Source organism: Mucilaginibacter corticis (assembly GCF_007558865.1).
GTDB lineage: Bacteria > Bacteroidota > Bacteroidia > Sphingobacteriales > Sphingobacteriaceae > Mucilaginibacter > Mucilaginibacter corticis.
In genome coordinates, this window is record NZ_VLPK01000002.1 from 461,374 (window position 1) to 922,746 (window position 461,373).

At 42.0% G+C, this 461,373-nt stretch carries 426 protein-coding genes and 3 tRNA genes (2 of these 429 cut by a window edge); 213 read left to right on the forward strand and 216 right to left on the reverse strand.

Translation table 11 applies throughout. The features are described from left to right. Positions 1–360: the 5' end (the start) of a hypothetical protein gene (locus FO440_RS12650; RefSeq protein WP_144248632.1), read on the reverse strand. 417 nt of this gene lie to the left of the window's left edge; the window shows 360 of its 777 coding nt (coding positions 1–360); the start codon lies at positions 358–360; the stop codon falls past the left edge of the window. Between the two features lie 192 nt (positions 361–552). On the opposite strand from FO440_RS12650, the gene FO440_RS12655 reads away from it, so the two are divergent. After that, on the forward strand, positions 553–2,073 hold the full coding sequence (locus tag FO440_RS12655; protein WP_144248633.1) for an ArnT family glycosyltransferase: 1,521 nt from the start codon (positions 553–555) through the stop codon (positions 2,071–2,073). 9 nt (positions 2,074–2,082) lie between these two features. Here the strand turns inward: FO440_RS12655 and FO440_RS12660 are convergent, their stop codons facing one another. From FO440_RS12660 to FO440_RS12675, 4 genes are all read right to left on the reverse strand, one after another. Next, a complete protein-coding gene (locus tag FO440_RS12660; protein ID WP_144248634.1) occupies positions 2,083–2,415 on the reverse strand; it encodes a hypothetical protein in 333 nt (110 codons plus the stop codon). Positions 2,416–2,522: 107 nt separating this feature from the next. Next, positions 2,523–4,919, reverse strand: coding sequence for a M56 family metallopeptidase (locus tag FO440_RS12665; RefSeq protein ID WP_144248635.1), 2,397 nt, complete (start codon positions 4,917–4,919; stop codon positions 2,523–2,525). Positions 4,920–4,999: 80 nt separating this feature from the next. Beyond that, on the reverse strand, positions 5,000–6,340 hold the full coding sequence (locus FO440_RS24985) for a M56 family metallopeptidase (protein ID WP_144248636.1): 1,341 nt from the start codon (positions 6,338–6,340) through the stop codon (positions 5,000–5,002). A 1-nt stretch (position 6,341) separates the two neighbouring features. Then, on the reverse strand, positions 6,342–6,716 hold the full coding sequence (locus FO440_RS12675) for a BlaI/MecI/CopY family transcriptional regulator (RefSeq protein WP_144248637.1): 375 nt from the start codon (positions 6,714–6,716) through the stop codon (positions 6,342–6,344). A 162-nt stretch (positions 6,717–6,878) separates the two neighbouring features. On the opposite strand from FO440_RS12675, the gene FO440_RS12680 reads away from it, so the two are divergent. Together FO440_RS12680 and dprA are read left to right on the forward strand one after the other, a co-directional pair. Next, positions 6,879–7,388, forward strand: coding sequence for a hypothetical protein (locus FO440_RS12680; protein ID WP_144248638.1), 510 nt, complete (start codon positions 6,879–6,881; stop codon positions 7,386–7,388). A gap of 65 nt (positions 7,389–7,453) precedes the next feature. Further along, a complete protein-coding gene (gene dprA / locus FO440_RS12685; RefSeq protein WP_144248639.1) occupies positions 7,454–8,551 on the forward strand; it encodes a DNA-processing protein DprA in 1,098 nt (365 codons plus the stop codon). Between the two features lie 166 nt (positions 8,552–8,717). Here dprA and FO440_RS12690 read toward each other — a convergent pair whose 3' ends face one another. From FO440_RS12690 to FO440_RS12700, 3 genes are all read right to left on the reverse strand, one after another. Continuing rightward, entirely contained in the window at positions 8,718–8,864 is a 147-nt protein-coding gene (locus FO440_RS12690) for a lmo0937 family membrane protein (RefSeq protein WP_144248640.1), read from the reverse strand. A gap of 115 nt (positions 8,865–8,979) precedes the next feature. Further along, positions 8,980–9,201 carry a DUF2795 domain-containing protein gene (locus FO440_RS12695; RefSeq protein ID WP_002996718.1) on the reverse strand — a complete coding sequence of 74 codons (222 nt, stop codon included), beginning with the start codon at positions 9,199–9,201 and terminating at the stop codon, positions 8,980–8,982. Between the two features lie 86 nt (positions 9,202–9,287). Beyond that, the gene (locus FO440_RS12700; protein WP_144248641.1) at positions 9,288–9,845 is read right to left on the reverse strand and encodes a cob(I)yrinic acid a,c-diamide adenosyltransferase; all 558 of its coding nucleotides are present in this window, start codon (positions 9,843–9,845) and stop codon (positions 9,288–9,290) included. Positions 9,846–9,956: 111 nt separating this feature from the next. Between FO440_RS12700 and FO440_RS12705 the strand changes: the two genes are divergently transcribed. After that, on the forward strand, positions 9,957–10,943 hold the full coding sequence (locus FO440_RS12705; RefSeq protein WP_144248642.1) for a chitinase: 987 nt from the start codon (positions 9,957–9,959) through the stop codon (positions 10,941–10,943). A 100-nt stretch (positions 10,944–11,043) separates the two neighbouring features. Then, on the forward strand, positions 11,044–11,658 hold the full coding sequence (locus FO440_RS12710) for a hypothetical protein (RefSeq protein WP_144248643.1): 615 nt from the start codon (positions 11,044–11,046) through the stop codon (positions 11,656–11,658). 234 nt (positions 11,659–11,892) lie between these two features. On the opposite strand, the gene FO440_RS12715 is transcribed toward FO440_RS12710, so the two are convergent. The 7 genes from FO440_RS12715 to trpS all read right to left on the reverse strand — a co-directional run bounded on the left by FO440_RS12715 (position 11,893) and on the right by trpS (position 16,427). Next, positions 11,893–12,387, reverse strand: a complete 495-nt coding sequence (locus tag FO440_RS12715; RefSeq protein WP_144248644.1) for a hypothetical protein — start codon at positions 12,385–12,387, stop codon at positions 11,893–11,895. Between the two features lie 122 nt (positions 12,388–12,509). After that, positions 12,510–12,920 (reverse strand): VOC family protein, encoded by a 411-nt coding sequence (locus tag FO440_RS12720; RefSeq protein ID WP_144248645.1) that lies wholly within the window; start codon positions 12,918–12,920, stop codon positions 12,510–12,512. Between the two features lie 4 nt (positions 12,921–12,924). Further along, positions 12,925–13,473, reverse strand: a complete 549-nt coding sequence (locus FO440_RS12725; RefSeq protein ID WP_144248646.1) for an NADPH-dependent FMN reductase — start codon at positions 13,471–13,473, stop codon at positions 12,925–12,927. 69 nt (positions 13,474–13,542) lie between these two features. Continuing rightward, a complete protein-coding gene (kdsB, locus tag FO440_RS12730) occupies positions 13,543–14,268 on the reverse strand; it encodes a 3-deoxy-manno-octulosonate cytidylyltransferase (RefSeq protein WP_144248647.1) in 726 nt (241 codons plus the stop codon). Then, on the reverse strand, positions 14,265–14,711 hold the full coding sequence (locus FO440_RS12735) for a hypothetical protein (protein WP_144248648.1): 447 nt from the start codon (positions 14,709–14,711) through the stop codon (positions 14,265–14,267). Before FO440_RS12735 ends, kdsB begins: the two co-directional genes overlap by 4 nt. A gap of 22 nt (positions 14,712–14,733) precedes the next feature. Next, complete coding sequence (locus FO440_RS12740) at positions 14,734–15,348, reverse strand: deoxynucleoside kinase (protein WP_144248649.1); 615 nt, start codon at positions 15,346–15,348, stop codon at positions 14,734–14,736. Between the two features lie 83 nt (positions 15,349–15,431). Next, positions 15,432–16,427, reverse strand: a complete 996-nt coding sequence (trpS, locus tag FO440_RS12745) for a tryptophan--tRNA ligase (protein ID WP_144248650.1) — start codon at positions 16,425–16,427, stop codon at positions 15,432–15,434. A gap of 38 nt (positions 16,428–16,465) precedes the next feature. Between trpS and FO440_RS12750 the strand changes: the two genes are divergently transcribed. The 3 genes from FO440_RS12750 (at position 16,466) to FO440_RS12760 (ending at position 18,314) form a co-directional block, all read left to right on the forward strand. Further along, complete coding sequence (locus FO440_RS12750) at positions 16,466–17,194, forward strand: lysophospholipid acyltransferase family protein (protein WP_144248651.1); 729 nt, start codon at positions 16,466–16,468, stop codon at positions 17,192–17,194. Between the two features lie 2 nt (positions 17,195–17,196). Next, the gene (gene gatC / locus FO440_RS12755) at positions 17,197–17,484 is read left to right on the forward strand and encodes an Asp-tRNA(Asn)/Glu-tRNA(Gln) amidotransferase subunit GatC (RefSeq protein ID WP_144248652.1); all 288 of its coding nucleotides are present in this window, start codon (positions 17,197–17,199) and stop codon (positions 17,482–17,484) included. 110 nt (positions 17,485–17,594) lie between these two features. Beyond that, a complete protein-coding gene (locus tag FO440_RS12760) occupies positions 17,595–18,314 on the forward strand; it encodes an ABC transporter ATP-binding protein (protein ID WP_144248653.1) in 720 nt (239 codons plus the stop codon). 197 nt (positions 18,315–18,511) lie between these two features. Here the strand turns inward: FO440_RS12760 and FO440_RS12765 are convergent, their stop codons facing one another. Beyond that, entirely contained in the window at positions 18,512–19,084 is a 573-nt protein-coding gene (locus tag FO440_RS12765; protein ID WP_144248654.1) for a hypothetical protein, read from the reverse strand. A gap of 198 nt (positions 19,085–19,282) precedes the next feature. On the opposite strand from FO440_RS12765, the gene FO440_RS12770 reads away from it, so the two are divergent. From FO440_RS12770 to FO440_RS12780, 3 genes are all read left to right on the forward strand, one after another. Beyond that, positions 19,283–20,893, forward strand: coding sequence for a CTP synthase (locus tag FO440_RS12770; RefSeq protein WP_144248655.1), 1,611 nt, complete (start codon positions 19,283–19,285; stop codon positions 20,891–20,893). A 24-nt stretch (positions 20,894–20,917) separates the two neighbouring features. Then, on the forward strand, positions 20,918–22,750 hold the full coding sequence (gene yidC / locus FO440_RS12775; RefSeq protein WP_144248656.1) for a membrane protein insertase YidC: 1,833 nt from the start codon (positions 20,918–20,920) through the stop codon (positions 22,748–22,750). A gap of 215 nt (positions 22,751–22,965) precedes the next feature. After that, on the forward strand, positions 22,966–24,330 hold the full coding sequence (locus FO440_RS12780) for an exonuclease domain-containing protein (protein ID WP_144248657.1): 1,365 nt from the start codon (positions 22,966–22,968) through the stop codon (positions 24,328–24,330). A gap of 16 nt (positions 24,331–24,346) precedes the next feature. Here FO440_RS12780 and FO440_RS12785 read toward each other — a convergent pair whose 3' ends face one another. Then, a complete protein-coding gene (locus tag FO440_RS12785) occupies positions 24,347–24,754 on the reverse strand; it encodes a GNAT family N-acetyltransferase (protein ID WP_144248658.1) in 408 nt (135 codons plus the stop codon). Positions 24,755–24,899: 145 nt separating this feature from the next. Here FO440_RS12785 and FO440_RS12790 point away from each other — a divergent pair, with 145 nt between their 5' ends. Beyond that, entirely contained in the window at positions 24,900–25,436 is a 537-nt protein-coding gene (locus FO440_RS12790; protein ID WP_144248659.1) for a pyridoxamine 5'-phosphate oxidase family protein, read from the forward strand. Between the two features lie 90 nt (positions 25,437–25,526). On the opposite strand, the gene pyrF is transcribed toward FO440_RS12790, so the two are convergent. Then, positions 25,527–26,357 (reverse strand): orotidine-5'-phosphate decarboxylase, encoded by an 831-nt coding sequence (gene pyrF / locus FO440_RS12795; protein ID WP_144249144.1) that lies wholly within the window; start codon positions 26,355–26,357, stop codon positions 25,527–25,529. Positions 26,358–26,671: 314 nt separating this feature from the next. Here pyrF and rho point away from each other — a divergent pair, with 314 nt between their 5' ends. From rho to purS, 3 genes are all read left to right on the forward strand, one after another. Then, entirely contained in the window at positions 26,672–28,282 is a 1,611-nt protein-coding gene (rho, locus tag FO440_RS12800; protein WP_144248660.1) for a transcription termination factor Rho, read from the forward strand. 81 nt (positions 28,283–28,363) lie between these two features. Then, a complete protein-coding gene (gene pssA / locus FO440_RS12805; protein ID WP_144248661.1) occupies positions 28,364–29,104 on the forward strand; it encodes a CDP-diacylglycerol--serine O-phosphatidyltransferase in 741 nt (246 codons plus the stop codon). A 37-nt stretch (positions 29,105–29,141) separates the two neighbouring features. Beyond that, positions 29,142–29,396, forward strand: a complete 255-nt coding sequence (gene purS, locus FO440_RS12810; RefSeq protein WP_144248662.1) for a phosphoribosylformylglycinamidine synthase subunit PurS — start codon at positions 29,142–29,144, stop codon at positions 29,394–29,396. Here purS and FO440_RS12815 read toward each other — a convergent pair. Then, a complete protein-coding gene (locus FO440_RS12815; RefSeq protein WP_144248663.1) occupies positions 29,393–29,770 on the reverse strand; it encodes an Hpt domain-containing protein in 378 nt (125 codons plus the stop codon). The two genes, purS and FO440_RS12815, sit on opposite strands and share 4 nt — an antisense overlap. 29 nt (positions 29,771–29,799) lie before the next feature. Next, the gene (gene folK, locus FO440_RS12820) at positions 29,800–30,279 is read right to left on the reverse strand and encodes a 2-amino-4-hydroxy-6-hydroxymethyldihydropteridine diphosphokinase (RefSeq protein WP_144248664.1); all 480 of its coding nucleotides are present in this window, start codon (positions 30,277–30,279) and stop codon (positions 29,800–29,802) included. 89 nt (positions 30,280–30,368) lie between these two features. On the opposite strand from folK, the gene sppA reads away from it, so the two are divergent. The 7 genes from sppA (at position 30,369) to FO440_RS12855 (ending at position 37,051) form a co-directional block, all read left to right on the forward strand. Then, positions 30,369–32,132, forward strand: coding sequence for a signal peptide peptidase SppA (gene sppA / locus FO440_RS12825; protein ID WP_144248665.1), 1,764 nt, complete (start codon positions 30,369–30,371; stop codon positions 32,130–32,132). A 70-nt stretch (positions 32,133–32,202) separates the two neighbouring features. Continuing rightward, on the forward strand, positions 32,203–33,879 hold the full coding sequence (locus tag FO440_RS12830) for a DNA polymerase/3'-5' exonuclease PolX (protein ID WP_144248666.1): 1,677 nt from the start codon (positions 32,203–32,205) through the stop codon (positions 33,877–33,879). Then, positions 33,880–34,434, forward strand: coding sequence for a D-sedoheptulose 7-phosphate isomerase (gmhA, locus tag FO440_RS12835; RefSeq protein WP_144248667.1), 555 nt, complete (start codon positions 33,880–33,882; stop codon positions 34,432–34,434). A 12-nt stretch (positions 34,435–34,446) separates the two neighbouring features. After that, entirely contained in the window at positions 34,447–34,950 is a 504-nt protein-coding gene (gene rfaE2, locus FO440_RS12840; RefSeq protein WP_144248668.1) for a D-glycero-beta-D-manno-heptose 1-phosphate adenylyltransferase, read from the forward strand. 9 nt (positions 34,951–34,959) lie between these two features. Then, positions 34,960–35,928: a glycosyltransferase family 9 protein gene (locus FO440_RS12845; RefSeq protein WP_144248669.1), complete on the forward strand. Its 969-nt coding sequence runs from the start codon at positions 34,960–34,962 to the stop codon at positions 35,926–35,928. 1 nt (position 35,929) lies between these two features. Further along, the gene (locus FO440_RS12850; RefSeq protein ID WP_144248670.1) at positions 35,930–36,562 is read left to right on the forward strand and encodes a porin family protein; all 633 of its coding nucleotides are present in this window, start codon (positions 35,930–35,932) and stop codon (positions 36,560–36,562) included. Positions 36,563–36,574: 12 nt separating this feature from the next. Next, positions 36,575–37,051 (forward strand): SixA phosphatase family protein, encoded by a 477-nt coding sequence (locus FO440_RS12855; protein WP_144248671.1) that lies wholly within the window; start codon positions 36,575–36,577, stop codon positions 37,049–37,051. Between the two features lies 1 nt (position 37,052). Here the strand turns inward: FO440_RS12855 and FO440_RS12860 are convergent, their stop codons facing one another. Both FO440_RS12860 and queA read right to left on the reverse strand, forming a co-directional pair. After that, entirely contained in the window at positions 37,053–37,766 is a 714-nt protein-coding gene (locus FO440_RS12860) for a 2-C-methyl-D-erythritol 4-phosphate cytidylyltransferase (protein WP_144248672.1), read from the reverse strand. A 94-nt stretch (positions 37,767–37,860) separates the two neighbouring features. Beyond that, on the reverse strand, positions 37,861–38,910 hold the full coding sequence (queA, locus tag FO440_RS12865) for a tRNA preQ1(34) S-adenosylmethionine ribosyltransferase-isomerase QueA (protein ID WP_144248673.1): 1,050 nt from the start codon (positions 38,908–38,910) through the stop codon (positions 37,861–37,863). Between the two features lie 267 nt (positions 38,911–39,177). On the opposite strand from queA, the gene FO440_RS12870 reads away from it, so the two are divergent. Beyond that, positions 39,178–40,425: an ABC transporter permease gene (locus tag FO440_RS12870; protein ID WP_144248674.1), complete on the forward strand. Its 1,248-nt coding sequence runs from the start codon at positions 39,178–39,180 to the stop codon at positions 40,423–40,425. A gap of 238 nt (positions 40,426–40,663) precedes the next feature. Here FO440_RS12870 and FO440_RS12875 read toward each other — a convergent pair whose 3' ends face one another. After that, a complete protein-coding gene (locus tag FO440_RS12875; RefSeq protein WP_144248675.1) occupies positions 40,664–43,483 on the reverse strand; it encodes a PAS domain-containing hybrid sensor histidine kinase/response regulator in 2,820 nt (939 codons plus the stop codon). Positions 43,484–43,645: 162 nt separating this feature from the next. On the opposite strand from FO440_RS12875, the gene FO440_RS12880 reads away from it, so the two are divergent. The 3 genes from FO440_RS12880 to FO440_RS12890 all read left to right on the forward strand — a co-directional run bounded on the left by FO440_RS12880 (position 43,646) and on the right by FO440_RS12890 (position 46,698). Next, complete coding sequence (locus FO440_RS12880; RefSeq protein WP_144248676.1) at positions 43,646–44,932, forward strand: citrate synthase; 1,287 nt, start codon at positions 43,646–43,648, stop codon at positions 44,930–44,932. A gap of 452 nt (positions 44,933–45,384) precedes the next feature. Then, positions 45,385–45,774: a VOC family protein gene (locus tag FO440_RS12885; RefSeq protein WP_144248677.1), complete on the forward strand. Its 390-nt coding sequence runs from the start codon at positions 45,385–45,387 to the stop codon at positions 45,772–45,774. Positions 45,775–45,939: 165 nt separating this feature from the next. Continuing rightward, positions 45,940–46,698: a hypothetical protein gene (locus tag FO440_RS12890; protein WP_144248678.1), complete on the forward strand. Its 759-nt coding sequence runs from the start codon at positions 45,940–45,942 to the stop codon at positions 46,696–46,698. Between the two features lie 92 nt (positions 46,699–46,790). On the opposite strand, the gene FO440_RS24445 is transcribed toward FO440_RS12890, so the two are convergent. Further along, positions 46,791–47,012 (reverse strand): YdeI/OmpD-associated family protein, encoded by a 222-nt coding sequence (locus FO440_RS24445; RefSeq protein ID WP_186292660.1) that lies wholly within the window; start codon positions 47,010–47,012, stop codon positions 46,791–46,793. A gap of 183 nt (positions 47,013–47,195) precedes the next feature. Here FO440_RS24445 and FO440_RS12900 point away from each other — a divergent pair, with 183 nt between their 5' ends. After that, positions 47,196–48,392 carry a redoxin domain-containing protein gene (locus FO440_RS12900; protein WP_144248680.1) on the forward strand — a complete coding sequence of 399 codons (1,197 nt, stop codon included), beginning with the start codon at positions 47,196–47,198 and terminating at the stop codon, positions 48,390–48,392. Between the two features lie 97 nt (positions 48,393–48,489). Here FO440_RS12900 and FO440_RS12905 read toward each other — a convergent pair whose 3' ends face one another. After that, positions 48,490–49,089, reverse strand: coding sequence for a DUF416 family protein (locus FO440_RS12905; protein ID WP_144248681.1), 600 nt, complete (start codon positions 49,087–49,089; stop codon positions 48,490–48,492). A gap of 124 nt (positions 49,090–49,213) precedes the next feature. Then, positions 49,214–52,441, reverse strand: a complete 3,228-nt coding sequence (locus FO440_RS12910; RefSeq protein WP_246104216.1) for an amidohydrolase family protein — start codon at positions 52,439–52,441, stop codon at positions 49,214–49,216. A gap of 59 nt (positions 52,442–52,500) precedes the next feature. Here FO440_RS12910 and FO440_RS12915 point away from each other — a divergent pair, with 59 nt between their 5' ends. Next, a complete protein-coding gene (locus FO440_RS12915; protein WP_317129801.1) occupies positions 52,501–54,441 on the forward strand; it encodes a RecQ family ATP-dependent DNA helicase in 1,941 nt (646 codons plus the stop codon). Positions 54,442–54,524: 83 nt separating this feature from the next. On the opposite strand, the gene FO440_RS12920 is transcribed toward FO440_RS12915, so the two are convergent. Further along, positions 54,525–54,800, reverse strand: coding sequence for a hypothetical protein (locus FO440_RS12920; protein ID WP_144248683.1), 276 nt, complete (start codon positions 54,798–54,800; stop codon positions 54,525–54,527). A 393-nt stretch (positions 54,801–55,193) separates the two neighbouring features. On the opposite strand from FO440_RS12920, the gene FO440_RS12925 reads away from it, so the two are divergent. The 3 genes from FO440_RS12925 (at position 55,194) to FO440_RS12935 (ending at position 57,670) form a co-directional block, all read left to right on the forward strand. Continuing rightward, positions 55,194–55,802 carry a GIN domain-containing protein gene (locus tag FO440_RS12925; protein WP_144248684.1) on the forward strand — a complete coding sequence of 203 codons (609 nt, stop codon included), beginning with the start codon at positions 55,194–55,196 and terminating at the stop codon, positions 55,800–55,802. Positions 55,803–55,914: 112 nt separating this feature from the next. Next, complete coding sequence (locus tag FO440_RS12930) at positions 55,915–56,643, forward strand: head GIN domain-containing protein (protein ID WP_144248685.1); 729 nt, start codon at positions 55,915–55,917, stop codon at positions 56,641–56,643. Between the two features lie 61 nt (positions 56,644–56,704). After that, positions 56,705–57,670 (forward strand): c-type cytochrome, encoded by a 966-nt coding sequence (locus tag FO440_RS12935; RefSeq protein WP_144248686.1) that lies wholly within the window; start codon positions 56,705–56,707, stop codon positions 57,668–57,670. A gap of 58 nt (positions 57,671–57,728) precedes the next feature. Here the strand turns inward: FO440_RS12935 and FO440_RS12940 are convergent, their stop codons facing one another. Beyond that, positions 57,729–58,826, reverse strand: coding sequence for a PKD domain-containing protein (locus tag FO440_RS12940; RefSeq protein WP_144248687.1), 1,098 nt, complete (start codon positions 58,824–58,826; stop codon positions 57,729–57,731). Between the two features lie 474 nt (positions 58,827–59,300). On the opposite strand from FO440_RS12940, the gene tig reads away from it, so the two are divergent. The 5 genes from tig to FO440_RS12965 all read left to right on the forward strand — a co-directional run bounded on the left by tig (position 59,301) and on the right by FO440_RS12965 (position 65,456). Continuing rightward, positions 59,301–60,650, forward strand: a complete 1,350-nt coding sequence (gene tig / locus FO440_RS12945) for a trigger factor (protein WP_144248688.1) — start codon at positions 59,301–59,303, stop codon at positions 60,648–60,650. Positions 60,651–60,890: 240 nt separating this feature from the next. Next, positions 60,891–61,625: an ATP-dependent Clp protease proteolytic subunit gene (locus FO440_RS12950; RefSeq protein WP_144248689.1), complete on the forward strand. Its 735-nt coding sequence runs from the start codon at positions 60,891–60,893 to the stop codon at positions 61,623–61,625. 122 nt (positions 61,626–61,747) lie between these two features. Then, positions 61,748–62,986: an ATP-dependent Clp protease ATP-binding subunit ClpX gene (gene clpX / locus FO440_RS12955; protein ID WP_144248690.1), complete on the forward strand. Its 1,239-nt coding sequence runs from the start codon at positions 61,748–61,750 to the stop codon at positions 62,984–62,986. A gap of 183 nt (positions 62,987–63,169) precedes the next feature. Continuing rightward, positions 63,170–64,024 (forward strand): AMP nucleosidase, encoded by an 855-nt coding sequence (locus FO440_RS12960; RefSeq protein ID WP_144249146.1) that lies wholly within the window; start codon positions 63,170–63,172, stop codon positions 64,022–64,024. Positions 64,025–64,097: 73 nt separating this feature from the next. Further along, complete coding sequence (locus FO440_RS12965; protein ID WP_144248691.1) at positions 64,098–65,456, forward strand: cystathionine beta-synthase; 1,359 nt, start codon at positions 64,098–64,100, stop codon at positions 65,454–65,456. 144 nt (positions 65,457–65,600) lie between these two features. Here FO440_RS12965 and FO440_RS12970 read toward each other — a convergent pair whose 3' ends face one another. From FO440_RS12970 to FO440_RS12985, 4 genes are all read right to left on the reverse strand, one after another. Next, on the reverse strand, positions 65,601–65,972 hold the full coding sequence (locus tag FO440_RS12970) for a DMT family protein (RefSeq protein ID WP_144248692.1): 372 nt from the start codon (positions 65,970–65,972) through the stop codon (positions 65,601–65,603). 26 nt (positions 65,973–65,998) lie between these two features. Next, complete coding sequence (locus FO440_RS12975; protein ID WP_144248693.1) at positions 65,999–67,552, reverse strand: ArnT family glycosyltransferase; 1,554 nt, start codon at positions 67,550–67,552, stop codon at positions 65,999–66,001. Between the two features lie 145 nt (positions 67,553–67,697). Continuing rightward, entirely contained in the window at positions 67,698–69,005 is a 1,308-nt protein-coding gene (gene murA / locus FO440_RS12980) for a UDP-N-acetylglucosamine 1-carboxyvinyltransferase (RefSeq protein WP_144248694.1), read from the reverse strand. Positions 69,006–69,161: 156 nt separating this feature from the next. Further along, entirely contained in the window at positions 69,162–69,905 is a 744-nt protein-coding gene (locus FO440_RS12985; RefSeq protein ID WP_144248695.1) for a DUF4290 domain-containing protein, read from the reverse strand. A 238-nt stretch (positions 69,906–70,143) separates the two neighbouring features. Here FO440_RS12985 and FO440_RS12990 point away from each other — a divergent pair, with 238 nt between their 5' ends. Together FO440_RS12990 and FO440_RS12995 are read left to right on the forward strand one after the other, a co-directional pair. Beyond that, on the forward strand, positions 70,144–71,241 hold the full coding sequence (locus FO440_RS12990; protein WP_144249147.1) for a mandelate racemase/muconate lactonizing enzyme family protein: 1,098 nt from the start codon (positions 70,144–70,146) through the stop codon (positions 71,239–71,241). Between the two features lie 94 nt (positions 71,242–71,335). Beyond that, positions 71,336–73,501, forward strand: coding sequence for a family 78 glycoside hydrolase catalytic domain (locus tag FO440_RS12995; protein WP_144249148.1), 2,166 nt, complete (start codon positions 71,336–71,338; stop codon positions 73,499–73,501). Here the strand turns inward: FO440_RS12995 and FO440_RS13000 are convergent. Beyond that, on the reverse strand, positions 73,498–74,874 hold the full coding sequence (locus FO440_RS13000; protein ID WP_144248696.1) for a dipeptidase: 1,377 nt from the start codon (positions 74,872–74,874) through the stop codon (positions 73,498–73,500). The two genes, FO440_RS12995 and FO440_RS13000, sit on opposite strands and share 4 nt — an antisense overlap. Before the next feature lie 152 nt (positions 74,875–75,026). On the opposite strand from FO440_RS13000, the gene FO440_RS13005 reads away from it, so the two are divergent. Continuing rightward, entirely contained in the window at positions 75,027–75,977 is a 951-nt protein-coding gene (locus FO440_RS13005) for an SGNH/GDSL hydrolase family protein (RefSeq protein WP_144248697.1), read from the forward strand. A 135-nt stretch (positions 75,978–76,112) separates the two neighbouring features. Here the strand turns inward: FO440_RS13005 and FO440_RS13010 are convergent, their stop codons facing one another. The 6 genes from FO440_RS13010 to FO440_RS24455 form a co-directional block, all read right to left on the reverse strand. Next, on the reverse strand, positions 76,113–76,400 hold the full coding sequence (locus tag FO440_RS13010; protein ID WP_144248698.1) for a hypothetical protein: 288 nt from the start codon (positions 76,398–76,400) through the stop codon (positions 76,113–76,115). Between the two features lie 44 nt (positions 76,401–76,444). Further along, positions 76,445–76,732: a hypothetical protein gene (locus tag FO440_RS13015; RefSeq protein WP_144248698.1), complete on the reverse strand. Its 288-nt coding sequence runs from the start codon at positions 76,730–76,732 to the stop codon at positions 76,445–76,447. A gap of 44 nt (positions 76,733–76,776) precedes the next feature. Beyond that, entirely contained in the window at positions 76,777–77,064 is a 288-nt protein-coding gene (locus FO440_RS13020) for a hypothetical protein (protein WP_144248699.1), read from the reverse strand. Between the two features lie 44 nt (positions 77,065–77,108). Next, entirely contained in the window at positions 77,109–77,393 is a 285-nt protein-coding gene (locus FO440_RS13025; RefSeq protein WP_144248700.1) for a hypothetical protein, read from the reverse strand. Positions 77,394–77,501: 108 nt separating this feature from the next. Further along, entirely contained in the window at positions 77,502–77,648 is a 147-nt protein-coding gene (locus FO440_RS24450) for a hypothetical protein (protein ID WP_186292662.1), read from the reverse strand. Positions 77,649–77,713: 65 nt separating this feature from the next. After that, positions 77,714–77,860 (reverse strand): hypothetical protein, encoded by a 147-nt coding sequence (locus FO440_RS24455; RefSeq protein ID WP_186292663.1) that lies wholly within the window; start codon positions 77,858–77,860, stop codon positions 77,714–77,716. A 412-nt stretch (positions 77,861–78,272) separates the two neighbouring features. Here FO440_RS24455 and FO440_RS13030 point away from each other — a divergent pair, with 412 nt between their 5' ends. After that, complete coding sequence (locus FO440_RS13030; RefSeq protein ID WP_222103978.1) at positions 78,273–79,673, forward strand: tetratricopeptide repeat protein; 1,401 nt, start codon at positions 78,273–78,275, stop codon at positions 79,671–79,673. Between the two features lie 12 nt (positions 79,674–79,685). On the opposite strand, the gene FO440_RS13035 is transcribed toward FO440_RS13030, so the two are convergent. The 3 genes from FO440_RS13035 to FO440_RS13045 all read right to left on the reverse strand — a co-directional run bounded on the left by FO440_RS13035 (position 79,686) and on the right by FO440_RS13045 (position 82,999). Continuing rightward, positions 79,686–79,973, reverse strand: coding sequence for a hypothetical protein (locus FO440_RS13035; protein ID WP_144248702.1), 288 nt, complete (start codon positions 79,971–79,973; stop codon positions 79,686–79,688). Between the two features lie 213 nt (positions 79,974–80,186). After that, positions 80,187–80,555: a helix-turn-helix domain-containing protein gene (locus FO440_RS13040; RefSeq protein ID WP_144249149.1), complete on the reverse strand. Its 369-nt coding sequence runs from the start codon at positions 80,553–80,555 to the stop codon at positions 80,187–80,189. Between the two features lie 152 nt (positions 80,556–80,707). Beyond that, on the reverse strand, positions 80,708–82,999 hold the full coding sequence (locus FO440_RS13045) for an ATP-dependent helicase (protein ID WP_144248703.1): 2,292 nt from the start codon (positions 82,997–82,999) through the stop codon (positions 80,708–80,710). Between the two features lie 188 nt (positions 83,000–83,187). Here FO440_RS13045 and FO440_RS13050 point away from each other — a divergent pair, with 188 nt between their 5' ends. After that, positions 83,188–85,827, forward strand: coding sequence for a glycoside hydrolase family 2 protein (locus FO440_RS13050; RefSeq protein ID WP_144248704.1), 2,640 nt, complete (start codon positions 83,188–83,190; stop codon positions 85,825–85,827). 142 nt (positions 85,828–85,969) lie between these two features. Here the strand turns inward: FO440_RS13050 and FO440_RS13055 are convergent, their stop codons facing one another. Then, positions 85,970–87,961: a M1 family metallopeptidase gene (locus FO440_RS13055; RefSeq protein ID WP_144248705.1), complete on the reverse strand. Its 1,992-nt coding sequence runs from the start codon at positions 87,959–87,961 to the stop codon at positions 85,970–85,972. Positions 87,962–88,286: 325 nt separating this feature from the next. Here FO440_RS13055 and FO440_RS13060 point away from each other — a divergent pair, with 325 nt between their 5' ends. Next, positions 88,287–90,299, forward strand: coding sequence for a thioredoxin domain-containing protein (locus tag FO440_RS13060; RefSeq protein WP_144248706.1), 2,013 nt, complete (start codon positions 88,287–88,289; stop codon positions 90,297–90,299). Between the two features lie 72 nt (positions 90,300–90,371). After that, on the forward strand, positions 90,372–90,872 hold the full coding sequence (locus FO440_RS13065; RefSeq protein ID WP_144248707.1) for an FKBP-type peptidyl-prolyl cis-trans isomerase: 501 nt from the start codon (positions 90,372–90,374) through the stop codon (positions 90,870–90,872). 44 nt (positions 90,873–90,916) lie between these two features. On the opposite strand, the gene FO440_RS13070 is transcribed toward FO440_RS13065, so the two are convergent. Next, positions 90,917–91,615 (reverse strand): toxin-antitoxin system YwqK family antitoxin, encoded by a 699-nt coding sequence (locus FO440_RS13070; protein WP_144248708.1) that lies wholly within the window; start codon positions 91,613–91,615, stop codon positions 90,917–90,919. An 84-nt stretch (positions 91,616–91,699) separates the two neighbouring features. Here FO440_RS13070 and FO440_RS13075 point away from each other — a divergent pair, with 84 nt between their 5' ends. The 9 genes from FO440_RS13075 (at position 91,700) to FO440_RS13115 (ending at position 100,895) form a co-directional block, all read left to right on the forward strand. Continuing rightward, positions 91,700–92,269 (forward strand): acyl-CoA thioesterase, encoded by a 570-nt coding sequence (locus tag FO440_RS13075; protein ID WP_144248709.1) that lies wholly within the window; start codon positions 91,700–91,702, stop codon positions 92,267–92,269. A gap of 115 nt (positions 92,270–92,384) precedes the next feature. Beyond that, complete coding sequence (locus FO440_RS13080) at positions 92,385–93,482, forward strand: fatty acid desaturase (protein WP_144248710.1); 1,098 nt, start codon at positions 92,385–92,387, stop codon at positions 93,480–93,482. Positions 93,483–93,768: 286 nt separating this feature from the next. Beyond that, complete coding sequence (locus FO440_RS13085) at positions 93,769–94,920, forward strand: Gfo/Idh/MocA family protein (protein WP_246104217.1); 1,152 nt, start codon at positions 93,769–93,771, stop codon at positions 94,918–94,920. 5 nt (positions 94,921–94,925) lie between these two features. Beyond that, positions 94,926–95,981, forward strand: a complete 1,056-nt coding sequence (locus FO440_RS13090) for a sugar phosphate isomerase/epimerase family protein (protein ID WP_144248711.1) — start codon at positions 94,926–94,928, stop codon at positions 95,979–95,981. A gap of 48 nt (positions 95,982–96,029) precedes the next feature. Beyond that, complete coding sequence (locus tag FO440_RS13095) at positions 96,030–97,235, forward strand: MFS transporter (protein WP_144248712.1); 1,206 nt, start codon at positions 96,030–96,032, stop codon at positions 97,233–97,235. Between the two features lie 123 nt (positions 97,236–97,358). Next, positions 97,359–98,588 carry a nucleoside permease gene (locus FO440_RS13100; protein WP_144248713.1) on the forward strand — a complete coding sequence of 410 codons (1,230 nt, stop codon included), beginning with the start codon at positions 97,359–97,361 and terminating at the stop codon, positions 98,586–98,588. Positions 98,589–98,707: 119 nt separating this feature from the next. After that, positions 98,708–99,583: a sugar phosphate isomerase/epimerase family protein gene (locus FO440_RS13105; protein ID WP_144248714.1), complete on the forward strand. Its 876-nt coding sequence runs from the start codon at positions 98,708–98,710 to the stop codon at positions 99,581–99,583. A gap of 139 nt (positions 99,584–99,722) precedes the next feature. Next, positions 99,723–100,472, forward strand: coding sequence for an ABC transporter ATP-binding protein (locus FO440_RS13110; RefSeq protein ID WP_144248715.1), 750 nt, complete (start codon positions 99,723–99,725; stop codon positions 100,470–100,472). A gap of 180 nt (positions 100,473–100,652) precedes the next feature. Then, positions 100,653–100,895, forward strand: a complete 243-nt coding sequence (locus FO440_RS13115; RefSeq protein ID WP_144248716.1) for a hypothetical protein — start codon at positions 100,653–100,655, stop codon at positions 100,893–100,895. A gap of 108 nt (positions 100,896–101,003) precedes the next feature. Here FO440_RS13115 and FO440_RS13120 read toward each other — a convergent pair whose 3' ends face one another. Then, entirely contained in the window at positions 101,004–102,266 is a 1,263-nt protein-coding gene (locus FO440_RS13120) for a PQQ-dependent sugar dehydrogenase (RefSeq protein WP_144248717.1), read from the reverse strand. A 236-nt stretch (positions 102,267–102,502) separates the two neighbouring features. Here FO440_RS13120 and FO440_RS13125 point away from each other — a divergent pair, with 236 nt between their 5' ends. After that, positions 102,503–103,243 (forward strand): hypothetical protein, encoded by a 741-nt coding sequence (locus FO440_RS13125; RefSeq protein ID WP_144248718.1) that lies wholly within the window; start codon positions 102,503–102,505, stop codon positions 103,241–103,243. Between the two features lie 78 nt (positions 103,244–103,321). Here FO440_RS13125 and FO440_RS13130 read toward each other — a convergent pair whose 3' ends face one another. Together FO440_RS13130 and FO440_RS13135 are read right to left on the reverse strand one after the other, a co-directional pair. Continuing rightward, positions 103,322–104,269 (reverse strand): aldo/keto reductase, encoded by a 948-nt coding sequence (locus FO440_RS13130; RefSeq protein WP_144248719.1) that lies wholly within the window; start codon positions 104,267–104,269, stop codon positions 103,322–103,324. Between the two features lie 50 nt (positions 104,270–104,319). Continuing rightward, the gene (locus FO440_RS13135) at positions 104,320–104,559 is read right to left on the reverse strand and encodes a hypothetical protein (RefSeq protein WP_144248720.1); all 240 of its coding nucleotides are present in this window, start codon (positions 104,557–104,559) and stop codon (positions 104,320–104,322) included. 180 nt (positions 104,560–104,739) lie between these two features. Here FO440_RS13135 and FO440_RS13140 point away from each other — a divergent pair, with 180 nt between their 5' ends. From FO440_RS13140 to FO440_RS13180, 9 genes are all read left to right on the forward strand, one after another. Then, positions 104,740–106,080 carry a TolC family protein gene (locus FO440_RS13140; protein ID WP_144248721.1) on the forward strand — a complete coding sequence of 447 codons (1,341 nt, stop codon included), beginning with the start codon at positions 104,740–104,742 and terminating at the stop codon, positions 106,078–106,080. Between the two features lie 8 nt (positions 106,081–106,088). Next, the gene (locus FO440_RS13145; protein ID WP_144248722.1) at positions 106,089–107,387 is read left to right on the forward strand and encodes an efflux RND transporter periplasmic adaptor subunit; all 1,299 of its coding nucleotides are present in this window, start codon (positions 106,089–106,091) and stop codon (positions 107,385–107,387) included. Beyond that, positions 107,384–108,139 (forward strand): ABC transporter ATP-binding protein, encoded by a 756-nt coding sequence (locus tag FO440_RS13150; protein ID WP_144248723.1) that lies wholly within the window; start codon positions 107,384–107,386, stop codon positions 108,137–108,139. The genes FO440_RS13145 and FO440_RS13150 overlap by 4 nt, the downstream gene beginning before the upstream one ends. Further along, complete coding sequence (locus FO440_RS13155; protein WP_144248724.1) at positions 108,136–109,356, forward strand: ABC transporter permease; 1,221 nt, start codon at positions 108,136–108,138, stop codon at positions 109,354–109,356. Before FO440_RS13150 ends, FO440_RS13155 begins: the two co-directional genes overlap by 4 nt. 36 nt (positions 109,357–109,392) lie before the next feature. Further along, a complete protein-coding gene (locus FO440_RS13160) occupies positions 109,393–109,644 on the forward strand; it encodes a DUF3820 family protein (RefSeq protein WP_144248725.1) in 252 nt (83 codons plus the stop codon). 85 nt (positions 109,645–109,729) lie between these two features. Further along, complete coding sequence (locus FO440_RS13165; RefSeq protein ID WP_144248726.1) at positions 109,730–110,839, forward strand: carboxypeptidase-like regulatory domain-containing protein; 1,110 nt, start codon at positions 109,730–109,732, stop codon at positions 110,837–110,839. A gap of 84 nt (positions 110,840–110,923) precedes the next feature. Further along, on the forward strand, positions 110,924–111,580 hold the full coding sequence (gene msrA / locus FO440_RS13170) for a peptide-methionine (S)-S-oxide reductase MsrA (RefSeq protein ID WP_144248727.1): 657 nt from the start codon (positions 110,924–110,926) through the stop codon (positions 111,578–111,580). 122 nt (positions 111,581–111,702) lie between these two features. Continuing rightward, positions 111,703–112,770, forward strand: coding sequence for a carboxypeptidase-like regulatory domain-containing protein (locus tag FO440_RS13175; RefSeq protein ID WP_144248728.1), 1,068 nt, complete (start codon positions 111,703–111,705; stop codon positions 112,768–112,770). A 95-nt stretch (positions 112,771–112,865) separates the two neighbouring features. Next, a complete protein-coding gene (locus tag FO440_RS13180) occupies positions 112,866–116,297 on the forward strand; it encodes an ABC transporter permease (RefSeq protein ID WP_144248729.1) in 3,432 nt (1,143 codons plus the stop codon). Between the two features lie 8 nt (positions 116,298–116,305). Here the strand turns inward: FO440_RS13180 and corA are convergent, their stop codons facing one another. Next, a complete protein-coding gene (corA, locus tag FO440_RS13185; RefSeq protein WP_144248730.1) occupies positions 116,306–117,424 on the reverse strand; it encodes a magnesium/cobalt transporter CorA in 1,119 nt (372 codons plus the stop codon). Continuing rightward, the gene (locus FO440_RS13190; protein WP_144248731.1) at positions 117,424–118,035 is read right to left on the reverse strand and encodes a WbqC family protein; all 612 of its coding nucleotides are present in this window, start codon (positions 118,033–118,035) and stop codon (positions 117,424–117,426) included. The genes corA and FO440_RS13190 overlap by 1 nt, the downstream gene beginning before the upstream one ends. Before the next feature lie 34 nt (positions 118,036–118,069). On the opposite strand from FO440_RS13190, the gene FO440_RS13195 reads away from it, so the two are divergent. From FO440_RS13195 to FO440_RS13205, 3 genes are all read left to right on the forward strand, one after another. Next, entirely contained in the window at positions 118,070–118,945 is an 876-nt protein-coding gene (locus FO440_RS13195; RefSeq protein WP_144248732.1) for a lysophospholipid acyltransferase family protein, read from the forward strand. Positions 118,946–119,054: 109 nt separating this feature from the next. Then, positions 119,055–119,936 carry a lysophospholipid acyltransferase family protein gene (locus FO440_RS13200; RefSeq protein ID WP_144248733.1) on the forward strand — a complete coding sequence of 294 codons (882 nt, stop codon included), beginning with the start codon at positions 119,055–119,057 and terminating at the stop codon, positions 119,934–119,936. Further along, positions 119,936–120,976, forward strand: coding sequence for a glycosyltransferase family 2 protein (locus tag FO440_RS13205; RefSeq protein ID WP_144248734.1), 1,041 nt, complete (start codon positions 119,936–119,938; stop codon positions 120,974–120,976). The genes FO440_RS13200 and FO440_RS13205 overlap by 1 nt, the downstream gene beginning before the upstream one ends. On the opposite strand, the gene FO440_RS13210 is transcribed toward FO440_RS13205, so the two are convergent. Beyond that, on the reverse strand, positions 120,973–123,474 hold the full coding sequence (locus FO440_RS13210) for a mechanosensitive ion channel family protein (protein WP_144248735.1): 2,502 nt from the start codon (positions 123,472–123,474) through the stop codon (positions 120,973–120,975). The two genes, FO440_RS13205 and FO440_RS13210, sit on opposite strands and share 4 nt — an antisense overlap. Before the next feature lie 44 nt (positions 123,475–123,518). After that, positions 123,519–123,941, reverse strand: coding sequence for a type II 3-dehydroquinate dehydratase (aroQ, locus tag FO440_RS13215; RefSeq protein ID WP_144248736.1), 423 nt, complete (start codon positions 123,939–123,941; stop codon positions 123,519–123,521). Positions 123,942–123,981: 40 nt separating this feature from the next. Here aroQ and xerD point away from each other — a divergent pair, with 40 nt between their 5' ends. Further along, the gene (gene xerD / locus FO440_RS13220; protein WP_144248737.1) at positions 123,982–124,881 is read left to right on the forward strand and encodes a site-specific tyrosine recombinase XerD; all 900 of its coding nucleotides are present in this window, start codon (positions 123,982–123,984) and stop codon (positions 124,879–124,881) included. A gap of 178 nt (positions 124,882–125,059) precedes the next feature. Continuing rightward, entirely contained in the window at positions 125,060–125,824 is a 765-nt protein-coding gene (locus FO440_RS13225; RefSeq protein WP_144248738.1) for a hypothetical protein, read from the forward strand. Positions 125,825–125,985: 161 nt separating this feature from the next. On the opposite strand, the gene prmC is transcribed toward FO440_RS13225, so the two are convergent. Next, positions 125,986–126,873 (reverse strand): peptide chain release factor N(5)-glutamine methyltransferase, encoded by an 888-nt coding sequence (gene prmC, locus FO440_RS13230; protein WP_144248739.1) that lies wholly within the window; start codon positions 126,871–126,873, stop codon positions 125,986–125,988. A gap of 112 nt (positions 126,874–126,985) precedes the next feature. Here prmC and ribD point away from each other — a divergent pair, with 112 nt between their 5' ends. The 5 genes from ribD (at position 126,986) to bioB (ending at position 132,064) form a co-directional block, all read left to right on the forward strand. Then, entirely contained in the window at positions 126,986–128,035 is a 1,050-nt protein-coding gene (gene ribD / locus FO440_RS13235; RefSeq protein ID WP_144248740.1) for a bifunctional diaminohydroxyphosphoribosylaminopyrimidine deaminase/5-amino-6-(5-phosphoribosylamino)uracil reductase RibD, read from the forward strand. Positions 128,036–128,089: 54 nt separating this feature from the next. After that, entirely contained in the window at positions 128,090–128,905 is an 816-nt protein-coding gene (locus FO440_RS13240; protein WP_246104218.1) for an EamA/RhaT family transporter, read from the forward strand. Next, on the forward strand, positions 128,905–129,519 hold the full coding sequence (locus FO440_RS13245) for an IMPACT family protein (RefSeq protein ID WP_144248742.1): 615 nt from the start codon (positions 128,905–128,907) through the stop codon (positions 129,517–129,519). The genes FO440_RS13240 and FO440_RS13245 overlap by 1 nt, the downstream gene beginning before the upstream one ends. Positions 129,520–129,642: 123 nt before the next feature. Beyond that, positions 129,643–131,001 (forward strand): magnesium transporter, encoded by a 1,359-nt coding sequence (mgtE, locus tag FO440_RS13250; RefSeq protein ID WP_144248743.1) that lies wholly within the window; start codon positions 129,643–129,645, stop codon positions 130,999–131,001. Between the two features lie 49 nt (positions 131,002–131,050). Next, positions 131,051–132,064 (forward strand): biotin synthase BioB, encoded by a 1,014-nt coding sequence (bioB, locus tag FO440_RS13255; RefSeq protein WP_144248744.1) that lies wholly within the window; start codon positions 131,051–131,053, stop codon positions 132,062–132,064. A 105-nt stretch (positions 132,065–132,169) separates the two neighbouring features. Here bioB and FO440_RS13260 read toward each other — a convergent pair whose 3' ends face one another. After that, a complete protein-coding gene (locus FO440_RS13260; RefSeq protein ID WP_144248745.1) occupies positions 132,170–133,048 on the reverse strand; it encodes a diiron oxygenase in 879 nt (292 codons plus the stop codon). A gap of 59 nt (positions 133,049–133,107) precedes the next feature. After that, positions 133,108–133,521 carry an organic hydroperoxide resistance protein gene (locus FO440_RS13265; protein WP_144248746.1) on the reverse strand — a complete coding sequence of 138 codons (414 nt, stop codon included), beginning with the start codon at positions 133,519–133,521 and terminating at the stop codon, positions 133,108–133,110. Between the two features lie 141 nt (positions 133,522–133,662). Between FO440_RS13265 and FO440_RS13270 the strand changes: the two genes are divergently transcribed. The 4 genes from FO440_RS13270 (at position 133,663) to FO440_RS13285 (ending at position 139,623) form a co-directional block, all read left to right on the forward strand. Further along, positions 133,663–134,919 carry a putative DNA modification/repair radical SAM protein gene (locus tag FO440_RS13270; RefSeq protein WP_144248747.1) on the forward strand — a complete coding sequence of 419 codons (1,257 nt, stop codon included), beginning with the start codon at positions 133,663–133,665 and terminating at the stop codon, positions 134,917–134,919. Between the two features lie 11 nt (positions 134,920–134,930). Further along, positions 134,931–135,689 carry a TIGR03915 family putative DNA repair protein gene (locus FO440_RS13275; protein ID WP_144248748.1) on the forward strand — a complete coding sequence of 253 codons (759 nt, stop codon included), beginning with the start codon at positions 134,931–134,933 and terminating at the stop codon, positions 135,687–135,689. 1,533 nt (positions 135,690–137,222) lie between these two features. Next, the gene (locus tag FO440_RS13280; protein WP_144248749.1) at positions 137,223–138,236 is read left to right on the forward strand and encodes an LLM class flavin-dependent oxidoreductase; all 1,014 of its coding nucleotides are present in this window, start codon (positions 137,223–137,225) and stop codon (positions 138,234–138,236) included. A gap of 37 nt (positions 138,237–138,273) precedes the next feature. Next, positions 138,274–139,623, forward strand: coding sequence for a PhoH family protein (locus tag FO440_RS13285; protein WP_144248750.1), 1,350 nt, complete (start codon positions 138,274–138,276; stop codon positions 139,621–139,623). Positions 139,624–139,693: 70 nt separating this feature from the next. Here the strand turns inward: FO440_RS13285 and FO440_RS13290 are convergent, their stop codons facing one another. After that, entirely contained in the window at positions 139,694–141,832 is a 2,139-nt protein-coding gene (locus tag FO440_RS13290) for an FUSC family protein (RefSeq protein ID WP_144248751.1), read from the reverse strand. Positions 141,833–142,031: 199 nt separating this feature from the next. Here FO440_RS13290 and FO440_RS13295 point away from each other — a divergent pair, with 199 nt between their 5' ends. Continuing rightward, positions 142,032–144,617 (forward strand): phosphoenolpyruvate carboxylase, encoded by a 2,586-nt coding sequence (locus FO440_RS13295; protein WP_144248752.1) that lies wholly within the window; start codon positions 142,032–142,034, stop codon positions 144,615–144,617. 135 nt (positions 144,618–144,752) lie between these two features. Beyond that, entirely contained in the window at positions 144,753–145,277 is a 525-nt protein-coding gene (locus FO440_RS13300; RefSeq protein WP_144248753.1) for a DUF4142 domain-containing protein, read from the forward strand. Here FO440_RS13300 and FO440_RS13305 read toward each other — a convergent pair. Continuing rightward, positions 145,269–146,471 (reverse strand): DUF763 domain-containing protein, encoded by a 1,203-nt coding sequence (locus tag FO440_RS13305; protein ID WP_144248754.1) that lies wholly within the window; start codon positions 146,469–146,471, stop codon positions 145,269–145,271. The genes FO440_RS13300 and FO440_RS13305 overlap by 9 nt on opposite strands. A gap of 108 nt (positions 146,472–146,579) precedes the next feature. Between FO440_RS13305 and FO440_RS13310 the strand changes: the two genes are divergently transcribed. Next, positions 146,580–148,070, forward strand: a complete 1,491-nt coding sequence (locus FO440_RS13310; RefSeq protein WP_144248755.1) for an alpha-L-fucosidase — start codon at positions 146,580–146,582, stop codon at positions 148,068–148,070. Positions 148,071–148,079: 9 nt separating this feature from the next. Continuing rightward, positions 148,080–148,976: an SMP-30/gluconolactonase/LRE family protein gene (locus tag FO440_RS13315; RefSeq protein WP_144248756.1), complete on the forward strand. Its 897-nt coding sequence runs from the start codon at positions 148,080–148,082 to the stop codon at positions 148,974–148,976. A 43-nt stretch (positions 148,977–149,019) separates the two neighbouring features. Here the strand turns inward: FO440_RS13315 and FO440_RS13320 are convergent, their stop codons facing one another. Next, a complete protein-coding gene (locus FO440_RS13320) occupies positions 149,020–149,808 on the reverse strand; it encodes an SDR family oxidoreductase (RefSeq protein ID WP_144248757.1) in 789 nt (262 codons plus the stop codon). A 71-nt stretch (positions 149,809–149,879) separates the two neighbouring features. On the opposite strand from FO440_RS13320, the gene FO440_RS13325 reads away from it, so the two are divergent. After that, complete coding sequence (locus FO440_RS13325) at positions 149,880–150,404, forward strand: lipocalin family protein (protein WP_144248758.1); 525 nt, start codon at positions 149,880–149,882, stop codon at positions 150,402–150,404. Positions 150,405–150,695: 291 nt separating this feature from the next. Then, the gene (locus FO440_RS13330) at positions 150,696–152,540 is read left to right on the forward strand and encodes an outer membrane protein assembly factor BamB family protein (RefSeq protein WP_144248759.1); all 1,845 of its coding nucleotides are present in this window, start codon (positions 150,696–150,698) and stop codon (positions 152,538–152,540) included. Positions 152,541–152,711: 171 nt separating this feature from the next. Here FO440_RS13330 and FO440_RS13335 read toward each other — a convergent pair whose 3' ends face one another. After that, complete coding sequence (locus FO440_RS13335; protein ID WP_144248760.1) at positions 152,712–153,347, reverse strand: hypothetical protein; 636 nt, start codon at positions 153,345–153,347, stop codon at positions 152,712–152,714. Between the two features lie 266 nt (positions 153,348–153,613). Here FO440_RS13335 and FO440_RS13340 point away from each other — a divergent pair, with 266 nt between their 5' ends. The 13 genes from FO440_RS13340 to FO440_RS13400 all read left to right on the forward strand — a co-directional run bounded on the left by FO440_RS13340 (position 153,614) and on the right by FO440_RS13400 (position 175,015). Beyond that, positions 153,614–154,213: a TetR/AcrR family transcriptional regulator gene (locus FO440_RS13340; protein ID WP_144248761.1), complete on the forward strand. Its 600-nt coding sequence runs from the start codon at positions 153,614–153,616 to the stop codon at positions 154,211–154,213. A gap of 83 nt (positions 154,214–154,296) precedes the next feature. Further along, positions 154,297–155,478 carry an efflux RND transporter periplasmic adaptor subunit gene (locus tag FO440_RS13345; protein WP_144248762.1) on the forward strand — a complete coding sequence of 394 codons (1,182 nt, stop codon included), beginning with the start codon at positions 154,297–154,299 and terminating at the stop codon, positions 155,476–155,478. A 131-nt stretch (positions 155,479–155,609) separates the two neighbouring features. Continuing rightward, positions 155,610–158,825, forward strand: coding sequence for an efflux RND transporter permease subunit (locus FO440_RS13350; protein ID WP_144248763.1), 3,216 nt, complete (start codon positions 155,610–155,612; stop codon positions 158,823–158,825). An 18-nt stretch (positions 158,826–158,843) separates the two neighbouring features. Then, a complete protein-coding gene (locus tag FO440_RS13355; protein ID WP_144248764.1) occupies positions 158,844–160,259 on the forward strand; it encodes an efflux transporter outer membrane subunit in 1,416 nt (471 codons plus the stop codon). Between the two features lie 152 nt (positions 160,260–160,411). Next, positions 160,412–163,132, forward strand: coding sequence for a ThuA domain-containing protein (locus FO440_RS13360; protein WP_144248765.1), 2,721 nt, complete (start codon positions 160,412–160,414; stop codon positions 163,130–163,132). A gap of 108 nt (positions 163,133–163,240) precedes the next feature. After that, on the forward strand, positions 163,241–165,973 hold the full coding sequence (gene ligD, locus FO440_RS13365) for a DNA ligase D (protein WP_144248766.1): 2,733 nt from the start codon (positions 163,241–163,243) through the stop codon (positions 165,971–165,973). A gap of 208 nt (positions 165,974–166,181) precedes the next feature. Beyond that, positions 166,182–168,125, forward strand: a complete 1,944-nt coding sequence (locus FO440_RS13370; RefSeq protein ID WP_144248767.1) for a PAS domain-containing sensor histidine kinase — start codon at positions 166,182–166,184, stop codon at positions 168,123–168,125. Positions 168,126–168,130: 5 nt separating this feature from the next. After that, positions 168,131–168,571 (forward strand): response regulator, encoded by a 441-nt coding sequence (locus tag FO440_RS13375; RefSeq protein WP_144248768.1) that lies wholly within the window; start codon positions 168,131–168,133, stop codon positions 168,569–168,571. Between the two features lie 14 nt (positions 168,572–168,585). Continuing rightward, a complete protein-coding gene (locus FO440_RS13380; RefSeq protein ID WP_144248769.1) occupies positions 168,586–170,895 on the forward strand; it encodes a PAS domain S-box protein in 2,310 nt (769 codons plus the stop codon). A gap of 206 nt (positions 170,896–171,101) precedes the next feature. Further along, positions 171,102–171,677, forward strand: a complete 576-nt coding sequence (locus FO440_RS13385; RefSeq protein ID WP_144248770.1) for a gluconate 2-dehydrogenase subunit 3 family protein — start codon at positions 171,102–171,104, stop codon at positions 171,675–171,677. 3 nt (positions 171,678–171,680) lie between these two features. Next, complete coding sequence (locus FO440_RS13390; protein ID WP_144248771.1) at positions 171,681–173,384, forward strand: GMC oxidoreductase; 1,704 nt, start codon at positions 171,681–171,683, stop codon at positions 173,382–173,384. A 284-nt stretch (positions 173,385–173,668) separates the two neighbouring features. Next, a complete protein-coding gene (locus FO440_RS13395) occupies positions 173,669–174,070 on the forward strand; it encodes a response regulator (protein WP_144248772.1) in 402 nt (133 codons plus the stop codon). A gap of 543 nt (positions 174,071–174,613) precedes the next feature. Further along, complete coding sequence (locus tag FO440_RS13400; protein WP_144248773.1) at positions 174,614–175,015, forward strand: response regulator; 402 nt, start codon at positions 174,614–174,616, stop codon at positions 175,013–175,015. Positions 175,016–175,045: 30 nt separating this feature from the next. Here FO440_RS13400 and FO440_RS13405 read toward each other — a convergent pair whose 3' ends face one another. Together FO440_RS13405 and FO440_RS13410 are read right to left on the reverse strand one after the other, a co-directional pair. Next, positions 175,046–175,432 carry a sugar 3,4-ketoisomerase gene (locus tag FO440_RS13405; RefSeq protein WP_144248774.1) on the reverse strand — a complete coding sequence of 129 codons (387 nt, stop codon included), beginning with the start codon at positions 175,430–175,432 and terminating at the stop codon, positions 175,046–175,048. A gap of 4 nt (positions 175,433–175,436) precedes the next feature. After that, on the reverse strand, positions 175,437–176,288 hold the full coding sequence (locus FO440_RS13410; protein WP_144248775.1) for a beta-1,6-N-acetylglucosaminyltransferase: 852 nt from the start codon (positions 176,286–176,288) through the stop codon (positions 175,437–175,439). Between the two features lie 643 nt (positions 176,289–176,931). Here FO440_RS13410 and FO440_RS13415 point away from each other — a divergent pair. Beyond that, complete coding sequence (locus FO440_RS13415; protein WP_144248776.1) at positions 176,932–178,272, forward strand: right-handed parallel beta-helix repeat-containing protein; 1,341 nt, start codon at positions 176,932–176,934, stop codon at positions 178,270–178,272. Positions 178,273–178,347: 75 nt separating this feature from the next. Here the strand turns inward: FO440_RS13415 and FO440_RS13420 are convergent, their stop codons facing one another. Then, positions 178,348–179,934: a hypothetical protein gene (locus tag FO440_RS13420; protein ID WP_144248777.1), complete on the reverse strand. Its 1,587-nt coding sequence runs from the start codon at positions 179,932–179,934 to the stop codon at positions 178,348–178,350. Positions 179,935–180,375: 441 nt separating this feature from the next. Between FO440_RS13420 and FO440_RS13425 the strand changes: the two genes are divergently transcribed. The 9 genes from FO440_RS13425 to FO440_RS13465 all read left to right on the forward strand — a co-directional run bounded on the left by FO440_RS13425 (position 180,376) and on the right by FO440_RS13465 (position 192,087). Next, positions 180,376–181,380, forward strand: a complete 1,005-nt coding sequence (locus tag FO440_RS13425; RefSeq protein WP_144248778.1) for an acyltransferase family protein — start codon at positions 180,376–180,378, stop codon at positions 181,378–181,380. A 171-nt stretch (positions 181,381–181,551) separates the two neighbouring features. Beyond that, the gene (locus FO440_RS13430) at positions 181,552–182,712 is read left to right on the forward strand and encodes a right-handed parallel beta-helix repeat-containing protein (RefSeq protein WP_144248779.1); all 1,161 of its coding nucleotides are present in this window, start codon (positions 181,552–181,554) and stop codon (positions 182,710–182,712) included. 737 nt (positions 182,713–183,449) lie between these two features. Next, positions 183,450–184,145, forward strand: a complete 696-nt coding sequence (locus FO440_RS13435) for a TolC family protein (RefSeq protein ID WP_144248780.1) — start codon at positions 183,450–183,452, stop codon at positions 184,143–184,145. Positions 184,146–184,179: 34 nt separating this feature from the next. After that, positions 184,180–186,315 (forward strand): exopolysaccharide transport family protein, encoded by a 2,136-nt coding sequence (locus tag FO440_RS13440; RefSeq protein ID WP_144248781.1) that lies wholly within the window; start codon positions 184,180–184,182, stop codon positions 186,313–186,315. Positions 186,316–186,488: 173 nt separating this feature from the next. Next, positions 186,489–187,655, forward strand: a complete 1,167-nt coding sequence (locus FO440_RS13445) for an O-antigen ligase family protein (protein ID WP_186292664.1) — start codon at positions 186,489–186,491, stop codon at positions 187,653–187,655. Between the two features lie 123 nt (positions 187,656–187,778). Then, complete coding sequence (locus FO440_RS25050) at positions 187,779–188,393, forward strand: acyltransferase (protein WP_144248783.1); 615 nt, start codon at positions 187,779–187,781, stop codon at positions 188,391–188,393. 133 nt (positions 188,394–188,526) lie between these two features. After that, entirely contained in the window at positions 188,527–189,738 is a 1,212-nt protein-coding gene (locus tag FO440_RS13455; protein ID WP_144248784.1) for a glycosyltransferase, read from the forward strand. 21 nt (positions 189,739–189,759) lie between these two features. Next, positions 189,760–190,944 carry a glycosyltransferase gene (locus FO440_RS13460; RefSeq protein ID WP_144248785.1) on the forward strand — a complete coding sequence of 395 codons (1,185 nt, stop codon included), beginning with the start codon at positions 189,760–189,762 and terminating at the stop codon, positions 190,942–190,944. 21 nt (positions 190,945–190,965) lie between these two features. Beyond that, positions 190,966–192,087, forward strand: coding sequence for a glycosyltransferase (locus FO440_RS13465; RefSeq protein WP_144248786.1), 1,122 nt, complete (start codon positions 190,966–190,968; stop codon positions 192,085–192,087). 16 nt (positions 192,088–192,103) lie between these two features. On the opposite strand, the gene FO440_RS13470 is transcribed toward FO440_RS13465, so the two are convergent. After that, positions 192,104–192,970, reverse strand: a complete 867-nt coding sequence (locus FO440_RS13470; RefSeq protein WP_144248787.1) for a glycosyltransferase family 2 protein — start codon at positions 192,968–192,970, stop codon at positions 192,104–192,106. 171 nt (positions 192,971–193,141) lie between these two features. Between FO440_RS13470 and FO440_RS13475 the strand changes: the two genes are divergently transcribed. Together FO440_RS13475 and FO440_RS13480 are read left to right on the forward strand one after the other, a co-directional pair. Next, on the forward strand, positions 193,142–193,717 hold the full coding sequence (locus FO440_RS13475) for a gluconate 2-dehydrogenase subunit 3 family protein (protein WP_144248788.1): 576 nt from the start codon (positions 193,142–193,144) through the stop codon (positions 193,715–193,717). Between the two features lie 5 nt (positions 193,718–193,722). Continuing rightward, positions 193,723–195,414, forward strand: a complete 1,692-nt coding sequence (locus tag FO440_RS13480; protein WP_144248789.1) for an FAD-dependent oxidoreductase — start codon at positions 193,723–193,725, stop codon at positions 195,412–195,414. Between the two features lie 69 nt (positions 195,415–195,483). On the opposite strand, the gene FO440_RS13485 is transcribed toward FO440_RS13480, so the two are convergent. Both FO440_RS13485 and FO440_RS13490 read right to left on the reverse strand, forming a co-directional pair. Then, positions 195,484–196,917, reverse strand: a complete 1,434-nt coding sequence (locus FO440_RS13485; RefSeq protein ID WP_144248790.1) for an MOP flippase family protein — start codon at positions 196,915–196,917, stop codon at positions 195,484–195,486. A gap of 472 nt (positions 196,918–197,389) precedes the next feature. Further along, positions 197,390–198,265 carry a beta-1,6-N-acetylglucosaminyltransferase gene (locus FO440_RS13490; protein ID WP_144248791.1) on the reverse strand — a complete coding sequence of 292 codons (876 nt, stop codon included), beginning with the start codon at positions 198,263–198,265 and terminating at the stop codon, positions 197,390–197,392. Positions 198,266–198,559: 294 nt separating this feature from the next. Here FO440_RS13490 and FO440_RS13495 point away from each other — a divergent pair, with 294 nt between their 5' ends. The 6 genes from FO440_RS13495 (at position 198,560) to FO440_RS13520 (ending at position 206,263) form a co-directional block, all read left to right on the forward strand. Then, positions 198,560–199,483 carry a glycosyltransferase family 2 protein gene (locus tag FO440_RS13495; protein ID WP_144248792.1) on the forward strand — a complete coding sequence of 308 codons (924 nt, stop codon included), beginning with the start codon at positions 198,560–198,562 and terminating at the stop codon, positions 199,481–199,483. After that, positions 199,480–200,652, forward strand: coding sequence for a glycosyltransferase family 2 protein (locus FO440_RS13500; RefSeq protein WP_144248793.1), 1,173 nt, complete (start codon positions 199,480–199,482; stop codon positions 200,650–200,652). Before FO440_RS13495 ends, FO440_RS13500 begins: the two co-directional genes overlap by 4 nt. A gap of 113 nt (positions 200,653–200,765) precedes the next feature. Beyond that, entirely contained in the window at positions 200,766–203,342 is a 2,577-nt protein-coding gene (locus FO440_RS13505) for an amino acid adenylation domain-containing protein (protein ID WP_144248794.1), read from the forward strand. 21 nt (positions 203,343–203,363) lie between these two features. Continuing rightward, positions 203,364–204,215 carry a beta-1,6-N-acetylglucosaminyltransferase gene (locus FO440_RS13510; RefSeq protein WP_144248795.1) on the forward strand — a complete coding sequence of 284 codons (852 nt, stop codon included), beginning with the start codon at positions 203,364–203,366 and terminating at the stop codon, positions 204,213–204,215. A 312-nt stretch (positions 204,216–204,527) separates the two neighbouring features. Continuing rightward, a complete protein-coding gene (locus FO440_RS13515; RefSeq protein WP_144248796.1) occupies positions 204,528–205,382 on the forward strand; it encodes a beta-1,6-N-acetylglucosaminyltransferase in 855 nt (284 codons plus the stop codon). A gap of 44 nt (positions 205,383–205,426) precedes the next feature. Further along, on the forward strand, positions 205,427–206,263 hold the full coding sequence (locus FO440_RS13520; protein WP_222103979.1) for an alpha/beta fold hydrolase: 837 nt from the start codon (positions 205,427–205,429) through the stop codon (positions 206,261–206,263). Here the strand turns inward: FO440_RS13520 and FO440_RS13525 are convergent. The 7 genes from FO440_RS13525 to FO440_RS13555 all read right to left on the reverse strand — a co-directional run bounded on the left by FO440_RS13525 (position 206,260) and on the right by FO440_RS13555 (position 212,912). Then, positions 206,260–207,249 (reverse strand): UbiA family prenyltransferase, encoded by a 990-nt coding sequence (locus tag FO440_RS13525; RefSeq protein WP_144248797.1) that lies wholly within the window; start codon positions 207,247–207,249, stop codon positions 206,260–206,262. The two genes, FO440_RS13520 and FO440_RS13525, sit on opposite strands and share 4 nt — an antisense overlap. A gap of 22 nt (positions 207,250–207,271) precedes the next feature. After that, complete coding sequence (locus FO440_RS13530) at positions 207,272–208,171, reverse strand: class I SAM-dependent methyltransferase (RefSeq protein WP_144248798.1); 900 nt, start codon at positions 208,169–208,171, stop codon at positions 207,272–207,274. A gap of 10 nt (positions 208,172–208,181) precedes the next feature. Then, entirely contained in the window at positions 208,182–209,198 is a 1,017-nt protein-coding gene (locus FO440_RS13535; RefSeq protein WP_144248799.1) for a glycosyltransferase family 2 protein, read from the reverse strand. Further along, complete coding sequence (locus FO440_RS13540; protein WP_144248800.1) at positions 209,191–210,360, reverse strand: glycosyltransferase; 1,170 nt, start codon at positions 210,358–210,360, stop codon at positions 209,191–209,193. The genes FO440_RS13535 and FO440_RS13540 overlap by 8 nt, the downstream gene beginning before the upstream one ends. 152 nt (positions 210,361–210,512) lie before the next feature. Beyond that, a complete protein-coding gene (locus FO440_RS13545; RefSeq protein ID WP_144248801.1) occupies positions 210,513–211,166 on the reverse strand; it encodes a 4'-phosphopantetheinyl transferase family protein in 654 nt (217 codons plus the stop codon). Positions 211,167–211,316: 150 nt separating this feature from the next. Then, entirely contained in the window at positions 211,317–212,486 is a 1,170-nt protein-coding gene (locus tag FO440_RS13550; protein ID WP_222103980.1) for a sugar transferase, read from the reverse strand. A 30-nt stretch (positions 212,487–212,516) separates the two neighbouring features. Next, positions 212,517–212,912: a response regulator transcription factor gene (locus FO440_RS13555; protein ID WP_144248802.1), complete on the reverse strand. Its 396-nt coding sequence runs from the start codon at positions 212,910–212,912 to the stop codon at positions 212,517–212,519. 119 nt (positions 212,913–213,031) lie between these two features. Here FO440_RS13555 and FO440_RS13560 point away from each other — a divergent pair, with 119 nt between their 5' ends. Continuing rightward, positions 213,032–215,725: an ATP-binding protein gene (locus FO440_RS13560; protein WP_144248803.1), complete on the forward strand. Its 2,694-nt coding sequence runs from the start codon at positions 213,032–213,034 to the stop codon at positions 215,723–215,725. Positions 215,726–215,769: 44 nt separating this feature from the next. On the opposite strand, the gene FO440_RS13565 is transcribed toward FO440_RS13560, so the two are convergent. Further along, positions 215,770–217,308 (reverse strand): FAD/NAD(P)-binding protein, encoded by a 1,539-nt coding sequence (locus tag FO440_RS13565; protein ID WP_144248804.1) that lies wholly within the window; start codon positions 217,306–217,308, stop codon positions 215,770–215,772. Positions 217,309–217,316: 8 nt separating this feature from the next. Further along, the gene (locus FO440_RS13570) at positions 217,317–218,420 is read right to left on the reverse strand and encodes a DegT/DnrJ/EryC1/StrS family aminotransferase (RefSeq protein ID WP_246104219.1); all 1,104 of its coding nucleotides are present in this window, start codon (positions 218,418–218,420) and stop codon (positions 217,317–217,319) included. 986 nt (positions 218,421–219,406) lie between these two features. On the opposite strand from FO440_RS13570, the gene FO440_RS13575 reads away from it, so the two are divergent. From FO440_RS13575 to FO440_RS13635, 13 genes are all read left to right on the forward strand, one after another. After that, positions 219,407–220,573 (forward strand): acyltransferase family protein, encoded by a 1,167-nt coding sequence (locus FO440_RS13575; protein WP_144248805.1) that lies wholly within the window; start codon positions 219,407–219,409, stop codon positions 220,571–220,573. Positions 220,574–220,742: 169 nt separating this feature from the next. Beyond that, positions 220,743–223,067 (forward strand): PSD1 and planctomycete cytochrome C domain-containing protein, encoded by a 2,325-nt coding sequence (locus tag FO440_RS13580; RefSeq protein WP_144248806.1) that lies wholly within the window; start codon positions 220,743–220,745, stop codon positions 223,065–223,067. A gap of 5 nt (positions 223,068–223,072) precedes the next feature. Then, on the forward strand, positions 223,073–224,527 hold the full coding sequence (locus FO440_RS13585) for a DUF1501 domain-containing protein (RefSeq protein ID WP_144248807.1): 1,455 nt from the start codon (positions 223,073–223,075) through the stop codon (positions 224,525–224,527). A gap of 16 nt (positions 224,528–224,543) precedes the next feature. Then, positions 224,544–225,569 carry an NHL repeat-containing protein gene (locus FO440_RS13590; RefSeq protein WP_144248808.1) on the forward strand — a complete coding sequence of 342 codons (1,026 nt, stop codon included), beginning with the start codon at positions 224,544–224,546 and terminating at the stop codon, positions 225,567–225,569. Between the two features lie 16 nt (positions 225,570–225,585). Further along, positions 225,586–227,739 (forward strand): FN3 associated domain-containing protein, encoded by a 2,154-nt coding sequence (locus FO440_RS13595; protein ID WP_144248809.1) that lies wholly within the window; start codon positions 225,586–225,588, stop codon positions 227,737–227,739. A 101-nt stretch (positions 227,740–227,840) separates the two neighbouring features. After that, positions 227,841–228,323: a hypothetical protein gene (locus tag FO440_RS13600; RefSeq protein ID WP_144248810.1), complete on the forward strand. Its 483-nt coding sequence runs from the start codon at positions 227,841–227,843 to the stop codon at positions 228,321–228,323. A gap of 96 nt (positions 228,324–228,419) precedes the next feature. Continuing rightward, complete coding sequence (locus FO440_RS13605) at positions 228,420–229,868, forward strand: sensor histidine kinase (RefSeq protein WP_144248811.1); 1,449 nt, start codon at positions 228,420–228,422, stop codon at positions 229,866–229,868. Positions 229,869–229,931: 63 nt separating this feature from the next. Further along, the gene (locus FO440_RS13610; protein ID WP_144248812.1) at positions 229,932–230,207 is read left to right on the forward strand and encodes a helix-turn-helix domain-containing protein; all 276 of its coding nucleotides are present in this window, start codon (positions 229,932–229,934) and stop codon (positions 230,205–230,207) included. Positions 230,208–230,467: 260 nt separating this feature from the next. Then, entirely contained in the window at positions 230,468–231,784 is a 1,317-nt protein-coding gene (gene acpA / locus FO440_RS13615; RefSeq protein WP_144248813.1) for an acid phosphatase, read from the forward strand. Further along, complete coding sequence (locus FO440_RS13620) at positions 231,768–233,540, forward strand: cytochrome-c peroxidase (protein WP_144248814.1); 1,773 nt, start codon at positions 231,768–231,770, stop codon at positions 233,538–233,540. The genes acpA and FO440_RS13620 overlap by 17 nt, the downstream gene beginning before the upstream one ends. 113 nt (positions 233,541–233,653) lie before the next feature. Next, positions 233,654–234,541 carry an ABC transporter ATP-binding protein gene (locus FO440_RS13625; protein WP_144248815.1) on the forward strand — a complete coding sequence of 296 codons (888 nt, stop codon included), beginning with the start codon at positions 233,654–233,656 and terminating at the stop codon, positions 234,539–234,541. Between the two features lie 11 nt (positions 234,542–234,552). Further along, on the forward strand, positions 234,553–238,203 hold the full coding sequence (locus FO440_RS13630; protein WP_144248816.1) for an ABC transporter permease/M1 family aminopeptidase: 3,651 nt from the start codon (positions 234,553–234,555) through the stop codon (positions 238,201–238,203). A gap of 110 nt (positions 238,204–238,313) precedes the next feature. Beyond that, positions 238,314–239,093 (forward strand): HAD-IIA family hydrolase, encoded by a 780-nt coding sequence (locus FO440_RS13635; protein ID WP_144248817.1) that lies wholly within the window; start codon positions 238,314–238,316, stop codon positions 239,091–239,093. Between the two features lie 66 nt (positions 239,094–239,159). Here the strand turns inward: FO440_RS13635 and FO440_RS13640 are convergent. From FO440_RS13640 to FO440_RS13665, 6 genes are all read right to left on the reverse strand, one after another. Continuing rightward, positions 239,160–239,244: transfer RNA gene (locus tag FO440_RS13640), tRNA-Ser, on the reverse strand. A gap of 106 nt (positions 239,245–239,350) precedes the next feature. After that, positions 239,351–240,322, reverse strand: coding sequence for a YihY/virulence factor BrkB family protein (locus tag FO440_RS13645; protein WP_144248818.1), 972 nt, complete (start codon positions 240,320–240,322; stop codon positions 239,351–239,353). Positions 240,323–240,333: 11 nt separating this feature from the next. After that, positions 240,334–240,741 carry an acyl-CoA thioesterase gene (locus FO440_RS13650; RefSeq protein WP_144248819.1) on the reverse strand — a complete coding sequence of 136 codons (408 nt, stop codon included), beginning with the start codon at positions 240,739–240,741 and terminating at the stop codon, positions 240,334–240,336. After that, positions 240,741–241,796 carry an endolytic transglycosylase MltG gene (mltG, locus tag FO440_RS13655; RefSeq protein ID WP_144248820.1) on the reverse strand — a complete coding sequence of 352 codons (1,056 nt, stop codon included), beginning with the start codon at positions 241,794–241,796 and terminating at the stop codon, positions 240,741–240,743. The genes FO440_RS13650 and mltG overlap by 1 nt, the downstream gene beginning before the upstream one ends. A gap of 15 nt (positions 241,797–241,811) precedes the next feature. Further along, positions 241,812–242,114 carry a rhodanese-like domain-containing protein gene (locus FO440_RS13660; RefSeq protein WP_144248821.1) on the reverse strand — a complete coding sequence of 101 codons (303 nt, stop codon included), beginning with the start codon at positions 242,112–242,114 and terminating at the stop codon, positions 241,812–241,814. Then, positions 242,114–242,884: a PASTA domain-containing protein gene (locus FO440_RS13665; protein WP_144248822.1), complete on the reverse strand. Its 771-nt coding sequence runs from the start codon at positions 242,882–242,884 to the stop codon at positions 242,114–242,116. The genes FO440_RS13660 and FO440_RS13665 overlap by 1 nt, the downstream gene beginning before the upstream one ends. Positions 242,885–243,006: 122 nt before the next feature. Between FO440_RS13665 and FO440_RS13670 the strand changes: the two genes are divergently transcribed. Together FO440_RS13670 and FO440_RS13675 are read left to right on the forward strand one after the other, a co-directional pair. After that, positions 243,007–243,990: a D-alanine--D-alanine ligase gene (locus FO440_RS13670; RefSeq protein ID WP_144248823.1), complete on the forward strand. Its 984-nt coding sequence runs from the start codon at positions 243,007–243,009 to the stop codon at positions 243,988–243,990. Between the two features lie 120 nt (positions 243,991–244,110). Then, a complete protein-coding gene (locus FO440_RS13675; protein WP_144248824.1) occupies positions 244,111–244,536 on the forward strand; it encodes an SRPBCC family protein in 426 nt (141 codons plus the stop codon). A gap of 54 nt (positions 244,537–244,590) precedes the next feature. Here FO440_RS13675 and FO440_RS13680 read toward each other — a convergent pair whose 3' ends face one another. After that, a complete protein-coding gene (locus FO440_RS13680; protein ID WP_144248825.1) occupies positions 244,591–245,022 on the reverse strand; it encodes an acyl-CoA thioesterase in 432 nt (143 codons plus the stop codon). Positions 245,023–245,058: 36 nt separating this feature from the next. On the opposite strand from FO440_RS13680, the gene FO440_RS13685 reads away from it, so the two are divergent. The 9 genes from FO440_RS13685 (at position 245,059) to FO440_RS13725 (ending at position 255,048) form a co-directional block, all read left to right on the forward strand. Then, positions 245,059–245,424: a VOC family protein gene (locus tag FO440_RS13685; RefSeq protein WP_144248826.1), complete on the forward strand. Its 366-nt coding sequence runs from the start codon at positions 245,059–245,061 to the stop codon at positions 245,422–245,424. A gap of 50 nt (positions 245,425–245,474) precedes the next feature. After that, positions 245,475–246,209, forward strand: a complete 735-nt coding sequence (locus FO440_RS13690; protein ID WP_144248827.1) for a hypothetical protein — start codon at positions 245,475–245,477, stop codon at positions 246,207–246,209. Between the two features lie 144 nt (positions 246,210–246,353). Continuing rightward, positions 246,354–246,632 carry a 30S ribosomal protein S15 gene (gene rpsO / locus FO440_RS13695; protein ID WP_144248828.1) on the forward strand — a complete coding sequence of 93 codons (279 nt, stop codon included), beginning with the start codon at positions 246,354–246,356 and terminating at the stop codon, positions 246,630–246,632. 127 nt (positions 246,633–246,759) lie between these two features. After that, a complete protein-coding gene (locus FO440_RS13700; RefSeq protein WP_144248829.1) occupies positions 246,760–248,886 on the forward strand; it encodes a polyribonucleotide nucleotidyltransferase in 2,127 nt (708 codons plus the stop codon). 183 nt (positions 248,887–249,069) lie between these two features. Beyond that, complete coding sequence (locus FO440_RS13705) at positions 249,070–249,345, forward strand: hypothetical protein (protein ID WP_144248830.1); 276 nt, start codon at positions 249,070–249,072, stop codon at positions 249,343–249,345. Between the two features lie 181 nt (positions 249,346–249,526). Then, entirely contained in the window at positions 249,527–251,953 is a 2,427-nt protein-coding gene (locus FO440_RS13710; protein ID WP_144248831.1) for an ABC transporter permease, read from the forward strand. 90 nt (positions 251,954–252,043) lie between these two features. After that, positions 252,044–252,715 carry a ribulose-phosphate 3-epimerase gene (gene rpe / locus FO440_RS13715; RefSeq protein ID WP_246104220.1) on the forward strand — a complete coding sequence of 224 codons (672 nt, stop codon included), beginning with the start codon at positions 252,044–252,046 and terminating at the stop codon, positions 252,713–252,715. A 205-nt stretch (positions 252,716–252,920) separates the two neighbouring features. Continuing rightward, positions 252,921–253,988, forward strand: a complete 1,068-nt coding sequence (serC, locus tag FO440_RS13720; RefSeq protein WP_144248832.1) for a 3-phosphoserine/phosphohydroxythreonine transaminase — start codon at positions 252,921–252,923, stop codon at positions 253,986–253,988. A gap of 106 nt (positions 253,989–254,094) precedes the next feature. Continuing rightward, entirely contained in the window at positions 254,095–255,048 is a 954-nt protein-coding gene (locus FO440_RS13725) for a D-2-hydroxyacid dehydrogenase (RefSeq protein WP_186292667.1), read from the forward strand. Positions 255,049–255,117: 69 nt separating this feature from the next. Here the strand turns inward: FO440_RS13725 and FO440_RS13730 are convergent, their stop codons facing one another. Further along, positions 255,118–257,115, reverse strand: a complete 1,998-nt coding sequence (locus FO440_RS13730; RefSeq protein WP_144248833.1) for a M1 family metallopeptidase — start codon at positions 257,113–257,115, stop codon at positions 255,118–255,120. 95 nt (positions 257,116–257,210) lie between these two features. On the opposite strand from FO440_RS13730, the gene FO440_RS13735 reads away from it, so the two are divergent. The 3 genes from FO440_RS13735 to FO440_RS13745 are packed head-to-tail and all read left to right on the forward strand — an operon-like array spanning position 257,211 to position 259,640. Then, positions 257,211–257,966, forward strand: coding sequence for a prolipoprotein diacylglyceryl transferase (locus tag FO440_RS13735; protein ID WP_144248834.1), 756 nt, complete (start codon positions 257,211–257,213; stop codon positions 257,964–257,966). Continuing rightward, a complete protein-coding gene (locus FO440_RS13740) occupies positions 257,959–259,353 on the forward strand; it encodes a radical SAM protein (protein WP_144248835.1) in 1,395 nt (464 codons plus the stop codon). The genes FO440_RS13735 and FO440_RS13740 overlap by 8 nt, the downstream gene beginning before the upstream one ends. Next, positions 259,350–259,640, forward strand: a complete 291-nt coding sequence (locus tag FO440_RS13745; protein WP_144248836.1) for a hypothetical protein — start codon at positions 259,350–259,352, stop codon at positions 259,638–259,640. Before FO440_RS13740 ends, FO440_RS13745 begins: the two co-directional genes overlap by 4 nt. On the opposite strand, the gene FO440_RS13750 is transcribed toward FO440_RS13745, so the two are convergent. Continuing rightward, positions 259,637–260,560 carry a Ppx/GppA phosphatase family protein gene (locus FO440_RS13750; protein ID WP_144248837.1) on the reverse strand — a complete coding sequence of 308 codons (924 nt, stop codon included), beginning with the start codon at positions 260,558–260,560 and terminating at the stop codon, positions 259,637–259,639. The genes FO440_RS13745 and FO440_RS13750 overlap by 4 nt on opposite strands. 161 nt (positions 260,561–260,721) lie before the next feature. On the opposite strand from FO440_RS13750, the gene FO440_RS13755 reads away from it, so the two are divergent. After that, the gene (locus tag FO440_RS13755; RefSeq protein ID WP_144248838.1) at positions 260,722–261,714 is read left to right on the forward strand and encodes a nucleoside hydrolase; all 993 of its coding nucleotides are present in this window, start codon (positions 260,722–260,724) and stop codon (positions 261,712–261,714) included. Positions 261,715–261,777: 63 nt separating this feature from the next. On the opposite strand, the gene dnaJ is transcribed toward FO440_RS13755, so the two are convergent. The 5 genes from dnaJ to FO440_RS13780 form a co-directional block, all read right to left on the reverse strand. Further along, positions 261,778–262,938 (reverse strand): molecular chaperone DnaJ, encoded by a 1,161-nt coding sequence (dnaJ, locus tag FO440_RS13760; protein WP_144248839.1) that lies wholly within the window; start codon positions 262,936–262,938, stop codon positions 261,778–261,780. 118 nt (positions 262,939–263,056) lie between these two features. Next, positions 263,057–263,611 carry a nucleotide exchange factor GrpE gene (locus FO440_RS13765; RefSeq protein WP_144248840.1) on the reverse strand — a complete coding sequence of 185 codons (555 nt, stop codon included), beginning with the start codon at positions 263,609–263,611 and terminating at the stop codon, positions 263,057–263,059. 170 nt (positions 263,612–263,781) lie between these two features. Then, positions 263,782–264,465 carry a cell division ATP-binding protein FtsE gene (locus FO440_RS13770; protein WP_144248841.1) on the reverse strand — a complete coding sequence of 228 codons (684 nt, stop codon included), beginning with the start codon at positions 264,463–264,465 and terminating at the stop codon, positions 263,782–263,784. Between the two features lie 5 nt (positions 264,466–264,470). After that, positions 264,471–264,674: a fructose-6-phosphate aldolase gene (locus FO440_RS13775; protein ID WP_144248842.1), complete on the reverse strand. Its 204-nt coding sequence runs from the start codon at positions 264,672–264,674 to the stop codon at positions 264,471–264,473. Positions 264,675–264,741: 67 nt separating this feature from the next. Next, positions 264,742–265,788 carry an acyl-CoA reductase gene (locus tag FO440_RS13780; RefSeq protein WP_144248843.1) on the reverse strand — a complete coding sequence of 349 codons (1,047 nt, stop codon included), beginning with the start codon at positions 265,786–265,788 and terminating at the stop codon, positions 264,742–264,744. Between the two features lie 100 nt (positions 265,789–265,888). Between FO440_RS13780 and FO440_RS13785 the strand changes: the two genes are divergently transcribed. Together FO440_RS13785 and FO440_RS13790 are read left to right on the forward strand one after the other, a co-directional pair. Beyond that, positions 265,889–266,242 carry a 4Fe-4S dicluster domain-containing protein gene (locus tag FO440_RS13785; protein ID WP_144248844.1) on the forward strand — a complete coding sequence of 118 codons (354 nt, stop codon included), beginning with the start codon at positions 265,889–265,891 and terminating at the stop codon, positions 266,240–266,242. Between the two features lie 156 nt (positions 266,243–266,398). After that, positions 266,399–267,124 carry a C40 family peptidase gene (locus FO440_RS13790; RefSeq protein ID WP_186292668.1) on the forward strand — a complete coding sequence of 242 codons (726 nt, stop codon included), beginning with the start codon at positions 266,399–266,401 and terminating at the stop codon, positions 267,122–267,124. Here the strand turns inward: FO440_RS13790 and FO440_RS13795 are convergent. The 11 genes from FO440_RS13795 to FO440_RS13845 form a co-directional block, all read right to left on the reverse strand. Then, positions 267,121–268,029: a WD40 repeat domain-containing protein gene (locus tag FO440_RS13795; RefSeq protein ID WP_144248846.1), complete on the reverse strand. Its 909-nt coding sequence runs from the start codon at positions 268,027–268,029 to the stop codon at positions 267,121–267,123. The two genes, FO440_RS13790 and FO440_RS13795, sit on opposite strands and share 4 nt — an antisense overlap. A 76-nt stretch (positions 268,030–268,105) precedes the next feature. Continuing rightward, positions 268,106–268,693 carry a bifunctional phosphoribosyl-AMP cyclohydrolase/phosphoribosyl-ATP diphosphatase HisIE gene (gene hisIE / locus FO440_RS13800; RefSeq protein WP_144248847.1) on the reverse strand — a complete coding sequence of 196 codons (588 nt, stop codon included), beginning with the start codon at positions 268,691–268,693 and terminating at the stop codon, positions 268,106–268,108. Between the two features lie 58 nt (positions 268,694–268,751). After that, positions 268,752–269,891 (reverse strand): imidazole glycerol phosphate synthase subunit HisF, encoded by a 1,140-nt coding sequence (hisF, locus tag FO440_RS13805; RefSeq protein WP_317129803.1) that lies wholly within the window; start codon positions 269,889–269,891, stop codon positions 268,752–268,754. A 41-nt stretch (positions 269,892–269,932) separates the two neighbouring features. After that, a complete protein-coding gene (locus FO440_RS13810; RefSeq protein ID WP_144248848.1) occupies positions 269,933–270,682 on the reverse strand; it encodes a 1-(5-phosphoribosyl)-5-[(5-phosphoribosylamino)methylideneamino]imidazole-4-carboxamide isomerase in 750 nt (249 codons plus the stop codon). Between the two features lie 4 nt (positions 270,683–270,686). Then, complete coding sequence (gene hisH, locus FO440_RS13815) at positions 270,687–271,277, reverse strand: imidazole glycerol phosphate synthase subunit HisH (protein ID WP_144248849.1); 591 nt, start codon at positions 271,275–271,277, stop codon at positions 270,687–270,689. A gap of 78 nt (positions 271,278–271,355) precedes the next feature. After that, entirely contained in the window at positions 271,356–272,495 is a 1,140-nt protein-coding gene (gene hisB, locus FO440_RS13820; protein ID WP_144248850.1) for a bifunctional histidinol-phosphatase/imidazoleglycerol-phosphate dehydratase HisB, read from the reverse strand. Next, positions 272,492–273,538, reverse strand: coding sequence for a histidinol-phosphate transaminase (hisC, locus tag FO440_RS13825; protein WP_144248851.1), 1,047 nt, complete (start codon positions 273,536–273,538; stop codon positions 272,492–272,494). The genes hisB and hisC overlap by 4 nt, the downstream gene beginning before the upstream one ends. Before the next feature lie 99 nt (positions 273,539–273,637). Further along, positions 273,638–274,930 (reverse strand): histidinol dehydrogenase, encoded by a 1,293-nt coding sequence (gene hisD, locus FO440_RS13830; RefSeq protein ID WP_186292669.1) that lies wholly within the window; start codon positions 274,928–274,930, stop codon positions 273,638–273,640. A 73-nt stretch (positions 274,931–275,003) separates the two neighbouring features. Then, positions 275,004–275,855: an ATP phosphoribosyltransferase gene (hisG, locus tag FO440_RS13835; RefSeq protein ID WP_144248853.1), complete on the reverse strand. Its 852-nt coding sequence runs from the start codon at positions 275,853–275,855 to the stop codon at positions 275,004–275,006. A 271-nt stretch (positions 275,856–276,126) separates the two neighbouring features. Beyond that, positions 276,127–277,644 carry a hypothetical protein gene (locus FO440_RS13840; RefSeq protein ID WP_144248854.1) on the reverse strand — a complete coding sequence of 506 codons (1,518 nt, stop codon included), beginning with the start codon at positions 277,642–277,644 and terminating at the stop codon, positions 276,127–276,129. A 129-nt stretch (positions 277,645–277,773) separates the two neighbouring features. Beyond that, the gene (locus FO440_RS13845) at positions 277,774–278,265 is read right to left on the reverse strand and encodes a D-glycero-alpha-D-manno-heptose-1,7-bisphosphate 7-phosphatase (protein ID WP_144248855.1); all 492 of its coding nucleotides are present in this window, start codon (positions 278,263–278,265) and stop codon (positions 277,774–277,776) included. Between the two features lie 493 nt (positions 278,266–278,758). Between FO440_RS13845 and gltB the strand changes: the two genes are divergently transcribed. Together gltB and FO440_RS13855 are read left to right on the forward strand one after the other, a co-directional pair. After that, on the forward strand, positions 278,759–283,282 hold the full coding sequence (gene gltB / locus FO440_RS13850) for a glutamate synthase large subunit (RefSeq protein WP_144248856.1): 4,524 nt from the start codon (positions 278,759–278,761) through the stop codon (positions 283,280–283,282). Positions 283,283–283,287: 5 nt separating this feature from the next. Further along, positions 283,288–284,772: a glutamate synthase subunit beta gene (locus FO440_RS13855; RefSeq protein ID WP_144248857.1), complete on the forward strand. Its 1,485-nt coding sequence runs from the start codon at positions 283,288–283,290 to the stop codon at positions 284,770–284,772. Positions 284,773–284,985: 213 nt separating this feature from the next. Here FO440_RS13855 and FO440_RS13860 read toward each other — a convergent pair whose 3' ends face one another. The 3 genes from FO440_RS13860 to FO440_RS13870 are packed head-to-tail and all read right to left on the reverse strand — an operon-like array spanning position 284,986 to position 287,413. After that, positions 284,986–285,618, reverse strand: coding sequence for a YdeI/OmpD-associated family protein (locus tag FO440_RS13860; protein ID WP_186292670.1), 633 nt, complete (start codon positions 285,616–285,618; stop codon positions 284,986–284,988). Between the two features lie 37 nt (positions 285,619–285,655). Then, positions 285,656–286,186, reverse strand: coding sequence for an RNA methyltransferase (locus FO440_RS13865; protein WP_144248859.1), 531 nt, complete (start codon positions 286,184–286,186; stop codon positions 285,656–285,658). Positions 286,187–286,243: 57 nt separating this feature from the next. After that, positions 286,244–287,413 carry a galactokinase gene (locus FO440_RS13870; protein WP_144248860.1) on the reverse strand — a complete coding sequence of 390 codons (1,170 nt, stop codon included), beginning with the start codon at positions 287,411–287,413 and terminating at the stop codon, positions 286,244–286,246. Positions 287,414–287,542: 129 nt separating this feature from the next. Here FO440_RS13870 and FO440_RS13875 point away from each other — a divergent pair, with 129 nt between their 5' ends. After that, positions 287,543–287,836: a YciI family protein gene (locus tag FO440_RS13875; RefSeq protein WP_144248861.1), complete on the forward strand. Its 294-nt coding sequence runs from the start codon at positions 287,543–287,545 to the stop codon at positions 287,834–287,836. A gap of 5 nt (positions 287,837–287,841) precedes the next feature. Here FO440_RS13875 and FO440_RS13880 read toward each other — a convergent pair whose 3' ends face one another. The 3 genes from FO440_RS13880 to FO440_RS13890 form a co-directional block, all read right to left on the reverse strand. Further along, the gene (locus FO440_RS13880; RefSeq protein WP_144248862.1) at positions 287,842–288,102 is read right to left on the reverse strand and encodes a hypothetical protein; all 261 of its coding nucleotides are present in this window, start codon (positions 288,100–288,102) and stop codon (positions 287,842–287,844) included. Between the two features lie 82 nt (positions 288,103–288,184). Then, positions 288,185–289,048 (reverse strand): aldo/keto reductase, encoded by an 864-nt coding sequence (locus FO440_RS13885; RefSeq protein ID WP_144248863.1) that lies wholly within the window; start codon positions 289,046–289,048, stop codon positions 288,185–288,187. Positions 289,049–289,187: 139 nt separating this feature from the next. Next, a complete protein-coding gene (locus FO440_RS13890; RefSeq protein WP_144248864.1) occupies positions 289,188–291,947 on the reverse strand; it encodes a carboxypeptidase regulatory-like domain-containing protein in 2,760 nt (919 codons plus the stop codon). Between the two features lie 166 nt (positions 291,948–292,113). Here FO440_RS13890 and FO440_RS13895 point away from each other — a divergent pair, with 166 nt between their 5' ends. After that, positions 292,114–292,587 (forward strand): CYTH domain-containing protein, encoded by a 474-nt coding sequence (locus tag FO440_RS13895; RefSeq protein WP_144248865.1) that lies wholly within the window; start codon positions 292,114–292,116, stop codon positions 292,585–292,587. Between the two features lie 68 nt (positions 292,588–292,655). On the opposite strand, the gene FO440_RS13900 is transcribed toward FO440_RS13895, so the two are convergent. Further along, complete coding sequence (locus FO440_RS13900; RefSeq protein ID WP_144248866.1) at positions 292,656–292,871, reverse strand: hypothetical protein; 216 nt, start codon at positions 292,869–292,871, stop codon at positions 292,656–292,658. A gap of 290 nt (positions 292,872–293,161) precedes the next feature. On the opposite strand from FO440_RS13900, the gene FO440_RS13905 reads away from it, so the two are divergent. Further along, entirely contained in the window at positions 293,162–293,359 is a 198-nt protein-coding gene (locus tag FO440_RS13905) for a hypothetical protein (protein WP_144248867.1), read from the forward strand. Between the two features lie 7 nt (positions 293,360–293,366). Here the strand turns inward: FO440_RS13905 and FO440_RS13910 are convergent, their stop codons facing one another. The 3 genes from FO440_RS13910 to FO440_RS13920 form a co-directional block, all read right to left on the reverse strand. Next, a complete protein-coding gene (locus FO440_RS13910) occupies positions 293,367–293,696 on the reverse strand; it encodes a YbjQ family protein (protein WP_144248868.1) in 330 nt (109 codons plus the stop codon). Positions 293,697–293,745: 49 nt separating this feature from the next. Beyond that, positions 293,746–294,027 carry a pyrimidine/purine nucleoside phosphorylase gene (gene ppnP, locus FO440_RS13915; protein ID WP_144248869.1) on the reverse strand — a complete coding sequence of 94 codons (282 nt, stop codon included), beginning with the start codon at positions 294,025–294,027 and terminating at the stop codon, positions 293,746–293,748. 74 nt (positions 294,028–294,101) lie between these two features. Continuing rightward, a complete protein-coding gene (locus FO440_RS13920; protein ID WP_144248870.1) occupies positions 294,102–294,824 on the reverse strand; it encodes a class I SAM-dependent methyltransferase in 723 nt (240 codons plus the stop codon). 103 nt (positions 294,825–294,927) lie between these two features. On the opposite strand from FO440_RS13920, the gene FO440_RS13925 reads away from it, so the two are divergent. Next, the gene (locus FO440_RS13925) at positions 294,928–295,809 is read left to right on the forward strand and encodes a LysR family transcriptional regulator (protein ID WP_144248871.1); all 882 of its coding nucleotides are present in this window, start codon (positions 294,928–294,930) and stop codon (positions 295,807–295,809) included. Positions 295,810–295,984: 175 nt separating this feature from the next. Here the strand turns inward: FO440_RS13925 and FO440_RS13930 are convergent, their stop codons facing one another. The 3 genes from FO440_RS13930 to FO440_RS13940 all read right to left on the reverse strand — a co-directional run bounded on the left by FO440_RS13930 (position 295,985) and on the right by FO440_RS13940 (position 297,829). Beyond that, entirely contained in the window at positions 295,985–296,659 is a 675-nt protein-coding gene (locus tag FO440_RS13930; RefSeq protein WP_144248872.1) for a DUF4397 domain-containing protein, read from the reverse strand. A gap of 76 nt (positions 296,660–296,735) precedes the next feature. Then, positions 296,736–296,942: a helix-turn-helix domain-containing protein gene (locus FO440_RS13935; protein WP_144248873.1), complete on the reverse strand. Its 207-nt coding sequence runs from the start codon at positions 296,940–296,942 to the stop codon at positions 296,736–296,738. A 2-nt stretch (positions 296,943–296,944) separates the two neighbouring features. Further along, positions 296,945–297,829, reverse strand: a complete 885-nt coding sequence (locus FO440_RS13940; protein ID WP_222103981.1) for a DUF2975 domain-containing protein — start codon at positions 297,827–297,829, stop codon at positions 296,945–296,947. Between the two features lie 222 nt (positions 297,830–298,051). Between FO440_RS13940 and FO440_RS13945 the strand changes: the two genes are divergently transcribed. Both FO440_RS13945 and FO440_RS13950 read left to right on the forward strand, forming a co-directional pair. Continuing rightward, a complete protein-coding gene (locus FO440_RS13945; RefSeq protein WP_144248875.1) occupies positions 298,052–298,987 on the forward strand; it encodes a cation diffusion facilitator family transporter in 936 nt (311 codons plus the stop codon). Positions 298,988–299,142: 155 nt separating this feature from the next. After that, positions 299,143–299,433, forward strand: a complete 291-nt coding sequence (locus FO440_RS13950; protein ID WP_144248876.1) for an antibiotic biosynthesis monooxygenase family protein — start codon at positions 299,143–299,145, stop codon at positions 299,431–299,433. A 31-nt stretch (positions 299,434–299,464) separates the two neighbouring features. On the opposite strand, the gene FO440_RS13955 is transcribed toward FO440_RS13950, so the two are convergent. Together FO440_RS13955 and xth are read right to left on the reverse strand one after the other, a co-directional pair. Continuing rightward, positions 299,465–300,085 (reverse strand): hypothetical protein, encoded by a 621-nt coding sequence (locus tag FO440_RS13955; RefSeq protein WP_144248877.1) that lies wholly within the window; start codon positions 300,083–300,085, stop codon positions 299,465–299,467. 225 nt (positions 300,086–300,310) lie between these two features. Beyond that, a complete protein-coding gene (xth, locus tag FO440_RS13960) occupies positions 300,311–301,084 on the reverse strand; it encodes an exodeoxyribonuclease III (RefSeq protein WP_144248878.1) in 774 nt (257 codons plus the stop codon). Between the two features lie 303 nt (positions 301,085–301,387). Here xth and mutS point away from each other — a divergent pair, with 303 nt between their 5' ends. The 3 genes from mutS (at position 301,388) to FO440_RS13975 (ending at position 306,166) form a co-directional block, all read left to right on the forward strand. Continuing rightward, the gene (mutS, locus tag FO440_RS13965; protein ID WP_144248879.1) at positions 301,388–303,997 is read left to right on the forward strand and encodes a DNA mismatch repair protein MutS; all 2,610 of its coding nucleotides are present in this window, start codon (positions 301,388–301,390) and stop codon (positions 303,995–303,997) included. 167 nt (positions 303,998–304,164) lie between these two features. Beyond that, the gene (locus FO440_RS13970) at positions 304,165–304,791 is read left to right on the forward strand and encodes a C40 family peptidase (RefSeq protein WP_144248880.1); all 627 of its coding nucleotides are present in this window, start codon (positions 304,165–304,167) and stop codon (positions 304,789–304,791) included. 334 nt (positions 304,792–305,125) lie between these two features. After that, positions 305,126–306,166: a 3'-5' exonuclease gene (locus tag FO440_RS13975; protein WP_144248881.1), complete on the forward strand. Its 1,041-nt coding sequence runs from the start codon at positions 305,126–305,128 to the stop codon at positions 306,164–306,166. Between the two features lie 157 nt (positions 306,167–306,323). On the opposite strand, the gene queG is transcribed toward FO440_RS13975, so the two are convergent. Further along, entirely contained in the window at positions 306,324–307,262 is a 939-nt protein-coding gene (gene queG, locus FO440_RS13980; protein ID WP_144248882.1) for a tRNA epoxyqueuosine(34) reductase QueG, read from the reverse strand. 81 nt (positions 307,263–307,343) lie between these two features. Between queG and FO440_RS13985 the strand changes: the two genes are divergently transcribed. Continuing rightward, on the forward strand, positions 307,344–307,595 hold the full coding sequence (locus FO440_RS13985; RefSeq protein ID WP_144248883.1) for a hypothetical protein: 252 nt from the start codon (positions 307,344–307,346) through the stop codon (positions 307,593–307,595). Positions 307,596–307,630: 35 nt separating this feature from the next. Here the strand turns inward: FO440_RS13985 and FO440_RS13990 are convergent, their stop codons facing one another. The 4 genes from FO440_RS13990 to FO440_RS14005 all read right to left on the reverse strand — a co-directional run bounded on the left by FO440_RS13990 (position 307,631) and on the right by FO440_RS14005 (position 312,810). Beyond that, on the reverse strand, positions 307,631–309,451 hold the full coding sequence (locus FO440_RS13990; RefSeq protein ID WP_186292671.1) for an LTA synthase family protein: 1,821 nt from the start codon (positions 309,449–309,451) through the stop codon (positions 307,631–307,633). Positions 309,452–309,566: 115 nt separating this feature from the next. Then, positions 309,567–310,205: a hypothetical protein gene (locus FO440_RS13995; RefSeq protein ID WP_144248885.1), complete on the reverse strand. Its 639-nt coding sequence runs from the start codon at positions 310,203–310,205 to the stop codon at positions 309,567–309,569. A gap of 71 nt (positions 310,206–310,276) precedes the next feature. Next, complete coding sequence (locus FO440_RS14000; protein WP_144248886.1) at positions 310,277–312,379, reverse strand: ComEC/Rec2 family competence protein; 2,103 nt, start codon at positions 312,377–312,379, stop codon at positions 310,277–310,279. A 95-nt stretch (positions 312,380–312,474) separates the two neighbouring features. Then, the gene (locus tag FO440_RS14005; RefSeq protein ID WP_144248887.1) at positions 312,475–312,810 is read right to left on the reverse strand and encodes a MerR family transcriptional regulator; all 336 of its coding nucleotides are present in this window, start codon (positions 312,808–312,810) and stop codon (positions 312,475–312,477) included. Positions 312,811–312,942: 132 nt separating this feature from the next. On the opposite strand from FO440_RS14005, the gene alaS reads away from it, so the two are divergent. From alaS to FO440_RS14025, 4 genes are all read left to right on the forward strand, one after another. Then, positions 312,943–315,636: an alanine--tRNA ligase gene (alaS, locus tag FO440_RS14010; protein ID WP_144248888.1), complete on the forward strand. Its 2,694-nt coding sequence runs from the start codon at positions 312,943–312,945 to the stop codon at positions 315,634–315,636. Between the two features lie 271 nt (positions 315,637–315,907). Then, a complete protein-coding gene (gene gatB, locus FO440_RS14015; protein ID WP_144248889.1) occupies positions 315,908–317,374 on the forward strand; it encodes an Asp-tRNA(Asn)/Glu-tRNA(Gln) amidotransferase subunit GatB in 1,467 nt (488 codons plus the stop codon). Then, on the forward strand, positions 317,371–318,501 hold the full coding sequence (locus FO440_RS14020) for a TlpA disulfide reductase family protein (RefSeq protein WP_144248890.1): 1,131 nt from the start codon (positions 317,371–317,373) through the stop codon (positions 318,499–318,501). The genes gatB and FO440_RS14020 overlap by 4 nt, the downstream gene beginning before the upstream one ends. Before the next feature lie 97 nt (positions 318,502–318,598). Beyond that, positions 318,599–319,288 carry a response regulator transcription factor gene (locus tag FO440_RS14025; protein ID WP_144248891.1) on the forward strand — a complete coding sequence of 230 codons (690 nt, stop codon included), beginning with the start codon at positions 318,599–318,601 and terminating at the stop codon, positions 319,286–319,288. 49 nt (positions 319,289–319,337) lie between these two features. Here the strand turns inward: FO440_RS14025 and FO440_RS14030 are convergent, their stop codons facing one another. Continuing rightward, positions 319,338–319,826, reverse strand: coding sequence for a hypothetical protein (locus FO440_RS14030; RefSeq protein WP_144248892.1), 489 nt, complete (start codon positions 319,824–319,826; stop codon positions 319,338–319,340). 245 nt (positions 319,827–320,071) lie between these two features. On the opposite strand from FO440_RS14030, the gene FO440_RS14035 reads away from it, so the two are divergent. Further along, the gene (locus FO440_RS14035) at positions 320,072–320,791 is read left to right on the forward strand and encodes an RluA family pseudouridine synthase (RefSeq protein WP_144248893.1); all 720 of its coding nucleotides are present in this window, start codon (positions 320,072–320,074) and stop codon (positions 320,789–320,791) included. A 58-nt stretch (positions 320,792–320,849) separates the two neighbouring features. On the opposite strand, the gene FO440_RS14040 is transcribed toward FO440_RS14035, so the two are convergent. From FO440_RS14040 to proB, 5 genes are all read right to left on the reverse strand, one after another. After that, a complete protein-coding gene (locus FO440_RS14040; protein ID WP_144248894.1) occupies positions 320,850–321,254 on the reverse strand; it encodes a hypothetical protein in 405 nt (134 codons plus the stop codon). Positions 321,255–321,333: 79 nt separating this feature from the next. After that, positions 321,334–323,676, reverse strand: coding sequence for a type I DNA topoisomerase (topA, locus tag FO440_RS14045; protein ID WP_144248895.1), 2,343 nt, complete (start codon positions 323,674–323,676; stop codon positions 321,334–321,336). Positions 323,677–323,841: 165 nt separating this feature from the next. After that, on the reverse strand, positions 323,842–324,930 hold the full coding sequence (gene mnmA / locus FO440_RS14050) for a tRNA 2-thiouridine(34) synthase MnmA (RefSeq protein ID WP_144248896.1): 1,089 nt from the start codon (positions 324,928–324,930) through the stop codon (positions 323,842–323,844). A 556-nt stretch (positions 324,931–325,486) separates the two neighbouring features. After that, entirely contained in the window at positions 325,487–326,731 is a 1,245-nt protein-coding gene (locus tag FO440_RS14055; RefSeq protein WP_144248897.1) for a glutamate-5-semialdehyde dehydrogenase, read from the reverse strand. 5 nt (positions 326,732–326,736) lie between these two features. Further along, complete coding sequence (proB, locus tag FO440_RS14060) at positions 326,737–327,816, reverse strand: glutamate 5-kinase (RefSeq protein WP_144248898.1); 1,080 nt, start codon at positions 327,814–327,816, stop codon at positions 326,737–326,739. A gap of 453 nt (positions 327,817–328,269) precedes the next feature. Between proB and FO440_RS14065 the strand changes: the two genes are divergently transcribed. After that, positions 328,270–330,825: a TonB-dependent receptor gene (locus FO440_RS14065; RefSeq protein ID WP_144248899.1), complete on the forward strand. Its 2,556-nt coding sequence runs from the start codon at positions 328,270–328,272 to the stop codon at positions 330,823–330,825. Between the two features lie 287 nt (positions 330,826–331,112). On the opposite strand, the gene FO440_RS14070 is transcribed toward FO440_RS14065, so the two are convergent. From FO440_RS14070 to FO440_RS14120, 11 genes are all read right to left on the reverse strand, one after another. Next, positions 331,113–331,460, reverse strand: a complete 348-nt coding sequence (locus tag FO440_RS14070; protein WP_144248900.1) for a hypothetical protein — start codon at positions 331,458–331,460, stop codon at positions 331,113–331,115. Positions 331,461–331,670: 210 nt separating this feature from the next. Further along, positions 331,671–332,921 (reverse strand): sulfate adenylyltransferase subunit 1, encoded by a 1,251-nt coding sequence (locus FO440_RS14075; protein WP_144248901.1) that lies wholly within the window; start codon positions 332,919–332,921, stop codon positions 331,671–331,673. A gap of 66 nt (positions 332,922–332,987) precedes the next feature. Next, complete coding sequence (gene cysD / locus FO440_RS14080) at positions 332,988–333,896, reverse strand: sulfate adenylyltransferase subunit CysD (protein WP_186292672.1); 909 nt, start codon at positions 333,894–333,896, stop codon at positions 332,988–332,990. Between the two features lie 92 nt (positions 333,897–333,988). After that, entirely contained in the window at positions 333,989–334,705 is a 717-nt protein-coding gene (locus tag FO440_RS14085) for a phosphoadenylyl-sulfate reductase (RefSeq protein ID WP_144248902.1), read from the reverse strand. After that, positions 334,705–336,219, reverse strand: coding sequence for a TSUP family transporter (locus tag FO440_RS14090; protein WP_144248903.1), 1,515 nt, complete (start codon positions 336,217–336,219; stop codon positions 334,705–334,707). Before FO440_RS14090 ends, FO440_RS14085 begins: the two co-directional genes overlap by 1 nt. Positions 336,220–336,230: 11 nt before the next feature. Then, positions 336,231–338,324 carry a HEPN domain-containing protein gene (locus FO440_RS14095; RefSeq protein ID WP_144248904.1) on the reverse strand — a complete coding sequence of 698 codons (2,094 nt, stop codon included), beginning with the start codon at positions 338,322–338,324 and terminating at the stop codon, positions 336,231–336,233. 138 nt (positions 338,325–338,462) lie between these two features. Then, positions 338,463–338,897, reverse strand: coding sequence for an RrF2 family transcriptional regulator (locus tag FO440_RS14100; RefSeq protein ID WP_144248905.1), 435 nt, complete (start codon positions 338,895–338,897; stop codon positions 338,463–338,465). A gap of 71 nt (positions 338,898–338,968) precedes the next feature. After that, positions 338,969–339,253, reverse strand: a complete 285-nt coding sequence (locus FO440_RS14105; RefSeq protein WP_144248906.1) for a SelT/SelW/SelH family protein — start codon at positions 339,251–339,253, stop codon at positions 338,969–338,971. Continuing rightward, positions 339,250–340,083 carry an MOSC domain-containing protein gene (locus FO440_RS14110; RefSeq protein ID WP_144248907.1) on the reverse strand — a complete coding sequence of 278 codons (834 nt, stop codon included), beginning with the start codon at positions 340,081–340,083 and terminating at the stop codon, positions 339,250–339,252. Before FO440_RS14110 ends, FO440_RS14105 begins: the two co-directional genes overlap by 4 nt. Before the next feature lie 5 nt (positions 340,084–340,088). After that, positions 340,089–341,645 (reverse strand): M20/M25/M40 family metallo-hydrolase, encoded by a 1,557-nt coding sequence (locus tag FO440_RS14115; RefSeq protein WP_144248908.1) that lies wholly within the window; start codon positions 341,643–341,645, stop codon positions 340,089–340,091. Between the two features lie 60 nt (positions 341,646–341,705). Next, positions 341,706–342,077, reverse strand: a complete 372-nt coding sequence (locus FO440_RS14120; RefSeq protein WP_186292673.1) for a LiaF domain-containing protein — start codon at positions 342,075–342,077, stop codon at positions 341,706–341,708. Between the two features lie 212 nt (positions 342,078–342,289). Between FO440_RS14120 and FO440_RS25125 the strand changes: the two genes are divergently transcribed. Then, on the forward strand, positions 342,290–342,493 hold the full coding sequence (locus FO440_RS25125; protein WP_144248910.1) for a YqaE/Pmp3 family membrane protein: 204 nt from the start codon (positions 342,290–342,292) through the stop codon (positions 342,491–342,493). Here FO440_RS25125 and FO440_RS14130 read toward each other — a convergent pair. After that, entirely contained in the window at positions 342,487–342,996 is a 510-nt protein-coding gene (locus tag FO440_RS14130) for a hypothetical protein (protein WP_144248911.1), read from the reverse strand. The two genes, FO440_RS25125 and FO440_RS14130, sit on opposite strands and share 7 nt — an antisense overlap. 126 nt (positions 342,997–343,122) lie before the next feature. Between FO440_RS14130 and FO440_RS14135 the strand changes: the two genes are divergently transcribed. The 3 genes from FO440_RS14135 (at position 343,123) to ppk1 (ending at position 346,788) form a co-directional block, all read left to right on the forward strand. Then, positions 343,123–343,812: a class I SAM-dependent methyltransferase gene (locus tag FO440_RS14135; RefSeq protein WP_144248912.1), complete on the forward strand. Its 690-nt coding sequence runs from the start codon at positions 343,123–343,125 to the stop codon at positions 343,810–343,812. Positions 343,813–343,879: 67 nt separating this feature from the next. Then, positions 343,880–344,572: an SIMPL domain-containing protein gene (locus tag FO440_RS14140; RefSeq protein ID WP_144248913.1), complete on the forward strand. Its 693-nt coding sequence runs from the start codon at positions 343,880–343,882 to the stop codon at positions 344,570–344,572. A gap of 158 nt (positions 344,573–344,730) precedes the next feature. After that, positions 344,731–346,788, forward strand: coding sequence for a polyphosphate kinase 1 (gene ppk1 / locus FO440_RS14145; RefSeq protein WP_186292674.1), 2,058 nt, complete (start codon positions 344,731–344,733; stop codon positions 346,786–346,788). A gap of 100 nt (positions 346,789–346,888) precedes the next feature. On the opposite strand, the gene FO440_RS14150 is transcribed toward ppk1, so the two are convergent. Next, positions 346,889–347,335: an acyl-CoA thioesterase gene (locus FO440_RS14150; protein ID WP_144248915.1), complete on the reverse strand. Its 447-nt coding sequence runs from the start codon at positions 347,333–347,335 to the stop codon at positions 346,889–346,891. 134 nt (positions 347,336–347,469) lie between these two features. Between FO440_RS14150 and FO440_RS14155 the strand changes: the two genes are divergently transcribed. Beyond that, the gene (locus FO440_RS14155; protein ID WP_144248916.1) at positions 347,470–347,904 is read left to right on the forward strand and encodes an Hsp20/alpha crystallin family protein; all 435 of its coding nucleotides are present in this window, start codon (positions 347,470–347,472) and stop codon (positions 347,902–347,904) included. Positions 347,905–348,147: 243 nt separating this feature from the next. On the opposite strand, the gene FO440_RS14160 is transcribed toward FO440_RS14155, so the two are convergent. The 8 genes from FO440_RS14160 to FO440_RS14195 all read right to left on the reverse strand — a co-directional run bounded on the left by FO440_RS14160 (position 348,148) and on the right by FO440_RS14195 (position 358,225). Beyond that, positions 348,148–348,933 (reverse strand): polysaccharide deacetylase family protein, encoded by a 786-nt coding sequence (locus FO440_RS14160; RefSeq protein ID WP_144248917.1) that lies wholly within the window; start codon positions 348,931–348,933, stop codon positions 348,148–348,150. A 69-nt stretch (positions 348,934–349,002) separates the two neighbouring features. Continuing rightward, the gene (locus tag FO440_RS14165; protein ID WP_144248918.1) at positions 349,003–350,121 is read right to left on the reverse strand and encodes a Gfo/Idh/MocA family protein; all 1,119 of its coding nucleotides are present in this window, start codon (positions 350,119–350,121) and stop codon (positions 349,003–349,005) included. After that, on the reverse strand, positions 350,111–352,390 hold the full coding sequence (locus tag FO440_RS14170) for a GH92 family glycosyl hydrolase (protein ID WP_144248919.1): 2,280 nt from the start codon (positions 352,388–352,390) through the stop codon (positions 350,111–350,113). The genes FO440_RS14165 and FO440_RS14170 overlap by 11 nt, the downstream gene beginning before the upstream one ends. Before the next feature lie 91 nt (positions 352,391–352,481). Next, positions 352,482–353,504 carry a Holliday junction branch migration DNA helicase RuvB gene (ruvB, locus tag FO440_RS14175; protein WP_144248920.1) on the reverse strand — a complete coding sequence of 341 codons (1,023 nt, stop codon included), beginning with the start codon at positions 353,502–353,504 and terminating at the stop codon, positions 352,482–352,484. Positions 353,505–353,633: 129 nt separating this feature from the next. Next, on the reverse strand, positions 353,634–354,365 hold the full coding sequence (locus FO440_RS14180; RefSeq protein WP_144248921.1) for a polyprenol monophosphomannose synthase: 732 nt from the start codon (positions 354,363–354,365) through the stop codon (positions 353,634–353,636). Between the two features lie 128 nt (positions 354,366–354,493). After that, complete coding sequence (locus tag FO440_RS14185; RefSeq protein ID WP_144248922.1) at positions 354,494–355,984, reverse strand: POT family MFS transporter; 1,491 nt, start codon at positions 355,982–355,984, stop codon at positions 354,494–354,496. Positions 355,985–356,073: 89 nt separating this feature from the next. Then, positions 356,074–357,000, reverse strand: a complete 927-nt coding sequence (locus FO440_RS14190; protein ID WP_144248923.1) for a hypothetical protein — start codon at positions 356,998–357,000, stop codon at positions 356,074–356,076. Between the two features lie 46 nt (positions 357,001–357,046). Then, a complete protein-coding gene (locus FO440_RS14195; RefSeq protein ID WP_144248924.1) occupies positions 357,047–358,225 on the reverse strand; it encodes an acetyl-CoA C-acyltransferase in 1,179 nt (392 codons plus the stop codon). 150 nt (positions 358,226–358,375) lie between these two features. Between FO440_RS14195 and FO440_RS14200 the strand changes: the two genes are divergently transcribed. After that, positions 358,376–360,442, forward strand: coding sequence for an HD family phosphohydrolase (locus FO440_RS14200; protein WP_144248925.1), 2,067 nt, complete (start codon positions 358,376–358,378; stop codon positions 360,440–360,442). 74 nt (positions 360,443–360,516) lie between these two features. Then, positions 360,517–360,603, forward strand: a tRNA-Ser gene (locus FO440_RS14205). A gap of 619 nt (positions 360,604–361,222) precedes the next feature. Here FO440_RS14205 and FO440_RS14210 read toward each other — a convergent pair. Beyond that, positions 361,223–362,371: an acyltransferase family protein gene (locus FO440_RS14210; RefSeq protein WP_144248926.1), complete on the reverse strand. Its 1,149-nt coding sequence runs from the start codon at positions 362,369–362,371 to the stop codon at positions 361,223–361,225. A gap of 425 nt (positions 362,372–362,796) precedes the next feature. Here FO440_RS14210 and FO440_RS14215 point away from each other — a divergent pair, with 425 nt between their 5' ends. Then, positions 362,797–363,330, forward strand: a complete 534-nt coding sequence (locus FO440_RS14215) for a histidine phosphatase family protein (protein WP_144248927.1) — start codon at positions 362,797–362,799, stop codon at positions 363,328–363,330. 21 nt (positions 363,331–363,351) lie between these two features. Here FO440_RS14215 and FO440_RS14220 read toward each other — a convergent pair whose 3' ends face one another. Next, positions 363,352–365,406: a M13 family metallopeptidase gene (locus tag FO440_RS14220; protein ID WP_144248928.1), complete on the reverse strand. Its 2,055-nt coding sequence runs from the start codon at positions 365,404–365,406 to the stop codon at positions 363,352–363,354. Between the two features lie 222 nt (positions 365,407–365,628). On the opposite strand from FO440_RS14220, the gene FO440_RS14225 reads away from it, so the two are divergent. The 8 genes from FO440_RS14225 (at position 365,629) to FO440_RS25055 (ending at position 373,915) form a co-directional block, all read left to right on the forward strand. After that, positions 365,629–366,216 (forward strand): Crp/Fnr family transcriptional regulator, encoded by a 588-nt coding sequence (locus FO440_RS14225; protein WP_144248929.1) that lies wholly within the window; start codon positions 365,629–365,631, stop codon positions 366,214–366,216. Between the two features lie 157 nt (positions 366,217–366,373). After that, a complete protein-coding gene (locus tag FO440_RS14230; RefSeq protein ID WP_144248930.1) occupies positions 366,374–367,126 on the forward strand; it encodes an SDR family NAD(P)-dependent oxidoreductase in 753 nt (250 codons plus the stop codon). A 16-nt stretch (positions 367,127–367,142) separates the two neighbouring features. Continuing rightward, positions 367,143–367,901, forward strand: a complete 759-nt coding sequence (locus FO440_RS14235) for an SDR family NAD(P)-dependent oxidoreductase (RefSeq protein WP_144248931.1) — start codon at positions 367,143–367,145, stop codon at positions 367,899–367,901. Positions 367,902–368,104: 203 nt separating this feature from the next. Beyond that, positions 368,105–368,635: a Crp/Fnr family transcriptional regulator gene (locus tag FO440_RS14240; RefSeq protein WP_144248932.1), complete on the forward strand. Its 531-nt coding sequence runs from the start codon at positions 368,105–368,107 to the stop codon at positions 368,633–368,635. A gap of 70 nt (positions 368,636–368,705) precedes the next feature. Continuing rightward, a complete protein-coding gene (locus FO440_RS14245; RefSeq protein WP_144248933.1) occupies positions 368,706–370,154 on the forward strand; it encodes an FAD-dependent monooxygenase in 1,449 nt (482 codons plus the stop codon). Positions 370,155–370,156: 2 nt separating this feature from the next. Then, the gene (locus FO440_RS14250; protein WP_186292675.1) at positions 370,157–370,624 is read left to right on the forward strand and encodes an HXXEE domain-containing protein; all 468 of its coding nucleotides are present in this window, start codon (positions 370,157–370,159) and stop codon (positions 370,622–370,624) included. 202 nt (positions 370,625–370,826) lie between these two features. Then, the gene (locus FO440_RS14255; RefSeq protein WP_144248935.1) at positions 370,827–372,227 is read left to right on the forward strand and encodes a sensor histidine kinase; all 1,401 of its coding nucleotides are present in this window, start codon (positions 370,827–370,829) and stop codon (positions 372,225–372,227) included. Between the two features lie 17 nt (positions 372,228–372,244). Continuing rightward, the gene (locus FO440_RS25055) at positions 372,245–373,915 is read left to right on the forward strand and encodes an FAD-dependent oxidoreductase (RefSeq protein WP_144248936.1); all 1,671 of its coding nucleotides are present in this window, start codon (positions 372,245–372,247) and stop codon (positions 373,913–373,915) included. A 63-nt stretch (positions 373,916–373,978) separates the two neighbouring features. Here FO440_RS25055 and FO440_RS14265 read toward each other — a convergent pair whose 3' ends face one another. After that, a complete protein-coding gene (locus FO440_RS14265) occupies positions 373,979–374,659 on the reverse strand; it encodes an SGNH/GDSL hydrolase family protein (protein ID WP_144248937.1) in 681 nt (226 codons plus the stop codon). A 148-nt stretch (positions 374,660–374,807) separates the two neighbouring features. Between FO440_RS14265 and FO440_RS14270 the strand changes: the two genes are divergently transcribed. Both FO440_RS14270 and FO440_RS14275 read left to right on the forward strand, forming a co-directional pair. After that, complete coding sequence (locus FO440_RS14270) at positions 374,808–375,179, forward strand: hypothetical protein (RefSeq protein ID WP_144248938.1); 372 nt, start codon at positions 374,808–374,810, stop codon at positions 375,177–375,179. A gap of 4 nt (positions 375,180–375,183) precedes the next feature. Next, the gene (locus tag FO440_RS14275) at positions 375,184–376,272 is read left to right on the forward strand and encodes a hypothetical protein (protein WP_144248939.1); all 1,089 of its coding nucleotides are present in this window, start codon (positions 375,184–375,186) and stop codon (positions 376,270–376,272) included. A gap of 94 nt (positions 376,273–376,366) precedes the next feature. Here the strand turns inward: FO440_RS14275 and FO440_RS14280 are convergent, their stop codons facing one another. Next, on the reverse strand, positions 376,367–376,945 hold the full coding sequence (locus FO440_RS14280; protein WP_144248940.1) for an outer membrane beta-barrel protein: 579 nt from the start codon (positions 376,943–376,945) through the stop codon (positions 376,367–376,369). A 108-nt stretch (positions 376,946–377,053) separates the two neighbouring features. On the opposite strand from FO440_RS14280, the gene FO440_RS14285 reads away from it, so the two are divergent. Both FO440_RS14285 and FO440_RS14290 read left to right on the forward strand, forming a co-directional pair. Beyond that, positions 377,054–377,830: a HipA family kinase gene (locus tag FO440_RS14285; RefSeq protein ID WP_144248941.1), complete on the forward strand. Its 777-nt coding sequence runs from the start codon at positions 377,054–377,056 to the stop codon at positions 377,828–377,830. After that, complete coding sequence (locus FO440_RS14290) at positions 377,808–378,191, forward strand: DUF3037 domain-containing protein (protein ID WP_144248942.1); 384 nt, start codon at positions 377,808–377,810, stop codon at positions 378,189–378,191. The genes FO440_RS14285 and FO440_RS14290 overlap by 23 nt, the downstream gene beginning before the upstream one ends. Positions 378,192–378,197: 6 nt before the next feature. On the opposite strand, the gene FO440_RS14295 is transcribed toward FO440_RS14290, so the two are convergent. After that, positions 378,198–378,806, reverse strand: coding sequence for a YhcH/YjgK/YiaL family protein (locus FO440_RS14295; protein ID WP_144248943.1), 609 nt, complete (start codon positions 378,804–378,806; stop codon positions 378,198–378,200). Between the two features lie 208 nt (positions 378,807–379,014). Between FO440_RS14295 and kduI the strand changes: the two genes are divergently transcribed. The 5 genes from kduI to FO440_RS14320 all read left to right on the forward strand — a co-directional run bounded on the left by kduI (position 379,015) and on the right by FO440_RS14320 (position 384,087). Beyond that, the gene (gene kduI / locus FO440_RS14300; RefSeq protein WP_222103983.1) at positions 379,015–379,848 is read left to right on the forward strand and encodes a 5-dehydro-4-deoxy-D-glucuronate isomerase; all 834 of its coding nucleotides are present in this window, start codon (positions 379,015–379,017) and stop codon (positions 379,846–379,848) included. An 8-nt stretch (positions 379,849–379,856) separates the two neighbouring features. After that, on the forward strand, positions 379,857–380,675 hold the full coding sequence (locus FO440_RS14305) for an SDR family oxidoreductase (protein WP_144248945.1): 819 nt from the start codon (positions 379,857–379,859) through the stop codon (positions 380,673–380,675). Positions 380,676–380,731: 56 nt separating this feature from the next. Then, positions 380,732–382,033, forward strand: coding sequence for an MFS transporter (locus FO440_RS14310; protein WP_144248946.1), 1,302 nt, complete (start codon positions 380,732–380,734; stop codon positions 382,031–382,033). 94 nt (positions 382,034–382,127) lie between these two features. Then, positions 382,128–382,913, forward strand: a complete 786-nt coding sequence (locus FO440_RS14315) for a DUF4350 domain-containing protein (protein WP_144248947.1) — start codon at positions 382,128–382,130, stop codon at positions 382,911–382,913. 28 nt (positions 382,914–382,941) lie between these two features. After that, positions 382,942–384,087 (forward strand): aldose epimerase family protein, encoded by a 1,146-nt coding sequence (locus tag FO440_RS14320; RefSeq protein WP_144248948.1) that lies wholly within the window; start codon positions 382,942–382,944, stop codon positions 384,085–384,087. Positions 384,088–384,370: 283 nt separating this feature from the next. Here FO440_RS14320 and FO440_RS14325 read toward each other — a convergent pair whose 3' ends face one another. Both FO440_RS14325 and FO440_RS14330 read right to left on the reverse strand, forming a co-directional pair. Beyond that, on the reverse strand, positions 384,371–387,187 hold the full coding sequence (locus FO440_RS14325; protein WP_144248949.1) for an outer membrane beta-barrel protein: 2,817 nt from the start codon (positions 387,185–387,187) through the stop codon (positions 384,371–384,373). A gap of 34 nt (positions 387,188–387,221) precedes the next feature. Beyond that, positions 387,222–388,058 (reverse strand): hypothetical protein, encoded by an 837-nt coding sequence (locus FO440_RS14330; protein WP_144248950.1) that lies wholly within the window; start codon positions 388,056–388,058, stop codon positions 387,222–387,224. A 230-nt stretch (positions 388,059–388,288) separates the two neighbouring features. On the opposite strand from FO440_RS14330, the gene FO440_RS14335 reads away from it, so the two are divergent. Together FO440_RS14335 and FO440_RS14340 are read left to right on the forward strand one after the other, a co-directional pair. After that, a tRNA-Pro gene (locus FO440_RS14335) sits at positions 388,289–388,362 on the forward strand. Between the two features lie 307 nt (positions 388,363–388,669). Then, positions 388,670–389,893 (forward strand): site-specific integrase, encoded by a 1,224-nt coding sequence (locus tag FO440_RS14340; RefSeq protein ID WP_144248951.1) that lies wholly within the window; start codon positions 388,670–388,672, stop codon positions 389,891–389,893. A 102-nt stretch (positions 389,894–389,995) separates the two neighbouring features. Here FO440_RS14340 and FO440_RS14345 read toward each other — a convergent pair whose 3' ends face one another. The 11 genes from FO440_RS14345 to FO440_RS14385 form a co-directional block, all read right to left on the reverse strand. Continuing rightward, the gene (locus tag FO440_RS14345) at positions 389,996–390,790 is read right to left on the reverse strand and encodes a PRTRC system ThiF family protein (protein ID WP_144248952.1); all 795 of its coding nucleotides are present in this window, start codon (positions 390,788–390,790) and stop codon (positions 389,996–389,998) included. After that, positions 390,787–391,506, reverse strand: coding sequence for a PRTRC system protein B (locus FO440_RS14350; protein WP_144248953.1), 720 nt, complete (start codon positions 391,504–391,506; stop codon positions 390,787–390,789). The genes FO440_RS14345 and FO440_RS14350 overlap by 4 nt, the downstream gene beginning before the upstream one ends. Further along, positions 391,503–392,471, reverse strand: a complete 969-nt coding sequence (locus FO440_RS14355; RefSeq protein ID WP_144248954.1) for a hypothetical protein — start codon at positions 392,469–392,471, stop codon at positions 391,503–391,505. The genes FO440_RS14350 and FO440_RS14355 overlap by 4 nt, the downstream gene beginning before the upstream one ends. An 11-nt stretch (positions 392,472–392,482) precedes the next feature. Next, positions 392,483–392,656 (reverse strand): hypothetical protein, encoded by a 174-nt coding sequence (locus FO440_RS24460; RefSeq protein ID WP_186292676.1) that lies wholly within the window; start codon positions 392,654–392,656, stop codon positions 392,483–392,485. Continuing rightward, a complete protein-coding gene (locus FO440_RS14360) occupies positions 392,656–392,874 on the reverse strand; it encodes a PRTRC system protein C (RefSeq protein WP_144248955.1) in 219 nt (72 codons plus the stop codon). The genes FO440_RS24460 and FO440_RS14360 overlap by 1 nt, the downstream gene beginning before the upstream one ends. A 3-nt stretch (positions 392,875–392,877) precedes the next feature. Next, positions 392,878–393,459: a PRTRC system protein E gene (locus tag FO440_RS14365; RefSeq protein ID WP_144248956.1), complete on the reverse strand. Its 582-nt coding sequence runs from the start codon at positions 393,457–393,459 to the stop codon at positions 392,878–392,880. Then, on the reverse strand, positions 393,456–393,995 hold the full coding sequence (locus tag FO440_RS24465) for a hypothetical protein (RefSeq protein WP_186292677.1): 540 nt from the start codon (positions 393,993–393,995) through the stop codon (positions 393,456–393,458). The genes FO440_RS14365 and FO440_RS24465 overlap by 4 nt, the downstream gene beginning before the upstream one ends. Positions 393,996–394,057: 62 nt before the next feature. Then, positions 394,058–394,411, reverse strand: a complete 354-nt coding sequence (locus FO440_RS14375) for a single-stranded DNA-binding protein (RefSeq protein WP_144248957.1) — start codon at positions 394,409–394,411, stop codon at positions 394,058–394,060. Between the two features lie 353 nt (positions 394,412–394,764). Further along, entirely contained in the window at positions 394,765–394,917 is a 153-nt protein-coding gene (locus FO440_RS24470; RefSeq protein WP_186292678.1) for a hypothetical protein, read from the reverse strand. 5 nt (positions 394,918–394,922) lie between these two features. Then, a complete protein-coding gene (locus FO440_RS14380; protein WP_144248958.1) occupies positions 394,923–395,558 on the reverse strand; it encodes a UPF0758 domain-containing protein in 636 nt (211 codons plus the stop codon). 2 nt (positions 395,559–395,560) lie between these two features. Then, a complete protein-coding gene (locus tag FO440_RS14385) occupies positions 395,561–395,821 on the reverse strand; it encodes a hypothetical protein (RefSeq protein WP_144248959.1) in 261 nt (86 codons plus the stop codon). A 270-nt stretch (positions 395,822–396,091) separates the two neighbouring features. Here FO440_RS14385 and FO440_RS14390 point away from each other — a divergent pair, with 270 nt between their 5' ends. Continuing rightward, positions 396,092–396,385, forward strand: a complete 294-nt coding sequence (locus tag FO440_RS14390) for a hypothetical protein (RefSeq protein ID WP_186292679.1) — start codon at positions 396,092–396,094, stop codon at positions 396,383–396,385. Here FO440_RS14390 and FO440_RS14395 read toward each other — a convergent pair. Both FO440_RS14395 and FO440_RS14400 read right to left on the reverse strand, forming a co-directional pair. After that, complete coding sequence (locus FO440_RS14395; protein ID WP_144248961.1) at positions 396,379–397,893, reverse strand: YifB family Mg chelatase-like AAA ATPase; 1,515 nt, start codon at positions 397,891–397,893, stop codon at positions 396,379–396,381. The two genes, FO440_RS14390 and FO440_RS14395, sit on opposite strands and share 7 nt — an antisense overlap. Before the next feature lie 2 nt (positions 397,894–397,895). After that, positions 397,896–398,228 (reverse strand): single-stranded DNA-binding protein, encoded by a 333-nt coding sequence (locus tag FO440_RS14400; protein WP_144248962.1) that lies wholly within the window; start codon positions 398,226–398,228, stop codon positions 397,896–397,898. Positions 398,229–398,410: 182 nt separating this feature from the next. Here FO440_RS14400 and FO440_RS14405 point away from each other — a divergent pair, with 182 nt between their 5' ends. Further along, positions 398,411–399,043 carry a TetR/AcrR family transcriptional regulator gene (locus tag FO440_RS14405; RefSeq protein ID WP_144248963.1) on the forward strand — a complete coding sequence of 211 codons (633 nt, stop codon included), beginning with the start codon at positions 398,411–398,413 and terminating at the stop codon, positions 399,041–399,043. Here FO440_RS14405 and FO440_RS24475 read toward each other — a convergent pair. The 42 genes from FO440_RS24475 to FO440_RS14600 all read right to left on the reverse strand — a co-directional run bounded on the left by FO440_RS24475 (position 399,033) and on the right by FO440_RS14600 (position 432,427). Then, on the reverse strand, positions 399,033–399,203 hold the full coding sequence (locus FO440_RS24475; RefSeq protein WP_186292680.1) for a hypothetical protein: 171 nt from the start codon (positions 399,201–399,203) through the stop codon (positions 399,033–399,035). The two genes, FO440_RS14405 and FO440_RS24475, sit on opposite strands and share 11 nt — an antisense overlap. Position 399,204: 1 nt before the next feature. Next, complete coding sequence (locus FO440_RS14410) at positions 399,205–399,666, reverse strand: PH domain-containing protein (RefSeq protein WP_144248964.1); 462 nt, start codon at positions 399,664–399,666, stop codon at positions 399,205–399,207. Further along, the gene (locus FO440_RS14415; protein ID WP_144248965.1) at positions 399,663–400,073 is read right to left on the reverse strand and encodes a hypothetical protein; all 411 of its coding nucleotides are present in this window, start codon (positions 400,071–400,073) and stop codon (positions 399,663–399,665) included. The genes FO440_RS14410 and FO440_RS14415 overlap by 4 nt, the downstream gene beginning before the upstream one ends. Then, positions 400,057–400,806, reverse strand: coding sequence for a DUF4099 domain-containing protein (locus tag FO440_RS14420; RefSeq protein WP_144248966.1), 750 nt, complete (start codon positions 400,804–400,806; stop codon positions 400,057–400,059). The genes FO440_RS14415 and FO440_RS14420 overlap by 17 nt, the downstream gene beginning before the upstream one ends. Next, positions 400,803–401,756, reverse strand: coding sequence for an ArdC-like ssDNA-binding domain-containing protein (locus FO440_RS14425; RefSeq protein WP_144248967.1), 954 nt, complete (start codon positions 401,754–401,756; stop codon positions 400,803–400,805). The genes FO440_RS14420 and FO440_RS14425 overlap by 4 nt, the downstream gene beginning before the upstream one ends. Continuing rightward, complete coding sequence (locus FO440_RS14430) at positions 401,716–402,165, reverse strand: M23 family metallopeptidase (protein ID WP_144248968.1); 450 nt, start codon at positions 402,163–402,165, stop codon at positions 401,716–401,718. Before FO440_RS14430 ends, FO440_RS14425 begins: the two co-directional genes overlap by 41 nt. Continuing rightward, positions 402,162–402,578: a hypothetical protein gene (locus FO440_RS14435; RefSeq protein ID WP_144248969.1), complete on the reverse strand. Its 417-nt coding sequence runs from the start codon at positions 402,576–402,578 to the stop codon at positions 402,162–402,164. Before FO440_RS14435 ends, FO440_RS14430 begins: the two co-directional genes overlap by 4 nt. Further along, positions 402,575–404,542, reverse strand: a complete 1,968-nt coding sequence (locus tag FO440_RS14440; protein ID WP_144248970.1) for a type IV secretion system DNA-binding domain-containing protein — start codon at positions 404,540–404,542, stop codon at positions 402,575–402,577. The genes FO440_RS14435 and FO440_RS14440 overlap by 4 nt, the downstream gene beginning before the upstream one ends. A gap of 224 nt (positions 404,543–404,766) precedes the next feature. After that, positions 404,767–405,474: a type II toxin-antitoxin system HipA family toxin gene (locus FO440_RS24875; protein WP_246104221.1), complete on the reverse strand. Its 708-nt coding sequence runs from the start codon at positions 405,472–405,474 to the stop codon at positions 404,767–404,769. After that, on the reverse strand, positions 405,416–406,048 hold the full coding sequence (locus FO440_RS24880; RefSeq protein WP_246104222.1) for a HipA domain-containing protein: 633 nt from the start codon (positions 406,046–406,048) through the stop codon (positions 405,416–405,418). Before FO440_RS24880 ends, FO440_RS24875 begins: the two co-directional genes overlap by 59 nt. An 8-nt stretch (positions 406,049–406,056) precedes the next feature. Then, the gene (locus FO440_RS14450; protein ID WP_144248971.1) at positions 406,057–406,344 is read right to left on the reverse strand and encodes a helix-turn-helix domain-containing protein; all 288 of its coding nucleotides are present in this window, start codon (positions 406,342–406,344) and stop codon (positions 406,057–406,059) included. A 53-nt stretch (positions 406,345–406,397) separates the two neighbouring features. Further along, positions 406,398–411,902, reverse strand: coding sequence for a helicase-related protein (locus FO440_RS14455; protein WP_246104223.1), 5,505 nt, complete (start codon positions 411,900–411,902; stop codon positions 406,398–406,400). Positions 411,903–411,937: 35 nt separating this feature from the next. Beyond that, entirely contained in the window at positions 411,938–412,258 is a 321-nt protein-coding gene (locus tag FO440_RS14460) for a hypothetical protein (protein WP_144248973.1), read from the reverse strand. Positions 412,259–412,303: 45 nt separating this feature from the next. Next, complete coding sequence (locus tag FO440_RS14465; protein WP_144248974.1) at positions 412,304–413,071, reverse strand: metallophosphoesterase; 768 nt, start codon at positions 413,069–413,071, stop codon at positions 412,304–412,306. A gap of 60 nt (positions 413,072–413,131) precedes the next feature. Continuing rightward, entirely contained in the window at positions 413,132–413,746 is a 615-nt protein-coding gene (locus tag FO440_RS14470; protein ID WP_246104224.1) for a nucleotidyl transferase AbiEii/AbiGii toxin family protein, read from the reverse strand. A 55-nt stretch (positions 413,747–413,801) separates the two neighbouring features. Then, the gene (locus FO440_RS14475; RefSeq protein WP_144248976.1) at positions 413,802–414,296 is read right to left on the reverse strand and encodes a helix-turn-helix transcriptional regulator; all 495 of its coding nucleotides are present in this window, start codon (positions 414,294–414,296) and stop codon (positions 413,802–413,804) included. A 79-nt stretch (positions 414,297–414,375) separates the two neighbouring features. Then, the gene (locus FO440_RS14480; protein WP_144248977.1) at positions 414,376–414,774 is read right to left on the reverse strand and encodes a hypothetical protein; all 399 of its coding nucleotides are present in this window, start codon (positions 414,772–414,774) and stop codon (positions 414,376–414,378) included. A gap of 43 nt (positions 414,775–414,817) precedes the next feature. Then, complete coding sequence (locus tag FO440_RS14485; protein ID WP_144248978.1) at positions 414,818–415,627, reverse strand: DUF4138 domain-containing protein; 810 nt, start codon at positions 415,625–415,627, stop codon at positions 414,818–414,820. Further along, a complete protein-coding gene (locus FO440_RS14490; protein ID WP_144248979.1) occupies positions 415,624–416,688 on the reverse strand; it encodes a conjugative transposon protein TraM in 1,065 nt (354 codons plus the stop codon). The genes FO440_RS14485 and FO440_RS14490 overlap by 4 nt, the downstream gene beginning before the upstream one ends. Beyond that, the gene (locus FO440_RS14495; RefSeq protein WP_144248980.1) at positions 416,685–416,939 is read right to left on the reverse strand and encodes a hypothetical protein; all 255 of its coding nucleotides are present in this window, start codon (positions 416,937–416,939) and stop codon (positions 416,685–416,687) included. Before FO440_RS14495 ends, FO440_RS14490 begins: the two co-directional genes overlap by 4 nt. Next, complete coding sequence (gene traK, locus FO440_RS14500; RefSeq protein WP_144248981.1) at positions 416,917–417,531, reverse strand: conjugative transposon protein TraK; 615 nt, start codon at positions 417,529–417,531, stop codon at positions 416,917–416,919. The genes FO440_RS14495 and traK overlap by 23 nt, the downstream gene beginning before the upstream one ends. Before the next feature lie 10 nt (positions 417,532–417,541). After that, the gene (locus FO440_RS14505) at positions 417,542–418,696 is read right to left on the reverse strand and encodes a plasmid transfer protein (RefSeq protein ID WP_144248982.1); all 1,155 of its coding nucleotides are present in this window, start codon (positions 418,694–418,696) and stop codon (positions 417,542–417,544) included. Continuing rightward, positions 418,696–419,475 carry a hypothetical protein gene (locus FO440_RS14510; protein WP_144248983.1) on the reverse strand — a complete coding sequence of 260 codons (780 nt, stop codon included), beginning with the start codon at positions 419,473–419,475 and terminating at the stop codon, positions 418,696–418,698. The genes FO440_RS14505 and FO440_RS14510 overlap by 1 nt, the downstream gene beginning before the upstream one ends. After that, positions 419,472–420,137: a hypothetical protein gene (locus FO440_RS14515; RefSeq protein WP_144248984.1), complete on the reverse strand. Its 666-nt coding sequence runs from the start codon at positions 420,135–420,137 to the stop codon at positions 419,472–419,474. The genes FO440_RS14510 and FO440_RS14515 overlap by 4 nt, the downstream gene beginning before the upstream one ends. After that, positions 420,134–420,802 (reverse strand): hypothetical protein, encoded by a 669-nt coding sequence (locus tag FO440_RS14520; RefSeq protein ID WP_144248985.1) that lies wholly within the window; start codon positions 420,800–420,802, stop codon positions 420,134–420,136. The genes FO440_RS14515 and FO440_RS14520 overlap by 4 nt, the downstream gene beginning before the upstream one ends. Next, on the reverse strand, positions 420,799–421,461 hold the full coding sequence (locus FO440_RS14525; RefSeq protein WP_144248986.1) for a hypothetical protein: 663 nt from the start codon (positions 421,459–421,461) through the stop codon (positions 420,799–420,801). The genes FO440_RS14520 and FO440_RS14525 overlap by 4 nt, the downstream gene beginning before the upstream one ends. Continuing rightward, the gene (locus FO440_RS14530) at positions 421,458–423,866 is read right to left on the reverse strand and encodes a TraG family conjugative transposon ATPase (protein ID WP_144248987.1); all 2,409 of its coding nucleotides are present in this window, start codon (positions 423,864–423,866) and stop codon (positions 421,458–421,460) included. The genes FO440_RS14525 and FO440_RS14530 overlap by 4 nt, the downstream gene beginning before the upstream one ends. Continuing rightward, positions 423,847–424,152, reverse strand: coding sequence for a plasmid transfer protein (locus tag FO440_RS14535; RefSeq protein ID WP_144248988.1), 306 nt, complete (start codon positions 424,150–424,152; stop codon positions 423,847–423,849). Before FO440_RS14535 ends, FO440_RS14530 begins: the two co-directional genes overlap by 20 nt. Then, positions 424,152–424,460, reverse strand: a complete 309-nt coding sequence (locus tag FO440_RS14540; RefSeq protein ID WP_144248989.1) for a DUF4134 domain-containing protein — start codon at positions 424,458–424,460, stop codon at positions 424,152–424,154. Before FO440_RS14540 ends, FO440_RS14535 begins: the two co-directional genes overlap by 1 nt. A 22-nt stretch (positions 424,461–424,482) precedes the next feature. Next, positions 424,483–424,776, reverse strand: a complete 294-nt coding sequence (locus FO440_RS14545) for a DUF4134 domain-containing protein (RefSeq protein ID WP_144248990.1) — start codon at positions 424,774–424,776, stop codon at positions 424,483–424,485. Between the two features lies 1 nt (position 424,777). Continuing rightward, on the reverse strand, positions 424,778–425,083 hold the full coding sequence (locus FO440_RS14550) for a hypothetical protein (RefSeq protein WP_144248991.1): 306 nt from the start codon (positions 425,081–425,083) through the stop codon (positions 424,778–424,780). Next, positions 425,080–425,373, reverse strand: coding sequence for a hypothetical protein (locus FO440_RS14555; protein ID WP_144248992.1), 294 nt, complete (start codon positions 425,371–425,373; stop codon positions 425,080–425,082). The genes FO440_RS14550 and FO440_RS14555 overlap by 4 nt, the downstream gene beginning before the upstream one ends. Continuing rightward, positions 425,366–425,989 carry a ParA family protein gene (locus FO440_RS14560; protein WP_144248993.1) on the reverse strand — a complete coding sequence of 208 codons (624 nt, stop codon included), beginning with the start codon at positions 425,987–425,989 and terminating at the stop codon, positions 425,366–425,368. Before FO440_RS14560 ends, FO440_RS14555 begins: the two co-directional genes overlap by 8 nt. Position 425,990: 1 nt before the next feature. Then, the gene (locus FO440_RS14565; RefSeq protein WP_144248994.1) at positions 425,991–426,713 is read right to left on the reverse strand and encodes a phosphoadenosine phosphosulfate reductase domain-containing protein; all 723 of its coding nucleotides are present in this window, start codon (positions 426,711–426,713) and stop codon (positions 425,991–425,993) included. Positions 426,714–426,730: 17 nt separating this feature from the next. Further along, positions 426,731–427,747, reverse strand: a complete 1,017-nt coding sequence (locus FO440_RS14570; protein WP_144248995.1) for a relaxase/mobilization nuclease domain-containing protein — start codon at positions 427,745–427,747, stop codon at positions 426,731–426,733. 53 nt (positions 427,748–427,800) lie between these two features. Continuing rightward, positions 427,801–428,211, reverse strand: coding sequence for a plasmid mobilization protein (locus FO440_RS14575; protein WP_144248996.1), 411 nt, complete (start codon positions 428,209–428,211; stop codon positions 427,801–427,803). A 143-nt stretch (positions 428,212–428,354) separates the two neighbouring features. Then, positions 428,355–428,495 carry a hypothetical protein gene (locus FO440_RS24480; RefSeq protein ID WP_186292681.1) on the reverse strand — a complete coding sequence of 47 codons (141 nt, stop codon included), beginning with the start codon at positions 428,493–428,495 and terminating at the stop codon, positions 428,355–428,357. Between the two features lie 428 nt (positions 428,496–428,923). After that, positions 428,924–429,559, reverse strand: a complete 636-nt coding sequence (locus FO440_RS14580) for a histidine phosphatase family protein (protein ID WP_186292682.1) — start codon at positions 429,557–429,559, stop codon at positions 428,924–428,926. A 10-nt stretch (positions 429,560–429,569) separates the two neighbouring features. Next, entirely contained in the window at positions 429,570–430,259 is a 690-nt protein-coding gene (locus FO440_RS14585) for a metallophosphoesterase (protein ID WP_144248998.1), read from the reverse strand. Between the two features lie 9 nt (positions 430,260–430,268). Continuing rightward, positions 430,269–430,955: a metallophosphoesterase gene (locus FO440_RS14590; RefSeq protein ID WP_144248999.1), complete on the reverse strand. Its 687-nt coding sequence runs from the start codon at positions 430,953–430,955 to the stop codon at positions 430,269–430,271. A gap of 42 nt (positions 430,956–430,997) precedes the next feature. Further along, entirely contained in the window at positions 430,998–431,222 is a 225-nt protein-coding gene (locus FO440_RS14595; RefSeq protein WP_144249000.1) for a hypothetical protein, read from the reverse strand. Between the two features lie 251 nt (positions 431,223–431,473). Beyond that, positions 431,474–432,427, reverse strand: a complete 954-nt coding sequence (locus tag FO440_RS14600; protein ID WP_246104225.1) for a D-2-hydroxyacid dehydrogenase family protein — start codon at positions 432,425–432,427, stop codon at positions 431,474–431,476. Positions 432,428–432,448: 21 nt separating this feature from the next. Here FO440_RS14600 and FO440_RS14605 point away from each other — a divergent pair, with 21 nt between their 5' ends. Continuing rightward, the gene (locus FO440_RS14605) at positions 432,449–432,670 is read left to right on the forward strand and encodes a hypothetical protein (protein ID WP_144249001.1); all 222 of its coding nucleotides are present in this window, start codon (positions 432,449–432,451) and stop codon (positions 432,668–432,670) included. Positions 432,671–432,681: 11 nt separating this feature from the next. Here the strand turns inward: FO440_RS14605 and FO440_RS14610 are convergent, their stop codons facing one another. Next, positions 432,682–433,755 (reverse strand): S1/P1 nuclease, encoded by a 1,074-nt coding sequence (locus FO440_RS14610; RefSeq protein ID WP_144249002.1) that lies wholly within the window; start codon positions 433,753–433,755, stop codon positions 432,682–432,684. Positions 433,756–433,878: 123 nt separating this feature from the next. On the opposite strand from FO440_RS14610, the gene FO440_RS14615 reads away from it, so the two are divergent. Beyond that, positions 433,879–434,265 carry a TraR/DksA family transcriptional regulator gene (locus tag FO440_RS14615; protein ID WP_144249003.1) on the forward strand — a complete coding sequence of 129 codons (387 nt, stop codon included), beginning with the start codon at positions 433,879–433,881 and terminating at the stop codon, positions 434,263–434,265. Continuing rightward, complete coding sequence (locus FO440_RS14620) at positions 434,262–434,993, forward strand: DUF72 domain-containing protein (RefSeq protein ID WP_246104226.1); 732 nt, start codon at positions 434,262–434,264, stop codon at positions 434,991–434,993. The genes FO440_RS14615 and FO440_RS14620 overlap by 4 nt, the downstream gene beginning before the upstream one ends. Here FO440_RS14620 and FO440_RS14625 read toward each other — a convergent pair. Both FO440_RS14625 and FO440_RS14630 read right to left on the reverse strand, forming a co-directional pair. Continuing rightward, positions 434,986–435,291: an RNA recognition motif domain-containing protein gene (locus FO440_RS14625; RefSeq protein WP_144249004.1), complete on the reverse strand. Its 306-nt coding sequence runs from the start codon at positions 435,289–435,291 to the stop codon at positions 434,986–434,988. The two genes, FO440_RS14620 and FO440_RS14625, sit on opposite strands and share 8 nt — an antisense overlap. A gap of 330 nt (positions 435,292–435,621) precedes the next feature. Then, positions 435,622–436,113 carry a hypothetical protein gene (locus FO440_RS14630; protein ID WP_144249005.1) on the reverse strand — a complete coding sequence of 164 codons (492 nt, stop codon included), beginning with the start codon at positions 436,111–436,113 and terminating at the stop codon, positions 435,622–435,624. Positions 436,114–436,311: 198 nt separating this feature from the next. On the opposite strand from FO440_RS14630, the gene FO440_RS14635 reads away from it, so the two are divergent. Together FO440_RS14635 and FO440_RS14640 are read left to right on the forward strand one after the other, a co-directional pair. Beyond that, entirely contained in the window at positions 436,312–437,823 is a 1,512-nt protein-coding gene (locus tag FO440_RS14635; RefSeq protein WP_144249006.1) for a S8 family serine peptidase, read from the forward strand. A gap of 225 nt (positions 437,824–438,048) precedes the next feature. Next, the gene (locus tag FO440_RS14640) at positions 438,049–439,656 is read left to right on the forward strand and encodes a response regulator (RefSeq protein ID WP_144249007.1); all 1,608 of its coding nucleotides are present in this window, start codon (positions 438,049–438,051) and stop codon (positions 439,654–439,656) included. 167 nt (positions 439,657–439,823) lie between these two features. On the opposite strand, the gene FO440_RS14645 is transcribed toward FO440_RS14640, so the two are convergent. Then, a complete protein-coding gene (locus FO440_RS14645) occupies positions 439,824–439,979 on the reverse strand; it encodes a lmo0937 family membrane protein (protein ID WP_144249008.1) in 156 nt (51 codons plus the stop codon). Between the two features lie 103 nt (positions 439,980–440,082). Then, complete coding sequence (locus tag FO440_RS14650; RefSeq protein ID WP_144249009.1) at positions 440,083–440,439, reverse strand: hypothetical protein; 357 nt, start codon at positions 440,437–440,439, stop codon at positions 440,083–440,085. A gap of 178 nt (positions 440,440–440,617) precedes the next feature. Here FO440_RS14650 and FO440_RS14655 point away from each other — a divergent pair, with 178 nt between their 5' ends. The 3 genes from FO440_RS14655 to FO440_RS14665 are packed head-to-tail and all read left to right on the forward strand — an operon-like array spanning position 440,618 to position 441,592. Further along, the gene (locus FO440_RS14655) at positions 440,618–440,833 is read left to right on the forward strand and encodes a hypothetical protein (protein ID WP_144249010.1); all 216 of its coding nucleotides are present in this window, start codon (positions 440,618–440,620) and stop codon (positions 440,831–440,833) included. Positions 440,834–440,860: 27 nt separating this feature from the next. Then, positions 440,861–441,331 carry a GNAT family N-acetyltransferase gene (locus FO440_RS14660; RefSeq protein WP_144249160.1) on the forward strand — a complete coding sequence of 157 codons (471 nt, stop codon included), beginning with the start codon at positions 440,861–440,863 and terminating at the stop codon, positions 441,329–441,331. Positions 441,332–441,367: 36 nt separating this feature from the next. After that, positions 441,368–441,592 (forward strand): hypothetical protein, encoded by a 225-nt coding sequence (locus tag FO440_RS14665; RefSeq protein ID WP_144249011.1) that lies wholly within the window; start codon positions 441,368–441,370, stop codon positions 441,590–441,592. 20 nt (positions 441,593–441,612) lie between these two features. On the opposite strand, the gene FO440_RS14670 is transcribed toward FO440_RS14665, so the two are convergent. Then, positions 441,613–442,227, reverse strand: coding sequence for a hypothetical protein (locus FO440_RS14670; RefSeq protein WP_144249012.1), 615 nt, complete (start codon positions 442,225–442,227; stop codon positions 441,613–441,615). 44 nt (positions 442,228–442,271) lie between these two features. On the opposite strand from FO440_RS14670, the gene FO440_RS14675 reads away from it, so the two are divergent. Beyond that, the gene (locus FO440_RS14675) at positions 442,272–442,772 is read left to right on the forward strand and encodes a DUF1003 domain-containing protein (RefSeq protein ID WP_144249013.1); all 501 of its coding nucleotides are present in this window, start codon (positions 442,272–442,274) and stop codon (positions 442,770–442,772) included. A gap of 3 nt (positions 442,773–442,775) precedes the next feature. Here the strand turns inward: FO440_RS14675 and FO440_RS14680 are convergent, their stop codons facing one another. Together FO440_RS14680 and FO440_RS14685 are read right to left on the reverse strand one after the other, a co-directional pair. Beyond that, complete coding sequence (locus FO440_RS14680) at positions 442,776–443,243, reverse strand: low affinity iron permease family protein (protein ID WP_144249014.1); 468 nt, start codon at positions 443,241–443,243, stop codon at positions 442,776–442,778. Positions 443,244–443,309: 66 nt separating this feature from the next. Next, on the reverse strand, positions 443,310–444,200 hold the full coding sequence (locus FO440_RS14685; RefSeq protein ID WP_144249015.1) for a cation diffusion facilitator family transporter: 891 nt from the start codon (positions 444,198–444,200) through the stop codon (positions 443,310–443,312). A gap of 133 nt (positions 444,201–444,333) precedes the next feature. Between FO440_RS14685 and FO440_RS14690 the strand changes: the two genes are divergently transcribed. The 3 genes from FO440_RS14690 (at position 444,334) to FO440_RS14700 (ending at position 447,761) form a co-directional block, all read left to right on the forward strand. Further along, complete coding sequence (locus FO440_RS14690) at positions 444,334–444,612, forward strand: helix-turn-helix domain-containing protein (protein WP_144249016.1); 279 nt, start codon at positions 444,334–444,336, stop codon at positions 444,610–444,612. Between the two features lie 511 nt (positions 444,613–445,123). Then, a complete protein-coding gene (locus tag FO440_RS14695) occupies positions 445,124–447,190 on the forward strand; it encodes a hypothetical protein (protein ID WP_186292683.1) in 2,067 nt (688 codons plus the stop codon). A gap of 88 nt (positions 447,191–447,278) precedes the next feature. After that, a complete protein-coding gene (locus FO440_RS14700) occupies positions 447,279–447,761 on the forward strand; it encodes an OmpA family protein (RefSeq protein ID WP_144249018.1) in 483 nt (160 codons plus the stop codon). Between the two features lie 10 nt (positions 447,762–447,771). Here FO440_RS14700 and FO440_RS14705 read toward each other — a convergent pair whose 3' ends face one another. After that, positions 447,772–448,695 carry a heparin lyase I family protein gene (locus FO440_RS14705; RefSeq protein ID WP_144249019.1) on the reverse strand — a complete coding sequence of 308 codons (924 nt, stop codon included), beginning with the start codon at positions 448,693–448,695 and terminating at the stop codon, positions 447,772–447,774. Positions 448,696–448,864: 169 nt separating this feature from the next. On the opposite strand from FO440_RS14705, the gene FO440_RS14710 reads away from it, so the two are divergent. The 10 genes from FO440_RS14710 to FO440_RS14755 all read left to right on the forward strand — a co-directional run. After that, a complete protein-coding gene (locus tag FO440_RS14710) occupies positions 448,865–450,226 on the forward strand; it encodes a lipopolysaccharide biosynthesis protein (protein ID WP_144249020.1) in 1,362 nt (453 codons plus the stop codon). After that, positions 450,195–451,481 carry a hypothetical protein gene (locus FO440_RS14715; protein WP_144249021.1) on the forward strand — a complete coding sequence of 429 codons (1,287 nt, stop codon included), beginning with the start codon at positions 450,195–450,197 and terminating at the stop codon, positions 451,479–451,481. Before FO440_RS14710 ends, FO440_RS14715 begins: the two co-directional genes overlap by 32 nt. Before the next feature lie 4 nt (positions 451,482–451,485). Beyond that, positions 451,486–452,877, forward strand: a complete 1,392-nt coding sequence (locus FO440_RS14720) for a glycosyltransferase (protein WP_144249022.1) — start codon at positions 451,486–451,488, stop codon at positions 452,875–452,877. After that, positions 452,867–454,045: a glycosyltransferase family 4 protein gene (locus FO440_RS14725; protein WP_144249023.1), complete on the forward strand. Its 1,179-nt coding sequence runs from the start codon at positions 452,867–452,869 to the stop codon at positions 454,043–454,045. Before FO440_RS14720 ends, FO440_RS14725 begins: the two co-directional genes overlap by 11 nt. 3 nt (positions 454,046–454,048) lie before the next feature. Next, entirely contained in the window at positions 454,049–455,905 is a 1,857-nt protein-coding gene (asnB, locus tag FO440_RS14730) for an asparagine synthase (glutamine-hydrolyzing) (protein WP_144249024.1), read from the forward strand. Positions 455,906–455,918: 13 nt separating this feature from the next. After that, positions 455,919–456,992: a glycosyltransferase gene (locus FO440_RS14735; RefSeq protein WP_144249025.1), complete on the forward strand. Its 1,074-nt coding sequence runs from the start codon at positions 455,919–455,921 to the stop codon at positions 456,990–456,992. Then, positions 456,989–458,098 carry a glycosyltransferase family 4 protein gene (locus FO440_RS14740; protein ID WP_144249026.1) on the forward strand — a complete coding sequence of 370 codons (1,110 nt, stop codon included), beginning with the start codon at positions 456,989–456,991 and terminating at the stop codon, positions 458,096–458,098. The genes FO440_RS14735 and FO440_RS14740 overlap by 4 nt, the downstream gene beginning before the upstream one ends. Positions 458,099–458,231: 133 nt before the next feature. After that, complete coding sequence (locus FO440_RS14745; protein WP_144249027.1) at positions 458,232–459,602, forward strand: exopolysaccharide biosynthesis polyprenyl glycosylphosphotransferase; 1,371 nt, start codon at positions 458,232–458,234, stop codon at positions 459,600–459,602. A gap of 23 nt (positions 459,603–459,625) precedes the next feature. Continuing rightward, entirely contained in the window at positions 459,626–460,414 is a 789-nt protein-coding gene (locus FO440_RS14750) for a polysaccharide biosynthesis/export family protein (RefSeq protein ID WP_144249028.1), read from the forward strand. 4 nt (positions 460,415–460,418) lie between these two features. Continuing rightward, positions 460,419–461,373, forward strand: partial view of a GumC family protein gene (locus FO440_RS14755; protein WP_186292685.1) — the start only. Its footprint extends 1,403 nt past the window's final position; the window shows 955 of its 2,358 coding nt (coding positions 1–955); it begins with the start codon at positions 460,419–460,421; the stop codon falls past the right edge of the window.

Below are 461,373 nucleotides of genomic sequence, written 5' to 3' on the forward strand. Positions count from 1 at the left end.
GCGGCTCATATCACTTCCCCGTAAAACAGGGTAGGTTACTGTAACAGGTTGCGGGTCTTTTTTATTTATCGAATGGTTAATAATAAGAGTAATGCCGCCACGGATAATTTTGTTGATGATCTCTTCATATTTAGCCTGTACAATCAGGTAAAGGTTTTTATCATCATTGCTTATAGCATAAAAAATCTGGGTGCTTTTATTGTAGGCCTGTAGTTTATTGCCCCACTCGGTAGCTATACCATCAATTTTTAGTTTTGCCGGCGCACGAAAACTAACCTCTTGTTTATTGGGCAGTTTTTGCCCTATGACATTTGCGGCAAATAGTAAAGTGAATGCAGTAAGAATGATAGCTGTTTTCATGGTAAGGTTATATTGGTTGTATAAAAATACTATTAAGATCGATCGTATCAAAACTTAATCAATATATTCAAGCCGGTTACCTTTATCAGTTTTCATCAAGTAATTCTTGGCGTTGGTGTAAATGTTTTTTAGTAAAATGTTTACTATCAGTATTTTCGGATATTAAACACAGCTGGGTGTTTGTTTAAGCCGATGCCGATAAAACAATTTTTTCCTGATACAGCGGGATATGCCAACACAGGGCAATCCGTCTATAACGAAAAATATCCTGACCGGATTTTTTGGTACCTGTTTATCGCGTTGATCGTGCTGCAGTTATTTATCACCTTGTTCACTAACGGGTTCGCTCTGTCGCAGGACGAGGCGATGTGGCATTATATCGGCCGCAACTGGTTTCGCAACGGCATGGTGCCTTATACCGGCGGTGCCGACAATAAATCGCCATTGTTTTATACCATATTCGGTATTTCTGATCTGCTTTTTGGTGTCAATTATTGGTTCCCGCGGGTATTCGGAACATTGGTGCAGTCTGCCGGTATTTTTTTTCTTTACAGGATAGCCGGCCAACTGGCAGGCAAACGTGCAGGCTTACTGGCCATGTCATTTTATGGCTTATCAGTACTGTGGCATGGTGCCGACGGCAGGTATGTTTCTTTTACAGAAACCTATGAACTGACTTTCGTTATCATTTCGTTCTACCTGTCTTTAAGTGCTAAAACCATAGTACGGATGTTTTTTTGCGGCGTATTATTGTCGGTCGCGTTGATGTTTCGTTTATCGGCATTTTTCGCAATAGTCCCGTTATTTATTATGGCTGTACGTAAAGGCAAAACCAGCGCGATAGCGTTTAGCGCAGGCTTGGTAATTGCTTTCTTTGCCTTGATTTTGATCGGGATTTTAGCCGGAATTGATCCGCAGGCTGTATACTTTTATGCCATAGCCGATAATTTTGGCAGCGGCAGTACCACTGACCATGATTTTTTATGGAGGGCCGTTCAGTTTTATAATCTTTTCTTTTATTCAGAGATCATCTTGTTTTACCCGCTTGTACTGGCGTACCTGTTCATGCAGCGAAAGTTTGACTGGCTGCTAATTTGGCTGACATCGGTTTTTATTGGTTTAAACGTTATTGGCAACTATGCCCGGGTAGACATGAAAGAACTATTACCCGCTATGGCGCTTATCGGTGCAATTGCGGTGGGGTATGTGATCGATACCTGGCAGGTGTCTTTTAAAAAAGTGATGTTTATTGTTTGGATCTGTTTTTCGCCGCGACTTATTGAGCCGTTTGTAAATGTGAAGCGCCTGTTTACCGGCGAGTTTCAATTTGCCGAAAACTTTTGCCACGAACCTTTTGTACCCCCGGATGAAAGTGCAAGCAGGCAACTTGGCCTATGGGTAAAAGCAACTACCAAACCTAATGATAAGGTGTACGTTGCAGGTTTTGGCTCGCAGGTACAGGCTTATTCAGAGCGGATCTCGCCAAGTATTTATTTTAACGTCACCCAAACGCCCGTAGCCAAACAAACCATTTTTAACGATTTGAATAAGCGGCACCCCGAATTAATATTGGTGCCCTTGTTCCCGCAATACAAAGAATATGTGGGTACTGATCTGCGTAATTTGGTCGACAGCCTGACCGCTAAATATTACCGGTTTGACCGCTGTATGTTTAATTATGATGTATACCGGCTTAAAAAAAGCGGTTTGTAAATAGTTGTTTTATTTGGTTGGTGTCGCGGGTGGCGTAGCCGGTGGTGGTGTTTTCTTTTTCTTAAAAAGATTTAACGGATTTGGCGGCGGTGGCGGCGGGTTTTGGGGTCCGCCGGGCCTTACCGCGGCAGCGGTATCTTTTTTGACTACCGTATCTTTCCCCTTGGCTTTTTTCTTTTTAAACGGGTTGATCTTATTAAATACTTCTGACGGTGATGGGGGCGGAGGTGGCGGCGACTGCGGCGGCGTTTGCGCAAAAGCAGTCGAACCAAAACTTAGTACACCGGCCAGCAAAACTCTTGCTGTAGATTTTTTTAAGGATTTCTTTTTATGTGACCGCATAACCATTCAGTTTTAAATGATAGTATAAATATAACATTTAAAAAGCGACTTTAGTTTACAAAAAAGCCGGGCAAATTTGCCCGGCTTTAGCTGTTATCAGGTATACGTTAGTTTTGTTTAGTGTAGCCGCGTATTACAACTTCATTAAGCCCTAAACCGCCGCCTAAATTCTGAATATCAATAGAATTTGGATTATAAATTCCTGAGTTGGGATCATGAGTTTTGGGGTCCTGTGTTACAGTCACCGGGTCTCCAATGTTGCCATTGTCAAGCGTATAACTTATGGGTAATGTATATTGTATACCTGGCTTTAAAATAGATAGTTCGGTACATTTTTTTAATACTCTGATTACTTCGTTGGCCATCGCGTCTGACGGAGTGCGCACAACCTTTGCATATTGCAAATTATGATCGGCGTCCAGGGCAAAAATGGTAATAACGCGGCCGGCAATATGCTCTTTCCTATCCGCAGACGGATATAGAACATGTGCACCAAAATATTGATAAAACTTTCCCCAGTCCGGTTTTGCTACCGTATCAACAACCCGTATAGGTGTTTTTATATAACCCCGTATCACGCATTCATTAAGTACAAGCGTTCCTGGCGGATTTTTAGGAATATCCATGCCAGAAGGATTGTAAGTTATTACCTGGCCATGAGTTATTGGTCCGGGTGCCAGTTCTTCGCCAGGTGCAGGGTCAACCAACCCCAATGTAAAAGACACTGATAAAACGTATTGTATACCCGGTTTTATGGATGATAAATCAGGGCTGGCTTTAAGTGATCTAATAATTTCATTACTCATTGCATCTGATGGGCTTCGTACTACCTGTGCATACAACAAATTGTGATCATTATCGACAGCAAAAAGCGTAATAGTCCTGCCTGATATGTTTTTTTCGAGATCATTTGCGCTGTATTTAATTGAGCGTAGCAGGTAGGTATAGAATTCTTGTGATACATCATTAGCTGTTGCAGGTTGGGTAATTGGTTGCGAGCCTGCAGATGTTTGACTTTTAGCATCAGGCCAATTGAACAACTTTGCTGATGCATGCCCTTTTAATACTACAACCTGGCCAACATCATTTCCCCACTTAGACTTTGCATACGCGTTACCCTTATCGTATACCGTCATAGAGTCGCAGGTAAGCGAGATAAGGGTTTTGTCGTTCAGCTGGCTTTTATCAATAGCATATTTTTTACCATCTACAATAAATAATAATCCGGGATCTGTTGTAAGCATTTGAGTTATGGGTAGCTGAGCATTATGCGAGCTGCCACACATACGGCCGCCAAACTGGTTTCTGGGGGTTAACGGCGATTCTGATTTTTTAATAACAGCGCCATGCCCCGAAAATATTCTTACGCCATTTTTAGCCTGAGCGCCCCATTTCTTTATTGCCCAGGCCGTGTTTTCCGGAACATCGGTCACAGAGTCAGCTGACACTGTTTCGTCTGGTCCGGGATGAATTACTTTGCCGTCCAGAATAATTAGTTTTGGCTTAGCACCCGATACTGATGGAGCTTTAACTTTTCCAAAATCTTGGGGTGTAGGTATAATTCTGCTGCTTTCGTGTTTTACAGGTTTTGCAGGGTCAAGATCAACCCAACCATAGGTTTTGCTAAAAGCTAAGGTAGAAACACATAGCAGGCTGGCAAACAAAGGCAAGATCACTAAGTATTTTAACCGTGCAGCCCGGCCTGACCGTTCGCGGTTAAGCATAATGATGCGCTTTTTTAACAGGTTGTAATTAAAAAAAGAATGGGTAAATGAAGGCCCGTCTGTACCATAGGCATTATTTACCAAAAATGTAGAGTAGGTAAGGGCGTCATCCTCAAAAGCGGCTGTCTGCTCGTCGGCTATGTATTCGTGTACGGTTTTCAGGCTGTTTTGCAGCAAGTACACAAAGGGGTTAAACCAGTTGATCACCTTTAATACCTCAAGAAAAATAATATCAACCGAATGTTTTTGGCGGATATGTACCAACTCATGCCTGATAATGGTATTGGCCGCCGAAGCATTATCACCTATAAACAGGTAATTAAAGAATGAAAAAGCAACGCCGGTTTCAGGCAGGTAAACCACTTTGTATTTAAGCGCATCGCTGGTTTGGGCGTTGCGCATCAGCCGGGCTAAGCCAAAAAGTTTAATCATCAGCATAGCAAATAAAACTACCGCGCCCAACAGGTAAACATATACCAGGTAATCCTGTGCAGCTAAATGATGCTCGACCATTACCGGCGCAACATTTACATAATTGGTAACCGGTAATTGTTCTGTATAAGCCGGCAAAGTGTAGTTTAAGGTTGTGTCAACGGCAGTTTCTACAGGCTTTAAAGCACCTACCTGTAAAATCGGCAACACAAATGCCGCCGTGCAGCTAAAAAGCAGGTAAGCCCTGTTAAGCTGGTAATAAGTTTCTTTATTGAGCAATAAACAGTAGGCCAGGTAAAATACCCCCAGGTAAATGTTGGCTTCTGCAAGGTAATACAATAGGTTCATGATGGTATGTTTTTTAGGTTTATGGCTGTGATAAGGTTTTGGTGGTTTTTAGGTTTAGATATAAGCTTGCAGATTCTTATTTAATTATCTGCTGATTTTTTGGCCGGAGCTGGTACAACCGCATCTTCAATACGTATATCGGCACTTTGCTCAGCTTTTTTAGCTGGCGCAGGTGCAGAATCGTCAATCCTTATGTCGGCAATCGGTTCTTTTTTTGCCGGCTTGTCTTTAGTAACCACCGGCTTTGGAAATTTAACGTCCTTCGTTTTTTTTGTCAGTTTGTCTTTAGTGACAATCGGCGGCGGGAATTTAACATCCTGTTTTTTCGCCTGATCATCTTTAGTAATTACCGGTGGGGGATATTTTCCCTTACCTTTTTCTAACGGCGGCGGTGGTGGCGGCGGCAGGTTAGGTCGGCTTTTTCCATCGGGTTTTATCTGCGTCAGGGGCGGGGTAGGTGGTACAAGACCTTTTGCGCCTTTTTTTGGTTTAGCAGGTGGCGCGGGGGGTGGCGGTGGCGGAAGTTTCTTTGGTACAGTGTCTGTAACCAATACAGTAGCGGCATGGCCAATATTAATAAAACCATAGCTTTTGCTAAAGCCAAGTGTCGACTCGCAAAGCAGGCCTGCGCAAAGCGGCAATGCAATAAGGTATTTTAGCCTTGCTAAATTACCCGAACGTTTTTGATGCAACATGATAATTCTCTTTTTTAACAGGTTATAATTGAAAAATGAATGTGTAAACGATGGGCCGCTTATGCCATAAGCGTTGTTTACCAAAAAGCTGGAATAGGCTGTAGTGTCGGCTGCGGCTAAGGCTGTTTGATCGTCGGCAATATATTCATGGACAGACCGCAGGCTGTTTTGTAAAAAATACACGGTGGGGTTAAACCAGTTAATGATCTTTAGCAACTCCAATGCCATCACATCCGCCGAATGTTTTTGTCGGATATGTACCAGCTCATGCCTTTTTATCATTTCAGGCTCGGCGGCGTCTGTCCCTATAAAAAGGTACCGAAAGAAAGAAAACGCAGTGGTTGATCCTTCTAAACAGATCAGCGTATAATCTTTACTACTATAAGCGGGTTTTAAGCGGGCCAGTTTTTGTAACTGGTACAGCTTTACCATAAACTGCATAGTAAAAATTATAACACCGGTTAAGTAGCTGTACAACAATCCACTTTGCCATGAAAGTCGTTTTTCTGCTACAGGTATATCAATCGGGGCGCCTGCATTTATATAAACCGTCGGCTTTAAAAAGTCAAGTTGTATTAATGGTAAAACAAAGGCTATTGCGCATACAAACAGCAGGTACACCCGATTAAAGGTGTAATGTGTTTCTTTTTTTAACAATAAACAGTAGGCCAGGTAAAATACCCCCAGGTAAATGTTGGCCTCTGCCAGGTAATACAACCAGTTCATGTTATTTTTTTGATTTAAGGTCTTCAATTAGCTTGGTCAGCTCGTCAAGCTCTTTTATGCCCAGTTTTTTCTCGTTGGCGATAAAGGATACCAGGCTCTCGTACGAATTACTGAAATAATTACTCATCATCTTATCGAACGTGAATTTGCGGTACTGCGCCTCGGTGATCAGCGGGAAATACACATGCGAGTTGCCATAGGCTTTGTGATCAATAAATCCTTTGCCCTCTAACACCCGCACCACGGTTGATACGGTGTTATAAGCAGGTTTCGGCTCGTTCATTTTTTCGATGATGTCTTTTACAATGGCTTCGCCTAATTGCCATAGTATCTGCATGATCTGTTCTTCGGCTTTGGTTAATTCTTTAATTTTCATAGCAAACTATTTTTATAGTTAGATAAAGGTAGAACTATTTTTATAGTTTGCAAACTATTTTTGTAGTTTTTTTAAATAGTTGAAATTGAGAATAATGGAGCTTGATTTTTTATACCGCCCGCATCATTTGCAAACTGACGTATCTTATGATAAATTTACTTGATGAGTAAAAGACAATCTTTAGTTATTGGTGATATTTTGAGTTTTAAAGGAATAGACAAGAAATATAAAGCAATTATTTGCACTGGTATCTATAAAGATCACAACCCTCATTACTATGAATTTGCAGCAACAACTTATAGCGATGAAAATAAACCATCATTGGTAGACATAATCAATAGCAAATTTTATGGGGTGGGAAATAATAAGTCTTTTGATTATTCTAAACTCGAGTTAGATAATATGTGGAAGATTCATCCTGAAGTCAAACCATATTATATTGGATCTTATGGGTTTTTGATTTGGAAAAAAGATTTGAGGACATTTTATAGTGAACTTGAACTTGTAGGTAATATAAATATTGTTCATAACCTCGCACAAAATGGAAACGGATCTGTAAACGCGAGTAGTTTGAATTTTTTAAGAGATTTTTTTGCGTTCGATTCATTAAATATACTTCTTGAAAGAGGGCAGGAAACTTATCAAGTAAAATCCATCTTGTTAGGTGAATAGGTCTAATAAAAAACAAATTGCTAAAATTTATAGTAATATTTATACCTTAGTGGCACACAAACTTTATGTCACAACTTCATCAGATAGCCCTTACATTCTTAAAAAATATTGGTCATAGTATGGGTAAGGTATTGGTTAGCCATTTGGGCAGTGCCGAAGCCGTGTTTAACGCCTCGCCAAATAAATTATTGAGCATTCCCGGTGTGGGCGAGAAAACCATTCGCGAAATGAATTTTGATGAGGCCCTGCAAAAAGCTGCGGATGAATTGAAGTTTGTAGAGAAAAACGATATAAAGGTGCTGTTTTATACAGATGCCAGTTACCCCAAACGCTTAAAAAATTGTTTCGACTCGCCCATACTATTATATTATAAAGGTAATGCCGATCTGAACAACCGTAAGATTATAAGTATTGTTGGCACCCGTAACGCCACCGACTACGGCCGCCAGCTTTGCGAAGACCTGATTGCCGAATTACAGCCATACGATGTATTGGTAATGAGCGGCCTGGCACACGGCATAGACGTTATCGCGCATAAAGAAAGCCTTAAACATAAAGTAGCTACGGTAGGGGTACTGGGACATGGGCTCGACCGTGTATACCCGGCGGCAAACCGCACTACGGCAGATAAGATGCTGAACCATGGCGGGTTATTGACAGAATATCCATCAAACACCATCCCCGGCAGGGAAAACTTCCCCGAGCGTAACCGCATTGTTGCCGGCATGGCCGACGCTACTATAGTTATAGAAGCCAGCGTAAAAGGCGGTGCTTTGATCACTGCCGAAATAGCTAATTCTTATAACCGCGATGTTTTTGCTTTCCCCGGCAGGGTAGGCGATGTATATTCTGAAGGGTGCAACTTCTTGATCCGTAATAATAAGGCAGCTTTGCTAACCTGCGCCGCTGATCTGGCTTATAGCCTTGGATGGGAAAAACCCGATCATACTAAACCCGTAGAACAGTTTTTATTACCGCTTGACCTGTCGGCCGAGGAACGGACAATTTTTGACATTATACAACAACACAGCGCCCCGCTTGCTATTGATGACCTCACCATAAAAACAAACATGCCCATGAGCCAGCTGGCCATGAACCTGCTTAATATGGAAATGCAGGGGTTTATCAGGTCATTACCTGGTAAGATGTATAGGGTTAGCTGATTTTTTAGAGTTAAGAATCAAGAGTCAAGAAACAAGACATATTGGCCATGTTTTCTTAACTCTTGATTATTTTAAGGTCTTTTGGTTAACAGAATAAGGAGATAGCCGAGATCTTTAACAGGGAATATCTTGATTCTTGGCTCTTGCATCTTGATTCTTCAGTCTATCACGCTCTTCTTATCAGCCCCAATAATAAAGCTATAATTGCTATTACCAATAATACGTGGATGATGCCGCCGGCAGAGTAATAGAAGAACCCGAATGCCCAGCCTATAACAAGAATAACAGCGATAATGTATAACAAGCCTCTCATGATGTGTATGTTTTAGTTGTGAATAATATTATTATAATAACCAAAACCATTCCAAAAAGCCATAAAAGCAAAAAGCCTTGCATATACAAGGCTTTTTTATAGATCTTAAGTATTATTAATACTCGTCTTCGTTAAAAAAGAAGTCATCTTTTGTAGGGTAATCAGGCCATATTTCTTCAATATTTTCATACGGCTCACCATCATCCTCTAACGCTTGCAGGTTCTCTATCACCTCGACAGGTGCTCCTGAACGGATAGCGTAATCAATTAATTCGTCCTTAGTTGCCGGCCATGGTGCATCCTCCAGGTGAGATGCTAATTCAAGTGTCCAATACATATTTTTACTTTATATTTTAGTTAACTTATAGTGTTTAGATTTCCGCAAAAGTATAATATTTTTATATTGATAATCAATATATTTTTTTAATTTTTTTTAAGCCTCGGTATCCACTGATTCTCAGGGATTTTATGATCATTTGCAACTTTACGCCCCAGTGTGAATAGGTAATCGCTTAATCTGTTAAGATAAATAATTACCTTATCATCTACAACACTTTCTTCGGCTAAGTGTACAACCAAACGCTCTGCCCGGCGGCATACACAACGGGCTATATGGCAGTAAGATATGGTGTTGCTACCGCCCGGTAAAATAAAATGCTTTAGCGGTGGCAATGTTTCATTGATGGTATCCATTTCCTGTTCCAGCAGTTCAATATCGGTTAGGTCAAAATCCGGGATCACCATTTTAGATTTTTCGGGATCGGCCGCCAATGAAGAACCAATAGTGAACAGCCTGTCCTGGATCTCTTTTAAAAGATCTTTATCATGCGGGGCAAGATCCTGGTCGCGTATCAAACCTATATAACTGTTCAGTTCATCAACCGTACCGTAGCTGTCAATACGCAAGTGATGTTTGGGCACGCGCGTGCCGCCAATTAAAGAAGTAAAACCTTTATCGCCTGTTTTGGTATATATCTTCATAAAGTGCGAGGCAATTATATAAATATTGATTTAAACATAGTTATTATTTATGGGTTAATTAAACTTGCCTTTATCTTTACGGTCCATCATTAACTATACTATACATACGCTGTGAAACATATCATATTATCAACTAAAACTATTTTTCTGCTGGCTTCAACATTATTATTGTTAAGTTTTAAATGCGGCAATAAAGCCGTGCCTGCGGCAGATAAACCGGCACCGCCCGTCGCGTTCAATTTAATAACCGAGAAACAGTTTAATGATCTTTTCCCGCAGCGCGATCCTTTTTACACTTATCCCGCGTTTATCAAGGCCATAAAAGAGTTGGGTATGGTCAAGGTTAAAATTACCCGCCGCGCGGTATCTGTTTACCAGTTTATCCGTACAGACAAAACTACCGGCAAAGCCACTACCATAAGGCAGGATGTGGACTGGAACGAGGCTTGGGCCAAAGTAAAACCCGACAGCACCTACACCATTGACTATGGCGCCTTTTGTGCCGAAAGCGACCCGCTGACCAACAAAAAAGAATTGGCGGCCTTCTTCGCCAACGTGGCCCACGAAACCCGCCATGGCATGAACGGCAGCTACACCGACGGCCTGATGCTGAAACATGAGGACAATACATCATTAGATTATTTTGGCGACAGCGACGAGTACCCGCCGGTTAAGGGTAAAAAGTATTATGGCCGCGGCCCCATGCAGTTAAGCTATAATGGCAATTACGGCTACGCGTCTGACTGTATTTTTGGCGACCATAAAATATTACTGAATAATCCGGACCTGGTTACCACCGATCCGGTTGTCGCTTTTAAAGCTGCCATTTATTTCTGGATGACACCGCAAACCCACAAGCCATCGGCACATGACGTGATGATAGGTAAGTGGAAACCAAACGCCGCCGATAAAGCGGCAGGCCGCGCACCCGGATTTGGCATGGTAATAAACATTATTAACGGCGCGCTTGAATGTAACCTGGGCGAAAACAATGTAGGCATGGTTGACAGGATAGGCTTTTACCAGCACTTTTTAACCAAACTGGGTATAAGTGATGCCAATTGCGTATGCTCTTGTGCTAAGATGAAACATTATTAAGGATATCGAATTTCGGTCCCGATAGCTATCGGGATCAATTTCGAATTTATTTGGTCATTTTGAGCATGTTGTCTACCTTTAAAAAATACCGAAACCATCCATGGAAAACTACCTTTTTGATACTACCGGGCTTAACGCGGATACCATTGACCGGTTTAACGCAACCTACCAGGCTTTAAAAGAAGAATTTAACATACACCCTACGGGCCATATTGATTTTGACCTGCCGCAATTCAGGGCTTTTAGAAATTGTTTGGATGTTAACGTGCGCGGATCATTTGTGATAAAAAAGGATTGCGGCGATTCGTACATCCTGTTTGTTGAGGTGCATTTTAAAGTGGGCGATAAGTATATCAACCATCACCAGGAGTTCCAGATTTGGGGCTTAACCTACCTGAAAAATAATTTTGGGGGAGTGGTAATTCGCCGTGAAACGCTCACCGACAAGATCATGGAACTGATCCACCCGCATGAGCTGGATTTTGACGAAGACAAACCGTTCAGCAATACCTTTTATGTAGTGGTGAACGACCATGTAAAAGCAAGCTCATGTATGAACCGCGATTTCCGCAACGCGGTAATGGATATCCGCGACAACGATTTTATGATCGAGATCATTGACCATACCCTCATCATCGGCAATTATGACCCGATTGTGCCCGAAAAATCGATCCATATCGCCGAGTTTGTGGAGCGTTTGGCAGGGGCGTGTTAGTTACAGCGTAAACAACGCGTCATTGCGAGGAACGAAGCAATCTCTACGTAGGACATTAAAAAAGATAAGTTTACGCAAGATGTAAATACGGTGTTTAGAACAAATCGCTGACAATAATAATCATTTGAGCTAAGTGCATCGCAAGGTCCTCAAAGAGAGACCCTGCGGAAACGGAAATTAGAAATTACATAAATGTGAATGCTGTTTTTCAAGAATCAGCATATTTAAATATTACTATTTTTTTTCAATATCTGTTGCTATTTTGTTTATATCTGACAGCAATCCTTTAATATTTCCGTCTACAGCCTTAACAGCATCAGCTAAACCATTAGAACTATCGGAAAGAGATTTGAATAATTCCTTATTATATAAAAACTTTCCTATCCGCACTTTTTCAACAACTACTTTGTACATTTTATCTTTCACAGCAATATGACAATCGTAAGTTAGTTGCCAAGTTGTGCCTATTTTGCCTGCTTCTCCTAGACCGGAATTTACTTCAGTTAGCCTACTAAATGACACCTCCCCGGTTGTGAAATCATATGAACTTTGAAAGTGAGCATACGTGAAGTCCTTTATTTTTAAGAATAGAGCCTTTTTACTAAATGATGATATATAAGTCGTGTCATACTTATACTCCGATTTAACAGTATCAAACTTAATATGCTGTGCAAGTGATGTGATCGGCGTAAAGAAAAAAAATACAACTAAAAATTTCATTCCTGACATAGCTGCCTGTTTTAATAAATTAAATATTCATAAGTTTTTAACAATTTAAAAAACTAATTTAGAGAATGAGTCTCTACGAGAAACTCTGCGGAGACGATTAAGACTAATTAAAAATCTATTTTTCATTTCGCTGCGTGCAATGCTACCTTATTGCCTTCCGTATCTAAAAACACTGCAATAAGTCCGGCCGGTATTTTACTTTTTGGTGCGATGACCTTGCCGCCGGCTGGTTCTATTTTGTCTATTACCGTTTGTATTGACGGGCTTGCGTTCAAATAAATAAGCGGACCGTCCTGCCCCGGTTTGATCCGCGCTGATTTTACCAATGCGCCGGATAATATACCTGACAAAGCCATAATGGTATCAGGTTTACGCGGGAAGAAAACTGTTTGTTCTTCGGGTGTGTCCTTACCCATGGTTTCCATTGTAATGTCTAAAATGGTTTCATAAAATTTTCTTGCTCTTCGCATATCCTCAACCGGTATTTCAAACCAGGTAAGGGCGTTTGCATCAGCGCTTAATTTCTGTAGCATGGCCTTAGTTTATTTTATTGATCCAAATAATATAGGCATCCCAAAATTGTATAATGAGATCCTTAGTTTCTTGATCGGTTAGTTTACCCTCGCCGTTAAACTTATCAGAAGCTTTCCCTAAATAAAACTCAGGTTGTTGCATGGCGGGCATATCCAGGTAGGTTAGCACTTGCCGCAAATGATGCACAGCGCCGAATGCTCCTAACTGGTAAGGCGTACAACCTAAAACAGCAACCGGCTTGCTTTTCCACTTGCTTTGCCCTTCGGGACGTGAGCCCCAGTCGAGCGCGTTTTTTAACACGGGCGAATAAGAACGGTTATATTCGGGCGTTGCCAATAAAACGGCATCGGCTTGTTCAATGCTATTGTGTAATTGTTTAACCGCCTGTGGTAAATTGATTTCAAGGTCCTGATTAATTAAAGGTAACTGGCTAATATCAATTATATCAACCGTTACATCTTCCGGCGCGAGTTCTTTAAATGCCTTTATCAGTTTAGTGGTAAACGAATCTTTTCTTAAACTACCTGAAAATGCCGCTATTGTAATAGCCATAATGTATAGATCTTATACATTTTAAACAGGATATTATAAGTAAGGTTTGCGAAAATAGTATTTAGCGGATTACTTCAGCAGCTCCAGATCTTCCGGCGTATCAATAGCGTGTGTTTCCAATTCCGTTTCAGCAACCTTTATGCGGTAGCCGTTCTCCACCCAGCGCAGTTGTTCCAGGCTTTCGGCTTTTTCTAAGGCTGATATAGGTAGTTTGGTGATCTGCTGCAACACATCAGCGCGGTAACCATATATGCCGATATGCTTAAAATAAGTGTAAAACTCCAGCCAGTTCTGCGGCTCTTCGCCCCTGATATGTGGAACTGCCGAACGCGAGAAATAAACCGCTTCATCCATCTTATTGACAATGACCTTGGGTGAGTTAGGGTTATGCAATTCTTGCTCAGTTTTAACGCGCTTTATCAGAGTGGCTATCTGCACATCGGCTGAGTTAAAGCAGACGGCCAGTTTGGTGATCTGTTCGGGATCAATATAAGGTTCATCGCCCTGGATATTGATGATTACTTGGTATTGCGAACGTGCCAAAGCTACCTCCGCGCAACGGTCTGTGCCGCTCTGATGATCAGGTGCAGTCATTACCGCCACACCGCCAAAAGCAATTACGTGGTCGTAAATGCGGTCATCATCTGTAGCGACGATCACTTCGGTTAAATGATCGCATTTTTTGGCCTGCTCATAAACCCTTTGGATCATGCTCTTGCCGCCGATATCAACCAACGGCTTACCGGGAAAACGTGAAGATGCGTAACGTGCAGGTATTATCCCAAGTATCCTCATTGCTTAAAGGTAATAGTTTTAAAAGCTTTTAATGCTGATTGCTGATCTTCAGCTGAAAGATTCATGCCATTCATTTGAAAGTCAAACGTAGAAGAACGATCTTTTATGTAAATCCCGGTCATACCCTGTCCAATCTTTTTAGGGTAAATAGTTTTAATTAAAAATTTACCACTGGAATCAATTTTGATATGATGGCTGCTTGAATCAATATCTTTTAGGTCATTGGCGTAACCCCTACTGCTACAATCAAAAGACAAACTTACTTTAGGACCAACTATTTCGCCCACGAATGAATCTTCCTGATCTTGTGGTATAGTTAGCTTCCAATTTCCAGGTGCATTGATAGTAAACAATCTTGCATCAAGCTGCCTCCATCCTGCATTATTTGTGGATTTACATCCGTCAAAAAGTATGATAAATAACAAAGCAACTCTCCAGTTCATCGGGAGTAATATTAATAAGATATTAGAACAACCCGTTAATCTCTCTTTCAACCAACTGGATAATAGATGACAAATCCTCGGTATTATTGGCAAAATCAAGGTTGTCTTTATCCAGTATCAGCAGTTTGCCTAACTTATAGTTATTGATCCATTTGTCGTACTTCTCGTTCAGCTTTGAAAGGTAATCTATTCGGATACCTATTTCATACTCCCTGCCCCTGCGCTGAATATTGTTTACCAATGTAGGTACAGATGCTTTTAAATACACCAGCAGATCGGGTGGTTTGATATACTCGGTTATGTTGTCGAAAATAGACTCGTAGTTTTCGTAATCGCGGCTGGTCATCAGGCCCATATCATGCAGGTTCTCCGCAAAAATGTAAGCATCCTCATAAATAGTACGGTCCTGGATAATGTTACGACCGCTTTTCTGAATATCGATGATCTGGCGGTAACGGCTGTTCAAAAAGAAGATCTGCAGGTTAAAGCTCCAGCGCTTCATGTCGCTGTAAAAATCTTCCAGGTATGGATTATTATCAACAGCTTCATACAATGGATCCCAGCCATAATTCTTGGCCAGCAATTCGGTAAGCGTAGTTTTACCGGCTCCTATATTTCCTACAACGGCTATGTGCATTGGCTAAAGATATAATTAGAAAGTTAAATTTACAAGTCAAGGCCTGATTTACTATAGACCATTGGCTACGGACTATAGACTGCCTAAAAGCTCCTGAACCCTATTATTTCCCGTACTTCTTTAACAGTTTTAGCAGCACTTTCACGGGCTTTTTCGGCGCCGTGCCGGGCTACTTTACGCAGGTAATTGGCATTGTTGGCAATATCGTTTATCCGCTCGCGGATGGGTGTAGTGGCAATGATCACATCCTCGGCCAGTTGCTTTTTCAGGTCGCCATAGCGAATCTGCATTTTGTTGTACAGGTCGTCAAAATGGGTAATGGTATCAGCAGTTGAAACCACTTTCATCAGGTCGAACAGGTTCTGAATTTCTTCCGGCTTGGTTTGATTTTCGACAGTTGGGCCGCTATCGGTAACGGCGCGCTTTACTTTCTTGCGGATAACCTCTGGCGAATCTGACAGGAAAATAGCGTTGCCCTCACCTTCTGATTTACCCATTTTACCCTTACCGTCCAAACCTGGTATTTTCACCAGGTTCTTGCTGAAGCTAAACGCATAAGGCTCGGGGAAATAGTCGTGGTTATATAAGTGGTTAAACCGGTTGCCAAAGGTACGGGCCATCTCCAGGTGTTGCTCCTGGTCTTTACCTACAGGTACTTTTGTAGCACGGTGCAACAATATATCGGCAGTCATTAAAACCGGGTAGGTTAACAAGCCCGCATTCACGTTTTCAGGCTGCGCGCGTACTTTGTCTTTGAAAGATGTGCTGCGTTCCAGTTCGCCTAAATAGGCATTCATGTTCAGGTATAAATACAGCTCGGATGTTTCAGGAACGTCAGACTGCATATAAATTGTAGCTTGCTCAGGATCTATGCCTGCCGCAAGATACTCTACCAGTACCGTTTTAACGTTGTTATGTAAATTGGCTGGCGTAGGGTGCGTAGTTAACGAGTGCAGATCAGCAATAAAAAAATAGCAGTTATACTCGTGCTGCATTTTCACAAAATTCTGTATCGCGCCGTAATAATTACCTAAATGCAGGTTTCCGGTTGATCTGATACCACTAACAACAGTTTCCATAGCGGCGAAAGTAAGTATTTTTTATATTTTTGAAGACGATGAAAATACTTTTGAGGAAAGTGCACTGCTATTTATACATAGCTTCTGTTGCCTTAACTTATGCATTGGCTTTCCCGTTTTTATACCTGTTATCTCGTGATCAACGTAATTATAAATACATGAACGCCATAAGGCGCACATGGGGCTTTATAAGCTCGCTGCTGGTAGGTATACTATATAACTTTGATTATGAGCAACCCATAGACTGGAACAAAACTTACATTATTTGCCCCAATCATACATCAAACCTTGACATTACCGTCATGACCATATTGGTTAAAAACAATAACCATTGTTTTATGGGAAAGGACGAATTACTGAATAACTTTGTAACCCGCCTGTTCTTTAAAACTGTGGATATCCCGGTTAACCGGGATAGTAAAATGTCGTCATACCGTGCCTTTAAAAAGGCAGGCGAGGCATTAGCCGCCGGCATATCAGTGATCATATTTCCCGAGGGGCGCATCCCCCACCAATACCCGCCCGAGTTGCACGATTTTAAGAACGGGCCATTCCGCCTGGCTATCGACTTAAAAGTACCTATCATCCCAGTATCGTCAACCAACACATGGAAAGTTTTGTGGGATACCGGCCTTGACCATGGCAGCAAACCGGGTATTTGTAATATATTTGTACACAAACCTGTTGAAACAGCAAACTTAACCGTTGACGATGCCGATGCACTGCGCGACCATGTACACAGCATCATTAAACAGAAATTAGTATAACCATGAATATTGACAGCGAAACTGTAGATAAAATAGCCCACCTTGCCCGCCTTGAACTTGCCGAAACCGAAAAGCAGGAAATGATTGGCGATATGAACAAGATCCTTGATTTTATGGCCAAGTTGAACGAGATAGATACCGTTGGCGTTGAGCCGCTGGTCTACCTGTCTACTGAGGTAAACGTATTTAGGGACGACGTGGTTAAGCAGGAGATCACTGTTGCAGACGGCTTAAAGAACGCGCCTAAGCATGACGACAAGTACTTCCTTGTGGCTAAGGTGATCGGGTAATGATTAGTCCTAAGTCATCAGTCCATAGTCTTAAGTCGACTTAGAACTATAGACTAATGACTACAGACTTGTAACAAACATTCCGATCCGCTGTCAAAGCAATAAACTGCATGGAGCCATTAATCACCATTAAAAACATAGGACGCAAATACGTTATAGGTACTGAAGTAATTCACGCGCTTAAGGATGTATCGCTAACTATTAATAAAGGTGAGTTTGTGGCGCTGATGGGCCCGTCGGGCTCGGGTAAATCAACCCTGATGAATATTTTGGGTTGTTTGGATACTCCCACAAAAGGCGAGTATATCCTGAACGGCATTAATGTTAGCCACATGTCTGACAACCAGCTTGCCGAAGTGCGTAACTCTGAGATCGGCTTTGTTTTCCAGACGTTTAACTTACTACCCCGTAATACCGCTTTAGATAATGTGGCGTTGCCGCTGATCTATTCTGGTGTGAGTAAGGTAGACAGGCTGGCCCGCGCCGAGCAGGCGTTGAAAAATGTGGGCCTGGGTAACCGTATAGACCACCGGCCAAATGAGCTGTCGGGCGGGCAGCGCCAGCGTGTGGCGGTGGCACGTGCGCTGATCAATGATCCGTCAATTATCCTGGCCGACGAACCTACCGGTAACCTGGACACCAAGACATCTATCGAAATTATGAGTCTGATGGAAGATATACACGCCAAAGGCAACACCATTATATTAGTGACCCACGAAGAAGATATAGCTATGCACGCCCACCGCATAGTACGCATGCGCGACGGCCTGGTAGAGCGTGACTATATCAATACCAATGTGCAGATTGTTGACAGAAGCGGGATTGTGTAATGTTGTTTTGTTTCACGCGAGTGTGAAACAAATGAAACAGGTGAAACAAGTTTTTTGTTAAATTATTGACCTTCAGTTTTTAATTAGAACCTGTGAAACAAAATGAAACAAAGGATAATGATTCTGCCAACCACATGTACCTAATGGTAAATAACTTACCTGCAACTTGAGTTAAATAATGATTTATGAGTGGGCTGCTACTTTATCTTACTATACAAAGCCGCCACCTTACCCCTGCACTCATTAAGCAAAACAACCGCCTGGGTTAAATTATCAATTACCTTATGCCTAAATGCTTTGCGGCGGCGGTTTTGAGCAACTTGTCTTAACAGCTCATCGTTTTCATAAATGCGGAAGTTAAGGTTGCTGTATATATCCTCGGCGTTAAAAGCAGGTATTCGCAGATTGTTTACCAATGGACGGTTATCCAGTAAGATCTTTTTAAGGCCGCTCACGTCGTCTTGCATAATACGGTATGTATTTGGGAAATGGTGGTCCTTAAACCCGTCACGATTGATCAGGCTGATCAGGTTATTTTGGTTAACGATGAGTATGCCTACTTTTTTATTGAAACTTACGGCCATGGTTTTAAAACTTTCGCGGTCAGACCTGTGGACGATCAGGTCGGCATTGTCCGTAAGTTTTGAGAATAATTTAGATACCATGTTTAAAGAGTACAGGTAGCTTTGGTATTCGTCACGGCGTTTCGGAAGGGCAAAATTTGTTTCGACAATGAATAGAAATATAAATGCAAGCAGTATTTTTTTCATGTTATGAATAGCTTAATAATTATGTACAAAGGAAAAAATCCTTTTTTTGTTTAAAAAAATGCGGTTAGCGCTTAGTAGTCAACGCCTTTTCCACAATTGCATTTTCTTAGTTTAAAGCCCAAAAATATTCTTACTTTTGTATCCCGTACACAAACAATTAGTGGCGCTTAAAAACCGCTGCCAATTTCAAAAAAAATCATGACTAAATACATATTTGTTACGGGCGGTGTTACCTCTTCGTTAGGAAAAGGAATTATCTCGGCTTCCCTGGCCAAACTACTTCAATCGCGCGGATACAGCGTAACCATTCAAAAGTTCGACCCTTATATTAACATTGATCCGGGAACGTTGAACCCTTATGAGCATGGCGAATGCTATGTTACCGAAGATGGCGCAGAAACAGATCTTGACCTTGGCCATTACGAGCGTTTTTTAAATACCCCAACATCGCAGGCAAATAACATTACTACCGGTCGTATTTATCAGAATGTAATCAACAAAGAACGCGAAGGCGCTTTTTTAGGAAAAACCGTACAGGTAGTTCCGCATATTACCGACGAGATAAAAAGAAACTTCCGCATACTGGGTGAAGACGGCAAATATGATATCGTAATAACCGAATTAGGTGGTACCGTGGGCGACATCGAATCATTACCATACATTGAGGCTGTAAGGCAATTCAGGTGGGAGGTAGGTTCAGGTAATTCATTGGTGATTCACCTGACGCTGATCCCGTTCCTGGCTGCTGCGGGCGAGTTAAAAACCAAACCTACTCAGCACTCGGTTAAAATGTTGTTAGAGTATGGTATCCAGCCGGATATACTGGTTTGCCGTACAGAGCACCATTTAACCATGGATATCCGCAAAAAAATTGCATTATTCTGTAACGTTAACATCAATGCAGTAGTCGAATCAATCGACGCGCCATCTATTTATGACGTGCCATTGCTGATGTTAAAAGAACAATTAGATAAAACAGTACTAACCAAATTAAAACTACCGCATAAGGTTGAACCGCATTTAGAAAGCTGGAAAGACTTTTTGGGCCGTTTAAAAAACCCAACATCCGAAGTAAGGATAGGCCTGGTTGGTAAGTATGTGGAGCTGCCGGATGCTTATAAATCTATCATCGAATCATTTATTCATGCAGGCGCAAAAAACGAATGCAAGGTACAGGTAAAATATATCCCCTCAGAAGAGCTTACACCGGGTAACGCCGTTGATAAACTGATAGGGCTGCATGGTGTGTTAGTAGCGCCGGGCTTTGGTGAGCGTGGTTTCGAGGGTAAGATAGAAGCGATCCGTTACGTACGCGAAAACAATATTCCGTTTTTTGGTATCTGTCTGGGTATGCAATGTGCCGTTGTTGAATATGGCCGTAATGTTTTAGGCCTTAAAGATGCCAGTAGTACAGAAATGAACCCTGAAACACCTAACCCGGTTATCGCCATGATGGAGGAGCAGAAAAAGGTGGTAAACAAAGGTGGTACTATGCGTTTAGGATCATACGCCTGCGATATTAAAAAAGGAACAAAGGCTTTTGCCATATACGGACAACAGCATATCACCGAGCGCCACCGTCACCGTTATGAGTTTAACAACGAGTACCTGAAACAATATGAGGCCGCCGGTTTGATCCCCTCAGGCTTTAACCCTGAGAATAACCTTGTTGAGATCGTAGAGCTTAAAAACCATCCGTTTTTTGTGGGCGCGCAGTTTCACCCCGAATTAAAATCAACAGTTGCTAATCCGCACCCACTTTTTATTAACTTTGTCGCCGCTTCGATGGCTTATGCCCGTAAGAAATAGTTAATTGAGTACGATACGATAGAAATGGATAGAAATACGTTTACAGGATTATTCCTGATCATGATCATTATTGCCGGTTCTGTTTGGTTGTTAAAACCAACTCCCGAGCAGATCGCAAAAGAAAAAGCAGTACAACACCAGGATTCACTAAAAAGGGCGGGCATAAAAGCACCTGCCGCTACTACCACAATTGATACCGGAAAAATAGCTAATAAACCGGTTGATTCGGCCGCGCTGAAAAGCCCCTTTGGCGCTACATTGAACGGCAGCGAAAAACTGATAACCATTGAGAATGCCGATCTGCGTGTAAAATTAACTACCCGTGGCGGCCGCATCTATTCTGTCGAACTAAAAAACTATAAAACGTTTGATAAAAAACCGCTGGTATTATTTGACGGCGACCAAAATAAATTTGGGTTTAGCTTTGCCGCGGGCGTCTCTAACGTAAATACTAACGAAAGATATTTTACGCCAAGTGCCGCAGGTTTACAGGTTACCGGTAAAGATTCATCGTCTATTACCATGCGTTTAAGCTACAGCCCTACGCAGTATATTGATTATATATACAGTCTGCAAGGCGAGGGCTACAAAGTTGGCTTAACCATTAAAGCTATCGGCTTAGACAACGTTATTGCAAATAGCAGCAGCATTAATCTTAACTGGGAGAGTAACCTGCTCAGGTTAGAGAAAAGTATCGTGCTTGATCGTACTTACAGCTATATCGGCTATTATAATACAGATAAGGATTATGACTATTTCGGTGATACGAAAGATGATCAGAAAGACATCGCTGATAAAAAATTGCAGTGGGTATCATTTAAACAGCATTTCTTTTCAAGCGTATTGTTAACTAAAGACGGCTTTGCAAAATCAAGTCTTTCTGTTAGCACCGATACCTCAAATCATACGGATATCAAGACCTTAAAAGCTAACTTAACCTTAGCCCGCAGTAGCGACGGTACTTTCCCGCTTGATTTTTACTTTAGCCCTAACCAGTATAAAACTCTGGCAGCCGAGGGTAATGGTTTTGAAAAACAAATTAACCTGGGCTGGGGCCCGTTAAAATACATCAACCGCGTTGCGGTAATCCCGGTATTTAATGTGCTGACCCAATTTAACTGGAACTATGGGTTTATCATCCTTGCGTTAACAGTTATCCTGAAATTGGTTTTATCGCCGCTTACCTACAAGTCATACTTATCAATGGCTAAGATGCGCGTATTAAAGCCGGAAATGGATGAGATAAAAGCAAAGGTTGGCGAAGATAACCCTACACTATTACAACAAGAATATCTTAAGTTATATAAAAAAGCCGGTGTAAACCCATTAGGTGGTTGTTTGCCGTTATTGCTGCAAATGCCGATAGTTATCGCGTTCTTCCGGTTTTTCCCGGGCTTGTTTGAGCTGCGCGGTCAGGGCTTTTTATGGATGCATGACTTGTCTACTTATGACTCTATTGTAAACTTTGGCTTTAGCGTTCCGTTTTTGGGCGACCACTTAAGTTTAATGTGTTTACTGATGACGGTATCTACATTGATCTATACTTATTTTAACAACCAGATCTCGGGTGTAAGTGGGCAGATGAAATATATCGGTTATATCACCCCGATCATCTTCCTGGGCGCATTGAACGGTTATCCGGCAGGTTTGAACTACTATTACTTCCTGGCTAACATGTTTACTTTCTTACAACAATACATTATCCGTTTAATGGTTGACGACAAGAAGATCCACGCGCAGATCCAGGAAAACAAAAAGAAACCTGAAGATGCTAAAAAGAAGAAATCAGGCTTCGCCGCTAAAATGGAAGAGATGATGCGCCAGCAGCAACAATTGCAGGCTAAGAAGGAGAAATAGAGATTAGTGATTAAAGATTAGAGATCAGGCCCGCATTATTGTGGGCCTTTTTTTGTTTTTTTATTCTGACTGTCATTTCGACCAACGGGAGAAATCTATACAAGACAGGCGGTAAAGCAGTGTATAGATTTCTCACTCGTTCCTCGTTTCGAAATAACAATCTGTTTTTTTAATTTAACTAAAAAAATTAGCAGAACTTTTTTACATTTACATCTATGTATGCAATTGTAGATATTGAGACCACGGGAGGGCATGCCAGCGCAAACGATATAACCGAAATTGCAATTTGCCTGCATGACGGCAAAAAAGTAACCAAGCGTTTTAGTACCCTTGTAAATCCCCGCAGGGAAATACCTATATACATACGTGCCCTAACGGGCATTACTAATGAAATGGTTGCCGAAGCGCCGCCTTTTGAGGATGTAGCCGCCGATATTTACCACTTACTGCATGGCAAGATCTTTATTGCGCATAATGTAAATTTCGATTACTCTTTTGTACGCTACCACCTGGCCGCTGCCGGGTATGATCTGCAATGTAATAAACTATGTACAGTAAGGCTGGGCCGTAAGATCCTGCCGGGATTACCGTCATATAGCCTGGGTAAGCTTTGCCGGCACCTGGGCATTGATAACGAAAGCCGCCACCGTGCCATGGGCGATGCCGACGCCACCGCCGAATTGTTTAGCCTGTTACTACGCAATGATAAGAACGACCACATTAAACAGGCTTTAAAGCAAAACTCTAAGGAACAGGTATTGCCACCTCATTTACCCAAGAAAGCAGTCTTAGAGTTGCCAAATACGCCCGGTGTGTATTACTTTCATGACCACAAAGGCAAGGTGATCTACGTAGGTAAGGCCAAGAACATCAGGAAACGTGTGACCAGCCATTTTACCGGCAATAATCCCGGCTTGCAGCGACAGGAGTTTTTGCGCAATATCCATCAGATAACCCACCAGGTTTGCGGTACCGAACTGATAGCTTTGGTACTGGAGGCTGTTGAGATAAAGCGTTTATGGCCTAAATACAACCGCTCGTTAAAACGATTTGAACATGCCTATGGCCTCTATATGTTCGAAGATCAGCGCGGCTATATGCGTTTGGCTGTTGATAAACATCGCAAATACACCGGCGCCTTATATACATGCAATACCATGTTGGAAGGCAGATCGATATTAAACCAACTGATAGAAACTTTTGAACTTTGCCCAAAGCTTTGTTTCATCCAGAACAATACAGAGCCCTGTACAGGCACAGGGCAGGACCGGTGCGCCTGCACAGGCATTGAAACCGCAGAAACATACAACCAAAAAGTTGAACTGGCTATAGCCGAACTGCACAAGGCCCTGCCAACTTTTGCCATTCGCGACGAGGGCAGAACGGATGACGAGCATAGCTGTATCCTGGTAGAGAAGGGCAAGTTTTACGGTATGGGCTATGTATCGCATTATTTCCAGGTAGAAAACTTGCAGCAGCTTAAAAACTACATCACGCCATACCCGGGTAATGATTACATTAAAAATATAGTGGCTAATTACGCCGAAAAGTTCCCGCAGCGAAAGGTGGAGTTTGCATAAGCGAAGCGGGAACTTATTAATGATCGCCCCCTTTATAGATCCACATTGATTCTGTAGTGCTGGCTTTTTCAAAACCGCATTTTTTGTAAAAGTCAATCGCTTTGCCGTCGGCCACTAAAATTTGCTGATGGAAGCCGGCGTATTTTTCCTGTAGTTTATTCAGAATCAATTTTCCAATCCCTTTGCCCTGGTAATCCGGATGGACGATCAAATGCGGATAATAAACAACCAGGTAGCCATCAGAAAGCGCGTTACCCAATCCGGTTAATATTTCGCCATCCCAGGCGGTTATAAACGAATGGGAGTTGAGTAAGCCTTTATACAGCAGATCAGGCTTTTCGGCGGACGACCAGCCATTGGCTTTATAGAGCGCGATGATATCCGCCTGCTTTACTTCAGTCGTTTCTTTAATTTGAATATTCATGTAATTATGATGTGGTTTTGAACAGACACTAAGTTATAAATTAAAGCATCGTTATTGTCCTTCAAAGGTGCTGTTATTAGTTCACATACACCTTCGGCATCATAATTGGTAAGTTCTTAATACATCAACTATTAAAACATAAATTATGAACAGTATCAATCAACAACAGCCCGAGGATAATTTTAAAGATCTGAACGGCCCCGAAGCGATAGAAAAATTAAAAGATCTGGCAGAAGATGCCAAAACCTGTTTCTTTATCAGCAATATTAAAACCGGTTTGCCTGTGTCTGCTCGACCTATGACTGTACAGCAGGTTGACGATGAAGGCAATTTATGGTTCCTGATGGCTAATGACAGCGAAACCTACCACGAGCTGCAAGGCGAACCACTAGCTCAACTGTTTTTCCAGGGATCAAAATATTCTGACTACCTGAATGTTTACGGCCTGATCACGCTAAGCGACGACAAAGAAAAAATAAAAGAATTTTGGAATCCCGTATTAAAAACCTGGTTTACTGATGGGATAGATGACGCCCGTATAGCCGTAGTAAAATTAGAACCCACCGAAGCTTATTACTGGGACAATAAACATGGCAACGCCATAGCCTTTATTAAACAATTAGCCGGGGCTGCAATAGGGAAGACATTAGATGATTCGGTAGAGGGAAAAATAAGAGTATAGACACTAATTAGCCGAATTTTTACGAATTACATGGATTATCTTGACAGGCGAATTCGTGTAATTTGTAAAAATTCGATAAAATTCGTGCCGTTATATAATTCCTGCCTTTTCCAGTTCTGCTTGCATTTCTTTTTGCAACTTGAGCGCTTCTGCCCGCGCTGCATCGGCAAAGTCTTCGCCATTACTTGCGTAAATGATGCCCCTTGATGAATTAACCAGCAGTCCGCAGTCTTTGGTAATGCCGTATTTGCAAACATCTTCAAGGCTGCCGCCCTGTGCGCCAACTCCGGGTACCAGTAAGAAGTTAGCCGGAGCATATTTGCGGATATCGGTAAACTCGGTACTTTTAGTGGCGCCTACTACATACATTATACGATCGGCACCGGCCCAGGTATTGGCCTTTTTTATAACGGCTTCGTACAGGTAACCATCGCCAGTATTTAAGTATTGAAAATCCTTGCTTCCTACGGATGATGTAAGCGCCAAAATGATAACCCATTTGCCATCATACTTTAAATAAGGTGTAACACTGTCATTGCCCATATATGGTGTAACGGTTATAGCGTCAAAGCTCATGCCTGATGTAGCTTCATCAAAAAAGGCGCGTGCATATTTATCAGAGGTGTTGCCGATATCGCCGCGTTTTGCATCGATGATGTTTAAGCAGTCGGTGGGTAAATATTTCCACGTAGCTATCAGGCTTTGTAAACCCTTTACGCCATAGCTTTCATAAAAAGCCGAATTGGGTTTATAAGCCACACAAAGATCTTTGGTAGCATCAATTATCCGCTTATTAAACTCGAAGATAGGATCGGGGTACTGTTTTAAAAAATCAGGAATTTTTTCCATGTCGGGGTCTAACCCTACGCATAAAAATGATTTTTTTAGTTTGATCTGTTCTATAAGCTGTTGGCGGTTGATCATTGGTAGAAATGGTATGATTTTTGAGTATTCAAAAAAACGAAAAATTAGTTTAAGAGTACGGTCAATAAAGATATTTTTTTAAAAAATTTGATAATTTAAATTTATTGACTACAATTGCACTGTTTCCTTTGAGTTTTTCTTGCACTAAAGAATAATTTTAAAATTCCACGTTATATATCAAAGTTTACCTGGTTTTAACAGTGCAAAAACAAGCTGCAAAATAAATTTCTTTTTCAAATAAGCTGAGCATATATATAGTACTCACTAATAACTATTGTAATAAATCCCCCATTTGAACCATAATTCATCTCATGTCTGATACAACCGAATTGAACGATAAACTCGTTTCTGAGTTGCGCGAAATTGCCAAAAGTTTAGGTATTGCCGACGCTGACGCCCTTAGAAAACCCGAGTTAATATCAAATATCACCCAAATGCAGCAGCTTATTGAAGCTGCCAGAGCACAACAACAAATTGTTGAAAATAACTACTCTCCAGTAGATGCCCCAAAGACCGAAGAGACCGGCGAAAAGAAAGTACGTGCCCGTATCCGTACGGTAAAAAATACAAATAAACCCCGTGTTGAGGTTCCTTTAGATGATACCAACCTGTTTGACCTGCAGGACGATGAGCCACAGGCTGACGAAAGTGAAGAAAATACACCTGTTGCCGTAACAGAAGACGCCGGTACAGAACAGCAAGGCAATGCGCCTGTTGCAGAAGAAGGAGTTGCCGAAGGCCGCCCGCAAAAATTTGAGCGCCGTGTGCAACAGCAAAAAACACAAGAGCCTGTTGTAAATTTAGATTTTGACAACGTTATTGTAAACGAAGGCGTATTAGAGATCATGCCTGACGGGTATGGTTTCCTGCGCTCATCTGACTATAACTATTTAACCTCTCCTGATGATATCTACGTATCACAGTCGCAAATAAAATTATTTGGTTTAAAAACCGGCGATACCGTGCGCGGCAGCATCCGTCCGCCTAAAGAAGGCGAAAAATATTTCCCGTTGGTACGTGTAGAGGCTATTAATGGCCGCATCCCTGCCGAGGTGCGTGACCGTGTTCCTTTTGATCACTTAACACCACTTTTCCCGTCAGAAAAATTAAGTTTATTTACAGATCCGGGCAATTACTCAACCCGTATCATGGATCTTTTCTCGCCGATAGGTAAGGGGCAGCGTGGTTTAATTGTGGCACAGCCTAAAACAGGTAAAACCATGTTATTGAAGGACGTAGCCAACGCCATCGCTAAAAATCACCCGGAAGTATATTTAATTATATTGCTGATCGACGAGCGCCCTGAAGAGGTTACCGATATGGCCCGCAGCGTACGCGCAGAGGTTGTATCATCAACTTTTGACGAGCCTGCAGACCGCCACGTAAAAATTGCCAACATCGTTTTAGAGAAAGCTAAACGGATGGTTGAGTGCGGCCATGATGTTGTGATCCTGTTAGATTCTATTACCCGTTTAGCACGTGCATACAATACCGTGGCACCTGCATCCGGTAAAATATTATCAGGTGGTGTTGATGCCAACGCTTTACACAAACCAAAACGCTTTTTTGGTGCCGCCCGTAACATTGAAGACGGCGGTTCATTAACCATTATAGCTACAGCTTTAACAGAAACCGGTTCGAAAATGGACGAGGTTATCTTTGAAGAGTTTAAAGGTACGGGTAACATGGAGTTACAACTGGATCGTAAACTGTCAAACAAACGCGTATTCCCGGCTATTGATATTACCGCTTCAAGTACCCGTAGGGACGATCTGTTGTTAGATCGCGAAACCTTGCAACGTATCTGGATACTGCGTAACCACCTTGCTGATATGAACTCTATCGAGGCAATGGAATTTCTGCAAAGCCAGGTAAGAGGTACAAAAACTAACGAAGAATTCTTAATATCCATGAATTCTTAATAATTTTGGTTTATTATTTGCAGTTTATAATTAACTGCAAATAATAAATACTTAATATAAGTTTGATACCTTCAGGCCAAAATGAAGAAGCGGGTTAAAAAACACCTTCCTAATGCCATTACTTGTGCAAACCTGTTTAGCGGGTGCGTGGGTATAGTATTTGCTTTCCAGGGTAATTTAATAATTGCGGCTTACGCGCTTTTCCTGGCAGCCATATTTGATTTTTTTGACGGATTTGCATCACGTGTATTGCAATCTTTTTCAGGAATAGGGAAGGACTTAGATTCGCTGGCCGATATGGTGAGCTTCGGCGTGTTGCCATCCGTAATATTATACCAATTGTTTTTACAAGCACCGCAGATCCCTAATGTTAGCCCGTATTTAAATTTTTGCGCATTTTTGATCCCTGTATTTTCAGCGTTAAGGCTGGCTAAGTTTAATACAGACACCCGTCAGTCAGAAATATTTATAGGTTTACCTACGCCGGCTAATGCTATCCTCATCGCATCGTTTCCATTAATTATTCAACAATACAGTAACCTGGCCAGGTATATACTAAACCCCTATGGGTTAACCGTATTTGTGGTGGTAATGTGCGCGTTACTGGTGGCTGAATTGCCGCTAATGTCGTTAAAATTTAAAAACAAAGATTTTAATCAAAATATTTATCGCTATTTACTGCTGTTGTTCTCGGCAATATTGATACTATTTTTTAAATTTGTGGCTGTACCGGTGGTCATATTCATTTATATCGCCTTGTCCATTGTCCAATTTAAAATAGCTAATGATCATATTATAGGCAGCCAAAAAAAGAATATTTAGCTGTATTATAATAACTCTTAAAAACACAAACTACTCCATGAAGACATTTCAAGCAGAAATAGATGTAATGCCAAAAAAAGAAATTCTTGATCCGCAGGGAAAAGCCGTAACCGGCAGTATGAAAAATTTAGGCCTTGCCGAAATTCAAAACATACGTATTGGCAAACACATCTCTTTGCAAATTGAAGCTGAAAGCGAGCAAATAGCAAGCGAAAAAGTTGAGCAGGCCTGTAAAAGCTTATTGGCTAACTTAATTATGGAGAGTTACACTTTTAAAATAGAGCAGCTTTAAAGATTAGCTGCCGCTTCTTCCTTTATTTTTGATAAAGCAGCGCTGCTTGCGGTAATTAAAGCATTAGCCTGTTCAAGTTTTGCTGTAAGTTCTTCAACATCAGGCGATCCTGTTTTGCAGCTTGATTCGATCTGGGCGAGTAATGCCTGGCTGTTTAACATGCCAAAAAAACCTAAGGTAGCTTTTAACTTATGCGCTGCACCGCCTGCCGCCGGCCAGTCTGAATTTTCAAGACCATTGGCTATACCCTGCAATGTATCGGGTGCCTGATCTAAAAACATACCTATCGATTCAACAATAAATTCGTCGCTGCCGTCAGCAATTTCATTCAGTAGCGTAAGGTCCAGGTCCAGGTTTGTTAAATCAATCTGCATGCTAATTAATTGTGGTGTTTCATTCAAATTTATAACTTTTTTACAACTAAGTCGTCTTTCAATTCTTTTTTAAGTTGCCGGTTGGTTTTGTTTAGTCCCGGATGGACGTAGTCCGGCGCTATTTCGTCCAGCGGTTCCAGGGTAAAACGACGATTATGTAATTCAGGGTGAGGGATATGTAAGCCCTGCTTTTCAATAATATCCGAGTTATAATATAATATATCAATATCGATAATACGCGCCCCCCACTTCTCGTCCCGCGTTCTCCCCATAACGTTTTCAATATTTAATATTTTTTCGAGTACAGCTTCTGCAGATAGTTCTGTTTGTAACTCTATAACCATATTCAGGTAGTCAGGCTCGTCAGTTTTTCCCCATGATGCTGTTTCATAAACCGATGATATTTTGATGGTTGGCGCTATATCATACGCAATATGCATAATGGCTTGCTGCAAAGATTGCTTTCTGTCGCCAAGGTTGCTGCCTAATAATAAAAAAACGTTATTCATTGTTGTAACAAATATTATGGATACTGCTCTTAATATTATGCCATATGGTTTTATTAAGTTTGCATAGATATAAATATTTATAATAGTAAATGAAGCAATTTTTCAAATTTGTCCTGGCAACCTTTGTCGGTATAATTTTATCTGCCATAATTATAATTTTAGTAATTATGGGGATGATAGCTGCAGCAAGTGGCGACAAAAGTGTGCAGGTTGATGCAAACTCAATTCTACATATCAGCATAAAATACCCAATTGCCGAGCGTACGGCTAATAATCCTTTAGCTAATTTAAGTTTTTTAGGCCTTGACGGCGATAAATCTATCGGCCTTAAGGATATCCTTGCCAATATTAAAAAGGCAAAAACTGACGATAATATCAAAGGCATCTTTCTTGACGAAAGCTATATGCTGTCTGGCCAGGCTACTACCGAAGAAATCCGCAACGCGCTGATCGACTTTAAAAAATCAGGCAAATTTATTGTTGCCTATGCTGAAGTATATACTAAGGGCTTTTATTATTTGGCATCAGTTGCCGATAAAGTATATATCAATCCCAGGGGTATCTTTGAGTTTGACGGGTTCAGTTCGCAAATCACCTTTTTAAAGGGCGCGATGGATAAATTAGGTATCGAGGCCCAAGTGATTAAAGTAGGTACATTTAAAAGCGCCGTAGAGCCTTTGGTGCTTACCAAAATGAGCGATGCTAACCGTTTGCAGGTAACTTCTTACCTGGGTTCATTATATGACCATTTTTTAACCGGTATAGGTAAAAGCAGGGGCGTAAATAAAGACTCCTTATTTAATTACGCCAACGAAATGCGGATCCAGCAGCCTGAAGACGCCTTAAAATATAAACTGGTTGACGGGTTAAAATATAAAGACGAGTTGATAGATGAGCTTAAACATAGGTTGAATGTGAAAGCTAAAGATGATATTAACAGCGTAGAAATTAGCGACTATGCAAAAAGCGATGATGACAACGATAAAGAAGTTTCATCAAACAGGATAGCGGTAGTCTATGCTTCGGGCGATATTGCAAGCGGCGACGGCGATGATAACAGCATTGGTTCTGAAACTATTTCAAAGGCATTACGCAAAGTAAGGTTGGATAAAAAAGTAAAGGCGGTGGTATTGCGTGTAAATTCGCCGGGAGGCAGCTCATTAGCCAGCGACGTAATTTGGCGCGAGGTAATGCTTACACACAAAGTAAAACCAATCATTGTATCTATGGGCGATTATGCCGCGTCGGGTGGTTATTACATCTCCTGCGCTGCCGATTCGATCTTTGCACAACCTAATACTATTACCGGGTCTATTGGTATTTTTGCAGTTTTGCCTAACATGCAAAAGCTGTTTAATGATAAGCTGGGTGTGACGTTTGATGGTGTGAAAACAGGCCAGTATGCAGACCTGGGTAATACCAGCAGGCCGCTTACACTAGCTGAAAGGGCGATCCTGCAAAACGAGATCAATCGCGGTTATGACGATTTTACAAAAGCCGTTGCCAATGGCCGCCATAAAACGCAAGCCTATATCAATAGCATAGGGCAAGGACGTGTGTGGACCGGCGCGCAAGCCATCCAGAATGGCTTGGTTGACCGCTTAGGAAATATTGATGACGCCATAGCGTCGGCAGCAAAAAAAGCTAAAATAAAAGACTACAAACTGATTGCTTACCCAGAGCAAAAAAGCGTTTTAAATAAGTTGAGTGAAAGCGTAAGTGTGCAAATGAAAACCAAAATACTCAAATCTGAACTGGGCGAAAACTACGGCGTTTACGAGCAAATTAAAAATGTTACCGCTATGATGCGTACCCCGCTGGCAAGAATGGAGTACGATGTGGTTGTGAAATAGATAATGGTTCATAGTAATGTATCTATGAACTAAAGCAAACCTTTTCTTATTTTTACTGCTTAATCTAATTATGGAAAATAAACCCATAGCCCGTAAACTTCGTTTGCTGTCACAACTCATGGAACTGCATGAGGTTAATCCTTTTAAAATAAAATCGATAGCTAACGCGGCATTTAATGTTGATAAGCTGCCTTACCCGGTGGCTGCCAAATCATTCGAAGAATTAGAAAAGATCAGCGGTATAGGCAAAAGCGTGGCCGCTAAGATCATTGAACTGGTACAAACCGGTACCATGGTTGAGTTGGAAGAGATACTTACAGCAACGCCTGCAGGTGTCGTTGAGATGATGGGCATAAAAGGTATCGGTGCTAAAAAGGTAGCAATCATTTGGCATGAAATGGGTATTGAAACAGTTGGTGAGCTCTTTTATGCCTGTAATGAGAACCGGCTGATAGAGGCCAAAGGCTTTGGTCTAAAAACCCAGGACGATATCCGCAAGGCCATTGAGTTTAAGATGGCCAGCAGCGGTAAATTTTTGTATGCCCAGGTTGAGCCTGAGGCCGATAAGGTAATGAACAGGTTGAAGGATATTTTCACCAATACCCTGATGGAGTTTGCCGGCGAATACCGCCGCTTGTGCGAAATTATAAATGAACTGGTAGTTGTTGTAGGCAGCCGCGATTGTGAGATAGCATTTCAAAGCATATTACAGTCTGATATCATAAATAACACAAGCGCTAAGGACGGCCACATCACCGGCGAAACTGATAACGGCCTGAAGGTTACCATTTGGGTGGTCGAAAAGCGGTACTATTTTAAAACGCTGTTTATTCAAACCGGGAACGACGAACACGTTAAAGCCGTTTTAGAGCGTGGGGGATATGATGCCGATCAGCCGGAAAGCGAAGAGCTGATCTACCAAAAAGCCGGCCTGGCTTTTATAAAACCCGAATTGCGTGAAGGTACAACCTTTATTGAGCGGGCCGCAACGGATAACCTGCCACAATTAATATCCTACAACGATTTAAAAGGTACCCTGCATAATCACAGTACTTGGAGCGATGGTGTCAATACTGTTGAAGAAATGGCTATCTATTGCCGCGACGAACTGAAACTGGAATACCTGGGCATGTGCGACCACAGTAAAAGCGCGTTTTATGCTAAAGGATTAAGCATTGAACGGGTTTTACAACAGCAGGAAGAAATAGATCATCTTAACAAAAAGCTGGATGGCTTCCATATATTTAAAGGTATCGAGTCGGATATTTTGAATGACGGCTCGCTGGATTATCCTGACGAGATCCTGAAGAAATTTGATTTTGTTGTGGCATCTGTGCACACCAATTTAAAAATGAGCGAAGACAAAGCCACCGAGCGCTTGATCAAGGCGATCGAAAATCCATACACCACCATATTAGGCCACCCGACAGGGCGACTGTTGTTAAGTCGCAATGGTTATACTTTTGACTATAAAAAGGTAATTGATGCCTGCGCAGCAAATAATGTGGTTATTGAGATAAATGCCAATCCGCTGCGCTTGGATCTTGACTGGCGCTGGCATCAATATGCTTTAGAAAAAGGTGTTTGGCTTTCTATCAATCCTGACGCGCACCGTAACGAAGGGTTTTTAGATATGCATTACGGTGTAATAGTTGCCAGAAAAGGTGGCTTGTACAAAGAAAGATGTTTGAATGCGTTATCATTGCAGGAAATAACAAAGGTTTTTAAAACCAAGAACGGTAAGTAAATGATTATTGAGCAACTGAAGGATCATCAGGATATAATACAAAAGGTAATTGACACACTTGTGCCCGATATTGAGAAGGCATGCCGGTTAATCACTTCAACTATAAAAAATGGCAATAAAGTTTTAATTGCCGGCAATGGCGGTTCTGCAGCAGATGCGCAGCATATTGCCGCCGAATTGAGCGGCCGATTTGTAAAACACCGTAAAGCATTGCCGGGGATAGCGTTAACCACCGATACATCGGCGCTTACTGCTATTGCTAATGATTACGGGTACGATTATGTATTTGCCCGCCAGGTGGAAGCATTGGCGCAACCCGGTGACCTGTTCATTGGAATCTCAACCAGCGGTAATAGTGAGGTGGTTTTACGGGCATTTACTACGGCAAAAGAAGTGGGCTGTAATACGCTGGGCTTGTCGGGTCGTGACGGTGGTAAAATGAACGGGCTTTGCGATCTGAATATCGTTGTGCCGTCAAACATCACTGCGCGGATCCAGGAAATGCATATCCTGATAGGCCATATACTTTGCCAGTCTGTTGACGATCTGTTTTAATTCAAAGAAAAAATGCGGGTAGATTTAGAACGAGCGCTATTAGATAAGATATCCGACCTGGATACGCTAAAAAGTAAAGTTGCGTTTTGGCAGAGCGAAGGTGATAAAGTGGTTTTTACCAATGGGGTGTTTGATCTGCTGCATATCGGCCACATTACCTACATGGCAAAAGCTGCCGATCTGGGCGATAAATTAGTTGTCGGTTTAAATGCGGATAGCTCGGTTAAGCGCCTTAAAGGCGAGAACCGCCCGGTTAATGATCAGGCTAACCGCGCCGCATTATTGGCTGCCTTATTTTTCGTTGACGGTATTGTTATTTTTGAAGAAGACACCCCGCTTAACCTGATCACAACGTTATTGCCGGATATACTGGTAAAAGGCGCGGATTACACCATTGATAATATTGTTGGCGCCAAAGAAGTAATAGCAAACGGGGGAGATGTAAAAACGATTGACCTGGTAGAAGGCTATTCTTCAACATCTATCATTGAACGAATAAAAAATTCGGGCACTTAAACTAAGCGCATGAAGGTATTGGTTATCCGTTTTAGCTCTATGGGCGATATTATTTACACAACCCCGGTTGTGCGATGCCTTAAAAAACAGCTGCCGGATGCCGAAGTTCACTTCATCACAAAACCAGCCTTCAAATATATTTACGACAATAATCCTTATGTAGACAAGCTGCTTTTACTTAAGCCGGAGCTGTCAGATACGATAAAGGACATTAAGGCCGAGCAGTATGATTACATTATCGACCTGCACAATAATCTGCGTACTACGCTGATCAAACTGCGCACGGGTATTAAATCGTCCACTTATAAAAAGCAAACCATTCGTAAATGGCTTAGCCTTAAATTAAAATTAAAATTGGTGCCTCCTGTTCATTTGGTTGACAGGTACATGAAAACGGTACAGTTTTTAGGCGTAAAGAATGATGATCAGCCAATAGATTATTATATCAAAGCCGAGCATCAACTTGATAAACTCTTACCCGTTTCGCATCAGCAAAGCTTCGTAGCTTTTGTTATCGGCGCTACGCATTTTACCAAGCGCATGCCTAACGAAAAGATCATCAGCCTTTGCAAAGAAATCAACGCGCCTATTGTATTACTGGGCGGCAATGATGTAAAAGAGAATGGGGATATTATAGCTAGTGCGTTGGGCAATAAAGTTTATAACGCGTGCGGAGTTACATCGCTCGACGAATCTATTTACCTGGTATCAAAAGCAGAAAAGATTATAGGGTTTGATACGGGCCTTACACACATCGCCGAAGCCTTTAAGCGCCCTATTGTATCTATATGGGGCGGTACTGTACCCGAGTTGTTGGGGGTACAGCCTTATAAAGTAAAAGAGGTGTTGGTGGCGGGTATAGAATTATCCTGCAGGCCATGTTCAAAATTTGGGTTGGCAACCTGTCCGCTGGGACATTTTAATTGTATGCGTCAAATTCCTGAAGTACCTATTACCCAATTCGTAAACAATAATTAGCATGGTAAAAAAAGCGATAGTTGTTTTGGCAGTTGTTTGTATCTCCACATTGAGTGTACATGCTCAGAAGATCATATTTGGTGCAAAAATAGCCGGGGGATTTGCTTACCAGCAGTATACCAATGCAGATGTTATTTCTACAGGCTCAATCAAAACATTTAATATTAAAGGCATTGCTCAAATACCTTTAAAAAATGATTTTTGGCTGGAGGCCGGCCTAGGGATCTCCAATAAAGGATCTATTATTTACAACGACGCGTTAACTACAACTACGCATTTAACTTATCTTGAGGTGCCGGTAAGTATCCTGCGCAAATTTACATTTACCAGTCTCGGCATTTTTTATTTAGGGGCAGGCGGTTATGTGGCCGATGGTTTAGGCGGCGAATTTGATTATCAAACTCCCGGCAGCACAGCATCAGATAAAGTGAACTTCGGCAAAAACAATGATATCTTAAGATTTGATACAGGTCTTAATTTTTCTACAGGGTTCGAATTTCGTAACAGGGTGACGTTTAACATGGCGTATACGCTTGGATTAAATAATATTGCATCATCGACGCAACAAGATGCGGGTACGTCTGTTGTAAAAAATAAGGAGTTCTCTATCGGGTTAGGATATCTCTTCAAGTAAGATCAAAATACAATGAAAAAGCTACTTTTGGTAAGACATGCAAAAGCCACACATGAAACAGGATTTGTAGATTTTGAACGTCCATTAAAACCTTCAGGGTTGCAGGATGCCGCTATCATGGCTGGTCGTTTAAAAGAGCATTCGTGGGTACCACAGGTTTTGGTTACCAGCCCGGCTTTACGTACTTTAAGTACAGCCAATGTGCTTTCGCAGCACTTGTCTATCCCTAAAGCCGAGGAAATTGCCGGTATTTATGAAGCCGACGAACGCCAGTTGCTTGCCATAATTAACCAGTTAAGCAACGATCATGATTTTATAGGATTGGTGGGCCATAACCCGGGCATTGAGCAAATACTTTACTACCTAACATCTACCTCGCCTGATATTCCGCCCGGCGCGGTAGCCTTGGTTGAATTTGATACCAATACCTGGGAAGCCATAAGCCCTAAAACAGGGAAACTGATCTATTACGATACACCGAAAAATTAATTTATTTGCTCTTTAGCAGCAATTCGGCAATTGCTATATCCTCCGGGAAAGTGATCTTTATATTTTGATAATTGCCTTCAACCAAATTGATCTTTACGCCCATTTCTTCAACTACGCTGGCATCATCGGTAAATTTAGTATGATAAGGCTGTTGGTATGCTTTTTTAAGCTGCGTTGATTGAAAAGTTTGTGGTGTTTGCACCAGGTAGATCTTGTCACGGGTTAAAGCCACGGATGTATCACCTTTTAGCTGCCTTATCGAATCGCGGCTTTTAACAGCCACTACGGCATTGCCGTTTTTTGTGGCATGTTTGTAAGCAAGGTCAATTATCCTGCAATCAGTAAGCGGGCGTACAGCATCCTGCACCGCTATTAAAGCATCTTCGTTATCAGGGATCAGTTCGAGCCCGTTTTTAACCGAATGAAAACGTGTTTCGCCGCCTGTTACTAACTGATGGGAGATAGTAAAGTGATGTTCTGTACACAATTCTGCCCAGTAATCATGATATGCAGCAGGAAGAACTAAAATAAGTTGTGGCCCGGCATCGCAATTATAAAAAGACTGTAACGTATGCATCAAAACCGGTAATCCGTTCAGCAATAAAAATTGCTTGGGTACCGCAGACAGCATCCTTGTACCCGAACCTCCGGCGACAATGATGGCGTAGTTTCTTTGATTTCGAATTTCGGATTTCGAATTTCGGATTTCGATCATGGCTCGAATTTACAAAATGATATTAAAAAAGCCGTTTAGTAATTAGCTAAACGGCTTTTTATTAAATCCGAAATTGAAAATTCGAAATCCGAAATTAGATGATCAGCATGGCATCGCCATAGCTGTAAAAGCGATATTTTTCTTTTATAGCAACTTCGTAAGCATTCATGATATGCTCGTAACCGCCAAATGCCGATACCATCATCAACAAGGTAGACTCAGGTGTGTGGAAATTGGTGATCATCGAATTAGCTATACTAAAATCGTACGGGGGGAAGATGAACTTGCTGGTCCAGTCGTTAACCGACTTTAATGTTTTACTGGCAGATACCGCCGATTCGATAGCGCGCATACTGGTTGTACCAACAGCACAGATCCGTTTTTTACGCTCAATGCCCCTGTTTACAATATCAGCTTGTTTTTGCTCGATAATAATTTGTTCAGAGTCCATTTTATGTTTGGTCAGGTCTTCAACCTCAACCGGGCGGAAAGTACCTAAACCAACGTGTAGTGTAACCTCTGCAAATTCAACACCTTTTAATTCAAGGCGTTTCATCAACTCACGGCTAAAGTGTAAGCCTGCGGTAGGGGCCGCAACAGCGCCTTCGTGCTTGGCAAATATGGTTTGGTAGCGCTCTTTATCTTCGGCAGTAGCTTTACGTTTGATGTATTTAGGCAGTGGTGTCTCGCCTAATATCTCAACGTTACGACGGAATTCTTCTTCGGTACCGTCAAACAAAAAGCGAATAGTGCGGCCACGTGATGTGGTGTTATCAACAACCTCGGCAATTAACAGATCGTCATCGCCAAAATATAATTTATTGCCTACGCGTATTTTACGGGCCGGGTCAACCAAAACATCCCATAAACGAAGCTCTTTATTTAATTCTCTTAATAAGAATACTTCTATAGTTGCCCCGGTTTTTTCTTTATTACCGTACATACGGGCCGGGAATACCTTGGTATTGTTAAGGATCATAACATCCTTATCGTCAAAGTAATCTAATACGTCTTTAAAAACTTTATGTTCAATCTTTCCGGAATCTTTGTGTAATACCATTAAACGTGATTCGTCGCGGGTTGCAGCGGGTGAGTGTGCGATTAAAGATTCAGGTAAATTGAATTTAAATTGAGATAATTTCATGCTTATATATATGAATTTTCAGGGCGCAAATGTACAAATATATTTGGTGATTTCACGGATTATATTATATAGGTTACATTAGTAGTAGATGGTTCCATAGATTTATTTTGATTTACACCGATTGGTTTTAAATATATTTTATTTTAGGCTTATTAATGAATTGGTGTAACTTACCATCAATGTAAACATCTAAGATATAACACCGGTTTTACAAGAGAGTTTGCGCGCACCTGTGAAATCAAAATAAAATCAGTGTAATCACAGCATATGATATTTTTAAAACTTTTCAGGGAGAGCTTCCTGTTTGCATTTGATGCTTTACGGCAAAACAGGCTGCGTACGCTGTTGTCTTTATTGGGGGTAACCATTGGTATATTTACTATTATCGCCGTTTTTTCGGCAGTTGATACGTTGCGCGACAACCTGCAGAAAAGTGTAAATAAGCTGGGTAGCAACAGTGTTTACGTAGAAAAATGGCCTTGGGTATCAGATGGCGAATATCCCTGGTGGAAATTTATGCAACGCCCGGTATCAAAATTAAAAGACTTTAACGAGCTGCAGCGCCGCAGTCAAACCGCCGCAGCTATATCTTATGAAATTGGTATCGACAATCGTACCATAAAATATGGCAGTAATACCGTGGATGGGGCGCAGGTTGACGCCGCCACGCAAGACCATAATAAAACCTGGAACTTTGATTTTCAGGACGGTAGGTATTTTACCGAAATGGAATCGCAAACAGGTGCGCCTGTTACCATAATTGGTAATGATATTGCCGAAAATCTGTTTCCCGGGGGCACAGCAGTCGGCAAAAAAATAAAGGTAATGGGCCGTTATGTTACCATTATTGGTGTGTTTGCCAAAGAAGGCAAGGACATGCTGGGTATCTCTGCCGATAAAGAAGTGCTGCTGACATTAAATTTCGCGCACAATTTGATCGATGTGCAGAACGAGCGATATCGTCCATCTATAGTAGTGAGGGGTAAAGACGGCATTCCGATAGAGGAAGTAAAAGGAGAAATAAAGGGACTGATGCGCGCCATCCGCAGCCTGCGGCCGGGGCAAGATGATAATTTCGCTTTAAATGAAAGTACCATGCTTTCAGACCAACTGGATATTGTATTTAAGATCATCAACGTAGCCGGATTGATTATTGGTTTGTTTTCTATACTGGTGGGGGGCTTTGGTATCGCAAACATCATGTTTGTTTCGGTAAAAGAACGCACCAATATTATAGGTATTCAAAAGTCGCTGGGCGCAAAAAATTATTTTATCCTGTTACAATTTTTAATAGAGTCGATCATTCTTTGCCTGATGGGCGGTTTAATAGGATTATTATTAGTTTACGGCGGTACCTTCGTTGTAAAATGGGTAGCAGACGTTGCCGTAGTGCTTTATCTGAAAAATATAATTATTGGTATAGGTACATCAGTAGGCATAGGCATCATATCTGGCATCATACCGGCTTGGTTCGCCTCAAAACTTGACCCAGTAGAAGCTATAAGATCTAATTAGGCGGATAGTGAGTGAGTGAGTGAGTGAATGAGTGAGTGAGTGAGTGAGTGAGTGAGTGAGTGAGTGAGTGAGTGAGTGAGTGAGTGAGTGAGTGAGTGAGTGAGTGAGTGAGTGAGTGAGTGAGTGAGTGAGTGAGTGAGTGAGTGAGTGAGTTTTTAGAATAATTCAAAACAACATTAATCCATAAAAATTCCCACTAATGACTAATGACTAATGACTAATGACTAATGACTAATGACTAATGACTATAATACCTTGACACCTTATCAAATAATAATTCAGGTACAAACGGCTTGGTCAGGTAATCGCTCATTCCGGCGGTAAGGGCCTTATCATAAGTTTCGGGCATTGCGTCTGCTGTAAGGGCAATGATTGGTATTGTAGGCTGTGTTTTCTTAATAGTTTGTGTGGCTTCAAAACCATCCATTACTGGCATTTGCAGGTCCATAATGATCAGGTCATAGGCTTTATCATTCACCATGTTAACAGCTATCTGCCCGTTTAGTGCTTCGTCTACATTGGCCTGCCATTTCTTTAAAAACTTTGATGCTATAAGTAAATTTAACTTGTTATCATCAACTACCAACACGTTCATGCCCTGTAAATTAAGCATCGGGTTATTGAAAGCATCGGCAGCCTGTTTTTTAACTTCAGTTTGAGGTCGGTCAAATGTAATACTGAAGGTAAATGAAGTCCCTTCTTCCGGCGCGCTGGTTACAGAAATATCACTGTTATGCAAATTTACCAGGCGCTTGGTTATTGCCAATCCTAAACCTGTACCAATGTTATTGGTGTTCCTGATGGTAGGCTCCTGTGTAAACGGATCAAAGATCATGCTTAAATTTTCGGCAGCTATACCAACACCGGTATCCTCAACCGTAAACCTGATCGTGGCTCGGTTTTCATCAACTTGTTCGGCTTTTAATTCAATAGAGATCCGACCTCTATGGGTAAACTTAACCGAATTGCCTATTAAATTATTTAAGATCTGGCTAAGACGCATCTGGTCGCCAATTATAAATTCGGGAATTTTCTCATCCAGCGACAAGGTCAGTTTTAATTTCTTTTCGGCAGCTTTCGCGGTAAAAGTTTGCTTTATTTTTTTAGCAAGCGCACAGATATTGAATTTCAACTGGTTAAGTTCAAGTTTACCTGCTTCAATTTTGTTATAATCAAGAATGTCATTAATAATGGCCAGCAGATTCTCGCCCGAGAATTTCAGGATATTCAGATATTCCAGTTGTTCGGGCCGTGGGTTATCAAGCAGTAATAAATTAGTTGTACCCAAAACCGCATTCATAGGTGTTCTGATCTCATGGCTCATGATCGACAGGAAATCAGACTTGAACCTTGATGCCTTTTCGGCCATTTCTTTGGCAAAAATAAGCTCTTTTGTTGCTTTTTGCTGATCGGTTATATCTTCGCCGATACTTGTAGTTTCCTTTAATAAACCGTTTTCGTCATAACTGACGGTATTTTGCCAACTAATAACCCGTTCAGTTCCGTTTTTGCAAAGAACTGGGTTGATATAATGTTGAGGAACTGCGTTTTCGGTGATCATTTCGCTGATTTCCTGCTTACATTCTTTAGGAATAAAGTTATCGCTCCAGTGCATACCAATTATTTCTTTTTGGTCATACCCCAGCAAATTGGCAAGGTACTGGTTACAAAAAATAATATTACCTTGATTATCCAACGATATCGCGACAAGTTTAATGGTTTCTAATACCAGCTTATACTTATTCTCTGTACGTTTATAATCTATCTCTACCTGTTTACGTGCCGTAATATCCTGTAGTGTGCCTATTATTTTACGTGCGATGCCATTCTCTGCCTTTAACACGTTGCCCACAATAACACTCAAATATTTGGTTTTGCCGCTGCTTGTAATTATACGAAGCACACAGGTATAATTAGGGATTATGGTAGCACTTTTAAATAAGTGCTGCAAAATGAATTTATCATTGCGGTGGATGTATGTTAACAGTAAACGCCGGACACCTAAATGAACAACCACCTCGGGCGCGACCTCGAAGATGGCGGCAATCTCGTCAGACCATGATATTTTGTTTGTTGTAAGGTCCCAGTTCCAGTTACCTATCTTGGCTATTTTTTGTGCTTCAAGTAATTCAGACCGCCCCCTTTTTATGGCTTTTTCTGATAATTTGACGTCAGTAACATCCTGTATAATGCCTACTATTCTTTTCAGCCTGCCATCATCATGAAACTCTTTATTGCCAATTATGATCTTGATGTACTTCAACTTTCCGGTAGGGGTGATAAGGCGGTGCTCGTATTCCTTTTCTGTAGAAGTAGCTACTGAGGAAAGGAACTGTGAGCAGCCTTCGCGATCATCCCAATGTACCAATCTTAAATAGCTTTTTAATTTATCGCTATCGTCAGATATATCTTCAGTTTCTAAAACTAAAAGCAAATTGGTTGACAGAAAAAGGCCTTTTGTTGTGCTGTCATATAACCAGTTACCAATTTTGGCTATGGTTTGTGCTTCAAGCAGCAGGTGTTCTTTTTCCTTTAACTCGTCGGCATAGCTTTTTTGCTCAGATATATCAGATACCGAAACAGATATGCGATGTGTATAATTACGATCGCGGTCAAACACAGGGGTGAAATGTGCCTTTAGCCATTTGCCTGTGCCATAATCAGAAATATACTCGATAGACGTAGTTTCTTTGTGGGCAATAACATAATCAAGCGCTACATTAAATTTAGCAGAACGCTCTTCGCCTAACAGATCTTCCAGTTTTTTGCCAACTAATGATCTTGGGTCTACCACACGTTCGGTAAACTCATTAAACCAGGCGTTAAGGCAAACTTTATTTTCATCAAACTCAAAAATAATGTCGTTTAATGAATTAATAAGCGAGTTAAGTTGTTTTGGGCTATCGGGTAATTGATCGATGTATGTTTTTACAGCCTTTTTGATGTAATGTTTATAGGTAAGCAGCATAAAAAGTGCCATTGCTACCAGGATTATCAGGGGCAAACCTACGCTATAATAGACGGGGATTAATAAAACATTAACGTCGGGGAATGTCATTGATAAATATACAATAATTATGTCAAGGTGCTAATAAAAAAATGTAGTTCATTGAATTAAGTTTAGTTTATAAGACAATTTTTTTACAATTACACAACCTTAGTTTAAGGTGAATATATACGCAGATTTACATATATTTGTTGCATATACTAAATTCTTTCTATGTCAAGCTCAGCGCAATTAAAAATAGGTGATAAAACATATGATCTTCCGATTATTGAGGGTACGGAAGGAGAAAAAGCAATTGATATTTCAAAATTGAGAGATCAAAGTGGTTTTGTAACTCTTGATATCGGTTATAAAAATACAGGTGCAACCCAAAGCGGTATCACCTTTTTAGATGGTGAGCTTGGGGTACTTAAATACCGCGGTTATGCAATTGAACAATTGGCCGAAAAGTCAACTTTTATTGAGGTAGCTTACCTGTTGATATACGGCGACCTGCCAACTACCAAACAGTTAACAGATTTTCAGTACGAGATAAGCCGCCATACGCTGGTGCATGAGGATATGAAGAAGTTTTTTGATGGCTTTCCGTCAAAATCACATCCTATGGGGCAGTTGTCATCATTGGTATGTTCATTATCTGCATTTTACCCGGAATCATTAAAATCAAACCAAACTAAGGAAGAGCTGAACCTGAGCATTGTTAAAATGCTGAGCAAGATGGCTACCATAGTATCGTGGATCTATAAAAAATCATTGGGCCACCCGGTGATGTATCCGCAGAACAAATATGACTACGTTACCAATTTCCTGAACATGACCTTTGGGCAACTGACCGAAGACGTTGTGATTGACCCGGTAGTGGTAAGTGCCATGAATACCTTATTGATACTGCATGCTGATCACGAGCAAAACTGCTCTACATCTACAGTGCGTATCGTAGGTTCGTCCGAGTCTAATATTTATGCTTCTGTATCTGCAGGTATCTCTGCGCTTTGGGGCCCGCTGCATGGCGGCGCTAACCAGGCTGTTATCGAGATGCTGGAGAAGATCAAAGAGGACGGTGGCGACACCGACAAATGGATCAACAAGGCTAAAGACAAGAACGATCCTTTCCGCCTGATGGGTTTTGGTCACCGTGTTTACAAGAACTTTGACCCACGCGCCAAGATCATCAAAAAGGCTTGCGACGATATCCTTGAAAAATTAGGCATTAACGACGAGGTTTTGGAAATTGCCAAACGCCTTGAAGAAGTTGCCTTGAAAGACCCTTACTTTGTTGAACGCAAGCTATATCCTAACGTTGACTTTTATTCAGGTATTATTTACCGTGCTTTAGGTTTCCCTACGGATATGTTTACCGTGCTTTTCGCGCTGGGCCGTTTACCGGGCTGGATCGCGCAATGGAAAGAAATGAAGCAAAACAAAGAACCTATTGGTCGTCCGCGCCAGATCTACAACGGCGCTGTTAACAGGGAATATGTTGAGATAGACAAAAGGTAATTAACCTTGCTAATTATACAAAGCCTCCGGATTTCCGGGGGCTTTTTTGTTGCGCTGTGTTTTTTAATTCACACGGGTATTGGCTTGTTTGCCGGTAGTATAAAAATGCCTTTATCGGGTATGAACCATTTTACCGGTAGTAAAAAAATGCGTTTATCGGGCATCGGCCTTTATGCCGGTAGTAAAAAAAGCTATTTTTCAGTTATGTGGCTTTATGTCGGTAGTAGGTTTTTTACTTAAATTAAAGTAAATCAGATACTTGTGTAAAAATTAATGAACGATGTTCCGAAATCGGTGAAAAATAAATTAAATTAGTGCAGCGGAATGTCAGCAAAGAAATGATGCTTTTGCTTCTTTCAAAGATACGAAAATTCCTTGACTTCTTGCCTTAGCAGGTCATTACCATTAGTCTGCTTTTAGTCTTTTTTTTATATGTATTAATTTAATAGGTAATGTCAAAACTCAATTTCATCACACTATTTTTCATTGTTTCTAACCTGAAAGATTCGGTAGCTTATTATGTCGATAAATTGAGTTTTGAGATATGGTACACCGGGCCCGATGATGATCCGTATTGGGCCATGGTGGGCCGCGGGCCTGTCTCTATCATGCTGAAGGCAATTGCCGACGATGTAAAACCCATTCCCAACCATACCAGGCACGAATGGGCTCCCTGGGACGCGTATATTTCTGTAGAAGACCCTGATGCTTTGTTTGAAGAATTTAGTTCGGCCGGTGTCACCTTTAAGAAACCGATCCATGACAACAGTGATGGCCTGCGCGGTTTTGAAGTAAGTGATGCTGATGGCTATGTTTTGTTTTTCGGTACACCTAAGGGTTGATTAAACTCATTTTTCGTGCTGCAATAGCTGCCAAATCTCGCAAACAATTATCTTAAAACTACTTTGTTGGTCAATTATTGAAGCTTTTAGTTAATAATTTATTAGTTAAAGCAACCATCGTGGTGTTTGTTACCGTATTCATTATAAATAACAACCTTAATTATTATGAATATCAGATTAAACCACATCATTATTGGCTGCTATGCGTTGGGCTTGGTATCCATCTTCAGCGCCTGCAAAAAAGGGGATAAGGCATCTCCGTCAAACAGTGCCGATACACAAATCTCCTTCGCCTTAAGTGCAAGCGGAAAGCTTAGCCCGGTAGGTGTAAACACTAACAGCGGCCTAACCGCCAACAGCCTGGCTGCAAATGCAGCTGCGGCAGGCATTACCTGGACATCGGGCATTGCCAACGTGAGCGCTTTCAAACTGGAAGCCAAAAAGAACGGTACCGAAATTGAGATCAAATCGCGTAATTTAACAAGTATTGACCTGTTTGCGCTAAGCCCGACAACCATCAGCGCTGCTATTGCGACGGGCGAATATGATGAAATTGAAGTAAAGGCTTTATTTGTTAAAAGCTCGGGCAGTGATATACCGTTAACCTTAAAGGGTAATTATACATCGCAAAGCGGAACGGTAACCCCGATAGAGTTTGATTTTAATGATGATGCATTGATAAAAGTCGAAGCCGAAAATGTAACGGTAGATGGTACTACAGACATTGCCGCAATAACTAAGCTTGACCTGACCCGGTTAATTGGTAACAACGCTGCCGCCGCATTAGATGCAGCAACCCGCACCAACGGCACCATAGTTATCAGCAATGCCAGCAATACCAATATTTATAATGCTGTAAAAGCCAATGTGGAACTATGCGGCAAATGGGGCGGCTTTGAACACCACGATAAAAGAGACAGATAAGATTTTGTGTAAGTAGATTAAATGCAACAAGGCCTGTTATTTTTTGGTAACGGGTCTTGTTGTTTATGAGGGTAGACAAATAATGAGTAAGGTTAAGTCTTTAATGTTTTCTGCTTATTGCGCAGCATGATCATGGCTTTATCAGCCCTTACTTTACGGGTTTCTTCCTGTTTGGCAGAGCCTACCCAATCACAATAACCTTGCTTGTATGATTTTGAAAGACCCTCAAAAAACTCCTTAGCTTCGGCATCTGTATCAAGCAATACCTGTAATTCGGCAGGTGTGCCTTCAATATGTTCTCCTTTTTTTAACATGGCGTTTTGGTATTGTATAAAGCCTAAGGTAATGATTTTTGTTTGCAGGCAGAATGCTACAATATTATGATACGATTTAGGTTCCGCTAAATTTCGGCCAGTAGTAGTGTGAAAATAAGTTTCTATTTTAAGAATTACTATATTTACATTAATTCTCCCCAATTTAAACCTAATCATCACATCATGCCTCAAAGATATTTACTATTAGTAGTTGTTCTCTTTTTTGCGCCATTTACAACTTTGGCCCAGGTCAAAACAGGCGACAAAGCGCCCGAAATACATATTACCAACTGGATCAAAAATGCGCCTCAATCCAAAGATTTAAGCGGAAAGTTTATTGTTATTGATTTTTGGGCGACGTGGTGCGCGCCTTGTTTAGAATCTGTGCCGCACATGAATAACCTGGCTAACAAAAATAAAGCAAGAACTAATCTTGTGTTTTTATCTATAACAGACGAAAAAGAAGATAGGGTAAAAGCATTATTAAACAGGGTTGATTTTTCTTCGACAGTTGTTTCAGATGAAACGCGACAAACATTTGATGATTTCAATATAAAGGACATACCATTTTGTGTGGTGATAGACGATAAAAACACCATTCGGTGGATAGGGAATCCGGGAGATCTTACCAACGAAATAATTAGCGATATTTTGGATGGAAGGGTGACTTCACCTGTAGTAACGACAATTATACCTTCAGCGCCGACACAAGCCGAAAAGATGTACGAAGCTTTAACCAATCGATATGCAACCTATTATAAAGATCAGGATCTGCCTGAATATTTTAATATGACGCTTTCTTTATTCCAGGTTAGCAGGACCTTTATTAACCAGCATAGTGATAGTTATTATAACGAATTGCTCATTTCTGACGGTCTGGCCTACCGTTTATCAACCTTTTTGGATATTGCCGAAAATCAGGTGATATTGCCGGATAGGATAGCAAAATCTTATATCTCATATTGTTACAAAAGCCAAAGAAAAATAGAAGCGAAACAGGTTCTTAAAGCTATCCTTAACCATTTGAATGTAGAATATACGGTGTCTGACAGTTTAATGGATGCCATACAACTGGAAGTTGTCGATAAGAAAATTTTGAAAAAGTTTGTTACCGATTTGCCTCATATTAGCCGCAATTCTTTTTCTGCATCATACGCGGCTATTGATAATCAACGTTTCCATCTCTTAGCAAGAGCTATCCAGGCACAGTTTCAAAAAGTTGTGGTCACTAAAAAAGATAATATTTTGGACGATAAAATGTCGCTGACCATAAAAGTTGATAATATTCAAAATATGATAGATTCTTTTAATGCTTACGGCATAAAAGCAACATTAGTTAAGCAAAAAGTACCTGTGTATAGGTTCACAGAAAAGAGATAGCCTTTTATGTCGCTAAACTTCGATTAGTGACAGCAAGCAGAATGCTTGCTACATTTTAGGACGAAGTTTTTAAACTTCGATCAGTGTCTTGAAGTATTTATGGTAGTAAATTGATATCAATTATTGCTGTTCTATCTCTCAGATTGTCAATTAAGTTAAATAACTCGTTGTCCTGAATATTCCTTAATCTTTTTAATAACATCATTTGTCTGTTGGTTTCCCTTACCATAAACTGATCATTGACGATCTTTAACTCAAAATAGGGATCACTATATTCGAGATCTTCTTTTTCTTGCACAAACATATCTACCGTATCCCTCGCATATATGGCAACATCAATAATGTGCTCGATATTGTTGTCAAGTAAGTAGTTTAATGTATTATATATTGAAGTACAAGAATCTAATGCAAATGATGTCAATAAGCCTGGAAAATCTTCTGTATCGGGGGTTATGGAGTCGACGGCAAAAATAGAATCTTTTATTATTTCCTTATCTATCTTATTTCTATTTAACATCGATTGATAAATAACGACTAATGCACTCTCCAGGATTCCAGCGTTACCCCATCCTGTATTTTTTTGAAAAAAAACATAATTAGGATATAGCTTTTCACTTGTCAACGCGGCAAATGCTATTTTCTTAACATCAGAAAGTAATTGTACTTCGTTTTTTATTTGTTGTCTATAATTATCCATAACAACACTAATTTAAATACATTTACTACACCCACAAACAAACAAGGCCTGCAATTTTTGCAGGCCTTGTTTGCTATATTATTCTAAATCGAAAATCCGATATCCGACATCCGAAATCAATCAATTAATCCCCATCCTCAATGGTATACAAATACGTTTCTGTATTGCCTACGGGTAAGGTAACACCGTCGCCACGGTTTAGTTGCCACCAGAAACGGCCGCGCAGTTTTTCGTGGTTGCCAATTTCGTTCATAGTTTCAGAATCGTACAGGCGACCGTTGATCATCACATATTTAATGTTATCGCTGTTGCGGATATCATCCAATGGGTTTTGGTTTAATACGATCATGTCGGCAAGTTTACCACGCTCTAATGAGCCTATTTCTTTATCCATGCCTAAATAAGAAGCACCGTTCATGGTAGCGCACCTGATCACCTGTAATGGTGTCATGCCGCCTTGTGCCAGCATCCACATTTCCCAGTGCGCGCCTATACCCTGGATCTGTCCATGGGCACCCATGTTAACCTTGGTGCCGCCGTCGGCAATCTGTTTAACATATTTTGAGATCTCGATATGGCCGTATTCACCATATTCAGAAGTTGTGCGGCGGCGTGATCTTGCATCTATGATCTGACGTGGCGTAAAGCTCAGCAAATGCTCATTTTTCCAAACCTCGGTACGGTCATACCAATAGTTTTCGCCAAACTGGGTGCCGTAGCTCACAATCAGCGTAGGGGTATAGCCGGTCTTGCTATCGTTCCATAATGATTTTACATCATTATAAACCGGCCAGACAGGTATGCTATGCTCAATGCCGGTATGCCCGTCAAGGATCATGTTCATATTGGTCAAAAATGTCGATCCGCCTTCGGGCACTACTTCCATTTGCAACTGGCGGGCAGCTTCAATAATCTGCTGGCGCTGTTCGCGGCGGGGCTGGTTATAACTTTTAACCGAAAAAGCACCTACTGCCTTTAAACGGCGCACTGCAGACATTGCATCGTCAAGGCTGTTTATTACCACTTTAAAATCGCCATCGGCACCATATAATATCGAGCCGGTAGAATATACCCGGGGCCCTATCATGCGGCCGGCCTTTAACATTTCAGACTGGCTGAAAACCATTTCGGTATTGCTTGACGGGTCGTGCGCGGTGGTAACACCATAAGCCAGGTTGGCAAAATAATTCCAGTCCTGCTGCGGCGAAATACCATCAGGGCTAGGGTGTAAATGTGCGTGCACATCAACCAGTCCGGGCATAATGGTTTTACCGGCAACATCAATGATCTTGGCATCATCAGGTACTTGTACTTCGCCGGCTTTGCCTACGGCGAATATTTTATTATGATCAATAACTATGGTGCCTTTCTCTATCACCTCATCATCTTTCATAGTGATGATGCGGGCATTGGTAAAGGCTATTTTGCCGTCAGGTACGTCGGTTTTTAATCTAAGGCCTATATCAACACCGGCGGTATCTATCGGCGGGTTACTGCCATCAATAAAGTTAAAAGCGCTGTGGATATCCCTGGTATAATATTTAGGGCCCATGGTCCACATTAGTTTTTGGCTGTCGTTACTCCAGTGCAGGAATGTGCCTGCATCCTTGGTCAGCTTTGTTAAAGGTAATGATTTATTGCTTGCTGAAAGGTCAAGCGGGCTACCGGCGTTAACCATTGGGGTAATGTAGCAGTTAAACAGCTCGGTAAAAGCCATCCATTTACCATCAGGGCTGGGTTCAAACTGGGTGGTGTAAGTTGATGTATATAAAGTACGCTGGTTAGCACCGCTTACGTCCATCACCTTAAATGCTTTTTTATCACCCTCGCGGCTTTGGTAATAGATCTTACTGTCATCGGTAGAGAAGCGCGGGTTAATACCATTATCAAGGATCATTTGCGGTGTGCTGCCTGCAGATGTGGATATGGTATAGATACCCGGGTTGGTGCCATAAGCAAAACCCAGCACTTCGTTACCCTCGCCTTTACGATAGATGATCTTATCGCCGTGGTTTGAATATCTCGGGGTGTAATAAAAACCTTTATCGGCAGTTAGTTTGGTTATCAGGTGCGTGGTTAAGTCGACAGTATTGATAGATCCTTTCAATACATCGTTCCATGCAATATAAACCAATGTTTTGCCGTCGGGGCTAAAGCTTGGGCTGTACCCAAAATCGCCGGTAGTATCAACACGGGTAGGTACGCCTTGCGGCAGGTCTTTTACATAAATATACCCGGCGGCGTTAAATGCCACGCGTTTGCCATCAGGCGACGTAGTCAATTGCCTGATCATCCGCGCCGGGAAATCATCCTGGAAAACTTTTTGCTGAAAATGCAAAGCATCGGTAATTGTTTGCTGCGAGCTAACTTCAAATGGGATCTGTACAGCGCTTAGCGTTGCGATATCCAGGTTCCAGATCTTGCCTTTGGCGTAAAAAATAATGTTTTTACTGTCGGGTGTCCAGGCAAAGTTAGGATAAACGCCAAAAATGGCCCAGGTTTCCTGCTGATCATGCGACAGGTCATCGTACACAGGCCATTCTTCCCCGGTATCTAATTTATGCAGGTAGATCACCGATTTTAACCTTACCCGTTTAACAAAAGCCAGCAACTTACCATCTGGCGATATTTGCGGACGGCATGCGCCGCCGGCATCGCCGGTTACGGTTTCTATTTTACCGGTTTCGCGGTTAAGGCGTTTTATAGCGTAAATGCCCGCGTTAGGGTCTTTGCTGTATTCAAAATTTGGTCCGGGGGTAACGTCCTCGCTCCAGTAAACAAATTTGCCATCGGGCGATACAATAGGTTCGCCGGCATCCTGCTGGTCGTTTTTACGTTTGGTTAACTGGATACCGTCGCCGCCGTTTTTGTTGTACATCCACATTTCGCCTGCACCTAATGAGCGTGAGCCTGTAAAGTGTTTACGGGCTACCAGGTATTGGCCGTCAGGCGTCCATGACGCGTTGTTCAATAATCTGAAGCTTTCTTTGGTGATAGAGTGTTTATTGCTGCCGTCGGCATTCATCACCCAGATATTGTCACCACCTTCTTTATCGCTGGTGTATGAGATCTGTTTACCATCAGGGCTGTAACGGGGCTGTACCTCGTAAGATTTACCGCCTGCCAGTAAAACAGCTTTTCCGCCGGTAATAGGGACATTATAAATATCGCCTAAAAGGTCAAACACAATGGTTTTACCATCGGGGCTTACGTCCAGGTTCATCCAGGTGCCTTCGGTAGTGTTTATGGTTACTTTTTTTGATGTTCCCGGGGGGGCTTCAACGTTCCATTTCTGGGCCTGCACGTTGCAAGCCACAATTAAAAATATAAATGTTAGTTTAAGTAGCTTCATGAGGGTTAATGTTTTCGGTGCTAAGATAAAACTATTGAGGCATTTTAGTGAGCGTATCCATGAAAACGTGGTTAAAATATAATAGTTTTGACACTGCGGTAATTTTAATGACAATACAGGAAATATTAAAAGCTTATTGGAACCATGACGCTTTCCGGCCTATGCAGGAGGATATTATCCAGTCTGTATTGCTGGGCAACGATACGCTGGCGCTGCTGCCGACGGGCGGGGGCAAGTCGGTATGTTTCCAGGTGCCCGCGCTGGCTAAGCATGGGATCTGTATTGTAATATCGCCGCTGATAGCGCTGATGAAAGACCAGGTTGAAAACCTGAAGCAAAAAGGGATAGAGGCAATAGCCATAGTTGCCGGCATGAGCAAGCGCGAGGTAGACCTGGCGCTGGATAGCTGTATCTATAATGGGGTTAAGTTTTTATACCTGTCACCTGAACGTTTATTGTCTGATCTGGTGCGCGAGCGGATAAAATACATGAAGGTGAACCTTTTCGCGGTTGATGAGGCGCACTGTATCTCGCAATGGGGATATGACTTCAGGCCGGCGTACCTGCATATCGCTGACCTGCGCGAGTTGCACCCGGATGTACCCATACTGGCGCTTACCGCCACCGCGACTGCCGAAGTGCGTATAGATATCCAGGATAAACTGCAGTTTAAAAACGGGGTTGTATTTCAGAAAAGCTTCGAGCGAAAGAATATAAGTTATGTAGTGCAGTTTGAAGAGAATAAGCTGCGCAAAATGCTCGACATCGCCACAGGCGTGAAAGGCAGTGGTATTGTTTACGTACGCAGCCGTCGTGAATGTGCAGAAATAGCAAAATTTTATAACGATAACGGCATAAGCGCCGACTATTACCACGCCGGTTTAACGCCAGACGAACGCTCAAAAAAACAGGAAAGCTGGAAGATCAATAAAACAAATATCATAGTAGCTACCAACGCGTTTGGTATGGGGATAGACAAACCCGATGTACGTTTTGTGATCCATAAAGACCCGCCCGAAAGCCTGGAGGCTTATTATCAGGAAGCCGGCAGGGCAGGGCGTGATGAAAATAAAGCCTATGGTGTCCTACTATATAATAATGCAGACAGGGCACGGCAAGAAAAGTTATTCGAGCTGAGTTTCCCTTCGGTTGATGAGATCAAACAGGTTTACCATTACCTGTCAAACTATTACTCGGTTGCTTATGGCGCGGGCGCGGGTATCAACTTCGACCTTGACCTGGGCGCGTTTTGCGCCAAGTATAAACTCGATGTAATAAAAACGTTAAACGCGCTCAAGTTTTTAGAGCAGGATGAATACCTGTCGTTTAATGAAAGTGTGTTTTTACCGTCGCGGTTCAGGTTTGAGGTATTTAACGAGCAGTTGTATAATTTCCAGATCCAGAATGCCGGCTGGGACGGATTTATTAAAACCCTGCTGCGGTCGTACGGTGGCGCGTTTGAAAACTATGTACGTTTAAAAGAGTTTGATATTGCCCGCCGCGCAAACCTGAGTGTGCAGCAGGTAATAGAAGGCCTGAAGCAACTGCAGGAATATAATATATTGAGTTACCTGCCGCAGAATGATCAGCCGCAGGTTACTTATTTAAAAGCCAGGCAACAACCCAACAACCTATATATCAATAAGCAATATATTGAGCAGCGTAAGCAAACCTATCGTAAAAAGATAGAAGCCGTATTTGCTTACTGCACCCATAAAATATGCCGCAGCCAATTATTGTTGTCTTATTTTGACGAGCCCAAAGCCAATAAATGCGGAATTTGCGACGTATGTCTTGAAGAAAAGCGCGCACAAAATGCCGTTGATGTGACGGATGATATTACCACCGAGATAGCACAGCTGCTAAGCGAAGCTCCATTAGATATCAGCGATCTGGTATCGGCCATAAAGAACGGTGTAGAAAAAGAGCGGCTTGATACCATCCGCCTGTTGCTGGATGCCGGTAAGATCAAATTTAACGGCGAAAAATATTACCTCTAACGGGATATACTTCCGTCAATATTAATCCGCATCAGCCAAACTTTAGACACTATTTACAGAGCGCTTAATATCATTGCCTCAATTTATTGTTTGGTGCAGTTTATTATCTGAGTGAGTTTTGTAGAATTACCGCTGATAACTTTAATTGTATTATCAGAAACATACTTATCTATTTGAGCCTGGGTACTATCACACCTGGTAGAAATTATAGGATCTGCGAGATCAAGCCCAATGCCCGGATAGGATTTATACATATAACATTTCCAACAAAAAGTAGGATCTGGTGCTTTGGCGGTTTCAGACTTTTTACATGAATAGACAAACGCTATAACGGCGATAATAAACAGATTTTTTTTCATTGTGATTGGTATGAACCAAAAGTATCATTATTAATTAAAAGTAATCGTGCAATTTTTTAAAAGTAGCAGGCTCTATTTTTTAATAGTTATTCAGAGTAAACAGTGTTTATAGATTCCCGCAAAGACACAAATAGTTTTTTAAGGCGAAAAAACATTGCGTTTTTATATTGATCAGGTGCCGCTTAGACACGCCAAATTGCTAATCATCATATTCTACTGTCATAACTCTTTAATTTTCCTGCCGTTTTCACCGATGGTTTCATGGCCTTTACCGAGTAAAACAGATAGTGTGTCGATTTCGCCGTATTTCGCTGTAACGTCTGGTTATTTGCTGCTGTCTTATGGGTGTATTTAAAATAACAAAAAAGATAATCACAACAAATAATTACGAAAATGAAAACAAGAATAGTAACCCTGATCACATTGTTAACCATCATATTAAGTGTAACAATGGCAAGTGCCGCAACTAAAAATGTTGATGGCAATCAAGCTGCCGTATTGGTAGCAACAAACAATATTAATAAAATTGAAGCTTCAGGAAACGTTGAAGTTTATATTACCAACGGCGATAAAGACCAGGTAAAAGTGTTTGACAAATACTACGCTAAAAACGCTTTGGTGCAAGACAAGGACGGTGTACTGCGCATCTCGTCATACACTGCTGATAAACTGGTAGTATTGGTAACCGTTGCCGATCTGCACGCGATAACAGCTAATGATAATGCCACTGTTAAATCATACGGAACATTAGCCGCTATTGATCTGAAAGTAACGCTAAATAACAATGCAGCCGCACAATTAAAGTTAGACGCTTTTGCTGCCGACATCACCGTTAACAACCGCGCAACTGCTAACCTATCAGGTAATATAAATGATTACAGCCTTAAATATAGCCAGTCATCAACTGTTAACAAATCGCAACTTGTGGCAGCCAATAGCAACGAGGTAAATACCACAAAAACCGCAGTACGTAAAGCCGAAGAAAAAATGGCAAGCTTATAACCTACGCACACTTTTGCAAAAGTTCACTATATATTTTGGTCAGGAGCTAATTAGCTCCTGATTTTTTTTGTAACTTCAATAAACCATTTAGCTTATTAAACTAAAAATCAATATGATGAGAAAAGCTTACTTAACCTTCCTGGTAATTTTTACGGCTGGTTGCCTGTTGTTATTATCCTCATGTAAATCGGGTTGTGTCAAAGGGTCAGGACATGTGGTCCCCGAAAACCGCAAGGTGGCCGACTTTACAAAATTGGATATTGCGGGCGCTTATAAGATCACCCTTAAACAGGACAGTTCATTAAACATAACAATATCTGCCGATGATAACCTGCTTAAATACATTAAAACTGAAGTAAGCGGTGACAAGCTAAAAGTATCAACCGATAAAAAAAATATATGCAGCAGCGGCGAGATCACGGTTACTATTGGTATTAAAAATATCAATGCTATAAAAACTTCAGGGGCAATTGATATTAGTACTGATGGGAAATTGGTTACTAAAAATGTTGAGTTCGACCTGTCTGGTGCTACAAAACTGGATCTTGACCTTGACGCTGCTGATGTAAATACCAAAAGCAGCGGTGTAACAGAAATTACTTTAAAGGGGCAGGCCAGTGCACATAACATTGAGATGGATGGCGGGGGTAAGTTACATGCCTTTGATTTTGTGACGGGTAACTACAACATTGAAACATCGGGCGCCAGCGATTGCGAAATTAATGTATTGCGCGATCTGACCATTAACAGCAGCGGGGCAGCATCTATCAAGTACAAAGGAAACCCAACAAGTATCCATAATCAAAAATCAGGCGTTTCATCATTAACCAAAGTAGACTAAACATAAACCTGCGGCTAATGTCTTTTCAGGCTTTTGCTGCATATCAACCCTTACCACAATCATGAAAAAAGTTATTAAAGCAATTGCTTACCTGGCAATTATTATTGTTATTGTACTCATTGGTGTTGTAGCCTATGTTACACTGGCCCTGCCAAATGTTGGCCCTGCAGAAAATATTAAAGTAGAAGCCAGCCCGCAACGTATAGCGCGCGGTAAATATCTTGCCAACAACGTGGCTGCATGCCTGGATTGTCATTCGCCTAAAGACCCGGTAAGATTTGGCAATCCGATAGATACAAACCGGCTGGGAGTAGGCGGTGATAAATTTGGCGCAGGCGAAGGTTTTCCCGGCGATGTCATTGTACCTAATATTACCCCGGCTAAACTACAGTCATGGACAGACGGCGAGTTATTTCGCGCCATAACTACGGGTGTAAAAAAGGATGGTTCGGCTATATTTCCATTAATGCCGTGGCCGTATTATTCAAAAATGGATAGGGAGGATATCTATTCTATCATTGTCTACATCCGTACGCTTAAGCCGGTAACTACAGATTACCCAAAGTCCAAACTTGATTTCCCGCTTAATATTATTGTACACACCATGCCGCAAAAGGCAACATTAGGTACAAAGCCTGATACCAGGGATAGTGTTAAATACGGCGAATACCTGGTACAATCAAGCGCCTGCCAGGAATGCCATTCGCAGGATGATAAAGGGAAGATCATTGCAGGCCTTGAGTTTGCAGGCGGTAAAGAATTTAAGGTAAACGGCCACACTTTGCGCCCTGCAAATATTACACCCGATGTTACTACAGGAATAGGTAACTGGTCAAAACAAATGTTTATAGCCAGGTTTAAAGCCTTTAACGATCCAGGTAAAGCGCAAGCCGTAGCCGCAGGCCAATTTCAAACCATTATGCCATGGTGGCAATACAGCAAAATGACAGATGGCGATCTGGCATCAATTTACGCTTATCTTAAAACGGTTAAGCCGGTTAAAAATAATGTAGTTAAATTCAATTAATTGTAAATAAAAAATGCCCGGTTACACGCCGGGCATTTTTTTAAGTTGACAGAGATTGTTATTCGAATAATTTGAACTCCATAATTTGGAATGCACCTGCAAACGTGCTCACAATTCTCCACCTGTACATTGAATAAGCTTTTGGATTTGCTATCGGGTAATAAAAATACCTGTAATATCTGGTATCATATTGGCCTATTGAGGTTAAATAATCAGCAAAACCAATGGTTAGTAATTGGTGATCTACCTGGCTCCATGTAGTACCGCCATCATTTGATCCTTCAATATACCATTCTTTCGGATCGCGGGTACTTTCAGAGTCGTTTCCATTTTCAATAGCATACAGTTTTACAGCTATTGGTGCCGGGAATGTAAGCTGAATATTTTCATCGCCGGGGAAAGCCGAGTAATAACCAAACTTGGTTTGTGTGTTGTTATCTATCAATTTTGCAGCGTTTTCATTTGTATTGTCAGTGTTATCATATGTTACTGAATAACCTACATTGGTTTGGGTAACATCGGTAGCTATACCATCTGTTGTAACACTCTTACTAATAGTTACCACACTTCCTTTATCAGTAGTAACCGTTAACGAAAAATTGTTAAAGCTTCCGTAAGCGAACGATACCAAAGGCGTTAATGAGGTGCTGGTTGTAGTCTTAACAACTGCTGTAACGGGATCTACCGCGTTAAATGTCCATGCCGCAGATTTAATTTTTGCGTTTATTGTAATGCCAAACTGAAGTTGGTATAAGACTTCTGTTTTCACGGCGGTAGCTTGCAATATTTTATTAGGATCAAGCAGTAAATTTGTGTATTTGTTTGACGTATTGCCGGTTTTTGAAGTAGTCTCTAAACTCACCTGGTAATTTCCGGTAGTTTGGTAAGTGTGAGTCGGGTTGGAGTCGGTAGATAAGCTATCGTCGCCAAATCTCCATGCCAACTTGATATCATTTTTTGCCAGGCTGGTAAACATATACGTCAGTGCATCGGACGGATCGGCGGTGATTGTGAAATCAGATAAGGGGTTAATTGGAGTAACATCAACCGGTAAAGGCTGGTCTTTTTTTGAACAGGATACGATCGCGGCCATGCAAAATAGTAATCCTAATGGTTTCATTAACTTTTTCATAGGTAGTTGTGTGTTGATTTTCATAAGTGTTAGTTGGTTAAGTATTTAATTATTTTATATAGATGCAGATGTAGGTTATATGTAAGCCGCAGAATAGATACTTAAAATTTAAGCATAGCTACGCCACAGGATTTAGTGTCCTAATTTTTTTAACTAAAGATTTAAATTAGTAAGGGTGTGATGATGATTACACCTATAAGTAACGGGGGTTATTCAAAGCAGCACATTATCAGCACGCAATTTTAACGAGAATTTTAGCTATAATGTATATTCAAGTAGCTTTATTCGTCTTTATAACAGAATAATTACACAATACTGTACAATAAGTGTTTTTCTTAACACGAAAAGGCCAATAAATTCAATTTTGTGAGTTTGAAAGTATCATTATTCAACATCACCTAATTAAAAATAAATTCGTATTTTTGCGCCTCTAAATTTATAGGCTTCAATTAAATAAGCCGTAAACGCAGGTACTTAATACTTAAATACCCATTAAAGATGAATATTACACAGGAAAAGATCGACAACCTGAATGCAGTAGTAAAGATCAATATTGACCCTGCCGATTACCAGGGACGTGTTGATAAGGCAATAAAAGACCATGCTAAAAAAGCAAATATGCCGGGCTTCCGTCCGGGAATGGTTCCGCCGGCACATATAAAAAGAATGTATGGCAAAAGTATTTTGGTTGACGAGGTGAACAACCTATTATCAGATACCCTGAACAATTACATCACCGAACAAAAACTGGAAGTATTAGGCCAACCGCTACCTAAGGTTGACGATACGCAACAATATAACTGGGACTTTGCTGACAAATTTGAGTTTAACTACGAAATTGGTTTGGCCCCTGAGTTTGCTTTAGATTTTTCATCAAAAGATAAACTTACCCAGTATGTGATCAAGATAGATGACGAAACTTTAGCCGAGCGTGTTAAAAATATCCGCAGAAGCTATGGCAAAATGACAAATCCTGACGTATCGGCAGAGGATGATGTTTTATATGCGCAATTAACGCAGCTTTCGCCGGATGGTTCTGTTTTTGATGATGGAATAAGCAATACAACATCAGTAAGATTAGAGCAGATCCAGGACGCGGACATTAAAAAATCGCTTATCGGCTTAAAAAAGGATGATGACGTAACGCTGGATATTCAGAAAGCCTACAACAACGATACCCCAAAGGTAGCAGCAATTTTAGGCATAGACGAAGCTGAAGCGGCTGATTTGAAATCAAACTTCAAATTAACTGTTAAGAATGTTAACCGCTTAGAAGAAAGCGATCTGAATCAGGAGTTCTTTGATAAATTATTTGGCGAAGGTGTTGTAACCGACGAAGCCGGTTTTAAAGCTAAGATAACCGAAGAGTTAGAAAGCATGATGAGCCAGGATGCTGAACGTAAACTGCAAAACGATATCTATAACTACAGCGTAGATAAAGTGAAGTTTGATTTACCTGATGATTTCCTGAAACGCTGGTTAAAGGTTACTAACGAGAAATTGACTGACGAAGAGTTAGAAGGCGGCTATAATGATTTTGCACAAAACCTTAAATGGACTTTGATAGAAAACAAGATCATTAAAGACAACAACATCGAGATAAAATACGAAGAAGTTTTTGCGGCAGCAAAACAAAGCCTTGATCAGCAATTCAGAATGTACAGCCCAACCCCAATTGCTGATGAGCAATTATCGCAATACGCGGTACAATACCTTCAAAACAAAGAGAATGCTAATAAAGTATTTGACGAAGTAAAAGCCCTTAAAACATTAGATTATATTAAGAGCGTAATTACTTTAGACAAAAAGGACATATTTTACAACGATTTTAAAGCGTTGGCTAAATAAGTATATCCTTAAGCATATTTTAAAAAGCATCCTCAAAAGGGATGCTTTTTTTTTACCCCTCCCAACCCTCCCCAATGGAGAGGGCTTTTATCAGCGCGACGAGAAGTCTGCCCTTGGGGGAGATTTAGAGGGGTAATTATTTTACTTTTAACAAACTTTATCATTTAAAATATATTCAACTAAAAACTATATTTATCGCGGGCAACCGCCTATACAACCACAAGTAAAAAACACATACACATGAACAGTAATCCAGATAAAAACGAATTCAGAAAATATGCTGTTAAGCATCACCGCATCAGCAGCACCTATGTAGATAAATTTATTGGCGGCGTAAACCGCAGCAATACCCCTACAGGTATAGTCACTGCTCCGGGTATTACGGGCATGACACCATATATTATTGAAGAGCGCCAGTTAAACGTGGCCCAGATGGACGTGTTTTCACGTTTAATGATGGACCGGATCATTTTCCTGGGTGACGCGATATACGATCAGAATGCCAATGTTATCCAGGCGCAGTTATTGTTTTTGCAATCGGCAGATGCCAAACGCGATATCCAGATCTATATCAACTCGCCGGGCGGGTCTGTATATGCAGGCTTAGGTATTTATGATACCATGCAATTTATATCTAACGATGTTGCGACCATCTGTACAGGTATGGCAGCGTCAATGGCCGCTGTATTATTATGTGCAGGTTCCGAAGGTAAAAGAGCGGCACTACCACACTCAAGGGTAATGATTCACCAGCCATCAGGCGGCGCGCAAGGCCAACAGTCAGATATCGAGATCTCTTACCATGAGATCACCAAGCTGAAAAAAGAATTATACCAGATCATTGCCGATCATAGCGGCGCATCATTTGACAAAGTAAACACAGCTTCAGACCGTGACTATTGGATGATTGCCGAAGAAGCCAAAGAATTTGGTATGATTGACGAAATATTAAAAGGCAGTAAAACAAAGAAGTAATTAGTAAGTTGTAGTCTTAAGTCCTTAGTCTATAGTCGCTGATTTTGATCAAGACTTATGGCTTAGGACTTAAGTTTTTTTTTATAATACCAATTGCGTAATTTTGCTAACTATAAATCACAATGAATAAAAATAGTAAAGAGATAAGGTGTTCATTTTGCGGCGCAGGCAAGCAAGATTCATTGATGCTTATAGCGGGGCTTGATGCACACATTTGTGATAAATGCGTTAACCAGGCTAATGAGATACTTGCCGAAGAGTTAAAGGTGCGCAAGGTTAAAACTTCGCCAACTTCGCCGGCAATATTAAAGCCATACGAAATTAAAACGCACCTTGACCAATACGTTATTGGCCAGGACGATGCTAAAAAAATATTAGCCGTTGCTACTTACAACCACTACAAAAGGTTAAACCAACGTGTTGATAAAGACGAGGTTGAGATAGAAAAATCAAACATTATTATGGTGGGCGAAACCGGTACAGGTAAAACTTTATTGGCTAAAACGCTTGCTAAAATATTAAACGTTCCGTTTTGCATTTGCGATGCCACTGTATTAACTGAAGCAGGTTATGTAGGCGAGGATGTAGAGAGCATCTTAACCCGTTTGCTGCAGTCTGCCGATTATGATGTCGCTACTGCCGAGCGTGGTATCGTGTATATTGATGAGGTAGATAAAATTGCCCGTAAAAGCGATAATGCGTCAATCACCCGCGATGTAAGCGGCGAAGGTGTACAACAGGCTTTGTTAAAAATATTAGAAGGTACCATGGTTAACGTACCACCACAAGGCGGCCGTAAACACCCTGATCAGAAAATGATCACGGTTAATACCAGCAACATATTATTTATATGCGGTGGTGCTTTTGACGGTATCGAAAAGAAAATTGCCAACCGTTTACGCACGCAAACAGTTGGTTATAAGCTAAAAGGTAATGAGGGCGAGGTTGATCTTAAAAACCTTTACAAATACATTACCCCGCAGGATCTGAAATCATTTGGTTTAATACCTGAACTGATAGGCCGTTTACCGGTGCTTACTTACCTTAATCCGCTGGATAGGGAAGCATTGTACAACATATTGACCGAGCCTAAAAATTCGTTATTAAAACAATACAAAAAGTTATTTGAATATGAAGGCGTAACGCTTGATTTTGATGATGAAGTACTTGAGTTTATTGTTGATAAAGCAATGGAATTTAAGTTAGGTGCACGTGGCCTGCGCTCAATTTGCGAAGCCATAATGATTGACGCGATGTTTGAATTCCCATCTAAAAAAGATGTTAAGAAACTAAACATTACTTTAGATTACGCACACGAGAAGTTTGATAAATCAGACCTTAAAAAATTAAAGGTGGCTTAACAACAAAACAAAGCCGAAAGGCTAAATTTGTTATAAATAGACTGCGACCCTGGCTATATGCCGGGGTTTGCTGTATAAGAACCCCTCCCAACCCTCCCCGAGGGGGAGGGCTCAAGAAAGTATAAATAATTATAAATTAAATTAGAAGTCTCCCCTTTGGGGAGATTTAGAGGGGTAAATATGATGAACGAAGAATTAAACGTAAAGAAAGAAGGAGAGAACCTTCCGAAAGTAAAAGAAGTAACCAGCCCGGTTAAAAAAGGGCTTAAGACAAAAGACGCGATTGTGGCTAACTGGCTTCCACGCTACACCGGCCGGCCTTTAGAGGAGTTTGGCGAATATATTATCCTGACCAATTTTTCAAAGTATATCCAGCTGTTTTCTGAATGGAATGACAACGCGCCGATAATGGGTGTTGACAAGCCCATGCAAAGCGTAACTGCCAACGGCATAACCATTATTAACTTTGGTATGGGCAGCTCGGTAGCAGCAACGGTAATGGACCTGCTGACCGCTATTCACCCAAAAGCTGTGGTATTTTTAGGTAAATGCGGTGGTTTAAAACGAAAGAATAATGTTGGCGACCTGATCCTGCCCATAGCTGCCATCAGGGGCGAGGGGACATCTAACGATTATTTACCGCCAGAAGTACCTGCACTGCCGTCATTTGCTTTGCAGAAAGCCATATCAACCACCATCCGCGATTTTTCATTAGATTACTGGACAGGTACATGCTACACCACCAACCGCCGTGTTTGGGAGCATGACAAAAAGTTTAAAAGCTACCTGAAAGAGTTACGTGCCATGGCAGTGGATATGGAAACCGCAACCATTTTTACCTGCGGATTTGCTAATAAAATACCTACAGGCGCGCTATTATTGGTATCAGACCAGCCGATGATCCCTGAAGGTGTTAAAACTACAGAAAGTGATTCGAAAGTAAGCGCCCAATATGTCGAGACCCATTTAAAGGTTGGTATTGAATCATTAAAGCAATTGATAAACGGCGGCCTTACCGTTAAACACTTAAGATTTTAAGTACAGGGTAAAGCTATTTTTGTACTTTTGTTATATTCTACTAAATTGGTAGATATTTATAGCGATCAGTAAAATGTGGCATAACAATATACTCGAAACCATAGGCAATACGCCGATGGTGAAATTAAATAAGGTAGTAAAAGATATCCCGGCAACGGTATTGGCTAAAATAGAAACCACTAATCCCGGCAACTCCATTAAGGACCGTATGGCACTTAAAATGATTGAGGATGCCGAAAAAAGCGGCAAGCTAAAACCGGGCGGGACTATTATTGAAGGTACATCCGGCAATACCGGGATGGGACTTGCCATTGCCGCTGTTATAAAAGGCTATAAATGTATTTTTACCAGTACGGATAAACAATCGAAAGAAAAGTTTGACGCACTGCGCGCCTTTGGTGCCGAGGTTATTGTTTGCCCTACCAACGTTGATCCTGAAGACCCGCGATCTTATTATTCAGTATCATCACGTTTAGAGCGCGAGGTGCCAAATTCATGGAAACCTAACCAGTATGATAACCTGTCAAACTCGCAGGCGCATTATGAGTCTACCGGCCCTGAGATCTGGGAGCAAACCGAAGGTAAGATAACCCACCTGGTAGCAGGAGTAGGTACAGGCGGAACCATATCAGGTATTGCCCGTTACCTTAAAGAACAAAATCCTGCTATACAGATCTTAGGTATTGATACTTATGGCTCGGTATTTAAAAAATATAAAGAAACAGGCGAGTTTGATAAGAATGAGATCTATCCTTACATTACCGAAGGTATTGGCGAGGACTTTTTGCCGGCCAACGTTAACTTCGATCTGATAGACCATTTTGAAAAAGTAACCGACAAAGATGCCGCCTTAATGACCCGCGAGGTAGCCCGCAAAGAGGGGATCTTTGTAGGAAATTCAACCGGATCGGCAATTGCTGGTTTACTGCAGATGAAGGATAAATTTAAAGAGGGCGACGTGGTTGTCGTAGTTTTCCCGGATCATGGCACACGCTACCTGGGTAAAATGTATAATGACGACTGGCTACGCGACCGTGGCTTCCTGAAGGATGGCAAGCTAACTGCAAAAGATATCATCAGCAAAAAAGAAAGCCGGGAAATAGTAACCATCGACAGCGAGAAATCTGTTTTAGAGGCTATCAATACCATTAAATCTTTAAACATATCACAGATTCCGGTTACACAGGCGGGGATGGTTATCGGCAAAATCACCGAGAGCGATATTCTGAATGCCTTGCTGGAAAATCCGTCGCTAAAATCTCAACCGGTTAAAACTATCAGCACAGCGCCGTTTCCGTTTGTTGATATCAATACGTCAATAGACCGTATCTCGGCGATGATCAATAATGATAATATAGCCGTACTGGTGGAGCATGAAGGGCAGATTGCTATTATTACGCAGTATGATATTATTAACGCGATATCGGGATAGCTTTTGGAGTTTTTAAGGTAAAAGGATAAAGGTAAAAGGTGTTGTTTGGTTACAACACCTTTTTTGCGTTTACGATGATTTGTAGCAGCATTTGTTCAATACGATCATTTGCACATCTGCAGATTTGCAAATATGCACATCCACTTACCACTTCTTAAATATCACAAACACCGCCAGCACAATCAAGCCAAAACCCACTAGATGGTTCCAGGCGAATTTCTCGGTTTTAAAGAATACTATGGAGAAGATCATGAAAATGGTGAGCGTAATGGCTTCCTGAATTGTTTTTAGCTGGACAAGGCTGTAAGGGCCGCCATCGCCTTTAAAGCCAGCACGGTTTGCCGGTACCTGGAATACGTACTCGAAAAACGCTAATCCCCAACTTATCAATATTATAGAAATCAAGCTCAGGTTTTTACCCCAGTCGTATTCTTTAAACTTGAGGTGCCCGTACCAGGCGAAGGTCATGAAGGTATTGGATATGATGAGGAAAATGATGGTTTTTAGTCCGCGCATATAAGGGATATTTTTGTTGGATAAAGCTATTTCTCCAGTTTTTGTTTGAGGTTTTGTTTGTAAAGTTCGCTGATAGTGGGTTTTACGCCTTTTAGTATGAAAATACCTGTGCGGTATTCTCTTGCCAACGGATCGGCGACCTCGCCAACCAATTTAGTGCTATCCACTATAGGCGCTAAATCGCTTACATCACGGTCATCACTTACATAAATTATTGTCTTCGGGTGAATATCCGCCGGTGCAAATAGTGCAAAACTGCTGTTAAGACAAACTATTTCGGGCAATTTATAATTGCGGCCAAAATGCGCGAATGCACCTGCCTCCCCGTAATTATCAGCCACAATAATTGTGTTGGCTTTTTCTTCGGGCGTGAGCGAGTTATAAACCGACGCGGTTTTTGCAACCATTTCTTCCCAACCCAGCATATCCGCGTAATCCTGAGTTAAGGGGTGCAGTTTATGGTCTTCCCAGGTAGCCGCAAACCTAAAAGCCGGGATATGCTTGTTTGCGTAGCTAAAAAGCTTCAGCGTAGTATTCAGCGGAAATACCGGCAGGAACAAGGGAAACAATGGCAGGTTAGGTACAACAAATAACACTACCGCGGCTATTCTTAGCGCAGGATATTTTAGCTTGATCCATCGCTCAAACCCATAGCCCCCCGCGGCAAACAACATAGGGTAGGCGCCAAATAGGTAATAACTCTTACCGTTCATCTCCAATAAAAACAGGAAGATCAGCATAAAGGCAAAAGCCAGAAACTGGTATTTGCGTAGTTTAAATGAAAACAGCAGGAAACCAAAGCCAACAAGCCATACAAACAAGGCAATGCCGTTTACCAGCAATTGCTGATTGATAAAATCAAGCGCCTTAATATAAACCAGCTGATTTTTTTGCAGTGTAGCCATGTGCGTAAATACAGGCCAGTGATGTTCAAACTGCCATACCAAGTTTGGCAATACAATGAGCAAGGTTATTGCCGTAGCGCCTAACATGTGTTTGTTCCACAATAAGCGGCGTTGTTTGCTGATAAGTAGCCCTGCTATTAATGTGCCGGCAAAAAACAGCATGGTATATTTGGTGAGGATGCCGATGCCTACCGTGAGGCCGATAAAGTAAAGATATTTTATAGCAAGGGTATTCACATAACGTAACAACAACCAAACGGCCAGCACCCACCAAAGCTGATCGAAAACCACCGGTTGAAAAAGATAACCGCTGGCAACAAATGCAGGCGAAAAGATAATAGCGAGACAAGCCAAGGCGATGGCAAAATGTTTACCACCCAGCTCGACTGTGATCTTACCGGTTAGCCAGATAATTAATCCGCTGCAAATGGTGGTGAACACACGTGCCGCAAAAACCGAATTGCCAAACAGTACGCTTGTTAAACGGGCAAGAACCGCTATAAAAGGGGGCACCTCTTTGTATCCCCAGTCTAAATGGTCGCCAAGTGCAAGATGCAAAAGCTCATCGCGGTGAAAGCCGAAGTTTGAAATAGCCAGTGCATTTAAACCTATCTTAATAAATACAAAAATCAGGATAAAGTTAGTGTAACTCGATTTCCGGTTTTTATAGGGCATATAATTTATGATCGGTTCTTATAAAGATAGTTTTTTTAGGTAAAAGGTTAAAGGCTAAAGGTAAAAGGTTTTTTTGAGTAAATAGAAAAAGGTTAAAGGAACTGTATCACCTTTAACCTTTTACCTTTAGCCCTTCAGCCTCAAATCAAATTCTTTTGATATCAGCGCCTAAAGCCAACAGCCTTTTATCGATATGCTGATACCCACGCTCAATTTGCTCTATATTGTAAATGGTTGATTTACCTTGTGCCGATAGTGCAGCTATCAATAACGATACGCCTGCACGGATATCAGGCGATGTCATGGAGATACCGCGTAGCTGTACCTGTTTATCTAAGCCGATAACTGTAGCGCGGTGAGGATCGCAAAGGATGATCTGGGCGCCCATATCCAGCAATTTATCCACGAAGAATAAACGGCTCTCAAACATTTTTTGGTGGATCAGAACCGATCCTTTTGCCTGTATGGCCACTACCAGTACAATACTTAACAGGTCGGGGGTAAAGCCCGGCCATGGCGCGTCGGCAATGGTCATGATCGACCCATCAATAAAGGTTTCAATCTCGTAATGATCTTGTGCGGGGATATAAATATCATCACCCCTAAGCTCTAACTTTATACCCAGGCGCCTAAACACGTCGGGGATCATACCCAACTCATTGTAGTGTACATTTTTTATGGTGATCTCTGAACCGGTCATGGCGGCAAGGCCAATGAATGAACCTATCTCGATCATGTCAGGCAGCATCCGGTGTTCTGTTCCACCTAACCTGGTAACGCCTTCAATAGTCAACAGGTTTGAGCCGATGCCGCTTATTTTTGCGCCCATGCGGTTAAGCATTTTACAAAGCTGTTGTAAATATGGCTCGCAAGCAGCATTGTAAATAGTTGTTATGCCCTTGGCTAAAACTGCCGCCATAACAATATTAGCCGTACCGGTAACCGATGCTTCATCTAACAATATATACGTGCCCTGCAGGTTTGACGCGTCGACATTAAAAAAGCCGTCTTCGGGGTTGTAATTAAATTGCGCGCCTAATTTTTCAAAACCTAAAAAGTGGGTGTCCAAACGCCTGCGGCCAATTTTATCACCGCCGGGTTTTGGGATAGATGCTTTGCCGAAACGCGCCAGCAAAGGGCCGACTATCATGATAGAACCACGCAGCCCGCCGCCTTTTGATTTAAAGGCATCCGACTGGAAAAAATCCTGGTCTATTTCTTTTGCTTCAAATGTATAAGTGTCTTCGCTTAGCTTTTCAACTATGACACCCATATCGCCCAAAAGCTCAATTAGCTTGTTTACATCTTTAATGTCGGGGATATTGCTGATGGTAATTTTTTCTTCGGTAAGCAGTACTGCCGACAGGATCTGCAGCGCTTCATTTTTTGCGCCTTGGGGCGTTATTTCGCCTTTTAAGGGTTTGCCGCCCTGTATTTCAAATGCGTTGACCATGGGTTGATAATTAATAGTTCATGGTTAATTGGTGCCATGAGCCATTGCAAAGATTATAAATATATTTATGATTTTGACTAACCCCCTCTAAATCTCCCCCGGCAGGGGAGACTTTTAATAAGCCCTCCCCACCGGGGAGGGTTGGGTGGGGTCTACTTAGTATTTTTTACCGCCGTTGTTACGGTTACGGTTATTTTGGTTGTTGTTGCGCTGGTTGTTATTATTGTTGCGCCCGCCACCTGCACCACCAGCGCCGCCACGGTTGTTTTGGTTATTATTGGTACGCCCGCCACGGTTATTATTATTGTTTTGGGTATGTGTTTGCGGGCGGTATTCAACTTTATTTAAGTTGATGTTTTCATCAAGCTTCAGTTCGCCTTTTGACAGGGCTACCAGGTCGGCTAAAATAGTTTCGTCAGCAACCGAATCTTTGTTCCATTGCACATAAGCCATTTTCATGAAGTTGGCTATGGCCTGCACCATGTGTTTGCGGCGCTCGGGCTCCTCAATGCTTTTGGCTTTTTCTATCATCATCTCGATAGTTTTACCGTAGTGCCTGTAACGGATCCGCTGATTAGGATATCTTAACGGCTCGGGCTTGATATGGATAGCTTCTTCGCTTGGTTTTGGATAAGGCGAGTCTACATCTATTTTAAACTCAGATATAATGTGCAGGTGGTCCCAAAGTTTATGTTTAAAATCGGCCACGTCGCGCAGGTGCGGGTTTAAAAACCCCATCAGGTCTATCACCACCTGTGCGTAGCGGTTACGTTCTTCTTTAGTGGGCAGGTCTACAATGTACTTAACCATGTTTTGTACGTTGCGCCCGTATTCGGTAAGCAGCAATTTGCTCCGGGTAGAATTATAATCAAAATTTGAAGGCGTGTTTTCTAATGCCATATAAATTAAATGTTTTTAAGAAAGTTTTAAGTTAGCCAGGCGACTTTCCCCGGAAAACAGGGTACAGGCGGCTAAAATTGAATGTATTGACTTGTAGTACAGCAAATATAGTGCAATAATTTGTAGAGACACAATACCTTGTGTCTCTTTTTTACATCTTTCTGTAATAACTGTAACGATACACAATGTATTGTGCCGCTACGGCAATAATTCTTTATTTTCGCTTATGGCATCACCTATCATTATTACCCATATAGATATTTACCGGTTTAGTATCCCTATGGAACCGTTTACCATTGCTACAGGTACCATGGATCATGCCCAGAATGTGTTTATCAGGGTACATACCGATGCCGGTTTTTATGGCGTAGGCGAGTGCTCGGCTTTCCCGATGATAGTTGGTGAAACACAGGATACGTGCCTTGCCGTTGCAAAGGATTTTGCCAGACTATGGAAAGGTAAAGATGCGCTGGATATCCCCGCGCGGCTACAGCAACTGCACGATGCCATTGCCGGAAACGGAACCATAAAAAGCGCTTTTGATATGGCGCTGTATGATATCGCCGCAAAAAACGCGAAACTGCCGCTTTACCAATTTTTAGGCGGCACTAAACGTGCGGTAGAAAGCGATATCACTATTGGCCTGGGCAAGCCCGAAGTTATGGCTAAAAAAGCTGTCGAATTTAAAGAATCCGGAGCCGGTATATTAAAGGTTAAGCTGGGCAAAAACGCCGCCGAAGATATAGAACGGATCAAACAAATTCGTGAGGCAGTGGGCTACGACATGAAGATCAGGGTCGATGCAAACCAGGGATGGAGTTTTGATGATGCAGTTTTCGCGCTGCAGGGTTTGGGTAAATATGATATCGAGTTTTGCGAACAACCTATGCGTACCTGGTATAATGATCAACTGCCCAAACTGATGCAAGTATCCCCGGTAAAAATTATGGCTGACGAAAGTGTGTACAACCATCATGATGCGCGGATACAGATAGAAAGTGGCTCATGCCATTATATTAATATAAAAATGTCAAAAGCAGGCGGCATTTATGAGGCTAAACAGATCCATGACCTGGCTGCCGAAAAGGGGATAGCCTGTATGATGGGCGGCATGCTTGAAAGCAGGATAGCTTTAAGCTCGAAACTTCATTTTGTGTACAGCAGCCCCAATATTCAATTTTATGATATGGATACCTGCATGCTGGGGCACTTGGCTGATCCTTGTGTTGGCGGGGTAACTTATGATGGCTACCATCTTAACATTGACGACGCTATTGGTATTGGCGCTGACGCCGATGAGGTGTTTTTAAAGGATTGCGAACGGTTTACTATTTAACAAAATGCCCAAGAAGGTCAACTGTCTGTTCGCTATTATGCTATTTTGCTTGCGTGTTTTAGCGCAAACCACATTGCAGCCTCCCTCAGATTTAATGGTCGATCTGGTAGCCCATAGCAATTATCAATCTATTAACGGCTACACTATACAACCTTCACCGGCAAATTTGTTAAATCCGAATGTCCGGTCCGTTTTAATAGGAAATAAAAATCCGGCTTTTAGCTGGCAGATCAACAGCACCGCCGCTGATGTAGCACAAGAGGCTTACCAGGTCCTGGTGTCAGATGATGAAAAGTTATTGGGCAATAATAAGGGAAACGTTTGGGATTCGGGAAAGATACAGAGCATTCAATCTTCAGCGGTGATATTTAAAGGTATCGACCTGAAACCTAGTACAGCCTATTACTGGACTGTTCGCGTTTGGACTAATAAGGAAAAGGGCCCCAGTCCATATGCAAAGCCTATTGCATTTTATACCGATAGTGTATTGTCTGAATATAAGTTACCATCGTACCCTACAGAAATTACAGAACAGAAACCTGTACGATTAACCAAAAGTAATGGTGTGTATTTTGCTGATTTTGGCAAAGATGCCTTCGGACAGTTAAAGCTTGATCTTTTTTCAGATACCAACAACAAAGCTGTTATAATCAGGCTTGGCGAAACGCTCGATGCAGACGGCGGCATTAATCGTAAACCACCCGGTAATGTACGCTATGCTCAATACAAACTTAACCTTCTCCGCGGGATGCATGCCTACAAGGTACAGATTGTACCTGACAAGATAAACACAAAGCCCGGGGCCGTAAAAATACCGGCATATATTGGTGAAGTAACACCTTTCAGGTATTGTGAAATAGAGGGGTGTAACGGGGAGGTAGAACCTGAAAATATCACCCGGCTTTTCGCGCATTATCAATTTGATGACAACGCGGCAAATTTTCATAGCTCTGATACTACATTGAACGCTGTTTGGGAGTTATGCAAATATTCTATGAAGGCAACATCGTATCTGGGGACTTATGTTGATGGCGACCGCGAACGTGTTCCTTATGAAGCGGATGCATATATCAACCAACTAAGCCACTGTGCTGTTGACAGGGAATATACCATAGCCCGTAAAACCAGCGAACATTTGATTTATCACCCTACCTGGCCAACAGAATGGATATTGCAGTCGGTGTTAATAGCCTGGTACGATTATTTATATACGGATGATATCAGGCCGGTAAAACACAATTATGAAAATCTGAAAGCCAAATGCCTCACAGCATTAGCAGATTCAACCTATTTGATCAGCACCTTGAACGGGAAAGTGACTAAAGATGTGTTAAGTTCCATCCATTTTAATGGCGAGCTAAGAGATATAGTAGACTGGCCGCACAACCAGGAAACAGATGGTTTTGTATTTACTAAATACAACGCTGTAGTAAACGCCTATTATTATCGTGCACTTGTCCTGATGAAAAAAATGGCCGAAGACCTTGGCAAAGCAAATGATGCCCGGGAATATGAGAAAAGAGCTGTCGCCGTGAAAAAAGCATTTCAGAAAGCGTTTTATGATCCTAAGCAAAAAATATATGTAGATGGTGATGGTACTAATCATGCATCATTGCACACAAATATGTTTGCACTTGCTTTTGACTTAGTTGATGCGGAATACAGAAAGCCAATACTTGAATTTATCAAATCGCGTGGGATGGCATGCAGTGTTTACGGTTCGCAATTTTTACTGGATGCAGTTTACAACGCGGGCGACGGCAATTATGGTCTTAGTCTGCTTACTTCGAAAACCGACCGTAGCTGGTACAACATGATCCGTGCCGGCAGCACCATAACAATGGAAGCATGGGATAATAAATATAAACCCAACCAGGATTGGAACCACGCCTGGGGTGCGGCTGCAGCAAATATCATATCGCGAAAGCTGATGGGGGTAGAGCCTATAGAATCAGGATGGACAAGCTTTAGGGTTAAGCCGCAGATAGGCAGCTTAACCCAGGCAAGTATTGATGTCCCGACTATTAAGGGAACTATAAAATTATCTTGCTATCAAACACCGAAAACATACGATATCTACCTTGCTGTACCGGCAAATACCTGGGCAGAGGTTGAATTGCCTATTGACAGAAGTAAGAATGATGGCAGGTTGTTTATTGATGGTAAACAGTTGAAATCAAATTTAAAATTGAAAAACCTGATCAACACGATGGAACGTATAGGCTCCGGCAATCACCATTACAAAATAGAATACTTTTAGTTACCTGCGCTTAGCTCTGTAAAGTATTTATGAAACAACGGTATCGTTTCTATTCCTTTATAATAATTAAAAATATCATACTTCTCGTTAGGCGAATGCAGGGCATCGCTGTCTAAGCCAAAGCCCATCAGTACGGTTTTTATACCCAATTCTGCCTCAAACAGGGCTACAATAGGTATACTACCGCCACCTCGGGTTGGGATAGGCGCTTTACCAAAAGATTCGGTAATGGCTTTTTGGGCCGCACGGTAAGCTACGCTATCGGTTGGTGTAACTACCGGTTCGCCGCCATGGTGCGGGGTTACCTTTATTTTTACAGATGCCGGCGCTATCTTTAAAAAATGGTCTGTAAAAAGTTGTGTAATTTTTTCTGATCCTTGGTTTGGTACTAAACGCATTGAGATCTTAGCATGCGCTTTTGATGGTAATACAGTTTTTGCACCTTCGCCAATGTAGCCACCCCAAATTCCGTTTAGCTCAAGGGTAGGGCGGGTGCCGGTACGCTCGAATGTGGTATAGCCTTTTTCGCCCCATAATTCAGCTACATCAAGATCGGCTTTATATTCATACTCGCTATATGGCGCAGCATTTAGTTCTTTACGTTCGGCTTCGGTAAGCGCTATCACTTCATCATAAAAGCCGGGAATGGTAATATGGTTATTCTCGTCATGTAATGACGCTATCATTTTAGACAAAATGGTGATAGGGTTGGCAACCGCGCCGCCATAAACGCCCGAATGCAGATCGCGGTTTGGGCCGGTCACTTCAACCTCAAGATATGACAAACCTCGCAGGCCCGTCTCCAGCGATGGGTTTTCCATGCTGATCATTGAAGTATCTGAGATCAGCACTACATCGGCCTTCAATTTTTCTTTATTGGCTTTTACAAAAATGCCCAGGTTGCTTGATCCAACTTCCTCTTCGCCTTCAATCATAAATTTAATATTGCAGGGCAGGGTATTGGTCTGCATCATCAGCTCAAATGCTTTAACGTGCATGTAGAATTGGCCCTTGTCATCGCATGCGCCGCGGGCATATATTTTGCCGTCGCGCACAGTCGGTTCAAAAGGCGGGGTTTTCCATAACTCTAAGGGATCGGCAGGTTGTACATCATAATGGCCGTATACCAATACTGTAGGTTTTGCAGGGTCAATGATCTTTTCACCATAAACAATAGGGTAGCCGGCGGTAGGGCAAACCTCTACATTGTCAGCGCCCGAATCGCGCAGCTTTTGTGCTACGTAATCGGCAGTTTTTAAAACATCTGGTTTGTATTTTGGATCTGCACTGACAGATGGGATACGCAAAAGCTCAAAAAGCTCATCTAATAAGCGTTGTTTATGTTGGTCTACGTACTCTTTTATATGTTGCATAATTAGCGGTTTTGGGCAAATATAATGGATGTTTAAATAACAAAACGGCCGTTGTTCATATTTATACATTTAACAAACTGATAACTGTAGCGTTTGTTATTGCACGGCCGTTTTATCTATATTTGCCGCTCGATTTAATTGCAATTACATAAATGGGTTATCGTAAGATAATTTTTCTATCCTGTATCCTTTCTGTCTTTTATTTATCAGGATATGCCCAGGCACCCAGTTGCAGTGCCGTTGCTAAATTTTACGGTAAAGACAGTATCAATGTAACCACTTTTGGGGCCAGCACTGTTGCAGGCGTGGGTGGTTTTTCTTTTCAGCCGGGCTTACTCAATAATATCGAATCTTGTTATACAGGCGTAATAGTTACCGTTACCAAAAACGGTGTCTCCGGAGAAACGACAACACAAGGATTAGTACGTTTTCCATCCGCCATAGCCGGCCGAACGGGTTTTATATTGATATTGATGGGGGCTAATGATGCATTGGCAATGGCCGATAAAAAAAGTAAAATTGGCGATACTGAAGCAAACATGCGGTATTATATAGAAACATCTATAAAGAACAAACTTATACCTATAATAGGAACCATTCAATACTTTAACGATAAAAATAACCAGAGACTTAAAACAGCTAATTTGTATGTTACACAGATAAATACTTTATATAAAAGATTAGCCAAGGAGTATAATATCTACGTTGCAGACATTAACAGGGCCATAGGGAGGGATTTTTCTTTATACCAGGATTATGTGCATCCTAATGCCGAAGGGTATAAACTAATAAGTTTTGTTTGGTTTGACGCTATTAATCACGCCATTGAGGATAGGTTATTGCTGGTAGGATTAAATCAGAATTATCCTAATCCTGCCATTGATCGTACTACCATAGGCTTTAGCTTGTCGCAAGCGGGGCATGTTAAGATCGATCTGTATAACATAAGCGGAACGTTTATTAAAACCCTGTATGATTCTTATCAGAACGCGGGTTATCAAACTATAAATGTTCCTTTAAATGACCTTAATGCCGGTATCTACATTTATACTATGCAGGTAGGCGGTCAGGTGATCAGTAAAAAAATGATCGTTACCCGTTAATTAAGATCTGTTTTCGGCAAACGGTCTTCTTGTTCGCCTTAAATTCTTGGTGTTCCAAATTATTAGCCTTGTACGGCTATTTATTACTGCACCAATTTCCGTTGAAATACAGCAGACAGCGAGTTTAAAGATCAATTAAAATCTGTCAGCAGTAGCTAAGTTGTTTTTGTCTTTTCTGTCAGCAGTAGCCAAATTATTTTTATCACCATTTCTGTCGGCAGTAGCTAAATTGTTTTTGTCGTTTTTATCAGCAGTAGCCAAATTGTTTTTGTCAGCGCTTCTGTCTGCAGTGGCTAAATTGTTTTTGTCTCTTTTATCAGCAGTAGCCAAATTGTTTTTATCACCTTTTAAAGTGTTGGCGAATGAAGTAGAGGTAAAGCTGGTAGCGAATAATATTGCGGTTGCGATGAATAATTTTTTCATGATCTGGGTATGTATTGGTTTGTGGTTTAATTATTTATGTTGAATTAAAATCTGTCAGCAGTAGCTAAGTTGTTTTTGTCTTTTCTGTCAGCAGTAGCCAAATTGTTTTTATCACCATTTCTGTCGGCAGTAGCTAAATTGTTTTTGTCGTTTTTATCAGCAGTAGCCAAATTGTTTTTGTCAGCGCTTCTGTCTGCAGTGGCTAAGTTGTTTTTGTCTCTTTTATCAGCAGTAGCCAAATTGTTTTTATCACCTTTTAAAGTGTTGGCGAATGAAGTAGAGGTAAAGCTGGTAGCGAATAATATTGCGGTTGCGATGAATAATTTTTTCATGATCTGGGTATGTATTGGTTTGTGGTTTAATTATTTATGTTGAATTAAAATTTGTCGGCAGTAGCTAAATTGTTTTTGTCAGTTCTGTCAGCAGTGGCCAGGTTATTTTTATCACCATTTCTGTCGGCAGTAGCTAAGTTGTTCTTGTCGTTTTTATCAGCAGTGGCCAGGTTGTTTTTGTCAGCGCTTCTGTCAGCAGTGGCTAAGTTGTTTTTGTCTCTTTTATCAGCGGTAGCCAAATTGTTTTTATCACCTTTTAAAGTGTTGGCGAATGAAGTAGAGGTAAAGCTGGTAGCGAATAATATTGCGGTTGCGATGAATAATTTTTTCATGATCTGGGTATGTATTGGTTTGTGGTTTAATTATTTATGTTGAATTAAAATTTGTCGGCAGTAGCTAAATTGTTTTTGTCAGTTCTGTCAGCAGTGGCCAGGTTATTTTTATCACCATTTCTGTCGGCAGTAGCTAAGTTGTTCTTGTCGTTTTTATCAGCAGTGGCCAGGTTGTTTTTGTCAGCGCTTCTGTCAGCAGTGGCTAAGTTGTTTTTGTCTCTTTTATCAGCGGTAGCCAAATTGTTTTTATCACCTTTTAAAGTGCCTGCAAATGAAGTTGTAAAGCTGGTTGCGCATACTAATGCGGCTGCGATGAACATTTTTTTCATGATTTTATATTTTAAATTTTTTAAGGGTCTTTTAATTTTCAGGCAGCCCTATCTGTTAAATAGATATACCTATTGTTTATAAATATTTATTATATACTGATGACAGAATTAGTCGGCAGTAGCTAATACTACTCTGTTATCTACCATAAGTTTTACAGGCGTAACAGTGGCAGTTTTTGCCGGTGTACTGATTTTTAACAGTGATGAAACACCTACTGATAAAATGATTGCTGCTGTAAGGATTACTTTTAACATGGCTTTAATTTTTATTTTTTTCTAATTGATGACTTATTAATTGATAGGGTAACGATTTTTTGTGCTTAATCGGCTGTTGCTAAAATGGTTTTTGCCGAGTAAGACATATTTGAAAATACCGTAAAACTGACTGGTACATTGCCTTTTTTTGCGCAAGATGATAAGATGCCTAAAGACAAAACTGTAATTGCTGTTAAAATGATATTTTTCATATTCGTTAATTTTTTAAATCAGTATTATATTTAATTATATATTGATTATAAGGATTAACTATTGGTTAATATATATTCCATATTTATACGTTTTGCATTTTTGAATGCTGCGTTTTTGTTGGATGCTAACCAGTTGTTTTTCCTTACGTTTCCCTTTTTGTTTTTTCTATACTTTTTTTATTTGATGAATAAATCAATTTAATTACTGTCTGATACTCTTTTGGTATTCAAACACTTAACCAAACAAATATACTTATGTTTTTTTAGCTACAAAGTAATCATAAAAAAGTTTTTTAATATAAAACTTACGTCTTTTTTTATGGAATGTGCAAAATATAATGTATTATTTATAACTTCACCATAATTAAAAACGTAATAAGGTTAAATGCGGAAAATTTGCTCAATCCTTCTTTTGATATCGGTTTCTCTTACTGTCTACGCAAATGCACCAAAAGATGTTACAGCAAACGATACAACCCAGGTAAACGCGTTAAATAAAAATGGATTGGGTAATGTGTTATCTCACCCGCAGGAAACTGTTGACGATGCTAAAAAAGCCCTTGAAATGGCTAAGGCTATCGGTTATACAAAAGGGATAGCAGAAGCTTACCGGGTAAAAGGGATAGGAGAATATTATCTGACCAAACCTGATAGCGCACTCAACAGCTATTTTGACGCGCTTAGCCAATACGAAAAACTAAACGACGAACGCGGCAAGGCCAAAGTATATAACAACATAGGTAACCTTTACCAGATGGTTGATTATGATAGAGCCTTAGAATACCTGGAAAAGGCAAAAGTAATTGCCGAAAAAACAAAAGATAAGCACCTTATTGCGTCTTTGTACTTAAATATCGGTAATGTTTATAACCGAAAAGCCATGTACAATAATGCTTTATCGTATTATGAGAAAAGCTACCAACTATTTAGTGATTTAAAAGACCCTATAAAGTTAGTATTATGCCTGCAGGATCTGGGTGTGATACACTATTTTCTGCATGATTACGAAAAAGCCAAACAATTTCTATTAGAAGCAAATAAAAGTGCTAAGGATAAAGATTTGAATGTCAACGTGGCAACCATCAACATGACGCTTACCGATATCTACCTTGCTGAAAGTAATTTTGACGAAGCCGAGAAATATATAAAGGAAGGTAAGACCTATGCCGAAATTATTCATAACGAGAAGGATATTTATGATTTTAAGCATTCGGCCTATGAGTTGGAAAGCAAGCGTAAAAATTACGCGAAAGCGCTTAGTATTTTAAGTGAGCTTTACAAAGCAGATAGTACAGGTTTTAAAACAAACGTATCAACCAGGCTTAATTTTTTACAACAAGAGCAAAGCCGGCTTGCAAAGGCGGCTGAGGAAGAAAATAATGCAAAGATAAACCGGGTAATATTTTGGTCTATTACTATTACAGCGGGTTTGCTGGTAGTAGTTATTGTGTTACTGGTGGGTAGCGTAAAGCGCAAGGCTACCACAAATTCACAACTACAGGAACTTAACAGTGAGATATCGCGACAGAAGGACAACCTTGACCGCATAAACCACCACCTTGAAGAGATCATTGACGAACGAACGAAGGACCTTCAGGTGAAGAACAAAAAACTATCAGAATACTCATCTTACCTTTCACACCAAATTCGCGGCCCTATAGCTACCTTAAAAGGTTTAATGAACCTTGAAAGAGAAGGTTTGGTAGACCAGCTTGAATGCATCAACATGATGGATAAATGCGTATCAGAAATTGATGAGAAGATCATTGAAATGAGTGATATGCTGCATGACCCAAGCCGTACCGGCTTTTAAGCTTTATCCTTTTTACATCGGGAAAGAGGCATGGATCCGGGGTTCTAATAAACCCAGGTACACACAATACCAGGATATCATTTGCAGGATAAGTAATTGCCTGTGTTTTTGATAGCCTTCGGTTTCAAAGGCAAAGATCTTCTTACCGGCAGTTACAAAAAAGCCTACTTCGCCTTTTCTTGGCTTAAAGCTCGGTCTTGCACTTTCAAAAGCTTTTACCTTTAATTTACTCTTCGAATCATGTATCGTCGCTGCTATCGGCTTCGTCGTGTGTGATATTGCAATTAAGTAATTTGACATAACGGTAGATATTTTTGTACCTGTCTTATTACAATTGTTACTCCAAAAGTGCCGTATAACAACGACGCCGCGAAAAACTTTACATTTTTCGCGGCGTTGCTTAATTTTATTTACCAGGGATTAATTTTTTAATCTTTAATAAAAAAATCTGTACATATTTTAATTTTTGACACTTTTAAAGTGTCGTATTTATCAAACGGTTTTGTACAGCAATTATACCCTTACAGGTTTGGCATTGCGTAATTCTTCATAAAGTAAGATCACTTTACGCTGTAAATTAACGATTTCGGCTTCGCGGTCAACCAGCTTTTTTTGCACGATGCTTAAATTAGACGGTTGTTGCTCAACCTCCTCAGCATCCATTGACAATAGCTGCACAACATCTATTTCATAAATGTTTGCAATTTGCTCAAGCCTTGACAAGTTAATGTCGGTAACACCGGTTTCAATTTTTGAAAAGGCAGGGATCGAGATCCCTAAACGGTTAGCCACATCCTCCTGGCTCCAACCATGTTGGTGACGAAAGGTCCTGATATTTTTACCAATCGTTTTGTTTGTTTTCTTCTTAAGGCTATCAATCATTTCAGTATAGTTAAAATTGTCGCGGTGATAACTATAATCCAAAACACATGCCATAACCCAATTAGGAGTTATTTAGCTTAAAATAGTAAAAAGAACAACAAATGATCCGTCTAAAACGGGGAATTTATTCCACAAAATATGGGGAGTGGTAATTAATTATTGGTTATTATACTCAGCTTGGCAAACTTTAAAAGCAATTGTTTTTGCCCAATTTCTTTAAAGAAGATGGTAGCCTTAATATCCGGTTTATTTCCTTCCAAACTTATCACTTTGCCAAAGCCAAAGCGCTCGTGCTCAACTTCCATACCTACCTGTAGGTTTGAAGTGTCAGACGGTTTAAAGCCAGCTGATGGCACATGCGCCTTAGCCAATATAGAAGTAGTTTTAACAGGTGCTGATGCCGGTTTAGGCTTCGGTTTTGAAAACTTATCGTCCGTACGGCTCCAGGCAGAACGTTCATCGTCATAGTTAAGGCTACCTGTGTTGTTAACCGGTTTGGCGGTAAAATCAAGTTCAAGGTATTGCGCGTCAATTTCATCCAGAAAACGACTTGGTTCGCAGTTGATCAGCGTGCCAAATTTAAACCGCGACGTAGCATAGCTTAGGGATAATTTCTGCTCGGCACGGGTTACGGCTACATAGAAAAGGCGGCGCTCTTCTTCAAGATCAGTACGCGAATTGAGTGCCATCTGTGACGGGAACAAGTTCTCTTCAAGCCCAACCACATATACCTGCGGAAATTCCAGTCCTTTGGATGAGTGTATGGTCATTAATGATACCGTGTCGGCATCTTTGTTTTTATCGTTATCGTCGTTGGTAAGCAGGGCAATGTCCTGCATAAATACATCAAGGCCCTTTTCTTCAATATCCTCGCGTTCGCTAAATTCCTTGATCCCGTTCAACAACTCCTGGATGTTTTCATAACGGTTAAGCCCCTCTACAGATTTATCCTCATAAAGGTCTTTTAAAAGGCCTGAGTGCTGCGCGATGTACAAGGCGGCCTCATAGGCGCTCTGGCTTTTTGTAAGCACCTGGAAGCTCTGTATCATTACCGCGAAGCCGGTAACTGATGCGGATACACGTCCTTCCAAATATTTTTCGGGCGCTATGATCACTTCCCATGGCGTAATACTGTGCTGATCGGCGGCAACAATGATCTTATCAATGGTAGTATCGCCAATACCACGACGCGGGTAATTGATCACACGCTTTAAAGCTTCCTCATCGCTGGGGTTAAAGGTTAGCCTGAAATAGGCTATCAGGTCCTTGATCTCCTTACGCTGGTAGAATGACAAGCCCCCGTAAATTTTATACGGCGTGCCCATTTTGCGCAAAGCCTCCTCCATAGAGCGCGACTGTGCGTTGGTGCGGTATAAAATGGCAAAATCATTCCAACGCATACCTTTAGTGGTGCGCTGGTGCATTATCTCTTCGGCAACCAGTTTGCCTTCCTCATTATCGCTGAAGGCGCGCATTACCTTTATTTTATCGCCGTTTTCTTTTTCAGAAAATACGTTCTTTTTAAGCTGTTCTTTATTGTTGGCGATGATGCTGTTGGCAACATTTACAATATTTTGGGTTGACCGGTAATTCTGCTCCAGCTTAAATATTTTCAGGTCGGGATAATCTTTTTCGAAGTTTAAAATGTTCTGGATATTGGCCCCACGGAAAGCGTAGATACTTTGCGCATCGTCGCCAACCACACAGATATTCTCGTTTACAGCAGCCAGTTTCTTCACGATCAGGTATTGCGAGAAGTTGGTATCCTGATACTCGTCCACCATAATATATTTAAACTTATGCTGGTATTTGTTTAACGCGTCAGGATAGCGTTTAAACAGCAGATTTGTGTTAAATAACAAGTCGTCAAAATCCATAGCGCCGGCGCGGTAACAGCGCTGCACAAAGTTTTGATAAATAGCTCCTAATAAAGGACGGCGTGATTCAATATCGTCAGCTTGGATCTGATCATTCTTTTGATACTCTTCCCACGATACCAAATTGTTTTTAGCTGCTGAGATACGATTAAGTATAAGATTGACGCTGTACAACTTATCGTCAAGGTTCATTTCCTTTAAAATGGCACGGATAACGCTTTTGCTGTCATCAGTATCATAAATAGTGAAATTGCTGGGGTAGCCAATTTTGTCGGCCTCAACGCGCAGGATCTTCGAAAAAACAGAGTGGAAGGTACCCATCCAGATATTTTTAGCTTCGGGCCCGACTACGTGGGTAATCCGCTCACGCATTTCGCGCGATGCTTTATTGGTAAACGTTAATACCAGTATGTTAAACGAATCGACCCCGCTGCGGATAAGGTGCGCCACACGGTAGGTAATAACCCGGGTTTTGCCCGAACCTGCACCGGCAATGATCATTACCGGGCCCTTAATTTGTTTAACTGCTGCTTGCTGTTCGGGGTTTAATCCTGCTAAGTAATCCAATGCTTTTCCCTCTTTTCTGTGAGCAGCGAAATTAAGATTTTACCCTGAAAGCCGAAAACCAAATAGGTAAAAGAGCGAGATAAAACTGGCGGTAATTACAGTGGTAGCGTAGAGCGGGTGAGTCCTGCGCGCTACCCCTTGAATTGGCCATCGCAATTAATTACATTTGATACCAAATCAAATCCTTTATGCGTATCCTCTCCAATGTTCTCTTATTGATCTTGTTAACGGCAGTCTTGCAAAATGCACATGCCCAAACCTGTTATGAACTCAACTCCGGCTGGAAGTTTAAAGCCATAGGCAGTGTGACGGATAAAGGCGAAGCCATATCAACTACAGGTTACGCGCTTAACGATTGGCAGCCTGCTGTGGTGCCCGGTACGGTACTGACATCGCAAATAAAAAATAAGCAAGTACCCGATCCATTTTACGGGATGAATAACAAGCAGATCCCTGATATATACAGAACCGGCCGGGACTATTATACTTATTGGTTTGCTAAGGAGTTTAAAGAGGTTAAAGCACAGGGCAGCAACCAGGTGTACCTTAATTTAAGAGGGGTAAATTACAGTTATAACGTTTTCTTAAACGGGCACCAGCTAAATGAGCAATTAAACCAGGGTATGTTTTTGCGCCGCAGCTATAACATTACCAAATGGCTGGCAAAGAGCGGCAATAACCGCTTAGCTATTATTGTTTACCCGCCCGACCCGGTAGGCAACCCCAACGGTGGCCAGGGTGGCGATGGTACCATAGCCAAAAACGTGAGCATTCAATACACAGCAGGCTGGGACTGGATCCAACCTATCCCCGACAGGAATACCGGTATTTGGGACAAGGTTACCATTGAGAAAACCGGCGCGGTACGCATTACCGACCCGCATGTGGTTACATTGGTACCGGGTGTAAGGATGCCAGAGTCAGCGCAGGAACCGGCAATTATACAGGTGTCAGCACATTTGCAAAATACTACGGGTAAAGCAGTTACAGGTGTGTTAAAGTATAATCTGGATGGTAAGTCGGTGGCAAAGAATGTTACACTTAAGCCAGGAGCGGAGATTGATGTGCAGTTGAGTGACTATTCACTTAAAAACCCCAAATTATGGTGGCCAAACGGTTATGGCCCGCAAAATCTGTATCATTTAAACTTACAGTTTGTTACAGCGGCCAATAAAATATCCGACCAGAAAAATATCGAGGTAGGTGTGCGGCAGATAACTACCGAATGGAACAGCCATACGCAAAGCCGCCAGGTAAATGTTAACGGGCAAAAGATCTTCATTAAAGGCGGCAACTGGATCGTGTCTGACGAGTTGTTGCGATTCTCTAAAGCGCGGTATGATGCCGAGGTGCGTTTTCACAGGGATATGAACCTGAACCTGATCCGTGTTTGGGGCGGCGCGCTGATTGAGCGCCCGGAATTTTATGAGGCTTGCGATAAATACGGGATCCTGGTTTTTCAAGATATGTGGGGATCAGGCGATTGCAACGGCCGCTGGCAGGATCCTAAGAAACTGGAAGACCAGGCCACCCGGCGTAAATACCCGGATGACCATGCGTTGTATATCCGTTCGATAGCCGATCAGATCAAAATGATCCGCAATTATGCTTCACTGGCGATATGGTGCGGGGGCAATGAAATTACCCAGCCTGATGATATTCTGAAAGCCGTACGCGATACCCTGATGCCGACACTGGATAATACCCGCTGGTTTGTTGATTTTTCAAACTCGCTGGATATGTCAAAGACAGAGAAGGGCACCAATGGTGACGGGCCTTACGGGATACAGCATTTGTCTGTCTTCTGGGCACACCGCACTTACCCTTTTAATTCAGAAGTTGGGTCTGTGGGGATAGGGGATTATGAATCTCTGAAAAGATTTATCCCCGAAAAAAATATGATCGTACCTGATTATAACAAGTCTACGCGTAAAGAAAAGGTTGATTCTGTTTGGGATTACCATACCTATATAGGATATGAAGATTTCATTGATAAATATGGTAAACCAAAGGATGTTAAAGATTTTGCAGAAAAGGCGCAATTGGTTAATTACGACCAATACCGCGGACTGATGGAGGGCTTTAGTTCGCACATGTGGGACTGGTACACCGGTAGTATTATCTGGAAAACGCAAAACCCGTGGTCGGCTATGCGGGGGCAGATGTATGATTATTATTTGGACCCTAATGCTTGTTTATACGGCCTGCATAGCGGGAGCGAGTTAAAGCATATTATGTATAACCCGACGGATAGTACGGTGAGTATAGTAAATAATGATGTAGAATCGCAAGTGAATAATTTTGCAACAGTGAAATTATACACCATAGAAGGCAAGGAAATACCTGTAGCCGCAACACCGTGCGATCCTGAAGTAACGGGCGTAACCAAGCTTTTATCCATCAAAAAAGAAGTTGCCGCTGCCGCGACAGATAAAGGCGCTTTCCTGGCGTTGAGGCTTACCCGACGTGACAGCAAACTGATCAGCGATAATGTGTACTGGCTGGCAGATAAAAACGGCGAGTACAGCGGCTTAAACGAAATGCCGGCGGCAAAGCTTATCATTACAGCAAAGCCAATTTCAAAAGGAAAAATAGCAGTCACATTGACCAATAGCAAGCAAGGCCCTGTTGCTTTCTTTAACAGGATCTCGCTTATCAACCCTAAAACGAATGAGCGGGTGCTGCCAACTTTTTATTCGGACAACTACGTATCGGTTTTACCGGGTGAGCAAAAGACAATTACACTGGAATATGATCAGCCGGTGCTGAGTCCTAAAGTGTCGGTAAGAGGATGGAATTTGAAAGAGCGAATGGTGGAAGTGAAATAAACACGAGAGTTGTTCTGAGCGATAACGACTCACGTGTGACAAGCAAGCAAATAAAAAGACCCGGCTTTTAATAAAACCGGGTCTTTTTACTTATATAAGGTTAAGCCTTTTAGCTTTCACTTTTAGGCTTTTACCTCCAAAATCAATCTGCTTTATAAACGTTGTTCTTCAGATCTATATCCGGTAACTGGTGATCCGGATCGATCACGATACTTTTGATGACAGATGTTGACGGGTATTTGAATTTCCATACACCGTTGCGTTGCCATACGTTTACAGGCAGGTGCAGTAACTCTGTCTTGCCGTTAGCCTGGGTTATTTTCAGTTCGACAGGCATGGCCATCTTTTCTTTATTCACAATGGTGATGATGGCGCCGTTTTCCGGTCCGCCGGTGTAGCTTACGCTTTCTATCGCCTGGTCAAGTTTCCAGGTGGTGAAGAACCACGGTTTAAAGAACCAGTTCAGGTCCTCGCCGGCAGCATCATTCATCGCGCGGAAGAAGTCATACGGCAAGGGGTGTTTCATCGCCCAGTTGTTAACATACTCATGGAAGGCATAATCAAAACGCTCAGGGCCCAGGATAACATCGCGCAGCATATCTAAACCTAAAGCGGTTTTGTTGTAATACTGGCCATAATCGTTTAGGCCGATAGCTTCAGAAGGTGTCATCAGCGGGTCGTTGCTTTTGATATAGCTCCTTAACACTTGTTGCGCATTGGTGCCCGAATACAAGGCAGGTTTACCGTTCAAACCTTTTGGCGCATACTCACCGTTATTGAACATCAGGGTTGAATATTGGTTGATGAAGGTGTTAAAACCCTCGTCCTGCCACATGTATTTACGCTCATTGCTGCCAACGATCATCGGGAACCAGTTGTGGCCGATCTCGTGCGTAACATCGCCCCACAGGCCGCCGTCTTTTAATCCGCTTAAGCAGAAGATGATACCCGGGTACTCCATGCCCAAAGCCACGCCGGATACGTTAACGGCCGAGTTCCATGGGTATTCAATATAAGCTTTCGAGTAGATCTCGATGCTGTTTTTCAGGTATTCGGTCGAACGTCCCCAGGCATGCGTGCCCGCGCTCTCGATAGGGTAAACCGACTGCGAGATACATTTACGGCCTGATGGCAGGTTAACTTTGGCTGCATCCCAGATAAAGGCGGTAGAAGCGGCCCATGACACGTCGCGGGTGTTCTCCATTTTGAAGTGCCAGGTTAGCGAACCTTTAGACGGACGGGTAGTTGGTTTGCCAACTTCGCTATCTGAAATAATAGTTACGGTTTTGTCGCTGTTACGCGCTTCGTCCAGGCGTTTTTGTTGTGTTGGTGTAAGTACCTCGCTACCATTCAGCAGGTCGCCTGATCCGGCTACGACCATATTTGCAGGCGCGGTGATATAATAATCATAATTGCCGTATTCGCAGTAAAACTCGCCGAGGCCCATGTAGGGCAGGGTGTTCCAGCCTTCCACGTCGTCATAAACACACATGCGCGGGTACCATTGCGCTATCTCATATACCATGCCCTGCTTAAATTGCTTGCGGCCCATACGGTCGGCACCATAAAAAGGTATGGAGAAGGCATAGTTTACCTTTACCTGGATCTGGTCGCCTTTACCGCCCAAGGGCTGGTTTAAGCGTACCTGCATACGGGCGTCGGTGATAACCGGTGTAACGGTATAGTTTTGGCCCTTATAAGTAACGGTTACCGACTCAACCTTAACACCGCCGCGGCCAAAGCCTTTCACGTCGAAACGGTCGCCGGTGATAGGGGTTACCGCAGCACCACGGGAATCAGGGCGAAACAGGTTCTGATCCAGTTGCAACCATAAATAGTTCATATTGTCGGGGCTGTTGTTGGTATAGGTTATGGTAACATCGCCCATGATGGTAGTATCCTGCTTACCTTCGTCAAGTGTGGCATGGATCAGGTAGTCGGCACGGTTTTGCCAGTAGTTTGGACCCGGCTTGCCGGCAGCAGAGCGTGTACCATTGCTGGTAACAGGCCATACCACAGGTCCAAACAGGTCTGAGTGGTTATATTTTAAGGTGTCGGGGCTTTGCGCCGATGCGTTAAATGCAACAGCAAGCCAGCCGCATGCAAAGAGCAAGTAGTTTTTAAAGTAATGCATTGATCAGTTAATTTGTAAAGAACAAATAAAGCGAAATAATATGTGATTGCATAATGTTGCCTATTGAGTTGTCAAATCGGCCCGACAGGCAGGTTGTTGGTGTACCAAACTGAATGTGTCCCGGCGATACACTTTGGTACACCCGTTTTTGTAAGATGTTTATAATAAGAAAGTTAATTTCATAAACTCGCTTTCATGATACAGTTTGGTACACTTTTTTGTGTAAACCTATTTCAGGGCAAATCAAACTACTAATAAATGTAATCGTCCTGCAAAACTTTTCCACTTTGCAATTCATTTATTTTAATAATCGCATTTTTACATCATGAACCGTTTAGCCAACTCCACATCCCCATATTTATTACAGCACGCCAATAACCCGGTTAACTGGTACCCTTGGGGGACAGAAGCTTTGCAAAAGGCCAGGGACGAGAACAAACTCATAATTGTGAGTATTGGCTACTCGGCTTGCCATTGGTGCCATGTAATGGAGCATGAGAGTTTTGAGGATGAACAGGTGGCTGCGGTAATGAACGAATATTTTGTGTGCATTAAGGTAGACCGCGAAGAACGACCGGATGTAGACCAGATCTACATGAGCGCCGTGCAACTGATCAGCGGCAGGGGTGGCTGGCCCTTAAATTGTATCTGCCTGCCTGATCAGCGGCCTATATATGCCGGTACCTATTTCAGGAAAAACGACTGGACAAGCCTGCTTTTTAACCTGGCTGATTACTACAAACAAAAGCCCGAAGACGCACTGGAATATGCCACACGCTTGACCGAAGGGATCCAGAAATATGAATCGATAGGTTTTGTTGCGACGCAGCCTGATTATACTAAAGCCGATCTTGAACTGATCGTAAATAACTGGAAAAAATACTTCGATGGTGTTGAAGGCGGCATGGGCACCGCGCCAAAGTTCCCGATGCCAAATAACTGGCAGTTCTTGATCCGCTATGCGCATTTAATGCAGGATGATGAAATTGCGGGATTAGCCAAGCTTACCCTACAAAAAATGGCTGATGGGGGTATTTACGACCATTTGGGCGGTGGTTTCGCGCGTTATTCGGTTGATGGCCTTTGGCATGTGCCGCATTTTGAGAAGATGCTGTATGATAACGGACAATTGATCAGCCTGTATGCCGAAGCCTATACCTGGCAGCCTGATGAGCTATATCGGCAGGTAGTTGCCGACACGATAGATTTTGCGGTGCGCGAACTATTATCGCCTGAAGGCGGATTTTACTCGGCGCTTGACGCGGATAGCGAAGGTGTGGAAGGCAAATTTTATATTTTTGATAAAGAAGAGGTCAAAGCAGTATTGGACAACGAAGCCGAACTATTCTGCATCTATTACCACATCACCGACGAAGGCAACTGGGAAGAAGAACAAACCAATATCCTATTTAAACGGGGAAATGATACTGACCTTGCAGAAGCCATCGGCATCCCCGTTGATGAAATGCTGGAGAGCATAGCGGCATCCCGTAAAAAACTGTTTGAAGCACGCAGCAAACGCATCCGCCCCGGGCTGGATAATAAGATCCTGGCTTCATGGAATGGGTTGATGTTAAAAGGATTATGCGAAGCTTACCGGGCATTTAATAAAACCGAGTATTTATCCATTGCGCTAAAAAACGCTGACTTTTTAATTAATAACTTAATTAAAGACGGCCGGATAACTCGCGTACATAACTCCCTCTCCTTTGGAGAGGGCCGGGGAGAGGTCGCCTTTCTTGACGATTACGCTAATGTCATCGAAGCCCTGATAGCCTTATACGAAGTCACCTTTGATGAACAATGGCTAACTCAAGCAGTGCAATTAACAGATAGCGCCATCGCTCATTATTATAACGAGGCAAGCGGCATTTTCTTTTTCACCGCCGATGATGACGAGCAACTCATCGCCCGTAAATCAGAGATCATGGATGGGGTGATCCCGGCATCAAACTCGGTAATGGCGCGTAACCTGCAAAAGCTGGGCTTATTGTTTGATAATGCGCAATACCTTGACATATCGGCACAGCAATTACGCAATATCATGCAGCACCTGGCTAAATATGGTTCGGCCTATTCAAACTGGAGCATTTTATTGCTTGAAGAGGTATTTGGCACTTTTGAAGTTGCGATAGTGGGTGATGATGCGGAGGCTTATCGCACAGAAATGGAAAAAAATTACATTCCCAATAAAATTATCTTGGGCGGTAAAAAAGGAAGTTTACCTTTGCTGCGCGACAAGTTTAGTGATAGCACACAGGTATTTATTTGCAAAGACAGAACCTGTGGATTACCAGCCGCAAATATTGAAGAGGCCTTAAAACAAATTAAAGCCTGAAACATTTAATAATATAGAGAAGCAAGCACTCATGGGTGCCAATATTTTACCACTAACGAATAAATTATTCTAATGAAGATTGAACCACAACATGTAGTGTCATTAACTTACGATTTGTATGTTGACCAGGAAGACGGCAGCGAAGCTTTAGTAGAAAGCGCTACACAAGAGCAGCCGTTAACATTTTTATTTGGAGCAGGCCAGATGCTGCCAAAATTTGAAGAGAACTTAAGCACGCTATCAACCAATGATACTTACGATTTCCGTTTAACGCCGGAAGAAGCATACGGCGAGCATGACGAAGAGGCAGTAGCTAATTTGCCGCTTGAAATGTTCCAGGGAGCAGATCTGCCGGAAATTGGCTCGATATTGCCTTTACAGGATAACAATGGCAATCATTTCCAGGGCCAGGTTGTTTCTGTTGCCGAAGATTCTGTTATTGTCGACCTGAACCACCCTATGGCCGGCCAGCCTTTACATTTTAAAGGAACCATCATTAACGTTCGCCCTGCAACTGCCGAAGAACTTTCGCACGGTCACGCGCACGGTCCGGATGGTCATCACCATCACTAAAAAATAAATACCGGCAGTTGGTTAATTAATAACCGGCTGCCGGATTAATACTTAAAGTCCCTGATATATACTTCTCCCGAGTCGCTTACTATGCAGAAAACACTGATCTGCGATGTAATGGTCTTATCATTCAGCGTAGCAGGGATAAATGTTTTGTCCTCGTCGCTTAAAGTGCTTGTATCCATAGTATAGGTAATAACGTTTGTGTCATAACGTACAACGTCAATATTGTATTCAGCCAATCTCCCCATCGGGCTTACCAATAATTTCATAACAACCAGGTAATTGCGCAGGTAGTACTTATCTATGTATGGTGTTAAAAGCCGGATATAAGGTATATATCCAAAAAAGCGCCCGCCAAGCCTGATGGGTGGTGATGTTTTGTCGCTATCCTTTAATACATAATCTACCTTGTAATGAATACGCGATAAGCTATCATGCGGTGCTTCGTACAGCAGCATGTTGTTATCGTAATTAAAGTTTTCTAAAGGCGTACCATCGGGCGCAAAAAAATGCCAGAGCCCGGTTCTTTTATTATCCTTATAAATACCGCTGGCAATTACCGTTTTTTTATTATACAATACGCGGTACGTGCCCTGTTTAATTTGCTGTTTGGCTTCAATAACAGCTTGAAATTGCTCTGTAAGATTATCGGTGAGTTTGTTTTTCCGTGTGACTATATGCTGCGCAAAGCAGTTTACAAAACAAAAGGTAAAGGTTAGAAACAGGAGCAGGTTTTTCACAGGTGATATTTTTGGCAATTTAATATTTATTAAAATACAGCAAAAACGTAAATGTTTTATATTGCAAGGTATAAATGAAATAATATGGCCGCGTCACCCGATACATCAGGATTTAAAACTGTCCACTTTTCTGAAACCACCATTACCGAACTGATGATACCCTCGTACTCCAACTTTGGCGGTAAGATCCACGGCGGTATATTATTGTCGCTGATGGATAAGGTAGCCTACGTATGCGCGGCCAAGCATGCGGGTAATTATTGCGTAACGGCGTCTATTGACACCGTCGATTTTTTACAGCCTGTTGAGGTAGGCGACCTGGTATCACTAATGGCATCGGTAAACTACGTAGGTAATACTTCGCTGGTGGTAGGGATACGGGTGGTGTCAGAGAATATTAAAACAAATGTGATCAACCATACCAATACCAGCTATTTTACCATGGTGGCCAAGGACGAAAATAATAAGCCGGCACAGATCCCCGGGTTGATATTAGAGAACCGCGACCATGTAAGACGCTTTATTGAAGCTAAAAGGCGTAAAGAGATCAAGCAAAATTATAAAAATGAAGTAAATCAAATAGCTGTACCTGAGGGTATTAGCGAATGTGAACAACTATTAACCGGAGAACGGGTAATCTTAATCAATAATTAACGTTTGCTATTAAGCGAGTGTTATTAAATTAAATAAAAGTTTTTTACAAGTATTTAATTTATATATTACACTCAAATTACAAATCTAAATATTGATTAATCCCCAAACTTAGTAGATGGCTTTTTTAAACAACGTGCTGGAACCTCCTGCATATGGATGGACCGACGCGAATGGTGACCTGGCAAAGCCAACTCCGAAACAACTTTTTAAAGAATTTTTTTCAAGGTTAAACGTATTTAAAGACAAAAAAAACTGGCTCTCTTTTACCAGTTGGATGATGATTGTGGTGCTTGCACCATTCCTCTTCCTGTTCATATTTAAATATTTCACCATCAAATTATTGATAGTAGCCTTTGTTTACAGCATGATTGTTATGGGTACCCACGGTACCATCTGGCACCACAGGTACTGTACACATGGCGCATACCAGTTTAGCAATGGCTTTTGGCGTTTCTTTACACAAAACCTTACGCTTAAGATCATTCCCGAAGAGATCTATGCGGTATCGCACCATGTGCATCACGCTTTATCAGACCAGCCCGGCGACCCTTACAACGCACAGGGCGGCTTTTTATACTGTTTCCTGGCGGATGTAAACCATCAGCCAATAAACAGGCAAATGAGTGAGAAGGATTATAACTGCTGCGTTAAGTTGATGAAACATACAGGCGTACAGGTAAATACATACACGCAATATCAAAAATGGGGTACGCTGGCTAATCCGCTTAAAACTGTTTTAAGTGTCGCATTAAGCTGGGGACTTTGGTTTGCCGCGTTTTATTTGTTCGGCGGGATAGGTCTTGCCTGCGCCATGTTTGGTGCAGCCGGTTTTTGGGCCGTTGGCGTACGTACCTTTAATTACGAAGGCCACGGCAAAGGCGAAGATAAACGCCGCGACGGTATTGATTTTAACCGCGATGATATGTCTATCAACCAGGTTTGGCCGGGTATTGTAGCAGGCGAGTGGCACAATAATCACCACGCTTATCCAAACAGTGCGCGTAGCGGTTTTAAGCCGTGGCAGGTTGATAGTGCCTGGTACTACATTAAATTTATGAGCATGATAGGTGCGGTAAGCTCATACCGCGACTCGAAAGAACAATTTTACAGTGATCATTACGGCATTCAAAAGGCAGGTAAGGCAAGTATTAAAGCAAGTCCTGTCGAGGTATTTGCGATTCCCGAAGAAGCATTGATCGTAGAAACGGTTTGATCAACTAACATAACCAATTATAGCAGGCCCGGTATTAATTTACCGGGCCTGTTTGGTTAATATGCTGTATCATCAGGCATAAATTGCTTAGTAATATCTTTATGGCATTAGGTTTTTTATTAATAAAGTTATTATGTTTGGTAAACCTATATTATAAGAATTTTTAATGCTTGCTATACAATCATTAATTGCCATAAAACCAGTAATATACAAACTAATAAAACTAAAATGTTAAAGCCATTGGCAACTGCCGATAGTGATAACCTAATATGCTGACAAAATAATTATGAAATTAAAATTAGGAATGATAGGTGGCGGACAAGGTGCTTTTATAGGTGCCGTACACCGTATTGCCGCACGTATTGACGGCGATTATGAATTAGTATGCGGTGCTTTCAGCAGCGATCCTGAAAAATCAAAAGCCAGCGGTGTGGCCTTAGGATTGTCGGCAGACAGATCATATAGCTCATACCAGGAACTAATTGAAAAAGAAAAACAATTACCTGCCGACCAACGGGTACAGGTAATAAGCATAGTAACGCCTAACCATGTGCACTTTGGCCCAACAAAAATGGCTTTAGAGAACGGCTTCCACGTAGTTTTAGATAAGCCGATGACTTTCTCATTAGCGGAAGCTAAAGAATTGGAAAAAGTGGTTACAGCAAGCGGCAAATTGTTTTGCCTTACCCACACTTACACCGGTTACCCAATGGTAAAAGAAGCTAAGCAATTAGTTAAAAGCGGTAAGATCGGCAAGGTGCGTAAGATCTATGTGGAGTATCCGCAAGGCTGGTTAAGCACTTTTTTAGAGGGAGAGGATAACAAACAAGCCTCATGGCGTACTGACCCGGGTAAAAGCGGTATAGCAGGCGCGATGGGCGATATCGGCACACATGCTTTTAACCTGATGGAATACGTAACCGGTTTACAGGTTACCCAGATCTGTGCTGACATTAACATTGTAGTTGAAGGCCGTAAATTGGATGATGACGGCGCGGTACTGATAAAAATGAATAACGGTGCAAGCGCGGTACTTACAGCTACCCAAATAGCCGCCGGCGAAGAAAATAATGTAAAGATCCGTGTATATGGCGAAACAGGCAGCCTTGAATGGCAGCAATGGGATGCTAACACTTTGGTAGTTAAAATGAGTGGTGAGCCATGGCAGATCTATCGTACAGGCGGCGGTTATGTAAGCTCGTTCGCTACACATAATACCCGCACACCGGGCGGCCATCCTGAAGGTTATTTAGAGGCATTTGCTAACCTTTACCACAACTTCGCGCTATGTGTTAAAGCGCAGCTGGAAGGTACGCAAGCATCGCCTGAGGCGCAGGATTACCCGGGCATTGACGAAGGCGTAAGAGGAATGGCATTCATAGAGAATGTAATAGCCTCTGGCAAATCAGACATTAAGTGGACTAAATTCAACGTATAAATTTTATGAAAACAATAAAAGGCCCTGCTATATTTTTAGCACAGTTTTTAGGCGATAAACCGCCATTTGATACATTGGACGAGATCTGTAAATGGTCGGCCGGTTTAGGTTTTAAAGGTGTACAGATTCCAAGCTGGGCAACCAGTTACTTTGATCTGCAAAAAGCGGCAGAAAGCAAAACCTATGCCGACGAGATAAAAGGCCTGGTAAACAGCCACGGCTTAGAAATTACCGAACTGTCAACCCACTTACAGGGCCAGCTGGTAGCCGTTAACCCGGCTTATGACGACCTGTTTGATGCTTTTGCCCCGGCAGAGGTACATAAAAACCCCAAAGCAAGGCAAGAGTGGGCTGTACAGCAGTTAAAGTACGCGGCAAAAGCATCACAAAACCTGGGCTTGAATGCGCATGCAACCTTTAGCGGTGCTTTGTTATGGCCAATGGTTTACCCATGGCCGCAACGCCCGGCAGGCGTGGTTGAAACCGGTTTTAAAGAACTGGCGAAACGCTGGTTGCCTATCCTTGATGTATTTGAGGATAATGGCGTAGATGTTTGCTACGAGGTACACCCGGGCGAGGACCTGCACGACGGCATCAGCTATGAAATGTTCTTGAAAGGAGTGAACAACCACAAACGTGCTAACCTGCTTTATGATCCATCGCACTTTGTTTTACAATGTTTGGATTATCTGGAGTACATAGACATCTATCATGAGCGTATCAAAGCATTCCACGTTAAGGATGCCGAATTTAACCCTACCGGAAGGCAGGGCGTTTACGGTGGCTACCAAAACTGGGTTGAGCGCGCGGGGCGTTTCCGTTCCTTAGGCGATGGGCAGGTTGATTTTAAATCAGTATTCAGTAAAATGGCACAGTATGACTTCGGCGGATGGGCCGTTATGGAGTGGGAATGTGCTTTAAAACATCCTGAAGATGGCGCAAGAGAAGGAGCCGTTTTCATTAAGGATCATATCATCCGCGTAACGGAGAAGGCTTTTGACGATTTCGCGGCAGCAGGATCTGACGAAGCATTTAACCGTAAATTGCTTGGAATAGATTAAAATTAATACATTTATAAACCAATTATAAACTAAACTTAAAAAAACACAATGCAAATTAATCGTGAACAACTGTTCAGGGCAAGCTGTTTGTCCCTGTTGGTTACATCATTATCATTTGGTATCCGCGCCGGTATATTAAACAAACTTGGCGTTGATTTCCAATTGGATAAAGCACAACTGGGGTCCATAACCGCTACAGCTTTCTGGGGTTTTCCATTAGCGGTAGTTATCGGTGGTTTTATTGTCGATGTTATCGGCATGAAAAAACTATTGGTATTGGCTTTCCTGTTCCACTTAGCCGGCATATTGCTAACTATCTTTGCCCAGGGCTTCTGGACATTGTATATCTCAACCTTGCTGGTAGGTTTAGCCAACGGAACTGTTGAAGCAGCTTGTAATCCCTTGGTTACTTCGTTATATACTGATAACAAAACCACTAAACTAAACCACTTTCACCTATGGTTTCCGGGTGGCATTGTTATAGGTACGCTAATTGTTTTACTGTTTAATAAATTAGGTTTAAACTGGCAGATCCAGGTAGGAATGATGCTGATCCCTACAATTATCTACGGATACCTGTTTTCAAAACTGGATTTCCCGGTTACAGAACGTGTTGCATCAGGTGTAAGTACCGGCGATATGTACAAAGCGATATTAAATCCGCTGTTCATATTCATGTTTATCTGTATGTTCGGCACAGCTATCACCGAGTTATTTACCGGTCAGTGGATTGACGTATTGCTGAAAAACGTAACCCAAAATGCCTTATTGATCCTGACATTAGATACCGGTGTTATGGTTATAGGCCGTGCTTTTGCTAAACCGGTTTTGAAAAAAATTACACCACAGGCCTTACTGCTCATATCTGCCATACTTGGTGCAATAGGTATTTACCTTTTAGGTACACTTACCGGTAATGCGGTGTTCTTTGCTGCTATTGTCTTCGGTATGGGGGTATGTTTCTTTTGGCCAACCATGCTTGGATTTGTTAATACCAACATGCCCGAAACTGGCGCCTTGGGCTTAAACCTGATGGGTGGCGCGGGTATGTTTGCCGTATCTGTTTATACCATGATCATGGGCTCTTACTACGACAGGATTGTTGCCGACTCGCACGGTGATGACGCGCTTGCAGGAGCACAGATATTACATGCAACATTAGTTATTCCGTGTGTATTGGTTGTAGCGTTTATCGGATTGAATATTTATATGAAAGGCCGCAGTAAAAAGACTGCTGCCGCTATACAGGTGTAATCACTTATTCAATAAATAATAGCAAAAGCGATGGGTTTTAAACTCATCGCTTTTTTGTTAACAATCATTAAAGGATATTACTATTTTTAGCAATTGATCTTATTTAAAACAACCACACTACTAATGAATCCATCTGTTAAAATTAAATTATCGGTAATGATGTTCCTTCAGTTTTTTGTCTGGGGAGGATGGTATGTTACCATGGGGCCCTTCGCAGGGACTAACCTGCACGCAACCGGCGCACAAACCGGCTCACTTTATTCCACACAATCATGGGGCGCTATTATTGCTCCGTTTATAGTAGGCATGATCGCCGACAGGTTTTTCAATGCCGAAAAGATATTAGGAGTATTGCACATCATCGGTGCCGTGTTAATGTACCAGGCATACAAGGCTGCTGATATTTCTGCATTTTACCCTTACATATTAGGTTACATGATCTTGTATATGCCAACGCTTGCATTGGTTAACTCGGTTTCATTTAATCAGATGAAAGATACCGAAAAAGAGTTTTCATCCATACGCGTTTGGGGCACAATTGGCTGGATAGTTGCCGGTTTGGCTATCAGTTACCTTTTTCATTGGGATTCGGCAGAGAACCTGTCAAAAGGCTTTTTAAAATACACTTTCTTAATGTCGGGCATTGCCTCATTAGTATTGGGATTGTTTAGCTTTACCTTGCCTGCTACGCCACCTAAGCCATCAAACGGCGAGAAAGTTAGCATAGCGCAGATACTGGGTTTGGATGCTTTGAAACTACTTAAAGATAAAAACTACCTGGTTTTCTTTATCGCCTCGATCCTGATCTGTATCCCACTGGCATTTTATTACCAAAATGCCAATAGCTTTTTAACAGATATCAAGATCGATAACCCGACAGGTAAAATGACCATTGGCCAGATCTCAGAAGCCGCATTTATTTTGGCACTGCCTATTTTCTTCAAAAAATTCGGCTTTAAATGGACAATTGTAGTGGGTATGCTTGCCTGGGCCTTACGTTATGCCATGTTTGCTTATGGCAATGCCGGCGAGTTAAGCTTCCTGTTGATTATAGGTATAGCGTTGCACGGGGTATGTTATGATTTCTTCTTCGTGTCCGGGCAGATCTACACCGACTCGAAAGCCGGTCCGCAATACAAAAGCGCCGCACAGGGTATGATCACTTTGGCCACTTATGGCGTGGGTATGTTGATCGGTTTCTACATAGCCGGTTTGATATCTGATGCCTACAATGCCGGTGGCGTTCATGATTGGAAAATGATCTGGCTGATCCCTGCGGGTATTGCTGCTGTAGTAATGGTATTGTTCCTGTTGTTTTTTAATGATAAAACTAAAACAGAGGTAAAAACTTAGCTGCTTAAATAGCAATTAACAGCGATGGGTTTTAAACTCATCGCTTTTTTTACGTCTATACTGTACAATCAATCACAGATATTACTAATTTTAGCCAACTAAATACAAACACTAATTTCATGACAAATAGAAGAACGTTCTTAACACAGGCAGGTTTACTGTCGGCAGGTGTTATCATTGCGCCAAACTTGTTATCGGCCAAACCTGTTAAAAATGTAGGTCTGCAGCTATACAGCTTGCGCGACCAGTTACCTAAAGATGTAAAAGGCGTTATTGCCAAAGTTGCAGCAGCAGGCTACAAAGAAGTTGAGCCTTTTGGTTACAGCAAAAAAGCCGGTTTCTGGGGCCTTGACCCTAAAGCTTTCAGCAGCTTATTAAAAGCAAATGGTCTGAGCACGCCAAGCGCGCACTATGATATGAACGAATACTTAGGTTCGGGCAAGATGGATAATTTTAACGATTACATCGAGGCTGCTAACGCTACCGGCCAAAGCCATATCATCATCCCGTCAATAAACGGCGAATACGTTAAAACTGTAGACGAGTGTAAAGCCGTTGCAGAAAAAATGAACAAAGCAGCCGAGATCTGCCAAAAATCAGGCTTGAAATTAGGTTACCACAACCACAATTTCGAGTGGAAACCAATTGGTAATACCACGTTTTACGATACTGTTATAGATAACACAGATCCTAAGCTGGTAGCTATGGAGATGGATATTTACTGGGTAGTGCGTTCGGGCAAAGATCCGTTAGAGCTTTTTGCGAAACACCCGGGCCGTTTTGAGTTTGTACACATTAAAGATATGGACAAAACCAACAACGGTTTAAATACCGAAATTGGTACCGGTACAATTGATTTTGTGAAGATACTGGCACAGGCTAAACAAGGCGGTGTAAAACACTTTATTGTTGAGCAGGAAAACTATACCAATATCGATCCTTATGTAAGCATTACGCAAAGTGCTAAGTACATTAAGGATAAGATAAGTATATAAGTTAAAAACTTATTGCTTCAAATTTACCCGTCATTGCGAGGAACGAATCAATCTCTACGCGATAGGTTATCATATACCAAGCCTATGTAGAGATTGCTTCGTTCCTCGCAATGACGTTTGTTTTGAAAAGGATATCACCATGATCACCATAACAAACATTCATAAAACATTTAACAGGGGCAAGGCCAACCAGGTAAACGCGGTTAACGGGCTTGACCTGGTTATTAATGATGAAGAGTTTGTGGTGATAGTAGGATCGAACGGATCCGGTAAAACTACGTTGCTGAACCTCATCTCGGGTAGCCTGTTACCTTCATCAGGCACCATCGATATCAACGGCGACGATGTTACCAAACTGGCCGACTACCAACGCAGCAAATGGATAGCACGTGTTTTTCAAAACCCTATGAGCGGTACGGCATCCGAATTAAGCATTCTCGATAATTTCAGGCTGGCTGCCATACGTACAAAGGTTAAGGGTTTAACCATTGGTATAAACGATGCTTTTAAGCAGCAGGTTAAACAAAAGATAGCCACGCTGGGCATGGGCCTTGAAAATAAGATAGATCAGCCCATGGGTACTTTATCGGGCGGGCAGCGCCAGGCGCTAACCTTATTGATGAGTGTGATGGACGAGTGTAAGATCTTATTGCTTGACGAACCCACCGCGGCACTCGACCCGCGATCGGCAGAAGTGGTGATGAGCACTGCCGATAAATTAAGTAAAGAATTTAAACTGACCACAATATTAGTCACCCATAATTTAAAAGATGCCTACAATTATGGAACGCGTATTATCCAGATGGCAGAAGGCGCTATCATTAAAGATTTTGCCGCCAAACAAAAAGAACATTTAAAACAGAATGACCTGTTTGAGTGGTTTGGATAGTGTAGCTATGCCAGGCCCCGTGCGATTCCCTCCCAACGGGAGGGTGCAGGGAGGGGTTTCGCAAAAATGATATATTCACTAAACCCCTACCTCCTCCTTCCCCAGGGAAGGAATCGCACATTCCCTTGCTTTTGTATTGCACATCTTTTTTGGCAAACTTATTGTATTCATCCAACCACTATGATGAACAATAAATTTCAAAACATATCTGATGCGTACCAGCTGGTTAGCGGTGCCAGGATCAAAGGCAAAAAGCAAGACGAAATTTTTGAATTGGGCGAATACGATGCCAACAAAAGGGGATACACCGTATACCCGGTTGACAACGGCGTGAGGTATGACGACTTTAGTGTTGTAGTAGCCGAAAAAGAACTGAAGAACAATTTCCTGATAGAGGTAATAAAAGCGAGCATAGCTGCTTAAAAAGCAATGTCATTTCGAAGCGATAGCGAGAAATCTTAAAAGATATGCTACGGATCGCTTTTATAAGATTTCTCACTCGTTCCTCGTTTCGAAATGACAGGGTGGAATTTATTTTTTGTATGTAATCTTAAAAATAGTCCCTTTACTATCGTCTGTTACGTATAATGATCCGTCAGGGCCTTGGGCCAATCCGCATGGACGGTGTACAGCGGCACCAGATGCCTTTTGTTCTGCAGTGCCTGCAAATCCATCAGCAAATACTTCCCATTTTCCGTCAGGTTTACCATTTTTAAATGGCTGAAATACCACACAATACCCGTTTTGTGGCAACGGTGCGCGGTTCCATGAACCGTGAAATGCTATAAAAGCGCCATTCTTATATTTCGCCGGGAACTGGTTGCCGGTGTAAAATAGTAAGCCATCCGGCGCATAGTGTCCCGGGTATGCGGCTACCGGATTGATGTATTTAGGATCGGCACCTTTTACGCCATCACCGCCATATTCAGGGCCCATCATGTTTTTGTGTTTCTGCCAGTCGTAATAAACATACGGCCAGCCTGCGTTATCGCCTTTTTTTAGCGCGAACATACATTCGGCAGGTAGTTCGGCAGATTGCTGCTGTGTATATAGTTTCGGGAAAAGGTCATGCAGCGCATCGCGGCCATGCTGCATTACAAATAGCTGGTTGTCTTGCTGGTTCCAGGCAATGCCCACCACATTACGTAATCCCCAGGCATAGTGCGATTCTTTGCTATAAGTTTGATTAGGCACGTTAGCTTTAAACTGCCAGATCCCGGCGGTCGAATCTAAAATAGGGCAGCCGGTGCGCTTTTTGTCATACTCTTCGCAAATGTTACTTGGCGCACCAATGTTCACGTATATATTGCCATCATTGTCTAAAGTTAATGCTTTAGGCTGATGATGGTCAATGTCGATCAGTCCGTGAACAATAGTTTCAGGGCTGTTTGGATCGATAACCTGGTTATTGGCATCAAGCTTATAACGGAATACCGAGTTTTTTGACGATGCATATAAATAACCATCTTTAATAGCGATGCCTGTACCGCCGTAATCGCCGAAACTGGTTTTTACGGTAGCTTTTCCGCCTTCTTCGTGCAGCACAACAATGCCTTTACTTTTGCGGGTGCTGGCCATGTGTACATAAATATCATGTTGAGGTGTAACTACCAAATGCCTTGCGCTGCCCAGGTCGTCAGCAATTACTGAAAGGTCAAACCCGGCGGGCACCGTTATACCTGCTACGGCAGCTTTGTTTTTTACCGGCGGATCATTCTTTAAAGCGTTTAATGATAAAAATCCGCCTACTGCAGCCAGCGGTAATAACAGGGAGAATATTCTTTTATTTTTCATGGTTCTAAGTTTATCTATCAAAAATAAATACAAATAATATGAAAGCTGTTAACCAAATAAAATATTATCAAAGCTTTTACAATCCGTTCAAAATTTTACACTTCGAAATTTAGTATTGAGTAATTGGTTTATTTAAGAATTTAATTCTTAATAATAAATGTTATGCAATTTAATTGAATATGTTGATTAAACCATCGGTGGTTATTTAGCGTCATAGAGGTATAAATATTAACAATATGAAAAAGATAGCTTTAATATCAGCAATAGCATTAAGTGGTTTATTTTTTAACACTGCAAATGCACAAATACACATAGGTTTTGGTATCCATATTAATACCCCGGCCGTTAGGGTTGTAGCCGCCGCACCGGTTTACACCGAGTACACTCCAGCAGACGATTATTATTACCTGCCGGATGTTGACGCCTACTACAGCGTACCCGAAAGATGTTATTATTATAACGATGGCGACAACTGGGTAACCGCCACTTACCTGCCCGGCGAATACCGTAACTACGACTGGAGAAGCGCACGCCATTATGAAGTACGCGCAAACCGCCCTTATTTAAATGCGGATGTTTACAGGGCTAGATACCGGGGTAACGTTTATGACTGGAGACGTTTCAATGATCGCAGGTTTTATGCCCGCGAAGACCGCAGGGATGATAACTTCAGGTTTGAAAGGCGCGACGACCGCCGTGGTATAGCGCATGATGACAGCCGTTTCCAACGCGATTTTGGCCGCGGTCCGCAAAACTGGTCAGCGCCGCAAGGCAGAAACAATGACCGTGGTCCGCAAAACTGGGGTAACCGCGATCAGGGAAGAAACGATAACCGTCAGCAAAACCGCGATAATGGCAACCAGGGCAGGTTTGATAACCGCCAAAATGGAAACGATAACCGCGGAAGAGATAACAATTCAAACGAACACTTTGCCGACTATCGTGGTCAAAATGGTCATGACAGGTTCAGGTCTTAATATAATTTCCTCCATCATATATAATAGAAAAAGCCACTGTAAGGTGGCTTTTTTGTTGTATAAAGATTTTTAGCTTTGTTAATATTCGCTCGCCTCATTCAATAGGGCTATCGCTTCAGCATCTAATTTTAATTTTACCGCTTGTGTAGTGTCATGTAACTGACCAACAGAGGTAGCGCTGGCAATAGGGGCGGTTATCCCCGGCCGGGCAATTACCCAGGCAATGGCAACACTTGCAGGTGTTGTTTGATATTGTGCGGCTACCTTATCCAGCGCGGCCAGTATTTTTGAACCTCGTATATCAAAGTATTTTTTTACCCCACTGCCGCGAGGGCTTTTTGAAAGATCAGCATCCGACCGGTATTTGCCGGTAAGAAACCCGCTGGCTAACGAATAAAAAGTAATAACACCAATATTGTTTTTAACGCAAAGCGGTTCAAGTTCGGTTTCATAACCTTTACGATCATACAAATTATACTCGGGCTGCAGGGTTTCATAATACGCCAGTCCGTTTGCTTTGCTTACTTCAAGTGCTTCTGTAAGGCGCGCCGCGTCATAGTTTGATGCCCCAACCGCCCTTACTTTTCCCTGTTTTATCAGGTCGGTAAAGGTAGCGAGCGTTTCTTCAAGCGGTGTATTCTTATCATCGTCATGCGATTGATAGAGATCGATATAATCTGTTTGCAAACGTTTTAATGAATCTTCAACAGCTTTGGTGATGTAGGATCTTGACAGACCTTTGCCGGCAATCATGGGCTTACCCACTTTTGTAGCAATGATAACCTTGTCACGCTTGCCCGACTGTTTAAGCCAGTTGCCGATAATGGTTTCTGACTCGCCGCCCACGTTGCCCGATTTCCATTTAGAATAAACATCAGCAGTATCAATAAACTCAAGCCCCGAATCAACATAAGCGTCTAACACTTCAAACGATTGCTTTTCGTCAATGGTCCAGCCAAAAACATTGCCGCCCAGGCAAAACGGGCTCACCATAATACCTGATCTGCCTAATTCTCTTTTTTCCATAGTGATGCCTCACCTAAATCCTCTCCAAAAGAGAGGATTTTTACATTGCTTTAATCGTGTAATTTCAATATTTGTTCAACCATTTCATCAACCCAGCTAAACAGGTAAGGTTCTGTACCGGCAATTTTTTGCCAGTTGCCGTTTTCGTCAGGTGCTATCACTAAATGCAGGGTGTCGTCTATCGCGTCAAATTGATAGGCTCTTTTAAAGCTGCCGTAAGTAATGTGTTTAATAATCCCGTTTACCGGTCCTTCTGTTCCGGTTAGGGTAGCGCTAAATTGTGGTTCCATAGTTTGTTTATAACAGCATTTTTACCACTTGTGTTTTAGCAAATCTTTGCCTGTTTCGCTGTATTAAAGTGTGCGTAATAAACTCTTTACACAAGCACAAAAAACATTGCAAACTTTTTTAGTCAAATTGGTATTACTAACCAAATGAAACTCAATAGCATAGTTTAAAACATTATCACAATGCTACTAAAACCAAGGTTCGTCATTATACTGCTGCTGTTTTCTGTATGTACCAAACTGTACGCCCAGGATAGCACGCTGGTTGGTAAAACTATTAAATGGGACCTGACCCAATGTATTGAATACGCTAAAAAAAATAATATCCAGATCAATTCATTGCGCTTGTCAAAGCAATTGAGCCAGCAGGAACTTGAATTGGCAAAGGCCGCTAAACTGCCTGATCTGGCCGGGTCGGCAACTCAAAACTTCGCGCATTACAATAATGGCAATAACACCAACGGTAGCAGTTCAGGTTTTAGCGCTTCGGGCAATTACGGGTTAAGTTCGTCTGTAACGTTGTATAACGGCAATTACCTCAACAACAATATCTCGCAGAAAAACCTGGGCATACAGGCAGCTAACCTTAATATCCTGCAACAGGAAAACGATATCACCCTGCAAATAACCCAAGCCTACTTAGCTATACTGCTCGACAAAGAAAATATTATTTATGATACTGACCTGGTAAATACCTCAGCAGCACAGGTAAAGTTGGAACAGCAACGCTATACAGTGGGCAGCGTAGCACGCAAGGACCTGATACAATTGCAGGCCCAGCAAGCGTCAGACCAATATACTTTGGTCAACGTAAGAAACCAGGAACGCGGCGATTTGCTAACTTTAAAGCAGCTATTGATCTTGCCGTCTGACCTGACCTTTGATATTGTACGGCCCGATACCATCGTAACCTCACAGCAAAACGTATCCCCATTACGAGATGCGCAGAACCTGGCACTAAACAACCGGCCTGAAGTAAAGAGCAGCCAGTTGGGTGTACAAATAGCACAGTATGATGTTGTAAAAGCCGCCGCCGGTTATAAGCCTTCGTTAACGGCGGGAGGTTCTATCGGTTCCGGCTATAATACGGGTGCAGGCAATGGTTACTTTGGCCAGTTTAACAACAATTTAAATGAGCAGATAGGCCTGACCTTGTCAGTGCCCATATTTACCAGGCGGGTAGTTAAAACACAGGTTGAAGAAGCTAAGATCAATGTAGAGCAATCTAAGCTCGATCTGCAAAATACAAAGGTTGTACTGTCGGCAAGCGTTGAGCGGGCATTTATTAATGTGCAGAACGCACAAAGCCAATACGATGCCGCGGCCGAACAATATAAATTCAATCAGGAAAGCTACCGTATAGCAAACGAACAGCTAAAGGTTGGTGTGGCAAACACAGTAGATTTTTTATTACAAAAAAACCTTTTTGTACAGGCACAGCAAGCTTTTGTGCAGGCCAAATACAATGTTATTTTAAGCTTAAGGATATATGATTTCTACAGGGGCGTACCCATTAAATTATAACACCGGTTATGAAAACAAGTTATAAAAGGATCTTAATTATTTTAGCAATAGTAGTTGCACTGGTGTTGATATGGTATTTCTTTATCAGGAAACCTGAAGCGCCAATAGTGATACAAACCGATAAACCAACCGTAGGTTATATAGCCCAAAGCGTAACAGCTACCGGCAGGATAGAGCCCGAAGACACCGTTACCGTAGGTAGCCAGATCTCAGGCATCATCAGTAGTATATCTGCTGATTTTAATTCGCAGGTTAAAAAAGGACAATTGATAGCGCAACTGGATAAATCATTGCTGCAAGCCACTGTGGATCAGTATAGCGGGCAACTGCAAAATGCACAAAGCCAGCTGGTGTATGCTAAAAATAATTTTGACAGGCAATCATTACTCTATAAAACCGACGCGATAAGTAAAGCGGACTATGATGCGGCAGTTAACACCTATTCAGCCGCAAAGGCATCGGTAAACAGTGCTGCCGCACAAGTAAGGTCGGCTAAGAAAAATTTATCCTACTCGGATATTTATTCGCCCATTGATGGGGTGGTATTGAACCGTAATATCAGCGTGGGCCAAACCGTGGCGGCAAGTTTTAATACGCCTACATTGTTTGTAATAGCCAAGGATATCAAAAAAATGGAAGTTCAGGCCAATGTTGATGAGGCTGATATCGGCGCTGTAAAGGCAGGTAACCGGGTTTCATTTACCGTTGACGCTTTTATTACAGACCAGTTTAAGGGGATAGTAAAAGAAGTGCGGCTGCACCCATCCGTATCTGCCAACGTGGTAACTTATACAACTATTATCAGCACACCTAATGATGATATGAAACTGAAACCGGGCATGACGGCTAATATCATCATCTACACAAAAGAGGTAAACAATGCTATGCTGATCCCGTCAAAAGCATTAACGTTTCAGCCTGATTCGGCTTTGACAAAGGATTATCAGATCGTCGGAAAGATCTCGCGAAAACGTAAGAAAACAGGTGGTAGCGGCGCAGGTGGTGCAGCGGGTGACGCAGCACCTAAAACACACGCTTTAAGCAGCAGAAGCGATAGCAGTGGTATTGTAAGGCAAACATCATTTGTATGGCTGCTAAAAGGGAAACAGATCGTTCAAACCCGTATAAAAACCGGGTTGAATGATAATACACAGGTTGAGGTGTTATCCGGTTTAACAGCCAATGATGTGATAATTACCGGGGCTACAGGCGGAAAAATTTCTGCTACAAGCGGCACCGCGGCAGGTGGCAGTCCTTTTATGCCGCAACGACGTGGTGGCGGCGGTGGAGGAGGCCGTGGCCGATGAGCAAAAAAGCATTAGAGATAAAAGAGCTTAAACGCGAGTTTAAGATGGGCAGCGAAACCGTGCGCGCGCTTAAAGGGATAACTTTTGATGTTGAACCGGGCGAGTTTGTAACCATTATGGGTAGCAGCGGATCGGGCAAGACAACTTTGTTAAATATCCTGGGCTGCCTGGATAAACCCACCATAGGCGATTATTTTTTGGATGGCGTGGACATAAAAAAACTGAACCGTGATGAGCTGGCGCAGCTGCGTAACCATAAAATCGGGTTCGTTTTCCAAGCGTATAATTTGCTGGCGCGGACATCGGCTTTAGAAAATGTGGAGCTGCCGCTGTTGTATAATAAAGAGATCAGCGTAAGCGAGCGTCGCGATAGGGCCATGCACGCGCTTGAGGCGGTTAAACTGGAGAACAGGTTCGACCATATGCCCAACCAATTATCGGGCGGGCAGCAGCAGCGTGTGGCTATTGCCAGGGCATTAGTTAATGAGCCGGTGATGATCCTGGCTGATGAAGCTACGGGTAACCTGGACAGCCGTACATCATATGAGATCATGGCCCTGATGCAGGAACTAAACAGTACACAAGGTAAAACCATTGTGTTTGTTACGCATGAGCCGGATATAGCAGCATTTAGCAGCCGTACCATACAATTGCGCGACGGTATTATTCAAAAAGATACAAAAAATGAAAACCCGCGCTCGGCAAAGGAAATGCTGGCAGCGCTACCAGTTACAGACGATTATAACATATGAATTTTTCAAACCTGTTCCGCATAGCTTACCGCGCCCTGCTTAGAAATAAGCTCAGGGCATTTTTAACCATGCTCGGTATTATTATCGGCGTGGCATCGGTTATCGCTATGGTGGCTATAGGGCAGGGGTCAAAGCAAAGCATTCATGACCAGCTTTCAAGCATGGGTACAAACATGCTCACCGTGCAGCCGGCCAGTAACTTAAACGGCGGTGTACGTATTGCAGGTACAAGTTTCCAGACCTTGACCAGTAAGGATATTGATGCTTTAAAAAATCATCCACAATACATAACAGAATTATCGCCGTCGGTTAGCTCAAAAGGGCAGGCCATTAACGGCGCGCTTAACTGGCCTACTACCATGACAGGAGTTAGCCCGGAGTACTTAGACATCAGAAAACTATCCGTTAAAGACGGTATTCCTTTTACACAGAATGATGTTTTAACATCCGCTAAGGTGTGCCTGATCGGGCAAACCGTGATTGATAATATATTTCCTAACGGCGAAAATCCCATCGGCAAGATCATCCGGTTCGGGCATATCCCGTTCCAGATCATCGGGGTATTAAGTCCCAAGGGCTTTAATACTTTTGGGCAGGATCAGGACGATATCCTGATAGCGCCTTATACCACGGTTCAAAAACGGATCTTGGCTACTATCTATTATTCAAATATTTATGCCTCGGCAGCCAGCGAGGACGTTACCGACCAGGCCGTACAGGAAATGACCGACAAGCTACGCGCCTCGCACCGCTTACGCGACAGCGAGGATAATGACTTTACTGTACGTACCCAACAGGAACTGATAGCAACCCTAAGCTCAACCAGCGGGTTATTGACTGTGCTATTAACCGTTGTTGCGGGCATCTCATTAGTGATTGGCGGCATTGGCATCATGAATATCATGTATGTATCGGTAACCGAACGTACCAAAGAAATAGGCCTCCGTATGTCCATTGGCGCACGGGGCAAGGATATTCTGTTACAGTTTTTAATGGAGGCTATCCTGATCAGTATTACCGGCGGGGTTATCGGGGTGTTGCTGGGCTTTTTGTCGACCCAGATAGTGACCTTGACACTGGGTTGGCCGACCATTATTTCGCAATCTTCGGTTGTGTTGTCATTTGTAGTTTGCGCGGTAACAGGGATTTTCTTTGGTTACTATCCGGCGCAAAAAGCCTCAAGGCTTGACCCGATAGAAGCATTGCGTTATGAATAAAGATTAAAATAGACCGGCAAGTTCTATCTTTACCCCATGGAGCAGATCAAGCCCGATTCAAAAATTCTCGTCGATATCATTCAAACAAAAATGCCGTTTGGCAAATACAAGGGCACCTTTATCAGTGAGATGCCGGTGTATTACCTGGAATGGCTTAAAAACAAAGGTTTCCCGCCGGGTAAGCTGGGTATGATGCTATCCAGCGTTTATGAAATTAAGATAAACGGTTTAAACAGCATACTTACGCTGGTAAAAAATGCTTTAAAAAACGGTCAAATCAAAAGCTAAAATGGCAGGTTAGGCAATCGCTTGACTTACGGTTAATTTTTTTATCTTCATCCGTAAATCAATAAACCGGCACCTAAGCCAATTCATGAAACATCTATTTAGTCTGATCATTCTTTGCGCGTTGCGGATAAGCCTTTTCGCACAAGCTACTTACACCATTACCGGTATAATTACAGATACTACAGGCACAAAAATCCCTTCTGCTACGGTGTTCGTTGCAGGCAGTGAAAAAGCTACCGTGACTGATGGAAATGGCAATTTTGTTTTCAGAAATATGTTGCCCGGTAATTATCAACTGGTGGTGAATATGCTTGGTTATAATTATGTGAAACAATCCATAACACTAAAAGATAAGTCGGAAACAGTTAACATTGCTTTAGGCGAAAAACAGGTAGAATTGCAGGAAGTAGTAATAGGCGCTAAAAAAATTATGCCTAAACCAAGGCTGCTAAGGCTTTTTACTAAAATTTTTATAGGTGAATATGGCTTTGCAACGGATTGTAAGATACTGAATCCCGAGGTGCTGAAATTGAAAGAGGCTGATGTCAGCATATTTGGCAAAAGTTATGATTTTCTTCTTGTTGAAAATAACAGCTTGGGGTATCGTATAAAATACCTGCTTAAGTTTTTTCAGTATACACCTGTAAGGAACAGTTATTTTTATGACGGCGATTTTTCTTTTGAACCGATGGTTGGGACACCTGAACAGCAAGCTATCTGGGAAAAGAACAGGCGAATAGCGTACCTGGGATCATTTATGCATTACCTGAGGTCTATGCATGCTCAAAATACAAACAAAGAAGGATTTTTAACTTATGAGGTTACTAAGATGGACTATCCGGTAATGGATCTGAAACCTGCCCCTGTAAATACTGAGCAAATGGTTAGGCGTGTCGACGGTAGCCAGGCTGAATTTAAGTTTAACAATCTCTGGTTTTATGTAGCCTATGATCCCCGAAAATCCACGCCGGATTATGTTCCGAACAGTGATAAAGACGTTAGGCTTTTTCATATCGGGCGTGGCGCATCTGTTTTCAGGATAGGCGGCCAGTTTGATAGCAGGGGTAGTCTTAATGCCTATGAGAATATACAAATAAAGGGCTATTGGGCCGGCAAAAGAATAGCATACCAATTGCCATATGAGTATATATACTCCAACGATGGATCAATCGACTCAACCACGGCTCATCCTTAGATCTCAATATAATGCGCAAATGACTGCAGCATGACCAACCGTAAAACAACTGCATGCGTATATCTGTTAAAACCTATAAAATTTATGAAAAATTTATTGTTGTATATATTGCTTGGCGTAGTGATGTTTGGCTGTGCCAACGGACAGGACAAACCCGGCGATATGGATATTGCACGCGTACCCAAACCAAAAGCTAACCAGGCGGTAGCCACATTTGGCGGCGGTTGTTTTTGGGCCATGGGCGAGGCATTGTCTGAGCTTAAAGGTGTTGACCAGGTGGTTGCCGGTTTTGCCGGTGGCACCACTAAGAACCCTACCTACGAAGAAGTTTGTACCCGCACAACAGGACATGCCGAAACTGTACAGGTTTATTACGACCCCAAAGTGATCAGCTATGAAAAGCTGGCTGAGGCTTTCTTTTATGCGCACAACCCAACCGAACTAAACTACCAGGGGCCTGATGAAGGCACTGATTACCGCTCGGTAGCGTTTTACCGTACCCCCGAAGAAAAGGCCACTTTGGAGGCTTTGATAAAAAAGATCAACGACGCAAAACACTACAATGCGCCCATAGTAACACAGGTGGTGCCGTTTAAAGTCTTTTACGCTGCCGAAAATTATCACCAGGGATATTACAAATTACACCCCTCAAGTGCTTATATCCGGTCGGTATCTGTACCCAAAGTGATGAAAATGCGCGCTGCCGAAAAAGACTTTTTGAAACCCGAGTTTCAGAGGTAATATTTAGCTATTGGATTTAAAAGCCGCTTTGTATGAATTGTACAAAGTGGCTTTTTTGCTTTAAAGAGTATTTTATAAGTTTTATATTCACCGTAAATTTTCGTCAATAAAACCTTAACCTAATGAAATTCTTCCTGGTACTATTTACCGCAATTGTTTTTTACACCGGCGTTAATGCCCAGGATTCTTTTACCATAAGCGGTACCGTAAAAAATGAAAAGGGCGAACTGTTGCAGGCAGCCACTGTATTTATAGCCGGTACCGAAAAAGCTACAGCCACTAATGACCACGGTAGCTTTAAATTTACGGGACTTAGCGGCGGTACTTATCAACTGATTGTAAATATGCTGGGCTATACCCCCACAAAGCAAAATATTATTTTAACCAATAAATCAGAAACTGTTGATATAACGCTTAGCTTAAAAACAATCGTTCTGAATGATGTTGTGATCGGTAATAAATCCGCGCGCGAAAAACAGATAAAAACCTTTGAAAAATATTTTTTAGGACAAACAATTAACTCCGGTTATTGCAAAATTTTAAACCCTGAGATTATAGAGTTTTCTACATCAAAATCATTATTAAAAGCCACCACGCCCGATTTTTTGATCATTGAAAATAGCAGGCTGGGTTACCGCATAAAGTATTTGCTTAAATCTTTTCAATATGATTATGGTAAGGATGTTACCAATTATGATGGAGATTATATTTTTGAAAAGTTAACAGGTACGCCAAAACAACAGTCGGAATGGGAGAAGAACAGGAAAGAAGCTTACCAAGGGTCTTTAATGCATTACCTCCGGTCGCTTTACGCCCGTAAAACACGCCAGGAGGGATTTTTGGTCTATAAAATATTGAGCCAGTTCTTTCCTCTGGTGATCGAAACTATACCTATCCCGGCTGATCAATTGGTAAGGCATTCCGACAGTACATTGATGACCTTTAAGTTTAAAATGCGTTTTTACATATTATACGATAAAAAAGCCGCAGCCAAGCCTGACAAATACAATGGTGAACCTAATTTTGTACTGAATAACCTTGACGCGACAGGCTCTATATTCATGACGGATGCCAAAGTAGATAGCCGGGGCAGCTATACAGACTATAAAGAATTATTGATACAGGGCTTTTGGGGTGAAAAAAGAGTAGGCGACCAGTTGCCCTTTGAATACGATCCTGATAAACCTTAGGCTTCCAAGAGTTTTATAGATCAGTAGAAAATTAGGTATTAACTGTTACATTTTGAGTAATTTGCTGTCAAATAAAGCAATACGACTTATTAAAATTGAAATTCAATTTTTCACATATCAACCTGTATGATCTTGCCTCACTGGGGACGCTGTTCACAGGGGTGACCATCGCTTTGCTTTTAGGGTTTGCTAAAAGGCCGGGTAGGGTAGCCAACCTGTTTTTAAGCCTGGCATTGGTTGTGGTAGTATTGCAGGCTGCCGGGATTACTTCATTGCTGTTACCGGCACTGGGGCTGTTGTTGTATTTTTATGTACGACAGCTAACATTGCCCGATCGGCAATTCAAACGAAATGACCTGCTGCATTTTTGCATTTTACCTGCGGGATGCTGGCTGCCAACCTGGGTGGTCTTGTGCTCGGTAATAGTTTATCTATACCTGTCGCAACGGTTGATACAGGATTTCTATTCCCGGCTGTGCCCGGTACTGATGGACAAGCCCCGTTTTGCCTTCAGGCGGCTGGAAAGAACGCTTTACCTGCTTTGTTTGATGTGCGGATTATCCATACTTAATATCGTTTTCTTTTTTGCAATTGCCATCGCGCTGATCGTGATGGCTGCCGAAGCATTGCTGAAACCGGCTGACAGCACCGGCATAGGCATACCGGCAAATGATACATCGGATGAAAGAATAAGGGCGCGAAGGTTAAAAGAAGCAGTAGCAGCGGCCCGCCTTTACGAAGATGCCGAGCTTACGCTGGCTACACTGGCAGTGAAACTGGCTATTCATCCGCATGAATTATCACGGATCATTAACGTAGGGCTGAAAAAGAATTTCAGCGATTTTATCAATGAATTTCGGGTGCGTGAAGTTGCCCGCAAAATGAAGGACCCGGCTTATGATAATCTTACCCTGTTGGGCATCGCATACGAGTCAGGCTTTAATTCAAAAACAACCTTCAATCGTGTTTTCAGGGAGATCACCGGCAAAACTCCCCTTGAGTATAAAAGCGGTACGAATAAACAGGTACCAATTCATAAGTTGGCACCACAGGCCGGTATCCGGCCGGTAATATTGCGTCAGGAAATGCCAAAACGCAAATTTATGATCAGGAATTATTTAAAGATAGCTTACCGCCAGTTGCTCAAGCAAAAAATGTATGGGGTGGTAAAGATCGGGGGCTTTGCCTTCGGGATAGCCGCTTGTTTACTCATTGGCTTGTATATTCATAATGAAATGAGTTTTGATCGCTCTTATCCAGGTGCCGACCGTATTTTCCGGGTGGTGGGCGATGGCAAAATGAGCCGTGGTTTAGCCTGGCCGGCACCCATGTCCAGAGCGATACAGCAGGATTTTCCTGAAGTTGAATTTGCCGGGCGCATGAGGCCATTAAACTCATACCTTGGCCATGCCGAATTGCGCCGCGCCGAGGAACCGCAAAATAGTTACGAGCAAGGTATCCTTTATATTGACCAATCATTCTTTAGCGCTTTTCAACTACCCATGGTTTACGGGGATGGGGCCACAGCATTAAAAGATCCGCAAACCATGGTGATCTCTAAGTCCATGGCTGATAAGTATTATCGCGGCAAAAACCCGGTCGGCCACGTTATGTACGTCGACAATGACCAGTCGCATCCCTACCGCATTGGCGGGGTAATGGCTGATATTCCTGAAAATTCGCATCTGCATCCTTTTAATTTTTTCATCACACTCTCAGGGATGGAATTTGGGGCTGGCGAACAAAACAGCTGGCGCTGGTTCAACTATGTGCAATACATTAAACTGAAAGCAGGTACCAACGTAGCAGCGTTTGAACAAAAACTGAATACCGATCTCCGGAAAAATTACTGGATACCTGAATTTCGTAAAGGGGGCTCGAAAGACGCTGTAAGTGAAGCAGCGAGTTTCCATGTGTACCTGCAGTCCGTACCTGATATTAATTTGCATTCAGGCGAATTTCAAGATGGGTTGACCAATGGCGATATCCGTTTTGTCTGGCTGTTCGGCGCTATCGCGCTGTTCATCCTGATCATTGCATGTATCAATTTTATCAACCTGTCGACCGCCAAATCTGCCAACCGTGCTAAAGAGGTGGGCCTGCGTAAAGTTGTCGGCTCATACCGTAGCAGCCTAATCGCACAGTTTCTTACCGAATCACTGATCTATAGTTTTATCTCATTCATCCTGGGTATTGTTGTGGCCTGGCTGTTATTGCCTTACTTTAATAGTATTTCGGCAAGATCCTTGTCTATGCCGTGGTTAGAATGGTGGTTTGTTCCGGTTATCCTGTTTTCTACGCTTGTGGTTGGCACGCTTGCCGGTTTATATCCTGCATTTTATCTGTCAGGTTTCAGGCCGGGACAGGTATTAAAAGGGGCTATCAGCACCGGTAGCAAAAGCCCGATGCTGCGTAATGGGTTGGTGGTTTTCCAGTTTGCGGCCTCAATAATTTTGATCATCAGCACGGTTGTTATCTATAACCAGATGCATTTTATACTGAACCGTAAAGCAGGTTTTGAAAAAGACCAGGTAATGGTACTACAAGGCACAAATACGCTGGGCGATCAAAATATCCGGAATTTTAAGACAGAGCTTACTAAGATAGCTGTAGTTAAAAGTGCGTCCATAAGCGATTACCTGCCTGTAAACGGCACGCTACGTAACGGTAATGCCTTCTTTAAAGAGGGGCATGAAAAAATCGACCCTGCTGTGTTGGGGCAAATGTGGCAGGTAGACGATACCTATCTGCAGACATTGGGCATCAAACTGGTTGAAGGCAGAAATTTTTCTTACGCTATGGCTGATGATACCGCAGGTAGATCCATTATCATCAATCAAAACATGGTCAAAGCGCTGGGTTTAAAAAAGCCTATAGGCGCACGCATTTATGATGATGGTATTTTTACAGTGATTGGAGTGGTACAGGATTTTAATTTTGAATCAATGCGAGGCGAAATCAGCCCGATGGTACTTCACTTTAGCTTGAGTACTTCTATGATGACCGTCAAGCTTCGCGGCGGAGACATACAGAATGCCATTACCAATGTAAGTGCGTTATGGAAGAAATACTCGCCCAACCAGCCTATACGCTACACTTTCCTTGATGAAGAGTTTGCCAATATGTATGCTGATGTAACCCGTACCGGTAAAATATTTACAAGCTTTGCCGTACTGGCTATTATTATTGCCTGCCTGGGCTTATTTGCCCTATCCGCTTTCTTAGCCGAGCAGCGCAGTAAAGAGATTGGTATCCGTAAAGTATTAGGCGCAAGCGTGCAGGGTATCACTGCTTTGTTATCAATAGATTTTATAAAACTGGTGCTACTGGCTATTTTAATAGCTTCGCCGATAGCATGGTGGGCCATGCACAAATGGCTGCAGGATTTTGCCTACAGGGTTACCATAAGTTGGTGGATGTTTGCCATAGCTGGATTTGGCGCTATTTTTATCGCGCTGATAACGGTGAGTTTCCAGTCGGTTAAAGCCGCGCTGGCTAATCCGGTAAAAAGCTTAAGGAGTGAATAGATTATAACCTACAGTTTTGTAAACCAACCCTTTTTCCAGAATACAATTACCTGTATAACTGCCAATATGCCCATGCCTATCAACGCGTAAACATATCCATGAGGCGAGTAAAGCTCGGGCATATTATCCGGCATTTGCTTATTGGTGACCGGGTCTACACGGGCAAAGTTCATCCCGTAAATACCTGCAATAAAGGTAAGCGGGATAAAGATCACCGAAATAATAGTAAGCACTTTCATGATCTCGTTCATGCGGTTGCTTACCATAGACAGGTACAGGTCAATAATGCTGTTGGTTATTTCCTTGTAGTTTTCTATCAGGTCCATTACCTGTATACAATGGTCATAAGCATCGTGCAAAAACATTTTGACCTCGGCGGTAACCAGCGGGTTATCGGTGCGTAAAATGTCATTTATCTTGTCGCGCTCGGGCCAGGTAATGCGGCGTAGTATGATCAGCGTTCGTTTCAACTGCTGTGTATCATACATAATGGTCTTATCGGCGTCGGTATATAAGCGGTCTTCGATCCGGTCAAGCTCATCGCCAATTTTGGCCAGCAAAACAAAATAAGTATCTATAATAGTGTCAGACAGCGCATAGCACATATAACCCGGCCCTGCGGTACGAATAGCGCCCTTACTGCCTGCTAAACGGGCTTTTACAGCGGCGAAATGCTCGCCATGGGTTTCTTCAAAGCTGATGATCAGGTTTGCTTTAACTATGGTTGAGAACTGGTGATTACATAATTCATTCTCCTCGTTAAAATAAATTTGACGGCTCACGCTAAAAACATAATCATCATACTCGTCAAATTTGGGGCGCTGGTGTGTATTGGTAATATCCTCTAACACCAAAGGGTTTATTTTTAAGTACGTGCCAATGTCTTCCATCAGCTTAATATCGTCAAGCCCTTTTATCTGAATCCAGTGAGTATGGTCTTTGCACTTTGCAAACTGATCAAGTATGATCTTTAAGTCATGGCCCTCGGCAGTTACCAATTCTTTCTCGTTGTATGAATATACGGCTATAATGGGTTTCAGCGCGTCTTCAGGAATAATGATGGCTCCCGGCTGGTCGCCTACCTCATGTTTCCGGGTTCTGTACCGTACTCTTTTAATATGGCTCATTACAAATAGTTAATGGTTTGCGGCCCCTGGCTAAATAACAGGTCTACAATGCTTAAATTTTTCATAAACCCGTTACGCTCTTCAAAAACCTGGAAATAAGGTTTTTGTTCAAATTCATATTCTTTTTTCGGGCTCATGGCATCGCGATAATCATTCAGTTCAGGATATTGGGCCTCATAGGTTTCAGTGTATTGTAAAGGTAACTGTATCTTTATAAACTTTAGCAGCAATTGTAAAAGCTGTTGGTTGTAATCAAACAGGTAGGTAAACTGCTTTTGGTAAAACGGCGCGAAATCATCCTCATAATATTCAAAATAAGCCGACCGGCGGTAACAGGTTTCCAGGCTCATCCAGTGCAGGCGCTGCCAGTTAAAATCATAACTGATCTTTACATCTTTTACTTTGGTGTGCACCTTTGAACCCTTGACAACAGGCACAGTAAGCGACAGTATTCCATCCGGCGAGCAGATATTTGCACGGTTACGGTAAGTTTGCTTTGGGAAATGCTCCTGGCTTTCTATCAGGATATCAGGCTTGTAAGTAATTAACTTACTGAAATACGCAACAGGCGGAAGATAAAATAAGGGTAATACAGCGCCTTTTTCAATCATATATTTTATGTTTGTGGATAAACCAACAAAATTAATGATAAATAAGGGGCTTTCAAGGTTGGGTATATTCTTTTTATACCTGGTTTCCCTATTACCTTTTTGGGCCCTTTACCTGGTGGCTGATTGCTTATTTGTAGTGCTTTATTACATTATAGGCTACAGGCGCGATGTTGTGCAGGAAAACCTGCAAAATGCCTTTCCTGAAAAGACCGTGGCAGAGCGGAATGATATTGAAAAGAAGTATTTCAGGTTTTTAGCAGATCTGATTATCGAAACTATAAAAATGGTTTCGATCTCTGAAAAAGAAATGCTGCGACGGGTGGTTTGTACCAATCCTGAAATTGTGCAAAATTATGAGGCCATTGGCAAAAGCGTTACTGCGGTTGCCGGCCATTATTGCAACTGGGAGTGGGCCGGCCTTGGGTTTAGCATTGACACCCGGCTGTTTGTTATTTACAAACCTTTAACAAGCGACGTATTTGATAACTATTTTATTAAAGTACGTTCGCGTTTTGGCGCTGTGGCTGTAGCTATGAAGCAAACGTTGCGCACCATGGTTGCCCATAAAAATGAATTTACTGTAACCGTTTTTGCCGGCGACCAAACACCGGTGCGTGAACAAACCAACTATTTCACCGAGTTTTTGAACCAGCAGACAGCCGTATTTTTAGGAATCGAGAAAATTGCTAAACTGATCGATTCGGCAGTGATATTTTATGATATGAAACGGGTAAAGCGGGGCTATTACACTTATACCATTGTGCCGTTGATTGAAAACTCGAAAGACAGTGCTCCGAACGAAATTACCGAGGCTCACGTTAAATACCTCGATTCTATGATCCGTCGCGAACCCCAATACTGGTTATGGTCGCACCGCAGGTGGAAATTCAAACCTGAACCTATAATTTAACAGTAACATAAAATGAATGTCAAAATATTTAGCTATGGGTCATAAACATTAGCCGGTCTTGGCTGTTTTTAAGCTGATATTTTAGTTTTGCAAAAAACGATCAGCGGCAGTGATAAAAAACGGACTATTAAGATTAGCTATACTTTTATTATATCTCATCTCGTTGTTGCCTTTCTGGCTGTTATACATTATATCAGACTTTTTATACATCCTGATCTATTACATTGTGCATTACCGCCGCAGGGTAGTAAAAGAAAACCTCAAAAACTCTTTTCCTGAAAAATCAAAAGCCGAGCTTAAGGTTATTGAAAAACAGTTTTTTCGGTACTTTGCCGATTTTATCGTCGAGACGGTTAAGGCCATCAGCATCTCAGAAAAAGAACTAAGGCGCCGGGTTGTACTAACCAACCCTGAAGTGATGGACAATTATTACGCGCAGGGAAGGAGTATTATTGCGGTAGGCGGGCATTACTGCAATTGGGAGCTGGCGGGCCTGAATTTTTATTTTTACACTGATAAAAAGTTTATGATTGTTTATAAACCATTATCAAATGCCATATTTGACAAATTTTTTTACCGTATCAGGTCGAGGTTTGGAACAATTCCGGTATCTATGCGGCAAACTTTGCGTAAAGTGATCGAGGTAAAAAATGAACTGTCAGCAATTGCTTTACTGGGCGATCAAACGCCGTCGCGCGAGGAGGTAAATCAATTTGTTGAGTTTTTAAACCAGCCGACACCGGTGTTCCTGGGGATTGAGAAATTAGCCATGAGTACGGACAGTGTTGTGGTTTATTATGACATGAAACGCATAAAAAGAGGATATTATAGCTATACATTAATACCTTTGTTTGAGGAACCGAAAAAAACGGCGCCGTTAGAAATTACAAAAACACACGTGAAACACCTGGAAGATATCATAAAACAAGAACCGCAATACTGGCTATGGTCTCACCGTAGATGGAAGTTTAAACCGGAGGATCTGAATTAATGAGTGATTACCCAAAGGTTGCTATTGTAATTTTAAACTGGAACGGACTAAAACACCTGCGCCAGTTTCTTCCTTCAGTATTATCGTCTGTATGGCCTAATTTGGATATTGTGGTTGGAGATAATGCTTCTACAGACGGCTCTGTTGAATTTATCAGGGCCGAATATCCAACAATAAGGATCATCCAAAACGATGCTAATTATGGCTTTACCGGTGGCTATAACCGTGTATTGGCCCAGGTTGAAGCTGATTATTATATCCTTTTAAACTCGGACGTTGAAGTTAATCCCGGCTGGATAGCGCCGGTTATCAGCCTAATGGAAAGTGACCCGCTTATTGCCGTTGCGGCACCCAAAATAAAAGCGTTTAACCAGCAGGATAGTTTTGAACATGCAGGTGCCGCCGGTGGCTTTATTGATAGTTTTGGTTACCCGTTCTGCCGCGGACGTATTGTAAACGAAACGGAGACAGATACCGGCCAGTACGAGCAATCGGGCGAGGTTTTCTGGGCATCTGGCGCATCCATGTTCATTAAAAAGAAATACTGGGATGAGGCCGAAGGATTTGACGAGCGGTTCTTCGCTCACATGGAAGAGATAGACCTTTGCTGGCGGTTAAAGAACGGCGGTTACAAAGTGATGTACTGCGCGCAATCAGAGATCTTTCATTTAGGCGGCGGGACACTGACCACAGAAAATCCGTTTAAAACTTATCTTAATTTCAGGAATAACTTGCTATTGATCAAAAAGAACCTGCCTTTCTGGAAAGGGTTTATTGTGATATCAGCACGTTATATACTTGATCTGGCAGCGCTGCTGCGCTTTTTAACAGAAGGTAAACGCAAGGATGCCTGGGCCGTTAGCCGCGCACACCAGTACTTTATCAGGCACATTTTTGAGCGTGGCGATCATGCATCAAGCACTCACCTGAAAAAGTATAACAGCAAACTAACAGGCATGTACCATGGCAGCATCATGTGGGCCTTCTTCGTAAAAAAATTAAGAAAGTTTACTGACCTGGATCAGAAACGCTTTTACTAAATTTTCTCCGGCGGAGTAGGCGGTTCTTCCAAATCACTAAGGTTTAAGGTCTTGCCCTCGGGTAAATTCAATTTAAGATCCTGGATAGAGTGCGGCAGCTCGATACCTTCTTTATTAAATTCGGTATAAATATCAGCCAGTACATTGCTTTTTAACCTGAGCCAGTGCGAAATATCCGCGGCCCAAAACAGCAGGCGGAAATCAACCGAGTTTTCATTTACCGTATTTAAAAAGATCAGCGGTTCCGGGTCGGCCATGATGTCATCGCGGTTGCACAGTATTGATCTTAACAGATCCTCTACCTTTTTAATGTCAGAACCATAGGCAACGCTTACAATCAATTCGACACGGCGGTTGTTATTACTCAGTGTCCAGTTAATTACGTGGTGCGATATCAGGTCGCCGTTAGGAATGATCACTTCTGCGCCATCGCTGGTTGCTATTTTGCTTGAGCGGATACCTATCTCTTTTATAGTTCCTGATCGGCTATCTATTTCTATGACATCGCCTATCTGCACCGGTTTTTCAAAAGCCAGTATCAGGCCCGATACCAGGTTGTTCACAATATTTTGCAACCCAAAACCTATACCTATACCAAACGCGCTGATGATGATGGTTATCTTATCTAACGGGAAATTAGAAGCAAATACCGCCAGGAAAAAGCCGATGGTAAAAACGCCAATCCTGATCAAAAGGGTAGAGGTGCGGTTTTTCTTTTTAAGTTTATCGATGCTGCTGGCATGTTGAACCGAAATATCGTAAAAGTAACTAATGAGTTTTGACATGACCGACGACAGCCAAATCACGGCGATAAAGATCACAAAACCACCAAACGTAAATGAAGCGCCCGATATGCCGGCCACCGTGCGCGGTTGTATCAGAATGTCATGGATATAATCAAGCGCGAAATCGTCAATGTTTAAGTTTTGGGCTAGGAAAAACAGCCATAACAACGCGGCGCCAACATTCAGTATATACCTGATCTTTTTAAGCATCAGGGTGTGGTCTATCCAGCTGATAATGCTGTCGGGGTTTTTAGGGTTTTTAAATTGCAGCAATAAGCCCTGGCTAATGATCTCTACTACAAAATGCAGACTTATTAAAAACCATAAATTATATACTGCTGTAACGCCCACTATTTTCGACAGGCTAAACCTGCCTGAAATATCTAAAACCAGCGACAATACCTGCAGCACAATGAATATTTTTACAATAGCGTCCGTGTTTTTCGGGTAATCTGCCGGTGCCGCGCTTACTTTTTTATTGAATTTGTAAGCGATAACAACAGATATAATATCTAAAATTAAGATGGCAAAGCGGTCGGCATTGGTGGTTTGGATCAGCAAATTACTGATGCTGTAAAATATGGTTACGTAAAATAAACTTAGCAACGCTTTAAAAATACCATAATTAAAAGCCTTTTTAATCAGTACCAATACAAGCACCAGCGATATGATAAAAAGTATCTCTAAAAATGCTGCCGGCGGGTGACTATAAAAATAGGGCACAATAGCTACACCCACCAATAGCGACGATATAACAGGCAGCTTGTCAATATAATTTGCTTCGCTGAAGATCAGTTCGGCGGTTTCGGCATTGCGTTTAGTTTTGCCTCGGTTATAAAAGATCCAGCTAAAGGCAATTACAATAAATACGATGGCTACTAAATGCGTAGCAGTTTCTTTTTTAATAAAATAATAAAGCTGCGAGTTATTTAAGTCGATAGTACCTTGTACCGATGTGCTCAGATTATTGTATGATTTATCTATCTCCCAGATATAACCAAACTCGCCGTCAAAAGCCCTTGAGGCAAATTTGGATACTTTGTCATCAATCTGGTCGCTTTCATCTAAAATATTAGCGTAAGCGGTAGCGACCCTGTTTTGCAAAATGTTTATTTTAAACAGGTTTTTGCGGTTAGCCGAATCTGTTTTCAGATAAAGGTTAAAAGCAATCAGTCGTTCCGAAAAAAAAGTAGACCTTAATACGCTGTCTGTTGGGATGGTCTTTAATAGTAATGAATCTTTTGGAAACTTTACAATGTCCGATTGATTTTGAACCAGTTTATCGTCAATGGCATCCAGGTTTGTCTGCCAGCCCTTTACCACGCCCTGTAAATGGTCAAGGTTATCACGTAAAACAAACAGGTAACGCAGTGTGCTGGCTTTGTGGGTATTTGCCTGGTCTTTTATTTTATTGATCCGCCTAATGGTAGAGGGCAGCCTTTGACTGATGTCGGCAGTATCCAACCCGGCAGCCAGGTTGTTATTGGTTTGTTTAAAAGTGGCAGTATATGTTTCAAGCCTTTGCAGCAGGTTATTTATGGATGTATCTGATTGATTAAAGGTGCGGTAGATCGAATCGCGGGTATGTACCGCTTTTCTTTCCTTTTTGCGCAAGGTTTTCGAATTGGTCCTGCTATCCTGTGCATAGCCATTTTGCAGTGAAAAAGAAAACAGGGTTATAACTAATACGGTAAACTTTAATATTCTTTGCATCGGCCAGGGGTAAATCAATACAACTTGTCTTTTAGTTAGCAATTTTATTTGCTTGCTATTAAATTTTCAATGGCTAAGCGGTAGCTATCCATTCCAAACCCGGCAATTACGCCACGGCAGCTGGCTGCCAGCATGCTGTGGTGCCTAAATTCTTCGCGTTTGTAAACATTTGATATATGTACTTCAATAACAGGTGTCTTGATACCTGCAATAGCATCAGCAATGGCGACAGAAGTATGCGTATATGCGCCGGCGTTTAGCACTACACCATCAAAGCTAAAACCAATTTCATGCAGTTTGTTTATAATTTCGCCCTCAACGTTACTTTGGTAGTAGCTTAGCGTATGGTTTGGATAGCGTGCCTGCAGTTCGGTAAAATAGGTTTCAAAGCTGCTGTCGCCGTAAATAGATTTTTCGCGTACGCCTAGTAAGTTTAAATTTGGGCCGTTAATAATTTGTATATTCATTAGTTCAAACTTAACTATAAAATATTAAAACTAAAATCAATTGGACTGGCGATCGGCAATAAAAGGGTTTCAGGCATATTTAAAACTGGAAAAATCCCTTTCGGCTAACTCTATCGAGGCTTATACCCGCGATATAGGACGGCTGTACGAATTTACCGAAACGCAAGATCCAAAGATCAGCCCCGAAAAGGTTGTACTGGCCGATCTGCGGCGGTTCATTACATGGGTTAATGAGTTAGGCATGATCCCTTCATCGCAGGCACGCATCCTGTCGGGCATTAAGGCATTTTATAAATACCTGTTGATGGAGGACATTATTAAAAGCGACCCATCAGAACTGCTTGAATCGCCCAAAATTACCCGCAAACTGCCTGATACCTTAAGCTATACGGATATCAATAAATTGATAGATGCCATTGACCTTTCAAAACCCGAGGGCGCACGCAACAAAGCCATTATGGAAACATTGTACGGCTGCGGATTACGAGTGTCTGAGCTGACCGAACTCAAACTATCAAACCTGTACCTTGATATTGAGTTTATCAAAGTATTTGGCAAGGGCAGTAAAGAAAGATTGGTGCCTATTGGCGGATCTGCGATAAAAGCGTTAAAGATCTGGATAGAACAGGTGCGGGTACACAACCCCATAAAAAAAGGCGAGGAGGATTACGTTTTTTTAAACCGGCGAGGGTCAAGATTAAGCCGCGTTTATATTTTTATGCTGATAAAAGACCTTGCGCTGGCAACGGGGTTAAAGAAAACCATCAGTCCCCATACTTTCCGGCATTCATTTGCCACGCACCTGGTTGAAGGTGGTGCGGACCTTCGCGCTGTACAGGAAATGCTGGGCCATGAAAGTATCACCACTACTGAGATCTATACGCATTTGGACAGGGAGTATTTAAAAGGGACGATCATCCAGTTTCACCCGAGAAATTAAGTTGGCAGTTTTTAGTTTGCAGCGGGCAAGTTTCATCGCATTTCTAATCGCCGTATGAAGCGTGGACGCTTGCGGTATATATCGGCAAAGCATAGACGCTTTATCGGGCGGGTGTTTTAACGGAGGAAATAAAATATATTTCTTATTTTTAATCACCATTCACTAAACCTATGCCATTATGAAAAAGATAATTATGCTTGTTTATGTCGCGTGTGCATCGTTTTTGGCGCATGCACAGATAGCTCCAGAAAAATTATTAGGCACCTGGACATTGATAAAATATGATTATGGAAATGGTAACAGCGGCGACCAAACTAAAACCAGGTTTACAAAAAAGCTAATTATAACACCCGAATACTTTACAGCGCTTAATTATGATACATCCGGGACTATTATAAAAACAGTTCTCTACGGCAGTTACCGGGCTAATTATTTTTGTTGCATAGGGCCATATCCTAATAAGGTGCCCGGAAAAAGTATAGTTGAGCTGACTATTTTGAACTCCACCGGCAATTCTACGCATTTAATATCGCAAAAAATACATCGTAATTTGGAACTCGACAAAGAAGGTTTTTTGCATGTTGACGATGTTAACGGTCATAAAAAGACGTCAGAAGTTTGGATGCCCGTCAAAGAGATTTCTTTTCCCTGGGCAAGTTCAAAAAGGTCTTTTGATGTTGAGGAAAGCCTGAAATTTGATACCCGTGCTTTACTGGTTTTGAAAAAGGGTGATGAGAAAATTATTCTGAAACGAAATAAGGCTTATCCCAAACCTTTTCATTTTTTACAAGCTGTTCAGGTAGAAGAGGTTGAAGTATTTAATGATGAAGACGCTATCCGATTTTATGGCACTGACGGCCGTTTTGGAGTTATAACAGTAAAGATTCTAAAAGAATATTTGCCAACTGTTATCGAACAACTCAAAAAGCAAAAGAATATGTAATATTTCTGTCCCCCTCAGCGGGGCCTCTCGCCTTGTGAAGCGTCCAGGCTTCACACCGTATAACTTGCAAGCGTCTGCGCTTGCGTAAAGGTTAAGCAAGCGTGGACGCTTGCTATTTGTATTGGTAAAGCGTAGACGCTTTACCGGGCGAATACTGCAAACTAAAAACGGCCAACTGCTTTTATCATCCTGTCCCTGCCGCTCATATCCTGCCTTAATTCCACATCTTTAAAGCCTTTACTTTCCAACAGATCCACCGTTTCTTTCCCAAAATTCTCGTTGATCTCAAAAAACAACAAGCCGTTTTCTGTGAGATTAGTCAGCGCGAAATCAGCTATCGTCCTGTAAAAAAGTAACGGGTCATCCTCCGGAACAAAAAGCGCCGTATGCGGTTCAAAATCGGTTACGTTACTGTGCATTTGCTTTTTATCATCCAAAGTAACGTAGGGAGGGTTGCTGATAATGATTTCGGATTTCGGAATTTCGTCCCGATGGCTATCGGGATCGGATTTTAAGTTCAAAATATCGGCTTGGATAAACGTAATCTTAACATCGTTTAATAAAGCATTTTCTTTGGCGATGTTTAATGCATCAGCCGATATATCAATGGCCGAAACCTGTGCTGATGGTAAATTCTTTTTTAGGCTGATGGCAATACAGCCGCTACCTGTACCAATATCTAAAATATTAAGTTCGCCAACGGCCAACTGTCTACTGTCAACTGATTCAATCGCCCATTCTACCAATTCTTCCGTTTCCGGCCGGGGGATGAGGGTGGCAGGGGTTACTATAAATTTTAGTTCGTAAAATTCAGTGTAGCCTAAAGCATATTGTAAGGGCTTGCCGGTTTTTAGCTGGGTAAGGATATTGTTAGCTTCTTCCTGTTGGGTAAGCGTCAGTTCGTTTTCAGGAAATGCCTTGATCTGTGCTTTTGATGAATGAAGTATTTCTGTCAGCACCATTAAAGTGATCGCTTCGCTTTCCTGCGCGTCATATATTGCGGCAAGGCCACTATTATAAGTTGTAAATACATCTTTAATGGTTTTCATTGCACTAAGTTAGGATTTTAGCAACAATCTATTAACCCGTAGCGATGGGTTTTAAATCCGTCGCTATCAAAGATGCAATATATGTTCGCACAGCAATTGTTATCTTTGCGGCATGCCCGATCACGAATTATATATGCAGCGCTGCCTTGATCTTGCCGCTTTAGGCATAGGCAGCGTAAGCCCAAACCCTATGGTTGGTGCTGTAATTGTGCATGATGATAAAATAATAGGCGAGGGCTATCACCGGCAATACGGCAAGGCACATGCCGAAGTAAACGCGGTAAACCAGGTTTTAGCCAATTTTACCAACGCCGAAGAACTGTTAAAACAAGCCGCCATCTATGTATCGCTTGAGCCATGCGCGCATTATGGAAAAACACCTCCATGTGCCGACCTGATCATAAAACATGGCATACCCCAAGCTGTAATAGGCTGCCGCGACCCGTTTGACCAGGTGGATGGTAAAGGTATTGAAAAGCTATTGACTGCCGGGGTTGAGGTTATAACCGGTGTTTTAGAAGATGAATGCAAATGGCTTAACCGGCGTTTCTTCACGCGGGTACAAAAACAACGGCCATACGTGATATTAAAATGGGCGCAAACTGCTGATGGCTTTTTCGCGCCTGACGGTAATAAACAGTTCTGGATAACAGGCCCCGAATCGCGCAAGCTGGTACACCAGTGGCGCGGCGAAGAAGATGCCATTCTGGTGGGGAAGAACACCGCCGCCATTGATAACCCGCAATTAAACGTCAGGTACGGCGGTGGCAAATCGCCTAAACGGGTAGTAATTGACAGGCGGCTGGAGTTAACAGCCGACCTGAACTTGTTTGACCAATCTGTAGAAACATTGATATTTAATGAGTTAAAAACAGATATCGACGGTAAAAATAAATATATAGCGCTTGAGGATTTTGACCGTTATGTGCCGCAATATATTTTGTACCAGCTTTATTTACAGGATATCCAATCGATAATTATTGAAGGTGGCGCACATACGCTTAATACATTTATTGAAGCCGGGGTGTGGGACGAAGCCAGGATATTTACAGGCGAAACAACTTTAACAACAGGTATAAAAGCACCAAAAATAAACGGTATAATTGTCGAACAGTTTCCGTCAGGGACAGACCAATTACAAATTTTATACAATAAAAATTAATAGCCGATGCTATATATATTACTAAGTGTTTGCTGTAGTGTAATTGTATCCGTTATGCTGAAGCTTGCAAAGCGATATCATGTTGATATGCTGCAAGCCATTACCTGGAACTACTCGGTAGCTATTGCATTAACATGGGTAATATTCAGGCCACATTGGGTTAGCTTGCAGTCGGCCCCGTTTGCCAACTATGCTGCTTTAGGTATCCTGTTGCCATCATTGTTTGTAATACTGGCAAGGTCGGTAAGGCATACCGGTATCGTACGTACAGATATTTCGCAGCGGTTATCATTATTTATACCCATTGTAGCAGCTTACTGGATCTTTGGCGACCAGCCCGGTATGTTAAAGATCACCGGCATTATTATAGGTTTCGTAGCTATTTTCTGTTCTATCCCATGGGGTAAAAGCGGCGGCGGCTCAAAATCGGGCTTTGGCGCATGGCTTTACCTGCTAATAATTTTTGTTGGGATGGGTATAATAGACATCCTGTTTAAAAATGTAGCAGCTTACAAAGTCATACCTTATACCACATCGCTTTTCATCGTATTTGTATTGGCGTTTGTAGTTTCATTTATTTTACTGGCTATTAAAATTGCCAGAGGCTATACTAAATTTTCCTTTCCGCATATCCTGATCGGCTGGTCGTTAGGCATTGCCAATTTCGGCAATATCCTGTTCTACATCAAAGCGCACCAAACATTGGCAAAACAACCATCCACAGTCTTCTCGGCCATGAATATGGGGGTGATCGTACTGGGTACGCTGATAGGTTTATTTGTATTTAAAGAAAAACTAAGCACGCTTAATAAAGTGGGTGTGTTTTTGGCGCTGGTATCAATAATTGTAATTACCTATTCGTCGTATTAATGCTTTTTGAGGATACGTACCGAACCATTGAAAATCCGTCTGAAGGTACTTTTCGCGACAGGGGAAGCAAGTTTTTGGGTTATGCCTATCCAATAACGTCAGAAAGCGAGATCAAAGCTATTGTAGCTTCATTAAAGTCAGAGCATCCAAAGGCCAATTACCATTGCTGGGCCATGCGTTTAACTGCCGATCGTTCGGTTTTTAAACTGAATGATGATGGCGAACCGGCAGGCACCGCAGGCAGGCCCATGCTTAATACATTATTATCTAAAGATATTACCAATATTTTAGTGGTAGTGGTGCGATATTTTGGCGGTACCTTACTGGGCGTGCCCGGCCTGATCAACGCCTATAAAATGGCGACAGAAGAAGCGCTTGAACACGCCGTAATTATCGAGAAGACGGTAAATGATGTTTATACCATCAGCTTTAATTACCTGCAAATGAATGATATTATGCGCATCGTAAAAGAGGCTGATCTGGCTATCCTCAACCAGCAGTTTGACAACAATTGCAGCATGCAGGTATCTATCCGTAAAATGCAGGTAAACATGGTTCTTGACAAATTACATAAGCTTACTGGTGTCAACGTAAAATACGACCATAGTATTTAAGAAAGTACAGAGTTGAACCGGATTAGTAATTCTTTTTAGTGTAATATCTCTGCCGGTAAATAAGGCAAACAATCTCCTTTTTTATTTACCGTTTACAGGCATAATGTTTAATTTAGTCGGGATATGCAATCTTTTGAAATAGATAAAACCGACCTGCTGCGCATTAAAACCGCGCTTGAGGGTGATGATGCTGAATTAGAGATAGTTCTGAAAGAATATCACGCGTCTGAGATTGCCATATTGTTTGAAAGACTGGAGCAGGAGGACAAGGAACGGATCATAAATATCCTGCCCACGGATATCGCGTCGGATGTATTTGCCGAAATGGATGAAGAGCACCGTCCCGGCGAGTTGCTGATTACGCTTGATCCTGAAAAACGGTCTGAGATCATTGAGGAACTGGATTACGACGACGCGACCGATATTATCTCGCAACTTGAAGAGCACGAGCAGCAAGAGATCCTTGAGGATATTGACGAAGAGGATGCCAGCAGTATCCGTGCCCTCTTAAGCTACGACGAATACACGGCGGGTGGTTTGATGAACTCCGATCTGATCTGTGTAAATATCAATTCGGATAAAAAAGAAGCATTAGATGAGATCATCCGCCAGTCGGAAGAGATGGAGGAGTTTAATACCATTTATGTGGTAGATGGAGATAGCATATTAAAAGGCATAGTATCCATTAAGAATATCATAAAAGCCCATGCTGATGTTAAGATCAGGGACATTTACCAGGATGAGCCGGTATTTGTAAAAGCCGATCTTTACCAGGAAGAGGTTGCCAAACTTATCTCGCAATATAACCTGACCGCTATTCCGGTTGTCGACGACAATATGAAGCTGCTAGGCCGCATTACGGTTGATGATATCATCGACGTAATGGAGCAGGAGAGTACCGAGGATATATTAAAGATATCGGGTGTATCAGAGGACGAAGAACTGAGTGGTAACTGGCAGGAAGCGGTGAAAAGCCGTTTACCGTGGTTGATCATTAACCTGGGTACCGGTTTCTTGGGTGCGGCGGTTATCAGGCAGTTTGATGACGTGCAGAAAGCAATACCGGCAGTAGTTGCATATATGACGATAATTAGTGGTATGGGCGGTAATGCAGCCACCCAGGCCCTCGCGGTAACGGTAAGACGTATTTCGTTAAGTGACCTTAACGACCAGCAGGCGTACCGGACCGTTTTAAAAGAGTTCTCGGTGGGTTTAATTAATGGTGCTGCTAACGGCTTCATTGTGGGAATGTTTGCTGTTTTTTATGATGGTAGCCCGATGATGGGGCTTGTGCTGTTTTTAGCTATGACCGGAAACCTGATCGTAGCGGGATTATCAGGCGCAGGCATACCTCTGATCTTAAAACGGGTAGGTATAGACCCTGCGGTAGCGTCGTCCATCATTATTACCACATTTACAGATTGCGCGGGCTTCTTTTTATCGCTTTGGCTGGCGACAAATCTTTTATTACATCACCATTAATTGTAATAAGGTTTTATTATAAATTTGAAACTTCAAAAAACTGATCGATATGGCAGAAGTAAGATATAACTGGACTAAAGAAGAAATTACCGATATATATAACACCCCATTGCTTGACCTGGTTTACTGGGCGGCAAGCATCCACAGAGAAAATAAAGACTATGCCGAGGTACAGATCAGTTCGCTGATCTCGATCAAAACCGGCGGTTGCCCTGAAGATTGTGCCTATTGCCCGCAAGCAGCGCGTTACAATACCGGCGTTGATGTGCATGCCATTATGCCAAAAGAAGAAGTGATAGCCGTAGCCCAAAAAGCTAAAAATGGTGGTGCTTCAAGGCTTTGTATGGGTGCCGCCTGGCGCGAGGTGCGCGATAACCGCGATTTTGACAAAGTTATTGATATGGTAAAAGCGGTAAACGCCATGGATATGGAAGTTTGCTGTACCCTGGGTATGCTAACCGAAAGCCAGGCCCAGCGCTTAGCCGATGCAGGTTTATATGCCTATAACCATAACTTAGATACATCTGAAGACGATTATAAAAGAATTATTACTACTCGCACTTATGACGACCGCCTGCAAACGTTAGAGCATGTACGTAAGGCAAAGATCTCTGTATGCAGTGGCGGTATCATCGGTTTAGGCGAAACAACCGAGGACCGTATTTCGATGCTGAAAACCCTATCTAACTTACCGCAACACCCGGAGTCGGTTCCTATTAATGCTTTGGTTCCGGTTAAGGGTACGCCGTTGGCAGATCAGCCACGTGTTTCTGTTTGGGATATGGTTAGGATGATAGCAACTACACGGATCATCATGCCAAAAACAGTAGTAAGGTTGTCGGCAGGCCGTACAGAGATGAGCACTGTAGAGCAGGCGTTTTGTTTTATGGCAGGTGCTAACTCTATCTTCGCAGGCGAGAAGCTGCTAACTACACCAAACCCATCTTTTGATGATGATATGGCCATGTTTGAATTATTGGGCTTAACCCCGCGTAAAGCCTTTAAAAATGGCCGCCCTGAAGTAAAGGAAATAAAAGAGATGAGTATTAATGAAGTGATTTAGGGTTAGAGATTAGTTAATTAGAGATTAGAGTTTAGTTGCTGTTGCTAATCAATCCTTTGATATAAGAAAAAGCGTCGCCCTATTAAATGGCGACGTTTTTTTTAATTACACTTTCGCCCCCAACCAAAATTGCCAGGCCCAACGGGTTAAGTTGTTAAAGCCTTTCCATTCGTTAACAAACTCAATAATGTCGCCAAGGCATTTGTCTGCAAATTTTTGCTTGAAGTTTCTTGAAGCCTGCCTATAAGCTTCGTCGGGATTTTCAAGACCAATACGCTCGTATATTTCACGTTTTACATACATGGTACGCACAAAGAGGATATTGAACAGGATAACGTAGCTATATAATGTTCGCTTTATATAGCCCGCTTTTGCCGAATAAGTTTTAAGCAGGCTTTTGGTAAATAATATGTGCCGGCCTTCCTCTATATTATGCAGATCGAACATTTTTTTAAGCACCGGGTAAATATTGGGCGATTTGCGTGCATAATTACCGTAAACATCGGTTACCAATTCTACAGAGATACTTCCCATAAACAGGTAGTCGGCAGGAAGGTATTTGTTACTAAACTCGCCGAAGAATTTATGCGCACGGCTTTGTTTAATAGGCTTGCCGCCTAATTTGGCAATAGCCTGTGCAAACATCTCCTGGTGGCGAAACTCTTCTATGAGTTCGCGTAATAAAAATTGGTGCTCTACATTATCGGCAGGTAAGGTAATGAGGTGGCGGGTCATGAATACGCAAAATAGGCACTCGCCCCATGCGTATGACGCGATCACCTGCACCAATTCATGCCTGCCCAACTCCAACTTTTGGGTAGGGGTAAGTGTGTCGTAAATTTCAAGGCCTTGCAGAGAAGTTAAAATTTCGGGCAAAAAAATGTCATCGGGTTCGGGCTCCAATTGCCAGGGGATATAGGTCTCCGGCATCAAAGGGCGCTCCCTGCTGATCTTTATTAAACGCTCTATTTCTTTAACATCCATATAATAAAGATACGTGGTATTTAGTCAAAACGTTGCGCGTTTGTTTGCAGATACTGCAGTTATTCAGCAATGATCTTTACATCAATATTACCACGCGTGGCTTTTGAGTAGGGGCAGCCTCTATGCGCGGCATCCGCTAGCTTTTGAGCTTGGTCAGCCGGTATACCGGGCACATGTACATGTAACTCGGCGGATAACGCGTAGCTTGTCTCACTTTCCTGGTTAAAGCCGATATGTACATCTACAGTAGCTTCGCTAACATCAACGCCATCACGTTTTCCTACTGAACCTAATGCACCTAAATAACATGATCCCCAGGCACCGGCAAATAAAAGTTCGGGGTTGGCATAACCATCTTCGCCGCCCAGTTCTTTTGGTTTTTTTAATTCAAGATCAATGATGCCATCTGACGATTTGATATGTCCATCGCGGCCGCCCTTAGCGGTTACGATGGCGGTATATAATTTTTTCATAGTTCATAGATTGTCTTTTTATAACCCTACAGGTAACATAATGTTTGGCTTAAGTGGCGTGTCGATTTTAGTCGTATCAGGAATGAATAAAATATCAACAATAAAACAAAATGCTAAAAATATTAGTAATTTTGATTTGATATGAATGCAGACAGGATAACAGAGAAATTAAATATTTTGGCTGATGCCGCTAAATATGATGTATCGTGCGCGTCGAGCGGGAGCAAGCGAAAAAATGAAAATAAAGGCTTGGGTAATGCCAGTAATGGTATATGCCACAGCTATACCGAGGACGGCCGATGCGTATCGCTGCTTAAGATCCTGTTAACTAACCATTGTATTTTTGATTGCGCCTATTGTGTGTCCCGAAAAAGCAATGATATCCAGCGGGCCGCGTTTACCGTGCAGGAGGTGGTCGACCTTACCATTAACTTTTACCGCCGTAATTATATTGAGGGTTTATTTTTAAGCTCCGGTATTTTTAAGGATGCCGATTATACGATGGAACGCCTGGTGCGTATAGCCAAAAAGCTGCGCACCGAACATGATTTTAATGGGTATATCCATTTAAAATCGATCCCCGGTGCCAGTGATGAATTAATGCTTGAAGCCGGCTTATATGCCGACAGGTTAAGTGTGAACCTGGAGATGCCTACCGAGGCCGGGTTAAAATTGCTTGCGCCTGATAAGAACCGCCAGGATATGATAGACCCGATGCAGTTTTTAAAGGATGAGATCATTTTACGAAAAGACGAGAAAAAGCTGTTTAAAAAAGCGCCCATGTTTGCGCCCGCCGGCCAAAGTACGCAGGTAATTATTGGTGCTACTCCCGAAACCGACCAGCAAGTACTGCAATCGGCCAATTATTTTTATAAAAGTTTCAATTTAAAACGGGTTTATTATTCGGGTTATGTGCCGGTACTGGCTGATAAACGTTTGCCAGCATTAAACACAGATGTACCCATGGTGCGTGAAAATAGGTTGTACCAGGCCGACTGGCTAATGCGTTTTTATGGGTTTAATGTAAATGAAATTGTAAACCAGCAACAACCTTTGTTAGATCTGGATATCGACCCTAAACTAAGCTGGGCCATCCGCAATATGCAAGCGTTCCCGATAGATATTAACAAAGCCGACCTGCATTTGATATTACGTGTGCCGGGGATAGGTGTATTATCGGCACAAAAAATTATAAGCGCGCGTAAGTATGAAAAGTTAAACTGGGATCAGTTAAAGAAGATTGGTGTTTCTGTAAACCGGGCCCGATACTTTATTACCTGTAACAGTCAGGAATTTGAACGGCGTGATCTTACCGGTACAAACATTAAGCAGTTTATACTGGCCGAATCGCAAAGTAAATACCTGAAGAATAAACCTAGCCAGCTTAACCTGTTTTAAAAGGCTTACCAATGACCACACTTTTGTACGACGGAACATTCGAGGGACTGCTTACCGCCATATTTGAGATCTATGACCGCAAATTAAACATGGTAAAATTGGAGAAAGTCGAAAAGTATGGCAGTGCCATGTTTGAAGATGTTTTAAAAGTTATCACCAACGAAGCAAGCGCCGGGCGTGTGCTTAAAGGCTTACGGTTAAAATTGTCGCCCAATGGTTTGCAACGGTTATATGTTGCCCATATGGCCGAAATGCCGGGCGAGGAAAATAATTTGGTTGGTTATATAAGGTACGCTTTTGACTGTAAGCAAAACATTGAAGACGATTATGGCAACAGGTATGTGATGCGGGTTTCAGAGATTATCCGCACGGTGCGCCGCGAAAAGCATAGGATGGAGGCTTTTGTAAGATTTCAAAAACTAAAGGATGGTGTTTATTATGCAGCCGTCGAGCCGGATTTTAATGTATTACCATTATTGATCAGGCATTTCAAGAGCCGATATGCCGACCAGAAATGGATCATTTATGACCTGAAACGTAATTATGGTATTTATTACGACATGCACGATACCGAATTTATTACACTTGATTTCTCAACTATCACAAAACCCGGCGAAATCATCTCGGCTTATACTGAAGATGAAAGCATTTACCAAAGCCTATGGAAAAATTATTTTCATAGTGTTAATATCCCCGCAAGGAAAAATACAAAGCTGCATGTACGCCATATTCCCAGGCGATATTGGAAGCATTTAACAGAGAAAATTTAGCAAAAAGCAAATTTTACGCGTTTTCTGACTTTTGGTTTTTAAAAGATTTTGAGCTTTCTGTTGATAAGTATAAATGTTAACAAACTTTAAACTTGCGTAGGCATTTAGGCCATTTGAAAGAAAGAATTTATGCATAAAATATTAAAAATTAGCAGTGTATAGATTCCTCGCTATGCCAAGTTTGATAAGTCCATATGTTGATAACTGTAAATATTATGTTAATAAACCGTTAATAAAAACAAAAGAAAATATTTTGCAAATCAGCTTCTTGTCCCGATATTGAAATCATCAAGAACGACGTACTTTGACAGCCTTACAGGAATAACAAAAATTGAATCGGGCAAATCTTCGGAAGCGCTAAAGATCAAGGGAAAGCCTGAAATGCACAAAACAGAAACAGCGCAAGCAACAGAAACGCAGTGTTATTTAAACGCGGCATTATCGGAAACTGCTAATCTTTACGGAGAGCGGCAGCAGAATATAATGACTTTGAAGAAACCGGAATCCGCGAGGAGGAAGGCGGGAGCGGGTCGGTCATCATACACAAAACTTGATGCTTTACGTCGGACTACGGTACGGCATAGAGTTGAAAACGGGAGATCAAATCGAAAGACGCGGCTCCCGTTTTTGTTTTTATATGGATTTTTAGCCAATTAAATCCGCTACGTCATTGCGATAGCGTGGCAATCTCTACACTTGCTCATCAATCCTTTTTTCCGTTTCCAAATTAATTTGATTCAAAATATAATTATCGACCTGTAATAATTGAGCTTCGCGACCTTTTAGAATGAGTTACTGTTTTTTAAATAATTCGGCTAATTTCAAATTTCACGCATTTTCCATCCTGTAATTTGTAGAAAATAGCTTACCAACTGTGAATAAGATAGTTGTGAATAAAGTTGATTTCGGTATAGAAATATAAGTAGCTGGTTTATAATGTGCTGTATAAAATTGTATTTACAGGGGCTTAATTTCATAGATCAGCACTAAAATAGCCTGTTTACAACCTTGAGTTTTTATGTTAATAACAGGTTAATAAAAATCATCAAAAAAAGTTTGGAAATCAGCTACTTGTCCCGATATTGAAATCATCAACAAGGACGTACTTTGACAACCTTACGGGAATAACAGAAACTGAATCGGGCGAATCTTCGGAAGCGCTAAAGATCACGGATCTGCCTGAATTACACAAAACACAAATTGCGAGAGCGACGGAAACGCAGTGTTAATTAAAATAAGGAATTATGGAGGCTGCTGATTTTTACGGAGAACACAGCTAAAGTAATAATGATTTGACGCAACTACATCCCACAGGGAATAAGCCAGGGCAATCAGTCATCTTACAGAACTTTGATGCTTTGTGAAAAACTACGGTTACTCACGAAGTTGAAACGGGAGACCCAAATCGCAAGAAGAGGGCTCCCGTTTTGTTTTAAGCAGCAATTCAATTCACCGCCTTGTCATCTTTTTTCTGACCCCACCTAACATTCCGTAATCTTTATAGATATTTGTTGTAACATATATTTTAATATTATGGAAATAGGGATAGATAGTTTTGCAGCCGCAAATGTAAAGGATACAACCAATAACAGCGACGCTTTGGTGCAACTGCTTGACAGGATGGAACATGCCGACAAGGTTGGCCTGGATGTTTTTGGTATTGGCGAGCACCACCGTAAAGAATTTTTAGATTCGGCGCCTACCATGATCCTGGCTGCTGCGGCAGCGCGCACCAAGCGTATTATATTAACCAGCGCCGTAACTGTTTTAAGTGCAGCCGACCCAGTACGTGTATTTCAAAACTTCGCTACGCTGGATCTGATCTCGAAGGGCCGTGCAGAAATGGTGGTTGGCCGTGGCTCTTTTACAGAAGCTTTTCCTTTGTTCGGGCAAAATCTGCATCATTACGACGAATTGTTTTCTGAAAAGCTCGACCTGTTGCTCAATATCCGCGATAACGAATCGGTTACCTGGTCGGGCAAATTCAGGCCGGCGTTAAATGATGCAGCTATCTATCCGCGCCCTTTGCAGGAAAAATTACCGGTATGGATAGGTGTAGGAGGAACCCCTGCGTCATTTGTGCGGGCCGGTACGCTTGGTTTGCCGCTGATGGTAGCGGTAATAGGCGGCGAAACCCACCGTTTCAGGCCATTGGTTGATCTTTATCGCAACGCCGGCGCAAAGGCGGGGCATTCGCCTGAAAAGCTGAAGGTAGGCCTGCATTCGCTTGGTTACATTGCCGAAACTACAGAAAAAGCTGCTGCCGATTTTTATCCCGGCTACGCCGAAACTTTCACCCGCATAGGCCGTGAACGCGGCTGGCCGCCGGTAACACGCCCGCATTTTGATTCGCAGAATGGACCCACAGGTGCTTTATTGGTTGGCGGACCGGAAGAAATTGCCGAAAAGATCTTGCACCATAGCGAGGCATTAGGCGGCATATCAAGAATTACCTTCCAGATGGATAACGCAGGTTTGTCGCATACACAATTATTGAATGCTATTGAACTGCTGGGTACAAAAGTGGCGCCATTGGTAAACAAATAATTTTTCTGCAAAGTTAAATTGCCTAATTTAGTAACCTATGCAAAAGGACGATAAAAGCAGGCCGAACGGGAGAAAGAAAATATTTGTTTTAGATACCTCAGTGATCTTGTATGATCATAACGCTTTTGAGAATTTCCAGGAGCATGATGTGGCCATACCTATACAAGTGCTGGAAGAGCTGGACAATATGAAAAGCGGTAACGATACCCGCAATTTCGAAGCACGCAGCTTTATCCGTTTGATAGATGATATTTCGCGTAAAAAGCTGGTCAACAAATGGCACCCATTAAACGGTAAAGATAAAGGTAGTTTTAAGGTTGTAATTGATACCAAAACTACAGGTACAGATGCCGAAGCTATTTTTGGATCGGACAAGGTAGATCATCGCATTCTGAACGCTGCACTGGGCTTGCAGGAAGAAAACCCGGATAAAAAGATCGTCCTGGTATCAAAGGATATCTGCCTGCGTTTAAAGGCAAAATCATTAAACCTGCATGCCGAGGATTATGAAACCGGCAAGGTGAAAAACCTGGATGAACTGTACAGCGGTAAAACTGTTTTAACGGTAACTGATAAGCAAATTACCCAACTAAATAAGCAGGATACTTTACCTGCCGACGGGCTGGAACTAAATAGGGGTACAGCCAATCACTTTTACATTCTCGAAAGTAAAAAAAATAAGGCGTCAGGTTTTTACAACAGCCAAACCGGGCAGTTGGAAAGAATTACTGAACAGCCTATATTTAATATCCACCCCAAAAATTTAGAGCAAGCTTTTGCTATCCATGCTTTACTGAACCCGGATATTAAACTGGTCACCATACAGGGTAATGCCGGTACGGGTAAAACCTTGCTGGCTTTGGCCGGCGCGCTGGAGCAGCGAAAATATTACCGACAGATCTACGTTACCCGCCCCATAGTACCGTTAAGTAATAAAGATATTGGCTTTTTACCGGGTGATGTGAAATCAAAAATAGACCCGTACATGGCGCCGATATGGGACAACCTTAAATTTATTAAAGACCAGTTTGCTGACGATGAAAAGATGCAGGCTAAGCTTGACGAATTGGTTACCAACGACAAGATCTCTATTGCGCCATTAGCTTTTATCCGCGGACGTACATTAAGCAAGATCTTTTTTATTGTAGATGAAGCGCAGAACCTTACCCCGCACGAGATAAAAACCATCATATCCCGCGCAGGCGAAAACAGCAAGTTTGTTTTTACCGGCGATATTTACCAGATTGATACCCCATATCTTGATGCTGAAAGTAACGGACTGTCTTACCTGATCGACAAGGCAAAGGGCCACCCGCTTTACGCGCATATCACTCTGCAAAAAGGTGAACGGAGTGAGCTGGCCAATTTGGCGACGGAGTTATTGTAAATACTACAATAACCACCGTCGTGCCGAACTTTTTTCGGCATAACGGCCTCTTTTTTGGATAATTTGACTTCTATTTCACTACACCATCCACGATCTTAGCAATATCATTGCTGATCTTATTGATAAAATCTAATTGCTCTTTCAGTAGGTTATCAGTTACGGTTGGCGTAGTTGCTTCAGTTGGTTCGGCTTTCTCGCCGGTAAATTCAATGCGCTCACCGCCCAGTTTTTTACAGCTTTCGTTTAGTACGGCAATGCTTTTCTTTACCAGTTTAAGAATATCAGGTGTGGTTTTGTGCATGCCCTTTATCGCTACTTCTGATGCTATGGTAGCTGTATAAGAAGACAGGATATGGTTCAGCACTACAAATTTGTGGATGTCTTTAATGTTGCGCTGTTTACTTTTAGGTTCTGATGTCATGCGCTCAAAAGCGGCAGATAAGTTGGCCGATTTAACATAAACATCTTTACGAGCTAATTTATACTCGGTTGTACTGATAGGTGTCCCGGTAATTGATTTGGCAATTTTTATCAGGTAATTAACATTCGAGTTGATCACTTGGGCCAGGCTTTCTTTTATTTGTTCAAATTCCCATGTAGGGAAGATCAGGTAGCTGGCTATAAATGCAATGGTTGACCCTATAATGGTATCAACCACGCGTTCTTCAACAATACCCCGTTGGCCTACTACTCCTAAAAATTTAAAAAGAATAAGTACATAAGGTGTCATGCAAACTACGCTCACTACGTAATTAAGCCTTTGGAAACTATAGGTACCCAACATTAATATCAGCATTAATACAAATTGCACATCGTTATTATGCACAAAAACCAATATGAGCACACCAATAAATCCACCCGCAATGGTACCCGTTAAACGCTGATAATTGCGTTGTTTGGATAAGCTGAAACCCGGTTTTAATATTACTATAATGGTTAACAAAACCCAATAGCTGTGGTGGCCCAACGCGAAGAATTTTGCTACGGTAAAACCTATCAAGCAAACTAATGAAACCCTTAAAGCATGTTTAAATGCCGCCGAATCCAGCGAGAAATTATCAAAGAATACATGGGGTTCATAATCCTGATGAGTTACAAATTTGGAGTACTCTACATCGTTATTATTAGCTAACAATGTTTTTGACGACCTTGAATTATAATAATTGAAAATGTTCTCGATCTCTTTATTCAGGTCGCGCAGGTTGATCAATATTTTTTTAAGCACCAGGTTACTGGTTTCATTGCTGTTGCCAATGGCATCAATTTTAAGCTTAAGCTGTTCAAGCGCCGGGTTAAAATCAACCATGTGTTTATACCGCGTGTTCGACAAGATGGCGAACCCGATATTCTCCAACTCGTTGGCCATTTGATGAACAATTTGGGCTATCTCTGTTAAAACACCGCTATCCTTAAATTTTTCGTGGATATAAGTATAATCATAATGCGTAGCCATGATCTGCTCAAACATATCAACCAGGTCAACAAAGGTCAGCACCAATATCCGGCTGGCATTGGTCGACTCGCGCACCATCACCCTGCTTTTAAATAGCAACTCCCTAACGGCATCCTGGTGTTCGCTTACCTTTATTTGTTGCGATACCAGCTTATGATAATTTTCACCAATATCTGTGTCAGGTAAATAAAAATCAGCCTTTATCCTTAAAAACTTAACAATGTCCTCAATATTCTCGCCAAGGGCCTGCTGCGCGGCACGATAGGGGCGAATGCCGAAAAACACCAGGCTAAACAGCATATACCACAAGCCTCCGGCTAAGGTTTCGGCGCTGTAAAGTATAATTTCGTTTGGTTTCATGTCCTTCTCTATCATAAATATCATGATGAGTAATGACGACGTACCGATAGACGCGGCCCGGTTACCATACACAATAAACATGGAGAAGAGAAAAGAAAAAACGGTTACTTCTAACCCTAAAGTAAATACATTTAGGCGTGCAAAACCGGTGGTAACCGCTACAATAAACAGGCATAAATTACCTATGCCCATGGCATTGCGTTTATGCAATACAGGGCCCGGCGCATCAATTACAGAGATACATAACGCACCTAATGAAAGCGCTATGCCCAGGTTAAACTGATTGAACTGCTGCAAGATAAGTGTGGGCAACAGGATACCCAGCGATATGCGCAGACCATCAGAAAAATACTGGCTGAAGAAAAAACTTTTTACCTCTTTGTTTTGAATGCTCACCCCACAAATTTCGGAAAAAAAGGCAGATATAAGAATTTGCAAAAATTTTATCTGAGTGCGAATTTTATAATCAATATTAGCGTCAATTTGTATTTTTTTTAATAATTATATAATTTTTAATGATTTTAGTTTAAATTCACACCGATTTAAGATTTATTGTAAATCCAATCGTCTTTTTTAACCTTTATAGCTATTTAGTATGTCCTCAACGTTAAAACTCAGCCAAAGAGAAACAGCTTTTAATAATGAAGTTGTTACCCGCTTTGAGTTATATAACAGCCTGTTCCAGACCCTGCCATTTTACCAGGTAAAAGAGATAGGTATTTTACTGCCGTTTTTTAGTTCGCATTGCGATAAGGGGGCCATAAAGGAAGAATCGCCAACGGATATCATCGAGTCATTTTTTCAGAAATACGTGCCGGATATTGACCATCGTGAACAGCTTAACCGCATGTTCAGGTTTATTCAATACATTGAACGCCAGGTTGTTTTGTTTGACGCTATAGAAGATTCATCATTCAATAAAATTGGTCGTGCCGATGATGTAGGTACGCTTACGGGATTATTGCAGGCTGCAGCAACCAGCGACCAAGTGCGTGACAATATCAGCGAAAAGCTGAAAGATTTTTCATTGCGGCTGGTGCTTACTGCTCACCCAACCCAGTTTTATCCAAGTACGGTTTTGGGTATCATGAATGACCTGATAGAGGCGTTAAAGACCAATGACATTAATAGCATTGATGTTTTACTACAGCAATTGGGTAAAACACCATTCTTCAATAAAAAAGCACCTACACCTGTTGACGAAGCCGTAAGTTTGGTTTGGTTCCTTGAAAATACTTTTTACCAGGCAATATCAGGCATCCAGACAAAACTGGAAGAAGAGTTTGATATTGACGAAAACAGGAAAAACCAGTTGTTAGAACTTGGTTTTTGGCCGGGCGGCGACCGTGATGGTAATCCTAATGTTAATACTAAAACCACGTATGATGTTGCCTGCCTGTTAAGGCAAATGATATTCCGTTGTTACTACCGCGATTTTAGGGTTTTAAAACGCAGGATCACTTTCAGGGGCATTGAAAACACAATGACCACATTAGATGGTCTGTTGTATGAAAATGCTTTCAACAATCATCAGCATAATGCTAAAGATTTACAAGGTGAATTATTAGCCTTATTGGGTTCTGTGCGTGAAACACTAATAGATAATCATGACAGCTTATTTGTTAACATAGTTGACGACATGATCCGTAAAGTACGGTTGTTTGGCTGTTTCTTTGCAACGCTTGATATCAGACAGGACAGCCGTATATTGCGTAGTGTATTTAAATACTGCACCGATAAAGGAATTGCAACCGGTTTGCCTGCTAACTATGATACTTTAGATGAAGATGAAAAGATAAAAAGCATCACCTTTAATGAGTTGAACTTTTTATGCCCGGAAGATGCTGATGACATGACCAAGGATACGCTGAACACCATTATGCTGATGAAACATATTCAGCATACCAATGGCGAGAAAGGGTGTCAGCGTTTTATTATCAGTAACTGCCAGGAGGCCTCAGATATTTTGCAGCTGATAGACCTGTTTTTATGGAGCGGTTGGAAAGCCGATGATTTAACAGTTGACTTTATGCCATTATTTGAAACCGTTAATGACCTTAAGGTTGCCGGTGAAGTAATGGAAAAATTATATACACATCCGTTTTACAAAGAACACTTAAAGAAACGCGGCAATTCGCAAAGCATTATGCTTGGTTTCTCTGACAGTACTAAAGACGGTGGTTACTTAATGGCCAATTGGTCTATTTACAAGGCTAAGGTTGAGTTAACAGCTATGGCACGTAAATATGGCGTAAGCCTGGCGTTTTTTGACGGACGCGGAGGCCCGCCGGCACGCGGTGGTGGTAAAACACATCGTTTTTATGCCTCGATGGGCAAAGAGATAGCTAACGAGCATATACAGCTAACCATACAGGGGCAAACAGTAAGCTCGCAATACGGATCAGTAGAAACTGCCCGTTTTAACATGGAGCAGCTGATCAACGCGGGTATTACATCGGCTTTGAATCCGGATAGTAATGACCTGCTTAGCGCTCAGCAAAAAGAGTTGATAACCGATATGGCCGAAGCCAGCCATGAACTGTTCATCAATTTACGCCAGCACCCTTTGTTTGTTGAATACCTGGAGAAATTTAGTCCGTTAAAATTATTATCGAAAGCTAATATCAGCAGCCGCCCTACAAAACGTAATGCCGGCGCGCCAATGAAACTGGAAGACCTGCGGGCCATTAGCTTTGTTACCGCGTGGAGCCAGCTAAAGCAAAGTATCCCGGGCTTTTACGGAGTAGGCACCTCATTAAAGAAAATGAAGGAAGAAGGCAAATGGGCAGAAGTTGAGCAGTTATACAATACATCAGGTTTCTTTAAAACTATGCTGGATAACTGTATCATGTCTATGTCTAAATCTGATTTCAGAGTGACTGCTTACCTTGAAAAGGATGCAAAATTTGGAGAGTTCTGGAAAAAGCTTAAAACTGAATTTGAACTTACTAAATCTTTACTACTGGAGTTAACCGGTACAGAAGTATTGATGCAAGATTCGCCGGTTGACCGTCGTTCGATAGGCGTCCGCGAAAAAATTGTTTTGCCCCTGGTTATCATGCAGCATTATGCATTAAATTGCCGTAACCATACTGATGATAAAGAATTAATAGAGATCTATGATAAACTGATTATCAGGACAGTATATGGTATTGTTAATGCGGGTCGTAACCTGGCTTAATAATGCTAACCTATAAAAAAAGCGGCGCAATATATTGTGCCGCTTTTTTTATAAATAATTATACTATTAATTAAATATTTTAAATCGATAGCATTATATTTGTTATACCAATTGGTATAACCTAATATATTTAAAATGAAAAAGGTAATATACTTCTTATCAGGAGTAGCATTGTTTGGTTTTGCGTCATGTATGAATAACAAACCGGCAAAAAACTATAATCAATTGGTTGACGAGGCAACATCGTCATTTATAAAACAAGGGTTAGAAGCCGGGCAAACAGAAATAAAGGCATCAAAAATTGCCGAAACCAATTCTAAAAATCCGCGGGTTATCAGCTTCGCTAAAATGATGATCGCCGACCATTCACAAGCCGGCGATGAACTGGAAAAAATAGCTATTAATAACCGTGTAAGGGGAGAAGACTCGATAAGTACTGTTCACCAGCAAAATATATCCGACCTGACAAATCTTTCTGGTAATAAATTTGATAAGGCATACATGCAAATGATGGTTGCAGACCACCGGGACGCGGTGAAACTATTTACCGAAGCAACTAAAAATCAAAATGAAGACATCCTGAAATTCGCTAAGAAGACATTGCCGGTGCTGCAAACGCATTTAGATTCGGCAAATGCAGTTTCCGCGTCATTAAAATAACTTCAATTGTTGTTGTATGGGCGGTTTGGCTTTACCCATTATGGTACGCCCGCCGTATTTCCAGGAGTTGTTGCGTTCTTCTTCAATTACCTGGTCAAAATTGGCGTTAGGTGTAAAATCCTTTTCGGCGCGCTGGGCAATTTGGGTTAAGCGTTTTATGGCTTCGTTCTTTTCGTTATTGCCTAATTTAGCTTTGTAGATAGCTGTTTGCAATACGCCAAGTGTTTCGTCATAAACTTTTGTAGGTACAGGGAACGGATGCCCATCTTTACCGCCATGCGCGAACGAAAACCGGGCAGGGTCTTTAAAACGCGATGGCGTACCGTGAATGACCTCGCTCACTAACGTAAGCGATTGTAATGTACGCGGGCCTAATCCTTTTAATAAAAGCAGTTCCTCAAAATCTTCAGGTTTATTTTCATGCGCCAGCCATAATACGGCACCCAATCTTTTCAGATCAACATCTTCGGCCCGGACATCATGATGCGATGGCATGGTCAGTTTGCCGATCTCTTTAAGCATAATATCCGGATGTTCATTGGTAATTTGCATAACACCCGCCCTTGAAGGTGCCGCCTGGCTATCTGCCATGTTTAAAATAAAGCCATGGTTTTGCCCGTAAATAGATGTGTGCGGATCATTAACAAAACTGCTAAGCTCGTCAGAATGCCAGTGATATCGCCGTGCAGTGCCAGAGGCATCGCTCATGCCTTGCTGCACTACACTCCACTTACCGCTATCGCTTAAAATAAAATTGTGAGTGTATAGCTGAAATCCATCTTGTATAGCGGTATTGTCGACCTTGGCGCTTAGTTTACTGCACTTAACCAGGTAATTACCATCGAGGCCTGTGCGCTCGCTTATTTTCAGCAGTTCGTCGGGTGTTTGTTTGGAATACTTGCCTTTGCCACCGCAGATATAAATACCTAATTCTTTACTATGCGGATTGATAGCCCGTTTTAACGCGCCCATAACCGAAGTGGTAATCCCCGACGAATGCCAGTCCATACCCATAACCGCCCCAAGGCTTTGAAACCAAAACGGGTCACTTAGCCGGCGCAATACTTCGTCCTTACCATAGTCCAGCACAATGGTTTCTACAACGGCTAAGCCTAATTTTGCCATGCGCTCTGCCAGCCATTGCGGCACATAGCCATAATGTAACGGCAGATCTGCACTTCCCGAACGCTTCATGCTAACAAATTTAGTAAATAGTTATTGATTGTAATTATTACATCCAATTAAAATTATCACCCAATCTATCTTAAAAACTTTTACATTAGCTAAACCAATATAACCGATATGAATAAACTATTGCTTACCGCCTTGTTCTGCGGGATGGGTTTTCTTGCGATCAGCCAGTCTGCACCAAAACCATATGGCCCTTTGCCTGCCGACAGGCAGCTTAAATGGCAGGAAACAGAAATTTACTCTTTGATCCATTTTGGTCCGGATACTTATACCGATAAGGAATGGGGTAATGGTGATGAAGACCCGGCAATTGTTAATCCTACACAATTCAGCGCCATGCAGATTGTAGGTGCCGCTAAAGCCGGAGGGGCAAGGGGGATAATTGTGGTTGCCAAACACCATGATGGTTTTTGCTTATGGCCAACCAAAACTACTGAACACAATATTTCTAAAAGCCCGTACAAAAACGGTAAGGGTGATATACTGCGCGAGTATCGCGAAGCTTGTGATAAACTGGAAATGAAGATGGGTGTATACTGCTCGCCGTGGGATAGGAACAGCGCCTTGTACGGCAAGCCTGAATATGTTACAGACGTGTACCGTAAACAATTAAAAGAACTTTATACCAATTATGGTCCGTTGTTTGTTGTCTGGCATGATGGTGCAAACGGCGGCGACGGCTACTATGGCGGCGCTAAAGAAAAACGTACCATTGACCGTTCAACCTATTATGGCTGGGACCAAACTTGGGGAATAGCACGTAAGCTGCAGCCCGGTGCTGTAATATTTGGCGATGTTGGCCCTGATGTACGCTGGGTAGGTAACGAGCGCGGCGTAGCGGGCGAAACCAGTTGGGCGACCTATACGCCACATGCACCCGAGCCCGGAAAACTGCCCGGCAATGGTTTTGTGATAGATAAAGAAGGCGTTGAGGGCCATCGTGATGGTAAATACTGGATCCCTGCCGAGTGTGACGTGGCTTTACGCCCGGGATGGTTCTACCATGCAGACCAGGATGGTAAAGAAAAATCACCGGCCACTTTGCTGGATCTGTATTACAAGAGTGTAGGCCGTGGTGCATGTTTAGACCTTGGCTTGTCGCCTAACCGTTTAGGTTTACTGGCGGATGGTGATGTGAAAACATTAACCGCATTTGGCGAGGTGGTAAGAGCAACCTTTAAAAATAATTTAGCTAAAGGTGCAACACTTAAGGCCAGTAATGTGCGGGGAGGTAATAAAGCCAAGTTCGGCCCTGCAAACTTATTGGATGCCGACCGTTACAGCTACTGGGCAACAGATGATAAAGTTAAAACGCCTGAATTGATCATTGATCTGCATCAGCCTAAAACATTTAACGTGGTACGCTTGCGCGAGAATATTAAATTGGGCCAGCGTATAGATGCCGTAGCTATCGACGCGTTTTTAAATGGCAAATGGGAGCAGGTTGGCGCGGCTACAAGCATAGGCGGTAATCGTTTGATTCGTTTAGAGAATGATGTAACCGCGGCTAAAGTACGTTTACGAATTACCAGTGCGCCTGTTTGTATTGCCCTTAGCGATTTCGGTCTGTATAAAGAAGCCGCTGTTCCTAACATAAATTAATATCAACTAATGACGTTCCTGAAGAAAGCGATTACCCTATTCGCATTTACAATTATGGCCATGACTGCAACTGCACAGCACACTTTGTTTGATACGCTAACCAAACCTAAACTGATCTCGGATCAATTTGCGTTTACCGAGGGCTGTTCTGTTGCCAAGAATGGCGATGTGTTTTTTACCGACCAGCCAAATGATAAGATCTGGAAGTATGATGTTGAAACCGGTAAGCTCTCTGTGTTCCTGGATAAAACCGGACGCGCTAACGGCACTTATTTTGATAAAAAAGGCAATCTGGTAACTTGTTCGGATGATAAAGGAGAACTTTGGTCTATCGACCCTAAAGGCAAGGTAACTGTTTTAATGAGCGGTCTTAACGGCAAGCAAATGAATGGGCCTAATGACATCTGGATTGATGCTAAAGGCGGCATTTATATGACCGACCCATACTACCAGCGCGACTATTGGACCCGCAAAAAATCAGAGCTTGATGGCGAGCATGTTTACTACCTGCCCAAAGGCAGCAAGGCACCCATAAAAGTGATAGGCGATATGCGCCAGCCAAATGGTATTGTAGGTACGCCTGATGGTAAATACTTATATGTATCTGATCTTGGTGGTCAAAAAACTTACCGGTACACCATTAATGAAGATGCAAGTTTAAGCGAGAAGACATTGATGTTTGACCAGGGATCGGATGGAATGACATTGGACGAAAAAGGCAATATCTATATCACCGGGAAGGGCGTTACCATTTATAGCCCTGAAGGTAAAAAGATAGCAAACGTCCCAAATACAGAAAACTGGACCGGCAACGTAGTATTTGCCGGCAAGAATCGCGATATCCTGTTTATCACCGCATCAAAATGCGTTTATATGCTGAAGATGAATGTGAAGGGAGTGGAGTAATTTATATTTCCTGTAGCGATGGGTTTTAAACCCATCGCTATGGTTATAAATCTACCTGGTACTCATATCCCAATATCTCAGCCACGTTAATCCCCGCTACCACCTTCCAGCTCTTATTCTCGTGAATAAACTGTGGCGCTTCCAGCCCTAATCTTGAAGCCGCGCCGGTATAGAAATCTGCACGGGTTGGGTGCAGTGGCGATACCGCGTTATAGGTATATCCAAACGCCTGTTTGTCAAGTATGGCAAGGCTTATGCCTATGCAATCTGTCAGATGGATCAAGTTAACGGGCGCATCGCCATTGGGGATCTCTGTTTTGCCCGAAAAGAAGCGTCCCGGGTCGCGGCCGGGGCCTATTAATCCCGCGAAGCGGATAATGGTTGTAGTAAATTCGGTTTCGGCTTTTAACAGGTTTTCGGCAGCGAGGAGTATTTTGCCCGATTCGCTGTCCGGGTTTAGCTCATCAAGTTCAGTGACTTCGGTATTACTATCGCCATAAACACCGGTCGAGCTGATCAGCACCACCTGTTTGATCTTCTGTTCTTTAATGATGGCTATAAGGCGTTCAATTTTAACCAGGTATTCGGCACCATTGCCGGCCCTCGCTTTTGGTGGTATGCTTATCCACAGTACATCGCATTCAAAAAAAGCAGGGTCAATCACCTCGTTACCGGGCGATAGATCAATGAGGTAAGGCTCAATTCCGCTTTCGGCAAAGAGGGGTAATTTTGTGGCTGAAGTTGTAGAGCCTTTAACCTTTATCCACTTTTTTACCAGGGATTTAGCCAGCTCTGAACCGTACCAACCACAGCCTAAAATACTTACCGTCATAAGTCAAATATCGGTCTTTTTTATTTAAACCATAAACTTTGAACGGCTACACCTGTTATGTTATTATGAAAATGAAGAAAGAGATCATAACAACATCAGCACTGTTAGGCATGGCAAGTATTGCCGCTTTGGTTTTACACGCGCAGGATAAACCACTGCAAACCGTACAATATGTCGAACTGGATAAATACTTAGGTAAATGGTATGAAATTGCCGCCTTCCCGCAAAGTTTTGAGAAAGGGTGCAGCCATACCTATGCCGAATACACGCTTAATGAGGACGGCTCGATCCACGTTAAGAACACCTGTATAAAAAACGGAAAGGTTAAAGTCGCCAACGGCAAAGCTATCGTGACCGATAAAAGCACCAATGCTAAACTTGATGTACAGTTCTTTTGGCCGTTTAAGGGTAAGTATTGGATAATAGGCTTGGGGCATGATTACTCGTACGCGTTGGTTGGCCACCCTAACCGTAAATATTTATGGATACTGGGCCGCAAACCGGTGATGGATTCGCAGACCTACAACCACCTGGTTACGTTGGCTGCCAACAAGGGTTTTGACGTACGGAATTTAGTTAAGACCGCGCAGGAGTAATGTGTGTTTTGTTTCACGGGAGTGTGAAACAGATGAAACAAGTGAAACAAGATTTTTGATTAAATATTTGATAAATAGATATTTAATCAAAATCCGTGAAACAAAATGAAACAAAGCCACTGACGGATTCGCGCCACCATTTATTAGGATTTATTTATAATGAGGTTCTTGATTTGCTTCGCGCGTTCTGCTTTTTTGTGTATTGTTACCAATAAAATCCACCATACAGAAGATTTATTTTGCTAACTTTTCGGCAGGTATTGCAGCGCTTTTAAGTCTGCAGACAAAAGCATGGTAAAAAAGATCTTTTTGATAACAGGGCTGTTCATCTTTTTGCTTGTAAAGGCAAACGGGCAAACAAAACCCTGGAAATTCGCACATATATCTGATACGCATATTGATGGTAAAACTACCATTGAAGATCTGCAGCGTACCATAAAGGATATCAATGCCAATCCGGAGCTTGATTTTGTGGTGATCACCGGCGACATCACCGAATTTGGTTCGGACGAAGAATTAATGACGGCCAAAAGAATGTTCAGCAGCTTGAACAAGCCCTGGTATGTGATTCCGGGTAATCATGACATGAACTGGTCTGAAAGCGGCGGCAATAGTTTTAAAAAGATCTTCGGGTCTAAAACCGTGGCTTTTAAACATAAGGGCATCCAATTTTTAGGCACCAACTGCGGCCCCAATATGCGGATGGGCCCGGGGCAGGTACCGCGCGAAAACCTGGTATGGCTTGATTCGGTTTTGAAACAAACCCCCAAATCGATGCCGGTAATATTTATGAACCATTACCCGTTGGATGCCTCATTAAACAACTGGTATTCGGTGATCAGGCGGCTAAAAACATGCAATACGCAATTGGTGATATGCGGCCACTGGCATCAAAACCACCAATTTGATTTTGAGGATATACCCGGTATAATGGGGCGGTCAAACTTACGTGGCGCGGATAGTGTTGGGGGCTACAATATTGTTACTGTAAAGGATGACTCTGTTTTTTATAATGAAAGATTGCCTGGTCTGGTTACTAAACCCACCTGGGCAACAGCCCGTTTGTGCCAGCACGATTTTACCGAACGTTATCCGCGGCCCTCATATGAGGTGAATGATCAGTTTAAAAACGTGAAACAGGTTTGGCGGGTTAGGGATAACAGCGACATTGGCGCAGGTGCTGCGATTACCGGCAACTTATTTATTACAGCCAATACCGGGGGATGGATAAGGGCGTACGATCAAAATAGCGGAAAAGTGGTTTGGTCCACCAAAACAGGCGGCAAATTATACAGCACGCCTTGCGCCTTTGGCGATGCCGTGGCGGTAGCATCAACCGATGATTTTTTATACTGCCTTGATAAAAATACAGGGAAGGTAAAGTGGAAAGCGGCTGCCGGGAAACCATTGGTGGCTTCGCCTATTATTGCCGGCAACCGGGTGTTTTGTGGCAGTTCTGACGGGTATTTCAGGTGTTATAAATTGTCGTCAGGCAAATTGATCTGGGATTTTAAACAGGTGAAAGGGTTTACAGAAACACGGCCGCTGCTTTACCGGGGGCGAATCTATTTTGGCAGTTGGGGCAACCAGTTTTACGCGCTCGACCAGCGAACAGGCGCTATGGCCTGGAAATGGGGCGATGGATATAAAAACCGGATGTTTTCGGCCGCGGCCTGCGAGCCGGTGGCTGTAGCAAACCGAATATTTATTGTAGCCCCCGACCGGTTTATGACCTGTTTTAACGCCTCAAACGGTAAAGTGATCTGGCGTAAGCGCGACCCGAAGATAGGGGTGAGGGAATCGATGGGCCTTTCGGCAGACAGCAGCCTGGTTTATGTTAAAACTACTGCAGGGGACGTATTAGGTATTAATGCACAGTCGGGCGATATGCAGGTGAAGTGGAGAGCGGGCCGTAGTATGGGATATGATATCTCGCCTTCGCGGGTTGAAGAGCATGACGGTTTGGTATTCGCCTTGTCACAGTCAGGCGCTATCTATTGTTATAAAAGAGATGACGGTTCGTTAGTTTGGATCCACAAATTAACTAACTGCCTGGTTAATCCTTTGAGTTTTTTGAATGATCGTAAGTTGATAGCCACGACTATGGATGGTGCTATTTCGTGTTTGAGTTATTGATTTGTGCGGATGCTTTGGTGTGTGTTGTCATCAACAAATGAGCGATTGGAGTGTATCCTAGCAGCGCATAATGATATAGGCACAAGTACACCATGCTGTGGCTGACACTCATACTTGCGCCAGCGAGCATGGGCCGTAGGCGACGCTTTAACTTTAACAAATATTGGTGTGCTATTTGAACTTTAATGCCAAACCGACTGCATCATTCGCTGTTACATCTTTATATGTTTCAAACATAGCGTTCTGATTTTCGAATAAAAATAACAAATACGCGTCGCCGGCATAATCTTTATGGATCATTTCAAAAAAGCCATATTTATAACCCTGCCCAAATGCAGAGTCAACAGGCCCCATAAACATAGCTCCCTCATCTGCTTTAAAACTGGTACTGACCGCTCCATAAGAATATTTTTTTAATGATACCTGTTCGGGAGCAAGCCTGCCGCCCGATATTTTACTGTATAGAATTGCGGGTATTGTATTATGTAATTTGTTGGGGTTAAGTACGGTATCGCCGGGTTTTTTCTGGCGACGGTTATAGCTGTCAAAATAACCCTGGGTTAGGGGCCATACAATGTATCTTACTTCAATATTTTTATCTTTAAGCCTGTAAGCATAATCATAATATACACCAGTGCTTTTCATAACGGGGACATCGACCGCACCATCCGGCTTAGCAAAAGTCATTTTAGCGTCTTCAACTTTCTTTTTAAAAGCGGTGTACAAACTATCGGCGTTGGTTACAGACTGGGCTTGTATGCCTGTCGCTAAAAATAGCAACAACACTAATGTTGAAATGCTTTTCATGATAATTGGTTTAAGCAATATTAGTAAACAAACATAATCAAATAGATCAATATCTTTACACCTGTTTGATCCATATATTTATTTATAAGGTGCCAAAAATTATCAATTGAACACATAATACCTTCACCCTTTACCACTCTCTAAAATACACCCATTAAAAAATTTAACAGCGTTAAGTAAATGACAAATAAATGATACGATGTTAAAAAAAGCGTTATACATTTGTATCGTTTAACAGTGTTAAATAATTTTATGTCAATAAGACAATGGCAAGTAAAGACAGGATATTACGTTTAAAAGAAGAAACCAGGTGCAACATACTGGATGCTTCTTTAAAGATCGTAAAAGAGGGGGGATGGGATGCCTTAAGTATGCGTAAGATAGCAGACGAGATAGAATACACCGCGCCTATTATTTACGAATACTATAGTAACAAGGGGGCCATATTATTAGAGCTTACCCGCAAAGGTTTTTTGCTGCTTTCAAAAAAACTGGAAGAAGCAAAAGCAAAACACAGGTTACCGGCAAAACAGTTAGAAGCCATGTGGCTGGCCTACTGGGATTTTGCCTTCGCCGAAAAAGAATTGTACCAGGTAATGTACGGCGTGGAAACTACCTGTTGCGAGATGGCAAAGAAGCTGCCCGAATCTGAAATGCCGATGGACCTGATATGGGACGTAATTGTGGAGCTGATGCTGCCGCATGTAGGTACAGAAGAAGAGGTTTGCATTAAATACTACACATTTTGGTCGGTTATTCATGGCCTTATATCTATCAACATGGTTAATCGCGGTAACACCGACGAGACTAACCAGGAAGTTTTAAAGACCGCTATCACCGGTATTATCAGATCCATAAAAGGATAAAATTTTTTCACGAATAAAAAACATTGTTAAAAAGTCTAACAGTGTTAAATTAACTTAAAATCTACTTTAAAATAAAAATAACAATGACAACTCCAGCACTTCCCTATTCATTTAACACTGTTAAGAAAATTAACAGTATTATCGCCATTGCGTTGGCACTGGCATCACTTTTATTATACAGCTGCTCGTCTACACCGGCAGCAGCACCTGCACCACCGCCGCCATCATTGCCGGTACAAACAGTTCAAACCAGCGCTGTAACTACTTACCAGGAGTACCCTGCATCTATCGAAGGAACTGTTAACGTTGAGGTTAGGCCACAGGTTAGCGGCTCATTAGACAAAGTATTTGTCGACGAAGGCGCTTTCGTATCAGCCGGCGAACCGATATTTAAGATCAACGATCAGCCTTATCGCGCAGCTTTAAACAACGCCTTAGCCAGCCAGCACGCGGCAGAGGCAGCAGCAGCCAACGCGCAGTTAGAGGTTGATAAGTTAACTCCACTGGTTGAAAATAAGGTAGTTTCTGATTACCAGCTTAAAACAGCAAAGGCATCATACCAGGTGGCTAAAGCTAATATCGAATCGGCCAAGGCAAATGTATCAACAGCGCAAATTAACCTGGGCTATACCTTAATAAAAGCACCGGTTAGCGGTTACATTGGCCGCCTGTTAAAGAAACAAGGCAGCCTGGTTGCTCCGGCAGATGTTGAGGCATTGACCCAATTGTCTGATGTGCATGATGTACACGTTTACTTTTCATTAGGCGAAAAAGACTTCGTGAGCTTTAAAGAGCAATATGCGGGTACAACATTAAAAGATAAATTGAATCACCTGCCTGCCGTATCATTATTACTGGCTGATAACAGCGAATACGCCACCAAAGGTAAAATTGATATGATTGACGGCCAGTTTGACAAAAATACCGGTGCTATTACCGTGAGGGCAAGCTTCCCTAACAAGCAGGGGCTGTTACGCTCGGGCAATACCGGTAAGATCCGTTTAAGCCTGGTACATAACAATGCTTTAACAGTGCCTGAATCGGCCACTGTTGAAATGCAGGACAAAGTATTTGTGTTTACCCTTGCAGACAGTAATAAGGTTAAGAAAACCGCAATTACTATTGAAGGTAAAGACGGCGACAACTATGTAATAAAAGACGGCCTAAAAGCAGGCGACCAAATTGTATTAAGCGGTATTGACCACTTGCAGGAAGGCGCTAAAATAGCCCCGCAAAAAGCTACAGATAAGGTTGCTAAAAACTAATTATTAAATGAGAGTCAAGAATCAAGAGACAAGAGTCAAGAAACGTGGCGAATAATAATTATCGCTAACTGTCTTTGTTGCTTATGTCTTGTTTCTTGCCTCTTGATTCTTGACTCTAAAAAGAAAAAATCATGTTTAAGATATTTATCAAAAGGCCTGTACTGGCAACTGTTATCTCCATATTGTTGGTGATAGTGGGTGCACTCGGCCTGTCAAAATTGCCCTTAGAGCGGTTTCCTAATATTGCGCCCCCGTCGGTATTGGTATCTGCTGTTTACCCGGGCGCTAACGCCGAGACCATATTACGTTCAGTAACGCCGTCGTTAGAAGAAGCAATTAACGGTGTGGAGAACATGACCTACATGACATCCACTGCCAGTAATGACGGTACATTAGGTATTACGGTTTACTTTAAACAGGGTACCGACCCCGACCAGGCCGCGGTGAACGTTCAAAACCGTGTTTCGCAGGCTACCAGCCAGTTACCTGCCGAGGTTGTACAATACGGTATAACCACAACCAAGCAACAAAACAGCTTTATCGGGGCGATGGGTATTTATACAGATGATCCTAAAAAATATGACGCTACGTTTGTAAATAACTATGCGCAGATCAACATCATTCCAGAGATCAAACGGATCCCGGGTGTGGGTTCTGCCAGTGTGTTTGGTGGTATTAAGGATTATTCTATGCGGGTTTGGTTAAATCCAACTCAATTAGCTACTTACAAAATAACACCAGCCGAAGTTATGGCCGCCATACAGGATAAAAACCTGGAGGCTGCGCCCGGTAAAGTTGGCGAGCAAAGCCCCGTAGCGTTTGAATATGTAATCAAGTATAAAGGTAAACTTACCACACCCGAAGAATATCAAAATATTGCTATCCGCGCAAATGCCGATGGTTCTGTATTACGCTTAAAAGATGTGGCACGTGTTGAACTGGGCGCTTATAGCTACGGTAGCGTCAATCATTTAAATGGACATGATGGTATTACTATTGGTATAATACAATTGGCAGGTTCAAATGCCAACGAAATTCAGATAGCCATTGATAAGCTGATGGTGAAATTATCAAAGGATTTCCCGGTAGGTATTAAGTACGACCAGTTTTATCGTACCAAAACCGACCTTGACGAATCAATTAACCAGGTTGAGCATACATTGGTTGAAGCATTTATCCTGGTGTTTATCGTAGTGTTTATCTTCCTTCAGGATTTCAGGTCTACGCTTATCCCGGCTATTGCTGTTCCGGTTGCTATTATCGGTACGTTTTTCTTCATGAACCTGTTTGGGTTCTCTATTAACTTGTTAACCTTATTCGCACTCGTACTGGCAATCGGTATTGTGGTGGATGATGCCATTGTGGTGGTCGAGGCCGTACACGCCAAGATGGAGCATAACCCGGGCCTTAGCCCGAGAGCGGCAACTACCGAGGCGATGCACGAAATAACAGGCGCTATCATCTCTATTACGCTGGTAATGGCGGCCGTGTTCTTACCGGTTAGTTTCATGACCGGATCGACAGGGATCTTTTACAGGCAGTTTGCATTAACCATGGCTATCGCCATCCTGATATCGGCTGTTAACGCTTTAACTTTGAGCCCTGCTTTGGCTGCTTTATTCTTGAAGAATAAGCATACCGAGGATGGCCACGAAGCGCCTAAAAAGAGCTTCACAGAGAAGTTTTATGCAGGCTTTAACGGTAGTTTTAACTACATGACCGATAAATATATCGGCGGGGTAAAAACACTTATCCGTAATAAATGGGTTGCCATATCAGGGCTTGCGCTGATAGTGGTTGCTACTGTTTATCTGGTAAGCTCAACAAAGTCTGGTTTTATCCCAACAGAGGATCAGGGCTTTGTGGCTATCGCTGTTTCATCACCATCAGGAACTTCATTAGCCAGTACCACTAAAATAATCAACCAGGCCGAAAAAGAGCTGAGAGCTATGCCTTCAGCACGATTTGTGATGGCCTTATCCGGCTTCAACTTTTTAACATTATCTAACAGCCCGTCAGCAGGTCAGATCTTCCTGTTGCTAAAACCTAATAAAGAAAGGGGAGCCGTTAAGAATATTGACGATATCCAAAATATAATAAGAGGAAAATTAGCGGCCATATCAAATGGTACCTTCTTCGTGTTTAGTTTCCCTACCGTACCTGGATTTAGCAACGTAGAGGCCATGGACGTGGTACTACAGGATAAAACCAATGGCAGGCTGGACAAATTCAGCGGCATTGCCAATAACTTTATCGGCAAGCTGATGCAGAAAAAAGAAATTGCTTTTGCCTTTACTTCCTACAAGGCAGATTATCCGCAATTGCAATTAGAGGTTGACGACGAAAAAGCCAACCAGTTGGGCGTAAATGTTAAGGATATACTGCAAACCATGCAGGCTTACTTTGGTACTGCCCAGGCATCAGACTTTAACCGTTTTGGTAAATATTACCGTGTAATTGTACAGGCAGATATCGCCGATCGTACCGACCCTGCATCTATCGACCGTGTATTCGTGAAAAACAAAGCCGGCGAAATGGTGCCTATCAATACACTGGTAAAATTAACCCGCGTTTATGGTTCAGAAACCGCGTCAAGGTATAACCTGTTTAACTCTATCGAGGTGAACGCCATACCTAAACCGGGCTACAGTTCGGGCGATGCTATCCGCGCTATCGAAGAAACCGCTAAGGAGCAATTGCCATCAGGTTTTGCTTACGAGTTCTCCGGTCAAACCCGCGAAGAGATCAGTTCAGGTGGTCAGTCAACCATCGTATTCCTGATGTGTCTGGTGTTTGTTTACTTCCTGTTATCTGCACAGTATGAAAGCTACATCTTACCGTTAGCGGTAATACTATCTATCCCTACCGGTATATTCGGTGTGTTTGTGGTGTTGGGTTTAACAGGTATTGAAAACAACATCTACGTACAGGTAGCATTGATCATGCTTATAGGCTTGCTCGCTAAAAACGCCATCCTGATCGTCGAGTTCGCGGTACAGCGGCGCAGGGCAGGGCATGGGCTTGTTGAATCGGCTATTGAGGCTGCAAGATTAAGGTTACGTCCTATCGTCATGACATCGCTGGCATTCGTATTCGGTTTGTTCCCGATGAGTATCGCTACAGGCCCGTCAGCACAAGGTAACCACTCTATCAGTATTGGTGCCGCAGGCGGGATGGTATCCGGTGTATTGTTAGGTTTATTTATTATCCCGGTATTGTTTGTGATCTTCCAGCATCTGCAGGAAAAAGTAACAGGTGTACCTTTTGCATTGGATAATGAAAATGACGACCATCATCATGTAAATGGCGTGCGTATACCGGCCATTGAAAAAACAGAACTGGTATAATTAAAAATACTTACAGAAATGAAAACTTATAAATATGCATATCTTTTGATGATGACTTTACTGGTGCTTGGCGCCTGTAAAGTATCAAAAGATATAAAAACACCACAAGCTGCATTGCCTGCAACTTTCAGGAATGCCGCTACTACAGATACCACCAGTATAGCCGACATCCCCTGGAAAAACTTCTTTACAGATGCCGAGCTGCAAAAACTGATAGACAGTGCCATAGTTAAAAACTATGATATGCAACTGGCTGTGAAGAATATCGAGTCGGCACAGTTGTTGGTTAAACAGGTTAAATGGAACTATGTGCCAACTGTGGGCCTGAATGTAACAGCCAGTACCAGCCGCCCGTCTGACAATAGTTTAAATGGCTTGAGCCTGAGCACTGCCGGTGTTACCACCAAGCACATTGAGGACTACAGCGCCAATTTAGAGCTGTCTTGGGAAGCTGATATCTGGGGCAAGATCCATAACCAGAACAAAGCTGCTTTGGCTGCTTATTTGCAAACTAATGAGGCTAAAAAAGCAGTGCAAACTACATTAGTTGCTTCGGTATCACAAGGTTATTATAACTTGCTGATGCTTGACGCGCAATTGCAAACCGCACAAAATAATGTTAAACTGAACGACAGCACATTGCGGATCATTAAATTACAATATGATGCCGGCCAGGTAACCTTATTAGCCGTACAACAGGCAGACGCTCAACAACAGGCCGCTGCTCAATTGGTACCGCAGTTTGAACAAAACATAGCTTTACAGGAAAACGCTTTACGTATCTTAACCGGCGAACTGCCTGACAGGATAGAGCGCAGTAAAAAGTTAAATGATATCGCCTTTGCTGATAATTTATCAGCCGGTTTACCATCAGCTTTGGTTAGCCGCCGTCCTGACGTAAAAAGCAGCGAGCTTGCATTGAATATAGCTAATGCCAATGTAGGTATTAACCAGGCAGAAATGTATCCCGCTTTGCGTATTACCGCACAAGGTGGTGTAAACTCATTCAAAGCCAGTAACTGGTTTAATGTACCTGCATCTTTATTTGGTGTGGTATCGGGCAGTATTTTACAGCCTTTGTTAAACCATAAAGAGTTGAAAACCAATTTCGAGGTAGCTAAGATCGATCGCGAAAAAACAGTGATACAATTCAGGCAGACTGTATTGAACGCCGTAGGCGAAGTATCAGACGCACTGGTTAAAATAGACAAGTTAAAAGCCGAGCAGGATATTGCCGCCAACAGGGTAAATACCTTGCAAAAAGCTACCAGCAATGCCAACCAGTTATTTAAAAATGGTTTGGCAAATTACCTGGAGGTAATAACGGCCCAGGGCAATGTTTTACAAAGCGAATTAGAGCTAGCCACCATAAAAACAGAACGCCTTAACGCTGTGGCAGAGCTATATCGCTCGCTTGGTGGCGGGTGGAAATAATGCAATCAATGATTTATTCATTGTAATAAAGCATTTACACATTTTTATGTGTTTTTTAATAACATTAGTAAGGTTTTGTTTGGAATTTAAATACTTTTAGCTCTGCAATATATTGCAGAGCTAAAACAAAACCAACAAACTTTAACTATCAAATGAAATTAAAATTACACAGCTTTTTAAGCGTTGCTTTATTGACCCTTACCGTAGGTGTTAGTATAGCTAATGCGCAGGTAAAACCGCGCATTTTAGTTTTTAAAAAGACACAGGGCTATCATCATAGCTCGATCCCTCTTGCCGCTCAGGCAATTATGAAACTGGGAAAAGAAAACGGATTTTTAGTTGATACCACTACCGATGCCAATAAAATTGAAGAGAGCAATTTGAAAAAATACACTGCTCTTGTTTTTGCCAGCACAACCGGTAACCTGTTAGACGCCAATCAAAAAGCCGATCTTGAACGTTACATTCAGGCAGGTGGAGGTTTTGTAGGTATCCACGCAGCTGCTGATGCCGAATACAACTGGCCATGGTATGGCAAAATGGTAGGCGGTTATTTCGCTCACCACCCTGCACAGCAAATGGCTACTTTAACTGTCGTCGACAAAAATTTTATAGCTACCAAAATGCTTCCAACCGAGTGGAAAAGGAAAGACGAGTGGTACCATTATAAAACCGTAGCTAAAGACATTCACGTTTTAATAAACCTGGAAGAATCATCACTTACCTACAATCCAAACGGCGGTGACGATCCGTATAAAATGGGCGCCAGCCATCCAATTGCCTGGTACCATGAATTTGAAGGCGGCAGGGTGTTTTACACCGGCCTTGGCCATACCGACGAATCATACAGCGATCCGTTGTTTTTACAGCACCTGTTAGGCGGTATTAAATATGCTATTGGTAAAAACCTTCCGTTAAACTATGCCAAAGCTAAAACGCCGCGTGTACCTGACCCGGATCGTTTTACTAAAAACAGATTGGTAAACGGCACGTTTGATGAGCCTACCGAAATGACCATTTTGCCAAACCTTGATGTGTTGGTAGTACAACGCAAAGGCGAATTTATGCTGTATAACCACATCACTAAAAAGGTATCAAAAGTTGGTTACCTTGATGTGTATTACCACACGCTTAAAGCCAAAGGCGTAAACGCCGAAGAAGGCTTATTAGGTGTACAGGCCGATCCTGATTTTAACACCAATCACTATATCTACGCTTATTACAGCCCTTCTGAAGCTGTGGTTAACAGGTTATCCCGTTTTACATTTGTGAACGGCAAGGTTGATATGAAGAGCGAGAAAGTTATTATAGAGGTTAAAACCACAAGAGAAATTTGCTGCCACACCGGTGGTTCAATAGCGTTTGGCAAAGACCATATCCTTTTTGTTTCGCAAGGCGATAATACTACGCCGTTTGACGAGCCTAACGAAGGCAGGGGTAAAAATCCGCCAAACTCTTACTCATATTCTCCGCTTGATGATCGTCCTGGTTTTGAGCAATATGATGACAGAAGAGGTTCAGGAAACAGTAATGACCTTCGCGGTAAGATCTTACGTTTAAAGATCCATCCTGATGGTAGCTATACCATCCCTGAAGGTAACCTGTTTCCTAAAGGAATGGAAAAAACCCGCCCTGAAATTTATGTAATGGGTAACCGTAACCCTTACCGTATTTCTGTTGATAAAAAGACCGGCTTTTTATATTGGGGCGAAGTTGGCCCTGATGCTAACGAAGACAGTTTGGCAACACACGGCCCGCGTGGTTATGACGAAATTAACCAGGCGAAAAAAGCAGGTAACTTTGGTTATCCGTACTTTGTAGGCGATAACTATCCTTACAGGGAGTATGACTATGCTACCGGCAAGGTAGGCGCGGCGTTTGACCCTAACCACGTTATCAACAATTCAAGAAACAACACTGGTTTAAAAGAATTACCGCCGGCACAGCCTGCGTTTATCTGGTATCCGTATGCCGAGTCGCCGCAGTTCCCTGAATTAGGTTCAGGTGGCCGTACCGCAATGGCGGGCCCGGTTTATCACTCAGAAGACTTTAAAACTCCGGGTGCGTTGCCGGCTTATTACAACAATAAACTATTTATCTATGACTTTGTAAGGGGATGGATAAAAGCAGTGACCATGTATCCTGATGGAAAACTCCAATCAATAGAACCATTTGTAAACGATATGAAGTTTAGCTCGATGATCGATATGGAACTTGGCCCTGACGGTAAGATCTACGTATTGGAATATGGTAATGGCTGGTTCCAGAAAAATGGTGATGCCGGATTATCAAGGATAGAATACAACGCGGGTAACCTTGCACCAAAGGTTGCCGGTATCAGCGTTGATAAAACTTACGGCGGCTTACCTTTAAAAGTAACCCTTTCTGTTAAAGCAACCGATCCCGAAAATGATAAAATGACCTATACCTGGAACTTAGGTAACGGCATTAAAAAGGTAACTTTAAAACCATGGTTAGTGTACACTTATCCAAAAGCGGGTACATTTAAAGCATCTGTAACGGTTAAGGATGTTAAAATGGCATCAACCACAAGCAAGCAGGTAGTTATTGCCGCGGGTAGCCTTGATGAGCCTATCGACCCGTCAACTCCATTTGCTGCAGGCAGAGCTTTAATGCAATCAATGGATTGTAAATCATGCCACAAGGCAGATCAGAAAGTTATAGGCCCTGCGTTTATAGATGTAGCCAACAAATACAAAAAGAATGATGCAACCTACACCGCGCTTACAAACAAAATAACTAATGGCGGTACAGGTGTTTGGGGCGATGTAACCATGCCTGCTCACCCAAGCTTAAAACCAGAGGAAGCTAAACAGATCTTAGACTGGATCTTCTCTTTGAAGAAAAACTAATATATCCGGCTAAAAATATAAAAATGCCGAAACGGTTATCCGTTTCGGCATTTTTTGTTTAAAACCATTCCTTAATTTCTGTTGTATTATAACTAAAGTAACACAGTTATGAGCCTTGAAAAATACGCGGAAAAGAGGGATTTCACCAAAACAGCCGAACCCAAAGCCGGCTTGAGTAAGGATAAAGATCATTTGATGTTTGTGATCCAAAAGCATGACGCATCGCGGTTGCATTATGATTTCAGGCTGGAAATGGATGGTGTACTTAAAAGCTGGGCCGTACCTAAAGGCCCGTCTACCGATCCAAAAGTTAAGCGCCTGGCTATGATGGTTGAAGATCACCCGTTTGACTACCGCAACTTTGAAGGCATTATCCCCAAGGGCGAATACGGTGGCGGTACGGTGATCGTGTGGGATGAAGGTACTTATGAACCAATAGAAGAAATTAAAGGCAAGAAAGCGCAGGAAAAGCATTTACTGCAGCAGCTCAAATCAGGCTCGGTTAAGATCAAGCTACACGGTGAAAAGTTAGAGGGCGAATTTGCGCTGGTTAAAACCCACGGCATGGGCGAAAACGGCTGGCTGCTGATCAAGCATAACGATGATTTTGCATCGAAAACAGATATTACTAAAAAAGATAAATCCGTATTGTCCGGCAAAACCATTGAAAAAATGGAGAAAACCAGCGAAAAGGTTTGGCAGCACGGGCATGAAGAAGAAGTACAATCTGAATCAAAGAATAAAAAAAAAACACAGCCAAAAGCAGCCGAAGAAGCAGTAGTTGATAAATTAAGCGATAAACAGGCTGGTGCAAAAGAACCGGATGTAGAAAAGATACTTAAAGCGGCACCCAAAGCGGCAGTCCCCAAAAATATTAAACCCATGAAGGCCACGCTGGTCGACGCGCCTTTTGATGATCCTGATTGGGTGTATGAGGTTAAATGGGACGGTTACCGTGCCATAGCGGTAATTGATAAAAAGGGCGCTGAGCTGATCTCGCGCAATAATATCCCGTTCGATAAATATTATCCAATCAACAATATTCTTAAAGACTGGCAACTTAACGCCGTGATTGACGGCGAGATAGTTGTACTGAATGATAAAGGCCTGTCAGATTTTGGCGCGCTGCAAAACTGGCGCAGCGAGGCCGATGGTAACCTGGTTTACTATGTTTTTGATATTTTATGGTACGAAGGCAAAAACCTGATGCATTTACCTTTGACAGACAGGCAAGCGATTTTAAAAGAGATCCTGCCGGCTAATGATGACAGGGTACGCCAAAGTAAAGTGTTCGCTGCTAACGGTACCGAGTTTTTTGAAGCCGCCGAAAAGATCGGTATGGAAGGTATCATCGCTAAAAAGGCAAGCAGCGTATATACGTCAGATCTGCGGTCGAAAGAGTGGTTAAAGATCAAGGTACAGCGCAGGCAGGAGGTGGTTATAGCGGGTTTTACAAAGAATACGGGTACCGCCAAGGCGTTTAGCGCTTTGATATTGGGCGTATATGATGGTAAGGTATTAAAGTATGTAGGTAAGGTGGGTACCGGGTTTTCTGAAAAATTGCAAAAGGAACTGATGACGCGGTTTAAGCCATTAATAACAGATAAAAGCGCGTTTGATGTTGAACCCGACGTGGATAAGCCATCACGGTTCCGCCCGCAAAGATTGGGAGCCAAGCCTACCTGGCTAAAACCCGAATTGGTAGGCGAGGTAGCCTTTGCTGAAGTAACCGGTGAGGGGGTTTTCAGGCAAGCATCATTTAAAGGTATGCGTGAAGATAAAAAAGCAAAGGATGTGATATTGGAAACACCAAATGATACAAAAAATACGGTAGAAGAAGCCGGAGAAAAATCGCCGGAAGAAACGCACGAGGCAATTAAGCCGGTTACCGATAACGACCGCAAAACCTTACTTAACCCTAAGGACGAAACACAGGTGCGCAAAATTTGCGGGCACGAGCTGAAGTTTACCCATTTGAGTAAAGTATACTGGCCCGAGGATGGCGTAACCAAACGGGATATGTTTAACTACTATTATAAAGTGGCCGAGTATATTTTGCCTTATTTGAAAGACAGGCCAATGTCGCTTAACCGTTTCCCTAACGGGATACATGGGCCAAGCTTTTACCAAAAAGATGTTAAAGGCAAAGCACCTGATTGGGTGACCAAAACATTTCCTTATACCAATGGCGACGGTGAGCATAAGGAATACCTGGTAGGATCTGACGAGGCTTATCTATTATGGATGGCGTCGTTAGGGTGTATTGAAATGAATCCCTGGTTCAGTAGGGTTAAATCGCCGGACAATCCCGATTACTGCGTGATAGATCTCGACCCTGATAAAAATACCTTTGACCAGGTAATAGCTGCCGCGCTCGAAGTAAAAAAAGTATTGGATGCTTTGGATGTACCTTCATATCCCAAAACATCGGGGTCGACGGGGATGCATATTTACATCCCGCTTGATGCAAAATATGATTATGATCAATCGCAAATGTTCGCTAAGATCATTGTATCGCTGGTGCATAAGCAGATTCCTGATTATACCAGTTTAGAACGGACGGTATCTAAACGTAACGGCAAAATGTACCTGGATTTTTTGCAGAACAGGCCGGGAGCGACCATCGCCGGACCGTATTCGCTAAGGCCGAAAATGGGTGCTACTGTTTCGATGCCATTAAACTGGGACGAAGTGAAACCCGGGCTAACCATGAAAGACTTTACGATATTTAACTCGACAGACCGTTTAAAAGAAACCGGCGATCTGTTTAAAGGCGTATTAGGCAAGGGGATAGACCTGGAGAAAACCATAACAAAGGCAAAAAACACTTTCGGGACGTAAACCTTAAACTGCTCAATTATTGCTTCGAATTGTTCAGTTTGTTCAGTTTTAAACAGAGAAGTTGTTAGTATCAGAGTAAATACTTACATTTATTTTTGTGCATTTTGTACATAGACCTATGAATGTTACCCCCGGCATATAAATGTTGGTTTCTGTAAACGATAGCACGCATTTTAAAAATAACGTCTATTACCTAAATTAATTTTTTGTGCAGAGCAGAAGAGTTGAAAGCGTTGCATTGAGCCATAGTTTTGACGAAAAGCTTTTTCGTTTATTGGTGGCCAGTATAAGCGATTATGCCATTTTCATGATAGACCCTAATGGTTATATCATGAGCTGGAACCAGGGTGCACAAAATATAAACGGGTACACCGAAGACGAAATTATTGGTGAGCATATCTCAGTCTTTTACATCCCTTCTGATCTGAAAAGCAATGCCCCCAGGCGAAACTTGAACGAGGCGCTTAAACATGGTAATTATGAAAGTGAAGGCTGGAAACAGCGTAAGGATGGATCGGTATTTTGGGCAAATGTAGTATTTACCACGGTATACAATGATGACGGACACCTGGCGGGTTTCGCTCAAATTACCCGCGATATTACTATCAGAAAAGAGAATGAAGATAAACGGGAAGAGATCAATACCGAGCTTGAAAAACGTGTTAAAGAAAATACCGAAACCATCATTGCCAACGAGATAAGGTTCAGGAAACTGATAGAAAATAGTTACGATGGTATTGTGTTGTTGAATAGCGGGCTGGATGTGGTTTACCGAAGCAATTCGTCTGAACGAATCAATGGGTGGAGCAACGAGGAACGGGCCGGCCATGAAATTGACGACCTGGTACATCCTAATGACAGGATAAAAGTACGTGATCTTTTAATAGAGATTCTTAATAGCCCGGGCGTTCCTATCATTTCCAGTTACCGTACCAAACATAAGCAAGGCCATTATATCTGGGTTGAATCGTTGTTTACCAATTGGCTGCATGATGAAACAATTGGCGCCATTGTCTGCAATTTTAAAGACATTACCCAGCGCGTAGTCGCGCAGGAAGAACTTGAGAAAAAGAACGAACAAATAGAGAGTATTCTTGAAAGCATTACCGACGGGTTTATAGCGTTAGATAAAGACCTTTGCTATACCTATGCCAATAAACGGGTAGGAGAAATGGTAAATCGTGATCCGGAGAAATTGATAGGCCAATACATCTGGACGGAATTTCCTGAATCGGTAAATTCTGCCACTTACAAAGCCTTTAATAAGGCAATCTCAAAAAAGCAATACGTCAGCAATGAAGACTATTATGCGCCACAGGGACTTTGGCATGAAAATCATATTTATCCGTCAGCAACAGGCGGCCTTTCTGTTTTTATAAGAGACATAACCGAACGTAAAAAAGCCGAGATTGAGATCCGTCAATTAAATGAAAGCCTGGAAAGAAAAGTAGCCGAGCGAACACTGCAGTTAGAAGCTGCGAACAAAGAGCTTGAATCGTTTTCATATTCAGTATCGCATGATTTACGCGCGCCATTGCGCGCGGTGAATGGCTACGCCATGATGCTGAAGGAAGAATTTAGCGAAAAACTGGGCGATGAAGGCAACAGGGTTATCAATACCATTACCACCAATGCAAGGTTGATGGGACAGTTAATTGATGACCTGCTGGCATTTTCGCGCATGAGCCGTAAAGAAATGGTGGCAATGCGGGTTGATATGGATGCCCTGGTTAAAGTATGCACCCGCGAGCTTTTAGAGACCCAGCCCAAACGGTATGAAATAATCATTAAAGACCTGCCCGACTGTGAAGGCGATATCAATTTAATGCGCCAGGTTTTACTGAATTTAATTGGAAATGCCATTAAATACAGCTCAAAAAATGAGCACCCGGTGATTGAGATTGGCGGAGTAACAGATAAAGATAAGCGCGTTTATTATATAACTGACAACGGTGTTGGTTTTGATATGAAATATAGTAAAAAACTGTTCGGCGTATTTCAACGCCTGCACAGCGCGCAGGAGTTTGAGGGCACCGGGGTAGGTTTAGCGCTGGCAAAAAGAATAATAAGTAAACATGGCGGAATGATCTGGGCAGAATCTGTACTTAACGAAGGTGCAACGTTTTATTTCAGCATGCCTTATAAAAAATAATATTTATGAATGTTGATGAAGTTGAAATATTATTAGTAGAGGATAACATACACGACGCCGAATTAACTATCAGGTCGCTTAAAAAAGTGAATCTTGCAAACAACTTGTTTCATGTTAAGGATGGTGAGGAGGCGCTTGATTTTATATTTGCCAAAGGCGAGTTTGCCGGTCGGCAAATAACCAATCGCCCTAAGGTTATCTTGCTGGATATTAAAATGCCCAAGGTTGACGGCATTGAGGTTTTAAAACAAATAAAAGCAAACGATATTACTAAAACCATCCCGGTTGTTATAATGACATCATCAAGAGAAGAGCAGGATATCATAACAAGTTATAAGCTGGGTGTAAACAGTTACGTTGTTAAACCGGTAAACTTTGAAGCTTTTGCCAAAGCTATTTGCGATTTAGGGTTTTATTGGTTAATAATAAATCAGCCGTCCGTATAATTTTTTTAAACTAAGTGGATACCAAAATTAAAATATTACACCTTGAGGATGTGCCAACCGATGCTGAATTGGTTGGTATTGAATTAAAAAGGTCAAAATTATCATTTGAAAGAATTGTTGTCGATAATAAAATAGACTATATACGGGCAATTGACGAATATAAACCCGACATCATCCTGTCAGACCATTCTTTACCATCATTTGACTCGCTTGAGGCTTTCGAGATCCTTAAAAAAAGCGATCTTGATGTTCCGTTTATTTTAATTACTGCTACTATATCTGAAGAGTTTGCAGTCGAAATTATGAAAAATGGCGCCGCCGATTATGTTTTAAAAGACCGTACGCAGCGATTACCCAATGCCATTTTAAATGCGCTTGAAAAATACAGGCTTGAAGCCGAGCGCAAAAAATACATGGAAGAAGTAATAGCCAATGAATCGTTATTAAAAGAAGCCGAAAATATTGCAAACATAGGCGGGCTGGATATTGATGTAAAAACCCAGTTTACAAAATGGTCGCCGGGTTTATATCATATCCTGGGGCTTGATGTTGGTGAGATGGAACCTACATTCAGAAACTTTTTTAACTGTATCCATCCTGATGATGCTTTCAAAGTCAAGGCCGATTTAGATAACGCGCTGCTAAATCTGTATTCCATAAGTATTGATTTCAGGATAAAAACCTACAAAACCGGTGATATTAAATACCTGCATGCCAAATTACTGATTGACAGGGATAAGTATGGTGCGCCGGTGCGTGTAAAAGGCTTTACACAGGATATAACCGAACGCAAATTAACCGAGGAAAAGATCAAGGAAGCATCAGAAACACAAGCGGCAATTTTAAACGCGCTGCCGCCAAATATTGTGCTGATCAATGAAAAAGGCAAGATCATAGCGGTAAATGAGTCGTGGAAAAAAATGGCCCTGTTTAATAATTTGGGTATCCCAAATTATGGTGTAGGATATAGCTACATGGCCTTGTCAGAAAAAGCTATTGGCGTTGATAATATAACCAGTATTAAAATTGAAAAAGGCATAAACGAAGTTATCAAAGGCAACACCAAAGAATTTGTAATGGAATATGCATCGCTGGGCGAAAGCGATTGGTTTATGATCGTGGTAGCGCCGCTGGCCGATAATACCCATAAAGGTGCCGTTATTCTCCATATCAATATTACCGACAGAAAATTGGCAGAAGCTTCATTGCTCAAATCAGAAGCAAATCTTCGAACGGTATTTGAAAACATTGATCTTGCTATTGTTCTTGCTGATGCAAATCTTAATGTGGCATCATTTAATAGCAATGCAAGCGCCGCTATGCTTAAACACTTTGACAAGAAACTTAGAGTAGGATCGCCTATTATTAGTCACTTTCCTAAAGACAGGCGCGCGTCTATCAAACAGCACCTGGACTTAGTTAAGGAAAAGCACCAGGTTGTGGCTTACGAAACAAGTACGATATCAGAAAATGGTGAACTGGAGTGGCATGACATTAAATGGGTAGGGGTTGTTAACCATAACAATGAAAATGTGGGCGTCATACTCACATTCAAAAACATCACTGAAAAGAAAAATATCGAATCAGAACGTGAAAACATGACTGCTGACCTTGCACAACGGATCAAGGACCTAGAGCAGTTTAATTATATCATCTCTCATAATTTAAGAGCGCCTGTAGCTAATATACAAGGCCTGGCAATGCTTTTAGCAGATATGCAACCAGGTATGCCCGAAAGCCTGGAAACATTGCGCGCGCTTGGTATATCGGTAGATAACCTGGACAAGGTGATACTTGATCTTAACCAGATCTTGCAGGTTAGGAGCCAGGTGAATGACCAGATAGAATGCGTATCACTGCCATTGCTGGTAGATGAGATTGCTGTAGGTATTGAACAGATGATTGTTAAGAATAAGGTTGAGATCATTACAGACTTTGACGAGATGGATGAACTGTATACTTTGAAAAGTTATGTATACAGCATTTTGCAAAACCTGGTTGTAAACAGTATCAAATACAGGCGCCCCGATGCAGACCCGGTTATTACCATCACCAGTAAAGTTAAAGGAGAAAGGTTGCTTATCAGTTTTAAAGATAATGGCCGGGGTATAGATCTTCAAAAAAATGGTTCGCATGTGTTTGGCCTGTACAAACGATTTGACTGGAGTGTTGAGGGCAAGGGCATAGGGTTGTTCATGGTAAAAATGCAGATGGAAAGCCTGGGTGGCTCTATTAACGTCAGGAGCGAAGTAAATGTTGGTACTGAATTTACATTGCAATTTCCGCTTTCGGTAAAATGGAACGCACCGGTTACAGTACGGTAAATTAACTGGTAAAAGGTATTTTAAATAGATTAGAATATTCTAATTTAAGGGGGTGATATTTAGGTTTTAAATTATTATAATTGTGGTAAAGTGTCAAGATTTTGACAGGTAGGGCCTGCCTTGAGTTTTTTTGCCGGGCGCTATCTGTGGTAATTTAACATTATCGAAAACCTTTAGCTGTATTTAAACTAAAACTTGTTTATCAAATGAAGAGAAGAGACTATCTGAAAAGTATTTTGGTCTTAGGCGGTTTAGGTGTAACCTCTGTTTCTGTCTTTGAATGGGTTAAGTTAACCAGGCACGTAGATACTAAACAAATTCTTGATAAACGCCCAATTATAGCCGAGCTTGCAGAAATGATCATTCCCAAAACGGATACTCCGGGAGCAAAAGACGCTAATGTGCACGATTATGTTCTTAATATCATGATTAATTGCGCAAGTGTAAAAGAGCAAAACAGGTTTGTTTCAGGTATCCAGGAAATAGAAGATTACGCATCTGATAAGTTTGGCAAAGATTTTCTGAAATGCTCTTTAAAAGAAAGGAGCGAGGCATTAAAACACATTGCAGAACACGCCGGATTTTCAACTCCGATATTAAATAAAATCAATGAGAGATATTTGGGAACCCCCTTCTACCCTAAATTTAAAGCTTTAGTGGTTGAGGGATTTTGTCTGTCAAAGCCCGGAGCAACCCAGGCCCTGGCGTATGATTATGTTCCCGGATCTTACGAGGCATGTATCCCTTTAAAACCACTTCAAAAAGCTTGGGCTACCAAATAATATATGTATATAAGCGATAAAACCAAAGAAGCTGCTACCTACGATGCTATAGTAATAGGCTCAGGTATCAGTGGTGGATGGGCAGCTATGGAGCTGTGCAAAAAAGGGTTAAAAGTATTGCTGCTTGAAAGAGGGCGCGACGTTAAACATGTTGTTGACTATCCTACAGCTACGTTAAATCCATGGGATTTTAAACTGGGCTTTAATAATACTAATAAAGATAAAGAGGAAGACCCTATACAAAGCACGTCATACAGCCCTGCTGATAAGCATTTTTATGTAAGGGATAAAGAACATCCTTATATACAGGAAAAACCATTCCACTGGATCAGGGGATACCAGGTAGGTGGTAAATCTCTGATCTGGGGCAGGCATTGCTATAGGTTAAGCGACCTGGACTTTGAGGCAAACGCAAAAGAAGGTATCGCCATTGACTGGCCCATCAGGTATAAAGATCTTGAACAATGGTATTCTTATGTAGAGACTCACATTGGCATCTCCGGGACAAAAGAAAATTTGCCTCATTTGCCTGACGGCGAGTTTTTGCCCGCATGGGACCTGAACTGTGTTGAAAAGCACTTGAAAGATTCTATTAAAAAACATGACCCTAACAGGGTGCTTATAAATGCGCGTATAGCTAATTTAACAAAAACCTGGGATGGTCGCGGGCCTTGTCAGGAAAGAAACCTGTGTAGCAGGGGGTGCCCATATGGCGGGTACTTTAGCAGCAATAGCTCTACCATCCCTGCTGCTTTGGCTACTGGTAATCTTACATTAAGGCCTTTTTCTATAGTAACCAATATTTTATATGATGAGCACAAGCAACGTGCTACTGGTGTAAGTGTTATCGATACGCTGAGTAACGAAAAGTTTGAGTTTTTCTCTAAGATCGTTTTTGTAAATGCGTCTACAATTGCAACTACGTCTATTTTACTTAATTCTACGTCATCAAGGTTTCCTAATGGTTTTGGTAACGATAGCGGGCAGCTTGGTCATAATTTGATGGATCATACGTCGGCAGCCGGTGCATACGGTATTCTTTACGATCAATACTCGGATATGTATTACAAAGGCCGCAGGCCTGAGGGGTTCTTCATCCCGCGGTTTAGAAATTTAAAGGATGACGAAAACTTGGGCTTTAAAAGAGGCTATAATTTTCAAGGGCATGGCGAACGGCAGGAGTGGGGTGATAAATCACGCTATATCGTTAATGAATTTGGCGAAGACTTTAAAGCTAAATTAACTACGCCGGGCCCCTGGACAGTTTGGATGCAGGGCTGGGGCGAGTGCTTACCTTACTTCACCAATAAAATGTCGTTGAGTGATAAAGAAAAAGACAAATGGGGTTTGCCGCTTGTTAAGATCGACTTCGCTTATGAAGATAATGAAAATAAAATGATCGATGATATCCGTAAAACATCTGCAGAAATGCTAACACAGGCTGGTTTTAAAGATATAGATTCATTTAGATATACTAAACCCGGCGGCTCTACAATTCACGAAATGGGTACCGCACGCATGGGGCTTGATCCTAAAACCTCTGTGTTGAACAAATTCAATCAAATACATGATGTGAAAAATGTGTTTGTTACTGACGGTAGTTGTATGGTCTCTTCCGGTTCTCAAAATCCATCTTTAACTTATATGGCGCTAACAGCAAGAGCTTGTGATTTTGCTGTCGATGAATTAAAAAAGGGGAATATATAATACAAGAAAAATCAATTTTAAGCTATATACTGCTACTGGATATTGTGTTGAAAAAAGGATTTTTGTGCAAAAAATAAATCATTTATCACGAATAAAATTCTTAAATTAAACCAAATTTTTTATTTATGCTAAGATGATATTGATAATATAATATTACTTTATCTGTATAAATAAGCCTTACCAATTAATTAAATCTGTACGGGTATATAAATAGTTGATTTTTAAACAATTGGCATGGTGTTTGTATTTCTTAATTTATCCAAACATCTGCCTAAGTAAGTATTATGTGCAAGTTATTAATGATAGATGATAACCCGTTAGAGCATCTGATAATGCAGAGGATGGTGGATAACTATAATGTTTTCCCTAACATGGATCATAGCTTAGAGCCAGACATGACTATAGCTTATCTTGAGAATAATTATACCGATTCTGAAAATTTACCTAATGTTATTTTTCTTGACTTGAATATGCCCAAGTTTAGTGGCTGGGATTTTATTAAAAGTTTTGAAAAGATATACGCCAAACTGAAAAGGCCTATTGATATATATATATTATCGTCATCTATCGATAGCAGGGATATTGCTCAATCTCAAAAATATCCCTTTGTTAAAGCCTTTTTTCCAAAACCGATTGCAAAATCTACTCTGTTAGACCTTGATGCCATTTATAACAAAGCAAGCTAAATCCAATAGCTAAAATGTCAATGACTTTTAGATACTATTATTATTCTCAATTCCCGGTTACCAATATTCTTTCATTAATTTATATAACGACTAATTGTCTATGTTGGATTTTATTTTCGGGCAGTGATTTTAATGCTGTGAGCCGTCGACAAAAATCGTCCTGATTCGCGATCCTTAAACTTGACCGATAAGGTAGGTGACATTTGTACATTATCAGGCGCATCTTTAAGTGCATATAAGTTATATTAAGTCAAAGGTAATTGGCATTGATTGTGGCAAGAAGTATCTTAGCCTTTTATATAACGATAATTTTCAGTGATTTTTTTGCGGTTTATAGTATTAGTTAACTATCTTTAAATGTACAATTGTATATACAGGTTGTAAAGCTGAATTTTGTTTAGCTAATATTAAATATATATTTAATATTAAACCAAGATATATTTGCATATTAAATTGACTGATTATTTATTTTGTATTGAGCCGATAATAAAACCCTAATTATTATTCATCTTATTTTTTCTTACAAGTATTTAATATAATCTTATGCTTAAGCTATTGATAGTTGACGATAATCCTTTAGAGCACTTGATTACAGAGATAATGGTAAGAGAGAGCAAAATCTTTGAGCATATATCGCACAGCATGGAAGCTGATGTAGCCATTGCAGATCTGGAAAGAAATATCAATAAACCTGATGCTTTACCTGATGTAATATTTCTGGATCTTAGTATGCCTGTTTTTAGCGGCTGGGATTTTATAGATAAATTTGAAGAGCTTCATCCCCAGTTAAATAAGCCCATTGATATATACATTGTATCATCATCAATAGATACCGGAGATATTTTCAGGGCGGGAAAATACAAGTTTGTTAAGGCTTATTTTACCAAACCCTTAAAGAAAGAAACACTTACAAACTTATATTCCGTTTACCATCCTAAGGGCTGATAAACGAAATATTATGCAAGTTCAAATACATTAAGATTCTTGTTGAGCAAGCTCGGGTTCAACATGATTATAATCAGAATGATCATAATGTGTTGAAGATACGCCCATAAGTATTGCATTAGGGCTGAATGTATGCATCATGTGCCAGTCCAACGGCTCAACGATCAGGCATTGCGACGGACTGTTAAGAAAAAACTCCTGTTTTGTTTTACCATTGTTAATTACAACAGTAAAAGATCCGTTTACACAAAATAAGGCTTCAACGGTAATATAATGTAAATGTCCACCACGATTAGCCTGGTCGGCAATATCATGGATATAATATATACGTTTAATATCAAACGGAAGTATTTTATCAATAGCGGTTAAACGCCCGCGTTCGTCAGAAAAACTTTTAATATCAATTAGGTAAGCCATAAAATTAGTTTATTACGTTGTTTGCTTTATCGAGCATGTCAAAAAGTTGTTCGTCTTTATTTATATCAAGCTTTCGCGCAAATATGCTGTCAGACGCCATTATTTTATCAAAATCTTCGCTTAATAGTACTTTGGGGCGAGCCTCGCCGGGAGGCCAGTCAATATAACGATAGTTTTTATTAATTACATTATCTTTAAAAGGAGAGGCCATAATTATAGTCTGGAATATAAACTCGTCGCTCCCCCAGGTATATCTTAAAAAATTCTTTAGTTGTGAATTGCTATCAATAACGTTTACTACGTATTGAGCGCATTGCATACTTAGTGTCCAGAAGGTTTCTTTACCATACAAACGAACATCCAATGGGAATTTTCTTTTACCCGTAAACATATTGACTATTTTTTCGAGCCTGCTGTGCCCTTTAAAAGTCATTTCGGTGAAATGATATTTAGTAACACGCTCGTTAGCTTCACTCCATTCGGTTTCAAAATCTTTATAAAGAATAAATTCCTTACCTATATTATCTTTAAGAAACTTTTCAATGTATTCTGCTGATTTTATTGGATAATCCTGACCTGTTATCAGATTAATAAACTCATATTTATTGTTTGATGCGGTTATCTGACGTATGCCATTTAATGCAGCTTCAACAGTGCTAAACCCGGCCCATTTAATGTCAACCCTGTTTTCAATAAAATAGACATTGGGTATATCAAATAACTCTTTGTGGGTATTTAGATCAAGCTTTTTATCTACATGTATATAGAAATCGAACGAGCCATTATTTAGCGCGTCAACAAGCCTTTTTGTTTGCCTGGCCGAGGTATAGGTTATTATTAAAATTGCGAATCTCAATTTAAATTAAATTAAAGATTAATGTGATTATCGGAAAATACAATCCAAAAATGGTAAATTATTTTGATATATTTAAAATATATCAAAAGCCAACTATTAAAATATTTTAATAGTTTTAATATGCTCTGTACGATATGGATATATACAACTGCATGATGTATTATATTACCTTCTATATTCAATATCTCCAATTGTAATCATCTTTCATTAACAAAAAGATAATTAATAATTAATAGTGATATTGCCTTAAACAATCAGTTTCGATACTAATGATATTTGCCGGGATTTAGAAAGCTCAGTATGCCGGATTTAATCAAAAAGCAAAATAAACCCACTTGATTATTAGTTGATAATCCTAAAAGTTTTTTAAAAACTGATTCTCATAAATCATAACCCGATGCGTTTTTGCACCCTAATTCTCCCTGAAATTATTAAGTATTAATTTTTTTTTGACAAACTTATTAACATTTACAAAAGGGCCCTAAACGTTACGATAGCCACGTTTTTTGCCCATTATAGCGGACGTTTTCGTAGGGTTTTCCACACGTTTACAGGTGTTTTTTCTTTTTGAACGTAACCTAATCTGATTTAGTGGCGTAGAAGTGCTCAAGAAAACGATTTGTGATTTAATTAACCCCCTACTATGAACAAGAAATTTAAAGCCCTTACTTATATCGCTGCAGCAGCAGCACTGGTTTTTACCGCATGCACAAAACCACTTGAAGTTCCTACACCAACCCCAATCTCATCAGGATCTACCGGAACAACCGGAACCACAGGAAAGACTGGCTCAACTGCAACAACCGGTACGACCGGAACTACAGGAAAGACCGGGACAACAGGATCTACCGGAGCAACAGGATCTACCGGAGCAACAACACCTCCAGTAGTAACCCCGCCAACCGGAAATACATATAACGTTGGTGATGGTAAAAATGCACTTACCATAGATGGTAAAACAAAAAGCTACCCTGCAGGAAGTATTATCATTATTAAAGCAGGTACTTATACTGGCGCAATTACTGTTCAAAATTTAACAGGTGTTACCGTACAAGGTACGGGTGTTATATTAGATGGTCTGAACAAATCAACTGCCGGTCAATTCAATGCCCTTGACCTTGGTAATTTAACCAATGTTACAATATCTGGTATCACTGTGCAAAATAGCAGTTACCGCGCGGTTAATATTGATTCACGCTTGGTAGGTGTAACTTTAACCCAAATGACTTATAGCAACTGCGAATCAGGGATAATGGGAGTTGGCGATCAAACAATTTGGGATAAAACAGACAATACTGTGTTCTTGTTAAACTTTACCATATCAAACAGTACCTTCAACAATGTCGGTCCAAGTATGTTGGGCCCATACAGCGGCGGTATAAAAAATGGAAACGTTTACAGCCTTGTTAAGAACTTAACTATCAGCGGTAACAAATTTACAGGCGCTGATGCAGGTGACCTGATACAATGTGAAGCTGTAGACAATTTCCAGATATTTAACAACACGATTACAAATATCAATCCGACTAATAATGGTGATAACAGGTTGTTTATGATGATTGGTTACGGAGATGCATATAACAATACCTTTACCAATTATGAAGGACACGCTATTGGTATATGGCCTATAAGCTTCGGCACAACTGTTAAAACCAGCCATATCCATAACAACACTTGTAAAAATTCAAGAAGATATTCAGCTTTTGAATATCAAGAGTTCACTGAACTTGCTATCTCAGGTACAACTGTAAAATCTGATCTGATTGTTGATAGTAACGTTGTTAGTAGCATTAACACAGATCATTGGACAGGATATCCAGGAACATTTATTGATAACTATATGTTTGGTTATGTAGGTGGTCACGTAACTCTTACAAATAACAAAGGTTACAATTTCTATCCTGCACCTTTACTGGGTATATTATGGAACCTTGCCGCGCCTTTCCTTTCAAGCGGAAACACTTACAGTGCAACTGCACTTTAATAGCAGATTTAGTATAAAAGTTTATAATGTAAACGGCCTTGTGAATTTCACAAGGCCGTTTTATTGTTATAAGTACTAATTAAGTATTTCTACAAAAATTGGCGTTTCTGTTACTTTAATTTTAAAAGCGGGCTTAGTAACATGAATAGTTTCAGATCTCATCTGATTGGCGCCCGGCACCAAATAATTAATACGAATAGCAGAACTTTTGCCCGGATTTAAATTATAAAACGCTTCGCGGCCTTTTTCGTCAGGTACATATAATATATAGATGTCTTTATTGCCTTTGGTATAAATATCTACCACAGGATCGCTGCTGATAGTTTGTTTGTAGGAGTAAGCACCAAGTAACTTTTTAACCTGCAGAAAATAATCGGCAACAGGGCGCTTTTTATTATCTCTATCAATAAACCCTGATGATGAGTATTGAATAGGGTCATTGACGTTAACATCATCCACCATATAAAAAAAAGACTTTTTTAGTTGATGCCGTGTATATAAAAATGCAGACCTTATCATCCAGTCGGCTTGCGTGATCAATACCGGTTTATTGCCTATTTTAATAGCTCGTTGCGGGCTTTTAGGATTAATGTCATATCCTGACTCAGTGATCCATACGGGCATGCTATTAGCGTATTTTTTTGACATTGCCACAAACGAATCAGCTACTTTTGCCGCAGTTGATAGTTCGGGGGCTTTGCCAACTGTTCTTTCGTCACCTTCAAGAACCGCGTCACAATTGTAAAAGTGATAGTTAATAATATCAAAGCATAGATCAACAGAACCATCTGCCTTAAGCCCTCTGTGCTTTCTGCACCAATTGATCATACCTACAACGTAGTTAGGCGTAGGCGCCGAGAGCCCTGACATTACAACTACCATAGTTGGATCGGCTGATTTTATACCCACGTTTTTACCTAACCGGCCTTTGTCCCCATCGTAAAATGCTGATAGATTAGCCGCGTATTGCTCGGCGCTTTGCTGGATGCCGGGGCCTAACCAGTCTTTATCAACTTCATTTCCACATTCAATATAATGCACGTAGCCTAAACCAACTTTTATGTCATTAGCCTCGTCGTGCGGCCAACGTGGCGTTTGGGAAACATCTACCAGTTTTCTGTCGATAATTTTATTATTGCCATACCTGGCCGCAAATTGAAACGCGGCTTTAGCCTGGTATAGATAAGAGCGGGGATTTAATCGGTCTGAACCATACGGAACAGGTACAACATCAGCGCTTTGCTTGTCCTTAGGATAAGTGTTTGCCAGCCAAGCCGGGGTGTTTTTTAAGCAGGCTAATACTTCTATGTTATTTTCTTTACACGCGAGATAAACGCTATCATAATTAAAACCGCCCGAATGCGTGGGATTAAAGGTATATACCCCCTTTTCAGATTCTATTCGTTCCCAGTCCATATAATGTCTGAATCCGGTAAACGACCGCATGTTTTCAAGCTGTTTTTTATTTACCCTGCTGCCGGATTTATCAAGAAAATCCCACTCAAAACCATTAATTCCTAAAAAATCATCGAAAGTGGGGCTGTTGTTCTGGACTACATTCAGCTTAATGTTTTCTTTAATGGTATGATTATGTTTTTGGGCACATGCTAAACCAAATAAAACGTAACCTATCACTATTGTTTGAATGAATAATTTTAACATACAGATCGAATTTGAATTTGAAGTAGCGTGGTTTTGTTGAAAACCCATAGTAACCATCAATTAACAATCCAATGCTAACATTCCCCGCTTTGTTAAATAGCCAATAGCAACTAATGGTAAAAGTATAAAAATTTATTTTTATACTTGAATACATTGTTATCTGATAAAAGTGGGGTAATTAATGTTTTTGGGTGTTTGCTTCGGACAAAATTATTTGACTGATATGATCCGAAAACAAAATTATATCTTCGGTTGAAAAAGATATCTAGCCAATCATATTTGGAAAGTTTATGTAATTTTAGTTGCGCCAATAAGGGGCTTAATGCCCAGTTTTGGGCGGACTAGGTGTACGTTACAGGTCAGTAAATTGATAGCTAAATATTGTACTAACAATTAGAAACAAACTACAAAAGCGTACTAAAAAGATTAAACAAATTTAAAATGAACAGAAAAAATGGAATTGATTTATTTAGGCTTGTTGCATCTTTTTTTATAATCTGCCTGCATACCAGTTACGGAAACTTAAATAAGGAAATTGTTGATGATCTGCGATTACTTTCACGGTGGGCTTTACCATTCTTTTTTATAACGACAGGTTTTTTTCTTGGCTATAAAATTGAAAATAATACACTTGATTTTAAAAATATCCAGAAGAATGTAAGCCTGTTAATTTCAATTCTGATTATTTCAAGCATAGTTTGTTTGCCAATAGATATTGTAAAAGGGAACATGTCAATTGGCGTTTCAAATATATTAACGGGTCTCCATGCTCATTTATGGTTTATCGGTTCACTATTGATTGGGTATATTTTTATTTGGTATTTATTTTTTATCAAAAGGAATAACTACCTGCCTTACATATCCATCGGCATATTGCTCCTTGCGCTTTTTTCAGATTCCTACGACCAGGTATTTGGTAAAAATATCGATTTTGAGTTGGCCAGATTTTTATTGTCTATTCCATTGATGTACATAGGGATCATTCTTGCGAAAAAAGAAAATGTCTTTAATTCAATCAGTAATATATTATTAATAGGATTGGTTATTGCGGGCATAGCCATTCAATTTATTGAAGCACAATTGCTATTTAAGTATTTCAATTATGATAAGTTTAATCATCAATTTTTATTGGGCACAATTATAATTGCTATCCCATTGTTTATTTTAAGCACAAAAATAAATACGGAAGAAAATGTCCTCACAAAATGGGGAAAGGAATACTCGCTGTTTGTTTACTTGTACCATCCTCTTACGCTTGCAGTTATGACTGTGATATTTAAATTTACGCCTAACAGTTTTGATTTTATAAGATGGTTTTCTCCTGTTATCGCGTTTACTTTAACATTAACGTTTTCCATCATTTTGAATAAGTTTTTCCCTAAAATTTACAATATTATGAACGGGAACATTGCAAATAAAACTGCCTTAAATTCACTTCCGCATTAGTGGGTGCAAGCGTAAAACTTGCATTGGTTGATGCTAAGATTTGTTAGTAAGATTTTGTTGAGCTGTTATTTGTTGGATTTTGCATTGCACGATATTATAATATCTTTGTCACAGGCACGTACGCGGAGTTTGTAGATGGTTCTGTATTCGCATTGCGGCCGTGTAGCATTAATGAAAAAAACTATTCTTGTCTTAATAACAGCCTTTATTGGGTATATCGCAAAGGCTCAAACAAAACTTTCTGCAGATATAGCCGCAAATACAATTGTTTTAGGTAGCGGCGAGGGTTTTTTAATAATTGATGGTGCAAATAATAGATATGCTCCGGGTACACGTATAATTGTTAAGCCTGGTATTTATACCAACGGACTAATTGTTCAAAATCTTAAAGACGTTATTATAAGTGGGAAAGACGTAACAGTTGATGGGCTTTCACAAACAGCAGAAGGGTTTAATAGCTGCCTTAACTTAGGTAATCTTAATAATGTTAAAATTACCGGTTTTACTACACAAAATAATGGGTACAGAATGCTCAATATCAACTCGCGGCTGGTAGGGGTGACGTTAGATAGCCTAAGTTTTATTAATTGCTCACAGGGCATATATGTTAACAATAGTAACAAACTAATATGGGATGGTACCGAAAAGACAGTAAATCTGCTGAACTTTAAAATTACCAACTCAGAATTTATTAATTGCGGTACAAATGAACTGGGTGGAGGTATAGAACATGGTTATGTTTATAACCTGGTGAAAAATGTAGTGATCAGCAACAATATATTTACCGGGGGTAATCCCGGAGATTTAATTGCCTGTAAGGCTGTTGACGGTTTTAAGGTGTTTAATAATACCATTGATGGTGTTAATCCTACCACTAATGGTGATAACAGGTTAATAATGATGACGGGTAATGGCGATGCGTACAATAATAAATTTACTAACTATGAAGGGCATGCTATTGCCGTTTGGCCTGTAAGTTTTGGTAAAGTTGTTAAAACCAGTCATTTTTATAATAATGTGTGTATTGGTTCCAGAAGATACGCCGCTTTTGAGTTTCAGGAATTTAAAGAATTTGCCATCCATGGCATAACTACAAAGTCAGATCTGATTGTAAATAATAACGTTTGCGGCGATATCAATACCGACCACTGGACCGGGTACCCGGGTACATTTATTGATAATTACCAGTTTGGTTATATGGGAGGAAAAGTTACGCTTACTAACAATAAAGGTTTTAACTTTTTCCCGGTCCCAACAAATAACGTATATTGGAATTTGGCTAAACCATCTGTAGTGCACGGTAATGTTTACACTGCTGAGCAATCTAAATAACCATTAAATTCGTAATTCTTAATAATTTAAAATTAGTGCTATGTATTTAACAACTATATGTTGTTAACAAAATTAACTAATGTAATAAAATTAATTAAGACAAAATTCTTTAATTTACTGTATGTTAATTTATTGAACAGGTGGGTGTATATTGTGGAAGTATTTCTATAAGCAGTGTAACATAATACACAATATATATTAAGCCAATAGTTAATTTATATATATAATGTTAATGGCATATTAATAGTAAACGTATACCTTAGATTTTAGTTGCGGGTATTGAGTTTTGGATGTCTATCTTGCCGAAATCATACATGAAACGAGGATGTATATTAAAATATGCAATAAATCTGAATTTTGGAATAAATAATGATAATTTAGAACTATAAAATAAAGGTTTTTTATAAATTTATCAGGTTTGTTATGTTGGCAGGGAAATAAGATATTTGAGATATTTTTCTATTTTTGTGTGGGTAATAATATTTCGATATATATAACTGAATTATATAGTTGGTAATCAAGTAAATAAAAATTGTATATAGATAATTTATGCAAGTTATAGTTAAATCAAATAAAACATTTACCAGATTACATAGCCGGGATTAAACAATCAGCAAACATAAATTGTAACAATCAACTTAAAGGCTTGATATAATTAAGCCGGCTGGGAAAAATAGCGTTAACTTTAAAAAATATAATTATTGCACACTAAATTAAATCATTAAACTATTAATCAAATGAAAAAATTATACCCGGTACTCTTCTTATTAGTAACCCTGTTAAGTTTTAAGGCGTCTGCACAAGAAACCGTAATGAGTGAAATAAATTATACTTTTTTAGAGAAATGTATACAATCTGCTAAAGATCATTACATCAGGCGTAAAATATTTGGTTTAAGGGCGCAAGATGCTCACCTTAATATTTCAACAAGCACTATTTCTTATTTAGATATTTTTACTGCTTCATATTTTTACAGGCCAAATGATAAACCGGTAATTGCCGGCGACGGTCTTACAACAGCAAACCCATACTCAGTAAACGGCTTTCAATTCGGTGGAACTATAAATATTGGACAATATCTTCAAAAACCATTTTTGGTTAAAAAAGCGAAATATGAATATCAGATTGCTGAATTAGAAGCTCAGGAATATGATAAAACTTTAGCTACAGAAGTTAAGACTAACTATTACAATTATATACAGCAGCTAAGCCAGCTTAAGCTAACCAATCAAAGTGTACAGGATACTAAAAGTATAGCTGAAACTACAAGAAATAAATTTCAAAAAGGCGAAGCTACTTTAGATGTATATAACCAATCAAGAGCCGCTGAAGCTGCAGCAGAAAGCACAAAAATACAGGCCGAAATTGCTTACTTAAAAGCAAAAGATGCTTTGGAAGATATTATAGGTGTCAAGCTTACGGAAATTAAATAAAAAGCCGACTACCTGAAAACATAGTACTATATAAATGGATATAAAAGCGTTTCTAAAAGTTATAAGCCGGTACAAGTGGATAGTGATTTTGGTACCAATTATTGTTGTAACCATTACCTATTTTTTGGTTCAGAATTTACCCAAACAATACAGCTCAGAATCACAAATAGCAACGGGGCTGCTTGATCCTTCCAAGAAAGTAATTTCCAGCGAAACTGTTGACTTGTTTAAGACAAGCCAACAGTTTAATACTATGATGGAAAAGCTGAAATCTAAAAAGCTGATCAATCTGCTTGCCTATAACTTAATTATTCATGAGTTAGAAAATCCGCAAAAAGCATTTAAAAAGTATAAAAGCGAACAATTAGACTCGTTGCGTCCTGAAAATAAAGTACAGGTTATTAAAATTTTAAAGAGAAAACTTGATAACAGCGAAATTTTAACGGTTTTAGATAATAATGGCCCTTTCAGATTGTATGACCTTGTTGAATCAATGGGATATGGGGAGAACGGATTTGGAAAAGCCTTAGATATTAGCCATACCGAAAATAGTGATGATATTAATATAAAATATACATCGCCAAACCCTGATCTGTCTGCATATGTGGTAAACACCCTGGCATCTGAATTTATTAGCAGTTACAGCACTGATGTAAACACCAATCAAAACAGATCACTTACCCAGCTTGACTCTGTGCTAAAAAGTAAAGAGGCTGTAATGATCCAAAAGAATGCCGACTTAGCGGATTTTAAAAAGAACAAAGGCGTACTTAATCTTACAGGAGAGTCGACTAATCTAAACGGACAAATTACAAATCTTGAAATTGATAAAACAACACAACAAAAAGTAATTGACGGCAGCACTGCACAGTTGCTGATTATTGCAAGAAAACTTAATGGTGGCAGTGATGCTGATCTGGGTAATAATGGCAGGTCAAGCAGCACAGATATAATTAATTTGCAAAATCAATTAAGGATAGCCAGTAATACCCTGGTTGATAATGGATTCAAACCTGCCGATCAAAGACGTGTAGATTCTTTACGACGGTTACTTAGCAGCAAAAGTTCTCAAAATAATGATGACAACGTTATTGATCCAAGAATAAATAAAACAGCTTTACTTACTCAAAAAACCAATCTTGAGCTTGGCATATCACAAGCCAGAGCCAGTTTACAAGCAATAAATTCGCAATTAAATTCATTAAAGGCCCAATACAAAGGTATGGTGCCGTATGATGCTGATATTGCCCAAAAACAGAATGACGCAGATTTTGCTACTAAAGATTACCAAACCTTTTTAGTAACCTATAATCAAAACAAAACGGATATTAACACCGGTTTTCATTTAACAATTGAGCAGTACGGTTTGCCGGGCGCGCCTGAGCCATCTAAACGAGCAATTATACTGGCCGGATCAGGCATTGGAAGTGTTGTTTTGTGCCTGGCTTTTCTATTCGTCATATTTGTATCTGATAACTCTATTAATGATGTCCGTCATCTCGAAAAAGCGGTCAAATCAAAGGCCGTTGGTACCTTAAATATGATCACTGGTAAAGAGAAGAATATAAGGGATATATGGGATGATAATGAAGATAAAACTTATGCCGTATACCGTGATCTGCTCAGGTCGCTAAGGTTTGAAATTAGCAACAAACTTGACGAGGATGATAGCAAAATATTAGGTATTACAAGTTTGATTAATGGCGAAGGAAAAACTTTAATTGCACATAGTCTTGCCTACGCGTTTGCAATGACAGGCAAAAAAATCTTATTGATTGCTGATGACTTCCCAATGGCAAAATCAGAAAGTACTGAACTTGTTACCGGCCAAAATTTCCAAACATTTTTAGTAAAGAAAGAGATCCAGACTGAAGATCTGATTACTGTTATGAATAAAAATATGGCTCAAAACTCTCTTTTAGAGATGCATAATATTAAGAGCCTTAAAATTGGTTTTGAAGTACTCAGGAAAGAATTTGATATCATTATTATAGATGTTAATAGCCTGCATAATTTGAATATTGCTAAAGAATGGCTATTGTTTACCGAAAAAAATATAGCAGTATTTGAAGCGGGCCGCACTATTAAAGAAAACGATCTGGCATTTGTAAAGTATATTAAGGAGCAACCAGGTTTTATTGGATGGATCCTTAATAAATTCAAGGTTTAACATAACAACCTCAAATAGCATATTGAATATAATTTGAAGTCCCTTGTTTTGATATTAGCGATGATAATGGTATGAGGAATTCTCTTTTATATTTTCTAACATGTTATTGTTTCTTATATGGCATTCCTGGTCGTGAAATAGGAATAATTCCCTACGGTACGATTATCGAAGCAGTGTTACTAATTCTTTGGATAACCGTTTTAGTGACTGTTCCTGCCGAAGAAAGAAAAAGTGCCGGCGTAGATGTTGTTTACCTGTTGATAATATGGTTGGGCATAAGTATTGCCGAAGTCGTAAATCCGGGGGCAAGCGTTGCCGGTTGGTTTTTTGAGTTAAGATCGGCCGCTCTTTATCCTTGTCTGATTGTACCCCTTGGCCTGATCATTTTAAGAACACACAGGCACCTGGATATGTTTTTGATCCTGATAATTGCCTGCTCAACACTTGCTTCGCTCAATGGGCTTAAACAGCTTTACATACATCCATCACCCGGCGAACAGCGCTTCTTAGATGGTGGCGGCTATATTACGCACATATTATGGGGCAGGTTAAGGGTATTTTCTTTTTACAGTGATGCCGGACAATTCGGAGCCTCTCAAGCTGCCCTTGGCCTCAGTACCCTGGTACTTGCGCTTGGCCCATACAAGAAAAAAACAAAGCTTATATTATTAGTTTGTGCTTTGTTACAGCTTGATGGTATGCTTATTTCAGGTACACGTGGAGCTTTGTTTGCGTTAGTAATGGGAGCATTTGTAGCTATAATTTTAACTAAAAATGTTAAAGTTCTGTTTATAGGGGGGATACTTTTGGTTGGATTTATATGTTTCCTTAAATATACTTATATAGGTAACGGTAATTATCAAATCTATAGGTTAAGGACAGCGGTTAACCCACAAGATGCGTCTTTAAATGTTAGGTTTAATACGCAGATGCGCATGCGCGAATATATGAGCACAAGGCCTTTTGGTGGCGGACTGGGCACAATAGGCGCTGCCGGGACGCAATATAATGCAGGTACGTATCTATCTACCGTACAACCCGACAGCTATTTTGTAAAAATATGGGCCATGTATGGTGTTGTTGGGCTAACTATATGGGTGTCTATTATGGTGTATATCTTAGGTAAATGTTTCGGCATAGTCTGGAGGATTGAAGATGAAGGACTTAAGGTAAAAATGGTGGCATTGGCAGCGGGATGCGCCGGTACATTGTTTTGTAGCTATGGCAATGAGGTAATTAATACTATGCCCTCATCTATTGCTGTATACCTGTCATGGGCTGTAATTTTGGGGACGCCGGTAATAGCAGCATCCTCTAAAACTAATATGTTAATTAAATAAAGTTTTTATGCCATACGATATATTTGGGATACCCGCTATAATTTGCATGATACTTGGGATAATTAGTGGGTTAAAGTTAATGGCCCCTAAAGAGGAAGACGAAAGATATTAACAGCTAATAGTATGTCAATAGTTTCAAAAGTAAAATCGAACCCTAAATTAAAAAAGATAGCATTATCTCTTTTGATTCCGAAAAACGAAAACAGCCCCCGTTTATGGGTAAAATTATTTTTGAACCCGTTTAAACATAAAAAGGGCGCCAATGCTGTTGTTAAAAGCCGGACACGGATGGATGTGTTTCCGTTTAATGGATTTACTTTGGGTGCTAACTCTGTTATAGAAGATTTTGCCACCATAAATAATGGTGTGGGCGATGTTAATATTGGCGACCATAGTTTTGTAGGTATCGGTAACGTTGTTATAGGGCCGGTTAATATTGGTAATCATGTAATTATCGCTCAAAATGTTGTAATGTCAGGTTTAAACCATGGATATGAGGATGTAACTATACCACCATCCTTACAAAAGGTTACTACTAAAGCAATTAATATTGAGGACGATGTATGGATAGGTGCCAATTGCACTGTAGTAGCAGGTGTTACAATAGGTAAACACAGTGTTGTGGGCGCAGGGAGCGTAGTTACAAAAGATGTCCCTGAATTTTCTGTGGTGGTGGGTAATCCTGCAAAGGTGATAAAGAAGTACGATTTTAAAGAGCAGGCCTGGAAGAAGGTTTAAACGTAAATACTTCAATCAAAGAACTTAACCAAACTCACAATCAATATATTCGGTATTTAACTGCAAAAATTAACAAGGTGTTAATCATCAAATAGTTATATTTAACAGCTATCAAGCCATTTCAGAAAAATCCATGAGCAAAAAAGTAACCGAAAGAAATTTCATAATAATTGGCCAGCAACCCTGGGATACTGAAATAGGTAGTAATTGTAAAAATGTAGCGCTCGAACTTAGTAAAAATCACCGGGTATTGTACGTTAATTCGCCGCTTGACAGGGTTACCTTAATGCGTGCCAAAAACGACCCGAAAGTTATTAAGCGGCATAATGTTATAAAAGGAAAGGAAGATGGATTGGTAAAGATCCAGGATAATCTTTGGAATTATTATCCCGACTGTATAGTGGAGTCGATCAACTTTTTAAAAAGCCATTCTCTTTTTAACTTTTTTAATAAACGCAACAATAAAAAGTTTGCCAGATCAATTAATAAGGCTTTAAATAAACTGGGATTTACTGATCCTATTTTGTTTAATGATAACGAGATGTTTAAGGGTTTTTATCTGCAGGATTTTTTGAAGCCGCATTTGGGTATTTACTATTCCAGGGACTACATGTTGGGTGTTGATTATTGGAAAAGGCACGGCTTGCAGCTTGAACCGCAATTAATAGCCAAAAGTAACCTTTGCTTTAGCAATTCTGAATACCTGGCTGAGTACTGCAGAAAGTATAATCAAAACTCTTATTACATAGGCCAGGGCTGCGATGTTGATGATTTTATAAATGTGAGCAGTGATGTGCCTGAAGATGTGCAGTCTGTTAATAAACCGATTATAGGATATGTAGGTGCTCTTAACAGCGAACGCTTGGACTTGGATATAATTGAGTTAATAGCTACAACTTACCCGCAATACAGCGTTGTTTTGGTAGGGCCTGAGGATGATAAATTTAAAGCAAGCAAATTGCATCAATTAACTAACGTAGCGTTTTTAGGGCAAAAACCGGTGAGTATGTTGCCAAATTATATAGCAGCTTTTGATATCTGTATAAACCCGCAATTAGTAAACGAGATAACGATAGGTAACTATCCAAGAAAGATCGATGAATATCTTGCACTGGGTAAACCAACTATTGCTACAGCTACCAAGACGATGGAAACATTTCGGGATTTTGTTTATCTTGCTGACAGCCCGCAAGATTACATTAAACTTATTGCAAAGGCTTTAGAAGAAAACAGTGAAGCTTTAAAGACCAAGCGAACAGAATTTGCTTTAACCCACACGTGGGAGCAAAGTGTGAAACTGATGATGGATCAAATAGTTAAATATGAATCAGAACATAATGGTTAAACCTTTACTAACTAACTTATCATGAGCGTGTTGCTGATTGTTTTTTTGATTATTCAGCTGTTGGTTGTTTTTTATTTGATATTTCCGTTCCTGCTGTATGTTATTGCAGGTATTAGGGGAGAAGAGAAACTAAAGGCCGACAGCGTTAACGACGAAGCAGATTATGCCATAATTGTTACAGCTTATGAGCAAACAACCCTTCTCCCAAGCGTTGTAGATTCTATACTGAAACTGAATTATAGTAATTACCTGATCTATATAGTTGCTGATAATTGTGATATAACAGATCTTAAGTTTACAGACCCCCGTGTTCATGTTTTAAGGCCCGAAGAAGTGTTGGCAAGTAATATCCGGTCTCATTTTTACGCTATCAATAATTTTAAACGTCCGCATGACAGGCTAACCATTATTGATAGTGATAATCTTGTAAATGCTGAGTATTTAAACGAGATCAATAAATTGTTTAGTGAAGGTTATAGCGCGGTACAAGGTGTAAGGCAAGCTAAAAACTTAAATACAACGTATGCCTGCTTAGATGAAGCCGGCGATATCTACTACAGATATATTGACCGTAAATTACTGTTTAGTGCAGGTTCATCTGCTTCGTTAGCAGGTTCAGGCATGGCGTTTACGCTTGATATTTATAGGGAATGCCTGGAACAATTAAGCATGGGTGGTGCCGGCTTTGATAAGATATTACAGTACGAGATATTAAAACGTAAATTAAGGATAGCATTTGCAGAAAAAGCAGTTGTTTTTGATGAAAAAACAGCCAAGTCAGACCAATTGGTAAAACAAAGGGCCAGATGGATCAATACCTGGTTTAAGTTTTCATTTTTAGGCCTTAAAATGAATTTGAACAGTATTTTCACATTCAACTGGAACCAATTTATATTTAGCTTGATGCTGATGAGGCCACCATTGTTTATGCTCGTTTTAGCTTCAGGATTATTTTTCCTGGTAGACATTTTTGTAATACCTGCTATGCTTATTACCTGGATTGTTGCAGTGATCATATTTGTAGCCATATTTTACAAGGCACAAGGATATTTTAAAGCCAGCGACAGTATTTACAAATCATTAAGGCAAGTGCCTAAGTTTGTGTTTTTTCAAGTATTGGCCTTAACAAAGGCAAATAAGGCTAATCAGCTTTCTGTTGCTACCAAGCACGAAGACCAGTCAACCATTAACGACATAAAAAATTAACCCTGTTTAACCTATTCAGGAATGGCAAATAAGAAAATTAAGATATTGCAAACTATTCGTCAAGGTAAAATTGGCGGCGGCGAATCTCATGTTATTAACCTGGTTGAAGAATTGGATAAAGAACGTTATGAAAATGTTGTGCTTTCATTTACCAAAGGCCCAATGGTTGACCATATGGAAGCTAATGGCATAAAAACCTACGTTATTGAAACCGAAAAGCCATTCAATTTTACGGTTTGGGGCCAGGTGTCAGAGATATTGGAGAAAGAAAAAATTGACATTGTACACGCTCATGGTACACGGGCAAATTCAAATACCAACAGCAGCGCGCGTAAATTAGGTATACCTGTTATTTATACGGTACATGGCTGGTCATTTCACCCGGATCAAAAATTTCCGTTGCGGAAGTTGAGGATAATGGGCGAGAAGTACTTGGTAGATAAATCTACTTTATCAATTTGCGTATCAGACAATAACCTAAACGATGCCAAAAAGATTTTTCCGATGGAGCGTGCTACTGTTGTAAAAAATGGTATTAATCTAAAGAAATTTAATCCTGAAGGTACATTTACTGATATCCGGAGCGAAATAGGCGTAGACAAGAAAACTATGCTGGTTGGTTATGTGGTAAGAATGACTGCTCAGAAAGACCCACTGACACTGGTAAGAGCTGTTTCATTAATTCCTAAGGAACTGGATATTAAATTTTTATTTGTAGGCGATGGCGATCTGAAGAAAGATACAGTTAATCTGGCCAAAGAGTTAGGCGTTGATTCTAGGATCATCTTTATGGATTTCAGACAGGATATACCTGATGTATTAAATGCTATAGACATTTACTGCTTACCATCATTATGGGAAGGCCTGCCTATTGGTATGCTTGAAGCATTGGCAATGGAAAAAGCGGTAGTTATTACTTCAATTGATGGTGCCAAAGAGGTAATTGTAGATAAAGAAAATGGTATACTCATTCCGGTTAAAGATCCGCAAAAACTCGCTGATACATTAGTTTTATTATACAATGATCCGGCACTTAGAAAAAAAGTGGGAAAAGCCGCCGGCCGGACTATAGAAAAAGATTATAACATTGTTAAAATGACCCGTAAGATCGAGGCCATTTATGACGAACTGTATAAAGGCTAACCTTTATAGCACAAAATTATAATTTTGCTTTTGACTCGTGAACTGCATCATCAGGCAATTTTGAATTAAAGTTTTTAAAGAAACGGTTAAACTCTTTCTTTAATCTGACTGCAAAAGCCTTATCTAAAGAACCATCTCTTTGTAAGGTGCGTGGACCGGTCCAAACACGGGCTTTGTTACTTCTAACTTGTTTTACTTTCCCATATTTCATTAACCCCAGGCATAACTGGCCGTCATCACCCCAAAAGCTAGTTTCAATAAATCCAACCTTTAATCCCAATTCCCTTACATAACCCATACTTAAGCCGTATGCATTAAAATAAGGGCGGTTTAATTGCCTAAATTCAGCAATAACATCTTTCAGTTTTTCTAATACGAACAATTTCCATCTCGGGAATTTAGGTTCGCTTATAAAAGAATAACGACCGTAAATACACACAACATTAGGTTTTTGAATAACTTTAGTCATCTCTGCAACCCAATGCGGAGGGTAGAAGCAATCGGCATCAGCTAACAGAACATATTTTCCTTTTGCCTGCTCCTGGCCAAATCCTCGTGCAGGGCCACAGCCTTGCTTCAGCTCAAAAAGGCCGGTTATATGTAATTTGTCTATAGTGTCTTGTGTTCTATCCTTCGAGTTGTTGTTAACAACAATAATTTCTATCGGAAAATCGCACTTGGTTTTTGAGAGGCTGCCAATACATCTAAGTATATTGATCTCCTCGTTCCAGGCGGCTATTAATACCGTTACTAACGGGTTGTCGCCGGTTATTTTATCCAGGTCTTTATTGATAGAATCAAATACAGACTGAGGTACTTCGTCTACTGTTTGGTAGTTATATTCAAACTCGTTAAGCCACTTTGGGTTGTTGAACAAAGTCATAGTTGCTATATAATTTATTGCACCACAAAATAAAAAATAAAATCGATAATTTCATACCAAAAACCAATATCAAAAAGCAGTCCATTTAAAAAAGAATAATGGCTTAATTGAACGGATAATGGATTGAAATATAAAATTGTTAATTATATTTACGTATCCCTAAAATATAATATGAATAGAAGGACTACAATAAAAAGTTTACTTGCATTTGGATTTTTAGGAGCATCGGGTTTCTCTATATTTAAATGGGCCGACATTAACAAAGCCCCTGATACAAAGTTTCTTCTGTCAAAAAAAGGCCTGATAGCAGACCTTGCCGAAACTATAATTCCTGTTACCGATACTCCGGGAGCTAAAGACGCTAAGGTTGAAGATTATATTATAACCATGATGCAGAAATGTACTGATATTAAAAATCAGAATCTTTTTATTGATGGTTTAGCCGATGTTGATAGTTACAGTAACAAGCATTATGATAAGTCTTTTCAAGCTTGTAAGCCAACCGAAAAGACGGAGATCTTAAAGCATTTTGAAAAAAAGGCGCATAGTTTTAACTCATTAATAGCTAAAGTTGAGGGCCGGTATTTAGGTGATCCTTTTTTTACCCAATTAAAAAACTTAACCGTAACCGGCTATTGCACCTCACAAGTTGGGGCGACTAAAGGCCTTGTTTATGATTACATACCGGGAATGTATAACGGTTCGATGCCGTTAGCTCCGCATCAAAAATCCTGGGCCACTAAATAATCACAATGGATATTAATATCAATACAGTAAGTCAGAATACGTATGATGCAATAGTAATAGGCTCGGGCATAAGTGGTGGCTGGGCTGCTATGGAACTATGCAAAAAAGGGTTGAAAGTTCTTTTACTTGAGCGGGGCAGAAATGTTGAACATGTAAAGGATTACCCAACCGCATTGTTAAATCCCTGGGACTTTGAGTGTCGTTTACAATATACCCAAAAAGAACTTCAGGAAAACCCGGTGCAAACCAAAGCTTCTGATGCCGGCAGTCAGTTGTTTTTTGCTAATGATAAAGATCACCCGTATATACAGGAAAAACCATTTAACTGGTTTAGGGGATATCAGGTAGGAGGACGATCATTAACCTGGGGCAGGCAATGTTACCGTTGGAGCGATCTGGATTTTGAAGCTAATTTAAAAGACGGAAACGCGGTAGACTGGCCCATAAGATACAAAGACATTGCTCCATGGTATGACTATGTAGAGTCTTTTATAGGTGTTAGTGGTTCTAAACAAAATTTACCCCATTTACCTGACGGAAATTTTTTGCCGGGTATGGAACTCAATTGCATTGAGAACCATTTGGCGCAATCAATGAAAAAAAGCTACAATGACCGTTTATTGATGATTGCCAGGGTAACCAACTTAACCCGTGGGTGGGATAACCGCGGCCCTTGCCAATACAGAAACTTATGTAGCCGCGGATGCCCTTTTGGCGGGTATTTTAGCAGCAATGCTTCTACTATCCCGGCTGCCGTAGCTACGGGTAACCTTACATTAAGGCCTTTCTCCGTGGTATCTGAAATTATTTATGATGATAAGATCCAGAAGGCAACAGGCGTACGCGTTATAGATACCAGTACTCACGAACATTTGGAGTTTCATTCAAAGATTATTTTTGTAAATGCCTCCACTATACCTACCACTTCATTACTGATGAATTCAAAATCTTCAAGATTTCCTAATGGCCTGGGTAATGATAGCGGTGAGTTAGGGCATAATTTAATGGATCACCATTCATCAGCTGGAGCAACCGGCTCTCATGATGGCTTTAAAGATACTTATTACAAGGGCCGGAGGCCATGCGGCTTTCTGATACCGCGTTATAAAAATTTAAAATCAGGCGAAAAGAACGACTTCTTACGGGGATACAATATTCAGGGCACCGGCGAGCGCCAAGGCTATGCTGAACTGGCCGGCACGCCCGGTTTTGGTGCCGACTTTAAAAATACCATTACTACTCCGGGGCCATGGACAATATGGATGGCAGGTTGGGGTGAATGTTTGCCCTATCATACTAACCAGATCAGCTTTGACGAACATCAAAAAGACCAATGGGGTTTACCTGTCGTTAAAATAGATTTCTCATTCCGTGAAAACGAGGATAAGATGATGAAGGATATTCAGGATACCTGTTTAGATATGTTGCAAAAAGCCGGGTTTAATGCAAGTAAATTTAATTATAATAAACCGGGTGGCTCAACCGTGCACGAAATGGGTACCGCCCGGATGGGTAGAGATCCTAAAACTTCTGTATTAAACGCTAATAATCAATTGCACGCCGTTAAAAACGTATTTGTAACTGATGGCAGCAGCATGACCTCATCTGCCTGCCAAAACCCCTCATTAACCTACATGGCATTAACTGCAAGAGCATGTAATTATGCTTTTGAACAGCTTAAAAAAGGAGAGTTGTAAAAATAATGATTATAAAGAAAGTCGGTCTGACAAATCAGGTCGGCTTTCTTTGCTTTATAATTTCCGATGTTATAATGATTTCTTGATATCCATTACTTCGCGTAGTGACATTTTGAATTTTAATGTTAGCCCGACGTAAACAGCCGCGCCGATTACCACCTGGGCAATGATGTTTACCAAACCAATAGTTCCAAGGAAGTATTGATAGATTAGCAAGGCGACAACCATCGCAAGGCAAAAAGATAATGGTTTGTAAATGTTATTAAGAAACTGTGGTAAAATACTGCCTACCAGCGTAGTTACAAAGTAAAAGCATACACATGTTTCAATAATTGACGCAAGCAAATAACCATAGGTAATACCTATTAAACCAAAATATTTAGCGGCAATATATATAACCGGGATTTTAACCAAAAGTACAATCAGGTTTAAAAGGAATACCAATTTTGGCTGCCCTTTTGAGAAGGATAATGAAGCAAACGGTGTAGTTACGCAAGACAAAAATCCCACAAAAACAACAACCTTAAACAATGGTACCGATGGTAGGAAATTGTGGCCAAATACCAAGGGAACTACTCCTAAAGCGGTGAGAGCAAGCCCGGTCAGAATAGGGAAATTGCAATATGTAATAAAGTCTACGATTTTTAAATAAGCCCTTTTTAAACCTTCGTTATCCTTCATTTTAGCCATGATAGGGAAGGATACCTGCATAATGATAGGATTAAGTTTATAGATAGGGAATATGGCAAGTGTCCATGCAATATTGTAATATCCTAATGCTTCAAGGCTTATCAGCCTTCCTATCAATATGTTCTCTAAATTACTGTTCGCAAAACCTAATAAACCTTCGCCTATGCTGTAAATGCCAAATTTTAAGTGATCCTGTATTTCTTTAGGTTTAAAGTGCCAAACCGGGCGAAAAAGTTTTATACCCGTAAGTGTGTAGCTGATTAAACGTACGCCCGCCCATGTCAATTGCCCGTACATCATAGCAAATTCATTGAATCCATTATAAGCTAAGGTTACAGTAGTAACTATACTCGCTACAACGCAAAGCGTATCATTAACGGCAATAGTTTTAAAACGGAGTTCTTTTTGTAACAAGGTGTTGTAGATCTGGCCGGAATAAATAAGCGGAAAGTTAAGCGCTGCCAAAGGAATGATCGCGGCTAACTTTGGCTCATGATAAAAGCTAACCACTAACGGGCTACACAGGTTTATAACAATGCAAAATATAACGCCTAAACCCGCGCTGGAGAAGAAAATAGTTGATAGTTTTTTCTTATCAGTTTCTTGTGTTGAGATAATTGAGTTGGCAAAGCCAAGGTTGGCAAATACCTGAAAGAAGCTAAGCATTATAGTACAAATACTCACCAGGCCAAATACGGAAGGGGCAAGTATCCTGGCAATAATTGCTGTTTGCGCTGCATTAAGTATTGTAGTTATAACCGTGGCAGAGGTAGTCCACTTAGCACCATTTATTGCGGTTTTTTGGTTGCTCATTTATTTATAGTAATATTCTGTGTGATTGTTTAATTGCACAAAATTGTGATATGATGCTTTCATCAAGTTTAGTTGTGATGCCTGCAAGTATTTGTATAACCATATCTGACTGCAAGCTCAAATACGTTATAAATTGCTTTATAGATTTTATAGGTTGTTAAAATTTACTGATATTAAAATTAAGCGTTTCATTTATGCTGTAAATATAATAATTAGATTTTAACGCTGTGAGTGGATGAATACCTAATAAAAATCTTTTAGGATCAATCACCCACCTTTATTTTATAAGCAAGGCGTCGCTTGAGTATAACCCTTATCAGATCATCCAGACTATAGCAACTTCCTGAATTTTTGAATAGTGGTTGATTGAAATATGAGATGATTTTCAAGTTTACCGGCTTTCTCCAGGATTTCTCGGCCGTAGATAACTGTTTGTTCATGTTTAGGGGTGTTTATGAGGATAAGTAAATTGTTATGCTAAATTACTACTTAACAATGAACAATCTCTATCTATTTTGTCTAATATTTGTGACTCAATATCCTGATCAAATTTTCTGGCAAAAAGCATTCCTGACTGTTTAATGTGATCAAAGTCTGCCATCCCCAATAGTTTGGGGCGCGCATTGCCTTCAGACCAATCAATATATCGCAGATTATTATTAACCGTATCATGCCTGAATTTAGAATTCATGATTATACTGCAAACCATAAACTCATCAGTACACCATGAATATTTCAAGAAATCCCAAAGCTTTTTGTCATGCATTAATTCATCAACCAGGTATTTTGCACAATCTCCGGTTATTGTCCACCACGATGCATTTCTGCCACCAAATAACTTAAATGAGTAAGGAAACTTTCGTCGTGGCAAAACAATGTTTACAATCGTTTGCAACACATATTTCCATTTAAAATGCACATCGGTAAAATGATATTTTTCATACCTGTTCACAGCGCCCTTCCACCAGTTTGATTGCCTTGACGGATCGTAAGAAATGAAATTTTTATTAGAATTTTGTAAAAAATAATTATAAATGTTTTCGGCCGTCGTAATAGGGTAATCCTGGCCGCTAAGCAAGCTAACAAAGGCATAATTTTTCTGTAAATGAATTACCTCGTTTACAGAACTTATAATAGCCTTAAAAAAATTATTACCTCCCCAGTTACATTCTACGCGGTTTTTTATAAAAGTGATGTTAGTTTTTTCTTTTAGTAAAAAAAAATTATCCAAAGGGACTTTTTTATCGATATGTATAAAAATATCAAAGTTGGGGTGTTGTAGTCGTTCTATTAGGCGTAAAAGCTGGGGCGGGTTTTTATGAGCCATTATAATATGTGCAATACGCATAAGCAGTGCTAACTAATGGGAAATAAATTGCTTAAAAGTAGTTGTAATAATTAATTTATGGTCCATTTTTTTGAAGTTGTTGCAATAATAAGATTTATTTGACTTAATAAAAATACTGTTTTACACTAATAATACGCTTGTAGATATACTTATGTTTCAAACCTGTTACATTATTATTTACCGGTTGAAAATTAATGTAAACGCAATATTAAATTATTGACGCTATCTATTTTTATTGGACGAATCATGATGTCTTATTTAAATTATGGCCTAAATTAATTACTTTTACGAGGCATGAAACTAACCTCAATCATCACAGTTAATTTTAATCAGCCAGGCGTAACCATTGCATTTTTAAATTCAATAAAAGAAAATGCAAAAAATGATAACGTAGAAGTGGTATTGGTTGATAACGGTTGTGACGAAGATCACGAAGCCGAATTTAAAAAAGCCTTTCCCGAACTGGTATTTGTCCGATCTGATTATAACCTAGGTTTTGCAGGTGGTAACAACTTAGGCATTGAATATGCTAAGGGCGATTATCTGCTGTTATTAAATAACGATACGGAGATCACAGAAAATCTAATTAGTGAGCTGACTACCGAGTTAGAAAATAATCCGGAAATAGGGTTGATTTCGCCAATGATCTTATATTTTGATAATCCTGACATTATACAATACGCCGGATTTACTAAAATGAACTATTTAACCTGCAGAAATGCGGGCATAGGCAGCATGGATGTAAATAAAGGTCAATACAATAACGATAGTCGCGAAACTGCTTTTTGCCATGGTGCTGCAATGATGTGCCGAAGCAGTGATCTGAAACAAGTAGGATTGATGGAAGAGCACTATTTTTTGTACTATGAAGAATTAGACTGGTGCGAAAAATTTAGAAGGGCCGGTAAAAAGATTTGGTTTACGGGCAAAACTAAGATCTATCATAAAGAATCAATGAGTGTAGGTAAAGAAAGTGCTGTTAAAACCTATTTTATGACCCGCAACCGAATGCTCTTTATAAGACGAAATACCAGTGCTCTGAATACGCTGTTATTTAGTATTTATTATATTTTTATTGCCTGCGGCAAACAAATGTTAAACTACATTTTAAAAGGCCGCAGTGATTTAGCCGGCTGGACTTTAAAAGGAATATTTTGGAACTTCACTAACGCTAACGATAGTCAAAACTTAGGATTTAAATTAAAAAAAACTAAATGATCACCGCTTTCTGGATTTGTCTTTTTATTGTTATATATACATTTGTTGGCTATGGTTTTTTGATGTACTTCATCATAAAAATTAAAAGGCTTTTAGTAAAACCGTTTTTGTTTAATGACGATTATCCCTTACCTACTGTCAGTATACTTACCGCCGCTTACAATGAAGAAGATGTTATTGATGCAAAGGCGATAAATACTATCAATCTTGATTATCCTAAGGATAAATTACAAATAGTTTTTACTACCGATGGCTCATCTGACAGCACCCCGCAAAAGCTAAAAAAATACGATGATGTTTTAGTTTTGCATGAAGATATAAGAGGAGGGAAGATGGCTGCCATAAAAAGGGCTATACCCTTTATTACAGGAGATATTATGATTTTTACTGATGCCAATACGCTTTTGAATAAAGAAGCTATCCTGGAGCTTGTTAAACACTATCAGAATGAAAAAGTGGGTGCGGTTGCAGGTGAGAAAAAAATAATTGTTGGCGAGACTGCGGATGCCAGTTCTGCCGGCGAAGGTTTTTACTGGAAATATGAATCGGCATTAAAAAAATGGGATTATGATTTATATTCAGGTGTAGGGGCTGCCGGCGAATTATTCAGTATCCGGGCCGCATTATATCAGCCGGTTGAAGCAGATACCATTATTGATGACCACATGATAGCCATGCGGATAGCAGAAAGTGGTTATATCATTGCCTACGAACCTAAGGCTTATGCAATGGAAACTGCGTCTGCTGACATTAAAGAAGAACTTAAACGGAAAGTTAGAATAGCGGCTGGTGGCATTCAATCAATTGTGCGTCTTAAAAAAGCTATAAATCCGTTTTTAAACCCGGTGTTTACCTTTCAATACATCAGCCATCGTGTATTACGCTGGACAATTGTACCATTTTTGCTTGTTTTATTATTCATCATCAACGGGTTGATCGTGTTTGCCGGAAATTCGCCATCTCCGGTATACGAGTATATTTTTATAGCACAAGTATTATTCTATGTATTAAGCCTACTTGGATTGCTGTTTGAGAGACGCAATATCAGGATCAAGCCTTTGTTTATTCCATATTATTTTTGTATTATGAATTATGCTGTATTTGCCGGTATCATCAGGTATATAAGAGGAAATCAAAGCGCAGCATGGGAAAAATCGAAAAGAAAATAAGAAACTAAATGTAACAAGGATGCAATTCTGTATTCACTCTTGATTATAATTTATATTTTAGTGGCATAATTAATACCCCCTAATTAATTATCCTAAAAGTTATTGGTATTAATATGATCACTGTTGACCAACTGGTAGCTAACCAGTCACATAAATTTCCAGATAAGGTTGCAATAAAGCAGGGAGATAAGGGGTTTACCTATAAGCAGGTAAATGAAATATCTAATCAGCTATCTTTTTATTTAAAAGATCAGGGCGTTAAAACCGGTGATGTTGTAGCCCTTGCAATTGACCGTTCTCCTGAGATGGTTATTTCATTGCTGGCTATTATGAAAGCCGGTGCCACTTATCTGCCAATTGATATTGGTTTTCCTATTGACAGGATAAGCTATATGCTTAATGACGCGGCGGTTAAATTATTGATCACCTCAAACAAATTCCAGGAAAAATACCAGGATCATACCCAACTGCTGTTTATAGAAGAAGCCTGGCAAAAAAGCACCTCTTACAGTGCGGTAGATTTTACTGCCGATATAAATGAAGATACCATAGCATATATTCTATACACATCTGGTTCAACAGGTAAGCCTAAAGGTGTTGAAGTTAAGCATATCGGGCTGGTTAACTTTTTGATCAGTATGGAGGAATTGCCGGGGGCTAATAGTAACGATGTTATTCTTTCTTCAACTACAATATCCTTTGATATTGCCGAATTAGAAATATATCTTCCCCTAATTACAGGGGCCTCTTTGGTTATAGCTTCGCCTGATATTGTGAAGGATGGTAGAGCATTATTAGATATTGCACGAAAAGAGAAAATTACTATTATGCAAGGTACGCCATTTATGTGGCGCATGATGCTTGAAGCAGATTGGAACGAAGTGCTTCCGATGAAAATACTTTGTGGCGGCGAGGCTATGACCAAAGAACTTGCTGCAAGCCTTGTTGATAAATGTGCGGAATTATGGAATATGTATGGCCCAACAGAAACAACTATTTGGTCTACAATTAAAAAAATAACTTCGGGCGATGACCTGATAACCGTTGGCTTTCCAATTCTGAATACCCAGATCTATATATTAAACGAAAGTTTTGAAGAGGTGCCAAAAGGCGAGGTAGGCGAAATTTATATTGGAGGCACCGGTGTTGCCAAAGGCTATTTAAACAGGCCTGAACTTACCAGCGAGAGGTTTATAGATGATAAGTTCTTAAACATCCCCGGGCAAAAAATATATAAAACAGGCGATTTAGGGAAACTACTTGCAGATGATGAGATTTTGTGCCTTGGCCGGATAGATCATCAAATTAAAATAAGGGGCTACCGTATTGAAACGGAAGAAGTTGAATTTCAGATAAAACAGCAACCTAATGTTAAAGACGCCATCGTATCTGTATTTAAAGATACTTTAGGAAACGCGCACTTAGTAGCTTATGTAGTTCTCGAAGATCCTGCTGTTATAAGTGACCCGCATATTTGGAGAACTGATTTAGGAAAAGTTTTACCTGAATACATGGTGCCAACCAATTACACCATAATTCCGGCTGTGCCATTGATGCCCAATGGTAAAACTGACAGAAAAGCTTTGCCTGATCCTGTAATAAACGCCCAGGTATCCAATAAATACGAAGCACCAACCAATACAGTTCAAGCAAAGCTGACAGACATTTTCCTGAAAAATGTAGCGGTAGAAAAAATTGGTATTACAGATAACTTTTTTGAGTTAGGTATTAATTCGCTGGTTTCTGTTAAGATAATGTTGCAGGTAGAAAAAGAGTTTGGTAAACGGTTACCGCTATCAACCTTACTTAAATACCCAACCATAAAGGATCTTGCCTTAGTTATACAGGACGAAGCAGCAGAATCACCATATAAAGCATTGATCCCGATCAAGCCAAATGGTTCAAAGCCAACATTATACATAGTCCATGGCATAGGGCTCAACCTGAATAATTTATATAACGTAGTAAATTTATTAGGAGAAGATCAGCCTGTTTATGGCTTGCAGGCGTTGGGCCTTGACGGCACTGTTGAAACTCCGGATACATTAGAGGCTGTAGCTAAATACTATAATGACGAGATACTTAAGCATGATCCGGTAGGTCCATATGCAATTGCAGGCTATTCATTTGGTGGGTTTATTGCTTACGAGATGGTGAAGCAACTTAAAAAAATAGGCAAAGATGTAGCTATGTTGGGGATGCTTGATACCAATGTGCAGATCCCAACCCACCAATATCCATTGCTAAAAAAGATTTGGATAAAAGGTATCAGGCAAATTCATAAGCTGTTGTTCAGGATAGGGACAATATTTACACAGCCTAAAGTTACCTTAGAGTATTTGCAGATCTATTACACTATAAAGTTCAAATTCTTCTTTAAAAAGTTTGGTTTTTTTAAAGATTATGATCCGGATGATATGCCGCCTTTTATGCAGCAAATTGCCGACAAATTAAACCATGCGTTTGCCCATTATGTAGTAACACCCCTTGATATAAAAATAGATCTGTTTAGGGCCGATGACCGGATATTTTATGTTGACGACCCCAAATATTTGGGATGGGGGAAATATGCATTAGGCGGGGTTGAGATCCACAAAGTTCCCGGTGATCATAAAGAGTTATTTTTTCCACCAAATGATGCCATTTTTGCCGGGGTTTTACAAAATACATTGGATAAGACCTACAGCTAATTAATAATTCTCCTGACTTTTATGCGCTTAGCACACCTGATCCTGGCACATGGCAGTAAATCACAACTGGAAAGGTTGGTGAAACGCCTTGTTTATCCTAATACAGATATTTATATCCATCTGGATGCGAAAAGCGACATGGCCGAATTTGCCGACCTCGAAAAATTGGATGGCGTTTCTTTTATTAAAAAAAGAACAGGTATAAAGTGGGGTGATTATAGCATGGTTACTGCTACTTTGATAAGTTTTGAGGAAATATTAAAGTCGGGTAATGAATACAGCCATATTAATTTGCTAAGTGGCCAGGACTATCCGTTAAAAAGCGCGGCTACTATACAAAAGTTCCTTTTCGCTAATACAGGAAAGAGTTTTATAAAGCATCTTTCCATTTTTGACGAATGGCAAGAATCCAAATCAAGGATTACTATGTATAATCTTGGCGATTACAATTTTCCGCTAAAATTTAAAATTCAGGATTTCCTAAATAAGTTTCTTCCGGACAGAAAGATGCCATTAGGATTAAAACCATATGGATTTTCACAATGGATCACCATAACGCCTGAGTGTGTGGCCTATTCGCTTGATTATTTAAAAAAACACAGAGCAGCAAGGCGTTCTTTCAGGCTGATCTGGGCTGTAGACGAAATTATTTTTCAAACGATCTTGATGAATTCACCTTTGAAGGATAAGGTAGTAAATGATCATTTGCGTTACATTAAATTTAAAAGAGGAGCATCGAGGCCAAATACATTAACTATGGCTGATGCAAAACTACTTGTTGATTCGGGTAAATTTTACGCCCGCAAGTTTGACCCTAATGTTGATAGCGAGATTTTAAATTACCTGGATGCAGCTGCCGAAAAAGAGAAATAGCAAATAATAAAAACGCCTTTAAATATTAAACATTCAAGAGTTTAAAAGGTATTTGCGAAACAGATGGCAGCAGAAAGCCATTATTCATAATCCATAAGAATTATGTCATAACGCTACCTGACATAAAAAACGCATATATAAATCGGCGTTAAAACACTTACAATAAGTTTATTGACCAGAAGTAATATGAAAATATTGAATGTGCAAATTCTAATTTCGTTCTAATCTCAGGCTAACAGATAACGCTATATTAGTTTGTGTCTTACAGAGCAGGTTAGACCAAATAAAATAATAACCCAATTGTTTAAATACATGATGAGGTTAGCATATTTGATACTGGCACATGGCAATAAACCGCAACTCGAACGGTTGGCGAAAAGTCTTGTTTATCCTAATACAGATATTTATATCCACCTTGATACAAAAATTGGCATATCCGAGTTTGCTGATCTTGCACAGTTAGATGGCGTGTCTTTTATCAAAAAAAGGACAAACGTAAAATGGGGTGACTACAGCATGGTTGCAGCTACGCTGATCAGCTTTGAAGAAATATTAAATACAGGTAATAATTATAGTCATATTAATTTATTAAGCGGACAAGATTATCCCTTAAAAAGTGCGGCTACTATACAAAAGTTTTTATTTGAAAACCCGGATAAAAGCTTCATTAGATATCGTTCTATTCTTGATGACTGGCAACAATCCATATCAAGGATCACAATGTATAGCCTTGGCGATTATAATATCCCCTTTAGATTTAAAATTCAGGACCTTTTAAACAAGTTTCTTCCGGATAAAAAAATGCCTTTAGGATTAAAGCCCTATGGATTTTCGCAATGGATTACGATAACGCCCGCTTGCGCAGCCTACTCGCTTAATTATTTAAAAAGCCACAGATCTGCAAGGCGTTTTTTCAGACTGACCTGGGCCGTAGATGAGATCGTTTTTCAGACTATTTTAATGAACTCGCCATTAAAAGATAGTATCGTAAATGATCATTTGCGGTATATTAAATTTAAAAATGCCGCCTCAAGGCCAAATACGCTGACCATAGCCGATGCAAAACTACTGACTGATTCAAATAAATTTTTCGCCCGCAAATTTGATCCGCAAATTGACAGTAAAATCTTAGATTACCTGGATGCTGTTGCTGAAAAAGAGAAATAGATAAGCTATTTTTGAAATAGTAAAACTTATAGAGCTTTCAAAAAGTGAATCACTCAAAAAATATTACAGGCATAATATTTAGTGTCTTACTGACGCTGGCATGTTTAACAAGCTGCAAGCATACGCCTTATGGAAATAACAAAGCCGTTGGTAGGTATTATAACATCCGCGGATTTAAAATGTATTGCGAAACTTACGGTACGGGTAAACCGTTGCTTATGATTCATGGTGATAATGGCAGTATAAGCACTTTTTCAGATATCATACCGGCTTTTACAGATGATTATAAAGTAATTGTAGCAGATAGCCGCGCCCAGGGTAAATCAAAGGACCTTACAGATTCTATAAGCTTTGAGATGATGGCTGATGATTATGCAGCTTTGCTTGATTCGTTACATGTTGATTCGGCTTACGTTATTGGCTGGAGCGACGGCGGGATTAACGCTTTGTTATTAGCTATGCGCCATCCTGAAAAGGTAAAAAAAATTGCTTCATCTGGTGCTAATTTATGGCCGGATTCTACCGCAATTAATGGAAAAGACTGGCTATCTGCAAAAAAAGAATATGAGCAAAATAAGGATAGGATAAAGCTGGGTGATCAGGATAAAAGGAACTGGAAACTTTTTATGATGGACTGGACACAACCGCATATCAATCCAAAATCGCTCAATGCCATAAAATGCCCTGTATTAGTTATGAGTGGCGACCATGATCTGATCAAGAAAGAACACAGTAAAATTATTGCTCAAAACATCCCGAAATCAAACTTGTGGATAGTACCCAAATCAGGCCACGGGATATTGTTTGAACACAGGCGCAAATTTATTAGTACTATAAAAGATTTTTTCGATAGGCCTTTCCAGGCAAACTACAGCTATTAAGTATTAGCAGGTCTTAATAAAAGTTTTGCCGTGTTTTTTAATACGTTGTTAAAAAGCAAAACATGGATTAACAGTACTACCCATGCCAATGGCTGAGTAAAAGCAGCAAACAATAGCAGCGATACCGGGTAAAAAAAATGATAATAATCGGCCATAAGGATCTGGTAAGATTTTCCTTCAGGCACTAATACCAAGATAAGTTTACGGCTAAGCTTTTTATAGTTAATAAATACCAGTATAAAATATAGTACCAAGAAGGCTATGGTAAGCGGTATAAATATTTTAGCTAACATTATTGTAAAGGCAGTCAATTCAACAGCCGTTATAAAAACAGCCATTTTTTTAAACGACTCAGGTTCAACACCAGTGGCGTACGTTTTTAAGTTTACCTTAAGATCATTATCACGATCATAAAACTGGTGCCATAGTATGCCCCTTAAGCCGTATGTAAAAGCCCATACGCCAACAGCGGCAAACCATACCCAATCAATAGGGCGCCGTGTAAATGCTGATACACTGGATACAATTAAAAGACTGATAAATATGTGCGAGCCTGAAGCATCAGCCATTACGCCCCATATGCCCCTGTTTTTAAGCCTTACCGGAGGAAACGAATAAAGGCTGAACGAGATCCACGGCAAAAAGTATAAAACACGTGATAGGGTATCTTTTAAAAAAACAGAAATGAATAATAATCCAAGCAGAACACAAGCTGCAGGTATAAGCCATCTGTATTTTGCAGGTATTTTAGCCATCCGGTTTGATTTACCACTGGCCAGATCCTCATCCATATCTGTAATATCATTAATAGTGCTAACGTATATGGCACCAATGATGATAGAAAGTAGCAATAGCAAGAGCCACGCGCCTACTTTATAAAGCGGCATTGTTGAAGATAGCGCGGTTGCGTAACCTAAGGCTAATAGTGGCGGTAATTTAAACTCCCACCATTCATGCGAACGGATGATCTTTAACACCTTTGCCATTGGCTGTATGCTTTATTTGCCGTTATCTGCGAAATAGTTTTCTACCTACTGCACGTATAAATTCGCCGTTTTTTATCCGGTTTAAAAATTCAAAGGCGATATATTTATTAGGTATTGTAGACATTGGATTAAATGGAGGCCCGCTTGATTTCATGATAGGTTTGGGGATATCCTGCCATTTTACCGTTGCCGGATTTTTGGGATCTGGTGTAGCTCGCTTACCTGTGGCCAGAATAGATTTACGAGATACCCAACCCGGCATATATGGCGGGTAACGTACAACTTCTATATGGTCAAAATAAGGTTCCATCAGTTTGATAAAATGCTCGGCCGGTGGCGATACCAGGTGCTCATGAAATTTACCGTTATCTTCAAGCCATGACCAGGTAACACTGGTTATAGCAATGGTGCCACCATAAACGTCTTTAAAATAATGTTCATACTCGATCCTGGTATTAGGGCGAACATCCTCAATATCAACTACGGGCAAAAATATAGCGCCACCTGTTTTGGTCCAGTTAATAATGTTTGATGTAACTTTCTCAACCTCTCTTACAGAATCAACATAACAATAGGCCCCCCACATACAAGTGATAAAAGACCACATGTCATTCCATTCAGGGTTTTCAACCCTGAAATCACCTTCCTTAAAAAACAAAGCATCAGGGTTGGCAAGTTTTGCTGTTTCCAGCATTTTTGGCGAAATATCTAAACCTGCACGCTGTATACCTGGAAACTCGCTTAAAAAATACCCGGTGCCACATCCCAGGTCAAGCCATTTGGTATCTTTATTTATTTGCTGTTTTAATACGTTTAACTCAGTAATAGAACTTGTTTTTGAAAACGGGTTAAGCAAATACCGCTCATTGTAATCATTAGCGTAATCGATATCGTAAATTCCCCAGAGATCTTCTTTTTTCATGATAATAATTTTATAGAGATGATGAGGGTTGTTTATTTAACCGGGCTTGTTTGGTTTGAAACTTTATTATAAAATCTTTTAGATGACGATTAACGCCAAAAAATAGCACGTCCGGAATAGCTTGAAGCGTGTATAAAAAATCCATTTTAAATGCGTTATTAAGCAGTTTTGCTGATTTATTAACGTTGAAGTTACGAAATGCATGATGTTTTGATAGTTCTACCAGGCCGCGTACGCATCTTTTGTTCAGTATTAAAAGTTCGGCAGGAGTAGTTTTATCTTTAAACCGGTCTATAAACTCAAGTGTATCCTTAATATACATAAATTCTAACACTTCACTTCTTGCACGGCCATCGTAAATATTATTGTTGTTAATAAATTTATTCCAGTGCCTGTCTAATGTAAATGCTGCTTTGCTTTTCTTAGACATAATGATATCCAAAAATAAACACCAATCGTCGCAGATATTGATCTTAGGGTTCCAACCGGCTACAATTGACGATTTACGTATTACTGCGGATGAAGACGGGGAAGGGCAGGCCTTAAAATATAAATCACGAAGATCTTCGGATGAAAGATCCTGCCATTTAGCGTCTTTGTTTCTTATAAGAGGTTGTAAAAAAATGTCACCAGAAAAAAAATCGGTTATCTTACCGTCCGATTGTTGTTGGCTCCAATTGGCAAATACAAAATCAAGATTATCCTTTTCCAGTTTTTCAACGCATGCTTCAACAAAATCAGGGTTCCATTTATCATCCGAGTCAAGCGAGGCAATAATTGTACCCTTAGCTTTTGCCAAACCATTGTTCCTGGCAGATGCCTGGCCACCATGCTCATTCATGGTATAATCTATAGTTGGGTAGTTTTTTTCAATAAATTCTTGCGTACCATCAGTCGACCCATCATCACTTACAATCAACTGTATATTGGGATATGTCTGATTTAATGCACTTTCAATAGCAGTGACTATTTTATCCCGTCTGTTATAAGTAGGTATAATTACAGAAACTAAAGGCTTATCAGTCATTTATTAGTTTATTTATAATTTTTGCAAATTCTAATTCGGGTTCTTTCGGAACCGTTTCGGCAATATATCCGGCTGCTTTCTTTCCTATGTTTTCCCAATTATTTCTTTCGTTCCATGCTCTTTCCATTGCATCATCAAACATTTCATAATCTATTTTTCCAACAAATCCTGTTACATTATCTTCAACAACTTCGGCAGTACCGCCGGCATTTGTAATAATTACCGGCCGGCCGCTGGCCATAGCTTCAACAACAGATAATGGTAAACCTTCGCTACGAGAGGGGAGAATTAGCGCATGGTAGTTGTGCCATATATTTTCAATATTATCAATATGCCCAATAAATTCAACGTTTTTAATCGCTAAAAGTTTGGCCATCGCACGTAATGGTTCCAAGTCATCTCCGGAACCAACGAAAGATACAAAAAATGGTCGGTTTTTCCATTTTTCCTGGGCCAAAATACGTATCAACATATCTTGCCCTTTATCAAGCAAAAACAAGCGAGCAACGCAGGCTAATTTGTAACCATTACTTGTATCAGGGAAGGGCAGTGGATACCGGGAAACCTTAACAGGGTTAAATATTACGCTGCCATTTGGCAGCCGCACGCCAAATTGCTCTTCTGTTAGTTTGTAATTATGATATGATACAAAAAAGATCTGTTTTGCGTTGATCAATGTTTTGATCATAAACGACCTGTCGCCAACACCAGGCCAGTAAAAGTCGACTGCCTTTTGGCAAATAATAACGTAAGGGATGTTTAATAGTAAACATTGATAGGCATGCTCTAAACCATCAAAGTTGATCCCTTGCGAAACAATCACAAGGTCAGGTGTGTGTGTGTTTAAATTGGCTATAAAGGCACGGTCGGCTTGTTTAATGGGCGCGAGCTTTTTAATCTCCGTATAAGCATTATTAAGAGTGATCAGTCCCCTTGAAATTATACGCCGGCCAAGGTTGTAGGTGGTTCTGGTATCTGTTAGCGTTACGCCTTTGGCGGCAAGCTCTGCAAATTTAGGGTGACGATAATTTAGGTGTTTTTTATAAACGGTGATTTTATGCCCGCTATTTAAAAGATGAGGTACACTTTGTGCCCATAATTCTTCACTACCGCCCCAATCAATAAAACAGGTACTAACAATTAAGATACTTTTTGCCGACATTACATAAACTTAAACAGGATCAGATTTTACAATATCCTTATTGAATAATAAAGCGCACTCGCATTTTATTTTTAATAAATTAAGGTGTGTTGCGCTTTGTGTTACTTTTTCCATAGATGTCACATAAATATAGCCAGTATTTTAATCGACGTTTAAAATGGTTTCTCTTTTAAATCATCAATTGTAAGTTCTGATATATTTATTTCGTCTTTTTTTTCGACAGCAATATAGCTTTTATAGTTATAATTAATATGCAGCTCAGTTAAATTCCATTTTATATTTTCACAGATTGCGGTTTCCTGATCTAATATGATGTCGGTAAAATTTATTCCTAATCCTTTACCATTAGCTTTGATTACAGCTTCTTTTTGTGTCCAAATTTTATAAAAGGCATCCGTTGCATTTTCGTCAATTAAAATTTGTTGCAGTTCATCCTGTGTTAATACGTATTCAAAGTCGGGTATATTTATTGGGTTGACCTTTTCAATATCAATTCCTACACGGTTGTTTTTTGAAATGGCACAAACCACGTAATCGCCTGAATGCGAAATATTAAAATCTATTTTACTGTTTAAAAAAGGCCTTTGAAATTCATCTAGTTTGATTTGGCTTAGTATGTTCGCCGGGTAACTTTCTTCTATCAATAAATTTTTAAGAAGCACCTTACCCATGACACTTCTTATCCTGTCTTCCTGAAACTTGTATTTAGATACTTTTTCCTGGATAAAAGAGGGAAATGTATCAATCAATTTTTCATAATTAACTTGGGGGGATGGTGCAATTTTGAAAAACTTAACTTTTGTCATTTTCTTTTAACAACATATTTTCTTAATGTCAATAATAAAATGGGAACTTATTAATAACATTAATATAATATTGCTGAAACTTGCCACAAATAAACGGCATTATCGTAATGATCGCCCGTATATGGCAAAGAACAATTTTAACAGTGGGAGTTAAACATTTTCCTTTTGCAGCAATGCCGGTACAGTTTTCAAGATGACTAACAGATCATTTTTGAAACTATGGTTTAAAGCGTACGAATTATCAAGCATTAATCTTTCATCTTCGTTCATATCGCCTTTACCTCTTTTTTCAACCTGCCATAAACCGGTTATGCCTGCGGGGGCAATAAAACGTAACGCATATTTATCTACAGTAAGCTTCTCTGCCTCATATAGTGGTAATGGCCTGTTGCCAACAATACTCATGTTGCCAATAAAAACATTCCACAATTGTGGTAATTCATCAATACTGGCATTCCTGATAAAGTTACCGATCTTGGTTACCCTTGGATCATTTTTGATTTTGATAAATGCAGATTTGGCATTTGTCTTTTTAGAGGTCATGTACTGCTTCTCGCACCAGGTAGTATTATCTGCGTATAGCGGAAACTGGCAAGCTCCATACGAAACGCAATCGCTGCATAAGTTAAGCTCATATTTAATTTCCTCAACCTCGCTGACAGCATCCGCCTCATATTGATTTAAGTGCTTCAGGTCTTTAAGTCGTTGATCTGCATTAATGTACATTGACCTGAACTTATAAAACTTAAAGATGCGGTAACCCGTACCGGCCCGGTATGAATAATAGAATGCCGGGCCGGGTGATTCTATTTTAACCAGGATGTAAATGATCAGAAATATTGGCGAAAAAAATAATAATGCCAACCCCGAAAACACAATGTCAAAAAGGCGTTTTCCAAACGGGGTTTTATATGGCGTCGATGATTTTTTCTGGAACTTTTGTTGTAATGCCTCCCAGTTATTAATGGTGAAGTTTACCCTTTTCTCTACATTTTCAGTTACAAAGGGCAGTTCAAAAACATCAACTATTCCGGCATCGAGCGCTACACTTAACAGGTTTTTATTAAAGTGGGTAACCAGTAAAAATATAGGTACGCGCGGCAACTTTTTAGCTGATAAGCTCTCAACCATGCCTATCCCATTACTGCCCAACATCTCGCTGTTTGAAATGATAGCCACTATTTCAAATTGCTTGTTATCCCAATTTGAAATTAGTTCTGTTTCATCGATGAAATTGACTAAATGCCTTTCTCCAAAGTCGCATTTACTTATCAGGTCGTTAAGATGTTCGTCAAAATTAATCAGAGCAATAGCTTGCATTTGCTTGTATAAATTATTAAGTATTAATAATTATTTGCTATTTCTTTTTAAAACTACCCTGATCCGGGCCTCAAGCTCGGCGGGGTTAAAGGGTTTAACAATATAATCATCAGCCCCTGAATTTAAACATTTTATCCGTTTATCAGAAGAGTCATCGCCAGAAATCATTATAATTGGGATAGATTTAAAAAAATCGCTTGCTTTTAGTTGGTCAATCAACTCTAAACCACTAATTTGCGGGGTATTTAAATCTGATATGATGAGGTCGGGCATATTGCCGTTTTGCAAATAGGTAAGTGCATCAAGTACAGTATCACATGTTTCTATTTTATAAGTCTCGTTCAGAAACTCTGATAAAATGAGTTGCATGTATGCATCGTCTTCAATGATTAGTATTTTGGTTTGGGTAATTGTCGAAAAACTCATATATTGTACATGGAAATATTTTACTAAAATATAAAATTATAGTTTACGAAAACTATAAATAATAGTTTCTTTATCTTTATAATTATTTATAAGGATTCTTTCTAATTAATTGTCTAAAAATGAAGCTTACGTTTAGTCAGGAACAACTCAATAGGATTTTTCCATATCACCTAATTATGGATAAAGATCTATCAGTTTTATCCTGTAGTAATAACATTTTAAATTTTATTGATGCTATAAATAATAAAAGCTTTTTGGATGTATTTAATATCAAAAATATTGATCATCCGAAAGATGCATTTACTCCTGACACGCTGCCTAACTTCATTAACCGCCCCTTAAAGATACAATTAAAGTCTAAACCACAGCTAATTATTGATGGCAGATTTGAAGAATTATCAGATAACGGACAATTTTTGTTTTATGGCGACCTATGTGCAGTTACCAATGATGATGGTGTATTATTTGAGAATAAGTTACCTGAGCTGGAATTTTATCAATATATCATTAATGAGATACCGTCTGATATAGCCGTTTTTAATGTTGACAGAACGTATTTATTTGTAAACTCATCTGTTGAACCTGATCCCGAGATCAGGAAATGGATGGTTAATAAGAAGGATGAAGATTATTGCATCCTAAAAAATATCCCCATGAGTATAGCCTTAAATCGTAAACGGCTATTTGAAAATGTCTTAAATACAAAAAAGATAAAATCATGGGAAGAAAAAATACCTAATGAGGGTGAAGCAAATTACTACTTGCGCAGTTTTTACCCGGTGCTAGATAGTAATGGAGATGTTAAGCAGATTATCAGGTACGGTGTAAACATTACCGACCGTAAACTTATTGAAGAGCAACTGGTAATTAACGAAAAGCGATACCGCGATCTGTATGCTTATAGCCCGGCATTAATTTACACGCATAACCTCGATGGGAAATTATTGTCATGTAACCCGGCTATATTAAATATATTAGGTTATAGGGAAGAGGATATCGTTGATACGGATATTCAAAACCTGTTGCCGGTATATGACCGTAAAAATATCAGGCGTGATTACTTTGATAAAATTATAAAAGAAGGAAAAAGTAAAGGCATTTTCCGTGTGATACCGAAACAAGGTAATAAGGTATTGTACCTGTATTATCAAAATTATCTTGTTGATGAATCTGATTCGTCGTCATATGTAATTGGTTTCTCGCAGGATATTACTGACCGTATCAATACAGAAAAGAAACTGCGTATGGCTAAACTTGCTACAGAGAATGTGGCCAAGCAAAAGCAGATCTTCCTGGCTAACATGAGCCATGAGATACGGACGCCGATTAACGGAATTTTGGGGTTAAATAAGCTTTTGTTAAAAACTAAGTTGGATATACAGCAAGAAAATTATGTTAAGCTAAGTTCAGAGTCTATCAATAATCTGCTGATCATTATTAATGATATTCTGGATATTGAGAAGATAGGGTTTGGAAAAATTGAATTTGAGACCAATCCATTCAATATTTCTGATAAAGTACTTAGAACCATACAACTCTTTCAATATAAAGCCAAAGAGAAAGACCTGGAACTGGTATTTGATAACAATATAGCTGCAGACTTTATAGTTAACGGCGACCAATACCGGTTTGCCCAGATCATGTCGAACCTATTAAGCAATGCCATAAAATTCACACAGACTGGGTCAATTACAGTGTCAATGAGTGTGATTAATGAAATGCAGAATAAAGTAATGCTTGAGTTTTCTGTAAGAGATACCGGTATAGGTATCAATGAAGAGGACGTTTTGAAAATATTTAAACCTTTTGAACAGGCATCACAAAGCATTACCCGTAAATATGGAGGTACAGGCCTTGGTTTATCTATTTGTAAAAAATTAATTGAGCTGTTAGATGGCAGTATAAACGTTTACAGCCAGGTAGGTAAAGGGTCTGAATTTATATTTACCATACCGTTTGAACGGAATTATGTATATAAGGAAGAAAAAAATCAGTCTTCGGTTATTAATTATTCAAAATTAAGGGATAAGAAGATCTTGATTGGAGAGGATGTTGAACTGAACCAGTTTTTGATAAAAAATCTCCTGGAATCATGGGGCTGCACGGTTGATGTTGTTGATAATGGTATAAGGATAATTGAAATGTTAACATTAAGTGATTATGATATCATCTTAATGGATATACAAATGCCGGTAATGGATGGTTTAACTGCTGCTAAACATATCAGGGGTATGGACGACCCGACTAAGGCTAACATACCTATACTTGCCTTTACTGCAAGCGTAATGCAGGAAGATATTAACAAGTACCGTAATGTTAAAATGAACGATTTTATTTTAAAACCTTATTCGGATGAGCTGCTGCATGAAAAGCTTATATCGGTTTTAAATGTAAATGACCCTGCCGATGTACTGACAAATGTTGAAAATGAGGAAGTAAGTAACGAACCCGTTGTTTCTGCATCAAAGCTATATGATTTAACAGAGATCAGGTCTTTAAGCCGTAATGATGAAAAGATCTTTAACAAGATCATTAATATGCTGATCAGCACACTTTCTGTTGAAGCTGAAAATATCAAATCATCTGCAATGGATAATGATTGGGAAACCGTATCAGGCATTGTTCACAAAATAAAGACATCCTTAATTCATATCCGGGTAGACTCCTTAAAGGATATTATCCTGAACCTGGAAAAGAATTACAATAATTATGACCAGGAAAGTCTTAATTCGTTTGTAGATGAATTATGTAATACACTTGCAGAAGTTGTTGGCTGCCTGAAAAATGATATAGACACCTTAATAGAAGGTTAACCATTTTTCAGGCAGACAATGCCAATTATTAATATAGGTCGTTATTATTCTGCCAGTTCTTTAGCCAGGTAAGGTGCCAGGTACATCAGCCTTGAGGCATTTTCTAAATGCCAGAAATAGATCCGGTTATTGCGATTGCCGCCAAGCAGCGGGCCAATTACATAAAGATTAGGAGCCGCTTCAAATTTATCATTCACATAAACACCTTTGCCTGATAAATTCATTTTGCAAAGCTTATTATGTACAAGATTATACAGTAAACGGCTTGATGAACAATCCAGGTTGTCAGAGCCAGAGCAATTTATAACTATTTTAAAACCTGCGTCGTACTTTTTAGCCGGCCTATTCTCATCAATATAATTTATCACGCCAAGCCCATCTGCCGACTCTAAGCTTACTGCGGCACCTTTTACCAATTGCAGTTGGCCGCTGTTTATCCATGATTGCGCGCCGCCTTTATAATCATTACCGGCCCTTCTGAATATATTGCTTAACTGCATTCCATAAATGCCGAAAAAGGTATTTTTTGCATCATCATCCAATTGATTCAGCATTTCAATAGTACACCCGATTATCTTGTCAATGCTTGATGTAATAACTACGCCATCCTGTGTAGCTATCTTAATGTCTTTCCGTGCAGCATCGATCAGGGCTTCCAGGTTAAAGCTTTCTTTTGATTTTAGTTCGTTAAGATTTACTAATGGATTATCAACGAATGTGTCGTTTGAGATATGGTTAGGCAGGCTGCCACTTTTAGATAATACGGTTATTTTATTGATCAAAGCCTTTATATCGGGATGTCCTGACAGTAAATATAAAAACTCAAGACTACTGGCATTTGAACCAATAATTAAAATGTTTTTTTCGGTTTCGTTTGCGCCGCTTAATACATGCCTTATCTTTTCAATATTAGTTTCTGTATCAGGTTCGTAAACATCTTTTATGTAAAGAATATTATCATCCAAAGCTGATGGGTCAACAATTTCCCCAGATGGTGCAGAACCTGTAGCAACTACCAGTTTGCGGGTTTTGATTTTGTCAGTTGATCTATCCGCTTTCTCAAAAGTGATTTCGTACAGATCGCCTTCGGTAACCTCAACATTTATAGCCTCCGCGTTTATTGTATTAACAGTAGCAAGGCCTTTTTCTTCTACAGTTTTTAAAGCTTTGTTAAACCTGAGCAACTGATATTTACCAAAAATAAACCTTGGGATGTAAACCTTGTACCAGTCTTTCTCTTCAATGGCTTTACGATTATTTTCATACCATGTTTTAGATGTATTACCATTATTTAATACATAATGATTGTGCAGCTCTTCCATGTTTGCATAAAGCCATTCAAAAAACAGCGCTCTTTCCTTATCTGAGGTAAAAAAGTCATTTATAGAGGTAATGGTTAACGCGTTCTGCGATGACCGGGAACCATAGGGGATACCTTTCCAAAACTCATGGTGCTTTTCAATTACCGTAATTGATAATTTATTCTGCGGATTGTTTTGGAGTACCAAGTTATTAAATAATTCTATCAGGGTTGATGTACAGGCAATACCACTCCCAATTATTACAATATCATTAGTTTGCATAGTGTAAATTAATAATTGTTAAGTATTTCAATTACCTGCAGTACCTCATCTTCGGTATGCGAAAAGGAGCATGGTATACTAAGCGTAGTATTATGAATCTCGTCAGTTAACGGAAACTCTCCTTTAATATTCTCGCCTTTTAAAGCATTTTGACGATGTGGCGGGATAGGATAGTGTATAGCCGTCCCTACACCTTTGTCTGCCAGGTATTTCTGCAGGTCGTCACGTTTTTCATGCCTGATGTTATAAATATGAAATACATCATAATGATCTTCGTTAACATCAGGTAAAATGAAATCGTCTTTTAAATTGTCAAAATAAAGTTTCGCAAGTTTATTCCTGTGCGCGTTCATTTCATCAAGATACTTAAGCTTTACACTTAAAAAACCTGCCTGCATTTCGTCAAGGCGGTTATTGTACCCTACAATTTCATTGTGATACTTAATCTCTGACCCATAGTTGCGCAATTGTATAATTGTGCGTACATGCTCAGGGGCGTTACAAATTATTCCTCCCGCGTCGCCCAAAGCACCCAGGTTTTTGGTAGGGTAGAAGCTAAAAGCCGCAAACTCTCCAAATGTGCCTATCAATTTGTTTTTGTAAGTAGCACCATGTGCCTGCGCGCAATCTTCAATTAAGTAAAGGTTATATTTTTCTTTAATACGCATGATCTCATCCATATCACAGGCTTTGCCATACAAATGCACTATCATTAAAGCTTTTGTTTTAGGCGTAATAGCTTCCTCTATTTTAGTTACATCAATATTATACGTATGGATATTGGGTTCAATCAGCACCGGCTTTAGCTGGCAATTTAAAATAGCCAGTATAGTTGCTATATAAGTATGTGCAGGTACAATTACTTCGCTCCCTGCAGGCAGGTTACATGCTTTTAAAGACAAAATTAAAGCATCTAAGCCGTTTGAGATACCGAGAAAAGAGTTTACCGAGTGGTAAGCAGCAAATTCTTTTTCGAAGGACTCAAGTTCACTACCTAATATATAGTGGCCATTGTCAAGTACTTTGTTAAATTTTTCGTGGAATGCTTCTGTAAAGGGCGCGTTTAAGCGTTTAAGGTTTTCGTATGGGATCATGGCAATAAGGGGGTTCATTAATATCCTCTTATAATTATTATTAAGGCTAAAGGAATAAGTTTAATATTCAAATAATCGGCATTACTTAACTATAACTATATAGTAAAACGTTTCTGCAGTAATTTGAGCCTAATTTATTAATAAAATCGGAATTAATTTTTAATCGCTTAATTTATATGCAAATATTAATAAATATATAATATTGTTAAAGCTGCATTTAACAAATAATGCAGGAATTTTAAATTAAAAACGATGTATTTGTTGATTTGCTATTAGGCACTAACGAATGTATTATATTGATAAAGATTTGATCCGGTTATTGATTTATTATAAAAGGATCAAATCAATAACCGGATTCTGGTTCTACGGAGAGTTATGATGTACGCTGCAACTTAAAAGCTGTACAGGCCATGCGTTTTATCAAATGTTTCATCCGGATCACAAATGGCATTTGAGCACTCGTAAATAAAAATATTGCGCAATAGCAATATGTAAATTGTGAGAAAAAATACTAATATCATGACGACGATTTATAATAATTGGTTCCGTAATTAACTAATTAAATAGCGGTTCATTGCACAATAGGCGTACTTTTTTTTAATCTTAATGTTACAATAAATTAAAGTATAGCAATACTTAAATTATTTCTTTTTAGTTTATTTGCAATATGAAAATAAACTTTTGAAATCGTTTGTAGTTTTAGTGCTTTATATGCTGCGGATAAGTAGTTTGTTTACCTAAAAAGAGCATTCTAATATCAATCTAATTTACCATTGATGACTAAGTCTTAAATTTGATTGTTTAAAATAAACTACTCGTTTTTAAAATCTTTTCTTTAACCTGTTTTTGTATCACAGCTTTAATAATTATAATTTTTACAGTTTTAAAGTCTAATAACAAAAAGTTCTTTAAAGATTCATGCTTAGGTAATTATTCTTTTATAACCTTTGTGTGTGTAAGTAGTCGCAAAATTTATAATTATATTAGTAAGCAAAATTATCTATATGGATCTACTCAATTCCAAATTTGTATATAGCGAAAGACGGTTAAACTGGATAGACTATGACAAAGGAATTAGCATAATTTTAGTGGGTTATGCACATTGCTTTTTTACTTTAAAGGGCTATGGCCCTAATATAGAAGCTTACCCCATCATAAATGATCTTGACGTTTTTTTATACGGCTTTAGGATGCCTTTATTCTTTATCATTTCTGGTATGTTCTTAGCAAAGAGTTTACAGAAGAAATCGCTATCCGGCTACATTAGTGCGCGTGCAGATACTATATTGTATCCATTATTTATTTGGGGAATATTTGAAATATCCTTGAAGATCATTAACGCACGGTTTAATCCATCCATTGCCCATGAGGGTGCAAGTTCGATGGATTATCTTTACTTAATTATTAACCCGCGTGTTACGGGGCACTTTTGGTACTTGAATACTTTGTTTTGTATTGGAGTTATTTATGCAATATTGAAATCAATTCTTAAATGGTCGGCAAATTTCCAGATAGTACTGGGGCTTGCGCTTTATGCATTTTCTTCTTACATCCATATTAATAAACTTAACTATGGTGTAATTACCGATATTTGCGAATACTATTTCTTTTTCGCGCTTGGCGACCTTATTTCTGACATTGTTCCTTCCGGAAAAAACATAAAACGATCTACTTTATGGCTGATGTTTGTGCCTTTGGTTATTGCGTTTTTTGTGGTGCAATATTTTTGCTGGGATATTAACATCAGGAAAAGTTTGGATGGCATAAGCTATGTTGAGCACAGGTTACCACATTTATATCTGGCGCAGGTATTGGTTGGTTGTGCTTTTTCTGTGATCCTTTCCTTTTTGTTACAAGAGTACAAGGCCTTTAAGTTTTTGCGCATAATTGGCTATCATTCTTTATATGTTTATGCTATGCAGATCATAGCAATGACGTTTGCACGTATCATTTTCTATAAGATCTGTAAGATATCATACGTTCCTGTTCTTTTTGTACTTGTATGGGCGTCAGGTGTGATACTTCCGATCGTGTTTTATAACTTTTGCCTGCGCTTTAATCTGTGGCGGTTATTTACCTTTAAAAAACCGGTAAGGCAAGTGGAATACTTACAGAATAATAATATTTTCAGCTTCAAAACATCCGATAACCTCAGTAGTGCTGATAAATAATTTAAGCAATCGCGTTAGCTTATTATAAAACAAAGAACCACCGGTCCAGGTGGTTTTTTGTTTTAACATGACTATACAAGAATAATTGTTGTTAAATAGGTTATAATAATATAACTTTATCGTTAACCAATTGATAACTGTACATCGCCAAGGTATAGCTTGCTGAATTATGAAAAGGAGTATACACTATATATTGCTTATTTGTATGTTGTGTGTTTTATACACAATATATTCCTGTAACCATTTTTCGGCAGAGCAAAGCACAACCGAAGAAATACCCGATACCATTAGCTACAATTTTAATATCAGGCCTATCCTTTCTGACAAATGTTTTAAATGCCACGGTCCCGATGCCAGTAAACGCCAGGCCGGTTTAAGGCTTGATATCCCTGAAAGTGCATATAGTGCATTAAAAGATAATCCTGCAGCACATGCTTTAGTGCCGGGCGATTTGGACAAGTCTGAGCTTTTTCAACGGATTTCTACTTCAGACTCTTCCACTTTAATGCCGCCGCCCAATTCAAACCTTAAAAGGCTTAACCAATATGAACTGGCGCTAATAAAAAAATGGATAAAACAGGGGGCCAAATATGAAAAACATTGGGCATTTGTGCCGCCTAAATACACACCCGTACCTGAGGTTAAAGATAAAACCTGGCCAAAAAATCCGATAGATAACTTTATTCTTGCCCGGTTAGAAAAATACAATATCAAGCCTAATGCCGAAGCGGATAAAGAGCGATTATTAAAGCGGATAAGTTTCGATCTTACCGGCTTGCCACCTGATTTGGCTACCATGGATAAGTTTTTGGCGGATAATAGCCCTGATGCTTATGAGAAAATGGTAGACGAGCTAATGGCCAAACCGCAATATGGCGAAAAAATGGCGCTGCATTGGATGGATATTGCACGATACGCAGATTCGCACGGTTACCAGGACGATAATTACCGAACCCAATGGCCATGGCGTGATTGGGTGATACATGCCTATAACGAAAACTTATCCTACAAAAGCTTTATCACCTGGCAACTGGCCGGCGACCTGATGCCTAACCATACCAAAGAACAACTGCTGGCAACCGGCTTTAACCGTAATCATAAAATAACCGAAGAAGGCGGCGTAATTGATGAAGAGTACCGCGTCAGTTATGTAACCGATCGAACGAATACGTTTGGCAAGGCCATGATAGGTGTGTCGCTTGAATGCGCTCATTGCCATGATCATAAATATGATCCTTTTTCGCAAAAAGAATATTACCAGGTATTTGCGTTTTTTAACAATGTAAAAGAGGTTGGTATTGAAACTACAGTTGGCGGCCCAGAAACTTACGCCAAAAAACCATTGATGCAGATTAGTAACGATGATGTAAAAAGTGTGCTCAAATTTGTTAATAAGAAAGATACGGGTAAACTGATCGTCTCCATTATGGGCGATAGCTTAAATTACCATAAAACTTATATTCTGAAACGTGGTTCATATGATGCACCCGGCGATGAAGTATCCGCCGGTACCCCAAAAGCAATTCTTCCTTTTAATGATAGTTATCCTAAAAATAGATTAGGGTTAGCTAAATGGCTGTTTGATAAAGACAATCCTCTTACTGCAAGAGTATATGTTAATCAAATATGGCAAGAGTTTTTTGGACGGGGGATAGTTAAAACATTGGGCGACTTTGGTATGCAAGGCGATCTGCCGTCTAACCCGCAATTGTTAGATTGGCTGGCGCTTGATTTCAGGGATCATGGCTGGAACATAAAACGTTTGGTTAAGCAGATGGTGATGTCGGCAACATACCGGCAATCAGCTGTAATATCACCTGAAAAACTGAAGGAAGACCCCGAAAATATTATGCTTGCACGTGGCCCGCGTGGCCGCCTGCCTGCAGAATTTGTGCGCGATGAAGTACTGGCCAGCAGCGGGCTTTTAACCAAAACCATAGGCGGACCCAGTGTGAACCCTTACCAGCCTCCGGGCCTTTGGGAAAACACTACATCAGGCAGAGGGCAGCTTGCAAGCTATAAGCAGGTTCATGGGCCTGATTTGTATCGCCGGGGCATGTACACTTTAATTAAACGCACAGTCCCGCCGGTTGAAATGGCTATTTTTGATGCCAGCAACCGTGATCAATGCGAAGTGCAGCGCCTGCGTACCAATACACCGCTACAGGCATTGCTGATGATGAATGATCCGACAGTTTTAGAAGCCGCGAGAGTTTTAGCAGCCAAGCTGCTGCAGGAAAAAAGCACAGCGAACGACAAAATATATAAGGCTTTCAGATTAATTATCTGTCGTAAACCTACAGCTAAGGAAATGGGCATCCTTACAGCTTATTATACCGAGCAATTACAATCAGCTAATAAACAAAGCGCGGATAAATTATTGAGTGTTGGTGAGTATCCTATTCCGCCGCAGTTGGATAAACTCGATTTGGTTACCATGATGAAGGTAGTAGACACCATATACAATTTAGAGGAAGCGATAACAAAAACATAAGCGCCATGGAGAAAGATATATTAGAACATAGGTTGGGCATAAACCGCCGTCGTTTTCTGTCAAAGCTGAGTCTTGGTTTGGGCAGCGTCGCGTTGGGTTCATTACTGGTGCCTGATCTTTTTTCCGGAGTTAAGAGTGATGATGCTGATTTTATACCCGGGATACCCAACTTTGCGCCAAAGGCTAAAAGGGTGATCTATTTGTTTCAGGATGGTGCACCTTCTCAGTTAGAATCGTTTGATTATAAGCCCAAATTACGAGAAATGATGGGGCAGGAGCTGCCACTATCTGTAAGGGGCAACCAGATCTTGACTGGTATGACCGCCAAGCAGGCATCATTCCCTTTAGTAGGTTCATTTTATGATTTTAAGCAATACGGGCAGTCGGGCGCATGGGTAAGCGATATTTTTCCGCATATCGGTAAGATAGCAGACGATATTTGTATCATCAGGTCGATCCATACTGATGCCATTAACCATGACCCGGCACTAACATTTTTTCAGACAGGTGCGCAACAAGGTAACAGGCCAAGCATGGGTTCGTGGGTAAGCTATGGGCTTGGCAGCGAAAATAAAAACCTGCCTGCTTTTACGGTACTGTTATCAAAAGGAAAAGGTAACGGGCAAGGCGTCTATTCAAAATTATGGAGTAACGGATTTTTAGATTCTATTCACCAGGGAGTGCAATTTAGCAGCAGCGAAGACCCGGTTTTGTATTTGAATGATCCTAACGGAATGGACAGGGTAGAGCGCCGCAAAATGCTGGATAAACTGGCCGAACTGAATGATATATCCGGTAAAGAATTTAATGACCCTGAAATCAATGCCAAGATACAACAGTATGAAATGGCCTACCGAATGCAAACCGCCGTCCCTGAGATAACGGATATATCAAAGGAGCCTGACGATATTATAAAATTATACGGCCCTGATTGTTTAACTCCGGGCACTTATGCCGCTAATTGTTTGCTGGCACGTAAACTTTCTGAAAACGGGGTAAGGTTTGTACAGCTTTATCACCAAGGATGGGATCAGCATGGCAACCTGCCTATTGAAATGGGCGGCCAGGCAAAAGACGTCGACCAGGCATCAGCAGCTTTGGTGACCGATCTGAAACAACGCGGTTTGCTTGATGAAACACTGGTGATCTGGGGCGGCGAATTTGGGCGTACAAATTTTAGCCAGGGCAAGCTTTCAAAAGAAAATTATGGCCGCGACCATCATCCGCGTTGCTTTAGCATGTGGATGGCCGGCGGCGGCATTAAACCGGGCATAGTCTACGGCGAATCGGACGAGCTGGGATATAATATAGTAAGCAATCCGGTACACGTGCATGATTTCCACGCAACTGTATTAAACCAGTTGGGAATAGACCATACCAAACTTACCTACAAAAGCCTGGGCCGCAGGTACAGGTTAACTGATGTAGCCGGTAACGTAGTAAGAGATATCATATCCTAAATATAACCAATCAAACATGGAAAGAAGGAGTTTTGTAAAGCAGAGTGCTATAGTATCTGCAAGTTTTTTTATAACCAAAGATCTTTTGGCAAAGGATAAAGGGTCTGTATATGGCCATAACGGCATGCGTTACCGTATGGATAATGCCTGGAGCAAAGCCGACCCAAAAATAAACCCGGTAAATGATTGCCATGAAATGGTGCAGGATGCTAAGGGACGAATATTGTTGCTGACCAACGAAACAAAAAACAATGTGCTGATTTACAATAAATCAGGTAAGCTATTAACCACCTGGGGGCATGATTTCCCGGGGGCGCATGGTTTAACTTTGGTTAACGAAAACGGTACGGAATTTCTTTTCATTACCGATACGGTAAAACACCAGGTTTATAAAACTACTATTGATGGTAAGTTATTAATGACTATTGATGTCCCGCTTGAAACCGGCGTTTATAAAAAAGCAGAAGAATTTGTGCCAACCGAAACTGCTGTTGATACAAATGGCGACTTCTTTATTGCTGATGGCTATGGGGCACAATATATTACCCATTATGACAAGGATGGCAAGCTGAAAAACTTTTTTGGCGGCAAGGGTGAAGGCGATGAGCATTTAGATAATGCGCACGGAATTGTGATAGACAGGCGCAACAGCACACCTACTTTATTGATAACAGACCGTACCCGCAATTGCTTTAAACGCTTTAGTATGGATGGTAAGTTAATTGAAATAATTAAACTGCCCGGTGCCTGTGTATGTCGCCCTGTTATTAAAGGCGATCATTTATATGCCGCAGTATTACGCTCGCCGAATTTGGGCGCAGAAAATTCCGGGTTTACCACTATCCTTGATAAAGATAATAAAGTAGTATCAAACATTGGGGGGACAGAGCCGATATATAAAGACGGCATTTTACAACCAATGGCCCAGGCCGAAAAGATCTTTTTAAACCCGCATGATGTATGTGTTGACAATGATGAAAACCTGTATGTAGCACAATGGGCGTCGGGCAAGGTGTACCCGTATAAATTTACGCGCGTTTAATACTGCTGTCTTTTATATGATAATAAGCCGCTATAAAGGTTTTGCAGACAACCTGTTAATTGCCTTAAATATATTTATTGTTTTTTTGTTATTGGCCGATGGTCATATAGTGATACCGCAATGGCTGCAACCGACGGGCCGTATGCACCCGCTGGTGCTTCATTTTCCGATAGTGTTGCTTATTCTTGCTATGCTGCTGGAGTTTTTTCGTTTCATGCCTGAGTTTACAGACGATAAACTATACCAGCAATTTACTACAACATTATTATTGGTTGGCGCGCTTTTTTCGGCCATTACCGTTATTATGGGGCTTTTTCTTTCGCACGAAGCAGGCTATGCAAACGGAAATCTGCAGTGGCATAAATGGTTTGGCGTTTGTGTAACCTTTATAGCAACATTTATTTATTGGTTTAGGGGTAAAAGCCGGTACAACGCTACTATAGCTCGCGTTAACGCCATAGTATTGGTTTTCTTTGTAATTGTAGCCGGGCATTTTGGCGCTGATATTACGCATGGCGATAATTTTATTCTTGCACCTGTTATGCATAAAAAACAGGTTTCGGTTGATAAAGCCATAGTTTACCAGGACGTGATCCAGCCTATTTTTGAAAGCAAATGTAATGGTTGCCATAATGCCGAAAAATCAAAGGGTGGTTTAATATTGACAGACCAGGCATCGTTGTTAAAAGGGGGGAAGACAGGTAAACTATTTGTGCCGGGGCAGCCCCAAGTAAGTTTATTATTACAACGGATCCATTTGCCTGATGACGCGAAAAATCATATGCCGCCAAATGGCAAACCACAGCTAACGCCTGATGAAATGAAGGTGCTTTACCTTTGGATAAAAGATAATGCCAATTTTGACCAAAAGGTAGTTAGTTTACCTGCTGGTGATTCCTTACGTACCATAGCCTCAACTTTTTTAAAACCGGCCGAAGCTGTGGAGGAACAATTTGACTTTGCCGCAGCAGATGATAAAACGATAAAAAAACTAAACAGCAATTACCGAGGCGTATACCAATTAGGCACAAATTCGCCGGCTTTATCAGTTGACATATTTAACAGGACTGCATATGATCCTAAGATGTTGAGCGATCTGACTGAGATTAAAAAACAGATTGTGTCGCTTGATCTGCATAAAATGCCTGTTAAAGACGGTGAACTAAAAACCATCGCCAAATTTGAAAACCTACGGACACTTAACCTCAACTACACTGACATTACCGGAAGCACTTTAAAAGAACTAACCTCACTTAAGTATTTACGGTCGCTATCACTTGCCGGCACACAATTAAAGCCTCATTCGCTTGATCAGTTAGGCGCATTTAAAAGCCTGAACGAATTGGTGATCTGGAACAGCGGGTTAAGTGCAACAGATATTCAACAGCTTAAAACCGCTAATAAAAAAGTACAAATAATTGATGGTTATAAGAATGATGGCAAACTTATCCCGCTAAACTCTCCGCAAATAAAAAATACTGCTTTTGTGTTTTCTAAGCCGGTACCATTAGTGATCAGCCATCCAATTAAAGGAGTGACCATCCGATATACAACTGATGGTACAGACCCGGATAGTCTGCATTCTGCAATTTATCAACCCGGTGTTATGATTGCCGATAATTCAACTATTAAAGCAAAGGCATATAAGCCCGGCTGGTATGGCAGCAACATTGTTAGCGCCGCATTTTATAAGGATAGTTTCAGGCCTGACAGTGTTCAGTTATTAAGCGTTCCGAACGAAAAATACAGGGCTGGTGGCGCAAAAGCATTAGCAGACGGCGAGTTGGGTACGATGGATTACAATGCAGGGAAATGGTTGGGATACCAAATTGATATGCAGGTATTATTATATTACAATCAACCCGTAACACCACATACACTCACATTTAATTGTCTCAGAATGATCAACAACCAGATCTTTTTGCCTAACGAAATACAGGTTTGGGGCGGTAAAGATAAAGATCATTTAAAACTGATAAGCACATTGAAAACAGGTGAGCAAAAGAAAGATGATCCGACTGTTATAACGGGTATGGTATGTAAATTGAATGTATCGGCCCCAATATCGTGTATTAAACTGGTTGCTAAACCTATTTATAAATTACCGCAATGGCATCCTGCAAAAGGCCAGCCATCATGGGTATTTGCTGATGAAATATTTGTGAACTAATTGGTTCCCATTTTAGTTATTAATGTTCAAATAGCTTATAATCGGCTAACAAGTTTTTAATAACGCCTGATATTAGCTGTGATATTACTAAATTTGTGGTAATGACTGAACTGAATGAATACGAATGCGAAATGCTTGACGCGATGCTGGAAGCATTTGGCATCCCAGATAGCCTGACTCGTACCCAGTTAATGAGCCTTTTTGACCAGGACGAGGCAACTGCTTTCGCTATGGTACAGATCCTGATCCGTGAAGGATTGGTTGCCGAGGCCGGCAAACATGGCAATTTTGAATTGCCTGAAAAGCTGGTGCTTAAGCCTAAAGGAGAAAAATTTCTGAAAGAAGGTGGTTTTACCAAACGCCACAAACAAGAACAGGAAAAACCTGCAGAGATTGGCGGCACGCTGTCTAAATTACAGCAACAGAATATGCGCCTGCAAAATCTGAAATTGGCTAACGAATCGCAGATCCAGGAGCTTCAGAAAAAAGTTGATATGGCCCAAATGCGTCAGTACATTTGGTGGGTGCTCATCATCGTCGCGTTAGTTATTGGTTACTTTATTGGGCATTCACTAAAAAAGTAATAAATCCTTGTTTGAACACGGTTATGTAACAAAATAACTGCTGATGTTCCTAATACAGAAACAATTAGGGCGTTTTTTGCGTTAAATCTAACGCGTATGCAAACAAAACTTGAACTATACCGGAAAGTCACCCCACTGGCCGGTCTCGGCATATGGGAACGCAACCTCGTCACCGGAGAGGTTTATTGGAATACTGTTGTACGCCAGATCTATGCCGTACCTGAAGATTTCAATATGAGTCTTGACAATTCGCTTGCTTTTTATCATAATAAGGCTGCTATCGAAAATTTGCTTGAAACGGCTGCCAAAACCGGCGATCCGCAGATAGGTCAATTACAAATAACCGCGCAGGACGGACGGCAAAAATGGGTTAAGATCAGGGTACAGGCTGAATTTGAAGAAGAACGCTGCATAGCAATTTATGGTACACTTGAAGAGATAACCGAACAGGTGGCCTTGTTTCATAGAATGGCCGAGCAGGAAGCCCAGTTTCACCAGGCTTTTGAATTTGCCCCCATTGGTATGGCTTTGGTTTCGCTTAAAGGCCAATGGATGCGTGTTAACCCCAAGATAAGTGAGATGCTGGGTTATTCAGCACCTGAACTTTTTGCACTTTCTTTTCAGCAGATCACACATCCCGACGACCTGCAGAGTGATCTCGATCAAATGCAGCAGCTGGTTAATGGTAACATCGGGTCATACCAGATGGATAAACGTTATTTCCATAAGGATGGCAGTGTAATATGGGCATTGTTATATGTCAGCCTGGTGCGCGACCAAAACGGATCTCCGCTATATTTTGTTTCGCAGCTTAAGGACATTACTGAACGCAAGCATATGGAGTTTGAAAGAGTTAAAACACTTGAAATAATTACCGCACAGAATAGCAGGTTGCTAAATTTCGCCCATATTGTTTCGCATAACCTGCGTTCGCATGGTAGCAATATCCAGCTAATAACCCAGCTTTTAGAAGAAGAAACCGATCCGGCGGAAAAAGAACAGCTGACTAACTTGTTAAAAGTTAACGCAAGGAATCTACAGGAAACGCTTGCAGATCTGAACAATGTTGTAGATGTACAAAGCTCAGGCAAACAAACCATTAAATCACTCAACCTGTACGATCAGGTTTTTAAGATAGCTGAGGTAATGGAATTGCCATTACAACAGGTAGACGGTACATTGGTTAATGAAGTAGATAAAGATCTTTGGTTTGATTATGATCAGGCCTATTTGGATAGTATCCTTTTAAACCTGCTCACCAACGCCATAAAATACCGTGACCCGGAAAGGCCTTTGTTGGTCACATTAAAAGCCCGGCAGGAGGGTAGAAAAATCATCTTAACCGTTAGTGATAATGGCCTCGGTATTGATATGACGCGATACGGCGATCAACTTTTTGGTATGTACAACACCTTTCATGGTAACGGCGATGCACGTGGTATCGGCCTTTTCCTGATCAAAAGTCAGGTAGAAGTAATGGGTGGGCACATATCTGCAAGCAGCAGCCCTGGTGCGGGCATGACTTTTACGTTAGAATTTAATTAATAATTTGTATTTGCTGAAATCGTTTTCTAACTTTAAGCGCACAGTACTTTTAAAACTTACGTTATGACAGAAAACCGCACTTCATTGCTGGCTGTTATTCTCAGCAAACTCAGCCCTGCCGATATCAGTTTAAAAGAAAATCGTCAGCTTATAGCCGAGCGTATAGAAAATATACTAAGCCAAAATAGTTGGTCGCGACAGCACTTTGCAACCCTGATGCGCCTGGAAATACGCCCGCTAAGAGCCTGGTTGGGTAATACATATTCTATGACTGTTGAAAACCTGAATGACATTTGCCAATTGCTTAATGTGTCATTAGGTGATCTTGTGGCAGCATAAGGATACCGGAAGCGAGCCTCAAGCATACATGTAAACCTTTAGGCACTATATTAATTATAGTGAATGTCTTAAGCTATGTCGTAGATAATTCTACGATGCTTATTTGCTATTGTATTACGTAGATAGTGCTGTTATTTCTTCATGTTTATTTACGTTTTCATAAAATATTAAAGATTTAAATATCCCGTCATTGAATTAAGTAACATCTTGAAGAGTTTTCTCGTGATTGACGTTTTACTTTTTATATTCGTTTGATATTTATGAAAACAATATTTAAAAGTTCTATACTGCTGTTAGCCGCTGTCGGTTTAGCACAGAAACCGGCCGATGCCCAGATCAATAAAGTAAAACATGTAGTGGTTATCTATATGGAGAACCACAGCTTTGATAACCTTTGGGGGCAGTTCCCGGGTGCTGTGGGCCTTGATAATGCCAAAAAAGAAAACATTATTCAATTAGATGCAAACGGTCAACCCTATACAACGTTGCCGCCAATACCGCGCAGTAGTGCTTTCCCTACCAACCTGCCAAATACTTATTTCAATATAGATCAGTACGTAGCTGCCGATCAGATCAGCCCTGATCCCACACATCGATTTTACCAGGAGCAATTCCAGATAGATGGCGGTAAAATGGATAAGTACGCGCTTTATAATGACAACAAAGGTTTTACCATGGGGTATTATAATACCAAAGACCTGCCGCTGTATAATCTTGCCAAACAATACACTATTTGCGATCATTTTTTTCATAGCGCTTTCGGCGGGTCATTTCTTAATCATCAATGGCTGATCGCCGCTGCATCCCCGGTATTTCCCAACGCGGTAGAGAGGCTGGTAGCTAAGGAAGATGCTTCAGGTAAGCTAATCAAGGACGGAATGATAACGCCCGATGGCTATGCGGTAAATACTGCTAACTCGATAAATCTCCACCCGGAAAAAGATAACCCCGAAAACCTGGTACCAACCCAGAACGGCGTAACTATCGGTGACAGGTTGTCTGATAAAAAAATTTCATGGGCCTGGTATTCGGGCGGCTGGAACAATATCATGCAGGGAAAACCTGCGCCTACATTCACGTACCATCACCAGCCATTTGCTTATTTTTCAAAATATGCTGCAGGTACACTAGGACGTAAAGAACACCTTAAAGACGAAACAGAATTTTTGGAAGCAGCAAAAAAAGGAACGCTGCCAGCTGTATCATTTGTAAAACCCATCGGCTTAGAAAATGAACACCCGGGTGAATCGACCGTTAAAGGAGGTGAAACTCACGCTGTGGAACTAATAAACGCGGTACTGAACGGGCCAAATGGCAAGGATGTTGTAATTATTCTGACCTATGACGAAAACGGTGGTTTCTGGGATCATGTGGCCCCGCCGGTGATAGACAAGTGGGGGCCGGGAACCCGGATTCCTGCGCTGATCATCTCGCCATTTGCCAAAAAGGGTTATGTAGATCATACCAGTTATGAAACCGTAAGTATATTGTCTTTCATTGAAAAGCGTTGGGGACTTGAGCCGCTTAACGAGCGCGACAAGAAAGCCGATCCGCTGAGTCATGCATTCAAGTTTTAAGACCATTGCACTGGTTGCGTTTGGGATCACGGGCTATAGTCTGTTTGCATTCCGGGAAACAACACCGACACAAACTGTACAAAACCGGCTAAGGTTACAGGCGGACAGCTTTGCTATGGCTGTCCAGGATTTGAAACGTATTCCTGTAGATGCAACGCATACTCAACAACTACACTCGGCGTTTATCAAAATGCGGTTGGCCTATAAAAAAATAGAATGGGCTGCCGAGTATTTTGTGCCTTTAACTACAAGGCAGGTAAACGGGCCGCCGGTGCCTGAAACCGAGCTTAACGGCCAGGTAATTCAGCCAAATGGATTGCAGATGATAGAAGAGGAGTTGTTTCGGAGATTATCATCAACAAAAAAATTAAAAGTGTTGATGGCCGGTCTGGCGGATAACGCGGTAGAATATCAAGCTTTTTTTAATCATGCCGACTTGCAGGACTGGCAAATACTGGACGCTGTTAAGTTAGAGGTTTTTCGCATCGAAGCATTAGGTCTGAACCGCTTTGATGACCCGCTCTCGCGTAACTGTTTCAATGAATCTGTCGTCGCGTTGCAAAGCCTGAATCAGGTGATAGCAAACTATCCCGGCGGTAATAAGCTCGGGCCATTGTTCTTAGCAGCTATAAGCTATTTAAAGCAACCTGTAAGTTTTGATAATTTTAACCGCATCGTCTTTCTTACCAAATACGCTAACCCGCTTACCGGGGCAATCACATCACTGCACAATCAGTTAAACTTACCTGATATACATTATAACCGGCTGCTTAATCAAGGTGCTGAAACGCTGTTTGCCCCAAATGCTTTTAACCGCAATGCTTATACTGCCTCTCCCGCAGACTCGGCTACTACGGATAAGATAATGTTGGGTAAGAAATTATTTTTTGATCCCCGGCTTTCGGGAACAATGGCCCGCAGCTGTTCATCCTGTCATCAACCGGATAAAGCTTTTACCGATGGCTTGACTAAGAATCTGGATATCACCGGCAAAAAATTTATCACACGTAATACGCCTACGCTCATCAATGCCGCTTTACAGGCGGCCCAGTTTTATGATCTAAGAGCCGCGTCGCTTGAAGATCAGGTGAGGGATGTAGTGCAGAACAAAGACGAGATGCATGGCGATATGCAGGTGTCCACCCAAAAACTATGGCAGGATACCATTTACCGTAAATTGTTCACCATAGTTTTCCCTGCGCGTAACAGGTCGTCAATAGATACTTTGGAAGTTATGAATGCGCTGGCAAGCTATGTCCGCAGCCTGACCGCGCTTAACAGCCGTTTTGATCAATATATGCAGGGAAAGAGAGAGGCGCTTACTACAAATGAAGTTGCAGGCTTTAATTTATTCATGGGCAAGGCCCGCTGTTCGACCTGCCATTATTTGCCGCTGTTTAATGGTACGCTGCCGCCCCGATATATGCAGTTAGATGCCGAAGTAATTGGCGTGCCGCATACAAAGACTGATAAACAAATAGACCCTGACCAAGGCCTTTATAATTTATCGCCGTATAGCTTTAACCGCCATGCCTTTAAAACAACTACAGTACGTAACACAGCCCTTACAGCGCCTTATATGCACAACGGTGTATTTAAAACGCTGGATGAAGTGATTGATTTTTATAACAATGGCGGTGGGGCCGGTATGGGGATAAAAATTAATAATCAAACTTTAGATGCCAGCCCACTTCATTTAACAGCCAAAGAGAAAAAAGATCTGGTGGCTTTTATTAAAAGCTTAGATAGTAAATAAGTACCAATCTCTGGATATTTTCATCATGTTAGTTGGAATTATATTTCAATGATGAAAAATTAAATTTTAAAAATTACGATAGTATTGTTAAATTGCTGAAAACCAACCTTTTTATGCAATTAGTCATTAACTCGCTTTCTAAAACCTATCCTAATGGTGTACACGCGCTTAAAAATATCTCTTTAACTATTAACCAGGGCATGTTTGGCTTGCTTGGGCCTAACGGGGCCGGCAAATCATCGCTGATGCGAACTATTGCTACTTTGCAGGAAGCCGATACCGGGTCGATATTTTTAGATGATCTTGACGTGCTCGCAAAAAAAGCCGAAGTAAGGCAATTATTGGGTTATTTGCCCCAGGATTTTGGTGTTTATCCGCGTATTTCTGCCGAAGAGATGCTTGATCATATCGCACAGCTAAAAGGTATCGGTGTAAAGTCTGAACGTAAGGAACTTGTTAGCGCCCTGCTTGATAAGGTTAACTTAACCAAAGACAAAAAGAAAAACTTAGGAACGTATTCCGGCGGAATGAAACAACGCTTTGGCATAGCACAGGCGTTAATGGGTAACCCGAAACTAATTATTGTTGATGAGCCCACAGCCGGACTTGATCCCGCCGAAAGAAACCGATTTTACAACCTGTTAAGCCAGATCGGCGAAAATACCATTGTTATCCTGTCTACCCATATTGTAGAGGATGTGCGTACGCTTTGTTCAGACTTTGCCATTATTTGCCAGGGCGAACTGATGTATAAAGGTGAGCCTGACGCAGCGATTGTCGAAATAGAAGGTAAGATCTACAGTAAAACCATAAACAAGGATGACGTACTCAAATACAAAGAAAGCTACAGCATCATATCCACACAATTAAAAGGAGGGCAGCTTAACCTGCGGATATTTAGCGATACAGACCCGGGCAATGGTTTTGTACCTGTACCAATTATCCTGGAAGATTTTTACTTCAGTAAAATAGCTCAAAAAGTAGATGTGATCACCCTTTAAACCACCGGCTTATGTTTTGGCAGATATTTACTTTTGAAATAAAGTACCGGCTTAAGCGCCCGGCTACCTATCTATACTTTGCTACATTTTTATTGCTTACTGCCGCGGTTTACGGTGCGGGATTGGTCAATGGTTCAGAAAAGGTGTATTATAATTCCCCCATTTTTACGGCCATTATCTTCACTTTTTTAAGCCTTTTCATGATGCTGGTCAGTTCGGCCGTTATGGGGGTGCCCTTATACAGGGATATAGATTATAATACCAAAAACTACTACATGGCCTACCCGATAACAGAAAACGGTTATTTCTGGGGCAGGTATCTGGGGTCGTTTATTTTCGTGTTGCTTATTAGTACATCTTTGATTTTCGGGGCATATGTGGGTACGTTTTTGGGGCCATTGTTTGATTGGGTGCCTGATAAACGTATTGACCATAATCATTTGGTTTATTTCCTTCAGCCTTTTTTCTGCATCGTAATACCTAACCTGTTTTTTACTTCTTCTATCTTTTTTGGCCTGGTAGCTTTAACACGTAATGTTAAGATCATTTATACTGCAAGTATTTTATTATTGATAGCTTACCTGCTTTCAAATTTCTTGATCAGGGATATTGAGAATAAAAACCTGGTAAAACTGCTTGATCCCTTCGCGCTTAATACCATAAGCCTTGAAACCAGGTTTTATACCCCTGCCGAACAAAATACGTTGATGGTGCCCATTAAAGGCTATGTTTTATATAACCGTATTATATGGGCATGCGTTGGGTTGCTTATACTCCTGGCTACTTATTTTGGTTTTAGCTTTAAACGGTTTTTTGGCGGGGGACGCATGAAGAAACAGGTAGCCGAAACAGGGGAAGGCCTGCGTGCTTACCTGTCGGCACTGCCAAAGGTTTCGATCAGTTTTGCCGGTAATTACTATCGCCGCATCATGTTTAACATGGCTAAAATCGAGTACCTGAGCATTGTGCGCGATGTTTATTTTAGGGTGATCTTGCTGGGCGGGGTTATTTTTCTGGCGCTTGATTACTGGATAGGCGATCAGTTGTATAGTGTCCCCAATTATCCGCTTACGGTTAACCTGATGACGTATAAAAATTATGACTACCTGTTATTTATTTTCATCATCATTGTTTTTTATACCGGCGAAACTATCCATCGCGACAAAACAAGCCGCTTTGCCATCATTAACGATGCCTTGCCAACGCCCGACTGGGTTTTATATGGGTCAAAGCTGTTAGGACTGATTACCTTGGCTTTTGCGCTATCTACAATACCATTAATTGTCGGGCTACTTGTACAGGTGTTTAAAGGCTTTACAGATTTCAGGCTAGATGTTTACTTTACAGAGCTGTATGCTATAACCTTTCCTCAGTTTATACAAATGATCATGCTATCATTTGCGGTGCATATCATTGTGAATAATAAGTTTGCCGGGCATGGTATATCTATCATAATATGGGTTATTATGTATTCGCTCCGCAATTTCGGGCATATGGATTATAACCTGCTGTTTTATTCATACATGCCTAATTATATCTGGTCGGACATGGATGGGATAGGGCATATGGCCCGGCCGGTATTTTGGTTTAATTTTTACTGGATGATATTTGGTTGCCTGCTGTTGATTCTTGCTGCTATGTTTTTTTCAAGAGGTGTGGTGTCAACATTCAAAGAGCGCTGGTCAATTTTTAAACAAAGATTTCATGGAGTGCCCAAATACTTATTTTTTGGGCTGATAATTTGTTTTTTCGCAGTTGGCTCATATATCTATTACAATGTAAGTTATATCAATGATTATCTAAGCACAACCGAAACTGAATATAGGCAGTCACAATACGAAAAGACCCTCAAAAAGTATGAAAAGCTGGATCAGCCCAAAGTGACCAGCCTTAAAATGTTTGCAGATATCTTCCCGATGGAGAGAAAGGTGTTGGTTAAGGGGATAATTAAACTGGTAAATAAAACAGGCGTGGCTATAAGCACACTTCATTTAAATGGAACCGGGCTTGAAAGTTTTACAGTAAAATACAATAATAAAAATATGGCAGTAACTTACCCGCTGTTGTATAAGAGAGGACAGTTTAATTGGTTCAGATCAAAAAAAGATACTGCTAAATACCGCATTTACAAGTTGCCCGCAATTATGCAGCCCGGTGATAGCGCCATACTTGAAATCAATTCGGTTGTGGCCTACAGAGGGTTTACCAACGATATTTCTGGGACCGACATAGTTCATAACGGGACTTTTTATGCCGGAGGTTTACCCACTATCGGCTATGATCCGGATAACGAATTGAATAGTGATGAAAAGCGGACTAAATATCATCTGCCTGAAAAAAAAGACGAATACCCGCCACAAACAGATAAAAAAGGGATCAGCACACTTTTATTTAATGACGATGCGGACCTGGTAAATTATGATATCACAGTAAGTACAATTGGCGACCAATTGGCTATTGCGCCGGGTTACCTGGATAAGGCCTGGAAAAAAGACGGCCGTAACTATTATCACTACATACAGGATGACCCTAAGGTCGATTTGTTTTTTGATGTAGTATCTGCAAGGTACACTACTAAATTTGATAGCATTACCATGTTTAACGGCAAAAAGGTGCGGCTTGAATTATACTATCATTATGCACATGCTTTTAACCTTAACCGTTTTATGGCTGCATATAAAGACGGTATCGATTATTATTCTAAATCGTACGGTCCTTTCCAGTTTAAGCAAATGCGCTTGTTGGAGTATCCGAAATACAGAACCTTTGCGCAATCGTTCCCCAATACCGTATCTTATGAAGAAGGATTTGGCTGGACAACAGATTTCAGGGACCCCAAGAAATTTGATTACGCATATTTTGTGACCGCGCATGAACTGGCACACCAGTGGTGGGGACACCAGGTTGTACCTAACCGCACACGAGGATCAAACCTGATCTCGGAGGCGTTGGCAGAATATACCGCCCTTATACTTACCCAGCGCAAATATGGAAGGGATAACATGAAGCGTTTCTTAAAACAAGAGCTTGATGGTTACCTGCGTGGCCGGGCCAGCGAAACAAAAAAGGAAAATGTGTTTATCAATTGTAATAAGCCTTACGAGTGGTATCAAAAAGGGTCTTTGATACTTTACGGGCTGCAGGACCTGATAGGGATGGATACATTGAATAACGCTTTACGCGAGTTTAGAAATGCTTACGCCTTTCATCCCGACCCACCATTTCCGGGAAGTAATGACCTGTATCGGTACATCAATAAACATGTGCCTGACAGTGTGAAATATTACTTGGATGATACCTGGAATAAGATCACCCTTTATGAAAATAAAATGGATGATGTTACATCGGTACCAACGGGTAAAAAGGATGAGTACAAAGTAACAATGAAGGTAAGCACCCGTAAAATGTATGCCGATAGCGCAGGTAATGAAAAACCCGCGTTAAAAATGAACGACTATATTGATATAGGTGTGTTTGCGGCCGAAACAGAAGATAAACTGGGCCGTACGCAAACCAACCCGCTTTATTTAAAAAAGTACAAGCTAAAAGCCGGACAACATACCATATCGGTTATTGTAAAGGGTAAACCGGTAAAAGCCGGTATCGATCCGTATGTTAAACTAATAGACCGCATTCCTGATGATAATATTAAAGATCTGTAAAATTCCCTGATCAACATGGCGAAAAATTAAGGTCAATCACATATTGTCCTTTTTGACTTTGGTTGTTGCATATGACATTAAAAAGTTATTTTTGATCAGAAACCAGTTTTATGAAACACGGATTATTAATTGATATGGACGGCGTGATCTACAGCGGCGAACAACTTATTTTCGGCGCAGATCAATTCATTAAAAAATTAGTTGACGAAGATATTCCCTTCGCGTTTATGACCAATAATAGCAAACCAACAAGCCTGGAGGTGGTGCGTAAATTAAAACGATTGGGCATAACGGTTGAAACCAAACACGTTTACACAAGCGCTATGGCTACCGGGAAATTTTTAGGCGACCAGTCGACGAACGGAACAGCTTATGTGTTGGGTGAGGGTGGCTTGCTCACCAGCCTGCATGAAAACGGGATCACCCTGGTAGACAGCGACCCTGAATTTGTTGTATTGGGCGAGGGGAGGAACTTTACACTTGAAATGGTGCAGCGGGCTGTTGATATGATCCTTGCCGGTGCTAAGTTCATTACAACCAACCGCGACCCATCACCCAAGAAACCCGGCTGGAATAATCTTGGCATTGCTGCAACAACCGCTATGATAGAAGAAGCGACCGGCAGAAAGGCTTTTGTTACCGGCAAGCCCAGCCCGGTAATGATGCGTTCGGCACGGAAATACCTGGGATTGGAAACAGCAGAAACTACTGTTATAGGCGACACCATGGAAACCGATATACAAGGTGGCGTTCAGATGGGGTACAAAACCATTCTCGTGCTTTCAGGCATTACTACCAAAGAACAATTGAGTCAATTTGCGTATAAACCAGACCTCGTTGCCGGATCTGTCGATAAAATAGAATTTCCTTTAAAATGGTGGAATAGTTGATAAGAGGGACACAAAAATGTTTTTAAACAAAAAAGCCATTACATATGTAATGGCTTTTTTGTTTAGCGGAGAGTTAGGGATTCGAACCCCAGGACCTGTTACAGTCAACAGTTTTCAAGACTGCCGCAATCGACCACTCTGCCAACTCTCCGGGGACAAAAGTACAAATCCGGCCCGAATTGGCAAGTGTGAATTTCACTTTTTTTAACATTCTGTTAAATAAGTGATAACCCACTGTAAATTAATTTGTTGAAAACTTAGTTTGTGAGTTTTTCGGCGCGGAAAGAGTTAAAACGTGGTTTTACGATCTTTAAATTGCGTCTTGAAAGGTCAATACTTGCATTTAATTCGAACCCGATCAGCAAAATAAGCGAGTTTAAATACAGCCATAACATCACCACGATAATCGCACCGATAGATCCGTATAACTTATTATAGCCTGCAAAATGATTAATATAGTAGGTAAACCCTAATGAGGTTAAAATAGCCAGCCCTGTAGCCAATATGGAGCCGGGGCTTAAAAAAGGCCACTTCAATTTATGCGATGGCCCATAACGGTATAAAACAGAAATGGTAACAAAGAATATGATAACAATTATGATCCACCGCGATAGCAGCAACAGGTAGATCCAGAAATGGCTCTTGCTGGCAATATGGCTTTGCAGGTAATTAATTACACTCTCGCCGGCTATCATAATGGCTATAGCAATTATAAGTGCTAAACTTATAGTTACGGTAAGCAGCATGGCAATGCCACGCCGTTTTAGCCAGCTGCGCTTTTCTAATATCAGGGACGAATCATTAAATGCCTGCATGAGCGTACCTACACCATTGGTAGCAAAGTATAAGGCGGTAACAAAGCCCAATGATAATAAGCCGGCGTTTTGGTGTTTCAGGATATCTTCGATGGTGTTTTCAAGCGCCAGGTAGGCGTAGGTTGGTAATAGTGTACGTAATAACTCCAACAGCTTTTCCTGGAAGTTGTGAATGGGCACGTAAGCTATCAGCGTAAATAAAAATAGCGTGCCCGGGAAAAGCGCCAGCATGAAATTATAAGCAAGCGATGATGCCTTATTTAGCAGTGAATCTTCCAGAAATTCGTTGATGAGCGAAATGGTTACCGCATAAACAGAAAGGTTGCCAAACCCTGGCAGGACAATGGATTTGGTCCATTTAATAAAGGCCCGGTATAGTTTTACACGGAGTAATAAACGATGCAGCCATCTCATTCGAAGCTAATTTACTCAAAAAATGGCTTTATTTTTTCTAAAAATTCTGAAGAGGGTAGGCAGGGGCGATTAGTGGTCATATTAACAAACACCAAAAGGGTTTCGCCCTGGTGGATCAATTCTTCCTTTTCATTAAACAACTCGTACCTGAAATGAATTTTAACCCCCGGCATTTTATCCATGATCACCTTTACGGTGATCTCCTCGTCATATAAAGCAGGTTTTAAATACTTGCTTTTCATTTCAAGCACGGGCATCATAATTCCTGATGCTTCCATGCCGCTGTAGGTTAAACCCAGGCTGCGCAGCATTTCAACGCGGCCAACCTCGTAGAACTCGGCATAATTACCATAGTACATGTAGCCCATCTGGTCGGTTTCGCCGTAGCGTACCCTTATTTTGGTTGAATGCTCAAACATTATTTTTTAATGTTATGCTCATCAAGCGCCTTATGAAATTTCGCCGCATTAATTTTATGCTCTGCTTCGGTTGCAGCAAAATTGTGGCGGTTTGAAAAATCCTCTTTAGCTACCATGTACAGGTAATCGTTCTTTTGGTAATTAAGTACGGCTTTAACCGCGTTTACAGATGGCAGCATTACCGGGCCCGGTGGCAAACCGGTATGCATATAAGTGTTATAAGGCGAGTTAACCAAAAGATACTTATTCAATACCCTGTGTATGGTAAAATCATTCATGGCGAAGATAACGCTGGGATCTGATTCTAATTTCATGCCCTTGCGCAGCCTGTTTAAGTAAAGACCTGCAATGGTTGGCATTTCATCATCATATAATGCTTCAGCATCAACTATTGAGGCTAAAATAGAGACCTGTGGCACAGTAAGATTAATCGCGGCAGCTTGTTGTTTACGCTCTGGTGTCCAAAAGTTTTCATAATGCGCATACATGCGTTTAAAAAATTTATCCGGCGCAATGTTCCAGTAAAGCTTGTAACTGTCGGGCATAACCATCACAAAAGCATTATCAGTATCCAAACCGAATTGCTTAACAAATTCTGCCGAATCCAAATAACGCAACAGCGTCAATGAATCAGCCTCGAGTTTTTTACTGACAAAGCCAACAAATTGTTGTTTGGTCCTGAATACGTGGAAAGACAGGTCGACCTGTTCCTGTTCGCCCAACTGCAGCATCCTGATAAATTTGCGGTTGCTCATTCCTTCGTGCAGGCGGTATTTACCGGGTTTAACATGGTTAGTATACTTCATGTTACGGGCTGCCCAGGCAAAGGTGATGGTATCTTTAACTATCCCTTTATCACGAATAGTTTTGTATACGTCATTAAAATCTTCCCCGGTATGTATGTACAGGTATTCTTCTTTGCCGGTAACGTTGGCATCAAAATATCTTAGGTAATAAAATATTAAAGTTCCCCCCAAGCCAATAACGGCCAAAACTACAAGGGCGATAATAAACTTCTTTAATGAGCCGCCCTGCGATGTTTTTTGTTTAGTCATAGTATTAAAATAAGCTTATGCCTGCAATCTTTGCAGCGCTAATAATCCGCCTGTTAAATTCTTTACGTTTTGATACCCGTTTTGTATTAGGATTGATTGAGCCGTATCGCTTCGTAAGCCGGCTTTGCATATAACAATAATTTCGTCGGTTTTGTTATAGCCTATTGAGCCGAGATTATTTGTTAATTTAGATAGCGGTATGTTTTTTCCGCCGATGTTATAGGTATGATATTCTATCTCCTCGCGCACATCCAGTAAATTTAAGCTTTCATTGGCCGATAGCCTGTTTTTTAAATTTTGTGCATCTATCTGCTGCATTACTTTTTGCCCTGGGTAACCACTAAGTTAATTTTTGTACCGATGCTCACCTTCGTTACCGAATCTGTTTTCATTGGTGACTGGCTAACCACTACCACATTGCTTGAATCAGTAATAGCCCCTTCATAGGTGATGGTACCTAAGCTAAGGTTAGAGGTTTTTAACACAAAACGTACGGCATCCAGATCCTGGTTGGTCAGGTCAGGTACTTCAACTTCGCTCGCGCCAACACCATCGCCTAATACAAGGTCAATTTTTGAGCCTTTAGGTATTTTAGTGCCGGCCTTAATAGTTTGTCCTGCCAATTTGGTTTCTAATACCACATTCAACGCTATATCTGCACGATAAGTAGTATCACCCACTTTCAAACCATTGTTTTGCAAAGTAGCGACCGCTTGTATATATGGCATTTGATCGATATCCGGCAAATCTACCGGCGGAGCCTTAAGGGTAACCATGGTCAAATAGATCACACGGTTTTCTTTAACGCTGGTTTCGGGGTCCGGATCTTGTTCTATCACCGTTCCTGGCGGCGCATCACCCACATAAACCGAATCTATCTGGTAATTAAATCCCTGATCTTTTAATATATTGATGGCTTTTTCAATAGGTATGCCTTTAAGCATGGGTACCGGTATGCCCGAGCCATGGTTAGTATAAAAACTTAAACTAAAAAAAGCTATCAGCACCACCGCAATAACAGAACCTATAGCCAGCAGTATATTGTTTCTGAAAGATGTGGTTTTTAAATAAGCCCCGAATTTACTCATCTGCAGTAGGTAATATTATACTTAATTAAGCATCAAACATAAGGATAATTTCGGATTTTACAGTTTGAAAAACTAATGTATTAATTAGACACAGGCCTTTAAAAATATTTATATTTGGCCGTATGACAACTAAGAATATAGCGCTTTTGGCCGGCGGGTTTACCGGCGAATATGAAGTATCATTAAACAGCGCAAAAAATATTGCTAACAATTTAGATAAGGCCAAATATAACGTTTACACCATTTTAGTAAACCGCGACCGTTGGTTTTATGAAGATGAAAGCGATAGGGTGGATGTTGATAAAAACGACTTCAGCATAACTATCAAAGGTGAAAAAATAAAGTTTGATTTCGCGTTCATAACCATACACGGTACACCCGGCGAGGATGGTAAAATGCAGGGGTATCTTGATATGTTGGGTGTCCCGTATAATACCTGTGATGTTACCACATCAGCCATCAGCATGAATAAGGCTTATACCAAAACTATTGTTCATGGTATACATGGTTTAAATACGGCTAAATCTATCCGCCTGTTTAAAAATGACGGCCATGATATTGGTAGTATAGCATCGTCTTTAAAATTTCCGTTGTTTATTAAGCCTAATAATGGCGGCAGCAGTGTAGGTATGAGCAAAGTGTATAGCGCTGCCGAACTGCCCGATGCTTTACACAAAGCGTTTAATGAAGATAATGAGATCCTGGTTGAAGAATTTATAAAGGGCCGCGAGTTTAGCAGGGGCATAGCTCGTTTACACGGTAAAGTAACGGTATTACCCGCTACAGAGATCATCAGCTCAAAAGATTTTTTTGACTACGAAGCTAAATATACCGCCGGGGTTACTAAAGAAGTTACGCCTGCTGATCTGACTCATGCAAAGGATGCCGAGAGTGCCGAGATCATTACCGAGGTTTACCTGCGCCTTAACTGCCGTGGTATGGCACGGGTAGATTTTATCCTGCAGGAAAACACCAACGATTTTTACTTCATTGAAATAAACACCACACCCGGCCAGTCGTCAAACAGCCTGATACCACAGCAGGTAAGGGCGGCAGGTATGAGCGTGGCAGATTTTTATGGCGAGCTGATAGAGGGCGCTATTTAGATCATTAACATTTGTGGTAAATCACCCCCTGTAAAAGTCATTTTTACCCGCTACTGTTTTGTTAGGCCGGCTGTACCTTTGGTTTATAAATATTTAAACGATCACTCAAAAAATAAAAAAATGGAAACTACAGCAAAAACAACAATTACAGTAGAAGCTACAATTAACGCGCCGGTTGAAAAAGTTTGGAAACTATGGAACGGCCCGGAGCATATCACCAAATGGTGCCAGGCATCTGATGACTGGCATGCGCCACACGCTGAAAATGACCTGAAAACCGGCGGTAGTTTTAAAACTACTATGGCCGCTAAAGACGGCAGCTTTAGCTTTGATTTTGGAGGCGTTTATACTGATGTTAAAGAAAATACCCTGATAGCCTATAAAATGGAAGACGGCAGGACAGTATCGGTTAGTTTTATACCCAAGGGTGATACTACTGAAGTTATTGAAACTTTTGACCCTGAAAGCATCAATCCTTTAGAAATGCAGCGAGGCGGCTGGCAGGCTATTTTAAATAACTTTAAAAAGTACGCTGAAAATAATTAAGCTATATAGATAAATCATTTTAACGCCGGTTGCTTATAAGTACCCCGGCGTTTTTTATATGGTGAATGAGGTATAATGTTCAATAACATCAGCAGGAATGTTAATAGCTTTGCCGCCGTTAATATCCACCATTACAAAGTCAAACCAGCCATCGCAACAAACCTTATTGGTAGCTTTATTTTTAATGCTGAATTTTACGCGGCAGTTCTTTTCATTAATGCTTTCAATTCCGGTAGATACGATAAAATAATCGCCAAGCAATAGCGGCCTTTTATAGTCAACAAATACGCTGCGCACCAGCCAGCCGAAGCCCTGGTTTAAAAAGTGTTCCATAGGCATACCATAGCAACGCTCCATTTGGTCATACCTGGCGGCTAATACATAGTCAAAATATTTACTGTTATGTACGTGGCGGTACATATCAATATCGTCCGGGCGTACACGGTATTCGGTTTCAAAAGTGCTGTAAATAGGTGTTGTTGTCATTATTACAAATATGGATATTTGAACATTATATACGCTATGAAATTAAATCACATTAATCTGCCGGTAAAAGATGTAACGGCAGCACGCGAGTTTTTCGAAACCTACTTCAATTTCAGATCAGAAGATATTAAGCTAAATGATACACTCTCCGTTTTAAAAGGAGAGGACGGCTTTACACTGGTGCTAATGTCTGAAAAACTTAATCAAAACGGCAATCATGCTTACCCGGACGCGTTTCACATAGGCTTTTTTCAATCAACAGAAGCAGAGGTGACGGCGATATTTGAACGGCTGAAAGTTGGCGGGATATATTTGGAAAAAGAGCCACAACTGATCCGTAAAACGTTTGGCTTTTATTTTAGATTTCAGGATATTTTGATTGAGATAGCTACCGGTGGTTGATGGTTTACAGAATCATCATATATTTGATTAAACCTAAAAGGCGCTGTCACATGTCAAAAAAAATACTCATTACTTTATTCTTCATTATTAACGCGGCGGGTGTTTACGCGCAGCAGTACACCGTTAAAGATCTTATTGGTCATTGGCGCGAAGCGAGAAATAAGCAAGCTAATATCTATTTTTTAACGGACTCGACAGGAGTGTGGGTAGGAAACGATGGTTTTTTGTACAATAAAATGAATTACACGGTCAAGGCCAACAAGGATATTATTGAATTAAGTTACACCATACAAATAGATGCTAAAAAGCCAAAATACGCGCATCCGTACATTAAATTTTTAAATGATAGTACATTTTTAATAAGGTTTGGCTGGTCGATACCCAACAACGCTGATACCACAAATAAAAAAGTAGCTGTTTTTGTGAAGGATAAAAAAGAGATGCCCGGCGCAGCAATAAGATTACCAACCTATAAAGACCTGCTTGGTCAATGGGTGCTCACTTTTAAAAATGAGCCGAGGGAATCGAAATTAAATTTTATTGATTCAAACCGCGTTATAAAAAAGACAGCAACCAATGCTGTTTTAATGAACTATATTGTTGATTTTACTAAACAACCCATCACAATGGATCTTTATGTAGGCGGGAAATTGGTTAACCAGACATTCTGGCTTTTTGAAGGCCCGAATAATGCCTTAATTGAGTTTTTTGACCCTGGTAAGCGAAAAGATCACTTTACTACTTTTGGAAAGAATTATTTGTATAAAAGAGAAAAGCCGCTTTAATTATTTGTTTATTGATAAAGTGTTAGTGAAGAGGTGGCTATGTTAATTATATCTTTTGAATTTTAACTTTTTAATTCTGAATTTAAAATCTATCTTTGCACCCACAATTAACAAAATTATTTACGCTTTAATATTATTCAGGTAATGTATTTAAGTACAGAGGCGAAACAAGAGATTTTCGCAAAACATGGTAAAGGAGCCACCGACACAGGTTCAACCGAAGGTCAGGTAGCATTGTTCACTTACCGCATCGCGCATTTGACAGGCCATTTGAAAAAGAACAAACATGATTTTTCAACTCAGCTTTCACTGCAAAAATTAGTAGGTAAACGCCGCGGATTGTTGGCTTACCTATACAAAAAGGATATTGAAAGATACCGTGCTATCATCAAAGCATTACAGCTTAGGGATATCATTAAGTAAATAAACTTATCTTTTACAAAAAGCCGTCTCTTTTAGGAGATGGCTTTTTTACTTTTACGCAATTATTTACACACAATAAAAACCGGTGCGTTCTAAAAGATGAAAAACGCATCACAAAACAAACAAAATGAGTTTAAACGTAATTAAAAAAGTGATCGATTTAGGTGACGGCCGCACCATCGAGATCGAAACAGGAAAACTGGCCAAACAAGCTGATGGATCAGTAGTGATAAAAATGGGTGATACCATGTTATTGGCTACCGTAGTTTCATCGCCTGAAGCAAAAGAAGGGGTAGACTTTTTACCGCTTTCTGTTGACTATCAGGAAAAATATGCCGCTACCGGACGTATCCCCGGTGGATTTTTACGCCGTGAGGCACGTTTATCAGACTATGAGGTTTTGATCTCTCGTTTGGTTGACCGCGCTTTACGCCCAATGTTCCCTGAAGATTATCACGCTGATACACAAGTAATGATCACCCTGATATCTGCAGATAAAGATATCATGCCTGATTGTTTAGCTGGTTTAGCCGCTTCAGCAGCGCTATCTGTGTCTGATATTCCTTTCAATGGCCCGATATCAGAAGTTCGTGTAGCTAAAATTGATGGCAAATTGGTTATCAACCCTAAATTAAGCGAGTTAGCTAACGCAACTTTAGAATTTATAGTTGCCGGTAGCGAGCATGATATCAACATGGTTGAAGGTGAGAGTGCTGAGATACAAGAAGCTGAACTGGTTGAAGCAATTAAATTTGCACACGAAGCCATTAAAGTACAGTGTTTTATACAAAAACAATTAACTATTGAAGTTGGTAAAACCGAAAAACGCGTTTATAGCCATGAGCACAGCAATGATGAGTTAGAGAAAGCTATCTACGCTGCTACTTATGACAAAGTTTACGCTATTGCCGGCGAGGCTTCAGGTAAAGACGAGCGTGGCGCTAAATTTAAAGCAGTACGCGACGAGTATATCGCTACTTTAGGCGAGATCGACGATATCACTAAATCATTGGCTAAAAAATATTACCACGATGTGGAGTATGACGCTATCCGTAACCTGGTATTAGACGAAGGTAAACGTTTAGACGGCCGTACAACTACACAGATCCGGCCGATATGGAGCGAAGTTGGTTATTTGCCATCGGCTCACGGTTCGGCTGTGTTTACCCGTGGCGAGACTCAATCATTAACCACCGTTACCTTAGGTGCTAAGGATGATGAGCAAATGATAGACGGTGCTTTCATTAACGGTTACCAGAAATTCTTATTACACTACAACTTCCCTGGTTTCTCAACCGGCGAGGTTCGCCCTAACAGGGGAGCAGGCCGTCGTGAAATCGGTCATGGTAACCTGGCTATGCGCTCATTAAAACGCGTATTGCCTGCTGATGATTCAAACCCTTATACTATCCGTGTTGTTTCTGATATCCTTGAATCAAACGGTTCATCATCAATGGCTACGGTTTGTGCCGGTACATTGGCGCTGATGGATGCAGGTGTTAAGATCAGCAACCCGGTATCAGGTATCGCAATGGGCTTGATCACTAACGAAATGGGTACCAAATATGCTATCCTTTCTGATATCCTGGGCGACGAAGATCACTTGGGTGACATGGACTTTAAAGTAACAGGTACTAAAAACGGTATCGTTGCTGTACAAATGGACTTAAAGATCAACGGTTTATCATACGAAGTTTTAACTAATGCGTTAAATCAGGCTAAAGAAGGCCGTTTACATATCCTTGGCGAAATGGCTAAAACCATTACCGAGCCGCGCGAAGATTACAAACCACACGCTCCGCGTATCATCACCATCAAGATAGACAAAGAGTTTATCGGTGCTGTTATCGGGCCCGGTGGTAAGATCATCCAGGAAATGCAACGCGAAACCGGTGCTACCATCTCAATTGAAGAAGTTGGCAACCAGGGTATCGTTCAGATCTTTGCTGATAATAAAGAATCAATTGATAAAGCAGTATCGCGTATCAAAGCCATTGCTTCAAAACCAGAAGTAGGCGAGATCTACGAAGGTAAAGTAAAATCAATTATGCCTTTTGGTGCATTTGTTGAAATTATGCCGGGTAAAGACGGTTTGCTGCACATTTCAGAAATAGACCATAAACGTATTGAAACTATGGACGGTATTTTTGAAGTTGGCGACGAAGTACGCGTGAAATTACTTGATGTTGATAAGCAAGGTAAACTGAAACTTTCTCGTAAAGTTTTATTGCCTAAGCCTGAAGCAGCTAAGTAATAACCTCATAAATTAAACAAAAAGAGCCTTATTTATAAGGCTCTTTTTGTTTATGGAAACTTTGTTTCGTTTTTTTTATTTTTTTTGAAACAAATGTTCTTTATTTAGCTTTATAGCTTTTACAAAGTTGTTAGGACTCTTGTAATAAAGTTGATAAAAGCTAAAAGGCCGATCCTATTGAAAATGACGTCTACCACCAATGATCCCTTAGATTTTCTCAACAGCAATAATAGTTCAGGTAAACCGGCAGGCCCCCAGGCCGACTTAGTGCAATTATTGTTGTATGAAATAATAAGGGTGAAGGAATTAATTTCTTATTATGACTCCATTCCCAATGGGGGCGGTAAGTTGGGCTCTTCTATTTTGACCGAACTGGTTACCGAAGCTTATAACTCATTAGTTAATTACGATCTTGTGCTAATGAAAAAATACTACGATCTTCTGCAAAATTGTGATTGAGGTTTTGCCTGATTACACTTATAATATGCCGTTTAAATAAGCTATAATGTTCGCAGATGGACAGCGATTGCATCAAAAGCGAACAGTTTTTAATTAAGTGGTTTGTGTTATTTTATTGATAATCAATATTATGACGCAATGGTATTATCTTGGTTAACCTAAAATCAAAATTGCACTTGCTATGTTTAAAAGCTACTTCAAAATAGCCTTCAGAAACCTTTGGAAAAACAAAAGTTTTTCTGCCATCAATATATTAGGATTGGCTATAGGCCTGGCCGTTTGCCTGCTTATCACACTTTTTGTGATAGATGAATTGAGTTATGATAAGTATAACCTTAATGCTGATCGTATATACCGCATAAGTTCAGACTTCGAGGTTAACGGCAGTTTGTTCAATGACCGCGAATCGCCGGCACCCATGGCTGCTACCATGATGAAAGATTACCCGCAAATTGAACAGGCAACGCGTTTACAATATGCAGGTAAAATACTAGTGAAAAAAGGAAGCCAGACAATTACAGAAAAGAACACTTTTTTTGGCGATGCCAATATGTTTAAAGTGTTTACACTGCCATTCATTGCCGGCGACGTTAACACTGCTTTAAGCCAGCCAAAATCTATTGTGATAGCAGAGGATGTTGCCAGGAAATACTTTAACAGCACAAATGTTTTAGGCAGAACACTGCATCTTAATAATACCGACGATTATAAAATAACCGGGGTAATTAAGAATACGCCCAGTCAATCGCACCTGCACTTTAATATCATTATCGCTATGGCAGGTTTGCAGGAAAGCCGCAACAATCAATGGACAAGTGAAGATTTTTCAACTTATATAATGGTTAAGCCCGGTGTTACACAACAGGATCTTGATCGTTACCTGAAAGAAGCGACAAAAAAATATGCCGAGCCAGAATTAGTTCAATTCATCCACGCAACAATAGCAGACATTGAAAAAAATAAAGGAGATCATTTTAGGTTTGTTACAACGCCGATAACTAAAATACACCTGTACTCAACCACAAGCAGAGAGATAGAACCATCAGGCAACGTACAATACGTTTATATATTTATTGTAATTGCAGCTTTTATATTAATTATAGCTTGTATAAATTTCATGAACCTGTCCACCGCACGGTCGGCAGGCCGGGCGCGCGAAGTGGGTGTACGCAAGGTGTTAGGCTCAAACAGAAGTACGTTGATCTACCAGTTTTTAACAGAATCAACTTTAACAAGTTTTGTAGCCTTACTTATCGCCTTGTTTTTAGCTGCATTATTATTGCCTTATTTCAATATACTGGCCGGTAAACAAATTGTATTCAGTTTTATGGCTTCTTTATGGCTGGTGCCCGGTTTATTTGCCGTAACACTGATAATTGGTTTAATGGCAGGGCTGTATCCCGCGTTTTTTATGTCCGCATTTATGCCGATACAGGTGTTGAAAGGGAAACTGTCATCCGGATTTAAAGGCAGCTGGCTACGTAATAGCCTGGTGGTTTTTCAGTTTGCTACAGTAATTATGCTGATAATAGGCACCCTGGTAATATACAGCCAGCTAAACTATATCCGTAACAAAAAACTGGGTTATGAACGCGATCAGGTTTTGGTGATAAAAAATACATATTCACTTTACCAGCATGCCAATACATTTAAACAAGATGTACTAAAATTAGCAGGAGTACAATCCGGTACCATTACCGCTTTTTTACCCACCGAAGCACCTGAAGTTACAGAAGTTTATAGTAAAGACGCTGTTAAAAGTCCCGGCCAGTCAATGGGGTTAATTAGCTGGATAGTAGACGAAGATTATATCCCCACATTGGGTATGAAAATGGCCGAAGGCCGTAACTTTTCAAAAGAAAACCTTAGCGACTCGACAGGTATAGTTGTTAATGAGGCTGCCGCTGCATTATTAGGATATAAAAAGCCGCTCGATAAAAAACTTTATCTGGGTTCAGGTAAAGACCAGCTTGCATTAAACATTATTGGTGTGGTGAAGGATTTTAATTTTGGTTCGATGCGGAATAAAATTAAGCCGCTTGTTTTACGCCTTGGTGCTAACCGGGGCGCAATGGCATTTAAGGTAACAACAAAAAATCTTCCGGGAGTGATCCGCCAGGTAGAAACTTTATACCATAATGCTGACGCCAACATGGCCGGCCAGCCTTTTGCTTACTCGTTTATGGATGATGACTTTAATTACCTCTATCAGTCAGAGCAAAACACGGCTAAGATTTTTATGTCATTTGCTTTCTTTGCCATTTTTATTGCCTGTCTTGGCTTATTTGGCCTGGTTACCTATGCTGCCGAGCAACGCACCAAAGAAATAGGTATCCGCAAGGTGTTGGGCGCCAGCGTGGTCAATATTGTAAACATGCTGTCAAACGATTTTTTGAAACTGGTAGGCATTGCGGGCATCGTAGCTTTCCCTATCGCATGGTATGCCATGAATAGCTGGCTGCAGGGATTTGCTTATCGCACAACCATTAGCTGGTGGGTGTTTGTAGTTGCTGCTTTGTTAGCCATAATCATTACCATAGCAACGGTAAGTTTCCGTGCCATTAAAGCAGCGCTGACTAACCCGGTAAGCAGCTTAAAGAATGAGTGAGTTTGTCATTAGTCATTGGGTCATTAAGTCATTAACGAATGACTATCTAATTTGTATAGCATCATCAATAAGCTATATTTGCAACGACTAATGACCAATGACAAAATGACCAATACCCGTCTGATCTCTCCATCTATTTTATCTGCTGATTTTGGAAATCTGCAACGCGATATTGAAATGCTTAATCAGAGCGAGGCTGACTGGATCCATGTGGACATTATGGACGGGCAATTTGTACCCAACATATCATTTGGTTTCCCGGTGGCAGAGGTGGCAAAAAAACACGCTACTAAACCGCTTGATGTGCATTTAATGATTGTTGAGCCCGATCGCTACCTGAAACGTTTTGCAGATGCAGGTGCTTCCGGTTTAACAGTACAGCTTGAAGCATGCCCCAATTTGCATCGTACTGTACAGGTTATTAAAGAGTCGGGATGCAGGGCAGGGGTGGCCATTAACCCACATAGCCCGGTATCATTGCTTGAAGATATTATTACCGAACTTGACCTGGTACTGGTTATGTCTGTAAACCCTGGCTTTGGCGGACAAAAGTTTATCGAAAATACTTACAAGAAGGTAGCAGATGCTAGGAATCTCATAGAAAAGCGCAACTCAAAAGCGCTGATTGAGATTGATGGCGGCGTTGATATGAATAATGCCGGTAAGTTATTTTCGGCTGGCGCAAATGTGTTGGTTGCAGGCAGTTCTGTATTTGCCGCGTCAAGTCCCTCGCAAATGATCTCGTCCCTTAAACACGCTTAAATGTTATTACAATCGTAATAGCAATAGTACAGTAATTTTAATTTTATTTAATAAAACGGCCTAAAAAGGTGGTTTTATTAAATATTTGTATTTTTTTAATAAATGCAAATAAAGTCTATAAATTTTGTCAAATTAATTACCTTTGCGGCAGTAAAATACGAAGTTTTCAATATAATATTTTGCTACAAACCAATTTTCAAAACATATGAAACATAATTTTGGTGCCGGACCGGGCATCTTACCTCATGAAGTTTTAAAGCAAGCTGCAGCGGCAGTTGTTGATTTTAATGGAATCGGATTGTCTCTTTTAGAGATCTCGCACAGATCGTCAGAGTTTGAAGCGGTTTTAGACGAGGCCGTTAAATTAGTGAAAGAATTATTAGAAGTTCCTGAAGGTTACTCGGTACTATTTTTACAAGGCGGCGCAAGCACTCAATTTGCTATGGTGCCTTACAACTTATTACCATCAACAGGTAAAGCCGCTTATGTAGAATCGGGCGTGTGGGCAAATAAGGCTTTAAAAGAAGCTAAGTTTTTTGGCGAGGTTGATGTTATTGCTTCTTCAAAAGAGAGCAACTTTACTTATATCCCTAAAGATTATACCGTACCTGCTGACGCGGCTTATTTACATTTAACATCAAACAACACCATTTACGGTACACAGTTGCATGAGTTCCCTGCATCGCCAATACCTGTTGTTTGCGATATGTCTTCAGATATCTTTAGCCGTAAAATAAACGTTGCCGATTTTGGTATCATTTATGCGGGCGCGCAGAAAAATATGGGCCCTGCCGGTACAACTCTGGTAATTGTTAAAGATGAGATATTGGGCAAGGTTGACCGTAAGATCCCTGCAATGCTTAACTACCAGGTGCAGATAGAAGGTGGCTCAATGTACAATACGCCGCCGGTATTTGCTATTTATGTATCTATGCTTACCCTAAACTGGTTAAAAGCCAAGGGCGGTGTTGAAGCTATAGCTAAAGAGAACAAAGCAAAATCAAAAGCATTGTACGAAGAGATCGACCGTAACCCGCTGTTTAAAGCAGTTTGCGCGGTTGAAGATCGTTCAGATATGAACGTATGCTTTGTTATGGAAAACCCTGAGCTTGAAAAACCATTTTTGAAACTATGCGACGAAAAAGGCATAGTAGGCATTAAAGGCCACAGAAGCGTTGGCGGTTTCCGTGCATCTATATACAACGCATTGCCAATAACCAGCGTGCATGTATTAATAGATGCCATGCAAGAGTTCCAGGAAAAGAATAAATAATTTAGTTCATTAGCTCATTGGTTCAATAGTTCATTGGTACTTATCCATCGAACTAATAAAGCAGACCAATGAACTAATGAACAATTGAACTAATGATTTATAAGAGATGATCAAAATATTAGCTAACGATGGGATAGACCCTATCGGAAAAAAAATGTTGGAAGATGCCGGTTTTGAGGTTGATACCAATAATATCCCACAGGATGAATTACCTGTTAAATTACAAAATTATGATGCCATTACCGTACGCAGCGCAACTAAAGTACGCAAAGCTTTAATTGACGCATGCCCTAATCTCAAACTGATTGGCCGCGGTGGCGTTGGTGTTGATAATATTGATGTTGAATACGCTAAAGAAAAAGGTATCGGCGTGTATAATACCCCGGCATCATCATCATTGTCTGTTGCCGAACTGGTTGTGGCGCAGTTGTTTACCGGTGTGCGTTTCCTGCATGACAGTAACCGTAAAATGCCGGTTGAAGGTGGTACTAAATTTAACGACCTGAAAAAAGCTTATGCTAAGGGTATTGAGCTGCGCGGCAAAACTTTAGGTATAGTAGGTTTTGGACGTATAGGCCGCGAGGTTGCCAAGATAGCTATCGGTGTTGGTATGGATGTAATTGCTTATGACCTTTTTGACTTTAATCCTGAGGTTGAGATTATATTAGGATCAGGTGGTACTAAAGTTAACGTAAGCGTTAAAAAAGCTACACTTGATAAGATCATTAAAACTGCTGATTTCATTACCCTGCATACGCCATTTATTGACAAAGCTTTAATTGGTGCAGAAGAACTGGCACAAATGAAAAAAGGCGTTCAATTGATCAATATTTCACGCGGCGGATTAATTGACGAGCTGGCATTGATAGACGCGTTAAACAGCGGCCAGGTATCATACGCGGCGTTAGACGTATTTGATAACGAGCCAACACCTCGTGCAGAGATCTTGTCCCATCCTAAAATATCATTAACCCCGCATATTGGTGCTGCTACAAACGAAGCGCAGGAGCGTATAGGTGTAGAGCTTGCCAGTTTAATTATTGGGCATTTCAAGAAATAGTGAATCAACTCACAACAAACAAAAAAGGCGCTATCAGTGCCTTTTTTGTTATAGATTATTGCGGTATACCTATTTTACTTTCATGACATTGTTCTTCCTGTCCGAATCGGGTAGGGCATTGTCCGGGTCGATAGTAACAGATTCAGCCTCGGTTGTTGTCGGGATGGTAAACGTGGTAGCTTTATTTTGCAGCCAGGTTTCAACCGGCAGGGACATGCGTTCTTTACAGCCGTTCTTTAGTTTAACTTCAATAGTGAACGGCATCGCCATTTGGTCTTTGTTAACCACCACAACCTTTACGCCTTTTTTGGCATCGCCATCAACATATTTGGCACTGCTTAATGCCAGGTCCAGGTTGTAGTTGTTATAATACCATCCTTTCCAGAACCAGGACAGGTCTTCGCCTGCACCATTCTCCATCGAACGGAAAAAATCATCAGGCTGCGGGTGCTTAAATGCCCATTTGCAGATATAATTTTTAAAAGCGTAGTCAAAGCGATCCTTACCTAAAAATTGTTCACGCAGCAATATCAAACCAAACGCTGGTTTGAAATAGGTGATGGGGTGGCGATATTTTTCGGCGATGGCATCTGGCGCGGTCATGATAGTTGGTGCATCGGGGTCAAGTATGGTCGGTACAATCTCATCGGCGGGGTTGCCGCCGCCGGGCGCATATTCGCCGTCGCGTTTTGGGGCATACTCGCCTTTGTTAAACGCGTCAGACGCGTACACGTCAATAAAAGTATTAAAGCCTTCGTCCATCCATGCAAAGCGGCGCTCGTCTGTTCCAACTATCATTGGGAACCAGTTATGGCCTATTTCATGCGCGGTTACCCAAAACAGGTCCTTGCCCTTATCTGTAATACCGTCAAAAAGTATCCCCGGGTATTCCATACCGCCTGCTATACCTGCCTCATTAACCGCTACAGGATAAGGGTAAACATACCACTTGGCCGAAAAATGTTCGATAGCGCCTTTCAGGTATTCGGTTGATCTTCCCCAGGAATCATTGCCGGCGCTCTCTACAGGGTAAACAGACATGGAGAGCGATTTTTTACCGCCTGGCAGGTTTATCCTTGCCGCGTCCCAGATATAGGCTTTTGATGCGCCGAAAGCGACATCACGGGTATTAAACATTTTAAAGTGCCAGGTAAGGGTGCCTTTATTAACCGGGCGTGATGCCGGGTCAGTTACTTCCTGCGCTGTCCTGATCATAATAGTTTTATCGCTGTTATGGGCCTGGTTGTATCGGCTAAGTTGTTTGGCGGTCAATACTTCTGCCGGATTCACCAACTCGCCGGAACCGGCAACGATCATATCCCAGGGTACGGTTACGCTGTAATCGATATCGCCGTACTCGCAATAAAACTCGCCGCTGCCCAAAAATGGCAAGGTATCCCAGCCTTGCGAATCATCATAAACACACATACGCGGAAACCATTGCGCTATTTCATAGATCTTGCCATTTTTGGTATCGGTATAATCTGTACGGGCGCCAAAATTACCGGGAATGGTATAGTGGTATTTGATCAGGATATTAATTTTGCCGCCATTACCGGCCAACGCCCGCGGCAGGCGAATCTGCATGCGCGTATCAGTGACCACGTAAAGCACTTTTTCTGTTTTTCCGTTTTGTGATATGCTTACGGACTCCAATTGATAGCCTGTAGTATGCTGATCGGCACGCGGTTGATTGCCGGTTACAAAGTTTGAGCGCGCGTCTTTTTTATAAGTATTCTGGTCAAGCTGCAGCCACAGATATTGCAGCGCATCAGGGCTGTTGTTGGTATAGGTGATATTCTCGTCGGCACTTAAGGTTTTTGCAACCGTATCAATATTGGCTTTAAGCAGGTAATCTACACGGTTTTGCCAATACTTCGGCCCGGGGTCGCCATTAACAGAATGAAATTCATTACCCTTTTGTGTATGAAATGAGGGTGAAAATAAATTTGACGGTATGTAGTTGGAACTTATGGTATCGTTATCGGTATTACGGGACTTGTGTTGCGCCTGCGATGAAAGCGCGAATAACAAAGCTGCGCCGGCAAGGATAAATTTGAATTTCATGTGTATCAGTTAAGGACAGCAATATACGAATGATGTGCAACAAGTAGAATGGCTTTGACAGATTTACTCAAATTGTTATCTTGTAAAAAATAATTATGCATTTCCCGGTAATCATTCCTTTAGGTAAGTCGCATGTTCCATTGCATTTAGTCTGCGAGACCCTGGCTTATTTTATCGGTTACAGGTACTACAGCTATTTGCGCAGGCACAGTAATGACGAAATAAGCAGCGAAAATCGTTTACTCATTTTTATTGGCGCGGCTGTGGGCGCTTTTCTTGGTTCGCATATTTTAGGTGTATTAGAAAACCCCAAAATGCTGGCTAACACGGGTGTTGTTTACTTTATGGCTAATAAAACAATAGTCGGTGGTTTTTTAGGGGGATTAATAGGCGTTGAACTAACCAAAAAACAAATAGGTGTAACTGTCTCGTCGGGCGATTTGATGGTATATCCATTAATCCTTGCTATGATCATTGGTCGCATTGGTTGTTTCCTCACGGGATTGGAAGATGGTACGGTCGGTACGCCCTCATCCTTACCATGGGCCATCAATTTTGGCGACGGTGTCCGAAGGCATCCCACCAACTTATACGAGATTGTTTTTTGGCTGATGCTTTGGTTTTTGCTATGGTTTTATGAGCGATATCATCGTTTTACCAATGGCTCGCGCTTTAAAATATTTATGGTAAGCTATCTGTTGTTTAGGTTTGTGGCCGAGTTTATAAAGCTTGATCCGTTCTTTAGCTTCGGATTATCTGCAATTCAATTAGCCTGTATAGCCGGGATTGTTTATTATTACAAAGTTTTTATCTATCCATCAAAACTAACCGAACCCTATCAATATGCCTGAACGCCCGTACATATATTACGATTTTACTCAAAGCATTTGCTCAACCTGCCTGAAGCGTGTGGACGCCAAGATTGTTTTTGAAGACGAGAAAGTATACATGCTTAAAACCTGTCGTGAACATGGGTTTGAAAAGGTTTTGATAGCAACTGACATTGAATACTACAAAAATTGCCGCAACTATGCCAAGCGCAGCGAAATGCCTCTAAAATTTAATACCAAAACACATTATGGTTGCCCATATGATTGTGGCTTGTGCCAGGATCATGAACAACATTCTTGTTTAACAGTGATTGAGGTTACCGACCGTTGTAATTTGAGCTGCCCTACGTGTTATGCTATGTCATCACCAAATTATGGCAGGCACCGCACGCTTGAGGAAATTGAGCAAATGCTGGATGTGGTAGTAGCCAACGAAGGCCAGCCCGATGTGGTGCAAATAAGCGGCGGCGAGCCAACCGTGCACCCGCAGTTTTTTGAGATACTGGATATAGCCAAAACAAAACCCATCAGGCATTTGATGTTAAATACCAACGGTATCCGCATAGCTAAAGACGAAGCTTTTGTAAAACGCCTGGCAACTTATATGCCCGACTTTGAGGTCTATCTACAATTCGACTCATTCAAGAAAGAAGCTCTGGAGCAATTACGTGGCGAAGACCTGCGCGAGGTTAGAGCTAATGCGATAGCCAACCTGAATAAATGTAATCTGTCGACAACGTTGGTGGTTACCCTGCAAAAAGGATTAAATACCGACGAGATCGGCGAGATCATTGAATATGCTTTGAAACAGCCTTGTGTACGTGGCGTTACGTTCCAGCCCACTCAACAAGCCGGTCGTTTAGAAAACTTCAACAGCAAAACCGATAGGTACACCATGACCGAGGTTAGAACTGCCATCCTGGAGCAAACGGATATATTTAATCATAATGATCTGATCCCGGTGCCTTGTAATCCGGATGCTTTGGTAATGGGTTATGCGCTTAAACTCGGCGGGCAGGTTTTTCCGCTTACGCGGATGATCAATCCTGATGATCTGCTGGATAATTCAAAAAATACCATTGTTTATGAGCAGGATGAACAACTAAAAAGCCACCTGCTAAATATGTTCAGTACCGGTAATTCGGTGGATAAAGCTTCGGAGCATTTGAAGTCTATCATGTGTTGCCTGCCTGAGATAGATGCGCCAAATCTGGGATATGATAACCTGTTCAGGATCATCATTATGAATTTTCTGGACGCGCAAAATTTCGACGTGCGTGCTGTCAAAAAATCATGTGTACATATTGTGAATAAGGACATGAACATCATCCCGTTTGAGACCATGAACATATTTTACCGTGATGATAAAATTAACTATCTAAACCAGTTAAAAGCCGAAATGCTATGAACGAAGAAACAAACCCTTTTGAACCCCAAAAACAAACAGACAATAAAGTAAACCTGAAAATTGCAGGTTACAATCTGGCAGCAATGCTCATGTATGGTTTGTTGTTTGTAGGTGCGATGGGTAATGATGGTTTTATTTTATTTGGATTAGCATTTCTCGCCCATGCTTTTGTTTGTCTGATCTTAGCTGTAGTACAGCGTAAATGGGTCTGGGTATTAAGCAGTTTATTAATAGTTATTATTGGTTTTTCAACGTGCGCAAACCTGTTTCATTTAGATATGCGTTAAGCCATCATCTCTGCCAATACACCTTCTTTTAACGAATAGGTAGATAAATAAACCTTATGGATCCCCAACTTTTGCGTGATGAAACGGGTGATCAAAGATGCTACCACGATCATATCCACACGGATAGGGATGATGCCTTTGGTGTCTTTACGTTCATTATGCGATGACGCGATGAGTTTATTGGTAACGGCTACCAGCTCATTAAAATCAAAGGTGTAATTTTTGATATCGAGGGTAAATGGATTATTCTTTTCCAGTTCTATCAACTCCGCAAACGTCTCAAAGGCCCCTGATGAACCGATGATAGAATCGACCGGGTATTTTGAGGCTACGGCAAGCAGGCTTGGCAAATGCTCTTCCAAATAAATTTCAAGCGCGTTGATAGATTCGCGCGGAATAGGGTCTGTACGGTGGAATTTATCCATCAACCTTGCAGCACCTATTTCAAAGCTTTGTTTCCAAAGGATAGCATTTTCATTGCCCACAATAAATTCAACGCTGCCACCGCCAATATCCATGATCAGCGATGTTTGGTGCGATAAGCCGCCTGCCAGCTTCACGCCTTTATAAATATAATCGGCTTCCTGCTCGCCATCAATGATCTCGATATTTATACCTGTCTTCTCTGCAACCTCGTCCATAAACTGCTGCCCGTTAGATGCATTACGCAAAGCGGATGTAGCAATTGCGCTAACATCTTGAACGTCATTTTCTCCAAGTAATTTATGGAATTTCAACATAGCAGCCATACCCCGCTCATAAGCTTCGGGCTGGATAATGCCTTTATTTATACCGCCTTCGCCTAACTTTACGGCTTCATGCTCGTGAACAATTTCCTTGTAGTCAGATGCATTGCCTTCGGCAATTAACAGGTGAAAAGTGTTGGTGCCAAGATCCATTACGGCAATGCGCTTACTCATGCATCTAAATTAAATAATACCTAAATGATTGATGTTAAAAAATTATCATCATTTAAACACCGGTTACCCATAAATGTGTGACGTTGTGTAATATTATTCTCTAAATGGCTGATCAGTAAAAATATATGTATGTTTAGGTGCCAATTATAAAAACTTATCTGATGAGGCTGAATTTAATTTTAGGGCTTTTAATATTATGTAGCTCTGTCCAGGTATTTGCACAGAAAGCAATTAAACCTGTACCCATAATTTTTGATAGCGATATGGGGCCAGACTATGACGATGTAGGCGCCATTACTATCCTGCATGCCCTGGCAGATAATGGCGAAGCCAGGATACTGGCAACTATGGCCAGCAATAAATACGAAGGCGTGGCCGCTGTATTAAATGTATTTAGTACTTACTTTAAACGTCCTGATATACCGATAGGCGTACCTATAGGTGACGCGGTAAATATGCGCGACGGCCAACATTGGACGGATACCCTGCTTGCCAAATATCCGCATAAAATAAAAACCAACGCAGATGCCGAAAATGCTGTGAAGCTATACCGTAAAATACTGGCTAAGCAACCTGACCATAGCGTAACGATAGTAACTATTGGATTTTTAACCAATATATCCAATTTGCTGAATACGCAGGCTGATGAATATTCACCTTTTAGCGGAAAGGAACTGATCGCGAAAAAAGTCAAGCTATTGGTAAGTATGGCAGGCAGGTTTCCGTCAGGCTATGAATTTAATGTGGATAAGGATATCGTTGCTTCAAACAATGTGTTTCAAAATATTGATGTACCTGTAATATACAGTGGTTTTGAAATAGGCGAGAAGATAAAAGCCGGCCTGCCTTTAATAAATAACGCGGAGATAAAAAACAGCCCTGTAAAAGATGCTTTCAGAATAGCGATGTCGCAATCTGCAGGAGATGCACAGGGCCGGATGAGTTGGGATGAGACAGCCGTATTGATCGCCATAAAAGGCTACTCAGCTTATTATGACCTGCGTAAGGGTAAAATGGCGCCTGTAGCAACAGACGGCAAAAATACCTGGGATGATAACGGAAAATGGCAGGGGTATGTGGTTGAGAAAATGAATCATCTGCAAGTTCAGGATCTGATTAATGAGTTGATCCAACATCAGCCGAAAGCTAACTAAAATGAAAAGCTCAGAATTATAAAAATCCTGAGCCTTTAACCTTTTGCTCTTCAGCTTTAATCTTTACTCAAAGTATTCCTTCATCCGTTCAAAGAAACTTTTCTCGTTCTTGCCCGGATTAGGTTTAAAGTTTGGCGAGTTCTGCAGCTTTTCTAACAAAGCGCGTTCTTCGTTACTCAAGGCCTTTGGTGTCCAGATATTGATATGGATCAGTTGGTCGCCGCGGTGATAAGAGTTAACCTCGGGCACACCTTTACCTTTTAAGCGCAATATTTTACCGCCCTGTGTTCCAGGATCTATCTTGATCTTAGCTTTACCATCAATAGTAGGTACTTCAACACTGGTACCTAAGGCTGCATCAATAAAGGTAATATGCAGATCAAAGATCACGTTGTTTCCATCACGTTTTAAAGTTTCGTGCGGAATTTCCTCTATCAGTATGATCAGGTCGCCCGGTACACCACCACGAGGGGCAGCATTACCTTTACCGCTCATGCTCAACTGCATACCTTCGCTTACGCCGGCAGGTACATTCAGGCTGATGGTTTCTTCGCCGCGTACAACACCGTCGCCATGGCAAACGCTACATTTTGATGTAATTACAGAGCCTTCACCATTACAGGTAGGGCAGGTGCTGGTAGTTTGCATCTGGCCCAAGATGGTGTTGGTTACACGCCTAACCGCACCCTGGCCACCACAGGTTTTACAAGTTTGGAAAGATGATTTATCCTTAGCACCTGTACCGTCGCAGGTTTTACAAAGTATTTGTTTGTTTACCTTTATTTTCTTCTCGGTACCGTTGGAGATTTCTTCGAGCGTTAAACGAACTTTAATGCGTAGGTTGCTGCCACGTGCTACACGACGGCCGCCATTTTGCCTGCCGCCTCCGCCACCAAAGAAACCTTCGAATGGGCTGCCACCGCCAAAAATATCGCCAAATTGACTAAATATGTCTTCCATATTCATACCGCCGCCACCATATCCGCCATTGGCAGATTGCGCGTTAGCCGCATGTCCAAACTGGTTATAACGCTGGCGTTTTTCAGGATTGCTTAAAACTTCGTAAGCTTCGGCAGCCTCCTTAAACATTTCTTCGGCTTCTTTATCACCCTCATTTTTGTCCGGGTGATATTTGATAGCCATTTTACGGTAGGCTTTCTTTATTTCATCCGCGTCTGCACCCCTTGAAACGCCCAATACGTCGTAATAATCTCTTTTTGACATAATTTTATTTCGGATATCGAATGTTCGATTTCGAATTTATTCTATTTACTATGTTATATTGTTTAGGTTTCAGGTACTTTTCAAATTCGAAATTGAAAATCCGAAATCCGATATTAATTTACGCTCCTACTATAACTTTAGCAAAGCGGATAACTTTATCATTAAGGTAATAACCTTTTTCCATTTCGTCAATCACCTTGCCCTTCATATCATCAGTAGGTGCAGGGATATTGGTTATAGCTTCGTGCAGGTCGGCATCAAAAGGCTGGCCTATAGACTCCATTGGTTTTAGGCCTTTCTGACCAAGAATATTGTTTAGTTTATTTTGTACCAATATAACGCCTTCTTTCACTGCCCTAACGTCAGTAGCGTTTTCCATCGATTTAACAGCACGTTCAAAGTCATCAATAACAGGAATAAGTGATACAATGACCTCTTTGCCAGCTTGCTGTAAAAGATCTACGCGTTCCTTAGTGGTACGGCGCCTAAAGTTGTCAAACTCGGCATAAAGGCGCAGGTACTTATCATTAGCTAATGATATTTCTTCTTTTAAAAGATCCTCTGCTGATTTTTCATCAATCGCACTTCCTGTCACTTCTTCAGTTTCAGTATCAATAGCATCATTTATAGCATCAGTATTTTCCACGTCTTCAATCTTTTTTTTCTTTAACATATCTTAAAATTCATAGATAATAGTGCTAATCAAGTACCTTGCCACGGCTTTAAAAGCGACAAGCTGACAGCGAAATTTATTTTTTAAGCAGTAATGGCATAACTGTCACAGCAGCACTGGCAGTAAGTATACGATTTTACGTTCTTTAAGGTTTGCTGTAACACAATGATTTATGCTATCTGGGCATCTTCTAAAACCTTACCGTTTTCGCATTTTATAATGCGCGAAGGGAAGGTGCGGATGATGTGGTAATCGTGTGTAGCAATGACCACTGCAGTGCCCGACTGGCTGATCTGTTTTAGTAATAAAACGATCTCTTCCGAAGTATCAGGGTCAAGGTTACCCGTAGGCTCGTCCGCAAGAATTATTTCAGGATCATTTAGCAATGCGCGGGCAATTACTACACGCTGTTGCTCGCCGCCTGACAGCTCATGCGGCATCTTTTTTAATTTGGAACGAAGGCCGACTTTTTCCAACACGTCTAAAGTTCGATCGGCAATTAGTTTAGGATCTGTCCAGCCGGTTGCGCGCATTACAAATTGCAGGTTTTGCTCAACGCTGCGGTCTGTCAATAACTGAAAATCCTGGAAAACTATCCCTAGTTTACGGCGCAGATAGGGGATATCTTTGTCGGCTATTTTGTCCAGATCATACCCGCAGGCATGGCCCGTGCCGATGTTTACGCCAAGATCGCCATAAATAATTTTTAACAAGCTACTTTTACCCGAACCGGTTTGGCCTATCAGCCATACAAAATCACCTTTATCAATATGCAGGTTAACATTTGATAATACCAGGTGCTTTTGTTGAAATATATCAACATTATTTAGCTTAATAATGGTGTTTCCTATCATTGTTTCTATAGTTCTAATTTCAGGATATGTCCAAAAGGCAGTTCTTTAACAACATTCATTATATATTCGGCTTTGTCTGTCAGACCTATTTTGTCTAATGATTTTTCAGGTCTGTCAACCCTAAAGTATGCCAGCAAAGTAAATTCATCATCCCTTAGCTGCACATAATCAGGTATTTTGGCAACGCCTTTAACTTTTATAATATACATTTTTAAATGGTTAAAGGCTAAAGTTAAAAGGTAAAAGGCGCGAATAGAACCTTTTACCTTTTACCTTTTACCTTTCAGCCTCAAATGTATGAAGATTTGTCAAGAAATCCATTGTATCTACACCATCGGCATAGTCCCATAATTGCGGGTGCTGGCTTTGGCCGAAATCAACTAACTGACTGTTTATATTTAATTGCGCGGTACTTACAACGCACTGTATGTTTTCGGCTTCGGTATTTATCAAATCTTCTACTGCTTTAATATCGTCGTAATAGCTGTAAAACAATACTGCCAGCGGCGACGTAAGACGTTCATCTTCCTTTAATATCAAAAAGTTGTTATCCAGGTGCTGTTCGCTGCCAACTAAAAATATCGACCGGTTGTAGCCATAATTGTTATTATACTTATTATGGTTGATAATATCTTTATAGGGTTCTATCGCTTCAAAAAATTTAGCCAGATCATACCCATTAGGGATCAATAATTTTGACACATTGCGACATCCTAAACCAAAGTAATTAAATATGTCATGGCCCAGGTTGTAAAGTTGATCTTTCGTTTCAGTGCCGGTAATTACAGCTACACTGTTACGGTTTTTACGGATGATATTTGGCACTTTGCCAAAGTAATATTCAAAATAGCGCGATGAATTATTGCTGCCGGTGGCTATAACAGCGTCAAAATCTACTAGTCGCTCTACAAAACTAAACTGGCCGGCAAACCGGTTATCAATTGTAACCAACTTTTCTAAAAAGTGTTTAATCAGCCTTGCATCCTGGGTAGATGCTTTGATCAACGCATGGTTGCCAGTTACCAAAACACAAAGTACATCATGAAACCCAACTAAGGGGATATTACCGGCCAATATCAGCCCAATCTTTTTTGGCGAAGCGTTTTTATCAAGATCATATTTACTAAGCCAGATAGTCAGATCAGCTTCATTAAGCATGCCGCCAATGGCTTTTACGGCGTTCTCTACACTTTCGGGAGTGAACCAGGCGTTGTAGATATGCTCGTTGTTTATGAGTTCAGTAAGGGCTTCGTCAGGGTTAGATAATTGTTCGCCCAGTTTTGAAAAGGCAAGTATTAATTCTTTTGTGTTGAATTTTGACATATATATGGTAGTAATCAAACTCTGAATTTCTTTTTTTGTTATATTTGCAAAACTTTGTTAATTGACAAAGGTAGTTGAGAATATAAGATTATTAAAAAATATGGCGATTATAATCACCGATGAATGTATTAATTGCGGAGCTTGCGAACCCGAGTGCCCGAATAATGCAATTTATGATGCAGGTGCAGCCTGGCGTTTCAGTGACGGAACAGGCCTGAAAGGTGTTATTGATTTTGGCGATGGCGTAACCTTAAATGCCGAAGAAACACAAGCTGCATTGTCTGACGATATATATTACATAGTTCCTGATAAGTGTACAGAGTGCGTTGGCTTTCATGACGAACCACAGTGCGCTGCGGTTTGCCCGGTTGATTGCTGTGTAGATGACGAAAACGTACGCGAGACCCGCGAAGAATTACTGGCCAAAAAAGACTGGTTACACATAAACGAGTAATAGTAACTAATTTATTACAAAAAGGGGCTGCATATATGTGTAGCCCCTTTTTTGTTGTTGAAACATTTAAAAGAAGTTAACGTACAAGAAACCTTAGCTACATATATATCTTATCTACTTATGGAATACGGGATTTGCAATTTAGCTGTTATACCTATGCGCGCTGAACCTAACGAGCGTAGTGAACAGGTATCCCAAGTGTTATTTGGCGAAGCTTTCGAAATATTGGAATGGAAAGAGGGTTGGGCCGAAATCCTTACCCTGCATGATCATTATAAGGGTTGGATAAGCCGTTTGCAATTTGTTATGCTGGGCCATATGGCATATCAGCAATTATTGCAGGAGCCGCCAAAGTTAACCTACAAAGCCATAACCCAAGCCTGGAAAATAAAAGATAACAGTGTTATATATCTGCCTGCCGGCAGCTCACTTTCGTTTTTAAATGGAACAACCTGCTATATTGATAAGGAAAAGTTTGAAATAATTGGGCAAATGGGTCAGAATGAAAGTATTGACCTGGTAGCTAAATCATTTATCAATACGCCTTATTTATGGGGTGGCCGCACGCATTTTGGTATTGATTGCTCGGGTTTTACACAAATGGTTTTTAAATTAAAGGGTATACAATTAAGGCGCGATGCAAGTTTACAGGCCCAGGATGGTAGGTTGATAGATTCGCTGAACGAGGCTCTTATAGGTGACCTTGCCTTTTTCGAAAATACCGACGGCAAAATTACACACGTCGGGATGCTATTTAACCGTGAGCATATTATCCACGCATCAGGAAAGGTAAAGATAGACCAGATAGACGAGAAGGGCATTTATTCGCAGGAACAGAACCGGTATACGCACAAACTGCATAGTATCCGCAGGATGTTTTAACCAAACTTTACATCCCAAAGAATCACTTTTTTATCATCACCGGCTGACAATAGTTGGTCGCCGCTCCATACCAGTTTGTTTATAGACAGGCGATGGGTATCATATCCTTTTTCGCGGCTGATGATCTTGTAAAGTTTAAAATCGTCTGATCCCCAGATCTTGATACTTTTATCCATACTGGCAGTGGCAAAGTAAGGCTGATCGGGATGGAAAACAATATGGTTTACGGCAAACAAATGTGCCGGAATGTTTTCTATTAATTCAAAAGTCGTGGTATCCCAGATCTTAACCTGTGCATCGCGCGAACCCGATACCAGGTAACTGCCATCCGGCGCATACTGAAGCGAGAAAACCGCCATAGAGTGGCCGGTTAACGTAGCCATTAACGTATAATCCTCAAGATCATAAACCCTGATCTCGTTGTCGCGGCAGCCAAAAGCCACCTGCTTTTCATCAGGCGAAATGCTAATACAGCGAATGGTATCTACAGAAACTTTTATGGTATGCACTAATTGCAAAGTCTCAAGGCTCCATACGGACACTGTGCCATCTTCTGATGCTACCAGCAACTCTTTCTTGCTGATGACCGATTTGATATCAAAAACAGGCTTTAGATGATGTTTTAAGGCCGATTGTAATTGCTGTTTAATAAAGTCGAAAACCATGACACCGCCGCTGCGCAGGCCTGTGAACATTAACGGGTAACCTTCAGGGCAGTGAATTGTATAAACCGATGCCGCAACCGGGAACATCACTTTAATAAAACTATTGGTTTTTAAGCTCCACTCAACCACGCCCTTATCATTACCCCCGGTAAACAAAATACCCGGCTTTTGCGAAGGTGTTAACGCAAATATGGGATTACTATGCCCGGTAAGTTCGGCTGTTTTGTGTACGGTGATCATGGGGGTAGTTGGCAGTTGGCTGTTGGCTGTTTGCAGTTAGGCTGTCAATGCCCACTGCAAACTGTGTATTGCAAACTTACTTATGTCTTTCTTCTAAATTTTTGGCGATGGTTTCAAGTGTTAATCCTTTTTCGCGCAGCAACACGATCAAATGGAACACCAGGTCGGATGCTTCATTGATTAGGTCGGTTTCCGTTTCGGCAAGAGCGGCTATTACTGTTTCAACCCCTTCTTCGCCAACTTTTTGTGCAATCTTATTTAAACCTTTTGTCCGTAATTTGTTTACGTACGATCCTTCCTGCGGATTTTCATACCTGTCGGCAACTATTTGCTCCAACTGCAGGATGAAATTTTGATTATATTCTGTTTTAAAACAAGTCCTGTCGCCGGTGTGGCAGGTAGGGCCATCTGCTTTAACTTTGATCAACAGCGTATCATTATCACAATCTAAATGAATACTTTTTACATGCAGAAAGTTGTTGCTGGTTTCGCCCTTTGTCCACAAACGTTGTTTTGAACGTGAGAAAAAAGTAACAATGTTTTCCTGTACCGTTTTATCATAAGCTTCCTGGTTCATGTAGCCCAGCATTAATACTTCAAGCGTTTGCTCGTCCTGTATCACTACCGGCACTAATCCGTCTGTTTTGCTAAAATCTATATTCATTTGTATTTTTATGCCGTCATTTCATGGTGTAGTAAAAATGACAGTTAGGTTTTATTAATTATCTTACTTCAATATCCCGTTCTCTTAAAATATCCTTAAGGTCAGGGATCAATATCTCGCCGTAATGAAACACTGATGCGGCTAAAGCGGCATCTACATTGGTTTTTTCAAATACGTCCACAAAATGCTGTACAGAACCTGCGCCGCCCGATGCAATTACCGGAATGTTTACCGCGTCGTTCACCTGTTTCAGCAAGCCGTTATCAAAGCCAGCCTTTGTGCCGTCGTGGTCCATTGATGTTAATAATATCTCACCCGCACCACGGCTTTCGGCTTCTATGATCCAGCTTAGCGTTTCTTTTTCTGTGGGGATACGCCCGCCATTTAAATGAACGATGTTTTTACCGTCATTAAAACGCGTGTCAACAGCAATTACTACAAACTGTACCCCAAATGCCTTGGCCAACTCATCTATTAAGGCAGGATTTCGCACCGCTGCCGAATTAATAGATATTTTATCCGCGCCTGCATTCAGCAAAGCGTCCGCATCGGCAATTTCATTAATTCCGCCGCCGATGGTGAACGGGATACTGATCTGCCTGGCCACAGACTTAACCAGCTCGACCATGGTTTTACGACGTTCGTGCGTTGCAGTGATATCCAGGAATACCAACTCATCTGCGCCTTGTCGCGAGTAATTCCAAGCCAATTCAACCGGATCGCCGGCATCGCGCAGATCAACAAAATTGACACCTTTAACAGTGCGCCCGTCTTTAACGTCAAGGCAGGGGATAATTCGCTTAGCAAGCCCCCCCCGCCCCCTAAAGGGGGTGCTGGTGAGTTCGCTTTTTATTGTACTCAAAATTTTTTCTAATTGATTTAAAATTTGTTCGTTTTTGAATCGTAAAAACTTGATGCCTTGGGATTCTAAATATTTTTGTCTTTCGACGTCATTAGCGACTATGTCCGGTATGTTATGGATTTCGCCGTCTAACTCTATGATTAATCTTTGTTTATGGCAATAAAAATCAGCTATATAAATCCCGATAGGATGTTGCCTTCTGAACTTTTTACCTAATTGGTTGTTTCTTAAATACTCCCACAATATTGTTTCGGCTTCAGTCATTCTATGTCTTAAGGCTTCAGCATTTCTAAAAATTAATGGGTCGGCGTTAAGAAACATTTTCTGTTTTCTCATTTGCGCTATTGTTCCCCCTTTAGGGGGTTAGGGGGCTTGAGTTATATCGACATTAAACTTTCCAAATTCCAATTCTTTACTTCGTCAATAGTAATATGGCCCTCATAAATAGCTTTGCCAACCACACACGATTCGATTTTATAATTGCTTAATTGTTCAATATCAGCCATTGAGCTTACGCCACCCGAAGCGATCAGTTTAATGAAAGGAGAGTGGTCAAGTAGTTTGGCATAAAGCTCAACACCTGCACCGCCTAATTTGCCGTCTTTATTGATATCAGTACACAGAAATCTGAAGAAACCTAACGACAAGCACCTGTCAACATAATCCATTAGCTTAATTGGCGAACTTTCCATCCAGCCTGAATATTTGATAACCTCATCCAATACATCAATAGCTATAACTACGTTGTGTGAGCATTTATCGCGGCCGCAGATGGCTTTGCTCAATTCGTCAAGAAACATGGGGTTTGTAATGGCCTGTGTGCCTACAATAACGCGGTGAACGCCTGCATCTATCAGTTCTTTAACTTTATCAATACTGCGGATACCGCCGCCGTATTGTACCTGCATGTCTGTTTTACGGATCACATCAAACAAATACTGTTGGTTAGAGAAATCGTTTTTTGCACCGTTAAGGTCTATGATATGGATAAGGTTGGTACCGTTTGACTGGTAACGCTCTATCATTTCTTCCAGTGTAACATCATATTCTGTTACCTGGCTGTAATCGCCTTCGCGCAGGCGGACAACCTTTTTATCTAATATATCAATTGCAGGGATAATATACATGTCTTTATAATTTTGAGAAATTTGTTAATAACGTTTCGCCATAAATGCCTGACTTTTCAGGGTGAAATTGAACACCATAAAAATTATCCTGCCAAATTGATGCCGAAAATTTAATACTGTAATCTGTTGCGGCTAAAGTATATGCATTGTTATACTCAATAAAGTATGAATGTACAAAGTAAAAATGTGAACCAACAGGAATATCTTTAAAAAGTGGATTTTCCTTTTCGGCATAAACCCTGTTCCAGCCGGTGTGCGGTACCTTATGGTCAGGACTGCTTGAAAACTTTAAAGTTTTTATGGGGAAGATGTTCAACAAGTCGGCATCGCCTTCTTCAGAATAAGCAGTAAGTAATTGCATGCCCACGCATATGCCCAGGGTTGGTTTCTGCAATGCCTTTATTGAGGGTACTAAGCCTGAATTGTTCAATTTATCCATGGCTGCCCCGGCATGGCCCACACCCGGAATAATATACCGATCAAACTGTGCCAGATCTGCCTCGGTATTTACCATGCCATAGGGGATACTCAACCGCTCTAAAGCCGCAGTGAGCGAGAATATGTTACCGGCGCCGTATCTTACTATTCCAATCATTTTATTTAGAATCAAGAGTCAATAATCAAGAATTAAGAGCCTAATTATATCCTGGCTCATGATTCTTGTTTCCTGACTCTATAACAAACCTTTAGTTGAAGGTAAAACCATATTGTTTACATCACGTTTTACAGCCATTTTTATTGCTTTGGCAAATACTTTAAATATAGCCTCAATTTTATGGTGCTCGTTTTGTCCTTCTGCCTTAATATTCAGGTTACATTTTGCAGCATCGCTGAATGATTTAAAGAAATGGTAGAACATTTCGGTTGGCACATCGCCAACTTTTTCGCGTTTAAAATCTGCATCCCAAACCAGCCAGTTACGGCCGCCAAAATCAATGGCAGCTTGCGCCAGGCAATCGTCCATCGGCAGGCAAAAGCCGTAACGTTCAATACCTTTTTTATTGCCAAGAGCGGCGGCAAACACCTCGCCTAAGGCGATGCCGGTATCTTCTATGGTATGATGCTCGTCGATATGCAGATCGCCTTTAGCATTGATCTCCAGATCAATACTGCCGTGCCTGGCAATCTGGTCAAGCATGTGGTCGAAAAAATGCAGCCCGGTTGATACTTTGGCTTCGCCGGTACCATCCAGGTTTATTTTAACGTAGATGTCTGTTTCTTTGGTAGTACGTTTGTTTTCAAAAACACGCTCACCTAGCTTTAAAAATTCGTAGATCTTTTTCCAGTCGGTTGTTTCAAGCGCGACAATGTCTTTTATATCCTCATCGTCTTTAAATTCAGCGCCGCCTAAGTTAGAACTGTTATTTAACCAAATAGACTTTGCGCCCAGGTTTTTGGCCAGCAATACATCATTCCGGCGGTCGCCAATGGTAAACGAGTTTTTAAGATCGTATTCAGTATCGAAGTATTGTGTCAATAATGCCGTGCCGGGTTTACGGGTAGGGGCATTGTCTTTTGGCCAGGTACGGTCAATGTAAACGGCCGAAAATTTTACGCCTTCATTTTCAAATGTTTTTAAAACGAAATTATGCACCGGCCAAAAAGTATCTTCGGGATAAGAAGTCGTACCTAAACCATCCTGGTTGGTAATCATTACCAGTTCATAATCAAGCTCGGTAGCTATTTTTGAAAGATAGGTCACAGCACCGGGGTAAAACTCCAGTTTTTCAAACGAGTCGATTTGCTCATCAGCCGGCTCTTTGATCATGGTGCCGTCGCGGTCGACAAAAAGTAGTTTCTGTAGCTTGCTCATTTAAAGTTTTTTAAAGTATCTATCAGTATTTCATTTTCGGCAGGCGTACCGACAGTTATGCGCAGGCTGCCTTCGCAAAGATCAATTTTTGAACGGTCGCGCACAATAATTCCTTTTTGCACCAGGAAATTGTAAATGCCTTTAGGATCGGTTGTTTTAACCAGTATAAAATTAGCGTCGCTCGGGTAAATATCCAGTACAAAATCAAGGTCTTTCAGGCTTAATACTAATTTATCACGTTGCGCTAAAGTTTCTTTAATCCAGTTGTTTACCTGTTCAACGTTAGCTAATGCTTTTAATGCCAATTGCTGCGATGATTCGTTGATGTTATAAGGCGGTTTTACTTTGTTCATCACCTCAATGATCTCTTCGCTGGCAAAAGCCATCCCTACACGTAAGCCTGCCAGTCCCCACGCTTTTGACAGTGTTTGCAGCACTACCAGGTTTGAGTATTCGGTCAGTTCCTGTATGAAAGTTTTTTGGCGGCTAAAATTGATGTAAGCTTCATCAACCACAACAATGCCGTCAAAATTATTCAGTAGCGTTTCTACATCGTCACGGTTGATAGAATTACCGGTAGGGTTGTTAGGCGAACAAATAAAGATCAGTTTGGTATTTTGATCAATTTCCTCGGCAATACCTTCTAAATTCAATTGGAATTCTTCGGTAAGTGATACCTTTTTAGTTTTTATATCATTGATATTTGCCGATACCTCATACATGCCATAAGTAGGCGGCACCAGGATCACATTATCCACACCCGGGTTACAAAAACTACGGAACAAGATGTCGATAGCCTCATCACTGCCGTTGCCTAAAAAGATATTGCGTACAGGTACACCTTTGATCTCGCTCAAACGTTTTTTAACGTTGTATTGCAGCGGGTCAGGATAGCGGTTATATGGTTCGTCCAATGGCGACCCGAAAGCGTTTTCATTAGCATCAAGGTACACACTGGCCTCGCCCTGGAACTCATCACGGGCAGATGAATAAGGGGTAAGGTTTTTTATATTTTCTCTGAGTATATTGTTTAAATTAAACATGGTCCTAAAAATCAAGTTGTCATGCTGAGGAACGAAGCATCTTGCCATGCAGACAAGTAAGGCGTATAAGATTCTTCGCTATGCTCAGAATGACAATTATTATAAAGTCTCTTTCATTCTCACACTTACCGCGTTTTTATGCGCGTGTAAGCCTTCCAATTCGGCCAAAATTTCTACTGATGGCCCTATGTTTTTTATGCCATCGGGCGAAATATGCTGAAAGGTTACCTTTTTAACAAATGAATCAACCGAAACCCCGGAATAGGCTCTTGCATAAGAACTTGTGGGCAGTGTATGATTTGTTCCTGACGCGTAATCGCCGGCACTTTCAGGTGTTAAATTGCCTAGGAAAACAGAGCCGGCATTGATGATCTTATCAGTGATCAGTTTCCAGTTTTCTGTTGCCAGTATCAGGTGTTCAGGCGCATACGCGTTGCTGAAATCCATTGCTTCCTCCAACGTATCGGTTACTACAATATATGAGTTTGCCAACGCCTGCCTTACAATTTCTGCACGGGGTAAAACGGCGGTTTGTTTTTCAACCTCTGCCAATGTCGCTTCGGCTATTTGTGCCGATGTGGTAACCAGGATAGATTGGCTGTCAATACCATGTTCGGCCTGTGCCAGCAAATCGGCGGCAATAAATTCAGGCTTTGCAGTTTCATCGGCTATCACCAATACTTCAGACGGGCCCGCAGGCATATCAATAGCTGTTGTAGTGGTTGATTGTACAATAGTTTTAGCCTTGGTTACAAACTGGTTGCCCGGGCCAAAGATCTTATCAACTTTACTAATAGTTTCAGTACCGTAGGCCATTGCAGCAATAGCCTGTGAGCCGCCTGCCATATAGATCTTATCGATGCCTAAAAGCAAAGCCACGTAAGCAATGAAAGCGTTTACCTTTCCGTTTTTTTGCGGTGGCGAGCAAACTACAATTTCATGGCAGCCTGCTATGCGGGCCGGTATCCCCAGCATTAAAAAAGTACTTGGCAAAACCGCTGTGCCGCCGGGAATATATAAGCCCACTTTTTCTATTGGCCTTAACTCGCGCCAGCAGCTTACGCCTGGCATTGTTTCTACCTTATCCTCGGTTTTAAGCTGGCTTTGGTGAAATTTATAGATGTTATTATAGGCGGTGTCTAAAGCTGCTTTTTGTTCAGGCAATACGGTTGATGCCATCTCTTCCAGCTCGGCTTTATCTAAATAAAGTTTGTCTAGCGTAACCTTATCAAACTTCTCGGCATAATCAAACAAAGCGCTGTCACCGTTTTGCTGAACGGTAGCCAGCACATCTTCAACAATTGTACGGATCTCATTCGCCGGGTCAACGTTACGTTGCACCAGTTTGGTGATATCGCTTTTGCTTAAGTCTGAATAATTGTATATCCTCATAATCCAGTTTGCAGTTTATAGTTTGCAGTTGGCCAGCTGCATTTACTGCAAACTGCCTGCTGCAAACTGCCCACTATAAAATTATTTTCTCAATCGGCATTACTACAATGCCCTGTGCACCGGCCTGTTTTAGCTGGCTTATACGGTCCCAGAAATCGCGCTCGGGGATTACGGTGTGTACTGCTACCCAACCTTCTTCTGCCAATGGCAAAACCGATGGGCTTTTTACGCCCGGCAGCAATTCCAAAACTCCCGGCAGGTTATCTTTTAGCACATTCAGTACCACGTATTTGGTTTCTTTAGCGCGCAGTACAGATTGAATGCGCTGCATCAACTCTTGCACCAGGTCATTACTTTCACTGCCTTTTGAGCCTATTAAAACAGCTTCAGAGGACATTACATCAGCAAATGGTTTTAACCCGTTGCTTTTTAAAGTTCCGCCGGTTGATACCAGGTCGCAAATTGCATCGCTTAAACCCAAACCCGGAGAGATCTCGACAGAGCCGGAAATAGTGCGGATATCCGCGTGTATATTTTGTTTTTGTAAAAACTTACCCAATATAACAGGGTAGGTGGTAGCTATTGATTTACCTTCAAGATGGGTAAGCTCTTTAATATCGCTGCTGTTGGTAATGGCTATTTTTAAATTGCACTTGCCAAAACCAAGGCGTTGCAGGTAGCTTACAGTTACTTCGGTTTCTTCGATCACGTTTTCGCCAACTATACCTAAGTCGGCGATACCATCCTGAACATATTCAGGGATATCGTCGTCACGCAGAAACAGGATCTCAAGCGGGAAGTTAGAAACGGGAGAGATAAGCGAGCTTTTGTAATTTTCAAAATTTAAGCCGCAATTTTTTAATAATTCAACGGATTTTTCGTTGAGCCGACCCGATTTCTGGATCGCTATTTTAAGTGTTTTCACTGATTGAATTTAAGAAACTATAATAAAAATTATAAACGGGGGTTGTTATTTCGCGTAGAAACATACATTATCTAATCACCACAACGTGGTGATGGTGCAGATGAAGATGATGTAGTTGGTTAAGTCCCATTTTTATTATATAGTAAAACTATAGATAAGCGATGCAAATATAGGCAGTTGTTTGTAAAAACAAAATTATATAAGTTTTTTAAAACATTATAGCCAATTAACACTCAAGACTGACTACAGACCACCCGCCACTGATCACTCACTACTGTCCATTGACACGCTCACCATTATATTCATAAACCGCGCCGTCCTTTAGGTTATAAAGCAAGTGCATTTTCTCAACTTTTTCAATATCATGTATATTGATCAGTTCTGCGTTATCAAGCGTTTTAAACCAGATGTAGTAGTAATGTTTAACGTTAAAAAACTTTTCTACATCTTTTTGAAAGAAGTGGTGCGGCACCAGTGTGGATGATATGCCTGTAAACAGATAAACGGCTTCGTCGGCATCAGAATATATGGGCACGCCGGGTTTGAAAATATGTTTATGTGTTTTTAAAAATTGTACAAACGGAGAGGTATTCCAGCTATCGTCCGAGTAGCCGGGAACGCCGTAATCCATTTCGTCATCATATCGGTCCATATCTACCTTTAATGTAAAATACTCAAACGCAAGCATCATTACTACAGCAACTCCTGACAGTACATATTTAGCCTTTGATTTAATGGTTTTCAGCACATCAGGCACCCAACTGGTACATGATATTAATAAAGGTATAAACATAGGCGACAACAGCCTGCTGTTTAGCCTTTCGAAACGCGAGAATGTTGCCAGCAAAATGATAAAGAGTCCATAAACTATGGTGAAAGCTATAATGATATTTTCATAGCTATTTATTTTACCGGTTAACGCTTTCCAGCCTAATAAACCAATAAGCGCAAACATAATAATAGCGGTAATCGGTATAGCGAAATGGTCTGCAAAATTGCCTATTGCACCCCAGTCGTTAAACACGGTGCCTGCGTAATACATGTTTTCGCCTAATGATGTTATTGATGGTTCGCGCGTGCCTGTGCTTAAGCCTGCGGTAAGGCGGTTATAGGCCAGGTTAGCTAATAACAAGGATATGGATAGCACACAAAACAGCGAAATGTGTTTTATTTTACGCTGGATGGTCAATTTATCATCCAGCAGTAACATCAAACCGCCGGTGCCTATTAAGGTAATACCGGCATAACGGGTAATACATGCCAAAGCCGCCACCAGGATCATCATGAGCAGCCTGAATGTGGTTTGCTTTTGAAGATAATGGTGGTAGGCCATTATAAATATCATTACCTCCAGTATAAACAAGGTTTCAGACCATAAAAAGCTGTAGATCTGAAGTAAGGCAGGGCTCAATATAATAGCAATCAGAATGAGCCATTTATAAATAATAGAATGGGTAATGAATTTAGACAGCATCCAGCCGGTCACCAATATCACCGTAGCGAACAAACACGAATTTATAACACCGCCTGCTGTAAACGGATCGACCCCTGTAATAAACTGTATAACAGCTAAAAACGTAGGGTAAAACACCGGGAAAAAAACCAGCGGCGTTTTATTGAATGTCATGATAGAAAAGTGTGCCTGGATATTATTGGCCGTACTGGCATACATGATCGAATCTGGAGAGATACCTACACCGCTATATTTGGTAAACAGGTGAATGGCGTAAAAACCAATTGCTGCAGCTATTATCGTATCTAAATGTTTAAGGTATCGGGATGCCGGCATATTATTAAATATTACTACTTAATTATTATAATATTCATAACTATAGACAGCAGGAAATACTTGATATTTTCCGCTATCTATAAAAAAAACTTTGTACTCGTAACTCGTTAACGTCGATATTGTTTTGAATTAATCGATCAAATCCAGTACAGTACTTATAGGCTGGTCGCTGTCAATCAATATGCCTTTTACGCCAGCGGCTGTACCTGCTTCAACATCGCGTTCCCTGTCGCCAATAAAATAAGACTTTGACGGATCAAGATCATATTTCTCTATTCCCTGTAATAATAAGCCCGGTTTAGGTTTGCGGCAATCGCAATCGCCGGTAAAATTTGGGTGATGCGGGCAGTAAAAAAAATCGGTTATTTCTACGCCGTGTTCCTGATAGGTTTCTTTGAGCAGGCTGTGCATTTTTGCTAGTTCTGCTTCAGTATACCAGCCTTTGGCTAATCCGCCCTGGTTGGTAGCCACTAAAAGCAGGTAACCTTTATCCTGCAAGGCTTTTAAAGCCTCAAAATTATCAAGGATGTGAAAATCCTCTATCCGGGTAACATAATCGCCCATTTCACGGTTCAATACACCGTCGCGATCTAAAAAAACAGCTTTATTTTTTGCAGACATTAATTATAAATTTCGGCTAAATTACAAAATGAAATTTTAACAGCTTAAAAAGGGAATTAAGCGCAAAAAAATAATAGGGAGTATCATAAGTTTATTTTGTGATATTTTAACAAAACTCAAATAATACATCAAATAAAATAATACGCTTAATAAAGACAATATTCCATTAATGTAAGAATGCTATTTAGAATAATTCAAAATAAAATAGCGCAGAAAATCACTTAAGCCTAATTACATTTTGTTATAAAATGGGCGGTGAAATTGAATTTTGTATATCGATGCATTAATTGCAATAAAAAACTGTATATGATATAGGTCATTGATTTTGCGAAAATTTAATTGAAATTGCTCGAATTTTATTAAATTCAAAATTAATATAAGCAATATCTGTAACTTTTTAATATAATCCCAAAAATTTATAATTATATCGCAAAAAAACTTTAGATTTTGTAATTTCGTGGTTACAACATTTATAAACCCGTTTGTAATAGCGATGGATCAGAACGAAAGCACACAACAGGGTCTTTACAGGCCGGAATTTGAACATGACTCTTGCGGAACAGGTTTTATTACCAATATTGATGGTCATAAAACCTACCAGATAATTGATGATGCCTTAACCATGTTAGAAAACATGGAGCACCGTGGGGCCTGCGGTTGCGACCCGGATTCGGGTGATGGTGCAGGTATTTTAATACAAATACCGCACGAATTTTTAATGGAAGAATGCTCTAACCTGGAGATCAGCCTGCCTGAGCCGGGAGAGTATGGTGTAGGGATGATCTTCCTGCCTAAAGAATCTCCGCTTAAAAAAGCTTGCCGCATGGCAATCGATAATGCCATTGAAAAATTAGGCTTGCACAAGCTGGGATATCGTAAGCTTACAGTTAACAGCTCGGTAATTGGTGAAACAGCGCGCAGCGCCGAACCGGATGTCGAGCAATTATTTATTGCCCGCCCGCAGTACATTACTAACGATGAAGATTTTGAACGTAAATTATACGTATTAAGAAGGTATATTAATAAAACCATTACAGAAACCATCCCCGGTGCACGTAATGATTTTTACTTTACTTCTTTATCATGTAAAGTTATTATATATAAAGGCCAATTAACTACTTACCAGGTACGCCAGTACTATACAGATCTGAATGATCCGCGTATGGCTTCGGGTATGGCCGTTATTCACTCACGTTTCTCAACCAATACGTTCCCGTCATGGAAACTGGCACAGCCTTTCCGTATGATAGCGCATAATGGTGAGATCAATACCCTTACCGGTAACTTAAACTGGTTCTATTCGGGCTTGAAATCATACGCGTCGGCATATTTTACTGCCGAAGAAATGGAGATGTTACTGCCTGTAGTAGATAACAACCAGTCTGACTCTGCCTGCCTTGATAATATTATAGAGATATTACAACACACCGGCCGTTCATTACCGCATGTAATGATGATGCTGATCCCTGAAGCATGGGACGGCAACGAGCAAATGGATCCGGTTAAAAAGGCATTCTATGAATTCCATGCTACTTTAATGGAGCCATGGGATGGCCCTGCTGCCGTTAGCTTTACCAATGGTAAACTGGTAGGTGCCGTGTTAGACAGAAATGGTTTACGCCCGTTACGTTATACTATAACTAATGACGGTCGTGTTATCGCCGCTTCTGAAACCGGTGTTTTAAAAATTGACGAATCAACTGTTGTAAGCAAAGGTCGTTTACAGCCGGGTAAAATGTTATTGATTGATACCGAACACGGTGTGATCATTACCGACGAAGAAATTAAACAACAGGTAGCCTCTCGTCAGCCTTACGATCGTTGGCTCGAGAACTACAAAATAAAACTGGAAGACCTGGCGCAGCCACGTTTAGCTTTCGCTAACTTGAGCCCAGATTCGGTTTACCGCTACCAGCAGGTATTTGGCTACAGCCGTGAGGATATCGATACCATTATCAAGCCAATGGCTTTGGATGGTAAAGAGCCTATCGGTTCAATGGGTACAGACGTGCCTTTGGCTATCCTGTCAGACAAGCCACAGCATTTATCAAGCTACTTTAAGCAATTCTTTGCCCAGGTTACCAACCCGCCTATCGACCCGATACGTGAGCGTATGGTAATGAGCCTGGCTACCTTTATTGGTAACAACGGTAACCTGCTTGATGAGGATAAAATGCATTGCCATTGCGTAACGCTTAAACATCCTATCCTTAAAAACCATCAGTTAGAAAAACTGCGCAGTATTGATACCGGCATGTTCCATGCTAAAACGCTGCAAACATATTTCAATGCCGACGGTAACCCCGGTTCATTACAAAAAGGTATAGAACGGATCTGCCGTTATGCAGAAGACGCGGTAGCGGATGGTTTTGAAGTATTGATCCTGTCCGACCGTGCATTGGATTCAGAACACGCGCCGATACCTTCATTATTGGCAGTATCAGCCGTGCATCACCACCTGATCAAAAAAGGATTACGTGGCGCGGTAGGTATTGTTGCCGAAGCAGGCGACGTTTGGGAAGTACATCATTTTGCCTGTTTACTGGCGTTTGGTGCTACCGCTATTAATCCATACCTGGCGCAAGCTACTATTGAAACTTTAAAAGACAGCGGCGCGCTTGACACAACGCTTGATATAAAATACCTGTTAAAGAACTATGTAAAATCTGTGAATGATGGCTTGTTGAAGATCTTCTCAAAAATGGGTATCTCAACTTTACAGTCATACCATGGATCACAGGTGTTCGAAATTCTAGGTCTTAACAAAGCTGTAGTTGAAAAATATTTCTGCGGCGCGGTAACCCGTATAGGTGGTTTAGGCTTAGACGAGATTGCCCGTGAAGCGCTTTGCAAGCATAAATTTGGTTTTGACGTAAAAAGCGAAGACCATTTATTGCCCGAAGGCGGTATCTATCAATGGAAACGCCGTGGCGAAGAGCACTTGTTTAATCCAACAACCATTCACTTATTACAACACGCTACCCGTAGTAACGATTATAACATTTATAAAAACTACGCTAAAGCTATTAATGAGCAAAGCGAGAAACATTATACCATCCGTGGTTTGTTAGACTTTGCGCATCACCGTGAGGCTATCTCTATTGACGAGGTTGAACCTGCAGAAAACATCATGAAGCGCTTTGCTACAGGTGCAATGTCATTCGGTTCGATATCGCATGAGGCTCATAGCACTATGGCTATCGCCATGAACCGTATTGGCGGCCGCAGTAATACCGGCGAGGGTGGTGAAGACGAGATCCGTTATACACCATTAGCAAACGGCGATTCTATGCGTTCGTCTATCAAACAAGTGGCATCAGGCCGTTTTGGGGTGACCTCAAATTACCTGACCAATGCAGACGAGTTGCAAATTAAAATGGCGCAAGGTGCAAAACCGGGCGAGGGTGGACAGCTACCGGGCCACAAAGTTGACGACTGGATCGCTAAGACCCGTCACTCAACTCCGGGTGTTGGTTTGATCTCTCCGCCGCCGCACCATGATATTTATTCTATCGAGGATCTGGCACAGCTGATCTTCGACCTTAAAAATGCTAACCGCCAGGCGCGTATTAACGTTAAGTTGGTATCAAAGGCCGGTGTAGGTACTATCGCGGCAGGTGTTGCCAAAGCACATGCCGATGTGATCCTGATCGCAGGTTATGACGGTGGTACAGGTGCATCGCCAATTAGCTCAATTAAACATGCAGGCCTACCATGGGAACTTGGTTTAGCCGAAGCACATCAGACACTGGTACGCAATAAACTGCGCAGCCGCGTGGTGTTACAAACAGATGGTCAGTTAAAAACCGGTCGTGACCTTGCCATAGCAGCCCTGATGGGTGCCGAGGAGTGGGGTGTGGCTACAGCAGCCCTAGTTGCAGGCGGTTGTATCATGATGCGTAAATGCCATCTGAATACCTGCCCTGTTGGTGTTGCTACCCAGGATCCTGAATTGAGGAAACTATTCTCTGGTAAACCTGAGCATATCGTTAACCTGTTCAGGTTCCTTGCCGAAGAGCTTCGCGAGATCATGGCCGAATTAGGTTTCCGTACCGTTAATGAAATGGTTGGCCGCGTTCAGTTTCTGAAAGTAAAAGATAACGTGAAGAGCTGGAAAGCTAAAAAAGTTGATCTTTCAGGCATACTGCACCCTGTAAATAATGCCAAAGACATGACGCTGTACAACAGCGAAAAACAAGATCATGGCATGGACGCTATTATCGACTGGAAATTATGGGAAGACGCGAAACCTGCATTGGCTGATAAAACTCCGGTATTTGGTACTTATGATGTGATTAACACCGACCGTACCATTGGCGCGCTGTTATCAAACGAGATATCAAAAATTTATGGATCTGCTGGATTACCTGACAATACCATTAACTACAAATTTAAAGGCTCTGCCGGCCAAAGCTTTGGTGCATTTGCAGCCAAAGGTGTTTCTTTCGAACTGGAAGGCGAGGGTAATGATTATGTAGGTAAAGGTTTATCAGGAGCGCAACTGGCTGTTTACCCGGCTACCGAAGCAACTTTCGTGGCAGAGGATAACATCATCATCGGTAACGTTGCCTTGTATGGCGCAACCTCTGGTGAGTTGTTTATCAGCGGTATGGCCGGTGAGCGTTTCGCGGTGCGTAACTCGGGCGCTACTACAGTTGTTGAAGGTATCGGCGACCATGGTTGTGAGTATATGACAGGTGGCCGTGCGTTAATATTAGGTAAAACCGGGCGTAACTTTGCCGCAGGTATGAGCGGTGGTATTGCCTGGGTCTATGATGTTGACGGTACCTTCGACGAAAACTGCAACAAAGAGATGGTTGACCTTGACCCGCTTTCTGCTAAGGACGAAGAAGAAATTTTAACCTTGTTACGTAAGCACATCAGCTTAACCAAAAGCAAGCTGGCTCAAAACATCGTTAAAAACTGGAATGAGGCATCAACCAAATTCATCAAGGTATTCCCTCGTGAGTACAAAAAAGTATTGGAAAAATTAGAGTATCAAACTATCAGCAAATAATATAGATGGGAAAAGTAACAGGATTTCAGGAGTATGACAGGAAAATGCCTGAAAAATTATCGCCTGCAGAACGTGTAAAAAACTATAACGAATTTGAAAGTTTATATTCTGACGAGGAGTTAAATAAACAATCTGCACGCTGTATGGATTGTGGTATACCTTTTTGTCATTCAGGTTGCCCGCTGGGTAATGTTATCCCTGAATTTAATGACGCGGTGTACAATAAAAAATGGGAAGATGCCTACAAAATCCTGGCGTCAACCAATAATTTCCCTGAGTTTACCGGCCGTATTTGCCCGGCTCCATGCGAATCTGCTTGTGTGTTAGGCATTAACAAACCACCGGTAGCTATTGAAGAGATAGAGAAACATATCATTGAGATAGCTTACCAAAAAAACCTGGTTAAACCGGTTGCTCCCTTAGTTAAAACGGGTAAAAAGGTTGCCATTGTTGGTTCAGGCCCTGCAGGCTTAGCTGCCGCGGCGCAATTAAGCAAAGCCGGCCACGAAGTGACCTTATATGAGCGCGATGATAAGATCGGTGGCTTATTGCGTTACGGTATCCCTGATTTCAAGATGGAAAAATGGATCATTGATCGCAGGATGGAGATCATGGAGAAAGACGGCGTGATCTTTAAAACCAATACCGAAATAGGTAAAGATATTCCTGCTGATGAGTTGGTGCGTAATAATGACGCGGTAGTTTTAACCGGTGGTTCAACCATCCCTCGCGATCTGCCGATACCCGGCCGTGAGTTAAAAGGGATTCATTTCGCGATGGACTTTTTAAAGCAGCAAAACAAGCGTGTGGGTAATTCGCCTATTACTGCTGATGATATCCTGGCTACAGGTAAAGACGTAGTAGTTATTGGTGGTGGTGATACCGGCTCTGACTGTGTTGGTACATCAAACCGCCAGAATGCAAAATCTATAAAGCAGTTTGAGGTGATGTTTCAGCCGCCTGAAAAACGTACCCAACACATGCCATGGCCAACTTACCCTATGGTGTTAAAAGTTACCAGCTCGCACGAAGAAGGTGTTGAACGCCACTGGGGTATCAATACCAAAGAGTTTATAGGCGATGAAAACGGCGAACTAAAAGCTTTGCGAATTGCTGACGTAGAATGGGAGACTGACTTTTTAGGTCGCCCTACCAAGTTTACCGAAGTTGAAGGTTCTGAGCGTGAGATACCTTGCCAGCGTGTATTCCTTGCAATGGGTTTCCTTAACCCGCAATATGTGGGCATGTTAGAGAGCCTGGGCGTTGAGCTTGACGCACGTAAAAATGTTAATGCCAAAGAAGGTGTTTACCGTACCAACGTAGGTAAAGTGTTTGCAGCAGGCGATATGCGCCGCGGACAATCATTGGTTGTTTGGGCAATATCAGAAGGCCGCGAGTGCGCACGCAAGGTTGACGAGTTTTTAATGGGCCATTCAAACCTGGAAAGCAAAGATTCTGTAAATCAGTTTGACCAGGTGTTTACTTCGTAAGCTCAGCCCTAACCCCCTGAAGGGGGAATAATAAAGTATTGATCCTCTTTCGCTTTTTGTGGGAGAGGATTTTTTGTGTTATAAAACTTAACAAAAGCGTCATTGCGAGGAACGAAGCAATCTCTGCGCATGCTATTCAGTCTTGCTAATTCGCCGCCCGTCTCATTAGAGATTGCTTCGTTCCTCGCAATGACGTGGGATGAATTGTGGTCTTTATTTCTCCGACGGATTTTTCTTTCCGTCATTCAATTTCTCCACCATTTTGACCAGCCGTTCTTTGCGGGTTTTTTCCTGCTTGGCTGTTAATATCCATAAAACGTATTCTTTTTTATTGCTGTAGGAGAGGGACTGGTAAAAATCCATTGCCGTAATTTCTTTTTCAAGCGTATCAGAAATTTCAGGCGGTAGCTTAACCTGTTTGTTATCTACATCAATGTACTCGCCAAATTCGTTATTGCGGATGTTGTCATTCCGTCCCTCTGATACCTTAATATTTTCCTCAGGGCGAAAGCGCAGGCTGGTCCAAACATCATCTATCGCGGCAGACGCGACCGGTTTTAAACCATAAGGTTTGGTTACTTCCCAGCCGCTCATCATTTCCAGGTCGGTGGTAACTCCTTTATTCTTTTTAGGGTAGATCACCCAAAAAACTGCATCTGGTTTTAAAACGGGAATGATCAGCTTTAATAAAGTTGTAAGTTCCGCAGTATCTTTTACAAACAGTTGTACGCCGTCGAAAATGTCATCCGCATTGAAAGAAATCTTAAGGCCATCAGGAAGTGGTTCTAAAGATGCAAGATAGGTATCAGGTGCGTTAAACAACAGCCAGCGGGTGCCGGGTTTCATTTGTAGTTTTTTAGCGAGAGGGCTCATTGGGTTTGCTTTACAAACTCAATTTAGCAAAGAAATCCCACAATACAATACCTGCCGATACCACGATGTTAAAAGAATGCTTGGTGCCAAACTGGGGGATCTCGATACAGGTATCGATAATCTGCATCACCTCATCGCTAACACCGTTTACTTCATTTCCGAAGATGAGCGCGTATTTACTGTTCTTATCCGGTGTAAATTCGTTCAGCATCTCGCTGTTCTCGGCCTGTTCTATGGCAATTATCTTGTAGCCGTCTGCGCGTAATTGCTGTACGGCAGCTACAACGTCTTCATGATAGGTCCAGTTGATCGACTGTGTGGCACCTAGTGCAGTTTTTTCGATCTCGCGATGCGGAGGCTGGGCCGTGATACCGCATAAAACAACCTGCTCTACCGCGAACCCATCTGACGTGCGAAATATCGAACCGATATTATGCATGCTACGTACATTGTCCAATACCACGGCTACAGGCAGTTTTTCCTGCGCCTTAAATTCAGACACGGTGGCGCGGTTTAACTCGTCTAACTTTAGTTTACGCAAGTTTAGAGATTGGTGATTAGTTGATGAGAGATTAGTTTAGAAGTTTTTAAGGGATAATTATGCTTCGCTGGTCACTAACAGTGTGCCAACACCGCTGCCTATTAATGATTGGTATACAGATGGGGCGTAACCTATTTTAGCTGTATAAAATTCATTTAGTTCTTTGCTGAAGTTGTCAAACTCGTCCTGTTTTACCAGTGCGATAGCGCAGCCGCCAAATCCTGCACCTGTCATGCGTGCTCCGGCTACGTTAGGGTTGGTTTTAGCATATTCAACAACGGCATCAAGCTCTTTGCCGCTTACTTCGTACAGGTCACGTAATGAGTCGTGCGAGGCATACATCAATTTGCCAAATTCACCCAGATTATTTGCAGCCAAGGCATCAGCAGCTAATTTAACGCGGTCATTCTCTTCAACTACGTGTTGTGCACGTTTGCGTACTACCTCGTCGGTTATTAAATGTTTGTACTTGTTAAATGTTGCTGTATCAATATCGCATAAATAGTTTATGCTTAGTTCCTGGTTTAAAGCTTTTAAAGCTGCCTGGCATTCTTCAACGCGTTCGTTGTATTTTGATTCAACCAGTTTGCGCGATTTATTGGTATTGATGATGGCCAGCACATGGTTGCCTAAGTTGCTGTTAACAATATCATATTCCAAGGTATCGCAGTTCAGTACGATCGCTTTGTCCTTCTCACCGAAAGCAACCGCAAACTGGTCCATAATACCACAGTTTAAGCCCATAAAGTCATTCTCTACAGATTTAGAGATCTTTACCAGGTCAAGCTTGCTGTAACCGGCATTAAACAGCTCGTTCAGCGCGAAGCTTGTAACTACCTCGATAGAGGCTGACGATGATAAGCCTGCACCGATAGGTATATCGCCAAAAAACAACATATCCAAACCTGTAATATGGTGGCCATCTCTTGTAAAATGTTCGATCACACCCAGCGGGAAATTAAACCAGCCGTCGCCATCTTTTTTATAACTGCTTTGAACCGCTACTTCAGGGTTCTCATCAAAATTTAAGCTTCTGAAACGAAAAACATTATCATTGTTAGGGCTTATTAACAGGTAAGTGCCAAAGGTTATTGCAGAAGGCATAACCAGCCCGCCATTGTAATCAATATGCTCGCCGATCAAATTTACCCGTCCCGGTGAAAAAAAGGCGTATTGAGCTTCTTTATGATATATTTCATTAAATTTTTGTGGCAGTTGGTGTTTCATTTTCAGGCTAATTATTGATTTGACAAATATTGTAAATATTACACTATTACGCTTAATATTTACTAAAAAATTAAACAGAATTTAAGTAAGCTTGTTCACTAATTCAAATAACCAAAAACACCGATCATCATGAACCAATATTTAGTAACCGGGTATGATTATACCGACGAAGGCGCATTTGACAGACGAATGAACGTAAGGCCACATCATATTGATAACCTGAAAGTGTTAAAAGAAAAAAGAAACTACCTGATAGGAGGGGCGATGATAGATGATGAGGGTAAAATGATAGGCTCGACCATGATCATGCAGTTTGAAACCGAAGAAGAATTGGAAGCCTGGAAACAAGGTGAACCTTATATCACCCAAAAAATATGGGAATCGGTAGATATAAAGCCTTTTAAGGTGGCGGTGGTTGACTGAGGCTGTTAATAGTATTTATATTTACAGACATCCATAATTACATATTTGTTATTATGCAAAAGGCTGGTTACAATAGTCTTTCCTGATCTGGTATAATTTGTTTTGCCCTTAAATCCCCAATACTTACGATCAGGCGAGTCAAAATTTGTGTCATAAATATATATGGTGGTTGATTTGACTTTACCTTTAAATTTAGGTTGTTTCAATTGTGCATGTACTAACTGATGGATTAGCAAAAAAGCGGATATAATAAATAATACTCTCATGATCAAGGCAGGTTTAGAAAACTAAGATAATAAAAAAGGATGCAGTATTGCTGCATCCTTTTTTATTATCAATTATCGTTAATTACGCGGGCGATATACTATTCAACTCTTTAATATCGTCTTCAGTTAATTGAATGTCGATAGTTTTCATGTTTTCTTCCAGGTGGTCAACACTTGATGTTCCCGGTATCAGCAGGATATTGTCCGCATGGTTTAATAACCAGCTTAAGGCAACCTGGTGCACGGTAGCACCATGTTTGTCGGCAATGATCTTTAATTTATCCTGTGCGGCAACATTGCCGGCATTAAGCGGGAACCATGGGATAAAGGCAATGTTTTGTTCCTTACAGTAATTCAGCACAGCTTCCCATTTACGATTATCTACACTGTACATGTTTTGTACCGATACCACGTTAAAATAATTTTGGGCGTCCTTAATATCCTCAACACTTACTTCTGATAAGCCGATGTGTTTAACCTTGCCACTTTGCTGTGCTTCCTGTAAAAACTCAAAGCTTAGCTCTGCGGGCACTTTAGGATCTATCCGGTGTAGTTGATAAAGATCTATTTGTTCTAGCTTTAAACGTTTTAAACTGCCGTCTAATGCTTCTCTTAAATGGTCGGGGTGGGCGTTTATCGGCCATTGGTCGGGCCCGGTGCGTTCCAAACCGCCCTTGGTGGCAATTACCAAGCCAGTAGCGTAGGGATGCAGGGCTTCGGCTATCAGCTCTTCAGATACATGGGGGCCGTAACTGTCTGCCGTATCTATAAAGTTTACGCCTAATTCTACAGCACGTTTCAGTACGCGGATAGATTCATCATGATCTTTTGGCGGGCCCCAAATGCCTTTACCCGTAATGCGCATTGCGCCGTAACCTAACCGGTTTACAGTAAGATCACCGCCTATAGTAAATGTCTGATTGTAAATAATGCTTGAAGTGGCCATAATATTGGATGTTTAATGTTAGGTAAGTAAAACACTAATATGAGGCGTATTGTTCTCCATAATGATCTGCCAAGTGTAATTTTATAAAACATAAAAGGCCAACCAATAGGTTAGCCTTTGTATAAAATGTCAGCTGTTTTTATTTGACGGTATATTTATAAACGGTGCGCCCAATATTGCCGTTGTTGTCAATGCCCTCAATAATAGCTTTATATGATCCTGTGCCATCAGCATTAAAAAAATCAAAAGTGGCAATGCCATTTTTATCAGTTATTACTTTAGGGTTCCAGTATATCGTAGTCCTCAGATCTCCGCCCAGTGCGCCGGTTTTAGTAGCATCATATTTAGGCGAATAAAACTCCCTGGTTAAGTAATATCCTTTAGGATTAAATTTTACAGCGCTATACTGCGGTGTCAGCAATTCGTTAAGCAACTCTTTGTCTAAAGGTTTTTTTTCAGCCTTTTTACTGCTGATAACTACAACACCGTCTGTATTGTTCATCCTGTTTATTCCGCTTAAACCATCATTATTGTATATTTCGATCTGATCGATAGTTTTAGGGTCGACGCCTCCAAGCCTGGTAAGGTCAACAGCTGCACCGTCGTAGTATATAGAAACTTCAACCTTTTTACCTGAATTATAGTTGCGGGTTAAATATAGCAAGTCATTGTCATAGGTAATGCCCGGAAGCGAGTTCTTTATACAATCATAAAGGCTGGCACAAGCCGTAAAGCGATCGCCATCTATTACGTGGTCCGGAATGCTGCTTAAGCCCGTTAAAAATGGATAATCTTTATGACTGGCTTTTTTAACCGGACGTGCTTCTTTTACCACAACCTCTTTAATAATATGCGAATTAAGCGATTGCTTTTTATCGTTTTGCAGGTAAGAGTTTAACGCGGTATCAATATTGGCTATTTCATCAGGCGCTGTCAGGTTAGGAGTAATGGCCTGTGGCGTTGTATTATTAAGGATGATCATTAAATTATTGGCATTATAATTACCTTTTGCATTAATGACAGCTTTTACCGAATCAGGAAAAAATAACTTTGTGATAGCAAACTGTCCGTCTTTATTAGTCTTTACCGTTGCCGACACACGCATATCCTTTATGTAAAAATTTACAATGCCATTTGAAACTGGCATGCCGGAGCCGGTACGTAATGACCCGGTAACCTCAAGCCCGTCTTCGGGCCCGTACTTAAATGTAGGCAGCTTGTTTTCTACTATGTCTTTATAACTAACCCGCCGGTAACCTTGTGTAAGCATTAAAAGGTCAAGATCTGCTGTAGTTTTTTCGTTAGGTTTATTAAAATAGTAGTTAGGTTTTTCGATATAACCTTTCAGATCTGAGGTCAGCAGCAAACTTGTCAAAATAGTGGTTTCAGCATTCTCATTAAAAGGGACTTTCGACTCATCTACTACAGTGACAGACATATTGGCCAATGCCGGTTGATTATCAGCTGTTTTTGCGTTGACGTTAAATACTACCTGGTCCCTGGCTGTGTAATTTGTTTTGGGTGTAGTTAAGCTGATTTTTAACTGATCATTACGCTTAACAAATACAAGGCGTTCGGCCAGAGCAGCACCTGTTGATGAGAAAACAGTAAATTGAACTATGCCCGAAGGAAATTTGGATTTTAATACAGTTACTGTATATGTTTTTGATGTAAGCGCAGTTTGGCCGGCATAACAAACTATCTGGCCCGACAGGCCTATGATGGATACTTGTTTATTTTGATTGGCTGCAAAAAACGCGTCGCTTGCGTTAAAAGTAATTTGTAGGTTATCTTCGTTTGCGTTATTTACTGCTAAAGTTATTCCATTGTCTTTTGCAGATGGCAGGTTATAACTGTTTTGTGATCCGTCAGCAAATGTTAAATTGGCTTTATAGGTTTTTCCTGCTGCGGGTGTCAGTTCAAACACACCCATGCCAAGGTGCTGGGTAGCAACTGTTGCTACCGTGGTGCCACTGTTGTCAACAATAGTCCCCTTAACATCTGCGCCCAAACCGTTTGGGTTAACCGCCTTAAAGGCCACTTTAGATTTTATTCCATTAAGTAGATCACCGCCTTCTGGAAAAAACTGCACATCTATTGGCGATGCTACATTTTTTAACGAGTACGAGTTTAAAATAGTGGCGTTATTAATGTCTATACCCGCATATAACTTTGCGGTATTCAGTTCGGCGGTTTTATTAGTGGTAAAAGTAATCTCTATGTTACCTTTGGCATCCGTTGTTCCCTTGCCTTTACCCAATGTTTCGTCGTCGCCGGTTTGTGCACGCCAGCTTACCTTTCTTGCCGAGTAGTCGCGGCCGTCTACCGTGTAATAATGTATTACCGCGTTTATCTTGGCTGATTCGCCTTTTGTCTGACCGGTCAAAGAAATGGTGCTGAATACGGTTTTATCTACAATAGTGCCAACAGATATGGTTTTATTAAAAAAGTAGTCGGGGTCAAAATTGCGCATCCAATTGGTGTAGGCCCTTATATGGTAGTTGCCTTCGCTGTAATTTTCTTTCAGTAACTTAATATCGCCATAGGCCATGCTGGCTGTAACCGGCAATTTAAGGCGTTGAACAACGGAGTCTTTACTTGACAGTATATCCACATATACCACCTTGCTTATTGGCGAAGGTATATGCTTGTTTTTGGTCATATCATCATTATTAGCTAAAATATCTGCCGTTACATATGCTTTAAACCAAATGGTATCGCCAACGGCATAGTATGGTTTATCAAAATGCAGGTAAACTTTCTCAAAAGGGTAGTCGTTGTTATATTTTATGGTTTTGGTAGCAATTGTTTTTACGCTAACGGTATCACTTTGCGAAAATGCCGACAAACAAACTGCGAGTAAAAAAAATAATATTGCAGTAAATTTTCCTAATCTCATGGGTATGGTGTAAGGTATTTAAAAGATGGCTAAATATATCTATTTATGCAATAGTATAGATAAGCATGTTATACTTTAACATTTTTTTACATTTTGTAGTATATATGGTTATAATTAAACTTAACAAAGACCGGCACATACTGTTGTTGCTTAAATACATTTACATATGGGTATTGAAATTGAAAGAAAGTTTTTGGTAGATCATAAACAGTGGGATAAAGTAATCAAGCCCGCTGGTAACAAATTACAACAGGGGTATATTGTAGATGAGGATGATAAAACCGTAAGGCTGCGGATAGCTGACAACCAGGCCTGGCTTACTTTTAAAAGCGGAAAAGGGCACATTAGCCGTACTGAACATGAGTATGAAATACCCGTTAATGAAGCTACCGAACTATTCGAACGTTTTGTTAAAACCCGGCTGGAAAAAACCAGGTACTGTATAACTTATAATGGCAAACTTTGGGAGATAGATGTTTTTGAAGGAGACAATACCGGGTTGATCATTGCTGAAATTGAGCTGGACGAAGAAAATGAACAGTTTGACCTGCCGACATGGATAGCCGGCGAAGTGACCGGGCAGGATCAGTATTATAATTCAAGTCTTTCAGTTAGGCCTTTTAAAACCTGGGGGAAATAAATAAGGCAGGTGTTTTTTCAAAAACCTGCCTTATTTATATGCATTGGCATATCTGCCAGTAATGCTATTTACCAGCCACTGCCTTTTTTTGCAGCACCGCTTGAAATATGACCTTCGGCAGTAGCCTTGCTCATAATTGCAGCCATTTTGTTGCCTGCACTGTCTTTACCTGTAGCAATATATCTACCTGATTTTACATCAATAACAGGATCGACCATTGGTACATTCTTTGTTTTTGTTTTTACTGAATAGGCGGTAATGCCGCCACTTGTAGGTGTTGCCATGATAAGTTTTTAATTGTTTAAATAAGTTAACCCTTGTTAGGTGTGAATTGTTTTCACAAACATAGTTTATTGTTGTTAAGTAGTATATAATTATCAATATTTTTTATCATATTAATTGTGGATAAACAGGCGGTTTTATAGCTGATTTGTTTAATTGTGGAAAACTTGTTGCTTTTATAATTAAATGGCTTGCCTTTTAAGTACCAAAAATCTACTTAAAAGATAGGTATGAAAAAGCCGGAGGTAAAAGCTTATTTTTACATCCGGCATAGAAAATATTATTAAAATTTATGAAAACAAGAGACACCAGCCTATTATACCTGTTCTTAGGTTTGTATGCATTAATGATAAACTGGTATTATAACCACTCCATAATAATGCTGATACTTTGCTATATATTCTGGCCTGTATATTTAATATATGAGTTGCTAACCGGCGGCCTGTCGCACGGTATGTGGAAACATATCCCGTTAAGCTATTTTAATTAGGATATTTTTATATTTTCTCTACTGCAGCCGCGGTACCATATGCCAGTACTTCGGTTACTCCTTGCATTACCTCATTAGCATCATAACGCATGTTAATTACTGCATTGGCGCCAATTGCTTGCGCGTGTTGTATTAAAAGCTGGTAAGCTTCTTCGCGTGCATTCTCGCAAAGCTCGACATAAATAGAGAGCCGGCCGCCAAATAAAGATTGAAAGCCGCCGGCTATATTGCCGCCAATACTGCGACTGCGAACAGTGATACCGCGTACAACGCCCAAATGTTTAACAATTCGGTAGCCCTCTAAACTGGTGCTGGTAGTTATCAGTGAATGATCCATAATTTGATATATTTAAGTTTATATCAAATATAACACATTCAATAATGTATTATTTGTATTTGCACAGGTATGAGCTCTGCCCGCTTGTCTTTACTTTGAATGAAGCATTGGTAGGCACCTCGAACGACTGCCCGTTGGTAAAAGTTTTCCAATCCTGCTCGCCGGGTAATAGGGCTATAAGTTCACCTTCAATAACCACCATGGTTTCGTGGGTTGATGTGCCAAATTCATATTCGCCGCTTTCAATAACACCAATGGTTGATTTGCCGTCGGCAGTTGTATAGGCCAGTGACTTTACCGCGCCGTCAAAATATTCGTTTACGTTGATCATCGTTTTTATTTTTGGCCGAAGATGCAAATTTTAGCTTAAAAAGCGATGGGTTTTAGCCCCATCGCTTTAGGTAACTACTTTATCCCGCCAAACGCCGCGAAATATGAATTTTTATGCAATATCTCCACATCGGTAAAGCCAACCTGTTTTAACAGGTCCATCTGGTAGTTTACGGAGCGTGGCGTGTCTTCATGGGCAACATAGTCCAATACTTTCTGGCGATATTCAGGCCCACCAAGGGTATCCAAGTAGTCGCTGTAGCGTTGGTAAAATAGCCTGTTCAGCGGCTCGGCATCATGGGCTATAAGGTCCGAGATCCAGATGCTGCCGCCGGGTTTTAAAGCTTTGTATAATTTGCTGAAAACGTTTTCCCAATCCGCGTCATCGCGCAAATGATGAAAAGTAGCCGCCGCCAGTACAATATCAAAATGATCATTCGGCAGGTTAAGGTTACGCATGTCATCCTGAATAATAACTACGTCGCCAGTTGTTTGGGCAGATACCCGCTCTTTGGCGCGTTCAAGCATTGGCAGGCTTAAGTCGTTTAAGGTGCAGTTAAGGTTTTCTATTTTACTTAACATTTTTAAGGTGTAATTACCCGCGCCGCAGCCTATGTCTAACAGGTTTTTGGCATTGGGATTAATATACTTTGCTGCTTCGGTACAAAGATCCATAGTTAAGGGCGCATCTATTGTTGTTGCCTGGCCGGTATCCAGGTTCGAGAAACGTTCAACATCGTTATCAAACCGGTTCCTTATCTCTTCGTTTGTGGCTTTGTCAGCATAGTTTGTGTTCATGTTATTCTATTATTTGGTTTATGATTTGTCAAAACTATTGCATTTTACAATATTTGAAAAATATCAATTTTATCAATTATTGATAGCTATAAAGTATCATTAAATGGAAATTCGTCATCTACAATATTTTAAAGCCGTTGCAGAACATCTGCATTTTAGAAACGCCGCGGCCAGTTTATTTATTTCGCAACCGCCTTTAAGCCGACAGATCCGCGAGTTGGAAGAGGAGTTGGGCGTACAGCTATTTTTAAGAAACAATAAGCGGGTAATATTGACCGAGGCCGGTAAATATTTTGCATCTTCTGTCGATACTATATTCGCACAATTGGAAGAAAGCAAGAATATTACCCGCCAGATCCATTTGGCTGCCGATAGTGGTGAACTGAAGATAGGTTACATCAGTTCTGTTTACCAGCCGCACCTGGCAGAAATATTAAAATCATTGCGCCAGGTATTTCCGTTTATTAAAACCAGTTTATATGAGCGGCCAACCATTAAACAGATCGAAGCGCTTGAGCAGGGGAAGCTGGATGTAGGGATATTAAGAGCGCCCGTACGTTCGGACAAGCTGGAAGTGCAAACGTTATTTTTTGATCCGTTTATGGTGGTGGTGCCATCAGTAGGAAATATATTTAGTGATACCGCGGCGCTTGCTGATTTTATAAAAGATAAACCTTTCATATTCTTTAATAAAGAATACGCGCCCCATTATCATGATAAGCTGGTTGAAATTTGTCACCGCTTAGGCTTTAAGCCGGATATTACCCACGAGGTAAATAACGTGCATTCTATAGTGCAGTTGGTAGAGGCAGGGTTGGGTGTATCCATACTGCCGCTTTCATTAAAACAGCAATATGCGGGTTTACAGTTATCGTTTGCCGAATTAAAAGATATCCCGGTTACTACCGAAGTGGTGCTGGCTTACAAAAAATCAAATTTAAACGCGGCCTTAAAATGGTTTATTGAGAATTACAACAATAAATAAGCATTCGTTAACGCCTCATAGTGCGCACAAACATTATAACCGCGATGAAAATTACAGCCAGGTAAACAAGTTTCATAATCAGGGCTTAGTAAATAATTATTAATGGGATCTGCAGGTAATAAAAAGAGCCCGGGCGTTTTGCAACGGGCTCTTTTACAATAAGATTACTGTGAATTTATTTTTGTAGTAATACCGTAGCCTTTAAAGTTCCGGCATTTATGCCTGAAAGGTAAATAGTGTAAATATGGCCGGCCTGTATGGTGGTAGGTATGCTGATCAATGATGTGGTATCACCGGTTGTATTTGCAGAAAATGTGGTGCCCGAATCAACCTGGTAGTAATCAGAAGCTACAAATTGAGATAAAGCTGATGCAATTTTTGTACCGCCCGATACAGTAAAGTCTGTAGTACCGGCAAGCCCTTCGTTCAGGTTAATAAAACGAACTTTCGCCTTGCCTGATTGCGGCGCGGTCAGATCATCCTGATAAGCTATTGTACTGCCATCAATATAAAAAACGCTGTAATACGCGTTGTTTTGCGGGTTAATGGTGATTGAGGCCAGGGTAGCGCCCGATGCAGTTGATTTAATGGTTGCCGATTGGCTTACACTGGATACTTGAAAATAACTGGTGCTTTGGTTATAAGTAAGCGACGCGTCATTTTCTTTTTTATTGCCTACATAAAAATCCATTGGCGAGGCTGCCTCCGCGGCGTTGGTAAATTGTATGTAAGAGGTGCCGGTAGTGTCAGACTTTTTACTGCATGATGTAATGCATAACGTTATTAATAATAAAGCCGCAGGCAGCAGGAATAGGATACCGGATTTTTTGACGCGTAGATTTTTTTTCATAATGGGGTAAATATAGGTTTGAATTTAATACCTATAACAAGATTTTTTTTTAATTATTATAAAGTTGTGCCGATTATTATTCATTAACAAACTCTAATATATCACCGGGCTGGCAGTCTAAAACCCGGCATATGGCTTCAAGGGTTTCTAAACGTACCGCTTTTGCTTTGCCTGTTTTAAGGATAGATAAATTGGCCATAGTTATTCCAACCCGTTCGCTAAGCTCGGTTAATGACATTTTTCGTTTAGCCATCATTACATCTAAATTTACAATTATGGGCATGGCTATACGGTTAAGTCGTGTTCGTCTTTTAAAGATTTTCCCTGGGCAAAGGCCCTGTATAACAGAAAAAAAACAAGCCCTATCCCAATCGGTTCCAATGAATTTTGCCACACTGATTTATTCATTATCACATCCGAAGTAAAATAATTATAAAATACAACCCTCATGAGCTGGTTAAGCAAAAACAACGCGAAAGGGTATAAGATCAGGGTGATAGCTATTAGTTTTAAACGGGCAATATTTTTATCTGTAAAGGCCAGGCCTTTTGATAGATCCACAATGAAATTAAGAAAACTTATGATTAAATAAGCTAAATATGCCAGTAAGGCAAAGCCGAAAATACGTAACACTATTTCGATGTTATTTTTAGTGGTTTTAGTAACAGGTATCAGCAGATATTGATTTGTTTGATCATAAGCAAATTTGACGGGTACATCTGCAACATAATTCGTTTGATGCTTATTTCCCTTATTTTGTGCTGTTACAACCTTTCGAAGATAGTTTTGATCGTTCTCTGTATGAAATTTAACCGAATCTGTATACCAGAATATGCTTGTAGTATTTTTTATCTTCCATAAAGGCAATGTTATATAATATTTTCTATGCCGGCTATCAGTATCAGAATGCGTAGCAATCCATTTAATACTACAGGTATCACAGTTAAAACCGCCCGTAGTTCCAATAAAACCCGTCTGAATGCCACTGCTTGAATGGTACGCCATCGCGTTTTTACTGTAGCTATAATAACTACTACCTTCCTGAAGGCTCGCCTTATCAGGAATTAAATTATCGAAAGGTTTTAAATGATCTACAACTTCAACACTCGATTGCCCCGCAGGTGTGTAATTATTAATTAAATATAACGCAGTTGCTGCAGTCAGATACATTCCAATAGTTATGGGTATCCAAAAATTAGGTCTTGATGTTATCTTCATAACAATTAAATGTGATAAGGTTAAGCTTTAATCAATTACATTACAAATCAATAATTTATTATTGATAAAAACAAATTATTTATTGAATTGCAATAAATTTACTAAGATGGATATTTGCTGATACATATCGCCATAAAACATAATGCTTGTTTTTTTATTTATCCCTAAGTAAATATGGCAGGAGTAAATAAATCAATATACGCGGCGCTGTTGGCTAATCTAATGATCGCGGTCACCAAATTTATAGCAGGTGCCATAAGCCATAGCGCGGCCATGATCGCCGAGGGTGTCCACTCGGTAGTTGATACCATTAACCAGCTTTTATTATTACTCGGGCTAAGCTTAAGCAAAAAGAAACCCGATAAATACCATCCGCTGGGATACGGCAAGGAACTTTATTTCTGGTCGTTTGTGGTATCCATTCTCATTTTTGGTTTGGGTGGAGGGATATCCGTTTACCAGGGTATAACCGATATTTTGCATCCTATCGAGCTGGGCAACCCCACCTGGAGCTATGTGGTGCTGGCTACGTCATTGGTATTTGAGGGCACATCATTGATTATTGCCGCTATTGAATTTAATAAGCTGCGCGATGGGCAAACCTGGTGGAATGCCATCATCAACAGTAAAGACCCGTCGACCTTCCTGGTATTGTTTGAAGACAGTGCGGCCGTAATAGGCCTAAGCATAGTGGCCATTTGCCTGTACCTGAGCCACCGATTAAACGCGCCTTATCTTGATGGTGTGGCTTCGCTGCTGGTTGGGCTGATATTGGTAGTGGTTTCGCTGATACTGGCGCGCGAAAGCCGGAGTTTGCTGATGGGCGAGGGGATAAAGACCAATACCAAAAAACGTATCAGGGAAATTACCGAAGGCGATAAGGCGGTGTTGAGCTTGATGCACCTGATGTCGATCTACCAATCGCCCGACGAGATCCTGGTGATGATGATCGTAGCATTTAAACCCGACCTGGATACCGCCGAAATTAATGACGCGATAGACAGGATCCGCGAGCAGATCAAGGCGGAGTTTGCCCGCATCCGCTTTGTTATCATTCAGCCGGATGTATTTGAAGATAAAGTTGACCCGAATGTGCAGGCGTATATTTAAAGTATGTTGTCATTCTGAGCGATAGCGAAGAAACTGCAAACTTTGCATCCGCCGCCTGGTAGATTCTTCGCTATCGCTCAGAATGACAAATTAATTAAGTGCTCTGTTAAAAAGTGGATTGGCAGATGTCTATTTTTGATCCTCAATCAATACACATGATCCTAGAAGCCGCCATATTAAACGTAATTCCCGGGCAAGAGGCCCAATTTGAACAGGACTTTGCCACAGCCGGCCAATATATTAGTTCAATTAAAGGCTACATAAAACATTCAATGAGTAAATGTATTGAACGGCCTAACCAATACTTACTGTTAGTTGAATGGGAAACGTTAGAAAATCATACCATAGGGTTCCGGCAGTCTGCACAGTATTTAGAATGGAAAAAGCTGCTGCACCATTATTATGATCCGTTCCCGGTGGTTGAGCATTATGAGGCGATATTGTAACAGCAGCGGTTCCACGCTGATCAAAAATTAGCTATGGCTTAAATCTGACAGACCTTGTAAAATCCGTGTTTTTCATAATGTCTTTCATTTGATCGAACATTGTTGCCTGATCTTCAAACAAATAAAGCGCATAAACATCTGCAGCGTAGTCTTTGTGGATCACAGCAAAAAAACTGAAGGTGTATTTCTGGCCAAAAGTTGTACCAATCGGCCCTGCAAACATAGAGCCACCATCAGCTCCCTGGTCTTTTGCGTGCATGGGCTGTAATTTTATTTCCTCTAGTTTGAGCTTTCCCTCGGCAATTTTATTGTACATAATTGCGGGCAACCTTACGTACATTCTGTTTGGGTTAAATACGGTATCGCCCGGGGTTTTGTCGCGTTTTTCGTAAGCATCAAAGAAATCCTTGGTCAGGGGCATTATGATATATCGGACCTCTACGTTCTTGTCTTTTACTTTAAGCGCATAATCATATTTAACACCGGTATTGGGTATTACAAGCACCTCAATAGTACCCTCAGGTTTAGTAAATATAAGTTTGCCGTCATCCAGCTTTTTCTGAAAAGACGCGGGTAATTGGGATTGATCTGTTGACTGGGCTTTTACAAGCGTGGTAAATAATAACAGGGTAGCTGCAAATAATACTTTCATTTTGGTTTAGATTGGATCATCTAATATAGATAATGTGAGATGAAACGCAAAATGACATGTATTCCCTTTCGTTTTTTGTTGATGATATACCAATAAGGGCGAGGAAAGTAGGGCCTGTGCGATTCCCCTCTTGAGAGGGGGCGAAGGGGTGTGTCTTTTCGTGTGCATAACACACCCCTGCAGCCGCACAATCGTCGCGCCCCCTCTCAAGATGGGATTTTTTACTTACACATCCGCCAACTCTATCCAAACCGGGGCGTGGTCGCTTGATTTTTCCCAGCCGCGTACGTTTTTATCTACGCCGCCTGCCAAGAGGCGCTGCTCAACCTCGGGGCTTAGCAAAAAATGATCTATCCGCAAGCCGGCGTTACGGCCATAGGCATTTCTGAAATAGTCCCAAAAAGTATAGATCGTTTCGGTAGGGTATAGCTTACGCAGGGCATCCGTCCAACCATGTGCCACCAAGCGGTGAAAAGCCTCGCGGGTTTCGGGCCTGAACAGGGCATCGTCTAGCCAGCGTTCGGGTTTATATACGTCCTGTTCGGTCGGCATCACATTATAATCGCCGGTTAACACCACCGGGATGCCACGGGCCAATAAACCCTCGGCATGGGTTATGAACCGTTCAAACCATTGCAGCTTATAATCAAATTTTGGCCCGGGTGCAGGGTTGCCGTTGGGCAGATAAAGGCAGCCTATAACTATGCCATTTACCAGGGCTTCAATATAGCGGCTATGCAGGTCTTCCGGGGCGCCGGGCAAGCCGCGTTTAAGTTCCTGTATCTCACTTTTAGCTAAAATAGCTACGCCGTTCCAGCTTTTCTGCCCATGCCAGATGGCATTATAGCCTGCATCAATAATTGCCTGCTCCGGGAATTTCTCTTGCGGCGCTTTCAATTCCTGCAGGCAAACCACATCAGGTTGGGTTTCTGTCAACCAGCGAAGCAGTACCGGCAGGCGGCCATTTACGCCGTTTACGTTGTAGGTAGCTATTTTCATATCTGTAAACTTATAAAAATTAAACTTGCAATTAATGGCGATATACAGGTGTCATCAAAGAAAATGTGTGCCAAACTGTATCATGAAAGCAATTTCACAAAGTTAACAATTTGTTTTACAGGCAATTTCAAAAACAGGTGTACCAAAGTGTACCACCGGGACACATTCAGTTTGGTACACCTGTTTCATACTCACTTTAAATAGATATCGCGGTCTATCCACATCCGTTTAACTTTTCAACAATCCTGCCAAAGCCCGTGCAATGCATTAACTTTACCGTTCACTTAAAAAGGAGTAAACCGCTTGGCAAAAGACGCTACCAAAGAAACGCCCTTAATGCAGCAGTATAATACAATTAAGGCTAAGTACCCCGGTGCTTTGCTGCTGTTCCGCGTGGGCGATTTTTACGAAACGTTTGGTGAGGATGCTATAAAAGCGGCCGGGATACTAGGGATAACGCTTACCCGCAGGGGCAATGGCGCGGCTACCTTTATTGAACTGGCCGGGTTTCCGCACCATTCGCTGGATACATACCTGCCTAAGCTGGTGCGCGCCGGTCAACGTGTTGCCATTTGCGACCAATTGGAAGACCCCAAAGCCACCAAAACCATAGTTAGGCGCGGAGTGACCGAGCTGGTTACCCCCGGTGTTGCCACTAACGATAATATCCTTAACCAAAAAAGTAATAACTACCTGGCGTCGCTGTATTATGAGAAGAACAGCATCGGCATAGCCCTGATAGATATCTCAACCGGCGAGTTCCTGACCGCGCAGGGTAACAGCGATTACATCGATAAGCTATTACAGGGCTTTAGCCCGAGCGAGGTAATCTACCCCAAAAGTAAGCAAACCGAGTTTAAAGAAAGCTACAGCGACCGGTACTATACCTACACGCTTGACGAATGGCCCTACAGCGGCGATTACGCGCACGAAACGCTGTTAAAGCACTTCGGTGTTAAATCATTAAAAGGGTTTGGCATAGACAAGCTAAACCTGGGCATTGTAGCTGCCGGTGTCGCCTTACATTACCTGAATGAGACAGAGCACCGTAACCTGCAGCATATCTCGGCAATAAGCCGGATAGAAGAGGATAGGTATCTGTGGCTTGACAGGTTCAGCGTACGCAATCTTGAGCTGATAGGATCGGCAAATGAAAACGCGCATACATTAGTTGAAGTGTTGGATCATACCTGCTCGCCTATGGGTGCAAGGCTGTTGCGCCGCTGGATAGTAATGCCGCTTAAGGAGATCAAGCCGATAAACGACAGGCTGGGTGTTGTTGAATACCTGATAGCCGAAGAAGAGCTGCGTGAAGAGTTGCAACAGCATATCCGCCAGATAGGCGACCTGGAGCGACTCATCTCGAAGATAGGCCTGCAAAAGGCTAATCCACGCGAGGTTTGTCAGCTTAAAAAGGCGTTGATAGCCATCGGGTCTATCAAGAAGCTATGTGAGCAATCCATCAGCATGCCGCTAAAAGCCATTGGCGAACAGTTGAACCCCTGCGCCTCAATCTGTGAAAAGATAGCCAATGAACTGCACCCCGAACCACCAGTGATGCTGATAAAGGGTTCGGTCATGAACGACGGCGTTAACGAAGAACTTGACCGCCTGCGTAAGATCGCTTTTGGAGGCAAGGGTTACCTGTTGGAGATCCAAAAACGTGAGGCTGAAGCTACCGGTATACCATCGCTTAAGGTATCATTTAACAACGTTTTCGGCTACTATCTTGAGGTTACGCATAGTCACCGCGATAAGGTGCCGACAGAGTGGATCCGTAAGCAAACGCTGGTAAACGCCGAACGCTATATCACCCCAGAGCTTAAGGAGTACGAAGAGCAGATCCTCGGCGCCGAGGAGAAGATCCTGGCGCTTGAAACCAAGTTATACAATGACCTGCTGTACGCGCTGGCTGAATATATCAAACCTATCCAGCTTAATGCGCAACTGATCGCACGGTTAGATGTGTTATTAAACTTTGCTACCATCTCTATTAAAAACTATTACGTTAAGCCACAGATCAACGAGAGCAAGGTAATAGACATTAAGGGCGGCCGGCACCCGGTAATTGAAAAAACGTTGCCGCAAGGCGAGGAATATATTACTAATGATGTTTTCCTGGATTCAGAAAGCCAGCAGATCATCATCATTACCGGGCCGAACATGGCGGGTAAGTCGGCATTGCTTAGGCAAACCGGGTTGATCGTGCTGATGGCACAGATGGGGTGCTTTGTACCCGCTAAATCAGCCTCATTGGGTTTGGTGGATAAGATCTTTACAAGGGTAGGGGCGTCAGATAACTTATCGTCGGGAGAGTCGACCTTTATGGTGGAGATGAACGAGACGGCAAGCATCCTGAATAACTTGTCAGATCGGAGCCTGATCTTACTGGACGAGATAGGCCGGGGGACTTCAACTTATGACGGGATTTCTATAGCCTGGTCCATTGCCGAATACCTGCACAACCACCCAACCGCGAAAGCTAAAACGCTTTTCGCGACGCATTACCACGAGTTGAACGAGTTGAGTAATAGCTTTAACCGTATTAAAAACTACAACGTTACCGTAAAGGAGATAGGCCACCAAATTATCTTCCTGCGCAAACTTGTGCCGGGCGGCAGCGAGCATAGCTTTGGGATCCACGTGGCTAAACTGGCCGGTATGCCGCAAAAGGTGTTGTCGCGCGCCAATGAGATCTTGAAAAAACTGGAGAACGAACGTACCGGCGGCGAACATATTAAGGAGAGTATCCGCAAGGTGCAAAAGCAGGCTGTGCAAATGCAAATGTTCAGCATTGATGACCCGGTACTGGTAAAGATCCGCGACACGTTGAATAACCTCGATGTTAATACCTTAACCCCTGTTGAAGCTTTAATGAAGCTTGACGAGATACAGCGGGTGATAAAAGGGTAGGGTAATTTCGAATTTCGGATCTTCAATTTCGGATTTCTGTTGTAGAGGCGCAATACCTTGCGCCTCCGGCATTAAATAAAACGTAATGTATTGCCTATCTACGCATTATGTTGAAATGTTTATAACATCCCATAATTCTTTACCCTTTTTTGTGCTATTTTTAAGGCATGAGCTTAAACCGTTACCTTGTATTGTTTTGTGCAGCTGCCATAATTCTTTCGTCGTGCCATTCAAGAAAAGCAGCATTAAAGTCTGACTCCGGCGTAGCTGCAGGTCCGCCAACATATATCACAGATCCTACAAGGATGGTGGTTAGACGTATCCCACCAGAACATATCATACCATCGTCTGATATCATGGATAAATATTCGCAGTTAATGGGTGTTAAGAAGAATGACATTACCGATGGTCGCCTGTACAATTTTATAGAAACATGGACAGGTACCCCATACAGGTTCGGCGGGTTGGATAGGGAAGGGATTGATTGCTCGGGTTTTGCTTTATTGTTAGAGCAGCAAGTATACGCTATTCCATTGCCACGTACTACTAAACTACAAGTCTCGGTAATAAATCGTAAGTATGAGAATGAATTAAAGGAGGGCGACCTGGTGTTTTTTGATTTCGACGGCAAGCAATTTAGCCACGTTGGGGTATACCTGCAAAATGGCTACATTGTTCATGCCAGTACAACCAAGGGGGTTATTGTGGTTCCATTGCACGGCGCTATTTATAAATATTTTTCGCGTGCCGGATCAATTCCGGTTGTCGATTCTGTTGTTGTGGCGCAGAATTAAGCTGCTTTATTATCCGCAGGTAAATATTATTTTAATAATTTTGCCTCCACCATGTCAAAACAAGATTACTCTTTCTGGACTAAATACAAGCGCTTTGCTGGTACCGAAATATTGCTTTATGTAATAATGGTATTGGGTATTATATTAGGCATCTGGATATTTAGTTAAATATTTTTCTGTTTTGTACCCGACGGTAATATCTTTCCATGCTGTAAGATCATGCTTTATCCTGTGATGTTTTTTTAACCTTAACCTGTTAAATATTTTTATGATAATAACGGGGTGCTGATTTTTTTTAAGACTTTTGCAACCTTAACTACCTGATTGGGAAATAATGAAATTGAAATTAAAACGGCCGCTGGCATTCTTTGATATTGAAGCTACCGGTATAAATATTGGTGTTGACCGTATTGTTGAGCTATCAGTAATTAAACTGCACCCGGACGGGAGCGAAGAAGTAAAAACATGGCGCGTTAATCCCGAAATGCCTATTCCTATAGAATCTTCATTGATACATGGTATTTATGATGAGGATATAAAAAATGAAGCCACTTTTAAAGAAATAGCACCTTTGGTAGCTGCGTTTTTAGATAACAGCGACCTGGCAGGTTTTAACTCTAATAAGTTTGATATCCCGATGTTGATGGAGGAGTTTTTAAGGGTTGGTGTTTTGTTTGATCTGGATAACCGCCATTTTGTTGATGTTCAAAATATCTTTCACCAAATGGAGCAGCGTACTTTAAAAGCCGCTTATCAGTTTTATTGTCAAAAAGATATTGTAAACGCGCATTCTGCCGAGGCTGATACCCGTGCTACCATGGAAGTGTTGCTGGCGCAAATAGAGCGGTACGAGAACCAGGAGTGGGAAGATAAAAAGGGTAATCGCATCATACCTGTTGTAGATCATGTTGAAGGCCTGCACAAGTTTACCAACTTAAATCGTCCTGTTGATTTTGCCGGCCGTATGGCTTATAACGAAAACGGCGAAGAGGTTTTTAACTTCGGTAAACATAAAGGTAAAAGGGTAGAAGATGTGTTTGGTATTGAGCCCAGCTACTATTCATGGATGATGAATGGTGATTTTCCGTTATATACCAAGCGTAAATTAGAAGAAATTTATAAACGCTGGAATGATAAGCGCCAGGCAGATCGCCAGCAAAAAGCAACTCAACCTAAACCTGTTGTAGAAAGCACTGAAGTTCCTAAGACAGTAACCCCAAATATCCAGAAAGAACTGTTTAAAAAGCCCGAACCCCAAAAGCCTTACAACAAACCATACGACAATAAGCCTTTTAAAAAGAAGGAAGAACCAGCCAAACCGGTTGATGAAGATATGCTGAAGTTACTGGCTGATAAGTTTAAGAAGGGGTTGTGATTAGTCATTAGTCATTAGTCATTAGTCATTAGTCATTAGTCATTAGTCATTAGTTTAATTTTGAGCTATACAAGTTATTAAAAAGGGTGGTAGGTATTGAAACTTATTGCCTTTTTTATTTAGCCCGCGACAGGCCTAATCTTTAATTAACCAACCTCTAATCTCTAAACTTCAAAAACTCGATATTTCTTTTCAATCCGTTGAACTTGGTGCGTTTAACGGCCGAATTTTTAAATACCTTTTGAAAAACATCCTCCGTAATTTCACGCAGGTCATTAGCGTTTAAATTCAATAGGTCGGGGTGCGGATCAAACGCCGGCTCGTTATTTATAATGGAGAATTTATTCCACGGGCAAACATCCTGGCAAATGTCGCAACCGAACATCCAGTTATCCATTTTGCCCTTAAACTCCTGTGGAATCTCGTTTTTTAGTTCGATGGTTAAATATGATATGCAACGGCTGCCATCCACAACATAAGGCCCTACAATAGCATCAGTAGGGCAGGCGTCAATACAGCGGGTACAGGTACCGCAATGATCGGCAGTAGGATCAATATCATATTCCAGTTCAATATCAACTATCAACTCTGCCAGGAAAAAGAACGACCCCGTTTTTTGATTGATCAGGTTGGTGTTTTTTCCTATCCAGCCAAGTCCTGCCTTTTTTGCCCAGGCTTTGTCAAGCACCGGTGCCGAATCAACAAATGCACGGCCACCAATTTCGCCGATCTTTTCGTTTATAATTGCTAATAGCTGCTTTAATTTGTCCTTAATTACCGTATGGTAATCTTTACCATAGGCATATTTTGAGATCTTTGGCGCAGTTGGATCAGACTGTGTATTTTCCGTGTAATAATTTAACCCCAACGAGATAACAGATTTGGCCCCGTCAACCAACAAGCGCGGGTCAAGGCGCTTGTCAAAATAGTTCTCCATGTATTGCATTTCGCCATGCATGCCCTTGTTTAGCCATGCTTCAAGCCGTGGGGCTTCCTGCTCTAAAAACTCAGCTTTGGCAATACCACAAAACAGGAAGCCAAGTTTTTTAGCTTCCGCTTTAATAAGTTCGCTGTATGCTGATCTGTTTTGCTGCATTATTGCAAAGATAGCATAAATACAAAACAGACTTTTTAATTGCTTGTTATTGCTTATAAATCATTATAAACGCTTAATGCCATGGAAAATACAGCAGGTACCGATCCTAAAGATGATCAGATCACAAACGACGATAATTCTGTAACCAATAAAGATGGTAACAATAACCTGGAACAGGGCGAGCCACCGGTTGACCCGCATGAAGAAAATTCAGACGCGGACAGGATCCAAACTACAGCGCCCGATGATAATATGGGCGACCCGACACCATTGAAAGAAGAGGACGAAGATGCTTCAAATAAAGGGCAAGGGCCAAAAGGTGAAAATCTATAAGTTTTTTTAGGACGGGTCACATTTAAGGTGAATCACTAATAGGCTAAATATTCTGTAAATATTTGCTGCATAAAAGCCTTGCCCGTAAGTAAGGTTTTTTCGGTTAAGGCTGGGTCGGCAGTTTTGTTTTTAACATAGATCATGCGCTGGCCCGAGCTGTCGTATGATACAGCCTGATCGGGCAATAAAAAGCCAAAGCCGTTATCCCAGTCAAAAAAAGCAAACGCGGGTGTGTACGGGTTCAATAAGTTTCTTGACCATTTAAACTTTTGCTGCGGCATATTAAGCTGGGCTAAAAGCGTAGCGGCTATATCTATCTGGTTGCCCAGTTTGGTTATTTTGGTGCCACGGTATTCAGGTTTTATAGCATCGCCAAAAAATAAAAGCGGAATATGGTATTTAGCCGGGTCAAAAGCCGCGGACGTGCTTTTTGGTAAACGGTGCCCATGGTCTGCAACTAAAATAAATAAGGTATTTTTATACCACTCGTGTTTTTTTGCGTCTTCAAAATAAGCGTTCAGGCATGAATCTGTAAACCAGGCCGTGCTTCTAAACTGGTCGGCCACATCTTTACCCTTAAAGTGCGGCGCGCCCGGAAGCAAGAATGGCTCATGGTTGGTTGATGTTTGCAATAACGAAAAAAATGGTTTGGTTTGTTTGCTAACGTAAGCTATATGTTTGTCAAAAAGTACGTTATCGTACGCTCCCCAGGTAGTACCGACCTCACTTTTCTGCATGGTCTTTTCATCAATGATCTTGTCCGTTTTATGATCATTCATATAGGTGTCAAAGTTCATGTAGTCGCTGTTGCCACCATAAAAATAGGAGGTATTGTAGCCGGTATCTTTAAACTCGCTTAACAATGATGGCAGCTTTCTTTGCTTGGTGGTATCGATAACTATCGTACGAATAGCCTGCGAAGGATAACCGCTCAGAATAGCTATAATGCCCTTGTCTGTACGGTCGCCGGCCGAGTAAATGTTATTGAACAATACCCCATTCTTTACAAACTTTTCAAAGTTAGGGGCGACACCTTTTTCACCGCCTAATGATTCAATGATATCAGCCGTGTAGCTTTCCATTTGGATAATAACCACGTTTGGCTTATCTGTATTCAGGATATGGATGGTGGTGTCTTTTTTTACTTTGAACGCGCTGTCAACAATACTTTTTGCCTGTGCCGGAGGCATAAATAAGTAAGGGTTATAAGGCTTGCGCAGGTTCTCAAATACGTTGTTAAATAGGTTCCATTCGGTATTTTGAGCTGAAAGATCCAATAACTGGTTGTCAGAGAAATAACCCGCGCTTTGGTTAATCGGCATGGGAGTTAGCGTTCCCCGCAGAATAATGAAGTTTATACCAAACAGAAATATGGAGAAAATTATCTTGGTTTTAGTAGTTGCCACCGACTTTTTAAAAGAATGGTCAAGTATATAATGGGCTAAAACAATACCGGTGATCAGCAGAACTACCATAATGGTAAGATTCAACGCGATAGGCGATGATGCCGTAGAAGACATGGACTCGGCAGGCGAATTGTAAAGCGTATCAAACGCGCGGAAATTAACTTTTGCACCCCATTCTGCAAAGATTCCCAGGTCAACCACCGCTATCAGGCTGATACAAAACAAACAAAACCAGGTATAAATTTTAAGCCAGATAGATTTGATCGGCTTCTTACCGACAAACCAGTTAATAACAAATACCAATAACGGCAGTATGGCTATATAAGCAGTGGCAGAAGCATCCATGCGGATGCCGTAAAGAAATGTTTTTACAATATCTGTAAAAGTAGCCCCGTGAAGTTTGGTATGGAAGTATATCTCGAACGTAGCCCTTGTTATAGCAAAAAACAAGAGCCAAAAGATATAAAAACGAATAAAACTATAAAGGCTTCTTAACATCGGGGGGCAAAAATAACCATTTTACCCAAAGGTTAAGAAGCCTTTAAAAAAATGTTGACTTATTGACTTATTGGTGTCTCATGGAATCAAGTTGTTCCATTGTTATTTTTTCAAAATCCTTTTGTATTGCAAATGTGCCTGCGGGAGCTTTTCCTTCAGTGATGCTTTTTACCGAAACTTGGGCTGCTTGCCCATCGCGGAATGAGTAGTATTGAATAGGGAAACCACCAGCACCATTATAAATTTTAGACATTGGTGATGGAGGGATCGATATATCATTAGTTACCCAAAAATCGTAGGTTTTATTTGCCTTGGCATCAGTAGCTACTACTTTTTTACAGTTAAAGCCATTAATAACCTTTGTTTCGGTAGTTGGCGCAAACGTGAAAGTAGGAATTTTGGAAAGATTTTCCTCGACTTCGGCAGGGGTTGCAACTGCGGCGAATTTTTTTGATGCAATAGGCACGTCAACTAATGTCGCCATAAAATCGCCTTTATTGCTTGATAATATCCTTACAGCTGCCGGCCCTGCTTGAAAAGCAATGGCTGTTGAATCGGTCGTAAAATAAGTTTTTGCCTCTACAGGCTGTCCCATTACATTAACACTTGAAGTAATAATACCTTCGGTATATTTTTTTTGAGCATTCGCGCTAAAGGTTAAAGCTGTAAATGCCAGGCCTAAAGCCATTTTAATTTTAGTATTCATTTTTTTCTGTTTTTAAGCACAATTTAGTTGTTTATGATCTATTAAGCAAACTTTTCGCTTCGATTATATTATTAGTTAGATGAGACTATGAAAGAATTGTTACGTTTAATTACCCGGTAAATTATATGCTGATTTTTGGCCTGGTGTTCAAGGCTGTCAACCAATGTATTGCTGTTACTGCCATCTATAACTAACGATGTGTAGGCATAGTTTTTATTAATTTCATTTAAAGATGTATGCGGATTACCGGTTACGTATAGGTAATCTACATTTAATTTTTTGGGTAGCTGTTTTCCCTGCAGGTCTTTGTTAAACAGTAATACTTTTTTGTTTTGAAACTGAATGAGGTTATTGGTTTTTATAAAATAAGCCGACCTGATATTTTGCTTTAGATTCCTGATAGTGGTATCGGTAATTTTACAGCTATCTAAATAGGGTTGTACCGAATATTGATAGTTTTTGTCGGCGCTATTAATATCTGATAATATGATCGCCTGATCACCGTGCTTGAAGATCAGGCCCAGGTGTTTGCGCATATTTAAGAACGTGATGCTATTAGATCGTAAAGCGTTAATTCTTTTCGCGCTAATACTTACCCCAAGCAAAAGAATTATTATAAGGCTGACTTTTATTAGCCACTTTTTCCTATCGAATAAAAAATAGAACAGGCAAATAATAAGTGTACAGGCTAACAGGTATTCTGTAGCTGTTAGCCATATTTTACCGACACTGGCAAATGGAGCATGTTCTATTATCACCAACACTTTGTTCATTATAAGGATGGATTTCTCCAGCACCCAACCTAATATAGCGGACACAACAGGTATTTCCGGCAAAAGCAAATAAGCCATCCCTATACAAATGATGAATTCGGCGGGTATGAGAATAAACAGATTGCTCACCAAAAAGTAAACCGGGAACTGGTGGAAATAAAGCGCGCTAAGCGGAAAAGTAATAGCCTGCGCAGCAATAGAAACAGAGCAAGCGCCCCAAAGTTTATCGGCCCATTTGTTTTTAAACGTTGCCAATTTATAAACTAACGGCTGGAATATAAGTAACCCGGCGACAGCAAGATAGGAGAGCTGAAAACCAACATCGGCAATAAAGTACGGATCGTAAAGTAATAACAGGAAAGCCGATAAGGCCAATATATTCAACATATTGATATACCTGCTGTAAGTTTTACCTATAATGATCAGCGATATCATTACCGCCGCACGGCAAACAGCAGGCGAGAAGCCGGTAAGTAGTGAATAATACCAGATCAACGTTATAATGAGCATAGCTTTAATAACTTTACCATGTCGGTATCGCCCCAAAAAGCCAAATACTAAATTGAGCAGCATAAAAATAACCGCCACGTGCCCGCCCGATACCGACAGGATATGAATAGTTCCCGTTTTAGAATAAGCCTGCAACAACTCATTACTCAGATCGGCTTTATAGCCAAGTATCAATGTAGATGCAACGGCGATAGCTGAGGTGTCGCGCATGTGCAGCTTGAATTTTTCGATTAAGTGTTGCCGCAATCTTAAAGAATAGGCAATAACCGTGTTGCCTGCATTATGATTGATAACCACGTACTGCTTCGGATATAAAAAAGCCTGGTGGTAGATATTTTGATTGGCAAGGTATCGCTTATAGTTAAACTCGGCCGGGTTAAATGGCGGGTCTATAGTATTGTATTTTGCAGGGATCAACAGCTCGTCGCCATAATAAAGTTTGTTGGCGGTAGTGTCTTTTATGGCAATGAGTAAGGTGCCGCTGGTGTTTATCCGTTTGTTATTAATAATTTGCTGCTCAGCAACGGCAGTAAAGCGTACCAGTCCATTTTTAACAGCGGGTTCATTATTGATCTTTACTACTAGGTATTGTGCAGGTGTCTTTGAAAAATGATCAGGTCTGTTTAGCTCATTGTAGCGGATCACACTTAACCATCCGGTAAGGAAAAGAATGATGGCGATCAGCGAGCCGCCTATCCATCTTACTTTATACAAACTGAATTTTGCGTAGTTAAAATTCAGGATGATAAAAACAATGCTCAACAAAAGGGTGGAAACAAATACCCACATCAGGTAGCCGGCAGACGAAAAACATAATCCCAAACTTATCCCTAACAGAAAAGGCAGGATCAGAACTACAAATGGTATTTCGCCTTTATGGTTAGCCAGCATTAAACTATGATTTGCAGGATTTTTAAGGTTATAGGATTTTTATAGCTAAAATAATGAACAGAATCTTATCATCCTAAAGATCCAATGATCTTAGTCTACAATTGATCTCTGACTTCAAGTAAAAACTTTTTCAGGTTTTCTAACGATTGGATAACCCGCTGGCTGTCTTTACTTTCGTTTAAGTTACCCTTTAAATGTTCTTTAGCGCCGTGCAGGGTATAGCCTTTGTCCTGGATCAGGTGAAAAATGATCTTCAGATTCTCAATATCTTCGGGGGTGAAAAGCCGGTTGCCTTTTTTGTTCTTTTTAGGTTGCAGAACATCAAACTCTTTCTCATAAAAACGGATCATTGACGCGTTAACGTCAAACATGGCCGATACCTCGCCCATGGTGTAATACATTTTATTGATCTCGCGTTCCTTATAAGGCATATGCAAAGGTAAGTTTATTGTTATTTAAATGAGTGTCAAGTGTGAAAAAAAGTGTGGAGTTCTACACAAAATTTCACACTTTTGCGCTATGTGTGTATACAAAATTTCACATATTACTACACATAGTTAAATATGACCGCTAACGAAATACGACAGGCTTTTCTTGATTTTTTTGCTTCTAAAGGGCATACTATTGTGCCTTCTGCACTTATTGTTGTTAAAAACGACCCTACGCTGATGTTTACCAACGCGGGTATGAACCAGTTTAAGGATATATTTTTGGGTGAAGCGCCTGCAAAATCGCCGCGCGTTGCCGATACGCAACGTTGTTTACGGGTGTCGGGTAAGCATAATGATCTGGAAGAGGTAGGTATCGATACCTATCACCATACTATGTTCGAGATGCTGGGCAACTGGAGCTTTGGCGACTATTTTAAAAAAGAAGCCATTGAGTGGAGCTGGGAGTTACTGACCGAAGTATATAAAATAGATAAAGAGCGGCTTTACGTTACCATTTTTGAGGGCGACGATAAAGAAGGCCTGCCTAAAGACCAGGAAGCGTATGATTTCTGGAAAAAGTATGTGCCCGAAGACCATATCCTGTTAGGAAACAAAAAGGATAACTTTTGGGAGATGGGCGAAACCGGCCCCTGCGGCCCTTGTTCTGAAATTCATTATGATAACCGTAGTGACGAAGAACGCGCTAAAATACCGGGTGCTAAACTGGTTAATGCCGACGACCCGCAGGTTATTGAGATCTGGAACAACGTGTTCATGCAGTTTAACCGGTTAAAGAATGGATCATTGCAGCCATTGCCGGCTCAGCACGTGGATACTGGTATGGGCTTTGAACGTTTGGTGCGTGTGATACAGGGTAAACAAAGCAACTATGACAGCGATGTGTTTACCCCGATGATCGATTTCATCGCGCAAAAATCAGGTAAGGCATATAATGCCGCAGCTGTTCCCGGTGATGCCGATTGGAATACGGCTGTTGCCATGCGTGTACTGGCAGATCATATCCGTGCGGTAAGCTTTACCATTGCCGATGGGCAATTACCATCAAACAATAAAGCCGGCTATGTTATCCGCAGGATCTTGCGCCGCGCCGTGCGTTACTCATATCAGTACTTGGAATTTAAAGAGCCGTTTTTAAACCAGTTGGTGCCTTTGTTGGCAGATCAATTTAAAGGTGTGTTTGATGAGCTATACAGTCAGAAGGATTTTGTGCAGAAAGTGATTTTAGAGGAAGAGGTTTCTTTCTTGAGAACTTTATCTGCTGGCATAAGAAGGTTTGAAGAAATGACATCTGTAAATTATGTAGGAAATGTTTTTATCATTGATGCAGATGCTGATCCAAGACAAACTGCTAATAAAGTATTATCCGGAACATTTGCGTTCGAAATGAATGATACTTATGGCTTTCCTTTAGATTTGACTGAATTGATGGCTCGTGAGCAGGGTTGGAGCGTTGATATTGAAGGATTTAATGTAGCCCTTCAGGAACAAAAAACACGTTCCCGCGCTGCATCTGCTGTTGATACCGGCGATTGGGTAACCCTGAAAGACGAAGAAACCGAGTTTACCGGTTATGACGAAACCGAAACGATAGCGCACGTTACCAAATATCGTAAGGTTACTGCTAAGGGTAAGGAGCAATATCAGTTGGTATTGGATAAAACGCCTTTCTACGCCGAAAGCGGTGGCCAGGTAGGCGATACCGGCGAACTGGTTTTCCCGGATGGTGAGGTGATCAATGTTACGGATACCAAGAAAGAGAACGGTTTGCTCGTTCACTATGTAGATAAACTGCCTGATGATATTGACGATGCCCTAACCGCTATAGTAGACCGCGAGCGCCGCAATAATATCATGAACAATCACAGCGCCACGCACTTGCTGCATGCCGCTATGAAACAGGTATTGGGCACACACGTAAACCAAAAAGGATCATTGGTAAACAGTGATTACCTGAGGTTTGACTTTTCGCATTTTGCTAAGGTAACCGATGATGAGCTGGCCCAAATTGAAGCTATTGTGAATGAAAAAGTGCGCGAGAATATCGCCTTAAATGAACAGCGTAATGTACCTTACGATGTCGCAATCAGCAGTGGGGTTACCGCTTTATTTGGCGAGAAATACGGTGATTTTGTACGGGTAATAACCTTCGACGAGAAGTTTAGTAAAGAGCTTTGCGGCGGTACGCACGTTAAGGCTACGGGCGCTATCGGTTACTTTAAGATCGTATCAGAAAGTGCTGTAGCGGCAGGCGTACGCCGTATAGAGGCTATTACAGGCATTGGTGCCGAGCAATTTATCATCGACCAAACCAAACTGGTCGGTCAGGTTAAAGAGCTGCTTAAAAACCCTAAGGACATCGCTAAAAGTATCGAAGGCCTGTTAGAAGAAAATGCCCGTTTAAAGAAAGAGATAGAGAAGTCGATCCTGGAGAAATCGTCAGGATTGAAAGACGAATTGGCTAAAAAGGCCGAAACAATCAACGGTGTTAATTTTATCGCCCAAAAGGTTGAGTTGCCTAATGCCGATGCTATTAAGAATTTGGCGTACAACTTAAAAGACATCGTTGCCGATCTTTATTTGGTGTTAACTGCCGTTATTGATGGCAAGCCAAACATCACGGTTATGATAGCCGAAAACCTGGTAAAAGAAAAAGGCCTTAACGCCGGTAACATTGTTCGCGAACTGGCTAAAGAGATCCAGGGCGGCGGCGGCGGCCAGCCATTTTTTGCTACCGCAGGGGGTAAGGATGTGAATGGGTTAGATGCGGTGTTAGTAAAAGCAAAAAGTTTTATAGCTGCTTCTTAATTATCCCGATTTGGAAGGCTTAATAAGCGGCGTCTGTTTCACGAGAGTGTGAAACAGATGAAACAAGTGAAACAGTATTTTTATTTAACAAGCTGAAAATTAATCGGTTAATGAAAATCGGTGAAACAGAATGAAACAAAATTCTGACACTGATGCGTCACCATTTGTTATTAATAAATTTTATATACAAAGAGAGATTTAGAAGGGGCTTTGTATATTTTTATATATTTGAAAATGATTAAGGGAAAATACCTTAATCAAATTATTAATTATGACACTTCTACCAGTAGAAATAGCCGAAAAGTATGAATTAGTTGTTGGATTAGAGGTTCATGCACAGCTATCTACTTTAAGCAAAGCCTTCTCGTCAGATTCAGCTGCTTTTGGCGCCGAACCCAACCACCACATCAGTGCCATATCTTTAGGTCACCCGGGTACTTTGCCGCGCATTAATAAGCGCATGGTTGAGTATGCGGTTAAAATGGGCCTTGCCTGCAATTGTAGCATTAACCTCAACAACAGCTTTGCCCGTAAAAACTATTTTTACGCGGACCTGCCTAAAGGTTACCAGATCACCCAGGATCATATGCCGGTATGTTTAGGCGGTTCGGTTTTGGTGAGGTTAGCAAATGGCACTACAAAAAATCTGGCTATCCACCACATCCATATGGAAGAGGATGCCGGTAAAAGTATGCACGATAATCATCATGCTGATTCATTGATAGACCTGAACAGAGCAGGAGTACCGCTGATTGAGATCGTATCAGAGCCTGATATGCGCAGCGCTGAAGAAGCAGGCCAGTTTTTAACCGAGATCCGCAAACTATTGCGCTACCTAGATATTTGCGATGGTAACATGGAAGAAGGCAGCATGCGCTGCGATGCCAATATTTCTGTGCGCCTTAAAGGTGCTACCCAATACGGAAACCGTTGCGAGGTGAAAAATCTAAATTCCATCCGTAACGTACAGCGCGCCATCGAGCATGAATTTGCCCGCCAGGTAAGGGTTATTGAAGACGGCGGCAGAATCGACCAAAATACATTGAATTTTAATGCGGATACCGGCGAAACATCGGTATTGCGCTCTAAAGAAATGGCTAACGATTACCGCTATTTCCCCGAGCCCGACCTGTTACCCTTAGTGCTGGATAACGCCTACGTAGAAAATGTTCGCAAAACATTGCCTGCATTACCTAATCAGCTTTATAAAAAATATTTGGAGATAGGTTTATCAGATTATGATGCATCAGTGATCACTGCCGATAAAGAGGTGGCCTTATATTTTGAGGAACTGATCAAACATACTCAAAACTACAAAGCCGCTGCCCATTTAATGATGGGGACTGTTAAATCGCATTTAAATGAAACAGGCCAGCATATTACAGATTTGGGTATAGAGCCGATAAACCTTGCCGGCATCATTAAACTGGTAGACAGCGGGACCGTAAATAACTCGGTTGCTACGCATAAATTGTTCCCGGCTATGCTAAAATACCCGGAGAAAACGGCTGACAGCCTTGCCGCCGAATTGAACTTACTGATCACCACTGACAGTAATGATGTCAGTAAATATATACAGGATGCTATAGCTAAATATCCTGATAAAGTAATAGAGTACCAAAAGGGTAAAAAAGGCGTTTTAGGTCTGTTTATGGGCGAGATCATGAAAAGCTCAAAAGGTAAGATCGACCCGCAGGCCACCAACAAATTATTAATTAAAGAATTAGAATCTAAATGAAATTACGTTCAGTAGTATATAGCATCATCGCTTTGGTCCTTCTAATGGCATCATGTAAGGATGAGTCATTATTTAAAATTAAGGGCACAGTTAAAAATCCGGGTACAATAAAAAAGGCTTACCTGCTTGAAGCAGATAGCACGCAGATCAGTATTATCGACTCGACCGCTGTAGCCGCGGATGGTAGCTTTGAATTTAAACATCCGGCTCCTTATGCCAATCTGTATAAATTACGCATAGGTACAGCAATTTATGACCTGATAGCCAAAAACGGAGAAGTTATAGAGTTTACTACTGATGAGAATGATAAGGCGCACACTTATCAGATCAAAGGCTCAGAAAGTTCTGAAAAGATCCAGGAATTTAATAAGCTGAGTAATTTTTGGGGCGAAAAGAACAGTAAGATAGTTGAAGAATACCAGGCAAAAGTGCAACAGGCAGGTAAAGAATCAGATTCGCTGATTGCGATTTACCGTCCTATGTTCATGAAAAATATGGACGGTTATACCCAAGATGTTTTAAAATTTATTAATGATAATAAAACGTCGCTGGCTGCTTTCTATGCCATGTCATCGCTTGAGCCAATGAAATACGAGCAGCAAATGGTTGCTTACGCGGATGAATTAAAAGATAAAGGCAGTTTTTCAGACAATCCGGGTGTACAGCGCTTTATCCGCCAGATGATGTTGGTTAAACCCTTGTCACTTGGGCATAAGGCACCAAACTTTACAACTACGGGTATTGATGGTAAACCGGTTAGTTTGGCAGACTATAAGGGCAAGTATGTGATGGTAGATTTCTGGGCATCATGGTGTGCGCCATGCCGTGCCGAAAATCCGAACGTAGTTAAAGCTTACGCCGCGTTTAAGGATAAAGGATTTAACATATTAGGTATCTCGCTTGATGTTAAGAAAGATGACTGGCAAAAAGCGATAGATGCAGATAAATTAACCTGGGCCCACGCGTCAGACCTGCAACGTTTTGACGGCCCTACTGAACGTTTATATCATATTGAAGGTATCCCTGCAAACTTTATTATTGACCCTCAAGGCACTATCGTAGCCAAAAATGTAAGAGGCGAGGAACTTGAACAATTTTTAAACAAAACATTTAATAAGCCTATATAATATGTTAAGAAAAGGTGCCTGTTAACAATTTGTTAATATTAGCTTTACGCTAAGCTTTTTTTAAGTACATACTTTTATAACAAAATTACAATTGTTCATGAGCACCTCTACAAAACAAAAAATACTTATAGTTGACGATGAGCCGGATATTTTGGAGCTTATTGAGTACAACTTAAAAAAAGAAGGTTACCAGGTATTTTTGGCTCGTAATGGCCAGGAAGCCGTTACCGAAGCGAAAAGATCACTGCCTGACCTTATTGTGCTTGACATTATGATGCCTAAAATGGATGGCATTGAGGCATGCCGTATTATGCGCACCATGCCTGAATTTAAAAATACCTTTATGGTATTTTTGACAGCACGCAGCGAAGAGTACTCTGAAATTGCTGGTTTTAACGTAGGTGCTGATGATTATATTGCTAAACCAATTAAGCCTCGCGCTTTAGTTAGCCGTATTAACGCTATACTGCGCAGAAACGCACCGTCTGAAGAGGTTACCGATAACAAACTTGAAATTGGCGACCTTGTTATTGACCGTGAAGCTTATTTGGTTTTTAAGGATGGCGAGAAAGTAGTATTGGCAAAAAAAGAATTTGAATTGCTGTATCTGCTGGCCTCAAAGCCGGGCAAGGTTTATACCCGCGAAGTTATATTAAAAAACATCTGGGAAGATTCTGTAGTAGTAACCAATCGTACCATTGATGTACACATCCGTAAACTGCGCGAGAAACTTGGAGATGATATTGTAGCCACTGTAAAAGGAGTAGGTTACAAATTTGAAGCATAAAACAAAAGGCCCCGAAACCGGGGCCTTTGTTGTTTTGTAAGATTTAAATTTACAATACTGGTTTTCTCTTTGCTTTAGCGGCAGTTGTGCTTGCTTTAACACCCACTGCTTTCTTAGCGCCTGCTGTAGCTGTTTTTGCTTTAGTATCGGCTTTAGCTTCAATTTTTGCAGCAGTAGTTTTTGCTTTAGCAGTGATGTCTTTTGCTTTAGCATCTGCTTTAGCTTTAGTGTCGTTTGCTTTCGCTTTAATTTCCTTAACCTTGGTGTCAGCTTTAGCTTTAACATCTTTGGCTGCAGTTTTAGCTTTGGCGGTTACATCTGCAGCTTTTTCTTTAACGGCTGTTTTGGCGGCAGTTACTTTTTTAGCTGCGGCTTTTTTAACCGGGGCTGCTTTTTTAGTTATATCGTTGATCTTGTCTTCGGCTGCATCTTTTATATCTTCGGCTTTGTCTTTGGTTCCATCCCAAAACTCTTCAATTGTTTCTTTTACCTTCTCGAAAAATCCCTTTTCTTCGGGTTTGGTTGGGTTAGTACTCATAATATTTCTATAGTTAGATTGATAATTTTTTTGATGCTATAAATACAATAACTGCACCAATTGAATTTTTTGATTAATCAACCTATAAAATGCGCGTCTTTGCGAGGAACGAAGCAATCTCCAAGCAGGATATTCAATAAAAGCTGTCCTGATATTAGAACATTGGGATTATACATAGCCTGGTTAAGGTAAAGACCGCAGGTTAAATTTAAAAACCGTATTTTTGCCGGCTATATTTTTAATACATGAAGATTCCAAAATTTGCCGACCTGATCTTATTCGAAGATGATGACCTGATCGTGATCAACAAGCCAGCCTTTATCAGCTCGCTTGACGAAAGAGAGGGTGGCGAGATCAATATACTGCGTTTAGCAAAAGAATATTCTGACGATGCACAGATCTGTCACCGACTGGATAAAGAGACTTCAGGAGCGTTAATTATAGCCAAGAACCCCGAAGCTTACCGCACCGTATCTATGCAGTTTGAAAAGCGTCAGGTTAATAAAGTTTATCATGCGGTAATTGACGGTACCCATGTATTTGAAAAATTGTTGGTTGATCTGCCTATCCTTAATGTAGGCAAGGGCAATGTAACCATCAGCAGGCAGGAGGGAAAACGTGCGGAAACCTGGTTTCAGTCGCTGCGTTTTTTTAAACATTATACTTTGGTTGAGTGTAGCCCGGTAACCGGCCGTATGCACCAGATCCGGATCCATTTAGCCACCCAACGCGCCTCAATAGCCGGCGACGAAATGTATAAAGGTAAACCTGTATTCCTTTCGGCCATTAAACGCAAATATCATTTAGGCAAAGACCAGGAAGAACTGCCTATTATGAAACGTTTTGCCCTGCACGCTTACCAGGTTACCTTTAAAAAGCTGGATGGCGAGTCTATAACCATACACGCGCCATATCCAAAGGATTTTGAAACGCTGTTAAAGTTGTTGGAGAAGTTTGATTCTTAGTTTGCAGTTTGCAGTAAATTTTGACAATCACTGCCAACTGCCTACTACATACTGCCAACTACCTAATCATCACCCCCGGTTTATTTACCACGGGTAGTTTAATGAAATTAGAGTCGATAATACTTTCGGGGAGGAAGATAAATTTTTTATCGTAGATCTGGTTGCCTATGTAGTAGCTTACCCAGTATTCGTTGCTTAAGCCAAAGGTTTGCTCGTCTATCAGCTCTATTTGTTTGTACGAACCATTAGGTACCACCGGAAACATATGGCGCAGGGTAGAGGTTTTAACCTGCTCGCCATCCTTTTCGCCATAACCCTTTGAGGTTATCAGCACATTTTCAATGGGTTCTTTTTTAAGATTGATAAGATATACGTGGAATATTTTACTTTGCGCGTTTTCGCCTTCTAAGGCAACAGCTACGGCAATATCGGTTACGTTATTTTCGGGGAGGTCTTTGATCATTTTTTGAGTAGTGAATTGTTAGTGATGAGCAGAGAACGGACATAAACCATTCACCATTCTCTACTCACCACTCACTAAACTATTTCTTCTTAGCGAATTTTTTGCCACCTTTTTTAGGCGCTTTCGCATCCGCTGCAGCTAATGCTTTAACCTGCTCAAATGTCAGTGTAAGCGGGTCGGTAACATCTTTAGGGATCTTAACATTTTGTTTGCCAAACTCAATGTAAGGCCCCCAACGGCCGTTTAGTATCTTAACGGTTGGGTCTTCATCAAATGCCTTGATCAGCTTTTCAGCATCTTTCTTGCGTTTTTCCAGGATCAGCTCAATAGCCTGTTCCTCGGTCACGTCAAGCGGGTCAATTTCTTTCGGTAACGATACAAAAGCGCTGTTATGGCTAATGTACGGCCCGAAACGACCTATAGCCACTTTCATTGCCTTGCCCTCAAATTCGCCTACAACTTTTGGCAACTTAAATAATTCAAGCGCTTCTTCTAAAGTAATAGTCTCAATGCTTTGACCGGTGCGCAGGCTGGCATATAGTGGTTTGTAATCTTTATTATCGTCGCTGGCGTTTTCGCCTACCTGCACAAACGGACCGTAACGCCCAATACGTACGGATACTTTTTCACCTTTTTCAGGGTGGATACCCAATTCGCGTACGCCAGTAGCTTTGTCGGCAGTTTCAATTGTATTTGCAACATCAGCATGGAAAGGGGTGTAGAAGTTCTTCAACATGGTTGTCCACTCTTCCAGGCCTTGTGCTATCTCGTCAAATTGCTTTTCAACCTTAGCGGTAAAGTTAAAATCGACAATACCTTTAAAGTGCTGTACCAGGAAATCATTTACTACCGCGCCGATATCGGTCGGGAATAACTTGCCGCGCTCGGCACCGGTATTTTCCAGTCGTTCTTCTTTAGCTATATGATCTGCTTTAAGTGTTAAAACCCTGAATTTTCTTTGTTTACCTTCGCGTTCTTCTTTTACCACATATCCACGGTTCTGTATAGTAGATATAGTAGGAGCGTAGGTTGACGGACGGCCAATACCCAATTCCTCTAATTTCTTAACCAAACTGGCTTCGGTATATCTTGCAGGCGGGCGTGAGAAGCGTTCTGTCGCAGTCATTTCTTCCAGGTCTAAACGCTGTCCTTTGGTTAACGGCGGCAGCATGGCATTATCGCCATCCTGTTGTGTGTCATCCTCGTCGTCGTCCGATTCCAGGTAAACTTTCAGGAAGCCGTCAAACTTCATCACCTCGCCATTGGCGGTCAATTCTTCTTTACGTGTTGATATACCGATCTTTGCAGTGGTTTTTTCAAATTGCGCTTCACTCATTTGTGAGGCGATAGCACGTTTCCAGATCAGCTCATATAAGCGTTTTTCGCTGCCATCGCCGTCAATAGTATGGTTGCTAAAATAGGTAGGGCGTATGGCTTCGTGCGCTTCCTGCGCGCCCGCGCTTTTAGTTTTATATTTCCTGTGCTGATGATATTTATCGCCGTAAGCGGATATGATCTCCTGCGATGCTGAAGCTAACGCAGTATCAGATAAGTTAACCGAATCTGTACGCATATAAGTAATATGCCCGGCTTCGTATAATTTCTGCGCGATCTGCATTGTCCGTGAAACCGAATAGCCCAGTTTACGGCTGGCTTCCTGTTGCAGGGTAGACGTAGTAAAAGGAGCGGCAGGCGAACGTTTAGCCGGTTTAGTTTCCAGCGATCTTACATCGAAATCAGCACCTATACAATCATTTAAAAATTTCTCGGCATCTTCCTGTTTGCTATAACGCTCGGCCAGTTCTGCTTTAAAAGCTTGCTTGCCTTTTCCAAAAATGGCCACAATTTTAAACGCGGCTTCTGATTGGAATTTATTGATCTCGCGCTCACGCTCGACAATAATACGTACTGCTACAGATTGCACACGCCCGGCAGACAATGAAGGTTTAACCTTTTTCCACAATACAGGCGAAAGTTCAAAACCTACTAACCTGTCTAAAACACGGCGTGCCTGCTGCGCATTAACAAGGTTATAATCTATTTTACGCGGATTGTCAATAGCGGCCATAATAGCCGGCTTGGTTATCTCATGAAAAACGATACGTTTGGTGGTAGCGTCTTTTAAATTTAAAGTATCAAATAAGTGCCATGATATGGCTTCTCCCTCGCGGTCCTCATCGGAAGCTAACCAAACCATGTCCGCTTCTTTAGCTAATTTCTTTAACTCGCTCACAACCTGCTTCTTGTCGGCAGGCACCTCATAAGTTTGTTTGAAGTTGTTGGCTATATCAATAGCGTCTTCTGATTTAACCAGATCACGGATATGGCCATAGCTTGATTTAACTGTAAAGTCTTTGCCAAGGTATCCCTCAATGGTTTTAGCTTTCGCCGGTGATTCTACTATTAGTAAATTTTTAGCCATTTAGTATAGTTATTTTTTGCAAATAAAAGATAAAGTATGCGAAACGCAAACTTTGTTTTCCCTTTATTAAAATGTTTTGAGGTTTAAATGTTTAAATGTTGTACGATTAGTTTAAACAGATGAGGCCATTTTTCAACCTGCAACTTTAAACTTTGGAACAAATCTCTACATCAAGAATCCGCCGCCCAGCAGGTCATTGCCTTCGTAGAATACAGCAGACTGGCCCGGGGCAATACCTGATACCATATGTGTAAAATCAACTTTCATATGGTCGCCCATTTGAACGATGGAGCTTTCTGCACCTGCATCCTTATACCTTATCTTGGTGATGGCGTTTAAAGGTTCTTTAATGCTTTCATATTTAACCAGGTTAAGGTTTTTAACCCAAGCTTGTTTCTTTTGCAGTTCGTCTTCGGTGCCAAGCGTAACTGTATTACCAACAGGATCAATATGTGTTACAAACATTGGATGCCCAAGCGCAATACCTAAACCACGGCGCTGACCGATAGTATAAAAAGGATATCCCTGGTGCTTGCCTACTACAGTGCCGTCTGTTAAAACAAAATTACCTGGGCCGATACGTTGGTCAAGATCTTCAACTTTATGCCTTAAAAAGGCCCTGTAGTCGTTATCGGGCACAAAACAGATTTCATAACTTTCGCTTTTTCCGGCTAATTCTATTTGGCCCATGTCAAGCGCCATTTGCCTGATCTCGGGTTTAGAGAAACTGCCTAAAGGAAATTTGGTGCGTGCCAGGTTTTGTTGCGATACTCCCCAAAGTACATAAGACTGATCTTTGTTTTCATCCTTGCCTTTTGAGATCACATAACGGCCGTTATCCTGTAAACGGATATTGGCGTAATGCCCGGTTGCAATAAATTCGCAATCCAGTTTATCAGCGCGTTTTAATAAAGCTTCCCATTTAATATGTGTGTTGCATAATACACATGGGTTAGGGGTACGGCCGGCCAGGTATTCGTCAACAAAATTGTCGATCACAAAATCGCCAAACTCATTACGGATATCTAAAATATAATGCGGGAAGCCATAACCTACGGCCAAAGCCCGTGCATCGTTAATACTATCCAGGCTGCAGCAACCGGTTTCTTTTGAGCTGCCCCCCGCCGAAGCATAATCCCAGGTTTTCATGGTAAGGCCAATAACTTCATAGCCCTGCTCATGCAGCATCACTGCCGCTACCGAACTATCAACGCCACCGCTCATTGCCACTAAGATCCTTCCGTGCTTACTCATAATGGCGGCAAAGATACAGCTTTCAATTTTAACCTGTTAAAATAGGATGGTCAGTTAAGCGTAAAGTTAACAGATGAATCTTGTAAATGTATTTAATAATACTATTGATGAGTAGCTTATAACAATTTAAAAGCGGGATGCGTATAATAGGTTTTTGCCAATTATTTTATAAAATACCCCTATAATAAAGATACAGATTGGCTGATTCATATAAATTGAAAAATTTTAACGGGATCAGGTAATATGATATGACCTGGAAATTATTTGATTTTTATTTTTTTAGATTCCAAACAAAAAGACTAAGAGTATAAAAACAAATAAAAGCAATTTGTTAACAATTTGATAAAAATGTATTTATCTATTGTAAAAGCCGAGTTATATTATAATTTTGATGTACCCTAATTAATAAAGAATGAAGACTATTATCAATTTATCAATTGAACAAAAGCTACAGGCCGTAATTTTCTTTATCATCTGTGTTTTAGCAGTAGTAAATTACACAAGGTAGTCTTAAGTTTACCGGCTTACCCCCAAGCGATAAGCCGGTAAACAACATTTATGAACGTATTTGTCCGTTTCCTTTAACCAGCCATTTATAGCTGGTTAGCTCATTCAAGCCCATTGGGCCACGTGCATGTAGTTTTTGTGTACTTATACCAATTTCTGCACCTAAGCCAAATTGAGCGCCGTCAGTAAACGCTGTCGATGCATTAACGTATACTGCTGCGGCATCAACCCGATTTAAAAAAGCTTCCATGTGCGCTTCGTTTTCAGTAATAATGGCTTCGCTGTGTTTTGAGCTGTGCGCTGCAATATGTGCTAACGCCTGCTGAAAACTATCTACTGTTTTAACAGCCATTTTCATCGATAAGAACTCAGTACCAAAATGTTCAGCCCCGGCATGGTGCAATAATGGGGCAGGGTAGTGGTTTTGTAAAACCGCGTAAGCTGCTTCATCAGCAAAAATCTCGACACCTGCTTCGCCCAATGGTTTAGTTAATTGGGGCAGGTCATTTAATCTTGCCGAGTGAATAATGGCACAATCAAGTGCGTTACAGACGCTTACACGCCTTGTTTTCGAATTGAAAATTATATCTGTCCCTTTTTTCAGATCGGCAGATTCATCAAAATAAGTATGTACAATGCCGGCACCGGTTTCTATCACGGGTACTTTGCTGTTTTTACGCACACTGTTGATTAGCCCTTGGCTGCCACGCGGAATAATAACATCAACATAACCTACGGCCTGCATCAGCGCTTCTGCAGCTTCACGCTCTTTTGGCAGTAAAACAGCAACGTTAATATCAATACCATGTTTGGCCAGCACTTTGTGAATGACTGAGATTATAGCCAGGTTGGAGTATGACGCATCGCTTCCGCCTTTTAAAATACAGATGTTACCGGTTTTAAAACACAATGCAAATACATCAAAAGTTACATTTGGCCTTGCCTCATATATTACACCTACTATACCTAAGGGTACACTTATTTTTGAGATGTGTAACCCGTTAGGCATGGTTTTTTCTGATAAAATATGCCCTAATGGATTTTCTAAGTGCGACACATTAATAATATCCTTAGCAATATCCTGGATCCGCGCGGCGGTTAGCTTAAGCCTGTCGTAATTTGGGTTTGATGGATCCATTCGGTCCAGATCCTTTTTATTTTCGGCAAGCAAATAATCGGTCTGCGCGATAGCCTCTGCAGCAAGATCTTCTAAGACACGGTTGATCGTTTCAACGTTCAGGTTCAGATTTCTTGCCGCTATTTGCGCATTTTCAAAATAGGTAGTATAGCTCATATCGCTTAGCTTAATAAATAAAGATAATCATAGTGTACCAATGGCCTTTGTTTTTTTTGGCCGATACTTTCTTTTGCCTTGTCGGCCCCATATTCTGCAATACCCAAGCCAATCAGTTCATTTTGCTCATCAACCAGTTTAATGATCTCTCCTTTTTTAAAATCTGTTAAAATGGTGACTACACCAACAGGCAGCAAACTAGTTGCCTTATTTGATATTAAAGCAGTTTTGGCACCGGCATTTACCTGTACTATGCCCGTGGCAGATTTTTCTGAATGAGCTATCCATTTCTTTTTCTCAGACGCTGTTTTGTTAGGTACAAAGCGGGTATGGGGCGCTGTACCATTAAGTACATTTAACAGAATGTCGTCTTTGGTGCCATTGGCAATATGTACAGCTATGCCCAGTTTTGCAGTTTTTTGCGCCATGTGCGATTTGGTGATCATACCGCCACGCCCAAATTGTGAACGCCCCGATGTTACAAATGAGGCAAAATCGATCTCGCTGTCCGCAACTTCGGTAATTACAGATGACCCGGCATCATTTGGATTGCCGTCATAAATCCCGTCAACATTGGTTAAAATAATCAATGCCTGCGCATTTAACATAGAGGCGATAAGGCCGGCCAACTCATCGTTATCCGTAAACATTAACTCGGTAACTGACACCACATCATTTTCATTTACAATAGGGATAACCTGGTGCTGTAACAATATCTCGAGACAGTTTTTCATGTTCAGGTAATGCTGCCTGCCTTTAAAGTCTTCTGTAGTAACCAATACCTGCGAGCAAAGCATATTATACTGCTCAAACAAGTGCGCATAAATATTGATCAGTTTGATCTGCCCGATGGATGCAAGCAACTGGCGGGCAGCTATAGCATCATATTTTTCGGACACAGTTATTAAGCTCCTGCCGGCGGCAACAGCGCCCGATGATACCAACGTAACTTCGATACCCTGTTGTTTTATGGCTACAATTTGCTCAACTAATTTGCTAATTCGTTCCTGGTCGGGCAGGCCGTTGCTTTGCGTTAATACGTTCGATCCAATTTTTATTACTATCCGCTTGTAACTAAAAGCCATCGTTTTATTATATAATCAGCGCAAATATTGTATTAATTAATGGTTTTGAATAGGTTTTAAGCTATAAATAGTAAAAAATGACTTAAACAAGCCAGTTTAAACATGATATGTCACGAAACTGGGTGGTTTTTCACTGAAATGTATTAAAAGTAGGTTAAAGTCAATCAATTTATCAGAATAGGTGATAGGTTTTCGAAAAAACTGGCCAGGTAATTTGAAGGCCAACTTATCATCAAGAAAAACTTTTTAAAAAAAAATATTGCGTGTTAATTATTTTTTATATTTTTGTCTACTTATTCTATAGACTTTATGTTATTAAGTAACTTATTTACTATCTCAAACCCAATGCAGCGTACCTCAAGCTACTGTTGCTGATCCTGTTGTCAGCACACTACGATTCTATTTTTCATCATACTTTAACTGAATACTTAACCACAACCAACAATATATTAAATGAAACGAATTCTCCTATTTATCCTTCTAATCTATTCTTCAATAGCGGTTTTTGCGCAAAATACCATAACCGGTGTTGTTAAAGACAGTAAAGGTGCCACGGTACCGCATGCATCTGTAACTATAAGAGGGACCAAATCCGGTGTCAGTGCCGATGAAAACGGTAAGTTTACATTAAATGTTACTACAGAATTACCATTTTATATCCGTATCAGCTCAGTTGGCTTTAAGCCACAGGATTTCCAGATCATAAGCATCCAAAACGCTCCGTCTGAGTTTGTGTTGGTAAGCGATGATCAATTACAAGAAATTGTGGTTGTATCAAGACGTCGCCAGGAGCTTTTGCAGGATGTGCCCATCCCGGTATCAGTAATTGGTGGCGCACAAATTGACAAGGCTGGCGCTTTTAACGTTAACCGTGTAAAAGAGCTTGTACCGTCTTTACAGCTTTATACATCAAACCCGCGTAACACAGGTATTAATATCCGTGGTATTGGTTCACCATTTGGCTTAACCAATGATGGTCTTGATCCGGGTGTTGGTTTTTATGTTGACGGTGTATATTACGCCCGTCCTGCTGCTGCGACGCTTGACTTTATCGATATTGATAATATAGAAGTATTACGTGGCCCGCAAGGTACTTTATTTGGTAAAAATACCAGTGCGGGTGCCATCAACATTACTACCCGTAAAGCCAGCTTTACGCCGGGTATAGCACTTGAAAGCAGCTTTGGTAACTATGGTTATATCCAGACAAAAGCATCAGTAACAGGTCCTTTAGCTAAAGATCTTGCAGCGCGCATTTCATTTTCAGGTACACAACGTAATGGATTGATCCAAAACGAGAAAACACAGGTGCCCGTTAACGACATCAATAACATAGGCGCACGTGCCCAGTTTTTGTACACGCCTTCAGATAAAGTTACTTTAACCTTGTCGGGCGATGCATCAGATCAAAAACCTAACGGCTATGCCCAGGTGATTGCAGGCGTTGCACCTACATTGCGCGCGGCATACCGACAGTTTAATAATATTATTACCGATTTAGGTTATAAACTGCCATCAACCAACGCTTTCGACCGTGTGATTGACCATGACGCTCCGTGGAGATCAGGTAACCAATTAGGCGGCGTGTCATTAAATGCCGATTTTAAAATAGGCTCAGGTACTTTAACCTCAACTACAGCATGGCGTTACTGGAACTGGGATCCGTCAAACGACCGTGATTTTACAGGCTTACCTGTATTAACTAAATCACAGAACCCGTCAAAACATCATCAGGAATCTGAAGAGATCCGTTATGCCGGCGACATTAATGATAAATTAAGCGGCGTGGTAGGTTTATACTTTTTAGATCAGAAAGTAACAACAACCGGCAGGGAAGAAGCAGGTTCTGCAGAATGGCGCTTTGCACAAAGCACTACCAACACTGCATTATGGCAAACACCCGGTTTGTTTGAAGGGTATGGTATAACCACCAACTCGTGGATCAGATCGCAAACCGCGGCTGCATTTGCAAACTTAGATTGGAAAATTGCCGATGTATTCCATATTAATCCGGGTGTACGTTTCAATTATGATAAAAAGGATGTTTACTACAACAGGGTAGCAAATGGCGGCGTAACCATAACCGACCCAACTTTGCTTGGTTTCAGAAATGCTTTGTATAGCAGCCAGTTCTATACCACTAATTTTGATGAGAAGAACTTCACTTACCAGGTTACCGCATCATACAGGCCGAGCAAAACCGTTAACGCATTTGCTACTTATTCAACAAGTTACAAGCCATCAGGTGTTAACGTAGCCGGTTTGCCAACTATTAGCAATGCACCGGCTCTTAGCCTTGCAGTTATCAAACCTGAAAAAACAAAGCATTTTGAGTTTGGTGCTAAAACCAACCCGGCAGATAACTTCACTTTAAATGTTACCTTCCACAACTCAGACATAAAAGATTACCAAACCAACGTACAATCGCCTGATCCGGGTGTAAACCGTGGTTATTTGGCAACTGCCGAAAAAGTTAATGTAAAAGGTGCTGAATTAGATGCAAATTACCAGGCAAGCAAAAACTTTACATTCTATGCTTCTGGTGCATACACAGATGCTAAATATGTTAAATTTACCAACGCGCCGCTTCCGCTTGAGCAAACAGGCTTAACAGTAAACGGCACTGCTGTTTATTTTAAAGATATTTCAGGTACCGCACTTCCGGGTGTGTCAAAATGGACAACATCAGCAGGTGGCGAATTTGCAACTGACGCGAGATTTATCAGCGAAAACTCAAAATTCTTTATCGGGGTGGATGATTATTTCCGTTCGCGCTTTTCGTCAAGCCCGACCCCATCAAAATACCTGAATATTGCAAGTTATACCCTGGTTAATGCAAGGTTAGGTTTCAGGGCTGCACATGGTGTTTCTGCTTACGTTTGGAGCCGCAACTTATTGAACCAAAACTACTACGAGCAGTTATTACCTGCTACAGGCAACGCCGGCCAATATGCAGGTGTATTAGGCGACCAAAGAACCTTTGGTATAACCCTGCGTTACGTACTATAATAAAGTCTTTTCTTACATATTAGGTTTATATTTATATTGGTTAAGCGGGTCAGGTTTCTGGCCCGCTTTTTCGTTTTTAAGCAGCGCTTGCGTCACACGAAGGTGAAACAGATGAAACACGCGAAACAAGGTTTTGAGATAATTATTTATTATTCAGTATTTTGATTAAAATCGGTGAAACAAAATGAAACAAAAAGCTGGCAATATTTTGTCACCAAAAACGCCGAACAAAAATTGAATAAGGTACTGCTGTCAGGCAATTTGTGAGGATACAAATAGCGGATTTATTAATTATTTTCGAGATAATTTAACCAAGCTTCCACAATTTCTTTTAAATCAGTTGTTGGTAGTGAAAAGTCAGGCAGGTCTGTAGATAACCCCTGAAAAAACATAGTTGCTTTATTTGTAATTTTAGCAGTAACCATAGTATTTGATTTCATTAACTTTTCAGAAACTACTCCATTCAGTACATCATTTACTGTCGAAAGCAAATACCTATTTACATCTTCGGTATCCGTAAAGTCATCAAAAAATCGGCTAAACACATCGCTAATTGAAATCATTTCTTCTTCATAGTCATTTATAACGAATCTTCTGACAAATTGGATTTTATAAGCTTCAATGGTTGTACTCATAATTTATGATATATTAGTCGATTGATGCATTGCGTGACACATCTAAATATGGGAATTTATTGATTAATACGCAATTGTGTTGTAAACGTGTGCGCTTACAATTTGTCTTATTCGAGTGTGGATACTCGAATAGGCGGTGTAAGGTCAGCTTAAAACAAAAAAGGCCCGGAATAATTACCGAGCCTTAAATTATATTTCTGTTGATCTTATTTAATCAGCCACGCTACGAAGCATTACAGCGCCCACAGTAACGTTTGTACGGCTGTCAATAATAATAGCGCCGCCATTGGCTTTATTTTCCTGGTAAGCGTCAAATGCAAGCGGATCGGCAGTTTTAATAATAATACGTCCTATGTCGTTAAGCTTAAAGTCCTCGCTTTGCTCTTTTTCAAGCGTATTGATATTAACCTTGTAAAGTGTCTCCTGAATCTTGCAGCGGGTTACTTTGCTGTTATGCTGAATAAAGTAAGTGTGCGTGGTATCTAAAGCGCGGGTATCCATCCAGCACAGGTCGGCCTCAATTAGTTGCGATACCTGTGGCTGGTAGCTGCTGTTAACCAGCAGGTCGCCACGGCTGATATCGATCTCATCAGCTAAATGCATGGTGATGGACATACCTGCGGTAGCTTCGGCAGGTTCTTTGTCAAATACCTCAATTTTGCTAATGGTTGAAGTAAAGCCAGATGGCAATACGGTTACCTTATCATTTACCTTAAATGACCCGCTTGACACGCGGCCGGCATAACCGCGGTAATCATGCAATTCGTCTGTTTGAGGGCGTACAACCCATTGTACCGGGAAACGGGCGTGTTCCGTACTGTTATCAATATTCAATTCTACAGTCTCCAGGAAATGCAATAAGCTTTCACCGGGGTACCATGGCATATTGGTAGAGTTATTTACAATGTTGTCTCCTTTAAGCGCGCTAACCGGCAGGTAGTGTACATTTTTTAAATCCACTTTTCCGGCAAGTACTTTATAGTCGGCGACAATTTTATTATAAACATCCTCGCTGTAGTCAACCATATCCATTTTATTAATGGCCAGTACCACCTGCTGGATACCCAGCAGCGATACTAAAAAGGAGTGACGTATGGTTTGTTCGATAACACCTTTACGCGCGTCAACCAGAATAATTGCCAGGTTAGCGTTTGATGCACCGGTAACCATATTACGGGTATATTGAATATGGCCCGGGGTGTCGGCAATAATGAATTTACGTTTATCGGTTTGAAAATATTTATAAGCAACGTCAATAGTAATACCTTGCTCGCGTTCGGCTTTAAGTCCGTCGGTTAAAATAGCAAGGTCAATAGTACCATCATCATTTTTGCGGTTTGATGATTGTAACGCTTCTAATTGATCAAGCAGGATAGAATCGCTATCATATAACAAGCGACCGATCAGTGTACTCTTACCGTCGTCAACACTACCTGCAGTTAAAAATTTTAATATATCCATAATTATAATTTCGGATTTCGGATTTTCGATTTCGGATTTTTAATCCACATTTCAATAATTCGAAATTTAGAAATATCCCCCTTTCTTCCTGTCTTCCATTGCGGCTTCGGATACTTTATCGTCCATACGGGCACCGCGTTCGCTAATCTTTGAATTGCTTATTTCGTCGATAATATCATCTATCAAAAACGCTTCAGAAGCTACAGCTGCTGTACAGGTCATATCGCCCACGGTACGGAAACGAACTGTACGGCGTTCTATCACATCATCGGCATCCATGTTTAATACCTCGTTAGCAGCCATCAATTGACCATTACGTACAATGGTATCACGCTCATGCGCGAAATAGATACTCGGAAGTGCTATATTTTCCCTGCGGATATAGTTCCAAACGTCTAACTCCGTCCAGTTACTGATCGGGAAAACACGCACGTTTTCGCCTTTGTGGATCTTACCGTTGTAGATATTCCATAACTCGGGGCGCTGGCGTTTTGGGTCCCATTGGCCAAACTCGTCACGTACAGAAAAGATCCGTTCTTTCGCGCGCGCTTTTTCTTCGTCACGGCGTGCGCCGCCTATACAGGCATCGAACTTATTATCGGCAATGGTATCTAGCAGTGTAACGGTTTGCAAAGGGTTGCGGCTGGCGTTTTTACCTTTTTGTTCAACAACTTTGCCCTGGTCTATTGAATCCTGTACAAGGCCAACAATTAATTTCTCACCCAAACGGGCTACCATGTCGTCGCGGTATTGTATGGTTTCAATAAAATTATGGCCGGTATCAATATGTACCAACGGAAAAGGAAACTTACCCGGACGGAAAGCCTTTTCGGCCAAACGTACCAATGTTATAGAATCTTTTCCTCCTGAAAATAAAAGCGCGGGGCGCTCAAACTGGCCGGCTACCTCACGCAGAATGTGTATGGCTTCTGCTTCAAGCTCGTCTAAATAGTCCAGTTGATTGTGGTTTGTCATGTGTGTTAATTAGTGAGTTATTGAATTAGTGAATGAGTGAATGATATTTAAAAATCTATAACTCAATAAATCATTAATTCAATAATTACTTTCTATTTGTTGTCTATTATCAATTCGTGCAGGCCGCATTCTTTTTTCGATTGGTCTTCCCACCACCAGCGCCCGGCCCTGAAATCTTCGCCTTCTCTTATCGCTCTTGTACATGGCTGGCAACCAATGCTCGGGAAGCCCCTGTCATGTAAAGTATTATAAGGTACGTTGTATTTTTTTATGTATTCTTTTACCTGGTCTAATGTCCAATCAAAAATAGGGTGGAACTTAACCAGGTTATGCGCCTCGTCCCATTCTACATTGTGCATATCATGGCGGTTTACAGATTGCTCAGCGCGGATGCCGGTGATCCAGCATTTATTGCCTGCCAGGGCACGGTTTAGCGGCTCAACCTTGCGGATCCCGCAGCATTCTTTCCTGTTCTCAACCGACTCATAAAAACTGCTTGGGCCTTTCTCATTCAGCATTTTTTCTAAAGGCTCGTTTTTAGGGTAGTAGGCATGGATAACATTGCCATACATCTCCATTGTGCGGTTCCAAACATAATAAGTTTCCGGAAATATGCGGCCGGTTTCAAGCGTGAAAACTTTTATCGGCAGGTTATTGGTAAAGATCATGTGTGTTATCACCTGGTCTTCCCAGCCAAAGCTGCTTGAAAACACAATCTCGCCCGAAAAGTGTTCGGCCAATTTAGTTAGCGCGGCAACAGGATCAAGGCCTGCAGTTAACTGTTTTATTTCTTCTGCCTGGGTACTCATTATACTATTTTCATTACAAAGGTAATAATGCTGCGCAAACTCATCAGCATAATTATAACAGCCACCGATACCATGATGGCCTTAGTAGATATTTTATTGGATATTTTAGCTGCGATAGGCGATGCCAGCGCACTGCCGAATACTAAACCAAACACAGCTTCCCAATGTTTACCGTTGATCATGGTTATAAAGGTAAGCGAGCTCATTAATGCAATAAAAAAGCGTGATAGTTTAACCGTGCCTAAAGAAAACCGGGGATGACGTCCACCTGCTATTAAAGCCGACAGAACAATTGAACCCCAGCCACCGCCGCCAACAGCATCCATAAAGCCACCACCAAAACCTAAAAGCGAGATCTTTTTTATCTTTTTTGGACGTTCTTTACCATTATTCCGTCTAAGGTTAATTGCTTTCATGAGTATAACAATACCCAAAATCAAAGTATATAGAGATACAAATGGTTTTGAGTACATGCTGTAATGTTCAAGCGATGAAAGCAGGTAAGCACCTATAACAGCACCAATCGTACCTGGTATTAATAACAGCTTAAATAATTTCCAGTTGATGTTGCCCATACGGTAGTGCATCCAACCGGCTATACCGTTACTCAAAATTTCAGACAGGTGCACACTCATACTTGCAGAAGCAGGGGGGATGCCCATTGCCAGCGAAAACGTAGTAGAGGTAACACCGTAAGACATACCTATAGCGCCATCAATCATTGCGAAGACAAAGCCTGCCCCAAGGAAATAGTAAAATATGGGGTTGATTTCTTGCACGTAAGCCTTAAAATCAGGCTCGTTATACCAAAGCGCAGTTACAGATACCGCTATAGCAAATACGATAGAAAGCCAGATCAGCCATTTAAAATTTTTGCGCTCATTTTTTTGCTCAACCAGTACCGAAGTAACCTTGTTCAGCTTTTTAACCTTATCCGTAAAATCACCGGATAAGGTTTCGCGCAGCTGACTCATGTTTTGCAGCGACTGATCAAGCTCTGCCGGGATATTTTGATCCAGCACTTCGCGTAAACGTTTAGCTATGGTTGGCGATTTACCGTTGGTTGAGATACCGATCTTCAGATCGCCTTTTTGTACGATGGAACCTAAGTAGAAATCACAAAGATCAGGTTTATCAGCAACGTTAATTAATAACTTACGCTGGTGAGCCGATTCGCGGACATAACTATTTAATCCGGTATCATCTGTCGCGGCAATTACCAGATCTGCATTGTCCAGGTCATCATCAGTAAAGGCTTTAACAATGATCTTTACAGTAGGATAGGTGTTTGCCAGGTCATAAACACCTTGAATAACCGTTTTGGCAATAACCGTAACCCGTGCCTCTGCGCTGTTATGCAAAATGGCGTTCAGTTTCTCTAAACCAACATTACCAGCGCCGATAAGCACAGTATGCAGCTCATTTAACTTTAAAAAAACCGGAAATAGCTGATTCCCATTGTTCTTTTCGTCCTGCACACTAATCAAATCCTTATCTTGGGGCACTAACGTCATTTATTTATTGATTACGACTGTAAGACAGCTTCTCTTTTAGCTTTTACGTTAGCTAAAAACTCAGTAGCCAATGCTTTATAACGGGTGGCAAATTCTTCAGATGGTTCATTTTTGTTGATCTGAGTTACCATGTCATTAAAAGTACCCTCTAATGCAAACTCGCCGGTTGAAACATATAGATTATCAAACTCTTTCATAATACCAACTTGGGTGCTTGCATTAATGCCTTTATCTAAAAGCAAAGCTTTAGCCGAATTGATAAACGTATTGTATGAGTGATATATAGCATCGGCCCAAGCACCGGCATTGAATGATTCATTTGCCCATTCTAATTTCTCATCACTTTCATATAATAAAGTGGCAACCAGGTCGATCACCACACCGGCACATTCACCAACGCCAATTGCTTTTTCGTAAGTTTCTACGTGGCCCCAATCAACAAAATCTTCGTCGGTTAAGGTGGTAAGGTCGGCCAAAGGTTTTAGCATCTGGTAAAAGTAATCTTTACCCTGCCTATCGTAATAGTTATGGAAAACCTCGTTCTCTATTGAGTTAGCTTTATAATCATCTAACACCATTCTTAATACATTGGTAGCGCGTTTTGCAGGAATCTTGATCACCCTGTCGCCTGCACGGCCAACACCATCGCCTACGGTACCGCCACCCAGCATTACCTGCATTGAGGGCAATACTTTAGCGCCGGCTTTTAACGAGCTGCCGTGGAAGCCGATATGCGCCATACTATGTTGTCCGCATGAGTTCATGCAGCCGCTTATTTTTATTTTAATATCGCGGTTGTAGATCAAATCTTCGTATTCGTTGTAGATCAGGTCTTCCAGAACACGAGCAAAAGTCATACTGTTTGAAATACCCAAGTTACAGGTATCAGTACCAGGGCAGGTAGTCACATCGGCTACGCTGTCAAAACCCGGTGCGGCCATGTCTAAATCGGCAAGTCCATTATACAAAGTAGCAAAGGCTTCTTTGCGTACATATTTTAATAACAGACCCTGGTTTTGGGTAATGCGGATCTCGTCGCCTGCTAAGGGTTGCAGTAAAGCAACCAGCTTGCGTGCTTTATCGGTAGGGATATCGCCGGTTTGTACTTTAATGTACACGCCGTAGAACCCTTTTTGCTTTTGCTCAAATATATTGGTAGCCAGCCATTGCTCATAACCTAACGGGTTGCTGATGGTAACATCAGCAAATTCTGTTTGCGGCGGTAAAGCAGGCACCGGTACATTATCCGTATTTATTTTGTACGATTTTACCTTGTTAGCTATTCTTTCTACTTCTATCAGGCGCAATACTTCTTCCAAACCGAATTTTTGGATCACGTATTTAAACCTGGCTTTGTTACGATTATTGCGTTCGCCATAGCGGTCAAACACACGTATAACAGTTTCGATATAAGGGATAAGTTGATCCTCAGGCAAAAACTCATTAACTATATTAGCAAGGATAGGCTGTGCGCCTAAGCCACCGCCTAACATTACTTTAAAGCCACGCTCGCCGTTGCTGTTTAATTTAGGGATAAAACCCAGATCATGCGCGTAAGAGTAAGCAGTATCTTCATCGCTTGATGAGAAGGCTATTTTAAATTTACGCGGCATATCCTGGTTCACAGGATTGCGTAAAAAGTACTCAAAAGTACCCTGGGCATACGGCGAAACATCAAATGGTTCCTGCGGATCGATACCGGCAGTAGGTGAGGCCGTTACGTTACGTACGGTATTACCGCAGGCTTCGCGCAGGGTAACATCATCTTTTTCAAGATCAGCCCATAGCTGCGGTGTTCTGTCTAAACTTACGTAGTGGATCTGGATATCCTGGCGGGTTGTTAAGTGCAAATTGCGGCTTGCATACTCGTCAGATACATCAGCTATGCGCAACAATTGCTTGAAGGTTACTTTACCAAAAGGTAACTTAATGCGTACCATTTGTACGCCGGGCTGCCTTTGACCGTAAACCCCCCTAGCTAAGCGCAGGCTCCTGAATTTTTCGTCATCTATTTTTCCTTCACGAAAAGCCCTGATCTTTTTTTCAAGATTGATAATGTCCTGTTCAACAATCGGGTTTTCAAGCTCTGTTCTGAAGCTTTGCATAGTTTAATTTAAAGTTTTTAATCAACAGCTTTATGAATTCATAACAGCTATTGTTTTCCAAAGATATAGATAGTATATGGAAATGGTAGAATATTGTTTAAAAAAGGTACTTTTTAACAATAAAATGAATAATCGCTTTTAGATGTTTATAAGCTTGTTTTCCCGTTTGATAACATCGGCGATACTTGTTTCTGATAAGATCTTAAGTGTGGCATCGCGTACATCTATAAAAACATCACGGATACCGCAGGTAGTTTCCTGATGGCATTCGTCACATTTATGATAAAAGTTTAAACTGGCGCAAGGCAGCATGGCCACCGGCCCGTCGGTAATACGCATTATACTTACCAAGTATATATCTTTGGGGTCTTTGTTTAAAGCATAACCACCGCCGGCACCTTTTTTACTGTATAAAAACCCCGCATTGCGCATGTCGAGCAATATTTGCTCAAGGAATTTTTTGGGTATGCGCTCCATCTCTGCAATCTTTGAAATTTGCATGGGAGGTTTGTCCATATTCTTCCCAAGAATTACTAATGCCTTAATGGCATATTTCGTTTTTTTAGATAGCATTTTTCTATGTCAATAACTCACAAAGATAACTAAAGAATTGTAAACCAATAAAAAATACCGATTTGGTATACTTATTTTACAATCCGGTCAGAATGCCCGAGGTTTTTATCAGGGTTTACCTTATCGCGCACCAATTGTTTAAGCTCTTTAATTTCGGGGAAACGGCCTTCTTGTTTACGGTCGAATAGTACAACATCATTCACCCTGATGGAGTATCTGCCGGCTATCTCGCTTGGCTGCAGGGTTATGCCGTACAGATCGTCTTCAAAAGTTGTCAACAGCTCCTGTGCCATGTAGGCGGCACGTAGCAGCCAATGACATTTTGGGCAATATTCTATTGTGATGGTAGGTTTCATTTCTTTTCAATTATAAACCGGTCTTCATGATGCCTTGATAAAACGATCAGTTCGTCGCCAACAGCAATGCTGCCCGTGGCCGAATGAACTATGTTTTGGCCAAAGTAAATATTATTATTTTTTCTGCGATAAGATGCCAGTGTTTTGGTTGGCTCTTTAGCCGATGTTGCGCTTTCTTGGTCGATAGTAATAACGATACATCTTGCGCAAAGCTTCACACCGTTAAATAGTATCTTACCGATCATAAAGCTATCTACCGTATCCTCCAAATAAGGTTCGCCGCCGGTAAAGACAATGTTTGGTCTGAACCTGTTTATTGGCAGAGAGATACTTAAACGGCCATTAAGGTCATCCAATGAGGATTGCCCGATCAGCAGGAAAGGGTAGGCGTCTGAAAATGAGGTTATTTTACCTGCCTGCGTATATTTAGGATTGGTAAAACGTTTGGTATCATCAGGCATGTAAACAAGTCGCGCATTCAAGCCCAGTATACTGCTAAACCATTTGTCTGCCTCATCGCTTACCAATTGCGCGGTACAGACGTCGTCCCAGATCTCTACTGAAACGACGTCATGCTTTAATGGCGTAAAAGGTACATCAATCGAATTGTTATTACCCAAATGGGTAACTGTTATAAAATCATCAGAGATATGGGTTTTCAATAGCGCCATTACTGAGTGTTCGCGCTGCGAAATGAATTTATTGTTATCATCTATCAGCATCCACCTTCTGTCGTACTCAAAACCCCTGTCGGTAACCAGTGCCTTTTCAAGCTTTATCCCGCCTAATGATTTAATGGGATATATGTACAATTCGCTTACCCTAAGCATAAATATTATTTATCCAATCCACCGCGACGGTTGGCTTTAACAGGCTGCGGCCATTTAATGCCATCGGCCTTAATGTTTTTTGTTTTCTCCGGATCTTCGCTGGCCATATACGCCATTACCGCCAGCAGGATGGCGTTGTTGCTTAGGTCGTCGAAAACAATTTTGTCGTAGGTGTCGCGGTTGGTATGCCAGGTGTAGGCTCCGTATGCCCAGTTAAGTGATTCTAACGGGAAACCCGGCGCGCCAAGTGCATCAAACGATGAATAGTCTGATCCGCCGCCGCCGGGAGAACCCGGGAATTTTGTTTTTATACGGTTCTTGATGGTATCAGGCACAGCCGATAGCCAGCGTGTTAAAAAACCTTCGGCATCGGTAAAGCCTGATCCATTAAGTTCCTCAATCCGGCCTGTGCCATTATCCTGGTTAAATAATGCCTGCAGGTTTTTTACAATATCAGGGTGGTCTTCAACAAAAGCACGCGAGCCGTTCAGTCCTTCTTCTTCGCTGGCCCAGTGCCCAACCAGAATGGTGCGTTTTGGGTGCGGATAAAACTTCTTTAAAAGGCGCATAGCCTCCATCATAGTAAGTGTGCCGGTGCCGTTATCTGTAGCGCCTGTTCCACCGTCCCATGAATCAAAATGCGCAGAAAGCATTACGTATTCATCGGGTTTCTCAGTGCCTTTAATTTCGGCAATGGTATTAAATGTAGGTACTTCGCCTAACTCTTTAGATTCGGTATGGATAGTTAAAGTAGGTGGCGTGCCTGATTCTGTAAGACGATAAATTACACCGTAATCTTCAAGACCGATATCAACCGTAGGCACTTTCTTGGTGTAAGCGCTAAAGATCTTATCTACCCCAAACCCTGCCGACCAGTTATTGCTGATGATACCAACAGCCCCGGCATTTTCTAAAGCAATAGGTAAGGTGCGCGAGGTATAACCGGTCTTTTTAATGCGGCTTGCCCAGGCAGTTGTCATGGCTGTGCGCTCAGCTTTCATTTTAGCAAATGATTCAGGCAGGGCAAACTCTTTCCAGTTATCGTCCGGCCTGCCGGTTGGCTGGCACATGGATATCAGCACAAATTTGCCTTTAACGTTTGGTAACCAGTTTTTAAAGGCGGTAGAATCAGGCAGGTCAGGCAAAATAATAGTTTGGGCAGTCGCGGTTTTTTTACCCATGCCGGGACTCCAGGCCAGTTGCGTACCCTCAAGCGATTTTACCCGCGGCGAGATCATATCGATATGTGATATGCCTCTTTCCCAGCCGCGCCACACGCCCCAGTTTTCTTTTCGGGCAGTGATATCCCAGCTTTTATATTTATCTACAGCCCAGTCGCCGGCTTTTGCCATTTGTGGTGTACCCACCAGGCGCGGGCCTACGCCATCAAAAAGCTCATGGGCCAGTTTTTGCAGTTGTGAATTATTGGTTTCTCCCTGTACAATGGCATCAATAACAGATTTGGTTGATTGCGCGAAGGTGCTGTTACAAAGCAGAGCACCGGCCAAGGTTATAGCGATTTTTAGCCGGCTGTTAAGGTAGTTGGTAAGATCAGTTTTCATGAACCCAAATTAAAAATTTGGGCCGAGGTATACTAATTTATTTTGTGTTGCTTAAGCTTGTTACACAAAGTTTACCACATCAACAACAGCAAATATTGACAGGCCTTTAAGTAACAATACTTTATTTGAACTATACCCACGGTTATTGTAGCACCGATCCTCATCAACTACCGAGCAGAAATGTGAGAGATCTTCCTCGACCCGCCAGTCAGACGGTACAACTAAGGTGACTTCGCCGAAGGCCTGCGAGATATCAAGGGTGACAACGCCGTTGATATCTGCATAAGTAAAATCCAGTTCGGTGCTGCCAAACAGATTTTTTACTTTGCCGCCCTTAAAATCTTTTGAAAGTATGGCCCTGTTTATCGCGCCAAACAGGGTTGACGTGTTGATATATTCTTCTGTGTTGCTGCCCGCGGTTCCTGATAACATGTCCATGAGTTTTAATTTTTATTCAAAACTAATTTTTGAAACCCTGCAGAAAAGAGATCTCCCGTGGACCTACCAAAGTTGTCGGTGAATGAGTGTATTATATCGGTGAAAAAAACCGGATAAAATATTTATATCAAATTGATTATTAAGCTGTAACTATGTGTGGTGTAACAGGTCTAACTTGTATATTTAATCAATTATTATTAATGATCATGCGTTACTTTTTGTGTTTACTATTGCCGCCATTAGCCGTATTTACTACCGGCCGGATAGGCGCCTTTATATTGAGTATATTTTTAACCCTGTTTTTTTGGATCCCAGGAGTAATCCACGCGGTTTTGGTCACAAATGATTATTACGCAGCTAAGCGTCACCGGCAATTGGTCAGGGTGATGAAACGGAACCGGTATTATTGATGGTTGTAATAATCTGTTTCGGTAATTTTATAAGAGGTATTGATATCTAATTTCCAGCCAGCATTAAGCACACTTGTGTAGGTGCTTTGCAGTTCCAGATCAGTTTGTGTCAGGATAATTATTGATTTGGTTTGTGTACCTCCGATATTTTGTTTCAGGGTTAAGTTATTGCCCAGTATGGTATAACTTAGGTACGACGTTGTATCAGTTGCGTACACATTGGCGCTGATCTTCCTTGGCGGCGCAGTGATATAGCCCGTGCCATCGCTGTTATAAATTTCAAGCCATGATTTGCCTGCATTAGTGCCGGTAAAATCGTTGGTCGAGTCTTTTAAAAGTCCATTGCTGCTGATATCATAAACCTTTATGTTTTGACGGTACGATTTCCATGTACCTGTTATCAGTTTTGGGTATTGATCTTTTACCTGTGCAGCATGATCTTTTTTACAGCATTGCAGCACTGATAATAAAACAGGTATAAATAATAAGTATATTTTTTTCATAAAACAGTGCATGTTAACTGATTACTATCAGTAGTGTATGACGCTATTACACTCATAATACACATAAGCAATTGTTATGTTTTATTTAACTTGCAACGGTTATGATACGCTACTTTAATATATAATATGAACGACGTTTTAGGACAAGCAATACATGATCATTACCATAACCTTGATGCCGGTAAACTTTGGATAAATAATAAATACGGCCCCAAAGAAGAAATGCCCATAGCCACTTATTTCAGGGAGGAAGATGATATGCCTGATATTGAATGGATGGCGCTTGAGCAATGCCGGGGCAAAGTACTTGATATTGGCGCGGGAGCAGGTAGCCACAGCCTGTTATTGCAAGAGCAGGGAATTGATGTAACGGCCCTGGATATTTCTCCGTTGTGCATTAGCGTCATAAAGGATCGGGGCGTTAAAAAAATAATTGAGGAGGACATATTTACCTACGATAAAAACCGGTACGATACCTTGTTGTTACTAATGAATGGTATTGGTTTGGCCGGTACTATAAGTAGTTTAAAAGAGCTATTGCAACATTTTAAATCGTTGTTAAATAAAGACGGGCAGATCTTGTTCGACTCGTCAGATATCGCTTATCTGTATGAAGGAAATCTGCCCAAACAAGGTTATTATGGCGAGATCCAATACCAGTACAGTTATAAAAAAGTTAAAACCGAATGGTTTAACTGGCTTTATATTGATGAGCATACCATGTTGCAGATCGCTATTGAAATGGGTTACCACATGGACGTGTTGATTGACGATGAATTTGGGCAATATTTAACGCGTTTAACATTAGCTGTTTAGCATATTATTATAAATATCTGTTAAACTTTAACCGTATTATTTGTTCTATAACAATAAAAATATATTTATGAAAAAGTTATTTATACTCGCCGCGCTTATTGTAATCAGCTATAGCACTTTTGCACAAAATGTCGATCTACGCCGTAAAATAGAGGTAACCGGCCTTGCTGAGCAGGAGGTTACTCCCGATATTATTAACGTCACCATATCCCTGCAGGAATATATCAACGGTAAAACAAAGATTACTATTGAGCAATTGGAGAACCAGTTAGAAGGGGCAGTACGCGATGCCGGTATCCCAAAGGAAGATTTTACAGTTAACAACCTGTCAGGTTATAACAATACTTATCAAAAGAAAAAGAACCCTGATTTTTTAGCCGCTAAACAATATGGTATCAGGTTTCATGATCTGAATAAGTTTAACCAGATATTGAGCAAGGTTGACCCTAAAGGCATCCAAAGCACCAATATTGACAGTTATGATTATTCAAAGGCGGATCAGCTAAAAAATGAGTTGAAATTAAAGGCATTATTATCAGCTAAAGCAAAAGCCACTTATCTTTTAAATGGGCTGGGCGAAAACCTGGGGCAGGTACTGAATATTACCGAAAGCGATAACAGTAATTACCCGCAGCCAAGGCAGTTTATGTTTAAGAGCATGGCCGTTAACGATGTGAAAATGCCGGCAGAATCTGATATTGACGTGCGGAAAATTAAACTTAGTTTCCAGATAAATGCGGTTTTTGAAATAGGGAAATAGTAATTGTGTGTGAAGAGTTCCTTAAGCGCCCCGGCAGTAACTGGGGCGCTTTTTTTATAACTACTAACTTATAGTGTATAAAGTCCTGTCAGAATTCATTATGACTTAACATTTCCGTAACACACTGTGGTTAATTTCGGAGGATGCAAAAAACTGATATGGAAAATTTAAGTGTACCTGCTGTAGATACTACCAAATATTTTAACCGCGACCTGAGCTGGCTAAGTTTTAACCGCCGCGTGCTTGAAGAAAGCCTTGACCCGCAATTACCCCTTGTTGAAAAAATAAAATTCATTGCTATCCATGCATCTAACCTTGACGAGTTTTACAGGGTTAGGGTATCGCACCTGGAAACATTGAGCAAAATGGGCGAGTTTAATGAGGAAGAGAACAGCTCTTATCATGATATATTAGCCGCAGTACGTAAAGAGGCAAGCCATCAAACCAGCTATCTGCGTTCTATTTTGGCAACTACGGTTATCCCCGGTTTAGAAGAAAATAATATTGTACTTTATCAGGACCATAGGGAGGTGCATGAAGAGCATCTTGAATTTATATATGAATATTTTAACACACAGGTAGCTTCATACCTGCAGCCCATCTGGTTAACTAGTGATACTACCCCTTTTTTAGAGGACAGGCAATTGTACCTGGTGTGGCAGGTATTGCAAAAAAACAAACCCGAAAGACTGATCTTATTAAACCTGCCAACACAGCACCTTCCGCGGTTTATATCGCTGCCTAAGATAGGCGAGAAGCACTACGTAATTTATCTGGATGATATTGTACGTTTGGGCGGAGAGAAGTTTTTAGAAAATTATACTGTAAAGGGTTGTTACTCGGTTAAGCTGAACAGGGATGCCGAGCTTAATCTTGACGAATATTCAGGCACCATTGCTGATCAGATGAAGATCCGTTTAGCGCAACGCGCTTTCGGTGCGCCGTCACGGTTTCAGTATGATGCCGGCATGCCGAAAGAACTGGTGACACAATGCGTAGAGCTCTTTCAAATAGAAAGAGAAGAGCTAACGCCTACGGGCAGGTACCAGCAAATGAGCGACTTTTTCTCTTTTCCCATCCCGGCTAATTCAATGCCGTCATTGGCTAAATGGAAACCATTAAAGCACCAGGAACTGGCGTCGTACAAGCATTATTTCAAGGCCTTGAACGAAAAGGATTTCTTACTGCATTTTCCTTACCAGTCGTATGACCATGTGCTGATCTTCTTTAACCAGGCCGTGCTTGATCCTTATGTAACCGAGATCATGGCTACCTTTTACCGCGTAGCATCCGACTCGCATATTGTGAATGCCTTAATAAGCGCTTCAAAGAACGGCAAAAAAGTAAGGGCATTTGTTGAAGTGAAGGCCCGTTTTGACGAAGCCAACAACCTGCTTTGGGCCGAGAAAATGGAAAAAGCGGGCATTGAAATTTCATACAGCTTGCCTGATATAAAGGTTCATGCCAAGACAGCTCTGATCACCCGGGTAAAAGATGGTAAAACCAAAACTTATGGTTTTTATGGTACCGGTAACTTTAACGAACGCACCGCCGGCATTTATTCTGATATTGGCCTGCTTACTGCCAACCCGGTAATGAACGAAGAGTTGAAAGATGTATTTCTTTACCTGTACACCGGTAAACAGCCTGCGCCGTTTAATCATTTGCTGGTGTCGCAGTTTAATATCATCGAACGGTTTAAAGAGTTGATCCATAACGAGATCAGGATTGCAAAAAGCGGGGGTGAAGGCAAAATAATTATCAAGTTGAACAACCTGGAAGACAGCGAAATGATAGACGCGCTTTACGAAGCGTCAAACGCCGGGGTAAAGATAGACCTGATCGTACGCAGTATCTGTCGTTTAAGGCCTGGTGTGCCGGGACTAAGCGAAAATATTACACTTACCCGTGTTATCGGTCGGTACCTGGAACACTCAAGGGTGTTCATTTTTAACAACGAAGGCGATCCAAAGATCTTCTTAGGGTCTTCTGACTGGATGGAACGTAACCTGCGCTCAAGGGTAGAAGTGGTATTCCCGGTATATGACGAGGCCTGTAAAGCAGAGATCTTCAGCTTTATCAACCTGCAGTTAGCCCCTTACCGTAAATCAAGCCTGATAGACCAGCATCTTAAATCAATACCTTTTGAACCCGAAACCCTATGCGGCGATGATGCTCAGGAAGCTTTTTATCAGTTGATGGTGAAAAAGAAATAATTTAAGCGATATGATAAAAAATGCCCTTAGAGTATCTAAGGGCGTTTTTGTTTTTAGTTGCTTTTAAGGGAAAGTCACATTCCAAATGTGGCAAGATAAATCAATTCGTATTCAATATCAATCTCGGCTCGTCATAAGCTATCATTTGATCACGTTCTTTTACCGGGATTGGGATAGATTTGTTGGCTTTGTAATCGTAACTGATGCAAACCGTTTTGCCAGTGGTACAGATCTCTTCGCCGTGCGGGGTTACCCTAACCAATACGTGCATTACATCAAAGCTGCTGTTGCCTATGCGTACAACGCGTACGTAGCAGGCAATGTGGTCATGCAGCATAATGGGTTTTAAATAATTTACTTCCGACCGGCCCACAATCACACCGTTCTCGCTGAAATTCCAGTTTATAGCTTCTTTCCAATAGGTAAATCGCGCTATCTCAAAATACGTTAAATAGATAGCGTTATTAACGTGGCCTACCGCGTCGATGTCCGAAAAGCGGATGGCTATATTGGTTCTGAACTTATAATCTGATAGTTTTTCAGCCATTTTATGTCATTATGTCTGTTATAAATTAAGTTTATGGTCAAATTGTCATTTAAAATAACACAAAAGCCCATTGGTATATCAATTGATTAAGTACTTGCGAAGTTAATAAAAGAAAAACTTAGGAGGATATAAAAATGACTTTAGTAAAATTTGGCAAAGATCAAAAAAGTATAGTGAATCCATTTTTTAACGATGTGTATTCATTATTGAATGATTCGTTTTTAAACGAAAAAGCAGCAACCCGTACGCCTGCGGTTAATATTTCAGAAAGCGATAATCAGTTTGAAGTTGACTTGGCTATCCCTGGTTTAAGTAAAGAAGATATCAAGATCAACCTGGATAAAAATGTATTGAGCGTTTCGGCTGATAAGAAAACTGAAACCGTTGATGAAAACAAGAAATTTACAAAACGCGAATACAGTTTTAATTCATTTTCAAGGTCATTCACTTTACCTGAAAGCGCAGATCATTCAAAAATTGAAGCTGATTACACAGCCGGTATATTAAAATTGACCATTGCTAAAAAAGAAGAAGCTAAATTCCAAACCAGGGAAATAGCTGTAAAATAATATCGGAATGTTCCAAAAGTCCGTGGCAGTGAGTAAAGCTTTAGCAGGGTTAGGCCCGGACCCAGGAAACACCGACAAAAGAGTGTTTTCATAATAAGTAATGTTGGTTTAGTTTGAAGAGAGGGCCGCCCTGAAAGGGGCGGTCTTTTTGTATGTGACTACTTATTTAAATTGTGGCAACGTTAAAATAAAAAAGGCTGCCCCGTATAGGACAGCCCTTGTTAATGTTAAAAGCAGCGATAATTAAAAACTGTGTTTAATGCTGTTACTTAAAGTTTTAGTGCTCCAGTAGCCGCTATCCAGTATTCTGCGAACGCACATCAACGGGTCATTAGGGTCGCGCTTGTCTGCAAGGGCGAAAGCGATTTTAAAACCGCGTTTATGTAATTCAGGAAAACCTGATTTATTCCAGATGCCGAACGGATAAGCAAAGTAAGTTATCTTTTTGCCGGTTATTTCTTCCAGTTTTTGGGTTGGCTTATCAACCTGTATCACCCAGTCGTCCTTTTTAGGGTTAGGATCATGTTTGTATTTGCTGGTCATGTGGTGGTCCCAGGTATGGCTGCCTATCACGTTACCCGCGTCAGATAATGCCTTAACCTGCTCTTTGGTCATATAATGTGGGCGGCCTAACGACACCGTCATCACAAAATAAACCGCTTTAAAACCATATTTCTTAAGCTCGGGTGCTGCAATGGTGTATTGGTCTTCGTCGGTATCATCAAAAGTAAGCATGATGGGCTTTTTAGGTAAAGCTGCGCCGGTTGTTAAGTATGCGTACAGCTGATCAGGCAATATGGTATGATAACCGCTATCGGCAAGCATTTTAATGTGCTCTTTAAAAGCTGCTATTTGTACGATATAATCTTTGGCGTTTTTTGAGTCTTTTGGTCGCCAGTCGCGGATTTGGTGATAACACAATACAGGCACTTGTTTGCGCGCCATAATTGCTGCCGCATTTGATTGGGCGTTGACTTTAACGGTTGCAAATAAACAAAGTGATAATAAAGCGATAGATAGTTTTGACATTAGCAGGTGGTATTAGTTATTAAATAAACCTGCGAAGCTGTGAGAGCTTCGCAGGCGGGTAATGTTTTATTACGGTTGTAAAACAATGCGTTTACCTTCGTTGATTGAGCGTTTGGCCGCATCTAATATTTCCATGGCTATCATGTTATATTTTAAGGATGCCTGGTCGCCTTCGCCAGAGATCTCGCCTCTCAATACAGCGGTTAAATAAACCAGCGGGTCGTTATTTGGCGCCGCAAGTGGTTTTGCATCGTGTATTAAAGTAAACTTGGTTTCCTCTTTTGGAGTTCTAAACTGAACGCGTTGGCCGTTGAAGGCGTGGATAACGCCGCTTTCGCCCCAAACCTCCATGTCTTTTATGTTTAGCGCCCAGTTCCATGATGCTTCGATAGAAGCGGTGGCGGTAGGGTATTCAACCAGGATGGTGGCATCGTCTTCAACCTTAGGATATACCTGCGGTTTGTAATGTTTGGCAATAGCGGTAACCGCTATTGGGCGCTGACCCTTCATCAGCCATGTAGCCAGATCAGCACCATAGCAACCGAAGTCATTAAGCGCGCCTGCACCATTTAGTACAGGATCGGTTAACCATGCCAGGAACTCAGGGCTGCAACCTATCTCTTTAGGCCCGCTGTGGCCATCACGGATCACCATCTTACGGATCTTACCGATACTATCCTGGCCAACCAGGTCATGAATGTACTGGAAAGATGGGTACCACGTAGTTTCATAGTTCACCAATACTTTAACATTGTATTTATTGGCTAATGCCTCAATACGTTTTGCTTGTTGCAAGGTGGCCGCCAATGGTTTTTCAACCATTACCGGGATATGCAAAGGCGCGCACACTTCAACAATGTCCACATGATTGCCAACCGCGTTGTATCCCAGCATTACGTCAGGTTTAACGGCCTTGATCATTTTGTGGACATCATCAAAATAAAGCGAGTCGGGCAGGTTATAGCGTTTCTTGTATTTTTCCCATAGCGGCTTGCTTGGCTCATAAACACCAACTACGTTGGCCGTTCCTTTTTTCATCTGGTTAAAAAAGCCCAGTATGTGATCATGGTTAAGCCCGTAAATGCCCAATCTAAGGCGTTTGTCCTGCGCGTTGGCATTAATGACCAATGCACTTAAAAACACTACAAAAACAGCCTTTAACAAAAGGCCCGAAATTTTATTTTTCATTTGAAAGTGAGTAAGGGAAGCTTGAATCTTTAGTACCTCTTGTTTTGTTTGGCTGTGCAGACATGGTGAAATCTAAAACACCGCCTTTTAACAGGTCAGTATGGTTTACATAGTTGAAATCATACGGCTTGCCGTTAAATGTAAGGTTTTGAACGTATTTGTTATCAGGGCTGTTGTTTGGCGCATTGATCAATAGTTTTTTACCGTTTTCAAGGCTAACTGTTAAGCTTTTAAACAACGGTGCACCTAAAGCATACTGGCCGCTGGTAGGGCATACCGGATAAAAGCCCATAGCCGAGAAGATGTACCAGGCTGATGTTTGTCCGTTATCTTCGTCACCGCAATAGCCGTCAGGAGTGGCTTTGTACAGTTTGTTCATGGCATCGCGCACGTGGAATTGTGTTTTCCATGGCTCGCCTGCAAAGTCATACAGATACAACATGTGTTGGATAGGTTGGTTACCATGTGCATACTGGCCCATGTTAACGATCTGCATCTCGCGGATCTCATGGATCACACCACCATAGTAGCTGTCATCAAAAACAGGCGGTATGATAAAGATAGAATCCAGCTTGGTAACAAATTGCTTTTTACCGCCTTCAAGGTTGATCATACCCTGGATATCGTGTAAAGCAGCCCAGCTATAGTGCCATGCGTTACCTTCGGTAAAGGCATCACCCCATTTCAATGGATTAAATGGTTTAACCCATGATCCGTCTTTGTTTCTGCCCTGCATTAAACCAATTTCTTTGTTATACAAGTTGCGGTAGTTTAAGCTTCTTTTCTTGTAGATATCAATTTCTGATTCAGGTTTGCCTAAAGCTTTACCTAATTTATAGATAGCAAAATCGTCATAAGCGTACTCTAATGTACGGGCAGCGTTTTCATTGATCTTCACGTCATAAGGTACATAACCTAAGGTATTGTAGTATTCAACACCACGACGGCCGGTAGCTTCAGGGCCAACATTGTTAGCGCCATGTTTTACAGCTTCCCAAAGTGTGTTGATATCATAACCGCGTAAGCCTTTTAAGTAAGCGTCAGCAACGATAGAAGCTGAGTTATTACCAATCATACAATCTGCATAGCCAGGACTTGACCATTCAGGCAGCCAGCCGCCTTCTTTGTAATCATTAACCAAACCTTGTTGCATTTCCTGGTCAACAGACGGGTATACCAAGTTAAGGAAAGGATATAAAGCCCTGAAAGTATCCCAGAAACCTGTTCCGCCAAATTTATAGCCCGGCATAACTTCGCCGTTTTGAGCGCTGTAGTGCGTAACTTTATTTGAAGCATCTAACTCATACATTTTATGAGGGAAGAATAACATACGGTAAAGGCTTGAATAGAATGTACGTGTCTGGTCAACAGTACCGCCGGCTACAGATAGACGGCTTAAAGTTTTATTCCATACAGCCCTGCCTTTTTGAGCAGTAACGTTAAAGTTATCTGTACCTAACTCTCTTTTTACGTTCAAATCAGCTTGCTCAATGCTGATAAATGAAGATGCAACACGTAAATGAACAACTTCGCCGGTATGGGTTTTGAAACCAATAGCAGCCAAAGCATGCTCGGCTTTTGATTCTAAATCGCCTGTAGCAACATCACCATTATAAGTACGGGATAACGTGAATGGCTTATCGGTGTAAATAACGAAGTAGTTTTTAAAGTTCTTCATTTTACCGGCAGCATATTGGGTTGAGTAACCCACAATTTTGTTTTCGCCGGGGATCACTTTTACATATGATCCTCTGTCATAAGCATCAACAACTATAAATGAGCTGTCGGCTTTTGGGAAAGTTATTCTGAATTGAGCAGCACGTTCTGTAGGTGCTATTTCAGTAGTAACGTCATAATCGGCTAAATAAGCGCTGTAGTAGTATGGTTTTACAATCTCTGCCTTATGCGAGAACCAGCTGGCGCGTTTATCCTGGTTAACCTGCAGGTGCTTGGTCATAGGCATGATAGAAAACTGGCCGTAATCGCCCATCCATGGTGATGGTTGGTGCGTTTGTTTAAAGCCGCGAATCTTGTGCGCATCATAAGTATATGCCCAGCCATCGCCGTTCGGACCTGTTTGCGGCGCCCAAAAGTTCATGCCCCATGGTAAAGCTATACAAGGGTATGTATTACCGTTTGACAGATCGGGTTTTGAATCCGTACCCATTAACGGGTTAACCCAGTCAACCGGGTCTGTTACCTTGGTAACTATTTGGGCAAAGGTTTTGCCGCACGTTAGCAGCAATGCAAAAAGGAGTATTCGTTTCATAAGGGTTAATAGTTTAAAAACTATAGTGTTTAGTTGATTGATTTTTGAATGTTAAAATATTAATTATGATAGCAATAGTAATAATAAAAACTTAAAATAAGGAAGCATTTCCGCCGAGTTTTATTTTGCCTAAATGCCTGTAGGCGCTCTCGGTAGCTTCGCGTCCGCGGGCCGTTCGCATTAAAAAACCTTCCTGTATCAAAAACGGTTCGTAAACCTCTTCAATAGTACCCTCATCTTCGCCAACAGCGGTGGCTATGGTTTTTAATCCAACCGGGCCGCCTTTAAATTTATCGATGATGGTGGTCAATATTTTATTGTCCATTTCGTCCAGCCCATGCTCATCAACATTAAGCGCGTTAAGGGCGTATTGTGCAATTGCTGTATCGATATTGCCATCACCCTTTATTTGGGCAAAATCACGCGTACGGCGTAATAACGCATTGGCTATCCGTGGCGTACCGCGGCTGCGGCGCGCAATCTCGTAAGCGCCCTCATCACTTATAGGTGTTTTTAAAATAGATGCTGATCTTAATACTATCGTAGTCAGTAACTTGGCATCGTAATATTCTAACCTTGCATTTATGCCAAAACGCGCCCTTAGAGGTGCGGTAAGCAAGCCGGACCTTGTTGTAGCACCTACTAATGTAAATGGGTTAAGCGAGATCTGTACCGAGCGCGCATTAGGCCCACTTTCCAGCATAATATCTATCTTAAAGTCCTCCATGGCTGAGTAAAGATATTCTTCAACCAGGGGGCTTAAACGGTGGATCTCGTCGATAAACAAAATATCGCCAGTCTCTAAATTGGTTAACAAACCTGCCAGATCGCCGGGTTTATCCAATACAGGGCCGGATGTGATTTTTATCCCGACACCCATTTCGTTTGCTATAATATGCGAAAGGGTTGTTTTGCCTAATCCCGGCGGGCCGTGTAGTAATACGTGGTCAAGCGCTTCGCCGCGCTGGCGGGCCGCCTGTACAAAGATCCTTAAATTGGCTAATATTTTAAACTGACCGGTAAAATCCTCAAAAACCTGCGGGCGTAAAACCTTTTCAATATCACGTTCTGTTGGTGATAACCGTTCGCGGTCAGGATCAAGATGCTCGTTCATGATTGACGAAATTAATCTATTATTTCGAATTTCGGATGTTCGATTTCGGATTTAATAGAGGGTAAATAAGTTGAAAGCGGTCTGATAAAAGATAAATCCGAAATTGGATATTCGAAATCCGAAATCAAATCAACCCTCGGGATACTTCCTGAATATACTATTGATCCGCATACTTAAAACGCCAAGAAAAGCTTCTTTAAAAATACCTTTTGACATTTTTGAAGTACCTGCGGTACGGTCGGTAAATATAATTGGGACCTCGGTAACGGTAAAGCCATGTTTTACCGCGGTGTATTTCATTTCTATCTGGAAGGCATAGCCTACAAACTTTATTTTATCCAGTTCAACAGTCTCTAAAACATGGCGTTTGTAGCACATAAAACCAGCTGTAAAATCCTGGATATCAATACCTGTTATAAATCTGACATATACAGAAGCAAAATAACTCATCAACACCCGGCTCATTGGCCAGTTAACCACGTTTACACCTTTAATATAACGCGATCCTACGGATACATCCGATCCCTCAACGCATGCGTCCCTAAGTTTTACCAAGTCGTCCGGATTGTGCGAAAAGTCGGCATCCATTTCAAAAACGTAGTCGTACTGATGTTCAATGGCCCATTTAAAACCATGAATATAAGCGGTACCGAGGCCTTGTTTGCCTGCGCGTTCAACTATATGAAGATTGCCGGTGAATGTATTTTGAAGGTCTATAACGATCGAGGCGGTGCCGTCCGGCGATCCGTCGTCAACAATCAGAATATGAAAATCATGCGCTAAAGAAAATACTTTGCGGATCATCCGTTCAATATTTTCTTTTTCGTTATAGGTAGGTATAATAATTATGCTATCTGGCACTATTGGATATTGGCTTTAGATAAAAAAGTATAAAAAGTTTACGAAAATAATAGATTTACCACGTATATAAAATAAAAAAAGCAGGGATCAATAAATATTCCCTGCTTTTTTTATAACGTTAATTACGGTTATAAATTATTGGTTTGCGCAATAACTTCATTTCCTTGAAATTCGGCATCGGGCTCATCAATATAATTTCGCTCTTTCAACCGCGGCGATATAAATAAATATAATATAAGGAATACAGTACATATTCCTACAAACACCCAATAAAAATTAGACCCTGTGTACTTGGCAAAAAAACCATGATTTGAAATACTATTGTTTACATATGCATCAAAAAGATTGCCTATAGAAACCGTTAATAGCCAAATAGCAGTCATGGTGCTTTTCATTGATTTTGGCGCTTGGGTATAAGCATATTCCAAACCGGTGATTGATACCAGTACTTCGGCAGCAGATAATACTACATAAGCAAATATTTGCCACCAGACAGATGGATGCCCGCCGGCATCTACACTGATTTGTACAAATGCGATGATTACAAATGATAATGCTGTTAAAGCTAAACCGGCACCTATACGACGTAAAGGAGTGGCTTTTAGACCTATTTTATCGAAAAACGGATAAATAAAATACGTAAACAAAGGTATAAACGATAATAAGAAAATAGGATTAGCGGTTTGTACCTGTCCGGCTAATATGGTAAAGCTGGTAAAGCCCAGGTTAATATGCCTATCCAGCTTCTCGGCTTGTAATACCCATTCAGATAAGTTTTGATCCCACATGGCCCAAAATATTGGTGCGAACATAAATACAGCCATTACCCGATACACTGCTTTTACTCCTTCAACTTTTTCCGGATTAAATTTACCTTTTGACACATCTAATAAAGATTGACCTTTTTGTTTTTTACCAATGTTAAATAACGCATATACAGATATAAAAACGAAGTTGTTTTTATTGATTCCACCAGGAGGAACTCTAACATAAAGTTTACGACCTGAAAAGAAAATGATTGTCGCTAATGCCATTAACAGACCCGGAATACCAAATGCCCATTGGGCGCCATAATTTTTATATATAGGGGGAATTAATAATGTTGAAAAAACTGACCCGGCATTGATACTAAAATAAAACCAGCCATATACTTTCGATAATAATGTTTGATTTGTTTTGTCAAATTGATCGCCAACATTTGCGGAAACACATGATTTTATACCACCTGCACCTATGGCAATTAGTAATAAACCAACCATAAAACCATTCAGGTTTGTGTCAAACAATGCAAGACAAAGATGACCGAAGCAGTATACAATTGATATCCATAAAATTATTTTGTATTTGCCGGTGAACCAGTCGGCTACAAGTCCGCCAACAAAGGGTAACGCATATGCTAAAGCAACAAAAAGATGAACGACTTCATTACCCTTTGCATCAGCTACAGTTGGATTATATAATTTACTATAAAACTGCGCCACTAAAAAAGTGACCATTATGGAACGCATACCATAAAAACTAAAGCGTTCTGCCGCTTCATTACCTATAATATACGGGATACTTCTGGGGTATTTCGCTTCTGTAGTAGCAGCATCGGCTGCTAAAGATTGTTGAGACATAAGATCAGTTTAATTTGCCTAAAATACTATTATTCCCGTAAATAAAAACCATGAAAATGCAGCCTGCAAACGCAAACTATTTTGAATAATTACTGTACCTTTTTTTTCTTGATTGGAGTAGTAGCCTTTACTGGGACAATTGTAGCCCGCGGATCAATGTAGTTGGCATCCTCCTCATTAGGGATATTTCTCATATCCAGGTTGTCAACATAGCTCCATTGCTCGCCAATTAAACGGTAGCCGTCATAAGTCAGGTCGGGGCCATAAGTTTCTGGCTTATCTTTTGTTTTTTTATCAGCCGGTGACAAATTATCAAATACAATGAGGTGTTGTGAAGGGATGTATTTTAATAACATGGATGCCTGGCGTGCATATTCAAAAACTATCCGCTTGCGTTTTCGGCCGTTACCATTAAATACCGGCATGCCAAATACCGGCCTGTCATTTTTAAAAGATAGTACTTCGATAACTTTTTTGGTAGATTGATCATTGTTGCCTTTCCAACCCAGCAAAACATAATAGGGGTTAGTGCTGCCAACAGGTATTATGGTGTAATACTGGGCGCCAAACCATTTGCGATTATCGGTTACCGAATCTTCAGGACTTTTAAGAAGAGGCGTATAATCTTCTAAACCGTATAGTTTTAAAGGCCCGGTGCTGTTAGCCTGGATAGCGCCATAAAAACGGTAGCTGCCGTCATCATTGGCCACATGCCAACTAAAGATCCTGAACCTGTCGTCTGGCGAGCGGGTAAGCGTTATGGTTTTAACAGAATCAAACGGAAAAAGAAAAGAGTTTGGTGTTTTTAAAGCGGCTACCAGCGTTTTTATAAACTGGTAATTGGCGTTTTTGCGTACCAGGTCATTGGCATCATTAATAAAGGTACTGCCTAAATGTTTTAAACTATCCTGGTAAAAATTTAATTGCTTAAGCCCGCCCTCGTCAATACGCTGCGCAAAAGCCTGTGAAAAAAAAAATATCGAAAATGTAACTAAGGCGAGTTTTCTTATCGCCATTGAAATATGAGTGCCCACTACCGGTAAATATACTTGATTTTATATATTAACGTAAATTTTCAATAACAATTGCGCTTGCGCCACCGCCGCCGTTGCAAATTCCGGCCGCACCATATTTGCCATTATTCTGTGCTAACACACTTAATAAAGTAACAACAATACGTGCACCCGAAGCACCTAAGGGATGACCTAAAGAAACCGCACCACCATTAACGTTTACGCGCGACGGATCTAATTTAAGCGCCTGGTTATTGGCGATAGATACCACAGAGAACGCTTCATTGATCTCATAATAATCAATATCGTCGCCGGTTAACCCTGCCCGGTGCAATGCCAGCGGAATAGCTTTTGATGGCGCCGTGGTAAACCACTCGGGTGCTTGTTGGGCATCCGCATAGCTTATAATTTTAGCTAGGGGTTTAATGCCCATTTCATCAGCCTTTTCTTTACTCATCAATATTAAAGCTGCAGCGCCATCATTTAAAGTCGACGCGTTTGCCGCAGTAACGGTGCCGTCTTTTTTAAAGACAGGTTTTAATGTGGGGATCTTATCAAACTTTACAGTTGCGGGTTCTTCGTCATCACTGAATAATGTAACCTCTCCTTTTTTGTTTTTAAGTTCTACGGGTGTGATCTCATTGACAAATTTACCACTGTGTTGAGCATTGATGGCCCTGTTGTATGATTCAATGGCGTAAGCATCCTGTTCTTCACGGCTGATGTTGCATTCCGTAGCGCAAAGCTCAGCTGCCGACCCCATGTGGTAATCGTTATAAACATCCCATAAACCGTCTTCAACCAAGCCGTCAATTAATAGGTCATTACCTAATTTATAACCCGTACGCGCCTTTGACAGATAATAAGGCACATTGCTCATGCTTTCCATACCACCCGCAACCACAATATCATTTTGCCCGGTGGCTATACTTTGTGCGGCCAGCATAATAGCTTTCATTCCTGATGCGCAAACTTTGTTAACAGTGGTAGCCGGTAAATAGGGAAGGCCGGCAAATATCGCGGCCTGGGTTGCAGGCGCCTGGCCCAGATTGGCCGACAGTACATTACCCATAAAAACTTCCTGGATCTGTTCAGGCTTAAGCCCCGATCTTTCAACAGCCGATTTAATAACAATAGCACCCAGCTGTGTTGCTGTAAGCGATGCCAAACTGCCGCCAAAACTCCCGATAGGGGTACGGATGGCCGATACGATAACTACTTCTCTCATAAAATAGATTATTTGACTACAAATTTATTTATATTTCTATTAATAAATACTATGCTTGCATAGTATTTATTGTGCTTGTTTTGCTTACAAAAGCAATAAAAAAAATCATATCGCATAAAATATATTATTTTTGAGCGCTTAACTTAATAAATGGCAACACTTTCGTCTTCGCGCCAAAAGGCTTTACTCCGCAAATACGCCCGTAACGTCAAGTTCTTAATGATGGTGGTGAGTACTTGTTTAATTGTCTATTCGCTACCCAAACAGGCCAAGTTTAGCTACGAGATTGAAAAGGGAAGGATCTGGAATCAAAAGGATCTGATATCACCCTATAACTTTGCGATATTAAAAACACAAACCGAGATACAGACCGATCGCCGCAACGCATTGGCAAGTACAACCCAGCTTTACCAGTTAAATAAAGACGTTGCCCAGCAGCAAATTGATGGTTTCAGGAATGATCTTGAAATAAAATGGCACAACGCGGGCATTGACGACAAGCTGAAAGAAAGATATATTTTAGAAGGGACCGATCTACTAAGCACCGTTTATAATAAAGGCGTAGTAGGGTTGAATACAAAATACCAGCAAAGCCCCGGATATTCTATTACTATCCTGCAAAAAAACGTATCTACAGAAAAAAATACATCAGACCTGTTTACCAAAGAAACTGCACTTGCTTACTGTGGACAGGAGTTAAGTAAACGTGCAGACATTGACAAAACCTTTTTGCTTGACCTGTTGCAAAACCGCATTCAAAATAACATACTTTACGATGATAAGTTAACCGCGCGACTGGAAACAGAAGTGCTGGAAGGTATATCGTTAACCCGGGGTATGGTACAGAAAGGTGACGTTATTGTAGCTAAAGGATCTGTTGTAAATGATGAGGTTTATCAGAAACTTGAATCTTACAAAAAAGCATTTGAGGATAATGCCCGGATAAACGGTAACCCAAAACTGGTACTCGCAGGACAGTTTATTTTAGTTGCTATAACCATAGCGCTGTTAATGATATTTCTGTACTTGTTCAGAAAAGATATCTATGCTGATAACCGGTTGGTTAGTCTGATATTATTGGTAATCACAGCTATGCTGTTTACTTTATCAATGGCTATAAAGCTGCAAATACCAACCAATTTATATTTTATACCTTATTGTATAGTACCTATTATCATCCGGATCTTATTTGATACCCGTTTGGCATTGAATATTCATTTATTGGTAGTACTGATCGCCGGTTTCTTTGTGCCAAACAGTTTTGAGTTTGCTTATTTTGAGATCACGGCAGGTATGGTATCTATATACAGTATCAAAAACCTGGTGCGTCGCGAGCAGTTCCTGATCTCGGCAGTGATCATAACCTTTACATATTTTGTCTCTTTTTTAGGTATCTCTTTAATAAGGGAAGGCAGCCTGATCGATATCGACTGGCTTAATTTTGTTCCGTTTGTTGTAAGCGTGCTGTTAACATTATTGGCTTACCCGTTAATTTATCTGTTTGAAAAGATCTTTGCTATAACATCAGACATCACGCTGATAGAGCTTACAAACACCAACGCGCCGTTGTTGCGCGAAATGGCATTCACTGCTCCAGGTACTTTTCAGCATTCGTTACAGGTAGCTAACCTGGCAGAAAATGCCATCTATGCTATTGGAGGTAACGCGTTATTGGTTAGGGCAGGGGCCTTGTACCATGATATTGGTAAAATGGAGAACCCGCTGTTTTTTGTGGAGAACCAAAATTCGGGCTTTAATCCGCATGATAAGGTGCCTTATGAAGAAAGCGCGCAAATCATCATCAGGCACGTGTATAAGGGTATTGAGATGGCTCATAAGGAGAATATCCCTGAAATTATAATCGATTTTATCCGCACTCATCACGGCAATACCCGGGTGGATTATTTTTATCAGTCGTTTTTAAAAAATTTCCCTGAAAAAATCATCAATGAGAACACTTTTAGGTACCCGGGACCTATTCCTTTCTCAAAAGAAGGGGGTGTTTTGATGCTTGCAGACTCGGTTGAGGCCGCTTCGCGTTCATTAAAAGAGCCTGACGAAAAATCTATCAGCGCATTGGTAGATCGTATTGTAAAGTATAAGCTTGATCAAAACCAATTGAAAGACAGTAATATAACTTTAAAGGATATTGAAACCATAAAGACGATATTTAAGAAGATGCTCATGAGTATTTACCATGTGCGAATAGATTATTAATTTTTTTTTGTCGGCTTAACCTAATTGCTATATTTGCAGTCCCTGAAAAAAGGGGTTTTTACTGAAAATTACACGGTGAGGTGCCTGAGAGGCCGAAAGGATCAGTTTGCTAAACTGACGTACGGGAAACTGTACCGAGGGTTCGAATCCCTCCCTCACCGCTGAGATGTTTTTAAAAAAGGGCTTTAACGCAACGTTAAGGCCCTTTTTTACGTTCAATAATTTTAGGGGGCAAAAAGGGGTGCAAATCCAAATGTTTTAACCATTATATCCATGTGCCGATGGCAAGCTAGGGCAGCGCCGAATAAATCGCCAAAGCGGTGCTTTTCCTGGCCTCGCCCAACTCCGCGTATTTCGTTGCGCATTATTTCCTGTTCAATATTAAAGGCAGAACCCTTCACAATCCAGTTGGTATTTCCATACATTAGGTCTTACGTTTTGGCAGTTTCGGCTTTAAGCGGATTGGATGCGATCCATATACCTGTGATGAATTTAACTTCGTTGAAAAACACTTTAAAATCTAACATAACTGATATAACTGACGATATGGAGTTATTAAATTAATTTAATAATCCTATATGTAAAAAAGGCATTTCAAATACGAAATGCCTTTTTTATTATAACATGGTCTAACACGTATATAGTTACCTGACAACACCAACATGGGCAATAGAAATCTACACAAAGCGGGCGAAAAAGCAGTGTGTAAATTTCCTGTCTACACAGTTCAGCCCGAACAGTAAATTCGATAAACCCGGCAGTGTTTTTTTATTTTAGATACTAAGCTGCTGCCGGTTCTTTTTTATCAGAATACTTATTACGCAACACGGTAATTTTCTTCTCGAACAGGTTATATATCAAGTGCGACGCTATAATTACCAACACCCACATTATTGCCGACTCAACTATCGGATTTAATCTGCCGGCAAAGTAATACGGAACAAGGTATGAAAATATAGGATGTATCAGATATAAAGAATAGGAGATGATACTTACATAAGTAACCGCGTATTGAATAAACTTTAAACGCGGGGCTTTAAGCGAGTAAACAAATGGCAGTAACAAACCTATGGCAACACTCATAATAGTAAAATAGAACGTATCCATAAAAAAGTTTTTTTGCATCAAATTGCCCCGCAAGAAAAAGTGGTAAACAATAGAAGTAGCCAAACAGAACATAATGATTCCTAACACCACCATTTTGTTTTTATTATTGAACCAGAATTTCTGGTAGTAATATTTAATGGTAGCCGCTAACACGCCGATCGAGATGCTATCCAATCGCAAGGGCATCTGCTTGCGAAAGCCTTCATCCCATCCGCGATAATCAAAATGCATCCAGGCCACACGAAGCAGCAAACAGATTACTATAAAAGTCGCAATGGTGAAAAATATACTCTTTTGCTTACTACGCGGAACAAAATGCTGATACGCCAGTAATATCAGTGGGAATGTCAGGTAAAACCACTCCTCTATACTTAATGACCAGGTTACGCCATAAAAGCCTGGCTCGGTAGAAAAGCAGTTCTGCAGAAAAACCAGGTATAGCGGCAATTTATAGTACGGTATATATAACTTATACAGGTTAAACACTACCAGGTATATGGCAAAAACCAGCAGGAAGTTAGGCAGCGTTCTAAACCAGCGGCGCACCCAAAAACTCTTGATATTTTTAAAGGTGGTCACGTCGGTGTTATCGTGAATTTTAATGATGATGGTACCTATCAGGAAACCGCTCAGCACAAAAAACAGTTCAACCCCAATTAGACCACAATAGTCTTCAAACGGCCTTAGAGACCGGTACTTAAAAAGGCCTAACATGGTATGATCAATCAGTACCAGGGTGATGGCAAAAAAACGAAAAAGATCAAGGCCGAAGTTCCTGTTTTCCAGTTCATCGCGGCGCATCCAGGGTAGGATATTCTGCATTGGGTTATTAAATTTCGGGGTAAAAAATTTATTACAGTAAATATAGCTAAATGCAGTTTGATTAATCGTGTTAAATCCACAAGAAATTTTACCCTTACATGTTGGTGACAACAGGTAACTTAGGGTGCAAATTTGGGTGCAATTAAGCGAGTAATTGTGTGCAATTTGTTATTGCTGTGGATAATTATTACAGGAATTTATACTTGAAATTGAATGATTTTTAGAGATATGGCTTACTTGAGCTAAAATAGGTTCAAGTTCCTCCCTCACCGCTGAGATCTTACTCAAAACACATCAAAAGCGTGTAAATCATAAGATTACAGGCTTTTTTATTTTTTTTTAAATCTTCAAATTATCTGTGAACACTCATAATTTCAGTTAGACTTAAAAAAACACCCTTATGCCGGTTTAGTTATATTTGCCTGATGAGATATTTGATACTTACCTGTCTTGTTTTTATTTCCATATGCCGCAAAGCGCAGGAGACACTTCGTGTAGTGCTGATCCGGCATGCCGAGAAGCCGTTGACGGGGGATAACCTTTCATGTGCCGGCTTTGACCGCGCCACCAGGTTGGCCAGCGTGATCAAAAACAAATTCGGAGTGCCTTCAGAAATCTTCGCGCCGGCCCCAGCCACTGGCCGAAGCACTAAGAACGTGCGCATGCTGCAAACTGCGTGGCCGATGGCAGTTAAATATAACTTACCGATAAATACACGGTATACCGTTGAAGAAAGCGACAAACTGGCCAGAACATTACAAAAACGCAGTGGTACAGTGCTGGTGGTTTGGGAACATAAAGAACTTATCGCCATTGCTCAAGCACTTGGTGTAGAGGGAACATTAACCTGGCCGGCAAATGATTATGATACGATCTGGCTGATCACTTTCAAAAGCGGAAAACCTGTATTGACCATTGATCACGAAAACATCCAGCCCGGAGCGGGTTGTCCCTTTTAATATTGAGCAACTTAACCTGCGCTACCAGATCTTAACCCGCTTAGCCGGGTCAAGCCACATTTTATCACCTTTTTTAATTTTAAATGCATCGTAAAATTCAGGCACGTCGGTAAACGGGCCGTTAACCCGCATAAAGTCGGGTGCATGTTCATTGGTCAGTATCTGGCTCGATAAGGATTCTTTGGTGTCCTGGATCATCCAGCCTAAAGAATAACCTAAAAAGAAACGTTGCAGCGGGGTTAAGCCGTTAATTGTTTTGCCTTGTTTGTACTGGTCGGTTTTCTTGAACGCGTCTAATGCGATTACAATACCACCCAGATCAGCAATGTTTTCGCCTTGCGATGCCTTGCCGTTTACATGCAAACCATAAATACTGTAACCGTTAAACTGATCTATCAACACCTGTGCGCATTTGGTGAAATTCACGGAATCGGCAGGGGTCCACCAGCCTTTTAAGTTACCGGCAGCATCGTACTGTCGGCCCTGGTCGTCAAAGCCGTGGGTCATTTCATGCCCTATGGTTGATGCGCCGACATAGCCATAGATCACCGCGTCGTCCATGTCTTCATCCTTTACATCTGGTATCATCAGCATCGCCGCAGGCAGTACAATTTCATTGTTAGAGGCGTCGTAATAAGCGTTCCAGGTTTGCGGTGTCATGCCCCATTCGGTTTTGTCTACCGGTTTGCCTAATTTTTTTGCGTTAAAACGGTGCCAGAAATTATTGGCGCTAATCATGTTAGCTACATACGAGCTACGATCTGTAGATAATGATGAAAAATCTTTCCACTTGTCCGGGTAACCAACTTTAGATACCACCTTGGCTAACTTTGCATAGGCTTTTTCTTTTGTCCCCTGGCTCATCCAATCCAGTTTTTCAATGTGTTTCTTGAAGCTGGTACGTACCGCTTCCACCAGGTCGCTGTAACGTTTTTTTGTCGCCTCAGAAAAATAATCCTTAACAAATAATTGGCCAAGCACTTCGCCCATCGCGTCGTTTTCACTGTCGATAACCCGTTTCCAGCGTGGCAATTGTGCCTTGCGGCCGGTTAATACCGTACCATAAAAACGGAACGATTCATCATTAAATGCGTTGCTTAAGAACGGGCTTAATTCTGCCACCAGGCTTTTACGTAAGTAAGCCTTCCAATCTTCAAGCGAATAAGTTTTAAGCGCTTTATTTACGGCCCGGTAATACTCGGGCTGGCCAACTATAACGGTATCGACGTTTTTGTAGTCCATTTTTTCAAAAAGCGATTTCCAGTCAATATCTGGCGCAAGCTTACTTAATCCGGCTAAAGGCATTTTATTATAGTTTTTATACGGGTCACGAAGATCCTGCAACTTTCTTGAGCTATCAGCCAGGAACGTTTCTAACGCGTATACCTTATGTGTAGACTTTTTGGCTTCGGCTTCGCTTGCACCCATCAATTTGTAAAGTGCCGGCAAATGCTTCTGCTGATAATCGGTGCGTATGTCAACACTGTGCTGATCCTTGTTGAAATAATAATCGCGGTTGGGAAGGCCAATACCTGATTGCCCTAATTGTAAAACCATTTTTGCGCTGTTTTTGGCATCCTGGCCAACATAAGCGCCAATAGGGGTAGTTATACCAATGGTTTCAAGGTGTGCAAATTCATCAAGCAGGGCAGGTATACTGTTGATATTATCGATCTTAGCTAATTCGGATTTTAGTGGTGACAATCCTTGTTTCTCAATTGTCACACTATCCATCCCGGTATAATAAAAATCGCCGATCTTTTGTGTAGCAGTTCCTTTGGCAGCATTTGCCTTGAGCGCGTCTTCATTGATCTTTTTAAGCCGGTCGCGCAGTTCATCCAGTATCACACGATTTATTCCCCATGACGAATAGGCAGCCGGGATAGGGTGCTTTTTTAACCAATCGCCGTTGGCATACTGGAAAAAGTCGTCGCCCGGTTTAACGGTGGTATCCCGGTCTGTATAAACCGGGTCATTCGCCAGGCGATCATTTGTTTCCTTGTTTTTACAGGCGTAAAGCAGCGTCATTCCCATAATAGTAATTAAACCAATTTTTGCAGCGGTGTTTATTTTCATTGAGATGTAGTTAATGTCAGCAAATAAATATATCGCTTGTTAGTTATAATAGCAAGTTGTCTGAAAACTAAAAAACGCCGGAGATTTATCAACCCCTGGATAATTGCTAAAAAACGGGGATAAGGCTATTGGTATTATTTTGAGAGGCTGATTTATGTAGTAAACAAAAATGTTTTGTCTGTAAGGGCATCTTCAGTAAATTGCGGATCATAACTTATGACAATGTCGAATTTTGAAGTGTTTTTCGATTACATTCAAAACTTATCCAGAAAAATGCTTTCAGCGGATGATAAGCAAGTATTTATGGCCCATTTGAAACCTAAAAAGCTCCTGAAGCGCCAATATTTTTTGCAGGAAGGAGATATCTGTAAGTACACCGGGTTTATCGTAAAGGGAGCTGCCAAGACTTTTACCGTTGACGAAAAAGGAAACGAACATATCTTGAAATTAAGCGTGGAAAATTGGTGGCTTGCCGATTTTGAAAGTTATTATCATTTAACACCAAGCCGCTATAACATAGCAGCATTAGAAGATATGGAAATTTTACAGGTTACCAATGCCCAGGTCGAAGAATTCTTTGCGCCTATCCCTGCATTTACCGCTATGCAGGAGGTGATCAAACAAAACTACGCGATAGCCAACCAAAAACGGGTGCATGCTGCAATTAGTTATACCGCAGAAGAACGTTACGAAGATCTCATTAATAATTATCCGCATTTTTTAAAACGATTCCCGCAAAACATGATCGCTTCCTATCTGGGAATTTCACCTGAAACGTTGAGCAGGATCAGGAAAAACACCTTAAAATAAATTCCGTAATATTTCTGTTTTACAATTATTTATAAATAAATGATGATTGATGTCATTCGTTTGAATTGACATTTATCAAGCATATTTAATGATTCATGTCAATTCACAGCTTGTCTTGGCGCAGCATCTTTGTGTATCAAGTACAAAGATTAAGATCATGAATAAATTAAGTAAGAAAGTCGCCGTTATTACCGGCGGCAATAGCGGTATCGGCTTTGGTATCGCCGAAGCATTTAAAAATGAAGGCGCAGTTGGCGCTATCGTGGGCAGAAACCAAAATACCTTAGCTACTGCTGCGGCTCAGCTTGGAAATAGTTTTATAGCTATCAATGCCGATGTAACCAATGCAGACGACCTGGACAGTGTGTTTAAAGAGACAGCTGAAAAATTTGGTAAAATAGATGTTATTGTAGCCAACGCGGGTGCCGGAACTGTCGGAACAGTGGAAACTACCAGCGAAGCTGACTACAACAAGACTATGGATCTGAACCTGAAAAGCGTTTACTTCACTGTTCAAAAAGCACTGCCTTATATGAACGATGGTGGTTCTATTATTTTGATAGGTTCAAATGCAGCACACCGGGCATATCCAAATTTCACGCTTTATGGTGCTGCAAAGGCGGCCGTTGTCTTTTTGGCAAAGGCTTTTTCGAGTGACCTGCTAGGCAGAAAAATCAGGGCAAATGTGATCACACCAGGTACAACGGATACACCGGCCTTTGAAAAGTTTGTTCCCCTTGAACAAATTGAAGCTATAAAAACACATTTCGCAGGTGAAATGCCGATAGGCAGGATCGGTCAACCCTCCGACATAGGCAAAACAGCAGTTTTCCTTGCTTCAGACGATTCTTCGTTTATCCTCGGTACCGAAATTCTTGTTGATGGCGGTATGACTTATTTGGCTAAATAATTAAAAAATTCTCAAAATGAACAAATTAGAAAATAAAGTAGCAGTAGTAACCGGGGCCTCAAAAGGTATAGGTGCAGCTATCGCCAAACACTTTGCTGCAGCAGGCGCAAAGGTTGTAGTGAATTATTCGTCAAGTAAAGAAGGCGCAGATAAAGTGGTAAAGGCAATTACTGATAATGGCGGAAAAGCTATCGCTGTACAGGCCGATGTTTCTAATGAGAACGATGTAAGCCGGTTATTTGAAGAAACACAAAAGGCTTTTGGCGGTTTGGACATCCTGGTCAATAATGCGGTTGCGCAGGGCTATGCACCTATCGAACAAATATCGGTAAACGATTTTCATCAAAGTTTCAACGTTAATGTATTAGGACCTGTAATGACCATTCAGGCCGCGTTGAAGCTGTTTGGCAATAGAGGCGGCAATATTATCAATATCAGTTCGGGTGCCAGTAAATACCCGCTTCCATCGGCCTCATTGTACTCGGCAACCAAAGCTGCTCTTGACGCATTTACTATAGCTTTATCTAAAGAACTGGGTGTGAAAAATGTTCGGATCAATTCTATTTTGCCGGGTGCTACAGAAACAGAAGGTGCAACTAATGCCGGAGTTACGAAAGGTAGTGATTATGAAAAAATGTTTATCGCCAATACCCCGCTGGGGCGTAGGGGGCAGCCTGAAGATATTGCAAAAGCTGCGGTATTTATTGCTTCTGACGATGCAGCCTGGATAACCGGCGAACAGATCTCCGTTTCAGGAGGTATGTACGGTTTTTAAAGCCTCCAATATTATAGTCAGTTTAAATTGCATATAACCGGGAGTCAAATACGAGGGAAGAATCTACTCAGCTTGTTGCTGATGGTGATGGAATCAATTCCGGGTAAGGTGCGGCAGTATCGATAGGGCTTGCTGACGAGTAAGCTCTTCGATATTGGTGGCCTGGTTAGTCATAAAATGGGTTCTTATCATTATCTTTGATTATGCCTGAAGCCGCTGATTTTATTGAACGCATTAAAAATGCGTATACCCGGGAAGAGCTTCCCCCGAAGACTTTATTGATAAAAGAAGGCGCGGCGGCTAAAAAGCTATTTTTTATTGATCAGGGTTGCTGCCGGTGCTGGTTTAATAATGACGGGGTAGAAGTGACTTTTCAATTTTTATTTGAGGGAAGTTTTGCTTCTTCCTTTGAGTCTATGACTTCGGGTGCTGCAAGCTGGTACAGTATTGAAACGCTTGAGCCGGCCGTGGTTTATAGCGTGCCGATGGAACGGTTCAGGGACGCCCAGGAAAATAATCCTTTGGCCAAAGCTTCTTATGTGCAATATATTGAGCAGCGACTGATGTACATGCATAAATTGTTTGTCGCGCACATTAAAGACAGTCCGGAGCAACGATATAAGGAGTTATTGGCCCATCACCCCGAGATCATTCAGCGTATACCGCAACATTATATCGCTTCTTTTTTAGGGATCACTTCGGTATCGCTTAGCCGCATCCGTAATCGCAAGTAATTAATTAACAATTGTTATCGTTGCGCCCCAGGCATAGCGGATAATTTTGTCCCAACAAAAGAATCATGCTATGAATCATACCAAAGTATTAATTATAGGTGCCGGCCCGGTAGGGTTGACCTTAGCCTGCGAGCTTGCCCGCAGGAATGTTCCTTTCCGTATCATTGAACGTGCTGCAACTGCATCTCAAGGCTCACGCGCAAAAGCGCTGCAACCCCGCAGCCTAGAAATATTGAATGATTTAGGGATCGTTGAGCAATTAATGGAGATCGGTATTACAGAACTACCTTATCGTAAATTTATCGGTAATCAATTGATGGGCGAAACACCGCGCACCGGCTTTCCGCGTACCGATACCCGTTACCCTAAAACCTTGTTGTTGCCGCAACCCGCGGTTGAAAGTGCGTTGAGAACCAGGTTGGAAGAGTTAGGCGGCAAAGTGGAATGGGCAACCGAACTCATTGATTTTACTCAAACTGATGAGGGGATTATTTGCCGGCTGGAACACCCCAACTGGAGCGAAGAACTTAATGCAATTTACATGGTAGCCTGTGACGGCGGCAAAAGCACCACCCGCAAAAAACTGGGTATCCAATTTTTAGGCGAAACGCACCAGGAAGAACAGCTTTGGGTTGGCGATGTGGAAGTAGATGGTTTAAAGCCCGATGCCTGGTATAACTGGCTGAGCCCTGTTTACGGTATTGCGATGGCTTTGTTTCCGTTTAAGAATAGCAATAAATGGCAATTACAAGCTGTCGTACCGCCGGATGAGAACGGTAATGTGCCCACACCAACCTTAGAAGGCTTTAATGAGTTGTTCAAAGAACGCACGCAGATGGAGGGGGTAACTTTCACCAATAGCACCTGGCAGTCCATTTACCGGGTGAATGTTCGCCGGGCAGCAACTTATCGCGTAGGGAATGCTTTTATTGCGGGTGATGCCGCCCATGTGCATTCCATTGCCGGGGGCATGGGGATGAATACGGGCATTCAGGATGCATACAATCTGAGCTGGAAACTGGCTGCTGTGATAAATGGTGAAGCTAACGACCAACTACTAAATACCTATGACGAGGAACGCATACCCATTGCCGACTGGCTGCTGGAAACGACCTCGCAACGACAAAAAGTAATGATGGCCGGGGCTACCAGCGGAAAAAGCGGTTTTGAAAGTTTGGGCACAGCCGACACCACGCAACTTAATTTGAATTATCGTGGCAGTTCCCTGAACGTAGGCAATATCGTTACATTGACTGGTTTGCAAGCAGGAGATCGCGCGCCGGATGTGCAATTGTCAGATGGACGCTGGCTATCTGAACAATTGCGCGGAACCGAATGGAAATTACTGGTTTTTAACACCAAAGCTCAATCTAATGAGCGCATTAAAATCTTGTCGGTTGAAGAAACTGTTCAATTGGCTTATGGTGTCGGTTCAGGCGCCGTTTTGATTCGTCCGGATGGATATATCGCTTTAATTGGACAAGCAAACGAAATAAATAACTATTTAAAGAACTTATGATCATGAATGTCACTTTTTCAACACTTGCTATTTTACTGACCGCAGCTGTCATACTGCATGTAACCGAAGAGTTTTTAGTTCCTGGCGGTTTTGTCGACTGGTACGCCCAGCTAATGCCACCAAAAACCGAAAAGAAAAATAATACCGGTTTCCTGGTCTGGATCAACACCCTGATGATGTTTGTCTGCGCGCTGGCGCTTTACTTTGGTAACACCGGCCTGGGTTATTCGTTCTGGTATTTTAATGCTTCCATTGCAGCAGCTAATGCCTGCTTTCATTTATGGGGTGTTCTCAAACTGAAAGCTTACTCGCCGGGCGTAGTAACCGGCTTTTTATTGTACATTCCGCTATTTGTGATCGGTACTTTACAATTGGTAGGTACCGGCTTATTCCCGCTACATAAGGCCATCGTTGCAATAGCCATAGGTATCGGTTATCACGTATTCTCGGTGATCAGACAAGCTAAATAACCAAAATGAGCACTATGCGACAGTGTTAAAATTTAATGCGGCTGTCACATTAAATAAATATCCGCATAAAAATGCACGAGGCTGCAAATGATTAGTTTGCAGCTTCGTGCATTTTAAATATGTAGTCTGCCCATAATTTAAGCTTATCATCTTTACTTTAACGCAGCTTTTTTCCTAACTTTCCAATCCAAAAGCCCGCCAAATGAAAACAGAAACTATAGCCTGGCTACAAAGTATTGAGGCATTAAAGGATGTACCCGCCACACAACTGGAATGGTTATATGACCGTTGCGAAGAGTTGAAAATAGAAGCCGGAGGCCGTGTCTTTAAGATTGGCGAGCGGATGAACGGAACTTATATTCTTATTGAAGGGAAATTTAGGCTATGCGTGGTGCAGGGTGACGGTTTGAAAGAAGTTGCTGTGTTTGGGCCAAAAGCAATAACCGGCTATTTGCCATTTTCAAGAGGCATTACATTTCCGGGAGTCGGCGAAGTACTGGAAGATCTTAAATACCTGTTTTTCCCGATTGAAAAATCAGAAGAAATGATCCGCACGCAATTTGAACTGACGCAGGCATTGGTTCATGTAATGACCAACAGGGTTAGGGATTACACATCATTTCAGCAGCAAAATGAAAAAATGATGGCTCTGGGTAAATTATCTGCAGGCCTGGCTCATGAGTTGAATAATCCTGCCGCGGCTATTGTACGCGGCGCCGAGTCGTTATTGCAACACCTTAAACTGGCGCCCGCAACGTTTAAAGCTATCACCATAACCAAGATCAGTGCTGAAAACGTTGACTATGTCAGCGGGAAATTATTCGCTGTTTTATCAAAAACAGAAAGGCCTGCTTTATCAATGATGCAACGGTCTGAACTGGAGGACGAGCTTGCCGATTGGATGGATGATCTGGAAATCCCGAAAAGCCAGGAAATAGCAGAAAATCTGGTAGATTTTGGTTTTACGCTTGACGATCTTGAAGACTTTAAAGCGCATATCCCTGTAGAAACCATTTCGCCTGTGTTTGGCTGGATCAATAATAATTTGGTGACAGAAAGAATGGTGATGGATATTGATGCTGCATCCCGCCGTATTGCTGAGTTGGTGGGGGCGGTAAAAAGCTTTACTCACATGGACCAGGGATCTGGCAAGCAATATGCCGATATCCACACAGGGATACGCAATACACTTACCTTATTGCAGCATAAACTTAAACACGGTAATGTGCATGTAGTAGAAGATTTTGATAATACTTTGCCAAAAGTAAATGCCATGATAGGTGAGCTGAACCAGGTATGGACCAATCTGATAGATAACGCCATTGATGCCATGTCACCAAACGGAAAGGGAACACTCGAGATTAAAACATCAAGAGCTAAAGATTGCGTAAGCATAGCGATCACCGACAATGGCAGCGGGATCCCCGAAGAAATAAAGAGCAAAATATTTGACCCCTTTTATACTACAAAAGAGGTTGGTAAAGGCACCGGACTTGGCTTGGATGTAGTGATGCGGATAGTTAAACAACATAGTGGAAATATTAAAGTGAATTCTGTGCCGGGACAGACTACCTTTACAGTTGAATTTCCTATAAACGGATAATAATTGAGGTTTTAAAAATGAAAAATTTGCCTATTATATTTTGTATTGACGATGACAGCCAGGTATTAAGGGCGGTAACACGCGACCTGAAAAGTAAATACCGCGACAATTACAAAATATTAAGCACCACAGTAGTAAGCGAAGCGTTAGACAGCTTACTTGAACTAAAAAATAAAGGAGAAAGTGTAGCCATATTCATCTCTGACCAACGGATGCCTGAAATGGACGGCGTTAGCTTTTTAGAGAAAGCGATGGAGTTTTTTCCGGATGCAAAACGTGTTTTACTAACTGCCTATTCTGACAAGGATGCGGCAATAAAAGCCATTAACGCCGTTAAACTGGATTATTACCTGATCAAGCCCTGGGATCCGCCTGAAGAGAAATTGTTCCCGGTGATTGATGATCTGCTGGAAGACTGGCAGGTTGATTATTACCCGGTATTTAAAGGCATTAAGGTGATAGGTTATCAATACTCTTTGCAATCGCACGAGGTAAAGGATTTTTTGGCCGGTAACCTGGTGCCATATCAATGGCTGGACATTCAAACTGATCCCGAAGGAAAAAAACTCCTGGAGGTGAATAAACTTGATGTTAAGCAATTGCCTGTTATTTTTTTAGAAGATGGCACTCATTTGATTCAACCAAACATTGCAGAAATTGCCGACAAGATAGGTTTAAATCCACATGTCGACCGCCAGGAGATCTATGACGTGGTAATTATTGGTGCTGGTCCTGCCGGCCTTGCAGCCGGGGTTTACGGCGCATCAGAAGGCTTGAAAACCCTTTTGATAGAACGCCGCGCGCCCGGAGGACAGGCCGGTACAAGTTCGCGAATAGAAAACTATCTCGGCTTCCCGACAGGGTTGAGCGGTTCAGAGCTTTCACGCAGGGCAATGACACAAGCAGCACGATTAGGAACTGAATTTATATCACCTCAAACTGTAAAATCCATTGAACAAATTGATGGCTATAAAAAAGTGTTATTAGAGGATGGAACGGCTATTAACACCCGTAGTGTGATCATTACTACAGGTGTAGATTATCGGAAATTGGATACTAAAGGTATAGATAGTTTTACAGGTGCCGGTGTTTACTATGGTGCTGCCATGACCGAGGCCACGGCCTGTAAAGGCAAAGAAGTATTCATTGTAGGTGGCGGCAATTCTGCCGGGCAGGCAGCTATGTACCTATCTAAGTTCGCTAAAAATGTTTGGATCGTTATTCGTAAGGATGATCTAAGCCGAACCATGTCCGCCTATCTGATCGACCAGATAGACGCGACTCCTAACATTCACATTTGCCCGAAAACTAAAATAGGTGAGGCCAGAGGAACAGATAAACTGGAACAGTTGACACTTATTGATGTAACCAATTGCAACGAGGAAGTGAAGCAAGCTGATGCGCTTTATATTTTTATTGGCGCTAAACCGTTTACCGATTGGATAGGCCTAGATATTTTGAAAGATGATAAAGGTTTTATCGAAACCGGCCGCGAGCTTAAAAAATATGATAACTACGAAAAGATCTGGAAACAAAAGCGCGATCCTTACTTGTTGGAAACCTGTTGCCCCGGAGTGTTTGCCGCAGGCGATGTTCGTGCAGGAGCGATGAATAGGGTAGCATCTGCCGTAGGTGAAGGATCAATGGCGATAAGCTTTGTGCATAAGTATTTAGCAGAGGTAAAATAATACTCTTTAAAATAAGAAAGCCAGCCTAAACTAACTGGCTTCTTGTTTTAATATATCAAAATATTATTGTTTTGTTTTTAATGCCTGCCCGATGGCTTTTTGTGCCAAAGGCTCCATTACCTTGTAACCCTCAAGTGTTGGATGCACGCCGTCTTTTGATAAGGTTTTTGGCAATCCCCTGTTCTCGTCAACCATAGCGGTAAAATAATCCAGGTAAACAAAATTGTTTTTAGCAGCATAAGCCTTGAGCATATCGTTTAAGGCTTTTACTTTTTCTTTCGGATCTATAGCCGGCCTCCATGGAAATGCCGCTGCGGGTAAAACAGATGATAATACAACCTTAATGTGATTAGCCTTGGCTAACTCGGCCATCGACATGATATTGCCCATAACATCTTCCAGTTTTGACGGACCGTTATTTTCGGCAATATCATTAATGCCTGCCAGTATCACTACCACATCAGGTTTTAAATTGATCACATCCTCACGGAAACGTACCAGCATTTGCCCGGTTGTTTGCCCGCTTATGCCGCGATCTATATAATTATTGCTTTTGAAAAAGGTCGAGTCATTATTGATCCAGAAATCGGTGATAGAGTCGCCCATGTATACCACGGTCTTTTTGCCGTTGGCTGGCGCTACCTGGCTGTTAGCTTGCTCATAACGTTTAATGTTAGGCCAGTCTTGCGCTGTTGCAGATGCTGCTACAAACAAGAAAAAAAGTAAAATCAGGTTATTTTTCATTCTGCCAATTTAAAAAATAATTATCGACAAATGCAAAATACGGTTTGCAGTGGTTTTCGATTAATGTTTCTCTGCTGATTAATTATAATACATATATTAGCAAGGTAATTTGCTTTAAAATAGGCAATTGTTATATGTTATTAACCTTATGACACCTATAAAAATAGATCCCGCAAAAGGGAAGATCACGGTTGGAATACAAGCAAAGTCATTGATCGTTATTAGTTTTTCTATAACTGTGTATAAACCGGATGGTGATACCATTGATGATCGTTTTACTGGAGATACAGGTATTAATAATCCAAGCCTTGTAACGTTACCTAAAGACGCTGCTTACTATATAGATTTTTATTTAGGTTTCACGCTGAAATTCATGGATCCTGCTGCGGATGGCACAATTCAATATACTTTGGATCTGTTTTTAAGTCAGCAGGACGTCAAGGTCGATCCTGTAATTACGTTGACAGGGCCATTAAAACCAGGAGAAAATTCAGAACAGACATCCTATCATATACAATAGCACCATGAAAAAATATTTTTTGTTAATGGTGCTTATTGCCATTGTATCCGTTGAAGTAAGAGCGCAAGATAGTGTAAAGTTTAAGGCAGGCTGGGGCAATTTGGATTATTCAATTCCTGAGTCGCCGGCATTTAAAATTTTGGGAACCGATCCTGACAACATCTTAAAGCCATCATCTGTAAGGAGTGTCGCTTTAAGTATCGGCAATTATTTTGTTACCAATGGCGCGGCTATCCCGAAAAGCCTGGCTGTTGAAATATCTCCGTTATTGTTAAATGGCAACGCCAGCTTAAACGATTATAATAAAAATAAATTTTTATACCGAGCCCGTCTATCTTTTGGGACATCAATGGGCGATAAAGGAAGTTATTCAACCGCCGAAGGTATCCGTTTTACCATCATTGATAAAACCGACTTACGTACCAATACCGCCTACTTAAAAGATATACTTGCAAGCCTTGGTGCTGCGGTAAATGCCGAAGACAAAGCTATACCAGCTTATATCAAACAAAATAATTTAAACATATCGCAGATAGCTTTCAGAGAACAGCTGGCTAAAGACACCGTGTTATATAATAAGTTACTCGCTTTTGAAACCCAGTTTATACCTGATGATATTGTAAAACCTGCCGACATGGAAAAGCTGCGCAATAAGTACCGCGAATCACTTTGGAATGCGCCTACATGGGAAGCTGGATTAGCAACTTTGCAAACCTCGAAGGATTCTTTATTAAAAAATTTAAAGACATCGCAAGTTGGTTTATGGACAAGTGCCGGCTTACCCGTCGGTAAAAAAGGGCAGGTATTAATAGGCGCAAAGTTTGCCATGGCTGATAGTGTAGGATGGCAGAAAAAATATTCGGCAGGCGCACGTTATTACTATGGATCTAATAGTGTTAAGGGATTTGCACAAGTGCAGTTTGATCGTAGAAACAATGCAAACAGCACAACCGCCTCAGTGGGCTGTGATTTCAATATTGCAAATGGTATTTGGGGACAGGCAGTATTTAACTTTATTGATTTAAACGGAACAATAAGTTATCAACCGGGCTTTAATATCGGATTTGGTACCGGTGAAAAAAAGCATAGTTGATAACTGATCACGATGTTTCCAGATTACTTGATAACACTGTGATAAAAAACAATTTTTTAGTTTGTCGCGGATAAACGTTGACTAAGAAGTTTACTTAAAAGTTATAACCGGCACCAAATTTAAACCCGGTATTTGTAAGGTTAAATTCCGAGTCTTTGTCAAACCTTACTATACTGTGGTATTGAAAATAAGGGCTTGCAAATATCGTGATCGAACCAAAGGTATATTTAGCACCGATGTCTCCCTGAAAGCCAATACCCGATTGTTTTGGTGCAACAGAGGCAGAAGAATAATTGGTTTGAAAATCAAATGTAAACCCGGCATCGGCATATAGGTATTTCAAAAAGGTAACTTTTCCTAAAACCGGAATGGTCACCATCTTAATTTTATCATATAGCGGCGGTGGGTTACCGGGCATTATTGATGTTTCTTTGATGTTGTTACTTAATAAAGTAAGATCAGCTTCTAAAGAAAATATCTTATTTATATAACGGGTATAACTTAAACCAAATGTATGGGCACTTTCAGATTGATATCCAAAATCGCCTACCACACCGTGAATGTTTACGTCTGCAGAGCCAATGCCATAAAGTACTGACAAATTGTTTTTTGTTTGCGGAAAAGCTTTAAGGCTTGCAAAAAAGAGTAAAAGAATAGTAAGATTTATTTTCATAGATGTAAGATGATTTAGGGTAAGATACTTCAAATATAATATTTTACCTGATTATGTAATGAGGCTTTTAGTCTCTTAAGATAATTGAGTAGTTTAGCCCCGATCAAAATGGAACTAAGAACAGTAAATGTTATCAGGTACGTTACCCCTTTGCGCGAAGGCGGCTCATTACCGGCCATAGCCGAAGCTGATGACGAATTTTTGTATGTACTTAAATTTAGGGGTGCAGGGCAGGGCGTAAAGGCGCTCATAGCCGAATTAATAGGCGGCGAACTTGCACGCGCGTTAGGACTAAAAGTACCTGAACTGGTATTTGCCAATTTAGACGAAGCCTTTGGTCGTACCGAGCCTGATGAAGAAATACAGGATCTGCTTAAAGCAAGCGTAGGCCTGAACCTGGCATTACACTATCTTTCGGGCGCTATAACTTATGATCCTGCGGTTACCGTTATTGATGCCAGACTGGCCTCGCAGATCGTTTGGTTAGACTGTCTATTGACCAACGTAGACCGCACACCACGTAATACCAATATGCTGATCTGGCATAAAGAGCTGTGGCTGATAGATCACGGTGCCGCGCTTTATTTTCATCATTCATGGGGTAACTGGAAAGAACAGGCGGTTCGGCCGTTTGTGCAGGTAAAAGACCATGTTTTATTACCATGGGCAACGGAGCTGGAGTCGGTTGACTTAGAGTTTAAAGCCATCTTAAATGAAACTTTGATTCGTGATATAGCCGCTTTAATTCCTGACGAGTGGCTGGCAGATGATATTGAAGCCGCTGCGGAACGTCGTGAAGTCTATGTTCAATTTTTATTGCTGCGGATAGCAGCGTCTGATATATTTATAAAAGAAGCAAAAAATGCCCGGGAAACACGTTTTTGAGTACGCCGTAGTTCGCGTTGTACCAAGGGTAGAACGTGAGGAATTTATGAATGTTGGCGTGGTGCTGTATTGTAAAAAACTAAACTTTTTGCAAGCTATCATCACCGTTAATGAGGCAAAGATCTGTTGTTTTACCAACAAAGACGAAGCACAGCAAATTAAGGCAAATCTTCAGGCATTTGAACAGATCTGCAAAGGAAGTGTGGAAGGTGGCCCTATAGCCAAGCTGGATGAAGCATCACGTTTCAGATGGTTAACAGCCACGCGCAGTACGGTTGTGCAGGCATCAAAGGTTCATCCGGGTTTGTCGGCAGATCCTTTGGAAACATTGACAAAGTTACACGCGCAACTTGTGTTATAAATAGAGTTACTCCGCCATCCTGATCTTTATCACCATTTTCTTGTCTTTGTCATAACCATCAACACGAATCCCGGGACGGTGTGAGTTTTGCGGGAAGAATATATAAAGTGTTCCCGGATCGGCAGTGTAATAATCGCCTTTGGTATTGCTGTCAAAATTAACCAGGTCTTTTGCTTCGTTATAAGGGTTGGTGACTTTGGCATTTGCCGGATTCATCACACCAATACGCTCTTTCCCGCTGATCACTAAATGCAGGTCTATGTATTTGTGGTGTGCTTCCCAGCCGGTTTTATCCAGCTCTTTTGTTGGTCCGTCGCTTACTGTCGCGAACACGTTTTCGCCGTCAATTGCATGTTTACCTGCCGATAGCGTATCAAGCTTGGTATTGCTAATAAATGCAAAAGCTTCATCCCAATATTTTTTATTGGCTTGGTATTGTTTGGCAAACTCCACGTTATCCAGGCCGGGGTAAAGGGTTAGCTTAAAACTATTTCGCCATTCTCCTTTTTTTACCCATGCCTTTGCCGCGCTTTCTGTCATTTGTGCGGATGCAGTTGCGCCGGTAAAGCATAGTATAGCCAAAATTAGAATCTTTAAAGTGATTTTACTTTTCATAAAGGTATATTTTAGGTTTTCCTTCAGAGCGGAAACAATCGGTTCAATACTCAATGATACAAGTATTTAGGCGGATATTTAGTTTCGATCATTAAAAAATTACATAGCCATTTGTAAGTCTACATCGTTTGCGTAAAAATATAGATGGGTTGGCTTTTAATATGGGTGATAAATTGTAAAATTGCCTTTATAACCAAAAAATCTAAATGTGTTGAAATCTATCCACAGCGTCCATCCCGATGATTTTAAAACCTATCAAACGGCTACCATACGTGAGCGTTTTTTATTGGACGGTGTAGTAAAGCCTGATCAGGTCAATTGCGTCTATACACATTACGACAGGATGATAGTAGGCGCTGCAAACCCTGTTGACCGACAGCTTGAACTTGAAAACTACCCCAACTTAAAAGCCGATTATTTTTTACAGCGCCGCGAAATAGGTATCATCAACGTAGCAGGAAGCGGGCAGGTTATTGTCGACGGCGAAGTTTATCCACTAAATAAATTGGATTGCCTCTACATAGGTAAAGGTGTTAAAAGCATAAAATTTTCAAGTGACGATGCTAATGACGCTGCTGTGTTTTACCTGCTGTCATGCCCCGCACATACTGCCTATCCAACTACACTATTAACACATGCGCAAGCCATAAAAGTAAACGCGGGCGATGCGTCGACCGCTAACCGGCGAACCATCAATAAATACATCCACACAGAAGGTATCCAAAGTTGCCAGTTGGTAATGGGGCTAACTGTCTTAGCCGGGGGCAGTGTTTGGAATACTATGCCTGCCCATGTGCACGACAGGCGTATGGAAGCCTATTTTTATTTTGATGTTCCGGACGGGCAGCGGGTATTTCATTACATGGGCGAGGGGAATGAAACCCGGCATATTGTTGTGGCTAATCATGAAGCCGTAGTGTCGCCGCCGTGGAGTATCCATTCGGGTAGCGGTACAGCAAGTTATAGTTTTATATGGGGTATGGCAGGCGAGAACCTGGATTATACTGATATGGACATTTTAAATATCACAGATCTTAAATAAATATAAAGGTGGAAAACAGTTTCTCATTAAAAGATAAGGTAATTGTAGTTACCGGCGGTACAGGCATTTTGGGTAAAGCATTTGTAAGCGGCATAGCCGAAGCAGGCGGCATTGTAGGTATTTTAGGCAGAAATGAACAAATTGCCGAAGAAAGGGCTGCCGCTATCAACGCCAGCGGCGGGCAGGCCATAGCGCTAATAGCTGACGCGTTGGACGAGGATGCGCTGATAGCTGCCAAAGACAAAGTTTTGGCAGCCTACGGCCGTATTGATGGCTTGGTTAATGGCGCCGGCGGCAATATGCCAGAGGGTGTTTTATTGCCCGACCAGGACTTGTTTAAAATGAATATGGCCGGAATGAAAAAGGTAACAGAGCTTAATCTTTGGGGTACACTGATACCTACACAGATATTTGGCGAAGCTATTGTTAAAACTGCCGGTAAAGGCAGTATAGTAAACATATCCTCCATGAACTCAAAAAGCGCTGTTACACGTGTGTTGGGGTATAATATGGGTAAGGCTGCGGTTGATTGTTATAACGAATGGTTCGCGGTTGAACTGGCTAATCGTTACGGCGATGCCATCCGAATGAATGCATTAGCACCGGGCTTTTTCCTGACCGAACAAAATCGTAATTTATTGACCAAGCCGGATGGCGGCTATACGGACAGGGGAGAGCGGGTGATCAGGAACACGCCGTTTAAACGTTTTGGCAACCCGGATGAATTGATAGGCGCTTTGGTTTGGCTGTTAAGCGATGCTTCTAAGTTTGTCACCGGATCGATGATTACCGTAGATGGCGGATTTTCTGCATTTAGTGGCGTATAATATGGCAGCATAATGCTATATTGTACAACCAAATATCTACCTTGATATAACCGATTATGAAAAAAACCACTACCGGCAACTACCGTTGGGTAATATGTGCGCTGCTGTTTTTTGCCACTACGGTAAATTACCTTGACAGGGCTGTTATAAGCTTGCTGAAATCAACCTTGTCAAAAGAGTTTAAGTGGACTGACGGTGACTACGCCAATATCGAAATTGCTTTTAAACTGGCTTATTCGCTTGGACTTATTACCGCAGGCGGCATTATTGATAAGGTGGGTACCAAGATAGGCTATTTTATGTCTACGCTTTTGTGGAGTCTTTCTGCAGTGGGGCATGCCCTTGTTTCAAGCACATTCGGATTTGGTTTTGTACGTTCTGCGTTAGGTTTTAGCGAAGCGGGTAACTTTCCGGCCGCTATTAAAACCGTAGCCGAGTGGTTCCCTAAAAAAGAGCGAGCCTTTGCTACAGGCATATTCAATTCGGGTACAAATGTTGGTGCTATTGTGGCACCATTAACAGTCCCTTTTATTGCGTCTGCGTGGGGGTGGAAATGGGCTTTTATTATTACCGGTTCTACCGGGTTTATTTGGCTCATATTCTGGTACTTTTTTTATCAATCACCTTCAAAACATAAATATGTAACACAGAACGAATTAGATTACATCAATAATGATCCTGAGAATTCAGTTCCTGAAATCGCGCAGCAAAAAATTGCGTGGGGTAAGTTGCTTCAATTCAGACAAACCTGGGCATTTGTGGTAGGCAAGTTTTTAACAGACCCAATCTGGTGGTTTTACTTATTTTGGCTGCCCGATTTTTTAGAGAGCCAATATGGCATTAAGGGTACGGCTATAGCTTTACCAGTCGCGTTTGTGTACACCATGTCTACGGTCGGCAGTATCGCGGGTGGCTGGCTGCCCATGAGCCTGATCCGTAAAAACTGGCCGACATTTAAGGCCCGCAAAACGTCCATGTTTATTTACGCGCTATTTGTTATCCCTATTGTATTCGCGCAGTTTTTAGGTGGTATAAATATGTGGCTGGCTGTTATTGTAATAGGTATAGCGGCATCGGCACACCAGGCCTGGAGCGCTAATATATTTACAACCGTGTCTGATATGTTCCCCAAAAACTCGGTAGGCTCTGTTACCGGTATAGGAGGTATGTTTGGGTCATTGGGTGGCGTACTATTTTCTTTATTTGTACAGAAGAACCTTTTTGTTTATTACCGCAGTATCCACAAGATTGAAGTAGCCTATTATATCATGTTTTTTGTTTGTGGCGGGGCATATCTTTTAGCCTGGCTGATCATGCATTTCCTGGTACCTAAAATGAAACCTGTCAGGTTAGATTAAAAATAAATTTAGTTTACCTGTTTTAACTATATTTATTGCGCATTAGGCGCGGCCATTACCAGTTGGGCAACCTCAATAATTTGATAGTTTACACATGAACAGGTTTTTTGTTTGTACATTAATAATTTTATCGAAAATTACGCCGGTAACTTATGCGCAAACGGTAATGCTCGATTGTTATTTTAACCACGAAACGTATAAAACTTCACACGGAACTGAACGCTTCCATTATTTATGGAGTGATGAAAGAGATTCGGGCTTTAGTATATGGGGTGATATATTTAAAGCCAATGGTTTTAAGCTGGACACATTAGATAAAGCGCCATCGGTTTCGAATCTGAAAAACAGCAATGTTTATATTATTGTAGACCCGGATACAAAAAAAGAAACCGCTAATCCTAATTATATTAAAGCTGAAGATGTTGAGCAGATAGCGGCCTGGGTAAAAGCAGGCGGTATATTGGTTATAATGGCCAATGACAGCGCTAATGTAGAATTGCCGCATTTTAATAATTTGGCTGCAAAATTTGGCTTACATTTTAATAATGATTTGCAAAATCATGTTGTGGATGATAAACATTTTAAAGATGGTGAGGTTATATACGTCGATAATGACATATTCAGATCAAAGCCTACGCTTTTTTTGAAAGACGTGTGCAGTATCAGTATAAATAACCCAGAAGGCAAACCTGTATTTAAATCGGCGGATGGGGCCGTAGTGATTGCTGCTACCGCTAAATATGGAAAAGGTACGGTGTTTGCCGTGGGCGATCCGTGGTTGTATAATGAGTATGTAAACGGTCGGTTACCTGCCGGATATCATAATGATGTCGCGGCGAAGGAGCTTACCGCATGGCTGAAAGAACAAATAAAAAAATAAACCAATTCATATAACTTAAATTAAAAACATGAACTTAAAATTTATCGCGGGTGCGTTGCCTGCCCTGCTTTTGGTGGCAGCCTGTAATTCGTCAACAAAAACAACTGTTACAGATAGCGTAAAAACCGATTCGGTAGCTAAGACAGATACATCAACCAAAAATGCATCGTTCTATACCCTGAAAAATAAAAATAATGTGCGGGCTATATTTACAAATTATGGCGGCCGCTTGGTAAGCTTGTTCGTACCGAATAAAAAAGGTAAAATAATTGACGTGGTTACCGGTTTTAAAACTGCCGAAGAATATAAAAAATCTACCGAACCCTATTTTGGCGCTACCATTGGCCGTTACGGCAACCGTATTGCAAAAGGCAAATTTATGTTAGATGGTAAACAGGTTACACTTACCATAAACAATGGCCCTAATACGCTGCATGGTGGTAAGGCTGGTTTTCAGTATGTGATGTTTGATGCTAAAATGCCCGATGATCATACTTTAGAACTAAGCTATCTGTCAAAAGATATGGAAGGCGGTTTCCCCGGGAATGCAAAAGTAAAGGTTACTTATAGCCTTAATGATGAAAATGAGTTACATATGGATTATGAAGCTACAACTGATAAAACTACGGTAATGAATTTGACCAACCACGCGTTCTTTAACTTAAATGGAGAGGGTAGTGGTACCATATTAAACCACATTGTACAGATCAATGCTGATAAATACACCCCGGTTGATTCAACGCTGATACCTACAGGCAAATTAGAACCGGTTGCAGGTACACCGTTTGATTTTAATAAACCAACAGCTATTGGCCTTAGAATTAAAGACAAGAACGAGCAGTTAAAAAATGGTACAGGTTACGATCATAACTTCGTATTATCGGGCACAGCGCCTGGTAAATTCGCGCACGCGGCTACAGTAATTGGCGACAAGAGCGGCGTGGTAATGGATGTGTATACCCAGGAGCCGGGACTGCAGTTTTACAGCGGTAATTTTATGCAGAGCAAGAATACATTTAAAGGCGGCAGCAAGGACGATTTCAGAACAGCTTTTGCTATGGAAACCCAGCATTTCCCTGATTCACCAAACGAGCCTTCATTTCCGACAACTACTTTAAAACCGGGAGAAACTTATAAAACATCGTCATACTATAAATTTTCGGTTAAGAAATAACCAGTATAAAAACATAAACAAAAAGGCGATGAGTTTTTAAACTTATCGCCTTTTTGTTTATAAATGTGGTGGCATTATATTGTCAGTGATTTTGTTTCATTTTGTTTCACCGTATTTTATTAATCGGCTGTATTTTAGGAGATTATTAAAAAAAGTTGTTTCACTTGTTTCATCTGTTTCACACTCTCGTGAAACAAAAACATACACCTGATATCCCGTGAAAAGCAAAAATCCCTGACCTGATAGGTCAAGGATTTTACTATCGCGTTAGCAATACAATAGCTTAGTTGTATATAAAGCTGCCGTCGCCTCGGCGCTGCATGTTCTTGCCGTTGCGTTGCGGCCGGCCTCCCCATTTTTGCAGGTTAAGGCGTAAGCCCACCAGGAAGTAGCGGCTGTTGGTGTTAGATATCGTACTTATCTGTCCGCCGGCGAATGGTTGTTGCAGGATGAAGTCGTTTTGATGTAGTACGTCAAATACGTCAAAGGTAAATACCAGGTTTCTCTTTTCCAGGAACTCCTTCTGGAAGCCCATATTGATAACAAAGGGATTGGTGCTGCCCTTTACCCCTGATACCAGGTTTTTACTTGCACTGTAATTGAGTTGGTAAGTTTGCTTAAAGTAAAACTTACCGTCAATAGCAAATTTAGTAGTTGAATATTGGGTACCCATGGCTTGAGCTATCGAACTAAAATTACGTGTTAAAGTATAGCCTACATAAGGGTTTACTTCAATGTTGTCATTCGGATTGATCCTTGGCCCAAACCGGTTATCAAATGACCATGTAGTTTGGTGAAATATATTGTTGGCTTCTTCTGCAGTTGCATAATTGTAATTTACGCTTCCGTTTAAAGAGAAATTGTATCTCCTGTCATCTAATTGCTTAGAGATGCTATAACCGGTTCCCCATGCATATGAGCCATCAAGGTTAATATAGTGTACCTCCCGGTAGGTAGAATGTGTGGTATCATTTGGGATTGGAATTGTTAAAACGTTAGTAGTAACCTTGTGCGTATACAAATTCAAATAACCACTAACACTAATATTAAACCTTGAGTTAGCCAGGTAATTGTTATACTTTCCGTTGATGGAGTGATTAAAGCCAGGGTCCAGGTTAGGATTACCAACGATAACGTTCAAAGGATTACTGCGATCTGTAAAAGGTTGTATTTGATCAAATGACGGATCAATATTGTTTCCATTATAGTTTAACTCCACTCTTTCAGTACGTGACCATGAGTATGAGAACCGGAATGCAGGTATTACTTTAAAATTATGGCGTGAGCTTGAAACATTTTGAGCTATACTGTTATCAACCTTTGTACCCGATAAGTCATAATTTATTGCGGTTGCACCAATAGACATGTTTACCTTCTTTCCATCCAGTCGATAATTAACTGTATATCTTGATTGGGTGATTGTGAAGTTGTAAATGTTGCTCAAATCAGGACGATGAACAATTGAATCCTGACCATTGACATCTTTGCGGATTTCTGTCTGCTGAGAATTTGCTGAATTGTCGGACTTTGAGAATTCGCCTCTGAATTCTAATAAAGAAATCAGACTTAAGGGTTCAGTATAGGTAGCAGAACCGTTGAACGATGTATTTATGTTATGCCTGTTAGTTAAAAGATGCACCGTAGAGTCTTTTATTACGGTGTTCATCGTGGTGTCTTTGAAATAAAGGTAATGTTTGTTTGTATTACCATCATTCGTGTTGTCGTTATGCGAATAGCCTAAATTGATTGAAATATTCCTTTTAGGTTTTTTAAAGAGATGTACATAAAGCGCATTTGCTCCAAAATTTGTATTCGAACCTGTGTTAGTACTTACTCCATCACTTAAAAGATGTTGAAAATTTGAAACACCAAGACTGTTACTGAAATCATCGGTTTCATTTCGTCTGTAATTGTTTGAGTTTGATGAATTGGAAATGCCAAAATTCGGATTTATCTGGATGAAATTCAGGCTATCAGCTTGTATTTCAATTTGAAAATGCCCGTTTTGTCCATTACCGTGATTTTCGGCGCTTCCCTGCTGATCAAATTTTACAGGCCCTCCAAAATTTGTTTCGCTTTTTTGTGTGACATAGTTGCCAAATTGGTGGTTTATTGAATTATTATTATTAAACCAATAACCATAACTGGTATTAACCTGCACTTTTTTACTCCACTGATCACGATAGCTCACATTTGGTGAACCTGTATGTGTAGTGCCCGGATTACCACCGCCAATACCGTCAACGGTACTTTTAGCGTCCCCAATAACACTTACTACCTGGTTAGCATCTATATGCTGAACCGAGACAGAAGCATTATACCTGCCGTTATTACCTGCCTGATCGGTTGTACGGCCGGTGATACCTACAGATCTGTCGGGTTTAGTGGTGATATTTAAGATCTTTTGCGGAGTTCCTGTTTTAATGCCGGTGCGGGCAGCCTGGTCGCCATAATCGTCAACTATCTGTAGCTTTTCAACTATATCTGCTGGTAAATTTTTAAGGGCTTGTGATACGCTGCCGCCTGCAAATTCCTTACCGTTCAGTTTGGCCTTAACAACTGCTTCACCCTGGTGTGTTAATGATCCATCTGAGCCAACTTCCATACCCTCCATTTTCTTTAACAGTTCGTCGATGGTGGCATTGGGCCGTACTTTATAATCGCTTGCGCGGTATTCAACAGTATCTGTTTTATAGGTTACACTGGGCGTGCCATTGATTTTTACTTCGTTAAGCTGATTGGTTTCAGTCTTTAGCGTTATCGGGTCGAGAACTATTTTCTTTGCTATATCACTATTAAGATATTTTTTCACAAACGTTGTACTGCCTATACTTGAAACAGTTACGTTAAATACGGCCTTTTTTACGTCTTTAAACACGAATATACCATCTTCGTTTGTGGCGGTTCGTATGGTGTCCACTGCTGATTTTAAAGTCACCAGCGCGCCAATAACGGTTTCTCCTTTCTCATCCTTTACCACACCACTCACTTCGCGTGAAGGTAGGGGGGGAGGCGGTTGCGCAGGTTTATTTTGTGCCGATATTTTTGACGATATCAACAATAAAAATAAGATGGGTATAATCGGTAAAAGTTTTTTCATATTAGGGTATAAGTATATAATGGTTCAGGGTAACTTACTTTTCGGCTAAAGTATATTTACCCCAAAAATCGGTAGGAGCTAACAGCTCCTGGTAGTCAATATTATTTCGTCCGCCGCCGGAACCACCACGTCCGCCGCCGCCACCACGACCGCCACGTCCTCCGCCACCTCCACCAAAGCCGCCGGTAGCAGGAACTGGTATGCCGCTAAGCATTATCTGGTAAGCAAATTCTTTTGGTGAGTCGGCAGATAAGCCAAGGATTTTAAGCGGTACAGCCATTTCATAAGTTAGGCTACCCTGATCGTCATATCCTACCAATGCTTTAATACTGTATTCGTTATAGATAGATATCAAGGTATCTGTAATGTCTTTAAAGCCTAAAACTTTAATTTCTTTAGCTGCTTCGATGAATTGCTTGTGCGCTTCTTCAGTAGCTGCTTTAGCAGCCGAGTCAGACAAAGGCGCTCCGCCATTTCTTCCCCCACCAAAACCACCACGTCCCCGTCCGCCACGTCCAACTGCTCTGCCTACAACAGGATAGGTTAAGCTGAAGGCATCCTTTTCGTTTTTCTTATCATCGGTGTTTACATTAAGCGTGATACCACCCGCGGCAATTTTGGCATTATTGGTAGCATCGGTTGATTTTGCAACCAGGTATAGATATTTCTCATCGTTAGCTAAGCTGTAGTATAGCTTAACGTTTTTGTTATAGGCCTGAAAATTATTGTTCCATTCGGCAATGTTGCCATCAATTTTAACATTTTGTACAGCCCATAAACCAGCAGCTTGTACACTTTTTAACTTGTCCTGGGCAAAGTTTTGCGAAATGCAAAATGCAATCAGCAGTAATGATAACACACATTTTTTCATGTCGGTATTTGTTTAAAATTGATGACCGTGAAATTACGACGAAGTTTAATTTAATATCGTAATGTCATACAATTGTTGCTTAGTTGTGATGTAATTGTTGCACAAAATGTTAGCTAAACTGGTATATACATGATTATTAAATGTTTAATGAAGGTGTTTAATTGGCTGTCGTATTTATTTGAAAAAATATTTGCAGCAGTGTTTTTTAATCCTACCTTTGCAATCCCAATCGGGATGTAGCGTAGCCCGGTATCGCGCCACATTTGGGATGTGGAGGCCGCAGGTTCGAATCCTGCCATCCCGACGGATAGCGATATCAAAAAGAATCAAAACCCTGTAAGTCATCTGATTTACAGGGTTTTGTGCTTTATAGCCCTTCCCCAAATCATCAAAAAAACGCATAGTTTATCAAGTTGTTGGATACCAAAGTGCACACCTAAAATTTTATTTTAGATTTGAGGTATTCAAAAGTGATGTAAGTAGCTGTTATACAGTTAGTTGTAAGCGTTCAAAATTGACGAATTTTGCCTGTTTTTACATCGTTTTGCGCCCTATTTGAGTCAGTTTATTTACCTGAAAAATTAAATGAAACTCAATTAAAATCAAATGATATGAAAACAACTAACAGCTTTGGGGTCTATTTTACGATAAGAGTAGACAAAGAAAAAGACGGAATCGCACCGATTTATGCGGGAATTACGGTCAATGGCACAAAATCTCTCATGGCTTTACAGGAAAAAGTTAGCGTCAAATGCTGGGATATTAATAAAGGACTTGGTAAAAACAATACGGCTGAAGGCAAAAAAATTAACGCCTACCTGGAGGAGGTTAGGCAATCCATCACAGCATGTTATAAGGATTTGCAGTTACAAAGGAAGGTCATAACTGTAGAAACGGTCAAAGCAACCTTTCTTCGTACAGGTAGTGACGAACACACTTTAGCTGAGATCGCTACCTATCATAATGAAACTTCTGCCGGGGTGCTTGCGGCCGGCACGATGAAAAACTATTACACCACTCAAAAATATATCGAAGAATTTGTGCAGGCCCATTTCAAAAGGAAGGCGTATTTCCTTACCGAACTTAACTATAAATTCATCCTCGATTTCGAAACCTTTCTTCGTAAACGCGTACCGGTGGACCATCAGAAACCGCTTACGAATAATGGTATCATGAAACACCTCGAACGTTTCCGTAAGATGATTAATCTGGCTTATAAACTAGAGTGGATACACCGTGACCCGTTTGAGAAATTTCAATTAAAATTCAACAGGGTGGAGAAAGATTATTTATCAGGTGATGAACTGGCGGCCCTGGAACAAAAAGAATTGTCGCTCCCGCGATTATCGGTGGTCAGGGATATTTTTGTTTTCTGCTGCTACACGGGTCTGGCATTCGTGGACGTTGCTAATCTGTCTTACGAAAACATAGTAAAAGGGCAGGACGGAGAACTTTGGATCAAAACTTCCCGCCAAAAAACAACGGTTCCGGTTGACGTGCCGCTGCTTGATCAGGCAAAAACAATCATGGGGCGTTACAAAAATAATATCCGAGCGAGATCCGGCGGCACTATTTTTCCGATGATCTCAAATCAAAAGATGAATAGTTACCTAAAAGAACTGGCAGAGCGGTGTGACATTACCAAAGTGCTGACCTTTCACATCGCCAGGCATACGTTTGCGACTACCGTGACCTTGTTAAACGGGGTTCCGATGGAAACAGTCAGTAAGTTACTTGGGCACACCACGATGAGATCAACGCAGGTTTATGCTAAAGTGATTGAAAAAAAGGTTAGTGAGGATATGGCAAAATTAAACCTCTTACTCAGCAAGTGATCTTTCTATGCGCACAATTCCGGCCAGACCAAACCCTATGGGGTACAAACCAAAGTCAAGCGACATGTCCTTTTTCGCCCCGGTATCCCGGGGCGAAATTTTTTAGGATAATTTAATCGGTTGCGTTCTGAAGTTTTTAAGATGAATAAACGCGCCACGGTTAAAAATCATTCCTTCACGGAAGAGTTGCCAAAGTAATTCTCCGCCCAGAATGGCGATTGCAGGATTGATAAATAAATCCTGTTGGGTCAATGCTTCTGCCAATGAGCAACTGGGCGTGTTGTCGGATTTATCCGCCTGTTCCAGCTCATCCCGGAACATTTCTGTAATAAATGGCAGATTACTTACAGTGGTAAATTTTTCAGATTCAGGTTGCCTGATATTTGCTATGGTTGAAAGAATGGCTTGCCCCGTATCTTTACTATTTCCCAAATCCAGCCAGTAAAGCGGTTGATCCCGATTATATCTTTTGCTCAGGTTCATTTCGTAAAGAAGCTCGCTGATTTCGAAACGGGATTTGGCCGTGTCTACACAAGAAATATGGATGTTTGCCCTGTAGCTGTCAATGTCATATAGATCATTCCCGAAACGCCGGGCTTTGGCTTTCCAGTTTGTACCAAAAAAAACATTATACCTGTTTACAAGCGTTACGGATTTATGGAGTCCGATTTCACTCTCGGAAAACAACTGCCTGCCGATATTGGCTTCGGTAATCCGGTCATCATCGTAAACGGTCACCGACAATCCCGGATGGTCAAGGTGAAGCAGTGCATAGTTAATGCGTGCCAAAGCCGTAAGCATCTGGCTCCCTGTTCCGCCTGCGCCGATTAAGTTGACAGTTAACGGATTGGTCGGGTTGATGATATAGTTGTCAGTAATATGTACACTTGTTTTCATGCGATCAGCTTTTTAACAGAGATATTGTTCGGGATAAGGCAGTCGTTTGGAAACGGAGTGCCGTGTATAATTTGGTTTTGCCATAACTGGATGATGTTGCCTTTTACAGGTTGGTGACCATCAAAAAGGTGGCTGAAATAGCTGTTAAAGAAATAGTTATGCCATAAGGCCATAAAATCTTCGAGGTGGCAATTATTGGGGATTTTCACTGCTACGCTCCCCATACATACCCTGCCACCTGCATAGATATTGAAAAAAGGGGCATGGTAAAGCAGTGAAGTAGCCGTAATTGTTTCGTCCTTTACCGAAAAGACGGAAAGACTGTTTTTGCCCGCCTTCCATAGCAGGGCGGGTATGTATCCTTCACCGCAAGGAATGTCTAAACTGTCGGTAAACAGTAGTTTTGTCTTTTGTTCGGGTGTGCGCCATAAGGCATAACCATCATGCCCTGTTTTCAAAAACACCACGTTTGGGCTAAGCAATTCTTTCGGGTTCAAAAAATTGCATTGTTTTTTCTCCCTTACCTGTAAAGATTTAGCCAAGCTGTTCGCTTCCCTGACCGAAAGCGGATGGGCGTTAATGGGTAAACCATCTTCGTCGATATCATAGCATTCCACGTGAACGCTGTTTTGATTATCATTATTTTTCCCCTCAAATATGACAAAGGCTTTGGTAGGGTGAGATAAGTTTCCGAATTTGTTGGTCAAATCGTTCATGGCAGTTCAGTTAACAGGCAACACAATTCATTAATAATTTCAATTACTTTTTCCTCATAACCCAATTGGTCATGATAGCTTCCTTTTTCTTTGTTGAAAGCGATATTTACCTCGAAATTTTGCGTACCTGAACGTTCATTAAAATCGTCGTTCAGCATATTTTTGATGTTTTCGTAAACCGCCCCCGAAGTTTCGCCAATGAAGGATATATAATCTGTGACCAAAACTTTCCCCGTCCCGTAGTAGTCATCTTCATCCTCGTCTTCCTGCGCTACATTTTGATAGAGATTTGCGTAGGGGTATGCCACCCAAACCGCTAATGTTTCTTTGGCTATTTTTAGACAATCCTGTTGAAATTTACTTTGAGGTTCACAAGCCTGGATAAGGTCTTGTAACAGTAATAAATAGCTTTCATCCGCTAAATAGGGTTCAATTTTTTCGCCGATTGCCAGCATTTCGTCAAGGTTAGACCTTTGTTCTTTATAATCTTCATCATCCATGCTCCCCTTATCATCTTCTATCCAGCCATCCATAATATCATATAAATAGCAGATGTAGCTTTCGCTGTCCCGGTAGTGACAGACCCCGGCTTTACGATACAGGTAAACACAAACCCCCATCAACAATTTAAGCCATTCATCGGCCTTGTCCTGCAGCCCTTTGTAAAGCGACGCGACAGGTATATAATACAGGTCATAACCGGTATCTAAGGTTTCTGCGACCGAAACGGTAATGGATTTCTCCCCGTCATTTTCTGTGACACATAAACTCCTGTAACGTCCCTTGACCCGCATTTTCCGGTTAGCATCCCAATTGGACAAAAGCACATTGTATGGATAGGGGAACTGGCTGACATCCATCAAGTCGATGTTATAAAATGACCTGACCCGTTTTTGCGATTTTAAATAAATAGCTTCGACTTGTTGTCTTTTGGGTAGCTGTTCCGATATTTCGTATTTCGGCAAAAACCGATGCCTTAAAAAACCATGGGCAATAATGCCTGCGGTGCAGGGCGGAGCTTGTTCGACCTTGCTTCCCTGGCGTCGGGAAGTCTGTCGAGGTCGTGGGCGAAGTGTGCGATTTGCTGATAGAGTTTGCATTGCTGTTGGGTTAGTGTCGGGAGTAATCCTGTGGTTTTGTCTTTTTTCATTATCCTTTCGTACCTATGGTGGAAACAAACTGGTATTCAATGGCATCCTTTTTAATCTCAGGGCCTGCAATTTTTGCGGTCGTGAGGATGGCATACAACCCTGAATAGAAGTTACAGACCTCTTCGGGTGTCAGGTTTACATCGGGGTCGGTCAAACGGACTTCCTGCCCGTTTTCCTTGTGTATAAAAACACGGGGTAATAACTGTGATAATAGCATGGCTTATGCGTTAAATAAAGTGAGTGCCTTTTCATACTGTTCCCGTTTACGTTCGAGGTCGGCTTGTTTTTTCTCCAGTTCGGTCTTCCTGTCGGGGTAATCTTCAATCTTTGGCAGAAAGGTCAGGGCTTCGGCATATTTACAGGCATCGTTCAATTCAGCGACCTTTTTCATCGCTTCCTCATAATCCTTCCGCTTTTCTTCCTTATCAGGTTTAGGTACGGTCGAAACTTCTATTCCGTCTTTCGGCTCTGCAGGCTTCGCCAGTGCTTTGGCTTTCTTTTTATCCTGCTCCATTTTAGACTGTTTTTGCGCATCTTCCAAGCCCTTTACATAGTCGTTTATGTTATGGAACAAGCCCGATGCCTGTTGTACCGGTTGCCGTATGGTGTCAAAAAAATGTTCGTCCAGTTCTTCGGCAGTGCCTTGCAACTGCATCGGTGGCACTAATTTTTGCGCATTATCTTTGACTTCCGCCGTAGCGAACAGAACAGCTACGCTAAACTGTCCGTCTTCCTTGCTTTGGATAACTAAATTCCATTTACCCGGTAAATGTAATTCATTGATTTGCTGAAAAAAGTTCATGGTTTTGGTTTGGTTTTATCTCTTAAAATAATCAAGGTATTGCGTTGCATGGTGTAGTCGAAGGCAAAGCCTGAGACCCGCTGTCTGCGTACCAGTTCCGCACCCTCGTCGTCCCACTTGAAATTGGGCAGGGCATTTGCCCTGTCAATTAAGCCCTGATTGGACAGGTGTTTGAATTTTTCTTTGACATAGCTTTCGATGTCATTTTCTATCAGCAAGTAATCTCGCAGACGGTCATTCAGATATTTCCCCTTGCGGAACACTTCCGCACCCCAGTCATATTTTTCCTCGCAAAAATCCACCTTGCGCAGGCAAAGGTCGATATCGTAACGGTAATCCGCATTCAGGCGCAAAAGCCCGTCCATCGTGCAATGTTCTCTTAATAAGACCATTTCCTTTTCCGCATCACGAAAGGAAAATAAAGGCAATAAAACCTGTTCCACAAAATAGCCCTGTTCAGGGGCGCTACTATTGTCTGCTACGGCAATGATTTCTTTGCCATTCGATAAAGTGATATATAAATTTGAACGTGTCATCTGCTAAAATTTAAGATTTGAAAAAGCAGGTTTATCGGCTTAGCCTGCATGCCATTAGAGATTTACTTCGTAGCTACCCTGAGTTCTTTTTTCGTAGGTGCTGCTGCAGGCGCTTTCGCTAACAATTTTACCGTACCGACATTGCAAACTAAACTGGCCATCGCCTCGGCATCCTTGCTTATCCACGGTTTTGCTTCAACACGCCCTGAAATTTCAACGATAGTGCCTTTTTTGAGGTATTCGGCTAAACCCGGATTCACCCAATAAGAACATTCCACGAACGTGGTAATTTCTCTTTTTTCGCCTTCTTTAGTTTTGAAGCGGTCATTAATAGCCACATTGAAACCGGTTACTTTTCTGTCGCCTTTGACATTTCTGACTGCTGCATCGGCAGTCAATCTTCCTGAGAATAACATAATTTAATAGATTAAATAAAACAATAATTTTTTCGCCGGCCGTCGGGGCTATTCCCCTCTTTTTAGCCTTTGATAAAGGCTGTAAATTTTAGCGCATAGGCGCTGGCAAGGCTGCCGCAAAAAATACTACCCAGCAGGGGTGGAGATTTTTTTAGCGGCACTCTGCATGGCCTTGCCGGGGCCGTAGCGCGGTATCCCTTTGCCTGCATCAAAGGCTAAAAAGAGGGGATAAACTATTTAAACAATGTGATCGCAGATCCCAATCCAACAGTTCGTAAGGACGGACGCTTTCCCGGCTACCATTGCCGGGCGCGGCGGCCGGACCGGAGGACTGGGTAATAAAATGACGGTGGTCAGCAAACTAACACAGTTTGTTGACCACCGTTATTTCTAAAATCGGCGTTGCTGGTATACACCTGCATCGCCTGCAGTCCGTCAGGGATAGGAGTGGCATCCTGCGCAGCAGATATAACGGATAGCCCGGCCTGCCTCGCAGGGACGGCCAAAAGGACTAAATATCTACGATTAATAACTTCCTCATTTTGATCGTCATCATGCCCGCAGCTGCTTCCAGTTGCAGGATGAACGCCCGCTCTTTCTTTTCAAAGATCTTCGGTAGCATCCTGGTTTTCCTGCAAACCAGGAACTCCGTCGCACCCGCTTCCAGGGCAGGGGTCAGTAGTTGTTTAACGGACGGCGGTTTGTTTTGTACGATCCCTATTTCTTTCGTTGCCAGCAATTCCTGGCGGTTGTTCAGCATGATCAGAAAGTAGCCGATGCTTTCTTGCTTTTCCAGGTAGGGCCGGATAAAAGTTTCTGCCTCTTTATTGGTTTTTAAATTAAGTGGCGTTCCGTTTTGAAAAAACGCGCGCTTGCCGAATTCAAGAGCGGCGGTGAGTTCGATAGCTTTTACTTTTCCAATGCCTTTGATTTGTTTTAATTCCTGAATGCTCATTTTAGCAAGTATTGCGGGCTGGTCGTCAATGACGGTAATCAGTTTGCCGCAGATTTCATTTAACGGGGCACTTCGAGTGCCTGATCCGATAAGGATCGACAGGAGTTCCATGTTGCTCAGCGCACCCGGACCGAGAGTCAACAGGCGCTCGCGCGGACGGTCTGTCGTTGAAATGCTTTTAATGTCCTGCATCTTTATGCGCTGATCCCTAATTGCCCGGAACTATACCTGCCCAACAACATCGACATGGCTTCCACTAAAAATTGAAGATCGTCTTCTAAAAAGATGATCTCGTATCTCGTGAAACTTTCGTCTTTCGCCTGGTCCCTGCGGGTGATGCGCAGGTAATGATTCTTGTTTTTTGCCTGTTTAATATCCAGGTAAAACTGGCGGTTTTGATTAAAAAAGTACTCGCTGTCGATTATACCTGTCAGCTTTGTTTTATGCTTTTCCATTTTTTTTGTATTGGGTTGCAGCAAAGTTGATAACGGGGCGGCTAAGATTTATGCGTTTAAATGGGTAGAAACGTTTATAAATGTTTCTTATCTACCACCACGGGATGTTTCGTAACAGATATTTAGCGTATGGAAGAAATCGCAGAACGTATTTGTAAAGACTGTGGCAAGCCTTTGGGGGCAGGCCGCGAAGACCGGCAATATTGTGATGACGGCTGCCGGACGAATTACAATAATCGTAAGCGCCGGGAAAATCAGAAAACACAACAGGTGACGCAGCTCGCTGAAAATACCCCGGAACTGAGCGTGCCGGACTATATCTCGCGTATCCAGGAGATCATTTTGAGGAACCGGGAACTGCTGAAGGAATTATGCGATGAAGACACAGCGGGAAGGATAAGGCTGCGCAGGCTGGAAGGGAGAGGTTTTAACACTAAGTTTTTTACCAGCGAAGCTGAACCTACAGGATCAGGAAACGTTTACAGGTTTTGTTTCGAATATGGTTACCGGATGACAGACGACGAAATGGTGATCGTCATCTGTCGGGAACGGGAGATCTATTGAAAATAGTCCTGGTCAAGGCAGCGGAGGGAGATGGCTTCCGACAGATGGAGCAAGCCGATGTTTTCCGAACCCGCCATATCCGCAATGGTGCGCGCTACTTTCAAAATCCGGTCATGCGATCTTGCCGAAAGCTGATGTTTTTGGAGCACGGTCAGGAAAAGTTCATGTTCAGCCGGTGCCAGACTGCAATGTTTTTTTATTAATTCGGGTGCCAATGAAGCATTTTGAACTCCCTGGCGACGAATCTGGCGCTCGAGGGTAGTCAAGACCCGTTTTGCTATGGTGGCGCTGGTATCAATCTTCAGGATCGGTTGCTGCGCAGTGTAAGCGACGGGAGGCACCTTCACCTGCAAGTCTATGCGGTCCAGTAAGGGCCCTGAAATTTTTTGCAGGTAGCGCCTGATACTTTCAGGACTGCATGAACATTTCCTTCCCGGATGTTTAAAGTATCCGCAGGGGCAGGGGTTCATGGCGGCGGCCAGGAGAAAGTCTGCCGGAAGATCGGCATTATAACTGGCCCGCGATATCGTGATGGTTTTTGCTTCCAGCGGTTGTCTTAAAGACTCTAGTACAGCTTTTCTAAACTCAGGAAGTTCATCAAGGAACAATATGCCGTTGTGTGCCAGTGAGATCTCACCCGGCATCAAGGGCGACCCGCCACCCACCATCGCGATGTCACTTGCCGTGTGATGGGGTTTCCGGAATGGCCTGCAGCTTTCAAAAAAGACCTGGTCGGAACGGCTGGCAACGGAATAGATCTTCGTCGTTTCAAGCGCTTCTTCTGTTGTCAATTTCGGCATGATCCCGGGCAGCCGGTTAGCGATCATTGTTTTGCCGGAACCGGGCGGCCCGATCAGCAGAATATTATGGCCGCCTGCAGCCGAAATTTCCATGGCCCGCTTTATTTTTTGTTGACCGCTGATGTCAGCAAAATCCAGTTTGGGCAGGGGTTGTATACCTACTTTTTCTTTGCCGGTCGGAGGTAAACTTAATTCAAAATCTGAGGGCCGGCGTAAACAGGCGATCACTTCTTGGAGTGTCGCAAGACCATATACTTTTATACCGCTGACAATGGCTGCCTCGGGACTGTTTTCAGTCGGCAGGATGAGCGTATCAAAACCTGCTTTGCGGGCTTTCAATGTGATGGCTATCGCGCCGCGAACAGGCCGAAGATAGCCATTTAGCGAAAGTTCGCCCGCAAACAGGGTTTTATCGAGATCCAAATCGAGCTGACCAGATGCAGCAAGGATGCTGATGGCTATGGGCAGGTCAAAACCTGCGCCTTCCTTGCGCAGCCCCGCAGGTCCCATATTGATCAGCACTTTCTGGCGTGGCATGTGCAGGCCCGCGCTTTCTATGGCGCTTTCGACGCGGAAGAGACTTTCCTTGACGGATTCCCCCGGCAATCCAATGATGAAATACTGAACACCGGGCGAGATCCTGGTTTCAACAGTGATCAATTCCGCATCGATGCCCATGACGGCGGCAGAGTAAACGGTCGCGGCCATAACTAATTTCGCAGGAAGTCTATTTCGTTCACGAATACTTCCATGCTGTGGCGTTTAATGCCGTCTTTGTCGGTATAATAACGGCTTACCAGGCGACCCTCTACGGCAATTTTGCTGCCTTTATCAAGATATTTTTCGGCAAGGGTAGCTTGCTGTTCCCATAATACGATCGGGTGCCAGTTCACTTCTTTTACGCGGTCGCCCTGGTCATTCTTCCTGAAGTGATTGGTGGCCAAACTGAGTTTGACATACTTTTTTTCATTGTCTGTGAATTTTACTTCTGGCGCGGCGCCTAAGAATCCGGTCAGCCGGACGCTGTTGCTTAATGTACTCATTTGTTTTTTTCTTGGCCGGTAAATTCCGGTGAGGCAAAATTGAATAGCACGGAGCGTAAAGGATTTATTTTAACCGAATAAAAACGTTTTTAAACGGGTTGAAAATTATCCGAAAATATTCTTGAGTTATCTACCACCTGGTAAATTAATGATGCTTAACTTGTACTTTAAAATCTAAATCAATGTCAAGGAAGAGAAATCCCGATGATAAGCGGTCCCGCCTGGTCGCCGCCGTTGCCGATACCCTCGCTGAAAGCGGGCATCAAGGTTTGGGAATGAACCGGATCGTAACAAAGTCAGGTGTCAGCAAGCCGATGGTGTATGAGTATTTTGGGAATTTGAATGGTTTATTGAAGGCGTATATTGGCCGGAAGGATTCCTGGCTGACTTATTTCGAGTCGATACGATTGCCGGAGAACCCGACGACGGAGGAATTGAAGAATTGCTTTGTCAAGTTATTGCAGGATCAGTTTCGTTATTTCCATTCAGACAAAGAAATGCAGAAACTGGTGTTATGGCAGATCAGCGAATATAATCCGCTGATGCGGGCGACTTGTGAGGCGAGGGAGCGGGAGGGTTTACGTTTACTGGAACTGGCGGATGGCCATTTCCGGAAAAGCGGGGTGAGTTTAAAGGCGGTGATGGGTATGCTGGTTGGGGGCATCTATTATAATATATTACATAGCAGTGCCGGCTTGGGAACGATCGCGGGTATTGATATCCGGAATGAAAATGAATACGAGATGGTAATGAAAACGATTGAACAAATTATTGACTGGGCTTTCCAGGCGGCAGCAAATGAAATCAGCGTTTAAATTTTGAACGGTCACAACGCCTGGATACCCGCCATGCGAACAGCATCCAGACGATAACGGTTACACTCAGATAAGGCAAGGGGTTATTGGATTTGGTGCTGCCGAGTAGCGCGCCGGTGGAGATAAATAAGGTAAGCAGGAAGTGTACGGTGGTTTTCATATCAGTTGATTTCAAAGACCTGGTTGTGGCGGCGGGTTTCGAGGACGCGTTCACGGATGATGTCGATGATGTCGGATCGGGGGATGCCGCGGAGCAAAAGAAAAGGATTTTCGGGATCGGTGGTTTTGAGCTGCACGTTCATGAGTTTGCACAGTTGGAGCAGGGGCGGTTGAAAAATGACGTAGTCCTTGACCCTGAAAAGTTCCACGGTTTCAATTTCTTTAAAAAAAATGCCGCGTGTGATCCTGATATATTGCGGTGTAACAAGGTATAGAACACGATGAAGGTATACATAGCGATAGATCGCCAGTGAACTGAAAGCGAAACTAAGCCATAAGAGGGACGGCCAACAGGTGTTCGCCAGCCAGGTGACCAGAATGGTGCACAGCATCAATGGCAGGGTTTTGAAGAAGGAGAATAGCCTCGTCTGTTTAATACGAATGTCCTGGTCGGTGGCGTTCATGGCAGCTGATTTGTTTTGTGGGTGCGGATGCGAAAGTTATAACCGCTGGCTTTTTCCAGCGCGTTGAGGCTTAAGCGGTCAAATGCATATTTTTTGTTTTCAAAATTGACCAGGTAATGATTTTCCAGGTAACTGATCTTGATGGGTTTGTTACGGATCCAGGCAGCGAGTTTGAGGTCGCAGAGCGCGCCGGTGTCGTCGTTGCCGAAAAGAAAATGGATTTTCCTGTTCCTGGCGTATGGGCGGATGATCGCTGCATGACAGGGTTCGGGTGCGTATCCGGTGATCAGGACAAATAGCGGTGCATGGTAGCGTGAATGATTTGCTTTGAACCAGGCGGCGGCTTCGCCCTGTGTACTGGCTACAAACAGGTCTGTAGCCAGTACCGGGTCATCGGTGGTGAACATTTTTCCCTTTCACGCGGTCGTTTACTTTCCTGACTTGCATGTCTTCGAGTGCGTCGTAATAGCCACGGCTGTAGTCTTCGGATACTTTTTCGTCTTTGCTGAGCGCTTTAAGTCCCCGGTAAAGCAGATAGCTCAGGCCGCCGTCGATGAGTAGGGATGCGATCAGGTGCAGCTTGTTGGAGCGGATGCCATTGGGATCGGTTGCAGTGTACCTGAATTTTGTACCGTCCCGTATTTCTACCTCCTTTCCTTTTCTAAAGAGGAGTTTTTGATCGGGTGTCAGTTCTTGATTATTGACATAGTCAGGGGCAAGGATCTGCGCGGTGTCAGTGATGATAAATTCGTTGGTGTCTTTGTCAAATTCAATGAGCACCTCCTTTTTGACGCCACCGATTTCGACAACTTTATCGAGGTTGACAAGTTCACCATTGGCGAATTTTTCGGTTTCCCCATCGGTAAGGTAGGCAGGTCCTTGCGGTTCGCGGTAGACAGGATGGATCAACAGGTCGAGGTTGCCCTGCTCGTTTCGCCGCAGGGATATTTTGGCGTCGAGGTGCATGATTTTGATTTCGCCGTCGGTGAGGTTATGCAGGCGGATCATTTCGGTCCTGTGACCGGCGAGTAAGGCTTTGAGGTCATCCTCACCAAGGTGAAGCCTGCCGTCTTTTGAAAGGCCGAGGTTTTGAAATTCGGCTATGGGGATTTCTTGTTCCTCAAATGCGGTTTGTGTCATCTGGCTATGGCGTAATTTTTTTCTTCCTGTGGTTGCAATTCTTTCACGGTGGCTTCCCGGACGCTGTTTTTAGCGTCTACCAGCGCGGCATATAAACCATCTTTGGGCCCGACTTTAAATTTGGCGCCGTCGGAGTTTTCGACCTGCGCGGTCTTCCCTTTCAGGATGGACAGGACCTTGATGGTGTCGCCTTTATAGGGGATGACATCACCTTTGTTAAGGGTGGTTTTGTTAGTCATTTTTTTTTCCTGCCTGAGGACTTTATCGGCGATGTATTGCGCGTCGTTGGCAGCTTTGAAGAGTTCTGCGGGTTCCTCTTTCAATAATTGCGACCAGGGTTTGATGTAGCCGATGTGGTCGCCGATGTCATAGGGTTGCTGCAGCTGCGCGCTCAGGAAGATGGCGGCGATGTTGGCTTTTAAAGCGTCTTTAATGGATGACTCGCCGGGTTTTTCAGCAATGAGTTTTTCAGCTACGGCGCGCAGGCCCGGTTCTGGGCCGAGGATCTGGCCCAGCCGTTCCGGGTCGGGGGCTTTGACTTCGAGGGGACGCATGTCTTTAAGTTGTTTCGCATTAAAGACGAAGGCGGTCGCCAGTTTTGGCTCATCGAGTTTAACGGAGGTCATTTTAGGTTTGCCCTTGTCATTTTTTTCGCCGGTGTCTTGTAATTCGCGGGTTTTGTAGAAGCTGATGAGGGTTCCTTTTTCTTCTTTCATGACGTTGTTTTTCATGAAATTGCCCTGGTCGAGGGTCATCCAGCGGGGATCAGCTTCCTGTTTCAGCAGCAGGATAAGGGCGGGGGCGCCACGGTAATTTTTGCCGGTGCTGGGGTTAAGCGGCATTTGCAGCGGTTCCCCGCCGCCTTTTTGGAAAAGGGATGTCCCTTCTTCGAACTGCTGGATAAGTTTTTCAGCGATTTGTTCGGTCAGTGGTTTGAAGTTGTTGCTCATGTTGGATTATTGTTTGGTAAAGAAATTTTATGGGGTCAATGGCGCGGTCCTGGTAATTGATGGCGAGGTGGAGGTGCTCGCCGGTTACCAGACCGGTGGCGCCTGTTATCGCGATGGGTTCACCTGCTGTGACTTGGCCGTGGCCGAGCAGGCATATAGAAAGATGCCCATAGATACAGGTCAGCGGCCCGTCTGTTATGCTGACGTAAATACCTGATCGGTTATTGTAACCTATTTGTGCCTGGCCGGAGGCGATGGCATAGACGGTGTCGTGTTTGGCGCGCAGATCGATTCCGCGGTGAAATTGGCGAGCCCGTGTAATTGGATGGATACGATTGCCATAGGCCGAAGTGACGAGCAGGTGTTTTAGCGGCAGGCAACAGCAACAGATCAATAATATTTTGATCATCGTTCGGGCATGAGTTGTCTTTTCAGCCCGAGTTTATCTTCGAGCGTCTGCATACTAAGGTTCCGGACCGTTTCGTTTTGGAGCGCCAGTGACATCGCTGTTTTGATGTTAGCGGTGGATTGCCGGAACTCTTGCAGCAGCGAGATCTGGAACAAGGTTTTATAGTCGCCGACGCTTAACGCTTGTTTATGCTGCTGTAGTAAATCCTTGACCTGGTCTGCCGGTTTCAGCAGCAGTAATGCGTCGGTTCCGTATAGGCCCTGCCCGTTTCGGCCGAAACCAACATAGATAGTGTCATTTCCGAGGTCGGCGCCGGTAATGATACCGACTTGCCCGGATTTCCCGGCGGGGTCTTTGCTGAGTTCTGGGTGAACGAGCACGAGTGTTCCGGTGAGTTCATCGTTTTGATTCATGTTTTAAAGGTTGCTTTTGCGGGGTTGGAGACGGTGGGCTTTTTAAATGCGTTGACGAGTCCTTCGATTTCTTTGTTGATTTTCAGGAAGTTCTCCCGGAGTATTTCTTCTTTTTTGCCATGGAAGTCATAGTAGACCGGTAGTGGCCGGTAACCGCTTTCTTCCTGGTTTAATTCCTTTCCGTCGAGGTTGACGCGGCAATGGATAGCCGATGTTTCAAATTGCCCGGTGTATTTTTCCTGCGCATCAGCGGCGATAAGGCCGACCACTTCACCGGTGTTGAGCGAGGCCATTTTTCCTGCCGGGATCAATGCTTCCAGTTTTTCGTTGAGCGAGGTGGATGTTTTGTTCCGGTCGATGGACAGGCCTTCGCCAATTTGTTTGGATTTGCCGAACAGGCGCTCGAGCCATTCGAGTGTTTCCTTGTTGCGGACGGAACCGGCCAGCACGTTTCCCACTACTGCAGTGATGGTGGCCGCGGTGTCCTTGCCATACTGCTGCTGGAACTGCGGTATTTCCTGCAGGCCCATCAGGACGGCCACTTTGTTGCTCCGGGCCGTAGCGATCAGGTTTTCCACCTTGTGCACAAACAGGGTCGGAACTTCATCAATGATCAAGGCGGAAGGTAAATTGCCCTTGCTGTTAATAAGTTTGGTTAACCGGTTGACGATGATAGAATAACAAGTAGAGTTAATGTTCTGCGTGTTTGGATCATTAGCCAAAATGACGATACTTGGCTCTTTCGGGTCTGATATCTTAAGATTGAAATCATCGCCGGAAAAAACCCAGAAAGTTTCTTTCGTAGCCAGCCTGGAGATGAATATTTTTAAGGTGCCGATCTGTCCCTCCAACTGGGGAAATACTTTTTCCAGGTAGGCGGTCCGGAAAGGAGAGAGCAGCGAAGCCAGTTCGGGCTCCGTGAATAAAACATCGAATATTTCCTGGTAAGAGCGGTTCAGGAATGAGAGCACATGCGGCAGGCTCGAATACTTACCGCCTTCGTGTTTCGAGAAGAAGAAGATACAGGAAGCCAGGAAATTGATCGCGCTTTGTGTGAAGAACTGATCACCGCCGCTGCTTTTTTCACCTTTCTTCAGGGCCTCCACCAATCCTTCCGCACTTTCGGAAGCATCCGCCAATGTTTTCAGGTAATCTGCCCGCCAGGGATTGGTGCGGCAGCCCATTTCCACCTGATCGAGGTTGACCACATTGAACCGGTAGTTTTTGAGCTTACCCTGCTGTTTGGCCAACAGGTAATGGTAATAAGCGATTTTTCCGAGGTCGGGGTATTTAAAATCATAGACGCAGCAACAAAACTCCTTGGCGATCAGCTGGCGGATAAATGGATTGACGATCCCGAAACTCTTACCCGAACCCGGCGTACCGATCAAGATCGTCCCGCGAAATGGATTGACCAAATTGATCCAGCCGTCCCATACCTTTCTGTCATGATAAAATTGGGTCGGGATGTTGACCGAATAGGGTGTAAGGATGGGTTTCACGGCCTGCATAAAACTTTCAGCTTCTGTGTTCCATTTATCTTTACCCAATCCCGAATGGATGATCTTGGAGATATTGTCCATGGCCATACTGGTCAGGACAGCGCCGGCAAAGGAACCAAAAAGGTAGGCCCAATTGTAAATTCCCAACCCGTAAATACTCCCGAAAAAAAGTAACAGGCCCAGAACTAATGGATAGACGATATGCAGCTTGGGGTCGAGGTCGACTTTCTTTTTTGCCAGTGTGCCGATACTCACCAAACAGATCAGGAAGAAGGTCGCCAGTTTGCTGTATACGATGTTTTGATAAATTGCCAGATGGCTCAGCTTTTCCAGTGGCAATCGAAAAAAGCCCCAGAAAGGGGCCTGCTTATACACAAAGATGCCGGCTTCCAGGGCAATCGACACATAAATGCCACACTGCAGGAAACCATGCAGCTTTTGCTGGTCACGGGTTTCTTCCATAAGAAAAGGTTTGCAGAAGTAAAGAATTGTTCGATAAAGGGGCCTGCGATGAAGAAATTTAACCCATGGAAAGTGTCAAAAAACATCGTAATGATCGCAAGAATCTGGAAGAAAAATTACTGTTGCTTAGCGCCGAAAAAAATAGAAATTGATGCCTTACATAGGTAGACGACTTTCATCTCGAACGTTTCGTCAAAGCTATGGCTAATACGGGGTAACAGGCTTTAGCGGCCCAGGTAATACGCTTGAGCTATGTTGTTGTCAAAGGTAAAGGCTGCGGACATTCTCTCTTGCTCAGCGCGGGGGATTGCTAATTGCTCAGCTATTGTGCGCCATTGGGAAGTGCCAAGCCGCACTTCCTCGATTATTTCTTCCATTTGACGGTTAGTAAGTTGAAAGTAAATCCCTACGCTTTTTGCCAATGCTATATCAAGGTCGTTGTTGTCCAAGTCGATATTTAATGCAAGTCCTTCTTTGTCAACAGATGGGTTTAGATCATAAGCAGGGGATAAATGCCATTTTTTGTGATCGAGTAAAAAGCCATGATTTCGTAAATGGTCATCTGTGTTTGAAATGGCGATGTTAAAGACAATTCTGCGCCATAGCTGATGCAGGTCGGATATATTCTCGCTTTGTTCGGTCAGGATAAATTCAGCAATTTCCAGATAACTGGCATTTCGATCACGAAGAGATCCTTCATGGTTGGCGGTCATGGTCATTGCGGAAGAAAAATGTATTCTTTCATCTTTATTACGGTCGAATCGTTTAGTGAAAAATGTACGATAGTTTCCTGAAACGTGCTCAAGTTTGCTTTCGGTCATTCGTAACCCGGAATTCACAGCCAAGATATGCGCGAGATATTCCCAGGCAGCTTTATCGGTGATGTCGTTTTTTTGCCGGAAATTTTGCGATCCACAAATCGCCTTTTTCATCCACGATATTTGCTTTCGGTCTGGCGCCGCCCAAAGATGATCCGTGTGCGAGCAATAATTCTAGGTGCTCTTTGCTAATATGTTCATCATCCTTATCGAACATTTCAGCGCTGGATTGAAGCTCGCGTAACGAGGTCCACGGCGGAACCGGATGATGATTATCATTATCCAAAAATGGTCCTGACGATGTTAGCCTGAACCTAAGAGCGCCCATACGTGTCAAATTATTCACGCAAAGCAGGCAGTCAATCTCATATAATTTCGGTGCTTTCTCCTTTTGTTCAGCAGCTTTTTGCGCGGCTCTTCTTTGCATTAACTTCCTGCCCCATGAATCCTGCATTGCATCGGCAAAGGCGCCGAAACTTTCTTTTTGGGTTGGATATTGCAGTCCTTTATATAAAAGTATTTCCGGGTCAAGCATGAAAGCTTGTTTTGATTGCAACCACTCCGGCAGATATTCAAAACTGGAGGCTTTCCTGGTTTTGGCTTGATGAGCAGTTAAAACACCAATTTGAACCGGTTCGATGGCACCAGCCGGCTGAAAATATACTTGTATTTCTGTTTTAAGACTCATCGTAAGTGTTATAAAATTTCTAAATCCTGAAGCTTCCTGCCCAGTTCATCCGCGGCGGCAAGCTTCAATAAATCCTCTTGTAATCCAAACACCCGTAAAACATTCACATAGGCGCCTATTGATACACTTGGATTTCCTTTTTCTATTTGCCTAAGTGTGCCTCGGTCAATTGCTGACCTGTCCGCGACATCCTGCATAGTTAATTTTCTGCGTTTCCTTGCAAGTTTGAGGTTCTCGCCGAAAGCCTGCAACAATTGTTGTTGTTTAGGAAATATAATATGTTTTTTTAGTGCCATGATGTATATTTTCTCCAAAAAAATAAAAAATGATTAAAATATACATCATTTATTTAAGTTCCGAGCATTTCTCCCGGGTAATCTGCGCCTAACAGGTGAGCTTTCCTAATCATTTGTAAATTCTCTGATTGGTCAAGTGCTATTACCGGCGCTTCCGTAACCGTATCAGATTCTGCTTGGGCCGTTATTTTATCGCTGATTTGTTTTTCGAGCTTTTTGAGTTCAGTTTTGAGGTCGGCTAGTTCCTGTTCCTTGTCAAATGTTCGCTGCGTTAGCTGTTTGAGTATGGGTATTTCACGCTGGCTTTCAGCGTAATCCTTTTCATATTTTTCCCGCAGTCCGGTCACCCGGTCAATGGCATTGAGAAAATAGCGGGCCGCCAGCTTTGGATTGTCTATGTTCGGGACGCCGTGGTTCCAGAGGTATTTGATACCGCTGGGCGATTCCGCGTACAGGTCATTTTTATTTTCATACTGGAACATGCCGTTGCTTTCATAGGGTATCTTTTGTTGGCGCACATAGACATTAAATCCATGGATCGAACCAATTTTTTGTTCGTCCGGGCCCTGATAAGTCAGGTACAATTTATTGATAAACTTCCCGACGGCTTCGCTGTCAGCGCTGTGGAAATCGGTCAACGCTAACGCGTTGACTTTGGTGCCATCCTTATCAAAAATTAATGAGTCTTTATATAATTTTTCATCCAGGATCAGTTTGTCCAGCGTTTCTTTGGTTTTTACGGCATCTTTTTCCACTTCCTGCAAGCGGTTCCTGCTGCGGGCGACTTCTTTAAAGTGGACGGACCTCGAGCCTTCGAGTACCACGACTTTCTTTTCGATTTTGGTTTTCTCCAGCAGGGAGGTATCCCCTGAAAGTATGGCGATATATTCTGAGAAGTTCATGCCGCTCTTTTCATCCATCGCGCCCTCGTCCAAAGTTCGAACGTTCAGCTCACAGTTTTTCATCTGGCTGATGAAAGTTTGCTTGTTCTTGAGCAGGTTGAACTTGTAGTTGTCCAGTGACTGTTCGACGGCGTAGATGTAGTTCTTTACTTTGTTCCCGTAGTATTCTTTGGCAATCGTATTTCCTTGCCGTGCGCCGCGCCCGTCCCTTTGTTCCAGTTCAGCGGGTTTCCAGGGGATATCCAGGTGGTGCATGGCTACGATCCGTTTTTGAACATTTAAACCGGTACCGGCTTTTTCAGTTGAGCCGATAAGGATCCGGATGTCACCCTGGTTCATTTTTCTGAATAGATCCGGCTTTTGCTTGTCGGTCCAGTCATGAATAAAAGTGATCTCATGTGCAGGGATGGAAAAATCCCTGACCAGTTTAATTTTTAGCGCATCATAAATATTGAAGGCATCAGGTTTTGGCGTGCCTATATCGCTGAAAATGATCTGGGTGCCGCGATGAACGTTACTTTCGAAATAATGCTCTGCTACCCGGCGTGCGCTCACATTGACTTTGCTGCCGGGATGGTCTTCATAATCCTCGCTGATGAGCCGCATGTCGGCGGACATTTTCTTAGCGTAATTGGTTGCGATCAGCATCCGGGCATTATCTTCCTCTTGTGTCAGGGGTTTGCGGCCGATCAGCGTGGCATCGCCTGTTTTAGCGAAAGCCATGAGGTTAGCTATAAACTCCTCCTGGTCAGGGGTTGGTTTGATATTGACCAGGGATTCATCCAAACCCGGTTTATCCAACTGGATATGCCGGGCTGTTTTGAAATCCGTGATGTCGTTATAAAATAAAGCCAGCTCGGGTACTTTAATAAAGTGCCGGAAGCGTTCCTTGGCAATGATCTCGTTGGTGACTGAATACTCAAAATCGACAGTTTTTCGGGCGAACACCGAGGCCCAGCCATCAAAGTTCTCGATCCGCTGCCGGGCCATTTCGTTGGGCCGCAGGTATTTAAAGATCAGGTACATTTCAGTAAGGCTGTTAGAGATGGGGGTACCTGATAGGAAGGTAACACATAAGTCGCTGTCAAACCGCTTTTGCAGGGTGCGGACAGCAAATAACATATTTAACGCCTTTTGGCTGCCTTCCTGGTTGCCCAAACCCGCTACCCGGTTGTGGCGGGTGGTGTAGGTCAGATTTTTGAACTTATGTGATTCGTCGACAAAAAGATGATCAACATTCGTTTGCTCGAAATTTACCCCGGTGTCTTTGCGGTTCTCTATGGCGTATAAGATACCGTCAAGTTTAGTTTGCAGATTGTTCTTGCGGATCTGAAGGCCTTTCAGCATTTTACGGCTGATCTCGCCACCCAATTCTTCGAGGGTTGCCAGATCCTGCTCAATACTGTCCAGTTCCTGCGATAGTATTTGCCTTTGGATTTCCGGCGACTGCGGGATCTTACCGAACTGGTCATGGGTCATGATGATGCAATCCCAGTTGTTATTTTTAATTTGGTGAAACAGGGTTTGTCGCTTAGCGGGTGAGAAATCATTTTCATTAGGCGCTAAAATTTTTGCTTTCGGGTAGGCCTTCCGGAAAGTATCCGCGATTTGTCCGACATTGGCTTTCAGCGCCAGGATCATGGGTTTCTGCACTATACCCAGGCGCTTCATTTCCATAGCGGCAATGATCATGGTCAATGTTTTGCCTAAGCCTACCTCATGGTCGATGAGCGCCCCGCGGTTCTGCATGATCCGCCAGGCGGCATTAACCTGGGACACATACAGGTTTTCGATCCCCAGTGCATTGCGGTCAAGCCCCGGGAATTTAAGGTGGCTGCCATCATATTCGCGAAGGACATAGCAATTGAATGTAGCGTTGTACAAATGCTCCACGGCTTGTTTTTTATCATCCGGCAGATCGCGCAGCCAATCGCCGTACGCTGTACGGATCTTTTCAATCTTCTCGTGGCCCAGCTGTATGGCGTCGTTGTCAGGTACCCGCACCTCTTCGCCATTGACCATTTTGGTGTAGGTGAAATGTGGCGTGGTGTTTTCGAGCGCGTGTTCGAGCAGGGTATGGGCTTTCATTTTAATACCGGACCTGGGCAGCACCGAGAATTCTTCGTCAGTGATGGCATTACCCGCCGGATAACTGACTTTAAAAGTATCCGCGGATGAAAAGTATTCCACCCTGGTGGCCAGCCCAAATAATGAGCTTGCAAATTCCTGGTAGTAGGATGTAGGTAACCAGCGTTCACCAAGATTGAAATCCAGTAATTCAAACGGGATCTTTTCAGGCTGCACCCTTTGTATCGCGGCCAGGCTGCGCGCAAACTGCAAATGCTCCGGTTCATCTTTAACAGCTTGCTCAGCAAGCCGTAATTTTTCGACAACATTGCCGGACAGATACGCGTCGGTGGTTACCCAGTTACTGAGCTGCGGATCGAGCAGGATCTGTTTTTCGAGCAGCCGGATGATCTCGGGTTCTGACAGGCTGGTCATTTGGCCGACATAGTTCAGGTCGACCCGCCCCATATCATTCAGGCTACGTGCAAGGGCCTCAGTGGGGTCATCTGTTTGCAGCATTTCCTGCTGGCGGTACACCGGCCCGTGAAAGATGTCGCTTTTTACCCAAACATCGTTTTCCCTGCGCTCCAGTGAAGAAATAATGGTAAAGCCAAAGGCCGGGTCATTGAGAATGCGCGAACGGTTGAATACTTTATTCAGCTCGCCATATTTTGCCAGGAATTCATCGTAAACCCCATTGAGCGCAAAGCGCTCCAGATTTTGGAGTGTTAAGGTGCGGGATTCTGCTTCGCTTAGCTCAACGTAAAGGTCGCGGACGGCAACATAACTTTTGTAGAAATCAATATCCTTTTGTTCTTCAAACGCGCTGAATAATGCTTTGCCGTCTTTGGGTTCCTCAATTAACCCGGCTTTGTTTCGGTGAATGACCAGCGTATCCTTTACATAATGAGGCCCGATATTTTCAACTTGGTCCGGCCGGTCTTCACCGAGACTAAAAGCCGGTTCCAGGCTGCGATCGCCTTCGTAGCGGAAGTCGTGTGCAAAGTTTTTAAGACGGGCTGAGAGGACTTTTAATTCATAGGTCAGCGCATTTCCGGTCAGCCATTTGTTGGAGAAGCGGATTTCGGAAACATTGCTGAAGAGTTTATAATGATAACGGCCGCTGTTTTTTGCCCTTGCAGTCAGCATAACGATACTTTCGTGTTCCGGGTGGTCGGTTGTCCGGATCGTGCTGATGATACGTGCCGAGGCAGGATCGATGGTGGCCTCATCAAGATCGCTCAAATAAGCTTGTGCACGGTCATTGCTTAGGGTTGGTGCCGCATCGAAAAGACCCAATTGCGCGACAGAATGGATGTTCCTGACCCTTGTTTCCGGCACCTGAGTAAATGTCAGCTGTTTTTGTTTTGAATTTGACGGAATTTCCGAACGAACATCAATATGTTCCCAACGCGTACGGTCAAAACGGCTGGCTAAACCTTCCGTGATCTGCTCTTGCAGCGGTCCGGCAAGGTCTTCCAGATCGCCATTCATCCAAATGGTCTGCGAGGGCTTGCCGTATTGGTTCGTACCGGCGCCGATCTCATCCGCTAAAATGAGTTCAGGGTGCCTTTCGAGGTAGGCATTTTGCGAAAAGGTGCCGGCGGAATTTTCTTGCTCAATAGTGTCAATCAATAAAGCTTCGTCAGCTGTGAACCCTTTTTTTTGGTTGTTTTTTTGAACCACCAACAGGTGACTTGGTGCCTCGACATTAGCGTTATCCTTCATCAGGTTATCCGGCAGAACCGATACGCTGATAAAATCAGCAGAGGTAAAAACAAGTTTCCGGGCTGTTTTATTAGCCGGCGCATTTAAAAAAGCGTCAGTCACCAGGTAGGCCAACAAGCCGCCGTCCCTCAACTTGTCCAGGCCCTTGGCAAAAAAGTAATTATGGATCCGGCTGGTAACAGGGCTGTTTTGATAAGCAGGGTCAAAAACAGATATGTTGCCAAAAGGGATATTGCTGGCAATTAGATCATACTGGCCGTTTTCGGATGCCGGAGTTTCTTCAAAGCCTATGTTCCAAATAGTGACATTATCCGATTGTGTTTTTAAATAAGCTTCCAGCACTTTGGCCGTCAGCCAGTCCTTTTCGACTGCGTTGACGTGGATATCATCGAAAGCATTAAACGCTTCGGCAACAAACACGCCTGCCCCGGCGCTTGGCTCATAAATTCGTGCGGGATGGATCTTTTGTTCCCGTAAGGCGGCGTAAAGCGCCTGCGGCACGAACGCAGGCGTGTAAAAGGCAGTTAAAGAAGATCGTTGTAGATCATCAATGGCCTTTTTATAAGCCTCCGCATTTAGCCGCGTTTCTAAGGACTGGTGCAGCTCCATGACCAAAGAATACAGCCGCAGGTCGGCATCCGAAGCATTTCGCTTTTGCCACTCCTCAATCGATCCTTTTGCATAGAGAGCTGCCTTCAACCCGCCGAAACCGCAATAATTTTTAAGCACACGTGCCTCTTCCTCGTTGAACTGGCGCTTTCCGTCCCAATCCAGGCTGAGCCTGATCGCCTCAATGTTGTTGCGTAGTTGCTTCGCTGCGTTAAATGCCATTTGCATGGGGTAAAATTGGCCGGAAGCCATGTGAAAAAGACGGATTAAAGCGCTTAGAAACGTGTCTAATCGTTTAGATATTCGGCGATCAGTGCAATAATAGAATAGCGCAGGAAACGGTCATCCTCATTTTTGGGAAACCCGGTATCACGCATCAATCCTGAACAAAGTGTGACGAGGTTAATGACCTCGTAGTGAAGGATGCTGGCAGAAAAAAAACGGAGGTAGGTTTCTTCAAACTCTTCCTCCAATATGTTCGCGATATAATCATAGCGCAAACCAAGGGCTTCGCGGCCTTCGGCTTCGATCATGATTTCAAACGGATCGGACATGGGAATTTCTCCAGGCTCGGGGGATGCCCGGCCGGGGTTAAATAATGTAGCCATGATTTTAGGAAAATAAAAAAGCCGCTGGTTGAGCGGCTTGCTGGTCTAAGAGATAATTTTTATTGTTTTTTGATGGTCGAATAATAGGTGCTCGTTGTTTCTCACGTACCCGAGTTGATTGGTGAGCATTGTTGTTTTACCGATTTTAAAATCAGCGATGTTTTGGTGATGGTGCCCATAGATCCAATAGTCCGGGCCTTGTTCGTAAATATAATCCGTCAAATTAACTGCAAATGCTTCGTTCAATACATCGCCGAAATATTCAGGTGGGTAATTCATGAAAGTAGGCACATGGTGGGTCACTACTATTTTGATTAAGCGCGGATCGGCTGTTGCCAGTTCTTTTTTGATAAAGTTGACCGATTGTTGATGAACCTCGTTTAAGTCTTCGCAAGTTAACCGGTTATCGTTCACACGGATGAGGTGGAAGTCATTCATCCTCCGCTGGATCTCGATCTGGTAGTTGGGCTTTATCTTTGTCCACATGGTGGCGAGTATCAGGTGAACATTGCCAACTGTTACCGCATAATCATTTACCAAAAATACATTCGGGCGAATTTCTTCGCAAAAAATACCTGACCTGTTGTTTAGTTTGGTGTTGTAATACTCGTGATTACCAGGGATCCAATAAGCCACACCGAAGTTTTCCGAAACATAATCGAAGAACCAATCGTGGCCTTTCATGGATCTGAATTGTAGTATATCACCGCCCAATAGTAAAATATCCGCGCCCGGAGTCAATGGATTGGTTTTTAAGAAAAATTCATTTTCTATAAATTCAAGATGAAGATCGGAAGCGTATTGTATATTCATGACGCTAAATTATGCCCCCAAAAATCTACTGGTGGTAGATAAACCGAGTTTCATTTGCTTTTACCTTGTAAAACTTGGGCTTTGACGTCCCCGCTCTATGGCTTCGATTATATCTTGCTTGATGAAAGTCCATTCCTTACCACGAAGGCATTGAGGATCTTCGTCTTTATCGGCTGCTTCGAAATCGGTGAAGTTAGCCATAATTGTTTCAGGCTCGTGGGTATATTCAAATCTCGCACCGTGCAATGCCACCATTTGTTCGACCGAATAACTTTCAAGTAATTCGTGGATATCCCAAAAATCTTTTTTGCGCCCTTTTCTTTGTACAATATCCATCTTCATTGCAATAATTTCTTCCACCGTGGCCATGCGGATGTCGTTTTCGATAACCATTGGTTGGAAAAATGGATCCATTGCGTAAAATACGTCAACTTTTACACTGTTATATTTATCCTCGCCAATAATGTAACTCTTTCCAAGGCCGGGATCAGTGTTGATATCTCCAAGGATGTAAGGATAGTTCTTTAAAAAGTATTTTTCAATCGCCTTAAAATCTATTGAACCATACGGGGAATCTGTAAACAGGTCAATATCGACAGACATACGGTGACCCAGCTGTAAACTCAACGAAGTTCCCCCAACAAGCCGAAAGTCTTTGAATTCGTCGGCGTGCATAGAACGAATCAATGTATCCCGTAATCGTGTATTAACTGTATCCCAATATAACATATTATCTTTTCAAATGAGGCATGATTGGCAGATTCCCGGATGCTGTCCGGTTAAGACCGGATAATATCTCGTTAACTTTTTCAATTCCATAATAGCGATCAATTTCGTTGCGCATTGCTTGATCGCCCCGCTCGTAAACACGTCTGATTACATATTCAGCCCTTTTTTCCCAATCTATTTTTGACATGTCAACATCCCAGAAAATAACCGGGGGAATGTTCGGGCCGGGCCCTTGGGTTCGCAAACGTTCCAACTTTAGATCGTAGTGGACCTGTAAGGTCATTAATGAACCTTCTTCAAGATCCAATGCCCTTTCAATTTTTAACGCTAAACCAATATTAAGACTGCGTTTACCTTTAAGTATAGCATTGAAAGTTTGCGGATGTTCAGGCAGCGCAAGCGCAAAAGGGCGCTGATTGATATTGCGTTTAGTGAGCAAACGTTCAATAACTTTACCGGGGTGAATACCTTTATATGATTCAAATTCTTGCGTCATATTCAAATGTAAGCAAATTTGCTTATATTTCAAAATCGGGTTGTTTGGGTCCTGTAACATCGTAGAACTGATTGAAATTTTACATTTTTTGTCTGGAATGTCTTTCTGCGAAAGGTATCGCGCATGTTTCGCACAGGGTTTTAACCCACCTGTCGCCGCGAAGGTTTACTTTTTCTGTGCTTCCGCAAACTTCACATACTTTGAAGGAAAGTGCTTCGTATTCCATGATGATGTCGGTGCAATTTCCTGTCAGACCTTCCGCATAAAAGCGCAGGCCGCCGAACTTTTCTTTGATTTGCCGGATCTCACGCGTCCAGCCTGCATCGATAAGTTTTTGAATGAGTTCGGCGATGAGCCCAAACCAGCCTTCGTTGCATTCAGGGCCATATTTATATACCGGTCCTTGTTCTTTGCGGTGTGAACAAATCAATCCGCCCTCCATTTCCAGAAAATGATAAAATTCTGCTCTTGTCATCATGAGGCAAAGCTCAGTGCTATTTTGCTTGGTGGTGGTAGATAACTCAAAGATTTATGGTGTCTGCTTCCAGGATGTCTTTGTAGCTGACAGATAGGGTGATGACGCGGCCGGAGATTTGTTTTTCACTGAGTTCTATGTTCAGTACTTTATTGCCGGGGAAGGAGATCTTTTTGAAAACGACGATGTTACGATAACTATGACGGAAGGCAGGCTGGTCGAACAGGATGAATTCGGGTTTGATTTCCAGGGATTGTACGTTGGTGGCCTTGGTGATCTTTTTGTCTTCGATTTTGAAACGTAGTTCGTCGATGTCGTATTTGAGGTTGCTGTTGTTTTCATAGCCCAACGACAGTAATACATAGTCGCCTGCACTATATACATGGAATAGATTCGCTTTCAGTCCAAACGCCTGGGCGGAAGTAACGGAATGGTTTTGTTTTTTGCAAAACAGGTTGATTGCGAGGTTTTTGAGTTGGGGCTGTGAGAGGCCGATGCCGGATATGTCCAGGGGTTTCATATCGGCCGGGTTGATGTCAATTTCGGTAACGGCGTTTCTGCCGCTGTCACAGGAAACGATATGGTATTGCGCGATGTATTTTTGGCCGGTGATAGTAACAATGGCATCCGCATGTTGCACGGAATCTTTGAGTTTAAGCCGCAATACGTTTTTGAGGGGCAGATCGCCGATGATGTTCTTCTGCGAGATATCAACGTATTGGATCGGCTCGGGTGATAGAAAATGCAGGGACAGGTTTCGCGGGAGCTCGATTACAGCTAGTTCGCTAACCTTGCGGTCCTGGGCATAGGAGTGGCTGATTGAAGCTGCCAGCAGGAATAATAGGATATTTTTCATTTGTTTTCGGTATCAATTAAGTAGAGGTAAGAGTTGTATTTGATCTTGGCTTTGTCTTTTCGGATCAGCCCTGATATCGCCGAGGAGGTTGATTCAAACATTTTGCCGATGGTGCTCATGACCAGCGAGGAATTGCCGTCCAGGCTTACGCCGTTAATGGTATTGGTTCCGAGGTCTTTGGTGAAATCCCGGAAAGAAGATCCGGGGACGTAAAGCCCGGCCAGACCGTCGAGATCATAGACTTCCAGTTTGACAGGGAGTATTTTACTACCGTAAAGAATGCTCCGGACAGCCAGGTTCACCCGCTGCCCGGAAAAACCCGAGATCAGCGCGTAGAGGTAGGTGCCTTTAGTGATCAGGCAGCCGCCAGCGTTGATATCGTCAAGGAGGCGCAGGCGGATGCGGGAACCGGCATAACCCGTCAGGTTTTCATCGATGACCACTTTGATGGGGTCATCTGTGCCGCGGGGCGCGATGGTGTTAAATTCTGGAACGGTTGCTTTAGCCTTTTGAACTGCCAGGGCGGGCGGGATTTTTTGCTGTGTCTGGGCCGCGGCTTTTTTTTGCTCCGCTTTGACGGCGGGGTCGTTGGCCTTGTTCATGCTGTCGATGTAGGTCATTTGCTGCCGGAAGGTTTGCATGGGATCGTTTGCAACGGGTGCTCCCGGTGTTTGTGGTTCCGCTTTCCGTTCAACATGATTGAGCGCCTGGGCCATCACCTGGTCGCTTTGGTGGGACTTCAGCGTGCGGTTGATGGAGTCCAGGAGCTTTTTTTGTTTGTCAAAGGCTGGCTCGCCGAAAGGCTCCGCGGGTAAAACGCCCACCGCGCCGCGGCCGTCGGCATCTTTGTAGGAACTGCGGTAGGCGTCCAGTTTGTTTTCGAGTTGCTTTTTCCGGACATCTGCTGAAACGTCGCCGACGTTGCTGTTCAGCCCGTTTTCTTTTTTGACAGGTCCGGTCTTTTTACCAAAGGTGCTTTGGTAGATAAAAAAGAAGAGGCAGAGGAAAGGCAGCAGGATAACCGGGACGATGTACTTTGGTTGTTTGAAGTTGATTTTCATGGCTTGCGTTTTTTTTGAAAAAGGGCCGGTATCTTGTCAGCGGGCGGATCGGGCCGGCGGAAGATGGTGAAACAAAGAATAGCCGACGAAACCAACAGGATAACCATGAGCCAATACAAAAGACGCGGATAGCTGGCGGCCAGTCGTCTGAAAATTGTTTTAAGGTGATCAAACTGTGGCGCCAGTTCACGGCTGAGTTCGGTGACGAGGCTCGCCCCCGGGTCCCGCTTAGAAGTTATTTTTTTGAACATCGCTGAGGTCTTTATTTTCCAGGGTTTTCCAGTTAATGATCAGTACGCCATGCGGGTTGTTATCGCTGCGCGGGATGTCTTTGAGATAGCCCTCGGTGATGAGTGAGCGTGTGACGGTCGAACTGCGCCGATCTATTTTGAGTTTGCCGAAATAACGGAAATAATTTTTCGGCCTGTCTAGGGTGATCGAATCCGTTTGAAGGGTCAGCACGGAGCTCGAGGACAGGATAGAATTAAAAAATCCGTTCTCCTTCAGGTTATTGTATTCCTCCATACCCGACTGGTCGACCAGGTACATGGCCTTTTTCATCTGGTATTCGATGTATTTATCATCCGGCGTGAGTGAGAAAAAAAGCGCGTGGAACAAGTCCACGTCGGCACGGTACTCGGCCGGCCGGTTCATTTCCATGTCCGTTTGGCTGGCCTGTAGCGGCACGTTATGGTCAAGGATGTAAATGCTTTTGCGGGCATCCGAAACCATCCGGTAAGCAAAGGCATAAGCGACCGCGCTGACAATGACCGCGCAAATGAGGCTGCCAAACGCGATGAAAGTCGCGAGCCTGATCTTGGCTTCGATATTTTTTATTAACATAGGATGAAATTTAAAAGAAACTGCCGGTGGCGGCCGTCTTCACCGCGGTGACCGCCGAACCCGCGTGGCGGCCAAATGTCGAACTGGCGGAGCTGATCCCGGAGGTGGAGATGATCCAGGTAGAGATGCTGGGGACGGTCAGCATACATATCGCGCCAATTAAAAAGACGATGATCACGGTACCAAAGGACAAAACACCGTTACCGGCAAAGGCTGCGAAACGGGCCATGTCCGCGGTCGTGCCCTGGCCGGCGGCCAAAGCCTGGTATTTGCTGATCTCCGATTGCAGGGCGTATTCCTGCATCAGCCCGCAGAGGTACATAATGAGGTAACCGATACCCGAGTACAAATTCACGGAGATAAAGCGTGCCACCCAGGTACTAAAACTATCGCGGAAGGCCGGTAGTATACTCACAGCGACCGAAAAGGGGCCCAGGATGATGAGGACGGATGAGTAAATGATCTGGATCATAAAAATAATATAGACCGCCAGCCGCAGGATCCAGATACCCAGCAGCTCAAGCAGTTGGGTTAACAGGAGCTGCATACCGATCGTGAGCCGGTTTTTCAGATCAAGGAGCGGGGATACAACGGAGGAAATTCCCTGCTTTATGCTGCTGGTCACCGAGTCCCAGGCCTGCCCGTACCAGGTGTCACTTTCCTTTTCGGCTACCTGTGCCTGCGCCTGGTAACTGTAGAGCGAATCGGCTACCTGCACCATGAGTGCCGCGCGCTGGAAACGTAAGCCATCTACCGTTCCTTGCACACTGTCGAACATTTGTTCTGTCTGACCGGCCACCAGGTCGGTAGGGAACGCGACCATTTTAACAAAACCGCCCCACCACAGGATCACCATGGCCAGCCCGAAGGGCCTTAACAATGGCATGATCTCCATATCTTTATCGCCGACCATCAGTTCATAGGAGCGGATGGCAAAAAAGATGATCATAAAAATAGCGGCAAGCGCCTGCGCGTCCGCTATAAAAAGATCAAAATGCGCCCAGATCGATTCTTTGAGCCCGCCGAGAAAGGTCATAACCCCGGTCTCGTAAACCCCGTCGCCCTGTAAGTATTGTAAAGTCTGTTTATACTTGGCGGTGTCGATGGTCTGCGCAAAGCCCGCGTTGCAAAATAACAGCAGGATAATCAATAGTTTTTTCTTCATCAGTATTTGGCATTAAGAAGAACCTTATTCGCGATCTGCACGTCGCTGCCGGGAGTCCAGGTCGTAACGGGTGTTGTGGAAAGCGTAACCTGCTTTTGTGCCGCCTGCATGTTGAGTGTCATTTGCGCGGCCGAAACCCGCACGGCCCAAACACCGGACAGCCGTTCGTAGTCCCGGAGCATGCGGTAATAGGCCATGATCCGCGAACCACGGTCCATATTCGTCGTCCTTGCCCCGTTGAGCCGTTCTTTGAGCATGGATAATTCGCTACTGTACCAGCCATACATACCGTCTGATAAAAGGGCGGCGCTGACCTTTGGGGGCAGCGGACCTAAAAGAGTGGCCGGGGAATAATTAAGCAGCGGGCTGAACTGTTGCCGGTAATACAGTAGCCATAAAGGATCTGCATCGGACAATAAGCCGGATTGCGAAGCGATTTGTGATAGCGCGGTGGTCCGTAGGGTGTCGGATTGCAACTTATAGCGATCATCCGTATTGTCCATCGCCGCTACCAGCGCCAGCCTTTGCGTTTGCGGACCGGTGGGTGACAATGGCCGCAGGTCCGTTTTGTGGTAATTGGGGTCAAAAAGGCCCCAGACCAGCCAGTAATACGGATTGGTATGCAGGAAACCCGGGTGCGGGTAAAAGTTGTTTTGGTTCCATTGCTGGAAAACCATGCGTTGCGATTGGTTGTCGACCGCATCGTCTTTGATGACGGACTGGGCAAAAAGTCGGGCGCTAAACAATAGCCCGGTTAGGAGTATGCGTAGTTTTTTCATGGGTGTTGTAAGTATTTAGCATTGTTAACGATTTGTTGGACATAAGCTTTATCGTGGTTGATAAAGTTCTGCCAGGGATTGACGGAAGCGAGCAGGCCCCGTGCTCCGGCCCAGTACATGGCGCGCCAGGCACCATAGGCGAGCGCGTCGAGGATCTGCAGTTGCCGAATGACGTTTTGGAGTAACTGGTCGCGTGCATTGTAGTCAGCCATGATATGACTGCCTTCTTTAAGCGCAAAGCCGGAAACCTCGGAAACAAGCCCGACCGAGCGCAGCTGAATTTCATGTTCGATGCCGGTCGCAAACAGCAGCAGGTAAGGTTGGGACCTGGCTAAATTCAGGCATTGTTGCAAATAGTTCGTAATGTCGGCTGTCAGCACCACCATGTTCTTCACCGCCAGTCCGTCCTTTAGGGCCGAATTGACATTGGCCATCGCGTTATAAATGATGGTTTGCGCAGCGACCACCGAGCCTGTGTTGACATTGATGTCGTCCAGGCTGCGGTTGATCTTTTTCAAATAATCATCGTGCGTTAGCTCGGCGCTCATCCGGGCCGCCTGGTTGGCCTCCACTGATTCGAGGTATTTGTAATCGATCACGTATTGCTGCGCTTTGGTTGAAAGCGAAAAGCATAAAGCGAAAAGCATAAATCTGATCTTCATTTTTTGAGGTATTTGGCGTTTTGGAGGATGCTTTGGGCCATATTCTTGTCCAGGTCGACATAGTTCTGAAAGGGCTTCAACGAACGTAGTACCGTATGCAGATTAGCATAGGTGAGCGTTTGGACGAGATTCCCCGATAACTCCTGCAAAACACTTAATTGTCGGGTTACGTCGTCAAAGAGCAGTTTGCGGTCCGAAGCCTTCATCTGATTAACGTCACCGATGGAAAGTGTCAACGCGGTGACATAGGCCAAAAGCGATTCGGCTTTTCCGGCAAATTCGATTTCGGTTTGTGTCCCTAATAAGGCAATGGCCGGGTTCTTTTCAGTCAGGCTAATGATCTGTCCCTGGTTGGCAATGATCCGGCTGAGCATAGGTTTGGCTTCGATGCCGATTTCAGCGGCCGAGACCGCTGTACTCAAGGTATGGTAACGCTGCTGCAGTGTCCGGGAAATATTTTTGAGTTTTTGGAGTAAAGTCAGGTTCGCCTGCTCATTGGCGCTGACCGTTGCCTGGTTGTTCCGCGCGTTAACCTGCCGGGTGTGTTCATTTTTCGATTGGTTGATCAACTGGTGCATTTCAATTACGTCGATCGTACTTTGCTGGCTGAAAGCTTTGATGAAACCAGCCATGAAAAACATCAACAGCGTTATGCTTTTTTTCATGGCTTCAGGTATTTTGCATGATTGGTCACATCATTAGCAATACGCACATCGTCGTTCTTCCAGGTTTCCCAGGGGTTCAATGAACGCCACAGCCCGCGCATTTTCGCCCAGTACATCGAGCGCTGCATCCCATAGGCGATACCGCGGAGGATCTGCATTTCGGTTTGAATATGGTACAACAGTTTACCGCGCTCCCCTGAATCCATGAGGTTGGTCCCGCCGCTTTTTAATACAAAGGCGCTGACATCGGCAGCCAGCGTCACGGCGCGGGTTTCAAACTCACGGGTGCCTTCTTCGGCAAATAATAAGAGTACCGGGTCCGATTTGGCCAGCGTAACAGCCTGCCCGACATCTTTAACGATGTCGGTGCCGCAATCGGCGATCTCTTTGACACTGGCCAGGTTGTTCAGCACCGAAGCGACCTGGCTCAAACCTGTATAGATGTCATTTTGCAGTTTATTGACGATCGTCAGCTGCCCGGTAAGGGCAAGCTGCCCCTTTTGGATCAGGCTCAGGTTGCTGTTGGTGGTGTTGAGCTGCCCGTTGATGGTCGCACTGTTAATGGCCACGGCCGCCGAAGTGGTAGGATCGACCACTAATTCCTGCGCCCTTATGCCGTCGGCCCAAAGGCATAAAGCGAAAAGAAAAATAAGTTTCATGATTGATTGACTTGATGGATAAATGCTGACAAACTCAGCCCGCTTTGTTTAAAATCGCGGACAAACGCGTCCAGCCCGTCAGGATAGCAGCCAAATCGTTTGGTATAGCTTTCTACAGCCGATTTTTCGGGCTTCTCCGTCGTATAGGTCAGGTATTGCTCGAGCGAGACTTCAACCCCGTAAATTTCGCCAACCGAACCGCGCCGGATGTACACTTCCTTAAAACGGCTCCGCCCTTCGGTATTGTCCAGCTGGTTAATGGTAAAGATCTTTTTGCGCTCGGTCTCATTGATGGATAAGAGCGCGGCGATCTCGTTGTAATTGTCCTTGAACTTAGTTTGATCCAAAAGGCAAACGGTATCCGAATTATTCAGGATGCTGTCCTTGACGACCGCGTTGCCAATAATATCGCCGAGTTCCTGGGTCACCACAATGGCTTCGCCCCAAAACTTCCGCACGGTCTTATAGAGGTACAATAAATAACCGGCCATCATGGGGCTGGCGATCGCTTTCCAGGCTTCCTCGACACAAAGACATTTGCGCCTGTCGGAACGGAAACGCATCTTTTGGATAAAGACGTCCATAATTATGAGCGTCACGATCGGGAACAAGATCCGCGACTCTTTGATGGAATCGATCTCAAAAACGATAAAGCGTTCGGTAAAGAGCGATTGATCGGCCGGCTCATTCAAAATCGCCGCATACGCGCCGCCCTGGTAGAACTTTTTCAGCACGTAGCGGAATTCGTCGAGATCAAAAAAAATTTGTTCCTCTTTTTTGATCTCTGGTATTTTATGGAGCGCGAACAGATAAAAACTGTTGAAATTCAGCGTTTCGCCACTGGCAAAGAATTGTTCGTAATAGGCGGTGATCACATGGGCGATCACATCCCTTTCTACCTGGTTGAAGGTTCCGTCGGCCCCTTTCCATAAAAGTCCGATGAGGGTGCTTAAAAAGTCTTTTTTTTCAATATTATATTCGTCCGGCCTGATCTGAAAAGGGTTCATGGTAATGGGCCGCTCATCCGTATAGGTAATATACTTGCCCTTATAATAACTGCAGAGCCCCGAATAGGAGTGGCCCGTGTCTACAATGACCATGTCCATGTTATAGCCCATGTACTGCTCGATGAGCGCGTTCATAAAGAACGACTTGCCGGAGCCGCTTGGGCCTAAAACAAATTTGTTCCGGTTATTGATGCGGTTCGTGCGCATCGGCAGATCAGCGGGGTCAATGCCAACCGGGATACCCTGCCGGTCGGTAAAACGGATCAGGAAATCCGAGGGCTCGTCTTGCTGCATGGCTTCCTTAAAAAAGAAACATAGTGCCGCCTCGCAGGTGGTCAGAAACCAATCGTACGCTTTTAATTCTACCGCGTTCCCGGGCAGCGCGCATCGAAAGAGTTCCAGTTGGTTATAGGCGTTTTTGCTTGGGATGATACCTAGAGAGAAAAGCGCACTTTCTATGAAGTTGCAGGATTTCTGTAAGGTGTCGCCGGGTGCTGCGACCACGATATTGAAATGGCAGTTCACCAGTAACTGGTTTTCCCGCGCGACATCGTTCAGTAGCAGATCTATATCGGCGACGCAGATCTGGTTGGCCGGGTCGGGGATACCCGAATGGCGTTTTTTCTTTTGCTCCAGTTTGCGTAAAGTACCGCTCTGGTTAACAATTTCAATGACCTGATTATACAGGATGGCATCAAAATCCGGCACCTTGAACAGGAAGGACAGGAAATCTACAGGGAAGCCTCTTAATGTGTCCTTTTCATGGAGCTCGATATAGCTGCTGACCTGTAGCGGCAATTCAATTTTATCGATATTGATCAGGCTGATGCTCCGCACCGAACGCGGTCCCATTTCCAGTTCTGTAGCCGTGGGCCGGATATTGTTAAGGGCGACCGTTCCGTTAAATTCCATGGCCAGTATCCGCATGAACAGTTCGTTGACCTCCGCTTCATCCAGTACGTGGGGCGAAGTTTTGCCGGCTGTCAGCACGTCTATCACTTTCGCGGCAGCCTGGCGGAAGTCGGGCACGACTTTGGCATCATAGGTGTAAAAAGTACCCTTTTTAACCTGCCTGGATATGGTTAGATAGGTGGCTACTTTGAGAAAGCTGCGTCCGTTGAAGTGAGCGTTGTATTTCTGTCGCAGGTACTCGCCGGCTTGTTTTTCCCGGTAAACGTCCCGGCTGACTATATCCTGTTTTTGCAGGATATAGCCGTCACCCAATAGCTTAACGATATTGACAAGTAGCTGGTGAAACTCCCCGTAAGCAGGCGCGGCGGCAGAAAAACGGGTAACGGGGTTGGTGATTTTTATGATCATGGAAAACTCACCGCCAGAGCCAATGAGCAGGCCCTGGTCGATTCCCGCATAGGGTAATTCAAAGCTTTGTTTGGCCATGTCGGTGAAGTTTTTTTAAATTACTTGGGTGAATGAGGATAGCGCTTCCGCCTGCTTTGCTGTGCAAGCCCTGTTTTTGTCTGGAGGCGACAAATACCAAGCCCCCGGCAATACAGCTGATCAGCACCAGCGTGCCGAGCCATATGTTCACAAGCGTGATGGTCAATCCGCCGAATACCAGTCCGGCCAGCAGCGCGCCGATGCCCCAATAGATAAACTTGCCTTTAAAGCCGCGGTAAACAAGGGGCTTTTGCAGCCCCTTGTAGATCGGATAGGTCCGCGCCATTAGGTCAGGCCAAAGAAGGCCTTGATCACTACGGCGGACACGACCAGGAATACACAGCTGCCGCCCCAGCCCATGAGTTCTTTATTGATGTCCTGATCACCGGAGTTCCACTTGGAATAGACGCGGATTGCGCCGACAATGCCGACGATACCGCCGATCACCAGTACCACGTCTGTCACAGGGGCGACGTAGGTTTTCAGGGAGGTGGTTGCCGAGTTGATGCCGGTCACACCGTTTTGGGCAAAGCTAGTTGCAGTGCCAAGGGCGAGCACGACGGCTGTCGCCCACATTTTTTTGAGTTTGTTCATTTGAATAGAGATAAATTTTGTGTTACAGGCCAAAGACGGCCTTGAGAAAAACGCCGGCAAGGATCATGAAAATCGCAGCGAAGAACCAGGCCAATACCATTTCGTCAATTTGCGGATAACCCATCTGCCAGTTATGGTAGATGCGGACGGCGCCAACGATACCGAAAATAGCGGCCAGTACCAGCGAGCAATCCAGCGCCGAGAAGAAGGTCGACTGTAGTTGCTGCCGGGCCTGCTGCATTTCGTCGATCCCGGGTTGGGCGTTTGCCTTTGAATTCAGCAGGCCAAGGCAACAGGCAATCCATGCTTTTTTCATGTTAAAAGCTTACAGGGCGCGTGTAAATAATAGCTTCTTCGCGGCACAGGTTAAAAAGGTTTTTGAGCGACACGCCGCCGGAGCCGATAATGGGCGACTTTAAGGGTTGCGCCTTTTCAGTGGTGGTATCGGGCTTATCCGGCAGGTAGTCGATCTTTTTGGGTTCAATGTCTTCAGTTAATGTCAGTTCGCCGCTTCCGGCAGCGGACTTCATACGCTTGCTGCGCGATGCGTCAAAGGAAATGAGGCCAAGGTAATACAGCAGGTAAAGGCCCGCTACCCAGCCGGCAAAATGTAGCCAGTTCATAGATTCAATTGTTGGATGTAATGTTTTACTAAGGTTTTGATTTCGGGGTGCTGTTCGAGCAGTTGGTGAACCGAAAAGGCGACCAGTTTGGTGACATCCACACCGGTGGCCATTTTGAATTGCCCGAGGAGTTTTAGGGTATCCCGGTCAAAACGGATATGCATCAGGGACTTATGGTCACGGTTGTCATACTTGCGGATCTTTTCCAGGATTTCCGGTTCCGGCGGCGGCTTGCCCTGCTGGTGGATGTTATTGCGGAGCTGGTCGGCCAGCGATTTGATCTCATTCATATAAATACTGTTTGTAGATGGTATCAAAGGCGTTTAACACAGCAGGAAGGATCGCAGGTGGCGTGGCAAAAGTGCTGACCCGCTGGAAATCGATGCGGTCGGGCAGGGGGCTGGTCACCGTGCCCAGCTTGGCGAGCTGTTCATCCACATCCCGCTGCGTTTCATACTTTACATTGGCCTTGACCCGGTTGGGTATATAAACTATCGGAACACGCGAATTGATCTTGTGCAGTACGACCGAGAATAAAATCGTCGATTCGAAACTAAACTCGTCGTAAGCAAAAGGGCAGATGACCAGGTCGGCTGCCTCAAAGATGGCGATCAATCCGTCATCATCCAGTTTGCCCGGCAAATCAACTAAGATGATTTGCGCCGGGTCACTACTCAGGATTTCTTTCATTCCCGGGAAATGGTCCAGGCTTGCTGCCACTACGGTGTAGGGTTCGGTGTTCTCCAGCAATTTTGCCCGTTCGTACTTTTGCGCGATGGATTGCTGGTAGTCAAAGTCGATGATGGTAACCGTTCGTCGCTTCGCCTGCGTCAGGTAATTGGCAAGCAGGAGCGTAACCGTGCTTTTTCCGGCGCCGCCTTTCTGATTTCCGATAAGAATGGTCATATTAATGGCAGTGACAGGAGTAGGACGGTATCGCTTCTTCCAGGTTAAAATCAGGCCTCGCGCTTTTCGCTATGGTCAGCAATTGCTGGTAGGATACATCCGGGAAAAAGGTATTCCCTGAACGTTTTTCATCGGAGATCCATTTGTCAGCCATTTCCGGGTACGCCGCCATGAGCTTGATGATGTTATTCTTCCCCTTTAGAAAACACAGGTCGCAATTACCCTGTATAGCCGGGATCTCTAAGGTATAGGGCTTAGAAAGCCAAAAAGCATCGACCATTGCTTTGGTGATGCCTTTTTCGTAAAGCGGGAACTTTGTGACTGTACCTTTATAGGTGCTTTTATAGTTCCGGACCCGTCGTTCTTCGTCGGCCCGAAAACCGATATACTGTTCAAACTTTAAGCCAATGAGTGGCCGCAGGTAACGGCGGGCAACCATGATCTTCAATTCGACCGTACAGATGCGCCGGACCCGGTTGGGGAGGTAGCGCTTCCATTTGGTCAACGCATCGAAGCCTGTCAGTCCGGGGCTGCGCCGGTGGGTATACGCCGCGCGATGAATCTTGAAGCCTTCGTGTTTTTCAATTTCATCCAGGAATTTGTAAGTAGCCGGGTGCTCGCGGCCGGTATCTGTAAAAAGCACGATATCATCGGGCGCTGGTTCGCATAAAATAGTCATGTAGGCGGAGCTTTTACCGCCGGACAGGTTGAAGACACGGTTCATAAATATAGTATTGAATATTAGCGTTGCGTTCCACGCGTTTTTCTTTTTCTGCGACGGCCATGCACAGCAGCGTCGTCAAGGTCTTTGACGATACGGATAGGTAGCCGTATAGCTGGCTCTGTAGTTTTGGAGCCTGCTAAATCTCGTTTTGGCGTTGTGATGATTGACGTGGTTTCTTTTTGTGTATTTTCTTGCAGTAATTCTTTCAGCGGCATCACTTCGCTGCCTTTGTATGCATTCTTTTGCGCATGGTCCAGGATCGTGTAACCGTACGCGGGTTTGCCGTCTTTGGAATGGAACACGAGTTCAACCCCCATTTTGGATTTTAAGTAATTTGTCAAGCCAGCCTGGTCAAATTGCGGCGCGTATTTTTTAAAAATGGCTTTGAGCTGCCCTGCACGCTGCGGGTCCGGCGCACGCTGGGGTATTTTGTCTACATCCAAGTTTAATAGCTTCTTTCCGGACTTGATGAGCGAACCATCGTTAATCATATATCCCTGTAATTCCAGGATCAGCTTAAATTGCGACAGCGTGGAACAGCGATAGGATAAGGCCTTCGCTAAATCTTGTTCTGCGGTGATACGTTCATCAAATTTTTGAAGATTGTTGATTACTTTCACCGCGCGCACATGCTCAAAAGCGCTACTGATCTTTTTTCCTTCCAAACCTACACGGGTGCTCACGATATGTACATGGTTGTTTTCGGTGTCCTTATGAAAGAAAACCAGGTAGGGCTGGTTAGCATATCCCATCTTATTCATCCAGGCCTTCGCGATGTTTGTCAGCTCGTCCTTGCTATGTTCCCGCCCTATGGTCGAAATCGCAACATGCAACTGCGGTTCACTGATGCGTTTATTTAAAGCCGAAACGGCTTTTAAATGATTGACATAGTCCTGTGGCCGAACCTCAGTAAGCGCATCGAGCAGTTCGAAATTGACCGCTGCCATCAGTTCGGCCTGTCCCGCAGTGATCTTATCTGTATTATAATACACCCCGCCAAACCCGGCAGAGGGCTTTAAAAATTTTACCACCATAATGTAACAAATATCAGGTTACATAGCATGTTATAGTGGTAGATAGCGATGGATCAGGATCCCAGGATACGTATCAATCTTCGCAATGATATATTCAACTCGGCCCTGGTTTTGAGATGGTTTTCCAATAACAAGATAAACCGCTTTACCACTGCCGGTGATAAGACGCTTTTCAGTTTTAAAGTGTTCGCGTGATGCGCCAGTTGATTAATATTATTCCCGGAACGCCCAAGCTCGGTACTCAGTAAGCTCAATTCCCTTATCAATGCTTTCGCGTTGAGCACAGTACCGGCACCATTCCGTAGAACCTTCGTCCGAATCAGATTGGTTTTGCTGATGCTCAGGGTCTTTTCCATGTCAAGGATCAGTTTGTATTCCTCTTCCGTAAACCGTACATCAATTTTAAACGTCCGTTTGCCCTCTTGCAGCGGCGGACGCCCCTTCCGTTTCGGGTCTTCGTTCATGAAAAAACAAGTTGCGCAGTTTGACAGCTACCCGTCTAGGGCAAGATCCTTTTGTCGGAAACTCCGTTTCTGTCCGACAAAAGGACATCTTGCTCCGTAAAAAAACAAAATGTAGCGGTGTAACGGGAGGGTTGTTTTTTTGCTTAGAGTTCCCGGATAAACGTTTCTTTGCCGGTTTTTGGGTCGACTTCGACGAGTATGCGCCGGCCGTTAGGGTACTCATGGATGAATTGCCCTTGTACTTCGGTTGGCGTTGTGGTGTAATTATTTGTGATGGTTTCCATGGTTATCCCAAATTTAGCGCTTTTAGGCTGGTGTAAAAGTGTTGTTGAAAAATGTCTTTACGGTTGTATAAATTTTGTTTTTCGCCACCTGTTTTAGCGAACGGTCCACTCAGGATAATGGTGGTTTAAAGGTCATCTACAAAACAAAAGGGAGCCTTTTTGGGGCTCCCTTTGAATATCTTTGGTTCGGGAATACTCGCGTCATATCCTACGATATGGGCATTTCAGCCTGCCCCGGCGCTTTCGGGTATTGCGGTTTTACGCTCACTTTCGCCGGATTCTCCATTTTCGGTGGAGTAATGGTTCTTCCCTGTATGTCAAATAACGTGCTGTCGTAGGTCTTACAATTGCTTGCCGGCGACAATACAAAGTTGGCTGGATTGCAAAAGCGCTTTGGGTTGTAAAGAGGGTTGAAACCTTAAATAAAATCACGTACAGCGGGTTGGTAGTTGTGGTTCAATGAGTTGCCATTTATTTTTTTGATAAACAGCCTGGAAATTAGCCAGGTTCGGAACCGGCAAAATTCCCATTTGATGGTAAAAGTGGTGCATTTGCTCGCGGCCGGATGTGAATTTGTGGTCGCCGAGGATTTGCCAGAGTGCCCTTAATACATGACCGTGCGTAAAAATGACCAGGTTTTGCCCGGCCATATTTTCAAGCATTTCAATGCAACTGTTTAGTCGCTTGATGAACTGATTGAAAGATTCCGCGTCCGGGCCATTTATGTCGTCCGGGCCGGCTTGCTGCCAATACCGGTCAACGAGCGGGTTACGTTGTGCAGAAGTTGAATTTACGCAGGATTCAGGAGAGAGGTAAGTGAATTCATGGAGGTTAATTAGTTTCACAGGTACATCAGGGAATTTCCGGATCAATGGTAATGCCGTTTGCCAGGTCCTCAGGTATTTCGCAGGCAGGATGATGTCTGGTTTTTCGGTAATGGCATCTGCGAAAACCTTTGCGTCATGCCAACCGCGTTCTGTTAATTCAATGCTATGGTCGTTAGTGGTAGGTTCGCCTGCGTTTGCCTGACTTTCGGCATGTGCGATAAATGATATTTTTTTCACGGATGCTGGTTTAACAATGGATTTCATGGAAATATGCCTGTTTGTGGAGAACGTCCAGATAGGTGATGGATTTGCCCTTCCGGCATAGTTGTTTTGGCTGGTCCTGAGGATTATGGCCGACAAACTGGTGATAGCCATTTAACGAATCGTGGAAAGTTTCCAGGTAATCAGCCCACAGAGGACCTCCGTCACTGTCGTGCCCTGTCCGGTAGCGGCTGTAGCTGTAAATTGTAGAGTTTTCGGTTTGCGTTTCAAATCGGTTAAGGGTATCGGCTATCGTATCGCCCGTACGGTACAATAGGCTATAGGCAAATGAACGTCTGAAGTTATAGAACCATCTGTTTGTAATGCCCGCATGGGTAAACAGGAAGTTTCGGCGCTGGTAAGCGATTTGAAAAAGATGCCTGTTATCCTGAAAAAGTGCTGATAGTGCGGGCTGCATACTTAATCTAAAACCAGGGCAATGATATTTAGGGTAGTGCAGGTATTGGACATCGTGATTGCCGAGGAGCAAGATTATTTTTTGCGGATATAGCTTTTTTAGCGCGATGATGGCCCGGAGGTTATTGGGAATCATCTGATCTGAGCGTTTAAAACTGTCGACATAATCGCCAAGAAAAACCGCCCCGTCATATTTCGAAAAGTTAATTTGCTTCCAGCTGTCACGACCATGCAGGTCGCCGATCACGATATGTTTCATGCTCAATAGTTATATATCCAGTTCGTGAAATTGTTCCCTGGCGGTTAATACATCGGTATAGGTGATGGATCTGTCAGTGTAGCTTATGGTCCGGATTTCTTCGACCTTGGTATGGCCGACAATCTGGTGACAGCCGTGAAGGCAATCACTAAAGCTTTCTTTGAGGTCGGCCCAGAGCGGCCCTCCGCAGCCGTAACCGCCACGGCTGATTCCGGCATCGTAAAGATGTGTGCGAAAAGCGGAATGTTCGATTTGGTTAAGCTGTCCGGCAATGTTTGCGGCTGTTTCACCAAATTCTTTGATTTTTGGCAACCGCTGTATTTCATTGTACCAGTTATTCGTCACACCGGCATGGGTGAAAAGGTAGTTGTCTTTTTGATAAGCGATTTGGAAAAGATCCGCATTTCGCCGCAGGATAGCAGTCAAGTCCCGCTGCATGGATTTGCGGAAACCAGAGCATTGATGATGGGGATAATGGAGATAATGCGCGTCATGGTTGCCGAGTAACAGGATGACTTTATCCATATGGCGCTTTTTAAGGTTGATGATCTTTTTAAAGTTTTCCAGGATGGCATAGTCGGAAAGCGTAGGGCTGTCGACATAGTCGCCAATGAAGATGATTTTGTCGCATGATTTAATATTGATGCGCTGCCAGTTGTCGCGACCATGGATGTCGCCTATCACGATATGTCTCATGTTACGAAGTTATATAGCTATGTAGCTGCTGGTGGTAGATAATTATTCGAACCGGTTATTTCGCAGGTAAGCACGCATGTAGCGGTCCTGGAGGTTTCTGCGGTTGCGCCAATAACGGATGCGCCTGCGGCGGGGGAGCATTAATAGATTGTATATGATCCAGATCAGGATGACCGCGCCATAGTTTGGGAACGGATGAAGCGCCGGCGCGCCTTCCAGGCAGCTGACGGTTACGAACAGGGCGAGAAAGAATAATGCGAATCTCATGTGTTTGCGTGTTTTTGTTGAGGCAAACTTAACAGGGGATAGCCGTGTAAGTCGTGTTTAAACGGGTAGAAACGGTTTTAAACGGGTAGCAATAAATGAACTGATTGTGTAGCTTATCGCGGCAAGGCACAGTTGCCGGAGTTAACGGTAACTGTGTCGGTAGATGCTGAAAATCTGATGGTCGGGTTTTAAGAACAAGTTGAAGGTGGGGTTTGGGATCACATTTTAGGGCTAAGGGTATCCTTGCGGAGTTATCGCTGGCTGAGCCATTCGTTGATCGCTTTGACTGTATCCCCATAAAATATCTTATAGGTTTCTTCGGTTACATAACCGGTATGCGGGGTCAAGACCACATTGGGCAATGTTCTTAACGGGTAATCCGACGCTAAGGGTTCCTGATCGTAAACATCCAGGGCCGCGCCTGCAATCGTATTGTTTTTCAATGCAGCTATAAGCGCGTCCTCTTTGACTAAAGGTCCGCGTGAGGTATTGATGAAATAGGCGGATTTCTTCATTAAGGCAAATTCATCTGTTCCCACAATGTGCCGGGTCCGTTCGCTCAGCACCAGGTGCAGGGTCACGAAATCAGCGGACTTGAACAGGCGTTCCTTGCTGACCAGTTCGGCGCCTGCGCGGTGCGCTTTTTCTTCGGTCAGGTTCTCGCTCCAGGCGATCACTTTCATTTCAAAAGCTTTAGCATAGCGGGCGATCTTGCTGCCTACACGGCCCAGCCCGACGATCCCGATGGTCTTTCCCTTCAGGTCTGTGCCGATGGTGGTTTGCCAGCCGCCGGTTCGCATATTTGTATTTTCGGTTGGGATATGCCTCGCCAGGGCCATCAGCAGGGCCCAGGTCATTTCCGGCGCGCCGCTGTCGTGGTATTCTGTAAAGCGGACTTCGATCCCCAGTTCTTTGCAGGCCACGCTATCCAGTGAGGCGTTCCGGGCACCGGTTGATACGATCAGTTTCAGTTTGTGCAATTGCTCCAGCGCTGCCCGGTTCAAGGGCATTCTTTCGCGCATGATGCACAGGACATCAAAATCCGCTAATTCTTCGATATGCTTTACCGGTTGGTTAAACACCATTAATTCAGCCCGCGTTTCAATAGCCGACCAGTCGGCAAATTTTAAAGCTACATTTTGATAATCGTCCAGTATCGCAATTCTCATGGCGCAAACTTCTGCAAAAACTCTGAAAGACGTCATGGATTTTTTAATATTTGCAGGATGGACGAACTTTTATTGCCGGTCAGCTTCCGCGGGGAAGAACTGGAGTTCCCGGTAAAGATGTATGCTTTTGGTTATACCTACCGCATCGAGGTGCTGGTTGAGGGCACAACGATCATATTCGATCCGGATGAGGAAGGACAATTCCGCGCGATAGGGGACAAAGCGGTCGATATCGCTTTACTGAAAGCCATCGCAGCAGCACTTGAACAATTACGTTAATTTCCGGTTCTTTAAAATTTAAGTTGCCCGGGATCGGCGACAATGATCTCTGGTTTTCCTTTATAGTCGATGACCTGTCCTGTAACGGTAATCGTCTTGCCCTCCAAACCGGTCGCGGCCGCTTTGGCGTCGCCCTTGATGGCCAGCGTTAACAGTTGGTTCGGATACGCCGCGCCCATATTGGCCAGTACCATACTGCCGATATCTTTTACACTATAAATTTTTCCGCTAACGGTGATCGTCTTACCGGTAAATTTAGCGGCATCTTTCAGGTCGACCGCGGTTGCCGCAGGCGTTTGTGCTGTTATTTTGGGTGCCTGCGCGTTGTTAAAAAGTTTATTGAGTTCGCCTGCCAAACGGATGCCGGCCTGGTCGATACGTTTGCGGATGACCGGGATGTATTTCTGGTAGTAGGCTTCGTCGATGTCCTGTCCGGGATTAACATTCGCGTAAAGTTCGCTGCTGATCTGGTAGCTCTCCCAGATCCATTCCATCGGGCTGTCGTTCTGCCATTGTTTGATTTCGGCGGGTGTGGCGGTATCATAGTTTTTAGCGATATCCGCCTCGCTCAGTCCTTCATGGTCGATCAGCTTGCTGTCCCAAAGACTGTGCAGGTTGGTACCTTTGTTGTCAAATCGTACTTGTATGGTATTGCCGCCCTTGTCTTCCTTGCGGGAGATGTGCATGGGCTGGTGCGCGTCGCCCACCAAATGGATCAGGTATTTCAGCGCTTCGTTCTTTTGCTCATTACCCAAACTATTGTCCTTTAGTTCCGCTTCGGCTTTGAGGATTGCGTTGTAGACATTGTTGTCGCTGCCTGCTACGGCCTTTGCAAAAGCTTCATGGCTTAAGCCCGGGGGCAGGTTCAAAAAATGCCAGGGTGCGGTAGTTTGATTGCGGTTCTCATCCGCCCAGGTAGAAACGTCCGCCATGCCCTGCCCGTTCAGGTAAGCGGAAACGACGTAAGCGGTATTGCTGGTTAAATGATGTTGGGCGATGGTAGCGACGGCACGGTGCCCTTTAAATCCCCATGAAGCCAGGACAAGGGACAAAAATAAGATGCAGATGATCCAAATGTTTTTCATAATACGAAGATAAGGAGAAAGGAAAACTTCACGGACGGCTTTTGACAAATACCAACTGGCACACTCATAATCAGGAAATAAAAATTTTGGCAACAAAAAAGCGGCCGGCCTGTTGTACACCGCATGGAACAAAAACTACAAAAAACCCGCTACAATGACGCGGAACTTACGGAATTCAAATCGCTGATCGAAAATAAGCTGCAAAGCGCGCGTGAAGAACTTGGCGAATTGCTGGGTTCGCTTAATGCCAGCAACAGCAATGGTGACGATTCGGCGATCGCCGGCAAGACACTGGAAGATGGTTCCGCGACCTATGAAAAGGAACACAACACGCAGCTGGCATCGCGCCAAAAGAAGTTCATTGAGCAACTGGAAGCCGCTCTTGTCAGGATCCAAAATAAAACCTACGGCATTTGCCGAAGCACAGGCAAACTCATTCCGGCTGAAAGGCTGCGCGCCGTACCCCATACGACCCTGAGTATGGAAGCCAAGCTAAGACAAGCTTCGTGAGTGGATTTTACGGCGGGACAAGCGGGCTCAAGATTGCGATGCCTAAGCGAGACTTCCCGCCGCACCAGGCGCATCTTTCCAGGCTGGGTTTTTACGCCCGTCAGGAGAACAGCATTGAGATCAACAGTTCGTTTTATCATTTACCGCAGCCGAAAACGGTAAAGCGCTGGTCTGAAGAAGTGACTGAAAATTTTCGGTTCACGTTCAAGCTCTGGAAGGAAATCACGCACCGGAAAAACCTGATCTTTAAAGCGGAAGATGTGACGCGGTTTAAGGAAGCGATAGCCGTCCCGAAAGCTCACCGGGGCTGTTTGCTGGTGCAACTCCCGCCCGGCTTGCAAAGTGCAGCGCTGCCACAACTACAGGAATTGCTGCTTGTGCTTGGAAATGACTGGCCCGTGGCTGTAGAGTTCCGGCATAATTCCTGGTACAAGGATGAAGTTTATGAAATCCTGTTCCGGGCAAATGCCACGATGGTACTGCAGGACTTTCCGAAAACAGTGACACCGGTTGAATTGACCTCGGATGAGTTGGTTTACCTGCGCTTTCATGGCCCGTCCGGCAATTACAAAGGCAGTTATACCGAATATTTTCTTTATGAGTATGCCGCATATATTCACGAATGGCTGCAGGAGGGGAGATCGGTTTATTGCTATTTCAACAATACGGCCGGAGACGCGCTGGGAAACCTCTGTTCACTCAAACAAATGGTCAGTGAACTTAGCTGATCTGCCGTCTTGGCCTTTTCTTTTTTAGCGGTTCCGCCGCCTTAAATGCCGGGCGTTTGTCCACATAGCGAACGCCGATGGTGCGATCACCGATTTTCAAACCATTTAAGGCAGCGATAGCGCGTTCTGCCGCCATTTGATCGCCCATTTCCACAAAACCATAGCCCAGGCTGGATCCTGTTGTTTTATCGCGTACAATATTTAGCGCGGCTACGTCGCCATGAAGAGAAAATAATTCCAACAATGCCGTTTCCTGCATCTCACGCGGAAAGCCGACCACGAAAAGTTTTGAGATCATGGTTTAATTAATTAGCAGGTAAATATAAACAAGGTTAGTAGTGAATTCAAAAATAAAGCCCCGGGCGCTCGCCGCCGAGGACTTTAAACCTAAACCTTATCACATCGCGGCAGGTGCGCCGCGTTTCGATATTCAAATATAATCGCGGTTATTTTACGTGGTGGTAGATAACAAAAAAAATAAAATTCAATATTTCAACGTACGCCGGGGCAAACAGTGTTACCTCGATTGTCGGGACAAATTCTGGAATGGCTTCTCTACTTTACCGTCGGAACGTCTTGAACCTGCCTTAAGCGGTTTGAATAATTTTTTATGTGCTTATGGTCCTGATCAATTGACCATTTTCAGGGTAATACCGATGATGCCGGTAAATTGTTCAAGGTAATATTGAATGGTTTGGAGTTTAAAGTCTTCCCAGTAGGGCAGCATGGGGGCGAAGGCGGGGTTCATGGCTTCGAGGTCATCGAGTACGAAACCAGGCGCGTCGGGCTGCTTTTCCGCGGCCAGTCTGAGGTTTTCCTCTTGCATGATGCCGGGAAAATTGGAGAGGAAAAGTAGTTGTACAGATACTTTGTCTTTTTGATTCAGCCTGGGGAACTCTACGATCTCTGATGCTTCGCTGTCGATGTGGGCGAGCCTCGTTTCAAGATCCGTTTTCTGTGGTTCCAATAACAGCAGGTTAATCATATCCAGCAAGCCGGAACCTTGTTCGGAAAAGAATTTTTTGGTGCGGCTGTCATAATAGTAATGCGCGGCTGAATGGGTAGGTACGGTCATTGCCTGGCAGAGCCAGTACAGGTTGAATCGCTGGAGGTCGGTCATAGGTCGCTAAAATAAATAATTTGGAGCGGATAAGGGTATTTTCCGCGCAGGCTTAGTCAACACGATGGAAGCAGATGAACACCGTCTTCACTGTAAAAAACTTTGCTAAACCGGTTTTTAACAGTAAAATTTCTTGAAAATCCGGAAATGCTTGCGATTGTTTTAGGGAATATTCAATTTAGCTCGATATAGACTTTTATGAACAGATTAAAATTAACCATTGTGGGTTTGCTTGCTTTTACAGCGGCCCATGCGCAAAGTAATGACTGGCAGCACCTGGACCTGCAGCAGGATCATATTTTCGGGATCAGTGATGACCGCGCGTATAAAGAACTATTACAGAACAAGAAATCAAAACAGGTCGTGGTCACCGTGCTCGATAGTGGTGTGGATACGACCCATACTGATTTGCTGAGCGTTTTATGGCTCAACCCGAACCCGGGTAAGAAAGGCTATCCGGACGACCGGCACGGCTGGGGCTTTATTGGTTCGGCTAAGGGGAATGTGCATTATGATAACCTGGAGCTGACGCGCCTGATCCGCCGGGGGGACGGTAAGAACGATCCGAAAATGCAGGCGGATTTTGACCAGCAATTAGCGGAAGCCCAAAAGGGGTTGCAGGGGGTAGAGCGCTTCGCGGCGATCCTGGATACGCTGGTGACAAAAACAGGTAAGACAGCACCTGAACTGGCAGACTTCCAGGCCCTGAAACCTGAAGGCAGGGGGCAGGAGCACGTATTACGTGTAGTAACAACTGTGTTGGGACAAGGCGGCGACTTCGCGTCTTTCAAATCAGACCAGTTGCAAAAGAGCCTGGATCATTACAAGGAGGAAGTCGACTACCAGCTCAATGTAAACTACGACCCAAGGCCTGAACTGGTAGGTGATAACTATAACAATTCCGCGGAAAGGAATTATGGTAATAACGACGTAACGGGCGCTGACGCGCACCACGGTACCCATGTGGCCGGGATCATCGGGGCCGACCGGAATAATAATATTGGTATCAGGGGTATCGCCGATAATGTGAAGATCATGGCGGTAAGATCCGTCCCTGACGGTGATGAAAGGGATAAAGATATCGCCAACGGGATCCGTTACGCGGCGGATAACGGTGCCAGGGTGATCAACATGAGTTTTGGTAAACCTTACAGTTATGACAAGGCAGCGGTGGACGCGGCGGTTAAATACGCGCTTTCCAAAGATGTATTACTGATCCAGGCGGCAGGTAACAGTAATGAAAATATTGATAGTGTAGCCAACTTTCCGAACCGGAAGTTCCTGGATGGCACTACGGCCGGGGCATATATCGTAGTGGGCGCTTCGGGCTGGAAGGATGATGAAACTTTAAAAGCGCCGTTCTCTAATTATGGGGCGACGGCGGTTGACGTATTTGCGCCGGGCGAACAGATCTATTCGACGATCCCGGGCGGAGGCTATGCTAAATACGACGGCACCTCGATGGCCTGCCCGGTTGTAGTAGGGCTGGCGGCCCTGATCCGGGAGTATTATCCGAAGCTGAGCGCGGCGGACGTAAAGGCGATCATCCTGCAGTCGGTGACCAAAGTGAGCCACCCGGTGAACCTGACCAAAGAGGGGAAAACTTTAAGCGTGCCATTTACTGAACTATGCGTTACAGGCGGCGTGGTAAACGCCTACCAGGCCTTGCAACTGGCAGAACATTACCATTCAAAGAAGCAGGCTTCCTAATCTAAGAAACCCCAAAAAAAAAGGAAATGGCCCGCTGGACGGGCCGTTTCTTTTAAATCCGGTTGTTGTGCAAGGTAATAAGTAACCTCTGATGTAAAGCGCCGCCGTTTTTAAATCAAAAAGAAGCGCGCCAGGTAAAAGTTGGAATGGCCGGGATGCACCGGTTTAAACCGGTATTTTTCACAGGCCGTAAAACAATTGATTGGTAATTCAATTTATTTACCAATGGAAAATATCAAATTGCTCATCGTAGATGACAATGAAAGTAATCTCGATATACTGGAGTCTTCTTTAGAAAGGGATGAGTTAACGATTTTTACTACCGCCTTACCCAAAACCGTAATTCAGCTTTGTCTGGAAAACGATATTTCGATCGCCCTGATCGATGTGAAAATGCCCGATATCGACGGGTTTCAGTTACTGGACCTGATCAAGGCTGATCCGCGAACTTCCCACATCATGGTGATCCTGATGACGGGCTATTCCATGAGTGCAGACGACGTTGTAAAAGGGTTGACGAACGGTGCTGTGGATTACCTGTTCAAACCACTGGACCTCTATATTACCACTGCTAAGGTCAATTCACTGATCATACTGGTTAATTATCAAAAGGAAATAAATCATAAGAACGCAGAATTAGAAATTTACCAGGACGAACTATTTAAAGCGATCAAAGACTCCGAAGAAGCTAAGGCGCTGAAGGAGAATTTTCTGGCTAACATGAGCCATGAGATCAGGACGCCGTTAAATTCGATTATTGGGTTGACCCATTTACTGAAGGAGACGGCATTGAATGATGATCAAAAAGGTATGATCCGCCTGGTAGAATATTCCTCTGCCGCCTTACTGGGTATTGTTAATGATATTTTAGAAAGCGCCAAGATCGATGCCGGAAAAGTAGATATTATCCGTTCCGAAACTGACCTGCCTGAACTGGTAAAAACTTTAAGTGATGTTACACGGCCGCTGGCAATGGAAAAGGGCCTGGAATTGTTTTGCGCGATAGAAAAAGACATACCGCCTTCGTTAATGGCTGATGCCCTGAGGATCCAGCAGATCCTGATGAATATTATCAGTAACGCGATCAAGTTTACCATAGATGGCAGCATTTCGGTGTCGCTGAAAATGGTGGAAAAGAAAACAGGATCGGTTAAACTGGAATTCTGTGTCAGGGACACCGGTATCGGTATCCCTCAATCCTCTATTGAACGGATATTTACACGTTTTGAGCAGGTGGAAGATAAAACCTGGCAAACCTTCGGCGGTACGGGGCTCGGCCTCTCCATCGTAAAAAGACTGATAGAATTGATGGGCGGAACCTTACACATTGATAGCGCGATAAATAAAGGTACCACCTTTATCTTTACTGATTGGTTTGAACTTTCCGGTGCCGCTGCCAAATCTGAAACCCAGCCGCATTTAAAAGAAGTATCTGAGTTGGAAGAACTGCATATTTTGCTGGTAGACGATGATACGACCAACCAGTTTATCATTGTTGAAATGTTAAAGGAATATAATATCCGGGTTGACCTCGCTGAAAACGGCCTGGAAGCGCTTGAAAAACTGAAGGCAAATGATTATCAGCTGATCTTAATGGATACGCATATGCCCGTGATGAATGGCTATGAAGCGACCCGGAAGATCCGGACAGAAATTCCCGGCCCCAAAAAAGACATTCCCATTATTGCCTTTTCGGCTTCGGTCGTGGACAAAGAAAAGTCTGCTGCTGTAGATGCTGGCGTGAATGACTTTATTGAAAAGCCTTATGAAGTAAATGATCTCGTTAACCGGATCTTTAAAATGATCGGCAGGCGTCACCCCATGCCCGAATAAGATTTGAACCGGACTATTTTCGCTGATTTACGGAGCATGGAATTTAACAATATCACTGATGGCTTTTAAGCGCTTGCAAACGGGGACGCCCTCATTCAGATTGCAAAGATTCCATAAAAAAAGGTGTGCCTATTTATGGCACACCTTTCGGTTTTATCTATGGTACATTAGACTACCGTATCCCTGCGAAGGAAGCCAAGTATGAGTGAGATGATCGCGATGACCAATAAAATATGAATTAAACCGCCCGCTGCATAAGCGAAAGTTCCGATGGCCCAGCCAATGATCAGGATGACGGCAATGATGTACAGTAATGATCTCATGATTTTTAATTTTAAGTTCGTTTACTGTTTACCCAGCAAAACCGGTACCACGCTGGATTCCGCCGTCAGCAGGAAGTGAAGCAAGCGTTTATTGTAGTAAATACTAAACACTAGCCTTTTTAAAAACCGATAAAAAGAGTTCAGGTTGATTTTGAGTGATGAAGTCTTTTGGGTAGGCATTTCCGTTAAGATTGTAGCAAATGGTAAGCTCGCCGGACGTAATTTGATAAATAGCGGTCAGGTGCCGGCCATTATGTACTCCGTCGGTATTATAAATATCCAGTTTGTCCCCATTCACCCGGATAATCCCTTCATCATAATCCTGTGACAAAACGGAATAGGTGCTGCCTTTGATCGATACCTTTTTAAATGAAAAAGCTTCCGGCCGTAAAACGCGCCCGCCTATCTCCTGGTGTATCGGTTCCCATTCGCCATCGGGCTCTATGTGCTTTTTGATCATCAAGCAAAGATACTGAGTTTTTAATTTCATAAAAACATAACAATATATTCACATAACTATGTTATAAAAAGTGTGTTGTTCAAGCAATGTACCTATTGAGCCCCGGCAGGAGGCGTGCCCAGGGTCGCATTGGCGTATTTATTATTTACATAAATCCAGTTATTTAAAAAATAAGATCATGAACAGAGACCCCAAAGAACAGCCCGCACATGCCATTGAAAAGGATAATGAAATCCAAAGCAGGGATGGCCAGGAAATTGAGAACGAAAAAGACGTGCATGAGCTTGAATCCGGCAACGTCGGTGAGCCTGAAGCTGAGAAAAGTAAGCTGGATGGTCCGGCGAATGACCTGGTCGGCATGCCGGACGCGGATGACGGGGAGCCAAAGAAATAATCGCTTAAAAAATTGTTAAATTTGGATATGTTGGCCAATGACGTCCAGATAGAAAAAGCTAAGCCGGAAGACTTGCCGGCGATCCTTGCCCTGCAGAAACTGGCCTTTCGGTCCGAGGCGGAGCTTTACGGGGATTTCAGTTTACCGCCTTTGCTGCAGACGGAAGAATCTATCCGCAAAGAGTTTGAAAACGGAATTATCTTAAAAGCAATGAAGGGCAACGAAATTGTCGGCAGCGTACGTGCCCGCATGGACGAGGGAGACTGTTTTATTGCGAAATTGGTGGTCCACCCGGAAATGCAGGGAAAAGGAATCGGTAAGTTGCTGATGAACGCGATAGAAAATTCTTTCAGCGATGTAGCATCGTTCAGGGTATCCACCGGTCACCGGAGTTTACGCAACCTGAGGCTTTACGAAAAAATGGGCTACCAGGCTGTCGGAGAAGAACCGATTACCGCCAATCTCACCATGGTCAAACTGAAAAAATTAGTGGGGTAAAGAAAAACCGCTTCAACAGGATTTTGTTAAACCGTTATGGAAAATAAGGTAAAAACCGTCGGTGAGTTTCGCGATGCCTTGCCGGGCATTGTGATCAGGGCCATGAAAGCGCAGCTTATCGGTAAGCTGGGTAAAGATTTGGAAAATAAATTGCTCGCCGAAGGAGCTGACCTGCATGTGAATGTGGTTTCCGGTACTTACAGTATTTTAAACTGTTCGCCCCAGCTCGAAAAGGAGATCAATCTTAAATTAGTTGGCTAAGCGAACGCGTACACCCATAGTTAGTTATCACTGACCAGCGCCTTTTTCTTGCGTTGTTTGTTGACGCTATGGGGCTTAAGAAAATTGTAGGTGAAAGCCAGGCCCATGTACTGGGTGCCCCGGTTATCGTTCGTGCCGTCATAGAATACGTACCCTTGTGTTACGGCGAGCGCGATATTTTCCGAAACGTTAAAATTAATACTGTTACAGATCTCGGTCATCAGGCCCTGTTTCGCCCGAAAAACATAACCCCCGCCAAGGCAGAGCGCTTCCGCAAAACGTCCTTTTGAGAAAACATTGATCGTCGGCCGGAACTCGAGGTAATGCGTGGTATCCCCGCCGGTGGTTTTTGCGTAGCCGGTAGCCAGTCCGATATCAAAGATACCATAGGTTCTTCCAAATTCTATAGCGGGCGCAAAACGTTTGGCGAACCCGCCTTTCGTATTGACAAATATATTCGTATTTACGGAAAGATAATAATAACGTGGTTCCTGGTTTTCTTTCGAAGTATCGGATTCTATGGTGGTATCCCGCTTTGACAGCAATGCTTTCGCGACCAGGGGCGCAGCCGGTTGCCGCTGGGCAAACGCAGTTAATCCTGTCAAGAAAATAGCCAGTGTAAAGATTTGTTTCATAATTGGTTATTATTGATCAATATTACAAATTAATTCCCCATGCCATGGCAAAAGACCGTCAGTTACAGTCCTCACTGGACATCCCCAAAACAAGCGCTGATAAACTGGCGATTTTTATCGCGAACATGTTTGGCAGTATGATATTCCTCCTGATTTGCATTTTGCTGTTTACGCTTTGGATCTGCTGGAACACCGGTTTGATCCCCGGCCTGCAACCACTGGACCCCTTTCCGTTCCCCGCGCTTGAAATGGCCGTTTCCATTTTTGCAGTGATCCTTTCCGTATCCGTTTTGATCAATCAGAACAGGCAGGGAAGGATCGAAAAGATCAGGCAGCAGGTTGAATTTGAGGTCAACGTCAGGGCAGAAAGCGAGATCACTAAAATCCTTCGTATGCTGCATGAGATCCATCAAAAACTTGGACTTAACAGTGCAGAGGACAAAGAGCTGGAAAAAATGAAAGAACAAACTGACCTGCATAAGATCCGGGAGCGGGTAGACGAAAAACAAAATGATCCGGGCAGGAGCGAGCCCCGCCGGACCTGAACATTAATTTTCCGGTGTCAGAGATTTTTTATAGCGTCCTGCTTTCAATAAATGATTTTGTTCAGCCGCATCGATAGAATGGGTGCAGGTAATATCATCTTCCGTTTCCGCCAGGTCAGATAATTGTTGGTAAAACTGGTGCAAATGGTCCAGTTCTTTCTCTGTGAGGTCCTCGATATCCACCATACGGTTGCTGGCGCCTTCGTGCGCGGCCAGCAGTTCGTTCAGTTTCAGGTGAATGGCTTTGGAGTCTTTATTTTGCGACTTCTGGATCAGGAACACCATTAAAAAGGTAATGATGGTCGTCCCGGTATTGATGATCAGCTGCCAGGTATCGGAATATTTAGCTACAGGGCCTGTGGCCAGCCAGACCACGATAGCGGCAATGGCGATCATAAAAGCCGCGGAACTGCCGGTCGCAGCTGTCGCCCAATTGGAAAAGCGTTCGAAAAAGTTCTTTTTAGTTTTCATTTAAAGGGGTATTTGACCTATAAAGAAACGAATACCGCAATTGTTTTCAGAATCGCTCCAATATCCTTAAACCGGAGATATCACTACCTGTTTAACCTGGGGAAAATCTTTTTGAATATGACGGGTTACGCGGTCAATCGCTGCTTTCAGCTCCGTCATGCTCAGGTTGTCCTTAAAGCGCGCACTGACCATCACCATCGCGTCCTCAGGAGAGCGGTAAATGGAGGCCACACCTTTGACCTTGCTGATCGCGGTATCCTGTTCCGCAAGCGAAATGATGCCACGCCTGGCGCGCGGGCTGATCGATTCGCCCAACAGTAAACTTTTGCTTTCCCGGATCAGGAAGCCTGAAATGATCAGTAACAACAGTCCGATCGCGACCGATGCGTAACCGTCAATTGAAGCGTTTTGCAATAGCCTGCCAATAAATATCCCTAAAAAAGCGATCACGAGCCCGATCAGGTCGCCGATATCGCCCAATAATACGATCATGGTTGAGGGATCTTTCGTTTTGATCAGTGCACGCCAAAAACCCGTCGATTTTCGCTGCGCATTAAAAGCTTTTAAGGCGCTCAGCATAGAAATAAAATTGAAAAGGAAAGCGATCCCCAAGATGATGTAGTTCCATTTAGGGTCACCGTCAAAAACGGGGTGCCTGATGCGCCAGATGCCTTCATATATGGAAATACAACCGCCCATGATAAAAATGACCAGGGATACGATCAGGGACCAGTAATATAATTCGCGCCCGTAACCAAACGGCCGGGCAGCATCTGCCGGCCGCTTACTGCGTTTGACACCCCATATCAGGAGCAGCTGGCTGACGGCATCGATCACGGAATGAACTGCCTCTGCCATCATGGAAGAGCTTCCCGTAAAGGCAGCGCCCACAAATTTGGAAACCGCGATCAGGATGTCAGCCAATAGCGAGATGTACAAAAAAGCCCTTGATTCCATATATGGTCTAAAGAAAAAAACAACAGGCTTTGTTTTCTCCTGTTTACGCCATTCCTTGCTTGCACCCTTAGGGTTTAAAAAAAATGGAGGGCCGCACATCCTTTGTTCATTTCAGATCGTATGTTCTATTGAGATGGCAGCGATAGAAGAAAAAGTCAATTTTTTGTTGGTCAATATCCGTAACCGCCGGCATGACCTGGGTTATTCTCAGGAGTATATGGCATTCAGACTGGGTATATCTCAAAACGCCTACAGCAAAATAGAAGCCGGTAAAGCAAGTATGAATATCAAAAGGTTTTTCGATATCGCCGGCGTGTTACTAACGACCCCGGAAAGCCTGATCGAATCAGGGCAACAATCCGAAAACCGGGTTTTCAGTAACAAAAATAACAAGGCCGAATCCCTTGCGTAAAGCGCAGGGGTTTTATTGGATCCGGTTTGCTTTTTGGTATTTTGCAAACTGGAAAATCGAAAATATCAGCTGGATCAAACCTGCTGTAAAAAAAACCAGGCAGAGTTTGCTACCGGAAATCACCGAAACAATTCCGGCGAAGAAAAATAATAGGGTAAAGGTGAATTTCCACGCGAAATTTTTGAGCAACTTGTTTTTTTGGTCCTTAATTGTCTTCGCATTATCGTGTGATGAACGGTTTAAATCCGACCACTCACCATTGTTGTCACTCATGAAAAATAATCCTGCTAGCGCGTTATAGTTTAAATGAAAATTGGGCATAATGCTTTTACGGTTTTCAGAAATAAATGTTACCGGGAAAAAACTTTATGCCTTTATATTCAGTAATTGTATTAATATATTTTAATTATTCAAAAATATTATTGCAAAATACTGAATGAGACCTGGTTATATAACTGCGATTTTTCCAAAACGAACCCGGGAACGATCTTTCGTTTTCATGGGGTGTATTTTGCTGTTATCAGTCACGATCTGTGTATCTGTTGCTTTGCTGGTACTTGTTTTCAGCAAAAAAAGCGGCAGGGCGGAGATCGTTGTTCCCATAGGTTACAGACAAATTGCGCGTAAACAAATGACAGACCCGGACCAAAACGATCAGGCTGTTTCAAATTTTGCAGCACGGCAGATCGTTTACCTTCATTCGAAGGACTTGCTCCGCCAGGCCCTGGGCCGGCTGGATTACGCGGCAGGTTATTTTCAGCCTCAGTTTTTCCGGGATAAGCCGCTGACGGAAGCCACTTCACCTGTGAAGATCCTGATCTTAAAAAATGACTTGCATGCAGACAGGCAATTTGAAGTTGACGCGATAACTGATCGTTCTTTCGTAATTACCGTGGGTGATAAAAAGACGGTTTACAGGTTCGGACAAAAGATCATATGGCCTGATCTGGAATTCATCCTGCTCAAACCCCGGGAAACCACGGCTTTGACGGCAGTCGCCCTGAAAATTAACAACCTGACCGGCCTTACGGATAAATATTATCAGGAACTGGACCTGGAACCTGTTGCCGGGGACCCGGGAAAGGTCAGCTTATCCTTGCCCGCCGGTGAACAAAATGCGGTTCCTTTGCTGTTGACCCTGCGCAGGTTGTTTTTCGAAAATAACCGACGGGTCAGTTCAACAAAGGCCGCGATCAGCTACCTGACCCGGCAACTCGATTCCCTGGACCAGACCCTGAAACTGAACAAAATAAAACTAGCCATATTGCAAAGATCAAATGACGGTCCGGTAGCGAGTACGGTCGGGCAGGTTCCTTTAAATGAAGCTGCGCTTAAAAAGCAATTGGATATACTCCGGACCATCGCTTACTATGTTAAACTCCCGACCCGGCAATTTGCCTTCGTGCCAAACACCTTCGAAGTGCCGGATGACTCCTTAAAATTCCTGATCGACGAGCTGAATAACAGCCAGCTGCGAAAACAAAAATTAGCTGAAACCGAAAAGCCGGATGCTGAAAGATCGGTGGAGGCTGCCTATTCCGTAAATGTGCTTAAAGTCGCCTGTTTCAATAAAATCAACAGGTTGGAGCAACAAACTCAAGCTGTTTTAGCCTGTTTGAAGGGCTTGCCGGACCGGAAAGATAAAACAGTTAACAAGGATCTGATCGGGCAGTTGAACCAGCAGCAGTTGGCAGAGACCAGCCTGCTTTTGAACCTCCTGCAAAAGCGGGAAAACCTGCAGCAGGACGATCAGGCTGAAAATAATTTTTATGATAGCGCGTCCCCGGTGAAGATCAGCTCCGGTGAAAGCGCTGTCGGTACCACCTTGCTTTTCGGTTTTCTGCTGGGCTTGCTGGTCCCTGTTCCCTATTTTTATTTCAGCACGAAGGAAAAGTTGAAATGGTCTGCTGATGATATCATTCGCCAGGTCAAATTACCATTATTGGGGACGCTAAGTGAAAAAAAGCGGGATGAGACGATTCTGTATTCCGGCGAATTTAATTCAGTGTTCGCAAAGCAACTGTCAACTATCCGGGCTGGTATTGAAAGGCAGTTAAAGGGCCGCCCGCTTATTTTTACTTCCCTGGCGCCGGGTACGGGAAAATCTTTTTTGGCGTCCCAGGTCGCCATTGGTTTGGCCTACGCCGGAAAAAAAACGCTTTTGATCCAGACCGGCGCTAATCCCCAAACGAGCAATTTTGCTGCCGCCGGGACCCATAAAGGGCTGAGCAATTATTTAGGCGACCACGGGACTTTGCCAGGCGATGTCATCTGCCCGGCTAAAATTCCCGGGTTATGGTTGATCACCCCGGGGGTACCGGAGATGAATAACGTTTTAACCATGAACAGGATGGCATCGCTTCTAAAGGATACGATGCTTTTATTTGACCATATCCTGATCGACGGGTACCCGATGGATGGCGCCGCCTTTGAAAAGGCCTTAAAACTACTGCCGGCCGCGATCGTACTGGTCACCAGTACAACAGGCATGACGAAAAGAGAACTGAATCTGCTCAATGCTTACCACCGAAACCACGGGGAAAAGGACATTTATTTGATTATAAATCATTTAGCTTAAATTTAATTGTCCCCGGCACAAACTATTCTTTTGATAATTCGTAATTATATTAATTATAAACTATTTTATTATCTTAATTATCAAAGACATGAAAAATTTTATTAAACAAGCATGGTATGTGCTGGCAGGCACAGGCCTGATCCTCACCAGTTCCGCGTTCAGGGTTCCGGGACCCGCTAAAATTTCCAAAAACAAGTCTTTAAGCTCGAAATCCGCAAAAACCGGGTCACTAAGACGCGCGGATTTTAATTTCAAAAATATCCAGTTTGATTTTAATAAGGCTTCGATCAAAAAAAGCTATTACAGCGAACTGGATATGGTCGCGTCAAAATTAAAAAGCACAAAAGCATCGCTTAAAGTATCGGGTCATGCCGATAACCGGGGAAGTTACCTGGTTAACTGGAAATTATCCCAGGCGAGGGCTGAATCCGTAAAACAATATATCGCGGGCAAAGGTTGCGATACCTCCAAAATAGCCGCTACGGAATTTGGGGATACCAAGCCGATCGCGAGTAACCGTACCCGGGAGGGAAGGCAAAAGAACAGGCGCGTGGAAATAGAAGCTTATTAGTTCCCCACCATTATTTGATCAGCGCGGGTGCAACGGTATCAAAGGAACTGCCTATTTTATGGTTCGCCAGATACATTTTGAGATTGCTGACATGCGTCTTTTTCGAGGCATCCGTATAGGTATTGTCCTTATCATAATAGCAGGCTAATTTATGATAATTGGGTCCTGTTAAATTAGCCGCGGTGATCGTAGCCAGACCGGTGGACGGCAGAATTTCGCTAAAGCCGGTTTGACCCTGTTTACGCAACCATACCTGGACCTGGCCCTTCGACGGGTCGGTACTTAGAACCTCCCGGTAAACGAAGTCGTACCAGACGTTGGCCTGCATTTGATTTTGGTACAGGTTCTTTTCTTTCCCGAGATCGGTAGCAACGGCAACGATATTGCTCCCCTGTATGCCTAACCTGAAGGGGGACGTACCGATGTAAGGGGCACCATAGAATTCGGAAAAAGTAAGGAAGTAGGTCCAGAAAGTTTGGGTAAAGCGTACCGAGAAGCCGACATAAATGGTCTGCCCGTCGGTATAGCTCATCGGGGTTTGCACCTGTGCACGGGGATTTTTAGTGATCCCGGCATTGTCCTGCACATTAACATTCATCAGCATGACCTTTCTTTTGCTGCTGTAGACCGGATCGTTTACGACGCTGATACAAGCGGGATTGATCACCATGGCGGTGAAAGGGTCGCCCGGGGTTTTTTGATACGCGGAAAGATCGCCTTTTGCGGTAAGGGCGGCATCGAAAATTGCCACGGGTTTATTTTGCACCGTTACCGCGTAGGAGGAAGCGGAAACGGTTGTCGTGATACCGGACGAATCTTTTCCGGCGACGGGCACGGCTTCTTTTTTACAACTGAGCCAAAGGGATACGATGAGTAATAGCATTGATTTTGATTGTTTAAAAAAAGCATTTTTCCCGGTAAAATCTTTTGACATTATAATTTCGTAATTTAAATCAATGGTTAGATTTTTTACGAAACAGTTTAAGAAATGTTGCCTTGTATGTAAACTTTTAATTATTTCTTATAAAGATAAAATTTATCAAATATATTAAACTTAAATTTTTATTTCTTGTTATAATCTTCAAAATCATTAAGTTAAATCTGTGATCGCTATAAGAAATTTCTATACGAAAGTATTTGGCGGTAATGCCAGAACCAACAAAGCCGCAAAAAATATCTTATTTTCCTTTTTCATAAAAGGATATTCCATCGTTATACAATTCGCGCTGGTCCCGCTCACACTTCATTATTTAGATAAGTTCCATTATGGCATCTGGCTGACGCTGGCCTCGCTTTTGGAATGGTTCAACTTTTTTGATATCGGAATCGGGCACGGCCTCAGAAATAAGCTGGCTGAGTCGCTCGCGAACGAAACCTATGAACTCGGTAAAATATATGTGAGCACCGCTTACGCGATCGTAACGCTGATCTTCACCGGTTTTATGGTGCTGTTTCTTTGCATCAACCCGTTTTTAAACTGGGCGGCGATCCTCAATGTGTCACCAGCGATCGGAGCGGAGCTCAGCCATCTGGTGCTTTATGTATTTATATTTTTCTGCTTTCGTTTCATTTTTAACCTGATCAGCGTGGTCATGTACGCGAACCAGAACCCGGCGCTCAATAACCTGATGGGTCCCCTGGGCAGTACCATCGCCTTTGCAGGTATCTTTATTCTGACTAAAACGGTACCGGGCTCTTTGTACGGCGCCGCAATCGTTTTAAGCGCGGCGCCCGTATTTATCCTGGTGCTCTTCAACTTTATTTTGTTTAATACAAAATACAAGTCGATCAAACCCGCATTCGGGTCGGTGAAGTTCCGCTACGCGCATGAATTACTGGGTCTGGGCGTGCAGTTTTTCATTATCCAAATGTCCATCCTGGTCGTCGTATCGACCGATGATATCATCCTGACCCAGCTCTTCGGGCCGGAACAGGTTACGGTCTATAACATCGCCTTTAAATATTTCTCGATCGGGATCATGATCAATACCATTATCACGTATGCTTTTTGGACTCCTTTTACGGAAGCTTTCGTCAAGCAGGATTTTACCTGGATCAGGAACACCCTTAAAAAATTGCAGCAGATCTCCCTTATACTTATTACGGCGGTTATCTTTTCCGCACTGATTGTGGACCAGGTTGTGTTTTTGTGGGTGGGGAACGCGGTACGGATCCCTTTGTTCATGACGATAGCGCTGACGCTCTACACTGTAATCAACTTATTGTCGGCCCCCTATAATATGTTTATCAACGGTTCCGGTAAGATCAGGCTGCAGCTCTATATGGCGGTCATATCCATCATTATTACGATCCCTGTTTCCATATTATTTTGTACGACGCTCCATTTTGGCCCGGCAGGCGTCACCATGGCCATGGTCTGTACGACCTTGCCCAACCTCATCGCATTTAAAATCCAATCTAATAAAATATTAAATGGGACAGCAGCTGACATCTGGAATAAGTGACGATGCACCGGTGACCAGGCTGGAGTTCCTGCTCATGTTCCTGCTGCTCGCGCTGTCGGGGAACCCGTTCTTTTCGCAAAATCTGCCTTTATTCATATCCGTTTTATCGCTGATCTCCCTTTATTATCTTTTAACCCATTATAACCGGACGATCTACACGCGGACGCTGTTCATTTTTGTTTTTTTTATCGGCTATGAATTCATGCACGCGTTCATGTTTGACCTCGATTATAAACAAACCATTATTAAACTCTTCCTGATCCTGCTTTTCAGTTTTACGGTGGTGAACATACTTAAAAGCCGGTTCATCCCCGTCTTTCTATACACGATGTATGTGATCTGTATCATCTCATTTGTGTTTACGGTATTGTGCTATATTCCCGGTGTCGGAAGAGGGTTATACAACCTGGCAGCTGCCCTTTTCCCGCTGCAGAAGGACTTTAAAAACTATTCCACGCCAACACTGATCGTATATACTTTTTTGCCCGAATTTTTTACCGGCGCCTTTAAGTATACGAGGAACGCCGGGATATTCTGGGAAAGCGGCGCTTTCGCGGTCTACCTGAACATTGCTTTATATTTAAAGTATTACACTAAAAATATCCAAACTTTTTCGGACCTCTTCGACCGGCAGTCGACGGTATTTATCATTGCCATGTGTTCTGCGGCATCCACCATGGGTATCCTGGCCATGGTGCTGGTGATCACGTTCTATTGTTTCCGGTTAAAATCCAACGTAAAATACATCGGGCTATTTTTGATCGTGACCGTCTCGGCGCTGGCCTTTACCAGTTTTGACTTCCTGGGCAGTAAGATCGAAAAGCAATTATCGGTCAGTGGCGAATCCAATAACCGTTTCGGATCCGCGTTAATGGACCTTAAAGACATCGAAGAAAGGCCCATCCTGGGCTGGAGCCGCAGGATCGAGGTCTTATTCGGAACGACCGTATCCAGTTCCAGGACACACCGGCCAAACGGGCTGACCAATTTTATCAGAAATTATGGCTTATTATATTTCCTCGTTTATTTTTTCCTGGTCTACCAGTCATTTAAAGCGATCGGCAAATATTATCATGGCGGAAGTACCGGGCTGGCACTGCTGGGTATATTGCTCTTATGGGTGGTCAGCTTTTCCGAACAGATCTATGACGAGGCATTTTTAAAAGGGCTGCTCTTCCTGGCGCTGGTCTACCTGCCCGTAGCAAGGCAACAAGTGCAAAACGTAAAAGTCAAAAGAAAATTCAGCCTTAATTAATCATATGGCCACCAGTAAACAGGATTCTCAGAAAAAAGAAACATGGTCAAATGATCATGCCTTTCCAAAGGTGCTGATCATCGGGCAAACCTTTACGATGGATACCGGCGGCGGGATCACGCTAACCAACTTATTTAAAAAATGGCCGAAAGAAAGATTGGCGGTCGCCGTTGAAAGTAAAGAAGTCGTTGATTTTGATAAAGCGGATTATTATTACAGGATCGGCTTCCAGGAGCTGAAAATGCCTGCTCCTTTTTCATTTTTCCAGCGTAAAACAAAAAGCGGGGCAATCGCCGAAAGTAAATCTGAAGGTGCCGTACAGGTAAAAGAAACCGGCAGCCTGAAATTCAAGGTCAAGCAGTATTTCGATGCGGCTTTGCACCATACAGGTTTGTATTTCTGGATGTACGGAAGGGAAAAAGTGAGCCCCGCGCTGATCGCCTGGATCGAAGACTTTCAGCCGGATCTCATTTACTTCCAGCCGAATTCTTATAAATCACTGGATTTTATATTAGCTGTTACTGAAAAGATTCGCGTCGCCCTGGTTACCCATGTGATGGACGATTGGTTCTCCTTCGTGGTCCGCTCCAGCCCTGTGAAAGGCTACTGGCAAAAAAAGATCGACCATAAGGCTCAGCTTTTGTTTGACCGGACGCAGTTACATTTAAGTATTTGTGATTATATGTCACAGGAATATGAACGGCGTTACGGCCATCCATTCATTGCGTTCCACAACTGCGTTGACCTGGATTTCTGGTCGACCGCGGCTCAAAATCATCCGCTCAGCCAGCCTATAAAAATTTTGTATGCCGGACGGATCGGGTACGGCCTGGAAATGATCCTTCTAAAGATGGCGGATATCGTTGAGCAAATGGGCAGCGAAGGGATTGCTGTTTGTTTGGAAATCCAAACTAAAGACCAGCGGCATGAACTGATCAGCACGCTGGAAAATTACCGGCATGTATTTACGAGCCCACCTGTCGCTTATGAAAAACTGCCCGAGAAATTCGCGGCGGCTGATATCCTGCTGATCCCCTGCGATTTTGACGGCAGCGGCGTCAGGTTTTTAAAATATTCTATGCCTACCAAATCCAGCGAGTATATGGCCACCGGCAGGCCGATCCTGGTTATCAGCCCTGCAGGTACTGCATTAACAGAATACGCCCGCAGCGGCTGGGCATTACTTTGTGATTCAGACCGGGAGGCAGATATCAGGAAAGCGATCCAGGAGCTGATCAGCTCGGAAACGCTAAGGGAAAAAATTAGCGGACGGGCCCGCGAACTGGCGGCGAATAACCACAGCCAATCGATCGTTATGCAAAGGTTCAGGGAAGCGTTAACGAAGCTGGCCGGCGCGCAAATAAGCTTAAATAAAAAAACCGCCGATGGAAAATAAGAAGATGAATATTGTTTTTTTTCCGCATTCGGTGAATTACGGCCTGGCGGGGACGAACCGCCTGCAAAATATTATCTACTTTTTAAAAAAGGAAGGTGCCGGGACGGTCGCAAATATCGCCCTGGTCGATGAACCCATTGTTCCCGGGAATGAGAACCCACCCTTTTTAACAGATTACAAAGAAATCGCTTACGGGCCCTCCGTTTTTAATTTCCTGAAACATATTTTCCAGACCGGCTTTCACCTGTACAAATTCAGGAAAAAGGATAGCCGGAACCTCATCTATTTTTATGGGGAAGTCGATATCAAGAACTTCTTTTTTGTCACCTGGGGCCGAATGCTCGGTTACCGGGTCGTCATTGACATCGTCGAGGACCTGGAAGCCATCCAAAAATTCAAGTCATTTAAAAATAAACTGAAATATAAGTCAGCGATCTTTTTCAGGAAGCGGCTGGACCGCTACGCAGATGGTTTTACGGTAGTCTCCAGCCATCTGGAAAAAAAGATCCGGCTGAACTTCCCGGATCGCCCTGTCTTTTTCCTGCCGGTTACGATCAATAAATATTTGCTTGACGATCATCCGGACGGTAGGCCTGCCAAACCGCTGACCATTTTTTACAGCGGCTCTTTCAATGAAAAGGACGGCCTGCCTTACCTGTTAGGCGCCGCAGGGGAGCTAAAGCAGGCCGGTTATGCTTTCCGGATCCTTTTATCAGGAAAGGGAACGGATGCGGAAATGCAGGCATTCCGGGAAATCGTCCAAAGAGCCGGCCTGGAGGAGCAGGTCCGTTACCTTGGCTTTTTGGACCGCGACGAATATATCCGAATACTTTCTTCAGCAGCAGATGTACTTTGTATGACCAGGATCAATTCTGCCTACGCCAACGCGGGTTTTCCCTTTAAGCTCGGTGAGTTTTTGGCTACTGGCAAACCGGTTATTGCTTCAACGGTCGGAGATGTACCCAAATATTTGTCGGCGGATGACGCCTACCTGGTTGCCCCGGAAAGTATTGCGGAGATCAGGGCGGCTCTTATTGCGATCGTTTCAGATCCAAAAAAGGCGGTGCAGGTGGGTTTGAACGGCAAACGGGCCGCCATGAAATATTTCGACCATGAAAATTATGCCGGGCCGCTGAAGGAGTTTTTCGAAAAACAAATCAATTCATAAAATATGTGCGGGATAGCAGGATACTTTCATTTTGACCGGGCACGAAGCGCCGATCAAACCAGGTTAAAACGAATGACCGACGTTATCGCGCACCGCGGCCCTGACGGGGAAGGTTTCTACACCAAGGCCAACGTTGGGCTGGGGCACAGGAGATTGTCCATTATAGACCTGTCACTTGGCGCGCAGCCAATGTACAGCGACGATAAAAAGCTGGTCATTGTGTTCAATGGGGAGATCTATAATTACCTGGAAATTCAGGAAGAGCTCAAAAGCCTCGGGCACCGGTTCAAAACAAATTCCGATACGGAGGTCATCATCCGGGCCTATGAGCAGTGGGGGACGGACTGTCAGCATAAATTTAATGGCATGTGGGCCTTCGCGCTTTGGGACGACCGTCAGCAGCACTTATTTGTGACGCGGGATTGTTTGGGTGAAAAGCCTTTGAACTATGGGGTCTTTGACGGAACCTTCGTGTTTGGATCCGAGATCAAAAGTATAGGCGCTTACGGCGTCAGTCTGAAACCCGATGAAGAGCTGCTGGAACTTTTTCTTTTTTTAGGTTACATTCCTGAACCCTATACTTTTTACAAAGGAATAAAAAAGCTGGAAGCCGGGCATTACCTGATCGTTAAAGGCGATGATATACAAAAATTTAAACACTGGGACCTGCCCGAAACGGACGAAGAGGCGCTGCTGCGCAATGAAGGTGAAGTTGTTGAAGAATTCCAGGCTTTATTCAGTGATTCCGTGCGGATCCGGATGAGAAGCGATGTGCCCTTCGGCGCCTTTTTGAGCGGCGGGCTGGATTCATCAAGCATCGTTTCGGTCATGTCGGAATTCAGCCGGCATCCCGTGGAGACATTTACGATCGGTTTTGACGAAAAGAAATTCGATGAACGCGGGATGGCCGGGATCGTAGCAGACCGGTTCAACACCAATCACCACGAACATGTCGTAACTGCAGCTACATTTGATGAATCTTTAAAACGCGTGTTATTTCATTATGACGAACCTTATGCCGACCCTGCCGCGATCCCGACCGGCATCGTATCGGGCTATGCCGCGGAAAAGGTAAAAATGGTCCTGACAGGTGACGGCGCGGACGAGGTTTTGGCCGGGTATACGACCTATCAGAGTGAAAACATAGCCGGCAGGTACCAGCAATTACCGGGCCTGATCAGGCAGGGCCTGCCCAAAATAAGTGCGGGACTGGCACCGCTGCTCAAAGGCGGCCTGCGCTACCGGGCAAACCGGCTGACCAGGGTGCTCCATAATTTTAACGCGCCTTTCCAGGAAAGGCTGATCTCCAAGTCCATAAAAATTCCGGTAACGGACCTCAAGTCGGTCTCTTCAGGAAAGCATTTAAGTATTGAAGATTTTGTAGCGGACGTTTTTAAGCCGGTAAAGTTCCGCGACCCTTTTTACCTTTTAACTTATTACAATTTAAAGGTATCCCTGCCGGCACAAATGCTGGTCAAGGTAGACAAAATGAGCATGGCGCATTCACTGGAAACCCGGGCGCCTTTTTTGGACAGGCGCATTGTCGAATACCTCTACCGGGTCGATAAAAATGTAAAGCTGCCGAATGGCAATGCAGTGAAAAATGTCCTGAAGAAATCCATGACGGGCAAGTTGCCGCCGGAGATCATCGACCGCAGGAAAAAGGGTTTCGATGTTCCGCTCCGTGAATGGTTCAAAGGCGACAGCTTTGACCGCAGGCTGAGCCAGGATTTTGACCAGTTTGGTCTGAACGGCAAGCTGATCGGAGAGATCTTCGGCCAGAATAAATATGGCAAAGCGGATCATGGCGCGCTGATCTGGCGCTTATTGGTCTATACCGGCTGGATGCGGCAATTTTAATCCCTGCTATCGAATGGAAACGAGAAAGAAAAACGTTATAATTTTTACCAACACCTTATTGTCAGGGGGCGCCGAAAAACAGGCTTTGCTCTTAGCGATAAAATTAAAGGATACCCATAACGTGACCCTGGTTGTCTATTACGGGGACAAAGTAGAGGAAAAGTTCCGAAAAAAGATCGCCGAAAACCAGGTACCCACCGTTTATTTACAAGGCGGGCACCTGAACAGGATCAGGGGTTTTTACCGCCTGTTGAAAAAGGACCGGACAGATGTTATTTTCTCCTACCTGCTGACCACCAATTTGATCGGCGCTGTAGCCGGGCGACTGGCCGGTGTACGCGTCAGGGCGGGCGGCATCAGGAATGCGCAGCTGGATAAAAATAAAATGGGCTTGCAGCGATTCATCCATCATTATTTCAGTACACATACGATATTTAACAATTATGACGGGCTAAAGCAACTTTCCGCAAAGGGCTTTAAAACCGGGCACGCGGTGGTGATTCCCAATTGTTTCGAGCTGAATACCACTGTTATGGAGCGTGAAGATACCGATCTGGTTAAAATTATTACGGTCGGCAGGTTCGTGGCCCAAAAAGGGTATTTCGATGCGCTGGAAGTCATGCGGATCCTCAAAGCGGAGGGGTACCGTTTTAAATATTTCCTTGTAGGTTTTGGAGAACTGGAAAGCGAACTCAGGCAGCGGATCAGTGCCCTGCAACTGGAAGATGTCGTGGAAGTGCTGATCAATCCCCCGGACCTCAACGACTATTACCAGCGATCAGATATTTATTTCTGTTCATCTTTTTTTGAGGGTTTGTCCAATACGGTCATGGAAGCGCTGAGTTTCAGCCTGCCGGTCGTCGCCCGTAATGTTGGTGATAACGATCGCCTCGTGATTGACCAGGTCAATGGTTATCTGGTCCCGCCAAATGATCTTCACTTATTTATCGAACCGTTAAAAAAATTGATGGCATCCGCGCCGCTTCGCAATGAAATGGGAAAAGAAAGCTTTAAGCTGATCAGGGAAGTGTACAGCGGCGACGCATTTAAAAATAATTACACCAATTTTATCAGCCGGGCGCTATGAAACGAAGACTGGTCATCTACGGCGTAAATTTTTTTCCACCAAAAGGAGGGACGAGCCGCGTAGTCGAAAATCTGATCCTGCAGCTGAAGGACGAATTTGATATTACCATTTACTGCTACAGGACCCCCCGGGCGAAAACGCATATTGCAGGGGTTAAAACCGTTGAGTTCCGGCAATGGGCGAAGGGCAGCCCCGGGTCCCTTATCTATTTCTTTTGTTCAGCTGTCCACCTGCTGCTATTTGGCAAGGCTGATCTCGTGCATGCCCATAAAACCGACTGCGCTTTATTTATCCCATTGCTGAAACTGCGGTTTAAAGTGATCGCCACCTCCCACGAGGCACCCTATAAACGGGATAAATGGAATTATTTGCAGCGCACATATTTCCGGCTGGCGGAACGCGTCTTTGTCAGCTCAGCTGATGTATGTACCTGCATCTCGAAACCGCTTTCGGACTATTATGAAACGAAATACAAGAGAAAGGTTTACTTTATTCCAAACGGGATCAATGTTACGGAAAGGAAAGATTTTGATGAAGCGGCAGCCCGCGGCTTTTTGCCCGGACCGGCATCCCTTGACCGGCCCTATATCCTTTTTTCCGCAAGGCGACTGATGTCCACCAAGGGGTGCCATACGATGCTGGAGGCTTTAAGGGCAATTAATTACGAGGGCCAGGTATTTATCACCGGTGAACTGGAAGAGACCGCCTACCTTCAAAAATTGAAGCGATTGTCCACGGGTTTAAATGTGTTTTTTTTAGGGTATGTTGACCCGCTTAACGCACTGCTTGGGCTGGTCAGCAGGGCCGGCTTATTTATCTTTCCTTCCGAAACAGAAGGGATGTCGGTCATGCTGATGGAAGTCGCCTCGGTTGGCGTACCCATTATCGCCAGTGATATCCCTGAAAACACCCAGGTGTTCTCGCCGGAAGAAGTAAGCTATTTTCAAACCGGGAACGCGGCGGACCTGGCCGGGAAGATCAAACGGGCGCTGGATGAACCGGCCCGTATGGAGATATTTGGTGCGGCTGCACGTAAGCTGGTAATAACCAATTACCTATGGAAGGACATTTGCCAAAAATATTCGGAAATTTACAGAATAGTTTAATCTTCATTGACTAATAATTAAACTTATTCCTGGCAGGGATATTCGGTGATTTTTAAGGTTCTAATTAAAACAATATCGTGCAAATTTAATTATCAGAAGTAATTAATAACCTCACCAGCATATTGTTAATTCTATGAGAACCAGAAATTTAATCAGTTTATTTTTCTTTTCCGACATCGTGCTCTTGTGTTCATTAATGACCTTTGTTTCTTATTTACATTATGACCTGACCCACGCGATCATTGACCCCATTAAAAACCTCCTGCTGTTATTTTGTTTCGGCTGGTTTGTGGCTACCCTGATCTTTATCGAGGACGTCCGGAACCTGAAGCTGGGCCTGTCTATCGTTTTTCGTGCTCAGCTGAAAAAGATGGTCGTTTTTGTTTCGATCGTCGCCGTGGGGATCATCACCGCCAAACTGAATGATTTTTCGCGTTCTGTTTTTTTTGGTACCCTTGGCCTTTTTATTCTTTCCAAATTCGCGATCTCTACCTGGTTCTATTATTATTTTTCGATCAGGGACCAGACAAATGAACGGCCGACGATCATCATCGGCAATACCAAGATCGGGCGGGAACTTTTCCGCTATTATTCCAAATACTCCTTTATCGGCCTGAAGCCGATCGGCATCCTGGATAACAGTACCCCGGGAAACGCGACCAACAAAATTATCGGCCTGATCACCGATTTTGAAGAGATCTATGAGCGCGAACAATTTTTGGAAGTGATCATCGCGCTGCCTTTATCCGAAATGGACCATATCAAAGCGATCATCGGGAATTGCGAAAGAAACGGGGTCAAATCACATATCGTTCCCAATTATTTTGGTTCGATCGACCGCGTCTTTAAAATTAATATCCTGGGCAGTATCCCTATGCTCGATCTCCGGTCTTTGCCGCTCGACGGTTATACCAACCGGTTCTGGAAACGGGCGTTCGATATCCTGGTTTCCCTGGCGCTGATTACGTTGCTGTTGCCGTTCATGGCGCTGGTCGCTATCGCGATCAAACTGGAAAGCAGGGGGCCCGTCTTTTATAAACCGACCCGGCTCGGCCTCGACATGAAACCATTTGTCCTTTACAAGTTCAGGACGATGTACCATTCGGACGATCCGCTTGCCGGGAACGTTTCGACGGCAAAAAACGATACCAGGGTTACCCCGCTGGGTAAATTGCTCCGGAAATGCAATATCGATGAATTACCGCAATTGCTCAATGTGATCTTAAACCAGATGTCCCTGGTCGGGCCGAGGCCGCACCGGGTGAACCTGAACCATTCCCTGAAACAAAAAATGAACACCTATATGGTCAGGCATTGGGTTAAACCGGGCATCACGGGCTGGGCCCAGGTCAATGGCTGGCGGGGGCCGACGGACAGCAGGCTGCAGTATATGGCCAGGACGCTGCACGATGTCTGGTACATCGAACACTGGAGTTTCTGGCTCGATATGTATATCCTGCTGTTAACGTTTTGCAGCAGGAAGGCCCTCAGGAACGCATTTTAAAACAGGCACTAAACCCATAAATCATGAAAAAATTAATTTTACCCGTAAACTTCATTTTGATCCTGCTGGGGCTGTTGTCCTGCCGTTCCTATAAAAAATTAATTTACATGCAGGATGTGAACGGGCATGAGTTCCTTTCCGGTGGCGCGGCGAATATCCCGGTTTACAAGATCAGGCAAAAGGACAACCTGTATATCAATATCATCTCACCGAACCCGGATCTCAATAAAAAATATAACCCGGTAGAGGCGGGTACCAATGGTCTGGCGCTCAGCAGCCAGTACGAAAACCAGCAGGAACAGTTTATCAATGGCTATACGGTAGATGACAAAGGCGACCTGACCCTGCCGGCGATCGGTAAAATAAATGTAGCCGGTAAGACGCTGGCTGAAGCGCAAAGCGACATTGAAACCCGGGCCGCTACCTTTTTGAAGGATGTCATTGTGAAGGTCAAACTGCTGAGCTTCAGGGTGACGGTGATCGGTGAGGTCAAGCTACCCGGTGTCTATTATAATTACAATGATAATTTTTCCGTGCTGAACGCCATCGCTTCGGCTAACGGCAATACGGACTACGCGAACCTGAACAAAGTGCTGGTGCTGCGCCCGACCGCGACCGGGAGTGAAACATTCACGCTGGATATGCAGTCCAAGCAAGTGGTCAACTCACCTGCGTTTTACCTGCTGCCCAATGATGTCGTTGTCGTACAGCCGGACAAGAATAAAAATACGCAGATCTCCATTTCTACCGCGGCGCTGGTCCTTTCTACGATCACCTCCGTGTTTTTGATCTTAAATTATGTCCGTAAATAAAGAAATGAAAAAAACAAAAAAACATATAGTCGTCCAGAATGAACCCGGCGGGATCAATCTAAAACAACTGTACTTTTCCGTATATAACAATAAATACTGGTTTTTACTGTTCGCCGGCATCGGGCTGGCCGGCGGGGCGCTTTATACTTTCTTTGTCCCGCAGAAATACAATGTACTGACTTCGGTACTGGTCAAAACGGATAATTCGCAGGCTACTTTAACAACGGTCCAGGTACAGAACCAGGACAACAAAAAAAACAATTCCGTACAGGACCAGGTGGGGGTACTGAGCTCTTATACCCTGAACCTGCAAACCTTGCAGAACCTGGGCTGGAACGTGTCCTGGGCCAGGAAAAACCTGCTCACCACTACCGACCTTTTCAAAGACACGCCTTTCATCGCCGACACCCTGCCCGGTACCCGCCAGGTCAAATCGGTGCCGCTGGTCATCACACCGGTCAGCAATACGCAGTATACGGTCAAATGCGATGCCGTCCAGGAACAATATGGCAGGAAACATAAGATCAATTTTGAGGAAACAGGCTATTTCGGCAAACCTTTTAAAAACGACTACTTTAATTTTACCCTGTTAAAGGCGCCCGGTTATGTGATCAGCGATGGCGATAGTTTCACCTTAACGTTCAATGATCTGAACCAGCTGGCAAAATCTTACCAGGAGGAGCTGAAGATCACGCCCGGCGACGAAGGGTCCGACCTGATCACGATCGAACTGGCCAGCCGCGAGCCGGAACGCGCGATCGATTACCTGCGCGAACTGGTCAATGTCTATATTAAATTCGGGCTCACGGAAAAGAACAGGCGGGCAGCCAATACGGTCAGGTTCATCGATAACCAGATCGCGGGTATTTCTGACTCCCTGCAAGCTACCGGCAATACCGTTTCCGATTTTAAGGCAAATAACAACGCGATAGATATAAACCAGCAATCGACGGCGATCG

Coding starts and splice junctions, on each gene's coding strand:
- FO440_RS12655 (WP_144248633.1), top strand. CDS start 553: ATGCCGATAAAACAATTTTTTCCTGATACAGCGGGATATGCCAACACA.
- FO440_RS12660 (WP_144248634.1), bottom strand. CDS start 2,415: ATGCGGTCACATAAAAAGAAATCCTTAAAAAAATCTACAGCAAGAGTT.
- FO440_RS12665 (WP_144248635.1), bottom strand. CDS start 4,919: ATGAACCTATTGTATTACCTTGCAGAAGCCAACATTTACCTGGGGGTA.
- FO440_RS24985 (WP_144248636.1), bottom strand. CDS start 6,340: ATGAACTGGTTGTATTACCTGGCAGAGGCCAACATTTACCTGGGGGTA.
- FO440_RS12675 (WP_144248637.1), bottom strand. CDS start 6,716: ATGAAAATTAAAGAATTAACCAAAGCCGAAGAACAGATCATGCAGATA.
- FO440_RS12680 (WP_144248638.1), top strand. CDS start 6,879: ATGAGTAAAAGACAATCTTTAGTTATTGGTGATATTTTGAGTTTTAAA.
- dprA (WP_144248639.1), top strand. CDS start 7,454: ATGTCACAACTTCATCAGATAGCCCTTACATTCTTAAAAAATATTGGT.
- FO440_RS12690 (WP_144248640.1), bottom strand. CDS start 8,864: ATGAGAGGCTTGTTATACATTATCGCTGTTATTCTTGTTATAGGCTGG.
- FO440_RS12695 (WP_002996718.1), bottom strand. CDS start 9,201: ATGTATTGGACACTTGAATTAGCATCTCACCTGGAGGATGCACCATGG.
- FO440_RS12700 (WP_144248641.1), bottom strand. CDS start 9,845: ATGAAGATATATACCAAAACAGGCGATAAAGGTTTTACTTCTTTAATT.
- FO440_RS12710 (WP_144248643.1), top strand. CDS start 11,044: ATGGAAAACTACCTTTTTGATACTACCGGGCTTAACGCGGATACCATT.
- FO440_RS12715 (WP_144248644.1), bottom strand. CDS start 12,387: ATGTCAGGAATGAAATTTTTAGTTGTATTTTTTTTCTTTACGCCGATC.
- FO440_RS12720 (WP_144248645.1), bottom strand. CDS start 12,920: ATGCTACAGAAATTAAGCGCTGATGCAAACGCCCTTACCTGGTTTGAA.
- FO440_RS12725 (WP_144248646.1), bottom strand. CDS start 13,473: ATGGCTATTACAATAGCGGCATTTTCAGGTAGTTTAAGAAAAGATTCG.
- kdsB (WP_144248647.1), bottom strand. CDS start 14,268: ATGAGGATACTTGGGATAATACCTGCACGTTACGCATCTTCACGTTTT.
- FO440_RS12735 (WP_144248648.1), bottom strand. CDS start 14,711: ATGAACTGGAGAGTTGCTTTGTTATTTATCATACTTTTTGACGGATGT.
- FO440_RS12740 (WP_144248649.1), bottom strand. CDS start 15,348: ATGCACATAGCCGTTGTAGGAAATATAGGAGCCGGTAAAACTACGCTT.
- trpS (WP_144248650.1), bottom strand. CDS start 16,427: ATGGAAACTGTTGTTAGTGGTATCAGATCAACCGGAAACCTGCATTTA.
- FO440_RS12750 (WP_144248651.1), top strand. CDS start 16,466: ATGAAAATACTTTTGAGGAAAGTGCACTGCTATTTATACATAGCTTCT.
- gatC (WP_144248652.1), top strand. CDS start 17,197: ATGAATATTGACAGCGAAACTGTAGATAAAATAGCCCACCTTGCCCGC.
- FO440_RS12760 (WP_144248653.1), top strand. CDS start 17,595: ATGGAGCCATTAATCACCATTAAAAACATAGGACGCAAATACGTTATA.
- FO440_RS12765 (WP_144248654.1), bottom strand. CDS start 19,084: ATGAAAAAAATACTGCTTGCATTTATATTTCTATTCATTGTCGAAACA.
- FO440_RS12770 (WP_144248655.1), top strand. CDS start 19,283: ATGACTAAATACATATTTGTTACGGGCGGTGTTACCTCTTCGTTAGGA.
- yidC (WP_144248656.1), top strand. CDS start 20,918: ATGGATAGAAATACGTTTACAGGATTATTCCTGATCATGATCATTATT.
- FO440_RS12780 (WP_144248657.1), top strand. CDS start 22,966: ATGTATGCAATTGTAGATATTGAGACCACGGGAGGGCATGCCAGCGCA.
- FO440_RS12785 (WP_144248658.1), bottom strand. CDS start 24,754: ATGAATATTCAAATTAAAGAAACGACTGAAGTAAAGCAGGCGGATATC.
- FO440_RS12790 (WP_144248659.1), top strand. CDS start 24,900: ATGAACAGTATCAATCAACAACAGCCCGAGGATAATTTTAAAGATCTG.
- rho (WP_144248660.1), top strand. CDS start 26,672: ATGTCTGATACAACCGAATTGAACGATAAACTCGTTTCTGAGTTGCGC.
- pssA (WP_144248661.1), top strand. CDS start 28,364: ATGAAGAAGCGGGTTAAAAAACACCTTCCTAATGCCATTACTTGTGCA.
- purS (WP_144248662.1), top strand. CDS start 29,142: ATGAAGACATTTCAAGCAGAAATAGATGTAATGCCAAAAAAAGAAATT.
- FO440_RS12815 (WP_144248663.1), bottom strand. CDS start 29,770: ATGCAGATTGATTTAACAAACCTGGACCTGGACCTTACGCTACTGAAT.
- folK (WP_144248664.1), bottom strand. CDS start 30,279: ATGAATAACGTTTTTTTATTATTAGGCAGCAACCTTGGCGACAGAAAG.
- sppA (WP_144248665.1), top strand. CDS start 30,369: ATGAAGCAATTTTTCAAATTTGTCCTGGCAACCTTTGTCGGTATAATT.
- FO440_RS12830 (WP_144248666.1), top strand. CDS start 32,203: ATGGAAAATAAACCCATAGCCCGTAAACTTCGTTTGCTGTCACAACTC.
- gmhA (WP_144248667.1), top strand. CDS start 33,880: ATGATTATTGAGCAACTGAAGGATCATCAGGATATAATACAAAAGGTA.
- rfaE2 (WP_144248668.1), top strand. CDS start 34,447: ATGCGGGTAGATTTAGAACGAGCGCTATTAGATAAGATATCCGACCTG.
- FO440_RS12845 (WP_144248669.1), top strand. CDS start 34,960: ATGAAGGTATTGGTTATCCGTTTTAGCTCTATGGGCGATATTATTTAC.
- FO440_RS12850 (WP_144248670.1), top strand. CDS start 35,930: ATGGTAAAAAAAGCGATAGTTGTTTTGGCAGTTGTTTGTATCTCCACA.
- FO440_RS12855 (WP_144248671.1), top strand. CDS start 36,575: ATGAAAAAGCTACTTTTGGTAAGACATGCAAAAGCCACACATGAAACA.
- FO440_RS12860 (WP_144248672.1), bottom strand. CDS start 37,766: ATGATCGAAATCCGAAATTCGAAATCCGAAATTCGAAATCAAAGAAAC.
- queA (WP_144248673.1), bottom strand. CDS start 38,910: ATGAAATTATCTCAATTTAAATTCAATTTACCTGAATCTTTAATCGCA.
- FO440_RS12870 (WP_144248674.1), top strand. CDS start 39,178: ATGATATTTTTAAAACTTTTCAGGGAGAGCTTCCTGTTTGCATTTGAT.
- FO440_RS12875 (WP_144248675.1), bottom strand. CDS start 43,483: ATGACATTCCCCGACGTTAATGTTTTATTAATCCCCGTCTATTATAGC.
- FO440_RS12880 (WP_144248676.1), top strand. CDS start 43,646: ATGTCAAGCTCAGCGCAATTAAAAATAGGTGATAAAACATATGATCTT.
- FO440_RS12885 (WP_144248677.1), top strand. CDS start 45,385: ATGTCAAAACTCAATTTCATCACACTATTTTTCATTGTTTCTAACCTG.
- FO440_RS12890 (WP_144248678.1), top strand. CDS start 45,940: ATGAATATCAGATTAAACCACATCATTATTGGCTGCTATGCGTTGGGC.
- FO440_RS24445 (WP_186292660.1), bottom strand. CDS start 47,012: ATGTTAAAAAAAGGAGAACATATTGAAGGCACACCTGCCGAATTACAG.
- FO440_RS12900 (WP_144248680.1), top strand. CDS start 47,196: ATGCCTCAAAGATATTTACTATTAGTAGTTGTTCTCTTTTTTGCGCCA.
- FO440_RS12905 (WP_144248681.1), bottom strand. CDS start 49,089: ATGGATAATTATAGACAACAAATAAAAAACGAAGTACAATTACTTTCT.
- FO440_RS12910 (WP_246104216.1), bottom strand. CDS start 52,441: ATGAAGCTACTTAAACTAACATTTATATTTTTAATTGTGGCTTGCAAC.
- FO440_RS12915 (WP_317129801.1), top strand. CDS start 52,501: ATGAAAACGTGGTTAAAATATAATAGTTTTGACACTGCGGTAATTTTA.
- FO440_RS12920 (WP_144248683.1), bottom strand. CDS start 54,800: ATGAAAAAAAATCTGTTTATTATCGCCGTTATAGCGTTTGTCTATTCA.
- FO440_RS12925 (WP_144248684.1), top strand. CDS start 55,194: ATGAAAACAAGAATAGTAACCCTGATCACATTGTTAACCATCATATTA.
- FO440_RS12930 (WP_144248685.1), top strand. CDS start 55,915: ATGATGAGAAAAGCTTACTTAACCTTCCTGGTAATTTTTACGGCTGGT.
- FO440_RS12935 (WP_144248686.1), top strand. CDS start 56,705: ATGAAAAAAGTTATTAAAGCAATTGCTTACCTGGCAATTATTATTGTT.
- FO440_RS12940 (WP_144248687.1), bottom strand. CDS start 58,826: ATGAAAATCAACACACAACTACCTATGAAAAAGTTAATGAAACCATTA.
- tig (WP_144248688.1), top strand. CDS start 59,301: ATGAATATTACACAGGAAAAGATCGACAACCTGAATGCAGTAGTAAAG.
- FO440_RS12950 (WP_144248689.1), top strand. CDS start 60,891: ATGAACAGTAATCCAGATAAAAACGAATTCAGAAAATATGCTGTTAAG.
- clpX (WP_144248690.1), top strand. CDS start 61,748: ATGAATAAAAATAGTAAAGAGATAAGGTGTTCATTTTGCGGCGCAGGC.
- FO440_RS12960 (WP_144249146.1), top strand. CDS start 63,170: ATGAACGAAGAATTAAACGTAAAGAAAGAAGGAGAGAACCTTCCGAAA.
- FO440_RS12965 (WP_144248691.1), top strand. CDS start 64,098: ATGTGGCATAACAATATACTCGAAACCATAGGCAATACGCCGATGGTG.
- FO440_RS12970 (WP_144248692.1), bottom strand. CDS start 65,972: ATGCGCGGACTAAAAACCATCATTTTCCTCATCATATCCAATACCTTC.
- FO440_RS12975 (WP_144248693.1), bottom strand. CDS start 67,552: ATGCCCTATAAAAACCGGAAATCGAGTTACACTAACTTTATCCTGATT.
- murA (WP_144248694.1), bottom strand. CDS start 69,005: ATGGTCAACGCATTTGAAATACAGGGCGGCAAACCCTTAAAAGGCGAA.
- FO440_RS12985 (WP_144248695.1), bottom strand. CDS start 69,905: ATGGCATTAGAAAACACGCCTTCAAATTTTGATTATAATTCTACCCGG.
- FO440_RS12995 (WP_144249148.1), top strand. CDS start 71,336: ATGGTCGATCTGGTAGCCCATAGCAATTATCAATCTATTAACGGCTAC.
- FO440_RS13000 (WP_144248696.1), bottom strand. CDS start 74,874: ATGCAACATATAAAAGAGTACGTAGACCAACATAAACAACGCTTATTA.
- FO440_RS13005 (WP_144248697.1), top strand. CDS start 75,027: ATGGGTTATCGTAAGATAATTTTTCTATCCTGTATCCTTTCTGTCTTT.
- FO440_RS13010 (WP_144248698.1), bottom strand. CDS start 76,400: ATGAAAAAATTATTCATCGCAACCGCAATATTATTCGCTACCAGCTTT.
- FO440_RS13015 (WP_144248698.1), bottom strand. CDS start 76,732: ATGAAAAAATTATTCATCGCAACCGCAATATTATTCGCTACCAGCTTT.
- FO440_RS13020 (WP_144248699.1), bottom strand. CDS start 77,064: ATGAAAAAATTATTCATCGCAACCGCAATATTATTCGCTACCAGCTTT.
- FO440_RS13025 (WP_144248700.1), bottom strand. CDS start 77,393: ATGAAAAAAATGTTCATCGCAGCCGCATTAGTATGCGCAACCAGCTTT.
- FO440_RS24450 (WP_186292662.1), bottom strand. CDS start 77,648: ATGTTAAAAGTAATCCTTACAGCAGCAATCATTTTATCAGTAGGTGTT.
- FO440_RS24455 (WP_186292663.1), bottom strand. CDS start 77,860: ATGAAAAATATCATTTTAACAGCAATTACAGTTTTGTCTTTAGGCATC.
- FO440_RS13035 (WP_144248702.1), bottom strand. CDS start 79,973: ATGTCAAATTACTTAATTGCAATATCACACACGACGAAGCCGATAGCA.
- FO440_RS13040 (WP_144249149.1), bottom strand. CDS start 80,555: ATGATTGATAGCCTTAAGAAGAAAACAAACAAAACGATTGGTAAAAAT.
- FO440_RS13050 (WP_144248704.1), top strand. CDS start 83,188: ATGCGTATCCTCTCCAATGTTCTCTTATTGATCTTGTTAACGGCAGTC.
- FO440_RS13055 (WP_144248705.1), bottom strand. CDS start 87,961: ATGCATTACTTTAAAAACTACTTGCTCTTTGCATGCGGCTGGCTTGCT.
- FO440_RS13060 (WP_144248706.1), top strand. CDS start 88,287: ATGAACCGTTTAGCCAACTCCACATCCCCATATTTATTACAGCACGCC.
- FO440_RS13065 (WP_144248707.1), top strand. CDS start 90,372: ATGAAGATTGAACCACAACATGTAGTGTCATTAACTTACGATTTGTAT.
- FO440_RS13075 (WP_144248709.1), top strand. CDS start 91,700: ATGGCCGCGTCACCCGATACATCAGGATTTAAAACTGTCCACTTTTCT.
- FO440_RS13080 (WP_144248710.1), top strand. CDS start 92,385: ATGGCTTTTTTAAACAACGTGCTGGAACCTCCTGCATATGGATGGACC.
- FO440_RS13085 (WP_246104217.1), top strand. CDS start 93,769: ATGAAATTAAAATTAGGAATGATAGGTGGCGGACAAGGTGCTTTTATA.
- FO440_RS13090 (WP_144248711.1), top strand. CDS start 94,926: ATGAAAACAATAAAAGGCCCTGCTATATTTTTAGCACAGTTTTTAGGC.
- FO440_RS13095 (WP_144248712.1), top strand. CDS start 96,030: ATGCAAATTAATCGTGAACAACTGTTCAGGGCAAGCTGTTTGTCCCTG.
- FO440_RS13100 (WP_144248713.1), top strand. CDS start 97,359: ATGAATCCATCTGTTAAAATTAAATTATCGGTAATGATGTTCCTTCAG.
- FO440_RS13105 (WP_144248714.1), top strand. CDS start 98,708: ATGACAAATAGAAGAACGTTCTTAACACAGGCAGGTTTACTGTCGGCA.
- FO440_RS13110 (WP_144248715.1), top strand. CDS start 99,723: ATGATCACCATAACAAACATTCATAAAACATTTAACAGGGGCAAGGCC.
- FO440_RS13115 (WP_144248716.1), top strand. CDS start 100,653: ATGATGAACAATAAATTTCAAAACATATCTGATGCGTACCAGCTGGTT.
- FO440_RS13120 (WP_144248717.1), bottom strand. CDS start 102,266: ATGAAAAATAAAAGAATATTCTCCCTGTTATTACCGCTGGCTGCAGTA.
- FO440_RS13125 (WP_144248718.1), top strand. CDS start 102,503: ATGAAAAAGATAGCTTTAATATCAGCAATAGCATTAAGTGGTTTATTT.
- FO440_RS13130 (WP_144248719.1), bottom strand. CDS start 104,269: ATGGAAAAAAGAGAATTAGGCAGATCAGGTATTATGGTGAGCCCGTTT.
- FO440_RS13135 (WP_144248720.1), bottom strand. CDS start 104,559: ATGGAACCACAATTTAGCGCTACCCTAACCGGAACAGAAGGACCGGTA.
- FO440_RS13140 (WP_144248721.1), top strand. CDS start 104,740: ATGCTACTAAAACCAAGGTTCGTCATTATACTGCTGCTGTTTTCTGTA.
- FO440_RS13145 (WP_144248722.1), top strand. CDS start 106,089: ATGAAAACAAGTTATAAAAGGATCTTAATTATTTTAGCAATAGTAGTT.
- FO440_RS13150 (WP_144248723.1), top strand. CDS start 107,384: ATGAGCAAAAAAGCATTAGAGATAAAAGAGCTTAAACGCGAGTTTAAG.
- FO440_RS13155 (WP_144248724.1), top strand. CDS start 108,136: ATGAATTTTTCAAACCTGTTCCGCATAGCTTACCGCGCCCTGCTTAGA.
- FO440_RS13160 (WP_144248725.1), top strand. CDS start 109,393: ATGGAGCAGATCAAGCCCGATTCAAAAATTCTCGTCGATATCATTCAA.
- FO440_RS13165 (WP_144248726.1), top strand. CDS start 109,730: ATGAAACATCTATTTAGTCTGATCATTCTTTGCGCGTTGCGGATAAGC.
- msrA (WP_144248727.1), top strand. CDS start 110,924: ATGAAAAATTTATTGTTGTATATATTGCTTGGCGTAGTGATGTTTGGC.
- FO440_RS13175 (WP_144248728.1), top strand. CDS start 111,703: ATGAAATTCTTCCTGGTACTATTTACCGCAATTGTTTTTTACACCGGC.
- corA (WP_144248730.1), bottom strand. CDS start 117,424: ATGAGCCATATTAAAAGAGTACGGTACAGAACCCGGAAACATGAGGTA.
- FO440_RS13190 (WP_144248731.1), bottom strand. CDS start 118,035: ATGATTGAAAAAGGCGCTGTATTACCCTTATTTTATCTTCCGCCTGTT.
- FO440_RS13195 (WP_144248732.1), top strand. CDS start 118,070: ATGATAAATAAGGGGCTTTCAAGGTTGGGTATATTCTTTTTATACCTG.
- FO440_RS13205 (WP_144248734.1), top strand. CDS start 119,936: ATGAGTGATTACCCAAAGGTTGCTATTGTAATTTTAAACTGGAACGGA.
- FO440_RS13210 (WP_144248735.1), bottom strand. CDS start 123,474: ATGCAAAGAATATTAAAGTTTACCGTATTAGTTATAACCCTGTTTTCT.
- aroQ (WP_144248736.1), bottom strand. CDS start 123,941: ATGAATATACAAATTATTAACGGCCCAAATTTAAACTTACTAGGCGTA.
- FO440_RS13225 (WP_144248738.1), top strand. CDS start 125,060: ATGAAAAAGATAATTATGCTTGTTTATGTCGCGTGTGCATCGTTTTTG.
- prmC (WP_144248739.1), bottom strand. CDS start 126,873: ATGAAAACCATTAAAGATGTATTTACAACTTATAATAGTGGCCTTGCC.
- ribD (WP_144248740.1), top strand. CDS start 126,986: ATGCCCGATCACGAATTATATATGCAGCGCTGCCTTGATCTTGCCGCT.
- FO440_RS13240 (WP_246104218.1), top strand. CDS start 128,090: ATGCTGAAGCTTGCAAAGCGATATCATGTTGATATGCTGCAAGCCATT.
- FO440_RS13245 (WP_144248742.1), top strand. CDS start 128,905: ATGCTTTTTGAGGATACGTACCGAACCATTGAAAATCCGTCTGAAGGT.
- mgtE (WP_144248743.1), top strand. CDS start 129,643: ATGCAATCTTTTGAAATAGATAAAACCGACCTGCTGCGCATTAAAACC.
- bioB (WP_144248744.1), top strand. CDS start 131,051: ATGGCAGAAGTAAGATATAACTGGACTAAAGAAGAAATTACCGATATA.
- FO440_RS13260 (WP_144248745.1), bottom strand. CDS start 133,048: ATGGATGTTAAAGAAATAGAGCGTTTAATAAAGATCAGCAGGGAGCGC.
- FO440_RS13265 (WP_144248746.1), bottom strand. CDS start 133,521: ATGAAAAAATTATATACCGCCATCGTAACCGCTAAGGGCGGCCGCGAT.
- FO440_RS13270 (WP_144248747.1), top strand. CDS start 133,663: ATGAATGCAGACAGGATAACAGAGAAATTAAATATTTTGGCTGATGCC.
- FO440_RS13275 (WP_144248748.1), top strand. CDS start 134,931: ATGACCACACTTTTGTACGACGGAACATTCGAGGGACTGCTTACCGCC.
- FO440_RS13280 (WP_144248749.1), top strand. CDS start 137,223: ATGGAAATAGGGATAGATAGTTTTGCAGCCGCAAATGTAAAGGATACA.
- FO440_RS13285 (WP_144248750.1), top strand. CDS start 138,274: ATGCAAAAGGACGATAAAAGCAGGCCGAACGGGAGAAAGAAAATATTT.
- FO440_RS13295 (WP_144248752.1), top strand. CDS start 142,032: ATGTCCTCAACGTTAAAACTCAGCCAAAGAGAAACAGCTTTTAATAAT.
- FO440_RS13300 (WP_144248753.1), top strand. CDS start 144,753: ATGAAAAAGGTAATATACTTCTTATCAGGAGTAGCATTGTTTGGTTTT.
- FO440_RS13305 (WP_144248754.1), bottom strand. CDS start 146,471: ATGAAGCGTTCGGGAAGTGCAGATCTGCCGTTACATTATGGCTATGTG.
- FO440_RS13310 (WP_144248755.1), top strand. CDS start 146,580: ATGAATAAACTATTGCTTACCGCCTTGTTCTGCGGGATGGGTTTTCTT.
- FO440_RS13315 (WP_144248756.1), top strand. CDS start 148,080: ATGACGTTCCTGAAGAAAGCGATTACCCTATTCGCATTTACAATTATG.
- FO440_RS13320 (WP_144248757.1), bottom strand. CDS start 149,808: ATGACGGTAAGTATTTTAGGCTGTGGTTGGTACGGTTCAGAGCTGGCT.
- FO440_RS13325 (WP_144248758.1), top strand. CDS start 149,880: ATGAAGAAAGAGATCATAACAACATCAGCACTGTTAGGCATGGCAAGT.
- FO440_RS13330 (WP_144248759.1), top strand. CDS start 150,696: ATGGTAAAAAAGATCTTTTTGATAACAGGGCTGTTCATCTTTTTGCTT.
- FO440_RS13335 (WP_144248760.1), bottom strand. CDS start 153,347: ATGAAAAGCATTTCAACATTAGTGTTGTTGCTATTTTTAGCGACAGGC.
- FO440_RS13340 (WP_144248761.1), top strand. CDS start 153,614: ATGGCAAGTAAAGACAGGATATTACGTTTAAAAGAAGAAACCAGGTGC.
- FO440_RS13345 (WP_144248762.1), top strand. CDS start 154,297: ATGACAACTCCAGCACTTCCCTATTCATTTAACACTGTTAAGAAAATT.
- FO440_RS13350 (WP_144248763.1), top strand. CDS start 155,610: ATGTTTAAGATATTTATCAAAAGGCCTGTACTGGCAACTGTTATCTCC.
- FO440_RS13355 (WP_144248764.1), top strand. CDS start 158,844: ATGAAAACTTATAAATATGCATATCTTTTGATGATGACTTTACTGGTG.
- FO440_RS13360 (WP_144248765.1), top strand. CDS start 160,412: ATGAAATTAAAATTACACAGCTTTTTAAGCGTTGCTTTATTGACCCTT.
- ligD (WP_144248766.1), top strand. CDS start 163,241: ATGAGCCTTGAAAAATACGCGGAAAAGAGGGATTTCACCAAAACAGCC.
- FO440_RS13375 (WP_144248768.1), top strand. CDS start 168,131: ATGAATGTTGATGAAGTTGAAATATTATTAGTAGAGGATAACATACAC.
- FO440_RS13385 (WP_144248770.1), top strand. CDS start 171,102: ATGAAGAGAAGAGACTATCTGAAAAGTATTTTGGTCTTAGGCGGTTTA.
- FO440_RS13390 (WP_144248771.1), top strand. CDS start 171,681: ATGTATATAAGCGATAAAACCAAAGAAGCTGCTACCTACGATGCTATA.
- FO440_RS13395 (WP_144248772.1), top strand. CDS start 173,669: ATGTGCAAGTTATTAATGATAGATGATAACCCGTTAGAGCATCTGATA.
- FO440_RS13400 (WP_144248773.1), top strand. CDS start 174,614: ATGCTTAAGCTATTGATAGTTGACGATAATCCTTTAGAGCACTTGATT.
- FO440_RS13405 (WP_144248774.1), bottom strand. CDS start 175,432: ATGGCTTACCTAATTGATATTAAAAGTTTTTCTGACGAACGCGGGCGT.
- FO440_RS13415 (WP_144248776.1), top strand. CDS start 176,932: ATGAACAAGAAATTTAAAGCCCTTACTTATATCGCTGCAGCAGCAGCA.
- FO440_RS13420 (WP_144248777.1), bottom strand. CDS start 179,934: ATGTTAAAATTATTCATTCAAACAATAGTGATAGGTTACGTTTTATTT.
- FO440_RS13425 (WP_144248778.1), top strand. CDS start 180,376: ATGAACAGAAAAAATGGAATTGATTTATTTAGGCTTGTTGCATCTTTT.
- FO440_RS13430 (WP_144248779.1), top strand. CDS start 181,552: ATGAAAAAAACTATTCTTGTCTTAATAACAGCCTTTATTGGGTATATC.
- FO440_RS13435 (WP_144248780.1), top strand. CDS start 183,450: ATGAAAAAATTATACCCGGTACTCTTCTTATTAGTAACCCTGTTAAGT.
- FO440_RS13440 (WP_144248781.1), top strand. CDS start 184,180: ATGGATATAAAAGCGTTTCTAAAAGTTATAAGCCGGTACAAGTGGATA.
- FO440_RS25050 (WP_144248783.1), top strand. CDS start 187,779: ATGTCAATAGTTTCAAAAGTAAAATCGAACCCTAAATTAAAAAAGATA.
- FO440_RS13455 (WP_144248784.1), top strand. CDS start 188,527: ATGAGCAAAAAAGTAACCGAAAGAAATTTCATAATAATTGGCCAGCAA.
- FO440_RS13460 (WP_144248785.1), top strand. CDS start 189,760: ATGAGCGTGTTGCTGATTGTTTTTTTGATTATTCAGCTGTTGGTTGTT.
- FO440_RS13465 (WP_144248786.1), top strand. CDS start 190,966: ATGGCAAATAAGAAAATTAAGATATTGCAAACTATTCGTCAAGGTAAA.
- FO440_RS13470 (WP_144248787.1), bottom strand. CDS start 192,970: ATGACTTTGTTCAACAACCCAAAGTGGCTTAACGAGTTTGAATATAAC.
- FO440_RS13475 (WP_144248788.1), top strand. CDS start 193,142: ATGAATAGAAGGACTACAATAAAAAGTTTACTTGCATTTGGATTTTTA.
- FO440_RS13480 (WP_144248789.1), top strand. CDS start 193,723: ATGGATATTAATATCAATACAGTAAGTCAGAATACGTATGATGCAATA.
- FO440_RS13485 (WP_144248790.1), bottom strand. CDS start 196,917: ATGAGCAACCAAAAAACCGCAATAAATGGTGCTAAGTGGACTACCTCT.
- FO440_RS13490 (WP_144248791.1), bottom strand. CDS start 198,265: ATGCGTATTGCACATATTATAATGGCTCATAAAAACCCGCCCCAGCTT.
- FO440_RS13495 (WP_144248792.1), top strand. CDS start 198,560: ATGAAACTAACCTCAATCATCACAGTTAATTTTAATCAGCCAGGCGTA.
- FO440_RS13500 (WP_144248793.1), top strand. CDS start 199,480: ATGATCACCGCTTTCTGGATTTGTCTTTTTATTGTTATATATACATTT.
- FO440_RS13505 (WP_144248794.1), top strand. CDS start 200,766: ATGATCACTGTTGACCAACTGGTAGCTAACCAGTCACATAAATTTCCA.
- FO440_RS13510 (WP_144248795.1), top strand. CDS start 203,364: ATGCGCTTAGCACACCTGATCCTGGCACATGGCAGTAAATCACAACTG.
- FO440_RS13515 (WP_144248796.1), top strand. CDS start 204,528: ATGATGAGGTTAGCATATTTGATACTGGCACATGGCAATAAACCGCAA.
- FO440_RS13525 (WP_144248797.1), bottom strand. CDS start 207,249: ATGGCAAAGGTGTTAAAGATCATCCGTTCGCATGAATGGTGGGAGTTT.
- FO440_RS13530 (WP_144248798.1), bottom strand. CDS start 208,171: ATGAAAAAAGAAGATCTCTGGGGAATTTACGATATCGATTACGCTAAT.
- FO440_RS13535 (WP_144248799.1), bottom strand. CDS start 209,198: ATGACTGATAAGCCTTTAGTTTCTGTAATTATACCTACTTATAACAGA.
- FO440_RS13540 (WP_144248800.1), bottom strand. CDS start 210,360: ATGTCGGCAAAAAGTATCTTAATTGTTAGTACCTGTTTTATTGATTGG.
- FO440_RS13545 (WP_144248801.1), bottom strand. CDS start 211,166: ATGACAAAAGTTAAGTTTTTCAAAATTGCACCATCCCCCCAAGTTAAT.
- FO440_RS13550 (WP_222103980.1), bottom strand. CDS start 212,486: ATGCAAGCTATTGCTCTGATTAATTTTGACGAACATCTTAACGACCTG.
- FO440_RS13555 (WP_144248802.1), bottom strand. CDS start 212,912: ATGAGTTTTTCGACAATTACCCAAACCAAAATACTAATCATTGAAGAC.
- FO440_RS13560 (WP_144248803.1), top strand. CDS start 213,032: ATGAAGCTTACGTTTAGTCAGGAACAACTCAATAGGATTTTTCCATAT.
- FO440_RS13565 (WP_144248804.1), bottom strand. CDS start 217,308: ATGCAAACTAATGATATTGTAATAATTGGGAGTGGTATTGCCTGTACA.
- FO440_RS13570 (WP_246104219.1), bottom strand. CDS start 218,420: ATGAACCCCCTTATTGCCATGATCCCATACGAAAACCTTAAACGCTTA.
- FO440_RS13575 (WP_144248805.1), top strand. CDS start 219,407: ATGGATCTACTCAATTCCAAATTTGTATATAGCGAAAGACGGTTAAAC.
- FO440_RS13580 (WP_144248806.1), top strand. CDS start 220,743: ATGAAAAGGAGTATACACTATATATTGCTTATTTGTATGTTGTGTGTT.
- FO440_RS13585 (WP_144248807.1), top strand. CDS start 223,073: ATGGAGAAAGATATATTAGAACATAGGTTGGGCATAAACCGCCGTCGT.
- FO440_RS13590 (WP_144248808.1), top strand. CDS start 224,544: ATGGAAAGAAGGAGTTTTGTAAAGCAGAGTGCTATAGTATCTGCAAGT.
- FO440_RS13595 (WP_144248809.1), top strand. CDS start 225,586: ATGATAATAAGCCGCTATAAAGGTTTTGCAGACAACCTGTTAATTGCC.
- FO440_RS13600 (WP_144248810.1), top strand. CDS start 227,841: ATGACTGAACTGAATGAATACGAATGCGAAATGCTTGACGCGATGCTG.
- FO440_RS13605 (WP_144248811.1), top strand. CDS start 228,420: ATGCAAACAAAACTTGAACTATACCGGAAAGTCACCCCACTGGCCGGT.
- FO440_RS13610 (WP_144248812.1), top strand. CDS start 229,932: ATGACAGAAAACCGCACTTCATTGCTGGCTGTTATTCTCAGCAAACTC.
- acpA (WP_144248813.1), top strand. CDS start 230,468: ATGAAAACAATATTTAAAAGTTCTATACTGCTGTTAGCCGCTGTCGGT.
- FO440_RS13620 (WP_144248814.1), top strand. CDS start 231,768: ATGCATTCAAGTTTTAAGACCATTGCACTGGTTGCGTTTGGGATCACG.
- FO440_RS13625 (WP_144248815.1), top strand. CDS start 233,654: ATGCAATTAGTCATTAACTCGCTTTCTAAAACCTATCCTAATGGTGTA.
- FO440_RS13630 (WP_144248816.1), top strand. CDS start 234,553: ATGTTTTGGCAGATATTTACTTTTGAAATAAAGTACCGGCTTAAGCGC.
- FO440_RS13635 (WP_144248817.1), top strand. CDS start 238,314: ATGAAACACGGATTATTAATTGATATGGACGGCGTGATCTACAGCGGC.
- FO440_RS13645 (WP_144248818.1), bottom strand. CDS start 240,322: ATGAGATGGCTGCATCGTTTATTACTCCGTGTAAAACTATACCGGGCC.
- FO440_RS13650 (WP_144248819.1), bottom strand. CDS start 240,741: ATGTTTGAGCATTCAACCAAAATAAGGGTACGCTACGGCGAAACCGAC.
- mltG (WP_144248820.1), bottom strand. CDS start 241,796: ATGACTAAACAAAAAACATCGCAGGGCGGCTCATTAAAGAAGTTTATT.
- FO440_RS13660 (WP_144248821.1), bottom strand. CDS start 242,114: ATGCAGCAGATAGATGCACAAAATTTAAAAAACAGGCTATCGGCCAAT.
- FO440_RS13665 (WP_144248822.1), bottom strand. CDS start 242,884: ATGAGTAAATTCGGGGCTTATTTAAAAACCACATCTTTCAGAAACAAT.
- FO440_RS13670 (WP_144248823.1), top strand. CDS start 243,007: ATGACAACTAAGAATATAGCGCTTTTGGCCGGCGGGTTTACCGGCGAA.
- FO440_RS13675 (WP_144248824.1), top strand. CDS start 244,111: ATGGAAACTACAGCAAAAACAACAATTACAGTAGAAGCTACAATTAAC.
- FO440_RS13680 (WP_144248825.1), bottom strand. CDS start 245,022: ATGACAACAACACCTATTTACAGCACTTTTGAAACCGAATACCGTGTA.
- FO440_RS13685 (WP_144248826.1), top strand. CDS start 245,059: ATGAAATTAAATCACATTAATCTGCCGGTAAAAGATGTAACGGCAGCA.
- FO440_RS13690 (WP_144248827.1), top strand. CDS start 245,475: ATGTCAAAAAAAATACTCATTACTTTATTCTTCATTATTAACGCGGCG.
- rpsO (WP_144248828.1), top strand. CDS start 246,354: ATGTATTTAAGTACAGAGGCGAAACAAGAGATTTTCGCAAAACATGGT.
- FO440_RS13700 (WP_144248829.1), top strand. CDS start 246,760: ATGAGTTTAAACGTAATTAAAAAAGTGATCGATTTAGGTGACGGCCGC.
- FO440_RS13705 (WP_144248830.1), top strand. CDS start 249,070: ATGACGTCTACCACCAATGATCCCTTAGATTTTCTCAACAGCAATAAT.
- FO440_RS13710 (WP_144248831.1), top strand. CDS start 249,527: ATGTTTAAAAGCTACTTCAAAATAGCCTTCAGAAACCTTTGGAAAAAC.
- rpe (WP_246104220.1), top strand. CDS start 252,044: ATGACCAATGACAAAATGACCAATACCCGTCTGATCTCTCCATCTATT.
- serC (WP_144248832.1), top strand. CDS start 252,921: ATGAAACATAATTTTGGTGCCGGACCGGGCATCTTACCTCATGAAGTT.
- FO440_RS13725 (WP_186292667.1), top strand. CDS start 254,095: ATGATCAAAATATTAGCTAACGATGGGATAGACCCTATCGGAAAAAAA.
- FO440_RS13730 (WP_144248833.1), bottom strand. CDS start 257,115: ATGAAATTCAAATTTATCCTTGCCGGCGCAGCTTTGTTATTCGCGCTT.
- FO440_RS13735 (WP_144248834.1), top strand. CDS start 257,211: ATGCATTTCCCGGTAATCATTCCTTTAGGTAAGTCGCATGTTCCATTG.
- FO440_RS13740 (WP_144248835.1), top strand. CDS start 257,959: ATGCCTGAACGCCCGTACATATATTACGATTTTACTCAAAGCATTTGC.
- FO440_RS13745 (WP_144248836.1), top strand. CDS start 259,350: ATGAACGAAGAAACAAACCCTTTTGAACCCCAAAAACAAACAGACAAT.
- FO440_RS13750 (WP_144248837.1), bottom strand. CDS start 260,560: ATGAGTAAGCGCATTGCCGTAATGGATCTTGGCACCAACACTTTTCAC.
- FO440_RS13755 (WP_144248838.1), top strand. CDS start 260,722: ATGAGGCTGAATTTAATTTTAGGGCTTTTAATATTATGTAGCTCTGTC.
- dnaJ (WP_144248839.1), bottom strand. CDS start 262,938: ATGTCAAAAAGAGATTATTACGACGTATTGGGCGTTTCAAGGGGTGCA.
- FO440_RS13765 (WP_144248840.1), bottom strand. CDS start 263,611: ATGTTAAAGAAAAAAAAGATTGAAGACGTGGAAAATACTGATGCTATA.
- FO440_RS13770 (WP_144248841.1), bottom strand. CDS start 264,465: ATGATAGGAAACACCATTATTAAGCTAAATAATGTTGATATATTTCAA.
- FO440_RS13775 (WP_144248842.1), bottom strand. CDS start 264,674: ATGTATATTATAAAAGTTAAAGGCGTTGCCAAAATACCTGATTATGTG.
- FO440_RS13780 (WP_144248843.1), bottom strand. CDS start 265,788: ATGTCAAAATTCAACACAAAAGAATTAATACTTGCCTTTTCAAAACTG.
- FO440_RS13785 (WP_144248844.1), top strand. CDS start 265,889: ATGGCGATTATAATCACCGATGAATGTATTAATTGCGGAGCTTGCGAA.
- FO440_RS13790 (WP_186292668.1), top strand. CDS start 266,399: ATGCGCGCTGAACCTAACGAGCGTAGTGAACAGGTATCCCAAGTGTTA.
- FO440_RS13795 (WP_144248846.1), bottom strand. CDS start 268,029: ATGATCACCGTACACAAAACAGCCGAACTTACCGGGCATAGTAATCCC.
- hisIE (WP_144248847.1), bottom strand. CDS start 268,693: ATGAATATAGATTTTAGCAAAACAGACGGATTAGTGCCGGTAGTGATA.
- hisF (WP_317129803.1), bottom strand. CDS start 269,891: ATGAGAAAACAGAAAATGTTTCTTAACGCCGACCCATTAATTTTTAGA.
- FO440_RS13810 (WP_144248848.1), bottom strand. CDS start 270,682: ATGTATATTATCCCTGCAATTGATATATTAGATAAAAAGGTTGTCCGC.
- hisH (WP_144248849.1), bottom strand. CDS start 271,277: ATGATTGGAATAGTAAGATACGGCGCCGGTAACATATTCTCGCTCACT.
- hisB (WP_144248850.1), bottom strand. CDS start 272,495: ATGAGCAAGCTACAGAAACTACTTTTTGTCGACCGCGACGGCACCATG.
- hisC (WP_144248851.1), bottom strand. CDS start 273,538: ATGTTTAATTTAAACAATATACTCAGAGAAAATATAAAAAACCTTACC.
- hisD (WP_186292669.1), bottom strand. CDS start 274,930: ATGAGGATATACAATTATTCAGACTTAAGCAAAAGCGATATCACCAAA.
- FO440_RS13840 (WP_144248854.1), bottom strand. CDS start 277,644: ATGCCGGCATCCCGATACCTTAAACATTTAGATACGATAATAGCTGCA.
- FO440_RS13845 (WP_144248855.1), bottom strand. CDS start 278,265: ATGTCTGCAAAAAATAAAGCTGTTTTTTTAGATCGCGACGGTGTATTG.
- gltB (WP_144248856.1), top strand. CDS start 278,759: ATGGATCAGAACGAAAGCACACAACAGGGTCTTTACAGGCCGGAATTT.
- FO440_RS13855 (WP_144248857.1), top strand. CDS start 283,288: ATGGGAAAAGTAACAGGATTTCAGGAGTATGACAGGAAAATGCCTGAA.
- FO440_RS13860 (WP_186292670.1), bottom strand. CDS start 285,618: ATGAAACCCGGCACCCGCTGGCTGTTGTTTAACGCACCTGATACCTAT.
- FO440_RS13870 (WP_144248860.1), bottom strand. CDS start 287,413: ATGAAACACCAACTGCCACAAAAATTTAATGAAATATATCATAAAGAA.
- FO440_RS13875 (WP_144248861.1), top strand. CDS start 287,543: ATGAACCAATATTTAGTAACCGGGTATGATTATACCGACGAAGGCGCA.
- FO440_RS13880 (WP_144248862.1), bottom strand. CDS start 288,102: ATGAGAGTATTATTTATTATATCCGCTTTTTTGCTAATCCATCAGTTA.
- FO440_RS13885 (WP_144248863.1), bottom strand. CDS start 289,048: ATGGCCACTTCAAGCATTATTTACAATCAGACATTTACTATAGGCGGT.
- FO440_RS13890 (WP_144248864.1), bottom strand. CDS start 291,947: ATGAGATTAGGAAAATTTACTGCAATATTATTTTTTTTACTCGCAGTT.
- FO440_RS13895 (WP_144248865.1), top strand. CDS start 292,114: ATGGGTATTGAAATTGAAAGAAAGTTTTTGGTAGATCATAAACAGTGG.
- FO440_RS13900 (WP_144248866.1), bottom strand. CDS start 292,871: ATGGCAACACCTACAAGTGGCGGCATTACCGCCTATTCAGTAAAAACA.
- FO440_RS13905 (WP_144248867.1), top strand. CDS start 293,162: ATGAAAACAAGAGACACCAGCCTATTATACCTGTTCTTAGGTTTGTAT.
- FO440_RS13910 (WP_144248868.1), bottom strand. CDS start 293,696: ATGGATCATTCACTGATAACTACCAGCACCAGTTTAGAGGGCTACCGA.
- ppnP (WP_144248869.1), bottom strand. CDS start 294,027: ATGATCAACGTAAACGAATATTTTGACGGCGCGGTAAAGTCACTGGCC.
- FO440_RS13920 (WP_144248870.1), bottom strand. CDS start 294,824: ATGAACACAAACTATGCTGACAAAGCCACAAACGAAGAGATAAGGAAC.
- FO440_RS13925 (WP_144248871.1), top strand. CDS start 294,928: ATGGAAATTCGTCATCTACAATATTTTAAAGCCGTTGCAGAACATCTG.
- FO440_RS13930 (WP_144248872.1), bottom strand. CDS start 296,659: ATGAAAAAAAATCTACGCGTCAAAAAATCCGGTATCCTATTCCTGCTG.
- FO440_RS13935 (WP_144248873.1), bottom strand. CDS start 296,942: ATGCCCATAATTGTAAATTTAGATGTAATGATGGCTAAACGAAAAATG.
- FO440_RS13940 (WP_222103981.1), bottom strand. CDS start 297,829: ATGTATCTGACTGCAGCAACTGCGTTATATTTAATTAATAATTACACA.
- FO440_RS13945 (WP_144248875.1), top strand. CDS start 298,052: ATGGCAGGAGTAAATAAATCAATATACGCGGCGCTGTTGGCTAATCTA.
- FO440_RS13950 (WP_144248876.1), top strand. CDS start 299,143: ATGATCCTAGAAGCCGCCATATTAAACGTAATTCCCGGGCAAGAGGCC.
- FO440_RS13955 (WP_144248877.1), bottom strand. CDS start 300,085: ATGAAAGTATTATTTGCAGCTACCCTGTTATTATTTACCACGCTTGTA.
- xth (WP_144248878.1), bottom strand. CDS start 301,084: ATGAAAATAGCTACCTACAACGTAAACGGCGTAAATGGCCGCCTGCCG.
- FO440_RS13970 (WP_144248880.1), top strand. CDS start 304,165: ATGAGCTTAAACCGTTACCTTGTATTGTTTTGTGCAGCTGCCATAATT.
- FO440_RS13975 (WP_144248881.1), top strand. CDS start 305,126: ATGAAATTGAAATTAAAACGGCCGCTGGCATTCTTTGATATTGAAGCT.
- queG (WP_144248882.1), bottom strand. CDS start 307,262: ATGCAGCAAAACAGATCAGCATACAGCGAACTTATTAAAGCGGAAGCT.
- FO440_RS13985 (WP_144248883.1), top strand. CDS start 307,344: ATGGAAAATACAGCAGGTACCGATCCTAAAGATGATCAGATCACAAAC.
- FO440_RS13995 (WP_144248885.1), bottom strand. CDS start 310,205: ATGAATACTAAAATTAAAATGGCTTTAGGCCTGGCATTTACAGCTTTA.
- FO440_RS14000 (WP_144248886.1), bottom strand. CDS start 312,379: ATGCTGGCTAACCATAAAGGCGAAATACCATTTGTAGTTCTGATCCTG.
- FO440_RS14005 (WP_144248887.1), bottom strand. CDS start 312,810: ATGCCTTATAAGGAACGCGAGATCAATAAAATGTATTACACCATGGGC.
- alaS (WP_144248888.1), top strand. CDS start 312,943: ATGACCGCTAACGAAATACGACAGGCTTTTCTTGATTTTTTTGCTTCT.
- gatB (WP_144248889.1), top strand. CDS start 315,908: ATGACACTTCTACCAGTAGAAATAGCCGAAAAGTATGAATTAGTTGTT.
- FO440_RS14020 (WP_144248890.1), top strand. CDS start 317,371: ATGAAATTACGTTCAGTAGTATATAGCATCATCGCTTTGGTCCTTCTA.
- FO440_RS14025 (WP_144248891.1), top strand. CDS start 318,599: ATGAGCACCTCTACAAAACAAAAAATACTTATAGTTGACGATGAGCCG.
- FO440_RS14030 (WP_144248892.1), bottom strand. CDS start 319,826: ATGAGTACTAACCCAACCAAACCCGAAGAAAAGGGATTTTTCGAGAAG.
- FO440_RS14035 (WP_144248893.1), top strand. CDS start 320,072: ATGAAGATTCCAAAATTTGCCGACCTGATCTTATTCGAAGATGATGAC.
- FO440_RS14040 (WP_144248894.1), bottom strand. CDS start 321,254: ATGATCAAAGACCTCCCCGAAAATAACGTAACCGATATTGCCGTAGCT.
- topA (WP_144248895.1), bottom strand. CDS start 323,676: ATGGCTAAAAATTTACTAATAGTAGAATCACCGGCGAAAGCTAAAACC.
- mnmA (WP_144248896.1), bottom strand. CDS start 324,930: ATGAGTAAGCACGGAAGGATCTTAGTGGCAATGAGCGGTGGCGTTGAT.
- FO440_RS14055 (WP_144248897.1), bottom strand. CDS start 326,731: ATGAGCTATACTACCTATTTTGAAAATGCGCAAATAGCGGCAAGAAAT.
- proB (WP_144248898.1), bottom strand. CDS start 327,816: ATGGCTTTTAGTTACAAGCGGATAGTAATAAAAATTGGATCGAACGTA.
- FO440_RS14065 (WP_144248899.1), top strand. CDS start 328,270: ATGAAACGAATTCTCCTATTTATCCTTCTAATCTATTCTTCAATAGCG.
- FO440_RS14070 (WP_144248900.1), bottom strand. CDS start 331,460: ATGAGTACAACCATTGAAGCTTATAAAATCCAATTTGTCAGAAGATTC.
- FO440_RS14075 (WP_144248901.1), bottom strand. CDS start 332,921: ATGGATATATTAAAATTTTTAACTGCAGGTAGTGTTGACGACGGTAAG.
- cysD (WP_186292672.1), bottom strand. CDS start 333,896: ATGACAAACCACAATCAACTGGACTATTTAGACGAGCTTGAAGCAGAA.
- FO440_RS14085 (WP_144248902.1), bottom strand. CDS start 334,705: ATGAGTACCCAGGCAGAAGAAATAAAACAGTTAACTGCAGGCCTTGAT.
- FO440_RS14090 (WP_144248903.1), bottom strand. CDS start 336,219: ATGACGTTAGTGCCCCAAGATAAGGATTTGATTAGTGTGCAGGACGAA.
- FO440_RS14095 (WP_144248904.1), bottom strand. CDS start 338,324: ATGCAAAGCTTCAGAACAGAGCTTGAAAACCCGATTGTTGAACAGGAC.
- FO440_RS14100 (WP_144248905.1), bottom strand. CDS start 338,897: ATGCTATCTAAAAAAACGAAATATGCCATTAAGGCATTAGTAATTCTT.
- FO440_RS14105 (WP_144248906.1), bottom strand. CDS start 339,253: ATGAAACCTACCATCACAATAGAATATTGCCCAAAATGTCATTGGCTG.
- FO440_RS14110 (WP_144248907.1), bottom strand. CDS start 340,083: ATGCTTAGGGTAAGCGAATTGTACATATATCCCATTAAATCATTAGGC.
- FO440_RS14115 (WP_144248908.1), bottom strand. CDS start 341,645: ATGAAAACTGATCTTACCAACTACCTTAACAGCCGGCTAAAAATCGCT.
- FO440_RS14120 (WP_186292673.1), bottom strand. CDS start 342,077: ATGTTATCAGGAACCGCGGGCAGCAACACAGAAGAATATATCAACACG.
- FO440_RS25125 (WP_144248910.1), top strand. CDS start 342,290: ATGCGTTACTTTTTGTGTTTACTATTGCCGCCATTAGCCGTATTTACT.
- FO440_RS14130 (WP_144248911.1), bottom strand. CDS start 342,996: ATGAAAAAAATATACTTATTATTTATACCTGTTTTATTATCAGTGCTG.
- FO440_RS14135 (WP_144248912.1), top strand. CDS start 343,123: ATGAACGACGTTTTAGGACAAGCAATACATGATCATTACCATAACCTT.
- FO440_RS14140 (WP_144248913.1), top strand. CDS start 343,880: ATGAAAAAGTTATTTATACTCGCCGCGCTTATTGTAATCAGCTATAGC.
- ppk1 (WP_186292674.1), top strand. CDS start 344,731: ATGGAAAATTTAAGTGTACCTGCTGTAGATACTACCAAATATTTTAAC.
- FO440_RS14150 (WP_144248915.1), bottom strand. CDS start 347,335: ATGGCTGAAAAACTATCAGATTATAAGTTCAGAACCAATATAGCCATC.
- FO440_RS14155 (WP_144248916.1), top strand. CDS start 347,470: ATGACTTTAGTAAAATTTGGCAAAGATCAAAAAAGTATAGTGAATCCA.
- FO440_RS14160 (WP_144248917.1), bottom strand. CDS start 348,933: ATGTCAAAACTATCTATCGCTTTATTATCACTTTGTTTATTTGCAACC.
- FO440_RS14165 (WP_144248918.1), bottom strand. CDS start 350,121: ATGAAAAATAAAATTTCGGGCCTTTTGTTAAAGGCTGTTTTTGTAGTG.
- FO440_RS14170 (WP_144248919.1), bottom strand. CDS start 352,390: ATGAAACGAATACTCCTTTTTGCATTGCTGCTAACGTGCGGCAAAACC.
- ruvB (WP_144248920.1), bottom strand. CDS start 353,504: ATGAACGAGCATCTTGATCCTGACCGCGAACGGTTATCACCAACAGAA.
- FO440_RS14185 (WP_144248922.1), bottom strand. CDS start 355,984: ATGTCTCAACAATCTTTAGCAGCCGATGCTGCTACTACAGAAGCGAAA.
- FO440_RS14190 (WP_144248923.1), bottom strand. CDS start 357,000: ATGGCGATAAGAAAACTCGCCTTAGTTACATTTTCGATATTTTTTTTT.
- FO440_RS14195 (WP_144248924.1), bottom strand. CDS start 358,225: ATGAGAGAAGTAGTTATCGTATCGGCCATCCGTACCCCTATCGGGAGT.
- FO440_RS14200 (WP_144248925.1), top strand. CDS start 358,376: ATGGCAACACTTTCGTCTTCGCGCCAAAAGGCTTTACTCCGCAAATAC.
- FO440_RS14210 (WP_144248926.1), bottom strand. CDS start 362,371: ATGCAGAATATCCTACCCTGGATGCGCCGCGATGAACTGGAAAACAGG.
- FO440_RS14215 (WP_144248927.1), top strand. CDS start 362,797: ATGAGATATTTGATACTTACCTGTCTTGTTTTTATTTCCATATGCCGC.
- FO440_RS14220 (WP_144248928.1), bottom strand. CDS start 365,406: ATGAAAATAAACACCGCTGCAAAAATTGGTTTAATTACTATTATGGGA.
- FO440_RS14225 (WP_144248929.1), top strand. CDS start 365,629: ATGTCGAATTTTGAAGTGTTTTTCGATTACATTCAAAACTTATCCAGA.
- FO440_RS14230 (WP_144248930.1), top strand. CDS start 366,374: ATGAATAAATTAAGTAAGAAAGTCGCCGTTATTACCGGCGGCAATAGC.
- FO440_RS14235 (WP_144248931.1), top strand. CDS start 367,143: ATGAACAAATTAGAAAATAAAGTAGCAGTAGTAACCGGGGCCTCAAAA.
- FO440_RS14240 (WP_144248932.1), top strand. CDS start 368,105: ATGCCTGAAGCCGCTGATTTTATTGAACGCATTAAAAATGCGTATACC.
- FO440_RS14245 (WP_144248933.1), top strand. CDS start 368,706: ATGAATCATACCAAAGTATTAATTATAGGTGCCGGCCCGGTAGGGTTG.
- FO440_RS14250 (WP_186292675.1), top strand. CDS start 370,157: ATGAATGTCACTTTTTCAACACTTGCTATTTTACTGACCGCAGCTGTC.
- FO440_RS14255 (WP_144248935.1), top strand. CDS start 370,827: ATGAAAACAGAAACTATAGCCTGGCTACAAAGTATTGAGGCATTAAAG.
- FO440_RS25055 (WP_144248936.1), top strand. CDS start 372,245: ATGAAAAATTTGCCTATTATATTTTGTATTGACGATGACAGCCAGGTA.
- FO440_RS14265 (WP_144248937.1), bottom strand. CDS start 374,659: ATGAAAAATAACCTGATTTTACTTTTTTTCTTGTTTGTAGCAGCATCT.
- FO440_RS14270 (WP_144248938.1), top strand. CDS start 374,808: ATGACACCTATAAAAATAGATCCCGCAAAAGGGAAGATCACGGTTGGA.
- FO440_RS14275 (WP_144248939.1), top strand. CDS start 375,184: ATGAAAAAATATTTTTTGTTAATGGTGCTTATTGCCATTGTATCCGTT.
- FO440_RS14280 (WP_144248940.1), bottom strand. CDS start 376,945: ATGAAAATAAATCTTACTATTCTTTTACTCTTTTTTGCAAGCCTTAAA.
- FO440_RS14285 (WP_144248941.1), top strand. CDS start 377,054: ATGGAACTAAGAACAGTAAATGTTATCAGGTACGTTACCCCTTTGCGC.
- FO440_RS14290 (WP_144248942.1), top strand. CDS start 377,808: ATGCCCGGGAAACACGTTTTTGAGTACGCCGTAGTTCGCGTTGTACCA.
- FO440_RS14295 (WP_144248943.1), bottom strand. CDS start 378,806: ATGAAAAGTAAAATCACTTTAAAGATTCTAATTTTGGCTATACTATGC.
- FO440_RS14310 (WP_144248946.1), top strand. CDS start 380,732: ATGAAAAAAACCACTACCGGCAACTACCGTTGGGTAATATGTGCGCTG.
- FO440_RS14315 (WP_144248947.1), top strand. CDS start 382,128: ATGAACAGGTTTTTTGTTTGTACATTAATAATTTTATCGAAAATTACG.
- FO440_RS14320 (WP_144248948.1), top strand. CDS start 382,942: ATGAACTTAAAATTTATCGCGGGTGCGTTGCCTGCCCTGCTTTTGGTG.
- FO440_RS14325 (WP_144248949.1), bottom strand. CDS start 387,187: ATGAAAAAACTTTTACCGATTATACCCATCTTATTTTTATTGTTGATA.
- FO440_RS14330 (WP_144248950.1), bottom strand. CDS start 388,058: ATGAAAAAATGTGTGTTATCATTACTGCTGATTGCATTTTGCATTTCG.
- FO440_RS14340 (WP_144248951.1), top strand. CDS start 388,670: ATGAAAACAACTAACAGCTTTGGGGTCTATTTTACGATAAGAGTAGAC.
- FO440_RS14345 (WP_144248952.1), bottom strand. CDS start 390,790: ATGAAAACAAGTGTACATATTACTGACAACTATATCATCAACCCGACC.
- FO440_RS14350 (WP_144248953.1), bottom strand. CDS start 391,506: ATGAACGATTTGACCAACAAATTCGGAAACTTATCTCACCCTACCAAA.
- FO440_RS24460 (WP_186292676.1), bottom strand. CDS start 392,656: ATGAAAAAAGACAAAACCACAGGATTACTCCCGACACTAACCCAACAG.
- FO440_RS14360 (WP_144248955.1), bottom strand. CDS start 392,874: ATGCTATTATCACAGTTATTACCCCGTGTTTTTATACACAAGGAAAAC.
- FO440_RS14365 (WP_144248956.1), bottom strand. CDS start 393,459: ATGAACTTTTTTCAGCAAATCAATGAATTACATTTACCGGGTAAATGG.
- FO440_RS24465 (WP_186292677.1), bottom strand. CDS start 393,995: ATGACACGTTCAAATTTATATATCACTTTATCGAATGGCAAAGAAATC.
- FO440_RS14375 (WP_144248957.1), bottom strand. CDS start 394,411: ATGTTATTCTCAGGAAGATTGACTGCCGATGCAGCAGTCAGAAATGTC.
- FO440_RS14380 (WP_144248958.1), bottom strand. CDS start 395,558: ATGCAGGACATTAAAAGCATTTCAACGACAGACCGTCCGCGCGAGCGC.
- FO440_RS14385 (WP_144248959.1), bottom strand. CDS start 395,821: ATGGAAAAGCATAAAACAAAGCTGACAGGTATAATCGACAGCGAGTAC.
- FO440_RS14395 (WP_144248961.1), bottom strand. CDS start 397,893: ATGGCCGCGACCGTTTACTCTGCCGCCGTCATGGGCATCGATGCGGAA.
- FO440_RS14400 (WP_144248962.1), bottom strand. CDS start 398,228: ATGAGTACATTAAGCAACAGCGTCCGGCTGACCGGATTCTTAGGCGCC.
- FO440_RS14405 (WP_144248963.1), top strand. CDS start 398,411: ATGTCAAGGAAGAGAAATCCCGATGATAAGCGGTCCCGCCTGGTCGCC.
- FO440_RS24475 (WP_186292680.1), bottom strand. CDS start 399,203: ATGAAAACCACCGTACACTTCCTGCTTACCTTATTTATCTCCACCGGC.
- FO440_RS14410 (WP_144248964.1), bottom strand. CDS start 399,666: ATGAACGCCACCGACCAGGACATTCGTATTAAACAGACGAGGCTATTC.
- FO440_RS14415 (WP_144248965.1), bottom strand. CDS start 400,073: ATGTTCACCACCGATGACCCGGTACTGGCTACAGACCTGTTTGTAGCC.
- FO440_RS14420 (WP_144248966.1), bottom strand. CDS start 400,806: ATGACACAAACCGCATTTGAGGAACAAGAAATCCCCATAGCCGAATTT.
- FO440_RS14425 (WP_144248967.1), bottom strand. CDS start 401,756: ATGAGCAACAACTTCAAACCACTGACCGAACAAATCGCTGAAAAACTT.
- FO440_RS14430 (WP_144248968.1), bottom strand. CDS start 402,165: ATGATCAAAATATTATTGATCTGTTGCTGTTGCCTGCCGCTAAAACAC.
- FO440_RS14435 (WP_144248969.1), bottom strand. CDS start 402,578: ATGAATCAAAACGATGAACTCACCGGAACACTCGTGCTCGTTCACCCA.
- FO440_RS14440 (WP_144248970.1), bottom strand. CDS start 404,542: ATGGAAGAAACCCGTGACCAGCAAAAGCTGCATGGTTTCCTGCAGTGT.
- FO440_RS24875 (WP_246104221.1), bottom strand. CDS start 405,474: ATGAAAAAGGCGATTTGTGGATCGCAAAATTTCCGGCAAAAAAACGAC.
- FO440_RS24880 (WP_246104222.1), bottom strand. CDS start 406,048: ATGAGTCTTAAAACAGAAATACAAGTATATTTTCAGCCGGCTGGTGCC.
- FO440_RS14450 (WP_144248971.1), bottom strand. CDS start 406,344: ATGGCACTAAAAAAACATATTATATTTCCTAAACAACAACAATTGTTG.
- FO440_RS14455 (WP_246104223.1), bottom strand. CDS start 411,902: ATGGCTTCCGGCCAATTTTACCCCATGCAAATGGCATTTAACGCAGCG.
- FO440_RS14460 (WP_144248973.1), bottom strand. CDS start 412,258: ATGGCTACATTATTTAACCCCGGCCGGGCATCCCCCGAGCCTGGAGAA.
- FO440_RS14465 (WP_144248974.1), bottom strand. CDS start 413,071: ATGAATATACAATACGCTTCCGATCTTCATCTTGAATTTATAGAAAAT.
- FO440_RS14470 (WP_246104224.1), bottom strand. CDS start 413,746: ATGCACGCCGACGAATTCAAAGACTTTCGGCTTGTTGGGGGAACTTCG.
- FO440_RS14475 (WP_144248976.1), bottom strand. CDS start 414,296: ATGACGCAAGAATTTGAATCATATAAAGGTATTCACCCCGGTAAAGTT.
- FO440_RS14480 (WP_144248977.1), bottom strand. CDS start 414,774: ATGATGACAAGAGCAGAATTTTATCATTTTCTGGAAATGGAGGGCGGA.
- FO440_RS14485 (WP_144248978.1), bottom strand. CDS start 415,627: ATGAAAAATATCCTATTATTCCTGCTGGCAGCTTCAATCAGCCACTCC.
- FO440_RS14490 (WP_144248979.1), bottom strand. CDS start 416,688: ATGAAAATCAACTTCAAACAACCAAAGTACATCGTCCCGGTTATCCTG.
- FO440_RS14495 (WP_144248980.1), bottom strand. CDS start 416,939: ATGTTCAAAAAAATAACTTCTAAGCGGGACCCGGGGGCGAGCCTCGTC.
- traK (WP_144248981.1), bottom strand. CDS start 417,531: ATGTTAATAAAAAATATCGAAGCCAAGATCAGGCTCGCGACTTTCATC.
- FO440_RS14505 (WP_144248982.1), bottom strand. CDS start 418,696: ATGAAGAAAAAACTATTGATTATCCTGCTGTTATTTTGCAACGCGGGC.
- FO440_RS14510 (WP_144248983.1), bottom strand. CDS start 419,475: ATGAAAAAACTACGCATACTCCTAACCGGGCTATTGTTTAGCGCCCGA.
- FO440_RS14515 (WP_144248984.1), bottom strand. CDS start 420,137: ATGAAGATCAGATTTATGCTTTTCGCTTTATGCTTTTCGCTTTCAACC.
- FO440_RS14520 (WP_144248985.1), bottom strand. CDS start 420,802: ATGAAAAAAAGCATAACGCTGTTGATGTTTTTCATGGCTGGTTTCATC.
- FO440_RS14525 (WP_144248986.1), bottom strand. CDS start 421,461: ATGAAACTTATTTTTCTTTTCGCTTTATGCCTTTGGGCCGACGGCATA.
- FO440_RS14530 (WP_144248987.1), bottom strand. CDS start 423,866: ATGGCCAAACAAAGCTTTGAATTACCCTATGCGGGAATCGACCAGGGC.
- FO440_RS14535 (WP_144248988.1), bottom strand. CDS start 424,152: ATGGCGCGGACCTATCCGATCTACAAGGGGCTGCAAAAGCCCCTTGTT.
- FO440_RS14540 (WP_144248989.1), bottom strand. CDS start 424,460: ATGAACAAACTCAAAAAAATGTGGGCGACAGCCGTCGTGCTCGCCCTT.
- FO440_RS14545 (WP_144248990.1), bottom strand. CDS start 424,776: ATGAAAAAAGCATGGATTGCCTGTTGCCTTGGCCTGCTGAATTCAAAG.
- FO440_RS14550 (WP_144248991.1), bottom strand. CDS start 425,083: ATGAACTGGCTACATTTTGCCGGCTGGGTAGCGGGCCTTTACCTGCTG.
- FO440_RS14555 (WP_144248992.1), bottom strand. CDS start 425,373: ATGAATGAGATCAAATCGCTGGCCGACCAGCTCCGCAATAACATCCAC.
- FO440_RS14560 (WP_144248993.1), bottom strand. CDS start 425,989: ATGACCATTCTTATCGGAAATCAGAAAGGCGGCGCCGGAAAAAGCACG.
- FO440_RS14565 (WP_144248994.1), bottom strand. CDS start 426,713: ATGAACCGTGTCTTCAACCTGTCCGGCGGTAAAAGCTCCGCCTACATG.
- FO440_RS14570 (WP_144248995.1), bottom strand. CDS start 427,747: ATGGTGGTAAAATTTTTAAAGCCCTCTGCCGGGTTTGGCGGGGTGTAT.
- FO440_RS14575 (WP_144248996.1), bottom strand. CDS start 428,211: ATGAACGAAGACCCGAAACGGAAGGGGCGTCCGCCGCTGCAAGAGGGC.
- FO440_RS24480 (WP_186292681.1), bottom strand. CDS start 428,495: ATGGAAACCATCACAAATAATTACACCACAACGCCAACCGAAGTACAA.
- FO440_RS14585 (WP_144248998.1), bottom strand. CDS start 430,259: ATGAAACATATCGTGATCGGCGACCTGCATGGTCGTGACAGCTGGAAG.
- FO440_RS14590 (WP_144248999.1), bottom strand. CDS start 430,955: ATGAGACATATCGTGATAGGCGACATCCATGGTCGCGACAACTGGCAG.
- FO440_RS14595 (WP_144249000.1), bottom strand. CDS start 431,222: ATGAGATTCGCATTATTCTTTCTCGCCCTGTTCGTAACCGTCAGCTGC.
- FO440_RS14600 (WP_246104225.1), bottom strand. CDS start 432,427: ATGACGTCTTTCAGAGTTTTTGCAGAAGTTTGCGCCATGAGAATTGCG.
- FO440_RS14605 (WP_144249001.1), top strand. CDS start 432,449: ATGGACGAACTTTTATTGCCGGTCAGCTTCCGCGGGGAAGAACTGGAG.
- FO440_RS14610 (WP_144249002.1), bottom strand. CDS start 433,755: ATGAAAAACATTTGGATCATCTGCATCTTATTTTTGTCCCTTGTCCTG.
- FO440_RS14615 (WP_144249003.1), top strand. CDS start 433,879: ATGGAACAAAAACTACAAAAAACCCGCTACAATGACGCGGAACTTACG.
- FO440_RS14625 (WP_144249004.1), bottom strand. CDS start 435,291: ATGATCTCAAAACTTTTCGTGGTCGGCTTTCCGCGTGAGATGCAGGAA.
- FO440_RS14630 (WP_144249005.1), bottom strand. CDS start 436,113: ATGACCGACCTCCAGCGATTCAACCTGTACTGGCTCTGCCAGGCAATG.
- FO440_RS14635 (WP_144249006.1), top strand. CDS start 436,312: ATGAACAGATTAAAATTAACCATTGTGGGTTTGCTTGCTTTTACAGCG.
- FO440_RS14640 (WP_144249007.1), top strand. CDS start 438,049: ATGGAAAATATCAAATTGCTCATCGTAGATGACAATGAAAGTAATCTC.
- FO440_RS14645 (WP_144249008.1), bottom strand. CDS start 439,979: ATGAGATCATTACTGTACATCATTGCCGTCATCCTGATCATTGGCTGG.
- FO440_RS14650 (WP_144249009.1), bottom strand. CDS start 440,439: ATGATCAAAAAGCACATAGAGCCCGATGGCGAATGGGAACCGATACAC.
- FO440_RS14655 (WP_144249010.1), top strand. CDS start 440,618: ATGAACAGAGACCCCAAAGAACAGCCCGCACATGCCATTGAAAAGGAT.
- FO440_RS14660 (WP_144249160.1), top strand. CDS start 440,861: ATGTTGGCCAATGACGTCCAGATAGAAAAAGCTAAGCCGGAAGACTTG.
- FO440_RS14665 (WP_144249011.1), top strand. CDS start 441,368: ATGGAAAATAAGGTAAAAACCGTCGGTGAGTTTCGCGATGCCTTGCCG.
- FO440_RS14670 (WP_144249012.1), bottom strand. CDS start 442,227: ATGAAACAAATCTTTACACTGGCTATTTTCTTGACAGGATTAACTGCG.
- FO440_RS14675 (WP_144249013.1), top strand. CDS start 442,272: ATGGCAAAAGACCGTCAGTTACAGTCCTCACTGGACATCCCCAAAACA.
- FO440_RS14680 (WP_144249014.1), bottom strand. CDS start 443,243: ATGAAAACTAAAAAGAACTTTTTCGAACGCTTTTCCAATTGGGCGACA.
- FO440_RS14685 (WP_144249015.1), bottom strand. CDS start 444,200: ATGGAATCAAGGGCTTTTTTGTACATCTCGCTATTGGCTGACATCCTG.
- FO440_RS14690 (WP_144249016.1), top strand. CDS start 444,334: ATGGCAGCGATAGAAGAAAAAGTCAATTTTTTGTTGGTCAATATCCGT.
- FO440_RS14700 (WP_144249018.1), top strand. CDS start 447,279: ATGAAAAATTTTATTAAACAAGCATGGTATGTGCTGGCAGGCACAGGC.
- FO440_RS14705 (WP_144249019.1), bottom strand. CDS start 448,695: ATGTCAAAAGATTTTACCGGGAAAAATGCTTTTTTTAAACAATCAAAA.
- FO440_RS14715 (WP_144249021.1), top strand. CDS start 450,195: ATGGGACAGCAGCTGACATCTGGAATAAGTGACGATGCACCGGTGACC.
- FO440_RS14720 (WP_144249022.1), top strand. CDS start 451,486: ATGGCCACCAGTAAACAGGATTCTCAGAAAAAAGAAACATGGTCAAAT.
- FO440_RS14725 (WP_144249023.1), top strand. CDS start 452,867: ATGGAAAATAAGAAGATGAATATTGTTTTTTTTCCGCATTCGGTGAAT.
- asnB (WP_144249024.1), top strand. CDS start 454,049: ATGTGCGGGATAGCAGGATACTTTCATTTTGACCGGGCACGAAGCGCC.
- FO440_RS14735 (WP_144249025.1), top strand. CDS start 455,919: ATGGAAACGAGAAAGAAAAACGTTATAATTTTTACCAACACCTTATTG.
- FO440_RS14740 (WP_144249026.1), top strand. CDS start 456,989: ATGAAACGAAGACTGGTCATCTACGGCGTAAATTTTTTTCCACCAAAA.
- FO440_RS14745 (WP_144249027.1), top strand. CDS start 458,232: ATGAGAACCAGAAATTTAATCAGTTTATTTTTCTTTTCCGACATCGTG.
- FO440_RS14750 (WP_144249028.1), top strand. CDS start 459,626: ATGAAAAAATTAATTTTACCCGTAAACTTCATTTTGATCCTGCTGGGG.